407 protein-coding genes, 2 tRNA genes and 23 pseudogenes (1 of these 432 only partly in view) are annotated in these 461,373 nt (G+C 44.0%); 220 read left to right on the top strand and 212 right to left on the bottom strand.

Annotation, left to right across the window (positions count from 1 at the left end; genetic code table 11):
- Window positions 1-523: the 5' end (the start) of an MFS transporter gene (locus LEPTO7376_RS06250; RefSeq protein ID WP_015133367.1), read on the bottom strand. It extends 659 nt beyond the left edge of the window; the window shows 523 of its 1,182 coding nt (coding positions 1-523); its start codon is at window positions 521-523; its stop codon lies beyond the left edge, outside the window.
- 94 nt (window positions 524-617) lie between these two features.
- Here LEPTO7376_RS06250 and pdxH point away from each other — a divergent pair, with 94 nt between their 5' ends.
- From pdxH to LEPTO7376_RS06235, 3 genes are read left to right on the top strand one after another with little or no spacing between them, the layout of a single operon-like run.
- A complete protein-coding gene (pdxH, locus tag LEPTO7376_RS06245) occupies window positions 618-1,262 on the top strand; it encodes a pyridoxamine 5'-phosphate oxidase (protein ID WP_264309027.1) in 645 nt (214 codons plus the stop codon).
- Window positions 1,263-1,308: 46 nt separating this feature from the next.
- Entirely contained in the window at window positions 1,309-2,835 is a 1,527-nt protein-coding gene (locus LEPTO7376_RS23270; protein WP_015133365.1) for a pentapeptide repeat-containing protein, read from the top strand.
- Window positions 2,836-2,858: 23 nt separating this feature from the next.
- The gene (locus LEPTO7376_RS06235; protein ID WP_051188730.1) at window positions 2,859-3,101 is read left to right on the top strand and encodes a pyridoxine 5'-phosphate oxidase C-terminal domain-containing protein; all 243 of its coding nucleotides are present in this window, start codon (window positions 2,859-2,861) and stop codon (window positions 3,099-3,101) included.
- On the opposite strand, the gene LEPTO7376_RS06230 is transcribed toward LEPTO7376_RS06235, so the two are convergent.
- Entirely contained in the window at window positions 3,079-4,800 is a 1,722-nt protein-coding gene (locus LEPTO7376_RS06230; protein WP_015133364.1) for a sensor histidine kinase, read from the bottom strand. The genes LEPTO7376_RS06235 and LEPTO7376_RS06230 overlap by 23 nt on opposite strands.
- 146 nt (window positions 4,801-4,946) lie before the next feature.
- Between LEPTO7376_RS06230 and phnD the strand changes: the two genes are divergently transcribed.
- The 4 genes from phnD (at window position 4,947) to LEPTO7376_RS06210 (ending at window position 9,586) form a co-directional block, all read left to right on the top strand.
- Window positions 4,947-5,966, top strand: coding sequence for a phosphonate ABC transporter substrate-binding protein (gene phnD / locus LEPTO7376_RS06225; RefSeq protein WP_015133363.1), 1,020 nt, complete (start codon window positions 4,947-4,949; stop codon window positions 5,964-5,966).
- A gap of 292 nt (window positions 5,967-6,258) precedes the next feature.
- The gene (gene pyk, locus LEPTO7376_RS06220) at window positions 6,259-8,049 is read left to right on the top strand and encodes a pyruvate kinase (RefSeq protein ID WP_015133362.1); all 1,791 of its coding nucleotides are present in this window, start codon (window positions 6,259-6,261) and stop codon (window positions 8,047-8,049) included.
- A gap of 196 nt (window positions 8,050-8,245) precedes the next feature.
- Entirely contained in the window at window positions 8,246-8,695 is a 450-nt protein-coding gene (locus LEPTO7376_RS06215) for a lipopolysaccharide assembly LapA domain-containing protein (protein ID WP_015133361.1), read from the top strand.
- A 36-nt stretch (window positions 8,696-8,731) separates the two neighbouring features.
- The gene (locus tag LEPTO7376_RS06210) at window positions 8,732-9,586 is read left to right on the top strand and encodes a segregation/condensation protein A (protein WP_015133360.1); all 855 of its coding nucleotides are present in this window, start codon (window positions 8,732-8,734) and stop codon (window positions 9,584-9,586) included.
- A gap of 4 nt (window positions 9,587-9,590) precedes the next feature.
- On the opposite strand, the gene LEPTO7376_RS06205 is transcribed toward LEPTO7376_RS06210, so the two are convergent.
- Window positions 9,591-10,223 (bottom strand): class I SAM-dependent methyltransferase, encoded by a 633-nt coding sequence (locus LEPTO7376_RS06205; RefSeq protein WP_015133359.1) that lies wholly within the window; start codon window positions 10,221-10,223, stop codon window positions 9,591-9,593.
- Between the two features lie 175 nt (window positions 10,224-10,398).
- On the opposite strand from LEPTO7376_RS06205, the gene LEPTO7376_RS26245 reads away from it, so the two are divergent.
- The gene (locus LEPTO7376_RS26245; RefSeq protein WP_015133358.1) at window positions 10,399-10,548 is read left to right on the top strand and encodes a hypothetical protein; all 150 of its coding nucleotides are present in this window, start codon (window positions 10,399-10,401) and stop codon (window positions 10,546-10,548) included.
- 257 nt (window positions 10,549-10,805) lie between these two features.
- Here the strand turns inward: LEPTO7376_RS26245 and LEPTO7376_RS06200 are convergent, their stop codons facing one another.
- On the bottom strand, window positions 10,806-11,270 hold the full coding sequence (locus LEPTO7376_RS06200; protein ID WP_015133357.1) for a hypothetical protein: 465 nt from the start codon (window positions 11,268-11,270) through the stop codon (window positions 10,806-10,808).
- Window positions 11,271-11,686: 416 nt separating this feature from the next.
- Entirely contained in the window at window positions 11,687-11,989 is a 303-nt protein-coding gene (locus LEPTO7376_RS28660; protein ID WP_051188729.1) for a glutathione S-transferase N-terminal domain-containing protein, read from the bottom strand.
- A gap of 319 nt (window positions 11,990-12,308) precedes the next feature.
- Between LEPTO7376_RS28660 and LEPTO7376_RS06190 the strand changes: the two genes are divergently transcribed.
- Window positions 12,309-14,588 (top strand): tetratricopeptide repeat protein, encoded by a 2,280-nt coding sequence (locus tag LEPTO7376_RS06190; protein ID WP_015133356.1) that lies wholly within the window; start codon window positions 12,309-12,311, stop codon window positions 14,586-14,588.
- Between the two features lie 111 nt (window positions 14,589-14,699).
- Window positions 14,700-17,165: a U32 family peptidase gene (locus LEPTO7376_RS06185; RefSeq protein ID WP_160148393.1), complete on the top strand. Its 2,466-nt coding sequence runs from the start codon at window positions 14,700-14,702 to the stop codon at window positions 17,163-17,165.
- A gap of 12 nt (window positions 17,166-17,177) precedes the next feature.
- Here LEPTO7376_RS06185 and LEPTO7376_RS06180 read toward each other — a convergent pair whose 3' ends face one another.
- The 7 genes from LEPTO7376_RS06180 to LEPTO7376_RS06150 all read right to left on the bottom strand — a co-directional run bounded on the left by LEPTO7376_RS06180 (window position 17,178) and on the right by LEPTO7376_RS06150 (window position 24,915).
- A complete protein-coding gene (locus LEPTO7376_RS06180; RefSeq protein WP_015133354.1) occupies window positions 17,178-18,635 on the bottom strand; it encodes a lipopolysaccharide assembly protein LapB in 1,458 nt (485 codons plus the stop codon).
- 117 nt (window positions 18,636-18,752) lie between these two features.
- Complete coding sequence (locus LEPTO7376_RS06175; RefSeq protein ID WP_015133353.1) at window positions 18,753-19,337, bottom strand: Uma2 family endonuclease; 585 nt, start codon at window positions 19,335-19,337, stop codon at window positions 18,753-18,755.
- A 103-nt stretch (window positions 19,338-19,440) separates the two neighbouring features.
- Window positions 19,441-20,004 (bottom strand): Uma2 family endonuclease, encoded by a 564-nt coding sequence (locus tag LEPTO7376_RS06170; RefSeq protein WP_015133352.1) that lies wholly within the window; start codon window positions 20,002-20,004, stop codon window positions 19,441-19,443.
- Window positions 20,005-20,064: 60 nt separating this feature from the next.
- Window positions 20,065-20,874, bottom strand: coding sequence for a hypothetical protein (locus LEPTO7376_RS06165; RefSeq protein WP_015133351.1), 810 nt, complete (start codon window positions 20,872-20,874; stop codon window positions 20,065-20,067).
- A gap of 75 nt (window positions 20,875-20,949) precedes the next feature.
- On the bottom strand, window positions 20,950-22,641 hold the full coding sequence (ilvD, locus tag LEPTO7376_RS06160; RefSeq protein WP_015133350.1) for a dihydroxy-acid dehydratase: 1,692 nt from the start codon (window positions 22,639-22,641) through the stop codon (window positions 20,950-20,952).
- 100 nt (window positions 22,642-22,741) lie between these two features.
- Entirely contained in the window at window positions 22,742-24,094 is a 1,353-nt protein-coding gene (locus LEPTO7376_RS06155) for a hypothetical protein (protein ID WP_015133349.1), read from the bottom strand.
- Between the two features lie 320 nt (window positions 24,095-24,414).
- A complete protein-coding gene (locus tag LEPTO7376_RS06150; RefSeq protein ID WP_015133348.1) occupies window positions 24,415-24,915 on the bottom strand; it encodes an Hsp20/alpha crystallin family protein in 501 nt (166 codons plus the stop codon).
- A gap of 527 nt (window positions 24,916-25,442) precedes the next feature.
- Between LEPTO7376_RS06150 and LEPTO7376_RS06145 the strand changes: the two genes are divergently transcribed.
- The 4 genes from LEPTO7376_RS06145 to LEPTO7376_RS06130 all read left to right on the top strand — a co-directional run bounded on the left by LEPTO7376_RS06145 (window position 25,443) and on the right by LEPTO7376_RS06130 (window position 29,402).
- The gene (locus tag LEPTO7376_RS06145) at window positions 25,443-26,234 is read left to right on the top strand and encodes a VOC family protein (protein WP_015133347.1); all 792 of its coding nucleotides are present in this window, start codon (window positions 25,443-25,445) and stop codon (window positions 26,232-26,234) included.
- A gap of 75 nt (window positions 26,235-26,309) precedes the next feature.
- Window positions 26,310-27,185: a DMT family transporter gene (locus LEPTO7376_RS06140; RefSeq protein WP_015133346.1), complete on the top strand. Its 876-nt coding sequence runs from the start codon at window positions 26,310-26,312 to the stop codon at window positions 27,183-27,185.
- A gap of 113 nt (window positions 27,186-27,298) precedes the next feature.
- Window positions 27,299-28,516, top strand: a complete 1,218-nt coding sequence (locus LEPTO7376_RS06135) for a helix-turn-helix domain-containing protein (protein ID WP_015133345.1) — start codon at window positions 27,299-27,301, stop codon at window positions 28,514-28,516.
- 1 nt (window position 28,517) lies between these two features.
- Window positions 28,518-29,402 (top strand): mechanosensitive ion channel family protein, encoded by an 885-nt coding sequence (locus tag LEPTO7376_RS06130; protein ID WP_015133344.1) that lies wholly within the window; start codon window positions 28,518-28,520, stop codon window positions 29,400-29,402.
- 303 nt (window positions 29,403-29,705) lie between these two features.
- Here the strand turns inward: LEPTO7376_RS06130 and LEPTO7376_RS06125 are convergent, their stop codons facing one another.
- Window positions 29,706-30,467, bottom strand: a complete 762-nt coding sequence (locus tag LEPTO7376_RS06125; protein ID WP_015133343.1) for a hypothetical protein — start codon at window positions 30,465-30,467, stop codon at window positions 29,706-29,708.
- A gap of 310 nt (window positions 30,468-30,777) precedes the next feature.
- On the opposite strand from LEPTO7376_RS06125, the gene LEPTO7376_RS06120 reads away from it, so the two are divergent.
- The 5 genes from LEPTO7376_RS06120 to LEPTO7376_RS06100 all read left to right on the top strand — a co-directional run bounded on the left by LEPTO7376_RS06120 (window position 30,778) and on the right by LEPTO7376_RS06100 (window position 39,564).
- Window positions 30,778-31,518 carry a TspO/MBR family protein gene (locus LEPTO7376_RS06120; RefSeq protein WP_041763212.1) on the top strand — a complete coding sequence of 247 codons (741 nt, stop codon included), beginning with the start codon at window positions 30,778-30,780 and terminating at the stop codon, window positions 31,516-31,518.
- Window positions 31,519-31,601: 83 nt separating this feature from the next.
- The gene (locus LEPTO7376_RS06115; protein ID WP_015133341.1) at window positions 31,602-32,954 is read left to right on the top strand and encodes a hypothetical protein; all 1,353 of its coding nucleotides are present in this window, start codon (window positions 31,602-31,604) and stop codon (window positions 32,952-32,954) included.
- 17 nt (window positions 32,955-32,971) lie between these two features.
- Window positions 32,972-38,464, top strand: coding sequence for a WD40 repeat domain-containing protein (locus LEPTO7376_RS23265; RefSeq protein WP_015133340.1), 5,493 nt, complete (start codon window positions 32,972-32,974; stop codon window positions 38,462-38,464).
- A gap of 257 nt (window positions 38,465-38,721) precedes the next feature.
- A complete protein-coding gene (locus tag LEPTO7376_RS06105) occupies window positions 38,722-39,099 on the top strand; it encodes an endonuclease domain-containing protein (protein WP_015133339.1) in 378 nt (125 codons plus the stop codon).
- Window positions 39,100-39,183: 84 nt separating this feature from the next.
- Window positions 39,184-39,564 carry a DUF2358 domain-containing protein gene (locus LEPTO7376_RS06100; protein ID WP_015133338.1) on the top strand — a complete coding sequence of 127 codons (381 nt, stop codon included), beginning with the start codon at window positions 39,184-39,186 and terminating at the stop codon, window positions 39,562-39,564.
- Window positions 39,565-39,594: 30 nt separating this feature from the next.
- Here LEPTO7376_RS06100 and LEPTO7376_RS06095 read toward each other — a convergent pair whose 3' ends face one another.
- Together LEPTO7376_RS06095 and mutL are read right to left on the bottom strand one after the other, a co-directional pair.
- Entirely contained in the window at window positions 39,595-41,118 is a 1,524-nt protein-coding gene (locus LEPTO7376_RS06095; protein ID WP_015133337.1) for a bifunctional ADP-dependent NAD(P)H-hydrate dehydratase/NAD(P)H-hydrate epimerase, read from the bottom strand.
- A gap of 18 nt (window positions 41,119-41,136) precedes the next feature.
- The gene (gene mutL, locus LEPTO7376_RS06090; protein ID WP_015133336.1) at window positions 41,137-42,849 is read right to left on the bottom strand and encodes a DNA mismatch repair endonuclease MutL; all 1,713 of its coding nucleotides are present in this window, start codon (window positions 42,847-42,849) and stop codon (window positions 41,137-41,139) included.
- Between the two features lie 414 nt (window positions 42,850-43,263).
- Between mutL and LEPTO7376_RS06085 the strand changes: the two genes are divergently transcribed.
- The gene (locus LEPTO7376_RS06085; RefSeq protein ID WP_015133335.1) at window positions 43,264-43,908 is read left to right on the top strand and encodes a PTPA-CTERM sorting domain-containing protein; all 645 of its coding nucleotides are present in this window, start codon (window positions 43,264-43,266) and stop codon (window positions 43,906-43,908) included.
- Between the two features lie 128 nt (window positions 43,909-44,036).
- On the opposite strand, the gene LEPTO7376_RS06080 is transcribed toward LEPTO7376_RS06085, so the two are convergent.
- Window positions 44,037-45,305, bottom strand: coding sequence for a GspE/PulE family protein (locus tag LEPTO7376_RS06080; RefSeq protein ID WP_015133334.1), 1,269 nt, complete (start codon window positions 45,303-45,305; stop codon window positions 44,037-44,039).
- Here LEPTO7376_RS06080 and LEPTO7376_RS06075 point away from each other — a divergent pair.
- The gene (locus LEPTO7376_RS06075; protein WP_041763210.1) at window positions 45,286-45,486 is read left to right on the top strand and encodes a hypothetical protein; all 201 of its coding nucleotides are present in this window, start codon (window positions 45,286-45,288) and stop codon (window positions 45,484-45,486) included. The genes LEPTO7376_RS06080 and LEPTO7376_RS06075 overlap by 20 nt on opposite strands.
- On the opposite strand, the gene LEPTO7376_RS06070 is transcribed toward LEPTO7376_RS06075, so the two are convergent.
- The 3 genes from LEPTO7376_RS06070 to LEPTO7376_RS06060 all read right to left on the bottom strand — a co-directional run bounded on the left by LEPTO7376_RS06070 (window position 45,483) and on the right by LEPTO7376_RS06060 (window position 49,935).
- Window positions 45,483-47,408: a PhoX family phosphatase gene (locus LEPTO7376_RS06070; RefSeq protein WP_015133333.1), complete on the bottom strand. Its 1,926-nt coding sequence runs from the start codon at window positions 47,406-47,408 to the stop codon at window positions 45,483-45,485. The two genes, LEPTO7376_RS06075 and LEPTO7376_RS06070, sit on opposite strands and share 4 nt — an antisense overlap.
- Window positions 47,409-47,528: 120 nt before the next feature.
- The gene (locus tag LEPTO7376_RS06065; RefSeq protein WP_160148390.1) at window positions 47,529-48,047 is read right to left on the bottom strand and encodes a hypothetical protein; all 519 of its coding nucleotides are present in this window, start codon (window positions 48,045-48,047) and stop codon (window positions 47,529-47,531) included.
- Window positions 48,048-48,447: 400 nt separating this feature from the next.
- Window positions 48,448-49,935, bottom strand: a complete 1,488-nt coding sequence (locus LEPTO7376_RS06060) for a sensor histidine kinase (protein WP_015133331.1) — start codon at window positions 49,933-49,935, stop codon at window positions 48,448-48,450.
- Window positions 49,936-50,508: 573 nt separating this feature from the next.
- Here LEPTO7376_RS06060 and LEPTO7376_RS06055 point away from each other — a divergent pair.
- Window positions 50,509-52,590, top strand: coding sequence for an EAL domain-containing protein (locus tag LEPTO7376_RS06055; RefSeq protein ID WP_015133330.1), 2,082 nt, complete (start codon window positions 50,509-50,511; stop codon window positions 52,588-52,590).
- 323 nt (window positions 52,591-52,913) lie between these two features.
- On the opposite strand, the gene LEPTO7376_RS06050 is transcribed toward LEPTO7376_RS06055, so the two are convergent.
- The 4 genes from LEPTO7376_RS06050 to LEPTO7376_RS06035 all read right to left on the bottom strand — a co-directional run bounded on the left by LEPTO7376_RS06050 (window position 52,914) and on the right by LEPTO7376_RS06035 (window position 58,018).
- Window positions 52,914-55,274, bottom strand: coding sequence for an ABC transporter substrate-binding protein (locus LEPTO7376_RS06050; protein ID WP_015133329.1), 2,361 nt, complete (start codon window positions 55,272-55,274; stop codon window positions 52,914-52,916).
- A 323-nt stretch (window positions 55,275-55,597) separates the two neighbouring features.
- Window positions 55,598-56,206 (bottom strand): HEAT repeat domain-containing protein, encoded by a 609-nt coding sequence (locus LEPTO7376_RS06045; RefSeq protein WP_015133328.1) that lies wholly within the window; start codon window positions 56,204-56,206, stop codon window positions 55,598-55,600.
- A 139-nt stretch (window positions 56,207-56,345) separates the two neighbouring features.
- On the bottom strand, window positions 56,346-56,846 hold the full coding sequence (locus tag LEPTO7376_RS06040; protein WP_015133327.1) for an AAA family ATPase: 501 nt from the start codon (window positions 56,844-56,846) through the stop codon (window positions 56,346-56,348).
- Window positions 56,847-57,019: 173 nt separating this feature from the next.
- Complete coding sequence (locus LEPTO7376_RS06035; RefSeq protein ID WP_015133326.1) at window positions 57,020-58,018, bottom strand: fatty acid desaturase; 999 nt, start codon at window positions 58,016-58,018, stop codon at window positions 57,020-57,022.
- 359 nt (window positions 58,019-58,377) lie between these two features.
- Between LEPTO7376_RS06035 and LEPTO7376_RS06030 the strand changes: the two genes are divergently transcribed.
- Together LEPTO7376_RS06030 and LEPTO7376_RS26780 are read left to right on the top strand one after the other, a co-directional pair.
- The gene (locus LEPTO7376_RS06030) at window positions 58,378-59,280 is read left to right on the top strand and encodes an alpha/beta fold hydrolase (RefSeq protein ID WP_015133325.1); all 903 of its coding nucleotides are present in this window, start codon (window positions 58,378-58,380) and stop codon (window positions 59,278-59,280) included.
- 63 nt (window positions 59,281-59,343) lie between these two features.
- On the top strand, window positions 59,344-59,514 hold the full coding sequence (locus LEPTO7376_RS26780; protein WP_015133324.1) for a hypothetical protein: 171 nt from the start codon (window positions 59,344-59,346) through the stop codon (window positions 59,512-59,514).
- Window positions 59,515-59,696: 182 nt separating this feature from the next.
- On the opposite strand, the gene LEPTO7376_RS06020 is transcribed toward LEPTO7376_RS26780, so the two are convergent.
- Window positions 59,697-60,653, bottom strand: coding sequence for a PRC-barrel domain-containing protein (locus LEPTO7376_RS06020; RefSeq protein WP_015133323.1), 957 nt, complete (start codon window positions 60,651-60,653; stop codon window positions 59,697-59,699).
- Between the two features lie 363 nt (window positions 60,654-61,016).
- On the opposite strand from LEPTO7376_RS06020, the gene prfB reads away from it, so the two are divergent.
- A protein-coding gene (gene prfB, locus LEPTO7376_RS06015; protein WP_160148588.1) for a peptide chain release factor 2 occupies window positions 61,017-62,136 on the top strand; the annotation gives its coding sequence in 2 pieces (ribosomal slippage) (window positions 61,017-61,088 and window positions 61,090-62,136; 1,119 coding nt in all).
- Here the strand turns inward: prfB and LEPTO7376_RS06010 are convergent.
- The 3 genes from LEPTO7376_RS06010 to LEPTO7376_RS06000 form a co-directional block, all read right to left on the bottom strand.
- Window positions 62,131-63,330 carry an FAD-dependent monooxygenase gene (locus tag LEPTO7376_RS06010; protein WP_015133321.1) on the bottom strand — a complete coding sequence of 400 codons (1,200 nt, stop codon included), beginning with the start codon at window positions 63,328-63,330 and terminating at the stop codon, window positions 62,131-62,133. The genes prfB and LEPTO7376_RS06010 overlap by 6 nt on opposite strands.
- 133 nt (window positions 63,331-63,463) lie before the next feature.
- Complete coding sequence (locus LEPTO7376_RS06005; protein ID WP_015133320.1) at window positions 63,464-64,450, bottom strand: methyltransferase domain-containing protein; 987 nt, start codon at window positions 64,448-64,450, stop codon at window positions 63,464-63,466.
- 259 nt (window positions 64,451-64,709) lie between these two features.
- Window positions 64,710-65,753, bottom strand: coding sequence for a radical SAM protein (locus tag LEPTO7376_RS06000; RefSeq protein WP_015133319.1), 1,044 nt, complete (start codon window positions 65,751-65,753; stop codon window positions 64,710-64,712).
- A gap of 113 nt (window positions 65,754-65,866) precedes the next feature.
- Here LEPTO7376_RS06000 and tcmP point away from each other — a divergent pair, with 113 nt between their 5' ends.
- Entirely contained in the window at window positions 65,867-66,709 is an 843-nt protein-coding gene (gene tcmP / locus LEPTO7376_RS05995; protein ID WP_015133318.1) for a three-Cys-motif partner protein TcmP, read from the top strand.
- Between the two features lie 112 nt (window positions 66,710-66,821).
- Here tcmP and LEPTO7376_RS23260 read toward each other — a convergent pair whose 3' ends face one another.
- The 3 genes from LEPTO7376_RS23260 to LEPTO7376_RS05980 are packed head-to-tail and all read right to left on the bottom strand — an operon-like array spanning window position 66,822 to window position 68,827.
- Window positions 66,822-67,367, bottom strand: coding sequence for a hypothetical protein (locus LEPTO7376_RS23260; RefSeq protein WP_015133317.1), 546 nt, complete (start codon window positions 67,365-67,367; stop codon window positions 66,822-66,824).
- Window positions 67,368-67,391: 24 nt separating this feature from the next.
- Complete coding sequence (locus tag LEPTO7376_RS05985) at window positions 67,392-68,300, bottom strand: ParA family protein (RefSeq protein ID WP_015133316.1); 909 nt, start codon at window positions 68,298-68,300, stop codon at window positions 67,392-67,394.
- Window positions 68,301-68,308: 8 nt separating this feature from the next.
- Window positions 68,309-68,827, bottom strand: coding sequence for a hypothetical protein (locus LEPTO7376_RS05980; RefSeq protein WP_015133315.1), 519 nt, complete (start codon window positions 68,825-68,827; stop codon window positions 68,309-68,311).
- 397 nt (window positions 68,828-69,224) lie between these two features.
- On the opposite strand from LEPTO7376_RS05980, the gene LEPTO7376_RS05975 reads away from it, so the two are divergent.
- Entirely contained in the window at window positions 69,225-73,919 is a 4,695-nt protein-coding gene (locus tag LEPTO7376_RS05975; RefSeq protein ID WP_015133314.1) for a CHAT domain-containing protein, read from the top strand.
- 187 nt (window positions 73,920-74,106) lie between these two features.
- Window positions 74,107-74,502 (top strand): FHA domain-containing protein, encoded by a 396-nt coding sequence (locus tag LEPTO7376_RS05970; protein WP_015133313.1) that lies wholly within the window; start codon window positions 74,107-74,109, stop codon window positions 74,500-74,502.
- A gap of 80 nt (window positions 74,503-74,582) precedes the next feature.
- On the opposite strand, the gene LEPTO7376_RS05965 is transcribed toward LEPTO7376_RS05970, so the two are convergent.
- The 8 genes from LEPTO7376_RS05965 to LEPTO7376_RS23250 all read right to left on the bottom strand — a co-directional run bounded on the left by LEPTO7376_RS05965 (window position 74,583) and on the right by LEPTO7376_RS23250 (window position 84,721).
- Window positions 74,583-77,003 (bottom strand): ATP-binding protein, encoded by a 2,421-nt coding sequence (locus LEPTO7376_RS05965; protein WP_015133312.1) that lies wholly within the window; start codon window positions 77,001-77,003, stop codon window positions 74,583-74,585.
- Window positions 77,004-77,996, bottom strand: a complete 993-nt coding sequence (locus tag LEPTO7376_RS05960; protein ID WP_015133311.1) for a phosphate/phosphite/phosphonate ABC transporter substrate-binding protein — start codon at window positions 77,994-77,996, stop codon at window positions 77,004-77,006.
- A 31-nt stretch (window positions 77,997-78,027) separates the two neighbouring features.
- Window positions 78,028-79,773: an EAL domain-containing protein gene (locus LEPTO7376_RS05955; RefSeq protein ID WP_015133310.1), complete on the bottom strand. Its 1,746-nt coding sequence runs from the start codon at window positions 79,771-79,773 to the stop codon at window positions 78,028-78,030.
- A gap of 58 nt (window positions 79,774-79,831) precedes the next feature.
- Window positions 79,832-81,478 (bottom strand): ATP-binding protein, encoded by a 1,647-nt coding sequence (locus LEPTO7376_RS23255; RefSeq protein ID WP_015133309.1) that lies wholly within the window; start codon window positions 81,476-81,478, stop codon window positions 79,832-79,834.
- Between the two features lie 413 nt (window positions 81,479-81,891).
- Complete coding sequence (locus tag LEPTO7376_RS05945; protein ID WP_015133308.1) at window positions 81,892-82,695, bottom strand: MOSC domain-containing protein; 804 nt, start codon at window positions 82,693-82,695, stop codon at window positions 81,892-81,894.
- 21 nt (window positions 82,696-82,716) lie between these two features.
- Complete coding sequence (locus LEPTO7376_RS05940; RefSeq protein ID WP_015133307.1) at window positions 82,717-83,397, bottom strand: Mo-dependent nitrogenase C-terminal domain-containing protein; 681 nt, start codon at window positions 83,395-83,397, stop codon at window positions 82,717-82,719.
- A 259-nt stretch (window positions 83,398-83,656) separates the two neighbouring features.
- Entirely contained in the window at window positions 83,657-83,941 is a 285-nt protein-coding gene (locus tag LEPTO7376_RS05935; RefSeq protein WP_015133306.1) for a DUF427 domain-containing protein, read from the bottom strand.
- Between the two features lie 78 nt (window positions 83,942-84,019).
- Window positions 84,020-84,721 carry a hypothetical protein gene (locus LEPTO7376_RS23250; protein WP_015133305.1) on the bottom strand — a complete coding sequence of 234 codons (702 nt, stop codon included), beginning with the start codon at window positions 84,719-84,721 and terminating at the stop codon, window positions 84,020-84,022.
- Window positions 84,722-84,959: 238 nt separating this feature from the next.
- On the opposite strand from LEPTO7376_RS23250, the gene LEPTO7376_RS05925 reads away from it, so the two are divergent.
- The 4 genes and pseudogenes from LEPTO7376_RS05925 to LEPTO7376_RS28935 form a co-directional block, all read left to right on the top strand.
- The gene (locus tag LEPTO7376_RS05925) at window positions 84,960-87,287 is read left to right on the top strand and encodes an ATP-binding protein (protein WP_015133303.1); all 2,328 of its coding nucleotides are present in this window, start codon (window positions 84,960-84,962) and stop codon (window positions 87,285-87,287) included.
- A gap of 397 nt (window positions 87,288-87,684) precedes the next feature.
- The gene (gene pip / locus LEPTO7376_RS05915) at window positions 87,685-88,638 is read left to right on the top strand and encodes a prolyl aminopeptidase (RefSeq protein WP_015133302.1); all 954 of its coding nucleotides are present in this window, start codon (window positions 87,685-87,687) and stop codon (window positions 88,636-88,638) included.
- Window positions 88,639-88,705: 67 nt separating this feature from the next.
- On the top strand, window positions 88,706-89,296 hold the full coding sequence (gene cbiT, locus LEPTO7376_RS05910) for a precorrin-6Y C5,15-methyltransferase subunit CbiT (protein WP_015133301.1): 591 nt from the start codon (window positions 88,706-88,708) through the stop codon (window positions 89,294-89,296).
- Between the two features lie 173 nt (window positions 89,297-89,469).
- Window positions 89,470-90,088: pseudogene (locus LEPTO7376_RS28935) on the top strand (IS982 family transposase); the annotation flags it as partial.
- Window positions 90,089-90,112: 24 nt separating this feature from the next.
- Here LEPTO7376_RS28935 and LEPTO7376_RS24490 read toward each other — a convergent pair.
- A pseudogene (locus LEPTO7376_RS24490) lies at window positions 90,113-90,546 on the bottom strand (IS1 family transposase); the annotation flags it as partial.
- A 65-nt stretch (window positions 90,547-90,611) separates the two neighbouring features.
- On the opposite strand from LEPTO7376_RS24490, the pseudogene LEPTO7376_RS05895 reads away from it, so the two are divergent.
- Window positions 90,612-91,823 (top strand): annotated as a pseudogene (locus LEPTO7376_RS05895) (IS256 family transposase).
- Here the strand turns inward: LEPTO7376_RS05895 and LEPTO7376_RS28930 are convergent.
- From LEPTO7376_RS28930 to LEPTO7376_RS05855, 8 genes and pseudogenes are all read right to left on the bottom strand, one after another.
- Window positions 91,800-92,907 (bottom strand): annotated as a pseudogene (locus LEPTO7376_RS28930) (ISAs1 family transposase). The pseudogenes LEPTO7376_RS05895 and LEPTO7376_RS28930 sit on opposite strands and share 24 nt — an antisense overlap.
- Window positions 92,908-93,066: 159 nt before the next feature.
- Window positions 93,067-93,333 (bottom strand): annotated as a pseudogene (locus tag LEPTO7376_RS05885) (IS1 family transposase); the annotation flags it as partial.
- Window positions 93,334-93,462: 129 nt separating this feature from the next.
- Window positions 93,463-94,096 (bottom strand): annotated as a pseudogene (locus LEPTO7376_RS05880) (IS1 family transposase).
- A gap of 18 nt (window positions 94,097-94,114) precedes the next feature.
- Window positions 94,115-94,369 carry an IS5 family transposase gene (locus LEPTO7376_RS28925; protein WP_051188727.1) on the bottom strand — a complete coding sequence of 85 codons (255 nt, stop codon included), beginning with the start codon at window positions 94,367-94,369 and terminating at the stop codon, window positions 94,115-94,117.
- An 820-nt stretch (window positions 94,370-95,189) separates the two neighbouring features.
- On the bottom strand, window positions 95,190-96,092 hold the full coding sequence (locus LEPTO7376_RS05870; RefSeq protein ID WP_015133298.1) for a sulfotransferase domain-containing protein: 903 nt from the start codon (window positions 96,090-96,092) through the stop codon (window positions 95,190-95,192).
- Between the two features lie 382 nt (window positions 96,093-96,474).
- The gene (locus LEPTO7376_RS05865) at window positions 96,475-96,669 is read right to left on the bottom strand and encodes a hypothetical protein (RefSeq protein ID WP_041763192.1); all 195 of its coding nucleotides are present in this window, start codon (window positions 96,667-96,669) and stop codon (window positions 96,475-96,477) included.
- A gap of 179 nt (window positions 96,670-96,848) precedes the next feature.
- Window positions 96,849-97,568, bottom strand: coding sequence for a hypothetical protein (locus tag LEPTO7376_RS05860; RefSeq protein WP_015133297.1), 720 nt, complete (start codon window positions 97,566-97,568; stop codon window positions 96,849-96,851).
- Window positions 97,569-97,595: 27 nt separating this feature from the next.
- The gene (locus LEPTO7376_RS05855; protein WP_015133296.1) at window positions 97,596-98,852 is read right to left on the bottom strand and encodes an AAA family ATPase; all 1,257 of its coding nucleotides are present in this window, start codon (window positions 98,850-98,852) and stop codon (window positions 97,596-97,598) included.
- A 145-nt stretch (window positions 98,853-98,997) separates the two neighbouring features.
- Here LEPTO7376_RS05855 and aspS point away from each other — a divergent pair, with 145 nt between their 5' ends.
- Window positions 98,998-100,791 carry an aspartate--tRNA ligase gene (aspS, locus tag LEPTO7376_RS05850; protein WP_015133295.1) on the top strand — a complete coding sequence of 598 codons (1,794 nt, stop codon included), beginning with the start codon at window positions 98,998-99,000 and terminating at the stop codon, window positions 100,789-100,791.
- Between the two features lie 186 nt (window positions 100,792-100,977).
- On the opposite strand, the gene LEPTO7376_RS05845 is transcribed toward aspS, so the two are convergent.
- The 11 genes from LEPTO7376_RS05845 to speD form a co-directional block, all read right to left on the bottom strand.
- Window positions 100,978-101,925, bottom strand: coding sequence for a lipase family protein (locus LEPTO7376_RS05845; protein ID WP_015133294.1), 948 nt, complete (start codon window positions 101,923-101,925; stop codon window positions 100,978-100,980).
- A 132-nt stretch (window positions 101,926-102,057) separates the two neighbouring features.
- Window positions 102,058-102,957, bottom strand: coding sequence for a heterocyst differentiation master regulator HetR (hetR, locus tag LEPTO7376_RS05840; RefSeq protein ID WP_041763190.1), 900 nt, complete (start codon window positions 102,955-102,957; stop codon window positions 102,058-102,060).
- A gap of 871 nt (window positions 102,958-103,828) precedes the next feature.
- Window positions 103,829-105,052, bottom strand: coding sequence for an SUMF1/EgtB/PvdO family nonheme iron enzyme (locus LEPTO7376_RS05835; protein ID WP_015133291.1), 1,224 nt, complete (start codon window positions 105,050-105,052; stop codon window positions 103,829-103,831).
- Window positions 105,052-105,822, bottom strand: a complete 771-nt coding sequence (gene egtC, locus LEPTO7376_RS05830) for an ergothioneine biosynthesis protein EgtC (protein WP_015133290.1) — start codon at window positions 105,820-105,822, stop codon at window positions 105,052-105,054. Before egtC ends, LEPTO7376_RS05835 begins: the two co-directional genes overlap by 1 nt.
- A gap of 56 nt (window positions 105,823-105,878) precedes the next feature.
- Entirely contained in the window at window positions 105,879-107,000 is a 1,122-nt protein-coding gene (locus LEPTO7376_RS05825) for an aldo/keto reductase (RefSeq protein ID WP_015133289.1), read from the bottom strand.
- Window positions 107,001-107,024: 24 nt separating this feature from the next.
- Complete coding sequence (locus tag LEPTO7376_RS05820; RefSeq protein ID WP_015133288.1) at window positions 107,025-108,095, bottom strand: tetratricopeptide repeat protein; 1,071 nt, start codon at window positions 108,093-108,095, stop codon at window positions 107,025-107,027.
- A gap of 181 nt (window positions 108,096-108,276) precedes the next feature.
- Window positions 108,277-109,395 (bottom strand): recombinase RecA, encoded by a 1,119-nt coding sequence (recA, locus tag LEPTO7376_RS05815; RefSeq protein WP_015133287.1) that lies wholly within the window; start codon window positions 109,393-109,395, stop codon window positions 108,277-108,279.
- Between the two features lie 174 nt (window positions 109,396-109,569).
- Window positions 109,570-111,237, bottom strand: a complete 1,668-nt coding sequence (ribBA, locus tag LEPTO7376_RS05810) for a bifunctional 3,4-dihydroxy-2-butanone-4-phosphate synthase/GTP cyclohydrolase II (RefSeq protein ID WP_015133286.1) — start codon at window positions 111,235-111,237, stop codon at window positions 109,570-109,572.
- A gap of 78 nt (window positions 111,238-111,315) precedes the next feature.
- Window positions 111,316-113,013, bottom strand: a complete 1,698-nt coding sequence (locus LEPTO7376_RS05805; protein ID WP_015133285.1) for an ATP-binding protein — start codon at window positions 113,011-113,013, stop codon at window positions 111,316-111,318.
- A 354-nt stretch (window positions 113,014-113,367) separates the two neighbouring features.
- Window positions 113,368-113,598, bottom strand: a complete 231-nt coding sequence (locus LEPTO7376_RS05800) for a hypothetical protein (RefSeq protein ID WP_015133284.1) — start codon at window positions 113,596-113,598, stop codon at window positions 113,368-113,370.
- A gap of 120 nt (window positions 113,599-113,718) precedes the next feature.
- Window positions 113,719-114,111, bottom strand: a complete 393-nt coding sequence (speD, locus tag LEPTO7376_RS05795; RefSeq protein ID WP_015133283.1) for an adenosylmethionine decarboxylase — start codon at window positions 114,109-114,111, stop codon at window positions 113,719-113,721.
- Between the two features lie 209 nt (window positions 114,112-114,320).
- Between speD and clpB the strand changes: the two genes are divergently transcribed.
- Window positions 114,321-117,476: an ATP-dependent chaperone ClpB gene (gene clpB / locus LEPTO7376_RS05790; protein ID WP_015133282.1), complete on the top strand. Its 3,156-nt coding sequence runs from the start codon at window positions 114,321-114,323 to the stop codon at window positions 117,474-117,476.
- A gap of 135 nt (window positions 117,477-117,611) precedes the next feature.
- Here the strand turns inward: clpB and LEPTO7376_RS05785 are convergent, their stop codons facing one another.
- The gene (locus LEPTO7376_RS05785) at window positions 117,612-118,112 is read right to left on the bottom strand and encodes a hypothetical protein (protein WP_015133281.1); all 501 of its coding nucleotides are present in this window, start codon (window positions 118,110-118,112) and stop codon (window positions 117,612-117,614) included.
- Window positions 118,113-118,463: 351 nt separating this feature from the next.
- Entirely contained in the window at window positions 118,464-119,261 is a 798-nt protein-coding gene (locus LEPTO7376_RS05780) for a hypothetical protein (protein ID WP_015133280.1), read from the bottom strand.
- A 294-nt stretch (window positions 119,262-119,555) separates the two neighbouring features.
- Between LEPTO7376_RS05780 and LEPTO7376_RS05775 the strand changes: the two genes are divergently transcribed.
- The 8 genes and pseudogenes from LEPTO7376_RS05775 to LEPTO7376_RS05745 form a co-directional block, all read left to right on the top strand.
- Window positions 119,556-120,455, top strand: a complete 900-nt coding sequence (locus LEPTO7376_RS05775) for a lipopolysaccharide assembly protein LapB (protein ID WP_015133279.1) — start codon at window positions 119,556-119,558, stop codon at window positions 120,453-120,455.
- A 132-nt stretch (window positions 120,456-120,587) separates the two neighbouring features.
- Complete coding sequence (gene ligA, locus LEPTO7376_RS05770) at window positions 120,588-122,618, top strand: NAD-dependent DNA ligase LigA (protein ID WP_015133278.1); 2,031 nt, start codon at window positions 120,588-120,590, stop codon at window positions 122,616-122,618.
- 121 nt (window positions 122,619-122,739) lie between these two features.
- On the top strand, window positions 122,740-124,125 hold the full coding sequence (gene gntT, locus LEPTO7376_RS05765) for a guanitoxin biosynthesis MATE family efflux transporter GntT (protein WP_015133277.1): 1,386 nt from the start codon (window positions 122,740-122,742) through the stop codon (window positions 124,123-124,125).
- Window positions 124,097-124,498, top strand: coding sequence for a hypothetical protein (locus LEPTO7376_RS05760; RefSeq protein ID WP_041763187.1), 402 nt, complete (start codon window positions 124,097-124,099; stop codon window positions 124,496-124,498). Before gntT ends, LEPTO7376_RS05760 begins: the two co-directional genes overlap by 29 nt.
- 12 nt (window positions 124,499-124,510) lie before the next feature.
- Window positions 124,511-124,832: pseudogene (locus tag LEPTO7376_RS24485) on the top strand (IS1 family transposase); the annotation flags it as partial.
- 79 nt (window positions 124,833-124,911) lie between these two features.
- Window positions 124,912-125,760, top strand: a complete 849-nt coding sequence (locus tag LEPTO7376_RS05755; RefSeq protein ID WP_015133276.1) for an IS982 family transposase — start codon at window positions 124,912-124,914, stop codon at window positions 125,758-125,760.
- Between the two features lie 30 nt (window positions 125,761-125,790).
- A pseudogene (locus tag LEPTO7376_RS28920) lies at window positions 125,791-126,364 on the top strand (IS982 family transposase); the annotation flags it as partial.
- Between the two features lie 36 nt (window positions 126,365-126,400).
- A pseudogene (locus LEPTO7376_RS05745) lies at window positions 126,401-126,991 on the top strand (IS1 family transposase); the annotation flags it as partial.
- A gap of 113 nt (window positions 126,992-127,104) precedes the next feature.
- On the opposite strand, the gene LEPTO7376_RS05740 reads toward LEPTO7376_RS05745, so the two are convergent.
- The 3 genes from LEPTO7376_RS05740 to LEPTO7376_RS05730 all read right to left on the bottom strand — a co-directional run bounded on the left by LEPTO7376_RS05740 (window position 127,105) and on the right by LEPTO7376_RS05730 (window position 130,119).
- Window positions 127,105-128,646 (bottom strand): NAD(P)/FAD-dependent oxidoreductase, encoded by a 1,542-nt coding sequence (locus LEPTO7376_RS05740; RefSeq protein ID WP_015133275.1) that lies wholly within the window; start codon window positions 128,644-128,646, stop codon window positions 127,105-127,107.
- A 202-nt stretch (window positions 128,647-128,848) separates the two neighbouring features.
- The gene (locus tag LEPTO7376_RS05735; RefSeq protein WP_015133274.1) at window positions 128,849-129,556 is read right to left on the bottom strand and encodes a hypothetical protein; all 708 of its coding nucleotides are present in this window, start codon (window positions 129,554-129,556) and stop codon (window positions 128,849-128,851) included.
- 272 nt (window positions 129,557-129,828) lie between these two features.
- Window positions 129,829-130,119: a hypothetical protein gene (locus LEPTO7376_RS05730; protein ID WP_015133273.1), complete on the bottom strand. Its 291-nt coding sequence runs from the start codon at window positions 130,117-130,119 to the stop codon at window positions 129,829-129,831.
- 242 nt (window positions 130,120-130,361) lie between these two features.
- On the opposite strand from LEPTO7376_RS05730, the gene LEPTO7376_RS05725 reads away from it, so the two are divergent.
- The 3 genes from LEPTO7376_RS05725 (at window position 130,362) to LEPTO7376_RS05720 (ending at window position 132,345) form a co-directional block, all read left to right on the top strand.
- Complete coding sequence (locus LEPTO7376_RS05725; RefSeq protein WP_264308987.1) at window positions 130,362-130,538, top strand: chlorophyll a/b-binding protein; 177 nt, start codon at window positions 130,362-130,364, stop codon at window positions 130,536-130,538.
- 146 nt (window positions 130,539-130,684) lie between these two features.
- A complete protein-coding gene (locus tag LEPTO7376_RS24475; protein WP_015133271.1) occupies window positions 130,685-130,981 on the top strand; it encodes a hypothetical protein in 297 nt (98 codons plus the stop codon).
- A 161-nt stretch (window positions 130,982-131,142) separates the two neighbouring features.
- Window positions 131,143-132,345: a glycosyltransferase family 2 protein gene (locus LEPTO7376_RS05720; protein ID WP_015133270.1), complete on the top strand. Its 1,203-nt coding sequence runs from the start codon at window positions 131,143-131,145 to the stop codon at window positions 132,343-132,345.
- 87 nt (window positions 132,346-132,432) lie between these two features.
- Here LEPTO7376_RS05720 and LEPTO7376_RS24470 read toward each other — a convergent pair.
- The 3 genes from LEPTO7376_RS24470 to LEPTO7376_RS05705 all read right to left on the bottom strand — a co-directional run bounded on the left by LEPTO7376_RS24470 (window position 132,433) and on the right by LEPTO7376_RS05705 (window position 134,948).
- Window positions 132,433-133,127, bottom strand: a protein-coding gene (locus LEPTO7376_RS24470; protein ID WP_015133269.1) for an IS1 family transposase whose coding sequence is annotated in 2 segments (ribosomal slippage) — window positions 132,433-132,803 and window positions 132,803-133,127 — 696 coding nt in all. Because the reading frame shifts where the segments join, the coding sequence is not laid out codon by codon here.
- 26 nt (window positions 133,128-133,153) lie between these two features.
- Window positions 133,154-134,335 (bottom strand): CBS domain-containing protein, encoded by a 1,182-nt coding sequence (locus tag LEPTO7376_RS05710; protein WP_015133268.1) that lies wholly within the window; start codon window positions 134,333-134,335, stop codon window positions 133,154-133,156.
- Window positions 134,336-134,609: 274 nt separating this feature from the next.
- On the bottom strand, window positions 134,610-134,948 hold the full coding sequence (locus LEPTO7376_RS05705) for a recombinase family protein (RefSeq protein ID WP_015133266.1): 339 nt from the start codon (window positions 134,946-134,948) through the stop codon (window positions 134,610-134,612).
- 192 nt (window positions 134,949-135,140) lie between these two features.
- Between LEPTO7376_RS05705 and LEPTO7376_RS05700 the strand changes: the two genes are divergently transcribed.
- From LEPTO7376_RS05700 to LEPTO7376_RS28915, 4 genes and pseudogenes are all read left to right on the top strand, one after another.
- Window positions 135,141-135,467, top strand: a complete 327-nt coding sequence (locus tag LEPTO7376_RS05700; protein ID WP_015133265.1) for a co-chaperone YbbN — start codon at window positions 135,141-135,143, stop codon at window positions 135,465-135,467.
- Between the two features lie 62 nt (window positions 135,468-135,529).
- A complete protein-coding gene (locus LEPTO7376_RS26235) occupies window positions 135,530-135,772 on the top strand; it encodes a hypothetical protein (RefSeq protein ID WP_015133264.1) in 243 nt (80 codons plus the stop codon).
- Between the two features lie 199 nt (window positions 135,773-135,971).
- Window positions 135,972-136,044: transfer RNA gene (locus tag LEPTO7376_RS05695), tRNA-Thr, on the top strand.
- Between the two features lie 611 nt (window positions 136,045-136,655).
- A pseudogene (locus LEPTO7376_RS28915) lies at window positions 136,656-137,527 on the top strand (IS630 family transposase).
- Here the strand turns inward: LEPTO7376_RS28915 and LEPTO7376_RS26230 are convergent.
- Window positions 137,517-137,855, bottom strand: a complete 339-nt coding sequence (locus tag LEPTO7376_RS26230) for a transposase (RefSeq protein WP_051188725.1) — start codon at window positions 137,853-137,855, stop codon at window positions 137,517-137,519. The pseudogene LEPTO7376_RS28915 and the gene LEPTO7376_RS26230 sit on opposite strands and share 11 nt — an antisense overlap.
- Window positions 137,852-138,217 (bottom strand): IS630 transposase-related protein, encoded by a 366-nt coding sequence (locus LEPTO7376_RS26225; RefSeq protein ID WP_041763184.1) that lies wholly within the window; start codon window positions 138,215-138,217, stop codon window positions 137,852-137,854. The genes LEPTO7376_RS26230 and LEPTO7376_RS26225 overlap by 4 nt, the downstream gene beginning before the upstream one ends.
- 230 nt (window positions 138,218-138,447) lie before the next feature.
- Here LEPTO7376_RS26225 and LEPTO7376_RS24460 point away from each other — a divergent pair.
- The 3 genes and pseudogenes from LEPTO7376_RS24460 (at window position 138,448) to LEPTO7376_RS05655 (ending at window position 139,703) form a co-directional block, all read left to right on the top strand.
- A pseudogene (locus LEPTO7376_RS24460) lies at window positions 138,448-139,118 on the top strand (transposase).
- 71 nt (window positions 139,119-139,189) lie between these two features.
- Window positions 139,190-139,429 (top strand): hypothetical protein, encoded by a 240-nt coding sequence (locus LEPTO7376_RS05660; RefSeq protein WP_015133261.1) that lies wholly within the window; start codon window positions 139,190-139,192, stop codon window positions 139,427-139,429.
- A gap of 28 nt (window positions 139,430-139,457) precedes the next feature.
- A complete protein-coding gene (locus tag LEPTO7376_RS05655) occupies window positions 139,458-139,703 on the top strand; it encodes a hypothetical protein (protein WP_041763181.1) in 246 nt (81 codons plus the stop codon).
- A 16-nt stretch (window positions 139,704-139,719) separates the two neighbouring features.
- Here the strand turns inward: LEPTO7376_RS05655 and folK are convergent, their stop codons facing one another.
- Genes folK through LEPTO7376_RS05640 form a run of 3 tightly spaced genes read right to left on the bottom strand, consistent with a single transcriptional unit; the run spans window position 139,720 to window position 141,374 of the window.
- Window positions 139,720-140,262 carry a 2-amino-4-hydroxy-6-hydroxymethyldihydropteridine diphosphokinase gene (gene folK / locus LEPTO7376_RS05650; protein ID WP_015133260.1) on the bottom strand — a complete coding sequence of 181 codons (543 nt, stop codon included), beginning with the start codon at window positions 140,260-140,262 and terminating at the stop codon, window positions 139,720-139,722.
- A 10-nt stretch (window positions 140,263-140,272) separates the two neighbouring features.
- On the bottom strand, window positions 140,273-140,641 hold the full coding sequence (folB, locus tag LEPTO7376_RS05645) for a dihydroneopterin aldolase (RefSeq protein ID WP_015133259.1): 369 nt from the start codon (window positions 140,639-140,641) through the stop codon (window positions 140,273-140,275).
- Window positions 140,634-141,374, bottom strand: a complete 741-nt coding sequence (locus LEPTO7376_RS05640; protein ID WP_015133258.1) for an SDR family oxidoreductase — start codon at window positions 141,372-141,374, stop codon at window positions 140,634-140,636. The genes folB and LEPTO7376_RS05640 overlap by 8 nt, the downstream gene beginning before the upstream one ends.
- 188 nt (window positions 141,375-141,562) lie before the next feature.
- Between LEPTO7376_RS05640 and LEPTO7376_RS05635 the strand changes: the two genes are divergently transcribed.
- The gene (locus tag LEPTO7376_RS05635; protein WP_015133257.1) at window positions 141,563-142,750 is read left to right on the top strand and encodes a hypothetical protein; all 1,188 of its coding nucleotides are present in this window, start codon (window positions 141,563-141,565) and stop codon (window positions 142,748-142,750) included.
- Window positions 142,751-142,856: 106 nt separating this feature from the next.
- Here the strand turns inward: LEPTO7376_RS05635 and LEPTO7376_RS05630 are convergent, their stop codons facing one another.
- The 6 genes from LEPTO7376_RS05630 to LEPTO7376_RS05605 all read right to left on the bottom strand — a co-directional run bounded on the left by LEPTO7376_RS05630 (window position 142,857) and on the right by LEPTO7376_RS05605 (window position 148,178).
- Complete coding sequence (locus LEPTO7376_RS05630; protein WP_015133256.1) at window positions 142,857-144,476, bottom strand: NAD(P)H-quinone oxidoreductase subunit 4; 1,620 nt, start codon at window positions 144,474-144,476, stop codon at window positions 142,857-142,859.
- Window positions 144,477-144,775: 299 nt separating this feature from the next.
- Entirely contained in the window at window positions 144,776-145,291 is a 516-nt protein-coding gene (locus LEPTO7376_RS05625; protein WP_015133255.1) for an anti-sigma factor, read from the bottom strand.
- Between the two features lie 85 nt (window positions 145,292-145,376).
- Window positions 145,377-146,036 carry a sigma-70 family RNA polymerase sigma factor gene (locus LEPTO7376_RS05620; protein WP_015133254.1) on the bottom strand — a complete coding sequence of 220 codons (660 nt, stop codon included), beginning with the start codon at window positions 146,034-146,036 and terminating at the stop codon, window positions 145,377-145,379.
- A gap of 104 nt (window positions 146,037-146,140) precedes the next feature.
- On the bottom strand, window positions 146,141-146,698 hold the full coding sequence (locus LEPTO7376_RS05615) for a late competence development ComFB family protein (protein WP_015133253.1): 558 nt from the start codon (window positions 146,696-146,698) through the stop codon (window positions 146,141-146,143).
- A 292-nt stretch (window positions 146,699-146,990) separates the two neighbouring features.
- Window positions 146,991-147,899 (bottom strand): M23 family metallopeptidase, encoded by a 909-nt coding sequence (locus LEPTO7376_RS05610; RefSeq protein ID WP_015133252.1) that lies wholly within the window; start codon window positions 147,897-147,899, stop codon window positions 146,991-146,993.
- A gap of 66 nt (window positions 147,900-147,965) precedes the next feature.
- Entirely contained in the window at window positions 147,966-148,178 is a 213-nt protein-coding gene (locus LEPTO7376_RS05605) for an Hfq-related RNA-binding protein (protein ID WP_015133251.1), read from the bottom strand.
- A 41-nt stretch (window positions 148,179-148,219) separates the two neighbouring features.
- Between LEPTO7376_RS05605 and dapF the strand changes: the two genes are divergently transcribed.
- Entirely contained in the window at window positions 148,220-149,065 is an 846-nt protein-coding gene (gene dapF / locus LEPTO7376_RS05600; protein ID WP_015133250.1) for a diaminopimelate epimerase, read from the top strand.
- Window positions 149,066-149,112: 47 nt separating this feature from the next.
- Here the strand turns inward: dapF and LEPTO7376_RS05595 are convergent, their stop codons facing one another.
- A complete protein-coding gene (locus LEPTO7376_RS05595) occupies window positions 149,113-150,381 on the bottom strand; it encodes a GAF domain-containing sensor histidine kinase (RefSeq protein WP_015133249.1) in 1,269 nt (422 codons plus the stop codon).
- 272 nt (window positions 150,382-150,653) lie between these two features.
- Window positions 150,654-151,418, bottom strand: a complete 765-nt coding sequence (locus LEPTO7376_RS05590; RefSeq protein WP_015133248.1) for a YebC/PmpR family DNA-binding transcriptional regulator — start codon at window positions 151,416-151,418, stop codon at window positions 150,654-150,656.
- Window positions 151,419-151,668: 250 nt separating this feature from the next.
- Here LEPTO7376_RS05590 and LEPTO7376_RS05585 point away from each other — a divergent pair, with 250 nt between their 5' ends.
- The gene (locus tag LEPTO7376_RS05585) at window positions 151,669-155,235 is read left to right on the top strand and encodes a response regulator (RefSeq protein WP_015133247.1); all 3,567 of its coding nucleotides are present in this window, start codon (window positions 151,669-151,671) and stop codon (window positions 155,233-155,235) included.
- Window positions 155,236-155,300: 65 nt separating this feature from the next.
- Entirely contained in the window at window positions 155,301-156,884 is a 1,584-nt protein-coding gene (locus tag LEPTO7376_RS05580; protein ID WP_015133246.1) for a SpoIID/LytB domain-containing protein, read from the top strand.
- An 11-nt stretch (window positions 156,885-156,895) separates the two neighbouring features.
- Here the strand turns inward: LEPTO7376_RS05580 and LEPTO7376_RS05575 are convergent, their stop codons facing one another.
- Together LEPTO7376_RS05575 and eno are read right to left on the bottom strand one after the other, a co-directional pair.
- Window positions 156,896-157,189 (bottom strand): hypothetical protein, encoded by a 294-nt coding sequence (locus LEPTO7376_RS05575; RefSeq protein WP_015133245.1) that lies wholly within the window; start codon window positions 157,187-157,189, stop codon window positions 156,896-156,898.
- 144 nt (window positions 157,190-157,333) lie between these two features.
- Complete coding sequence (gene eno / locus LEPTO7376_RS05570; RefSeq protein ID WP_015133244.1) at window positions 157,334-158,626, bottom strand: phosphopyruvate hydratase; 1,293 nt, start codon at window positions 158,624-158,626, stop codon at window positions 157,334-157,336.
- A gap of 396 nt (window positions 158,627-159,022) precedes the next feature.
- Here eno and rbfA point away from each other — a divergent pair, with 396 nt between their 5' ends.
- From rbfA to LEPTO7376_RS05555, 3 genes are all read left to right on the top strand, one after another.
- Window positions 159,023-159,409: a 30S ribosome-binding factor RbfA gene (gene rbfA, locus LEPTO7376_RS05565; protein WP_015133243.1), complete on the top strand. Its 387-nt coding sequence runs from the start codon at window positions 159,023-159,025 to the stop codon at window positions 159,407-159,409.
- 6 nt (window positions 159,410-159,415) lie between these two features.
- Window positions 159,416-161,005, top strand: a complete 1,590-nt coding sequence (locus LEPTO7376_RS05560; protein ID WP_015133242.1) for a glycoside hydrolase family 3 N-terminal domain-containing protein — start codon at window positions 159,416-159,418, stop codon at window positions 161,003-161,005.
- Between the two features lie 184 nt (window positions 161,006-161,189).
- Window positions 161,190-161,438: a DUF4327 family protein gene (locus LEPTO7376_RS05555; RefSeq protein ID WP_015133241.1), complete on the top strand. Its 249-nt coding sequence runs from the start codon at window positions 161,190-161,192 to the stop codon at window positions 161,436-161,438.
- Window positions 161,439-161,589: 151 nt separating this feature from the next.
- On the opposite strand, the gene glmM is transcribed toward LEPTO7376_RS05555, so the two are convergent.
- From glmM to LEPTO7376_RS05530, 5 genes are all read right to left on the bottom strand, one after another.
- On the bottom strand, window positions 161,590-162,996 hold the full coding sequence (gene glmM / locus LEPTO7376_RS05550; RefSeq protein WP_225901252.1) for a phosphoglucosamine mutase: 1,407 nt from the start codon (window positions 162,994-162,996) through the stop codon (window positions 161,590-161,592).
- Window positions 162,997-163,191: 195 nt separating this feature from the next.
- Complete coding sequence (locus LEPTO7376_RS24455) at window positions 163,192-163,416, bottom strand: ferredoxin family protein (protein WP_015133239.1); 225 nt, start codon at window positions 163,414-163,416, stop codon at window positions 163,192-163,194.
- Between the two features lie 100 nt (window positions 163,417-163,516).
- Complete coding sequence (gene mnmH / locus LEPTO7376_RS05540) at window positions 163,517-164,584, bottom strand: tRNA 2-selenouridine(34) synthase MnmH (RefSeq protein WP_015133238.1); 1,068 nt, start codon at window positions 164,582-164,584, stop codon at window positions 163,517-163,519.
- 129 nt (window positions 164,585-164,713) lie between these two features.
- Window positions 164,714-164,965, bottom strand: a complete 252-nt coding sequence (locus tag LEPTO7376_RS05535) for a hypothetical protein (RefSeq protein ID WP_015133237.1) — start codon at window positions 164,963-164,965, stop codon at window positions 164,714-164,716.
- 93 nt (window positions 164,966-165,058) lie between these two features.
- Window positions 165,059-166,582, bottom strand: a complete 1,524-nt coding sequence (locus LEPTO7376_RS05530) for a helicase C-terminal domain-containing protein (protein ID WP_015133236.1) — start codon at window positions 166,580-166,582, stop codon at window positions 165,059-165,061.
- Window positions 166,583-166,624: 42 nt separating this feature from the next.
- Here LEPTO7376_RS05530 and LEPTO7376_RS05525 point away from each other — a divergent pair, with 42 nt between their 5' ends.
- Both LEPTO7376_RS05525 and LEPTO7376_RS05520 read left to right on the top strand, forming a co-directional pair.
- Complete coding sequence (locus tag LEPTO7376_RS05525; RefSeq protein ID WP_015133235.1) at window positions 166,625-167,179, top strand: 5-formyltetrahydrofolate cyclo-ligase; 555 nt, start codon at window positions 166,625-166,627, stop codon at window positions 167,177-167,179.
- On the top strand, window positions 167,176-167,589 hold the full coding sequence (locus LEPTO7376_RS05520; RefSeq protein WP_015133234.1) for a DUF3750 domain-containing protein: 414 nt from the start codon (window positions 167,176-167,178) through the stop codon (window positions 167,587-167,589). Before LEPTO7376_RS05525 ends, LEPTO7376_RS05520 begins: the two co-directional genes overlap by 4 nt.
- Window positions 167,590-167,641: 52 nt before the next feature.
- Here the strand turns inward: LEPTO7376_RS05520 and LEPTO7376_RS05515 are convergent, their stop codons facing one another.
- Genes LEPTO7376_RS05515 through LEPTO7376_RS05500 form a run of 4 tightly spaced genes read right to left on the bottom strand, consistent with a single transcriptional unit; the run spans window position 167,642 to window position 169,978 of the window.
- A complete protein-coding gene (locus LEPTO7376_RS05515) occupies window positions 167,642-168,424 on the bottom strand; it encodes a hypothetical protein (RefSeq protein ID WP_041763178.1) in 783 nt (260 codons plus the stop codon).
- Window positions 168,382-168,954, bottom strand: a complete 573-nt coding sequence (locus LEPTO7376_RS27350; RefSeq protein WP_041763060.1) for an IS630 family transposase — start codon at window positions 168,952-168,954, stop codon at window positions 168,382-168,384. Before LEPTO7376_RS27350 ends, LEPTO7376_RS05515 begins: the two co-directional genes overlap by 43 nt.
- Before the next feature lie 13 nt (window positions 168,955-168,967).
- Window positions 168,968-169,366, bottom strand: coding sequence for a transposase (locus LEPTO7376_RS27345; protein ID WP_225901139.1), 399 nt, complete (start codon window positions 169,364-169,366; stop codon window positions 168,968-168,970).
- 27 nt (window positions 169,367-169,393) lie between these two features.
- Window positions 169,394-169,978, bottom strand: coding sequence for a hypothetical protein (locus LEPTO7376_RS05500; protein ID WP_041763175.1), 585 nt, complete (start codon window positions 169,976-169,978; stop codon window positions 169,394-169,396).
- 33 nt (window positions 169,979-170,011) lie between these two features.
- On the opposite strand from LEPTO7376_RS05500, the gene LEPTO7376_RS28910 reads away from it, so the two are divergent.
- Together LEPTO7376_RS28910 and LEPTO7376_RS05495 are read left to right on the top strand one after the other, a co-directional pair.
- A complete protein-coding gene (locus LEPTO7376_RS28910) occupies window positions 170,012-170,203 on the top strand; it encodes a DUF3750 domain-containing protein (RefSeq protein WP_160148582.1) in 192 nt (63 codons plus the stop codon).
- 104 nt (window positions 170,204-170,307) lie between these two features.
- Window positions 170,308-171,783 carry a leucyl aminopeptidase gene (locus LEPTO7376_RS05495; protein WP_015133232.1) on the top strand — a complete coding sequence of 492 codons (1,476 nt, stop codon included), beginning with the start codon at window positions 170,308-170,310 and terminating at the stop codon, window positions 171,781-171,783.
- 87 nt (window positions 171,784-171,870) lie between these two features.
- Here the strand turns inward: LEPTO7376_RS05495 and LEPTO7376_RS05490 are convergent, their stop codons facing one another.
- From LEPTO7376_RS05490 to LEPTO7376_RS28285, 4 genes are read right to left on the bottom strand one after another with little or no spacing between them, the layout of a single operon-like run.
- Window positions 171,871-172,314: a PD-(D/E)XK nuclease superfamily protein gene (locus tag LEPTO7376_RS05490; RefSeq protein WP_015133231.1), complete on the bottom strand. Its 444-nt coding sequence runs from the start codon at window positions 172,312-172,314 to the stop codon at window positions 171,871-171,873.
- 9 nt (window positions 172,315-172,323) lie between these two features.
- Window positions 172,324-173,115, bottom strand: a complete 792-nt coding sequence (locus tag LEPTO7376_RS05485; protein WP_015133230.1) for a Dam family site-specific DNA-(adenine-N6)-methyltransferase — start codon at window positions 173,113-173,115, stop codon at window positions 172,324-172,326.
- Between the two features lie 57 nt (window positions 173,116-173,172).
- Window positions 173,173-174,213, bottom strand: coding sequence for a bifunctional heptose 7-phosphate kinase/heptose 1-phosphate adenyltransferase (locus tag LEPTO7376_RS05480; RefSeq protein WP_015133229.1), 1,041 nt, complete (start codon window positions 174,211-174,213; stop codon window positions 173,173-173,175).
- Window positions 174,210-175,673: an energy transducer TonB gene (locus tag LEPTO7376_RS28285; RefSeq protein WP_015133228.1), complete on the bottom strand. Its 1,464-nt coding sequence runs from the start codon at window positions 175,671-175,673 to the stop codon at window positions 174,210-174,212. The genes LEPTO7376_RS05480 and LEPTO7376_RS28285 overlap by 4 nt, the downstream gene beginning before the upstream one ends.
- Window positions 175,674-175,843: 170 nt before the next feature.
- Between LEPTO7376_RS28285 and LEPTO7376_RS05470 the strand changes: the two genes are divergently transcribed.
- From LEPTO7376_RS05470 to LEPTO7376_RS23230, 4 genes are all read left to right on the top strand, one after another.
- Window positions 175,844-177,889, top strand: coding sequence for a thioredoxin domain-containing protein (locus LEPTO7376_RS05470; protein ID WP_015133227.1), 2,046 nt, complete (start codon window positions 175,844-175,846; stop codon window positions 177,887-177,889).
- A 245-nt stretch (window positions 177,890-178,134) separates the two neighbouring features.
- The gene (locus LEPTO7376_RS05465) at window positions 178,135-179,709 is read left to right on the top strand and encodes an adenylate/guanylate cyclase domain-containing protein (RefSeq protein WP_015133226.1); all 1,575 of its coding nucleotides are present in this window, start codon (window positions 178,135-178,137) and stop codon (window positions 179,707-179,709) included.
- 129 nt (window positions 179,710-179,838) lie between these two features.
- On the top strand, window positions 179,839-181,044 hold the full coding sequence (locus tag LEPTO7376_RS05460; protein ID WP_015133225.1) for a DUF1176 domain-containing protein: 1,206 nt from the start codon (window positions 179,839-179,841) through the stop codon (window positions 181,042-181,044).
- A 121-nt stretch (window positions 181,045-181,165) separates the two neighbouring features.
- Complete coding sequence (locus LEPTO7376_RS23230; protein ID WP_160148388.1) at window positions 181,166-181,882, top strand: GUN4 domain-containing protein; 717 nt, start codon at window positions 181,166-181,168, stop codon at window positions 181,880-181,882.
- Between the two features lie 28 nt (window positions 181,883-181,910).
- On the opposite strand, the gene LEPTO7376_RS05450 is transcribed toward LEPTO7376_RS23230, so the two are convergent.
- Complete coding sequence (locus LEPTO7376_RS05450; RefSeq protein ID WP_015133223.1) at window positions 181,911-182,138, bottom strand: hypothetical protein; 228 nt, start codon at window positions 182,136-182,138, stop codon at window positions 181,911-181,913.
- 237 nt (window positions 182,139-182,375) lie between these two features.
- Here LEPTO7376_RS05450 and LEPTO7376_RS05445 point away from each other — a divergent pair, with 237 nt between their 5' ends.
- The gene (locus tag LEPTO7376_RS05445; RefSeq protein ID WP_015133222.1) at window positions 182,376-182,807 is read left to right on the top strand and encodes a GNAT family N-acetyltransferase; all 432 of its coding nucleotides are present in this window, start codon (window positions 182,376-182,378) and stop codon (window positions 182,805-182,807) included.
- A 123-nt stretch (window positions 182,808-182,930) separates the two neighbouring features.
- Here the strand turns inward: LEPTO7376_RS05445 and LEPTO7376_RS24440 are convergent, their stop codons facing one another.
- The 3 genes from LEPTO7376_RS24440 to LEPTO7376_RS05440 form a co-directional block, all read right to left on the bottom strand.
- The gene (locus LEPTO7376_RS24440; protein WP_015133221.1) at window positions 182,931-183,104 is read right to left on the bottom strand and encodes a DUF4278 domain-containing protein; all 174 of its coding nucleotides are present in this window, start codon (window positions 183,102-183,104) and stop codon (window positions 182,931-182,933) included.
- Window positions 183,105-183,151: 47 nt separating this feature from the next.
- Window positions 183,152-183,328: a hypothetical protein gene (locus LEPTO7376_RS26215; RefSeq protein ID WP_015133220.1), complete on the bottom strand. Its 177-nt coding sequence runs from the start codon at window positions 183,326-183,328 to the stop codon at window positions 183,152-183,154.
- A 560-nt stretch (window positions 183,329-183,888) separates the two neighbouring features.
- Window positions 183,889-184,128, bottom strand: coding sequence for a hypothetical protein (locus LEPTO7376_RS05440; RefSeq protein WP_015133219.1), 240 nt, complete (start codon window positions 184,126-184,128; stop codon window positions 183,889-183,891).
- A 518-nt stretch (window positions 184,129-184,646) separates the two neighbouring features.
- Between LEPTO7376_RS05440 and ldpA the strand changes: the two genes are divergently transcribed.
- The 11 genes from ldpA to LEPTO7376_RS05385 all read left to right on the top strand — a co-directional run bounded on the left by ldpA (window position 184,647) and on the right by LEPTO7376_RS05385 (window position 197,550).
- On the top strand, window positions 184,647-185,696 hold the full coding sequence (gene ldpA / locus LEPTO7376_RS05435) for a circadian clock protein LdpA (protein ID WP_015133218.1): 1,050 nt from the start codon (window positions 184,647-184,649) through the stop codon (window positions 185,694-185,696).
- Between the two features lie 20 nt (window positions 185,697-185,716).
- Window positions 185,717-187,501, top strand: a complete 1,785-nt coding sequence (locus LEPTO7376_RS05430) for a R3H domain-containing nucleic acid-binding protein (protein WP_015133217.1) — start codon at window positions 185,717-185,719, stop codon at window positions 187,499-187,501.
- Window positions 187,502-187,765: 264 nt separating this feature from the next.
- A complete protein-coding gene (locus tag LEPTO7376_RS05425) occupies window positions 187,766-187,945 on the top strand; it encodes a hypothetical protein (protein WP_015133216.1) in 180 nt (59 codons plus the stop codon).
- Between the two features lie 806 nt (window positions 187,946-188,751).
- On the top strand, window positions 188,752-189,150 hold the full coding sequence (locus LEPTO7376_RS27335) for a transposase (RefSeq protein WP_225901096.1): 399 nt from the start codon (window positions 188,752-188,754) through the stop codon (window positions 189,148-189,150).
- A 13-nt stretch (window positions 189,151-189,163) separates the two neighbouring features.
- Complete coding sequence (locus LEPTO7376_RS27330; protein WP_041763060.1) at window positions 189,164-189,736, top strand: IS630 family transposase; 573 nt, start codon at window positions 189,164-189,166, stop codon at window positions 189,734-189,736.
- Window positions 189,684-190,433, top strand: a complete 750-nt coding sequence (locus LEPTO7376_RS23225; RefSeq protein WP_225901250.1) for a PTPA-CTERM sorting domain-containing protein — start codon at window positions 189,684-189,686, stop codon at window positions 190,431-190,433. The genes LEPTO7376_RS27330 and LEPTO7376_RS23225 overlap by 53 nt, the downstream gene beginning before the upstream one ends.
- A 289-nt stretch (window positions 190,434-190,722) precedes the next feature.
- On the top strand, window positions 190,723-192,474 hold the full coding sequence (locus LEPTO7376_RS05400; RefSeq protein ID WP_015133213.1) for an ABC transporter ATP-binding protein: 1,752 nt from the start codon (window positions 190,723-190,725) through the stop codon (window positions 192,472-192,474).
- Between the two features lie 262 nt (window positions 192,475-192,736).
- Entirely contained in the window at window positions 192,737-195,280 is a 2,544-nt protein-coding gene (nirB, locus tag LEPTO7376_RS05395) for a nitrite reductase large subunit NirB (RefSeq protein WP_015133212.1), read from the top strand.
- Between the two features lie 53 nt (window positions 195,281-195,333).
- Complete coding sequence (gene nirD / locus LEPTO7376_RS05390) at window positions 195,334-195,702, top strand: nitrite reductase small subunit NirD (protein ID WP_015133211.1); 369 nt, start codon at window positions 195,334-195,336, stop codon at window positions 195,700-195,702.
- Window positions 195,703-195,734: 32 nt separating this feature from the next.
- On the top strand, window positions 195,735-195,863 hold the full coding sequence (locus LEPTO7376_RS28280) for a hypothetical protein (RefSeq protein WP_264308985.1): 129 nt from the start codon (window positions 195,735-195,737) through the stop codon (window positions 195,861-195,863).
- Window positions 195,856-197,550, top strand: coding sequence for a mechanosensitive ion channel family protein (locus LEPTO7376_RS05385; protein ID WP_041763172.1), 1,695 nt, complete (start codon window positions 195,856-195,858; stop codon window positions 197,548-197,550). Before LEPTO7376_RS28280 ends, LEPTO7376_RS05385 begins: the two co-directional genes overlap by 8 nt.
- A gap of 3 nt (window positions 197,551-197,553) precedes the next feature.
- On the opposite strand, the gene LEPTO7376_RS05380 is transcribed toward LEPTO7376_RS05385, so the two are convergent.
- Both LEPTO7376_RS05380 and LEPTO7376_RS05375 read right to left on the bottom strand, forming a co-directional pair.
- Window positions 197,554-198,354, bottom strand: a complete 801-nt coding sequence (locus LEPTO7376_RS05380; RefSeq protein ID WP_015133209.1) for an alpha/beta fold hydrolase — start codon at window positions 198,352-198,354, stop codon at window positions 197,554-197,556.
- 29 nt (window positions 198,355-198,383) lie between these two features.
- Complete coding sequence (locus LEPTO7376_RS05375) at window positions 198,384-198,839, bottom strand: NUDIX hydrolase (RefSeq protein WP_015133208.1); 456 nt, start codon at window positions 198,837-198,839, stop codon at window positions 198,384-198,386.
- 37 nt (window positions 198,840-198,876) lie between these two features.
- On the opposite strand from LEPTO7376_RS05375, the gene LEPTO7376_RS05370 reads away from it, so the two are divergent.
- Window positions 198,877-199,425, top strand: a complete 549-nt coding sequence (locus LEPTO7376_RS05370) for a 2'-5' RNA ligase family protein (RefSeq protein ID WP_015133207.1) — start codon at window positions 198,877-198,879, stop codon at window positions 199,423-199,425.
- 26 nt (window positions 199,426-199,451) lie between these two features.
- Here the strand turns inward: LEPTO7376_RS05370 and LEPTO7376_RS05365 are convergent, their stop codons facing one another.
- The 5 genes from LEPTO7376_RS05365 to LEPTO7376_RS05345 form a co-directional block, all read right to left on the bottom strand.
- Window positions 199,452-199,802 carry a hypothetical protein gene (locus LEPTO7376_RS05365; RefSeq protein WP_015133206.1) on the bottom strand — a complete coding sequence of 117 codons (351 nt, stop codon included), beginning with the start codon at window positions 199,800-199,802 and terminating at the stop codon, window positions 199,452-199,454.
- A gap of 54 nt (window positions 199,803-199,856) precedes the next feature.
- The gene (locus tag LEPTO7376_RS05360) at window positions 199,857-200,537 is read right to left on the bottom strand and encodes a response regulator transcription factor (RefSeq protein ID WP_015133205.1); all 681 of its coding nucleotides are present in this window, start codon (window positions 200,535-200,537) and stop codon (window positions 199,857-199,859) included.
- Window positions 200,534-201,934 (bottom strand): cell wall metabolism sensor histidine kinase WalK, encoded by a 1,401-nt coding sequence (locus LEPTO7376_RS05355; protein WP_225901179.1) that lies wholly within the window; start codon window positions 201,932-201,934, stop codon window positions 200,534-200,536. The genes LEPTO7376_RS05360 and LEPTO7376_RS05355 overlap by 4 nt, the downstream gene beginning before the upstream one ends.
- A gap of 106 nt (window positions 201,935-202,040) precedes the next feature.
- Window positions 202,041-202,358, bottom strand: a complete 318-nt coding sequence (locus LEPTO7376_RS05350) for a hypothetical protein (protein WP_015133203.1) — start codon at window positions 202,356-202,358, stop codon at window positions 202,041-202,043.
- 282 nt (window positions 202,359-202,640) lie between these two features.
- Window positions 202,641-203,009 carry a hypothetical protein gene (locus tag LEPTO7376_RS05345; RefSeq protein ID WP_015133202.1) on the bottom strand — a complete coding sequence of 123 codons (369 nt, stop codon included), beginning with the start codon at window positions 203,007-203,009 and terminating at the stop codon, window positions 202,641-202,643.
- A 212-nt stretch (window positions 203,010-203,221) separates the two neighbouring features.
- On the opposite strand from LEPTO7376_RS05345, the gene LEPTO7376_RS05340 reads away from it, so the two are divergent.
- The 3 genes from LEPTO7376_RS05340 to LEPTO7376_RS05335 all read left to right on the top strand — a co-directional run bounded on the left by LEPTO7376_RS05340 (window position 203,222) and on the right by LEPTO7376_RS05335 (window position 204,783).
- Entirely contained in the window at window positions 203,222-203,815 is a 594-nt protein-coding gene (locus tag LEPTO7376_RS05340; protein WP_015133201.1) for a cupin domain-containing protein, read from the top strand.
- A gap of 72 nt (window positions 203,816-203,887) precedes the next feature.
- Complete coding sequence (locus tag LEPTO7376_RS26210) at window positions 203,888-204,061, top strand: hypothetical protein (RefSeq protein WP_160148386.1); 174 nt, start codon at window positions 203,888-203,890, stop codon at window positions 204,059-204,061.
- Window positions 204,062-204,147: 86 nt separating this feature from the next.
- Window positions 204,148-204,783 (top strand): Crp/Fnr family transcriptional regulator, encoded by a 636-nt coding sequence (locus LEPTO7376_RS05335; RefSeq protein WP_225901178.1) that lies wholly within the window; start codon window positions 204,148-204,150, stop codon window positions 204,781-204,783.
- 40 nt (window positions 204,784-204,823) lie between these two features.
- On the opposite strand, the gene LEPTO7376_RS05330 is transcribed toward LEPTO7376_RS05335, so the two are convergent.
- Window positions 204,824-205,012 (bottom strand): CPXCG motif-containing cysteine-rich protein, encoded by a 189-nt coding sequence (locus LEPTO7376_RS05330; protein WP_015133199.1) that lies wholly within the window; start codon window positions 205,010-205,012, stop codon window positions 204,824-204,826.
- Between the two features lie 152 nt (window positions 205,013-205,164).
- Between LEPTO7376_RS05330 and LEPTO7376_RS05325 the strand changes: the two genes are divergently transcribed.
- Window positions 205,165-205,791, top strand: coding sequence for a TetR/AcrR family transcriptional regulator (locus tag LEPTO7376_RS05325; protein WP_015133198.1), 627 nt, complete (start codon window positions 205,165-205,167; stop codon window positions 205,789-205,791).
- Window positions 205,792-205,910: 119 nt separating this feature from the next.
- Here LEPTO7376_RS05325 and LEPTO7376_RS05320 read toward each other — a convergent pair whose 3' ends face one another.
- The 4 genes from LEPTO7376_RS05320 to LEPTO7376_RS05305 form a co-directional block, all read right to left on the bottom strand.
- Window positions 205,911-206,423: an inorganic diphosphatase gene (locus tag LEPTO7376_RS05320; protein ID WP_015133197.1), complete on the bottom strand. Its 513-nt coding sequence runs from the start codon at window positions 206,421-206,423 to the stop codon at window positions 205,911-205,913.
- A gap of 141 nt (window positions 206,424-206,564) precedes the next feature.
- Window positions 206,565-206,744: a hypothetical protein gene (locus tag LEPTO7376_RS05315; RefSeq protein ID WP_015133196.1), complete on the bottom strand. Its 180-nt coding sequence runs from the start codon at window positions 206,742-206,744 to the stop codon at window positions 206,565-206,567.
- A 154-nt stretch (window positions 206,745-206,898) separates the two neighbouring features.
- A complete protein-coding gene (locus tag LEPTO7376_RS05310; RefSeq protein WP_015133195.1) occupies window positions 206,899-208,098 on the bottom strand; it encodes a hypothetical protein in 1,200 nt (399 codons plus the stop codon).
- A gap of 20 nt (window positions 208,099-208,118) precedes the next feature.
- Window positions 208,119-209,441, bottom strand: a complete 1,323-nt coding sequence (locus tag LEPTO7376_RS05305; RefSeq protein WP_015133194.1) for an ATP-binding protein — start codon at window positions 209,439-209,441, stop codon at window positions 208,119-208,121.
- Window positions 209,442-209,571: 130 nt separating this feature from the next.
- Here LEPTO7376_RS05305 and LEPTO7376_RS05300 point away from each other — a divergent pair, with 130 nt between their 5' ends.
- Window positions 209,572-210,003: an EVE domain-containing protein gene (locus LEPTO7376_RS05300; RefSeq protein ID WP_015133193.1), complete on the top strand. Its 432-nt coding sequence runs from the start codon at window positions 209,572-209,574 to the stop codon at window positions 210,001-210,003.
- 126 nt (window positions 210,004-210,129) lie between these two features.
- Complete coding sequence (tatC, locus tag LEPTO7376_RS05295; RefSeq protein ID WP_015133192.1) at window positions 210,130-210,888, top strand: twin-arginine translocase subunit TatC; 759 nt, start codon at window positions 210,130-210,132, stop codon at window positions 210,886-210,888.
- On the opposite strand, the gene LEPTO7376_RS05290 is transcribed toward tatC, so the two are convergent.
- Both LEPTO7376_RS05290 and LEPTO7376_RS05285 read right to left on the bottom strand, forming a co-directional pair.
- Window positions 210,874-211,263: a response regulator gene (locus tag LEPTO7376_RS05290; protein ID WP_015133191.1), complete on the bottom strand. Its 390-nt coding sequence runs from the start codon at window positions 211,261-211,263 to the stop codon at window positions 210,874-210,876. The two genes, tatC and LEPTO7376_RS05290, sit on opposite strands and share 15 nt — an antisense overlap.
- Before the next feature lie 1,081 nt (window positions 211,264-212,344).
- A complete protein-coding gene (locus LEPTO7376_RS05285; RefSeq protein WP_015133190.1) occupies window positions 212,345-213,874 on the bottom strand; it encodes a phosphoglucomutase/phosphomannomutase alpha/beta/alpha domain I in 1,530 nt (509 codons plus the stop codon).
- 441 nt (window positions 213,875-214,315) lie between these two features.
- Between LEPTO7376_RS05285 and LEPTO7376_RS05275 the strand changes: the two genes are divergently transcribed.
- The 10 genes from LEPTO7376_RS05275 to LEPTO7376_RS05230 all read left to right on the top strand — a co-directional run bounded on the left by LEPTO7376_RS05275 (window position 214,316) and on the right by LEPTO7376_RS05230 (window position 223,187).
- The gene (locus LEPTO7376_RS05275) at window positions 214,316-216,013 is read left to right on the top strand and encodes a SulP family inorganic anion transporter (protein ID WP_015133189.1); all 1,698 of its coding nucleotides are present in this window, start codon (window positions 214,316-214,318) and stop codon (window positions 216,011-216,013) included.
- Between the two features lie 126 nt (window positions 216,014-216,139).
- On the top strand, window positions 216,140-217,594 hold the full coding sequence (locus tag LEPTO7376_RS05270; protein ID WP_015133188.1) for a cation:proton antiporter: 1,455 nt from the start codon (window positions 216,140-216,142) through the stop codon (window positions 217,592-217,594).
- Between the two features lie 159 nt (window positions 217,595-217,753).
- Window positions 217,754-218,104: a cation:proton antiporter subunit C gene (locus LEPTO7376_RS05265; protein WP_315861569.1), complete on the top strand. Its 351-nt coding sequence runs from the start codon at window positions 217,754-217,756 to the stop codon at window positions 218,102-218,104.
- Window positions 218,104-219,549, top strand: coding sequence for a cation:proton antiporter (locus LEPTO7376_RS05260; RefSeq protein ID WP_041763169.1), 1,446 nt, complete (start codon window positions 218,104-218,106; stop codon window positions 219,547-219,549). Before LEPTO7376_RS05265 ends, LEPTO7376_RS05260 begins: the two co-directional genes overlap by 1 nt.
- A 41-nt stretch (window positions 219,550-219,590) precedes the next feature.
- Window positions 219,591-221,027: a cation:proton antiporter gene (locus LEPTO7376_RS05255; protein WP_015133185.1), complete on the top strand. Its 1,437-nt coding sequence runs from the start codon at window positions 219,591-219,593 to the stop codon at window positions 221,025-221,027.
- Window positions 221,024-221,413, top strand: coding sequence for a Na+/H+ antiporter subunit E (locus LEPTO7376_RS05250; RefSeq protein ID WP_015133184.1), 390 nt, complete (start codon window positions 221,024-221,026; stop codon window positions 221,411-221,413). The genes LEPTO7376_RS05255 and LEPTO7376_RS05250 overlap by 4 nt, the downstream gene beginning before the upstream one ends.
- A complete protein-coding gene (locus LEPTO7376_RS05245) occupies window positions 221,410-221,661 on the top strand; it encodes a hypothetical protein (protein WP_015133183.1) in 252 nt (83 codons plus the stop codon). Before LEPTO7376_RS05250 ends, LEPTO7376_RS05245 begins: the two co-directional genes overlap by 4 nt.
- Entirely contained in the window at window positions 221,658-221,951 is a 294-nt protein-coding gene (locus LEPTO7376_RS05240; RefSeq protein WP_015133182.1) for a monovalent cation/H(+) antiporter subunit G, read from the top strand. Before LEPTO7376_RS05245 ends, LEPTO7376_RS05240 begins: the two co-directional genes overlap by 4 nt.
- Window positions 221,938-222,528 carry a DUF4040 domain-containing protein gene (locus tag LEPTO7376_RS05235; protein WP_015133181.1) on the top strand — a complete coding sequence of 197 codons (591 nt, stop codon included), beginning with the start codon at window positions 221,938-221,940 and terminating at the stop codon, window positions 222,526-222,528. Before LEPTO7376_RS05240 ends, LEPTO7376_RS05235 begins: the two co-directional genes overlap by 14 nt.
- Window positions 222,525-223,187 carry a Na(+)/H(+) antiporter subunit B gene (locus LEPTO7376_RS05230; RefSeq protein WP_015133180.1) on the top strand — a complete coding sequence of 221 codons (663 nt, stop codon included), beginning with the start codon at window positions 222,525-222,527 and terminating at the stop codon, window positions 223,185-223,187. Before LEPTO7376_RS05235 ends, LEPTO7376_RS05230 begins: the two co-directional genes overlap by 4 nt.
- Here the strand turns inward: LEPTO7376_RS05230 and LEPTO7376_RS05225 are convergent.
- The 3 genes from LEPTO7376_RS05225 to LEPTO7376_RS05215 form a co-directional block, all read right to left on the bottom strand.
- The gene (locus LEPTO7376_RS05225) at window positions 223,184-224,374 is read right to left on the bottom strand and encodes a glycosyltransferase (protein WP_015133179.1); all 1,191 of its coding nucleotides are present in this window, start codon (window positions 224,372-224,374) and stop codon (window positions 223,184-223,186) included. The genes LEPTO7376_RS05230 and LEPTO7376_RS05225 overlap by 4 nt on opposite strands.
- 83 nt (window positions 224,375-224,457) lie before the next feature.
- Entirely contained in the window at window positions 224,458-225,939 is a 1,482-nt protein-coding gene (locus LEPTO7376_RS05220; protein WP_015133178.1) for an oligosaccharide repeat unit polymerase, read from the bottom strand.
- A 75-nt stretch (window positions 225,940-226,014) separates the two neighbouring features.
- Window positions 226,015-227,226 (bottom strand): glycosyltransferase, encoded by a 1,212-nt coding sequence (locus tag LEPTO7376_RS05215; RefSeq protein WP_015133177.1) that lies wholly within the window; start codon window positions 227,224-227,226, stop codon window positions 226,015-226,017.
- Between the two features lie 436 nt (window positions 227,227-227,662).
- On the opposite strand from LEPTO7376_RS05215, the gene LEPTO7376_RS05210 reads away from it, so the two are divergent.
- A complete protein-coding gene (locus LEPTO7376_RS05210; protein WP_015133176.1) occupies window positions 227,663-228,799 on the top strand; it encodes a glycosyltransferase in 1,137 nt (378 codons plus the stop codon).
- A 1-nt stretch (window position 228,800) separates the two neighbouring features.
- Here LEPTO7376_RS05210 and LEPTO7376_RS05205 read toward each other — a convergent pair whose 3' ends face one another.
- Window positions 228,801-229,310: a GNAT family N-acetyltransferase gene (locus LEPTO7376_RS05205; protein ID WP_015133175.1), complete on the bottom strand. Its 510-nt coding sequence runs from the start codon at window positions 229,308-229,310 to the stop codon at window positions 228,801-228,803.
- Between the two features lie 47 nt (window positions 229,311-229,357).
- On the opposite strand from LEPTO7376_RS05205, the gene LEPTO7376_RS05200 reads away from it, so the two are divergent.
- On the top strand, window positions 229,358-230,083 hold the full coding sequence (locus LEPTO7376_RS05200) for a hypothetical protein (protein ID WP_015133174.1): 726 nt from the start codon (window positions 229,358-229,360) through the stop codon (window positions 230,081-230,083).
- 168 nt (window positions 230,084-230,251) lie between these two features.
- Entirely contained in the window at window positions 230,252-231,475 is a 1,224-nt protein-coding gene (gene chlP, locus LEPTO7376_RS05195; protein ID WP_015133173.1) for a geranylgeranyl reductase, read from the top strand.
- 129 nt (window positions 231,476-231,604) lie between these two features.
- On the opposite strand, the gene LEPTO7376_RS05190 is transcribed toward chlP, so the two are convergent.
- A complete protein-coding gene (locus LEPTO7376_RS05190; protein WP_225901177.1) occupies window positions 231,605-232,051 on the bottom strand; it encodes a DUF4399 domain-containing protein in 447 nt (148 codons plus the stop codon).
- A 135-nt stretch (window positions 232,052-232,186) separates the two neighbouring features.
- Here LEPTO7376_RS05190 and LEPTO7376_RS05185 point away from each other — a divergent pair, with 135 nt between their 5' ends.
- Complete coding sequence (locus tag LEPTO7376_RS05185) at window positions 232,187-232,948, top strand: MOSC domain-containing protein (RefSeq protein WP_015133171.1); 762 nt, start codon at window positions 232,187-232,189, stop codon at window positions 232,946-232,948.
- Between the two features lie 6 nt (window positions 232,949-232,954).
- On the opposite strand, the gene LEPTO7376_RS05180 is transcribed toward LEPTO7376_RS05185, so the two are convergent.
- Genes LEPTO7376_RS05180 through LEPTO7376_RS05170 form a run of 3 tightly spaced genes read right to left on the bottom strand, consistent with a single transcriptional unit; the run spans window position 232,955 to window position 235,981 of the window.
- Window positions 232,955-233,770: a class I SAM-dependent methyltransferase gene (locus LEPTO7376_RS05180; RefSeq protein WP_015133170.1), complete on the bottom strand. Its 816-nt coding sequence runs from the start codon at window positions 233,768-233,770 to the stop codon at window positions 232,955-232,957.
- Window positions 233,771-233,803: 33 nt separating this feature from the next.
- Window positions 233,804-235,279 carry an ATP-binding protein gene (locus LEPTO7376_RS05175; protein ID WP_015133169.1) on the bottom strand — a complete coding sequence of 492 codons (1,476 nt, stop codon included), beginning with the start codon at window positions 235,277-235,279 and terminating at the stop codon, window positions 233,804-233,806.
- 18 nt (window positions 235,280-235,297) lie between these two features.
- The gene (locus tag LEPTO7376_RS05170) at window positions 235,298-235,981 is read right to left on the bottom strand and encodes a response regulator transcription factor (RefSeq protein WP_015133168.1); all 684 of its coding nucleotides are present in this window, start codon (window positions 235,979-235,981) and stop codon (window positions 235,298-235,300) included.
- A 139-nt stretch (window positions 235,982-236,120) separates the two neighbouring features.
- On the opposite strand from LEPTO7376_RS05170, the gene LEPTO7376_RS05165 reads away from it, so the two are divergent.
- Window positions 236,121-236,687 (top strand): hypothetical protein, encoded by a 567-nt coding sequence (locus LEPTO7376_RS05165; protein WP_041765033.1) that lies wholly within the window; start codon window positions 236,121-236,123, stop codon window positions 236,685-236,687.
- 203 nt (window positions 236,688-236,890) lie between these two features.
- On the opposite strand, the gene LEPTO7376_RS05160 is transcribed toward LEPTO7376_RS05165, so the two are convergent.
- Window positions 236,891-238,009: a VWD domain-containing protein gene (locus LEPTO7376_RS05160; protein ID WP_015133166.1), complete on the bottom strand. Its 1,119-nt coding sequence runs from the start codon at window positions 238,007-238,009 to the stop codon at window positions 236,891-236,893.
- A gap of 342 nt (window positions 238,010-238,351) precedes the next feature.
- On the opposite strand from LEPTO7376_RS05160, the gene LEPTO7376_RS05155 reads away from it, so the two are divergent.
- The 5 genes from LEPTO7376_RS05155 to pstB all read left to right on the top strand — a co-directional run bounded on the left by LEPTO7376_RS05155 (window position 238,352) and on the right by pstB (window position 242,380).
- Window positions 238,352-238,735 (top strand): hypothetical protein, encoded by a 384-nt coding sequence (locus LEPTO7376_RS05155; RefSeq protein ID WP_015133165.1) that lies wholly within the window; start codon window positions 238,352-238,354, stop codon window positions 238,733-238,735.
- A 270-nt stretch (window positions 238,736-239,005) separates the two neighbouring features.
- The gene (locus LEPTO7376_RS05150) at window positions 239,006-239,869 is read left to right on the top strand and encodes a phosphate ABC transporter substrate-binding protein (protein ID WP_015133164.1); all 864 of its coding nucleotides are present in this window, start codon (window positions 239,006-239,008) and stop codon (window positions 239,867-239,869) included.
- Window positions 239,826-240,719 (top strand): phosphate ABC transporter permease subunit PstC, encoded by an 894-nt coding sequence (pstC, locus tag LEPTO7376_RS05145; protein ID WP_015133163.1) that lies wholly within the window; start codon window positions 239,826-239,828, stop codon window positions 240,717-240,719. Before LEPTO7376_RS05150 ends, pstC begins: the two co-directional genes overlap by 44 nt.
- Window positions 240,712-241,557: a phosphate ABC transporter permease PstA gene (gene pstA, locus LEPTO7376_RS05140; RefSeq protein ID WP_015133162.1), complete on the top strand. Its 846-nt coding sequence runs from the start codon at window positions 240,712-240,714 to the stop codon at window positions 241,555-241,557. The genes pstC and pstA overlap by 8 nt, the downstream gene beginning before the upstream one ends.
- A gap of 13 nt (window positions 241,558-241,570) precedes the next feature.
- Window positions 241,571-242,380 carry a phosphate ABC transporter ATP-binding protein PstB gene (gene pstB / locus LEPTO7376_RS05135; RefSeq protein WP_015133161.1) on the top strand — a complete coding sequence of 270 codons (810 nt, stop codon included), beginning with the start codon at window positions 241,571-241,573 and terminating at the stop codon, window positions 242,378-242,380.
- Between the two features lie 15 nt (window positions 242,381-242,395).
- Here the strand turns inward: pstB and accD are convergent, their stop codons facing one another.
- Together accD and LEPTO7376_RS05125 are read right to left on the bottom strand one after the other, a co-directional pair.
- Window positions 242,396-243,361 carry an acetyl-CoA carboxylase, carboxyltransferase subunit beta gene (gene accD, locus LEPTO7376_RS05130; protein ID WP_015133160.1) on the bottom strand — a complete coding sequence of 322 codons (966 nt, stop codon included), beginning with the start codon at window positions 243,359-243,361 and terminating at the stop codon, window positions 242,396-242,398.
- Between the two features lie 35 nt (window positions 243,362-243,396).
- Window positions 243,397-243,603: a hypothetical protein gene (locus tag LEPTO7376_RS05125; RefSeq protein ID WP_015133159.1), complete on the bottom strand. Its 207-nt coding sequence runs from the start codon at window positions 243,601-243,603 to the stop codon at window positions 243,397-243,399.
- A 16-nt stretch (window positions 243,604-243,619) separates the two neighbouring features.
- Here LEPTO7376_RS05125 and LEPTO7376_RS26205 point away from each other — a divergent pair, with 16 nt between their 5' ends.
- Both LEPTO7376_RS26205 and mutT read left to right on the top strand, forming a co-directional pair.
- Entirely contained in the window at window positions 243,620-243,847 is a 228-nt protein-coding gene (locus tag LEPTO7376_RS26205; RefSeq protein WP_160148385.1) for a hypothetical protein, read from the top strand.
- Window positions 243,811-244,206 carry an 8-oxo-dGTP diphosphatase MutT gene (gene mutT, locus LEPTO7376_RS05120; RefSeq protein ID WP_015133158.1) on the top strand — a complete coding sequence of 132 codons (396 nt, stop codon included), beginning with the start codon at window positions 243,811-243,813 and terminating at the stop codon, window positions 244,204-244,206. The genes LEPTO7376_RS26205 and mutT overlap by 37 nt, the downstream gene beginning before the upstream one ends.
- 107 nt (window positions 244,207-244,313) lie before the next feature.
- Here the strand turns inward: mutT and rnc are convergent, their stop codons facing one another.
- Window positions 244,314-245,039 (bottom strand): ribonuclease III, encoded by a 726-nt coding sequence (gene rnc, locus LEPTO7376_RS05115; protein WP_015133157.1) that lies wholly within the window; start codon window positions 245,037-245,039, stop codon window positions 244,314-244,316.
- A 100-nt stretch (window positions 245,040-245,139) separates the two neighbouring features.
- On the opposite strand from rnc, the gene LEPTO7376_RS05110 reads away from it, so the two are divergent.
- From LEPTO7376_RS05110 to LEPTO7376_RS05100, 3 genes are all read left to right on the top strand, one after another.
- Entirely contained in the window at window positions 245,140-245,496 is a 357-nt protein-coding gene (locus tag LEPTO7376_RS05110) for a hypothetical protein (protein ID WP_015133156.1), read from the top strand.
- 3 nt (window positions 245,497-245,499) lie between these two features.
- A complete protein-coding gene (locus LEPTO7376_RS05105) occupies window positions 245,500-247,464 on the top strand; it encodes a caspase, EACC1-associated type (RefSeq protein ID WP_015133155.1) in 1,965 nt (654 codons plus the stop codon).
- Between the two features lie 465 nt (window positions 247,465-247,929).
- On the top strand, window positions 247,930-248,910 hold the full coding sequence (locus LEPTO7376_RS05100) for an SPFH domain-containing protein (protein ID WP_015133154.1): 981 nt from the start codon (window positions 247,930-247,932) through the stop codon (window positions 248,908-248,910).
- 81 nt (window positions 248,911-248,991) lie between these two features.
- Here LEPTO7376_RS05100 and LEPTO7376_RS05095 read toward each other — a convergent pair whose 3' ends face one another.
- Window positions 248,992-250,842, bottom strand: coding sequence for a phosphodiester glycosidase family protein (locus tag LEPTO7376_RS05095; RefSeq protein WP_160148384.1), 1,851 nt, complete (start codon window positions 250,840-250,842; stop codon window positions 248,992-248,994).
- A gap of 447 nt (window positions 250,843-251,289) precedes the next feature.
- Between LEPTO7376_RS05095 and gltB the strand changes: the two genes are divergently transcribed.
- Entirely contained in the window at window positions 251,290-255,918 is a 4,629-nt protein-coding gene (gene gltB / locus LEPTO7376_RS05090; RefSeq protein WP_015133152.1) for a glutamate synthase large subunit, read from the top strand.
- Between the two features lie 80 nt (window positions 255,919-255,998).
- Here gltB and LEPTO7376_RS05085 read toward each other — a convergent pair whose 3' ends face one another.
- On the bottom strand, window positions 255,999-257,885 hold the full coding sequence (locus LEPTO7376_RS05085; RefSeq protein ID WP_264308983.1) for a lipoxygenase family protein: 1,887 nt from the start codon (window positions 257,883-257,885) through the stop codon (window positions 255,999-256,001).
- Window positions 257,886-258,139: 254 nt separating this feature from the next.
- Between LEPTO7376_RS05085 and fabD the strand changes: the two genes are divergently transcribed.
- Entirely contained in the window at window positions 258,140-259,018 is an 879-nt protein-coding gene (gene fabD / locus LEPTO7376_RS05080) for an ACP S-malonyltransferase (protein WP_015133150.1), read from the top strand.
- Window positions 259,019-259,141: 123 nt separating this feature from the next.
- On the opposite strand, the gene LEPTO7376_RS05075 is transcribed toward fabD, so the two are convergent.
- From LEPTO7376_RS05075 to nuoH, 5 genes are all read right to left on the bottom strand, one after another.
- On the bottom strand, window positions 259,142-260,602 hold the full coding sequence (locus LEPTO7376_RS05075; RefSeq protein ID WP_015133149.1) for a hypothetical protein: 1,461 nt from the start codon (window positions 260,600-260,602) through the stop codon (window positions 259,142-259,144).
- 265 nt (window positions 260,603-260,867) lie between these two features.
- On the bottom strand, window positions 260,868-261,173 hold the full coding sequence (gene nuoK / locus LEPTO7376_RS05065; RefSeq protein WP_198158715.1) for an NADH-quinone oxidoreductase subunit NuoK: 306 nt from the start codon (window positions 261,171-261,173) through the stop codon (window positions 260,868-260,870).
- A gap of 34 nt (window positions 261,174-261,207) precedes the next feature.
- Window positions 261,208-261,822, bottom strand: coding sequence for an NADH-quinone oxidoreductase subunit J (locus tag LEPTO7376_RS05060; protein WP_015133148.1), 615 nt, complete (start codon window positions 261,820-261,822; stop codon window positions 261,208-261,210).
- A gap of 61 nt (window positions 261,823-261,883) precedes the next feature.
- Window positions 261,884-262,492: an NAD(P)H-quinone oxidoreductase subunit I gene (gene ndhI / locus LEPTO7376_RS05055; protein ID WP_015133147.1), complete on the bottom strand. Its 609-nt coding sequence runs from the start codon at window positions 262,490-262,492 to the stop codon at window positions 261,884-261,886.
- A 39-nt stretch (window positions 262,493-262,531) separates the two neighbouring features.
- Window positions 262,532-263,650, bottom strand: coding sequence for an NADH-quinone oxidoreductase subunit NuoH (gene nuoH / locus LEPTO7376_RS05050; protein ID WP_015133146.1), 1,119 nt, complete (start codon window positions 263,648-263,650; stop codon window positions 262,532-262,534).
- Between the two features lie 413 nt (window positions 263,651-264,063).
- Here nuoH and LEPTO7376_RS05045 point away from each other — a divergent pair, with 413 nt between their 5' ends.
- Complete coding sequence (locus LEPTO7376_RS05045; RefSeq protein WP_160148383.1) at window positions 264,064-264,747, top strand: DUF928 domain-containing protein; 684 nt, start codon at window positions 264,064-264,066, stop codon at window positions 264,745-264,747.
- Window positions 264,748-264,781: 34 nt separating this feature from the next.
- A complete protein-coding gene (locus LEPTO7376_RS05040) occupies window positions 264,782-265,561 on the top strand; it encodes a DUF928 domain-containing protein (RefSeq protein WP_015133144.1) in 780 nt (259 codons plus the stop codon).
- 195 nt (window positions 265,562-265,756) lie between these two features.
- On the opposite strand, the gene LEPTO7376_RS05035 is transcribed toward LEPTO7376_RS05040, so the two are convergent.
- A complete protein-coding gene (locus tag LEPTO7376_RS05035) occupies window positions 265,757-266,476 on the bottom strand; it encodes an FHA domain-containing protein (RefSeq protein ID WP_015133143.1) in 720 nt (239 codons plus the stop codon).
- Window positions 266,477-266,581: 105 nt separating this feature from the next.
- Window positions 266,582-267,328, bottom strand: coding sequence for a 6-phosphogluconolactonase (gene pgl / locus LEPTO7376_RS05030; RefSeq protein ID WP_015133142.1), 747 nt, complete (start codon window positions 267,326-267,328; stop codon window positions 266,582-266,584).
- Window positions 267,329-267,421: 93 nt separating this feature from the next.
- Between pgl and LEPTO7376_RS05025 the strand changes: the two genes are divergently transcribed.
- The 3 genes from LEPTO7376_RS05025 to nusB all read left to right on the top strand — a co-directional run bounded on the left by LEPTO7376_RS05025 (window position 267,422) and on the right by nusB (window position 270,061).
- On the top strand, window positions 267,422-268,312 hold the full coding sequence (locus LEPTO7376_RS05025; protein ID WP_015133141.1) for an HpsJ family protein: 891 nt from the start codon (window positions 267,422-267,424) through the stop codon (window positions 268,310-268,312).
- Window positions 268,313-268,549: 237 nt separating this feature from the next.
- Complete coding sequence (locus LEPTO7376_RS05020; RefSeq protein ID WP_015133140.1) at window positions 268,550-269,344, top strand: DUF502 domain-containing protein; 795 nt, start codon at window positions 268,550-268,552, stop codon at window positions 269,342-269,344.
- Between the two features lie 78 nt (window positions 269,345-269,422).
- Entirely contained in the window at window positions 269,423-270,061 is a 639-nt protein-coding gene (nusB, locus tag LEPTO7376_RS05015) for a transcription antitermination factor NusB (protein ID WP_015133139.1), read from the top strand.
- Window positions 270,062-270,192: 131 nt separating this feature from the next.
- On the opposite strand, the gene LEPTO7376_RS05010 is transcribed toward nusB, so the two are convergent.
- Window positions 270,193-270,810, bottom strand: coding sequence for a CPP1-like family protein (locus tag LEPTO7376_RS05010; protein ID WP_015133138.1), 618 nt, complete (start codon window positions 270,808-270,810; stop codon window positions 270,193-270,195).
- 296 nt (window positions 270,811-271,106) lie between these two features.
- Between LEPTO7376_RS05010 and LEPTO7376_RS05005 the strand changes: the two genes are divergently transcribed.
- The 6 genes and pseudogenes from LEPTO7376_RS05005 to dusB all read left to right on the top strand — a co-directional run bounded on the left by LEPTO7376_RS05005 (window position 271,107) and on the right by dusB (window position 276,704).
- The gene (locus LEPTO7376_RS05005) at window positions 271,107-271,817 is read left to right on the top strand and encodes a response regulator transcription factor (RefSeq protein WP_015133136.1); all 711 of its coding nucleotides are present in this window, start codon (window positions 271,107-271,109) and stop codon (window positions 271,815-271,817) included.
- A 146-nt stretch (window positions 271,818-271,963) separates the two neighbouring features.
- On the top strand, window positions 271,964-272,149 hold the full coding sequence (locus LEPTO7376_RS05000) for a hypothetical protein (RefSeq protein WP_041763165.1): 186 nt from the start codon (window positions 271,964-271,966) through the stop codon (window positions 272,147-272,149).
- 47 nt (window positions 272,150-272,196) lie between these two features.
- Window positions 272,197-272,906 (top strand): IS1 family transposase gene (locus LEPTO7376_RS24435; protein WP_225901176.1). Its coding sequence is split into 2 segments (ribosomal slippage): window positions 272,197-272,476 and window positions 272,476-272,906, totalling 711 coding nucleotides; the frame shifts between segments, so codons are not numbered across the junction.
- Between the two features lie 46 nt (window positions 272,907-272,952).
- A pseudogene (locus LEPTO7376_RS04985) lies at window positions 272,953-273,762 on the top strand (PhoH family protein); the annotation flags it as partial.
- An 87-nt stretch (window positions 273,763-273,849) separates the two neighbouring features.
- Entirely contained in the window at window positions 273,850-275,619 is a 1,770-nt protein-coding gene (locus LEPTO7376_RS04980) for an EAL domain-containing protein (RefSeq protein WP_015133134.1), read from the top strand.
- 32 nt (window positions 275,620-275,651) lie between these two features.
- Entirely contained in the window at window positions 275,652-276,704 is a 1,053-nt protein-coding gene (gene dusB, locus LEPTO7376_RS04975) for a tRNA dihydrouridine synthase DusB (RefSeq protein WP_015133133.1), read from the top strand.
- Window positions 276,705-276,742: 38 nt separating this feature from the next.
- Here dusB and tuf read toward each other — a convergent pair whose 3' ends face one another.
- The gene (gene tuf / locus LEPTO7376_RS04970) at window positions 276,743-277,900 is read right to left on the bottom strand and encodes an elongation factor Tu (RefSeq protein ID WP_015133132.1); all 1,158 of its coding nucleotides are present in this window, start codon (window positions 277,898-277,900) and stop codon (window positions 276,743-276,745) included.
- 230 nt (window positions 277,901-278,130) lie between these two features.
- Window positions 278,131-279,150: a UDP-3-O-(3-hydroxymyristoyl)glucosamine N-acyltransferase gene (gene lpxD, locus LEPTO7376_RS04965; protein ID WP_015133131.1), complete on the bottom strand. Its 1,020-nt coding sequence runs from the start codon at window positions 279,148-279,150 to the stop codon at window positions 278,131-278,133.
- A 20-nt stretch (window positions 279,151-279,170) separates the two neighbouring features.
- Between lpxD and LEPTO7376_RS04960 the strand changes: the two genes are divergently transcribed.
- Both LEPTO7376_RS04960 and LEPTO7376_RS04955 read left to right on the top strand, forming a co-directional pair.
- Window positions 279,171-279,743, top strand: coding sequence for a TerD family protein (locus LEPTO7376_RS04960; RefSeq protein WP_015133130.1), 573 nt, complete (start codon window positions 279,171-279,173; stop codon window positions 279,741-279,743).
- A gap of 195 nt (window positions 279,744-279,938) precedes the next feature.
- Entirely contained in the window at window positions 279,939-280,301 is a 363-nt protein-coding gene (locus LEPTO7376_RS04955; RefSeq protein WP_015133129.1) for a putative quinol monooxygenase, read from the top strand.
- Between the two features lie 168 nt (window positions 280,302-280,469).
- Here LEPTO7376_RS04955 and LEPTO7376_RS04950 read toward each other — a convergent pair whose 3' ends face one another.
- The gene (locus tag LEPTO7376_RS04950; protein WP_015133128.1) at window positions 280,470-281,906 is read right to left on the bottom strand and encodes an NAD(P)/FAD-dependent oxidoreductase; all 1,437 of its coding nucleotides are present in this window, start codon (window positions 281,904-281,906) and stop codon (window positions 280,470-280,472) included.
- Between the two features lie 206 nt (window positions 281,907-282,112).
- On the bottom strand, window positions 282,113-282,709 hold the full coding sequence (locus LEPTO7376_RS04945) for a cytochrome b (protein ID WP_015133127.1): 597 nt from the start codon (window positions 282,707-282,709) through the stop codon (window positions 282,113-282,115).
- 230 nt (window positions 282,710-282,939) lie between these two features.
- On the opposite strand from LEPTO7376_RS04945, the gene LEPTO7376_RS04940 reads away from it, so the two are divergent.
- A complete protein-coding gene (locus tag LEPTO7376_RS04940) occupies window positions 282,940-283,713 on the top strand; it encodes a dienelactone hydrolase family protein (protein WP_015133126.1) in 774 nt (257 codons plus the stop codon).
- Window positions 283,714-283,754: 41 nt separating this feature from the next.
- Here the strand turns inward: LEPTO7376_RS04940 and LEPTO7376_RS04935 are convergent, their stop codons facing one another.
- From LEPTO7376_RS04935 to mutS, 4 genes are all read right to left on the bottom strand, one after another.
- Window positions 283,755-284,117 (bottom strand): hypothetical protein, encoded by a 363-nt coding sequence (locus tag LEPTO7376_RS04935; RefSeq protein ID WP_015133125.1) that lies wholly within the window; start codon window positions 284,115-284,117, stop codon window positions 283,755-283,757.
- 36 nt (window positions 284,118-284,153) lie between these two features.
- A protein-coding gene (locus LEPTO7376_RS24430; protein WP_015132314.1) for an IS1 family transposase occupies window positions 284,154-284,848 on the bottom strand; the annotation gives its coding sequence in 2 pieces (ribosomal slippage) (window positions 284,154-284,524 and window positions 284,524-284,848; 696 coding nt in all).
- A 26-nt stretch (window positions 284,849-284,874) separates the two neighbouring features.
- Window positions 284,875-285,534: a helix-turn-helix domain-containing protein gene (locus LEPTO7376_RS04925; RefSeq protein WP_015133124.1), complete on the bottom strand. Its 660-nt coding sequence runs from the start codon at window positions 285,532-285,534 to the stop codon at window positions 284,875-284,877.
- Between the two features lie 44 nt (window positions 285,535-285,578).
- Window positions 285,579-288,236 (bottom strand): DNA mismatch repair protein MutS, encoded by a 2,658-nt coding sequence (gene mutS / locus LEPTO7376_RS04920; protein ID WP_015133123.1) that lies wholly within the window; start codon window positions 288,234-288,236, stop codon window positions 285,579-285,581.
- Window positions 288,237-288,701: 465 nt separating this feature from the next.
- Here mutS and LEPTO7376_RS04910 point away from each other — a divergent pair, with 465 nt between their 5' ends.
- The gene (locus tag LEPTO7376_RS04910) at window positions 288,702-288,905 is read left to right on the top strand and encodes a DUF2283 domain-containing protein (RefSeq protein ID WP_264309024.1); all 204 of its coding nucleotides are present in this window, start codon (window positions 288,702-288,704) and stop codon (window positions 288,903-288,905) included.
- A 79-nt stretch (window positions 288,906-288,984) separates the two neighbouring features.
- On the top strand, window positions 288,985-290,706 hold the full coding sequence (locus LEPTO7376_RS04905) for a DUF262 domain-containing protein (RefSeq protein ID WP_015133121.1): 1,722 nt from the start codon (window positions 288,985-288,987) through the stop codon (window positions 290,704-290,706).
- A gap of 107 nt (window positions 290,707-290,813) precedes the next feature.
- On the opposite strand, the gene LEPTO7376_RS04900 is transcribed toward LEPTO7376_RS04905, so the two are convergent.
- Complete coding sequence (locus tag LEPTO7376_RS04900) at window positions 290,814-291,149, bottom strand: nucleotidyltransferase domain-containing protein (protein WP_015133120.1); 336 nt, start codon at window positions 291,147-291,149, stop codon at window positions 290,814-290,816.
- Between the two features lie 68 nt (window positions 291,150-291,217).
- Here LEPTO7376_RS04900 and sipA point away from each other — a divergent pair, with 68 nt between their 5' ends.
- Window positions 291,218-291,463: a regulatory protein SipA gene (gene sipA / locus LEPTO7376_RS04895; protein WP_015133119.1), complete on the top strand. Its 246-nt coding sequence runs from the start codon at window positions 291,218-291,220 to the stop codon at window positions 291,461-291,463.
- Window positions 291,460-292,359 carry an alpha/beta hydrolase gene (locus tag LEPTO7376_RS04890; RefSeq protein WP_015133118.1) on the top strand — a complete coding sequence of 300 codons (900 nt, stop codon included), beginning with the start codon at window positions 291,460-291,462 and terminating at the stop codon, window positions 292,357-292,359. The genes sipA and LEPTO7376_RS04890 overlap by 4 nt, the downstream gene beginning before the upstream one ends.
- 101 nt (window positions 292,360-292,460) lie before the next feature.
- Here LEPTO7376_RS04890 and LEPTO7376_RS04885 read toward each other — a convergent pair whose 3' ends face one another.
- The gene (locus LEPTO7376_RS04885) at window positions 292,461-292,793 is read right to left on the bottom strand and encodes a ribbon-helix-helix domain-containing protein (RefSeq protein ID WP_015133117.1); all 333 of its coding nucleotides are present in this window, start codon (window positions 292,791-292,793) and stop codon (window positions 292,461-292,463) included.
- Window positions 292,794-292,875: 82 nt separating this feature from the next.
- Between LEPTO7376_RS04885 and LEPTO7376_RS04880 the strand changes: the two genes are divergently transcribed.
- The 5 genes from LEPTO7376_RS04880 (at window position 292,876) to LEPTO7376_RS04860 (ending at window position 297,506) form a co-directional block, all read left to right on the top strand.
- Window positions 292,876-293,172 (top strand): hypothetical protein, encoded by a 297-nt coding sequence (locus tag LEPTO7376_RS04880; RefSeq protein ID WP_160148382.1) that lies wholly within the window; start codon window positions 292,876-292,878, stop codon window positions 293,170-293,172.
- Window positions 293,173-293,354: 182 nt separating this feature from the next.
- A complete protein-coding gene (locus LEPTO7376_RS04875; RefSeq protein ID WP_015133115.1) occupies window positions 293,355-293,741 on the top strand; it encodes an alr0857 family protein in 387 nt (128 codons plus the stop codon).
- Window positions 293,742-293,867: 126 nt separating this feature from the next.
- On the top strand, window positions 293,868-294,503 hold the full coding sequence (locus LEPTO7376_RS04870) for a phosphoribosylanthranilate isomerase (protein WP_015133114.1): 636 nt from the start codon (window positions 293,868-293,870) through the stop codon (window positions 294,501-294,503).
- 458 nt (window positions 294,504-294,961) lie between these two features.
- Window positions 294,962-295,744 carry a hypothetical protein gene (locus tag LEPTO7376_RS23220; protein ID WP_015133113.1) on the top strand — a complete coding sequence of 261 codons (783 nt, stop codon included), beginning with the start codon at window positions 294,962-294,964 and terminating at the stop codon, window positions 295,742-295,744.
- 151 nt (window positions 295,745-295,895) lie between these two features.
- Window positions 295,896-297,506 carry a radical SAM protein gene (locus LEPTO7376_RS04860; protein WP_015133112.1) on the top strand — a complete coding sequence of 537 codons (1,611 nt, stop codon included), beginning with the start codon at window positions 295,896-295,898 and terminating at the stop codon, window positions 297,504-297,506.
- A 3-nt stretch (window positions 297,507-297,509) separates the two neighbouring features.
- Here the strand turns inward: LEPTO7376_RS04860 and trpC are convergent, their stop codons facing one another.
- Window positions 297,510-298,400: an indole-3-glycerol phosphate synthase TrpC gene (gene trpC / locus LEPTO7376_RS04855; RefSeq protein WP_015133111.1), complete on the bottom strand. Its 891-nt coding sequence runs from the start codon at window positions 298,398-298,400 to the stop codon at window positions 297,510-297,512.
- Between the two features lie 124 nt (window positions 298,401-298,524).
- Window positions 298,525-298,638: a photosystem II protein Y gene (locus LEPTO7376_RS04850; RefSeq protein ID WP_015133110.1), complete on the bottom strand. Its 114-nt coding sequence runs from the start codon at window positions 298,636-298,638 to the stop codon at window positions 298,525-298,527.
- Window positions 298,639-298,853: 215 nt separating this feature from the next.
- On the opposite strand from LEPTO7376_RS04850, the gene LEPTO7376_RS04845 reads away from it, so the two are divergent.
- The gene (locus LEPTO7376_RS04845) at window positions 298,854-299,807 is read left to right on the top strand and encodes a permease (protein ID WP_015133109.1); all 954 of its coding nucleotides are present in this window, start codon (window positions 298,854-298,856) and stop codon (window positions 299,805-299,807) included.
- A gap of 545 nt (window positions 299,808-300,352) precedes the next feature.
- Here the strand turns inward: LEPTO7376_RS04845 and LEPTO7376_RS25600 are convergent.
- A protein-coding gene (locus LEPTO7376_RS25600; RefSeq protein WP_315861542.1) for an IS1 family transposase occupies window positions 300,353-301,077 on the bottom strand; the annotation gives its coding sequence in 2 pieces (ribosomal slippage) (window positions 300,353-300,753 and window positions 300,753-301,077; 726 coding nt in all).
- Window positions 301,078-301,183: 106 nt separating this feature from the next.
- On the opposite strand from LEPTO7376_RS25600, the gene LEPTO7376_RS04835 reads away from it, so the two are divergent.
- Window positions 301,184-302,263, top strand: a complete 1,080-nt coding sequence (locus tag LEPTO7376_RS04835; RefSeq protein WP_051188720.1) for a tetratricopeptide repeat protein — start codon at window positions 301,184-301,186, stop codon at window positions 302,261-302,263.
- Window positions 302,190-303,815, top strand: a pseudogene (locus tag LEPTO7376_RS28275) (CHAT domain-containing protein); the annotation flags it as partial. The gene LEPTO7376_RS04835 and the pseudogene LEPTO7376_RS28275, both read left to right, overlap by 74 nt.
- A gap of 34 nt (window positions 303,816-303,849) precedes the next feature.
- Here LEPTO7376_RS28275 and LEPTO7376_RS24415 read toward each other — a convergent pair.
- Complete coding sequence (locus tag LEPTO7376_RS24415) at window positions 303,850-304,707, bottom strand: IS982 family transposase (RefSeq protein ID WP_015132805.1); 858 nt, start codon at window positions 304,705-304,707, stop codon at window positions 303,850-303,852.
- A gap of 36 nt (window positions 304,708-304,743) precedes the next feature.
- On the opposite strand from LEPTO7376_RS24415, the gene LEPTO7376_RS04820 reads away from it, so the two are divergent.
- Window positions 304,744-305,166 (top strand): CHAT domain-containing protein, encoded by a 423-nt coding sequence (locus LEPTO7376_RS04820; RefSeq protein ID WP_041763159.1) that lies wholly within the window; start codon window positions 304,744-304,746, stop codon window positions 305,164-305,166.
- An 8-nt stretch (window positions 305,167-305,174) separates the two neighbouring features.
- Here the strand turns inward: LEPTO7376_RS04820 and LEPTO7376_RS04815 are convergent, their stop codons facing one another.
- From LEPTO7376_RS04815 to LEPTO7376_RS04800, 4 genes are all read right to left on the bottom strand, one after another.
- Window positions 305,175-309,032, bottom strand: a complete 3,858-nt coding sequence (locus LEPTO7376_RS04815; protein WP_015133108.1) for a hypothetical protein — start codon at window positions 309,030-309,032, stop codon at window positions 305,175-305,177.
- 148 nt (window positions 309,033-309,180) lie between these two features.
- Window positions 309,181-310,215 (bottom strand): polysaccharide pyruvyl transferase CsaB, encoded by a 1,035-nt coding sequence (gene csaB, locus LEPTO7376_RS04810; RefSeq protein ID WP_015133107.1) that lies wholly within the window; start codon window positions 310,213-310,215, stop codon window positions 309,181-309,183.
- 92 nt (window positions 310,216-310,307) lie between these two features.
- The gene (locus LEPTO7376_RS04805; RefSeq protein ID WP_015133106.1) at window positions 310,308-311,159 is read right to left on the bottom strand and encodes an OST-HTH/LOTUS domain-containing protein; all 852 of its coding nucleotides are present in this window, start codon (window positions 311,157-311,159) and stop codon (window positions 310,308-310,310) included.
- Window positions 311,160-311,179: 20 nt separating this feature from the next.
- A complete protein-coding gene (locus LEPTO7376_RS04800) occupies window positions 311,180-312,238 on the bottom strand; it encodes a glycerate kinase (protein WP_015133105.1) in 1,059 nt (352 codons plus the stop codon).
- A 178-nt stretch (window positions 312,239-312,416) separates the two neighbouring features.
- Here LEPTO7376_RS04800 and LEPTO7376_RS04795 point away from each other — a divergent pair, with 178 nt between their 5' ends.
- The 3 genes from LEPTO7376_RS04795 to LEPTO7376_RS04785 all read left to right on the top strand — a co-directional run bounded on the left by LEPTO7376_RS04795 (window position 312,417) and on the right by LEPTO7376_RS04785 (window position 314,356).
- The gene (locus LEPTO7376_RS04795; RefSeq protein ID WP_015133104.1) at window positions 312,417-313,451 is read left to right on the top strand and encodes a hypothetical protein; all 1,035 of its coding nucleotides are present in this window, start codon (window positions 312,417-312,419) and stop codon (window positions 313,449-313,451) included.
- Between the two features lie 103 nt (window positions 313,452-313,554).
- Window positions 313,555-313,827, top strand: coding sequence for a helix-turn-helix transcriptional regulator (locus LEPTO7376_RS04790; protein WP_015133103.1), 273 nt, complete (start codon window positions 313,555-313,557; stop codon window positions 313,825-313,827).
- Entirely contained in the window at window positions 313,805-314,356 is a 552-nt protein-coding gene (locus tag LEPTO7376_RS04785; RefSeq protein WP_015133102.1) for a PD40 domain-containing protein, read from the top strand. Before LEPTO7376_RS04790 ends, LEPTO7376_RS04785 begins: the two co-directional genes overlap by 23 nt.
- A gap of 70 nt (window positions 314,357-314,426) precedes the next feature.
- On the opposite strand, the gene LEPTO7376_RS04780 is transcribed toward LEPTO7376_RS04785, so the two are convergent.
- From LEPTO7376_RS04780 to LEPTO7376_RS04770, 3 genes are all read right to left on the bottom strand, one after another.
- On the bottom strand, window positions 314,427-315,416 hold the full coding sequence (locus LEPTO7376_RS04780) for a pentapeptide repeat-containing protein (protein ID WP_015133101.1): 990 nt from the start codon (window positions 315,414-315,416) through the stop codon (window positions 314,427-314,429).
- Window positions 315,417-315,581: 165 nt separating this feature from the next.
- Window positions 315,582-316,922 (bottom strand): TIGR03279 family radical SAM protein, encoded by a 1,341-nt coding sequence (locus LEPTO7376_RS04775; RefSeq protein WP_015133100.1) that lies wholly within the window; start codon window positions 316,920-316,922, stop codon window positions 315,582-315,584.
- 6 nt (window positions 316,923-316,928) lie between these two features.
- Window positions 316,929-317,891, bottom strand: a complete 963-nt coding sequence (locus LEPTO7376_RS04770) for an undecaprenyl-diphosphate phosphatase (protein ID WP_015133099.1) — start codon at window positions 317,889-317,891, stop codon at window positions 316,929-316,931.
- A 397-nt stretch (window positions 317,892-318,288) separates the two neighbouring features.
- Between LEPTO7376_RS04770 and LEPTO7376_RS04765 the strand changes: the two genes are divergently transcribed.
- A complete protein-coding gene (locus LEPTO7376_RS04765; protein WP_015133098.1) occupies window positions 318,289-319,032 on the top strand; it encodes a DUF3120 domain-containing protein in 744 nt (247 codons plus the stop codon).
- A gap of 145 nt (window positions 319,033-319,177) precedes the next feature.
- The gene (locus LEPTO7376_RS04760) at window positions 319,178-320,209 is read left to right on the top strand and encodes an adenylate/guanylate cyclase domain-containing protein (RefSeq protein ID WP_015133097.1); all 1,032 of its coding nucleotides are present in this window, start codon (window positions 319,178-319,180) and stop codon (window positions 320,207-320,209) included.
- Between the two features lie 48 nt (window positions 320,210-320,257).
- Here the strand turns inward: LEPTO7376_RS04760 and lipB are convergent, their stop codons facing one another.
- A complete protein-coding gene (gene lipB / locus LEPTO7376_RS04755; protein ID WP_051188858.1) occupies window positions 320,258-320,968 on the bottom strand; it encodes a lipoyl(octanoyl) transferase LipB in 711 nt (236 codons plus the stop codon).
- Between the two features lie 552 nt (window positions 320,969-321,520).
- Here lipB and hpf point away from each other — a divergent pair.
- Complete coding sequence (gene hpf, locus LEPTO7376_RS04750; protein WP_015133095.1) at window positions 321,521-322,102, top strand: ribosome hibernation-promoting factor, HPF/YfiA family; 582 nt, start codon at window positions 321,521-321,523, stop codon at window positions 322,100-322,102.
- A 105-nt stretch (window positions 322,103-322,207) separates the two neighbouring features.
- Here hpf and LEPTO7376_RS04745 read toward each other — a convergent pair whose 3' ends face one another.
- Window positions 322,208-322,990, bottom strand: a complete 783-nt coding sequence (locus LEPTO7376_RS04745) for an S-adenosyl-l-methionine hydroxide adenosyltransferase family protein (protein ID WP_015133094.1) — start codon at window positions 322,988-322,990, stop codon at window positions 322,208-322,210.
- Window positions 322,991-323,079: 89 nt separating this feature from the next.
- Between LEPTO7376_RS04745 and LEPTO7376_RS26770 the strand changes: the two genes are divergently transcribed.
- Entirely contained in the window at window positions 323,080-323,244 is a 165-nt protein-coding gene (locus LEPTO7376_RS26770) for a hypothetical protein (protein WP_015133093.1), read from the top strand.
- A gap of 180 nt (window positions 323,245-323,424) precedes the next feature.
- On the opposite strand, the gene LEPTO7376_RS04740 is transcribed toward LEPTO7376_RS26770, so the two are convergent.
- Window positions 323,425-324,588 (bottom strand): GuaB3 family IMP dehydrogenase-related protein, encoded by a 1,164-nt coding sequence (locus LEPTO7376_RS04740; protein ID WP_015133092.1) that lies wholly within the window; start codon window positions 324,586-324,588, stop codon window positions 323,425-323,427.
- 934 nt (window positions 324,589-325,522) lie between these two features.
- Here LEPTO7376_RS04740 and menB point away from each other — a divergent pair.
- The 3 genes from menB to LEPTO7376_RS04725 all read left to right on the top strand — a co-directional run bounded on the left by menB (window position 325,523) and on the right by LEPTO7376_RS04725 (window position 329,078).
- Window positions 325,523-326,359: a 1,4-dihydroxy-2-naphthoyl-CoA synthase gene (gene menB / locus LEPTO7376_RS04735; protein ID WP_015133090.1), complete on the top strand. Its 837-nt coding sequence runs from the start codon at window positions 325,523-325,525 to the stop codon at window positions 326,357-326,359.
- A 211-nt stretch (window positions 326,360-326,570) separates the two neighbouring features.
- The gene (locus tag LEPTO7376_RS04730; protein WP_015133089.1) at window positions 326,571-327,410 is read left to right on the top strand and encodes a photosystem II manganese-stabilizing polypeptide; all 840 of its coding nucleotides are present in this window, start codon (window positions 326,571-326,573) and stop codon (window positions 327,408-327,410) included.
- Window positions 327,411-327,596: 186 nt separating this feature from the next.
- Entirely contained in the window at window positions 327,597-329,078 is a 1,482-nt protein-coding gene (locus LEPTO7376_RS04725; protein WP_015133088.1) for an adenylate/guanylate cyclase domain-containing protein, read from the top strand.
- An 83-nt stretch (window positions 329,079-329,161) separates the two neighbouring features.
- Here the strand turns inward: LEPTO7376_RS04725 and sigC are convergent, their stop codons facing one another.
- Window positions 329,162-330,352: an RNA polymerase sigma factor SigC gene (sigC, locus tag LEPTO7376_RS04720; protein WP_015133087.1), complete on the bottom strand. Its 1,191-nt coding sequence runs from the start codon at window positions 330,350-330,352 to the stop codon at window positions 329,162-329,164.
- Between the two features lie 469 nt (window positions 330,353-330,821).
- Between sigC and LEPTO7376_RS04715 the strand changes: the two genes are divergently transcribed.
- The 3 genes from LEPTO7376_RS04715 to LEPTO7376_RS04705 all read left to right on the top strand — a co-directional run bounded on the left by LEPTO7376_RS04715 (window position 330,822) and on the right by LEPTO7376_RS04705 (window position 335,869).
- Window positions 330,822-332,933, top strand: a complete 2,112-nt coding sequence (locus tag LEPTO7376_RS04715) for a TIGR00300 family protein (protein ID WP_015133086.1) — start codon at window positions 330,822-330,824, stop codon at window positions 332,931-332,933.
- 107 nt (window positions 332,934-333,040) lie between these two features.
- On the top strand, window positions 333,041-334,306 hold the full coding sequence (locus LEPTO7376_RS04710) for a DNA cytosine methyltransferase (RefSeq protein ID WP_041764993.1): 1,266 nt from the start codon (window positions 333,041-333,043) through the stop codon (window positions 334,304-334,306).
- A gap of 363 nt (window positions 334,307-334,669) precedes the next feature.
- The gene (locus LEPTO7376_RS04705) at window positions 334,670-335,869 is read left to right on the top strand and encodes an NAD-dependent epimerase/dehydratase family protein (protein ID WP_015133084.1); all 1,200 of its coding nucleotides are present in this window, start codon (window positions 334,670-334,672) and stop codon (window positions 335,867-335,869) included.
- A 119-nt stretch (window positions 335,870-335,988) separates the two neighbouring features.
- Here LEPTO7376_RS04705 and LEPTO7376_RS04700 read toward each other — a convergent pair whose 3' ends face one another.
- Both LEPTO7376_RS04700 and LEPTO7376_RS04695 read right to left on the bottom strand, forming a co-directional pair.
- Entirely contained in the window at window positions 335,989-336,846 is an 858-nt protein-coding gene (locus LEPTO7376_RS04700) for an IS982 family transposase (protein ID WP_015133083.1), read from the bottom strand.
- 79 nt (window positions 336,847-336,925) lie between these two features.
- A complete protein-coding gene (locus LEPTO7376_RS04695) occupies window positions 336,926-339,529 on the bottom strand; it encodes an O-antigen ligase family protein (protein WP_015133082.1) in 2,604 nt (867 codons plus the stop codon).
- Between the two features lie 119 nt (window positions 339,530-339,648).
- Here LEPTO7376_RS04695 and LEPTO7376_RS04690 point away from each other — a divergent pair, with 119 nt between their 5' ends.
- Complete coding sequence (locus tag LEPTO7376_RS04690) at window positions 339,649-340,170, top strand: GrpB family protein (RefSeq protein ID WP_015133081.1); 522 nt, start codon at window positions 339,649-339,651, stop codon at window positions 340,168-340,170.
- On the opposite strand, the gene LEPTO7376_RS26765 is transcribed toward LEPTO7376_RS04690, so the two are convergent.
- Window positions 340,167-341,129, bottom strand: coding sequence for a pentapeptide repeat-containing protein (locus LEPTO7376_RS26765; protein ID WP_051188718.1), 963 nt, complete (start codon window positions 341,127-341,129; stop codon window positions 340,167-340,169). The two genes, LEPTO7376_RS04690 and LEPTO7376_RS26765, sit on opposite strands and share 4 nt — an antisense overlap.
- A 298-nt stretch (window positions 341,130-341,427) precedes the next feature.
- Entirely contained in the window at window positions 341,428-341,664 is a 237-nt protein-coding gene (gene rpmB, locus LEPTO7376_RS04680; protein WP_015133079.1) for a 50S ribosomal protein L28, read from the bottom strand.
- An 80-nt stretch (window positions 341,665-341,744) separates the two neighbouring features.
- On the opposite strand from rpmB, the gene LEPTO7376_RS04675 reads away from it, so the two are divergent.
- Window positions 341,745-341,921, top strand: coding sequence for a hypothetical protein (locus LEPTO7376_RS04675; RefSeq protein WP_015133078.1), 177 nt, complete (start codon window positions 341,745-341,747; stop codon window positions 341,919-341,921).
- 5 nt (window positions 341,922-341,926) lie between these two features.
- Here LEPTO7376_RS04675 and LEPTO7376_RS04670 read toward each other — a convergent pair whose 3' ends face one another.
- The 12 genes from LEPTO7376_RS04670 to LEPTO7376_RS04615 all read right to left on the bottom strand — a co-directional run bounded on the left by LEPTO7376_RS04670 (window position 341,927) and on the right by LEPTO7376_RS04615 (window position 355,663).
- Window positions 341,927-343,555, bottom strand: a complete 1,629-nt coding sequence (locus LEPTO7376_RS04670) for a DUF3685 domain-containing protein (RefSeq protein ID WP_015133077.1) — start codon at window positions 343,553-343,555, stop codon at window positions 341,927-341,929.
- Window positions 343,556-343,646: 91 nt separating this feature from the next.
- Window positions 343,647-343,967, bottom strand: coding sequence for a ribosomal protein L7/L12 (locus tag LEPTO7376_RS04665; protein ID WP_015133076.1), 321 nt, complete (start codon window positions 343,965-343,967; stop codon window positions 343,647-343,649).
- 97 nt (window positions 343,968-344,064) lie between these two features.
- A complete protein-coding gene (locus LEPTO7376_RS04660; RefSeq protein WP_041763158.1) occupies window positions 344,065-344,739 on the bottom strand; it encodes a hypothetical protein in 675 nt (224 codons plus the stop codon).
- A 68-nt stretch (window positions 344,740-344,807) separates the two neighbouring features.
- Window positions 344,808-346,358: a circadian clock protein KaiC gene (kaiC, locus tag LEPTO7376_RS04655; RefSeq protein ID WP_015133074.1), complete on the bottom strand. Its 1,551-nt coding sequence runs from the start codon at window positions 346,356-346,358 to the stop codon at window positions 344,808-344,810.
- Between the two features lie 231 nt (window positions 346,359-346,589).
- Window positions 346,590-346,904 (bottom strand): circadian clock protein KaiB, encoded by a 315-nt coding sequence (gene kaiB, locus LEPTO7376_RS04650; protein ID WP_015133073.1) that lies wholly within the window; start codon window positions 346,902-346,904, stop codon window positions 346,590-346,592.
- A gap of 64 nt (window positions 346,905-346,968) precedes the next feature.
- Window positions 346,969-347,865 (bottom strand): circadian clock protein KaiA, encoded by an 897-nt coding sequence (locus LEPTO7376_RS04645; protein WP_398338988.1) that lies wholly within the window; start codon window positions 347,863-347,865, stop codon window positions 346,969-346,971.
- Between the two features lie 155 nt (window positions 347,866-348,020).
- Complete coding sequence (locus tag LEPTO7376_RS04640; protein WP_015133071.1) at window positions 348,021-349,808, bottom strand: glycosyltransferase family 39 protein; 1,788 nt, start codon at window positions 349,806-349,808, stop codon at window positions 348,021-348,023.
- 45 nt (window positions 349,809-349,853) lie between these two features.
- Window positions 349,854-352,613: a PEP-utilizing enzyme gene (locus LEPTO7376_RS04635; RefSeq protein WP_015133070.1), complete on the bottom strand. Its 2,760-nt coding sequence runs from the start codon at window positions 352,611-352,613 to the stop codon at window positions 349,854-349,856.
- Between the two features lie 9 nt (window positions 352,614-352,622).
- Window positions 352,623-353,792, bottom strand: coding sequence for an LL-diaminopimelate aminotransferase (locus LEPTO7376_RS04630; RefSeq protein WP_015133069.1), 1,170 nt, complete (start codon window positions 353,790-353,792; stop codon window positions 352,623-352,625).
- 15 nt (window positions 353,793-353,807) lie between these two features.
- The gene (locus LEPTO7376_RS04625) at window positions 353,808-354,134 is read right to left on the bottom strand and encodes a co-chaperone YbbN (protein WP_015133068.1); all 327 of its coding nucleotides are present in this window, start codon (window positions 354,132-354,134) and stop codon (window positions 353,808-353,810) included.
- Window positions 354,135-354,383: 249 nt separating this feature from the next.
- Window positions 354,384-355,172: a PspA/IM30 family protein gene (locus LEPTO7376_RS04620; protein ID WP_015133067.1), complete on the bottom strand. Its 789-nt coding sequence runs from the start codon at window positions 355,170-355,172 to the stop codon at window positions 354,384-354,386.
- Window positions 355,173-355,423: 251 nt separating this feature from the next.
- Window positions 355,424-355,663 (bottom strand): DUF6737 family protein, encoded by a 240-nt coding sequence (locus LEPTO7376_RS04615; protein WP_015133066.1) that lies wholly within the window; start codon window positions 355,661-355,663, stop codon window positions 355,424-355,426.
- A 129-nt stretch (window positions 355,664-355,792) separates the two neighbouring features.
- Here LEPTO7376_RS04615 and LEPTO7376_RS04610 point away from each other — a divergent pair, with 129 nt between their 5' ends.
- The 5 genes from LEPTO7376_RS04610 (at window position 355,793) to LEPTO7376_RS04590 (ending at window position 363,865) form a co-directional block, all read left to right on the top strand.
- Window positions 355,793-359,089, top strand: coding sequence for a CHAT domain-containing protein (locus LEPTO7376_RS04610; RefSeq protein WP_015133065.1), 3,297 nt, complete (start codon window positions 355,793-355,795; stop codon window positions 359,087-359,089).
- A gap of 77 nt (window positions 359,090-359,166) precedes the next feature.
- Complete coding sequence (gene ispE, locus LEPTO7376_RS04605) at window positions 359,167-360,117, top strand: 4-(cytidine 5'-diphospho)-2-C-methyl-D-erythritol kinase (protein ID WP_015133064.1); 951 nt, start codon at window positions 359,167-359,169, stop codon at window positions 360,115-360,117.
- Between the two features lie 351 nt (window positions 360,118-360,468).
- Window positions 360,469-361,359 (top strand): PTPA-CTERM sorting domain-containing protein, encoded by an 891-nt coding sequence (locus LEPTO7376_RS04600; RefSeq protein ID WP_015133063.1) that lies wholly within the window; start codon window positions 360,469-360,471, stop codon window positions 361,357-361,359.
- Window positions 361,360-361,840: 481 nt separating this feature from the next.
- Complete coding sequence (locus LEPTO7376_RS04595) at window positions 361,841-362,731, top strand: PTPA-CTERM sorting domain-containing protein (RefSeq protein WP_015133062.1); 891 nt, start codon at window positions 361,841-361,843, stop codon at window positions 362,729-362,731.
- Between the two features lie 252 nt (window positions 362,732-362,983).
- Window positions 362,984-363,865 (top strand): PTPA-CTERM sorting domain-containing protein, encoded by an 882-nt coding sequence (locus tag LEPTO7376_RS04590; RefSeq protein WP_015133061.1) that lies wholly within the window; start codon window positions 362,984-362,986, stop codon window positions 363,863-363,865.
- A 115-nt stretch (window positions 363,866-363,980) separates the two neighbouring features.
- On the opposite strand, the pseudogene LEPTO7376_RS04585 reads toward LEPTO7376_RS04590, so the two are convergent.
- Window positions 363,981-364,556, bottom strand: a pseudogene (locus LEPTO7376_RS04585) (IS982 family transposase); the annotation flags it as partial.
- Window positions 364,557-364,603: 47 nt separating this feature from the next.
- Between LEPTO7376_RS04585 and LEPTO7376_RS24405 the strand changes: the two are divergent.
- Window positions 364,604-365,298 (top strand): IS1 family transposase gene (locus LEPTO7376_RS24405; protein WP_015133060.1). Its coding sequence is split into 2 segments (ribosomal slippage): window positions 364,604-364,928 and window positions 364,928-365,298, totalling 696 coding nucleotides; the frame shifts between segments, so codons are not numbered across the junction.
- A gap of 14 nt (window positions 365,299-365,312) precedes the next feature.
- Here the strand turns inward: LEPTO7376_RS24405 and LEPTO7376_RS28270 are convergent.
- From LEPTO7376_RS28270 to LEPTO7376_RS04555, 6 genes are all read right to left on the bottom strand, one after another.
- Window positions 365,313-366,446 carry a type I restriction endonuclease subunit R gene (locus LEPTO7376_RS28270; RefSeq protein WP_264308980.1) on the bottom strand — a complete coding sequence of 378 codons (1,134 nt, stop codon included), beginning with the start codon at window positions 366,444-366,446 and terminating at the stop codon, window positions 365,313-365,315.
- The gene (locus LEPTO7376_RS28265) at window positions 366,382-367,359 is read right to left on the bottom strand and encodes a DEAD/DEAH box helicase family protein (RefSeq protein WP_264308979.1); all 978 of its coding nucleotides are present in this window, start codon (window positions 367,357-367,359) and stop codon (window positions 366,382-366,384) included. The genes LEPTO7376_RS28270 and LEPTO7376_RS28265 overlap by 65 nt, the downstream gene beginning before the upstream one ends.
- Window positions 367,360-367,420: 61 nt before the next feature.
- Window positions 367,421-367,825 (bottom strand): type II toxin-antitoxin system VapC family toxin, encoded by a 405-nt coding sequence (locus LEPTO7376_RS04570; protein ID WP_015133059.1) that lies wholly within the window; start codon window positions 367,823-367,825, stop codon window positions 367,421-367,423.
- Entirely contained in the window at window positions 367,807-368,106 is a 300-nt protein-coding gene (locus LEPTO7376_RS23205; protein WP_015133058.1) for a type II toxin-antitoxin system Phd/YefM family antitoxin, read from the bottom strand. Before LEPTO7376_RS23205 ends, LEPTO7376_RS04570 begins: the two co-directional genes overlap by 19 nt.
- Window positions 368,107-368,310: 204 nt before the next feature.
- Window positions 368,311-369,168: an IS982 family transposase gene (locus LEPTO7376_RS04560; RefSeq protein WP_015133057.1), complete on the bottom strand. Its 858-nt coding sequence runs from the start codon at window positions 369,166-369,168 to the stop codon at window positions 368,311-368,313.
- 70 nt (window positions 369,169-369,238) lie between these two features.
- Entirely contained in the window at window positions 369,239-370,264 is a 1,026-nt protein-coding gene (locus tag LEPTO7376_RS04555; protein ID WP_225901248.1) for a restriction endonuclease subunit S, read from the bottom strand.
- Between the two features lie 37 nt (window positions 370,265-370,301).
- On the opposite strand from LEPTO7376_RS04555, the gene LEPTO7376_RS27315 reads away from it, so the two are divergent.
- Complete coding sequence (locus LEPTO7376_RS27315; protein ID WP_225901096.1) at window positions 370,302-370,700, top strand: transposase; 399 nt, start codon at window positions 370,302-370,304, stop codon at window positions 370,698-370,700.
- A 13-nt stretch (window positions 370,701-370,713) separates the two neighbouring features.
- Entirely contained in the window at window positions 370,714-371,286 is a 573-nt protein-coding gene (locus tag LEPTO7376_RS27310) for an IS630 family transposase (RefSeq protein ID WP_041763060.1), read from the top strand.
- A 183-nt stretch (window positions 371,287-371,469) separates the two neighbouring features.
- On the opposite strand, the gene LEPTO7376_RS28260 is transcribed toward LEPTO7376_RS27310, so the two are convergent.
- From LEPTO7376_RS28260 to LEPTO7376_RS04530, 4 genes are all read right to left on the bottom strand, one after another.
- Window positions 371,470-372,198 (bottom strand): class I SAM-dependent DNA methyltransferase, encoded by a 729-nt coding sequence (locus LEPTO7376_RS28260; RefSeq protein WP_264308978.1) that lies wholly within the window; start codon window positions 372,196-372,198, stop codon window positions 371,470-371,472.
- Window positions 372,146-372,901 (bottom strand): N-6 DNA methylase, encoded by a 756-nt coding sequence (locus LEPTO7376_RS28255; RefSeq protein WP_264308977.1) that lies wholly within the window; start codon window positions 372,899-372,901, stop codon window positions 372,146-372,148. The genes LEPTO7376_RS28260 and LEPTO7376_RS28255 overlap by 53 nt, the downstream gene beginning before the upstream one ends.
- A gap of 28 nt (window positions 372,902-372,929) precedes the next feature.
- Entirely contained in the window at window positions 372,930-373,055 is a 126-nt protein-coding gene (locus LEPTO7376_RS28250) for a hypothetical protein (RefSeq protein WP_264308976.1), read from the bottom strand.
- 89 nt (window positions 373,056-373,144) lie between these two features.
- A complete protein-coding gene (locus LEPTO7376_RS04530) occupies window positions 373,145-373,459 on the bottom strand; it encodes a hypothetical protein (RefSeq protein WP_015133056.1) in 315 nt (104 codons plus the stop codon).
- A gap of 111 nt (window positions 373,460-373,570) precedes the next feature.
- Between LEPTO7376_RS04530 and LEPTO7376_RS25585 the strand changes: the two genes are divergently transcribed.
- The 8 genes from LEPTO7376_RS25585 (at window position 373,571) to LEPTO7376_RS04495 (ending at window position 384,206) form a co-directional block, all read left to right on the top strand.
- Window positions 373,571-373,744 (top strand): recombinase family protein, encoded by a 174-nt coding sequence (locus tag LEPTO7376_RS25585; protein ID WP_083891051.1) that lies wholly within the window; start codon window positions 373,571-373,573, stop codon window positions 373,742-373,744.
- Between the two features lie 498 nt (window positions 373,745-374,242).
- Window positions 374,243-376,180 (top strand): PatA/PatG family cyanobactin maturation protease, encoded by a 1,938-nt coding sequence (locus LEPTO7376_RS04525; protein WP_015133055.1) that lies wholly within the window; start codon window positions 374,243-374,245, stop codon window positions 376,178-376,180.
- 39 nt (window positions 376,181-376,219) lie between these two features.
- Entirely contained in the window at window positions 376,220-376,432 is a 213-nt protein-coding gene (locus LEPTO7376_RS04520; RefSeq protein WP_015133054.1) for a cyanobactin biosynthesis system PatB/AcyB/McaB family protein, read from the top strand.
- A 99-nt stretch (window positions 376,433-376,531) separates the two neighbouring features.
- Entirely contained in the window at window positions 376,532-378,724 is a 2,193-nt protein-coding gene (locus LEPTO7376_RS04515) for a LamG-like jellyroll fold domain-containing protein (RefSeq protein WP_015133053.1), read from the top strand.
- 64 nt (window positions 378,725-378,788) lie between these two features.
- Entirely contained in the window at window positions 378,789-380,555 is a 1,767-nt protein-coding gene (locus LEPTO7376_RS04510) for a LynF/TruF/PatF family peptide O-prenyltransferase (protein WP_015133052.1), read from the top strand.
- A gap of 114 nt (window positions 380,556-380,669) precedes the next feature.
- Window positions 380,670-380,852 (top strand): DUF5837 family cyanobactin class RiPP, encoded by a 183-nt coding sequence (locus tag LEPTO7376_RS04505; protein ID WP_015133051.1) that lies wholly within the window; start codon window positions 380,670-380,672, stop codon window positions 380,850-380,852.
- A 144-nt stretch (window positions 380,853-380,996) separates the two neighbouring features.
- The gene (locus LEPTO7376_RS04500) at window positions 380,997-381,179 is read left to right on the top strand and encodes a DUF5837 family cyanobactin class RiPP (RefSeq protein WP_015133050.1); all 183 of its coding nucleotides are present in this window, start codon (window positions 380,997-380,999) and stop codon (window positions 381,177-381,179) included.
- A gap of 102 nt (window positions 381,180-381,281) precedes the next feature.
- Window positions 381,282-384,206 carry a PatA/PatG family cyanobactin maturation protease gene (locus tag LEPTO7376_RS04495; protein ID WP_015133049.1) on the top strand — a complete coding sequence of 975 codons (2,925 nt, stop codon included), beginning with the start codon at window positions 381,282-381,284 and terminating at the stop codon, window positions 384,204-384,206.
- Between the two features lie 270 nt (window positions 384,207-384,476).
- Here LEPTO7376_RS04495 and LEPTO7376_RS04490 read toward each other — a convergent pair whose 3' ends face one another.
- Window positions 384,477-385,334 (bottom strand): IS982 family transposase, encoded by an 858-nt coding sequence (locus LEPTO7376_RS04490; RefSeq protein WP_015133048.1) that lies wholly within the window; start codon window positions 385,332-385,334, stop codon window positions 384,477-384,479.
- Window positions 385,335-385,435: 101 nt separating this feature from the next.
- On the opposite strand from LEPTO7376_RS04490, the gene LEPTO7376_RS04485 reads away from it, so the two are divergent.
- Complete coding sequence (locus tag LEPTO7376_RS04485) at window positions 385,436-385,801, top strand: ParA family protein (RefSeq protein WP_264308975.1); 366 nt, start codon at window positions 385,436-385,438, stop codon at window positions 385,799-385,801.
- Window positions 385,802-386,028: 227 nt separating this feature from the next.
- Complete coding sequence (locus LEPTO7376_RS04480) at window positions 386,029-386,274, top strand: hypothetical protein (RefSeq protein ID WP_015133045.1); 246 nt, start codon at window positions 386,029-386,031, stop codon at window positions 386,272-386,274.
- A gap of 117 nt (window positions 386,275-386,391) precedes the next feature.
- Here LEPTO7376_RS04480 and LEPTO7376_RS04475 read toward each other — a convergent pair.
- Window positions 386,392-387,249 (bottom strand): annotated as a pseudogene (locus LEPTO7376_RS04475) (IS982 family transposase).
- A gap of 356 nt (window positions 387,250-387,605) precedes the next feature.
- Here LEPTO7376_RS04475 and LEPTO7376_RS25580 point away from each other — a divergent pair.
- Window positions 387,606-387,743, top strand: a pseudogene (locus LEPTO7376_RS25580) (transposase); the annotation flags it as partial.
- Between the two features lie 35 nt (window positions 387,744-387,778).
- On the opposite strand, the gene LEPTO7376_RS27305 reads toward LEPTO7376_RS25580, so the two are convergent.
- The 3 genes from LEPTO7376_RS27305 to LEPTO7376_RS27295 form a co-directional block, all read right to left on the bottom strand.
- Window positions 387,779-388,150: an ISAs1 family transposase gene (locus tag LEPTO7376_RS27305; protein ID WP_051188716.1), complete on the bottom strand. Its 372-nt coding sequence runs from the start codon at window positions 388,148-388,150 to the stop codon at window positions 387,779-387,781.
- Between the two features lie 11 nt (window positions 388,151-388,161).
- Window positions 388,162-388,347: a hypothetical protein gene (locus tag LEPTO7376_RS27300; protein WP_051188715.1), complete on the bottom strand. Its 186-nt coding sequence runs from the start codon at window positions 388,345-388,347 to the stop codon at window positions 388,162-388,164.
- 161 nt (window positions 388,348-388,508) lie between these two features.
- Complete coding sequence (locus LEPTO7376_RS27295; protein WP_051188713.1) at window positions 388,509-388,865, bottom strand: transposase family protein; 357 nt, start codon at window positions 388,863-388,865, stop codon at window positions 388,509-388,511.
- Between the two features lie 52 nt (window positions 388,866-388,917).
- On the opposite strand from LEPTO7376_RS27295, the gene LEPTO7376_RS24390 reads away from it, so the two are divergent.
- Complete coding sequence (locus tag LEPTO7376_RS24390; RefSeq protein WP_071880675.1) at window positions 388,918-389,145, top strand: transposase; 228 nt, start codon at window positions 388,918-388,920, stop codon at window positions 389,143-389,145.
- 104 nt (window positions 389,146-389,249) lie between these two features.
- Here the strand turns inward: LEPTO7376_RS24390 and LEPTO7376_RS28905 are convergent.
- Window positions 389,250-390,121 (bottom strand): annotated as a pseudogene (locus tag LEPTO7376_RS28905) (IS630 family transposase).
- Window positions 390,122-390,156: 35 nt separating this feature from the next.
- Complete coding sequence (locus LEPTO7376_RS28900) at window positions 390,157-390,288, bottom strand: hypothetical protein (RefSeq protein WP_015133047.1); 132 nt, start codon at window positions 390,286-390,288, stop codon at window positions 390,157-390,159.
- Between the two features lie 229 nt (window positions 390,289-390,517).
- On the opposite strand from LEPTO7376_RS28900, the pseudogene LEPTO7376_RS04450 reads away from it, so the two are divergent.
- The 4 genes and pseudogenes from LEPTO7376_RS04450 to LEPTO7376_RS04435 form a co-directional block, all read left to right on the top strand.
- Window positions 390,518-390,957, top strand: a pseudogene (locus tag LEPTO7376_RS04450) (transposase); the annotation flags it as partial.
- A gap of 66 nt (window positions 390,958-391,023) precedes the next feature.
- Window positions 391,024-391,846 (top strand): annotated as a pseudogene (locus LEPTO7376_RS23190) (IS5 family transposase).
- 4 nt (window positions 391,847-391,850) lie between these two features.
- On the top strand, window positions 391,851-391,994 hold the full coding sequence (locus LEPTO7376_RS26195) for a hypothetical protein (protein WP_160148370.1): 144 nt from the start codon (window positions 391,851-391,853) through the stop codon (window positions 391,992-391,994).
- A 25-nt stretch (window positions 391,995-392,019) separates the two neighbouring features.
- Window positions 392,020-392,889, top strand: a pseudogene (locus LEPTO7376_RS04435) (IS630 family transposase).
- Between the two features lie 104 nt (window positions 392,890-392,993).
- Here the strand turns inward: LEPTO7376_RS04435 and LEPTO7376_RS24380 are convergent.
- Window positions 392,994-393,221 (bottom strand): transposase, encoded by a 228-nt coding sequence (locus LEPTO7376_RS24380; protein WP_071880675.1) that lies wholly within the window; start codon window positions 393,219-393,221, stop codon window positions 392,994-392,996.
- Window positions 393,222-393,273: 52 nt separating this feature from the next.
- On the opposite strand from LEPTO7376_RS24380, the gene LEPTO7376_RS27275 reads away from it, so the two are divergent.
- Window positions 393,274-393,630, top strand: a complete 357-nt coding sequence (locus LEPTO7376_RS27275; RefSeq protein ID WP_051188713.1) for a transposase family protein — start codon at window positions 393,274-393,276, stop codon at window positions 393,628-393,630.
- Between the two features lie 161 nt (window positions 393,631-393,791).
- Window positions 393,792-394,361 (top strand): ISAs1 family transposase, encoded by a 570-nt coding sequence (locus LEPTO7376_RS27270; protein WP_051188712.1) that lies wholly within the window; start codon window positions 393,792-393,794, stop codon window positions 394,359-394,361.
- Between the two features lie 35 nt (window positions 394,362-394,396).
- Here LEPTO7376_RS27270 and LEPTO7376_RS25560 read toward each other — a convergent pair.
- Window positions 394,397-394,534: pseudogene (locus LEPTO7376_RS25560) on the bottom strand (transposase); the annotation flags it as partial.
- 356 nt (window positions 394,535-394,890) lie between these two features.
- On the opposite strand from LEPTO7376_RS25560, the pseudogene LEPTO7376_RS28895 reads away from it, so the two are divergent.
- Window positions 394,891-395,748 (top strand): annotated as a pseudogene (locus LEPTO7376_RS28895) (IS982 family transposase).
- Between the two features lie 117 nt (window positions 395,749-395,865).
- Here LEPTO7376_RS28895 and LEPTO7376_RS04410 read toward each other — a convergent pair.
- Together LEPTO7376_RS04410 and LEPTO7376_RS04405 are read right to left on the bottom strand one after the other, a co-directional pair.
- Window positions 395,866-396,111, bottom strand: coding sequence for a hypothetical protein (locus LEPTO7376_RS04410; RefSeq protein WP_015133045.1), 246 nt, complete (start codon window positions 396,109-396,111; stop codon window positions 395,866-395,868).
- Between the two features lie 227 nt (window positions 396,112-396,338).
- Window positions 396,339-396,704: a ParA family protein gene (locus LEPTO7376_RS04405; protein ID WP_264308974.1), complete on the bottom strand. Its 366-nt coding sequence runs from the start codon at window positions 396,702-396,704 to the stop codon at window positions 396,339-396,341.
- A gap of 101 nt (window positions 396,705-396,805) precedes the next feature.
- Between LEPTO7376_RS04405 and LEPTO7376_RS04400 the strand changes: the two genes are divergently transcribed.
- The 4 genes and pseudogenes from LEPTO7376_RS04400 (at window position 396,806) to dnaK (ending at window position 401,237) form a co-directional block, all read left to right on the top strand.
- Window positions 396,806-397,663, top strand: a complete 858-nt coding sequence (locus LEPTO7376_RS04400) for an IS982 family transposase (protein WP_015133044.1) — start codon at window positions 396,806-396,808, stop codon at window positions 397,661-397,663.
- Window positions 397,664-397,688: 25 nt separating this feature from the next.
- A pseudogene (locus LEPTO7376_RS04395) lies at window positions 397,689-398,114 on the top strand (transposase); the annotation flags it as partial.
- The gene (locus tag LEPTO7376_RS04390; RefSeq protein WP_051188711.1) at window positions 398,099-398,857 is read left to right on the top strand and encodes an IS5 family transposase; all 759 of its coding nucleotides are present in this window, start codon (window positions 398,099-398,101) and stop codon (window positions 398,855-398,857) included. The pseudogene LEPTO7376_RS04395 and the gene LEPTO7376_RS04390, both read left to right, overlap by 16 nt.
- 430 nt (window positions 398,858-399,287) lie before the next feature.
- Window positions 399,288-401,237 carry a molecular chaperone DnaK gene (dnaK, locus tag LEPTO7376_RS04385; protein WP_015133043.1) on the top strand — a complete coding sequence of 650 codons (1,950 nt, stop codon included), beginning with the start codon at window positions 399,288-399,290 and terminating at the stop codon, window positions 401,235-401,237.
- 145 nt (window positions 401,238-401,382) lie between these two features.
- Here dnaK and LEPTO7376_RS04380 read toward each other — a convergent pair whose 3' ends face one another.
- Both LEPTO7376_RS04380 and rpsD read right to left on the bottom strand, forming a co-directional pair.
- A complete protein-coding gene (locus LEPTO7376_RS04380; RefSeq protein ID WP_041764953.1) occupies window positions 401,383-402,531 on the bottom strand; it encodes a hypothetical protein in 1,149 nt (382 codons plus the stop codon).
- 168 nt (window positions 402,532-402,699) lie between these two features.
- Window positions 402,700-403,308 carry a 30S ribosomal protein S4 gene (gene rpsD, locus LEPTO7376_RS04375; RefSeq protein ID WP_015133041.1) on the bottom strand — a complete coding sequence of 203 codons (609 nt, stop codon included), beginning with the start codon at window positions 403,306-403,308 and terminating at the stop codon, window positions 402,700-402,702.
- Between the two features lie 784 nt (window positions 403,309-404,092).
- Here rpsD and LEPTO7376_RS04370 point away from each other — a divergent pair.
- The 4 genes from LEPTO7376_RS04370 (at window position 404,093) to purQ (ending at window position 407,362) form a co-directional block, all read left to right on the top strand.
- Window positions 404,093-405,244: a hybrid sensor histidine kinase/response regulator gene (locus tag LEPTO7376_RS04370; protein ID WP_015133040.1), complete on the top strand. Its 1,152-nt coding sequence runs from the start codon at window positions 404,093-404,095 to the stop codon at window positions 405,242-405,244.
- Between the two features lie 15 nt (window positions 405,245-405,259).
- The gene (locus LEPTO7376_RS04365; RefSeq protein WP_015133039.1) at window positions 405,260-406,285 is read left to right on the top strand and encodes a permease; all 1,026 of its coding nucleotides are present in this window, start codon (window positions 405,260-405,262) and stop codon (window positions 406,283-406,285) included.
- A 73-nt stretch (window positions 406,286-406,358) separates the two neighbouring features.
- A complete protein-coding gene (purS, locus tag LEPTO7376_RS04360) occupies window positions 406,359-406,613 on the top strand; it encodes a phosphoribosylformylglycinamidine synthase subunit PurS (protein WP_160148379.1) in 255 nt (84 codons plus the stop codon).
- A 59-nt stretch (window positions 406,614-406,672) separates the two neighbouring features.
- A complete protein-coding gene (gene purQ, locus LEPTO7376_RS04355) occupies window positions 406,673-407,362 on the top strand; it encodes a phosphoribosylformylglycinamidine synthase subunit PurQ (protein WP_015133037.1) in 690 nt (229 codons plus the stop codon).
- Here the strand turns inward: purQ and LEPTO7376_RS04350 are convergent.
- Together LEPTO7376_RS04350 and LEPTO7376_RS04345 are read right to left on the bottom strand one after the other, a co-directional pair.
- The gene (locus LEPTO7376_RS04350) at window positions 407,342-408,547 is read right to left on the bottom strand and encodes an MFS transporter (protein WP_015133036.1); all 1,206 of its coding nucleotides are present in this window, start codon (window positions 408,545-408,547) and stop codon (window positions 407,342-407,344) included. The two genes, purQ and LEPTO7376_RS04350, sit on opposite strands and share 21 nt — an antisense overlap.
- Window positions 408,548-408,641: 94 nt before the next feature.
- Complete coding sequence (locus LEPTO7376_RS04345) at window positions 408,642-409,271, bottom strand: hypothetical protein (protein ID WP_015133035.1); 630 nt, start codon at window positions 409,269-409,271, stop codon at window positions 408,642-408,644.
- A gap of 700 nt (window positions 409,272-409,971) precedes the next feature.
- Between LEPTO7376_RS04345 and LEPTO7376_RS04340 the strand changes: the two genes are divergently transcribed.
- Window positions 409,972-412,269 carry a ribonuclease R family protein gene (locus LEPTO7376_RS04340; protein ID WP_015133034.1) on the top strand — a complete coding sequence of 766 codons (2,298 nt, stop codon included), beginning with the start codon at window positions 409,972-409,974 and terminating at the stop codon, window positions 412,267-412,269.
- Between the two features lie 127 nt (window positions 412,270-412,396).
- Here the strand turns inward: LEPTO7376_RS04340 and LEPTO7376_RS04335 are convergent, their stop codons facing one another.
- From LEPTO7376_RS04335 to LEPTO7376_RS04315, 5 genes are all read right to left on the bottom strand, one after another.
- Window positions 412,397-413,929 (bottom strand): AAA family ATPase, encoded by a 1,533-nt coding sequence (locus tag LEPTO7376_RS04335; protein WP_015133033.1) that lies wholly within the window; start codon window positions 413,927-413,929, stop codon window positions 412,397-412,399.
- Window positions 413,930-414,027: 98 nt separating this feature from the next.
- Window positions 414,028-414,762: a hypothetical protein gene (locus tag LEPTO7376_RS04330; protein WP_015133032.1), complete on the bottom strand. Its 735-nt coding sequence runs from the start codon at window positions 414,760-414,762 to the stop codon at window positions 414,028-414,030.
- Window positions 414,763-414,926: 164 nt separating this feature from the next.
- Window positions 414,927-415,994: an amino acid ABC transporter substrate-binding protein gene (locus LEPTO7376_RS04325; RefSeq protein WP_015133031.1), complete on the bottom strand. Its 1,068-nt coding sequence runs from the start codon at window positions 415,992-415,994 to the stop codon at window positions 414,927-414,929.
- A 124-nt stretch (window positions 415,995-416,118) separates the two neighbouring features.
- A tRNA-Val gene (locus LEPTO7376_RS04320) sits at window positions 416,119-416,190 on the bottom strand.
- 80 nt (window positions 416,191-416,270) lie between these two features.
- Window positions 416,271-417,827, bottom strand: coding sequence for a DASH family cryptochrome (locus tag LEPTO7376_RS04315; RefSeq protein WP_015133030.1), 1,557 nt, complete (start codon window positions 417,825-417,827; stop codon window positions 416,271-416,273).
- A 114-nt stretch (window positions 417,828-417,941) separates the two neighbouring features.
- On the opposite strand from LEPTO7376_RS04315, the gene LEPTO7376_RS04310 reads away from it, so the two are divergent.
- From LEPTO7376_RS04310 to LEPTO7376_RS04235, 16 genes are all read left to right on the top strand, one after another.
- Window positions 417,942-418,664: an S-layer homology domain-containing protein gene (locus LEPTO7376_RS04310; protein ID WP_015133029.1), complete on the top strand. Its 723-nt coding sequence runs from the start codon at window positions 417,942-417,944 to the stop codon at window positions 418,662-418,664.
- 180 nt (window positions 418,665-418,844) lie between these two features.
- Entirely contained in the window at window positions 418,845-419,501 is a 657-nt protein-coding gene (locus tag LEPTO7376_RS04305; RefSeq protein WP_015133028.1) for an Npun_F0813 family protein, read from the top strand.
- Between the two features lie 186 nt (window positions 419,502-419,687).
- A complete protein-coding gene (locus tag LEPTO7376_RS04300; protein WP_015133027.1) occupies window positions 419,688-420,761 on the top strand; it encodes a hypothetical protein in 1,074 nt (357 codons plus the stop codon).
- Between the two features lie 109 nt (window positions 420,762-420,870).
- Window positions 420,871-422,100 (top strand): glycosyltransferase, encoded by a 1,230-nt coding sequence (locus LEPTO7376_RS04295; RefSeq protein ID WP_015133026.1) that lies wholly within the window; start codon window positions 420,871-420,873, stop codon window positions 422,098-422,100.
- A gap of 48 nt (window positions 422,101-422,148) precedes the next feature.
- On the top strand, window positions 422,149-423,081 hold the full coding sequence (locus LEPTO7376_RS04290) for a hypothetical protein (RefSeq protein WP_015133025.1): 933 nt from the start codon (window positions 422,149-422,151) through the stop codon (window positions 423,079-423,081).
- Between the two features lie 33 nt (window positions 423,082-423,114).
- A complete protein-coding gene (locus LEPTO7376_RS04285; protein ID WP_015133024.1) occupies window positions 423,115-424,101 on the top strand; it encodes a hypothetical protein in 987 nt (328 codons plus the stop codon).
- 103 nt (window positions 424,102-424,204) lie between these two features.
- On the top strand, window positions 424,205-425,119 hold the full coding sequence (locus LEPTO7376_RS04280) for a hypothetical protein (RefSeq protein ID WP_015133023.1): 915 nt from the start codon (window positions 424,205-424,207) through the stop codon (window positions 425,117-425,119).
- A 62-nt stretch (window positions 425,120-425,181) separates the two neighbouring features.
- On the top strand, window positions 425,182-426,084 hold the full coding sequence (locus LEPTO7376_RS04275; protein WP_015133022.1) for a hypothetical protein: 903 nt from the start codon (window positions 425,182-425,184) through the stop codon (window positions 426,082-426,084).
- 17 nt (window positions 426,085-426,101) lie between these two features.
- On the top strand, window positions 426,102-427,181 hold the full coding sequence (locus LEPTO7376_RS04270) for a glycosyltransferase (protein WP_015133021.1): 1,080 nt from the start codon (window positions 426,102-426,104) through the stop codon (window positions 427,179-427,181).
- A gap of 6 nt (window positions 427,182-427,187) precedes the next feature.
- A complete protein-coding gene (locus LEPTO7376_RS04265; RefSeq protein ID WP_015133020.1) occupies window positions 427,188-428,147 on the top strand; it encodes a glycosyltransferase in 960 nt (319 codons plus the stop codon).
- Between the two features lie 8 nt (window positions 428,148-428,155).
- Window positions 428,156-429,190, top strand: coding sequence for a glycosyltransferase family 4 protein (locus tag LEPTO7376_RS23180; protein WP_015133019.1), 1,035 nt, complete (start codon window positions 428,156-428,158; stop codon window positions 429,188-429,190).
- Between the two features lie 17 nt (window positions 429,191-429,207).
- Window positions 429,208-429,753 carry an acyltransferase gene (locus LEPTO7376_RS04255; RefSeq protein WP_225901172.1) on the top strand — a complete coding sequence of 182 codons (546 nt, stop codon included), beginning with the start codon at window positions 429,208-429,210 and terminating at the stop codon, window positions 429,751-429,753.
- A gap of 102 nt (window positions 429,754-429,855) precedes the next feature.
- A complete protein-coding gene (locus tag LEPTO7376_RS04250) occupies window positions 429,856-430,740 on the top strand; it encodes a glycosyltransferase family 2 protein (protein WP_015133017.1) in 885 nt (294 codons plus the stop codon).
- A gap of 54 nt (window positions 430,741-430,794) precedes the next feature.
- Entirely contained in the window at window positions 430,795-432,030 is a 1,236-nt protein-coding gene (locus LEPTO7376_RS04245; RefSeq protein WP_015133016.1) for a glycosyltransferase family 4 protein, read from the top strand.
- A gap of 89 nt (window positions 432,031-432,119) precedes the next feature.
- Window positions 432,120-433,046: a sulfotransferase family 2 domain-containing protein gene (locus LEPTO7376_RS04240; RefSeq protein WP_015133015.1), complete on the top strand. Its 927-nt coding sequence runs from the start codon at window positions 432,120-432,122 to the stop codon at window positions 433,044-433,046.
- A gap of 76 nt (window positions 433,047-433,122) precedes the next feature.
- A complete protein-coding gene (locus LEPTO7376_RS04235) occupies window positions 433,123-434,199 on the top strand; it encodes a glycosyltransferase family 4 protein (protein WP_015133014.1) in 1,077 nt (358 codons plus the stop codon).
- A gap of 22 nt (window positions 434,200-434,221) precedes the next feature.
- Here the strand turns inward: LEPTO7376_RS04235 and LEPTO7376_RS04230 are convergent, their stop codons facing one another.
- Window positions 434,222-435,718: a glycoside hydrolase family 13 protein gene (locus LEPTO7376_RS04230; protein WP_015133013.1), complete on the bottom strand. Its 1,497-nt coding sequence runs from the start codon at window positions 435,716-435,718 to the stop codon at window positions 434,222-434,224.
- Between the two features lie 200 nt (window positions 435,719-435,918).
- On the opposite strand from LEPTO7376_RS04230, the gene LEPTO7376_RS04225 reads away from it, so the two are divergent.
- Both LEPTO7376_RS04225 and LEPTO7376_RS04220 read left to right on the top strand, forming a co-directional pair.
- On the top strand, window positions 435,919-436,842 hold the full coding sequence (locus LEPTO7376_RS04225; RefSeq protein WP_015133012.1) for a class I SAM-dependent methyltransferase: 924 nt from the start codon (window positions 435,919-435,921) through the stop codon (window positions 436,840-436,842).
- 3 nt (window positions 436,843-436,845) lie between these two features.
- The gene (locus tag LEPTO7376_RS04220; protein ID WP_015133011.1) at window positions 436,846-437,943 is read left to right on the top strand and encodes an FAD-binding oxidoreductase; all 1,098 of its coding nucleotides are present in this window, start codon (window positions 436,846-436,848) and stop codon (window positions 437,941-437,943) included.
- Here LEPTO7376_RS04220 and LEPTO7376_RS04215 read toward each other — a convergent pair.
- Window positions 437,914-438,789, bottom strand: a complete 876-nt coding sequence (locus tag LEPTO7376_RS04215; RefSeq protein ID WP_015133010.1) for a PfkB family carbohydrate kinase — start codon at window positions 438,787-438,789, stop codon at window positions 437,914-437,916. The genes LEPTO7376_RS04220 and LEPTO7376_RS04215 overlap by 30 nt on opposite strands.
- A 71-nt stretch (window positions 438,790-438,860) precedes the next feature.
- Here LEPTO7376_RS04215 and LEPTO7376_RS23175 point away from each other — a divergent pair, with 71 nt between their 5' ends.
- The gene (locus LEPTO7376_RS23175; protein ID WP_216700281.1) at window positions 438,861-440,993 is read left to right on the top strand and encodes a bifunctional diguanylate cyclase/phosphodiesterase; all 2,133 of its coding nucleotides are present in this window, start codon (window positions 438,861-438,863) and stop codon (window positions 440,991-440,993) included.
- A gap of 53 nt (window positions 440,994-441,046) precedes the next feature.
- Window positions 441,047-441,895 (top strand): 16S rRNA (cytidine(1402)-2'-O)-methyltransferase, encoded by an 849-nt coding sequence (gene rsmI / locus LEPTO7376_RS04205; RefSeq protein ID WP_015133008.1) that lies wholly within the window; start codon window positions 441,047-441,049, stop codon window positions 441,893-441,895.
- A 17-nt stretch (window positions 441,896-441,912) separates the two neighbouring features.
- On the opposite strand, the gene LEPTO7376_RS04200 is transcribed toward rsmI, so the two are convergent.
- On the bottom strand, window positions 441,913-442,749 hold the full coding sequence (locus tag LEPTO7376_RS04200) for a helix-turn-helix domain-containing protein (RefSeq protein ID WP_015133007.1): 837 nt from the start codon (window positions 442,747-442,749) through the stop codon (window positions 441,913-441,915).
- Window positions 442,746-443,525, bottom strand: coding sequence for a pseudouridine synthase (locus LEPTO7376_RS04195; RefSeq protein ID WP_015133006.1), 780 nt, complete (start codon window positions 443,523-443,525; stop codon window positions 442,746-442,748). The genes LEPTO7376_RS04200 and LEPTO7376_RS04195 overlap by 4 nt, the downstream gene beginning before the upstream one ends.
- A gap of 70 nt (window positions 443,526-443,595) precedes the next feature.
- Between LEPTO7376_RS04195 and LEPTO7376_RS26190 the strand changes: the two genes are divergently transcribed.
- From LEPTO7376_RS26190 to LEPTO7376_RS04180, 3 genes are all read left to right on the top strand, one after another.
- A complete protein-coding gene (locus LEPTO7376_RS26190) occupies window positions 443,596-443,868 on the top strand; it encodes a hypothetical protein (RefSeq protein ID WP_160148378.1) in 273 nt (90 codons plus the stop codon).
- Between the two features lie 108 nt (window positions 443,869-443,976).
- Entirely contained in the window at window positions 443,977-447,672 is a 3,696-nt protein-coding gene (locus LEPTO7376_RS04185) for a hydantoinase B/oxoprolinase family protein (protein WP_015133004.1), read from the top strand.
- A 19-nt stretch (window positions 447,673-447,691) separates the two neighbouring features.
- Window positions 447,692-448,210: a GNAT family N-acetyltransferase gene (locus tag LEPTO7376_RS04180; protein ID WP_015133003.1), complete on the top strand. Its 519-nt coding sequence runs from the start codon at window positions 447,692-447,694 to the stop codon at window positions 448,208-448,210.
- Between the two features lie 53 nt (window positions 448,211-448,263).
- Here LEPTO7376_RS04180 and LEPTO7376_RS04175 read toward each other — a convergent pair whose 3' ends face one another.
- Window positions 448,264-449,790: a pentapeptide repeat-containing protein gene (locus LEPTO7376_RS04175; protein ID WP_015133002.1), complete on the bottom strand. Its 1,527-nt coding sequence runs from the start codon at window positions 449,788-449,790 to the stop codon at window positions 448,264-448,266.
- Window positions 449,787-450,584 (bottom strand): VWA domain-containing protein, encoded by a 798-nt coding sequence (locus LEPTO7376_RS04170; protein ID WP_015133001.1) that lies wholly within the window; start codon window positions 450,582-450,584, stop codon window positions 449,787-449,789. Before LEPTO7376_RS04170 ends, LEPTO7376_RS04175 begins: the two co-directional genes overlap by 4 nt.
- Window positions 450,585-451,579: 995 nt before the next feature.
- Between LEPTO7376_RS04170 and LEPTO7376_RS04165 the strand changes: the two genes are divergently transcribed.
- From LEPTO7376_RS04165 to LEPTO7376_RS04145, 5 genes are all read left to right on the top strand, one after another.
- Window positions 451,580-452,071 carry a hypothetical protein gene (locus LEPTO7376_RS04165; protein ID WP_041763150.1) on the top strand — a complete coding sequence of 164 codons (492 nt, stop codon included), beginning with the start codon at window positions 451,580-451,582 and terminating at the stop codon, window positions 452,069-452,071.
- Between the two features lie 233 nt (window positions 452,072-452,304).
- Window positions 452,305-454,380 carry a hypothetical protein gene (locus LEPTO7376_RS04160; protein ID WP_041763149.1) on the top strand — a complete coding sequence of 692 codons (2,076 nt, stop codon included), beginning with the start codon at window positions 452,305-452,307 and terminating at the stop codon, window positions 454,378-454,380.
- A 133-nt stretch (window positions 454,381-454,513) separates the two neighbouring features.
- The gene (locus LEPTO7376_RS04155; protein WP_015133000.1) at window positions 454,514-455,074 is read left to right on the top strand and encodes a DUF11 domain-containing protein; all 561 of its coding nucleotides are present in this window, start codon (window positions 454,514-454,516) and stop codon (window positions 455,072-455,074) included.
- 136 nt (window positions 455,075-455,210) lie between these two features.
- Window positions 455,211-457,763, top strand: coding sequence for a DUF11 domain-containing protein (locus LEPTO7376_RS25555; protein WP_160148377.1), 2,553 nt, complete (start codon window positions 455,211-455,213; stop codon window positions 457,761-457,763).
- Between the two features lies 1 nt (window position 457,764).
- Complete coding sequence (locus tag LEPTO7376_RS04145; RefSeq protein ID WP_015132998.1) at window positions 457,765-461,268, top strand: hypothetical protein; 3,504 nt, start codon at window positions 457,765-457,767, stop codon at window positions 461,266-461,268.
- The last annotated feature ends 105 nt before the right edge of the window (window positions 461,269-461,373 follow it).

Below are 461,373 nucleotides of genomic sequence, written 5' to 3'. Positions count from 1 at the left end.
GAAAAATACAGCCTGTCTGGAGATAAAACGGATAGACCAAATTCGTTTCCGCAATCCAAGCTCCCACCAACCCACAACAGGCTTCTGTTAACCCTGTAATGGCGCTCGCCTTCCCTTCCCAAGCGCGATATTCTCCAGCCCGGCTTAATTCGAGGAGACTGTCATAGGCGATCGCACTATCGGCCCCCGACATCAAACTACCACCCACTCCTACTAAAATTTCAGCCACGGCAAACCAACTAAAGCTTCCTTGAGTGCAATAAATCAGCCAGCCGAATAACCAAAAACAGGCGCCGCCCACAAGACTTGTCTTACGACCAAACCGATCCGCAAAATAGCCCGAGGGAATTTCCCCTAGAAAAATCGCTCCCGATAAAATCGCCTTTAGCAAAACTCCTTGCTCTAAAGATAGTCCATGGGATTCATAGAAAATCATTAAAATAGGGATAGGAAACCAAGCTGACTCCAACCCTTTTAAGAGCCAAAGTTTACGGATATTTGCTGCAACTTTATTTCGTGCCATATATATCCGTCACCCTATGGTTTGGCCGTCTGATTCAGCCAGAAAAAATACGTTAAAATACGACCCGTTTGCCCCTCGGAATTTTCCCATGATTATGCACGTCGCCCATCTCCGCCAAAATTACACTCGTGATGGTCTCCACGAAGACGACGTAAATGATAATCCGATGCAGCAATTCGCCACTTGGTTTGCCGAAGCTTCAGAGATAGAAGAGATTCCTGAGCCAAATGCCATGGTTTTGGGTAGCGTTTCAGCAGATGGCCGCCCTAGTGCAAGGGTTGTGCTGCTCAAGCATTTTGACAATCAAGGTTTCGTGTTTTTCACGAACTACACAAGCCGCAAAAGCACAGAACTAATCAACAACGGCTTTGCATGCCTTGTATTTTGGTGGGAGCCACTAGAGAGACAGGTACGTATCGAAGGGAAAGTAGAAAAAATTGCGGCCGCAGAATCAGATCAATATTTCCATAGTCGCCCTCGCGAATCTCAACTGGGTGCCTGGGCTTCTCCCCAAAGTAAGGCGATCGCCAACCGTGAAACGCTAGAGCAGAACTTTGTAGATCTAGAGAAAAAGTATCCTGAAGGAACTGAAATTCCTCGCCCAGATCATTGGGGTGGGTTCAAAGTAGTGCCAGATAAAATTGAGTTTTGGCAGGGTCGTCCCAGTCGTCTTCATGATCGTCTAGTTTTTTCCTTACAAGTAGATCAAACTTGGCAAAGAGAACGTCTTGCTCCTTAAATATAATGAAATTGATTCTGAAATTCTGCGTGACCAGTGGTGACTTATGCCAGACGAAGAGCAGCTTGCCATCTTGAGATGTGGTGCTAAAGATTGGAATCAATGGCGTGAAGACAATCCTAAACTTAAAATCGATTTGCGAAGAGCTCAATTCTCTGGTGCCCACCTCTCTGGAGTCAATCTCTCTGGAGTCAATCTCTCTGGAGCCGACCTCTCTGGAGCCGACCTCTCTGGAGCCGACCTCTCTGGAGCTAAACTCTCTAAAGTCCATCTCCGTCAGGCCTACCTCTATGGAACAAACCTTCGTAGAACCCACCTTTCTGAAGCTTTTCTCTTTAAAGCAGACCTCTCTAAAACCAACCTCTATGGAGCATACCTCTATGGAGCATACCTCTATGGAGCAAACCTCTATGGAGCAAACCTTTCTAAAGCCGACCTCTCTGAAGCTGACCTCTCTGAAGCCGACCTCTCTGAAGCTGACCTCTCTGAAGCTGACCTCTCTGGAGTCAGTCTCTCTGAAGCCGACCTCTCTGGAGTCAATCTCTCTGGAGTTAATCTTTCTGGAGTCAACCTCTCTGGAGTCAACCTCTCTGGAGTCAACCTCTCTGGAGCTAAACTCTGTCACACACTCTGCAAACTATCGACTCTAGTGGGCGCATCACTCAAATCTGCGGATTTAACGGGAGCTTGTATTCAGGATTGGAATATTAATTCTGAGACAGATTTTGAAGGAGTAATTTGTAATTATATTTTTCTCAGATGGGATGAAAACAATCAAAAAGGTATAGAACGCCGTCCCTCTACTCCAACTTGTAACTTTACTCTTGGAGACTTTGAACGATTTATTTGCCAGAGCTTAGACACCGTTGACTTGATTTTTGGTGAAGGCATTGACTGGAACGCTTTTTTAAGGTCATTTCAAGGATTACAACTCGATAGTGAAGTCGGTGAACTCGACATTGCAGGCATCAAGAAAAATCGTGATGGCTCCTTTGTTGTTCAGGTTGATGTCCCTGCCGATGCAGACAAAGCCGCCATTGAAAAAAACTTTTGGAGTCGCTATCAGCCCCTCTTAGAAGCAAAAGACCAACAGATCAAATTATTACAAGGACAACTTGAATATTCCCAAGAGCAAATTGATCGAGAAAGACAAAACGCAACCAAGCTCACCAATATCATTGAAACCCTGGCAGAAAAACAAGGCAATATCATTAACCAATATGGCAACTTTGGTATAGGTGCAAATAACGGTGAAGTCAGCAATGATGCCGTAGTCGCAGGGCAGTACAACGAAGCAGAAAAACAGACCCTCCAGCAAGCCGTCGTCGAAATCAAGGCATTACTTAAACAGCTCGAAACCGAATATGGTAGCGATACCATGAGCGAAAAGATGACTGTTGCCACAGAAGTCATCAAAGAAATCGAACAAAACCAAAACCTTGCCCAGAGAATTATTGCCGCATTAAAAGCAGGAGGAATCTCCGCCTTAGACTCATATCTCGACACCCCAGCCGCAAGCTTTGTAATTAGCGCCATCCAGAGTTGGTATGAAGCAGATCAACAATCTCAGTAATATTTTCTGAAATACCGCGAGCATTGTCGGCGATCGCCAACCGTGAAGTCCTAGAAAATAATTTTGCTGAACTTGCCGAACAATATCCCGGAGCAACAACCATTCCTCGCCCGGATCATTGGGGAGAGTTTCACGTGATTCCCGACAAAATTGAATTTTGGCAAGGTCGTCCAGGCTGTCTCCATGATCGATTGGTCTTTACCTTACAGCCGACGACAATTGGCAGCGAGAACGACTCACCCCTTAATTGTTTTCAGCGGCGTTAGTTGCAGAGATCAAAGCCTTTTGGTCATTCATTTGACAAGGAATTTCTAGAATAAAGTTTGTGCCAACACCCACTTCCGAGTTGCAATACAGCTGACCTTTATGCTGTTCCACAATAATTTTGTAACTAATCGATAACCCTAGGCCTGTGCCTTCCCCAACGGGTTTTGTCGTAAAAAATGGATCAAACAAAGTATCAATAATATCGCCCGGAATCCCACAACCATTGTCGGCGATCGTGATCCGTAGATAGCCATTATCCAAATGCTCTGTGGTGATCATAATTATTGCTGCAGCTTTTTCATTGAGTGCATCAATGGCATTGAGCAACAAATTCATTAAAACTTGGTTCAATTGGCTTGCATAGCAATTCACCAACGGCAACTCACCATAGTTTTTAACCAGCCTAATCGGTCCAAGCGAGGTCTTTTTCAAACGCTCTAAACGATTTTTGAGAATCAGTAACGTACTTTCAATCCCTTCATGGATATCAACATCTTTTTGTTCAGCTTGATCGAGACGCGAGAAATTTTTCAAGGAAACGACGAGTTCACAAATCCTGCCGGAACCATTGAGCAAAGAGCGAAATAAACTTTCTGCATCTTCTTGGATAAATTCAAAATCAATATCAGTTAATTTTGCGCGGATTTCAGGCGGGATTTCTTCATAAGTCTGCTGATATAACGTAGCCAGTTCAATCAAGTCATTGAGATATTGGTTGGCACAGACAAGATTATTGTGAATGAAGTTGACTGGATTATTAATCTCATGGGCGAGCCCTGCCACCATTTGACCAAGACTAGACATTTTTTCAGTCTGAATCAGCTGGATTTGAGTTTCTTTTAAGGTCTCAATGGCAGAGGATAGGGCTTCTGCTTTTTTGCGTTCCTCTGACTCGCTTTCACGGAGGGCAACTTCCGCCTCTTTCCGTTGCTGGACTTCCTTTTCGAGTTCTTCATAGGTGGCAAGTTGTTGGTAAACCTCATCAAAAGTCTGGGCGAGAAACGTGATTTCGTTATTTAGCTCTCCAGCATTAAAGTGAAAATCACCACTGGTTTTACTGTCATATACGGCATCGTTTAGCCTCGAAAGGGGCGACAGAATAATACGGTGAATAAGATAGCTCAACATCACCAAAACCAACAGGATACTAGCGGCGATCGCCAGACTTGATACGATTAAGGCTTTTCGGGCTTCCTTTTCGAGTGGCTCTAAGTCGAGAATGGCGATCGCCACTCCTCGCTGCATATCAGTGCCAAACATCATATTGCTGAAGGGCAACACCTCCACAAAAACAGGTTTCCCATCTAGCTTGACGCGCTGAGATTGGGTATCACCCGTTAGAGAAGCGGTTTCGACTAGCCCATTTAAAGTTGGATGGATCTCAATAAACGGTTGATTCGTATTCGTAACAAGGCTATGGCTAATAATTTTTCCATTCGGATCAACAATGGCCACTTCTTTCACTTCTGGTAGAGTGGCATGGTTAGTGACAGCTCTCTCCAACAGAGGAAAATAACCCAGTTCAATTAGCCCCTCAGTGGATAATTTGAGGGATTGGGTAATCGATGAGGCACGAATATTAATCTGCCGTGCAAAATCACGCTGGATAATACGATAGTTAATCCATGTCGCCCCAAAACCAACAATGGTCAGCGAAAAGCCAAATCCTAATAGTAGCTGGCGAAAAATCGGTTTCATGGGACGGACAAAGCAAAAAAATAATCGCTATTTTTAAAGTATAAATAGTAAGCAGAATGTCATCTTCATTGTTACGGTGATCAATACGCCTGAGCAGAAAGATATTCACAAAATCATGTCCTTCCGTGCAAGATGATCTGCAATTTATGAATAGGCAACGCTTTCTTCAGTTGCTCTTGGGGCTTACTGCCGCGACAAGTAGCCAATTCCTTAAAGGATGTAGACAAACCTTTTCACCCCAAGATAACCCAGAGCTCCAAAGAGAGTTAAAATTTGGCATTTTAACGACTAAATCAGAGGAAGAATTATTGCCGCGCTGGCAACCTTTTCTCGCCGACTTAACAGAAGCACTGGGTATACCAGTAAAGCCTTTTTTTGCGTTGCAATATTCTAGTCTCATCGAAGCGATGCGCTCAGGGGTAATCCAAATCGCCTGGTTTGGCGGCAAAACCTATATTGAAGCTGCGACAGTCGCAGATGCTCGGGCCTTTGCGCTCACGGTTTCGGATAAGGGCAGTCGGGGGTATTATGCGCATCTGATTGCTCGCGGCGATCGCCTCTGGCTACAGGCAGCACAGGGAGAATCTCCAAGTAGCTATTTATTAGAACAGGGTAAGGATTTAACCTTTGCCTTTAATGATGTGAATTCGACATCGGGCTATCTCGTACCGATGTATTATCTCTTCTCCCAAAATGGCATCGATCCCCTCACCCATTTTCAGGAAGTATCTTTTTTAGGCAATCACGAAGCAACAGCCCTGGCGATCGCCGAACAAAAAATTGATGTTGCGACAAATAATAGTGAAGCCCTACAACGCTTTGCTAACCGATATCCAGAAGAAGACAAAACCATCCGCATCATCTGGACATCTCCATTTATTCCGGCAGATCCCATCGCTTACGACGATAAATTACCCGATGACCTCAAAGAAAAAATCCGCAACTTTTTCTATGGTTACGACGATCAAGCTATTCTACAGTCCTTAAATTGGTCTGGATTTGATGCTGCCACAGACGCAGATTGGCACCCGATCCGCGAGCTAAACATCGGCAAACAAATCCTCGATATCGAGCAAAATGAGTCGATTACCCTTGAAGAAAAAGCCGGTATTGTGCGTGGTCTCCGGGAAAAATTACAGGAGCTCCAAACAACACCCAATAGTTAAGTTTTTGAAATTGGGGCGATCACCTCATCCCTCGCAAGCTCAATAATTTTATCGGCAGTAAAATCCAAGAATTAACGGCTCAAATAACTATAAAAAACAAGAATAATAACTGACTAATCTCCAGAGAAAAAAACAAGAATAAATACTTGAATGCCAGCGGAATTTAACAGGATTAGATCAAAGCTAAAATTTAATATTTTATTTAGAAATTAGATCCTGCCTTGGTAAGAAACGTCAAATTTTGGGATAATATGGGGCTTATTTTCCCAAACTGACCAGAGAAACTTACACCATGGCCTTTAGAGACATGCCCCGCCGCACAAAAATCGTTGCAACAATCGGCCCAGCAACAAGCAAGCCCGATGTTCTGCGCGAACTCATCGAAGCGGGAGCCACTACTCTACGGCTAAACTTCTCACACGGTACCCATGACGACCACCAGCGAAATATTCGCCTTATTCGTCAAACAGCCTTTGAACTCAATTGTCCGGTCGGTATTCTTCAGGATTTACAAGGCCCGAAAATTCGCCTAGGTAAATACGAAACAGGATCAATCCGTCTCAAGAAAAATGATCCTTATATCCTCACAAGTCGCCAAGTGCCCTGTACCCAAGAAGTCGGGTATATCAGTTATCAAAAACTAGCAGCAGAAGTACCGGAGGGCGCAACCATTCTGCTTGATGATGGAAAAGTTGAAATGCGCGTCGAGAAAATCGATGTGGAAGCCCAAAATCTTCATTGTCGCGTTGTCGTTGGTGGCACCCTCTCGAACAATAAAGGTGTTAATTTCCCCGGCGTTTACTTATCTGTTAAAGCCTTAACAGATAAAGACCGTGAAGACCTTATGTTTGGTCTAGATCAAGGTGTTGATTGGGTCGCTCTCAGTTTTGTACGGAACCCAGAAGACGTATTAGAAATTAAAGGCATCATTGCCGAAGCGGGGAAAAATGTCCCTGTCATCGTCAAAATCGAAAAACACGAAGCGATCGAACAGATGGATGCCATCCTCTCTCTCTCTGATGGCGTAATGGTTGCGCGGGGTGACTTAGGTGTTGAATTGCCAGCAGAAGAAGTGCCACTCCTCCAGAAAAAATTGATTGCCACAGCTAACCGTCTTGGTATTCCTGTCATCACTGCGACACAGATGCTCGATAGTATGGCAAACAACCCTCGTCCAACCCGTGCAGAAGTCTCTGACGTAGCGAACGCGATTCTTGATGGTACGGATGCCGTGATGCTCTCCAATGAAACCGCTGTCGGCGAGTATCCCGTCGAATCGGTTGCAACCATGGCAACGATCGCCCGACGGATTGAGCAAGAGCCTGATGAGATTCGTCGTCAGCCTTCCGACAAAAAATCAATCCCCAATGCCATCTCCTCTGCGGTCAGTCATATCTCTAAACAACTGGATGCTACTGCGATTATGACCCTCACAAAGTCTGGGGCAACGGCACGTAATGTTTCAAAATTCCGTCCTTTCACACCAATTTTGGCAGTTACTCCCCATGTGGATGTCGCTCGTCGTTTGCAATTAGTTTGGGGGGCACAGCCTCTCCTCGTCATGGATTCTCCCTCGACGACGCAAACCTTTAGAGCGGCGATTAATGTTGCTCAGGAAAAGGGGTTACTAAAAGAAGGTGATCTCGTAGTGATGACAGCAGGTACATTACAAGGTGTTTCTGGCTCCACTGACCTCGTAAAAGTTGAAGTCGTTCAGGCTGTTCTCGGTGCAGGGACTGGCATCGGCCAAGGTTCAGCAAATGGTCGGGCACGGGTGGTTCAAGGAAATCAGGAAATCAATGATTTTAATACAGGGGATATTCTGGTGGCGGCGGCGACAGATGCCACTCATATCGATATGATTCGCAAAGCCGGTGGGGTAGTGATTGAAGATTTAAGTCAAAATTGTCACGCCGCAACGATTGGATTACGTCTCGGTATTCCGGTGATTGTTGGTTTCGATAACGCAACAACGTTAATTCGGGATGGTGGCATTATTTCTATCGATGCCCGTCGCGGTACGGTTTGTTCTGGTCTCAATGTCTCTCTTGGTGATGCAGTAAAAAATTCGGCACTCTCCTAGGTTTAGGGACAATCCACAAACATCATCAAAATCCTCTCTGGTGGCGATCGCCTCTGGGAGGATTCTAGTTTTAGGTGGAGGAAACGACAGGATCGCTGATGTTTATCGGATTACGAAGATTAGTGGGCGATCGCGGTTTACCAGAAAAATAGTGAGCTATTCTAAGCGGAAGCGGGTCAAGGTTTGAAGCGACATTATGCGGCAGTTAAATTTTTTATTATTTTTTGCGTTGTGCCTAGGGTTGGCACTTTTTAGTATCGAAAATACGCAAACAGCTGCCATTAATCTGATTCCTGGTATGCAGATTGAAGCGCCTCTCTCTATTGAATTATTGGTGGCGGTGGGCACAGGTGCAATGATGGCCTGGATTTTTAGTTTGTGGGATCAGTTGCAGCGACAAATTGATTCTTGGAAAGCGCAGCGGGAGTTGAAGCAGCAAAGTCGCAAAATTGAAGAATTAGAACAAACATTGGCAGATCTCAAGTTAGACCCAGATCTTGAGACAGAGGAAACATCAGCAGACACAGAAGAGTCAACAGAAACGGAAGAAGTGGATGTTCAGGCTGAGGATACAACAAATGATGATGAGCCATCTGACCCAGAAGATAAGTCAGAAACTGCGGCAGATGAGCACAACGATCAGTAATATCAGCTAATATCATCAAAAGTTTCAAAGAAGTCTATGGCCAATAAAGCTCAAGAGGCGATCGCCACCCTGATTAACCTTGCCCAAGATGGAGAGATTGATCCATGGGATGTACAGGTGATTGATGTCATCGATCAGTTTTTGAGTGAATTGGGTTTAACTGGCGAGCCAAATGAACTTGTCGCCGCCGATTTGGACTTACCGCAATCAGGCCAAACCTTTCTCTGGGCTTCGAAATTAGTTTTGCTGAAGGCCGATACTTTAGAAAGTTTGACGGCTATTGAAGAAGAGCTACAAGAGGACGAATTCCTTGACGATTGGGATGATAACGATGGTCGACGTTTACCGCTCAAGTTAGAAAAACATATCCGTCGCCGTGCCTCCGCACCTCCACCAAAACGCCGCCGGGTCACGCTCCAAGAATTTATCGTTCAGATTCAGCAGATCGCTAATGAGATCGAGGATCATGTCCCCAAAAAACGGGTTAAACGTCCTCGCAAAATGTCGACAAAGGCGGCGATCAAACAGATTACCCAGCTTGCCCACGATGAGAATTTGACGGAGCTGGCAGCACAACTTGAGCAGTTTTTCCATACGAAATCACCCAATGCTCACGAAACAACAGCTGTCTTTGAGCTCAACGACGTGGTGACCCAATGGCTCGAATACAAAGAAGCAAACGAATTTTTTCCTGAAGAAATTACGCGCCAACAACACCGCCATGAAAAAGTAGGTATCTTTTGGGCCTTGCTATTGCTTTCCGCTCAATCCAAAGTGGAACTGTTGCAGGAAGATTTTTACAAACCGGTTCTGGTGCGACCGATTTATCCTGAACTGCCAGCTGCAACAGAAACAAATGGCAAGGCGATCGCCACAACTATAGCGTCCTGAAATTTCAGTTTTTAGAGCCAGAGGTACAGAAAAACTGGCCATCATAGGGGCTGTCTTCCACAACCGTTTGGATATCTTGAAATCCTGCAACCTTTAACATTACTTGCACTTCATCAGGAGCATAAGCTTGAAAGCCATAATTGGTCGCACCTGTCTTTTCAAGAAAGGTTTTGTTGTTATAGGTAATCACCAATTTTCCAGCTGGTTTCAATACTCGATAACAGGACGCTAATACCTGTTTTGGTTCTGACCAAAAATACAAAGTATTCACTGTTGCAATGCGATCAAAAAATTCATCAGAAAATGGGAGATTTTCACCAGAGGCTTGAGATATTTGCAATCGTCCAGAGTCTAATTCATTCCTAAAGCGCTTCTCTGCAAAACTAATAGCGGTGATTGCTGGATCCACGGCTGAAATTTCAGGCCAATAATCTGATATTAAACAACGTTGGATGAGCTCACCACCACCAAAACCAATCTCTAAAACATGTTGATTCTTTGCAAGAGTAAGTTGTTGAAAGGTCAATCTGTTCATCGTCTCATTACTACGATTTAGAAGACGTAAGATCATTTGACCAAACCAGCCAGAGGGATGTCCTAGTTGTTTGGCCAGATAAGCTTTCAGAATATTTCCCATCGTCTAATATATCCCCGTTGATCCGCCTTAATCATAGAGAGAAGCATTGCATTACTCACCTCAGATTTATTGAGATCTGTTGAGAAGGTAGCGGTTTAAGTTATGAAAATGCTATAAATAATGTAGCGATTGATACAGTTTTGTATTTCGAACTTACACAAGGAGCGTAATAACCATGGCAATTCGTGATAAACAACGGAACGGTACACTCAATGCGATGCAACGAGTATGGGCAAGACAAGTTCTCAAGCAACAGGCCTTAGAACAAGGGAAGGCCGATAGTATTGACTGCAAAGAGGCTAGAGAATATCTAAAGCAGTACTAAACTGCAATTTTTGGTTCTAGCCGACTTCAATCTCAATTCATTTTTCCGATCACTTCAATTTCTCTACTTGCGCCTGGGGATGCTTCTGCTAGAAGCGTCCTCTTTTTTGCATTTCTCTCTACATCAACGAAAAAAAGTAGTCTTCATTTAAGCGATCACCACTTGATTTAATTATTTAGAAATTCTCAAGTCAGCAAATAAATAACTTCAAATAAAATCTTGTATTCAGACAACAGTCAAGCCTAAATAATCAAAGATTATTCTAGGTCAAGATTATTTTCGCGATCAGTTTTGAATTTAGTACTCCATACACCTATTATCAAGGCAACACAATAGGCCAAAACAAACCCATAAAAAGAATCTTCTACGATTATCCAATGAGGTGCATTTAGTACCATGCCAGATTGAGGTACATTATCAAATAATATTTGGAAATTTGAATAACATCTTGCGCCTTGATTCGCCATATAGCAGTTTCCAGGAGAGGTGAGCAAGACAGCGATTTGTAAGACAATTACAGTGAGCCATCTACCATGACTAAACTGCGCCCTTTCATTTCGGTGTTTTAGGAGACGTAACCAGCCAAACAATAAGATGAGTCCATAAAGAGGAAGCAATACAAAAATATAGACAATCCAGCCATTAATCGTAAAAGAAGCAAGCAAAAATATTACGAAACTAAGAATCAGATATCCTGTCCAGAGCAATCCAAGTTTAATCATATTCTGTATCTCAATTCAGCTAGCATAAGAGCCTATAGAAAATAAATCTATCGCATCTTTTTCTATTGTCTGGGAAGAGATTAGTCATCATAATTTCTTTGTAAGACTAATTATTCTGGCACTACGACTTCTTCAATATTGTAAAAAAATGCTATGCAGTATTTGTAAACTTGCAAGAAAAGCTATCTTTCTCTGTGGGATATCTCTATACAGCCCAAATATCTTTTATCGATAAATACTGTGCCAAACTTTAGGTAGAAGCTAGAACTATCTAATATTCGTGAGTATTTGGCATCCAGAAAAATATCTACAGGCATGGAATTTTGCGGTGATCGCCTAGAAAAAATTTATGGGTAGCAAGGTGGCTATCCATAACTCCTAGAGCTTTATGGCCACCTTCTTGTTTCCCGTGATATTCAGCTTCCCTCTCTTTTGGTAGACCTAAATATTTTTTGATGCAGCGATCGATCTTGTGTCAGAAAAGAAGTCCCCTCAGCAAAATAATTCAGAATGGCATTAGATTCCCAGAGATATTTTTCATTGTCCAATTTCACAACTGAAATCCTTGTATTCGAATTCATTTTTTTGAAGGCTTCAGTATGAGTTTCTTGCTTGAGAATATTGATATGAATCCACTGATGTTTGATATCTAGAAATTGCAGTAGAAGTTTTATTTTGTAGCAATTGCCGGAGAGAATGTCTCCATACACTTCATACATGCTGTTACAGGATGACTATTTAGACATAGTCAAGAATAAACAACAAGAATATTTTCAGGAAACAATGTCAACTCTGAACTTCATAACAGAAGTATAAGTCATATGATGAGAATAAAACTAATCAAGAAGACTTAAGAAACAAGTCAAATCCTTATATTGAGAAAGCTTACACTCTCAAAAGAAAATTCAAAAAAAGGCAGATGAATTACCCGATCTGATATAATTCCTCATCACTTAAGTGAAATATCGTTTTCTAAATCTAATAAAGCACATCCATATGACAGGCTAGCTAGTTTTTTTAGTGTTTTCATTCAATACAATGGACAAAAATGATCTTGAGTTAACAAAACTCCTAAATGAATATAGTTATTACTTAGAGGAAAATTCACGATTAAGTACTATTTTTAAATCAAAATACAACAAGGATCATCCTCTCCAAAATTCATCATCAAAGAAAGAGTTAGAAGAACATATAGTTGAATTTTCGCATCTCATTTACCAAGTTCTGAGACATAGAGATAAAGTCGAAGACGCTCTAAGTTCTTATAGTTATCTGTCACCTCACAATATTGACTTATTAGAGAGGAATGACCAGGCCTTACAAAGGCTAATTGCAGAAGTCAAAATAGATCATAAAGCCAACAAAAAAACAATAGACAAAGTTAAATTTTATTCTAGAAGAATAAAATTTAATCCTTGTTTAGAAAAACATTGGTGGAAGTTTTTTTATGATAAACCTTGGTATATTTTCTTGAATTTACCAAGCAAAACCATAACACTAATATGTCTTTTTTTTACAGTTTTAATAATTTATAGAAACATATCTGTTATTGAAAGCTTTGGGTTCGGAATTACCGACATTCTCACACTATCTTTTTCTGGGCTTGCCACTCTTTCAATCACTGCAAGCTTTTTCAAAGTTACGAGCGACTTCCTAAAAAATATCATTCGTGAATTTCCATTTCTTAAAGCTGAATATCACGAGCAGATCATCGCTGTTTTTTCTTTTTTACTACTTTTATTTTTATTGGGATTTATCTTACTTATACCTCTCTGGGGAAGAAATGCATTAAGGGTAGGTGATAGTTTATATACTAATGGTCAATACAAAAAAGCAGAACAACAATATCAGAAAGCAGCAACCTACTTAAATAAAGATAATTTTGCAGGCCAAAATATATTTAAAACTATTCCTCAATACTTCGATTTTTCATTTGAGACAAAACAACATCCATTAATCTTATTTAAGCTTGGTAAAACTTATTACAAAATGCTGAATCTAAATAAGGCTCAAGAATATTTCCAAAAAGCAATTGCATTAGAAAGTAATAAATCTGGCTTGTTTTATACAGATTATCTAACTTCTTTGGCAAAAATTTATATCATAGATGGTTATGGAGTTCCCTCGATCTCAGCTGAAGGAAAAATTTCTTATCTCAAGCAAGAAGAAATAAATAATAATTTGACATCAGCAAAATATTTATTAGATACTGCCGCAGGAAATTATAGTAGCTTTGCAAGAATTTTTTCGCCGATGGGTAAATATAGTAGTGAGCAATCAATCTGTGTAGTTAACTACTTAGATGAAACCCAGACAAATCATTCTAATAAAACACAGCAGGCAGATAGACTGAGTAAATTAGATGATTACAGACTATATATATATGAACAGTCACTCTTGTCTAATGAAGAAGACTTCAAGGATCTTGCTAATCTACAAAGTTGTCAAGATATCAAGAACCTATCAACAATTATAGAATATTTAGATCTATTTTTAAAGTACAGAAATACATTAATAAATCAACGTTTTACTACTGGTCTCTACTCACTTCTTGGATTGCAGAAAAACACTAAAATTAAAGATATAAAATCTGAGCATAATCCTACCACAGAAAACAGAACAATCCTCAAAGAAACAGTCACTGGAGGACCATTAAACTTTTTTATTGCACTAGTTAATGAGTCTATGTTTTGGAATACTAGAGGTAACGAGATATTGCAGGAAAAGCTTCTGCACTTGAAGTTGGCAAAGTCACTAGATACAACTCAGAGTTTAAGTTTGAAACTTGATGATGATGACCCAATCAAAAGAGAAATCACTTTGTTTTTTCAAAAAGTTTCTTTACCCTTTAATGATGAAAGATGGGAACAGATATTAAAGGCTTTAAGAGACACATATAAGACAAGAGCAAGGTCTCTCCCTAAAGGTCTTGAACTTTCTGCAAATTCTTCTTCTCTTTGTTTTTATCGATTTTCCCAATTTGTTTATGAGGTTCTTGGTGAAGAAAAGACTGATAAATTTTTAATACAAAAGCCAGATATCTCATTAAATCAGGAGATATCTCAAGTTTTGGGCATAGATAAGTCTTTGCCTGAGGGAGATCAAAAAGATATTAGTATAGAGAAAGAGAAAGAAGCTTTGATAGGAAAAGTCATTGACAACTTATTTGATAAGATATACGCGAAATTAGAAGAACAACTTGTTGGTAGCGTATGTTATGGCGATGATAATCGTCCTATTTCATCCCTCGAACCTTACGAAGCTAATATTATTTATCAACTTCGAAGAGTGCCAGGTTTCCCCAAAAATCCGAGTTAGTTGATGCTTCAGTTAGGACTCTCACAATGTCTAAATAGCTGCATAGTTTAAGCCATATACATTTTCACAAAAGCATGTGACTACAATATCAGTATCTTTTTTTATTGGCCAATGATGTCTAAAAATCCTGAATTGCTGGCACCAGCGGGAACATGGGAATGTGCGAAGGCAGCAGTGGAGAATGGTGCAGATGCGATTTACTTTGGTTTAGATCGCTTTAATGCTAGGATGCGCGCCCACAATTTTACGGAAGCAGATTTGCCGGAGTTAATGGCATTTCTGCATCGGCGTGGCATAAAGGGTTATGTCACTTTAAATACGCTGGTTTTCACATCGGAATTAGCGGATGTGGAAAATTATCTGCGATCAATTATTGCGGCGGGGGTCGATGCGGCGATCGTACAGGATGTGGGATTGTGCAAACTGATTCGGCATTTGTCGCCTGATTTTCCGATTCATGGCTCTACGCAGATGACGGTCGCGAGCAGTGTTGGCGTCGAGTTTGCAAAGGATGTCGGTTGCCATCTTGTGGTGCTTGCACGGGAAACCTCCATCAAGGAAATCAATAAAATTCAGCAGCAATTGGGCGATCGCCATGTTGAAATGCCGTTAGAGGTTTTTGTCCATGGCGCATTATGTGTGGCCTATTCGGGGCAATGTCTCACGAGTGAATCGCTGGGGGGACGTTCTGCGAATCGCGGCGAATGTGCGCAGGCTTGTCGGATGCCCTATGACCTCATTGTCGATGGCAAGGAAATGGAACTAGGCGATCGCCGCTATTTACTTAGTCCGCAGGATTTAGCGGGATTGCCTATTTTACCGGAGCTGATTAAGTCGGGAGTTGTTTCTCTAAAAATTGAAGGCCGTCTCAAAACCCCAGAATATGTGGCGAGTGTGACGCAGGTTTATCGACAGGCGATTGATAATATTACGCGCGGTTTGGAGCAGGAAGTGCAGAGGGGCGATCGCTATCAATTAGAGATGGCATTTTCGCGGGGTCTGTATACCGGGTGGCTAGACGGTATCGATAATCAGGCGTTGGTGCACGCAAGATTTGGTAAGAAGCGGGGTGTCTATCTCGGCGAAGTGGCACAAATTCGGGATAAGCGCGACAAACAAGTTTTAGTGCGATTGCAAGCGCCTCTAAAAGCGGGTGATGGTGTTGTTTTCGATGCGGGCAGACCCGGTGGCAGAGAGGAAGGTGGGCGAGTTTATGCAGTGGATCGTAAGGGTCACGACACACTAATTACGTTTGGGAGACGGGATATTGAGTTGCGACGGGTGCGGGTCGGCGATCGCCTCTGGAAAACAAACGATCCAGAGCTCGACAAAAAATTGCGTCAGAGTTTTGCGGGAGAAAAGATTCAATATCATCGGCCGTTAGATTTTGAAATTCATGGGTTAGTCGGTGAAAAACTGACGGCGATCGCCTGTGATGGTCAGGGCAATGTTGTGCAAGTTGACTCTGACATCGCACTCGAAACCGCAGAGAAAAAGCCCCTCACCACGGCATTTTTACAAAAACAATTTGGGCGATTAGGCAACACACCATTTGAGTTGGGAGAGTTGCACAACCACTTGCAAGGCGAAGTGATGTTGCCTGTCAGTGAAATTAATCGGGTGCGTCGGGAATTAGTCAGTCAGCTTGATGAATTGCGTGCAAAACCAAAACGTTGGCAACTCCATGCGACTGCATCCCACCGGGAATTATTGCCAGAAGCTAAGTCTTCCCAAGCTCAAAAACCTCAGGCGATCGCCCTTGTGCGGCATATGAATCAGCTGGAAGCAGTGCTCAAAACTGACATTGCAACCATCTACTGCGAATTTGAAGATTCCAATATTTATCGCCAAGCGGTAGAAATCACCAAGCAAGCTGCCCATGCTCCGGAGATTTGGGTTGCACCGCCTCGCATTACAAAACCACTCGAAAATTATGTGCTTGAAAAAGTTCGTAAGAGCAACGCCGATGGTTATCTCGCTCGCAACTATGATCATCTGAAATTCTTTGAAGGCGATCGCCTTACCGCTGACTTTTCGTTGAATATTGCGAATCCCCTGACCGCCAACTTTTTCAAACGCAACTATCCCCTCGAAAGACTCACGGCATCCTACGATCTGAATGTGCAGCAGCTCGACGCACTCCTCAAAAATGCGCCACCAGAATGGTTTGAAATCACCATTCACCAGCACATGCCAATGTTCCACATGGAGCACTGCGTATTTTGTACATTCCTCTCTGAAGGCAAAGATTTCCGCGATTGTGGCCGCCCCTGCGAAAAACATGAGGTGAAACTCCGGGATCGCACCGGCGCAGAGCATGTCTTAGTTGCGGATGCGGAATGTCGTAATACCGTATTTAATGGCACAGCCCAAACCGGCGCTGAATATGTGCAGCATTTTATTGATTTGGGAGTGCGTCATTTCCGCCTCGAATTTGTGGATGAGTCGCCCAAACAAGTGTTGCAAACCATTGACCAATATCAAAAACTCTTGGCTGGCGAGATTTCTGGTGCAAAACTTTGGAAAGCCCTCAAACTCCAAAATCAGCTCGGTGTTACCCGTGGCACCCTCGATTAACTCAACCCAAAATTAATGGGAGCCGTGGTGGTCAGGTTTAAAACCACTCTCCAAAAGATGCTCGGTATTGAGGTGCATATTGACGCCTTTACCACCCAGGCGCATCACATCCTCATATTGCTCAATGGAGGCTGGATAGGCACTTTCCTGACAATATTGCCACGATTGTGCGCCTTCGTTAGGCCGCCCTTCCGCTACGTCTAATGCAGCTAAAAAACAAAATGCCATGCCTTGACCGGGAAAGCTTTCTGCTTGAGTTGCAATCAAGTTTTTCTCTAGATCAATGGCTTTGGTGAGATGGTGGCGGGCATCGGCAAATAGGATTTCATGGTCAGCGTCAGAGTCCAAAATTAGTTCATCCTGCGTTTTTTCTGGATCACGCTCGGCAACGGCTCGTTTTAGGAGCGTAATCCCGAGGTTGGTGTGAAGCTGGGATTCCAACTGTTTATTGTTGGGATCCACTTTATTGAGACCAATCCGAAATAAAACTTCCGCATCCAGCAGCTCACTAAATAATCCCTGTTCAGACGCTTCATCGCCCTCTGCCAATACCGCCAAAATCAATGTGCCAAGGCCATTGATGGATTCCACATCGCCTTTTAGGACGCCATCTTTATATTCTTTCTCTGCCTCTGCAAACCGTTCGAGATTTTGGTAGACCTGCGCCAGACGAGTATGCGGAGCTGTACTACCAGAATTAAAGGCGATCGCCTCTTTATAATGCTGAATCGCGACATATAGATTACCGTTCTCCTGTGCCGCTAACCCTTGCCGATAATAGTGCTGCGCGAAAATTGGCAAAGATTGATTCACCGCGAACGAGATGATGAGCATCAGAACTGCTCCACCCAAAATCACCTCCGCATGGAAATAACTCGGGATATTAAACCGCCGCAGAGTTTGTTTCACAATGCGGTGACCTTTATCGGTGAGTGTTCCGCCAGCAATCAACACCAATCCCGTTGCTTGGGACAGGGTGCTAAATAGTTGCAAAATATCAAACCCACCCACAATCGAAAATGCTTGGATGGTTGCGGTGAGAAACGACGTCGCAATAATCAAACATAGACAACTGCCAACATTCCACACCCAATCAAAGCGGTCATATTTATGAATCGTCGCTTCTGAAATATATGGCTCTAACCACCACCACCAATCCGTTTCTGAGGGTCTCCGGCTTTGGCGACATTCTTCTAATTTGCCATTCTCAGTAATGTTATCGGCCTGTTGTTTGAGACGATTATCGAGATGATTAATAAAGGCAAGACAAGTTGATTGCTCTGCTAAGGAAATTTTTGTGGTTTGATGTAAACTCCGATCCACCGCATCACGCCGCAACAATAGCTGAAAAATATTATGTATAGATGGCTCCTTCGCTAATGCACTAAATTGCTCCAGGGCCTGGGCATAACCATGGATAGTATTGCGCAAGTTAGGATCAGAAATCTCTCTAAGAGCCTGAAGGTTCATAGCTTTCAACAAACGGGAGGCATGTTTATTATGCCCAGATTGAAAAGGTTAATTTCAGAATATAGCGAGTTTTTGGGCGATCACCTTTCCCTACCCCTCAACAAACATTAGTCGTTATCAGTCTTCTGTGAAATCAACTTTTTCATAGAGATCTTCGAGCAAAATTTCACAGGGTACAGTTTTCAGCACTAGTAAATCTTCGGCTGTCTCATAAGCCGTAAACAACCATTCGTCGTTATCAGTTTTGTAATACCGCTCTACCTGCATCGAATATTGTTCAATCAAAACATACTCTTGGAAAGTAGGAATGGAGCGATAGGCTTGAAACTTAGCGCCACGATCATAAGACTCAGTTGATTTGGAAAGGACTTCTACAATCATGATCGGATTTGTGATGGTATCTTTGCGTCCCATCTGAAAAACCAAATCCCCCTTGACGACCATGATGTCGGGATAGGTATAAATATTTTTTGCTGGGATCCATAGCCTTTGATCATTCACAAACGAATCGAAAGGCTTTCGTTTTAAAGCAAAGTTCAAAGTTGCATAGAAATTTCCCACAATACGGTTGTGGTTTGGCATTGCGCCAGTCATGGGAATTATTTCTCCATCGATATATTCATGTCGCTCTTCAGAATTAAGTTCTAATTCTAAATATTCTTCGGGCGAGTAATAGGTCTGAACTGCTGTTGGCATATTCATCACAACCTTTGTTTTGTAATGGAGGCAAAGCTCTGATGATTCAATTATGCGTCAAAAGCTAATGAGGCGATCGCCACTTTTTTATCTCCATGTATCGATCCATTTATGGCATCATCTTCAGCCAGCAAAAAACTTCATTGACAGTAAGTTTCAGAGAAATATTAGGTAAAACAATGAGTTGATTATTTTCCCTCAAAAGTTGAGGTTGTTGATTGGGTTGAAAAATAAGGATTGAGCGATCACCCGGATCGATAAGCCATCCCAACTGACAGCCATGTTCTAAACAGTACAAAATATTTCCAGTGACTCGATTGGGACTTTGCTCTGGTGAGAGAATTTCGATTGTCCAGTCGGGATAAAGCAGAAAATTATCCGGCACTTCGCCATCTGCTTCAAAGGGAATACGCGACCAATCAAATACAGCAACATCCGGAACAATGGAGCGATCGCCAAAACTACAGCGCAATTCTGGAAGAGCATAGGCAATCTGACTATCTTCGGTAACAGCATTAATGCGATTACATAGCTTTAGTTGCAGACGGCTATGTTTTCCTTTGGGTATTGGCTTTTGAATAATTTTGCCATTGATATATTCACTAACAGGTTTAGTTTCAGGACATACTAGAAAGTCTTGTAGTGATATCTGCGGTGAGGTTAAAGCTGTCATAGCTCATGTCACTCTCAAAGAGAACTCTAGTTTAACATTGAATTTTTTCATTCTTGAGCACTATCTCAAATCAACTGAAGTTCCGCACTGAAAAAACTGTTTAAATTCATTTTTATCTTGATCACTAGCATCAGGAGAAATCTTTTCTAGAAAGGCATCTTCTAATCTTTTGTTCACACCATTCACTAGTGTTAGAAGATTTTTTTTAAGCTCAAACATTGTACTAGCTTTAAAAACTATATTTTTCCCAGCATAATCATTAAGTTGCTTGCATTGTTTTTTCTGAGCATCCGCTTTCGTTATTGTTGCGGCAGTATGAACAATGGAATGTCTGATTTGCCATAAATTCCTGAGAAGTTCTATCTCGTGATTTGTAAATACCTGTACTTTTAAACCAAAAGCATTAAAGTAAGAGTTAACGGATACAGGATTATGCCAGTCAGTTAAATTATCAGCTAATAAAATACCTACAGATAAACTATCGCCTCTATATGCAAGTAGATGATTACTTTTAATATTTACATCTTTCTTAAAACCAATATCCTTAAAAAAAATTGAGGCATCGAATTCTTCGAACAAGATACTCCTCTCAAAACAGCCAGCAAATAAATACTTTTGATATGTTTCAAAGTGTCCCATTAGTAATGCAATCATTGCATTTAAGAGGTTCTGTATTTTCGGCAGAGATTCTCGAGCTGGTTGATTACTATTATTCTTACTTGGAAAATACTGTTTACAAAATTCGATTGTATCTGCTGATTCACAACAAAATTTACAAAATGCATCTCCTGGAGAATTGAGATATTCTTGATGACTTAAATGTCCATCAACTTCATTCTTGAAAATATATTCTGAAATCATAAAAGTCATATTTATAGACCTAATTAAAAGCTTAGACTTCTATTATTACGACTAAAAGTCCAAGCGTTCAATTAGTAAATTCACTTAGAATAGATCGATATCTGTCACAGCACCTTTACTGCTGGAAGAAACGATCTTTGCATACTTACCGAGAACACCACGCTTGTAACGAGGAGGACGAGGAGTCCATGCTTCACGGCGTTTTGCTAACTCTTCATCGGATACGTTGATTTGTAGGAGAAGTTGGTTGGCATCGATGGTGATGCTGTCGCCTTCTTTCACGAGACCAATATTGCCGCCAACATAGGCTTCCGGTGCAACGTGTCCAACCACAAGACCATAGGTGCCGCCAGAGAAACGGCCATCAGTAATCAAACCAACGGAATCGCCGAGACCTGCACCAATAATTGCGGAGGTGGGAGCCAACATTTCACGCATTCCGGGGCCACCTTTGGGGCCTTCATAGCGAACGATAATCACATCGCCTGCACTAATTTTGCCAGCGAGGATTGCATCGAGACATTCTTCTTCAGATTCGAATACGCGGGCGGGGCCAGTGATTGCAGGCTTTTTAACGCCACTGATTTTCGCGACAGAGCCTTCTTGAGCCAGATTACCTTTGAGAATCGCCAGGTGACCAACTTTATAAAGGGGATTGTCGAACTTGCGGATGACATCTTGATCCGCAGGAGGTTCACTAGGAATGTCTGCAAGGTTTTCTGCAACAGTTTTGCCAGTGATAGTCATGCAGTCGCCATGGAGTAAGCCTTGATCCAAGAGCATCTTCATCACTTGGGGAATACCACCTGCTTTGTGGAGGTTTGTGGTGACGTATTTCCCAGAAGGCTTGAGGTCACAGAATACTGGGACACGCTGACGAATTTCTTCGAAGTCATCGAGGGTGAGTTCTACGCCGATGGTATTGGCGATCGCCAACAAATGAAGAACAGAGTTTGTGGAGCCACCAACAGCCATGATGACGGAAATCGCATTTTCAAACGCCTTGCGAGTGAGAATGTCCATCGGCAAAATTTGGTTCTTAACCGCATTCACCAAAGCTTTTGCAGACTCTTCAGTGCTGATAGCTTTCTCCTCATCTTCCGCCGCCATAGTGGAAGAGTAAGGCAAACTGATGCCCATCGCCTCAAATGCAGAGGACATCGTATTCGCCGTGAACATACCGCCACAGGAACCCGCGCCAGGACAAGCATTCTTCTCGATCGCCATTAATTTCTCTTCAGAAATCTTGCCAGCACTAAACTGACCAACAGCCTCAAAGGAACTGACAACCGTCAAATCTTCGCCGTCGAGGTGACCCGGCTTAATGGTGCCACCATAAACAAAAATTGCAGGGATATTCATCCGGGCGATCGCCAAAACCGCACCAGGCATATTCTTATCGCAACCACCGATCGCGAGGACTGCATCCATACTTTGGCCGTTACAGGCCGTCTCGATGGAATCCGCAATTACATCACGGGAGACGAGAGAATATTTCATCCCTTCAGTACCCATCGAAATCCCGTCACTAATCGTGATCGTCCCGAACATTTGGGGCATCGCGCCAGCATCACGCAGCGCAGACTCCGCCCGCAACGCCAAATCATTAATACCCATATTGCAGGGTGTAATGGTGCTATAGCCGTTAGCGAGGCCCACAATAGGCTTCTTAAAATCATCATCCCCAAAGCCCACAGCACGGAGCATTGCCCGGTTCGGACTCCGCTGATGGCCTTCGGTTACAACACGGCTACGTCGGTTTTGATTCTCACTCATAACAGGGATCGGATAAATAGATGAAATTACATCAGAATAACCTTTCCATTGTCCGCTATTTTTTGAGCTTTTGGGTAGTTGACTAAATTAAATCAACTCTCTAGGCAGCATTCGCAAAAGAATAATATTGAGCTTCATTCACACCGAGCGTCAAAATCACTTGCACCGTCTCTAAAAGACCTGTTAACCACTCACATTCATCTTGGGACTTATGGCGATAATGCTGCATCAAATCATTTAAAGACTGAATCAACTGACCATAACTACGAGGTGAAATAAGCACCAGTTTCAGCAAGATAATACTCAACGATAAAAATTCCCGTTGGATCATCATCAAAGTGAAAGGATGAGTCGGATCTACAAAGCTTTCAGGATTCAGCAGGTAACAAATAGTTTCATCGCAGGTTTTCGTGATCAAGTGATGGCCAACCGTTACAGAACTTTTCTCAGGATAAATCGTATCGAGATGCTGCTCCATTTTTTTCGGCAACCACTTCAGGCGGCGATCGCCTCCAATCGAAGTCAACAGATGCTCAACCAATGCTTTTTTGAAATCAGCATAAATACCCTGCTCATGCTGCTCCATAAACTCTTCCGCCATCTGCGGATAACCTTGACCGCGCTTCACCACAATTTTTTGAATTAGTTTCAGCGTAGAAGGATGAATCAAGGTTGGATTAGAAACCTTCGCCTTTGCTGGTGCTTCATCACAACCCTTCGTCAAGTACATCACCAGCTGGAATTTGTAGCGATTTTTCAGAAATTGGTAGAGGAATTGACAAGCCTGTCGCTGCTCAATGGGTGTCTCCACATCAAACGTTTGAGCGAGAAGCGTCAACCGAATATAACGGTCATGCCATGTTTTATTTCCGACCTTAGCCGCAGGCGAGAACAATTCCAGAATTTTGTACTGGCGACTACTCTTATAACTATCGACCCAATCCCGAAACTTGCGAGTTGCTAAAGACGCATTCGAGGGGAGAGTAGAAGGATTTTGAAATAAATCAATTAATTTTTCAATGTGCTTCGTTTTCTTTTGTTTTAGACAGCTATTAACAATCAAAAAGGAGCAACGATTGAGTAGATAAATAAAATCTGAGGTGCAGTTATAAACCAATAACTGGTAAATAGAATGATTCAGATTTTGAGGAATGCTATTGGGGTCATGGTCAATAAAGAAAAGCTCAAAATTTTCTAGCAGAGATGAAATGGAGCTAGTCTTACTCAGTTTCACGAAGAAATTCAAGATATCGCGGATTGCTTCAGCGACTTCATCTGGAAGCTCCTCTTCTTCAACAGGAACAACTCTTCCAGCAGTCTTCGGGAAGCCAATCTGCATATCGGTAAATTGCTGGGCAGATGTTTGCTCTTGACGACGACGCCAACCAAGAGAGCGCTCTGGTGAAAAAATGGACCGCTGTGTCTTGTTCTTCCGAAAAGTAGGAGCAAACATAACTGACTATTCCCTGGATGATGTAACTGAGATGCTGGCATTTCTTTTTTACAATGATCTTTGAAAGAAAAAAAGTATTTTCTGAGATGTTCATTGAAATCACTTAGAAAGCATTTTTTTATAAAGCTAAGACCAAGTAATTGATCACAGAATCTTTATAAAACAAGCCGAATAAGTGCCGTCTTTACTAATTCCTTAAAAAGAAAAGTAACAAAAAAAATCCCCCACATTAGCATGCAGGAGACCGAGATTGTCTCGAGTTTTTTCGTTTTTTTAGGCTAGGATTTGCGGCGATCGCCACCCTTCCCGATGTCAATAAATTAGCTATTGACGTCGCTCTCATTTTCGCTGTCTGCAATGGCTGGTGCTTCAGCAGACACTGTACCTTCACCAAGATTGAGCTTCACCACTTTTTTGGAAGTTGGGACAACTTTAGGCAAAGTAAGTGTCAAGATCCCATCAGCAAACGTCGCAGACGCATTTTCATGGTCGATGGCAACGGGTAGAACAATAGAGCGATCAAACTTACCGTAGCTGAACTCAGAATGGTAGACCCCTTTGTCATGGTCTTCTTTGTGATAGTTATATTCGCCGCTGATACGAACACTTTCGCGAGTCAGGCTGATGTCAATACCATCTTTTTCTAGGCCAGGCAGTGACGCCTTTAGAGTTAGCTCAGTATCGCCATCAAGTAGCTCTACCGAAGGACGCCAAGCTACTTTTCCATCACCTTGCCACCCAGCAAGTTCATCGAGGATACGGTTCATTTGAGTGTGTACAGTTTCAAGTTCAGAGAAAGGAGAAAAGCGTACTAAAGACATTGGTTGACCTCCAGAGAGAATCGTTTTTGTTCACGGTTTCATTATGGCAATTAATTATTAGTAAAAGCAGTGAAATAACCTCACATTTATTGTTGGGTTCTCCCCATCATTTTGAAATATATTTTGGATTGGTGTTGAAAACCGAATCTATTTTTTCGGCTCTCCATTTTTTACACTAAAAAGCTTCGATAAATATTTTAAACAATCTATTTTTCTGGTTTTACCTAGGTTCGATGAAATCACCTTTTCTTCTGATTTCAAAGGTGTTAGCATCAGAATCTCCAGCTCTCAAATATCTATAGAGTAAAGAATTCACAAGCTAGACACTAAAGTAGGCTATGAAAATATCGAATTTTCCGATGTAGGGCGCTTAATCTTTTTTTTAAGATTTGAGGTGTATTAACAACCTTTCTTTAACCTTGTAAATAAGGACAACATTTATCACTCAAAACAAAAATTGACTTTTAGGATTGTGAGGCAAAACTTATTGCGCTCACTCAATAAATCAAATACGACGGAGTCAGGCTATGGGGATTCGAGAAAGTTACGCTCGCGGCATTTTTAATTGGGTTGATTTGATGACGGCAGACCCAGCTGCTGCGGAAGAATTTTATGGCAAACTTTTTGGTTGGGAATTTGACCACCGACCTATGCCGAATGGTGACTACTATGCGATCGCCCAGAAAAATGGCCGGGATGTAACCGCAATCTTTGGGTTACCAGAAGATAAAAAAGAGCAGGGCATTCCTCCCCATTGGCAGAGCTATATTAATACGCCGGATTTGGATGAAACGGTAGTGACTTGGGAGGCAAAAGGTGGCAAGGTTTTGGCGCCTCCTTTTGATGTGATGTCGGCGGGACGAATGGCAGTGGTGCAAGATCCCACCGGGGCTGTGGTTAACCTATGGCAAGCAAAGGAACACATTGGTGCTGGTGTAGTCAATGAGCCGAATACTTTCTCTTGGGCCGAGCTGCAAACTTGGGATGGGCCAACAGCAACAGATTTTTATGAAGAGGTATTCGGCTGGGAAATCGAGATGGACGAGAAGCCTCCCCATTATGTGACCGCAAAAGTTGATGGCCATATGAATTGCGGCTTTTTTGATATGAGTAAGACGGAGTTGCCTCGCACAATTCCTGCTACTTGGGCGACTTATTTTAATGTCGAAAATCTCGATACGGCGATCGCCACGGTGACAGAGTTGGGTGGTGCGCCTTTGATGGAGCCGATTGTGTTGGATGTGGGTCGATTCACAACTATCCGCGATCCGCAGGGTGCAATGGTGACTCTAATCGAATTGAAAGTTGTAGATGATTAGATAACGAGCCGTCGGCGATCGCCCTGCTGTGGGAAATATGCCACAATCTAACCTTGCGATTTCGTTGGGGTCATTATGGTCGGGGAAATTTCAGCCCTTACTGCAGCATTTATCTGGTCCGTTTCGTCGATTGTTTACGACAAAATCATTGCCAAAACAAAAGCCTCTGCGACTTTGATTAGTTTCTATCGCGGCTTTTTTAGTTTGCCGTTTTTTGTGGTGAGTCTTCTAATCCTAGAGCCAACTTTGCCACAGCTCAGTTCTTTGCAATGGTGGTACCTGAGTCTGAGCGCAATCCTTGGGATTACGATAGGCGATACAGCTCTCTTTCTGTCATTCCAGGATGTCGGTGTCCGCAAAGCGTTATTACTCCAAACGCTCACGCCTCTATTTGGCGCATTTTTCGCCTGGATATTTCTCAATGAATCTCTATCTGCCTATGGCTTGATGGGCATCCCATTAACATTGCTCGGCATTGTTTGGGTCATTAGTGAGAGGGCAGCAGCAGGGCGATCGCCACATTTATGGCGAGGAATTATATGGGGTTTAATTTCCACAAGTTCTCAAGGTCTCGGGGCAATTTTTGTGCGAGAAATGCTTGATAACGGCGATATTAGTCCCCTATGGAGCAGTACTTTTCGGATGGCGCTGGGCACAATCATTCTTGGTATTTGGCTGATTTACAAAGGGTCAATGACGTTTAATTTGCTATCCGCACGGCAATGGCAAGGTATTGCTAGCGCGTCATTTGGTGGATCATTTGTAGGTCTATGGTTACATCAAACAGCCTTTCAATTTGCACCTGTCGGTATTGCCGCAACACTCTTAGGCACATCACCTCTATTTGCCGTCGGTATCAGTCTCTATCTCCGCGAAAAAGTGACTTGGCGATCGCTCGGCGGAGTAATGCTTGCGTTAATGGGCATCGGGTTATTGCTCATACGGCAATAGTTGAGTTAGTTTCAAAACCCGCTCCAAGTTGCAAATATCTATGACATAAAGCGTGAGGAGTGGGCGATCGCCGTATGGTAGACAGAGGGCACGACTATCTCTAGGCGTTTACTATGCATTCCGCAGCTCAATCCCTCAAACAATATCTCCAGTCACGCTTTCAGAAAGATACGACCGTCGCTGAAGCAAATGATGGGCTCGTGATGCTGCCGGATGTCCTCGAAAATCAAATCGCAAAAAAATTACAAGCCTTACCCAGTCCAACGCCCTACCAAGAGACTGTCAAAACTGAAATTAGCGCCGCCATCGAGGCCTGGCAACAAAATCTTGATGCGCCCAATAGCTTAGTTTTATTGGGGAATCCCGTCGAACCGATCGCCAACATTTTGAATGACAGTCTGCGGCAATGGGTTGATCCACCCGCCTCGATTATTACGCCCCTGCGTTGTGTTGAACGTCCGTTGGATCCATGGCAACTAAAACGAAAGGTCGAAGGTGCATTAATGCCCTACGCTCAGATTGAACCGCCTGAGACAAAAGACACAGATCAACAACCTGAACCAAATTCTCTTGACAATCGCAAAACGCTAATCTTAGTCCCTTGTTTAGAACAATGTTTTCTGCGCTGTATCGGTGGCTGGGAAAGCATTGAATATCTGCGGGATATCGCCATTCACCATCGCAATTGTTTTTGGGTAATGGGCTGCAACCATTGGGCTTGGAATTTTTTGGATTTTGTGTGCCAAGTGAGTGCCTATTTCAGTGAGGTGAAAGCTTTACCTGAACTGGATGGTGAGATGCTCAAAGATTGGCTAGATCCAGTTGTCAAGACAATTATTGCCACGCCGGAGAAAGAAAAAGTATCTGAAGAGGAGGAGGGCGATCGCCCTGAATATTGGGATGTTCTCGCTCGTAAATCTTTAGGGGTAAGCAGCGTTGCGAAAAGCTTATGGTTGCAAAGCTTACGGATCGAGGCAGAGATTATTGAGGAGACAGAGGATTTACGAGATTTGAAATTGCTGGGGCAAGATACCGACCAGAAAGAAGAACTGAATCTACTCGAAGTGCGTCCCACTTTACCGAATTTGCCCACACTCAGTGGCAATGATCGATATTTATTGCACTCGCTCCTGATCCACGGGCACATGACTCGTGCTCATCTGGCCTTTAGTTTGGGACAACAAGAAGGACAAATCCAATCAGCCATTCAAGCATTATTGCGAAAGGGTTTACTCGAACGGGCTAATGGAGGTTTACGGGTGGAGGCAACCCATTACGCCAAGCTCAAAATGGAATTGAGCAATAACAATTTCTTTGTGGGGGATGACTAAAATGTCGAGTTTATCCTTGCTGAATCAACTTGTGTTTTTAGCGCAAACGAGTGAAGTTGAGCAGCCTTTATCTGACAATCTCCTCACGGATATCACCTTCGGCAAAGTGGCACAAGCTGCAACTACAGTGGCGATCGCCTACGGTAGTTTCTGGATGATTCAGGTGGCGACGGAATGGTTATCAGAGCGAGTACCCCGGCGGTTTCGGCTAACCATTAAACAAGCACTGCCCTTTTGGAAAGCATCCATCCTCATTGTCACGCTATCCTATCTGCTCAATCTTTTTCTAAATTTATCCGAAGCAAATCTCCTTGCCCTCACTGGAACCATTGCCGTTGCCCTCGGTTTCGCGTTTAAGGATTATGCGAGCTCTGTGATTGCGGGTTTGCTCGCGTTATTTGAAGCCCCCTATCGGATGGGCGATCGCATCCAAATTGCCGACCATTATGGCGAAGTGGTGGGCTATGGTTTACGGGGTATCAAAATCCAAACGCCCGACGATAATGTTGTGACTATTCCCCACAACACCACTTGGACAGAGCCAATTTCTAATGCCAATACCGGACAGCTTGAAGCGCAGGTGGCGACAAGTTTTTATTTTGCGCACCATGCCGATGCCGAGAAAATTGTATCCATCCTCTACCAAGCTGCCTATAGCAGTAAATACACTCAGCTCAAACTCCCAATCGTAGTGGTGATGGAGGAGCATTATTGGGGGACACAGTTTAAGCTCCGCTGTTACCCGATGGATGCACGGGATGAATTTGTTTATAAAACCGATTTAATTCGTCGTGCTAAACAGGCTTTTCAACGGCACAAATTGCCTTATCCAGAATTTATGAGAATAGTTAATGAAGAAGGAATGGGTGGCGAGTTACTCAGGTAAGCAAAAAATCTGGCGTTGGTCAAATAGGGGAGAATACTTGCAGTAACAGATCCATAAAAAGCTGAATGCATGGATATCTATTGTTTTACAGTCTGCTTATTTATCCCTCAATTCACCAACGAAAAAAAACAATTCAGCGGATCATCTTATTCCTCAATCTCTAGGGGAAACCGACAATTGAGATAATCTAGCTCTGGCTTGCCTTTGCTCAACATGGCGATAGAGATTAGAGCCCAAACGGCTCGAAGCGCGGCGAACATAGCATCATAGGACAGCGACTTTTCTATCTTACAAACTGAGAATCTATGGACTCAGAATCGTTACGCGACAAAGTAACGTATTGTCTGTTTCAAGGTCAGGCCCCCAAATAAATTCGGCCGAATCATCCCATAAAATTTGGTCATACCCTCGTTTAGGATCAACATCGCTCGCCGAATGAACCGTGGTTGCCGTCCATTCACTGTCATCATAGCTAGCCGACATCCACCTATCAGGCTCAGGTGTTTCTACAAAATCACAGGGCGCTGTACCGGCCACAGGATTCGATTCATTTTCGCAAGATTTATCGAGGGGTGCTTCGTGAATAACCAAACAGTTCAGCGAACTATTGGTGACAGCAACAACAGCGCCTGTGCTGGTTTTTATAAGCTGCATGATGAAACCACCATCACCCATCTGCTGCTTATTTTCTCCGATATACTCTAGCCCTGTATTATTTTCCTTGAAATCTCTCAAGATAAAATTGATATTTAGTGGATAGTCGGCTTTAAAAGTCACTGATTCAGCATTAAAAGACCGCTCTGTTGTAATCGGAACGCTGTCTTCAACAATCAAAGTCTCGCCAAGATACGCTGCGAACCAGTTGTCCGCCCAGACATCCATGCGGAAGGAAACTGTTCCATTGCTCACAGTATTGGTTGTGAAATTTATTTCCTCTGTCCCTTTTTTCTTGGGTGGTGGTGGAGCATCGGCACGGAACGACTCTGAACTGTTGGACGATTCTGGAGTAGCAGTTTCATTACGTTCGAGTCCCTGCTGATCAGCCTCGCCGCAAGCTGTAAGCATCAGCAATGTGAACAATATGAACGTTAATTTTTTCATTGAGATTTCTCTAAGTTAAACAGTAGAGCTATGGCGTTGCTACAACAATATCAAAACGTCACCTCTCTTAATTTCATTCGCCTGAGGGATGAATGAGCAGACTGTAAAAAAGTAGATATCTATGCATTCAGCTTCTTGTGGATCTGTTACTGCAAGTATCCTCTCCTATGTCACCAATACCAAAAATCTAGAGCCGTCGCATGGAATCGTTTACGATCATCAATACTTTTTAAACACCACTTTTTTAATACTGCGATTAGGCAAGACCACTACGATGGACTCAAAAAATATTGTTAAATCCGGCGTCCAAACGGTCATGGGCGTCGAGGAAAAAGCCAATGACGATAAAAAAATTGCGACAGATCTAGAGAATCCACAGTTCGATGGGAAAGCGACCGTCAACTATATTCTCGGTACAGCGCTCCAAATTGGATTATTAGTGGCGCTGCTCTGGGGGATGAATTTTCTTCTGCCACAGGTGACTCAATATTTTTCGCAACCATGGATGACGGTCACAGCGGTTTGCGGATTTTTTGCGTTTTTTACGTTGCGATCGCGCCTCTTTTCGCCCCTAGACAATACTCGCTCGGGTAGACGCTATGATTCTGTCCAACGCCCTACTTGGTCACCACCACCTTTGGCATTTCCGATTGTGTGGATGAGTATCGCGGTTTTACGAGTTGTGTCTGCTTACTATATTTGGTTGGCCACTAGCGAAAATTTTCTCAGTTTGCCTTTGATTATCTACGCGATTCACCTCGCCCTCGGTGACACTTGGAACACAATTTTCACAGTCGAAGGTCGTTTAGGTGCTGCCGTTCCAGTGGTAATTATGGGGCCTCTGTTGTCTTCTTTCGCAGTGGCGATCGCCTACTGGCAGGTACTTCCTTTAGCGGCCTGGATCATTTTGCCATCTTGTCTCTGGCTAACAGTGGCAACGGTTTTGGTGATTAGTATTTGGCAACTGAATGGGCAAGAACCTCTTTATCCCCTTGTGGCTCAGAGCGCAGAGTAATGTCCTGTCACTGATTATTTTTACCGCCGGAATCTCGACCTATTATTAAGGCAACCGCCGTTATTCAGCCTAGGTCAGTCGCGATGTCATTTGATTTCAGAGGGTTTATTCGTCGTTTGAAGCCAGACGGAACCTTGAATATTGGAGACCCAGAGGATAAGCGTTTTTATGTGGATTTCTCTGAAGTGCGCGGCGATCAGGTGGTGGATGAAATTTTTGATGGCATCGATATTTTTCCAGAGGATCACACCTGCCATTTATTTACGGGGCATATTGGTTGCGGCAAATCCACGGAACTTCTTGCTCTCCGTCACAAGCTCAACCAAGAGGGCTATTTCACAGTTTATTTTGAATCGACCGATTACCTCGAAAAGGCAGATGTCAGCATCGTGGATGTCCTGTTAGCGATCGCCATTTGTATTGATCGAAGTTTTACGGAAGCAAAGCTGCCACCAGCGCGAGGCTTAAAAGGAATTTTCGAGAAGACAAAAGAGGTTTTAAATATTCCGATTGAGGTGAATGAGTTTGCAGTCGAGGCGGGTGGCATTGGCGCGTCGGTGCAGGGTGATGGCAGTTTTTCGGTGGGGACTGGATTCGCGAAAATTACGGCAAAAGCCAAAATTGATAGTGCATTGCGGGAAAAGTTAAATCGTTATTTGGGGTCGATTAAAACGGAGTTGCTGCGGGATATCAATGAGGAATTGGTTGAGCCGTTGGTGAATTTGGTGCGGGAGCAGGACAAGAAAGGATTGGTGGTGATCGTCGATAACCTCGATCGGGTAGAACGCGGCGACAATCGCAATCAGCATGAGGATTTATTTATCGGACAGGCAGAAGTGTTGCAGTCTTTTCCCTGTCACATGGTTTATACGATGCCGCTAGCCCTCCGGTTTGGCGATCGCTTCGGTTTGATTGAGACGCGCTACAACCCCCAGCCGAAAACATTACCGATGGTGCGGATTAAAACGAAGACGGGTGAGGATAATCCGGCAGGTTTAGCGAAAATGCGCGAAATGGTTTTAGTGCGGGCATTTCCTGATTTAAAGCCAGAAGAATGGGACGCTCACATTACAGAGGTTTTTGAAGATCCAGAGAGCCTAAATCATTTGTGTCGGGTTAGTGGTGGCCACGTGCGCAATTTATTGCAACTATTGTCGGACTGGGCTTTAAAGGATTGGCGTAAGGATAAACTCACCCAAGCGACCCTCGAAGAGAAAATCCGTCAGCGCTCTAACAACATGATTCTCAGCATGGATGACGGGGAATATGAGATGTTGCGGGAAGTCTATCAAACAAAAAAGATTGGGGGCGATCGCGACTACAACAAATTGATTGCGAGTCGGTTGGTGTTTGAATATCAGGAGGCACAAACCTCTTGGTTCGATTTAAACCCGATTATCATGGGAGCAGAAAAATTACAGGATCTGCAAGCCTAGATTAGGAACAGGGCACGATGGCAGAGGATATCCATTTCACGGTAGAGCAATACAATTCCCTGGAGCAGCTGCGCGATACGATCGCCATTTATCAGGGTGAGTTTGCGCTGATTTTTGCCCATTGTAATTATCGGTTTCTGCGCGATCGCCTCATCAACGCTCTCCTTGAAACACCGGATCTAAATCTCGAAGTGATTGAGCTTCAGCCCGACACAATCTCTTTGCTGGATGCTTTGGCGCAACAGGGCAATCTCTCGCATCGCAATGATATTGATGGGCTCTTAATTCGAGGGTTTGAGCGGATCGAAAAGTTACCAGAATTGTTAACTGCGATTAATCAGGTGAGGGAATCTTTAAAGCGGGATTATCCGATGCCGATGGTCTGTTGGCTCACTCAGGATGCATTCCGGGAAGTGATGAACTCTGCGCCCGATCTGGAAAGTTGGTCAGTGGGTGTAGGCTTTGTGGCTAATGCCCAAGAGTTAAATCGTTTCGTCAACTCTACCTACGAAATCTATCTCAATAATCTCGAAGGTCGTATTCCAAAAAAACAGTCATTTACGGTTGAACTCGCAACGCTCCTCAAGCCAGAATTATCGCTAATTCAAGAAAATCTTTTAGCGCAGTTTGAGCAGAAAACCATCGCTTGTTTTTATACGCTTTTCGGGATTACTTGCCAGCGCATCTATCAGCCTGAGCTAGCCATTGAACATTACCAAAAAGCAATTGAGCTGTATCAAGAGCTGGGCGATCGCTTTTCCATTGGCTGTGTTTATTATTTTCTGTCACGCATTTATTATTCACGAGCGTTTTCAGATCAAGAATATGTCTCCTATATTTCACCGGATAGACTAAAGCGCCTCATCGAAGAGCAGCAGCAACCACATTCGTTTTGGCAGCAGAGCTACGGCTATATCAATCAATCGATAGAGGCATGGCAGAGTTGCGGCAGAGACGACGCAATCACGTGGGCATTTCCGAGATGGCAGCGCATTCTGAGCTATCTAGAGAAATGGGATGAGCTAGAAACCTACGCTCGGCGATCCCTTGCGCTCCTAGAAAATCAACAATCTAAATCATCGCGCAAGCTATATCTAAAAACTCAATTTTGGTTAGGGGATGCGCTGCTCTTCCAAGGAAAAAATCAGCAAGCCAAGCAATATTTAGATCCTGTTGTCCGAGAGCTTGAGGATGAAAATTTCACCTATGCCCTAGCGCGACAGAGTTTGGCTCAGATTTATTACGAAGAGCAGAAACTAGAGGGTGCTTTAGCGTTATTAGAGGAAGCAGAGGAAAGCCTCGATAGTGAAAGTTTGTCCCGCGCCCATGTCCGTCTACTCGAACTGAAGCGACAAATATTGTTTGAGCTGGGTCGCTATCTCGAAGCTTACAGAGCAAAAGAACAGAAGCAGTTAGCGGAATACGAGTACAGTTTCAAATCGTTTATCGGGGCAACTCGGATTCAGCAGCGGCGGGATGAGGATGGCATGTCGGTGGCGATTCGGGCATCGGGTCGGGGTGAGGATGTCGAAAAGTTGGTGGGCTGGATTACAGGTATCGAACATGCGGTAACGGTGATTTATGGCTACTCGGGTGTCGGGAAAAGTTCTTTGGTGAATGCGGGTTTGATTCCTGAGTTGGCGAAGAGTCAGCGGTCAGCGCCGAATGGATATGTGCAGGTAACGTTTCGGAGTTATGGGGATTGGCAGGACAATTTACTGTCGGAATTACTTAACAAAGTCCCCCTTGATAAGGGGGATTTAGGGGGATCTAATATTTCGCAACCTATTGAGGATCCCCCCCAGCCCCCCTTGACTAAGGGGGATTTAGGGGGATCCAATCCGCAGTCGTCGCAACAAACGAACTCTGAGAATATTAGACTTTCTGAAGATCCCCCCAGCCCCCCTGCTTTGGAAAGGGGGGAAAAGGTAGAGGCCTCCCTGTCAAAGGGAGGGATTGTCCAGAGTGCTGCACAGCCTCTTAGGGATCCCCCCCAGCCCCCCTTACTAAAGGAGGGAGCAAATACAGAAGTCCCCCTTGATAAGGGGGATTTAGGGGGATCTAACCCACAAAATTCGGTACAAACGGATCGGCAAGGCTTGGGACTTAATGAGGATCCCCCCCAGTCCTCCTTTGGAAGGGGGGAGAATATAGAAGAACAAATTTTTGAGGTGCTGAAAAGCTGTGACCAAAAGTCTCAATTAGTGGTGCTGATTTTTGATCAGTTTGAGGAGTTCTTTTTTACCTATGAGCAGGAAACAGAACGCCAACAATTTTTTGAGCTACTGGGACGTCTAACCAACGAAACTACCCATGTGAATCTCGTCTTTTCGCTGCGGCGGGACTATATGCATTTCTTGTTGGGGCGCGACCAACTGAAACGAGGTAATCAAATCATTGATCTACTCAGTCGAGACAATGGCTACGAACTAAAAAATTTCTCGCGGGATGAGGCAATCCAAGTTTTCCAAAGGCTAACGGAACGAACAAGTTTTCAGCCAGATCAAGGTCTTATTGCAGTGGTGGTGGATGACCTTCTTGATCCAACGACGGAACGAGTAAGACCTATTGAGCTACAGATTATCGGACGACAACTAGAGGAAACGGCAGGCGGCATCACAACTCTCGCAGAATATCAGCAGCAAGCTTCCATCAAAGGGGTCAAGGAAAAACAGTCACCGAAGGCGGTTTTGGTGCGGAGCTATCTGGATGCGGTGGTCAGGGATTGTGGCGCAACAGACAATCAGAAGTTGGCATATCAACTCATGTTTCTGCTGACGGATAAGCAGGGTAGACGACCGATTAAAAGTTTTGATGAACTCGAAACTGGGATACAGCAACTTGGGCAAGGAACAGAGAATGTCGAGATGATATTGCAGATTTTGGTGTTGTCGGATCTGGTTTCAGAGGTGCAGGATCGCGACGGTGAAACGACAAAATATCAGCTCGTACATGATTATCTAGTGGAATATGTGCGGGCGATCGAAGAGCAAGATTTTGAGGTCTTGTTTCAGGCGGAGGTTGCTAAGCGAGAAGCAGCAGAGAAAAGCTTGGCTGATATTCAGTTAGAAGTCTCTACAGCAAAAGAACTAAAGCAGAATCTAGAACAAGAAAATCGTCGTAGTGTTCGAAACTTAAAGGTCACGAGTGTTTTGTCAGCAGTCGCTATCATTGTGGCAGGAATTGCTGGAGTAAGCGCAAAAGTTTCTCAAAATCAGCAAAAGCTCGCCAAGACTGAAACCGAATGGGAACAGCGTGAACAACAAGGTATTTTGTTGTCGAAAAAATTTGAAGTTTCACCATTTCAACGTATCGAGACAACTCTAGAATCCATTGCTCTCGCCAAAGAACTGGTCTCAAAAGCGCACGAAAAAGAGCACATTCAATATTCGGTCTATAGTCCAATCTCAACGTTACAAAAAAATTTAAATCAGCTTCGTACTAAAAATCTGCTCAAAGGACATATCGAGAGTGTCAGTGATATCAGGTTCAGTCCAGATGGTCAAACCCTCGCTTCGGCTTCTGCGGATGGAACAGTGCGACTATGGAACTTACAGGGTGAGGAATTAGCCGTCCTTGAAGGTCATACCGATGTAGTTTGGGAGGTGAGATTCAGTCCAGATGGTCAAACTTTTGCTTCGGCGTCTTCAGATAACACGTTACGACTATGGAACTTGAAGGGGGAAGAGTTGGCTGTGCTTGAAGGTCATGCCGATGTAGTTTTGGATGTGAGATTTAGCCCAGATGGTCAAACTCTCGCTTCGGTTTCTTCAGACAACATGGTAAGACTATGGAACTTAGAAGGGGAAGAATTAGCCGTTCTCCAAGGTCACACTGATGAGGTTATTGAGGTTAGATTTAGTCCTGATGGTCAAACTCTCGCTTCGGCTTCTGTCGATAACACAATACGACTATGGAACTTGCAAGGAGAAGAGTTAGTTACACTTCAAGGCCATATTTCTGAGGTTTACGGAGTAAGATTCAGCCCAGATGGTCAAACTCTTGCTTCGGCTTCTTTCGATAACACGGTACGACTATGGAACTTGAAAGGGGAAGAGCTAGTCGTTCTTCAAGGTCATACCGATCAAGTTTGGGAGGTGAGATTCAGCCCAGATGGGCAAACTCTCGCTTCGGCTTCTTTCGATAATACGGTACGACTATGGAACTTGAAGGGGGAAGAGTTAGCCGTTCTTCAAGGTCATACCGCCCGAGTTTGGGATGTGAGCTTTAGTCCAGATGGCCAAATCCTCGCTTCAGCAGCTGAAGATAAGACAGTTCGACTATGGAACTTGAAAGGGGAAGAGTTAGCCGTGCTTGAAGGTCACGCCGATGAAGTTTGGGATGTGAGATTTAGTCCTGACGGTCAAACCCTCGCTTCTGGCTCCCCGGATAACACCGTACGACTATGGAGTTTCGGAGGCGAAGCATCTGTTGTTCTCCTAGGTTATACGGGACGTGTAAGATTTAGCCCAGATGGTCAAACTCTCGCTTCGGCTTCTTTAGACAACGCGGTAAAGCTATGGGACTTTCAGAGAAAACAATCTATTACCCTTCAAGGTCACACTGACTTAGTTTGGGATATAAGATTTAGTCCAGATAGTCGAACCCTTGCTTCGGCTTCCGCTGACAACACAGTGCGACTATGGAATTTACAGAGAGAGGAGTTCGCTATCTTACAAGGCCACACTGATAGGGTTTCTGAAATTAGATTTAGTCCAGATGGTCAAACTCTCGCTTCGGCTTCTGATGACAGCACAATACGATTATGGAACTTACAAGGAGAAGAGTTAGCCATCCTTCAAAACCATACTAATGTGGTTTTTGACGTGAGATTTAGTCCTAATGGTCAAACCATTGCCTCTTCTTCCAGAGATAACACAGTGCGACTGTGGAATTTGCAAGGAGACGAGTTGGTTGTATTTCAAGGTCATACTAGCGGAATTGGGAACATACGATTTAGCCCTGATGGTCAAATCCTTGCCTCTGCTTCTGATGACAATACAGTGCGGTTGTGGAACATAAAAGGACAAAGCATTGCTGTGCTTAAAGGTCATACCAATGAGGTTATCAAGGTAAGGTTTAGTCCCGATGGTCAAATCCTCGCTTCTATTTCTAGAGACAGAACAGTGAGGTTGTGGAACTTGAAAGGAGAAGAGTTAGCTGTATTCCAAGGTCATACTGACGAAGTTTGGAATATTGCATTTAGTCCCGATGGAGAAACGATTGCTTCTGCTTCTAAGGATGGAACAGTGAGACTATGGAACTTGCAAGGAGATGAGCTGGCTGTATTCCAAGGTCATACTGACAGAGTTTTTGACGTAAGATTTAGCCCCGATGGAAAGACAATTGCCTCTGCTTCTGGAGACGATACTGTGCGCCTGTGGAAGATGGAGACCCTTGATGAGATGATTGCGCGGGGTTGCCGTTACCTTCAGGATTATTTGCTCTACAGCCGTGATGCAGAGGACAAAGAAGAATACCGTCAGATGTGCCAAGAATATTTTCTCTAACGTCCTTCCTTAGGGAAGGTGGCCGATAGGCCGGAAGGGGTTTCGATAAGTGTCGCAACTCATGACAAATCTTTAGGAATTGTGCAATGGATTAAAGTCAGAAAGTTTGCAAATGCAGGTTGACGTTTTTCTCTTCAGATGGAAAGGTTAGGAAATTCTGGTAGGTGACATAAACTACTGAAACCCCTTCCCCCCTTCGGGTACCTTCCCCAAGGAAGGACATAAATTGTTTTTAGGACTTATTTTGAAAATACCAGATGCCAAAGATCATTCCCTACAGGCCGCATCTCAAGGCGTTAGCTCGTGAACTCCGCAAGAATATGACGCGAGGAGAAGCAACTCTCTGGCAGTATCTCAAAGGAAAAAAGTTGCTGGGGTATAACTTTGATCGCCAACGACCCATTGATGACTTTATCGTTGATTTCTATTGCAAAGATCTGATGCTTGCAATCGAGGTTGATGGCGCAAGTCACAATGATGAAAATGCTCAACTCAAAGATGAAATTCGACAACGGACAATAGAATCATTCGGCGTGAAGTTTTTAAGGTTTTCTGAAGGTGATGTTTGTAATCATTCAGAGGATGTTGTTGCGGCGATCACCCATTGGATTACTCAAAATTCTCCTTTTGAATAAACATATGGGAACCCCTTCCCCCCTTCGGGGACCTTCCCCAAGGAAGGATGGGGATACTCTCTTGAAATTAATTGGTTTTACCCCATGGATATCATCGAAATTTTGCAGCGAGATTATCAGCAATTTCCAAAGGAGCAGACCTTTGAGATTTATGCAGATGATGTCTTTTTTAAAGATCCACTCAATGAATTTCGAGGGGTGACAAAGTATAAGAAAATGATTGGTTTTCTCGGTCGCTGGTTTCAGAATATTCAGCTTGAGTTGCACGAGATTCAGCGTGATAATGCAACGATTTGTACCGACTGGACACTCAATATGACCTGTCCTCTCCCTTGGCAGCCGCGTTTAAGTATTTCCGGCTATAGCCTACTGGAAGTGAACGAACAGGATTTAATTATTTCCCACATCGACTATTGGAATGATGCGCCACTAAAAGTTTTGGGGCAAGTGTTTAAGTTTGGTTAGGCGATCATGAGGACATTTCCCGAAACGCCCCTACATGCAAGTATCCATAGTTGTCAGAAATTTGGTGAGATAAGTAGCGAGGGTCACGCCATCTACTCCGGCAAGGGTTTGTTCTTTCGCGGCAAGAATCCCGGCTTGGGCATGCCACCATGCGGCTGTTGCAGTTACTTCCAGAGGCTTGGTTGGATTTTGAGATAAGAGACCTCCGGCAATTCCCAACAACACATCGCCACTACCACCACGAGCAAGAGCTGGAGTACTTGCGGTACTGCAATAGATTTGTCCGTTGGGATTGGCAACGATGGTTTTTGCGCCTTTGAGTAAGGTGATGGTGTTACTGAGTTGGGCGGCTTGTTGAGTCATGGTGAGGCGATCGCCCGTCTCTTCAATCATCGGAAAAATTCGTCTAAATTCTCCGAGGTGTGGCGTTAAAACCGTTGGAGCTTGGCGATTTTGAATTTGGCTGAGATTATTTTGGGCTAACCAGTTCAGAGCATCGGCATCGAGAATTAATGGCACTTCCTGCTTCACTAACTTCGGCATGATGTTGGTCGCTCCTTGCAGCGTTAAGCCACAACCACAGGCGATCGCCCCATACTTCACAAAGTCTAAATCAGGTAATTCGGCGATCGCACCGTCTTCTGTTTCAGGACAGCCAATCACCAGTGCTTCGGGGAGTCGCGCCACCACCAAAGGCTTGAGAGATTTTGGGACAGCGATTGTTAGCATTCCGACACCCGTTGCCCGCGCTCCCAAACCCGCCAAGATAATGCTGCCTGCATATTGGTCAGACCCGCCAATCAACAATAAATTTCCCTGTTTGTATTTATGGGTTAGAGGCGATCGCCGCAATGGTAAAAATCGTTTCGCGATGGTTACATCGATGCGTTGAATTTTTGTGTGAGGTTCGAGGAGCTGGGTTGGGATCCCAAAATCTAAGCGAGTGGGTTTACCGAGGTATGGGATGGCTTGGTCTTGCACATATAGCCGCTTCCACAAACCCAGACATAAACTCTCTGTCGCCTCAATCGCAATGCCTAGCGCTTCACCTGTATCGGTATGCAAACCAGACGGCAAATCGATACTCACAACAGTTTTATTTCTCTGATTAATTCGTTCAATTAAAATAGCTAAATGACCAGTTACTTCTCGCTCTAATCCAAACCCAAATAAACCATCGATAATTAATTTACAATCCAAGAAATTATCAATATTTTCTGCGCAATCAATCCCAAGAAATTGAGCATAGTCAAAATGTTTTTGGGTTAACGATTTAAATTTTGGCAGTGGACAATAGAGTAAAACTTGATAGCCAGCCAGATGCAATTCTCGCGCCACAACTAAAGCATCGCCCCCATTATGACCAGAACCCACCAAAACGCTGACTGACAGATATTCTGACTGTGGATAATGGATTTGAATATGCTGAAAAATTGAGAGAGCAGCCTTTTCCATTAAAGCTGGTACTGGCATTTCCTGAGCGAAAATCTCAGTTTCAATTTGCCGCATCTCCTCAGCAAAAACAACAATATTTTCAGGATTAATGGTAGACATAGATTGAATAATTGAACATTATTTTGGAGGCTTACTTTCAGTGATGCCGTGACTTTTTCCTAATACCCAATGACGACGAAAGAAACGATACAAAGAGGTTTCTTCAAGGGATAAATAAATCGGGCGACCGTGGGGGCAAGTGTGGGGATTTTTTGTCTGCTGCCACTGTTGAATAATGTCTCGCATTTTTTCTTGGGTTAGAGGTGTGCCATTTTTGACCGCAGTGCGACAGGCGATCGCCGCTTGCGCTGTGTCGATATTTCCCCCATCTGCCAATTCAAGGAGAGCCGCTTCGAGGTCGGGATAGGTTTGCAGGGCTGCTGGAATAGTGTTCACTTTCCAGAGATTTTCGCCGAAGGATTCGAGACTAAGACCAAGATTTTCGGTGAGCTGTTCAAGTTGTTTCGCAGTAAGATTCCCGAGAATAATAGGCGTAGGATTCGGGATAATTTGCCACTGTTCCTGCAATTGCTCGAAAAGGGCGCGCTCATGGGCAATATGCTGTTCGACGAGCCATATCCCAGCCTCATGCTCCACCAAAATATAAGTATTTCGGGACTGCCCAATAACTTTCAAATCGATATTTATAGTAGTCGATTGCTTCGTTTCAGGCTCTGTCTCGACGGCAGTTTTTGGCTTTGTGGCGACGGAATATTCAGCTCTAGGTTCGGCTGCAACCATCAGATTCAAAACCCGCTGATTTTCTAGCTTCGGCAAACTCGCCTCACTTAATCGCAATGCCTTGGCGATCGCCTCTTTGATGGTCTCCTGCCAACGATCTTGATGTTGCAGATAGATTTCACTTTTGGCAGGGTGACGATTCCAATCGATTTGGTGAGGTGGCAGATGCAAATGGGCAAAACAAACCGGGTGGCGATCGCGCGGTAACGTCCGGTAAAACGCTTTGATAATGGTGTTTTCGAGGACAGGGAATTTCACGATGCGACCATTCACTGCCAACTTAAGCCAATCTGGTTGATGACGATGGCAGCGATCTGGCAATCCCAATACCAATTCAATCGCGCAATCTGGTGCCAAAAGCTCTAGTTCCGCAGAGGTGAACCGCCGATAAATCAAATCATTAGGGGCGATCGCCTTGAGGAGTTGCGGCAGAATATCGAGGGCCGTTTCTCCGGCAGACACCTGAAACCATGGCTGATTGTTTTTGCCCACTTGCCACGTGATATGCGGATAGCACAGCGCCAGATGATGAATAATTTGCTGAATCGTTTTCAATTGTTGTGACAGAGATGGCAGGGCATTGCGACGTACCGGAAAATTCTCAAACAGACGATCTACAGTAACGATGCTGCCCACCGACATCGGGTGTAAACTCGCCGTCGAAATGTCCTCTTGATAAGCCTTGAGCAAATAACCTGTATCACCCGCCGTACAACTCGCAATATTGAGATTTGCCACTTGCGCAATGCTATACAGCGCCTCCCCTCGAAACCCCAAACTCGCAATGTGAGCCAAGTCATGGCGATCGCCAATCTTGCTGGTGCTATGGGGCGTCGCACAAAGTTCGAGATCATCGAGATCCATGCCGCAGCCGTTATCAATCACCCGAATTTTCCAAAGATTAGGATTAATTTCGATACCAATTCTCGTCGCGCCTGCATCAATCGCATTTTCCGCCAACTCCCGCACCACTGCCCCCAGAGAATCAATCACTTCCCCTGCGGCAATAAGTTGCACAACATCGTTTGGTAGCGGTTTAATCTTTACCATCCAACCAGTCTAACCAATCAAGAGGCTCCAAAATAGTTTCCTTGCGTCAGACCATGGTGGCGATCGCCTATCTCAGACACCAGATTTTTCCAATAGGGATGGCTATTTGTTTATTCAATCCAAGTATTTATTAAGTAAAAAATCAATAATCCAAAAATTTAACTGCCTTAAACAAGATTCTAATCACATATAAAATCCGCAAAAACATTAATACAAAAAGGACAAAAATAGTTGATCAAAAGATTAATATTTTGCATATTAAAATACAACATTAGTCTAAGATTTGGTTAAGCTTTAAACCATTTAAAAAACATCACAAAAGCCTAGTGACAACTACTTATATATTGTGTTTAATTAGGTAAGTTTAGCTCAGTAATCTTCCACAAAAATTGTGGTCACAAAATATTTAAAGTGATGTTTAAATCCAATCTTTTTACAACAGCTAGTGTGACAGCTCTTTCAACTCTGAGTGTCTGTCTAGGTTTCACACATTCTGCTCAAGCTTTAAGTTTTACAGAAGTTGATGATGCTGGCGAACTATTAGGAACAGCACAAGTCATCGGTGGTAGCGGAGCCATTACCGAGATCTCTGGCAACACTGATTTTGACGCTAATGATTTTGCAGATCTTTTTAAAATCTCCCTTGATGGCAGTTTCTTCTCTGCAACTACAGAGACTACAAGCACTGACTTTGACACAGCTCTTTTTCTATTTGACAGTACTGGTGACGTTGTCCTCAGCAATGACGATATTGACTTTGACAACTTTGTCGTCGAGTCTGAAATCTCAGGTAATTTAGCTGCTGGTATTTATTATTTAGGTATCACTGGTTCGGGCTATTTACCAGAGGATGCTTTTGGTAGTGTTATTAATGACCCCACTGATCCTCCTTTTGGGTTTGATTCAGTCGGAACTTTAGCAGGGTGGCAAGATGAACCTTTTGAAGTTGGTGCTTATAATATTTCTTTGACTGGTGTTAATGCTGTACCAACACCTGCAGCTGTCTTACCTATTTTAAGTGGTTTATTTACAGCAGCTCGCCGCAAGAAAAACAAATAAATCCTCTTGTTTTTTGAGGGAAGTTTGAATCGCCGAAAAGATAGCTCTAAGAAATTATAGTTAGAGCTATTTTATATTTTGTTTTTCCATAAAAAATATGCTTTTATCCATACAATTTCTAAACGTTTTTAGGATGCATTAATTAAAGTAGTGGGTGATCTTTTTTTCAGAAGGGGCTGTGGATTTTGCAAAACGCTGCGCGGTAAAACTCGACAAATTTCTTCCACGGTCGTAATTCCATTAATCACTTTGGCGATCGCCGCGCGCCGGAACGACTCAAACTCACTTTGCTGGAGATAGTGACGAAGCTGGGTAATTGAACCTTCATAAATAATTTGTCGCACCGCATCATCGACATGTAGTAATTCCACAATTGCTTCACGCCCTAGATAGCCAGACCCAAAACAATGCTCACAACCACGACCCTTACGCCAATTTTTTGAGGCAAATTCTTTGGGAGTCAGATCCAGCTGATGCCAATCCGCAGCTATGGGTTGATAGGGTTCGCTGCAATGGGGACAATTCACCCGAATCAATCTTTGGGCGACAACACCTAGCAAAGCATCACTAATTAATGCTGGGTCTGGGCCGAGATCCTTAAGACGAGGAATGGCACCAATTGCATCATTTGTGTGGAGCGTCGTCAAAACAAGGTGTCCTGTCAGCGCAGCACGAATAGAGGTTTCAACTGTTTCAGCGTCACGAATTTCACCGAGCATGATGATGTCTGGATCCTGACGCAAAATCGCCTTCAGACTTTTCGCGAATGTCATCCCAGCGGCTTCATTCACTTGGGTTTGGGTGATATTTGGCAACAAGTATTCCACAGGATCTTCAACCGTAATGATATTGACTTCCTCGGTCGCCACCCCAACCAAACTCGTATAGAGTGTGCTGGTTTTCCCGGATCCAGTGGGCCCCGTTAAAATCACGAGGCCTTGGGGCTGATTGAGATAGCCTTCAAATTTCGACCGCGATCGCCGCGAAAACCCCAAATCGGCAACTGTTTTAAACGAATTTTGCTGACGTAGTAGCCGCAACACTGCTTTTTCCGCTACATCCCCTTTGGTATTGCTCACACAGGGCAACGTCGAAACTCGCAAATCCAAACCCTTGATGAGTTCGCCACCAAAGTATTTTTCGCCAATTCGTCCATCCTGCGGCACACGGCTTTCAGCAATATCCATATCGCACATCACCTTAAGCGCCACGATTAATTTGCGACTAATCTCCAGCGGTAACGTCTGGATATGGCGCAACATACCATCGACTCGATAGCGAATCTTTAAGCCATCAGTCGTCGGCTCTAGATGAATATCACTCGCGCGGTTATCGAGAGCATGGCGCAAAATTTGTTTAATTTGTCCAGTCTGATCCTTGGCTTGGAAATTTACCATCAACACAGAGGCGATCGCCCACAAAAAATTAGATAAAAAAGAACTTAAAAATATCGAGCGCAGAAAAGATAACCCTGCCAAAGCACCGGGAACACATCAGGTACAAACATCTCTACATCCCCAACAGAAAAACACTCCGACAGAGCTATCTCAAACGCTAATCACAAACAAATCGACTTAGGAGCCAACAATTCCCCCATCTTTGCGCTTAATCACAATGGTTGAATCGCGGGGAATCGGGCCATTGGGATTTGCAGGATTATTCTCCACAGGAAAATTAGTCCGTGAAGGATCACCATTACCTGGATGCTGAGTGTTAATAAACATTGTCTTGCGGTCGGGTGTCACAGCGATTCCAGTAATTTCATCGCTAGTCACACCAGTAAATAGACGGCGAATTTCATGGGTTTTCGGATCAGCAACCAACATTTGATTATTGAGCGAATCCTTTTGACCGCCATCCGTTTGAATAAACAAACGACCATCAGGATCAGCCCACAAACCATCAGGGTCGCTAAAGACGGACTCTGTATTGCGAGTATCCCGTGAAAGCACAAAAATATCCCACTCAAAAGTTATGCCAGTATGTCTGTTGGAATCCACCCAGCTCATAATGTGGCCATCCGGATTACCAACGATATCTCCATCAGAATCACGCAAGGGATTACCAAACTCGTCTAGTTCAATCGGATTAGCACCAGTCGGGTCATCAGTGGTGCGGCGGCTGTTATTCGTTAATGAACAATACACTGTTCCATCTGGAGCAACCGTTGTCCACTCAGGACGATCCATCGGCGTTGCACCAAGCTCATCGGCTGCTAAGCGTGCATAAGTGAGCACTTCAGCCTGACTGCTAAACTTCGCCGCTAATTTAGGATCATTAATGGTTAGTTCCAACCAATCACCAGTGCCATCATCATTGAATCTAGCCACATACAATGTCCCTTCATCTAAAGGACTTTTACCCTGCTTGATCATCCGTTTCCAGTTGGCAGCGGACACGAATTTATAAATATAGTCAAAACGTTGGTCATCGCCCATGTAGCAAACAACTCGGCCACCTCGACCGACAGTCACACCAACACCTTCATGCTTAAAACGACCAAGGGCAGTGCGTTTCACAGGAGGCTTATCAGGGCTCATCGGGTCAATTTCAACCACCCAACCAAAGCGATTATCTTCGTTCCGATAGCGACTGTTTGAAAGATCGAAACGATCATCAAAGTTTTGCCAGCCATAGCCAAATCCAGAGGAACTAAAACCGTAACGAGTTTGTTCTGCTGTGGGTGTCCAGTTACCATTGGCACCGAAATAGCCATTAAAGTTTTCTTCGCAAGTCAGGTATGTCCTCCAGGGAGTAAAGCCATTTGCGCAATTATTTACAGTGCCCTTAGGGCTATTGCCTTGGGGGGTGTCGAGTAGCGAGTCTCCTGCCACAGGGCCGCTAAATGTGACAGGTGTATTCACATGAACACGGCGATTATAAGCACTGTTTTTCACCACTTCCCAGACACCTTGAGGGTTTGCTTTCACTTCCACGACGGATACACCATGGGCATGTTGGGAGAGGAGCACATCCTCTAATGTTTCTGGCGCACTCTTGCCGAGTACATGGGTGTTACGACCAAACTCATGATTGACAGCAATCAGACCATGGTTAGTTTGGCCTCTGAAAGGGAAAAAGGTCATGCCGTCGTGACCAATGCCAATCATTTTTGCCTGCTGAGCAGAGGTGGGACGGGTTGCCGGGTTCCCATCCCAATCGTCATATTCGTTTGTTAAAGCAGTCCCCCAAGGAATCAAAGCTTGATATTCATAATCGGCAGAAATAGTTGGGACAGAGCCATTCCCTGCGGCAACGGGGACTGCATCAAACTCAATGAGGGGGCTACTGCCTTTAGCAACTTTTTTCGCAGCAGCGGATGTTTTTGCAGTAACAGGGGTTTGGCGGAGAAGATTTTCACCGGCGATCGCCCCCACAAAGCCTGCAGCAGAAAGAATCATGCTTTTTTTCAGCATATTGCGACGGGAGATGCGCTTCTGCAGAACATCATGAAAAGGTCGATTGCCAGAAAAGTTACTAGGCTTATTGTCGTGTGGCATGAAAGATTTCCCTTGGTTGAAATTATTTTGAGATCAGATATTGATAGATGAAATAAGTACATTGGCTTGGGAAATCTAGATCTAACATCGAGATACTTTCGCCAAATCAAATATCGGTTTTCAATCCAAGTCATCAATGATCACTTGAGGATTAAAACCATCGTTGATTAGTTGGTCAATATCCACTTCATCAATGACAAAAGATTCATCGATAGCAGGAAAATTAACCAGGTTTATGGAGGTAGTCCTAGAAGAGCTAGAAACCACATCATTTTCTTCTGCACTAGCAATCAATGGTTGATCACTTTGAAGGAGTGAGAAGGAAGCTTGGTTATAAGACACCCAATCGCTAATATGGGGCGATTCTCGCCATTGAGTGCGTGTAATAAAAATCGAAAATAGAGGGACAATCTCTACAGCTTTCTCTCCAAGCACATCGAGCTGTAATGCTTCTATATCAAGATTCTGTGTAAATGCTAAGGATATATAGGCATTCGTCAGTTGCTCTGCTTGGTGCCTAATATCTTGATAGTCCATCGAGCGGTGTATTGGTACTGTAAAAGTACTTTTCTGTGTAGCTTTTGCATCAACTGGATTAATGAGAAATAGGAGACTTACAAAAGTATAAAATGCTGACAAAAATACATTACTAGCTCTCATTTAAATCCACCAAAATCTGATTCATAGTGCACTCAAGAAGATACTTAAGTACATACAAATAAGATTATGATCATTGATATTAAGAGAAGACTAAAGAAACGAGTTTTATGATTTAAGTTATGGTTGTGTGTATTGTGGAACACACGACAATTTAAGCTTGAGTTAAATGTGGTGAAGATAAGTTTATCGTTTCAAATCAAAAATCAGGTTAATTTCAATACGAAGAGATATATTAATTTTGTAATACATCAAAAATGACATAGAGGCGATCGCCAACCTCTGTTCCATTGCGCGACTTTATAATCAAGGGATAGCACCGAGAAATCAGATCGGGCGATCGCCGATGATAATCACCAGTTAAACTAGCCGATTGAATATCTTAAGTTGACACTGCCTCAGAGTGACAGAGGGGAATTTCAATCACAAACTCACAGCCTGATCCTTCCGTCGAATCAAACCAAATTGCACCATTGTGCTTCTCTGTGACAATCTGATAACTAATCGATAAACCTAAGCCAGTCCCTTTACCAATCGATTTAGTCGAGAAAAAAGGATCAAAGATTCTAGATTCGATCATTTTCGGTATACCTAAACCATTATCTGAGATCGTAATTTTGACCCGCTCTTCCGCCGTGAGATGAGTCGAAATCCGAATAGTCGGCTGTGTCACTTGTTGTTCTGGTGTGGATTTATGAGCTGTCGTCTCTAATGCATCGATTGAATTCGTCAACAAATTTAGGAACACTTGGTTCAGTTCCCTCGGACAACATTCGACTAAAGGCAAATTGCCATACTCTTTAATCACCTGAATACCCGTAAACTTTGTTGGAGTTTTCAGACGATGCTGCAAAAAGAGTAATGTGCTGTCGATGCCTTCATGAAGATCGACCCATTTGTATCCTGACTCGCCAAGACGAGAAAAATTACGCAATGACAGCACAATATTTCGAATGCGAGTAGAGCCTGTTTTCATCGACTGGAAAATTTTCGTCAAATCCTGTGTCAGAAAGCTTAGATTGGCATCCTCCAACTCTGCTTGTAGTGATTGAGGTGGTACAGGGTATTGTTGCTGATATGAATCCAGTAGTTGCAGTAGCTCCTTAGTATATTCTTCAAGATGGGTTACATTGCCATGAATAAAATTCATTGGATTGTTAATTTCATGGGCTATGCCAGCCACCATTTTTCCTAGTGCTGACATTTTTTCACTTTGCACAAGCTCCAACGCTAATTTCAAACGATTAGTTTGTCGCTCAAGTTTTTTGTTTAGGTTTTGTAGAGCAATATCTGCTTGCTTACGCTCGGTAATATCTTGATAGGTTCCGAGAATCCCGATGACTTCACCACAACTGTTATGGAGAGGTGCCTTATTTGTTTCTAACCAAGCCTGCTTACCATCACCCTGGAGCTGAGGTTCAATAATGCCCAGTTCTGCACAATTTGATGACATGACACGCTGATCGCATTCTCGAAAAAAGTCGGCTTCTTCAGTTTTCCAGGCCAAATCATAATCTGTTTTCCCCACAATATTTGGAGGAGAACCAACTCCTGCATCTTCCGCGAAATTTTGATTGCAGCCCAAGTAAACAGAATGCCGATCTTTCCAAAAAATCGCCTCAGGCAGCGTATCCATCACTAACTGTAGGAGTTGCTGCGATGCTTTGAGTTCACTGTCGATTTGTTCTCTATGATGACTTTCTTGTTGGCGCGCTTGCCGAAGTGTTTTTATTTCTGATCGAGCTTGGCTGAGTTCCTCGTCATGGGACTGCTGGAGCGCCTTTATCTCTAATCGAGCCTGATTCAGTTCTTCTTCTAAATCGGCGATCGCCTTATCTTTTTGACTCAATGGTTTATCTGACTTTGCCACTAATCACACCATTTCCAACGTAATACTTGTCTTTAACGCCTTTAGTAAGATTTTATCTCAGTTTCATTATCGATATGACAGAATAAATGCTTTCTTCTTTTCAAGAATTGAGTAAGAGTCAAAGAAAAATTCGATTGAGTGATGCCTCTTAACGACTTACGAGAGACATCCAATCTCTAAATCCTCTCATTTCTCTTTAGAGGGTGTTTGGAAAGTTCACTTTGGATATCGAGATCTCAGTAATTTCACTGTCAAAAAAGTCTAAAATCTCTCTTTTTCGTTCTATCCAATAGAATAAATATTACGCTTAGAGCCTTTTCAAACAGCCTCGTAGAAGTACAATCCAAAGTTGGTCAAACAAGCATTTTTCTTTCATATGTCTATTTTTCAAAAATTATACTATGGCAGGATTTTTCATTATACTATCACCTCAAAAATGCGAGATTTTAAGGTGAATATTTAAGGAATTCACCTTTTCATCTAACGGCCTATACTTTTCAGATATCCTCTACAGCTTAACAAGGAACAATTATCCTAAACAATAGTACTCTCTTGATCTTCTGATTCATCTCCATGCGAAATTACTTCGTTCGATTAAATCCTCTATCACTACTTAAAGAATCATTTGAGATAAAACCTTTCTTATTACTTCGAGAAGCCTTTCTCTCCTTGTTACCAATTGTTTTAGTCATGAATATATTGGTCCTCTTCTCTGGCTTGACGAGCTTATTGGAGTTTTGGGGGGTGACCGATGCATCAGCAATTAATGGAGATGACATTAGTCGACTATATTTTTTTTTAATTCCTTTATTTGTTAATTTATCGCTTAGCTCACTTCTAGCCAAAGAAAAAGGTCTCGATCAAATCGGTACAATTCTGATTGCGATGGTTTGTTTTTTTCGAGTATCTGGATTTCTGATCGTTAATGACTCAGCTCAGCTCATTTCTTACCATGGTTCAATTCTTACAAGTATCCCTAGCACTTGGATTGCAGTTAGGTTATTACATTACTTCTTGAAATTTTCAAAGATTCCACTGACTGTTTATCAAAATGATATTAATCCCCGTCTAAAACAAACACTGAATTTAATTATTCCTGGTCTATTAACTGTTGCCTATTTTGAGTTTATTGGTCAGATAATCAATATTTTTCTTTGTATAGACTTCTCTGGGGTAGTAGCATACATTGACCCACGATTTTATCAATTATCTGAAATTTTAGAGCTGATTTTATACAAAACTATTTCACTTTTCACCTGGTTTATTGGTTTACATGGAGAGCATAGTGCTGATGGTCTATTTCGGCTGATTAATGATATACCAAATGGTGAAAATTATAGTATTAGACTCAAAACCTTTCATGATGTTTTTATGAATATTGGAGGATCTGGATCAACTTTTGTCATCCCATTTTTGATTCTTTTCTCTAAGAGGATTAAACAATTCAAATCTATTGCTCGGTTAAGCCTCCCTTTTTCATTTTTTAATGTTAATGAAATTCTGCTATTTGGGCTGCCAATCCTTTTAAACCCTATTTTTTTGATTCCGTTTGTAGTCGTGCCATTTGTCAATATGGCGATCGCCCTTTCTGCTGTTCACTTTGGCTTGTTTCACCTATCTCTCACACCTGTTCACTGGATGTCACCACCGCTTTATAGCGCATATGCTGCAACTGATGGATCTGGTTTGTCTGTTTTGACTCAGTTTCTATGTTTGGTAGTAGATAGCTGTATTTATTTTCCTTTTTTGTTACTTTCTAGTCGTCAGTATCAAGCTCCAAGTTATCTATTAAATCTTTTTGGTGAAGATGCTCATGACTTCATTCAAGGAGAAGTCAATCACCAACAAGAGCGAATATTTATAGCAAAACAGCGAGCCAAGATGAAAAACATGACTTCGGCTCAACAAGTATTGAAAAAGTTAAGAGGTGGACAATTTTTACTTTATTTTCAACCTAAATTTAATGCCCAATCTCTTGAGCTTGTAGGATTAGAGGCTCTACTCCGATTTCAAAATTATAAGGGAGAAATTCTGCCGCCCACCTTTCTTCCAGTACTTTATCAACAAGGACTTTCGAAAATCATAGACAAGAAGGTTGTAGATCTCGCCTTTTTGCAGATACTACGATGGCAGTCAGAAGGATTGTTGGTGCCACCTATTGCGCTTAATTTTGATAAAGAATTTTTATTAGACCAATTGGCTGTCAAAGAGTTTATTGACAGAGCAAAATACCACAATATTTGCTTTTATATAGAGATCACTGAGCATACTTATACTGTAGAAATATCAGCATTAGCGTCAGTTGTTCAACAACTACGAACAGCAGGTCATCGTATTTCAATTGATGATTTCGGCGCAGGTTATTCTTCTTTAACTACTTTATTAGCCTTAAAGGCAGACGAAATCAAATTAGATAGAAAACTGATTTTCGCCCCGACAAAGGAAGCTCAACGAGGGCAAATACTACTTTCTTCGAGCATACAACTTTGTCATGATTTGGGGTTTTCAGTGGTGGCAGAGGGTGTAGAAACCGTTAGACAAATGAATTTGGTTCAGCGCTGTGGTGCGGATATTATTCAAGGCTATTATCTTGGTCGGCCGATGAGTTCAACCAATGTAAGTCAACTTTTTGACAGTGTTTCATTTCATGATTGAACTTCAGGCAGATTAAATTGTCTAAATTCCAATATGGCGTTTCCTGGTTAGGTCAAATATAGTAATAGAAATAGGTAAACCAATGACAAATATCTGTCAGATCAATAATTAATATTCATGCTTTATATTTGAATTTGATTTTTTATCACTTCAAATATAGTGAAGACATCTACCTATTTTTTATTATTAGAGTTCTAACAGTTGAGTTTTTGAATTTCAGTCATTAATCAGTTGTCGTCATTAGATATTTCTCACAAGATGAATCAAAATCAATTATTTTGTCGGTTGATGTGATTTTTATAATGTTTTTTTCAGACACCTTCTTAGACATAAATAATCAAGAATGTCACAAATGCAATCACAAGCGTCACAGGATAACCAATTTGCCCAGCCATAGTTAACCGTTGCAAATATTGAGGATTAGCACGTATCGGCTTGTAATAGCCAATTACAAATAGCAAAATCTGAAACCCTAACATTGCATAGATCGAATAAAAAGCGTAGTCCAAAGCAACGATATAGCCCACTCTTTCTGGTAATTTATTGAGTAAGTTTAGATGGAAGAAAACCACTGCCATCAATAGACTTGTGACTGCTGCAAATTTCGTTTGGGATAGGGGAATAAAAAAGTTGATATAGCCAACAAACAAGAAAAAAATCAACGGCAATAGATTTTTCAATAGAAAGGCTTTGCGATTTCGCTCTACTTCGATCACAGCGTTAAAGCGGGAATATTCTAGGCGATCGCCACTACGATTTTCATCAGAAAATCCAAGAGTAGATAAATTACTCAGAACGTCGGGATAAAAAGAGACCTTTTTTAGTTGCCAGTCTGTAATCGTGTCAAATACGTTATGGGTTTCCCAATTTTTTATAGTTTGACTCAAATCTGTATCCCTCATCCCCAACAAATCAACCACATATAAAATCTCACTCCGATCGAGAGATTGGTGTCTGAGGCGAATCGCTAGATTTTGGGTGTCAAAAGGATAATCATAAAATTCGAAAGGCTCTTGAAATATTTCTTTGACACGGTAAGCTTCAGTGATCAAATCGCCTTCTTCAGCCTCATAGTCTTCTGTCATGATCTCGCCATTCACTGTTACTTGAACAGGATTTTCGATAGCTAGACTACTTTCAGAGGAATTAATAAATTCAACTAATCTTGGCTCTAGATTCTCGCGTTTATGATATTTAAACCAAATGAAAAAATCGATCTTATATTTTGATTCTTTTTGATCAATTTCTAGGACTTTATTGATATCAATTCCTGTATAAATAACATTAGCTACTTTCATCGGTAAATTATTTACGAGAAGCAGTTTCTCTTTATTCAGAATCTTAGCCAACTGGGTAATATTTTTGCCCTCTTCCTTTTCTTTAATCGCTTCTTTTACGGAAGGGATAAATGCAGGGTTGATTTTTAATTGCTCATAGGCAGAAATCAAACGTCGTTTTTGGAAGATACCCACAGCAGGTGGTTTTTCGGCATCGCCATCATTGTTGAAATAAATCTGACCAGACAAACCGTCAATAGCATTTCTTGGGCGATTTAATTTGGCGATCGCCTGCTGCACTTTTTGACGTTCTTCTTTTATGGCATTGGCATGGCCAGTAACATTGCTTTTCTCAATGGCTGCAACCATCGCCTTGGTCACGTCATAGGAAATTGCAGTGACGGGACGAAATTCTTCGTTGTCATATTGGGTGGCATATTGGCGACGGAAATCCAGAGCAACTTTGCTGGCAACATCATAGATGAGGTCTGCCGTCATGTAGACGTCATGACTGAGTGCGCCGGGATTCTCTCTTTCTTCGAGTTCGTTGGCCAAGCTTTGGGCACTCCAAGAAGACACAGCAACAAACATCGGATTCTCAAACCCTTCGCGTCGTGCCGCTTTCACCACAGAGGTAATTTGATCAGACTGAAGGGCCAGAAAAGCAATGTCTGGATTTAACGCGACTAATTCTGTGGCGATCGCCTCTGGAGACTGTTCATTAATGAGCCACTCATTTGTGACAGTTCCTCCTTGCTCTTGAAAAGATGCTTTAAAATCCTGGGCGGAACCTAGACCGAATTCTATATCTTCAGGATCTAAAACAATACCCACATTTCGATGGCCTAAAACTTGGTAAATATAGCTCGCGATAAAGGAGCTCCGCCAACTGCGGTTCGGCACGACTCGAAAGAAATAATTATTATCTTTTGTCACTTCATCGGCGAGGGCAATACCTGTAATTGCAGGCATTTCAGCATCTTCATACACTTTGCCCGCCGCAATCATTAGAGAACTGTAATATCCCCCAATCATGGCGATCGCCTCACTATTTGCTGTTTTTTTCGCTTGCTCTACCGCGTATTTTTCGTGGTCTGCTCCTTGCATCACCACCTTTGTCAGCTTAAGACGATGACCATTAACGCCACCTTGACGATTCACTTCGTTAATATAAATCTGGGAGCCACGCCACATTTCCCGTGCGTTCGCCGCAATATCAGATCTCCCATTCGGATTTACGGGTAAATTAATCGCAATTTCAATCCCTTCCTCATTAAAATACCACTGCTGTAGACCAACAGCACCCAGCATAGAAATCAAAAATAAACCCAATAAAATCCATTTTTTCAGGTGCCAAATTTTTTGTCGTATTACTCTTACCGAGTCTGAGGAAAGACGTGAACGCATGGTAGGAATCTGGGTAGTGACCGAAGAAGAGTCAAGCTAATAAAAGACAATATACTCGCTTTGAAACTCATTTTTTATAGTCATACGTAGTAGATCCACTTTATTGGCATCAAATTTCATCGCATTTTGTTAAGAACCGAAGATTAATTAGTATCGAGCACTGTAAAAAACAGGCTTTCTAAGTTTTTCATAAACGACATCTAAACACTATTTCTCTTAACCCTCTTGAAAATGAAAGCAAAAAAGCGACGATCGCCACCCCAGAATTAGAGAACTAGAGAATATGGCGATCGCCCACAAGCTATTCAATTCATCAAAGAGATTTACTTAGGCTCCATCCCTTTGAGCATATCCATCCGAGAGAAAGCACTCTCCGCCATTTGCTTCATATACATATCAGAATTCTCATCTTCGGCGATTCGTTTGAGCGTTTCTATTGCTCGATCATCTTTAATCGCACTCAGGGCATTAATAATGGCTACGCCGAGAGCGACATTATCAGTAGAGTTGAGCACATCCAATAAACTATCTAGAGCAGGTACGCCAACCACACCCATTGCCATTGCTGACGCGATATTCACCACAGGATTTTCATCTTGGAGAGATTCCTTTAACCCTTCAATTCCAATTTCGGGGAATGTCTCTTCGGGGTAGTTTAGAGCAACTTGAGCAAGGGCTTTTGCGCAACTACTGCGGACTGTTCCATTGTCACTTTTTCTCAACGTTTCAACAAGAAATGGAACGGTCTCAACGCCCACTGCACCAATGGTTTTCACCGCAGCACGACGATAAGTTGTATCCGTTTCGTCGAGGACAGACATCAAACGAGGAATCGTATTGTCATCCTTAGATTCCACAATTTCCCACATTGCGCGATCGCGTAAATGGGGATTCGGGTTTTTTAGCTGCTCAAATAGAGTGTCCTGTGACATGGTTAGAGATTCGTTATAAAAAAAGTTTTAAAAGAGACCGACAAAACAAGCAGATATGCCTATTGCCAATCCATTGGCTAGTTTAGAGGAATGTCGAGTCTAGCGTCGATGGGTTGTGGTAAATCGCAATCTTTTCGATTTATAACTGCCGCACTAAGGTTGCAATTGATTCTGTAATCGTTTGTCCAGCAGTATCAATGACAAGGCGATCGCCAGACCAAAGATCATATTCTCGTGCAAGAACATCCTGCCAAGTGGGAAGTTTAAGCGTTTGAATATCCGTTTGGCGCGTTTCAATCCGACGACGATGTTCGGCTTTGTCAGAGCAAATCACTTCAATATTGAGAACATCTGCGTCATTGTCAATGGCAACCTGTTCCCATTCTCGCCGAGTGAGTTCGATCGGATTGCAGGAATCAGAGACAACAGAAAGCCCAAGTTGTAAATTATCTGCCGCAACACGATAAGCCAAACGATAGCCTTCGCCCTCAACCTGAATCTGACAGAGATCCCGCAAAGCTTGTTCGATGGTATCAATCCGTAAATGAGTTGCCCCAAGATATTTTGCTAATGCTCTGGAGAGAGTTGTTTTACCTGTCGCAGGTAATCCCGAAAAAATAAACAGTGTTGGTCGGCTCATCTCAATAAAAAATGATGTGAGTAATGGCTGGGCGATCGCCAAACTAAAGGCGGGAGATATTCATTATCATGCGGTTCTCTGCCGTTAAATATTGAACCTTATTCAAAAATAGCCATTAAAAAAGTAGGATGAGAATAAAGTTCCCCACCCTACTTACTTTTTCGAAAAATCATCTATTGAGAAGCAGATAATTTCCCGATATTATTGAGGCTGGAGAAAGTTTCAACACAAGCCCGAATAAACCCTGTTTCATGATAGGGAATATTTTTTTCTAGACAAAATTTACGAACTAATCTACGAGATGCATTGAGTTTAATGCGACACATCTGAGGAAAGAGGTGATGTTCGATTTGAGCATTTAAACCACCCATCAGAAAGTCTGTAATAGGATGTGCAGAAATATTACGAGAAGTCAGCACTTGCAAAGAAAATGGATCAATTTTTTCATCAGCACTAAAGATTGGCATCCCAGCATGATTAACAATAAAAATCAGACCCAAATACACTCCAAATAAGCTCTTAAAGATCAGCGTAAAGATAACAGCTTGCCAAAGATTCAAAGGTGACAAGACTAGACAGGTTAAGTAAATCCCAAAATGCAAGCTAAAGGCGATCGCCTCTAAACCACGATTTTTCACTTTGTTCTTCAGTAGAAACAAAGCGCTTTCGATGTGCATTGCCACTGGAATAAAGAACAGCACTACCAAGAAATAATAGGCTTGGAAGCGAATCAAGAATTTTTCAAAGCCTTTCTTGTCTTCTAATTGCTCAGCAGCGAGGGCAAGAAATGGCGCTTCAATATCTGTATCTAAGCCCAAGCGATTAGTGTGAGCATGGTGTTTTTGATTATGTTTGTTATGCCACCAGCTACAGCTAATTCCGACTAACAAATCTCCAACAATTACGTCAAAAATTTCATTTCTCCAAGCCTGACGATGCACAATGTCATGGGCAAATAATCCTACTTGCGTCGAGGTAAATGCTAGGGCGATCGCATTACAGATTTGTAGGGGGAAGTTATCAACAAAAACCAAACAAGCAATATGTGCAACGAGTAATGTAATCAGAAATAAAAATCGTGCCACATAAAAACTATTTCGAGATTCAAAATAGCCACCTTTCCGCAGGAGGCTTTGCAATTCTGTATAGGGCTGACGAACAGTTGTTTTCATTTTTTACTAGGCATATTGAAGAAGGCACCCTACGAGCAGCGAATTTTCGTTTTGATAGCTCACCATCGGTAAGCAACTCACTATTTCAATATCGAGATTCGACAACACCATGAGGATATTCCCCAAGGCAATGACAACACTGCGCTGTAAAGTGCGATAGAACAAAAGACTTAGAAAGAGTTAAGATCGAATATACTCTATGTGCTCGACGCAACAAAATATTGTTCTGATGAAGATTGGCGTTTGTAGCCTCTTTTTTAAGCCTTTTCTAGCAACCTTTTTTTGCCTTTAACGTTGTTGTCTCCTCACAAACCAGAGACAATAGAAACCATTGTCATCCTGCATTTTCCCAAGGTTCTATGTATCCGAGTTTTTTGCCGCCCCTTGTTAATCAATTAACTGAACACGCTGCCATTGATTTCGCGAAAAGTCTTCAGCAAGAGGCGATCGCCACCCCATTACGCTCGGAACCGATTTTGACTAGTTTCACTCAGGCTGGCTCAGGTGCTCTCCCAATCTTGTTGGTTCATGGCTTTGATAGCTCGGTACTAGAATACCGTTACCTGATGCCGAAGTTGGCTGAACACCACGAAGTTTGGGCAGTAGATCTTTTGAGCTTTGGGTTTACAGAGCGTCCCGCGGAACTCGCCTTTAACCCTGAAACTATTCGTACCCATCTCTACAGTTTTTGGCAGCAAAAAATTAATCGCCCAGTGTTGATTATTGGTGCATCGATGGGAGGAGCTGTCGCTCTTGATTTTGCTCTCGAATATCCTGATGCGGTTGCTCAAATTGCCTTACTGGATAGTGCGGGTCTAGCGCCAAAGCCATTTAGTCGCTTTCTGATGGTGCCGCCGATTGATCGCTGGGCAACCCAATTTCTCGGCAGCATGAATGTCCGTCGCAAAATCTGCCTAAGTGCCTATTACGACAAGTCTCGTGTCAATGAGGATGCTGTTCTCTGTGGTGCCATGCATTTGGGGTGCGATCGCTGGCAAGAGACGTTAATCGCATTTACGAAAGGCGGTGGTTATGGTTCGTTTTATCCGAGACTGCAAGGTATTACTCAACCAACATTGATTCTCTGGGGCAAACAAGATGCCATTCTCGGTACGAAAGATCCCCTCAAATTCAAACAGGGCATTGCTAATAGCATCTTAGAATGGATTCCCGATGCTGGACATTTACCTCACGTTGAGCAAACTGACCTTGTCCTTGAAAAAATTCTGGCATTCAGCACGACTCCTGTCGCAGTACGCTAAACTGAAATTAAGATTTATTACAAGTTTGTTTTCAAAGACCCATATATAGAACAGGAGTTTGTCATGGCAGCCCCCGAACCCACCGTAAAACCAAACATTCAAGATCCTAAGTTTGGTTTTAACTTCTATTCCGAGAAGCTCAACGGTCGTGCCGCAATGATCGGCATTATTTTGGCGATCATTATTGAATTGATCACTCACCAAGGCGTTGTTAGTTGGCTTGGTTTAATTTAATCAACTCACCCGAACAAAAAATTTATTCAGATAAAAATTACAGATATATGTTGAATTCCCTTTGATTGATTCCTTGGGGAATTTTTTTTACATACATTAAAAATAAAAACTGCCGGAAAGGTTTGACCTCGCAGACAGTTTCTTGAATTTATGTGGGGGTGATCGCCCGTGAAAAAGAAGCTTTAGTAATTTGTTTCTTCTTCATATTCATATTCCTTAGTTTGCTCAGGAATATTTACGACGGGAGGAGAATAAGGCTCTTCTTTGACATCATCATCCCAGACGTCACTATCGACATCTTGATCGTTGTAATTATTAGCGGGCTGCTCATAGTCATCATAACTATCGTTATCGCCACCCCAGTTATCCCCCTCATAATCATCGTCATAGCTCATAGCTTGAGCCTTCTGGCGACGTGGTGGGGGAGGAGCAATAGCTTCTTCTTGCCATTCGTCTTCATCCCAATTGTTAATAGGCTGACGCGCTTGAACAGGAGGGCGTGCAACAGGTTGCTGGAGAGGAACGCCTGTGCCTAACTGATTTTCAGGGCGAGCAGTCGGTGCATAATACATGTCCTCTTCTTCCCGTTCCCAAGGAGGACGACCAACACCTAATCTTTCGAGGAAACCAACGGTAATCTGACTGAGACGTTCTTCTGCACCTTCAAAGACAATTAAACGATTAGGGCCACTACTAATGACTTCCTCAATCGGAAGCTCATAGGTACTAATTACTTGCTCGGGAATCTGTGGCAAACCAAGAGACGCAATAATCAGGGAAGAAACGGTGCCACTCTCAAGGTCAAACTGAAAATCTCTAACTCTTCCAAGGGGTTCACCAGCCTCAGTAATCACTTCACTGTTAATGAGAGGGCTGTAGGCTTCGACATCTACATCGGCCAAAACGTCTTCATCTTCGACTAAGACCACATCACCTGTACGGATGATCGTATCGAGGTACATATACTTCGGCATACCTGATACGGAAAACATGCTATCCCGCAGTCCGAGAGCTACAACTTCGCGACGGTCAATGTCCACTAATACATCTTTAACGACCCCTAAGCGTGTGCCGTTGTTACGGGTAATGACTTGGGTGTTGATGAATTCGTTACGTAAACGGATGGAATCAATGGTCATATTGTTTTAGTGTTTTGTCGATGCGCGAGTGGGTTAATGGATAGGTAAAAATTTTTTGGCGATCGCCTCACGTTTATTTATGAGGAAAAACGACGCAAAAAATGTCTGTGAAAAACAGAATTTAAATTAGAAAGCCATTGACCTACTTTTTTATCAGACAGCGATAAGAGCAGTTATCCAGCAGACTCTATCATTTCAGGGTCGCCTTGACAACTTTTCATTTGCATGAATGTCCCTATTCTAACGGATCGATTTTGGGTTCTTCTGCAATCATCGCAAATGCCTATCAGTGGAGGAATTGAAGCTTTCTACTATAATCATTTGGGTGAATGATTTTTCCGGTTTTGATGAGGAATTTTGATGATTGAGTTAGCGGATTTAAAGCGATCGCTTGTCATGGTCAGTGAGCGCCTGGGTAAAACTCAGGAATATCTTTGACCCGAAGACTTTAAATGCCAAAATTTTCGATCTAGAGCAAGTAGCCGCCCAACCAGAATTTTGGGAGAATCAAGATACAGCCCAAACAACGATGCAGGAGCTGAATGATCTCAAGGCTAATCTCGACCAATATGAACAGTGGCATTCTCAGTTTGAAGATGCTGAGGCGATCGCCGAACTTTTAGAACTAGAGGACGATCCCGCATTACTCGACGAAGCGATCCAGAATTTAGAGACGCTCCAAAAAGAATTAGATCGCTGGGAATTGCAACAGATGCTTTCCGGTGAGTACGACAATAACGGTGCAGTGCTCACAATCAATGCAGGCGCTGGTGGCACCGATGCTCAAGATTGGGCAGAAATGTTACTGCGGATGTATACCCGTTGGAGCGAGAAGCAAGGATACAAGGTTAAATTGGCGGAAATTTCTGAGGGGGATGAGGCTGGTTTAAAATCAGCAACTCTCGAAATTGAGGGACGATACGCTTTTGGTTATCTAAAAAGTGAAAAAGGTACTCACCGTTTAGTGAGAATCTCGCCTTTTAATGCCAACGGTAAACGTCAAACCAGTTTTGCCGGGATTGAGATCATGCCTGTGCTTGGGGATGATGCTGTCAAAGTTGAGATTCCCGATAAGGATTTAGAAATTACAACATCGCGAGCTGGCGGTAAGGGTGGGCAAAACGTCAACAAAGTGGAAACAGCAGTACGGATTGTTCATCTTCCAACGGGCATAGCTGTGCGCTGTACCCAGGAGCGATCGCAGTTGCAGAATAAAGAAAAAGCGATGGCACTCTTAAAAGCAAAATTACTGGTGATTGCGCAGGAGCAACGGACTCAAGAAATTGCTGAAATTCGTGGTGATATGGTCGAGGCGGCGTGGGGCAATCAAATCCGCAATTATGTTTTTCATCCCTATCAAATGGTGAAAGATTTACGAACAAACAAAGAAACCACCGATGTCAGTGGTGTGATGGATGGTGATTTAGATAGTTTTATTGAGGCTTATCTCCGACAAGAAACGCATGTGGGTGAAGCATCATAGCCTTGTCGCGTCGTAATCATAAATCCAAGCAGATTTGAGATTCATTAAATCCGGGGCAACTAAATCAGCCACTCGAAAAACAAAATCACGGGCGATCGCCTTCAAACCGGATGCATGGAAAATATCGGCATTTTTGCGAGATGTTTTTTGCATTTGGGTTGCCCGGTGATAACGCATTTTTTCGTATTGTCTAAACGCTGTCTCGATCTCGCTATGACGCTGTAAACATTGTGCCAAAATATAAGCATCTTCAATGGACATCGCTGCACCTTGAGCCTGAAATGGCAACATCGGATGAGCCGCATCTCCCAATAATGTCACTCGACCTTGCGACCAAAAAGGAAGCGGCGATCGCTCAAATAAGCCCCACTTGTAACAGGGTTCTGGGCTATCGATCATATCCACCAAAATTTGATTAAGTAGTTTGGATTGGTTACTAAATTCAGCGGCAACCTCTTGTTTATTCGCGGCGATCGCCCAGCCTTCTTCTTGCCATTGCTTTTCTTTCACCACCAAAACCAAATTGAGCCATTGTTGTCCATGTTCACTTGTAAGATTGCCGTTGGGATAGGCAACCACATGATGATTTTTGCCAAGCCACACCGTTGCTTTACCCGCTAACTCTGCGTAGGGCGATCGCCAAGGTAAGATGGCCCGAAATGCTGCATAGCCCGCGTAGCTTGGTTTCGTATTTTGACTATCCAGCATTAACTGCTTACGAGTTTGGGAACCAACACCATCAGCCCCAACCAAAGCCGAGACATTTGCATCAGTTGCACAATCAAACTGCAAAGAAATTGAATCAGAGGCACGCGCATAGCTAGACAAGTGTGTTGAGAAATTGAGTTTACTTTTATCCTGCAAACCATCAAATAAAAGCTGGTGTAAATCTGCTCGACGACATTGATAATAAAGCTGATTTTTTGGTAGCTGCCATTGAATTAAAGTTTGATCCGAATAAAAAGATCGCAACTCAAAACCATGACAACGGTGAGCCATTTTTTCTAGCTCTTCTGCCAATCCCAAAGCTGACAAAATCCGCACCACATTCGGACTGACTTGAATGCCATAACCCAACGCTTCAAAGCTTTCTGACTGTTCATAAAGCTGAAATGGAATATTGCTTTGCTCAAGGGTACAGGCCAAAGTTAAACCGCCAATACCTGCACCGACAATACCAATGGGAGAAGCCATAAATGTTCTGAATCAAAAAATCAGTAATAAGAATACGGGGATAACAAAAAAAACTACAGATTAATGATTGCTCAAGAAACTGTAGTTTCAAATTAGATTGTTCAGATAAATATAAAAACTAAATCCGAAGAGCTTAAGCGTTAATCGCTTCACCAGTTTGGGCAGAGCCAACGGAATTAAGATTATTTGTCTTAACAGCTTGGAACATGCCAAAACGGCAGAGACCTGCACCGAAAGCTACACGCATTAGGAGCATTGTAGGCACTTCACGGAGAGACTTAAAGAAGCCAGAAACACCAAATTTGATAAGACCTTTAGGACGGACAATACCTTGCCAGATAGATTCTAACCAAGAAGGTAATGTTTCCTTCGTCCAGTCAGCAGTTGTTACTTCACCATCAACTAAACCAGTTTCAGCAATCTGCTCAGAGAAACGCTCGATACTGGAGAAAGAAGGGTGAGACCATTGGTCAAGGAGTTGACGCATAACGGGCTTTTCCCACCAATTGAGAGGAATTTGGCGATCATCGCGTTGGTTCCAGTCAGCCACCACAAGGATGCCACCGGGCTTGAGTACACGCATCATTTCTTCTGCATACTTCATTTTGTCGGGCATGTGGGGCCCTGCCTCAATTGACCAGACAACATCAAAGCTATTGTCAGGGAAGGACATATCAAGGGCATCATTCACCATGAACTTTGCACTAACGCCTTCGGGAGTGAGGTCATTTGCACGTTGGGCTTGCTTGGGACTGAGGGTAATGCCTGTTGCATCGAAGCCATAATTTTGTGCAAGGATGCGACTACTGCCACCAAAACCACAACCAACATCAAGGACAGTCGTGCCAGCGGGAAGCTGATCAAGACCACCCCAACGAACCATCTCATGAACAAAGTCTGCTTTTGCTTTTAAGAAATCTTTGCGGCGTGGGGGAGAGCCGTAGTGACCGAGGTGAATGTGCTCACCCCAGTAAAATTCGAGGATGCCGTCTTCTGTCCACTCATCATAGGAAGTGGCGACGGTATTAGAGGAGTCGTAGCTACGGGGGGTCAATAGATAAAGGACTATCCCGACAACGAGTAGCAGAACGAGAAATCCAATGGCGTAAATCCAGAACATTAAGGCTTATCCGTAATATTTATTCATATTGCTACCTTTATAATATCAAGTTGTGTGATTCGGTAGTTTTTCGAACATTTATAGGGTCTATGGATAAACGATTGATTTACTAATTAATCAGTCTGCATGGATGTGATCGCCATACCTCATTACAAGCTATAGAGAAGTCGGGGCTTTGGAATCTTAGTGTTTAACGTATGATCGGGAGGCGATCGCCTCCATAATTTTGGCATTCACCATAAGTTAAAAAATCAGCGCTCTAGCGACTTAAAGCTGTGGAAGGTTTTTGCCTGTTATTTTTATCGTTGAGCTTGTTTTTTGTCTGTTGCTTACCCTTCTTAGTCGAAAAAATAGAATTTTGTCGCCACTTCTCCACAGTTCTTCTGAAAAGCCAATAGTCCAAGGTTTGGTCTGAAATAAAGCCTCTCAAATCGGGATCCGCCCATATGTGTAAAAGCTGTTTGCAGTCCAATGAATCTGCCGCTTGCTCAATATCTCTCCACTGACGAATGAAGTTGCTTGCCCAAGAGTCTCGGTGCATGACTGAACTCACAAAATCTAGACCTGCTGCGAGCATTCGCTTACCATTAGTTCCGCGAGCATTAATTGGTTCCCAAAAAATAACTTCTGGGTTGACCACTAGTAATTTGGATAACAGATCTTGAAAATTAGTAAGTTGTGTCTGCGGAGGTGTTGGAGCGATCGCCACATATTGCCTGATTCCTTTTTCGTAACCTTTAAGCATTGCCTTGTAACGTTCAGATGGAGGTGGTGCGAATGGCTCGATTTTTCTACTCAATTCATCATCAAGCATCGGCAGACTCATGCCAACAGTCACATACGGAGAATCAAGAATATCGAGATCCTGTAGCCACAAAGGACTTCGAGTCAAAATACGAACATTCCTTTGATATTTGACTAAAACTTTCACCACTTCTCTTGTGACTTTTGCCGTTTGTTGGTTTTGGTAAGGATCAGTACCAGAACAAAGCATTACAACTCCTTGTCCTGATTCAGTCATGCTCCATGTTTTTTTACGACTTAAGGTGAGATTTAGTTGCTCTGCAATATTTTCTCGAACAAATAGATATTTTCCCCAGTCCATCTGAGGATTAGCTACACCCCGGGTTTCAAAATACTTTTGTCGTGTACGAATTACGGGAGTCGATGGTACGTAGCAAAAAGTACAACCATGTAAACAACCAGAAGCGACATTTATTACATAGTCACACAATCCTTTCTTATTCAAGCCACTCTTCTGTAGAGGACTCACTACACTCTCAGTACCTCTCACAGTGGGCATGGTTTGAACTCCCTGAAATTTAAGTTATTTATTTTAGATTAATATCTATTTAGATTAATATGTATGTTCTAATTATACTAGGGAATATGTAATTTACAAGTTGCCCATAAAGCATGCCTATTTCTTCTTCAGGTCAAGGATTCAGCGACAATACAGCCACCAAACAAGAACAATTTAAGTACTTCGCGACAGTTCATTTGAATATTTGTCAAAATGGAATATTTAAGAGACATCAAGGAAAAAGCTGGTTATCGGCAAAATATCACTTCATAGATTTGAATGCGGGGACGGGAATCAATGAAGAATATGGGAAGGGAAGTCCAATAATTTTTCTTGAAAAATCACAGGAGCTTAATGTCGATACAAGCTGCTTCTTTGTCGATATAGAACAAAATATTATTGATGAGCTTAAAGATAATGTTGCGAAGATATCTGCAAAAACATCTCATTCATATTTCTCAATAGGTAATAAAAAAGCTCTAGAACAAATATCTTCAATAATTCAATCTAATACATCGAACAAGGCTGTATACGGTTTAGTGTATTCGGATGAAAATGGAAACATACCACCTTTTGAAGAATTAAGTAAATTCTTTAGTCAACAGCACTTATCCAAAATCGATGTTCTCATTTATTTTTCCGCTACCAATATAAAGCGGGTCTTAAAATCAGCAGAACAAGAAAATTGTAAGCGTTTAGCTGAATATATTTGTGACTTGCCAAAAACACATTGGCAGGTAAGGCAATTGGAAGACCGACATCAATGGTGTTTTTTATTTGGTACCAACTGGAGTAATAAGTCAGGAAAAATGGGCTATCCAGAAATCAGAAAGCTAGGGTTTCGTGATATTCAGAGTAGAGAAGGTCAAAAAATTCTCGAACAAGCATCTTATACGAATGATGAGCTGGATCTAAAACAAAAACCTTTCTTTCCAGGTTTTGAGGATCTTTTGTAATGTTGCATTAGCACAGCATAGAAGTAGCTTGCATGCAGAATAAATAAGAAGTTCGTTAAGGCTTGGTTTTATTTTAAGTCGAAGGGAGATCTCCTCCCTATTACTCTTAATATCAATACTGTAAATCTTGTCCTTGTACTTGGAAATTTACGCTATCAATATCCCATTCAGCATTGGCGATGAGGGTTTCGCGGAGTTCACCGAGTAGGGCAAATTGTTCGCAATTAGATAAAGAATAAATTGAGCGGGCAGTATCCACAGGTAGCCGGAAATCCAAGGTTGCAGCTTTAGTAGATTCTTCAATATTGATCCGATAGCCCGCAATACGGAAGTCGCCATTACTGCGATCACCCACAATTTTACTAATCGTTTCGTCGAGGGGAGCGACGGCTGGCACATCTACATCCTCGGGGACGAGAGCATTACACTGACTATCAATTTTGTAGCGGGTGACAGTCACAGTGGGAACATCTGGCTCACTCTCCACAGGGGCGATCGCCTGAGGCTCAGGTGTTACTTGCGGTTCAATGGGTTGACTCGCAGTCGCTTCATCGATACGAGCCACTACTTGAGTTGAGGTTTCAGCAATGAGCAGTCCACAACCGGAAGAGGCGAGAGCCGTGGCACACAACAATAGAGTTAAGAACGGAGAACGCATAGTAGATGGCGAGAATGTCGATATCTAACTTTCCGCTTCGGGCTTAGGAGAATCAGGAACTTTTATGTGTTGTTGCCAGCGATATAAGAATTCATTGGCAAGGCGTTTATAGGCTTTTGCTCCTGTCGATTTCGGCTCTGTCAGCACCACAGGCTTATAAAAATCCACAGCGCGGGCGATCGCCACATTAATCGGAATTGCTGTTCTAAACAGAGATGTTTTGCCAAAATCTCGTTCGAGACGCTCTTGCACTTGCCCTGCCATTTTTGTGGTGCGACCGAGGGAAGTAAAGGTAATGCCCAACAATTCAATTGTGCTGCGTTGATTGTCTTTAAATTGTTTAATGCGTCCTTGAAGAATGCCAATGCCCACCACAGAAAGCGGTTCAGGCTTTGCGGGAATCACATAATAATCACTAGCCAAAATGCCGCTGCGGGTCATAAGATGGTCGCCCGGCGAAAAATCCAGCAGTACAAAATCATACATTGGCGCGAGGGGACGGAGGATTTGTTTGAGGAGATTGTCCTCCATCTCTTGCCAGCACTCTAAAAAGTTATCGCGTTTTCCCTGCGATCGCTCGTAGATAATATCCGCTAAAACAAAGTCTTCGTATAGCTCGATATCCCCTGGCAAAATATCGAGGCCATTAATGCCACAGAGATTGGTTTGGATAATTTCAGTGGGAGCCCAACGGGGTTTTGTCTGTTTAGAGACGGATTGTTTAACAAGGTTACGGAGGGTTTTGTGATCTTTTTTCAGCTTCGCGAACTGTACTGGTGACATCAGACTCAAGGTCGCATTAATCTGACTATCAAGATCGACGATTAGCACTCGTTTGTTGTAATCTTTCGCCAAACAAGCCGCCAAATTAATGGTGGTGGTGGTTTTACCAACCCCCCCTTTCATATTTACGAATGCAACAATAGAACCCATACAAACTGCTATAGCAAGTCGTTATCATCATCGTCGAGTTCCTGACCTTCAATAATTGCGATCAGATCCTCTGTTTCTTTTCCGAGGATACGGCATAGGGGTGGAAACAGTCTGCTTTCGATGTTCTCTCCGTTATAAATACTTTTGAGATCGTCTGGGGAAAGTTTATAGGAGTCGCAAAACCGCACAAATTCTAGCTGGGAAATATCAAGTTCTTTTTGTCTTTCTTTCAGTAATGCGGCGATCGCCGGGGTTCCAGCTTTAGGCTTACGAGTGCGGGTAATATACTCTCGCATCAAAGATTTGAGCTGATTTATATCCTTTGGATCACCCTCATATTCTGTCAATAGGTCTTCACAGGCGAGTCTTAACGCTTTTTTGATACTCTCTTCGCCATTCAGGATATTGGTAATGCCCTTCGCGTATTGGGGATCGATCAGACCGACATTTTTACCTTTATAAATCAAAGGCACATAGAAATCATGGACATTAATTTGCCAGTCTAGAGGCTTATCGCGCAGAGACATTCGCCATCTACTCCATCACATCAAAGGGGTGCACTTAATTCTACCGAAAGGCATACAACCCAAACAGATGAATTTTTCAGCCAAGTTCACACATTAGGTGCTTATTCAGGTCATTTTCATCAACAGCCCATCACAACCGGATTAAAAACAGCTGAAAATATGTTTTTATCGTAATGATTTTTGTAACGCTAAACCTTGAGATAATTGGAGTCAGTTACTTTAAAAATAGAGTTGTTAACCGCATTTCAAGGTTTAACGAGCAAGGGTATCGCTAAAATACCTACCGTAATAAACTTTACAGAAAGTGCGGATTCGGTAATTTTGCTGGTGTAGAAGAATGCGAGAATGCCTGCCATTCGATTCTTCTTTTCTAGGTTTTGTGACGAGAGGTATTTCCGTGTTTCGTCTGCGTCTGTCGGCTCTTTTAGTTTTATTTCCCGTTGCTACCCTGCATACTCTGCCAGCGATCGCCCAGATCACACCAGCAGGGGATGGTACAGGCACCCTCATTGATCAGACAGGTGATGCCTTTGCAATTACTGGAGGTAGCACTGCGGGCAATAACAGCAATTTATTTCACAACTTTAGCGACTTCAATCTTGCAACAGGCCAAAGCGCCAACTTTTTCGCGAACCCTGACATTCAAAATATTTTGTCCCGTGTGAGTGGTGGCAATCCCTCGTTTATTGATGGTCTCATCTCAGTCACAAATAGTAATGCCAATTTATTTTTGCTAAATCCTTCGGGTTTGGTGTTTGGCAGTAATGCACAACTCAATGTGGCAGGAGATTTTACAGCAAGTACAGCGTGGGGTCTGGGTTTCGATGATGAAATTTGGGTTGATGGCGCGGATTATGCTCAACTCACGGGTGCACCCACACAATTTTTCTTTGATGGTACTGGCGCGATTATCAATGCTGGTGATCTGAATGTCGTACCAGGTCAAGCGATCAATCTCTTTGCCTCTAATGTCGTTAATACCGGAAATCTCACTGCTGAGGAAGGCACAATTCAGGCGATCGCCGTACCAGGGAGCAACACTTTACGCCTGAGCCAAGCTGGTCAAATTCTCAACCTCGAAATCATCCCAACCTCCGGCAATCTCACGACCACCAATTTACCGGAACTTCTCACAGGTAGCGGCTTAGATAGTAGTGTCACTTCAGTGAATATTTCTGCCGAATCTGGTCGCACATTCATAACGGGGAATCTGGATACCTCTGGCGCAGTGGGCGGCAATATCGGTGTCTTCGGTGAAAATATTTTCCTTGAATCAGCCAATCTCAACACCTCTGGCACCAATGGCGGTGGTGAGATGTTTGTGGGTGGTGATTACCAAGGTTTAGGCACACTACCAACAGCTCTCAATACTTTTGTCGATGCCAACTCTACTTTAGATTCCAGGGCGATCACCGCAGGAGATGCTGGTCAAATTATTGTCTGGGCGGATAATGCCACAGGATTTTATGGAGAGGCGATCGCCACGGGTGGTCTATTAAGCGGCGATGGCGGATTAATTGAAACTTCTGGTAAAAACTATCTTGATGTTTTTGGCTCAAGTGTTGACGCTAGTGCCATAAATGGTTTAGCCGGACAATGGCTTCTTGACCCCACTGATATCAATATCGTGAGCACTGGTACCGGAGTACTGTCAGGTGGCGTTTTCAACCCACCCACCACAGCACCTCCAGCATCAGATATTGATCCAGCGACAATCGTAACTGCACTTGATGGTGGTACAGACGTCATCATTACAACAAGTGCAGGTACTGGCGGCAGTGGTGACATTACTCTCTCAGAATCAATCATTCAGGGTGGTGGTGGAACAGCATCACTAACCTTTATTGGTCGTCGATTTATTCTTCCAGGTGCTGCCATTATCGATATGAACAGCTCTGGCGGGCTAACCTTCAATATCAACAGCATCGGCTCAGGCACCGCAACGGCAACAGAGCTTGGTACTGCCCTCCAAGATGCCCATGATTCTATTGGTGCAGTCACCGGTACTCGCACCATTAATCTTGCCGCTGGAACATTTACCACTGCTGCTGGATTTGGAATAAATCGGGAAGTAACGATTAATGGTGCAGGCGAAAGTTTTACCTTCCTTGATGATGGTGATCCAACTCTTGCAACTGGTTCCAATCACATCATCGTAAGCGGTGGTACTGGCGATATCACCATTCAAAATCTCACTATTCGATATGGTGGCACCTTTGCAACAGCCAATGGTGGTGGTATTTACAATACCGCTGACACCCTAAATCTCAACAACGTTACCATTTCGGATAACTTCTCCCCTGGCGCTGGGGGAGGGATCTACAATGACGATGGTGACGTCACTATTACCGATAGCCTATTTTCTGGGAATAGTGCCACTGGCATATTCGCTGGAGACGGGGGCGGGGCGATCGCCAATGATGGCACGGGTAATGTCACCATCCTGCGCAGTACCATTACAGGCAACTCAGCCACAAGCACGGGTATACTTGGTGGCGTCGGAGGAGGCATACTTAACGATGGTGACACCCTAGAAATTCGAAACAGTACTCTGTCCAGCAATACGGCCACTTACGGTGGTGGTGGCATCGATAATTTGGGCACTTTCATTCTTGCCAATAGCGTAATCACAGGCAATACAGTTACTGATATCACAGGTTATGGTGGTGGCTTAAAGCTTAGTCTTGGTGGCACTGCAACTATCACAGATAGCCTCATTACTAGTAATACCAATGCGGGTTATGGTGGTGGCATTGCCAACTTTAGTGCAACAGCAGACTTAACAAGAACAACTATTTCTGGAAATACTGCTGTAGATGATGGTGGTGGTATTTTTAATAGCACCACCTTGACCTTGACTGATAGCACTGTCGCAGATAATACCTCCACTGGTGGCCGAGGAGGAGGATTATATAATGAAGATCTGGGTGGTGACTTAGCCTTAATCAATACCACTGTTTCTGGCAATACTGCTACCCTTGGTGGCGGTATCTACAACGACTACGATTTAGCTTTAACCAATAGCATTATTGCGAACAGCACCAGCGGCGATATCCGAGAAGGCGCAAATAGTACGATCAGCACATCGGGCGTCAACTTAGTTGAAGATGGCAGTATTACAGGTGCTAGCATCATTACCCTAGATCCGTCTTTAACACCTTTAGGAGATTATGGTGGTATCGATGTCGGAGATCCAAATACAGGCACAAGTAATCTCGAAACACACTTTTTCTTTTTTGATAGTCCTGCGCTTAATAGAGGTGACGATAGTTTTGTCAGCAGCACCACAGACCAAAGGGGTGGAACGCGCATTATTGATACGGCAGTTGATCTAGGGGCAGTTGAGTTCCAGGGGGTTAGTTTAGCTCTTGTTAGTGGTGATGGCCAGAGTACAGATATCAATACTGATTTTGATCCTGTAACAGTGTCCGCAACAGAGGTGACATTCGGTAACATCCTAGAAAATTTAGAGGTAGAGTTTGATGCTCCTGGTAGTGGTGCGAGTAGCGATCCAACAAATCTCTCTGGCACAACCAATGCTTCTGGTGTAGTGAGTGTCACGCCAACCGCAAATGATACGGTTGGTTCTTTTGAAATTCAGGCAACAACTCCAACATTTTCTGTTAGTAATACGGTTTTAGCAGATTTAGAAAATACAGATCCAGATGACCCAGACGATCCGGATGACCCCGATGACGGCGATTTTGATGATAGTTGTACAGGGGTCACAAACTGTGAGGATCCGGTCTCTGATCCAGAGCCAGAAGATGGATTAGCAGATGAACGTGGCAGTAATATTGCTCAGATTACGAGCAAGCTTGAAAAGGTACAAGAACAAACAGGGGTTAATCCAGCGCTAATCTACGCATTCTTTTCACCGCCAGAGCAGGATGATCTAGTTGCAACCAAGGATAATCGAGTCGCAACAAAGGTTGAAGACTCGAAGGATGGCTCAGAAAAAGATTTGACGCAATGGTCGTATCGGGGCGATCGCCTGAGTGATTTTCTAAATGCGGAGGAAAAATTCCTCAATCCTCCCGAAAAACTAGATAACGATGAAGAGTTGGAATTGGTGATGGTGACCTATTCTGGCAAAATCATTCGTAAAAAAGTTCCTGGTGTCACTCGCAGGAATGTCATGCCTGAGGTGAGAGATTTTATCCGTGGGGTCACAAATCCTCGATTTGGTAATCGCTACCTAAAGCCTGCCCAATACTTGCATAGTATTTTTCTCGATCCATTGGAAGCAGACATTGCCAAAGAACAGATTAATAACCTGACCTTCATCATGGACGAAGGCTTTCGAGCACTTCCCGTAGCAGCACTCCATGACGGCGATAAATTCTTGATCGAGAAATACAGCATCGGCCTGATGCCAAGCTTTTCCCTGACGAACACTTCAGGCTACATTCCACCTCGCCAAAATCAGCTTTTAGCTATGGGTGCAGCTGAGTTTGGTGATGGTCTCGATGATCTACCCGCCGCTCCTGTTGAAGCTCAAATTATTGCAGACCAGATTTGGCAAGGAGATGTCTTCGTCGATCAACAATTTACAGTTGAGAATTTACTCAGTGCCCGCGAACAAAATCCCTATGGCATCGTACATTTAGCTACTCACGGCGAATTTCGTGCAGGGGACAATAACAATTCGTTTATTCAATTCAAAGACCAACGGGTCACAATTGACAGGCTGTCTAGCCTTAGACTCAATGAACCCCCCATCGAATTATTAGTCTTATCTGCCTGCCGCACAGCCCTCGGCGATCGCCAAGCAGAATTAGGCTTTGCAGGACTCGCCCTCACTTCCGGTGCAAAATCCGCTATCGGTAGCATTTGGTATGTCAGCGATGAAGGAACCCTTGCCCTTATGGCCCGTTTATACGAAGAATTACAAAAATCCTCCATCAAAGCCGAAGCCCTTCGCCAAGCTCAATTATCCTTACTCAGACAGGAAGTACGTACCGAAAATAACACTTTAATTACACCAGACGGAGAGATCACCCTACCGCCAGAACTCCAACAGAGCCAAGACTTAAACCTGTCCCACCCCTATTTCTGGAGTGGCTTCACCATCGTCGGCAACCCTTGGTAATCCCCTCGAATATTCCCTAAAAAGACAATTTTAGTTTTCAGCCAAAAATCGCATTTTTATGGCAAGCAAAAAGTTTAATAGATTGTTAAATGTTAAAATCAGCTTGATTATGAAGAGTAATTTTCGCGATCATCAGTAAAATCTGATTAGTACTTAAAAAGCCAAGTATGTAGAGCCAAGGTCATTTGTGATTACCCTGACATTATTACATCCCCTACAATCCGTGCCTGTACAAAATTGGACATTTGGAACCGAGTCTGTCGTACGGGTGGGTCGCTCTACAGATAATGATGTGGTTTTGTATAGTGCTGTAGTCTCTCGTCACCACGTAGAACTGAGACAAGATGGTCAGCAGTGGAAAGTCGTCAATCTAGGTACAAATGGCACATATATCGATGGTAAACGCGTCGATGAGTGCGAAGCCCAAGACGGTTTAGTGATTCGTTTAGCGAGCTCTGGCCCAAAGATTCAAATTCGTCTCAAAAGCAATACTAGCGTCGACGATAGCGCAAAAAGCTCAAAATCGAAGCGCTCTTCTACGATGAACCCTAACGCTCGGTCAAAGGATACCCTCGTCAACTAATCTGTAAGCAACCAATCTGCGCCGCTCCCAACTTCATTACCATCTAAATCTTTATCGGCTAGGTTAAACCACCTATAGACTTATGATTTTGGCACGAGATTTTCGCGTCTCTGCTTGAGTTCTGCAATGACGGTTTCGTATTCTTTCAGGATATTCGGCCCTAATATTTCCGCTTGCGCAAAATCCTCTGCCTTGGCACATTTTTCTAAAGTAAAGCATTGATCACTCAGCGCTTGGGCTCCAAGATACCGACTAGATCCTTTGAGGGCATGGGCAGCGAAATATAATCCTTCTGCAGACTTAGATGCAATTGTCTCGCTAATCTTCTGAATATTTTGCTGGCTATCTTCAAGATAGGTCGCAACCATATCATCGATAAGGCTGTATTTTTCGATGCCAGCCATCTCCAATAAATTTTGCCAGACTTGTTCGTCTAATACACCTTTATCAGATGCACTTGTGGGAGTTGCGACTTCTGGCTCTCCTTGATGAAACTCTTGTGTTGAGTCTGTGGAAGCAGATTGAGGATCTTGCAGATATTCTGCTGTAAGGTCTGGATTTGCGGCGATCGCCATCTTAGAAACCAAAGGACATTCAAGTAGAACCTTAGCAAGATCAGCACTCTGTACAGGCTTAGCAATAAAGCTATTCATCCCAGCCATCAGACAAGTTTTACGCTGTTCTGGCATCGCATTAGCCGTCATGGCAATAATCCAAGGTTTCTTCGGCGTCTGCCACCGTTCGCGGATCAGTTTTGTCGCAGTGATGCCATCCATCTCAGGCATATGCCAATCCATAAAAACCACATCGTAGCTCTGTCTTTCTAGAGCATCGAGCGCTTCCTGACCATTACCCACCGTATCAATGCGGTAACCCAAACGCGCCAACATCAAAGCTGCAACCTGGCAATTCACCTGAATATCTTCGGCTAACAGAATCTTTAGTGGTACTTCGAGTTCTTTGATCACTTCCTCTGCATCTCGCAAGCTCGTTGAGGAAGTCGCTTCTGCTTCTGCTGTAGGGACTTCCTCAGGAGTGGGTTCTAGGAGAGGCAACAGCACCGTAAACTTACTGCCCAGACTTTCCTCACTGACAAGGGAAATTTCACCTCCCATAATTTCGCAGATACGCTTACAGATCACTAAGCCGAGGCCTGTGCCCCCATACCGACGAGTCACAGAATTATCGGCTTGGGTAAATGCCTCAAAAATTTGATCTTGTTTGTCGTGGGGAATACCGATACCTGTATCTTTTACGGAAATTTGGAAGAATGGTTCGTCTTCAACCTCGATAAAGTCACATTTGAGGGTGACACTACCCAGGTTGGTAAATTTAATCGCATTACTGAGAAGATTCAGTAGGATTTGCCGAATTCTGGTGATATCGCCTTTGATATATTTCGGCAAGCTTTGGTCGATAGAGTAATCGAGCTGCAAATGTTTCCGACTGGCCTGTACTCCCACAATACTCATGGTTTCATGGATACAACGGCGCAAATCGAAAGTTTGAATCTCAAGCTCCAAGCGATTGGCTTCGATTTTAGAGAAGTCGAGAATCTCGTTAATGATGGTGAGGAGATTTTCACCGCTATGGCGGATAGTATCTGCAAATTGATATTGGTCTTCGGTCAGCTTGGTATCCATCAGCAAACTGCTCATACCGATGATCGCATTCATCGGTGTCCGGATCTCATGGCTCATCGCAGCGAGAAATTCACTTTTTGCCCTTGTTCCGGCGACAGCTTCGTCTCGAGCATCGGTTAAACCAGCCAACGTTTCTTGGAGCTGATCCGCCATTCGGTTAAAAGCATTAACCATTTTTCCAAATTCATCGACATGTAATTCTGGAATTCTCTGGTCAAGGTTGCCTTCACTCAGCTCAACGGCAAATCGATTGAGGGATTTAATTGGCGATCGCACGAAACGACTAAACAGAAGATAAGTCAAAAATGCCAACAGAGCACTAACACTGACAGAGATTAAGATCGTCGCAATCAATGCTTGTCGGATTTCTGCATCAATCACTGCTGTGCTATAGCCAATATGTATCGTCCCTAAAGTTTGATCTGCATAGACAATAGGCTGAGCAATTTCCTTGATCTTTGGTTGCGTCTCTAAACGCTCCACCCACGACAAAACATTTTGATGATTAATCGTTTCACCTTCAGTAAGCTGCGCAATGATGGGTTCTTCTTGATTCAGGTAACGAGTTAAGGGTTTTTCATCCGGATTAAGAATGATGCTATATACAATTTCTTCATCCACACTTGCTTGCCGCATTAGCCGCTCAAGGGTTAAAAAATCTGACCCGAAAATCGCCTCAGAACTAACTCCAGCAATAAATGCGGCTTCATCTGAAATTTTTTGCTCAAGGGATTTATATTGCGATCGCCCGGATAAGTAGAGAGCTCCCAACCCAAAGAGGAGCTGTACAACAAGTACAAAGCCACTCGTTAAGGCAAGATATTTAAGCGTTAAATTTTCACGAAATTTAGTAAACATCTAAGATTCTTCTGGATTTAGCGATGCATCCCACGTTTTGAGCTGTAACGTTTCAATCAGTCGATCTAAAGCCGAATAATCTACTTCTGGGACAAAAGCAGTCAGGCCAATTGCACTCAAGGCAGGATGATCTGATGGTACTGCGAGTAAGGCCTGTTGCACCGAATTCTTTAGCTCAGGATCAACATGGGATAGCGCAGCAATCGGCCATTCTGGATAGAGAGCTGTCGTATGCTCGTAGAAAAAATCATCAGCCATTGGCTCTAAAATCTTCACCTCATCCTTGCTGGTAATTAATTCCTTCCGCACCATTTTTTCGAGCTGCCCTGTCCGAATAAAACCAAAATCAAGGCTGCCATTCAGCACACCAAGCACAATATTGTCTTGGGATGGGTTTTCGATAAATGAAGCAAAATCTTTATAGGGATCAATGCCTCGCTCTATCAAATGAAACACCTGAAATGCACAGCCCGCTGCCGCTGTTTGGAAGTTGACACAAGCGCCTTTTTTATCGCGTAAATCTTCGAGAGTTTCAATGTCACTATCTGCCCCTGTGATAATCAACCCACTAAATTGCGTTCCGGTGGCTGGACGGGAATGGGTCACCAGAAATTCAGTGTCGTAGAGGCGTCGCACTTGTACCGCAGACAGAGGATTCGTGGTGGTGAAATCCAGTTCTTTTTCAGCAACTTTTGTAAATTGTGTCGCTTGAGTGAGAGATACCAATTCAAAATCCTGTTCTAGTGTTTCTTCTAGATATTGCATCAGAGGCGCATAGCGTTCATTTACTGAAACTGCACTATCGATAGACAAAACACCAAATTTGATGGCGACGGATTCTGTTGGTGATGGTGTTTCTGATGGATTTTCAGAGACAGATGATGAAGTTGGAATCTCAGTATCGATGTTTTGTTGTGGTTGGCAAGACGCTAAAACTGGAAGGGCGATCGCCATAAGAGAAGAAATAAAAATCTGACAACCACGAAGAACCACACCAAAACACCTCAAAATATTTAATTAACAATCAAGAAATAATAAAATTGGATCTAAAGAATTGATCTGTAAATGCCTTAAAAGATATTGGCTTTGAGAACAAATAACCTTGAGCTTGATCACAATGATATTCTTTCAAGATAGCAAGTTCAGCTTCAATTTCAACCCCTTCTGCAATAATTTCAAACCCTAGATCATTAGCCGCAGAAATAACATTCTTGACAATCGTGCTATTAATTTGATTAAGATGAATGTCACTAATAAAAGATCGATCAATCTTAAGAATATCCCAAGGAATCATACGAGCATAATTTAGGGAAGAATAGCCAGTACCAAAATCATCCATCGCAATTCGGCAACCTAGTCTTTGTAATGAATTCAGTTTGGCGATCGCCTGCTTAAAGTCTTGAATCAAAACTGATTCTGTAATTTCAATATCGAGATATGATGGCGAAAAATCATTTTGCATTAATATTTTCATCACATCATGACAAATATTTGCACTATGCAGTTGATTGCCAGAAAAATTGACTGCCAATCGTAATTCTGGTTGATAATTTTGTTGCCATTGACGCACATCTTTCGCTGCTATTTCGAGTACTCGTAGACCAATCTCATTAATTAAACCAATCTGTTCAGTGAGAGGGATGAAGTCAAATGGAGAGATCATACCTAGTTCAGGATGATGCCATCGAGCCAATGCCTCAACCCCAACAATTTGACCTGTTCTTAAACGGATACTAGGTTGGTAATGAACTTTTATTTGGTTTCGCTCGACAGCATAATGTAATTCACTTTCTATAAACGCTTTTTTTTGGGCACTAAGACTAAACTCAAGGGAATAAAAATGATATTTTATATCAGAAATATCATCAATCGCATCCACTGCATTCAAACTTTTCTGAATCAAATCATTGATACTATAAGCATCTCTACAATAGAGACTGACACCAAGCTTCGGCTGTAAAAAATACTCTTGATTATCAACGGTAAATGAGCGTTCAAAGAGCTGGATAATCGAATCGGCGATCGCAATAATTGCAGCACGCTTTTCCTGAGGAGGAGATAAGATCACAAACTCAATATCATTGAGCATAATCAAACTATTTTCATCTTGCAAAAAATCACTAATTCGCTGGGCGATCGTCTTAAGTAGCTGCTGATAAGCCACTAACGTTACATTTTGCTTGATAATTTCTGTTCGCTCTACTCTAAGCACAAAAAATGGTAACAAAACAGTATTTGTACTATGCCCAAAACGTAGACTTTCATACTCACAAATTAAGAGCTTGAAATTCTCTTGTAAATACAAAATATTCGGCAAGCCCGTTACAGGATCAAATTTCTTTTTATCAAGATGTTCAACTTCTATTTTTTCTAGTTGTTCTTGATAATGCTTCTGGAAAGCATTTTGTTTTTCTAAGCGGCTACTGACTGCATCTAAAAGTTCTATACGGGTAAAGGGCTTAGTTAAATAATCATCAGCTCCTAATGTCATCCCTTGGCGAATATCTTCTTTACTTCCTTTCGCTGTCACAAAAATAAAAGGTGCGAAATAATTAGGTGCTTTTTCCTTAAGCCGCTGCAACATTTCGTGACCATCTAATTCAGGCATTAGAATATCACAAAGAATCAAATCTGGTCTTTCAGATAGTGCCTTATCTAATCCTTCTAAACCATTTTCAGCAACTAAAACGTCATGGTCCTCAAGTTTTAGGAGACGCGCCATATTTTTGCGGATTTTGGCATCATCTTCAACGACTAAAATTTTCACCATAACGATTCCTTATGGGAGATGAACAACTAAAATTAACTACCCAATATGAGTATTTTAACTAATCAGCATTGATATTTGTCGGCAGAGAAAAATAAAAACAAGTGCCAACGTGTAATTCACTCACAAAACTAATTTCACCATGATGTAAATCAACACAATGTTTTACAATATTGAGTCCTAAACCAGTTCCTGGAATATCGTGGGTGTTTTTCCCTCTACGAAAAAAATCAAACACATGAGGTTGATCTTCTAGAGGAATACCTTCACCTTGATCTTTAATTTCAAAATGAATATTATGACCTTCTTCCCAAACTTTGATTGCGATTGAAGAATTTTCCGAGGAATACTTCATTGCATTGGTCACAATATTTGTGAAAACGAGCTGTAACAATTTACTATCCAAACAATATTCTGCTTCTGGATCAATATTGTCCGCAACAAAACTAATTTGATGATTTTTGTTAATGCGTTGATTAATTTGCTCAGCTATTTTTTGTGTTGTTTTCACAACGTTCAGCATTTGCGGATTACATTCCATGCGACCAGCTTCAGCCTTACTGACAAGTAAAACATCATTCATCAGATTACGCATGAGCATCACAGAATCATAGATTTGGGCTAAATATTCTTGATGTTCTTCATGCGACAGCTTATCCCAATAAGTTTGGAGTAGTTCAGTCGAACTTAAAATCCCAGTTAAAGGTGTACGAAACTCATGGGATGCAGTTGCGACAAAACGTGATTGTAACTCGGCAACTTGTCGCTCTTTATCCAAGGCAACACGCATACGATCTTCTGCTTCTTTCCGCTTCGTAATATCTCGAAAAATGCCAATCATTGAGAGATATTTTTCACCATCAAAATTTCCATTGATATTCCCTTCTACATAAATTTTATTTCCATATTTACCAATAAATAAAAGTTCAATTTGTTCCAGAGAAAGACCTCGTCTTAAAGTAGAGGAAATCTCCTCAGAAGATTGATGATAAGACGGATGAATAATATCTAAAAAATGTAGTTTATCTAAATCTTGATGGTTATAACCTAAAGTCTCCAGCCAACATTGATTGACATAAATAAACTTTCCTTCTCGATCCACACTATGAATAAGATCATTAGCATGATCAAAAAAGTTACGGAGTTCTTTTTCTTTTTCTTCAACGACAGCTAATGTCATTTGATGCTCTTCAATTTTTTTTGAAAGAGCTAAATTACTCTCTCGCAATTTATTTGTCTGTTCTCTGATTTTCTTTGATTGCTGATGTAGTTCAACAAAAGCACTGACTTTAGAGCGTAAAACTTGAGGATGAATATTTCGATCTAAATAGTCAATTGCCCCATTTTCATAGCCTTGGAAAACAAAGTCACTTTCTGTAGCAGAGCTTGTGAGAAAGATGATGGGAATATAATCTGCTATCTGTAAGTCTTGGATTTTCTTGACCACTTCAAAGCCATCCATAATTGGCATATGAATATCTAAGATAATCAGAGCGATGTCAGCTGATTTTTGCTTGATAAATTCAAGTGCATCCTGTCCTGATGTCAAGCTAATAATATTATGGTTCAGAGTACTGAGAATAAGTTCAAGAGCTTTTAGATTCGTTCTTTCATCATCAACAACGACAATGTTAACTTTTTGTTGTTGCGGCTCACTAAATGAAGGAGATAGTGAATTGGTTGGTGATTTATTTTTGGAGACAGACATACTCAGAAGAAGTCGAAACTTCCTTCGACAAAGATTCAGAAGATTCGGAAATAGATATCAGATTTTAGTTTTTTTAAATGAGTAAAACTCATATTAATGTTTTTCGCACTCAATTATTCAAGTGATGACTATTTCATCGGTTGAAAAATAGCATATCAACATAGAAATTAAAAACTAAATTATTTTCAAACAACCTGAACTTTCAGGAAGTTTTTGCGCATCCTTAAAGGATAGACATTTTCTTTTTTATGCTAAATCATATTAACTTTTTCATTTGGAATTCGAGATCCGTGAAACATCGCAACTTATTTAAATATTGTTTTGCGAAGGTTGTCTGTGATTTGATACAGTCTCGGCAAAATGTCTTAGTTTATTTTTTCTAAGACATCATCGGACACGGTGATGTCTCCGGTTTAAGTCTCATCGTTAAGAGCTTGTCCCACCTTGATAAAACCTTCATTTTTTGGCATTAGATTAATACCAAATAGTATTCCTTTTTTGGGTTGATAGCGAAATTTGCGGAGAGTTCGTAATGGTTCTTGGGAAGGGTGGCGATCGCCTGTATTCTGGTCAGTGGTCGTCACAACACAACGCTCGCAAGGCTTAGCGACGACAAATTCTAATTCGTTGATCTTGAAATTTTGCCAATTGTCTTCTGCAAAGGGGCGATCGCCTGCGACAACAAGATTAGGGCGAAAACGATTCATTGGAATGAGTTCACCTACTTTGCCAGACAATTGCTGTAAAGAAGCAGTATTTGTCAACAGGATTGGGTAACCATCAGCAAAACTCACTGGCTGATTTTCCCAGAGTGCATACTTGGGATTAATAGGACGGATATGTTCAGGAGATTGGCGCACGAGTCGACAGGGTATCTGAAGAATTCGACTGAACCACTCGGCCGCATGCTCACCTTGATCTGTCGCTTCAGTTTGATTGCGCCACACAGTTACGGGCAATAAATCTCCCGTTTGTTGGACTGGGATTTTCAGGGTGGGCTGCCGTTCAAAATCAAGGGTTAAATCATCATCGTCTAATTGGATCCGCACCTTTGCGAGTTGGGGATGGCTGCGTTGGGTGATAAATTTCCCTGCCGCATCGACAATCATCCATTGGCGATCACCCGCAAAACCTTTGTGAGTGACCTGGGCTTCGTTGAGCGTAATTCCTCGACAGGATTTCACCGGATAAATCCACAATTCCGCAACTGTAACCATATGACACTTCCCACAATGACATTAAATAAACTCTGAAATATCCTCACCACAATCATCAGCGAGATAGGATAACGATCTAAACCGCAATCCAACCAATTGGTCATATAACGGGTTCAGCTTGCACATCGGTGGAATGTGGACAACTTTTTTACCGAAAAGCTTGATATCCCGCTCAAAAGGGCATTGAGGTGGAATCATTTTGCATAAAAAGCGAGCCACGCGAGGATCATCAACATCCATATCATCGAGCCAATGCCGCATGGGCCTGAGGGCATCAATATGCACATCTTCTTGAGGCTGCTCTTTTGTGCAGGTTGCAGGGTCATAAAGAGTCGCCTCCAAACTGTGGAGTGCACTCATATTGACGCCCAGCACTTTCCCAAATTCTTTGATTTTGTCGGCTTCCACCACCGAATACACACCATCGGCGATCGCCATCATTACAGCCGTACGCAGAAAATTTTCGCGAGTAACTTCATCTTCACCCAATGCAGCCTTTAGTTCTTCGGCGCTAATCACCGTTAGCTCACCCAATTCTTCATGAGGAACCAATTCATCCTTAGTCAATCTCGTGATGAGCTGCTGCTCCTCGGGATCAAAATCACCATCGGCCCAGGCAATGGTTAAGAGACCTCGTAACCAAGCCGTAATTTGGCCATCACTATAAGAAATTGTTGAAGAAACTGCAGGAATATCAGCCATTGTGTCAAAACCGAATCTAGCGTTTCCCTCTATTCTAAGGAATTCATCTCAGACCTCGAACTGCCACCAAAAAACTTCATGATCTAAGCAATTATCCTCAGGCTCCCAACAAAATCACCAAAGGAAAATATCTAAAGATAAACAAATGCGGTGGTTAACCATTCGATTTACCCGAATTAGCAACACCACCGCATTTAGCAGATTTATCCACTCAATCAATAGAGTTCGGGCAATATCAACGCTCTACACGACAACTCTTTTAGGATTCGACTTTAACGCCCCGCCAAAAAGCAACATAACCCTTAATATTTTGAGCTTTCTCTTTAGGCTCGGGATAATACCAAGCTGCATCTTTATTCTGCTGGCCATCCACATCAACGGTGTAGTAACTAGCCTGACCTTTCCAAAAACAACTTGTATGGGTATCGCTCGTTTTGAAATATTCGGACTTAATAGTCTCTGGCGGAAAATAATAATTTCCTTCAACGATTTCGCAGTTGTCACTTTCAGCGATTACAGTGCCGTTCCAGATTGCTTTTGCCATTGGAGATTCAGTAGAGGGCGAAAGTCGCCAACTTCAATAAAGTTAATTAGTCTAGATTTTACTGCGATTTCTGTCGGGCTACCGTACCAGAGTTGGAATAGTCCTCGACGGCAAATTACTTTCACGAGATGAGCTTTCGGTTTCTGTCTCTGTTGTTTCTTCACTAGCAGCTTCTTCCGTGGCAGTCTCTTCAGTCTCTTCGGTGACATCTTCTGTGGTATCAACATCAGATGCCTCAGTGTCCTCAGGGATTTCTTCGGTTGCTTCAGCAGGTATGTCTGCATCAGGGAAGTCCAGTGGTGGATCCTCGAATGCGCTTGGCTCTATGGGGTCTATGGTTGGAGGTTCTACATCGACATCTGCTGGTGGCTCATCTGGGGTTGCAGGCTCCATAAACAGAAAAGCTTTGCCTTCAGGATAGTAAATGCTCCAAATTTCTGGATCAGGATAAGCAGTCCATTCTTGGCGGGAGACGCGCAGTTTTAAAACTGGGGTGATCACGGCGCTACGTTGTCCTAATACCGTCATGCGGACTTCTGTGCGGAGTAGGTCTTGGTCAAAGAGAGACTGGACTTTAACAGCCGCATTGGCTTCTGCCCGAGCGATAAATACTTTGTAGGATTCTTCTTCGGAGGCTTCGAGTAAGATTTCTGAGTTAACCGTCGTCTGGGCGATCGCCGGCTGGGGTTCTACCACCATTAAGCCTGTCCACGACACTGCCGTTGCCGCCAGTAAAAGTGGGAAAAAGGAAGAAACACGATCAGTTAATTTGACAAGCATGATTCAAATCCGACAATAGACAACGATTTAAAAATGGTAGAGGCAAGGAAAGATTAGCGACATTACGAAAAGTTATGTGATATCTTGCTATCCGTATCATCAAGATTATGAATGACCCCGTTAGAACGGTTTAGTAACCCCTTCTTTTTAAGAAAAGCTTATAGTCTAAATCGAATCGCGGGAAATGCAGCCATCCTAGAAGATATCGCTGCTGAAATAATATTTACGCAACCTCTTCATGAACCTGATTGTTTTGACTCCTGATATATCTTGGATTGTTCCCCAATCTGAGATGCAATCATTTTGCCAGCTCTGGCAAGAGTTCGGGATGGCAGAAAATCGCATTTATCTTAACAGCGATCACTTTGCAGCAGCCGGAATGACGTTGCAATATGATATTTTTCAGCTCGTTGTGGACACAAGTTTCACAGCAGTACTCTGGGGTAATGCCCAAGACAATTTGCAGGACACTCCTGATGAGCAAGAGCTTTCCGACAGCTACGAACTGAGCGTTTCTTTTGAGCCACAGCTAATTTCAGACATTATTAAAAGCTTAGTTAAGCAAAAATGTAAGCTCTCGCAACTGAAACAGTTAAAGACTTTTGCCTTGCCTAAGGTTTCTCAGCTACCCAGTGAATTGACTTTAGCGCTTCTGGGTATTGGGCGATCGCCTCACCAGCTCGATGGAGAACAAGAAGACATTAATCCAGCAGCCATTCCCAACCGTCCCTTAGATCTTCTCCTCAACCACCGCCTTGAACAAGAACGTATTTTAAATAATGTCACCCACCGCATTTATCAAAATAAGGACTTGATGGTAACGGTGCGTCTTGCCCTTGAGCAGGTGCAGAAATTATTGCGGGTTGATCGGTTATTGGTCTATCAATTTGATGTAAGCACAGAAGGTTCAGTCAATACAGTAGCGGATCAAAATTCTTTGAATCGAGTGACATTTGAAGTGTTGGATGATAGCAAAATTCCTTCGCTCAGTCAGCACGAAGAATCGTTGCCACCGGAGCTACGCTCACAATTGTTTGATTATTATCAAGAGGGATTACACCTTGCCGTTAGCGAAACAAGCAATAATCCGCGTTTCGAGCTTTGCCCTCCTCAATTTGAAAGCATTGACGATATTGACGCTCCCCAATCTGTGTTGGCATTACCCCTCACTGTAGACAATCAGCTCTGGGGCTTATTGATCGCCCACCAATGCACAACCCAAAGACGTTGGCGTAAAAACGAAATTTCTTTTCTCTACCACGTGGCTGATTATTTGGCGATCGCCGTCTTGCAAGCCCGTTCCTATCAACAGCTTCAAGAGCAAAAAATCAACCTAGAAACTCTCGCCCAACAACGAGCAAAAGAACTCGAAGATGCCCTACTTTCCGCCCAGGTTGCGAGCCAGTCGAAGCGGGAATTCATCCATATCGTTAGCCATGAACTACTAACGCCACTCACGTCAATTATCGGTTTATCGAATACGTTGCGGTATTGGTCTGCCCCCGAAAATGCGAAAAAGTTCTCCATTGAAAAACAGCAAAGTTATCTCCAGAGTATCCACACCAGTGGCGTAAAATTGCGCAATCTTTTGCAAGATATTTTGGACTTTTCCCAAACGGAGGCAGCCCGTTCGGTCTTAGATCTACAGCAATTTTCCTTGAGACAACTTTGCTACACCCTGATGAATGCCTTTCAGGAAATGAGTGATCGCCAGGGATTGACTCTGAACTTCATGAATCGCATTGAACCTGAGCAAGATATATTTTGTGCGGATCTCCAGCGCGTTGAAAAAATCCTGACCCATTTACTGGCTAATGCCATCAAATTTACGTCCAACGGTGGCGAAGTAACGTTAACCATCTGGCGGGAAGGTCAGGGAGATGTACTATTCCAAGTGAAAGATACAGGCATCGGCATTACCCCTCAACAGATGCCTCTCTTGTTTGAAAAATTCCAGCAGTTAGAACCGTCCATTAGTCGCAGCCATGATGGTGCTGGTTTCGGGTTAGCTCTAGTGAAACAGCTCGTAGAAATTCATCAGGGCCAAATTCACGTCACCTCAACACCGCACCAAGGCTCAACATTTACGGTGCGCATCCCTTATCAAAATCGGCGTGCGAATCAATCTGAAGAAAAGAAGCTCAGCAGCAATCTCGGTGGTGCAATTGTGTTGGTCTCCCAAGATGAAGAAGCTGCGACCTTAATTTGCGACGTCCTCACGGCAACCGATTATCAAGTGATTTGGCTCATCGATAGTGCGATCGCCCTCGGACAGATCACAATCTTGCAACCAAGCTTAGTCTTACTGGATACACAGCAAGCTGATGAACCTGTGGAAAGAATTATCGAGAAGCTCCAAAATTCTCCCCAAACGCAACAAATTCCGGTGCTGCTAGTAGATGATTCTTTGACAAAACCACAGTGGCGACAGCTTCAAAAACGCGGTTTCCGTGACCATATTGAAAAGCCCATCGACAGCGAATCGCTAATTCATATCATCAACTATCACATCGAAAATCATTCGGTAAAATTCTCTACTTCGCCGCCAGAAGTGCCTCAAACTTAGGATTTCTCATCTACAAAAAAAACGATTGGAGGCGATCGCCATTGTTCTCAATTGGGAGAGATCACACTTTTCCTGGATCTAACGCACAATAGCACCAGCTTCGTGTCACAGTGTCACCGACATGGTTTTTCGTATGCTGAATACAGCGATGAACTTTCTCCATTCGTAGTCTAAATCACCGTTGAGTTTGCCGTGGTTCAGATTGTTGAAATGTAGGCCAAATGTTTTATCTATGCATTTTTGGTCAAAGAGACAAGGCAATAGTTTGATTTGAACTCCTCTGATTGGGGAGTTTTTTTGTGGCAATATGTTCCACTCGTGATTTATCGTTGCGATCACAAATTTTTTCAGGCAGGATAAGCGTAACAAACATTGTGGGAGCAATCCCCAAAACTTTATGCGCGACTTATATCCCCCGATCCAGCCCTACAACACTGGGATGTTAAGCGTTTCAGACATTCATGCACTCTATTACGAAGAGTCCGGTAACCCTAATGGACAGCCTGTTATTTTCATTCATGGTGGCCCTGGTGGCGGCTGTCCTCCCATTTATCGCCAACTGTTTCATCCAGCTCTGTGGCGCATTGTGTTATTTGATCAGCGGGGTGCTGGCAAAAGTATTCCGAAAGCAGAGTTACGGGAAAATACTACTTGGGATCTGGTTGCAGACATTGAGAGAATTCGTGAACATCTGGGTATCGAAAAATGGGTTGTCTTTGGGGGAAGCTGGGGTAGTACTTTATCTCTCGCCTACAGTGAAACCCATCCAGAGCGGTGTTTAGGCTTGATTTTGCGGGGGATTTTCATGCTCCGTCAGAAAGAAATTCAATGGTTTTATCAATATGGAGCCAGCGAAATTTTTCCAGAGGCGTGGGCGGATTTTCTAAAACCTATTCCGCCAGAAGAACGTCATGATCTCGTCTCGGCCTACCATAAACGTCTCACTAGTGGCGATCGCCGAATTCGTTTAGAAGCAGCAAAAGCTTGGTCTATATGGGAAGGCAGCACCAGTAAACTTGTTCCATCTCCCAGCAGTAAAACTAATTTTGCACGGCCTAGTTTTGCAGAAGCTTTTGCGCGGATCGAGTGCCATTATTTTGTGAATAAAGGATTCTTTGATCACGAAGATCAACTGCTCCGAAATATTGATCGCATTCGTCATTTACCGGGGGTCATTGTGCAGGGACGCTACGATGTGGTGTGTCCGATAACCACTGCATGGGATCTCCATAAAGCTTGGCCAGAAGCCGAATTTATTGTGCTGCCGACTGCCGGACATTCTGCTTTTGAAGACGGTATCCGCACGGAACTCCTTAATGCAACGGATCGCTTTGCCAAATTAGGGAAATAAGTGCCCAAAAATCGTTCTCGCAGCATAATGACAACAGGGTAAAACAAGCACCGTATCGACCGAATCTATGTGGCATTACCAAACACCGGGCATTCCGGATCAGTTATTTGAGCGTTTACCGGGCATTCCCATGACCAAGCGTGAAGCTCGACTGCTGATTATCTCTGCGCTCCGCATGGAACCGAAATCTGTGCTCTGGGATATTGGGGCAGGGACAGGGACGATTTCGATTGAGATTGCGCTGCTTTGTCCTGGGGCAAAGGTGATCGCCGTTGAGCGGGACGAGGATGTGGCAGAGCTGGTGCGTGCGAATAGTAAGCGGTTCAAGCGAAAAAATATTTCTGTTTTTGAGGGGAATGCACCGGAATGTTTTGCGGATATTTCAGCTAAACCAGATCGCATTTGTTTGGGAGGTGGCAATCCAATTAAAGATCTGTTGCATAAGGCTTGGTCATTTTTGCCAGCGGGTGGTCGCGCAGTGGCTATGGCAACAAATCTGGAGCAGCTTTATCAGTTATCGGAAGGATTCGCGGAGTTGCAGGCGCGGAATGTAGAAGTCGTTCAGGCTGCTATTAATCGTTTAGAAACTCAGGGGATGCGGCAGGTATTCGCAGCAGTGGATCCGATGTTTATTCTCAGTGGCGAAAAGATTGATTGATTTGGAAGGGGAAGAGAAGGGCGATCGCCCTTTAGTTTATTGATGGATACCCCTGATGTTTATTTACAGAGAGACCCGTAGTTGAAGGTTAAAATAACGTGAGTTCGGGATAAGAGAAGAAAAGGAGAAAGTGCATATTGTGGGAGTTGATAAGCAATCCACCACTTTCTCCCATGACCAGTCTAGAGCCTTTGTTTTGTGCTGTTGATGATGTTTGCCAAGTCTTCGAACCTCAATGGCAACAACAGCTGCTGGCCTCGAAACAACGGCGGCGACGTCGCTCAAGAAGCTTGAGTTTAAGCGAGATAATGACGATACTGATTGCTTTTGATCAATCTCATTATCGTAATTTCAAATATTTCTACCTCATCAATGTGCGTCATCTATTGGCGAGGAGCTTTTCCACGAGCAGTGAGTGACCAACGTTTTGTGGAGTGGATGCCTTCGACGTTAGTACCTCTATGTGTCTACCTACAGCACTGTTATGGTCAATGCACAGGAATCAGCTTTATTGATGCCACTAGTATCAAGGTTTGTCACAATCGCCGTATCTCTCAACATCACGTTTTTGATGGCCATGCTGCTCGAGGAAAAACATCTGTGGGTTGGTTCTTTGGTTTCAAACTACATCTGGTTATCAATGACCATGGCGAATTACTCAATGTAAAAATCACCCCTGGCAACATTGATGACAAAAAACCGGCTGTGGAGCTTTTGAAAGAGTTATCGGGAAAAGTCTTTGCTGATAAAGGTTACGTCTCTCAACCTCTGGCACAGTATTTACAAAAAGAGGCGTTGGTGAATTGAGGTATGAATCTATGAGGGTCGAGGGATAGGAACATCCCAGAACTTGAGATAGTGAATCAGCAATCGAATCGAATGCTCTAACATTTCCACAGACTTTGAATAACACAAGGTCTTTCGATGGAGTCGAGCGAGATAATGCCGCAATCGAGTGTTCTCGCCTTCGATACGAGTCATGTAGGTCTTACTGATAATCTGGTCACCATCGGGTACAAACATGGGATAAACATGCCAGCCATCTGTGATGTAGAAGAAGCATCTCCAGAGACTAACGATTGCCCATAATGGTTTGAATGTCTCTGCACTTCTGTCACCAACAGTCCAAGCGAGAATACCTCGTTGAAAGTGGTCTACTGCTGTCCAGAGCCAGACCTTGTTTTTTTAGCACCGACGAATGTTTGAAGTTCATCGAATTCCCCGACCTGAGGCATCTCTTCCGGTTCATAAAGGGTATGTAAATTAATTTGTGTAAGCGGTCAAAATCCAGAAAAAAGCAAGGAGACCATGACCCATGAAAAAACAGAATCAAACCAGTAGAGCCGATGAACTGATTGATGAATTACTGCAAGATTGTCCAGACTCGGAATCAATTCTGGGAGAATCAGGCTTGCTACAGCAGTTGAGTAAGAGATTAATTGAAAGAGCCTTGCAAGGGGAATTGAGTCATCATCTGAATCAAGCCAAAGAAGCAGGTAAGCAGAATAGTCGAAACGGCTATTCCAAGAAAACAATCAAATCAACCCAAGGGGAAATGGATATCAGCATCCCAAGGGATAGGAAAAGTGAATTTGAGCCGCTGTTAGTACCCAAAGGTCAAAGGCGTATTCAAGGGCTAGAAGAGAAGATACTGGCTTTGTACAGTCGAGGTATGAGTACCAGAGATATTCAGGCACAAATGCAAGAACTGTATGGGGTGGAGATTTCAGCTGGGCTAGTGAGTGAAGTGACCTCGGCAGTGATGGAGGAAATCAAAGCATGGCAGCATCGCCCTCTGGAGGAGATATATCCAATCCTGTGGCTGGATGGCATGAGAATAAAAATCAGAGAGGAAGGACGGGATACGAATCAGACTCTCTATCTAGCACTGGGAGTGAAGCAGTCCGGTCACAAGGAGGTCTTAGGAATGTGGCTATCCTCGGGAGGAGAGGGGGCAAAATTTTGGTTGTCAGTGCTGAATGAAATCCACCATCGGGGAGTCGAACATATCTGCATAGCTTGTGTGGATGGGTTGAAGGGATTTCCCGCTGCCATTGAAGCGGTGTTCCCAAAAACGAGAGTGCAATTATGTATCGTTCATCTGATACGAAATAGCCTGAAATTCGTTTCTTGGAAAGACCGTAAGTCCGTGGTGTCAGACCTCAAGCCTATTTACCAGGCCGCCACAGTTTCCGAGGCAGAATCCGCCTTAACTGCTTTTGCGGAGCGTTGGGACGGTATCTACCCCACTATTTCCCAAATATGGCTGAATCATTGGGAAAACATCATTCCATTATTTGATTATCCAGCTCCCATCCGCCGCATCATTTACACCACCAATGCCATTGAGGCGGTCAATCGCTCTTTGGGCAAGGTGTGAAAAACCAAGGGCATGTTCCCCCATGCAGATGCTGCCCTGAAATTGCTGTATTTAGCCCTGAAGCATTTGATGAAGAGATGGACGATACCAATACAATACCCCATTGGAAAAGGCAGGGCTGTTTCATTCTTGAGAGAAAGAAGCTAAGCAGTACACAACGATAGTAAAAAACGGTAATCGGTGAGAAATCAGAGCTATGGCTTCCGTTATGGATGAATAGCCGTTCAATCTCAATAGCGAGATTACCCAACTACGGAAGATGGCAAAGTTCTCTGGAGCATGGCCATCTTTTTGTTGTGCTTTGTCTTCCCCAAGAAGTGCATCCTTTACCCAATGTAGGTTGTTCTCGATTTGCCAATGCTGTCGAATTACTCGACTCAGCTTTAGTCCTTGTGGTGGTAATGAAGTGATGTAGAACATCTGATTTTCATAGTCTTGGCTCTGCCTCTGTCCCCACCGAGTCATGCGGACAACGGATTGTATATCTTTCCATTCTGGCGTTAGTGAAGTCGGCACAGACCAGACTTCTACTCGTCTTTTTTCAGAACGACCATGACCAACATTTTGGGATTCATGTTGAGCGATTGGCTTTTGTTCCTGACAGTAGTTTGTTAAAGCTTGATACAGCTTTTTCTGGTTGCCTTTGACTGTCACTAGGTAGTCATGTCCGCGTTGTCTGAGTAACTGGATTGTTTTTTTGAGTGTGTAAGGCATCTAAAGTCACAGTGACTGATGGTAAATCTAACTCTGTCAGTAATTGCCGGATTACTGAGATTTCACTCTCTTTCTTATTCCGACTCATTTTCATGCCCAAAACAACTTGTCGCTGCTGACAGAATAAAGACACTGCTGTGACAAAATCTTGACTCTTGTTGTCATAGTTTTGCACGGTGTTTTTGAGGGATTTACCGTCCCCAGCCACAATGTCTCCCTTTCTCACATATTGTCTTGCCCATTGGTTAAAGACTTGTGTCACTTGCTGGAAATCTAATTCCATCATCACTCGCCGTACCGTTGAGTAGGAGGGGACACGAGCTTCAGGAATCTGTAAGGTGCTAATCAGCTCCCGGCGATGTCGCTCAATAAATCGCCCAATACCTCGATATCCCCATTCACCACTCATACCTGCCATGATGATTATCAGTAATATCAAAGATAATGAGTGTCTTCGTCCGGAAGCCTGTCTCGGGTCTTCAATACGACTCAGTGTATCGAGTAAGCTTTCGCTCATTTTTCATCGTTGAACGCCTATCTCCTCTTATTCTCTCTATTTTTTCTAAGAATGAAACAACCCTGCATTGGAAAAGGGGCTTAAGCTATTTTGCCATTGATAATCCAGAGTATTTTCTTCACTAATTTTCTTTGCTTACACAAAATTCTTGACACTCCCTTCATAAGCATTAGGCAGCAATGCACCGACTTCTTTGACCCAAGTGATTACGGTAGTGTGGTGCACTCCTTTCACCCGTTCAATTGCTCGAAAGCCCATGCCGTTGACATACATTTTGAGGCATTCACGTTTGAAGGCATTTGAGTAGCCGAGCCGACTATAGTGGTCGATAAACTGACGACCGCAATCTACACAGATGTGATTCTGTTTGCCTTTTTTCTTTCCGTTCTTACGGATATGAGCAGATTGGCATTCTGGACATTCCATTGGGTCTGCATCCTCAAATTCATACTCCTATTCTGCAACGCCATAGTCTTGGCATTGCAGAATAGAGGAATGAATCTATGAGCATTGGGAGACAGGAACATCCTCGAATTTGAGGTCATGAATCAGCAATCAAATCGAATGCTCTAACATTTCCAGAGACTTTGAATAACATCAAGTCTTTCGATAAAGTCGAGCGAGATAGTACCGCAATCGAATATTCTCCCCTTCAACATGAGTCATGTAGGTCTTACTGACAACCTAGTCACTATCCGGTATAAACATGGGATACACTTTCCAGCCATCTGTGATGTAGAAGAAACATTTCCAGAGACTAACGATGCCCCATAGTAGCTGGAATGCCTCTGCACATCTATCACCAACAGTCCAGGCGAGAATACCCGGTTGAAAATGCTCTACTGCTGTCCAGAGCCAGACCTTGTTTTTTTGCACCGACAAAGGTTTGAAGTTCATCGAGTTCACCAACCTGAGAAACTTGCTCAGGTTCATAAGCATCCGATAGTAACTCACTGACTTGTTTGACCCAAGTGATGACGAGTGTGATGTACTCCTTTCACCCGTTCAATGGCCCGAAAGCCCATGCTATTGATATACATTGAGGCATTCACGTTTGAAGGCATTGGAGTAGCCGAGCTTACTGTAGTGGTCGATAAACTGACGGCCACAATCTACACAGATGTGATTGTGTTTGCCTCTTTTTTTCGTTCTTACGGATATGAGTAGATTGACATTCCGGACATTGCATTGGGTCAGCATCATCCATTCATACCTCTATTCTGCAATGCCATTTTTTCATTCCGGGTAGATGAAATTCTTCCCTTTGGCTCAGAATCTTCTCTGTCTTCTGTACTGTGCGACACACTGTTGATTCATGGAGTCCCCAAGACTGAGCGATGTAAAAGTATGTGCGATACTCTCGTAAATATTCCAGTGTCAGCAGTAACTGATTTTCAAAGGATAGCTGCCTCGGACGACCGGGCTTTTGTTTTGCTTTGGCTTTTGCCAGTATGTCTACCATGAGACGGAATGTTTTGTGTTTTACTCCACAAGCCCATCTAAAATGCTCTGGTGTAAGGTCTTGCAATTGTTCATAAACTTGGCATTTGTCATGCTTGTTTGTCTACTTTCTTCTTTTTAACTTCTCTTACACCTTTAGGACTACCATATCCTCTATCTAAAAACTAGAAAAATTGCACTATTTTTGCTCATCCATTGCACTATTTTTGCTCATCCCAATAAAAACGATAGAACAAATAATCATCTTCAAATAAATATTCATCTGCCACGCGATAATAAGATTTTCTTCGACCAAACGTTGACCTCAATCAATAGTATCTGCATGTCCTAAATCCAGATTTTCAATAAGAGGATGTCTGAAAAGAGAATGACCGTAACTTTTGTCGAAATGAGTTGCACGTAAAAATAAGCACTTCAGGCGATCAACCTGGCGGAATTTACGCAGCATTTATCGAACATAAAGACTTTTCAGACATCCTCTAAGCCAACCCATAGCTTCCTAGCCAATAAAACAGCGTGGATAAACCTTTAGCTTATGACGATGATCTGCAATTTTAATATTGCCAATGTCATGCATCTTGGCGACTAATTGCTTTAAATTAACTTTTTCAACAATTGAAACTTGGGCTTCATCAAGTATACGAACTAAGAGGTTATCTGAAAAGTTTTTATATACACCAAATACTGTGTGATTTTCACCAGGGTAATTGCCAGAAAGGTTTATTCTTTCGTTCAGCTCATCTCAACAAAAGTTACGAATAGACCTTTTTTAGACATCCCCTTCGTACTTCTAGATTTGCTTCTGCATAAAATACTATCGACTATGAATAGCCAAATAATTCAATCAAAGATGCAAAATTCCGAGAAAATATATTTTCAAAATTCTCCCCAAATTCTTCTAGTGATTGATTGCTTTTTCCCGAACCAACAAAAGGTTTGGAATTAGAATAAGTTCGAAAAATGCCTTGTTCTTTAGACCCAATTTCTTTCTCTTTCTTCTCGATTTTTCGCATTGAATCCAAAGAACTCTGTTGAATTGCATATTCTAGTTTTTCTGCATCAATTTCGATGTCCAAAAAATTCAGAATTCGTTCCATTTCCTGTTGTGTATCGTGCTTTAAAGATTCATATTTCACAAAAATTCCTGGCATGTGTGCTGACGCATTTAGCCAACTCGAAATGTGCTCAATCCAAGTTCCAAAACCACCTTTCTTGAATACAGAAAAACCATAATCAAAAATAAATTCTTCCACAAGCTTCTGCTTTTGTTCATCACTCGCATTATCTTGGAGAAGATATCTCAATCCACTTTTGAGAACATCACGAGGATTACGAATAATGCAAATAAATTTGGAGGATTTATTTGACAAAGGGTGATTTTCCGAAAAGGCTAAGTGAGTTTTCATAAACATCAATTCATCAGGAGCATAGGCTTTTTGCAAAAGCTCCTGCATGATAATTTCGCGATTCCTCTGCAATCTTTTATTCTTTATTGTTTCTGACTCGAAAAAGCGGCGATATATCCGAGTTGTTATAGCTCTATTGCTGAACTCTTTTTCGAGGAGCTTAGGTTCGACCTGAGTACTCATGAAAAAGTGTAAATCTTTCACTTTTTCTTCGACATCACTACTTGTTTTAAACGAGCCATATATATATGAAAATAGTAAAAATCTCAGATACGTATTGCCTGATTTTGGATAAGAACTTAGCCAGACGATACTCATTGGCATACCTCGTTTATCTGAAACATTATCTTAATGAGACTATTCAATAACAATATTATCTCGCTAACAGTCTATAGAAAAAAATGATTTTCACAGCAAAACCACATAGTATAACCAAACACTTAATCTCCCAAATCCTTGATAAAAAAATACATTTAAATGATCTGTCTGGGAACAGCTGGAGTTATGTGCAATCATTTTAGCCTTGGGTAGACTTGGAGTCGCTTTCACATTCTACGCAAATAACATATCTATTGAATTTTATACATAATCATCGGAAACTGTATTTTGAAAATATTGACTAGATGGTAATCTTTTACAGTCAAGTTAGCCGCTACCGTGATCAGGTTAGCGTAATTTTCATCGATTTGCGAGATCGCCTCTATGGTTGCATTCTTTCTTGGTCTTCCCATTCTACCAATTGCATAATACCTTCTAGTGCCCCATAAACTCGCTCAATCCGGTCTATCGTAAAGTTTTCAGGATGCTGAGTAAAAACATCATCATAGAGTTTCCCGAATTGCCATAGGTTGCCATCCGTCAAAATGCCATAAATCGTGCGGTGGCGATCGCCCATCTAAACTCTTCTATTTTGCTGTGAGTGACCAAATAGCGACAACCAATTTACCCCATAAATCCAGTAGCGCCGACAAGAATCAAATCAAAAGGTTAGGACATGGTAAATACAGGCTCACTACTCTAAACATAAAATCTAAAAAACAAGATATGACGACCGTAATATGAAATTATTTGGGTCTATTCCATATCTTCAATATCAAGCTTAGCTAGCGAATCTAGAAAAATCTTTAAGCTTCGATTTTTAACACCTTTTTGCAAAAGTACTTTCTTCTTGGAATAAGGCTGTGATATGTCAGCATATCTACGCACAGGCTTAGATATCGGAATTCTTTTATTATTTGTCTTTTCTAATTGACGATTCAGAGCTTTAAAACAACCTTGAGTTTTTGTCGCTTTTTTGTCACCATCAGAGCAAAATATCGGTAAGAGCCAACACTCGATTGAATCTACACAGATAGCAAAGAAGATTCTGTCTTTAAACCTTTCATGGACAGTCTTGTCAATTTCATAAATAATTCTTTCTTGAACTTTCTGAATCAGTTCTTCCACTGTAAGATTTTCACGCTCACCATCTGAGTTTATAAACGTTTGCATCACCTTAAATCCATCTTGTTCAGAAACATCTGTATCAAGTTGAATGATCACGAAGTCGTTATTTTGAAATATGCTTCTAAATAATTCTGAGCGACAGTACCAGAAAACATTTCCCCAAGTTCCATACTCATTACGTTTTGCGTCTTGATCACTTTGATTTTCTAAATAAAAGCTACCTGTCTTGTCTGTTCTAGGCTGAAGGGGATTAACATCTATATCATCTTCTCCAAAATAACCATACAGTATATTTTCTAAAACAGCTTGATCAGTCTGTCCTTCTGTAATTAATGCAAAATCAACCATTTAACCTTCCCGACCCTCAAACCTTGACTAGAATGTCTTGGGCAAGCCACCAATCATTCCGTTCAAAAATGCTTCAGATAGTTTGATTGGAATTTCTCCTTCTTCAACTCTCGGTGGCTTTAACTTCTTAACTTTTGTATGACCAGAAGTTTTACGTGATACGACCAATATTTTTTGTTCATCATCGTATAAATTCAAGCCATCTAAGATAGCGGGATTATGGGTTGTTAAAATTACTTGCTTGTCATATTTTTTTGCTAGCTCAACTATTGACTCAGTGAGCTTAGTACATAGCTTGGGGTTCAGAGATGCGTCAATATTATCAATCGCGAAGAATTTCGGTGTTTTATCACTCACAAACAACAGTAAATAAAAGAGGAGAAAAAGAAAACCCTCATTTGTATTTTTATGATTATATAATTTGAAATTTACATCTTTAATATATTTGTCTTTAATTATAATTTCTGAACTTCCAAATTGATTTTCTGGCAAATCAAAATCCTTAAACCATCCAATTAAACCCATATTTTTTTTGATGATTTCAATTTTTTTCGGTTCTGTTTCAGCAGTAACTTTCAGTAATTTATATAACCCTTCCCCATTAATTCCTAATGGTTCTATCTGAGTTTCTTGCTCAAATTTTCTTAGTGCTGAATTTTCTGGAGAGAAAATCACGTAATCAAATGTTTTATGTAGGGCAGGTGTTTCAAGTAGTTGCTTCAAAGTGTCTGTTCGGCTTTCAATATCAGCTCTTTTTTCTTTATAGCTCAAGAATTTTTTTGTGAAATCATCTAAGTCTTTTTTTGCTGTACTAGATGAAAATTCTTTTGTTGATTTATTAGCTATCTCATCAAGCTCTTTCTCTAAATCTATAAGTTCATTGCCTAGCTCTATTATTTCTTTTTCCAACTTGAGATGTTTCTTTTTGAAATGCTGGAATCCCTCATGATCAAGCTGCCATTGATCATAAATACCACCATTATTACTCAAGTTATAAATTCTTTCGTATTGATTTTTATCACTAATTCTTATTTTGATCCTTAAAGGATATTGTTGCTCTGAAAATGCTGATTTCATAAACTGAGGATCGTTAGTCCGAATTCCCCGCGATGCAAGAAACTCATTGTCTAGTTTGTTTTGTGATGCAGCAGAAGCAAGAGTGATCGCCTCAAGAATATTACTTTTACCAGAGCCATTTTCGCCGATTAAAACTGTCACCCGACCTAACTCTAAATCGAGAGAAGAAATAGATTTATAGTTCTCGATATGAATTTTTTCGATCATGGGTATTTGCAGTTAGCTCACGACTAAATCAGAAAAGACCCATAAAATACCGCTGTAATACAGACCATATGGGCAAGACTCTTGATCTTTGGTAGGCTTAGAGTCGCTTTAAAGTTCTATGCCTTAACTATATATATTTAAACCTATGCGTACTCATTATTGTGGGGAACTGCGTTCCGAGCATATTGACCAGACCGTAACCCTTTGTGGTTGGGTCGATCGCCGCCGTGATCATGGTGGTGTGATTTTTATTGATTTGCGCGATCGCAATGGAATTGTGCAAATTGTGAGCGACCCGGAGCGCACTCCTGATTCCTACAATAATGCTGATGCGAGCCGTAGTGAGTACGTCGTCAAGATTGTTGGTAAAGTTAGCCCTCGGAAAGATGGCGCGATCAACCCCAAGCTCCCCACAGGTGAAGTCGAGATTTATGCAGACTCCATTGAGATTCTAAATAGCGTTAATAAGCAGTTACCCATTTTGGTTTCTGCAAGCGCTGACGGCGACCAAGTAAAAGAAGATTTGCGATTGAAGTACCGTTATCTCGATTTACGTCGGGAAGCGATGGCGAAAAATTTGCAACTCCGCCACACAGTAACCAAAGCAATGCGTCGCTTCCTCGAAGACGCAGAGAACTTCATGGAAGTAGAAACCCCCATTCTGACTCGTTCTACTCCCGAGGGTGCGCGTGATTATCTCGTGCCTTCTCGCGTGAATGCTGGTGATTGGTACGCTCTCCCCCAATCTCCTCAACTCTTTAAGCAGTTACTCATGGTCTCTGGGTGCGATCGCTACTACCAGATTGCTCGTTGTTTCCGTGATGAGGACTTACGAGCAGATCGCCAACCGGAATTTACGCAGTTGGATATGGAGATGAGCTTCATGTCCCTCGACGAAATTCTCGATCTCAATGAGCGTCTCATCTGTGCCATTTTTAAAGCCGCAAAAGGCATCGATCTTCCTCGTCCCTTCCCTCAGATTACTTACGCTGAGTCGATGGAAAAATATGGCTGTGATCGCCCCGATACCCGTTTTGGATTAGAACTTGTAAACGTATCCGACATCGTCAAGGATATGGGTTTTAAAGTATTTTCCGGCGCAGTGAAAAATGGTGGCCAAGTAAAAGTTCTCCCAATTCCCGGTGGTAACGATGCAATTTCCAATGTGCGCATTAAACCCAAAGGTGACCTCTTCAATGCAGCTTGCGAAATGGGTGCAAAGGGTCTTGCATTTATCCGGGTTCGTGAAGATGGCGAGATTGATACCATCGGCGCAATCAAAGACAACCTCAGCGATGAACAGAAAACAGAACTGCTCAAACGCACAGGTGCAGAACCCGGCACATTATTACTCTTTGGTGCAGGTGACACCGATACCGTAAACAAATCTCTGGATCGTGTTCGTCAACTTGTAGGTGCAGAAATGGGATTGATTGATCAAGATCAGCTCAATTTTGTTTGGGTAACCGAATTCCCAATGTTTGAATACAATGCTGACGAGAAACGCCTCGAAGCATTGCACCACCCGTTCACTGCACCCAATCCTGAAGATCTAGACGACTTGTCCACTGCCCGCGCCTTAGCTTATGACATTGTGCTCAATGGCATTGAAGTAGGTGGCGGTAGTCTCCGGATTTATCAGAGAGATGTCCAAGAAAAAGTCTTTGCAACCATCGGTCTTTCGGATGAAGAAGCAAAGGAAAAATTTGGCTTCTTGCTTGAAGCATTTGAATATGGCACTCCACCTCATGGTGGTATCGCTTACGGTTTAGATCGCCTTGTGATGTTGATGGCTCAGGAAGAGTCAATCCGAGATGTAATTGCCTTCCCCAAAACCCAGCAAGCTAGTTGTCTACTGACTGAAGCACCTGCCAGCGTCGACGACAAACAGCTCAAAGAACTTTATGTCGCTTCAACCGTTCCTGACGATGAAGACTAATAAGCTCTAGGAACAAAATGAGTGGCGATCGCCTCAATAAACATAATTGGGGATCATCCAATCACTCAAATGATGAATTGGTGATACGAAAAGACCCTCCATATATGAAGGGTCTTTTTTATTTCTCAACTTAAATTTTGAGGTGTGGCGATCGCCTCAAACATTTTCCATTTACTAAACCAATAACTAAACAATATTTTGTGGATTATCAAACGCACCTTTCAGAATAGAAATATAATCCCCAAGATTATGATCTTTGATACCATCAGTACCCAAATTACCGAGATCTTCTAATCTACCTTTGAGCATATCCTTCTTCTGTTGCCACCAACCCAGATCTTCAAGATGGACTTTTTGATCAGTGTCCAAATAAATTAATTTGCCAGTGTGCTTATAATCAATCACCGACGAATTTTGACTGATATCAACGGGAATTCTGGCCACGATATCGTTATTGTTCACCACACGGAATATTAATTTGACGTACTTATGCAAGGTTTCATTAAATGATTCATCTCCGACTCGAGGTTGACCATAATCATAAAGACTAATCATCGGTTGGAATACCTGTAAATCTTCCCCGCAAGCCACAGAACAAAGCACCGCCATGGCAGCCCCAAGACTATGACCAGTCACAAATAACGGACGTTTCTTGAGGTTGAGCAACTTCTCTAGGGTTCCTTTCATGCCAGGCTTATGAACTAGTTCTTCAGCTCCTTCCCAGATCCGCAACTCAGAACTCCACAATGAGCGAAAAGTTGTACAGAAACCACGATGAACCCGACCACCAAATTGACGCACCTGCTTTAAATCTAAATCAGTGAGGACATCCTGCATTGCCGAGACCTCAGTACCACGAAATGCAATGATAATCTTCTCGTCATCAGCCAAAATTAGACCTTGGGCATCATCATCAATATTGTGACAATCATAAAAATAATATTCTGAAAAGCCCCAAGCTTTTACTTGTTCAATAAAAAAAGTTCTATCTTTGTTGCCTTGATCATTATCTTCAAAATGTTTGTATGCAAGACTCGAAACTTGGGCTAGAGAATAAGCGTTTGCAATACTAAATGTATTAGCATCTGCCTGAAAGGGAAACTCTTTTGAGACAGCTTGAGAGTTCTGAGACATAGCGATTTCTTCCAAAAATTCAATGCATCCTCAATGTATTTTAGGTGAGGAAAATTCAAACCATGAAAAACACTAACAAATCGAGATGATTCGCGGAGACTCAACAATCTCAATTAAACTGACGAAATTTCGCTAACCATCCTTTTGACCGAATACCATCTGTACGGCCATCGTTTGTTCACCGCGCTTATGATATTTATCCGCCCAAGCTCGCATCATCTCATCCAGTTCTGCTTGCGCAGCTGGGAGATCTTCGTCAGGAATATCCAACGACTCGAAAATACGCATCACGTTCGGTTTCTTTTCCGACCACTCCCGCATCAATCGGAAATACCGCGCCGTATCTTCCACCATTGTATATAGACGCTCCGCTTCACCCTCTGGCTCATAGGTCGTACGCAGCAGAACGTAATAGGGCATGCCCCAAGGATTATCGAGACGCATTACCGTCTCAGCATGGAGTAGGCGGCGTTTAATATGTTCAGCCAAAGCCTCACTCAAAGGCATCCGGCGATCGCTAGGAAATTTCTCTTGAGACCGTTGGTGCAAAAACTCGATCAAATCCGAAAATTGCAACGAACTAATAACCTGAGCTTGAGGCAAATCCTGAGGGAGGCGCTGCTCAAAATAGTCACGATGTTCAGGAGACAGCTGATTACCAGACATGGGGGATTTCCCAGCCTTCAATGGATAATGCTCCAACCAAACATAAGGTAACTCAATTAAATATGACGGTTCCTGTGACCCCAACATTTTGAGTAGCTGACCTTCTCGCAGGGCAGACTCAATTTCTCGAACGATAACCTTGACTCGCTTTGGCTCAATATGGTGCAGATGGCCTGTCATCCGAAGATTGCCATCTTGCTCCTGATAAGTCGTATAGACAGCACATTTTGCCGCTGTCGCTGCTGCATCGAGGAAGGCTCCGTGGCGATATCCTGTCCCTCGCAACACACAAAACGCTAAATACAACAAAATTTCATCGAGGGCACTCGGATTTAAATCTTTAAGTAAATCCAATTCAGTCTTCATCACCATGTCGATAGATCAACAGTTAAAAAATAAATGTGGCTGAGCAGGAAAGAAAAGTAATGCAAGCTATTGCATCATACCGGAGTCTCTTGTGTACAAGGTGTGCGACAACCTTGTCACTGCATGAATGATACAGCTTTAGAAGCAACGAACCCTAACTAAATTGCAAATTATCTCAGGTCTCTCCCTCTATTGTAGGCAACTTTTCAGGGAGTCGTCGAGATTTGGCGATCACAAAATTCCTTCAAGAAAAAGATTCTAGAAATTCCGGAGATACACCCTCCTTTCAGTAAAAAGAACTGTACCGTTTAAAGTCCATTAGGGCAATCTGCTATGACTACGAAAAATACAATGGTAATGCTCTTTTCAATCAGTCTTTTTTCTACCCTAAGTTTATTCGGAGAATCAGCACAAGTTTCTGACTCTAAATCTATCGAGAGCAATCTTTTTCTAAGCGACTCAAACTCAGTAGAAATTGCAGAAAGAGGTAGCGGCAGAATTGAACCTAGTGCAACTTCTAGTGTTTTAGAACGTCATTCCTTTAGCTAGAGCTTTATGGCATGTAGAACAATGTCAATACCTAGCATCAGTCAAAAAAGTATCAACTTAACCAGGGTCAATTTATCGCCATATTTAGTCACTCTTGAGAGGTTACGGTGAAATATTTTCTTCTTATTAGCAGTTTGTTATTCGGTTTATGTGTTGCGCCCGGAATTGCGAGGGCGAATAGCATGGGCATAGGAGAACAAATAGAAGCAAGCCTATCGACCAAAGAGGGTGATACTTGCATCAATATTCGTGGCTGTGGCCGTCGGGATAAGATTTAAAGCCGACTATCACTGATATAGAGTTGCAACCTTACTCAACTCAGTTAGCACACACAACGGAAACCAGCAAAGATTTCTCTCGTCCAAGGGTGATACCAATTGCGAAAGGTATTGCGGATTCCCCATCGTCGGGTTACCCAGCTGCCACCTCGCAGCACAAAGTGTTCATTATCAAAATAGTTGGCGGAATACCCTTTATAGGGATAAACCACAAATTCAGGATAGGGTTGAAAAACTGAGGCTGTCCATTCCCACACGTTTCCAATGCAGTCATCACACCCATAAAAGCTTTGATTTTTTGAATAGTAATTTACAGAGACAATACCCCGTTGCTTGAGGCTATGGTTGCAACAGTCAGCTTGCCAATCATTGCCCCATGGATAGAGTTGAGTCTGTTGGGTGTGAGGTTGCCACGCGGCAGCTTTTTCCCATTCATATTCGGTAGGTAAACGTTTACCAACAAAGTTGGCATAGGCTTGAGCTTCGTAATAGTTCACGCCACAAACAGGATAGTCTCGATATTTTTCAGCATTCAACCAGTAGAGTGGCTTGGTCACTTGGGCTTGGGTTTGCCATTGCCAGCCTTCTGCCGTCCAATATTTTTTTGTTTGGTAGCCACCAGAATTAATAAAGGTTTGAAATTCACCGCAAGTCACAGGATAGCGATCAATTTGATAGGTTTCGAGATCTATCCAATGGGGCGATCGCTCATTATCCTGCGCCACAATATCATCTGATCCGCATCGAAATTTGCCGGCTGGAATTTCCACCATACTGGGTTGAAAACTCTGTGGTGTATCAGCTTGAATTGCAGCAAACACTGGTTGAGCAGCATTAAGCTTATGAAGAGCCAGCACAAAGGCGATAGTTTCATTATGTTGGGTTTCATGTTGCAGTAGCCATCGCCACAGTCTCTCTTGTTTCTCTAGAGGGGCGATCGCCAAATACTCAAAAACTTTTTCTCGAATAACAACTAGGTAGTCCTGAATAACCTTGAAATCTGGCAATTCTTGGCGTTTTTCCTTTGGTAAGCCATCAGCAGCAAAGAGTTGACGATATTCTGTAAAAATTGGTGATTGTCCAGCAAGATGCTCCAAAATCCAAAGGGCTTCGGTAAAGGCGATATGTCCCAGGTGCCAGCCAATAGGGCTAAAAGTGGGATGAGCTTGCTGACAAAAAGTTTGGGGATCGATGTCTTGGAATAACTCTAGGGTAAGTTGGCGAGATTGCTCAAAGGCTTGTTTTAGCTCGGTTCTCAGGTCGGACATTAGTGGGTGATCGCCTCAATATATCGGTCACGGTTTTCATTGATGATAATTAAACTTTGTTCGGGAAAAGACTGCCAAGCTTTATCGTTTAGCGGCTCTGAGGCAAGGATTATGCCTTCTGGTTCTTCGCAGAAATATAGTGTCGGGACAGCGGCATTATGAGAATATCGGGTTGCAAAAAGCTGTTTGCCATCGCTTAAAACAATGTTGGCAGAGAAGTGAGTTTGATAGGTATTTGCCCAGTTTGTGAGTTCTTCTAGAGCCTTAAGAATTGCTATCTTGAGACAATCTTTATAGTGATTTAAAATCAACGCAAAGAGATGTTCAGAATCAGTTGTTCCTTGAATATTTTGATATAAATCATCGTTTAATTGTGAACGAATTGGACGATAAAGTGTTTTGCGGAAATTATTAATATAGCCGTTATGAATAAACATCAAATTATCGGCAACAAACGGCTGGCAATTACTTAAATCAACGGGCAAACCGGGAGTCGCACTACGAACATAAGCCAGGACACAATTCGACTCTAAATAGCGACTGATTTGAGGCAGATTAATATCACTCCAAATCGGTAATAAGCTTTTGTAAGTGTAGGGTAAATCATCTTTTGTGGGATGGTACCAGCCGAGGCCAAAACCATCTGCATTCAGTAAACCAGCGGTCATTTCTTTAGGCTGATAACTCTGCACTTCTAGGGAATGAACAGGCTCCAATAATAGGCGATCGCCCTGGGTTGGTTCACCGAGATAAGCAAGTAAGCGACACATAAATCAGCAAAGATAACCCATTAAAAACTGTTGACTATCCTATATCCTAAAGACCTTTATTCCCAGAGACGGCGGCGGGGTTTGCCATTCAGTCGTTGGTGGGCATCTTTGAGTAGGGTGGGGATCGCCAAATTTTCAGGGCAACGAGGCAAACAATCGCCACATTCAGTACAAGCATTGCCTTTTTTACCGGGAAACCAATGCCCCGCATTTTCGAGCATTTGATAACGATATTCGCCATAATCTTTCATGTCATAGGCGATCACCACATTTCTCAGCCGCAAAATTTCAGGGATATTAATCGCTTCAGGACAAGGCAAACATTTATAGCACTGAGCACAATAGTCAGCTTGGAGGGTCTGTTTTTTGTGCTGTTCTAATCGTGCAAAACTCGCTTTTTCTTCGTTCGTTAAAGGATAAGTCTGATCGGCGATCCCCCCTAAACTATTCAACTCTTCTGGTTGTGTAGCCCCAAAACTGAGAGTCGTAATGCGGGGATCTGCCAGCAAAAAACGATAGCCCAGCTTTAAAGGGTCAAATGGTTCGCACAAATTTTTCAGGGTTTCAGGTGGTCGATATAGTTGTCCGCCTTTATCCGCTGGCGAAATAATAAAAATTCCCATATCCTGCTCCGCAGCTGCGGCGATCGCCTCTGCATTTCGCTGAAAAAAATAGTAGTAATGAAGATTGATAAACTCGAACAGCTCAGTCTTAATCGCTTGCAAAATTAGTTCTAAACGGCCATGGGTTGAGAAACCGAGATGACGAATTTTTCCTGCTGTCTGCAACGCCTTTAAAGCATCGAAACCATCCCCTAACACCCATTGCAAATGTTGTTCAAGATTAATCCCATGCACCGCCACGGCATCCAAATAATCGGTCTGGAGCAATTGCAATGACTGATTAATCTGCGTGGCTACATCAGCAACATCTCCCTTTGGTAACACCTTGGTTGTGAGATAAATCTCCTCGCGCAACACACCCAATTCAGAGAGCGATCGCCCCAGAAATTTTTCACTATTACCGTAGCTGGGTGCCGTTTCAAAATGATTAATGCCAACTTCAAGGGCACGTTGCACCGTTGCAGACATCGTTGCCTGATCTGCTAACGCCCGCATTGTTCCGAGGGAAAACACAGATAAGTCTAAATTCGTTTTCCCAAACCGTCGATATTGCATTTTGTCGAGTGAGATGAAAGTTGTTTAGCTATCGGTGATCGCCGCGATCAGAGCATCAATTTTGCGTTCACCCTGCTTATTATTTTGCAGACGATAGAGATTTTTCGCTGTTTCTAGCGCCTCAATCGCTTCCGCAGAACGGTTACGACCTTGGAAGGATAAGCCAAGTTTTTCATAAGCATTCGGGTCATTCGGCGTCAGTTCACTTAATTGTCGATAGGCAATAATCGCAATCAAATAATCGTTATCTTTAAACGCAGCAGAACCAAGTCCTTCTAAAGCTTCTGTCGATTGTGGATTCAGCTCCGTTGCACGCTGAAAAGCATGGATCGCCTCGACATAAATTTGCTGATTTTCATAAATTCTGGCGACTTTCAGCTGTACTTTAAAGTCTCTCGGGGACAAACGGCGCGCTTCATCGAGAAAGGCGATCGCCTTATCTTTATCACCAAGACCAAACCAAGTTACCGCAGCTTGTACCCGTAAATCACCATCAGTTGGAAGCTTGCGGAACGCATTATCAAGGAGAGCTACTGCGTCTTGATTGCGACGTAACTGCAGTAAACTGGCAATGCTATTGCGAGTTGCATCGGTGTTATTAGGGTTAAGCTGTAAAACTCTTTGGTAAGCACTCAACGCTTGTTCGTAACGGCCACTCCGGAAGAAGACAGTCGCTAAACCAAGATTGAAATCAACATTATCTGGCTTCAGCTCAACGGCACGGCTATAGGCATTAATCGCATTGGTGTAGTCGCCGCTATTGCCCAAACTAAATCCCAGAGCTTGATAGAACTGAGGGTTATCATTTTCTAATTGCACTGCCCGCTGGTAGGCGATCGCCGCCTCTTGAAAATTCCCCAGCTGGGCATGAGCATAACCTAAGCCTGAATAGATGCGGGCATTATCAGTCTCTAACTGCGCCGCATCTGCATACCGTTCGATCGCCATCGCAAAATTTTGATTTTGAACAGCTTCATTTCCCTGCTGTAACAAAGCGTCTAATTCTGGATTTGCCCGCAATGCCGTCGGTATAACCAACTGAGCGGCGATCGCCAAACCGAAACCAAATATCCAACGGGAGAAACGACGACTCATAAGATAGTAACGTTACGTTTTTTTACAGTAATTGTGCGTCCGATTCTAACATGCAGCTTTCAAGACCTGTTTTCCGTACAAAAAAGGAAGCTGATAATTAAATCAACTTCCCTTTTTTCTGATGTTTGATTGTGCTTTCGATGAATCCCGGTAGAGGTTGACCAGGGTCAACCCCTACTGATTATTTTTTCTTTTTAGAATCTTTACCAAAGCCAGATGCCTTGACATTATTATCATTTGCCTCAGCTTTAGTTGCATCAACGTCTTTCTCGCCAGTATCTTCAGCAAAACCCATCGCACTCAAATCCAGATTTTCTCGGACTTTCTTATGAACGACGTTGGCAATTTCAGGATTTTCCTCAAAATATTTCACCGCATTGTCGCGACCTTGGGCAATATTTTCGCCTTCGTAGCTATACCATGCTCCCTTGCGATTGACGATACCAGTCTGTTCAGCGAGGTCAAGCATACAACCCACACCTGAAATTCCCTTACCGAAGATAATGTCAAATTCGGCGATCCGAAATGGGGGGGCGACCTTATTCTTTGCAACTTTTACTTTTGCTCGAATTCCAAATTCTCCCTGAGCACCTTTTTTGAGGGTTTGAATACGGCGAATATCAAGACGTACCGACGCATAAAACTTCAAGGCAGTACCACCAGTTGTGACCTCTGGGCTACCATAGCTAATGCCAATTTTCTGACGGAGCTGGTTCAGGAAAATCACAGTACAGCCGGAGCGACCCATATTACCAGCGATTTTCCGGAGAGCTTTACTCATCAAACGAGCTTGTAAACCAACCTGAATATCCCCCATTTCCCCTTCAATTTCAGCGCGAGGAACGAGAGCGGCAACAGAGTCAATCACAATCAAATCAACGGCGGCAGAGCGTACCAACTGATCCGTGATTTCTAGCGCAGATTCACCATTATCGGGCTGTGCCACCAATAAATTCCCGATATCAACGCCAAGAGCCGCAGAATAGGTTGGGTCAAGGGCATGCTCTGCATCGACAAAGGCTGCCACGCCGCCTGCTTTCTGCACTTCGGCGATCGCATGGAGCGCAACCGTAGTTTTACCAGAACTTTCAGGGCCATAAATTTCAACAATTCTGCCTTTTGGAAAGCCACCGCCCATCGCCAGGTCAAGGGTCAGAGCGCCACTGGGAATGGTTTCCACGCGCATCCGCGCTGCATCACCGAGACGCATAATCGCCCCTTTACCAAAATTGCGCTCAATTTGATTTAGGACAAGGTTTAAGGCTTTTTCCTTATCAGGATTTGTGGAAATGGCTGACATTCGCTACCTCGGTTAATGTCGATTCGTGAATAGAGTAGAGTATTGATTTTAGATCAACAGTACTTATTTTATTGTAGCCGCTGCAAAAAAGAGTATTAAGTTATTCGCTCACTAATGAGCCTCTATCTTAAACGGAAATTTTTTGGCGACAAGCCCAACATTGATGTAATAGGCTTACATATCCCGTTGGAAATGGTAGATGGCCTGAGGGTTTAAGGTCTTACTCCCAATGAATTGCGGCAGTTTCTCCCAAGCTAAAAATTCACGATCCAATTTAATTTGTAATCCGGCCATTGGATCTTCGCCACCGGTTGCCATCATCAGCTCCAATTGGGTGAGATCTGACCATTCAGTTAGGTTTTCGAGAATATTGGCGATCGCCTGCAAATAAGGATGATTTGTCTCGGTATACCAATCAGCAGCAGCGAGTTTAGGCTGATCAAAACCAAAGTGAACAATTAAGGGCGACCCAGAAAATACAGCATTGGCCACTGGACGTGCTTCTTCGCGCACCAGCAAATGTTCCGTTTGGGCCATTACTCGCAATTTTTCAAGGTAATCATACCGCTGCTCAATATCTTCCTGTCCTTGCCAACGGAGGGCGATCGTCGCGAGGTGCGTTTGCAGGAGCATATGTCCCAACTTTTGTGCTTTCGTGGTGAGATAACGATTATTGAAATCATTACTCTCGATTAACAGAGGAACACGGTCAACAACTTCTAAGCCATAGCCTTTCAGACCAGCAATTTTACGAGGATTGTTGGTGATTAAACGAATCGCATGGACACCGAGGTCATTGAGCATCTGTGCACCCATACCGTAGTCCCGCAAATCTGCCGGGAACCCGAGACGTTCGTTTGCTTCGACAGTATCCAATCCTAAATCTTGCAATGAATAGGCTTTAAGCTTATTTACCAAACCAATTCCACGACCTTCTTGACGGAGATAAACAACAATTCCCTGACCTGCATTTTCAATCATTTTGAGAGCAGCAATCAGTTGCATCCGACAGTCGCAGCGCAAGGAACCAAGGGCATCCCCTGTTAAACATTCTGAATGCACTCGTACCATCACAGGCTTATCTGCGAAATCCTTGGGGTCGCCTTTTACGATCGCAACATGTTCAGTTTCATCTAGGGCGTTGCGATAAGCGTAAATATTAAATTGACCAAATTCTGTTGGCAACTTTGTAATGGTTTCGCGCTGTACAAAACGATCATTTTTCAGACGATAGGAAATTAGATCAGCAATGCTAATAATTTTCAGCTCAAACTTTTGAGCATAGGAAATCAGCTCTGGCAAACGTGCCATCGAGCCATCATCATTTTGGATTTCGCAGATGACGCCAGAGGGATATAACCCAGACAAACGTGACAAATCTACGGCAGCTTCTGTATGACCAGCACGCTTAAGAACTCCGCCTTTTCTTGCCCGGAGCGGAAAAATATGACCAGGACGGTTGAGATCTTCGGGATGGGAATCTGGATTAATGGCGACTTGGATCGTGCGGGCGCGATCATCGGCGGAAATACCTGTCGTTACGCCGAGACGTGGATGGGCATCAACACTGACTGTAAATGCAGTTTGGTTACTATCTGTGTTCTTGCTAACCATTAGCGGTAAATCTAGGGCATCGAGGCGATCGCCTGTCATCGCTAAACAGATCAAACCCCTTGCTTCCACCGCCATAAAATTAATCATGTCAGGGGTCGCAAACTGAGCTGCACAGATCAAATCCCCCTCATTTTCACGGTTTTCATCATCTACAACGACGACTGCGCGACCCGCTTTAATATCATCTAGCGCCGCTTCAATCGAATCAAATTGCCAAGCTATATCCACTAATCTTCAGATCTACCAAATGTAATGTTTCTTTCATAATCTGCCTTTATTGTAACGGTTTGGCGGATCTGATGTGGCCTAGGAAATCACCTGGGGATCGTCGGTTGGGTCATGTTTTAGCAAGGGTTTTTGATTAAGAGGCATAGAGAATGTCACAGTGGAACCGAGGTTTTCACCCATGCTGTAGAACGAAATTTTGCCGCCAATTGCCTCCACAAGTTTTTTGGAAATTGCAAGTCCTAAACCTGTACCACCATATTTTCGGGTGTGTCCTCCAGTGACCTGCGAAAAACTTTTAAATAGTTTTTCTTGCATATCTAGTGCAACACCAATCCCCGTATCTTCCACTTTGATTTTGACCATGCCAGGGAAGGTTTGGCCATGTTGTGACACATCTTTAAAGACCAGTTCCACACTCACAGTAATGCCACCTTCATGGGTGAATTTGAGGGCATTACTGACAAGATTGAGCAAAATCTGGAAGGTCCGCTGGTAGTTGGAATAGAGAAGAATATCGTCGTAGGTATCCGGCACAATAATTTCCCAGTCCAGACCTTTGGTTTGGGTTTGGGGGCGGGCAAAATTATCAATATTTTCAAGCAGTTCAGAAAGACTAATGGCATCTAAATCAACATCAATTTTGCCGGATTCAATTTTGGCGATATCGAGAATGTCATTGATCAGATTGAGGAGGTGAATGGCACTCTTATGGGCTTCATCAACAAATTCTAATTCCTCTTCTCGGTCATCAGCCATATCGTCCAAAATCAGTTTTAGGAAGCCGATAATACCATTCAGAGGCGTACGCAGTTCATGGGTTGTACTAGCCAGGAAATCACTTTTCAGGCGGGATGCTTCAGTGGCGGCCTGGTTAGCCTGTTCGAGTTCATGGTAGAGAGTCGCATGGGCGATCGCCGTACCGAGTTGTTCTGCCAATTCTTGGGTCAGTTCTTTTTCCCCCTCACTCCAGAGTCGGGGATTATCACATTGCTGGAGACAGATAAAACCGTTAACTTTATTCTGATAAAGGGTCGGCACCACAAATGCAGATTGGCTGTCGTTCAGAGCAGCTGTCAGATAATCCACTTCAATCACGTCACGAGTCTGCACTGCATTTTCTAGGAGAGGGCTTTCCGGCGATCGCCACTGCACGCCAAGTACGGAAGGCGCATTCGTATTGCGATATTCAGCCATGACTTGAAACGCATGGAGACTCTCGTCATAGGACAACAAGAGACAACGGCTCACTTCCAATGCTTCGCCCAACCCCATCACCGCTTCTTGGCGAATGGCAACCAAATCGAGGGTACTGCGAATTTTACGGGCAACTTTCGTTAATACCTTTTGGTAAGGGTCAGGCTGTCGGGGCAGACTCGGCTGTTGAGTGAGAGCACTGTCGCTGCCAGTTAGCTGATGGGCGATCGCAATAATCTGCTGGACGGCACCATCGGATTGCAAAATTGGGGTGAGATTAATTTCTAAAGGTAATGGGCGATCACCCACCTCAAATAAACAGGTCACCTGCTCTGGTAAATGCCTTTCAAACACTCGAACCACGACCTGCTGTAGCTTTTCCGGTTGAGTTGTCTGCAACCAATCCACCATAGGGGAACCAATCAAACTCTGTGGCTCTAACCCAAACTCACCAGCATCTCGCCAATAAAACCCCGTACAAAGACCATCAATATCCTGCAACCAAATCAGCTCCGCACCTAAAGCTTGCCAATATTGCAAATGCAGTTCATTGCGAGAAATCAGGGTCGGGGTAACCTTCATAATTTCTTGTACCTAAAGGAGCGACAGGGAGATTACGGAGTCTGAGACTGAAGTTATATGCACTAAATTGCGGGTTAGTTTCAGGCAGTTGACAGGCGATAAAAATCGAGAATGTCAATATACCTAAAATGGCTCTAATGTTTCAGCCATTACTATAAGCCTGGATTTAGTAGACAACTACAGTCCGTTAACAATTAGTAGAGACTACTGAAATAAAAGGATGTAGTCCGTAGATGTGAATAAAGACGCTTGAAATTTTCCCTGAAGCTTCAGTTGCAGTATTCTCTGCTTGAAAAGTTTTAGAGAATACACAACTCGAATTTGATGTAGTCAGATTATATTTATCAACTGAGCCTAGTCATTCCATTCACCTTTTGGCGGAACGGGAGGATTGCGGCGTAAACGACGGGTTAATTCATCATCACGAGTCCGCTCACCCCGTAACCACTGTTTCACAGCGGTTTCAATCACTTTGCTGGGATCGTTTGTTAAATGCTTGATTTGTTCTAAAACAGCAGGGTCAAGTTGAATCGACACTTCTGTCTTCTCGGTTTGTGATTGTGTGTCGATGGAGTTATTTTCCATTAGGTGCAGGGGAACGTATTAATACGATTTTAACAAACTACGCACCCATAATCTTTAGGCCAAATCATGGGTGAGCAGTTGCTTCTATCAGAGTTTATTGATGTTTCAGATGAGCCATCTCTAGCACGCTTTGGCGATGATTGCTGGCGTCGGATTCGCGAGATGAGCTGTGGGAAAACCACGCTCTAATTCTGTCATTTTATAATCTGTTGCTTGCAGAGCTGTACGGAGAAAATCCATGGCCTCAAGGGGTTTCCCGCTACCGCAGAAAAATAAGTCAGCAGCAAAATAACCGTATTCTGGCCAAGTGTGAATGGCAATATGAGATTCAGCTAACGTTGCAGTAGCCGTCACACCATGGGGACTAAACTGATGCACACACAGGTCAATAAGGGTCGCTTCTCCCGCGGCGATCGCCGCAATCATTGCTTGACGGATACCTTCAGGATCATTTAATAGATCAGCAGGAGAGCCCCAACAGTCCACCACAAGGTGAGTTCCCAATTTTTTCATTCTCTTTATCCTTACACTCCAAAACAGGTGAATAAACAATATGTGGATGGCATAGGCACTTCAAGATAAGCGAAATTACTCAGCTATCTGCTCCTAGTTTAGCGACAATATTTTCGGATGGGGCGGCGATCGCCCTCCTGATGAGCACCAAGGACTTGTTATACTGTGCTGATAAAAAATATGTATCCACTTTAAAGTCTTAGCACCTGATGCAGCCCACTGACCCCAGTAAATTTACCGAACAAGCTTGGGATGCGATCGTCAAGTCACAAGAGGTCGCCCGACGCTACAGAAATCAAAATCTAGAAGTGGAACATTTACTGAATTCACTCCTAGAACAGGAAGATGGGTCAGCAGCAGGTTTACTGCAAAAAGCAACAATTGATCCTGCACGTCTACAGCAGCAAGTAGAGCGTTTTACAAAACAACAGCCCAAACTCCTCCGGGGTGATCAGCTTTATTTGGGTCAACAGCTCGATACATTACTCGATCGTGCTGAAGCTTGCCGTAATAGCTGGCAGGATACGCTCATCGGCATTGAACATTTACTGGTGGGTTTTGCGGAAGATGATCGCTTTGGGCGGCGCTTTCTACGAAGCTTCAACCTCGACCCTCAGGATGTTGAAGTCAAATTAAAAGAAGCACGCACTCCCCAAGAAACACCCGAAGAAGAGGGGGAAGAGGCAACGGCAGAAGGCGGCAATCAAGCAGAAGGACGACGAGGTGCCCTCAATAAGTACGGCAGAGATCTCACTGAACAAGCAAAGGATGGCAAGCTCGATCCGGTAATTGGGCGAGATGATGAAATCCGCCGAGTTATCCAAGTTCTCTCCCGTCGCTCCAAAAATAATCCAGTTTTAATTGGTGAACCGGGTGTCGGTAAGACGGCGATCGCCGAAGGCTTAGCTCAGCGGATCGTAAATGGTGATGTCCCAGAGTCTCTGAAAGACCGTCAGCTGATGTCCCTTGATATGGGGTCGTTAATAGCAGGCGCAAAATATCGCGGCGAATTTGAAGCTCGTTTACGTTCTGTTCTTAAGGAAGTCACCCATTCCGACGGCCAAATTATTCTCTTTATTGACGAAGTTCATACTGTTGTCGGTGCAGGCGGTGGCAACGGCACAATGGATGCGGGAAACCTACTCAAGCCCATGTTAGCGCGGGGCGAGTTGCGGTGTATCGGTGCAACAACCCTAGACGAATTTCGTAAAAATATCGAAAAAGACCCTGCCCTAGAACGACGATTCCAACAAGTCCTCGTTAAACAACCCACCGCCGAAGATACGATTTCGATTTTGCGGGGTTTAAAAGAGCGTTACGAGCGCCACCATGGCGTTAATATTACAGATTCTGCCCTCGTTGCGGCAGCAACTCTATCCAATCGTTACATCACCGACCGTTTTTTACCCGATAAGGCTATCGATTTGGTCGATGAAGCTGCCGCCAAACTAAAAATGGAGATTACCTCCAAGCCCGTTGAGCTGGAAATTATTGATCGTCGCCTAATGCAATTGCAGATGGAGCAACTATCTCTTAAAGGCGAAGAGCAGTTAGGGGCAAATTCACCCGCATATTTAGCTTCCAAAGAACGACTGGAACGTATTGACGAAGAAATTCAAGGGCTTGAAGTCCAACAAAAAGACTTATCTTCCCAGTGGCTTGCGGAGAAAAATCTGATTGACGAAATTAACGAACTGAAGGAAGAAGAGGAACAACTCCGCCTCCAAATCGAACAGGCAGAGCGAGCCTACGATCTCAATAAGGCGGCTCAGCTCAAATATGGTCGTCTTGAGGGTCTACAGGAGGAGATGACCGCCAAAGAGGAAAAGTTACTAGAGATTCAGGCTGCAGGCGATGCAATGTTGCGAGAGCAAGTGACAGAATCCGATATCGCAGAGATCGTAGCGCGGTGGACAGGCATTCCAGTCAATCGATTGATGGAGTCTGAACGCCAAAAATTACTTCAACTAGAAGGTCATCTCCACAAGCGTGTTATCGGTCAACAGGAAGCAGTTGAAGCTGTAGCTGCAGCAATTCGTCGGGCACGGGCGGGGATGAAAGATCCCAGTCGTCCGATTGGTTCTTTTATGTTTATGGGCCCCACTGGTGTCGGTAAAACAGAGCTTGCGCGGGCGTTGGCAGCATTTCTCTTTGACAGCGAAGAGGCAATGGTGCGCATCGATATGTCGGAGTATATGGAGAAGCATGCCGTTTCTCGTTTAATCGGTGCGCCTCCGGGATATGTGGGTTATGAGGAAGGGGGACAATTATCGGAAGCGGTGCGCCGTCGTCCCTACTCCGTTGTGTTGCTGGATGAGGTAGAGAAAGCACATAAGGATGTTTTCAATATTTTGTTGCAGGTACTCGATGATGGCCGGATTACGGATTCGCAGGGTCGTACGGTAGATTTCCGTAACACAATTATTGTGATGACCAGTAATGTCGGCAGTGAGTTTATCCTGAATCTTTCGGGAGATGACACGAAATACGACCAGATGCAGCAGAAGGTTACAGGTTCATTACGTAAGCGATTCCGACCTGAGTTTTTAAATCGGATTGATGAGCTGATTATTTTCCACACGCTTATGCGGGATGAGCTGAAAGAGATTGTAAAGCTGCAAATTAAGCGGATCGAAAAGTTGTTGGCTGATCAAAAGATTGCTCTCACGTTAACGGATGCAGCTCTCGATCATGTGGTTGAAGCGGGTTATGAGCCAACGTTTGGGGCAAGACCACTTAAGCGTGCTATTCAGCGGGAACTAGAAAACCCGATTTCTACAAAAATTTTGGAAGCTGATTTTACGGATGGCGATCGCATCATTGCCGACTGTGTTGATGAGGTACTGGTGTTCACGAAGGAAGCAAAGCCTGTTGAAGAACCTCCTGTTATTGAGGAAATTTTGCCAGAGGAAACCCCGCAGGTGGAAGCAACTCCAGAGGTCGAAGAAACTCCAGCAGAAGTGGCAATCATTGCAGAGGTGGTAGCAGAGGAGCCTCCAACAGTAGAAATTGTTGAAGCAGCAGTACCAGAAGTAGAAGTGCCGACAACCGATCCAGAAGCTGAGATTGAACCAGAAACTGATGTCGATGATGTTGCGCCAGCGATTGAAGTTGAGTCTGAAGTGACAGATGAGGCGATCGCCCCAGTAGACCAAACACCAGAGATTGACGATACAACAGAAGATACCAATTGGCTAGATGAAGAGCCTGTTGGAACTGAGATTACACTTCCTGTCATCTCAACCGAAACAACCGAGGAAGAGACTGACAACCCAGAGCCAGACTCAGATACTGATGATGCACTTACCGAAGAAATATCTGAACCAGCCCTAGCAGGCGTTGATCCTGAGGAAGAGTGGATTTAAAGCGCGAGGGGAGAGCGCCTCTCCGCTACAAAATAAAATTGCTTTTCTATCTAGTAGAAAAGCAATTTTGGTCAACCCATTAGCCTAGTTTTATTGGTTTATCTCACTAAAACTAAGCAGTTAAAAAGTTATGGCTTAGTTTTCATAATTCCAGATATACCAATCGGGATAGACATAAACCCAGTATCCTTCTGAACCATATTCACCACACCAACTGCCTCCTTGCCAATAGCCATAATCATAGTAATCACCGTAGGCATCAACATCTTCATAACATGTTAGGACTTGGGCAAGATCGGAGTAAGAACCATAAGCAGTCGTTGCGTCATCAAAGGCTGCATCATCTAAATAGTTGTCATAGTTCCAGATATACCAGTTGGGAGAGTCATAAACCCAATAGCCAGCCTCGGCATACTGGTCATTACAAATATACTCGCCGCCTTCCCAATAGCCATATTCATTAAAGCTGCCATATTCAGGCTCTGCCTGGGGGCAATAAATCGTCTGCACCAAGTCTTCATAGCGGCCATCAACCGAAGGGTTCATCGGTTGAGCAATAACCGAAGCTGTCGAAATTAATGCTGTAGTCGCGGCGATCGCCACAGCAGAAACTCTAGTCGAAAGTGTTTTAAGCATGAGAAATAGTCCTGCAAAGATTAGGCAAAAGAAAAAGAGATGATTCCACGACTCCCAATTCAATTATGACTAAAGTAGTAGTAGAAACTGTCAGTCTTAAAGTTATGTGTAACTGTACTTGCAAACCGTAAAGTTTAGGTGCTCACCCTGTCATACAAGCAGCAAAAAAAAATATTGCTCACTTACTCAGTTGACACAACTTCATATCAGTTAAGTAACCATCTAAAGAATGCTCCAAGGAGCTTACAGAGCAATCCTGAAAAAGCCACAAAATAAAAATCTCCCAACGACGAATAGTTGCTGGGAGGTATTGAGTTGTTAGCAAGTGCTGAGGAATATAGATTTTAAAATCTAGCTCTCAGTTTTTGGCTTAGGACGGGGCACTGGGCGATCACGCGCCGGAGAGCCTTTTTTCTCGCCAGAGAGCTGAGGCTTGCCTTTAAATTTACTGTTGCTATTGGAACGTCGGCCACCACCACCGAATTTCTTACGGCGGGGACTAATCAAACCGATATCTTCACAGGTTTGGATATTAAGGACATTGTCAATGAGCTTTGCGGTGAGATCATAGAAATGATTCACTGGACGCTCTGGCAATGCACCATAGAGTTGTACTTTAAAGAACTTGGGTCGCTCACCATCTTTTTTCGGAGCTTGGCGAATTTTGACAATCACTTTCTTTGATTCGGCATCATAGAAAATTACCTGACCACGAATGGAGAAATAACCATCTTCCACTTCTTCGCTACTGGGAACATTCTCGTCAGTAGCAGGGTCGACTTCTTCATCAAGATTTTCTGGCTCCCATACTCCAAGGATTTGGAGGTGGAGATGATTATCATCTTGGCGAGTGCGGGGATAAACCACCCAAACATGCTCTTGTTCAAGGTCGATGTGGTTTTTGACAAGGCTAATGACTCGACCAAGCAGTACGGCTTCGATATCGCCATCGGTGGTTGTGATATTGCCTTTGCTTAGCTGATCGGCTTCATCGGGAGTATATTTGCCGCGCACAATACCGATCGCCCGATATTGACGAGGATGGCTGGCGGGAGGAATCGGATGATTACGCTGTTTCGGCTCATCTGAAGCGAGTACGGGTTTCGAGGATGAACTACTCGATGTGGGTAGATGGGTGGGTTCAGACACGGGCTTATCCAAAAGTTTCTCAACAAGTAGGGGCTAACAACAAAAACGGCTGCCTAATTTTTGGCTATAGACAGCGGTGGGAGCGATCGCCTAACAAGCGATAGGATAGGAGACAAACCTTTGAAACTCAGTGAATTCCGGGGTTCGCACCTTCCAGCGCTTGCCTATTGTACTCAATGCAGCGACAGAGATGATAAATCAGCAAAATTTAGATAGAATTTTTCCAAGTTATCCGATTTTCTGCTAAGTTTTCGCTATCAACGCCCCTTTTGTTCTTTATATTATTGCCAAGCTATGACAAGCAAAGTCGTCGAGAAGTATTACCGTCCTCATCCTTGGGTCTACGGCGTTTCAGGTCTATTTTTCCTGATGGCAGGGATCTTGCTCTTCCTCCCGAAGTTTGATCAATGGGTGATGGAAAAGCGAATTGCGGCGGCGACTGAGGCTCAGCTAAATGAAACGGTAGAAGATCCGGCGATCGCCACTTTAGAGAAAGAGGCTCAGAGCTATGAAGTGTGGCTCCAGAAAGAACCCAAGAATGAGAGGGCTTTGCGGGGTCTAATTGATGCTCAGCTACAGTTAGGCAATATCAGTGGTGCAGTGGCCCCCCTCGATACATTGGCGCAGCTCAACCAAAATAACGACGATTATGCGATTTTACTCGGTCAAGTAAAGCAAAAAGCAAAGGATTACGAAGGGGCAGCGGCAGAGTTTAAAAAGATTTTATTTGTTGATGCAACCCACACCAAAGCGCTACAGGGCATGGTGGATTTGATGCTGGAGCAAAACCGCCCAGAAGGCGCAATTGGTCTCCTCCAACAAACTCTTAAGGACATGGGTAAGCCCAAGGCTGATCAGACCATTGAAATTGATCCCGAAAAGGTGACGTCGATTCAGTTGATGCTCGGTCAGGTTTATGTGGATCAAGAGCGCAACACTGAGGCGATCGCCATTTATGACCAAGCGGCATCGATTAATAAAACTGATTTTCGTCCTGTCCTAGCAAAGGCAATGGTGCTCAAAAATCAGGGGAAAGATACCCAAGCGAAACCTCTCTTCACGACTGCAGTGACCCTTGCTCCCGCGAAATATCGTGATCAGATTAAGGAAATGGCAGTGTTTGACCAAACTGAGTTGGAAGTGATTGAAGCAGCAGAAGAGACATTAGTTGCACCTTCTACTGACGCTGAATAAATTTCCTCGCTAGTTTATTTCATCCCCGAATATCTAATACATGATGATTCCTCCTGCATCACTGCCTTGAAGCTGTTATGACAGGGGGAATTGTTTTGCTTATCTGCCACTGACCATCACTTATCAAAACCGATGAACGACGATATCCAAAGCCGCCTATTACAACTGCGCTCTCAACTCCAAAAGGCAGCCTATGCTTACTACGTCATGGACAATCCGATTATGGAAGACTCAGTCTATGACAAGCTTTATCGGGAGTTGGAGGGTCTAGAAAAGGAATACCCCTTACTCATTACGTCGGATAGTCCCACACAACGGGTTGGCGATCGCCCAGCATCTCAATTTGTGAGTGTTAAGCATAATATTCCGCTCTACAGTCTTGCCAATGCCTTTGATTTTGAGGAATTGCAGCAGTGGGAGCAGAAATGGCAACGGGTACTTGAGGGTGAGATTCCAACACATTCAGGTTATGTTTGTGAGCTAAAAATCGATGGTTCGGCGATCGCCTTAACTTATGAAAATGGTCTTTTGGTGCGTGGGACAACCCGTGGTGATGGGGTGACGGGCGAAGAGATCACGCAAAATATTCGGACGATTCGTACTATTCCATTGCGTCTAAATCTCGATAATCCACCACCGATTGTGGAAGTGCGTGGGGAGTCATTTTTACCACTGGATACCTTCGATCAGATTAATCTTGAGCGGGAAAAAGCAGGCGAAAATCTCTTTGCTAATCCGCGAAATGCTGCCGCTGGAACGTTACGTCAGTTAGACTCCCGCATTGTGGCTGAGCGAAAATTAGACTTTTTTGCTTACACATTGCACATTCCCAATGCCGATAATTTTGAGTTACCCACAACCCAATGGGAAGCCTTAGAGCTATTGCAAAAAATGGGTTTCCGAGTGAATCCAAATCGTGACCTTTGTGCCGATTTACAGGCTGTTCAGAATTATTTCGAAACTTGGGATGAGAAACGAAAAAAGCTGCCCTATCTAACTGATGGTGCAGTGGTGAAACTCAATGATTTTCCCTTGCAAAGGGAGTTGGGTTTCACGCAGAAATTCCCACGTTGGGCGATCGCCCTCAAATATGCGGCAGAGGAAGCGCCAACAGTGGTGAAAGACATTATCGTCAATGTGGGTCGGACTGGCGCGGTGACACCGATGGCAGTGATGGAACCTGTACAACTCGCTGGAACGACTGTGCAACGAGCAACTTTGCACAATGAAGATCGCGTCAAAGAGCTGGATATTCGGGTGGGCGATACGGTGGTAATTCGAAAGGCAGGGGAGATTATCCCGGAGGTATTACGGGTGTTGCCGGAGTTACGTCCGACGAAAACTATTGCCTACAAGATGCCAGAAACTTGCCCGGAATGTGGCTCTACCTTAATTCGTCCGCAGGATGAGGCAGTGTTGCGTTGCGTCAATAGTTCTTGTCCAGCGATTTTGCGCGGCTCTCTAGTTCACTGGGCATCTCGCAATGCTCTCGATATTCAGGGTTTGGGCGAAAAAAATGTCATTCTTTTGCTGGAGCATGGCCTCATAAAATCGATCGCCGATATCTATAGCCTCACCATCAAGCAAATTATGGAATTGCCGCGTATGGGTCAACGGTCTGCTGAAAAACTAGTGGGGGCGATCGCCGAATCGAAATCCCAAGATTATGCACGGGTGATTTATGGGTTGGGGATTCGATTTGTGGGGAAAGTGAATGCTGAGATTTTGACGCAGAATTTTCCGACTTTAGAACAACTCCAAACGGCTAATTTTGCAAAATTGCAGGGCGTTTATGGCATTGGCGAAGAGATTGCGCAGTCTGTGGTGGATTGGTTCCGAGTTGAAGCCAATCAACAACTTATCGAAACGCTCAAAAATGCAGGCTTAACTTTCGAGCAAAATCAAGCTGCTCCCACTCAAACCAATAGCAATATTACGGGTAAAACCTTTGTGATTACCGGGACATTGCCAACCCTAAAACGGTCGGAAGCGGCAGAGAAAATCAAAGCGGCTGGCGGGAAAGTAACAAATTCTGTGAGCAAAAAAACAGATTATCTTCTCGCTGGCGAAAATGCGGGTTCCAAACTAGAAAAAGCGAAAAAATTAAGCATACAAGAACTCAGCGAAGCGCAACTACTTGAGCTTTTAGACAAGACAACTTGATGAACTCATAATGACTCTAATCTGCGCAATAAGAACATTACTAGTACAGGACAAATGATAATTTAGAATTGTTAAGCTATCCTTAACGTTTTCCTCACCTAGGTTTTTCTTCAAACCATTTATGGCGTTTTTGATCCCAGCCCCAGACCGTAGTTTTCTACCGCGCTTCTACCGATTGGCCTTTGTCGGCATCCTCTCGAACATGATGATTCCCCTAGCGAGTCTGGTGGATTCGGCATTTCTAGGGCACCTCGAAAATATTAATTACCTGGCTGGGGTGATTCTGGGTGGCATTTTATTTGACTATCTCTACCGTATTCTCAAATTTCTGCGAAACAGCACCAATAGTTTGACGGCCAATGCGGTCGGCAAAAATGACCAGACAGACATCTTAGTAGTCGTGTTGCGATGTAGTCTACTGGCGTTGGCGATCGCCGCCGTGATGTTGCTGTTTCAATATCCGATCCATAAATTTGGATTTACGTTGTTGTCTGGCTCCTCGGAGATGGAGATGGCGGGACTCGATTACTTTAATGCCCGCATTTGGGGCGCGCCTGCTGTCCTCCTCAATTTTGTGGTGATTGGCTGGTTCCTCGGCCGCGAGATGAATTGGATTGTGTTGCTCATTTCTTTTATTGGCAATGGCAGCAATATTTTGTTCGATTACCTGATGATTTTGCAATGGGGTTGGGAAAGTACCGGAGCAGGTCTAGCCACAGCCATCAGTCAATATTTAGCGTTGTTTATCGGTTTGGTGGCGATCGCCTTCACAGCGAAATGGCAATTTCTCCGAGACGCTTGGTCGCGAATGTTGAAGGGAACAGATTTATCCCAAACTCTCTCGCTGAAGGGCAATATGCTTGTGCGGTATTTCAGTTGGATTTCTGCCTATTCGATTTTCACTAATCTCAGCGCCACCTTCGGTACAGAGCTATTGGCAGAGAATGGTTTGCTATTGCAGATTGCCCTCCTCAGCCAATTTACGGTACAAGGGGTCGGCATGACTTCCCAGACGCTCATCGGTAATTTTAAAGGGCAAAAACAAACCCAGAAAATTCTCTCAGTCCTAAAAGTTGCACTCTTTACTGGCTTGGCGATCGCCCTCAGTTTTGCACTAGTGACCGTCTTTTTCCCACAAACCATTTTCAAGATTTTGACCAACCATGCCGATGTCACCGAAATGATGCAACGCTCGGCGATGTGGCTTATCCCTTTACTTGGCTTGAATGCGATCGCCTTTATGTTGGAGAGCTACTTTAGCGGCATTAAAGACGGTGTCACTCTCCGCAATAGTGCCTTGTTCGGGTTTGTGTTTGGCTTTAGTCCATTCGTGTTGCTCGCCACCCATTTCCAGAGCGAAAACTTATTATGGGCAGCCTTAACGAGCTACATGGGAACGGTTTGTCTATACCTCGCCTATCGTCTCCTACGCGTCTATAAATTCCCGATTTTGATGGTGGGTCAAGGGGAAACCGAGGTTGTCAAAAAAGTCCAAATCTCAGCATAATATTGGGGCTGTGATCGCCCCCAGCCTGCTCGAAAAAATTATTCCAGCTCCCGGCGAAGGCACCAGCGAAGAAGTCCAAGAAAATGGATGTTATGATTTACGCTTTTGGGGAGAAACTGCATCTGGCAAAACACTCACCATAAAAGTGACAGGCGATCGCGGTCCTGGGTATGGCTCCACCGCACAAATCCTGGCGCAAGCTGGACTATGCCTCGCCAATCAAACTGAGAAATTAGGCGGATTTCGGACTCCTTCTAGCATCTTTGGAGACAGATTAATTAACCGCTTGACTCAATTTTCTGGATTAACCTTTGACATAATTCAAGTTAACGATGGCAGTGAAATGAAGTTATTGAGAGTTTCAAGTAGGTAATACTGTAGCAAAGTATCAGCTCAATCAGTACTCAATTGAGTGAGAGATTTCGGTGAGGCTAATTATGACAAGCCAACTCCTGATGCTGCCGTCGTGGTAGAGCTAGATGAGTGATGGTATTTTATCCAAAAGAAAAAAACTTTGGATCTGGAAAGCATATGACTGTGAGACTGGGCGACTCATTGATTAGGAATTGGGAAATCGTGATAGTCAAACTTTAGGTCGTTTGTTAGATAGATTATCGCAGTGGCAGGTCACTGTATATTGCACCGATGATTGGAAACCCTATCAACAGCTATTAGAGAATCACCCAGATGCTTTTCATGTCATAAGTTAACGTGAGTTCGGGATAAGAGAAGAAAAGGAGAAAGTGCATATTGTGGAAGTTGATAAGCAATCCACCACTTTCTCCCATGACCAGTCTAGAGCCTTTGTTTTGTGCTGTTGATGATGTTTGCCAAGTCTTCGAACCTCAATGGCAACAACAGCTGCTGGCCTCGAAACAACGGCGGCGACGTCGCTCAAGAAGCTTGAGTTTAAGCGAGATAATGACGATATTGATTGCATTTGATCAATCTCACTATCGTAATTTCAAATATTTCTATCTCATCAATGTGCGTCATCACTGGCGAGGAGCTTTTCCCAGAGCCGTGAGTGACCAACGTTTTGTGGAGTGGATGCCTTCGACGTTAGTACCTTCTATGTGTCTACCTACAGCACAATGCACAGGTATCAGCTTCATTGATGCCACCAGTATCAAAGTTTGTCAAAATCGCCGCATCTCTCAACATCGCGTTTTTGATGGTCATGCCGCTCGAGGTAAAACATCTGTGGGTTGGTTCTTTGGTTTCAAACTACATCTGGTTATCAATGACCATGGCGAATTACTCAATGTAAAAATCACGTCTGGCAACACCAATGATAGAAAGCCGGTAGTGGAGCTTTTGAAAGAGTTATCGGGAAAAGTCTTTGCTGATAAAGGTTACGTCTCTCAACCTCTGGCACAGTATTTACAAGAAGAATATGATGAGAGGCTTCTAGCTAAGCCTCGTCGCAATATGAAGAATCACCTGATGCTTTGGCGTGACAAAGTGCTGGCTCGTAAGCGAGCTTTAATTGAGACAGTCATTGACCAACTGAAGAATATTTCTCAGATTGAGCATTCCCGCCACCGCAGTCCTGCCAACTTTTGTGTCAATCTACTTTACGGTCTCATTGCCTATTGTCATCAGCCCAAGAAACCTTCTCTAAAACTTGATTAGAACCTTTATTCCTTATCCCGAACTCACGTTCTCTGTACATATCTGCGACGATGCTTCGGACAATGCACTGGTATTAGCTTCATTGATGCCACCAGCATCAAGGTTTGCCATAATCGCCGTATCTCTCAACACCGTGTTTTTGAAGGTTGCGCGGCAAGAGGCAAGACTTCGGTGGGATGGTTCTTCGGCTTCAAACTACACCTGGTCATCAATGAGCGAGGAGAATTACTCAACGTCCAAGTGACGCCCGGAAATACCGATGACCGCCAACCTGTAGTGAAGTTATGGCAAGACTTATGGGGTAAAGTCTTTGCCGATAAAGGCTATGTCTCACAATCTTTAAGCCCAGCATCTTCAAGAGGAACATGAGGTGACCCTAATGGCTAAACCTCGTCGAAATATGAAGCATCATTTGATGGTTTATCAAAATAAACTTTTTGCTCGTAAGCGGGCTTTGATTGAGACAGTTATTGACCAACTGAAGAACATCTCACAGATTGAACATTCCCGACATCGCAGTCCCACAAACTTTTGTGTGAACTTGCTGTGTGGGCTGATTGCTTACTGCCATCAACCCAAAAAACCTTCTTTACAGCTTGATTAGACCTATCATTCCTTATCCAGAACTCACGTTAAGAACGAAAAAAAAGGCAAACACAATCACATCTGTGTAGATTGTGGCCGTCAGTTTATCGACCACTACAGTAAGCTCGGCTACTCCAATGCCTTCAAACGTGAATGCCTCAATGTATATCAATAGCATGGGCTTTCGGGCCATTGAACGGGTGAAAGGAGTACATCACACTCGTCATCACTTGGGTCAAACAAGTCAGTGAGTTACTATCGGATGCTTATGAACCTGAGCAAGTTTCTCAGGTTGGTGAACTCGATGAACTTCAAACCTTTGTCGGTGCAAAAAAACAAGGTCTGGCTCTGGACAGCAGTAGAGCATTTTCAACCGGGTATTCTCGCCTGGACTGTTGGTGATAGATGTGCAGAGGCATTCCAGCTACTATGGGGCATCGTTAGTCTCTGGAAATGTTTCTTCTACATCACAGATGGCTGGAAAGTGTATCCCATGTTTATACCGGATAGTGACTAGGTTGTCAGTAAGACCTACATGACTCATGTTGAAGGGGAGAATATTCGATTGCGGTACTATCTCGCTCGACTTTATCGAAAGACTTGATGTTATTCAAAGTCTCTGGAAATGTTAGAGCATTCGATTTGATTGCTGATTCATGACCTCAAATTCGAGGATGTTCCTGTCTCCCAATGCTCATAGATTCATTCCTCTATTCTGCAACGCCAGAAAATCTTATATTGAATCCGAACAAGTACAGATTAAACTTTGATCGCCTGCAATATCTGAAGATGATTTCCGAGGGGCGCAATAGTATTCGCGGCAATAATTCCGGAACCCGCCACTGCCGGAACGCCAATCCCCGGAAATGTCGAGCCACCACAGCAAAATAACTGCGGAATCGGTGTTTTACAACCCGGAAATCTTTCTTTGCCAGCAATTAATTCGGGGCCATAGGTACCACGGTGAGTTCGCAAAAATCGTTCATGGGTTAGCGGTGTGCCGATTAATTCTAGTTCTGTCCGCTGTCGAATATCTGGAATCACTCGTTCGAGAGCATCCCACATCACCTTGGCGCGAGTCTCTTTAAACTCAGCATATTCATCAGTATTTCGCTTCATATCTTCCCAACGGTCATAGGGTTCCGTCGCAGGCAGATAAACATGGACGCCATGTTTGCCATCCGGCGCCAAACTCGAATCGAGCAAAGAGGGAATCGATACCGCCACAACATTTTGCTCCGCCGCAACACCTCGTTCCCAATCGTTAACGATGAGGTAATGACATTCCGTTTCTGCGGGTAAATCTTTGCCATCAACCCCCAAATGCAGATGCATAAAGCTCCGACAGGGTTTCATGCCTTGGCGCTTTTTAACGAAACTGCTGGGCAACTTTTTCTGGTCGAGTAAACCCAAGGTATTCCAAATCGAAGCATTAGAAACGACTGCTGTTTTCGTGTGGATTTCTTCACCATTGCGGAGGCGAACACCACTTGCTTTGCCATTCTCCATCAGAATTTCGCTCACGTGACTATTGAGCTTAATGCTGCCACCAAACTTTTTTAGGCCACGAATTAGCGCATCAATAATCGCACCACTGCCGCCCTTCGGATAATCCAACAGCACTTCAGGGCGATACCACTCTGCAAACATGAAAGCCATTTCCGCGCAGATTGTCCCCGAGGCAGGCAGACCCGACAACATAAAGCACAACAAATCCAGCCAATTTTTGACGAATGGATCCTGCACCGCCTTATTCATCACATTGCCGAAAGGGGCATTCAGTTGAGGGGCATAGGGCAAATAGGGCAATAGCTCTCCTGCAAATTTTCCGACAGTGAAGAGCGCACCTAAATCTTCTCGGAAGGCAGCGAGGGGAAGTTTGACGGAAGCTTCTCCGAGGGGTCGCATTTTTTCCTGGAGGTTTCGCCACTGGGAAATGACATCGCTTTTGCCCATCTGAGTCAGCATTTCGCAAAAACCATCAGACCCGACATCAGCGCGAAAATAACCTTCCGGCAGATCCACTCCCCAGGCATCATATTGCAACCATTCGCAATCGACATCGAGCAAATCCATCACTTGTCGCAGAGGATTTGAAGACGGACTGTAGGACAAACCGGAATATAAAGATGGGCCAGAATCAAAGTGGTAGCCATCGCGAACAAAACTATGGGCAGCTCCCCCGGCGATCGCATGACTTTCCAGCACCAGCACATCAAATCCGTATCGCGCCAATAAACCCGCGCAACATAGACCACCAATACCACTGCCAATCACAATAATCTCTGTATCTGGGGTCATCGCTTCCGCCTAATGTTCACAATCCAAATTTGTCCTTGGATATCCTAACGCTCCTGAACACGGGAAGGGCGATCGCCTTCTAAATTCATCTCCAAACAAAAAATGATCGCCTTTCAATTCAGTCTAGAAAAGAAAGAGGCGATCAACCCAGAAGACCAATAAACGAAAACTCTATATAAAGTCTTTTTCAGTTGGAAAATTTTTACTGAGACCAACCATTCGCAGAGCAGACGACTGGTAACCCAACATTTTGAATCTCCACCTTGTCCTGGTCGTCAGACAAGCACCAATACTGTCGTCCATCAAACAAAACGCCATTCTTCACAGATGTCAACTCGGAAACTGGACTCCATGAGCTTGTCCACCCTGGCTCTGTGTATCTAAACTGTTGACTTTGAACAGTGAGAGCCTGAGATGTTGGGCCGACCCAATATACACCTTCCGCAATTACGGAAGAAGATGAAGTCGATATACCGAAAAGTGATTGCATCGCTTTCGATGAGACTTGAGCCACACCACTTAAGATACAAACACTTGAACTTCCTGGGATTTTAATTGAAAACTGACCATCAGATGATATTTGTAAGGGACCAGCCCAATCACTTTGTCTATATAGTTCAGAGTTAAGGGGAATTTCAAATAGACCTCGCTGATCATTTATTTCCACTGTTAGAAGATAGCCAGAACCCCGTGTCTCGAGAGCTGCGGTATTTAAACTTACTGCAGGTGCTTGAGAACGAGGATCACCCATTGAATAAGGTCGACATTCGTAAGTCCCAACAGGAGTACTACTTTGAGCTAAGCCCAAAGATGGAAATGAAAACACGCCCAAACAACTTACTATAGCGGAGATTACAGCTCGATGAAAAATCTGTTTAGTCATTGCATTTTTTGCGGAAATATCAAACATTTATCAAAAACCTTAGTGAGTCAACTTCACTGACAAAGATTCAAAATAAAATTTTCTAACCATCAAACAATGGCCAAAAAATCCTTAATCTTGGCAATATTGACATAAGCACTCAGTTCAAATTTGATCTTACCTAAGATGGATTATTAGAAATATTATTGATGACGAAGAAACTTACAACCAAACATAACACTTAGTTATTAGATTGGCTGTATGAGGGCCGACACACAAATTAGCCAAAGTCGCGGTGTCTTTGGAAATTCAGGCGTTGGTTAGGGCGACACTTCGGGAGACTCTGGTGTTTGCCACCATTCATAAAGTTGGTCGTAGATATAGCGATCGCCCCTCGAATCACATGCTGGATGACCCGTTTCAAACATATGGCCCTTAAAAGTGATCCAATATTTATGCTGTTTCCCTTGATGTTCTGCGACATAACACAACTGAGTCCGGTCAACCCAGCGTGAATGCTTCGCTCCTTCTTCACGGATACGCTGCCAAATAATGTTGGCGATCGCTGACGATGCAGATGTCACTCTACCGAAATAGCCAGCAAAACTCATAGGTGTGGTGATTGAAAAGTTGATTCCAAAGACTGAGGCTTTCAATACAGCCTAGGCAAACCATCATCTGCTTCTAGATACTGAATTTTGACGTTAACGACTCAATATCGCGAGATTGCTATGGGCAAAAAATCGAATATCAGACAATAGATAATGTCAACTTATCAAAAAGAGTAGGAACACTGACTTAAAACTAAGTCTTTAGTCGTAGCCACAGAGTGTAACAGTTTGTTAAGCTAAGGATGTCAAGCACTTATCTCCTCTTTACAAAAGGTCACATCATGGAAGACAAGAAATTTGGTTTCACAATCTCCGCAGAAAGTCTAAATGGCCGCATGGCTATGATTGGTTTCGTTGCAGCTCTTGCTCTTGAACTCACTACTGGTCAAGGCGTTCTTCACTTCTTCGGTCTCCTCTAAATCTTACGATTTTCATTGTCAATCTCTACTATCTTTTAGATTTAGCTAAGCGTCGATACAGCGTTTAGCTTTTTTTTGTCTACACATCAGCAAAGTGACTATTAGTATTGACTTATGAGTTAGTTGATCTTTGGTAGGTCATTGCTATGGGTTTCAAGTTTGTTTGGGGAATCGTTATCGCTTTTGGGTTGATGTTTTGTTCCGCTGCTCCAGCGATCGCCGTCCAATGCCAGACGATAGGAGACCAAGAAATTTGTTTAGTCTCGGTGAAAAGGAGCGCCAAATATTATTGGCAGTACCGAGCTGTCCTGAAAATCAACGGTAAGCAACACCCTTCCGAAAGGTTTGATTGCCATCCCCGAAATACAAAAACTCAAGGCGATCGCCAGTCTTTAAAAGATCAAAAACACGCGTTTGTTTGCAATATAATCCCAAAACGGTAACAGATTCTATTTCAAATAAATCCAGAGGTTCCCTAAATAAACTCACCTAAAAAAAGATATTTCTCTCATTTTAGACATCCCTTTAGAAGGGGGCTAGAGTTAACACCTTTCGGGTACAATTCCTCCTGACAGATTAATGTGAATTGATAAATACAAAGCCCATGAATGATCGCCTGAGTCTCTGCATGATTGTGAAAAATGAGGCGGATATCCTCGCAGAATGTCTCAGAAGTGTGCAGGATGTGGTGAGCGAGATCGTGATCCTCGATACGGGGTCAACGGATGATACGGTGGCGATCGCCGAAAGTTTTGGGGCGGTGATTGGTCATTATGAATGGTCAAATGATTTTGCGGCAGCACGGAATGAAGCTCTGAAGTTGGTGACAAAAGAATGGGTTTTAGTTCTAGACGCGGATGAAAAATTAAACGAAAAAGCAATTGAAGATATCGAAAAGGCGATCACCGAGCCAGATACCCTTGCAGTGAATTTGGTACGTTATGAAATTGGCGCAGCTCAATCTCCCTATTCGTTGGTATCGCGATTATTTCGAATGCACCCAGCCATTAAATTTGAGCGCCCTTATCACGCGATGATTGACGATAGCGTGGCAGAACTGCTGACAGTAGAACCTCAGTGGCAGATTAAGGATTTGTCGACTATCGCCATTTTTCATACGGGATATCAGCGGGAGGCGATCGCCAAACTAGAGAAAAGTACTCGCGCCAAACAAGCGATGGAAGCCTACTTCAAAGCTCATAAAAATGATCCCTATGTTTGCAGTAAATTAGGGGCAATTTATATTTATGAAGGGCTAGCCAAACAGGGTTTAAAAACGCTTAAGCAAGGGCTGAAATGTAGTGCGAATGCGAGCCCCAATCTTCTCTATGAATTGCACTATCATCTTGGTAATGCGTTTCGGAAACAGGGTGAAACAGACAAAGCGATCAAGCATTACAACCAAGCGATTGAGCAACCCATTATCAACAAACTCAAAATTGGGGCACACCATAATCTCGGCGCACTCCTTCAAACTCTCGGTAAAGCGGAAGAGGCGATCGCCCAACATCAAACCACTGTGGTTATTGACCCCACGTTTGCAGCAGGACATTACCACATGGGTATGGCATACAAAGCAGTAGGGAAAGTCGGTGAGGCGATCACTGCCTATGAGCAATGTTTAAAATACGACCCCTATAATCCTTGGGTTCACCAAAATCTAGCGGCAATTCTCTACCGCATCGGTCAAATCGAAGAAAGCACTAAATTCTTTAAACAGGCGATCGCCCTCCACGATGAGCAAAATCCTCAGGAAGCTGCGAAGCTCCGCGCCAAACTGAAAGACTTAATTAGTGCACCTCTTTAAAAACGCAATCCAATCAGCATACGAAAAATTTCTCTGTCACTGCATTGAGGACTTGAAATCTCGGCGTTGGTGAATTGAGGTATGAATCTATGAGGGTCGAGGGATAGGAACATCCCAGAACTTGAGATAGTGAATCAGCAATCGAATCGAATGCTCTAACATTTCCACAGACTTTGAATAACATAAGGTCTTTCGATGGAGTCGAGCGAGATAATGCCGCAATCGAGTGTTCTCTCCTTCGACTCGAGTCATATAGGTCTTACTGACAATCTGGTCCCCATCGGGTACAAAGATGGGATAAACTTTCCAGCCATCTGTGACGTAAAAGAAGCATCTCCAGAGACTAACGATTGCCCATAGTGGCTTGAATGTCTCTGCACTTCTGTCACCAATAGTCCAAGCAAGAATACCTGGTTGAAAGTGGTCTACTGCTGTCCAGAGCCAGACCTTGTTTTTTTAGCACCGACGAATGTTTGAAGTTCATCGAGTTCCCCGACCTGAGGCATCTCTTCCGGTTCATAAGCATCAGGCAGCAATGCACCGACTTGTTTGACCCAAGTGATGACGGTAGTGTGGTGCACTCCTTTCACCCGTTCAATGGCTCGAAAGCCCATACCGTTGACATACATTTTGAGGCATTCACGTTTGAAGGCATTTGAGTAGCCGAGCTGGCTGTAGCGGTCGATAAACTGACGACCGCAATCTACACAGATGTGATTCTGTTTGCCTTTTTTCTTTCCATTCTTACGGATATGAGTAGATTGGCATTCTGGACATTCCATTGAGTCAACAACCTCCATTCATACCTCTATTCTGCAACGCCGAAATCTCTAATAGCCTCTAAAATGCCCTCAAGTTTCGATCGCTGATCATCCGTAAATAAATCGGGATTATGATCCATCGATTCAAGATGTTTGTAGATCGCATCGAGAGACGCCGTAATTGATGATGGATCATGTTGATTCGCTGTAAGTTCAGGAATCTTTGTTTCTGATTCCACTATTGGAGGCAATTGCAATTCCGCTGTCTCACTATCAGTAGGCAGTGAAGCAAACTGAGTTTGCATTTTTAGTTGGTGAATTGTTTGCTGGAGATTTTCGATCACACCATACATTTCGATTGGATCAAAAATTTTGAGTAGGTTAGTCTGGGTGACAATGCCTAAATTTTGCCCCCAATTCCAAGACACCACTAAACGACCCACTCGCCTTTTTTGCATCTCTTGATGGGCTGTCCACAACGAATCTTCTGGTTTCAGCAAAAATATCGGTGTACTCATAATAGTTTCCACCAAAGTCTTTGATAGATCAATTTGAAACGCTTGAAATTGCAAAATATCGCTTTCTGTCACAATGCCAACAGGCCTTTGATTCCCCTCTGCATCTTTTTGGGTAATTACAATACAGCTGACACGATATTTCGCCATTAACTGCCCAATCGTAAGCACTGTTGCATTTAGAGGGGCATGGATAATCGGTGTGGTCATCACATCCGAGACAAGGCGAAATCGTAGAAGGTTGGCTGGGCGTAAGACTTGGCGAATGCTTTCGTGAGAAATGACACCGATCAATTCTTCTTGTTGGTTAACGATCGGTAGATGTCGAATGCGATAGCGACGAAATAAAAAAAGTACCGCAAAAATATCTCGCAAAGAGTCATAGGGTAGTGTGATCACCGGCTGTATCATCACATCACTCACGGTTACCGTTGTGAAATCAACTTCTTCTGCTGTGAGACGCACAACATCGCGTTCTGTCAAAATGCCAATAATGCGATGATTTTGACAAACTAAGATGCAACTTGCAGAAACTTTTGCTGCTGAAGCACTTAAAGACAAAACATCATCATCCAGAGAACAGAGCTGACTATGAGCTCGACTAATTAAATCGATGACATCCACTAAAGATGTTTCGGGTGAAACAATGAGTGGTTCTCGATTGATTGATCCATCTAAATCAGGGATCCAAGAGAGAGCAGCGGGCGTTGGCATAATGGCAGTTCCCAAAAATAGATTGAATCACTGTTCAAGAATATTGATCTGGTACGACTTAAGAGCGCTCCAGGCGATCGCCCAAAGAGGGATGTAACGATTTTATGTAGGAAATATTTGACTAGAAAGAGTTTTGGGTACTTTAGGTGTACTATAGAGAGATGTTACGCACATAATCCTCTTTCGACTGCCTTGCAAAGAGAATAGACCCAAAAGGTTTTTAGTGGTGCGTAACATTTTTTCATTGGGGGGATAAAGCGCCTTTGTGCTCCACTCAAATGATTTTGCCAGAGGTTCTAGGCGTTTTTCCATAAAGACGATCAAGGATCCGTTTTACTGAAATTCGCCGCCAAGGTTTACCTCTTTTAGTTGTATAACCTTGAGCATTCAGCCAATCAGCGATTTTCTGCAAAGATTTCCCTGATTTGTGATGCCGACGAACCAATTCAATAATCTGGCATTCTGCGGGATCATCGACCAATTCACCGTTGATGGAACGTTGTCCAAATGCTGGTGAACCAAAGCCAGCATAGCCTCCGCTCTCTGCTTTTGCTTGACGTCCTCGCTCTAGGCGTTCCCAAGCGGATAAATCTTTTGGAGAGTTGGCGGCCATAATTTTGTCAGCTTAATAACTGATGAACTCATCTATAGCAACTTAGATGTGTATATCGACCTGTGTCGAAATAGCAAATTACTAACTATTTTCTCAATATTAGTTGCGGAGCTCAAGTATACCAAAGTAGTTTGTCTAACCCTTCAATTCACATTAAAAAAATATCAAAATCAACTATCTGGAGATATGAGAATGACAAAGGCTGAATATGTAAAAAATGAAGCGGAATTAGATGCTCTCCTGAGTAGCGAAGCTGTATTAGTGCTTGATTGTACGGCAACTTGGTGCGGTCCCTGTAAATTAGTGGCCCCTTTGATGGATCAACTAGCTGATGAGTTTCAAGATCGCGCTACAGTCATGAAAATAGATGTTGATAGCAACAAGTTTGTAGGCACACGATATGGGCTCAGCAGTATTCCAGCTGTAATCTTTTTTCAGAATGGAGAGTTCAGAGAAACATTGGTTGGTGTCAAAGCTTATGAAGAGTTTAGTCACACAGTAAAAAGATATTTACTCTAATTTTCTAGGAGTATTTTCTATATTTTTTCTATATAAATTCTGTTTTCTTTAAAGATATTCTGATGTACCCAAAAACGATTATTCGATGTCCGAATTGTGGTGGCTATGCTCAGCGATTTTTGAGTGATCGTCTTCCTCTAGGTGTCATAAGCCAAGGCACACAAGTACTGCAAACGGAATGCTCTCATTGTGATTATTTGATGGTGATGTGTTCCAGTAGTGGTCGTGTATATCTACCTTCCTCGGTGGTCACAACGTCTTCACCTAGTAAGAAGTATTTAGGTCAAGATTTACTGGCTTCATAGCCCATGTATCTGTGCACTCTCAGAGCAGCGATTTCCAAGCATCATATATAAAAACTTGGTACAGGATAAAAAGAACAGTAGTAATAATTATGGGAGGGCGATCGCCATTATCTCGGTGCGGAACTGATGGTCTTCAGAGAGTATTGATGGGGCGATCGCCTTCTTTAAAAAATGTAGTAAAATCAAAATCCTAAAAATTGCTAACGTAGCTCAGCTGGTAGAGCAACGCATTCGTAATGCGTAGGTCGTGGGTTCAAGTCCCATCGTTAGCTTGACTTTCACGCCACGACTGCTCTACAAAAGTTGTTTTGGGCTTATTGATGACTCTAGGGTAACTGGTTGAGAAGGGTTGTGACTAGTTCTTTTTTCGTTTCCCCCAATAAAACCAGATAGAAACTTTGAACGCTTTTTTCTGATTCGAGACTTCATAGTCTATTGAGGTGAAAGGAGAGAACCCTAGGCGTATCCTCATATTGCCAATGCAGTCACTAACGATGACAGCAGCTTTTTCGCAATCAATGTGATTTTTCATGATGCTACCGCCAAATAATTCTTACACCGACTCATCCCCACATACCAAAGTCTTGGCTGTACAAATGAATCCTTGAATCGACTGAAGTCATTACGGATAATTCCCCGTTCATAGGTGCTTCCTTGGAGGCTGTTGTAGGTGGATACCCCATTAATTCAAAGAGATCATCGGCTGAGATATTAAGAAAACTGGCAAGCTTAAATAACGTGAGTTCGGGTTAAGGAATTAGGATGAAATTCCGACAAGTTAGCCTGAAACTCCTATAAATCAAGAGTTTGTTTGGAATTTTATCTATAGCAGGCAAGGAGTGGGTTAAGACAGAATAGGATAGAAGCAATAAACATAGATGCCATGCCTGCTCCCCATAGTCTTGATTTACGCCTAAAAGCTGTTGCCGCCTTCGATAAAGGTGAACGAAAAAGTGATATCTGTCGCTTCTTTGGTATTAGCCGAAATACGCTAGACCTGTGGCTGAAACGACGAGAGAAAATCGGTTCAGTCGCTCCGAAGACAGATTACCGTCGAGGCCCTCAACCGAAGATTAATGATCTAGATGCTTTTCGTGCTTTTGCAGAGAAATATGGGCATCTAACCCAGAAGGAAATGGCGGAGAAATGGCCAGAGTCTATTAGTGATGCATCCAGACGTGAAGCTCTACGGAAAATTGAATTTACTCGAAAAAAAAGACCTATCGATATCAAGAGAGAGATAAAGAATTAGAAAAAGCATTTGTGGCACAACTGAAGCAGTATGTCCAAGAACGACTCGTATATATCGATGAAAGTGGATTTGATAATACCTTAGATTATGGGTATGGCTACTGCCATAAGTCAGAGAGGTTTATCGCAGAGAAGTTAGGTCATCGTATAGAACGAGTTAGCGTGATTGGAGGATGGCGAGAGGGAGAGCAGATAGCACCGATGGTATTTGAGGGCTATGCCAACAGCGCCTTAGTTTGCCAATGGGTAGAGGATTGCTTAGTGCCAGAGTTGATTCCGGGTCAAATTATTATTCTGGATAATGCCAGTGTTCATCCAAAGGAAAGAATACAAACATTGGTGGCGAAGGCAGGATGTGAAGTGATATTTTTGCCACCCTACTCACCACACCTGAACAAGATAGAGAAGTTTTGGGGGAGGTTAAAGAAGGAGATAAGTAAGCTCATCAAGAAGACTGAGGATTTGTTCGATGCCATCAGAATAGCCTTCTGTTCTATGTCCTAACCTTCTCCTTCGCTGCTATAGCATTGTCCAGAATGACCATTTGACCCGGCAATAACTCTGGCACTAGGTAAGTTTCAAACCACTGACAAAACACTGCACTATTGATGTAGCCTTTAGTCACCATCGGAGCAATAACCTCCCTTTGGCGCCATGCTCCTATCACACTCAATCGTTCCGTACGATGAGCCGGTTTGTCAGCATAAAAATATTCTGAGCGATGGCAGTAACCATAGTGATACTCGAGGGTATATTGAAATACACTGTCATCCACATACACCAAACGTTCTGGTGCCAAACCATGAAGCTGTTGTCGAAAGGCTTGCCTCAATGATTCATCTCGCTCTTGGTATCGATAGTTTTTTTGCGGGTAACATTTTGACTCCGCAGAGCGATACCAATGGTCGTAGTGCTTACTGACGTAGGCCATAGTTGAGCCATTTCCTTTCGGGTGAGATGACTATATTTCTGAGCAAAGATGCAGAAAGCCTTTAAGTCATCAATTTTCAGCCGAGGCCCATGGTGATATTCCATCTTCGGTGTGAGGGAACCGGTTGTTGCCCGTCGTTTTAGCCATAAATCGAGGGTGTTACGAGTAATGTTAAAGGTGCGGCAAATATGACTTTTACGCTGACCTTGGTCAACGGCTGCGACGGCCTTAGTGCGTAGGTCAAGACTATATGCTGCTGGCATCGTTAAGAAAGAGAAACGTCATCTACTATTCTGTCCTCATTATCCCCTTCGCTGCTATAGCAGTAGGAGATTAATGGCAAAAGTATGAAGCTTGTTAAAAAAATCATCTCAGCTCTTATTTCATTGACTTCAATTTCTGGCATTATCTATTTAACGTGAGTTTGGGATAAGAGAAGAAAAGGAGAAAGTGCATATTGTGGAAGTTGATAAGCAATCCACCACTTTTTCCCATGACCAGTCTAGAGCCTTTGTTTTGTGCTGTTGATGATGTTTGCCAAGTCTTCGAACCTCAATGGCAACAACAGCTGCTGGCCTCGAAACAACGGCGGCGACGTCGCTCAAGAAGCTTGAGTTTAAGCGAGATAATGACGATACTGATTGCTTTTGATCAATCTCATTATCGTAATTTCAAATATTTCTACCTCATCAATGTGCGTCATCTATTGGCGAGGAGCTTTTCCACGAGCAGTGAGTGACCAACGTTTTGTGGAGTGGATGCCTTCGACGTTAGTACCTCTATGTGTCTACCTACAGCACTGTTATGGTCAATGCACAGGAATCAGCTTTATTGATGCCACCAGTATCAAGGTTTGTCACAATAAAAGTCTTTGCAGATAAAGGTTACGTCTCTCAAGCTCTGGCACAGTATTTGCAAGAAGAATATGATGTGACATTATTAGCTAAGCCTCGTCACAATATGAAGAATCACCTAATGCTTTGGCGAGACAAAGTGCTGGCTCGTAAGCGAGCTTTGATTGAAACAGTCATTGACCAACTGAAAAATATTTCTCAGATTGAACATTCTCGCCACCGCAGTCCTGCCAACTTTTAGGTCAACTTGCTTTGTGGTCTCATTGCCTACTGTCATCAGCCTAAGAAACCCTCTCTTCAGCTTGATTAGAAGCTTCTTTTCCTATCCCGAACTCACGTTATTTAGGTATCCAATCAGGGAAAGATAACCGCTTTGTTCCATTGTTTGGTATTAGTGCTGCGATTGTTGCTCCTATCGGTTTGACTTTGCTCGGATATACAATCAGTCGAGATGATAGTGAAATGATAAATAACTTATCTAAAGTCCCAGAAATAGAGAAACTAATTAATCAAGCGAAAACTGAAGAGGAGAAAATACAAGTACTCGAAGAAGAGCGCGCCAAACTCACTGAAATTATTAGGATTGAAGCACGCAGGCAAGCTACTCTAGACCGAAATTAATAGTCTTGAAATAGATACTGTCAGAATTTTGGATGAACTTAATCATTTAGATGCTGAATTAGTCTTGATAGAAGAACAGGTTGGAGAAAGTCATGTGAGTGAAGAGAGCCGGAGTTTAAGGCAAAGAGTAAAAGCACGAGAGAATGGAGATATTCTTTTCCGTTTCGGGTCTAAAACTTACAGAATTGATTGCGGTATATTAAAAGCTTTACCTTTGAATTTGGGAAATCCAGTTGTTGCCTACTTTCGCATTATCGAGAGATTAGATAAATAGTAGTTTTGATTGAAAATTAGAGTGCCAAAATCTTTTCTCGGAGCTGCTCATCTTCACGAAAAGACTGATTTGTGGCGTAGAACGTTTCGAGGAGCGGTTCTAAATAAAATTGGAGAGGCTGGTCTGTGTTAGGCAATTGGAGATCTGGAGTGGTATCCAAAATTCCCTGCGCCAAAAACCAACGTTTAATAATGTCCGAGTCAGGAATTTGAAGGTTCTCCTGCTGAATAACATCGTCATTAAACAGCAAAATATCGAGGTCAATCGGACGAGGTGCATATTTATCGGCGGTGCGAACACGACCCAACGTTTCCTCTAGTTGACGCAAAACCTCAAACTTAAATGCTTCTGCCTCATAATTTGTTTCTATCAAAGCCACACAGTTGATGTAGTAGGGCAAATCCTTGGTGGGAGGCTGATCAGGCGCTGGAATCGCATCTGTTACAAAACAGCGAGATAACGCTAATAACTTGCATGTTGGTATTAACGCCTCCATTGCTGCGAAAATATTGGCTTCCGGTTGGATATTGGAGGCGACACTCAGGTAGATGCGATTCATTGATTTTTCTTTAGCGTTCTCGGTAAATGCTAACAGCGGGAGCTTTCGCAAATCTGAGAGCACCGGGCTTATCGATGATAACTTCAGCCGTTTGCACTAACTCATCGGTAAAGCAGATATCTGCAATAACCTGAGCAATTTTCTCGATGAGGTTATAGCTGGAAGGTTCGATCGCCGCCAAAATCGCTTTGGTGATGCGCTTGTAATCAACGGTATCTTCGATGCTATCGGTTTTGCCAGCGTTACGTAGATCCGCTTCCATCGTCACATTGATCACAATGTCCTGCTTTTTCGTACGTTCTTCGGGGAAGATGCCGATAATGCAGCGGAGGCTGAGATCGCGAATATAGACTTTATCGAGTTTCTTGGGGTTAGACATAAAAATTTTCTCCTAGGTGGAAGCCACCATCTACACAAATTACTTGACCGGTAATAAAGTCATTTTTTAGATAAAACAGCACGGTTTGGGTGATATTCTCTGGGCCACCGAACCGCGCAAGGGGAGTTTGGGCAATCACAGCATTGACGCGCTCATCTCCTTCCGCATTTACTGGCGGCAAAATGGGGCCGGGGGCGATCGCATTGACGCGGACATTTGGGGAGAGCTCCCATGCCAACATCTTCGTGAGGCTATGAAGCATTTTCTTGCTCAGGTGGTAGGGCACATGCTCGTAGTCATAGCCGTAAATCCGGGTGTCCAGAAAGTTGATGACGTTGCCGCTGGTGGAGTCTTTGTCAAAAAAAGCTTTGGTCAGCTCAAAGGGCTGCATCGCATGGACTTGGATATTGTTCCAGAGGTTTTGAGCATCAAGAGTAGACAAGCTTTCTTTGTTGAACATCGACGCATTGTTGATCAGAATATCGATCTTGGGCGTCTTTTGTTTAATGGTCTGAATCATTGCCTGCACACTCTCCGGGTCAAGGAGATCGGCGGATACGAGGTCGATAGAAACGTTAAATTCGGCTAGCTCTGCGGCTAATTTTTCTGCTTCGGCTTGAGAGGAGCGGTAATGGAGAACTAGGTTAATGCCTTCTGCAGCTAATGTGTGGGCGATCGCCGCGCCAATGCGTTTCGCTGCGCCTGTGATCAGGGCTGTTTGTTGACGAGTCATGCCTTCTCAAACTTAGAACTCATAGAATCTAACTTATTCCTTAAGAAAAGGCAAAGATTGTGGGCTGGTATAAACGGTAACTGTATTGGGTTGATGGGATCATAAATTTGGGTGAACTGTTGGGTGGCGATCGCCGAGGGGCTGAGGTCGGTTTATACTGGCACAGATATTTTGATGGCTAATGATCCATGGGACAGACAAGGCGATCACCCCTACATCGCAAAACACCGAGTGGCGGTACAAATCTTTGGTATATCCACTATTCCCGCAGCCATACCGACGGTCAGCCTGTCGAAACAGAATTAGCTTATCTTCGGTTTTTCGCGAGCCAAGCCCAAAAATTAGGTCTCAAGCTCGAAATTTTGACCCATGGTGAAGGTGAAGTCGATATCGAATCAGAGTTGTCTCAGTCTCAATTTTCGCAACTAGATTACCGAGTGATAGTGAGTGAAACACCAGTGCTGAAGTGGGCTGAGGACAGTCTCGAAGTGTTTGATGACGGAACAGTTGCAGTGCCTTTGGATTGTAAGCTTGATCTTTTAGTTGAGGCGATGACAGAAGGGCGGCGATCGCGCTGGCAAAGAAAAATTGAATCCGAGATTCTCGAACAAATTTTAGAGGAAGATCATCTGTGGATTCCCCTTGGAGTCAATGTGAAGAGGGCAGAAATGATTCCGCAACAGCTCGCCGCAGCTGAAGTTCGAGGCCAGTCGGTGCAACCCTTACCCGCATACATCGAGGGGGGCAACATGCTTGTCGGAGAAGATGCTAAAGGTCAAACCCTGGTTCTGATTGGTAAAGACGCGATTGATGCCACGGCGCATCTGAAAGGGATAACAGGCGATCGCCTCCGGGAGTTACTGGCAGAAGAATTCAAATTAGAGAGTGCGGCGCAAATTATTCCTGTGGAGCAGCCTGGCCAATTTCATATTGACATGGGGATTTTATTTTTAGGTCAAGGAATTGTTGTGGTGAATGATAGCGAAGAAGCCCTGAAAAATGCTTTGGAAATGGTGGAGCTGGCTCCTTGCACCACCACTGAAACGATGGCCACTTTAACTCAATTGCAGCACACCCTCGAAAATAGTGCGGTAGAAGATTTGCGACGAGCAGGGCTGGAAGTGAAACGAGAAAACCTTGCCAATGGCGTGTTTTATAACTTCTGCAATGGTGAATTTGTTGAGGCCAAAGATGGAAAAAACTATTACGTCACGAATGGAGCAGCTCCAGAACAAGAAGAACGCTTCCGGGAGCTAATGATACAAGAATGGCAAGTGGTTAGCGATGTGATTTTTTCGCCACGAGAACTCACTCACAAAAGTCTGCAAGAGCGAGGTGGCGTTGGATGTCGTGTGAAAGGGGCCTGCGCCGTTTAAAGATTGCGGCGATCGCCTCACCATTAAAAAATTCCCAACAAAAAAGAGCCCCGTAGGACTCTCGATTTAGCTTACTTAATTGTAAAAGAAATGGATAGCTTGAACCCTAGGAGTTCGGCAAACTCGGCGCAATCATTGCGGGAGTGTGCATTGCCTCAAGTACTTGATTGGCTTGTAATCCTTGATTCTCAGAGGCTTTTTGAGCGTAAACAGGTAAAGAAGAACGAACCTTACTCGCCACTTCTACCGTTTTCACATCGTAGGTACGCATTGCCAACTTAGGATATAGACCAATCGCAATAATTGGCGCAATTAAACAGGCTGCAATAAAGATTTCGCGAGGCTTTGCATCAGAACCATTAGGCATTGATTTTTCTAACTTCGCAGGGCGATCGCCGTAGAAAATTTCGCGCAACATTGAGAGCAAATAAATTGGCGTTAAAATTACGCCCACAGCTGTCAAGAAGACCGCAATCACCTTAAAACTAGAGCTGTAAACATCACTTTCGCTGAGGCCGAGGAAAATTGTTAGCTCACTCACAAAGCCACTCATACCGGGTAATGCGAGGGATGCCATAGCTGCTGCCGTGAACATCGCAAAAGTCTTGGGCATTAATTTTCCAATACCACTCATCTCATCCATCATCAGAGTATGAGTGCGGTCATAGGTTACACCCGAGAGGTAAAACAGTGCCGCTGCGATAAAACCGTGGGACAGCATTTGAAGGACTGCACCGTTCATACCGACATCAGTAAAGGATGCAATACCGATTAAGACAAAACCCATGTGGGAAATCGAAGAGGAAGCAAGACGACGCTTGAGATTTGTTTGACCGAAAGCAGTCAGCGCACCGTAAACGATATTGACGATACCGAGAATAATCAGCAGAGGTGCAAACTTGATGTGAGCATCAGGGAGAAGCTCCATATTGAAACGGATGAGACCATAGCCACCCATCTTCAATAACACACCTGCCAAAATCATCGACACAGGTGCAGACGCTTCACTGTGAGCATCAGGTAACCAAGTGTGGAGAGGGAAAATTGGCAACTTCATTCCGAAACCAATCAAGAAACCAACATAAGCGAGGGTTTCAAGCATAATGGGGTAATCTTTCATCCCAAGCTCTTGCATATCAAAGGTCAGATTATCGCCATAAAATGCGAGAGCCAATGCTGATGCGAGGATAAAAACAGAACCCAATGCTGTGTAGAGAATGAATTTGGTTGCTGCGTAGAGGCGTTTTTTACCACCCCAGATGGATATGAGTAGATAAACCGGTACAAGCTCCAATTCCCACATGATGAAGAATAGGAGAACATCCTGTACAGCAAATACACCAATCTGTGCACTCAGAAGGACGAGCATCAAAAAAGCGAATAGCTTTGGTTTCTTTGTGACATTCCATGATGCCAAGATTGCCAACGTCGTGATCAACGTTGCCAAAACAATTAAGGGCATCGACAAACCGTCAACACCCAAAGACCAATTCAACCCAAGTTGGGGAATCCACGCAAATTTTTCTGTTAGCTGAAATTCTGTGCTGCCAAGGCTGTAGTTATTCCAGAAGGCAGTGATGAGGAGACAAAAGTCTGCGAGGGCAACGCTGAGGGTATACCAACGAACTGTTTTGCCGTCTTTGTCGGGGATGAAGGGAATCGCGAATGCCGCCATCAGAGGCAGGGCGATCGCCGAAGTAAGCCAAGGAATTTGTAAGCTATCCATGAGAGGTAGTAATAAATGCTTATTATTGCGATTACTCCGATTATATTAACGAATGTTACAAAATGCCAAGCTTTTTTTATGAAAAAATCTTTAATAATCTCCCAAAGATAGATCTATAGCTATCTGTCTAAAGAAGGAATTGTCTTAAGTCGATGCATTGGCCTTAAGGTGCAGATGAGATTCTTGAATCTCGACGAAGACGAGCAACTATCACGCAAATAAAAAAGGAGGCGATCGCCTCCCTGAAAGATATTGGTATTTTGTTGTCGATTAGTCTGTCGATCCAAAGATGTCAGCAACTATGGTGTGTCGCTCGCTGTCGCCAATTTAGGAATTTGTAAGACTGGACGATTGAGCGCTACGACGAGTGCTTCCTCTTGATTAAACTCATTTGGCTCTAAGAGCGTTGGTGTCGAGGGTTGAGAATTCCTGGCAAATTGCTCTGTTGGGTTAGAGCGAGGAATATTACTGACCACTCCTGCAATAAATAACGCGGCGATCGCTCCACTACCCCATATGGAGAGAACTTTGCCTTTTCGCCATCGGAGCCTAGTAAAGACTTGATTCGAGAGTTTGCGGTGGGATTGACTTGCTGGCGTTGGCATCGCCTGTAGTCCTTGCCGAATTTGATGCAAGTGAAGATATTGCCGTTTAAACTCAGGATCATGGTCAAGTAGAGCCTGAACTTGGCGTGATTCCTCAGGAGTTGCTTCCCCGTCAATATAGGCACTGAGGAGTTCGATGTGTGCCAATTTCTCGTCTGTCATGGCGCTGATATCTAAGTTGGGGTCAGTATTCACACGTTTGTTTTTCATCTCTACGTCACCACCCTGTTCTATATACAGGATTATATAAAATTTGTTGGGCTTTTAACTGGCTTTTAACCCATAATTTGTCAGCCTACGTATCGTTAAGATATGGCTTTAGCATTTCCTGTAATTTTGCCCTAGCCCTAGCAATGCGAGATTTCACTGTGCCTAGGGAAACACCAGTCATCTCAGCAATTTCTTCGTAAGGTAAACCTTCAATTTCCCTTAAGACAATCGTTGTCCTGAAAGCTTCAGGGAGTTGGGCGATCGCCCCCTTAAGGTGCTCGTAAAACTCCTGCGTTGCCAAATCATCATTAGGACTTGGGTCATCAGAAGGTACATCCCAACTAATTTCGCCATCCTGAGTCCGGAACTTATTATCCAGAGATAAGGGACGACGAACCCGCTTCCGCTTCCGCAACTCGTCATAAAACAGATTTGTTGTGATGCGGCTGAGCCAACCCTTAAATTTCTTCGGGTCATTCAGGCGACTAATATTGCGATAGACGCGGATCCAGACTTCCTGGGATAAATCAGCTCGATCCTGCCAATCGGGAGCAAGATGATAGAGCAAGCGATCCACGTGGGACTGGTAGCGCCGTAGTAACTCCACAAACGCAGCTTTTTCCGGCTGACTTTCCGCTTGGCAGCGGAGAATCAAATCATAATTAGAGAGCTTTTCCGGTGACACACATTCGTGGGAGGCGACTCCCTCATAGGAAGAAACAGAAAGCTGGAGAGATTGACTCATGGCTTCGCTCAAGAACTTATCTCGCTAAACAATGTCCCTTTATTTGACATCAAGGCGATTGTAAAAGTTCCATTGAGGTGGACAGAAATAAAACTGTTTACGTTTTATTCCTCAGAAACCGGAGCTTTTCCCTCAAAGCTAGGCGCGTAGTCTCCGAGGAGCTTACTCACCTGTGACAACACCATACCATCCTGTTTCGTCGAGCTAATGGCTTGTCTCTCTGGATAGAATTCAGGACGATCTAGGTAACGGGCTAGAGCTTCATCGACTTGCTGATTAATTAAATCTTGTAATTCCTCTTGGGCTTTTTGGCGCTGATAGGCCGCACCCTCTTCTGTGGTGGCATAGAGAGGCGGTAGACGGTTGAGGGCATAAGCTGCGATATCACCAACATCTAGAGATGCTTCGCTAGTGGCTTCGATTTCTGCGACCCGCGCAATGGAGCGACTGATAACCAGTTCTTCCATCACATTAATGAATTGTTTACGAGGAACAGCGACGACTTCACCGGTAAGGAGTGCACCCATGAGCCGGTCGAGAGCCATATATTCTTCAATAGAAAGCTCCGATGCCATATCGCATATACGACCCACTTCCGCTTCCATGCTGGGGGTCAGATACCCATCCTTTAGGGCTTGTTCAACAATTTGATCGATACTCATAGGTTTGCTAGTGAATCTCTGATAAAAATACCAATTTCTGATTTATGTTTGCGTAAAAAAATGACAAACAGGCATCGGCAGGCAAAAACTTCATCAAACTTCTGATGTGTCCTAGCCTACAGAAATAATAGTTCCCCTGCCCGGAATTTCCCATACATCTTCGTGTGTAAATGCTAGAACGCTCATATTCTTAATTATCTACAAAATTTCAAGACTGGAATGGAATTTTAAATAGTTAACAGGAATGCAAGCTAATTCTAGAGCTGAAGGTGTTCAATCTAGGGGGACTATTTTAATCCATTCCCTGCGATCGCCACGGCACAGGATCAACTGCGACACCATTTACATAAAACCCCCAGTGGAGATGAGGACCGGTGGAAGCGCCTGTAGAACCTACTGTCCCAACCTGTTGTCCTGCCTGGACGAGATCGCCCTCCTTGAGGGTACTTGGAATGCTATTGAGGTGCAGCATGATACTGATGACACCTTGGCCATGGTCAATTCCGACTGTATTGCCGTGGACGCGAAAACCATTTTTTTCATAGTCAATCAAAGCAATTTTTCCAGCAGCAGGGGAAACCACTGGGGAACCGTAGCCTGCTGCATAGTCAATGCCACGGTGGTAGTAGTCCTTTGCGAATACGCCATTGTAGTAACGTCGTACGCCAAAAATTGTCGAAATGCGTCCATTGTTAGGACGGACAAGTTTGCCGCTCCAATACTTGGTTGGGGAAACGATGGCTTTAAATGCAGCGACACGATCGAGTTCATATTGGGTAGCGCCACCAGATGCCGCACCCGTAATCGTGATTCGTTGGGTCGGAAAAGAGCGATTTTGAACCCATACGGCAATGTTGCGAGTTTCGTTGCCATCACTCACTCTGAGGACAGTACGACCATGGTTATCGAGGGGAGAAGTTGGAATAAGAGCTCGGTAGCGATCGCCAGCCGCATCAATAGGGAAAGCAGGATAGCTGTCAGCTTGGGTCGCGCCACTTTTCGTAAAACTAACGGTTAGCTGTCCAGCATTTTCTGGTGGCAGGTTGCCAGGTGGATCGATTTCAACCACCATACTTTCCCCTAACTTCGGACTGCTCGGAGATAGCTCTACCTGAAGTTGGGGTTCGGTTTGGGCCAAACTTCCCGTCGACATTGTGAGGGCAGTAACCGTACTTAAAAATATCGTGCGGAGCATCGTCATTATAGAAAAAGGAGTAGGGTTAAAAATCAAGAATATATGCAGCGTCAATCCCACGATTACCGGACGTTAGGTCTGGGCTTTGAGATAGGCGATCGCCTGCCGAGAAACAATCACTTGCTTATCCTCAGCATCAACTAAACAGACACAGTAGGGATCTTGCCATAATAATTTGCCAACCAAAACATCATTCGTCAGGAGTTTAATTTCTGTTTGTGTCGAGTCTTTGATGCAGGTTTGGATTTTGCGGACACTGGGATAGCCTGTATTAAAGTCTGTCATAATGGCATTCTAGTTTTACTGATTTAGCTTAACCGACAAGTATGGCGCTGGAATTTACAAAATATCAAGGTCTTGGTAACGATTTTATTTTGCTCGATAATCGCCAGCAAACCGAGCCTCTCGTCACACCAGAACAAGCCGCTAAACTCTGCGATCGCCACTTTGGGATTGGAGCTGATGGCGTGATTTTTGCATTGCCAGGAACCGATGGCTCCGATTACACCATGCGTATCTACAATTCCGACGGTTCAGAACCGGAAATGTGTGGCAACGGCATTCGGTGTATGGCGAGATTTATCGATCAGCTTGAGGGTGGTAATCCCGTCGGTAAAACCTATGATATTCATACCCTCGCAGGTATGATTCGTCCCCAGCTCGAAGCGGAAGAGCAAGTGCGTGTAGATATGGGTGAGCCAATTTTAACGCCTGCCGAGATTCCGACTTCCCTTGCCGATGATGCGGGTAAATCCGTTAATCAACCTCTCGATGTCGTCGGTAAAACTTGGACAGTAACCTGTGTCAGCATGGGCAACCCTCACTGCATTACCTTTGTGGACGATGTAGCAGCGATTCCTCTAGAAGAGATTGGCGCTGACTTTGAAACTCACTCGGCATTTCCCCAAAAAATTAATACTGAGTTTATTGAAGTGGTGCGCCCAGACTATATCAAAATGAGGGTTTGGGAGCGCGGTGCTGGGATTACGCTAGCTTGTGGCACGGGTGCTTGTGCATCGGTGGTGGCAGGGGTGCTCACTGGTAATTGCGATCGCCTTTGTACTGTTGAGTTACCTGGCGGTTGTCTACAGATTGAATGGTCTAAAGCTGACAATCATGTTTATATGACTGGCCCTGCGGAAATTTCTTTTCAGGGTTCCACTGCTCTTTAAAACTGGAAAGGAAAAGGCGATCACCTCTTCTTCTTTTGAACTCAGTTTTAATCTGATGCTTTGGGACGATTAGATTGACCTTTATTGTGATCAATGGGGAGACGAAAAGAAAATGTCGATCCCTTTGACAATTCACTGTCAATCTTGAGTGTGCTGCCCATTTTCTGGAGATAAGTGCGACACAGCATTAAGCCAATGCCTGTGCCAATTTCGTTCGCCGTACCTTTTGTTGATGCTTGTCGTTGGTGATTGCGAAGAGCCTGTAGAGTCTCTGGATTGATGCCTAAACCTGTATCTTTTACGCCAAGGACGATTTCATTTTCGTCATGGGAGGCAAATAAAGTCACTTTGTCTTGGCGATTGGAATATTTGATTGCGTTACAGAGCAGATTACGCCAGACGATATTTACGAGTTCCGGTTGGCCAATGCCCCATAAATCTGGTTCTAAGTCTGCGGAGAGAATAACTTGTTTGTCGAAGGCTCTCTGTTTGACCCAATCGAGAGTTTGGGTGGCGATCGCCTCAATCGAGAATGGAATAAATGGAGCTTTTTCTGCATCCATTTGTTGCTGTATCCATTGCAATACATGGGTGAGCTGGTTCGATGTGCGTGCCAAATCTGGCCGTAGCGTTTGCATGAGTGCCTTAAGCTGATCTTCATCTAGAAGATCTTGATCAAAAGCTTCCACAATACCCTCGATGGATGAAAGGGGACTCCGCAAATCATGGGCAAGGACGGAAATAAGTTCCGTGCGAATTTTATTGCCAGCTTCCAGTTGTTTGGCTTGGGACTGAATGAGTTTCAGACTTTGGGTCGATTGTTGTAAGGCAAGCCTTAACGCTAATTGTCTTTCGACTTGCGTACCTAGAAACACGAGAATTTTGCGTTCTTGTTTAGTGAGGGTACGAGGCTCAGGAGCAATGATACAGAGTGTCCCTAATTTATTGCCATCAAAGCCTCGGAGGGGTTTACCCGCATATAAACGGATATAAGGTGCGCCAGTGACTAAAGGATTATCTGCAAAACGTGGATCTTTGCTGGCATCTGGGACTTCGAGAATGTCGTCTTGATGAATGGCATGGCCACAAAAGGAAATTTCCCGTGGTGTTTCTTTGGCATCTAAACCAATACAGGCCTTAAACCATTGCCGTTTTTGATCGACCAAGGAGACTAGTGCAATGGGTGTGTTGCATAATTCTGCTGCCATGGCAGCAATCTCATCAAAGGCAGCTTCTGCGGGGGTATCTAAGATGTCGTATCGATGGAGGGTTGCTAATCTCTCTGATTCATTGGGCAACGGTGCGGGGACAAGCATGAAAGTTCGGTTGATAAGTAGTGAATCAATCGGTAGTGCTCGGCAGATAGCTCTCCATGATGTGGTGAGCGGGTCTCCGTCAAAAAATCTCAATCAGTCTCAGTATTCAGAAATAGTCTATGCGGTATCTTGCCTAAACAAAAGCTAAGGACTGTGTGAACAATGTTCTGAGTTGACAAATAACCTGTAGGTTAGCTGATGATGACAACTCCACCAATCTAAGTCATTTTTTTTAGCGATAGTTCTATTCGAGTTGACGATCCGTTATATCTTTACAATTTCGCTATATCAACATCCGCAGCGATCGCCAGATTTGCGGTGACATTTTGTACATCATCCAGTGCTTCCAATGCGTCAATCATTTTCAGTACTGACTGAATGTTGGAAACATCATCCAATTCCATTTCTGTTCCTGGTATCCAGCGTAATTCAGACTCTTTCACCGTAAACTGAGCTTCCTGGAGCGTTTTGCCAAGATATTCGAGATTATCGACCGTCGTTAAAACTTCAACCTCTCTATTTTCTTCGATAAAATCGTAGCTTTCTGCTTCTCCGGCCATGGAGGCTTCGAGCAATGCTTCTTCGTCAATCTCCTCCCGTTCCTCTAAAATTACGACCCCTTTGTGAGTAAACATCCAACTCACACAGCCCGTTTCACCAAGATTGCCACCATTTTTGCTAAAGGCTTCTCTGAGATCTGCTGCGGTACGGTTGCGATTATCTGTTAGGGCTTCGATGAGAATAGCGACGCCTCCTGCCCCATAACCTTCATAGCGAATTTCTTCGTAGACCGTGTCTCCACTATTGAACGTACCTGCCCCTTTGGCGATCGCCCGATCAATGTTGTCATTGGGAATCCCCGCAGCTTTCGCCTTTTCAATCGCTGTACGGAGCTGGAAATTCCCCGTCGGATCAGGAATCCCTTGCCGCGCTGCCACAATAATCGCCCGTGAAAGCTGCGTAAAAGTTTTTCCCTTTTTCGCATCGACCCGCGCCTTTTGGCGTTTAATATTTGCCCACTTACTATGTCCAGCCATTATGAATTTTGACAACAAAAATAGAGTTTTTCCTCTAGTCAATATTGGGGATTAAAGCGGGTGAAATCAAGGACTTAAGAGAAAATTCCGGTTTTCCCCCCAGACCAACGCACAGAATAAACAAACATCACACAATTGATTTTTTTGACAAAGCAAAGATTTCTCGCAGAGGCTCAAAAAGATTGAGCTATGCTGGTTGTAATTTTAAAACTATGTCAATTCTTCGATCTTCGTTTGGCGAGAGGCAGCAGTGAGTAGTAACGGCAATTCTTCAAAACAAAATTTAGGGTCTAATTTCGACGACGAATTGTCGGATCTGTTTGGGGAATTAGGCGGCGATACTGACCCCGACTCTACTGGCGAGCCTAGTGAATCGCTTGCGGACGAATTAAGCGATTTATTTGGTGCAGATATCAATCCCCAGGCGACTGTACCGTCGATTGACAATAATTTAGAGCAACTTTTAGAGACACAGAAAGAAGAAGAAGAAGATCCCACACCTGCTTTGCCCGATATCGCTGCCGCAGAACTGACCCCAGAAAGTTTTGATGCGCTTTTTGGTGATGAAGGAAATAGTGAGCCAGAAGGGATTGACCTCGACTTTGCCCGCATGACCCTCACGCCAGAAATGGAACCTCCAGCGAGTGAGGCTGAGATTGAATCTGAGCTGGATACGCTCTTCGGAGAAAATAATGCCGCTGATGAAGAGGCTGACGAGAATTTGGACATCTTTGCAGAAACTAGCGAGCCAGAGACAGCAGAGGTTGTATCGGGCCTAGAAAGCCTATTTGCCAATAGTCCAAGTGTTGAAGTTGAGCAGGAATTAGAAGCGGATTTAGATCAATATTTTTCTAGCCGCAGTACCTTCCCTGGAGAACCATCTAGCTCTCCAGCGGAACCTGTTGCACCAGAGGAACCAACACCGACTCCTGAGCCGATATCCGTTGCGCCCACCACTACTTATAAACCGGCGATCGCCACATATCCTGATTTAGATTCTCTCGCAGCTTTTATCGATCAACCAGCAACGAATCCCGCTGCAAACTGGCAAGATCTCACCATGCTTGTGGAAGGAAGTCAGAAGACCATTTCCCCACCAGAATCTGCTGTCGCTGCGGCGATCGCCGCGGTACCTAAGAAGCTCTCAAAAGAAGACATCGCTAGTGCCAGAGATACCAACTTCGATGACCTGGTCGAGCTTCTCGAAAAAGCCGATATCGAAATGGGTGGTCCCCCAACAGTTAGCACAGCTCCTACAGCAGGACGTGCCCGTCAGCCCAAACCCAAAGCATTTGAGCAGACCATGCGGATTCCCGTTAAGCAGCTGGATAACCTCAGCAACCTGATGGGAGAGCTGGTTGTTAACCGGAATAGCCTTGAAGAGAGTCAGGAAAAACTCAGACAATTCCTCGATAGTCTTGTGGGTCAAGTGCAGCGCCTGAGTGATATTGGTGGGCGAATGCAAGATCTCTATGAACGTTCTCTCTTAGAGCGTTCCCTACTGGCCAGCCGCAACCAAAACGACCATCGTAGCAACCATAGACCGAATAATAGTATTGACGCGAAAAGTACCTTTAGTGGCAGTAATGGGCAGGATTATGATCCGCTAGAAATGGATCAATTCACTGGCTTTCACCTCCTCTCCCAGGAAATGATTGAGTTGATCGTGCGTGTTCGCGAGTCTTCCTCTGATATCGAATTCCTAGTGGATGACACTGAACAAGTTGCTCGTAATCTCCGACAAGTCAGTACCCAGCTCCAAGAAGGTTTAACCAAGTCACGGATGATTCCGTTCTCCCAGGCGGCCGATCGCCTAATGCGACCTGTGCGAGATATTTCGAATAAGCTCCATAAAAAAGCAGTTCTTGATGTCGAAGGACGGGATGCTCTGATCGACAAAATGATTCTAGAGCAACTCTATGATCCGCTTACCCATCTGATTAATAACGCCATTACCCACGGTATTGAGCGGCCTGATGTTCGTACTCGTCTCGGCAAGTCTCCCACCGGTAAAATTTCTCTGAAAGCCTTTGTGCAGGGTAACCAAATCGTAATTGCGATTAGTGATGATGGTGCTGGCATTGATCCTGAGGTGATTGTCCGTAAAGCGCTAGAGAAACGTCTCACGACACCGGATCAAGTCCGGAATATGCCTCAGCAAAAAATCTATGACTTTATTTTCCATCCAGGTTTTACGACGAAAGATAAAGCCGATGACTTTGCGGGGCGGGGCGTTGGGATGGACGTGGTACGCACCGCTCTTGGTGCGATTCGCGGCACCATCACGATTGATTCTGTGATGGGACGAGGTACAAACTTCACGATTCGTCTACCCCTCACGCTCAATATTTGTAAGGCGCTCTGCTGTCTTAACCGCCATGCTCGTATTGCTCTGCCAATGGATGGTGTAGAAGATATGCAGGACTTTACGCCTGATCGAATCGAAGTGCAGGAAGAGCGGAAATACATTACATGGCGCAACTCACGGTTACGTCTACATCCATTAAATAATCTGTTAACTCACCAGCGGCGACTCACTCGTGGATCTATTTATGGTGGGGCAGCAGATCCTGATCAAATCCCAGTTGTTATTTTGCGCAGTGCCGGTAATTTACTTGCGTTACAAGTGGATCAGGTGATCGGTGAGCAAGAAATTGTAATTAAACAAATTGAAGGACCAATTCCAAAACCTGCAGGTATTTCTGGGGCAACGGTTTTGGGTGATGGCACGATTATGCCTGTAGCAGATGTCCTCGAATTGTTGGAACTTGCGGCGCAAGGTCGTGTTCGTAAGTCTTCATCTTGGCAGCAGGAGGCGCAACCTTTCCATGAAGAAGCTCAAGGTTTTGCAACTGAGCCGATGGTACTGATTGTGGATGATTCGATTACTGTACGGGAATTGTTATCGATCAGTTTCACGAAGGCTGGTTATCGTGTGGAACAGGCACGGGATGGTCAGGAAGCCTGGGAGAAATTACGAGGTGGTTTGCCTTGTGATTTGGTGTTCTGTGATATTGAGATGCCACGTATTGATGGTTTAGAGCTGTTATCTCGCATCCAAAAGGACGAGAATTTAGCGAAAATCCCGGTGGCAATGTTGACCTCCCGTGGTGCCGATCGCCACCGTCAAATGGCCGCTCAGTTAGGAGCGAGTGCTTACTTCACGAAACCATATCTGGAGGAGGCATTGCTGGATGCAGCCTTAAAGATGCGGGAAGGAGAAGTGCTACTGCCAGGTAGTACTCGTCCAGCGAATGTGATGGTGCAAGAACCTGAGCTTGAGTTATCTGAGTTGATGAGCCAAAGTTCGTTGCCTGGTCTGCCTGTTGAGGAGCCGATGCCGAATGTCGAAGAAAGCTATTACACTGCGCCTCCATCCCAGGCTGTGTATAACGATTTTGGGACACAGGCAACGTTTAAGGTTTTAATTATTGATGACTCGGTGACGGTGCGGGAACTTCTTGCTATTACCTTCCAAAATGCGGGCTATATGGTGGAAAAGGCGCGGGATGGTCAGGATGCGTTAGATAAACTTTTGGCGAATCCTGATTTTAATGTGGCATTCTGTGACATTGAGATGCCACGTATTGATGGTTTAGAGCTGCTAAATCGTGTGCAGGAACATGAGGGTTTACAACATATTCCGATTGCGATGTTGACCTCCCGTGGTGCTGAACGTCATCGTAAGATTGCGGCTGATCGTGGTGCAAAAGCCTATTTCACAAAGCCTTATGTGGAAGATAATCTGCTGAAAGCGGCGGAGCGACTGATTCGCGGCGAAGTACTACTGGATGAAAATGGTAAAGTAGTGGGATAGTTTTGATAATTTTGTCGTCTTGTTTTTTAGGTTTATAAAAGGCGATCGCCGTAGGAGTTGACCCAATGCTTCAGTCGAAGGCTGTACTATTTGGTGCGGGTTGTTTACTGGGTTTTTCTGTGTTATCTTCCCAGCCCACTGCCGCGAAGGATGTCGAGATCAAAGTTGGTATTGTGCAACGCTTTGGTGAGGAAGAGTCTGATACTTTGACCATCGGTAGCCTGCAGGGCGATCGTCTCAGGATTGAAATTGAGACGGGTGGCAAACCCCAAATTTTAGAGGCGAATGAGATCACTTTTACCCTCGGTGCTCGCGATCTCAAGCAACCAGAACTGTCTGAACATATTGTCCTCAGTGACCAAGGTACCTTTGAAACGGCGGAAGATAGCGCCAAAGAGTGGCGATCGCGCGGGATCGAAGTGGAAGTTACGCAGCCGGGACGATGGCAGGTTTGGGCCCACCGGGATGTATACAATACGCCACTGCTTAGACGGTTGCTATTAGAGAATTTGAAAGCTGCAGGATTTAATAATCCTTATCTCAGTTCTGAGGTGTTAAAGGAGCGGGCGATCGCCTCTTTTGTAGTGGGCGGATACCGTTATAACCGTTCCAATGTATCCATATACTCCGCCAATAACTTATTTGAGATCCAAGAGGACGGCGGTAAGAAAAGTCGGTTTGCAGGTCGCCTGAGACTCCAGCCCAATGCCTATGGTACTTATTCGTTAGTGAATGAGGTCAATATTGAGACCTATTTGCGGGGTGTGGTTCCTTACGAAATTGGTAAAAGTGCTCCCAATAATGCGGTGGAAGCCCAAACGATTATTGCACGTACCTATGCCCTCCGAAATTTGCGGCGGTTTGAAGCTGATAACTACGAAATGTGTGCCACTGTCCATTGCCAAGTTTATAAAGGTCTCGAAGGCAGTACCAGTCGCATCGATCAGGCGATCGCCCGCACCAAAGGTTTAGTTCTCACCTACGACAATGAACTGGTGGATGCCCTATATTCTTCCACGACGGGCGGTGTAACGGCTTCCTTTAGCGATGTGTGGAATGGTGCCGAACGCCCCTATCTCAAAGCGGTGATCGATTCTCCCAATCAAGTATGGGATCTCGGTTCCGCATCCCTTGCTGATGAGCAAACCTTCCGTAAATTTATCGCCCTCGACGAAGGGTTTAATGAGACTGGCCGTAATGTATTCCGTTGGGAACGTTCCGCCACCTTAGCTGAACTCGCTACTACTCTCCAAAAATATCTCGAAAAAACCCAGCATCCGCTCGAAGGCATTAAGTCAGTTCAGAAGCTTGAAATTATTCGGCGATCGCCCTCCGGTCGAGTTTTAGAGTTGGATGTCACAACCGATAAAGGTATTGTTAAACTGCTAAAAAATGAAATCCGAAGTGCATTAGGGCCACCACGGAGCACATTATTTTATTTGCAACCTACCAAAAATGCCCAGCAACAAATCACGGGGTATACATTTATCGGTGGTGGTTTTGGCCATGGCGTTGGCATGAGTCAATATGGCTCTTATAACCTTGCAAACTTAGGTTGGTCAGCCGCAAAAATTCTAGATTTCTATTATCCTGGCACCACCCTACAACCCTTAAATGATTCAATTGTTTTTTGGGAAGCGAGTGACTAATATTTACAACGTTATAAATAGCTAGAAACAGAACGCAAAACATCTGGAATTGGTGTGTCTTCTGGGAATTTTAGGCAGGTTTCAGAGTAGCCAAGATAACCTGATTCCGTAAAGGCCATAAGCATTCTGGCAAGGGCAATCCACACCTCTTGATCAAATTCCCAATTGTCTTCTCGTGGGGCATAACAAGAGATTGACTTTAATGCCCAAAAATAACTATTTCTCACAACAGATCCGCCTTTTTTGAAAGGTGGCACATCATCTTTTTCAATACATAAAATATCGTCTTGAATAAATACGCGCATGGGCAGAAAAATTAATTGAAGGCGACAGATATCTAAAAGTCTATAACACCACAAAATTGAGAGGTTGTAGGCGATCGCCCATAAATAAAAAAGACCCCAGCCGAAACTGAGACCTTTTTTGATTAATTCTTCAAACAGCAGAAATTAAAATTGGGGGCCGAGACCAACTTTCGGTGCATAAACCGCGCGATCGCCGAGTTCATCTTCGATGCGGAGAAGACGATTGTATTTTGCAACCCGCTCACTACGACAGAGAGAACCTGTCTTAATCTGGCCAGCACGAGTCGCAACAGCGAGATCTGCAATCGTTGTGTCTTCAGTTTCACCAGAACGGTGGCTGATTACAGATTGATATTGATTGCGAGTTGCAAGATCGATAGTCTCAAGGGTTTCAGTGAGCGTACCAATTTGGTTGAGCTTAATCAGAACCGCGTTACCAGCCTTCTGCTCAATACCTTTCTGTAGACGAACCTTATTCGTTACGAACAAATCATCACCAACAAGTTGAACGCGATCGCCAATCTTTGCAGTCAGGGCCGCCCAACCTTCCCAGTCGTCCTCATCAAGACCATCTTCAATGGAAACAATGGGGTATTTCTCCACCATCTCAGCGAGGTAATCGACAAACTCTTCACGGCTATGTGCTGCACCATCATAGGTGTACTTGCCGTCAGTATAAAATTCACTAGCTGCAATATCGAGGGCAAGCGCAACCTGTTTACCAGGCTCATAGCCAGCTGCTTTGATCGCATCCACAAGGATTTCTAGCGCTTCCTCGTTGGAACCAAGGTTAGGTGCGAAACCACCCTCATCACCCACACCCGTTAAAAGACCTTTCTTATCGAGTACCTTGCTGAGGGTTGCGAAAACCTCTGCCCCCCAACGCAATGCTTCTTTGAAAGAATCTGCACCCACAGGCACAATCATAAATTCTTGAAAATCAACATTATTTGCTGCGTGCTCACCGCCGTTAATCACGTTCATCAAAGGCACAGGCAAAACATTTGCCAAAGGGCCACCAAGGTAACGATATAAAGGTAGGGCAAGCTCTTGTGCTGCGGCCTTTGCTGTTGCGAGGGAAACCGCGAGAATTGCATTTGCACCGAGATTTTTTTTGTTGTCGGAGCCATCACGGGCAATCATCGCGTAGTCGAGTGTGCTTTGGTCGAGGGCATCTTTCCCAACCAGTTCAGGTCCAATTTTTTCTTTGGCATTGCGGACGGCTTTGAGTACTCCTTTGCCGCCGTAACGAGACCCATCTTCATCCCTAAGCTCACAGGCTTCAAAACTACCAGTCGATGCACCACTCGGAACCTGCGCTAATCCGAATGCGCCACTGACTAAGCGGACTTCTGCTTCTACGGTGGGGCGACCTCTAGAGTCTAAAATTTCTCTTGCGTCAATTGCTTCGATGATTGCTTCGGATTTATCCAGCATTATTAGGCTTACTCACTGACCATTTGTAACAGCATTAAAGATACCCTGTTCCGGAAGCTTTGTTGCATTTTTTACAGTATTCCTTCACTAAATAGGTGCGTTGTCAAGAATTAACGATATATCTTGAGGTTTGCTTAATGTTTGCCGGGATAGGCTTTGAGCGTGGGAGATGGTGTGCTGGTGATAGGGATTGTTGAATGGGTTGGTTTTTTCAAGATAGACTAGGGGCGTTGTAATCCCTCTCTGTCGGGAACCGCAACTCGAACGATGTGCTGGGTTTCGTAATCCGTTATTCGTTGTAGGACGTTTCTACAATTATTTCGTCACTGGCAGTCGGGTTACGAAGATAATTCGGGTTGGTTTGGTTTTGAGACAAGGTAGCAGGAGGTAAAAGTCATGGCTAATAATCGACGGGTATCTAAGGTTTCTTCGCTCATTAAGCGGGAAATTAGCATGATGCTGATGCAGGATATTAAGGACGACCGTGTTGGTGCTGGCATGGTCAGTATTACGGATGTGGAAGTGTCTGGTGATCTCCAGCATGCCAAGGTGTTTGTGAGTATTTATGGTTCGGAAGAAGCTCGCACGGAAACGATGGAAGGTTTACGAGCCAGTCAGGGTTTTGTGCGCCGGACTTTAGGGAAACGGGTGCGTTTACGTCGTTCGCCGGACATTCACTTTATTGAAGATCGTTCGCTTGAGGAAGGCGATCGCATGATCCATTTAATTAATAAGTTGGAGATTAAGGAACCAGAAGAGCTTGAGTCTGAGGAAGTGGTTTAACGGTTGATGGGTGCGCTACCAAGTATTGATTCGCTTTCGTTACGGCAACTGATTGGACAACTAATTGTGGTGCGGTCGTCTGGTTTTTTATTTGATGGCGATCGCCTCTACCCTCAGTGGGAAGAAGACAACGAAACACTCCAAACATGGATCAAAGATTGGTCTGTGGGTGGGGTGATTTTATTGGGTGGTAGTGCGGCTGAGGTTTCTTTCAAAACAAAGCAGTTGCAAAGTTGGGCGGATATTCCGCTGTTGATTGCAGCAGATATTGAAGAAGGGGTGGGGCAACGGTTTTCTGGGGCAACTTGGTTTCCACCACCGATGGCTTTGGCTGAAATTTATCGCAAGGATAAGAATAAGGCGATCGCCCTTGCTGAGCAGATGGGGGAGAGTACGGCCAGAGAAGCGTTAAGCATTGGCATTAATTGGATTCTTGCACCAGTGATGGATGTGAACAATAATCCTGCCAATCCGGTGATTAATGTCCGTGCCTTTGGGGAAACGCCTGAAGAGGTTTCTACTTTGGGTGCTGCGTTTATTCGTGGCGTACATCGGTTCCCTGCGCTCACTTCTGCCAAACATTTTCCTGGTCACGGTGATACGGCAATAGATTCCCATGTATCGCTACCAACCATTCCCCATGATGTAGAGCGCCTAAAAACGATTGAGTTACCGCCGTTTCAAGAGGCGATCGCTACCGGTGTGGATACAGTGATGACGGCTCACCTGATGATTTCTGCGCTAGACCCTGAACGCCCCGCAACCTTATCGCCCCAAATTTTGACCGATTTATTACGACAACGATTGGCTTTTGATGGCCTGATTGTGACCGATGCCTTGATGATGGGTGGAGTTACTAATTTTGCTAAATCTACAGAAGTTGCGGTTATGGCCTTGGAAGCTGGGGCCGATATTTTATTGATGCCACCAGATGTTGGAGTGGCCATTGATGCCGTCGAAGCTGCGGTGCAATCCGGCCGCTTAAGCGTTGAGCGTCTTAAAGAATCCGTCACCCGCATCTGGCAAGCTAAACAAAAACTCGTTTCCGAGAAAACATTGATCTTCCCCGAGGCGATCGCTGAGAAGCAGACGAAAGAGATTGTCTTAGAGATTTTTTCCCGTTCCAGCAAACAAAACGGCTGTCAGAAATTCGTGACAATCGATCAAGATTCTCCAGCCCAAAACTTAATCCTTGTTGACTCAATCTTAAAAAGCGACTTTCTGAAGCCTAATTGTCCGGCGATCGCCATGCCCCAAGCCCATGGTTTTACGCCGCAAATCATTGAATTAAGTCAATTCCAGAATTACGACGTCACAGCTATTCCCACTATCATCCAAATTTTCACGCGAGGGAACCCTTTTACAGGAACTTTGATAGACCCTTTAACTCTGTTGAGAAAAGTCTCTCTAAAGGTAGAACTTTTAGCAATTGTTAATTATGGAACGCCCTATTTTGTCGCTGAAATTTTTCAAGCTTTCCCAAATATCCCTAGTATTTTCACTTACGGACAAATGTCGCTTTCTCAGATCGATGCTTGCTCAAAACTCTTTGACAACAAAGCTTCCAGGGATTTGTCTCAACGCGAGTTCACCTAAAAACGAAACGTGAAAACCACTCAAAGATTAATAGAAAGTTAAAAAAAAGAGAGTGATAGACTTTAGTTATTTTAAGAAAAAAATCACTTAAGTATTCAAATATACAGCGCTTTTTCTGTAGCGATGCTGTGCATTTTCTATTAAGATGTGCCTATAGTTCTTCATCTGCTAAGAGGTAACAAACATGAGTATCAAAACGATGCCTCAGACAATCGATCAAAGTAAACATTTCTCGATTGAAATGCTAAAGGATGAAGTTCAGCAGCTATTGGAGATGGGCAAAGTTGACTGCAGTCAACCAATCTATGTGCTCTGCCAATTTATCCCCGCGCGCGAGTGGGTCGGTGTAGAGCGTGAACTCGAACGCCATGGTTTTCTCCTAAGAGATCATATTGCAGACTTGAACCCTGCACAATGCTGGGGTGACGACTAAAGTTGTAAACACGAATTGCAAAATTGAATCTAACGCTTATGGGTCATGGTTTAGGGCGACTCAAACCTAACATCTCATAAAGCATAAAAAAGAGGACAGAACGTCCTCTTTTTTGCTAGGGCATGAATAGGGAATTAAATTGATTAATGTTTTAGGAAAAATTCTCTTGCACAATATTGACGAGGTGCTGTGTCCAATGGTCAACGAGGGACTGCTCTTCTGCTTCAACCATCACACGAATAACAGGCTCTGTACCAGATGGACGCACTAAGACGCGGCCTTTGTCTCCCATCGCTGCTTCAGCTTTGGCAATTTCTGTTTGTAAAACATCACAGTCTTGCCAATTTAAACGGCGATCGCGATCTTCGACACGCACATTCTTAAGGAGTTGTGGGTACGTTTGGAAGCTCTGATCGATGAGTTCACTCAAGGAAGTATTTGCTTCTTTTACAAGCTGGGCAAGGTGAAGAGCCGTTTGAATACCATCGCCAGAAACACTGTGGTGGTGACAAAGAACATGACCTGATTGTTCGCCACCAAGCATTGCCCCTGTTTCCCACATGGCTGCTTGGACATTTTGGTCACCAACATTAGTGCGCATTAGTGTGCCACCTAATTTTTCCCAAGCTCGCTCGAAACCTAGGTTTGCCATGACTGTACCGATGAGGAGATCTTGCGGTAATTGCCCTGCTTCTTTGAGTTGTTTACCCCAGAGGTAAAGAATGTAATCGCCATCGACAATACGGCCTTGATTATCTACTGCGATAACGCGGTCTGCGTCGCCATCAAAAGCAAAACCGAGATCTGCGTTATTCGCAACAACGGCTGCTTGCAACTGAGCCATATGTGTGGAGCCACAGTTCACATTGATTTTGTCACCATCTGGTTGGTGGTGGAGGGCAATCACTTCTGCACCGCTGGCTGTGAAAAGTTCTGGTGCGAGGTGAACGGAAGCTCCCCAAGCAAGGTCAAGGACTACTTTTGTTCCTTCGAGGGAAAATTGTTCGGGTAATGTTGCGAATACTGCGTCACGATATTGCTGAGTTAGGATGGTTTGATTTTGATATTGACCATGGTCGGGATTGTCTAACCTAAATTCTTCTGTCCGTTGTCCCCGAAGACCTTCTTCGATTTTGGCGCTGAGGTTTTTGAGGAGTTTTGTGCCTTGGTCACCAAAGAATTTAATCCCGTTATCTTCGGGAGGATTGTGGCTGGCGGAAATCATGATACCGCCGATCGCCTCTGTGGTGCGGGCAAGGTACGACACGCAAGGGGTAGGACATAGGCCAACATGCCAAACTTCGAGTCCTGATGCTGTTAATCCTGCGGCGATCGCCGTGGCGAGCATATCGCTAGAATTTCTGGAGTCCTGACCAATAATGACGGGCGCTTGGCGGTCAGCAAGCTCTTGCAAAATTTGACCCGTCCAAAAGCCCACCTGCATTGCGAAGGGAGCAGTTAATAAATCACCTGCTTTACCTCGAATTCCATCTGTACCGAATAACGTACCGTCAGGCAGATCACAACGGAGAGCTGCTGGTGGATAGTCCGCAAGCATACGGCTTAGGGGATGTCCTGCCTCGGGCATAGTCGTCATCATGGATAAGGGTTCCTCGCAAGATATAGACACAAAGATAGCATCTCTATCCGAAGGTTTTGGGGTGGAATTCAGGAAAAAGCAGGTTGTTTGACTATATTTTGTAATCTTTTGGTAATGGTTTGATAAGGAGCAAGAATTATCTCGAATAAGCTCTTAAGGAGTGCGCTGTTTTTCGCTGTTTTCTTCGGGAATAATTGCGCCTTTAACTGGGCAAACTTGCAGACAAATGCCGCAGTCAATGCAAACATCAAAGTCAATCCAGTACCAATCTGTCCCTTTTGCATTTTTGCCGGGGCCATCGTGAATGCAGGCGACGGGGCAAGCTTCTACGCAATCTGATACGCCTTCACAGACATCGGTAACAATAGAGTGGGGCAACGGTTTTTCCTCAAAATTTAGTGCGTCACGTTACTGGTTGTAACTGATTACTTTCCTAAAAAGCAATTTCTCACTGGCGATCGCCCTCTAAATCTCAAGGTTAAATGGCAATGTTGCTGAGTTGCTCGATGAAGGAATTGATATTGTCAGGCTGAAGATTAGGCAGCGAAAAGGTTTGCTGAGGCTCGGAATAGTGGGAGGGGAGCGATCGCCGGTAGGCTGGGTCGTAATGTTCAGTGAGAATAGCGGCGACAAATTCTGGCCACTGTTCTGCGTCGATTAGCTCAAACCAACTATGGACTTTCTGTTTGCCGAGATTTGGAATGAGATAGTTTAGCAGTCGTTTTAATTCGTCTGGATGTTTGATCAGATGAGGATATTCTGCCATTAGCCATTGCACTCGTTCTGCGGTCGGCAACTCAACTTCATAGCAGGGCGATCGCCGCATTGCTTGCCAAAACATTGCCGGAATATGAACATTGCCGATAGCGTTACTTTCCGATTCGAGCCAGATGGGTTTTGCTGGGTCAAATTCTTGGAGCGCTTGTAATAATTTTGATTCAAATCCTTTTTGAGAAGGCTGAGGAGTGGGTTGATCTTGCCAAACTTGACCAAGCAAAGAACCACGATGGTTGGCGATCGCCTCCAAATCTAAAACCTGTAACCCTGCTTCTCTCATATGTTGCAAGAGATAGGTTTTAGCGCTGCCGGTGTAGCCGCACAGAATTTTAAACTGATATTTTTCTGGTAATTCTTCCAGCGATCGCCGCACATGAGCACGGTAGGTTTTGTAACCGCCGACGATTAAGGTTGTTTGCCAGCCGATTTGGTTAAGGATATGGGCAAAACTATTGGAACGTTGTCCGCCTCGCCAACAGTAGATCAGAGGATGATAAGCCTTCGGTTTTTGGAGAAAATATTGCTCTAGATGATTGGCAATATTGCGAGAAACTAACGCCGCTCCAATTTTTCGCGCTTCAAACGGAGACACCTGTTTATAAATTGTGCCAACCTTTGCTCGCTCCTCGTTATCTAAAACCGGAAAATTGATCGCCCCTGGAATATGATCCTCTGCAAACTCCCCCGGCGATCGCACATCGATGATTTCATCGTATTCCCGAAAGCCATTCTCCCAAGGAGTTTCAGATTTATAGATTGGGGGAGCCATGAAAATTCCTTACCGTTAGCTTTGCCACCATAACAAAAAGACAGCTCGTCAGCTGTCTTCTTGCATCGCGCGATTAAGGGGTGATCGCGTTTGATTATCTTAGGGATATTGAGTTTTTGAGATTCTTGCTTAGAACAAAGGAGAAAGAGGTGCGCTAAATAGAATTGCCGTTAAACCGAAGATGACGACGCTGGCGACAATTACATTGTTGTAAAACCAGCCGATTTCGCGATTTTTACCAAAGAGGTTTTCTTCTTGGCCCGCAGAGAAAAACAAAGACCATGCTTGAGTTGCACTGATGGTTGCATCCTTAAAGTCTTCGCGGAAAACAATAGGAGTGAATAGATTTGCTTGAGATGTGTAGTCAAATTGGCGACTCATAAAACTAGCTCCGTTACTTGTCTATGTGACTAAATATAACAAAATATTACAAATTATTGCGGTGACTTGACATCGAATTTATTGTGATCGTTGTCACCAGCATCCAAACCAACTTGGATCGAGGTAATTGCAATAGGAACAAGGCTGGAGAGCATCGAGGATTTGTTGGCCGTAGGCACGATGGTTGATGCGATTGTCGAGGATGGCGATGAGACTCTGGTCTTGGTGGAGGGGATAAATGGCGCGTTGGAGTTCTCTAAGGGCGGTGGGCAATAGATAGAGCCGAAACCAATCTTGGCGTTGGGCTTTGTAATGGGCAACGCGTCCAGCAACCAGAGGATTTTCGAGGGATGGGAGGGGTAATGTGGCGATCGCCATTAATTGTGGCAATGGAAAATTAAGAGTTTGACCATAGAAGAGGGGATTGGTTAGCGATTGCCAAAACTCCCAGCCACAAATCAAAATGCTGTCAGCTTCGAGGTTTGTTTGTTCTACTTTGACGATACTGCCAAATTCAGCGGCGAGGGCGGCTCCCATTTGTGCTTGGAGAGGAACGTCATTGATTAGAAGTACCACTGGGCGCTTAACATTGCGGCTTAGGCGTGCCAATCGTTGCAGTTGCGCTAAAAGTCTTCCTTGAAATTCCGGTGTATTGGGCAGTGGGAGACGTTTTTCAGGTAGATAAACTTGAGTTTGGTGTTGCTGGCGGGGTGGCGTAAATTTCACGCAAGTTAAATCTTCGTCTAAACCGATTTGGTCACGGAAAGTTGGCGCAATTTTTTCGGTGTCGAGAAACCCACCAATAAATAATGTGGCTTGCTTTTCCCAGAGGGGCTTGAGTAGAGTCGATACTTTTTGAGGCGCAACGTTAATAGAAAATGATCCATCTTGACGATTGAGCATTGCCCAACATAGGGGTTTGGCCTCTGAGTTGGCGAGGGTTTGTCGTAGGGTTTGCCAAGGTGTCGGTAGGGTTGGCAGTTGTAGGCATTCGCTAAATTGTTCAAGTTCTGTGTCTAGGAGCAAATGACAATGGTATGGGTTCGGCGATCGCCGCAGAAGGTGGGTTTTGAGGTGGTTATATTGTGTCTGAATGAGATCTTGTTGGGCTGGGTTTTGTTGTTGGAGCGTTTCCCAGTCCGCAAGGGTGACATTGAACCGCACATGGTTTTGCACCCATTGCCAGAGATCATCGACGGGATTGAGGATTGTTGTGACGGAAACAACTGAGCGATCGCCAAGCATCGAGTCGAGCCAATCATCCGGCGTAATTAAGGCAATACCAGCAGGCTTTTTTTCGAGATGGGTGACGATATTAACTGGTTTGTCGGTGAATAGTTGAGTCTGTAGTCGAGGAATTTCTGTTGTGAAGAGCCATTGTTGGAGTTTTGGAGGCGTGACCAATACCACCGGTTCGGCGCTCATGAGTAGGGGAGTCAGATAACTCGCTGCATAATCTCCTACCCCTGTTCGAGTTTGAATCAGTGCAGAGCGCCCAAGTCGTAAACCTCTTGCCACCAAACGCGCTAAGGTTAAATGGTGTTGCCAATTATCCCCCTCAGTTTGACGGGAAAGCTGCAATAATTTTTGGTGAACCTGAGCCTCGATAATGGACAAAATCTCCTCACAAATATAGGGCGAACCGTAATAGCCTAGGGTATGAACGCTTCAAAATCTGACCTCCGCAAATATTTTCTTTCGGAACGGCGATCGCTCTCCGAAACTGATTGGCGTAACTTGAGTGAGCAACTGTGCCAGAATCTTGCGCAACGGCTACCTTTTCAAGATGCCCAATCAATACTGAGTTATTGTACCTATCGTAATGAACCAGATTTAAACTCGCTATTGTCTCTCCCAAAACATTGGGGATTGCCTCGCTGTGTTGGTAAAGATTTAGCTTGGCATCAATATCAACCGGGCGATCGCCTCATTTCCGGTAAATATGGCATCACCGAACCCCATCCTGATTTACCATTAATCAATTTATCAACCATAGATTTAATTTTGGTTCCCGCTGTGGCTTGCACTAAAAGTGGCGATCGCCTCGGTTATGGTGGGGGATTTTATGACCGATTTTTTGCGACCCTCACCCGAAAAATCACGACCATTGGCATTGTATTTAATTGCTGTCTAGCCGAAACTTTGCCTACAGACTCTTGGGATAAAACATTGGATTATGTTTGTACCGAAACTGATTTTTACGATTGCCAATGACCACCGTTGAACTCCGCGCTGCAAAAATTCCAATGATTGGCTGGATTGCTGTGCATTGTTGGTTTGTTGTGCAAGAAGGCAAAACTGAAACCCGTTGGGAAATTTGGCAAAATCGATCGGTTCGAGAGCCAAGTTGGGGACATCTCCACAAAAATCTCATGGCTCCAAATCGTGGTGTTGGTAATGGGGAAAGTTGGGCGATCGCCACCTGGACAGACGAAACCGCTTTAACCCTTGCAACCATTCTCAAATCCAGTCCAGAACAATATCCCCACAATTATCTTTATCGTTATGTGCCGGGGCCAAACAGCAACACCTATGTGAAATGGATTTTGGATCAAGCTGATGTCACATTCCCGACAATTCCGAAGGCGATCGGGCAATATTATTGCAACTGTATTTCCGTTTAAGAGTCTTTGAAAATTATGAGACTGACATAACTAATGGATATGATTCAAGCAATTATCGTTTGAATGAAGCCTTTTCTTCAATCGTAATCATTTTTTCTAAATCATTTACCTTTATATCCATAAAGTATTTTTCTAATTGATCAAATTCAGAAGAACCACTGAGAATAAAGTCACCACAAAAGATAGGAGGTCTTTTGAAACTCGATATACAATGAGGTGAGGCATCGCAAATATTATTTAGGAGTAGCAAATTATTAGATATCAAAGCACTAGAACACTTCTGAAAATGTTTGATTTTATATTTGCTGATTTTTTGGATGATGAGCTTAAACTCTTTATGACTATCTTCAATAAATTTTTCTTTTGTCCAGAATGGCATTAGTGTCCATATCAAGTCTTCTGTAAGGGAAACGGTGCTATTTTTTGACTTGATGCGAATTTTTTCAAGCAAAAACAATAGTATTGTTTCACGAGGAAATCCTTGAGATACTTCTTTGATATATGATTTCGGGGCATTTAGTTCTTTGCATAGAAAAGCCACTGCTTTTTTACAACTTTTGTTCAATAAAGATGACGATAGATGAAATAAAATTTGACAAATGTGAGAAGCGAATCTATAAACTTCTAAGACATCTGAGTTCTGGGATGCGATAGATACTGCATGAGCAATTGCATGATATTCAACTAATTCAGCATCGTTTATAAGTCTAGATAAATTTTCTTTGAATACATTTTGCTCAATGCACCAAAGACTGTGATCTTTTAAGCTATATAAGCCGGATATAGCAATTTCTAGTCGAGTGAGGTGCAATAGCAGCAATGTGTAAACCAGCATCGAATATCATCAAGGGTAATCTTGGAAAAAGCTACCTCAATTGCCTTGTCTAGAGCTAGATAAGTTCTTGCCCCGATACTTTTCAAGGTACTTTTCAACTTTGACCAGCAATTTTCAATGGGTGAAAAATCTGGAGAATAGGGAGGAAGGTAAATCAACTTAGCTCCCACGGCCTCAATCATTGTGCGTACTGACTCTCCTAAATGAATCGAACAGTTATCCATCACCACACATGCTCCCGCCCATAAGTTTGGTATTAACTTCTGGCTGATGAATGCTTCAAAGGTTAATCCATCCGTACTCCCCAGCAGATGATAATTAGCGACCATTCCCTTGAAGCCTAATGCTCCAATCAAAGAAACATTCTTGCCTCGTTTACTGGATTTCGGACTATAAGCTCGTTTCCCTTTCTCAGAACGTGCCCTCAGTCTTGTCATGGCTAAGTTCACGCCCGATTCATCGATAAAAATCAAGTTTTTCGCTAGAGTCGCTTGCATTTTCTGCCAAAAATCATATCTGGCTTGTTGCACTCGTTTTGTCGCCCTAAGGTCTGGATAGAATGTTTTTTTTGAGGCTATATCCCATTCTTCTTAAGGTGCGATGCATGGTGCTATTGGCCACACGGAGACCAGTGCGTTTCTCCATCTCATCACATAGTTCCGCTAGCGTCGTATCGTTTTTCTTGGTGAGCAACTGGCGCAATATTGTTTGATGCTCTTCGTTTAATTTGGGAGGTGTTTGTTGGCTTCGTTTTTTCGGAGCAATCGACCCTGTCAGTCGTTTTTGGTCGAGGAGCTTTTGTACAAAACTTTTCGCCACTCCAAATTGTCGGGCAAGACTACTTTGACTCACACCACCCCTTTCGTAGGCATCCACTATTTTCTGTCTTAAGTCTAATGAGTAGGCTTTCGGCAAGATGCTACTTTCTTCCTCACCAGTCAACTCACCTATACTACTTCATACACTTTGCTAGGCTGAAATTTGCTGTATTGTTTCTTGAAACACTGCATTACACTCCAGCATGCTTCCTAAAAATATCGGAGATTTAAATAGAATTGTATCGCTATTCTTTTCTGAGAAGCAGTAAGACCAGTGCTTTATATCTTCATGGCGCTCAGGAATACTCAAGCTGGGAACACATTGTATACGATTATTAATTCCTTGATAATTTATTGTTTGAGTAAATAATCTCAAACCAAGTCTTTGCTTAAGGTATAGTATTGGATCTTTGATGTTTTTCTCATACTGTAAGGCCAAGATATTTTGTACAGTGTAGAGACCATAAATAGAGCAGTTTATATCCATCCAATGTTGTAACTCATGAACGATAGTTTGTAATACATTTTTTGTGAAAAATATTGTCTCCTCAGACTCTCTTGGAGAATTATTTTTGAGGCTATCTTTAAATCTTGAAAAATTATCATTTGTGATATTTTTTGCAGATATTGTTTGCGTGAAGTGATCATATTTTGCGACTTCACTTTCAACTAAATATATTGATTTTTTCATTTTTTGAACTCTTTTGTCTTTATCTATTTTATGTAGTGTAAGCAAATACTTTAATTGTTTGTCTTTTGACTTAAGAAAATAATATTTAATTTAAATAAATCCAACCCAAAACAATTCCCCAACAATGATCTGTATCGATATGTGTCGAGGCCAAACAGCAACACCTATGCGAAATGGATTTTGAATCGAGCTGATGTCACATTTCCGACAATTCCGAAGGCGATCGGGCAATATTATCGATATGTTTTTGGTGACTGGCACAAATCTTAATTTGCCATGCCTTGCAAGCTTCCTGCTGGCGGGTTGCCGATCTTGGAAAGTTTTTTAGGAAGTGTCACACTAAAATCTAGTTGTATTAAGACGTAAGAAATATTATGCAAATCAAAGGAATTACCCAAGCTGCTGCGGATTGGTCGGGGGATGCGATCGCCCTGGGCTTTTTCAGTAGTGAAGAAGTGATTAGTCTTCCCGAATCCTTGGGAGCACTGGATAGTAAACTATCTGGTGCGATCGCCGAAATTTTGGCGGAGACTGAGTTTAAGGGTAAATCCGGCAGCACTTCTCTTAATCGCGTTGGGGGTGGTGCCGAAATTAAGAAGGTATTACTCGTTGGTCTCGGCGATGAGGACAAGTGGGATGGCAAAGCCGTTCGCTCTACAGGGGCGGCGATCGCCCGAGCGGTGAAAGGCGACCAGAATATCAAAACTTTGGCGATTAGCGTTCCTCCGTTAGATGATGCGGCGGCAACCGCACAGATGATCACAGAGGGGATTACCCTTGGTCTCTACGCTGACAATCGTTATAAGTCTGGCGATGATATCAAAGAGCCTGCCCTCGAAACAGTTGATATTCTCGGAATTGGTGACCAGAGTGAGGCGATCGCCACAGGTTCTATTCTGTGCGAAGGCACTATCTATGCCCGTGAGTTGGTGAACTCCCCCGCCAATGTGATTAATCCCGTCACCCTTGCGGCATCAGTCAAAGAACTTGCTGATGAATATGGTCTTGAGTTGACAGTACTTGGGCAGGACGAATGCGAAGCGCAGAATATGGGGTCTTACCTCGGTGTCGCGGAAGCAACGGATCTTCCTCCACAATTTATTCACCTCATCTATAAGCCCGAAGGTACGCCCCGCAAAAAATTGGCGATCATTGGTAAGGGTTTAACCTTCGATTCTGGTGGTTATAACATCAAGCCTTCTGGCCCCAGCATTGCCATGATGAAAATGGATATGGGTGGTGCGGCCGCCACTTTTGGAGCTGCCAAGGCGATCGCCCAACTGAAGCCGGACGTTGAAGTTCACTTTATTAGTGCCGCCACCGAAAACATGATTAGCGGTAGTGGTTTGCGTCCCGGCGATATTCTCACTGCCTCTAACGGCAAAACCATTGAGGTGAATAATACCGATGCTGAAGGTCGCTTAACATTGGCCGATGCATTGGTTTATGCCGAAAAGCTCGAAGTTGATGCGATCGTTGATATTGCCACTTTGACTGGCGCTTGTGTAATTGCCCTCGGTGAAGAGATTTGTGGTCTTTGGGGTGATGATGAATTGGCTGATGCTATCAGCTCTGCGTCTGAGAAAGCAGGCGAAGAATTCTGGAAAATGCCAATGCCTCCCAAGTATTTCGAAGGCATGAAATCTCCCATCGCCGATATGAAAAATACTGGCCCTCGTTATGGTGGCTCGATTACGGCGGCGCTTTTCCTAAAGGAATTTGTTGAAGATACGCCTTGGGTTCACCTCGATATTGCAGGCCCGGCATGGTCTGATAAAGAGTCTGATATCTACAGCAAAGGTGGTACTGGCTTCCCTGTGCGTACCCTTGTTCACTGGGTCTTGAGCTAATTCTCAGGAATATTTAAAAGCCAAATAGTCCAAGGGCAAATGTAATTTTACAAAAGATTATATTTGCCCTTTTTAATTGATTTAATCTCAAATCTCATGACGATTAATCGATGCGATAAAATCTTCAAAGCCAATTATTTTGACAAGATTGTTATCTGTAATCCATTGTGATAGCTCACCAGACAAATACCATTGTCTTAATGTCCAACCCGTTGTGCCTAAGCGATGATTATCCTCTGTGCCACCCAAAACTAAGTAGGCAGATTTGTAACCATATTGTTTGCAGGCACGAGCAAGCATAATCACTTCAAAGGGGATCTTTTCTTCTGCTGTACCATTTGCTTGTTGCCACTTTTTTGATACCAAAATTTTAGAGCGATCATCCTTATAAATAATCAAGTCAACAATATGTTTTCTGCCGTTAGGCTTTAGACCAATATAGACTTGCTTTCGGTAGCGATAATTAGCATGTTCCAGCGCCGGTAAAACGGTCTGCTCAAAAACTTTTCCAGTGCTGGTGTCGCGAGTCATAAACTGTTCCTAAAAATTTTTCAATGCCAACATTTCCATTGCTGGAGTGCGATCGCCATTACAGGAGATACGTCTGGGAGCATTGAGCTGTTGAGTCTCAAATCCTAAACTCTTATATAAGTCCAAAATTCTTTCTGTCGCTTGATTCGACGCGATTACTGGTTGGTCTTGTGTTGCTAGCCATTTTGCGAGACGTTCCTGATCTTCCCAACTAAAACCACCAGAAGAATATTGCCGGAACTCCACATCATAGGGTGGATCTGCATAAATAAAACTCTTATTGCTTATTTTGATTTTCTCGAAATCACCTAATGTAAACTGCCAATTTTTTAGAGTAGATTTATAGCTAGTGAAATCTTTTCGGTAGTTGATTTTTTTATAGCTACCAAAAGGGACATTAAACCCTCCCTTTTGATTAAATCGGCAAAGCCCATTAAAGCCAGTTCGATTGAGATAATAGAAAAGTTCAGCTGCTTCTTTATTAGTCCATTTTTTTGCGCAGATTAGCTCATTAAAACGATCTCGATTTTGGTAATAATGATCTTCCTCATTTTTCATTTCAATTCTGCATGTCATCCCTTTCTTGAGCCAACGATAGAAATTAATGAGGTGGGGATTCACATCATTGAGAATGGCTTTTTGAGGAGCTAATCCAAGGGCGATCGCCAACCCACCACAAAATGGTTCAATGAGCTGATAATCATCTTGATAGTCGTGCCAAATTTCTGTGAGGATCGGCACAAGCCAACGCTTTCCGCCAGCCCACTTGAGAGGAGGTTTTAAGTTTTCTGGATTGACCATTGCTCAGACAACGAAAGGCTCTTTATTATGACTCATTAAGTACAACAGAACCAATCTTTATGGGTCGGCATTGTCTTCTAAAAGTAACTCTAAGGTTTCCTGCATTTCTGGAACTGAGGTCGTTGCTGTACCAAACGTTCTGACGACAATACTTGCGCCAAGATTACCGAGAACTGTGCATTCCCAAGGCTCTGCACCGACGCAATATCCTAATGTCCATCCCGCAACAACGGTATCCCCCGCGCCTGTTACGTCAAAAACATCAGTGCGATTAAAGGCTGGCACATGTTCTTCTTTTAATAGGCCATCCTGATCAGAAAAAAGACTCATCCCATCTTCTCCACGGGTGATCAGCATAAAATCTGCGTTGGTTTTATTGAGAAGAGTTTTGCTGGCTTGTTCTAGGTCAGCTTGGGATTCAATGGGGTGTCGAACGGCTTTTTCTGCTTCGGGGAGATTCGGCGTAAAAATAGTGGCACCAGCGAATCGGTCTAAATCTTTCTGTGTGTCAACGATTACTGTGTCATGTTCCAAAATCGTTTTGATGACTGCTTCAGAAAAAACGCCATCACCATAATCTGAGCAAACGACGGCATCAACATTGGGTAATTGGCTTTTGATGTAAGCAACGAGTTGGGATTGAATTTCGCGGCTAGGCATCTCATCGGATTTTCTGTCAACTCGCACAATTTGCTGGGTGACAGACTGGCGGGCATGGCCGGTAATACGGCTTTTGGTGACGGTGGGTCGTTGGGCATCTCGCACAATGCCACTGGTATCGATACCGGCTTCGGCAAAAATACGACAAATTGCTTCCCCTTGGGAATCTTGCCCGATAATGCCTGCAACTTTAATCTGAGCGCCGAGTTTGGCGAGATTATAAACTGCGTTTGCGCCGCCACCGGGAATTTGTCGGGTGTGTTTGTGTCTGAGGATCAGTACTGGCGCTTCCCGTGAGAGTCTTTCAACTTCACCAACGAGAAATTCATCAAGGGTGAGATCTCCAACGACAAGGATTTTGGCTTCGCGAAAGCGATTCATGTGGCTATTGAGGCGATCGCAATGCTGATGGAGTTTTTGAAAGAAAGTGGTATTCATTCTGTGGAATCAGTAGGCGTATTGTCTGGTGGTTGCTCGGAGTTTACTCGGAGAGGCTCGGCCGGAATATTGATCGTTGGCGCAGGAGCTGGAGCCGGGGCTGGCGCAGGAACCGGAGTTGGCGCTGGTGTTGGCGTAGGGGCGGGAACGGGAGTTGGGGTAGGAGCTGGAGTGGGTGCTGGTGTCGGCTGAGGAGCTGAGACCGGAATTTCTATAGTTTGGCGATCGCCGTCAGGATTATTGTCGGTAGGTGTATTTTGAGGTGGTGTGCTTTCTGGAGGAGTGGCAGGTTGAGGACTTGATGTTTCTGGCTGTGATGGTGCAGGGGATGCAGGCGTATTGTTGCTGGGAGCAGGTTGTTGGAACGCGGCACAAAAAGAGGATTGATAGGAATAACTAACATTCACAAGATAGTTCCGATTGCCGCCATCGAAACGCGCATTACGAATATCTTTACTTGCCTGATTATCGAGAGCATTTGACCCAGAGCTGCGGCTGAGACTCCACTGGCTGGGGACACCACTAGGCGTAACGACGACGTTATAGCTAGAGGAGCCACTAGCCCGCGATGAGCAAGCACTTTTGGGATAATTACCGGAGATTGATTGGTTAACAGGAGCGGTATTAACGGCGACTTGGTTATTGTTTTGGGAAGCAGAACGGGGTAATAATGCGGCTGGATTACTAGGGCTATTGAGATCGTTTGACTGGAGCAACTCCGCACTAAACCGAATATCTGAATCCACCGGTGCAAATACCTGGGGAGATAGGGAAATCGCTGCCTCTTCTTCTAGTTGCCGTTGACGCTTTAAAAGAGAAGGCTGAGGTTGTCCTGGTGAAATGGCAAAGACTTGCTGCCCACCATCACCCGAAACGAAATTTGGTGTTGTGAGAGTTTCTTCACCGAATACTGTCGAATTGGTTTGAGTGCCTGGATTGGGCACATTGGGCGGCGGCGGCAAAAAACTATTGATGACAGACGGTGGTGGCGGTGCAAAGCCAGTAAAGTTGCTGTTAATGGGTGGTGGACTATTGGGTACGAAGGAAAAATTTGTTTGCCCAAAAGTTGGTGCGCCCGGTACTGGTAGATTGTTTGTGCCCTGCACAATGCCGAACTCACCATTAACGCCCGCTCCAGTACCGCCAAATTGATTTATCGCCGACATATCGATATTAAAGTCTGGATTACTTTGAAAGACCGACAGATCAATTTGAGGGGAGCTAGAAGGCAAACGATTTTGGATATCCGCTGGCAACTCCACCATTTGCAAGATTTCTGGGCGAGTATTGGTGCTGGTATTGTCCGCCTCTGACCAGCTAGGCAAGGCGATCGCCGCGACGAGATGAAATGCAATGGAACCAATGATTGCAATGCCATAGGGATGACGCGCATAATTGCCCATCAACCGGAGACTGGCGGCCGCTTTTTTGGTGGGATTGGCGAGAGAAAGTTTCTTCATCGTGGCAACAATTACAGGGAGGTAAACCGGCTACGTATTTAGACCGAAGACCCTAGGCACTTGTTCGATTTTAGCGGATTGATTTTTAAACTTTGCGAGAAATTCGATTCGTTACAATCAGGTCAGCCTCCGCACTCGCCTATTCTCTCTCTTTACCCAAAGTTCTTTCCATGACCAATCGCCTAGCTGACACCAAAAGTCTCTACCTCCGTAAACACGCCGAAAACCCTATTGATTGGTGGTATTGGTGCGATGAGGCCCTTGAGAAAGCGAAGGCTGAAAATAAACCCATTTTTCTCTCCATTGGGTATTCGTCCTGTCATTGGTGCACGGTGATGGAAGGGGAAGCGTTTTCAGATCAGGCGATCGCCGATTATCTCAACGCAAATTTTTTGCCCATTAAGGTTGACCGCGAAGAACGACCGGACATTGACAGCATTTATATGCAAGCGTTGCAGTTGATGACGGGACAGGGGGGCTGGCCTTTAAATATTTTTCTGACACCTGACGATTTGATTCCGTTTTATGGTGGCACATATTTTCCGGTGTCTCCTCGTTATAATCGCCCTGGTTTTCTGGATGTACTCAGTTCGATTCGCCATTTTTATGATGATGAGCCAGAACGCCTTAAGGAGATTAAAGAAGAGATTTTTACCATTCTCGATCGCTCCGTAACGCTCCCCACTACTGAGCTTTCTCTCGATCAAACACTCCTTGAAAAAAGTATTGAGGCTTGTACTGGAGTGGTCGGACGTGTTTCCCATGGCCCCAGTTTTCCGATGATTCCCTACGCGGCGATCGCCCTTCAAGGGAGTCGTTTTACCGAAAATACAAAACATGATGGGTCTGCCATTACGAAAAAGCGTGGGTTAGATTTAGCGTTGGGTGGTATCTATGACCATGTGGGCGGCGGCTTTCATCGCTATACCGTTGACCCAAATTGGACAGTACCTCACTTCGAAAAAATGCTCTATGACAATGGGCAAATCACCGAATTTCTTGCGAATCTCTGGGCCAATGGCACAACCGAACCCTCTTTTAAAACGGCTCTCGAAGGTACTGTCGAATGGCTTAGTCGCGAAATGACTGCGCCCCAAGGATATTTTTATGCAGCGCAGGATGCGGATAGTTTTCTCGATGCGGGACATGTGGAGCCGGAGGAAGGAACCTTTTACGTTTGGGATTTTGATGAGCTGCAAACGCAATTTTCTGATACTGCTTTTCAGGAATTGCAAGAGAATTTTTTCATTGAGCCAGACGGAAATTTTGAAGGAAAAATTGTCCTAAAACGTCGGGCTTCTACAGAAATTCCTGAGAGTTTACAGGCTACTCTCAATCAACTTTTCGCTGAGCGATATGGTGGCGATCGCCAATCCCTCGAAACCTTTCCACCAGCGCGCGATAATGCCGAAGCAAAAAATACAGATTGGGCGGGACGAATCCCGGCGGTTACCGATACGAAATTAATTGTGGCCTGGAATGCCTTAATGATTTCCGGTTTAGCACGAATTTATGGTGTTCTCAGTCTGGAAAAAGCTTGGGATTTGGCAGTGAATTGCGTCAATTTCATTCTCGAAACCCAATGGCAAGAGGGACATCTTTATCGCCTGAATTTTGGTGAGGAACCCGATGGTGTCGCGCAATCGGAAGATTATGCGTTTTTGATTAAAGCGCTGCTTGATTTGCAGGCGAATAACCCCACCGAAACCCACTGGCTTGATAAGGCGATCACCCTCCAATCCGAATTTGACGCGAAATTTTGGTCGGCGGAAACTAAAGGCTATTTCAACAACACCGAGGCAAAAGAACTTCTGATCAAAGAACGTAGTTATCAGGACAATGCCACTCCCTCCGCCAATGGCATTGCTGTCACGAATTTAATCCGATTATTTTTGCTCACAGAAGATCTTGCGTATCTCGACAAAGCAGAGCAAGCCCTACAAACTTTTGCTGTCGTCCTCGACAAATCATCTCAACAGGCTCCCTCATTGATTGCCGCCCTCGATTGGTATCTCCATTGCACTGTGGTGAAAAGTGATGGCGATCGCCTAAATTCTTTTACTGGCAAATATCTCCAAACCACAGCTCTGAAGACTTTTACAGAGTTACCCGATGACAGTGCTGGTCTCGTTTGCCAAGGTTTAAACTGTCTTATTCCTAGCCAAACTGAAGCAGAACTTTTCAGCGCAATTCAAGAAAGTATGATGCGGGCTTAGATTTAGAAAGAGATGTCAGGCGATCGCCAAAAACAGCGTGAATTTTGGGTGAAAATTAAAAGTACGATAGGTCATTTCAGATCCTGATTCGCTGCGATTCTCAATGTATCTATGCGAATGAAACGGACGATAATTCCCCATCATTTGAGTGAATGCTAAAAGATGACTGGGCAGACTAATACTGGACAGATATTTTGGGTGGATCCGCACTTTTTAAATGCCTTTACTGATGGAGGGTAATGGCTATGGATGAAAAACTTAGCCTCGCTGAAATTTCAGAAAATCTGCGACTTATTGAACAAACAGAAGCGCGAATCTTAGCGGAAAAAATTTTGAGTGGAGAACCTGGTTTGGTCGCCGTGACAGGTCAATTCGGCTCTGGAAAAACAACCACAACTCTGATGATTGCCCATCAAGTATGGCGACAAGGATTTCCCGTTACTCTGCTGACTCAAGATCGTAATTTTCTCAACTATCTCCATTTATCTTTGCCTCAAGACTGGGAGATTCAATATGTAGATTCCTCTGAACAGGCTTGGTTAGAGGCTATTGAAGTAGTAACTACTGATTCTTCTAGGGCGATCGCCATTGATCAGCTCACCTATGACAACCGCAAAGCAATTCTCAAAGCAATGCAGACCGGGCATTGGGTTTTTGCGCCGATTGATACTCCTTTTGTGGGCATCGATGTGTTGTCTCATCTCAAAGTTTGGCAGTATTCGAGTGAAGAAATTTTGGCGAATGTTTCAGGGATTGTCTCCCAAATGTTGCTCCCAAAACTCTGTGAAAACTGTGCCCAATTACGTCCCGCAAGCTTAGAAGAAACAAGACTGATTTATCCCGATAGTTATGAAATCAAAGAGCTTTGGTATGAGCAAGGCTGTCCCGTTTGCGAAAATCGTGTCGGTGGTGAGTATCGTTATGGACGTTGCGCATCCTATGAAGTGTTGCAAATTGATGCTGAAACCAAGCCTTTATTGTCCGATTATTTAGAACATAATTCATTACGAGCTTTGTCTGTCCATAAGCATTTTACGATGCAACAAAGTTCAAGGGGTTTAGTCAAAAAGGGACAAGTCGGGATTCAAACCTATCGCAATGAAGTCTTACAAAATCCTCTATTTCGAATTCAGCATTTGTGGGAGCAAGAACAGTTGCGTGCCTCACGAATTCAACAAATGTTTGGTCGTTTTGTGACCCAACATCTTGCTGAAGAGCTAATGTCCCATCAAGGTTTTGAACGCATTATTGAAGGTGAAAAACGCGATGTCACTTGTTTTTTCTGTGATATTCGTGGCTTTACAACTTGGTCTGAGCAAACTGCCCCAACAGATATTTTCACAACGTTAAACCAATATTTTCGAGAGATGATCGATATTGTGTTTCAGTACGAAGGTACCATCGATAAATTTATTGGGGATTCGGTGATGGTGATTTTTGGTGCGCCAGTGGAACAGATTGACCACCATCTCAAAGCTGTTAATTGTGCGATCACCATCCAGAAAAAAGTGATTGAAATGAACCGATTGTCTGAAAATGAACCAATAAAAATTGGGATTGGCATCAACTCCGGTGAAGTGGTAGCAGGCTGTTTGGGGAGCGATCGCCGGATGGATTACACAATCTTGGGTGATGTGGTGAATACAGCGGCTCGGTTAGAAAGTAAGGCGCAACCCAACCAAATTTTGTTAGGCGAAACAACCTACGATGCTGTGAAATCAGAAGTTAGTTGTCGAAGTATGGGTAACCTAAATTTGAAAGGAAAAGCCAAAGCTGCGGCTGTATTTGAGGTGATTTATTCACTCACTGAAGAGGATTAGGCGATCGCCGATTCGACTGTTGCAAATCCAGAAACATCCTTATTCCTCGCCATAAACTGAGTAATCATAAATATTGAGACTGCATCTCTACCGAAATATCTGAGCTAAAAATTCAATAAGGTTTGTACAGTGAATAATCAATTTCTTTTCTCCGTTGCGGCTCTGATTTGCGGCAGTCTTCTTTCCTGCTCTTCTGCTATACCCGAAGACGCAGATATTTCTTCAGCTCCCACCTCGAACTCAGTCACCTCTACTCCAGAACCAACTCCGGAAGCTGTCTCCCCTAATTTAGCTGTATCTCCAACAGAGGGAGCAGAACCTCTCGCCCGGATTACGGAAGGTGAGGAAAAGGCGAGGATTTTTAATGAAGTGATGAACGTACAAACAGACATCGGTCTCTGTGAAGGCATCGAAAATTTGAGTGACAATTTCGAATATTCAGAGGTTTATGCCAGTAAAATTTATGTTAATGAAACACAATATTTAGTCAAAATTCTCTGTTTCAATGCAGCCTATCAAGGTAGTTATGAGTTGGTTCATGCCAACACAGAAGAAGTGGCCTTTTACACCATCGAAGAAGAGACATTGGGTTTCAGTAGGGACAGTACTTCTTTTGCGGGATATCCAACTTTTGATCCAGTCACTAGCATTCTCTCCAATAGTTACAAATTTAATGGTGCAGGAAGTTGCGTTGAATCGACTCAACATTATTGGGATGGGCGATCGCTAAAACTGATTTCTTCTACTTTGGAGGATGGCATTGAGAATGGGTGCGAAGATCTTGGGGTGCGATCGCCTGCTGCGGATCAGTTAATTACGGCGACGGGTGTGGGCATGGCAAAACTCGGCATGACCCTCGGTGAACTGCGGCAAATGTTGCCAGAGGATGCCAAAATTTACGCAACTGAATTAGGAGTGGATCTGCCATCGGGAATGGAGGTAAATTTCTATGGTGAACTACAGTTTGAGCTTGGTTTTGATAATGGGGACAAGCAGATCACGGATCAGTCGAAAATTGAGATGATTGTAGTACGTAATCCGAGCTATCGAACGGCTGAGGGGGTTGGTGCTGGAACGTGGGTAAAAGAGGCGATCGCCTATTATGGTGCAGCGACTTTAAGTTATAACAATGACTATGAAAGTCGGGAATCGATTGAATTTGAAAAGGGGCTATTTCCTGAAACACCAGACGCGAATGTTTGGTTACGCTCAAATCAATGGACGGTGACTGATTTTGCGGGGATTTACCCGAACAGCATCGACCAATTCCAGCAAACTCAGGAATACCATGACCACGCGGCGATCGCCTCGATTTGGATTATGGGCAATCCCTAGGATTCCAACCAGATAATGTGTTGCTTGATAATGGGGCTATAGGGTAATCAAAAATTTTCGTAATGGAGTTAGGCATCGCTCATCAGTTTCGAGAGTCTTTGTTGAGGTGATCGCCTCAACTTTGTCTGAATTTTATGGAGTACAAATTATGGAGCCAGATCAGCAGAACATTAAACCTGAACTTGATAGAGAAGCGATTATCCTCCTCGAAAATCTACCTCAATCTTCTGCGGACATAGACTATCAACCTCTCGAAACTTTGCTCGCAGCAGGAGATTGGCACAACGCTAATGTTCTGACCCGCGAACTTATTTTAGGCATCGTTAATCGCCAGAAATTTTGGTTGCGAGATAAAGATATTCAAAGGCTTCCCAGCGCTGATCTTGAAATTGTGGATCGATTATGGCAGGCCTACAGTAACGGTCAATTTGGGTTCACGATCCAGAGCCAAATCCTGCAAGAGTGCTATGAGAAAAATAGAAGTCCAAGATATAGTCTTAATTTTGAGGGAGCTGTAGAAGATTTTGGTACTCATGTTGGGTGGTCGGTAGATAGTGAACGTCGTCGTCCAGGATTCTCGAACTATAAATGGTTTTTTGATGGGATTACGATTGATGAATCTTCTCCGCCACCACGAGGACATTTTCCTCGGACTTATGAGTTTGGCGGGGGAAAAATCATTGCTAGAAAATATTATGAAGCCGATTATGATGATGCCGTACAAGGCATCTTGATGAGCAGTGGTCATTTCTATAACGAGAGAGAAAATGACTACTTTCTGGGCATGGATTTTTTGAGTGCGTTTTTTAAAAAATTTCAGGATGTTGAGTCAAGCTAGATAGTGGCGATCGCCACAACTTTTTGAACTAATCAACAAACGGCAAAACACCGAGATAGTCTCCATAATCACAGATAACTTTCACCGCAGTATCCGGATGTAATGTAATGGGGAGCTGGCAAACTGCCGCAATCCAACGACCACGGTAATGAACCACTCCCATCTGGTGGGGTTTTAAAACTTCGGATACGATCGCACTCTGAAAAAAACACGGACAGGGTTCTGGCTTATTCGGGAAAGAAAAACGATTGGCCATGGTAGATGATCCTCGATGCCTTCACTGATCTTGTCGTTACCCAGACGAACAAGTTATGCAAAATCACAAAATACGTACGTATTCGTTGTGCACTTTAATAGCTTGCCCAAAACAATTACGTAATCGATCATTTGGTGGCGATCGCCTTAATTTCCCCAAACAAAGTGGTGAGTATTAATGAATGGCTCAGAAAAATCACTATGATGCAGATAGTATTCCCAACCAACACCCATTTTTATGCTTAGAAAATATGCTGATGCTGACTTAGAAGGAGTGCTGTCATCTTGGGAAAATGCCTCAAAAATTGCCCATCCTTTCTTGCCAGCAGAGTTTTTAGCGCAAGAAAGAAAAAATATTCCCACTCTCTATTTGCCCAATGCAGATACTTGGGTTGCAGAGATTGATGGTCAAGTGGTCGGATTTATTGCACTAATTGGCAATGAGATCGGCGGGTTATTTCTTCAGCCAGAATATCACGGCAAAAAAATTGGAAAATTAATGGTGGATAAAGCTCAGGAACTTCATGGTGACCTAGAGGTAGAAGTCTTCGAAAAAAATTCAGTTGGTCGTAAGTTCTACGATAAATATGGCTTTAAATTGACTAGAGCAAAGATTCATGAGCAAACGAGAGAGCTTTTATTGCACTTGAAATTTACGGCAAACAAATAACGCTAGGTTTTGAATGATTGGGAAGGGTGGCGATCGCCCTATCCCCAAAATAAAAAAGACTTCCCATGCCTGAGAAGCCTTGAAATGCCTATGAATTTCACCTAAGTCAAAAGTTTTGTGAGTTTAGTAAGTAACCCCGCGATAAGTTAAACCTTTTTTGCTAGATGTGTTGGCGATCGCCTGATGATGTTCATAAGTTTGGCCACGATATTTAGTAGTGTTACCGTGGTCTACTTTAGTTGCTATACGAGTAGGTTCGTAGGAAACATTCGAACCGAGAAAAGTGAAAGTCGTCATTTTTTGACTCCGAAAGAAGAAATTGTTGCCCAAGTGAGAAAGTAGATTTAAGCCGATAGCACTGTTATTTCGCCAGACTCTAGCATTTCAGTCAGGATTGCCAAAGACTTCATCTCATAAGCATCAAATTGGTGAGACCAAAGAATTTTATTGAGAGAGTATTCCATTTCTGGAGTGACAATCTTTTCTGTAAATGCAGTGTCGAAAATGGCTTGGAGTGACATGGCTTACACCTCGTGAGAAAGAAGAAATTGTTGTTTGTCTCTATGCCTTTAGTATCTCGCCTGCCCAAGGAAAACTCTGTGACCCTACGTCAATTTGCTGATGTACTTCGTCAATGATTTGTATGATGGATATTTTGCTGGAGAGCGCTAGAGATCTCAGCGGTCTGGTGACAGTAATCACTCATCTGTCCGCAACCCTTGCAAACTCAAATGGCTATGTATCAGAAAAAATTGATACATAGCCATTGCACTAGTAATAGAGCCAGATCATCGGTTGGGCAGAATAACCTATAAAGCCTCAAACAATCTTCCTCAAGTTGTTTAGGCTCAGCCTATTGGCTTACGAGATATCATTTGTTGTTTTCAGGGACTTCATTGGAGGGCGATCGCCTTGTTATTCAGTGGTGGGCAAGACAACCAAGTATCTCTTGTGCTCATCGAGTACTTGAACTAGAGTCTCTGAGCCCACAGTTTGGCAAAATCCTCAGCAATCGCCATAGAAAAAAAGCTAGAGCACGATCGATTGCTCTAGCTTAAAAAGGAAAATATTTGGTTGGAATTTAAGCGTTGAGTTGAACAATCTCGCCAGATTCAAGCATATTGGTCATGAGCGCGAGAGATTCCATCTCTTTCTTACTGAATTGTCGAGACCACAAAATTGAGCGAAGCGCTTCTTCCATTTCTGGAGTAATAACTCGTTGTGAAAATGCCATATGAAAAATCGCCTGGAGAGACATCGCTCTTTCTGAAGTGGTAGCACGCGGTGCAAACACTTTCGCAAACATTGGATGGAGAGACATATTGTTGACCTCGAAAGAAAGAAAAAATTGAACTAAGAAAAAAGAAGTGATTTAGAAGAAAAGAAAAGGAAAGAAATCGTCATATGTGTTTCTCTAATGCATTCACTATCACCCGAAATTTGGGCAGAAAAAATACCGAAAAAGTCACTTTTAGTCATGTCTTTCTAAAAATTCAGTCATGCCTCTCTAAAAATAGGGAGTTTCAAGAGTGCAATAACGCTTCTCCTTGAACTCTGAAGATTCCCGCAGAAGCAATAAAACGATTCTTTTTAGACTTGCCTCCTCCCCTTGGGGAACAAAAACACCCATTCTTTGCTCTCTATCTAGCTTCAAGGCGATCGCTCCACTGATGACAGAGGACAAACATAGATCTGATCTACTACTTATTTTCTAATTTCATTGCTGCAAATAGTTTTTATGTACTAGTATTGGTGTGCGTTAACGAAAAAGTCTTTTTCGTAAGGCTCAGTTAATGCTCATTATTCACAGCCTGAAAATTTAGGCGTTAAAATACGGAGGTGAAAGTACTTGATTCTCCATTGCAATCTTTGGCGGATGGAACTTGGTTTAAGCTCATTTGTGGCGCAAGTTTCCAGCATCTTCCCGCAATCCGTGATCTGGTTTTGGCTTACAGTTTGGCGGGGGCTGATTGCATCGATGTGGCAGCGGATCCCGCCGTAATCACCATGGCAAAAGAGGCTCTGGCGATCGCCTCGGACATTTCCCAAGCCCCAAACGGCTCGTCTTATCAAAAGTTACGACCTTTGCTAATGATGAGTGTCAATGATGCAGAGGATCCACACTTTCGGAAAGCTCTATTTGATCCAGACCAATGTCCTAGCGATTGCCCCCGTCCCTGCGAAAAAGTTTGTCCCGCTATTGCCATTGATCACACAGGCGTCATCAGTGATCGCTGCTATGGTTGTGGCCGTTGTATTCCGATTTGTCCCTTAGGTCTGATAGACACCCAAAACTATGTTTCAGCTCCTCGCGCTACAGCCGAATTAATTGTCAGCACTGGCATCGATGCCCTTGAAATCCATACCCAAGTCGGACATTTCGACGATTTCAAGCGACTTTGGCAGGCGATCGCCCCAGTACACCACCATCTCAAGCTCTTAGCAATAAGCTGCCAAAACCATCCCGCGGTTTTGCCATACCTTAATCAAATCTTTCAGGAAATTCAGCCCTTGGACTGTACCCTCCTGTGGCAAACCGATGGTAGACCTATGAGTGGTGATATCGGCAAAGGAACAATCCATGCAAGTATTCAGTTCGCCCAGAAGCTTCTCCAATCGCAGATCTCAGGATATGTGCAACTCGCTGGCGGAACGAATGATCACACCATTACTAAACTTAAGCAACTCAACCTCTTTAAAGGCGATCGCCCCAGTGCCACAGACCCCTTTGTTTCCGGCATTGCATTTGGGAGTTACGCCCGCAAAAAACTGCAACCTATCTTGGAACCGCCTGACTGTGAGCGACCATACCGGTTAGAACATGACTCAAAACGACTTTGGCAGGCAGTCTCCGATGCCAGAGACCTCGTAAATCCGTTAAAATCCTAAGCAAATTTCATTGCCATCCTATGACCGTAACTCAGCAGTCCGCCGTTATCCCTGCTCACCGCCGCCTAGTCACGGATGACCTCGAAAAACTTTTAACAATTCTGCCCGAACCCCTCCACAAACAGCTGGCCACTCATCCCCGCAGAGACGAACTTATTGAAGTGGTTATGGATTTAGGGCGTATTCCCGAAGCCCGCTTTGTCGAAGGCACAGAAGACCTCGGTGAAGTCGTTATTACCAGCGAAGACCTAGCCTATTCCGTGAATCGTGTCGGTATGTTTAGTGGCGATAACCGCGCAGGCATTGAACGCACTCTGCACCGAATTAGTGCAATGCGAAACCGTCAGGGCGATATTGTCGGTTTAACTTGCCGCATTGGCCGGGCAGTTTTTGGCACTATTTTAATGATTCAGGAGTTGGTTGAAAGCGGTAAATCAATTCTGTTATTGGGTCGTCCCGGTGTCGGTAAAACCACAGCATTGCGTGAAATTGCCCGTGTCCTTGCCGATGATGTCGGTAAGCGTGTCGTCATTATTGATACCTCTAATGAAATTGCCGGTGATGGTGATGTGCCTCACTCGGCGATTGGCCGTGCCCGTCGGATGCAAGTGGCTAGCCCAGAACAACAACATAGAGTGATGATTGAGGCAGTGGAAAACCATATGCCAGAGGTGATTATCATTGATGAAATCGGTACGGAGTTGGAAGCTCAGGCTGCCCGAACTATTGCAGAACGCGGTGTGCAATTGGTTGGTACTGCCCATGGTAATCGCATCGAAAACCTGATTAAAAACCCCACCCTTTCAGATCTTGTTGGTGGGATTCAAGCAGTAACCCTAGGAGATGAAGAAGCGCGTAAACGGCGATCGCAGAAAACGGTTTTAGAGCGGAAAGCGCCCCCAACTTTTGATGTGGCAGTGGAAATGCTTGAGCGTCAAAAATGGGTTGTCCATGAAGATGTATCGATTACCATTGATACTTTGCTGCGTGGTCATCAACCTTTGCTCGAAATTCGGACGGTGGATGATGAGGGTAATGTCAAAGTCTCTGAGGAGATGGAGCATCCCATCGAAATTCCTGAATGGAATCCCCAAACTCCTCTGAAATCAGAGCCTCAGCCTAGTCGTCCCCGTGGTCTGAGAGCCTCAGGAAAGATGACACCTTTGCCCTTTGGGAGTAAGAAAAAAAAATTCCAAAAGCGAAGTAGTGCATCCCTCGATCAAATGATCGACCAATCTTGGACGGCACGTGACCCCCACCAAGCGGAAAAAGTTCGGACTCCAGGCCCCAATGGAGAGGATTATCCCGTCTATGTCTATCCTTATGGTGTCGGGCGATCACAGTTAGAGCAAGTTATCGAGATTCTACGATTGCCGATTGTTCTGACCAAAGATTTGCCAAGTGCTGATGCGGTATTGGCGTTACGATCACAATTGAAAAATCACTCGAAATTGCGAGATATTGCCCAAGATCAACAAGTGCCAATCCATGCTGTGAAGTCGAACACCATTCCGCAAATTACGCGAGGATTGCGACGCTTATTGAACATGGATGATCCGAATGTCAAAGAACCAACTGATATTCGTCTCTTTTCCCAAAGCAATAGTGATGATGAAATCGATGCTTTAGAGGAAGCTCGCCTTGCCGTTGAGCAAATTGTGATTCCTCAGGGTCAACCAGTGGAATTATTACCTCGTTCTGCCAAAATTCGAAAAATGCAACATGAACTGATCGAACATTATCGTTTGCAATCATCAAGCTTTGGTGAAGAGCCAAACCGTCGTTTACGGATTTTTCCAGCCTAATTTCAGGCGAGATGATTATCTCAAAAATGCTTGAAACCCCTATATTTAATGAATAAGAATGCTGCTGATGCGTCGGCGGCATTTTTATTTTGAGAGATATTAGAGAAAGTGTCTTTCTGAATATTTGTGATGGCGATCGGAAGATCCATTGATGAACTACGCCATTTTACGTAGCGGACTGTCACAGAATTTTTCTTGAGGGGCGAGCATACTTAAGACATACGAAACAGCAACAATATTTTTTCGAGTTTAGGAGTAACGTTCATGTCTTTATCAACTGTACTAGAAGCGGCACTAAGCAAAGACATTTCAACTTCAGTGACAGACCAGTCCGCGAGTCAGGAGCTTTGGTCTAATGGTTTTAGTGAGATTGATATGGAGCGTCTCTACGACCTCTGCCGTCAACTGAATGCTGGTGCGACTCTCATCACTACTGAAATCTAAATAGCCTTTCTCGTCTTCTCCATTCAACAATTTCTTTTTCTACAGGGTTTTAAATCATGGCAAGTCTAGGTCTTTTCGTTTCAATTATTTCCCTCTCCGCCGCCTGTATCGCCCAAGAATTGCGCGCCTCACACAAAGCCAATAAGTCTTAAATTTCAAAGTTTTGTTATCCAAGCTACGTAATCAAAAAGGGAAGCAAGGCGATCGCTTGTTTCTTTTTTTGTTTTTCAAGATCTGTTCCAGATAGAGAAGAGTCTTTGTCGCCTCATGGGATGGATTCTGATGGGAGGTACTGTTGGAGTCAGAGAATCGTAGAAGGCGATCGCCTCTAAACCTATTGGAAAGAAAGGCAGAAATAGCAAATATATCACTATATTTCACTTAGGTGATGAGTAAGAAATACATTTATTTGTATTTGTTATTCAGTGAAAATAATGGGCTTCTCAGTGAAAATACGAGCTTTGTAATTGAGCTTTATATAGTTGTATTTTGTCTTTATCAATACTTCGTTGTAAACCACCTATATCTCCGTGTGATCGCTGATTTCCATTTCTTTGCAAATGAATATATTAGATACAGAAAGAAAACGAATGAATTGATTTTTTAAATCTTTTTGTGATTTTGAAAGTTAATTAGCTATGAAGCAATAGTCATTTAGGTCGTCATTCTTTTTTATCTTTAATTTCTTACTCAAGGACTCCGATTTATGTTTAGTTCAATGGTTAAAAAAACTGCATGTGGCGCTAGTTTGATTGCAGGTACAGCAAATTTCAGCCTAGCAAGGTGTATGAAGTAGTATAGGTGAGTTGACTGGTGAGGAAGAAAGTAGCATCTTGCCGAAAGCCTACTCATTAGACTTAAGACAGAAAATAGTGGATGCCTACGAAAGGGGTGGTGTGAGTCAAAGTAGTCTTGCCCGACAATTTGGAGTGGCGAAAAGTTTTGTACAAAAGCTCCTCGACCAAAAACGACTGACAGGGTCGATTGCTCCGAAAAAACGAAGCCAACAAACACCTCCCAAATTAAACGAAGAGCATCAAACAATATTGCGCCAGTTGCTCACCAAGAAAAACGATGCGACGCTAGCGGAACTATGTGATGAGATGGAGAAACGCACTGGTCTCCGTGTGGCCAATAGCACCATGCATCGCACCTTAAGAAGAATGGGATATAGCCTCAAAAAAAACATTCTATCCAGACCTTAAGGCGACAAAACGAGTGCAACAAGCCAGATATGATTTTTGGCAGAAAATGCAAGCGACTCTAGCGAAAAACTTGATTTTTATCGATGAATCGGGCGTGAACTTAGCCATGACAAGACTGAGGGCACGTTCTGAGAAAGGGAAACGAGCTTATAGTCCGAAATCCAGTAAACGAGGCAAGAATGTTTCTTTGATTGGAGCATTAGGCTTCAAGGGAATGGTCGCTAATTATCATCTGCTGGGGAGTACGGATGGATTAACCTTTGAAGCATTCATCAGCCAGAAGTTAATACCAAACTTATGGGCGGGAGCATGTGTGGTGATGGATAACTGTTCGATTCATTTAGGAGAGTCAGTACGCACAATGATTGAGGCCGTGGGAGCTAAGTTGATTTACCTTCCTCCCTATTCTCCAGATTTTTCACCCATTGAAAATTGCTGGTCAAAGTTGAAAAGTACCTTGAAAAGTATCGGGGCAAGAACTTATCTAGCTCTAGACAAGGCAATTGAGGTAGCTTTTTCCAAGATTACCCTTGATGATATTCGATGCTGGTTTACACATTGCTGCTATTGCACCTCACTCGACTAGAAATTGCTATACCGTCGCTGTAATAGCAGCAAGCCCAGCACAAGCATTAGTGATTACAACCCAAGCCAACACTCCCTTTTCAACTGTTGAAGGTGCACAAACAATTACCTTTGATGATGCGACATTACGCGCTTCCGGTCTTGGGAATCAACGCGGTGGAGTAGATTACACTCATGAGAGCGGCGTTTCTTATACAGGAATCGGTGGTGATATCGTGCAAGGTAATAAAGGTGGTCGCTATGCTGCTCCTCCTAGCCAAGGCGATTATGATAATACAAATAATCCTTATTTGACTGTTGGTAGTTTTGGAAACACTGCATCAGATATTGTTTCCATTGACCTTGATGTTGAATCAGATTATTTCGGCTTCTACTTCGGTTCCATTGATACTCATAACAATATTAGTTTCTTTGATGGTGATCAGTTAATTAAATCTATTTCAGGTAAGGCTATTCGTGATGCTGCGAATGGTGACCAAGGTGTTACAGGTGCTCGTTTTGTGAATATCTTTGCGGAAGAAGGTGAGAACTTTAATCGCATTGAATTTCAATCTGATGGCATTGCGTTTGAAACTGATAACCATGCTTACCGTGTTGCTAATCCAGAGGCTGTTCCTACACCTGCTGCTGTCCTTCCAATTCTTAGTGGTTTATTTGCCGCAGCAAAGCGTCGTAAGCAGGATGATGCTGCTGAATAAATTAGTACAGAGTAATTCGTGACTACTTTTTGAACAGTTTAGTGTCACTTAATTTTTGATTGTCATATCTTCCCCCTAATTTTCTGTGGCTTTAGGGGGATTTTTTTATGTGAAAATTTTTGATGAACTCCTCAAAAAAATTCTCGTTGCGTTGTACCTATTTTTTCCGATTGATTCTTCCTCTATGAGATGATGGCGATCGCCCTCCCTGTAGAAATGAACATTGGTGGCGTTAACGCCGCTACAATCAAAGGACTATTTAGCAATGCCCTCAACCTGAAGCTAACTCATGAGTGATTTGGTTCTCGATGTCCGCCAACTGCAAGTGCAATTCCAAACGGAAGCGCAAGTCAATATCGCAGTAAATCAAATTGATTTTCAGTTGGAACGTGGCAAAACGCTCGGCATCGTTGGGGAATCTGGCTCAGGGAAATCGGTTACATCGTTGGCCTTGATGGGTTTGGTGCCGAAGCCAGGTCGGGTTGCGGCGGGCGAAATATTGTTTAAATCTGAGCCTGATGGTGAAGCTCTAGATCTTGAAAGTTTACCGGAATGGGAACGGCGTACCTATCGCGGTGGCAAGATTGCGATGATTTTTCAGGAGCCGATGAGTTCGCTAAATCCGGTTTATAACGTGGATTTTCAGCTGACGGAAGCGATTTTACTACATCAAAATATTTCGAAGGCTGAGGCTAGAAAACAGGCGATCGCCCGACTAGAGGAAGTACAACTTTTCCCGGAGGTGATGGAGCGATATCCCCATGAGCTATCGGGTGGGCAACTTCAGCGGGTAATGATTGCGATGGCGATCGCCTCGAATCCAACCTTATTAATTGCGGATGAACCGACGACCGCATTAGATGTGACGGTGCAGGCAAAAATTTTGCAACTGTTGCGGGATTTAAGTCAGGCGCGGCAAATGTCCTTGATTTTTATTACCCATGACCTTGGCGTGATTGCAGAACTCGTTGATGATGTGGCAGTGATGTATCGCGGCAAAATTGTTGAGCAGGGCGATATTAAGGATATTTTCAAAAATCCTCAACATCCTTATACAAAAGGACTTTTGGCTTGTCGTCCCCGGTTAGATCAAAAGCTTGTGCTTCTTCCAACAGTGGCCGATTTTATGACCGTTGAGGAAATTCCCGAAACTCAAGAGATTTCAATTCAAGAGCGATCGCCTGATGAGAATTTACAGGCGCAAGTTTCCTTAGAAGAAGACAAAGCTCGCCTCGAATCTCTCGTGGCACAACAGCCCTTACTTTCAATTCAGCATCTCCAGGTTGGCTACCGTAAACGTGGTGTTTTGGGGATGGGCAGCTACAACATGGCAGTTAATGATGTGACTTTTGACCTTTATCCTGGCGAAACGCTGGGTTTGGTTGGCGAGTCCGGCTGTGGAAAATCGACCCTTGCCCGTGCAATTTTGCGATTGATGCAGCCTCTCGGTGGCGATATTTTATTTCGTGGCGAAAATATTGCGAAGTTGCCTGCCCGTAGTAAGCGCCTTCGCCAACTACGTCGGGAAATGCAAATTGTTTTCCAAAATCCCTACAATTCCCTCAATCCCCGAATGGCTATTGGTCGGGCGATCGCCGAACCGATGGTTATCCACAACATCAAACGCGACAAGAAAAAACGATTAGAGCGGGTGCAATATTTGTTAGAACGAGTTGGCTTAAATCCCGACTGGGTAAATCGCTATCCCCATGAATTGTCGGGTGGACAGCGGCAGCGGGTCTGCATCGCGCGAGCATTGGCGATCGAGCCACAGTTTATTATCTGCGACGAATCCGTCTCAGCATTAGATGTTTCAGTACAGGCACAAGTCTTGAATTTGCTGAAGGAATTACAATCTGAATTCCAGCTCACCTATATCTTTATTTCCCATGATCTCAGCGTCGTTAAATTTATGAGCGATCGCATCATCGTGATGAACAAAGGCAAAATTGAGGAAATGGGAGCCGCTGAACAAATTTATCGAGATCCTCAACAGGACTATACGCGCCAACTAATTTCTGCCATTCCGAAAGGATTTTAAAGTAACAATATTAGATTTTATCTAAGACAAAAAAATGAGTATTTCTTACTAAGAGAGATGCTCTTACTTGGAGTGATCAAAAATCATGACTTCAAGACAAATAATCATGATTTTGGCTCGTTATCCACAAATGATTGGGGATCGATGCCATTCCTGCATTATCCATGGAAACTCTGTAACTAACCCTTTACAGAGCTCTTGAAGATTCAAATCGAAGTACCTAGGATGACGGAATTCTTATAGACATCAAATCTTACGTCCTATGTCCAACAAACAGAATCTAATTGTCATTGGGAATGGCATGGTCGGCCATAAATTTTTGGAAGTTATGGCAGGCAAAAATGCCACCGAAAAATACAATTTGATTACTTTTTGTGAGGAATCTCGCGTTGCTTATGACCGGGTAAATCTCAGTGGTTATTTTTCCGGTAAAAGTGCCGAAGATCTATCTCTAGTTGAACCCAATTTTTACGAAGAAAATAATATTCAGATTCATATCGGTGATAAAGCCGTTTCCATTGATCGCGAGAAGAAAACAGTTACTTCTGCTAAAGGTAAAGAGCTTGCTTACGACAAATTAGTGCTTGCCACTGGCTCTTATCCTTTTGTGCCACCAATTAAAGGCAAAGATGTCCCTGGTACATTTGTGTATCGCACCATCGATGATTTAGAGGCGATGGAAGCCTATGCGAAAACCAGCAAAGTTGGGGTTGTCGTTGGTGGTGGTTTGCTCGGTTTGGAATGTGCAAATGCGCTGCAAAATATGGGATTAGAAACCCATGTTGTAGAGTTTGCGCCTCGCTTAATGCCGGTGCAGATCGATGATGCTGGCGGTACAGTTCTCAAAAACAAAATTCAAGAGTTGGGCGTTACGGTTCACACCGACAAAAATACGACAGAGATTGTCAGCGAGAATGGCAAAATCGTAAAAATGACGTTTGCAGATGGCACTGAGCTGGCCACCGACATGATTGTCTTCTCCGCAGGTATTCGTCCCCGTGATGAACTCGCCAGAGCTCATGATCTAGAGATCGGCGATCGCGGCGGTATTGTGATTAATGATTACTGCCAAACGTCTGACCCAGATATCTATGCCATCGGTGAATGCGCACTCTATAACAAGCGTATTTATGGCCTAGTCGCTCCCGGTTATCAAATGGCGACGGTGGCAGCAGATGCCCTTACTGAAACAGCGGAAGCGACTACTTTTACTGGCGCAGATATGTCCACCAAGCTCAAACTATTGGGTGTGGATGTGGCAAGCTTCGGGGACAATTGTGGTCAGACACCGGACTCCCGAGAAATTGCTGTAAATGACTCCGTTAAAGGCATCTACAAAAAATTAGTGCTCAATGCCGATGGCTCACGTTTGTTGGGCGGCATTTTGGTTGGTGATGCGTCTGAGTACGGCACATTGTTGCAATTCACCCAAAATGATATCGCGCTACCTCCCCACCCAGAAGACTTATTGATGCCGCCTCGGGAAGGTCAAGCAGCAACTGGTTTAGGTGTTGATAGTTTCCCAGATACAGCGCAAATTTGCTCCTGTAATAACGTCAGCAAAGGCGACCTGATTTCTGCCATTCACGACCAAGAGTTAACCGATATTGGCAGCGTCAAAAAATGCACCAGTGCAGGAACTGGTTGTGGCGGTTGTGTTCCTCTCGTGACGACAATTATGAAGTCCGAGATGAAGAAAATGGGCCTCACCGTGAAGAATGATCTTTGCGAGCACTTCGCCTATTCTCGCCAAGAACTTTATTCCCTCGTGCGCTTCCATAAAATTAAAACCTTCGCTGATTTGATTAGTCAGTTTGGCAAAGGGTTGGGTTGTGAAGTTTGTAAGCCTGCTGTTACCTCGATGCTTGCGGCAACCTGGAATGAACACATTTTGGAACAACCCCATGCTGGCTTGCAAGACACAAATGACCGTTTCCTTGCGAATACTCAAAAGGACGGCACTTACTCTGTTATCCCTCGTATTCCGGGCGGTGAAATCACCCCTGAAAAGTTGATTGTGCTCGGTGAAGTTGCAAAAGAATTTGAGCTTTATACGAAAATTACAGGTGCTCAACGGGTTGATTTATTCGGTGCTCGTTTAGATCAATTACCTGAAATTTGGCGACGCTTGATTGATGCTGGTTTTGAATCTGGACACGCTTACGGTAAGGCTTTACGGACAGTAAAATCCTGCGTCGGCAGTACTTGGTGCCGCTACGGTGTGCAGGATTCTGTCAGTTTCGCTATTGAAGTTGAGCAACGTTATCGTGGTCTTCGCGCCCCCCATAAACTTAAGTCCGCAGTTTCTGGCTGTACTCGTGAATGTGCTGAAGCCCAGAGCAAAGATTTTGGAATTATTGCAACTGAAAATGGCTGGAATGTGTATCTGTGTGGCAATGGCGGCATGAAGCCTCAACATGCGGAATTATTTGCCTCTGATCTTGATAAAGAGACGGTGATTAAATACTTGGATCGTTTCCTCATTTTCTATATTCGCACGGCCGATAAATTGGAAAGAACGGCTACTTGGTTTAGCAAGCTGGAGGGTGGCATGGATTATTTGCGGGAAGTAATTATTGAGGATTCCCTCGGTATCTGTGATGAACTAGAAGCACAAATGCAAACGCTTGTTGATACCTATGAATGCGAGTGGAAAGCGGCTATCGAAAATCCCGATAAGCTCAAACTCTTCCGTAGCTTCGTGAATACTGATGCTGTTGATCCGAATCTTGTTTATGTGGAAGAGCGCCATCAGAAGCGTCCTGCAACAGAGGAAGAGCGCAAGGTATTGAGTTCGATTTCCTAAATACTTTCTGACCCAACTTTAAATCTAAATCAACCATCATTACCGGAACTAAAATGACTCAAGCTTTAAAGACTCGCGAAAATACTGATATTCAGCAGTGGATGACGGTTTGTACTGTAACTGATATTTTCCCCAATACAGGTGTTTGTGCTTTGGTAGAAGGCCAACAAGTCGCAATCTTTCGAGTTCAAACCAATGGAGAAGACAAGGTTTTTGCGCTCAGTAATTATGATCCTTTTAGTAAGGCGAATGTGCTCTCCCGAGGAATTTTAGGCGATCGCCAAGGTGTAATTAAAGTGGCTTCTCCAATCTACAAACAAAACTTCAACCTTGCGACGGGTGAATGTTTAGATGATGAGTCTGTGAGTGTGCCAAGCTATCCTGTGCAAATCGTTGATGGCAACGTACAAATTGGTGTTTAAGCTGCGCTAATTTTCTCTAAATATTGATGTATATGGATCTGCCAAAACCTTTGGTGGATCTATATTTTTATTGCCTCAACTTCAGCTATGGCGAAAATTCGAGGCGATCGCCCTATCGTGAGAATGACGGCTCCATCGAAGCAATCAAGATCTATGGCTAAGTTTTGGCGGCGATTTTTTCTAGCACTCTGCACTTGTCTACTCTGCTGGCAAATGGGGACGGCGATCGCCCAGCCAAAAGTTGAGCCATTAATTACTCCAGAAGTGTCTGAACCAGAGACTTTGCGAGGTGCACCTGTTGTCCTGGGCGATGATGAATTGTTTCGCATTGAGGCACGTATTGCGTCATTCGACCAAGAATTTCGAGCAAAGGTTATTTCGGAGCGGTTATTGGAGTTTGCTAAAAATGAAGAGCTAGATGTTGATTATTTACAAGTAATCGATAACGAAGAAACTCAAACATCTGATGTGCTGGTCGGCACAACATTGCTAGCAACTTTTGCCGATGTTGATGCTGTTGCTGCGGGCAAAGATCGTTATGATTTAGCAAAAGAATATCAAAATATTATTCGCGATAAAATTTTAGAATATCGAGCCGCCTTTAGCTTACGCAATATTCTTTTAGGTGTAGCTTATACGATCATTGCAACGATTATTTTACTGCTGAGCTTTCTTGCTATTAATTTATCTTTGCCGCGAGTCCATCGTTACCTCCGGAGCTGCCAAAGCACTTGGATTCCTGCATTAAAAGTTTTTGGAATTGAGCTTTTATCTTCAAAGCAAGTTGTTGATTTAACCCTTGAAGTCTTTAAAATTATAAGACTAACGACTTGGCTGACACTAATCTATATTTATGGCAATTTAGTCCTCAGCTTTTTCCCATGGACACAAGGCTTTGCAAGACAGCTATTTGGATATGCGAGAAGTGCTATTTTTACTGTTGTGAAAGGCAGTATTAATTATTTGCCAAATCTCTTTTTTATCGCTGTCATTATTTTCGTTACGTCATATACTCTGAAAATCTTTCGCTTCTTTTTTCAGGAAATTGAAAAAGAAAAAATCACGATTCAAGGATTTTATGCAGAATGGGCAATTCCGACCTATAAACTTGTGCAAGTTTTGGTGCTCGTTTTTGCGGCGATTGTTGCATTCCCTTATTTGCCAGGAGCAGAGACCCCTGCCTTTCAAGGGGTTTCGATATTTGTCGGTTTATTGTTATCACTCGGTTCGAGTGCAGCTGTGGCGAATGTCGTGGCAGGAACAATTATGACCTATACCCGTGCTTTTCGGATTGGCGATCGCATCCAAATTGGTGAGACAAAAGGTGATGTCCTCGCAAAAACATTATTGGTAACCAGGATTCAAACCTTAAAGAATGAGATGATTACTATTCCGAATTCAGCGGTTTTAAGTAGTCATATTGTGAACTATAGCGAAGCTAATAATGATCCTGAAACACCACCTTTGATTCTCTATACAACAATTACCCTTGGGTATGATGTGCCATGGCGAAAAGTTCATAAAGTGCTCTTGGATGCCGTTGCCGTCACGCCGAATACATTGCTCACACCAAGACCTTTTATTCTGCAAACAAGCTTGGATGATTTTTATGTGAGTTATGAGATTAATGCCTATACAGATAAACCGAAATTAATGCCCGATACATATTCACATTTGCATCGAAATATTCAAGATAAATGCAATGAAGCGGATATCGAAATTTTATCTCCCCATTATCGTGCAGCACGGGATGGCAATCAAATTACAATTCCTGCAGATTATTTGCCCGAAGACTATGAACCACCGAGCTTTCGTATCAATAATTTTCCTCCACAAAAAAATAGCTAAATTCTAGTTATTTTTAGTTGATGAATGTTGAGTTTGGAGCCAAGTTTGAATAGTGTCGATTGCCTCGGACTCATTTTTTAAACCTTTGTATTCTGAGTGTTTGATCAGTTGGTTATAGGTTTGGGATTGGGCAATTTGTACGGAAGAGTCGTCTTGGGTCGAGAGAATCAGAGTCGGTGTTGTGAGTTGAGCTAACTGGAAGTTGAGAAATTCAGATTTTAGTCTTGCACTACCACGGAATAAAAGTTTGCAAGTACCCGGCGATCGGCGCAATGTTTTGCGATGCTCAAAGGCATTTTGAATCTTTTTTCTTAAACCTAAGATCGGTGCGATGGGTGAAATGAGTTTGAGCAACCAGGGCACAATCGGCAATGGCGAAACCAAACATTTTTCCCAGAAATAACTTGGATTTTGATCTGTTTCCACACCGAGAGGCGATCGCAAAACTAATCCTTTAATTTGCTCTGGATGATTCACTGCATAACGTGTTGCAACCCATGCGCCCAGACCATCTCCAACAAGATAAAACTGTTTGAGACGAAGATTGTCGAATAATTCTTCGAGAACCTCGCTTTCCCACTGGATCGAATAGGGGACTTTGGATCGTTCCGAATCGCCAAATCCCAATAAATCTGGCGCAAAACAATGATATTTCTTGCTTATTTCTTCGAAATAGTTTGACCATTGGGAACTATCGCGACATTCCCCATGAATAAATACAATTGCGTTTCCCTGCCCTGTTTCCCGCCAAAAAATTTGTCCTTGGCTTAGTTTTAAGCGAGAATTGCGAACGACACAGACCATAGGGGTTTCAGAAAAAACAAACGAGGAAATTAGGCGACAACGGTTTTACCGTCAAAATAATCGCACAAAAGCTGGGCGTGATCGTGGCTGAGATTGTCCAAGGGCATGGCTGACGCTTCAAAGGGCTTAACTTCGAGGATTTCGTCGGCATCCTGAATTGTTGTGCTGCTGGGATTCACCTCGACGGCGATCGCCACAGTGACAGCATGGAAGCGGGGATCACGTCCCAAACTAGAATACACCCCCACGAGACGAGAAATTTTTATGAGTTCAAATCCAGTTTCTTCCAGTAGCTCACGACGGGAACAACTGGTTAGATCTTCTCCCCAATCGAGGATGCCACCGGGTAAACTCCATGTGCCAGTATCACGGCGACGCGCAAGGACTATTTTTCCGTCTGGCAAAATGGGAATTAGGGTTGTGCCGACAATGGGGTGACGCACGAGGAGCTTGAGTCCTGCTGCAATAAAACGCCAAATATTCATTTCGCTTCCCCGTCAATTTGTCTTGATTTCAAGTCCTATGAGTAAAAGTCTATACTTCGTTGCACTGCTTCTCCCGCCCGATATCGAGGCGATCGCCAACCAGTGGAAAGAATATTGCAAGCAGTTTGAGGCCAAAAAAAGCTCAAATGCACCACCCCACATTACGCTCCAACCTCCCTTTCAACTGGATGATTGCGATCGAGAAAAAATGTTCTCTTTTCTCAAAGGCATGGTGGCGAATACTCAAAAAATCCCGATTATCCTCGATGGTTTTGGTCATTTTGAGACGCGAATTATTTATATGGATGTTCGGCAGACCTCTGAACTTTTGGCCGTGCAAAACCATATGAAAGTTGAAATTGCTGAACGATTTGGGGTTAAAGATGAGCAATATGGCGATCATCCTTTTCAGCCCCATGTAACCATTGCCTATAACTGCTTAAATGAAGCCAGCTTTTATCGCGCTTGGGCGGAGTTTAAAGAGAAACCCCTACATTTTGAATTTGCTGTACCTGCCCTGACACTCCTGAAACATAATGGTCGAGTTTGGGATGTGGACACGAATTTTTTATTTAAAAATAACTGACTAATCGGGGTTAAATCCTCGTATTTTCAGGATTCCCAATCGGTAATGACTTGGTAGTTGGCTAAATCATTCGCACCGAGAAGCGTCATATTTCTCAGCTTGAATTTTACAAATCCTTCGAGAATCTGCCCATCAGCTCGACGTGCAGTGATCCAGTAAGTTGGTGCATATCGACTCTGTACTGACCAACGATTGCGCTTATTTTTATAGATAACTTTGTATTTGGCACTAATGAGTTTGAGGGATGCTCGTTTTGTCCAAGCTTTTACCAAAGGCATATAGAACGCTCGATTAATGATGCCCGTAAGGTAGATACAAAACACCACCATCACAATAGTTGAAATAATAATAAAGACAGCCTTTAAAAAAACTAGCATTGGTCTTATTGATGATGGATTTGTTGGTGAATGAGAGTGGCGATCGCCTTTTTCTTAGTCTTTTAAAACGTAGCCAACGCCTCGCACAGTATGAATCAGACGAGATTCGCCTTCCGCTTCAAGTTTCAACCGTAAATAACGCACATATACTTCAATCACATTGGAATCACCCATTGTTTCGTCGTAGCCCCAAACCCGTTCCAAAATTTGGTTACGAGTTAAAACTTGCTTCGCATGGGACAGCAAATATTCCAGCAAATCGTATTCTTTAACGGTTAACTCAATCAGGCGATCGCCCCGATAGATTTCACGAGTAGTGCGATTGAGTCTGAGATCCTCAAACCGTAAAACCTCTTTTTCATCTGATTGATTCCGACGGAGATGGGCACGAATTCGCGCCAAAAGCTCCTCGATACTAAAGGGCTTCACCACATAATCATCTGCCCCAGCATCGAGGCCCTGCACCCGATCCTGAATTTCATCCTTGGCTGTCAGCATAATCACAGGCAATTCTGCCCCAGTTGCCCGCAAGCGACGACAAACCTCTACTCCTGTCATGCCCGGTAACATCCAGTCCAACAAAATTAAATCCGGCGTATTTTCCCGTGCTGCCATCAAACCACTGAGACCATCTTTTGCGACGGTGATACCATAGCCTTCGCTACTAAGTTCGAGTTCCAGAAAACGCGCTAAATTATCGTCGTCTTCGATGAGGAGAAGTTTGTGATCCGTCATAGTTTCTTTGTCTTGAGGGGAAGCATCACCGTAAAGGTGCTGCCTTTTTGTGGCTGGGAACGTACCGTAATGTTACCGCCCATTTGGGTGATGAGAGTTTTAACAATTGCTAACCCCAGACCTGATCCCCCCGAACGAGTACGGGCTTCGTCAGCACGATAGAAACGATCAAAAATTCTGGCTTGATCCATAAGTGGAATGCCATCTCCCTGATCACTAATATCAACCTCAACATGCTTAGATAGTTGGCGCAGTTCAACGGTTACGGTTGTGTGCTCTGGAGAATATTTAAGAGCATTGTCGATGAGATTAATAAAGACTTGTTTGAGACGGTTGCGATCGCCACAGATTTCCACCAGCTTTTGCATGCCGACGAGTTCAATGTTGCGCTTCGAAATTTTTGTGGACATGGACACAATTTCTTCGATTAGATCATTGAGAATAAACTCACCAATATTGAGATGCAAAAAACCGCTCTCTGCCCGCGCTAAGTCCAACAAGTCTTGCAGTAATTGTGTTGTTCTCTCTGCCTCAGATGCCGCTACTGTGAGTGCTTCCCGCTGCGCTTCTGTGAGATTATCACCTCGACGCAACAAACTTTGGATATAGCCCTGCACAATTGTGAGAGGAGTCCGTAATTCATGGGAGACATTACCCACTAACTGTCGTTGTTGTTCCCAGGTCTCTGAAAGACGCGACAACATTAAGTTGCAGGCTTGGGCGAGTTCTTCGACTTCTTGTGGCGCTGTCTGGAGAGTCAGTTGTGCTTGATCGAGGTTTGCGGGCGAAATTTCTCCAGCCATTTTGCTCATCTCTCGTAACGGCTGTAGCGATCGCCGAATGTAGAGACTAATGCCAACGATGGCCACCATCAGCACGACAAAGCTAATCATCACAAGATTACGGACGAGCATTAATAACATCGTCTGATCTTCTGTAATATCTTGGGCGATCGCCACCATGCCGAGATTTTCGCCCTGAACGATTAGCGGTGTACTGCAAAAGACAAAATAACGACCTTGAATTAACTGAACCTTTGGAAATAAAACATATTTGGGAATTTCTGCCAAAATCTGATCAACATCAAGATCAGGATAATTTTCTGGAGAAACACTAGCCACGAGTTTGTTATCGTGATCTTTTACCCAGAGCAAAACATTGCCCATCGATAAAAAATCTGTAGCTGGCTGTAGACCACTGCGGAGATCTTCCGACTCCCGAAACCGCGCAATATCTTCTGGAAAACGACCCGCTATGTACTGAATATTTTGCTTGTGGGTCATGATCAGAATCTGTTCCATGCGCCAACTGAGCCAAAATACAGAACCCCCCAAACCCAGCGCCGTAAAGCCGATGATACCAGCGGTTAATCTGCCACGAAGAGAGCGTAACTGCACTTTTTCTATCAGCGGCGTGAATGATTTAAACCAACGTCGGTACATGACGAATACGGGGGGTGAGGGGGGACTAAGCTGAGTTATTTTTGCTTAGACTGACGAAGGCTTATTCTGCCGCTTCTTCCTCAGTTTCTGCTTCAGCGTCGTCACCTTCAGCAGGTGCTTCTTCTTCAGCGTCTTCTTCAGTAGCTTCTTCAGTCTCTTCACCTTCAGCAGGTGCTTCTTCAGTAGCTTCTTCGCCTTCAGCAGGTGCTTCTTCAGTAGTTTCCTCTTCACCTTCAGTAGCTTCCTCTTCGGTTGCCTCAGGTGCAGTTTCCTCTACAGGAGTCTCCTCTACAGGAGCATCAGCACCACCACAAGCGCCTAGAAAACCAAGGCTCATTACGGAAGCGATCGCCAAAAGAACAAAACGTTTCATACTCATAATCTTTTTTCCTCAAGGTGTTTAATAGTGTGTCAAAACAGCTTGATTATAGAGATTTAGACAGTACGATTTGTCCTTCTGAGACCTTGAGTACAGAAGGTTTGAACGATGACAGAGCTGCTCATTAACATTGTTAATCTATTCTTTACCTTCTTACATAAGTCGGTAATGGTTTCAGAATTGATTAGTTTGTCAGGGTTAAGAGCAGCGATGAACTACTTTTGAACGAAATTAGTTATGCAACGATAATTTCCCAAACGGGAGGATTACCTAAGTTCTGGATTATTGACCAGCACAAGGATCCTCCTTCGCAGCACAAGGATTCTCTTTAGCGGCACAAGGATCAGAACCAGCGCAAGGGTTTTCTTTAGCTGCACAAGGATCCTCCTTCGCAGCACAAGGATTCTCTTTAGCGGCACAAGGGTTTTCTTTAGCTGCACAAGGATCCTCCTTCGCAGCACAAGGATTCTCTTTAGCGGCACAAGGGTCAGAACCAGCGCAAGGATTAGCTCCAGCGCAAGGATCTACAGTTTCAGTCTTGCCCGCACAGGGATTCGCTTCGTTCGCCGCGCAAGGGTTTGCGCAGGCACCAATGAGGCCTAAACCCATTACAGAGGCGATCGCCATCATCGATAGATACTTAACTTTCATCCGTTCAAACTCCAAACATAAATAACGGAAACACTTATTATTAAAAAGGCTAGATTTGGGGATTCAGTGAAAGCTCTCTGAGAAAACCCTGAGAGTTCCAGCATTTTCGCTTCAGATACCGAAATTCCCAGACTCTAAGCCGATTTTCAGGCAGTGTTAACCCCTAAAAAGTAACATAGAAAAAATTACACAACACAAGACAAAAATAGACGATGCGAGATTGGCATATTGACGCTTTTGGTCAAATCGAAGCAGGAGCAGATTCAGATGATTTTGAACTTCCCCCTGAAGATTATCGACTCTATCGGTTTCTCACAGAGCTAGAGGATCTTCTACGAGAGAATCCCGATGATGCCAGTCTGGTTCGACAGATTGCGCCGATGGTGCGCCGCTTATTAACCAGTTCCTATTGGTTACAGGGTTCTTATAGCGAACCAGATCCGAAAAAAGGTTGGTCTGTGGATATGCTTTATGATGAGCCAGAGTTCCCACTGACTGTACAGATGGTGGCTTGGCAACCTGGTACTGTTTCACCGATTCATAACCATGCCGCTTGGGGGATTGTTGCGTTTGTTAATGGCTCAGAGAAAAATATTTTATGGCGTGAAAGTGAGTCTGGTGACATTGAATCCGTGGGTGAGCAAACATTTGAAGCGGGAGATATTGTGACCTTTGTGCCTGAAACAATTCATCACATTGAAGCAATTGGTGATGACACGGTTGTTAGTTTTAATGTTTACGGCAAAACTGATTATCAAAATCGCTATCAGTTTGACCAAAAAACGGGGAGTAAAAAATTATTTTAATGTTGTTTAAATCTATTTGTTCGGCTGAAGGAAATATGGCGATTTGCTCCTTTCAATGAAGATAAATAAAAAATGTTTGCAACGATAATCTGGCTGTTGATTTTTGCTCTGGGGGCAAATTTGATTTTTGCGGAAGGTTTGGCATTGTGGCCGGATTTTTTGATCGTTAAATCAAGTCATATCTTGGGGTGGCTCTGTCTCTGGGCGATCGCCGGATTTTTAATGTGGTGCTTTGCAGAAGAGTGATCTTAAACTTTTGATTACGCCATATTTAACTAAAGTCTTTAAGTTTGTATGGACTGATATCGCATAGCAGAGTTGGGTTACTTTCTGTGTCAAATTCCCTATCAATCCCGAATCGTTATGGCTATACATCCCTAGCAATGGATGCACAGGAAACGTCTCTATATTCGTTTCGGCGAGGACAAAAAATCCCGAAAATCCAGAGTCAGATCTGGCAGATAGAGCGTGGCATTGTGCAATTACAGACGAATAGTCCCCAAGGTGATGTGACGGTACTAGGTTGGTTGCAAGATGGTGATTTCTGGGGAGGGTCTTTAACTCGTCTAGAGACGATTGAGGCGATCGCCCTGAAAGACTGCCTCTTGAAACGCTTTACTAGTGAAGAACTTCAGGCTTCATCTCGTCTCCAGCAAAACTTGCTCGCCCAAACAGTTCATCGTCTCCAGCAGTCTGAATATTTATTGGCGATCGCCGGTCTGAAACGTATTGAAGATCGATTGATTTCACTACTTCTATTTCTCAAGCAAGAACTTGGTCAGACTCAAGATGAAACTATTCGTTTACGTTGTCGTTTCACTCACCAAAATCTTGCCGATGTTATTGGCACAACTCGCGTTACCGTCACCCGTTTATTTAAAAACTTCCAAAACCAAGGTTGGCTGACCTTTGATGACAATCGACACCTTATTATTACTAAGAATTACCAACCTGAAAAAATTCTATAGCTCAGCTCAATAAAGATGAATTACCAAGAAAAACAAAGCTCTAATAAGTCGTATCTGTATTAATCGTAATATCGAGAGTCTCTTCGTTAATCTCAATGTAAAGTCGATTCGGGCGACAACAAACCTGACAATCCTCAATATAATTTTGCAAGAAGCCTTCACTTAAATCGATAAAAGTTATACTTCCTTCACCACAATAAGCACAAAAATATTCTGCTGTATTTTCCATCTCGTCACCCTATATTTTTGATTCAATCTATTGCAATGCTAATGGGTTGGTTACCTCAAGTTTTATGAAGGCTTCTCAATGATGCCTCGTATTCTAAGACACAATTAAATGAGTATCGCATCATTGTTAGTGTGGGGATGAGAAGGATGGTCATGTTTATCGATCGATCACCAAAAACAGGATTGGCGGAGCATTGCGCCGAAGATCAACCCCGCGACCGTATTCTTCGGGCAGCTTTAAAATTATTTGCCCAAAAAGGTTACGAAAAGACTACCACCAAAGAATTAGCGGCTAAAGCTAATGTGGCAGAGGGAACACTCTTCCGTCATTTTACGAATAAAAAAACCATCCTTGTAGAGGTTGCGACCTTGGGATGGATGGATTTGTTGACTGATTTTTTAACTGAGCTAAGTGAAATGGGTAGCTATAAAGCGATCGCCCAAGTGATGCGGCGGCGAATGCTTAATATGCACAAAAACAAAGACCTATTAAAAGTTTGTTTTATTGAAGCCCAATCCCATCCCGAATTACGAGAACGCATTCAAGCGGAAGTAATTGATAAAATGACTGATATTGCTGAGGCATTTTTTGAGTCAGCAATGGATAAAGGTATTTATCGTAAGATGAATCCCCAAATTGTCGCTCAGGTCTTTTTAGGAATGTTTGCGATCGCCGGATTTTCTGATGCAACGATTGCTGACCCGAATGCGTCTCCGGAAGCTTTGCGGGAAATGGCTGAAGGCATTGCCGATATCTTTCTCCATGGTGTTTTAGCCTAGAATTTCAGACAAAAAATAAGCATATCTCCGAAGACATATGCTTAGATTATTTTCTTGATCTGCTAATACTTACTAGAGTCAGAGATTGAAATAACTCTAGATATTGGCTAGAAAAATGTTTAGCCTTCGTAAGCTTTGATGCACTCATCAACGAGAGGTGCAACCGCGTCGATATCCTTCCAACCAAGGATTTCAACTTCTTTCTTTTCAAGATTTTTGTATGATGCGAAGAACTCAGCAATCTCATCTAGACGATGCTGGGAAATTTGCTTAATGGATTTGATGTCGTTGTAGCGAGGATCTTCTGCGGGTACACAAAGAATCTTTTCGTCGCGATCGCCACCGTCAATCATTTCCATCATGCCAATAGGGCGAGCTGCAATCACACAACCTGGGAAAGTAGGCTCATCCATGATCACCATGCCATCGAGAGGGTCGCCATCATCAGCGAGGGTGTTGGGGATGAAACCGTAGTCATAGGGATACTTTACAGAGGAAAACAGTACCCGATCCAAGATAAAGGCATTCATGTCTTTATCAAATTCATACTTGTTTTTGCTGCCGCCAGTGATCTCAACTAAAACATTAACTAAACCGGGTTCGGGTTGAGCAGGAATGCGGGATAAGTCCACGGGTAATTTCTCCTAATGAATCCATATAAAATCTTTTGAGGACTCGGCTGAACTAAAACATCGCGGGAAAACCCCAATGCTGAAAATTCAGGCGATCGCCCTCAAGCATTCTACACAGAAGCGGTATATTTACCAGAAAAATTACTCAATCAGTCGTGAACTCAGCTCCGGCACCATATCAGGCGCAGCGGGACGATAGGAGTAGTAGCCGATGATCAACAAGGGAGTGGTCAGGGTGAGGAGGGCGATCACTGTACCAAGCAGATCAGACCATCTAGGAGGGAGATCGGCAGGTTTGCCGGGAGAGCCACTGGATTCCATAATTTATGAAGTTTTCTACCCTTAGGGATAGAGAACTAAAATGTGATAACTAAAAATTTGGTTTTATATCGTTATTCTACCCATGAAACGTAGCAGAACTGTGTAGCCTGCAACGATTTTTTGATTAAAAAAACCTAAACAATATCATCAATGACTAACTTTTTGTCTCAAATGTGTCTTCCGTAATAGGAACAAGTACAGATTGGGAGAGAAGCGAATGATATTCTGCTTTGAGTTGTAAGAGAGGACGATCCGCGACTCGTTCAAAAGGCGACTCCCCAAGGAAACTTTCTGCACGCTCCTGGAGTACTGTTGCCAATGTTTCAATTGGTGCATGGGACATACTCGGAAATTCTGTGGGGACAGCCACTAGATTTTGGCGATAAAGAATGATTTTTAAAAAGGCTTGTTCTTCTGGGGCAAGATTTTGAACAAAGCGGAACCATGCTTGCCAAGCCGTGGGTAGTAGGTCTAGGGTCTGCTCCTCAATCGGTGAAGGAGGTATTGCTTGCAGACTTTTTAGCTCTGTTAAAAGAACGGCTTTTTCTTGACGCTTATGCAAAATGTCGCGAGTTAAACGTTTAATTGCGGCTTGGCTGCCGAGTAGGTTAAAGGACATCTCACGGTACTTGGCCGTTGTGAAGTCAAGATTATCTTGCATCTCTGTATAGCGTTGCTCAAGGACATTAAATTCGGCCTTGAGATCGTAGAGTGCGCCTTCTAAATCAATTTTTTGTTCTTGGGCGATCGCACATTCCGTTTGCAGGAGTTTTTGTTGATGTTGATGTTCTGCAAGTTTTCGGCGCACATGGGCAAGGCGTTGTTGGACTCGGGTTAGACGGATTTCGGGGGCGAGAGCATCAAGGGCAGCATGGGAATCAAGCTTGTCTTGTAGCTGTTGGTATTGAATTTGTAGCTCAGAGAGACTGGCTTGAGTTGTCTCCTGCAATTGGGTTTGGGCGAGATTTTCTTCCTGTAACTGTTTAACCTCAGCGGTTATTTCGTTGCGTTGATCATTGAGGGTATTAATGCGGTTCAAGAGCCGTAATCGTTCTGATTTGAGCGATCGCACACTTGCAGAGAGTTCTTGTTCGAGCTCGAAAGCTTCATTGACATAAAGATCGAGATGAGTCTGCTCTTGCCGCAGTACTTTCAAAGAGTCTTGGATCTCGTCTTTTTCCCGTTGCTCAGCTTGTTTGCGCTCTCTCTCGACAAGAATTGAACCACCTGCCATGCCACAACCTGTCAGGAGGGCAGCGATCGCCCCATTTCTCACATCACGTTGCCAGACTGCCGTCGCGCTAAACACAAATAGACTTGCGAATAGAATTGTACGAGGAAATTTACCGAGCATGGCCATATTCTCTGAACGATTTAAGAAAGATTAAGGGCTTGTTCACCGACTAAAAAATCGACAAATTGTCGAGCAGTGCGTCCAGAACGTCCGTTATGGCGAGTAGCCCATTGCTTTGCCCGAAACTCTAAAGTATCAGAGTCGAGCTGAAGACTGGCACGTTTGGCAAGGTGATGCACAATATCGAGATAGGTATCTTGGTTCGCAGGTTTAAAGGTTAAAGTCAGGCCGAAGCGATCGCTAAAGGATAATTTTTCCTGCACCGTATCCCAATTATGGATCTCATGGGCATCACTCGGTCGAGGACGCTCATCAAAAAATTCTCGCACCAAGTGACGGCGATTCGAAGTTGCATACACAACAACATTATTAGCTTTGGCTCGAATACTCCCTTCTAAAACTACTTTTAGGGCTTTAAACACATCATCATCCTCTTCAAAGGAGAGGTCATCGGCAAAAATAATGAACTTCTGGGGTTGTTGCCGGAGGACTTCAACAATAGCGGGTAAATGGTGAAAGCTTTGTTTATTGACTTCGACTAACCGTAGACCACGGGTATGGTATTCCCCCAATAAAGATTTAATTAGGGATGATTTGCCGGAACCACGACTGCCATAGAGCAAGACATTGAGGGAAGGTAAGCCTGTCAGAAGACATTCCGTATTCTGGATCAACGCTGCTTTTTCATGGTCATAACCGACGAGGTCATCGAGAGGTAACCAATCTGGATCGGCAATATTTTGTAATTTGTTCTCTTGCCAGCGGAAAGCATTGTACTGGGCAAATTGACCAACACCATGCCCATGGTAGTAGCTAGCTAAGGGGTCAACAGCGGTCGACCAAAGATTCTGGTGGTGAAGAAATTCATCGGAAAGGCGATCGCCATCCCAAGGAATCACCGGCGCGGTAACTTGTGTTGCGACCTGTACCCAATGGCTAAAAGTATTTGGCTGGCACTGATAGATCTGTTGCAGGATTTTGAGATCATGGCGAACAGCGTGCTGGAGTGGTGTCGTAATTTCTTGTAGCGGTTTACGTTGAGCTTGCTGACTAAAGGGATTATCGTCTTGCAAAATACGTTGCACGAGCCAATCCTGCCAACTCAGATCGGCGATCGCCAGTTCCCGAAAAAACTGACCATAGCACTTAAGACATTCCGTTGTTGCCGTCGTATCACTGTTTTGTACAGACTGATCCGTGTAGAGTCGCTGCAAGAGCTCTAAAAATGCCTGACCAATTGGGCAATCAAATACACCCTGATAAATCAGTAGCGATGCAAGCTGTGGATAGAGTGTACGACTCGACACCATTGGCATGTCAGAAGGGACTTTCATATCCGCCATTGTAGAGGACAGCCCCTCGAACGATATAGCCTAATAGGGAATTATTCACGCGAACCAAAGCATCCTTAACATTGACAGCAGGGTATCACCAACATTTATGCTGAGACAATCTACCTGAATGCCCCGAATTATGGCGTACTGGCTGTTCCAAGCAAACCCTAAATACCACCGGATTTTTGACGCGATCCGTGAACTGGATGAAATGCCTTGGCTGGTCACCCGTTATCGTGACAAAGTTCAGCCTGGTGATGGGGTCTTGATTTGGGTTGCAGGCCCTAATGCTGGGATTTATGCGATCGCCACCGTGATGACAACCCCAGAAATTTTGCGTCCTGACGACATTGCTGATCTTGATTATTGGACAGAACCAATCCGCATTCGCACAACCAAAGCCCGCACTACTATACGTTTTTTTCGCAAGCTTTTGGGTCAACCCCTCCGCAAACATGAATTACGCTTTGATCGCACCCTCCGCGACCTCGACGTTATCCATACACCTGGCAGTACAAACTTTAAAGTCACAGCCGAACAATGGCAGCGCGTCTACCAACTGAAAGGCTAAAACAAGAGGCCTAGACTTAGAAATCCAAAATAGATGGCTCTTTTTGTACACAATTCCTTGCCATCACTTCGTTAAAATAAGCACACAGTATCTGGTTTCTAAAACCCCCCTAAACCTAAGCAACCCATGACCAGCCTTCAATCCAAGCCCCCTGCTGATAATCCTGATCCGATGGACGAATTGCCCGATGAGGTCGAAATGTCCTTTTTCGATCACCTTGAAGAGCTGCGTCTACGGATTTTTTATGCCTTAATCTCCGTTGTAGTTGGATGGATTGCTTGCTTTTTCTTTGTTAAACCGATTGTACAAATCTTGGAAGCACCTGCTGCTGGCGTCAAATTTATTCAGGTTGCCCCCGGAGAATTTTTCTTTCTCTCCTTTAAAGTTGCAGGCTATACAGGTGCGCTCCTCGCAAGCCCATTTATTCTGTTCCAGATCATTCTGTTTGTATTACCCGGGTTGACCCGTGGCGAACGACGACTATTAGCTCCAGTTGTTTTGGGGTCTGGCGTTCTCTTTTTTGCAGGATTGGCATTTTCCTATGTTGCTCTTATTCCCGCAGCCCTAAACTTTTTTATTGCCTATGGTGCTGATGTGGTTGAGGCCGCATGGTCAATCGAACGGTATTTCGAGCTGATTTTAGGCTTAATGTTTTTTACTGGACTCGCCTTCCAAGTTCCCGTCGTCCAAATGATTTTGGCATGGTTAGGGATTGTCTCCTCCGAAATGATGCTCAAGGGCTGGCGCGTGGTGGTTCTAAGTTCTGTAATCCTTGGCGCGGTTATTACGCCCTCTACAGACCCTCTGACCCAATCATTGTTAGCCGGAGCTGTACTCGGCCTATATTTCGGCGGCATTGGTGTGGTCAAGTTATCCGGTCGCTAACGCTGTCATAGGCAACAGATGCCGATGAATTGCACCGAGTAGATCTGTGCGGCTAAAGGGTTTCTGAAGATAGTTTTGCTGATGTAAATCTTTAACTGGACTAGGGGTGGTTTGTTGATTCTCGGAACTAATACAGATAAATGGGGTTTGCTCTGTAACAGGTTCGTTGCGAAGGATATCTAGGACGCGATCGCCACATAAGCGAGGCATGATGAGGTCGCAGATAATGACATCTGGCAATTCCGTTATCGCTAAATCAACACCGATGCTACCGTCTTCGGCACTGACGACTTCATAGCCTTCGGCCATCAACATCATTAATAGGCTTTGCCGTAGGCCGTCTTCGTCTTCGATGAGCAAAATTTTTGAATTCATGATTGGTAACTCCAAGAAATTCCTAATGGTTATGGGGGGTGAGATACAAGGGTGATAGTTGTGTTGTATTCCGAGGGATGAATCTTCGTGGTGATGGTAATAATCAAAACGATGATATTGAGCTGTCCTTAACTTATGGTTTTCTCTTTATTAACAAGTAGATGCTAATCTCGAAGAATTAGCGATTTTTTGAAAAATATGAGCACTTCAACAAGTAGTTTGAATTGAAGTTATAAGCTGTTAATACAGATTGTTTTTAGAATTGATATAGTTTTAAAAATAAAAACTTGTTCATCATTACGTTCATCCTAGATGTGTTTTTCTGATGTCAAATCCAGGCTAATGAACTCTTAATGTTTGAGATCAGAAAGTATATGTTGGAAGGTTTTTGAATGTTGACTTTATCAAGTTGATGATTACATCTGTACAGGCTTCTTAATATTTTGCCAACAGTTTTTTTGAGTATTAAAGCTTAGTTGACTTAATGTATTTATTTGGTTTTTGACCCCAATCTTGTCTGACTTATTGTATTTTTCTGCATTCAGGTGAACACAATGGCAAGTACTGTGAAATATACTCTAGCCCTTGTCTGAACTAGAGATGAGTAGAATTGTTTTTGGTGATATCGCTAAAAAATATTTGGTGCTTATCACGTTTATATCCATGAGTCCGACTGCTTTAGCTGTGGGACTAATTTAAAAGCTGTCAGAGCTAGTGACAATATCTTCAGTAAGCTTAAGACTAATAGTTATTGATCGAATGTATCGGTGGCGATCGCCGTCTGCTGAGAGCTAGTGAATAGAGACAAGCTTTAGAGGCTATATTTTTTTCTACTGATTTGGAATGCGAGCATTATGATGATTGAGCTTAATACTTTATTCAGTTTTGGACTAATTGATATTTGAATTTAAGCATTTACTTTAAATGAGAGTGAATGCTCGACTAACGTGATTTTAAGTTGCAGAAGATCGTGTGATTTCGCAACTAAATTACTCTTGTATAAAGTTTTTCTCAAGCTAGTAACAAAACATGCTTGATATGACCTGAATGTTGACAGAAAGAAAAGTTGCGTAAGGTATGGTTACACTTTGCCAAATTCTCCTATCGTTAAATCTTCGTATTTCTGTAGAAACTCTAAAAGTTGACTGTTGATTTTCTCAACGCCGCCTTTTACATTAGATTCGACGTTTAATGGCATCACTGGATCATGCAGTGAGAGACGTAATAAAAACCAACCATCTTGGCCTGAGGATTTGCAAGAAACACGGATACCTTCGCGGTTTTTGGGGACAATTTGCCAGTTTTCTTGTTGAGCTGCGAAGTCTTTTAATTTCTCAATGACTCCCAATCCATAGGTTTTAAAGTCAGATTCAGTGATTTTAAAGCGGAATTCTTCGCTCTCCACTGGTTCTTGGAGAGTCGCAATTAAATCAGTGATAGTTTTGCCTTGTTCATGGAGCTTGGCGACTTCGACTAAAAGTTTGGTGATGAGATATGCACCGTCGTCGAGGAAATGGTTTTCTTTCATCGCGCCATGTCCTGAGGTTTCAATGGCTAACCATGATTCTTCTCCTGATTCATTAAGGGCGATCGCCTGATTGATCACATTTTTATAGCCGCGTCGATATCGGAAATGTACGCCCCCTAAATCTTGCTCAATAAAAGTTGCGAGTCCATCGGATGTGATCGAGTCCGTCACAATGGTTGAGCCGGGATGCTCCCGCAGTACAACGACGGACATTAGGGCAATTAAGCGATTGCGGTTGAGCTCTTTTCCTGATGGATCTACTGCTGCTCCTCGATCTACATCAGTGTCGAAAATAATGCCAAAATCAGCTTTGTTCGCCGTTACTGCTGCTGAAATTGCAGCCATTGCCGTCTCGTTTTCTGGGTTGGGGATGTGGTTGGGGAACATCCCGTCAGGCTCTAAAAATTGGCTACCTGTTGTATCTGCACCGAGTGGTTGTAATACGCGATCTACATAGAAGCCACCGGAACCATTACCCGCATCGACTACAATTTTCAGTCCTTTGAGAGGCTGCTCAAAATTTGTTTTTGCATTCACACCTTCACGGATCGTCTTCACCAATTGTTCTGCATAGACTGCCATTAAATCTCGCTCGGTGACGTTGCCCGGTGTGGCGATCGCCTCAAACTCATTTGCTGCGGCTAAGGCCAAGATTGCTTTGATGTCAGGTTTATCGAGGCCACCTTTTTTTGTGAAAAACTTGAGACCGTTGCGATTGAAAGGGAGATGGCTTGCTGTCAACATAATTGCGCCATCACAATCAAAGCCCTCTGTAATCGTGCTCATAAACATTGCAGGCGTTGAGGCGATCGCCACATCGTAGACCTGAATCCCCAATGACGTTAGCCCTGTAGTTACTGCTGCACTGAGTGCTTCTCCAGATAAACGACTATCTCGACCCACTGCAACTATCAGTCTGTCCGTTGGCTGATCCAACTGCTGAGATAACCAAGTGCCAAATGCTTTACCTAATAGAGTGACCCTTTCCGCAGTGAGATTGACCGGTTCGTTGACAATGCCTTTTAGTGCGACCCCACGAATATCTGAGCCATTTTGTAATTGTGTCCAGTTGAAATCAGTCATTGGCGAATGGGGTGCAGAATATCTTCCATGGTAGAGACGGATAATTTTGCTCTGCCACCTTCGTTGCTAAATCGTTTCAATGGGGCGATCGCCTCACCCGAAAGGCTGAAAAACAGATCAACAGAACAAACTTCTACGACTTTCTTTCTACTTCTTCAGTACGGCAAAACCCTTGTTAAACAGACTTTTTCAGGACATGAGCCTACAAATAATAAGTTTTACTTTTTAGATGTATCAAAAATAATCAGTCTTGGTATAGAGACAACACGTAGGGGAGTATGGTTAGATGTATACCAATAGATAAACAATATTCCATAGACTCAAGACTATAAGAAAGGTGAAACGGCGATCGCCCCCAATCAAAAACGTTCGGGTCGATTACGAAAACCAACAGTTTTGCAGCCTTCCAATTTCGTCAACGTCCTTCAATGTGCCTGTCCTATGCAGATAACCAATAAGATACATTTTCGAAATATCAAGGGCGACCTCTTCGGCGGCGTTACTGCTGCCGTGATCGCCCTACCCATGGCTTTAGCCTTCGGAGTTGCTTCTGGAGCTGGTCCCACTGCAGGTTTATGGGGAGCCGTTCTTGTCGGTTTCTTTGCTGCTTTGTTTGGCGGAACCCCCACCCTGATTTCTGAGCCCACAGGTCCGATGACCGTTGTTCTTACTGGGATTATCGCGAACTTCATTGCTCAAGAAGGTACAGAACAAGGTCTAGCAATGGCATTTACCGTTGTCATGATGGCGGGTGTCTTCCAAATTATTTTTGGTCTGCTGAAGCTTGGGCGTTATGTCACGATGATGCCTTACACCGTAATTTCTGGCTTTATGTCAGGTATCGGTATCATCCTGGTGATTTTGCAGATTGCACCATTCTTAGGACAAGGCAGTCCAGGAGGGGGCGTTGTTGGAACCCTTAGGGCAATTCCTGAATTGTTGTCTGGTATCCAACCTGCCGAAACCCTTTTGGCTGCTGGTACCGTTGCAATCATTTGGTTTATGCCAGAAAACATTAAGAAACTTGTTCCTCCTCAGCTTGTCGCTTTAGTTGCTGGAACTGTGGTTTCTTTGTTGGTTTTCCCCGGCGCTGATCAGATCCGTCGTATTGGTGAGATTCCTGGTGGCTTCCCTAGCCTCATTATGCCAACCTTCTCTGCTGAGCATCTCCAAATTATGGTGATTGACGCAGCAGTACTGGGCATGTTGGGCTGTATCGATGCTCTACTGACTTCGATGGTGGCTGATAGTTTGACTCGTACTGAGCACAACTCCAATAAAGAGTTACTTGGTCAGGGTCTCGGTAATATCGTTTCTGGCTTGTTTGGTGGCCTTGCTGGTGCGGGTGCAACCATGGGTACGGTGGTGAATATTCAGAGTGGTGGTCGTTCTGCCCTCTCCGGTTTAAGCCGTGCATTCATCCTTCTTGTGGTGATTCTTGGTGCTTCTGGTCTCGCTGCTAATATTCCCCTTGCGGTTCTTGCAGGTATTGCCCTCAAGGTTGGTATCGACATCATCGACTGGGATTTCTTGAAGCGTGCCCATCAGATTTCTTGGAAAGGTGCGCTCATTATGTATGGTGTTATCCTCCTCACTGTTCTCGTTGACTTGATTGTGGCAGTTGGTATTGGTCTATTCATTGCGAATGTTCTCACCATCGACAAGATGAGTCGCCTGCAGTCTGATAGTGTGCGTTCTATCTCTGATGCGGATGATCAAATGCATCTCAATCCGGATGAGCAACGCTGGCTCGATGAAGCAAATGGTCGCGTACTTCTCTTCCAACTCAGTGGCCCCATGATCTTTGGTGTTGCAAAGGCGATCGCCCGTGAACACAACGCGATTAAAGACTGTAGTGCAATTGTTTTCGATATCTCTGATGTCCCTCATATGGGGGTTACAGCTTCTCTCGCACTCGAAAATGCGATTGAAGAAGCAGTGGACAAAGATCGCGATGTCTTTATCGTCGGTGCTGCGGGTCAAACTCGCCGCCGTCTCGAAAAGCTCAAGCTTTTCAGTAAGGTTTCCCCTGATCGTTGTCTCATGTCCCTTGAGGAAGCCCTTAAACAGGCCACTCTCACTGTGACTGGTAGCGCCTCCGATGATGATTTTGTTGGCACCACTGCTCCCGCGGTCTAAAGACTAACGATTCTCGTAAAGCAGCGATCGCCTAATACATAAAAAAGATGTACAAGGCGATCGCCCCAAACTTTTCTCGTCGTCTGACTCGCTCAATCTAATAAGACAAACTATTTTTTAAAATAAATGGCTTTTCCGACTTTACAATTTGATTTTGGGCAAAACTTGCTCCAACTCATAAGCCTGAATTTTGATGGCTTCCATGGGTTAAGCAATTTAACCCTCGCGACAACTCCAGAATCTGAATACGGTTCCTTCGTACTCACCGGCGTATTGATGACCATTGTGGTGATCTATGCCATGAGTAAAATCGGTGGCGAATTATCAAAGCGCGTCGGTTTGCCTCCGGTACTCGGTGAATTGCTCGGTGGTGTTTTGGTTGGTGTATCTGCCTTCCATCTCATCGTCTTCCCAGAAACAGGGGCTGTGGCCGCCGACTCCCTCATGATGTCGATTCTCCAGAAGCTGGGTGACCTTGATCCTACAGCCATGAATCACATCTTCGAGAGCCAGAGTGAGGTCATTTCTGTCTTGGCGGAACTGGGCGTTATCGTCTTGCTCTTTGAAATTGGTTTAGAGTCAGACCTACGAGAATTAACGAAAGTTGGCTCCCAAGCCGCAGTGGTTGCAGTGGTTGGTGTGGTTGCACCTTTCCTCCTCGGTACTGTCGGTCTCGTGGCACTTTTTCATGCTCCCGTCATTCCCGCAATTTTTGCCGGAGCAGCATTAACCGCAACCAGTATTGGTATCACCTCAAAAGTACTTTCAGACCTCGGTCAACTTAAATCTACAGAAGGCACAATTATTGTTGGTGCAGCTGTCATTGATGATGTCCTCGGCATTATCGTTCTCGCGGTTGTTGCAAGTCTCGCAAAGACTGGTGAAGTTGATTTACTAAACGTTGTTTATCTTGTTATTGGTGCTTCGGCATTCCTACTCGGTTCGATTCTCCTCGGTAAGTTTTTCAATAAAAGTTTTGAGGCGATCGCCGGAAAATTACAAACTCGTGGTGCGCTTCTGATTCCTGCCTGTGCCTTTGCACTCGTGATGGCAATCATCGCCAACTCCATTCACCTTGAAGCAATCCTTGGTGCATTTGCAGCTGGCCTTGTCCTTGACGAAACTGATTTGCGGAAAGAGCTCGACCGTTTGGTCATGCCCGTCGCAGATTTACTTGTCCCCATCTTTTTTGTCACCGTTGGTGCAAAAGCAGATCTCGGTGTTCTCAATCCCTTCATCGAAGAAAACCGTGCAGGTCTGATCATTGCAACATTCCTTGTTGTTGTTGCAATTGTCGGTAAGGTCATCACTGGTTGGGCAGTCTTCGGTAAGCCTGGGATTAACCGTCTAGCAGTGGGTTTCGGTATGATTCCCCGTGGTGAAGTCGGTCTTGTTTTTGCCGGTATCGGTTCTGCAAGTGGTGTACTCGATAAGCCCCTCGAAGCTGCAATTATCGTGATGGTAATTGTGACCACATTCATCGCGCCTCCTTTACTTCAGTTGGTTTTGGATAACCCAGATGATGGTGATCTAGATGGTACAAAAGCAGATCTAGAAAAGCCTTTGGCTTTAGTTGAATAGTCTGCGGAGTCTCTCTCCTAGTCCTTCTGAATGATTTGGCTAGGAAAATCCACTCCTCTCAGAAAAGTTTTACCTTCCTCGTTTTGTACTCTCCTCAGACTTTTGTCTTTAAATAGACTGACTTGAGGGGAGTCTTCTTCCTAAGTTCCTTAGCTGTTTGTGTCTATGCCATTCCTTGAAACCTGCGTATTTGGTGTCATTTTTATTGGCTTTTTTGGCATCATTTTCAAAAAAAATCTGATCATGAAAATCCTGGCGATGGATGTCATGAGTACTGGTGTGATTGCCTATTACATTCTCGTTGCGGCACGAGGTGGTGTTTTTGCTCCCATTGTTGATGTCGAGAAAGAGTCAGTCGCCTATGCAGATCCGGTGCCCCAGGCGGTAATTTTGACAGCGATTGTGATCGGGTTCTCGATTCAGGCGTTGATGCTGGTTGGCGTGATGAAGCTATCGCGGGATAACCCAACTTTAGAAACAAGCGAGATTGAGAAGAGCCATACGCCATGATGAACAACGTTACGATTATTTGGGTTTTACTGCCGTTCGTTATCGGCTTTAGCATTTATTTATTGCCGAAGATTGATCGTTATTTGGCAATGTTGGTGGTGAGCGCCTCATTGTGTTTCGGCACGATGCAGATTTTTCAGCCGGAGCCCTACACGCTGCAATTGCTGGATAGCTTTGGGGTGACGCTACAGGTTAGTGATCAAAGTGGCTATTTTATTTTGACGAATGCAGTGGTGGCGATCGCCGTCATTTTGTATTGCTTTAATAGTTCAAAAAGTGCTTTTTTCTTTACGCAACTGACCATTATTCACGGTGCAGTAAATGCCGTCTTCATCTGTGCAGATCTGATTAGTCTATATGTTGCCCTTGAAGCGATTGGTGTTTCCGCGTTTCTGTTGATGACCTACCAACGCACTGACCGCTCAATTTGGGTGGGGCTTAGGTATCTGTTCATCAGTAATACGGCAATGCTGTTTTATCTTATCGGTGCAATTCAGGTCTATCAAGCGAATCATTCTTTTGCTTACGCCGGTTTGGAGAATGCATCGAATGAGGCGATCGCCTTATTGTTTGTCGGATTGCTGACCAAAGGTGGCATTTTTGTCTCAGGCTTGTGGTTGCCATTGACCCACTCTGAATCAGAAACGCCCGTTTCGGCAATGTTGTCCGGTGTGGTAGTGAAAGCTGGCATTTTCCCGTTAATGCAATTTGCCTTACTTGTCGATAGCATCAATCCTATCGTGAGGCTATTTGGTATGGGAACAGCATTACTCGGTGTGAGTTATGCCGTGTTTGAAAAAGATTCAAAACGGATGCTGGCGTTTCATACGGTGTCCCAATTAGGTTTTGTACTTGCAGCGCCTGCGGTTGGAGGTTTTTATGCCCTCAGTCACGGTTTAGTGAAATCAGTCTTGTTTTTACTCGCTGGAAATTTACCTACCCGTAATTTTAAAGAGCTTAAGAAAACAGGCATTGCCACCAACCTTTGGATTCCGTTGGCGATCGCCAGTCTCTCAATCTCCGGATTGCCCTTGCTCGCAGGTTATAGCGCTAAAGTTTTAACCCTTAAAAATATTGAATCCTGGCAAGTGATTGGGATGAATATTGCGGCGGTAGGAACAGCAATTTCCTTTGCAAAATTTCTCTTTCTACCCCATTCTCCAGAACTTAAAGGGAAAGCATTTTCTACTAATAATTGGGGTTTTTGGGCGGCTATTTCCATTTTGCTCGGTGGTTTAGTCGTTACTAATGTTTTTTACCTTGATGCCTATAAACTCGCTAATTTTCCGAAGGCACTAATTACTATTGCTTTGGGTTGGGGGGCATATTGGCTGATTTTCCAGCGACTCTCTATCAAGCTGCCGCGCGTTGTGGAGCAATTTGAGCACCTCGTCGGCGTTATGAGTCTTGTTTTAACTGGTTTGTTTTGGATGGTGTTGGCATAAACAGATTTTCGTAGTCGCTAATTTTAGGGAGGACAACAACCATGAATGAATTGACTATTGGCTGGGTGATTTTCCCCTTTGTTGTGGGATTCAGCATTTATTTGCTGCCAAAAATTGATCGTTACCTGGCGATATTGGTCGCTATTTCTTCGCTGATCTTTGGTCTAGTACAAATTTTTCAGCCGGAACCCTACAGTCTCAAACTCCTCGGGAGCTACGGCGTGGATTTACTGGTTGATGACCAGAGTGGCTATTTTATTTTGACTAACGCTGCAGTGGCGATCGCCGTGACAGTATATTGCTGGAAAAGTACAAAGAGTGCCTTTTTCTTTACCCAGTTGGTCATTTTGCAGGGAGCACTTAATGCGGTCTTTATCTGCGCAGATCTGATCAGTTTATACGTTGCCCTCGAAGCTATTAGTATTGCGGCATTTCTGCTGATGACCTACCAGCGGACAGATCGTTCGATTTGGATTGGGCTGCGATATCTCTTCCTGAGTAATACCGCCATGCTGTTCTATCTCATCGGGGCAGTGCTGGTTTATCAGGCGACAAAATCCTTTGACTATTCTGGTTTAGCCGAAGCTCCTAGTGAGGCGATCGCCCTGATTTTTCTGGGCTTGTTAACGAAAGGCGGTGTCTTTATATCGGGACTATGGTTGCCCCTGACCCACTCCGAATCTGAAACACCAGTGTCAGCGATGTTGTCTGGTGTTGTGGTTAAAGCTGGGATTTTTCCCCTGTTGCGCTGCGGCATTGTAGTGCCAGACCTTGACCCCTGGCTCCGATTTTTTGGGATGGCAACAGTCCTACTCGGTATTGCCTTTGCCATCCTCGAAACAGATGCGAAACGCTTACTGGCGTTTAGTACCATCTCGAAATTAGGATTGCTGCTCTCGGCTCCTGCCGTTGCTGGTTTAGCAGCCCTATCCCATGGTTTAGTGAAATCCTCTTTATTTTTGATGGCTGGCCAATTGCCGACTCGCAAATTTAAGGAGCTCCGCGAAACCACAATTTCCACAACCCTTTGGATTCCTTTGGCGATCGCCTGTCTCTCGATGGTGGGGATGCCTTTGCTCGTTGGGTTTAGCTCGAAAGTATTGCTCCTGAAAAATATTGAGCCATGGCAGGAAATGGGTTTAAATATCGCCGCCGTCGGTACAGCCATCGCCTTCGCGAAATTCTTATTTATTCCCCATGATGCCGCTACAAAATTCAAAGTGAAAAGTTCCACCTTTGGATGGTCAATCCTCTGGCTATTAAGCGGCGTTGTTTTAGCGAATGGCTTTTACCTTGATGCATATCAAGTCTCTAATATCCCCAAAGCACTGATCAAAATTGCTATTGGCTGGGCACTATATTGGCTGATTATGAAGCGCGTCGAATTCAAATTGCCCCGCATATTTGAGGAATTTGAACAGCTCATCGGTGGCATGAGTATTGTCTTAACCGGATTGTTTTGGATGGTGACCCTATGATCGGCATTCTCGATATTTTTCTGATTTTAATGATCTGGTTTCTGCTCACCGCAGACCTAAGTGCCGCCAATATTCTTATCGGCGTAATCATTGCGATTTTGATGCCTGGTAAACGGTTTGATGCGGCTCAAATTAAAGATTGGCTCCATGTGCTGTGGGAAATTGCCATTGCGATTCCCCAAGCTTATATCGAAGCCATCGAAATGATTTTTCGTCCCCATCTCTATGAAACAGTGGCGATGGAGCGCGTGAAACCAAATCGTACACCTGGCTTGATTTTTCTCGATATTTTTCTGATTACCTTCACCCCGAAAACTATCGTATTGCACTACCACGAAGACGGTTGGTATGAAGTACACCGCGTTCAACGGAGGAAGCCCGAATGAATTTGATTTTTGGTGCCATGATCGGGGCCTTATTACTGCCGATTTATGAAGCAATACAAGACCAAGATATTTGGCAAAAACTACTTGCTTTTGCCAGTATTTCTAGTAAAACCTCAGTCATGATTTTGGTTATTTCAGTGCTTAGAGATGACTGGACTATTGGTGTTGTGGGTGTCCTGATTTTATGTGTGGGTAATGCGGCATTAATGTTGTTGGCTCATATTTTGAGGCGGGTGAATTTATCATGAGTGATTTTATTAATATCCTCAGTTACGGCTGCATTATTTTGGGTGTGATTTTTTGGTTTTGGGGCACCATTCCTTTGCTGGGTGATCGTTCTGTTCTGTTTAAGTTACATACCCTTTCGGTCTCTGACACCCTTGGCTCCATGGCAATTATGGCGGGATTACTGCTAAAAATCCCAAGAGAATGGCCTCTGCTAGTTTTAGCAATTATTGCTCTATCTATTTGGAATACGGTATTGGGATATGTTTTGGCCTATTGTTCGAGTCGCGGAGGCGGTAATGAGCGAATCTAATTTTGACTGGTTTATTTTGGCGATCGCCCTGTTATTACCTCTAACATCTGGGTTATTGGTCTTCCAAAAAAATCCTTATTATGGGTTAGTTATTCGAGGTATTTTAGGGGCGATCGCTGCCTTGCTCTATGCCATATTTGGGGCGGCTGATGTTGCTTTAACGGAGGCACTTGTGGGTACGATGTTGTCCATTACGCTTTATGCTGTGGCTGTGCGGTCGTCAATGAGTTTACGTTTTGGAATTCTGTCTATTGGTACAGAAACGGTGAATCTCACCACAAAATTAAACCCTATTTTGAAACAAGTCCTAAGCAAATATCATCTTCGTCTTGAACCTGTGGTTTTTGAAGATCAAAAAGCGCTTCAACATGCCCTTGAATTGAAGGATGTGCATTGTATTTTGCAACTCGATGACACTGAACAAATACATATTTTTAAAACACGTATTCCTCGCCTATACGAAATATTTAAGACTTCAGCATTAACGGAACTCGTGGAATTACAATTGCAAGACATTACACCTTCTACTGCTGTCGTGGTACCAGCCTCGCAAACGTTTATGGAGAATCAGTCATGAAGTGGGTCTACCTTGCTTTCGGCATTGCGCTATTCATCAAAATGTTGGTTTTTCCCAACTTTGCCATGGAAGCTGCTGATTTGGCGATCGCCGAGACTGTTGCAACGGAAAGTGGTATTCCCAATGCCGTATCGGGGATCATTCTCCGGAACCGTCTTTATGACACAGGGTTTGAGGTGATGGTGTTTACCCTCGCGATTATGGGGGTGCGCTTCTTACTATCGGATGAACATCCATCGAAGGAGGTGAAGCAGTTTACCGACTCTCCCTCTATCGTTTTGGCACGCTTAGGGGCAACGATTGCGGCGCTGATTAGTATTGAGCTGGCAATTCGTGGGCATCTGAGTCCTGGTGGCGGTTTTGCTGCGGGTGTTGCTGGTGGTACAGCGATTGGTCTAGTGGCGATTGTGTCTTCCCCAGAATGGATGGACAACATTTATAAAAAGTGGAATGCTGCCATCCTCGAAAAAATATCTGTACTCATTTTCTTCTTGCTAGCGGGCTTATCGCTTATCGGTTTGCAGTTGCCCTATGGTGAATTTGGCACTTTATTTAGTGGTGGCTGGATTACGATTCTAAATATTTTGGTAGCCATCAAGGTTGCCCTTGGTTCCTGGGCCGCAATCTTGATCTTTATTCGTCATCGCGGTTTACTTTAAGGCTTATTTGCATAGCAAATTTTTTTGTACTCTGTCGCAAGTTGTTGGGCGATCGCCGACCAAGAATAAGTCTCCCGGGCGAAAGCTTTACCTTTTCGACCAATCTCTAAACGCTTTTCTGGTTCTCGTAACAAAGTCAAAAGAGCTTCGGTGAGAGATTCTTGAGTATCCTCAATAATCTTGCCTCCCCCTGCTGCCTCAATATCTGGTGAAATCTGAATCCCTCGGGTAATCACCACGGGTAAACCAACTACTAGGGCTTCTGCCACTGCAATCCCAAAATTTTCTGAGTAGGATGGCAATGCAAAAATATCAGCCCCTTGCAATAAACATTCTTTGTCATCTCCTGTAATTAGGCCAGGAAAAATCACATCGTTTGTCAACTCTAAATCTGTAGTGAGTTGCACTAATTCTTCTCTGTATTCCGGTTCACCAGTACCTGCAAAAATAGCGTAAAAAGGTTGATTTGATTGTTTTAAATCGGCGAGTGATCTTAACAATAAATCTGGTCGTTTTTTATAATGTAATCTCGATAAAAATAAAATAATTGGCGTATCAGTACCAATATTATATTCTTGTCGTAACCGCTGTTTGGCATTGGGAATTTCATCTGGAATGTTTACCCCTAATGGCAAAGTAATGGTCGGTGTTGTAATGCCAAAGCCTTGCACATCAGCAGCTTCACCATTTGCTGTGCAGTGAACGGCTGCTGCGTTCTGAAGATTCCGTCGTTCAAATAAAGTTGTATAGAGTTGCTTCTTCGTTTTTCCTTGCGCCAATGCCCAAGAGGTGAGCTGACCCATTGTTCTGACGGTATAGGGGATTTTCTTAAACTGGGCGATCGCTGCTGCACAAGTCGGCAAATAGGAAAAAAGATAATGGTGATCAAGAATGTCGTAATTAGCGAGATTTTGCCACATCCAACCTGTTGCTGCCCGCGAAAAAATAAACTCTTTTAAATTTGGTGGATCGTAGGGCAAAAACCACACAGGTACTGATAAACCCAAGGTCTCATCGAAAATATACTCTTGGCGATCGCCTGTTTTAACCTCTCCCATCCCGTAATTTGTGGTGAGAATTTCTGCATCTTCCCCGATATCTCGTAAGGCTTTAACGAGATTAAGCGCGACCTGTGATGGTCCTCCCATATCAGCACTAATAGATGGAATAATATGCAGAATTTTCATGAATGGCGCAGCGCGATGATCTCAACTAACGGTAATACTAGAACAACTCTTTTGATGTGGCGATCGCTAGCTTAAAGAGATCACTATTTAAAAGGACCAAACTTCCTAAAGACAACTAGGGCAATTACAGGCAGAATAGCCGTTGTTGTCCAGAAAAAGCTTCTGGTTGTAAGACCGGCAGCAAAAAATCCCAATGCATAAACAACCAAGCCATAATCAGACTGAGTCAAAATAGCCATACGATTCCACCAGGCTGTTAAGACCCCAAAAAATGCAGAAACAATCACAATACCTGGCCAGCCGGCAAACATATAAGCTTCTCCAATGTAAGTGATAGCAATGGTAAAACCGCCATCAGTCCCTGCGATTTCCTCCATCGAAACGCTTAAACCCGCGGGCTTCCCCTTCCAGACTGCTCGTGGAACTGGCTTACTGATTGCCCACACAATAATCTCTGAGCCTAGATATGGATGTCTTGCTGGCATTCCCTCACCAATTAAAGCCATTGATGCAAGATTATAGTCCACTGCAAGTGTCTCTCTGACAGCTTCTGTTTTGTAGACCTCATATTCCAAATAACGTCTGAGACCAATCGTCCGAAATTCCAGCATATGATAGGCTGCCCAGCCTGTAAGCCAGAAAATTAGCACTGTTGGTAAGACCATCCGAATGAGATTGTGTGTGAAGTCTTTTTTTTGAGGGACAGTCACTAAATAGCTCATCGCAAATGTAGAAACATGAGCGATAAAAACATTTCTTGTCCCCCCAGCGAAGGCTCCGAACATTACCAGATAAAAAATGGATCCTAGAATCGCCAATCGCAAAATACCAAACTGCTTTAGGCGATTGAGACTAACCCCAAACAGAGGGGGGATAACATACTGTAGTAGGGCGAGTTCTCCAAGTAGTGTATTCCATCCTCCTAGCTGGCCAGCACGTGCCCAGGGTTGAGAGAAGCGTGCTCCCATCATATGGAATATCATTCCTTTATTCCCAGGAACGCCAACCTCACCACCAAAAATTTGGAAGTCTACAGATATTAGCCTAGTCAAAAAACCCAAGAAGCCACATACTAACGCGGTAATTACAATTGCATTGGGTGACAAACTATCCAGCGTCAATAGTTTTGCTTTAATACTGATGGGTTTCACAAGGTGACGGCTTATTGCAAATACCCCAATCCCTAGTAAGGACATGTTGATAGAAACAGAGAGCATCTCTGGAGAGAGAGGCCAACTATTAAACTCTTCTTGGGGAAATAAAAATTCAGCAAGGGTTAGTGCATAAGTTCCAAGAATAAAAAGAACATCAGTTCTCAAAAGATTACGTAAGCCTTTGGTGACATCAAATAATAGGCTGCCTAAAAATCCCATCCCCACATATCTTGCAGCGATCGCTGCCATCTCAGAAATACCTTGATCTGCACCTTGGGGATACATTACGAATGCGGCAGCACACCCAATCACAAGACAGGCTGTTCCCGCTGGATTGGGGTGGGGAATCAGTTTAGCTTCCTGTTTCCTTGTAAGAACGGGGTGGGCTTGCGCTGTTTTTGTAGCACTCATAGCATGATAGAAAACTGATGGGCAATGATGAATAAGATTGAATTTATATTGAGTTTGGAAAGTGTGTGTTTAGGGTTATTGAGAGGTAGGCACTGTCTCAAAATGATTGAGTAATTCTTTTGTTTTCACGTCCCAAGTGAGGCTTGATTCAATGAGATGTTTAGCGTTGTGACCCATCGTTGTAACTTTATCTGGGTTATCGAGCATCAATTTGAGGGCTTGGATTGTGGCTGATTCGTCTTTCGGTGGAATAATCAGTGCTTCTTGTTCATGTTCGATGACATCGGTGATACCACCATCGCTACAGCAAATAATAGGTTTACCAGCCGCCATTGCTTCTAAGTAAACTGTGGCAAAGGGTTCATTCCAGCCGACAAGGGCAAAGCAATCGGCTAGGTGCATTTCCTGGAGGACGACATTATGGGGTTGTTTCCCAATGAGTTGAACTCGATTTTCAAGCTTTAATAATTGGACTGTTTCTTTAATCAGTTCTTCTTCTGGACCGCCACCAATGATACGTAGGATGGAATCGGGATATTGGTCAGCGATCGCCCCAAACGCTCTGACGAGAAGAGGAACACCTTTCCGTTCAGCGAAGAGTGCACAAGCTAAAAATACGAATTTGTCTTGGAGTTCTGGAGAGCGCTCTAAATTCTCGGGGACAGGTTCAATATTGATGCCATTGTGGTGGGTAAAAATGTGTTGCTCAGGGAAAAGACGACGCATATCTTTTTCCATCGGTTTTGAAACGGCCAGTAAAGCAGTGGTAGCAGAAAGAGCTGTTTTGTAAGCGGTATGGCGTTTGGGGAGGTGATTACAGTCAGCAATTTCCTCGAAATCATGTTCCAGCACAAACATTGGTCGACGATATTTTTCGGGGAGCTGGGCAACCATCCAGGCATTGGGAACGCTATGGTGGCAAAAAATTACATCGGGGTTAAAAGATTCAATTTCAGCGATCAGTCTTTTTTTCGCCGTCTGAAAGGCAAAGTGGAGGTAAGGTTCTGGGTTGCTGTAGCTCCAGCTTTTGATCGGATTAATGGGGTAGTAACCCCAGCGAGGATATTCCACATGGACATCGCCTTCCCATGTGTGGGCAGTGGGACAGTTGGCATATGCTCTAGCGCCAGAACTGCGGGCGAGGGCTTTCGGAACCCATGATGTGAAAGATAGAACTTTTAAATCAACGCCCTGTCTAACAAAAGCTTGAGCTTGGCAGAGGGCCCATGTTCCCATGAGTGGATTGTCTGGTTTTGGGAAATAGGAGGCGAGAAATAATACTTTCATTAAATTTGTCGGGGCGATCGCCAAACTCCAGAGGTCGAAAAAAATTTATTAGCGAGGATGGTTTAGATAGATGCGATGAGTGGCTCTGAAATCATGCTGCATTCGATCTACAGTCTAGATTAAATATATTTTGCCTGATGTGATTTCGTTTGGCTGTGATGATCGCTGAAATTATCACTAGAAAGCTCTGAGAAAAACCTTCTTTACCATCTCTAAATCTTTACTGAGTCCCTTCGCATTGGCAGGAAAATTTAGTTGCAGCCATAGATTTTCTATGCCTAACAGTGGGCTGTCATTCTGATGGATGTGAGGTGATCGCCCTTGAGTTTACCCACATATTTATATATCTGGCAGACCATGATTAAGAATTGATTATGTGAGGAAACGCCCCTTGTCTGATACCCTACAATCACACTTTTCTCTGTAAAGTTCTGTTATGCGTATCGCCCTTTTTACTGAAACCTTTTTACCGAAAGTAGATGGCATCGTGACTCGACTCCGCCACACAGTCGATCATTTGCAACGCAGTGGTGATCAAGTGATGGTGTTTTGCCCCGATGGTGGATTGCGGGAGCATAAAGGTGCACAAGTCTATGGTGTCAAAGGTAATCCGCTGCCTTGGTATCCCGAACTAAAAATGGCATTTCCCGGCCCTTCAGTTGGTAAAGCCCTTGAAGAATTTAATCCCGATTTAATTCACGTTGTTAACCCTGCAATTTTGGGTTTAGGTGGAATTTTCTTCGCGAAGAAAATGAATATCCCCCTGATGGCGTCCTACCACACTCACTTACCTCAATATCTCAAGCATTATGGACTGGGTGCCTTAGAAGGTTTTTTATGGGAGCTTCTCAAGGCCGCCCACAACCAAGCTGCTTTAAATCTTTGTACTTCGACGGCCATGGTGGAGGAACTCCGTATTCATGGCATTAAGCATCTTGATCTATGGCAACGAGGTGTTGATACTGAAATGTTTCAGCCAAGTCTGAAGTCTGAAAAGATGCGCGATCGCCTATCGCAAGGACATCCAGAAGCTCCGCTACTCTTATATGTTGGGCGCGTTTCTGCCGAAAAACAAATTGATCAAATTAAACCTGTTCTCGAATCGATTCCTGGTTCTCGGTTGGCGATTGTTGGTGACGGCCCCTACCGCAGTGAATTAGAAGAACATTTTGCTGAGACAAATACTCATTTTGTCGGATATCTCCAAGGTTTAGAACTTGCTTCTGCCTTTGCCTCCTCAGATGCTTTTGTATTCCCCTCTCGTACTGAAACTCTTGGATTAGTTCTCCTCGAAGCGATGGCTGCCGGGTGTCCAGTGGTTGCCGCGAATTCTGGTGGCATTCCTGATATCGTGACCGATGGCGAAAATGGATTTATGTTTGACCCTGCTGATCCTGATGGGGCAGTGAAGGCAACTCAACGTTTACTTGCTGCAACGGAAGAGCGCGAAGCTATGCGGGTGAATGCTCGACTTGAAGCAGAAAAATGGGGCTGGGCTGCGGCAACACAACAATTACGTGGCTATTACCAACAAGTTATTGGCGAGACCGCTGAATTTGAAGCCGCAGCATAAATTACTCTGACTTTGGTTTCAGTTCATATTGCATTGGGATGAAGCGGATGCCATTTTTGACCTGCTCTTCTCCAATAATTTGAAAGTGCATGGCTTGGTATGCTGGCACGGCCCCAGGAGCGGAGTTGACTGTAATGGCTGCCAGATCTTGGTCATGTTGTTGACAAATGGCGATCGCTTGGCTGAATAATTTTTTTGCAATACCCTGTCGTTGGTGAGAACGTGCGACGAAAAGTAATGAGAGATGGTGATAATCTCGCATTTCTAAAACACCAACAATCTGTTGATTGACCTCTGCTACTCGCAAAAAATGATTGTGCTTAAGGCGATCGCCAATAGCTGTGGGATGGATATATTTCAAAAACTCATGTGTGCCTTGAGGGTCATAGTCCGGCGCGACAAAGTGATTAAAAACAGAGGCGATAAAAGCAGAGACGATTAGCAATTCACCATAGACGCCGCTACGGTAAATAACCTTTTCCCTCAGTCGTTTGCGCGGCATACTATCCATAAGTTCTGTTGCCGTTACCCTAAAACGGTTCTCCTCGGTGTGAGTCGATGTTTATTAATATTGTCATTTTGCTTTTTTCTGTGGCGATCGCCGCCCTTGTTTTTCGCTTCGTTGTTCCGAAAATCACAACCCTAAAAATCTTTACCCAGCGCATTTTAATGATCGTTGGCGTTTTGACTTTATTTTTGGGCGTCAACCTTGGTATGGCGGTTTATGCTAAAAGCGTGTTGCAGTTGACCATCGATTTGCCTGTAGTCACTACTCTCGCCGAAATCGAAACCCTTGACCCTGGAGCATCCGTCGTTTTGGAGGCGATCGCCAGCCCCGACAATCCTATTCGAGGCAGAAACAACGAGTACCTTGCCTATGTCGATGGCAATGGTCTCTGGACTCCTCGCGAAATATTATTTGACCTCGACGATGCCCAGATCGCGATGGACAACGATACCTACAAAGTGCGCAACTGGAAGCGTGACAATAAACTCCGCTATATCAATCCCGGCCATGATGTCGTCATCCTCGGCGAAAACATCAAGAGCGTTCGAATTACCGGCTCGCAAAAAGGCAAGATCACCCACACTATTAAAGGCATTCTCATTTTTAGCGGTAGCCATCAAGAATTTCTCAATGACCTCCACCGTCGCTTGTGGGGACCCCGCATTATGGCTGGACTGAATGCTTTTGCTATCGGTGCAATTTTACTCACAACCCTCATCACTGCGATCAAAACCGCCCGTCGTAAACCCGCAGTCGCTGAGACACCCGAACCATAGGCGATCGCCTAGCTAGACAATAGCTTTGACCTCAAAAAACATGAACTTTCGTTAAGGAGTTGTTACGGTCTATTGCAAGATTCTCTTAATCTTTCGATCCAGCCCGCATCCGACTAGAGGGGCGTGATACCATGCGCATCGTATAGTTCTTGAGACGAGGAAAATACCTTGGTACTACGGGTTGCTGTCGTCGGAGGAGGCCCTGCTGGTTCTTCCGCCGCTGAAATTTTAGCTAAAGCGGGAATCGAAACTTATATTTTCGAGCGCAAATTGGACAACGCAAAGCCCTGTGGTGGCGCAATCCCTTTATGCATGGTGGACGAATTCGATTTGCCTCCCGAAATCATCGATCGTCGTGTCCGCAAAATGAAACTGATCTCCCCCTCTAATATTGAGGTCAGCATCGGCCAAACTCTCAAGGATGACGAGTACATCGGTATGTGTCGCCGTGAGGTAATGGATAGCTTCATGCGTAACCGTGCAGCTGAGTTGGGCGCAAACCTGATTAACGGTACCGTTTCTAAGCTCGAAATTCCGAGTAACGACAAGGATCCTTATACTCTTCACTATTCTGATCATTCCCAAGGTCAAATCAAGGGTGAAATGAAGACCCTCAAGGTTGACCTCGTGATCGGTGCAGATGGTGCAAACTCCCGTATTGCTAAGGCTATCGACGCTGGTGACTATAACTATGCGATCGCCTTCCAAGAACGTATCCGTCTTCCCCAAGACAAGATGGAGTACTACGAAGAGCTAGCAGAAATGTATGTTGGTGATGACGTCTCCCCCGATTTCTATGCATGGGTATTCCCCAAGTACGACCACGTGGCAGTTGGTACTGGCACAATGAAGGTCAACCAAGCCAAAATTAAGCAACTTCAAGCAGGTATTCGTCAGCGCGCAGCAAAGCGCCTTGAAGGTGGTGAAATTATTCGCGTAGAAGCTCACCCCATTCCTGAGCATCCCAGACCTCGTCGTGTTGTCGGTCGTGTTGCCCTCGTTGGTGATGCTGCTGGTACGGTCACAAAATCTTCTGGTGAAGGTATTTACTTCGCAGCCAAGTCTGCTCGCATGTGTGCAGAAGTGATTGTTGAAGCGTCTAATAACGGCCAAACTGTTCCTACTGAGAAAGACCTCAAGCGTTACCTCAAGATTTGGGATAAGACATATGGTGCGACTTACCTCGTTCTCGATATTCTCCAACGCGTGTTCTATCGTTCCGATGCAACCCGTGAAGCGTTTGTCGAAATGTGTGCAGATATCGATGTTCAAGAGATGACTTTCGATAGCTACCTCTACAAGACTGTTGTCCCTGCAAATCCTCTCAAGCAAATGAAGATTACAGCGAAGACAATCGGTAGTCTTCTCCGTGGTAATGCCCTTGCACCCTAGGTTTTACGTTTGAGTAAGTCCTAATCCAAAACTAAAAAATATTCACTACTTTAGGGATCACTACTACAGTGATCCTTTTTTATTGTTTAGCTCAATTTTTTCAAGCGATGCATCAGTGCAGAATGGAATTTATTTCACGGTGATGGTAATTGGCTCAGACATTACAGGAGGATTATGGGGAATATGAGCATAGTTGCCGAGAACTAGTTGGAGGGTATGCTCTCCAGGTGATAGTTCTAGCGTTGCTTCAGTCTGACCGCCACCAAAATGCTTGATATTCTCTGTTGCAGACAACGCCTGATCAAATTCAGGAAGAGTTTCTAAATCCACCAACAAATGGTGATGTCCGGTTTCAGAACGGTCGACGCCAGCAGGCGCAATCCCCATGCCCGACAAACCAAATTGAACGGTGAAAGGACTGGACACTGTGGTTCCATCTTGAGGAGAAATGATATAGGCTTGAGCGTTGTCAGGTGCTTGTGAAGCAAGAGCATCAGCTATTGCAGGCGCTCCATCTGATACAAAAGTAACGACAGTCAGAAGCATTGAGCACAGCAGCGCAAAAAAGTAATTCATAGAATCAACATGAAAGGAGAACAACTGTGTTCTAAGATATCGAGTCTTGGTCACTTGTTGAAATAGCTCTTTTGCCAAAAAAAACTTCTAGATTGGCAAAAACGGTAATTTATGAGTTTATCCAGCTAATTATTTATGTCAGAGCATTTGGGAAGCATTGTCGGATTATTTCGCAAATGTAAGCATGGTGAGTCATTGCGAACAGAACAGTCAGTCTTTCTAGAAAAAGGTTTTGGCATTCAAGGAGATGTAAATGGTCATCTCATCAGCCCGAGACAAGTGCTGATGGTTCGGCATGAGGATTTAGAGGAAGAAGCGATCGCCCCCGGTTCCTTAAGAGAAAATCTTGTTGTTCAAAATATTGATGCTGACAATCTCAAGCCCGGTTCATTGCTGGAATTTGAAAGTGGTGCAAAAGTTCGTTTGACCTTTTACTGTGAGCCTTGCAAGAAAATTGAGTCTTTTGTCGAGGATTGGAAAGGCTTTAAAGGGAAACGTGGGGTATTGGGAGTTGTTGTCGAGTCAGGGAAGGTGGCGATCGCCGATTCTATCCAAGTAAAACTAAACGCATTTCCGGCATTATCAGAAATTCCCTATGAGCGGTTTTTGGGATTTATCGCGCACATTCCAGAAGGGAAAGTTGTGACCTACCGCGAAGTGATTTTAGGGATGGGTGTAGACCGCAGTTATTATCGAGCGTTGCCGCAATATTTCCGCAAGACTTCACCCGCTGAATATCCTCTCCATCGCATCCTTAATTCCAAAGGCGAACTGATTAGCCATGTGCCAGATCAATTGACGAAGTTGCGAACGGAAAAGGTTGATGTAGCTCAGATTAAAGCCTCTCAGAAAGTCAATCTCAAGCAATATTTATGGCAAGGGACAGGACTTTTTTGAATGGGCCTATTTTCTGGCGATCGCATACATAACATCGATATCGAGAGCGGTAACGTTGTGGTCCCGCAGATAGTCGATATTTTGCCGATAGATTGTTTGTCTGATTTCGGGGTCTAATTTTTCAATCACACCACGAAAGCCACCCCCTAACATCATTGTCCACCAGTCTTCTGGTTTGTTTAAAGGATGAGCTATTGATTCACTAATGATTTCAATCTGTGTGGCATCTGCCGATAAAAGTAGCTTTTCAAGAGATTGAGGGGTTTTAATCGATTCCCAAGGCAGAGGTTTCGCGAAGAAATTCTGGTTAACGGCTCGTACGGTCTGTTTAAAAAGCGAGTTGCCCGGCTCAAAGACATTGTTACCCCAAGAGGTGATAACCAGTTTTCCACCGGGACGCAGCATTCGCAGCAATTCTCTCAATGCGGCTTGCATATCATCCACAAAAAATATGCCGAAGACACAGATGATCGCATCAAAATGATTATCGGGATAGCCTAACTCAGTGAAATCGCCGCAACGAAATTCGATATTATCTAATCCTTGTTGAGTGGCTTTTTGGCGTGCTAAATCCAGTAAAGAATTTGCTAAATCAACGCTAATCACTTTCCCTGTCGAACCGACTTTTTCTGCCGCTGGCATGGCCGACGCACCACTACCACTGCAAACATCTAAAACGCGATCGCCCTCTTTGAGAGCAAGGTTGTCTACTGTGTTTTGTCCGAAGCGATTCCAGAAGGATAGGGTTGGATGATCGAAAGTATCTGCCGCAGTATTAAAAATGCTTTGAATTTCTTCAGTGAGTTCTTTTTTACTCGGCATGATTTGGTCATCCGCTGTGAAATTTATCCCATTCTAGCGAGCCATCGAGATCGGTAGTGAGAGCGTAAATGTGACTAATTTTGAGGCGGGCTCTAGTGTTAATTCACCGCCGTGGGCACGGACAATTTCCCTCGACAAACTTAAGCCCAAGCCAAAGCCTTCTACTTTACGGTTATGAGATGAATCTTCTCGCTTAAATCTCTCAAATATTTTCTGGCGATCGCCCCCCTTTAATCCCTTGGAAGGATTGCTGATTTTGAGGATGATATTTTGCTTTGCTTGAAATGTTTCGATGGCGATTAAACCTTGGGGCACATTGTATTTAATGGCATTCGTGACGAGATTTTGAAGTACCTGAGTCAAGAGTTGGCGATCACCTTTAAGCTTTAAATTTGGGGCGAGTTGCAATTGTAATTGTAGCTCAGGTGCCATCAACTCGATATCTTCTGCGAGTTCTGAAACCAGTTCCGAAAAATCAATTGTTTGGGATTGCAGCTTCATTTGACCCGCATCAGCCAAGGATAAAAGCAATAGTTTTCGAGTGATAGAATTCAGCCGCCGGATTTCATCGAGTAATCGCCCAAAGGTTTGTTGTTGTGACGAACCAGCAGGAGCGGTTTGCATTGCTTGTTCCAATTCTCCCTGCAAAATCGCGAGAGGCGTTTTTAGTTCATGCGCTGCGTCTCCACTAAAACGAGAAGCTTGTTGAAAGCTCCGTTCGAGCCTCTCCATCATTTGATTGAAGACATTGACCAACTCTAAAAATTCTGTATCCAGTCCATTGGAAGATGCTCGCTGATCCAACCCTTTTGCCGTAATTTTTTTGAGAACACTTGTAATATTTTGCACAGAGCTTAAAGCATTACTTGATAACCACCATGCCCCTGCCATCACAATCACCAACGTGGCAGGAATGAGCAGCACAAAGATATTGCGAATTAACGCCATCTCCTGATCAATCACGTCTAAATTAATGGCGATCGCCATCTGAACAAATGGTGAGGAAACGGTTCCTAAACGCCATGAGCCAGTCGAAGTGTGTTGGGTGGTTAAGGATGATAATTTGATTAGCTCTTGAATGATTTCAGGATTGGGGGGGCGACGCGGTGTGTCTCGATTCCCAGGGAGATTGGGTCGACGTGGATTTATTGGAAAATTATTGGGGAGATCCGGCTGAGGGGGAAAAGTGAGATAGCTATTTAAATCGTTGTCCCAATTGGCAGATTGGTAAATCAGGGTTTGCTCTGTGCCATAAACCAAAACCAAACTATTCGCCGTCAAATCATCCGAAAAAAACAACTCACGGGATTCTTCTAAAGTTTGCCAAGCTTGATCCGATCTTGGCCTAGAGGCATCTCTGATTAATCTGGCTTGGAGATCTTGGTCAAGATTTTGGGTTTTAGACTGGTAGAGCAAAATGTAGGAAATGCCACCAAAACCAGACACTGCAACACTTGCTAAAAGGGCAGCAAACAGGGCAATGCGGAGACGAAAAGAAGAGAGTTTCAATGGCTTTTATCCCTGAAATTAAGCGGCAGTCTCAGGCTTACGGAAGCGATATCCGACGCCCCGCACACTTTCAATGCAACCTTTGCCATTAACTTTGTCGAGTTTTTTTCTGATGCGTTGGACGCAGACATCCACAATATTGGTGTTGGGATTAAAGTCATACCCCCAAACATGTTCCAAAATTTGTGTTCTGGTAAATACTCGCCCCGGCGATCGCATTAAATACTCTAAAAAATTAAATTCCCGCGAGGTGAGCTCCACCGCTTTGTCATTGCACATTACTTCCCGTGCCAAGCGGTCTAATTTCAACGGCTCGACAATCAATATATTTTGGCGATCGCCCGACACCCGCCGAATGACTGCATGGATACGGGCAACCAACTCTTCCACAAAAAATGGTTTTGCAATATAGTCGTCCGCCCCGAGATTTAAACCACTCAGGCGATCGTCTAGTTCATTCCGCGCTGTGAGCAAAATAACAGGCGTTTGATTTCCCGCATTCCGAATCCCTTTGAGAATCGCCAGCCCATCCTTTCCCGGCACCATAATATCTAAAACGATTACGTCATATTTTTGGTGGAGCGCCCGATCATATCCATCATTGCCATCATCGCAATAGTCCACCATGAAACCTTGTTCTTTTAGACCTGCCTGAACAAATTCCGCAATTTTTATTTCATCTTCGACATAAAGAATATGCATCAAAACCCTTGGAATCTCACGCTTTCATCTTAGATTTTTTTGTTCCAAATCAAGATTACAAATCTGTAATTGAAAGAGACATTAATCTGTAATTTTTATGGTGCTCAATAGGGATTGTAGACATCAAGGTTCTTTAAACATGATTAATTTCCGTCGTACATTACTCCTCATTGCAACTCCTCTCGTAATCGGTTCTGTCGGATTGGTGAGCGTCAATCGCGCTACTGCCCAAGCCGATATCAACGTTAAACAAGAACAAACAGAAAAAATGGGTGGCAGAAAACATAAGCGTCCTGATTTTGCGGCAGCAGCCAGCGAACTTGGCGTTACCGAAGATGCATTAAAAACTGCACTCGGTGTACCTGAGACTCGCCCCGAAAATGGTGAGCGTCCTCCCCGCCCTGATTTTGAAGCAGCGGCTAATGAACTGGGTGTAACAGAAGAAGCTCTGAAGCAAGCTCTCGGTGTTCCTCGTCGTCAACGTCCTGATTTTGAAGCGGCAGCAACGCAGCTCGGTATTACTGAAGCAACTCTCAAAACCGCGCTTGGTTTGCCTGAGACTCGCCCCGAAAATGGTGAGCGTCCTCCCCGTCCTGATTTTGAAGCGGCAGCAAATCAGCTCAGCATTACTGAAGCAGAACTTAAGGCAGCTCTTGGGATTCCCGAAGGAGGCTTTCAGCGCGGTCAGCAACAATCAAATCAATAGTCCAAATGAGTTGACTGAGTGCGTGGCAGTATTCAGTTGCTCAATCTCTACACACCATAGGTGAATATGAGGCGGTCAACGGCGATCGCCTTATTTTTTTATTAGAAAAAATATCTGATTTGTTTGGATTTGGTTTGATGTCAATGTTGGCGATCGCCGCCCCTTAAAAAGTAAAAACGGCGATCGCCACAAAGAGAAAAAATCTAGAAGAAAGGAAAGCTTGGAATTACTTTCTGAACTTCATCTACCAAACGGTTTTGTAGTTCTCGTGCGAGAGTATCAGTTACCGCATTGAGAGCTGCTTGGGCAAAGCTAGTTTGTCCAGTTGCTGCCACATCAAATACACAACCATCCAGCAATTCATCTTCCACACCTGCTGCCTGACAAGTATCGAGAGCATCACGCACTTGCACTGGAGAAGCTTGATTGAGCGTGAAAAATGACGATGGGAAATCGAAATTCGTAAATGTGGCCATCGACTGACCCGGCAAGTAATCGAATAGGGATTCACCTTGGCGGACACGCCAGCTATCACCAAATTGACGGTAGAGATTTTCGAAATAAGCGCTCTCTAACTGACGCACAGGAATGACTGACGGTAGCGCTCGATCCAACATATTGGTTGCCACGCTGTAAGTAGATTTTGCTGGAATAACAGTGCCATCGCGACTCATCAAATCGTCGTCAGGATCTCGATTGAAATTACCGAGTAAACCAATCACATCACGGCGATGCTCTGTGCGAATGAGGGGCATAATGTTGAGAAAACGACTGCCCGCTACCGTGATACTTTTAACGCGTACTTGGTCGCCACTAGGCCAAATAATGCCGTAGTCACCACTGCCCTGTCGTTGTACTTCGCCGTTGTTGTCGAGGGCAACTGCCGAGCCGTTCATTGCTAGTGGGGAACCATTCAGCCAAACCTTTGCATCGTCACCATCGACGTAAATCGCGAGGCGATCGCCGCAGACATTCATAGCCACAGCCGTATTCAGAGAAAGATTATCGCGCTCAGGAACCCGCTCTTGGCGAGTTTGCACCTCGAAGCTGCCGTCATCAGATTTAGTGAGAATATATTCTCCTAGAGTTTGAAAGCTGTAATGGAAGCCGTCAAAGGTGTTGATGTGGGGGTCACCGTAGCTACGACCTTGCTGAACATCATCCATCGAGTCGGTATTGATTTCGCAAAAGTCGCCTTCATTTACCAAGGTTTGGCCAGGACTCGGCGCAGCGGAAAAGAGGATAAGACAAGCACTAAGAAAGAAAAGTAACGCCCAGCGAAGGAAACGCCAGCGCTGTTGCAAGTAGGAAAGTAAAGACATACAAAATTGGAAAAGTTACAGGAAATGTTGAGCAGATTTTTGGGTGTAATCAACAACTCCGCCCATGACACAAAAGAGTAGGGATTTTGCTCGAAACCTAAACCTGTGATTTTTTATGGGCGGTGTATCTATCCCTTTAGCTTCGGAGCCAAAGAGGCAGAGTCAGTATAAGAATGCCCTTTTGTTTCGAGGTCGGTAACGGAAATCTTGGCGAGTCGTTCTTGTTCAAACCTTTTAACGCTGAATTACAGCGGCGATCGCCTTATTTCTTTATTGGCTATTTCTCAAACATTTTTAGAATGGAAACAAGCATGATTGTCGTCCATTCATTAAGGGCATCTGATGAATCAAACAGCCCGAAGACTTCTAATTGTTTCATTATTGGCACTGTCGCTGTTGCCTGTCTTTTTATTCATCCCGCATTATCGAAATATTTATTTAGCGCTTGAGCCGTACCACGTAGAAGGGATTGGGGTTTGTTGGCTGGGTTCTTATGTGATTGCGAATCTCTGCGCACCCACATTTATGCAGGGGCCAGCCAGCAAAATTGAATATGAAAAGAGTGGCCCTCGAACAATTATCGAGCTTTATTTCAGTGTGATGATGATTACTTTTGTTGCTCTTGCGGTGGTAACGGTTGTCCTTTGGTGTATTGGCTGGCTATTGTTTTTTGTGGAATGGATACTCTACTTGTTCAAGGAATTTATAAAAAGTTTGATACTTTGATGATTGGTTTTCCTGCTTTAAAAAGAGGAGTGTTTATAACTGCGTCCAGTATTTTAAGTTGATTGATCAACACAATAGTTTGGTGGTGGGCGATCGCCCTGTTTTTGACCAAAAACATCTAATTTTTTTGATAAGACCTAATTTTCTTGATGTAATGCTGGATTATTATGTCTAAACTGCGAATTTTAAGTTTTTAGGTTAGTCTCATCGAGTTTTCAGGATTTGTTGCAATGATGAAGAGTGAGTTAAAGCAAATCTGGAAAGGTCAATATGAGCTGGTTTGGCAAAGCTTTTTTAATGGCAGGTTTAGGCTTGACCCTTGTTGCCTGCGGTCAGTCGGATAATGCGCAGCAAGAAAAATTAGTGCTCACAGGTTCGAGTACGGTTGCTCCCCTTGCCAATGAATTGGGCAAAAAGTTTGAAGCGGCAAATCCCGGCATTCGCGTCGATGTACAAACCGGTGGATCTTCCCGAGGATTTTCTGATGCTGCCGAAGGATTAAATGATTTGGGGATGGTTTCCCGCGATCTCAAACCAGAGGAAAAAACAGCGTTTCAGGATTGGGCGATCGCCAAAGACGGTTTAGCGATGATCGTCCATGCCGACAATCCTCTTGATGCTTTAGAAGATGACGAAGTGGCGGCGATTTTCCTTGATGCAGAAAATAACTGGCAAAATTTGGGTGGTAACGACGGTCAAATTACCGTGGTCAATAAAGCTGAAGGACGTTCGACACTCGAATTATTTTTAAAGCATTTTGAGCTGGATAATGCAGAGATTCAGTCAGACGTGGTGATTGGTGATAATCAACAGGGCATTAAAACGGTTGCCGGAAATCCTAATGCTATTGGCTATGTCTCTATCGGTGCGGCGGAACAGGAAATTGCAGCGGGTACACCGATTAAACTTCTCGCGATGAATGGCATTACAGCCTCTACCGAGAATATTCAGAATGGCACTTTCCCCCTTGCCCGCACCCTCAATTTGGTGAGCAAAGATGTACCTGTTTCCCTAGCCCAAGACTTTATCGAATTTGCGCGATCGCCCGAAGCCTATGACGTGGTTAAAGCCCAAAGCCTTGTCCCGTTGGATGTCCAAACTGCCCAGAGCGATCAAGCAAAACCGCCATCCTAGTTTGAATGCCGACAAAATTTTGTTGTGGGTGTTGCAGGGGACTGGTCTTGTTTCAGGGATTTTGGTGCTCTTAATTCTTCTTTTTTTGCTGCGAGAATCATTTCCCATTTTCCAAAAATATGGGCTCACAGTTTTGTTCAGTGATGAGCGTTGGCAACCCACAGCCGGACAATTTAATATTTTGCCGATGATTCTTGGGACGCTCTGGACAACTGTTGGGGCGATCGCTGTTGCTTTGCCATTGGGGATTTTGTCCGCAATTTTTTGCCAATTCTATGCACCGAAATGTTTAGCGAATTGGTACCGTCGTCTATTGGAATTACTGGCTGGGATTCCGTCAGTGGTATACGGCTTTTGGGGATTGGTTGTGCTCGTGCCGCTCATCACAAAACTGCAACCACCGGGTACGAGTTTACTCGCTGGCATTGTGATTTTGGCGTTAATGATTTTGCCGACGGTGGCGCTAATTGCTGATGCAAGTTTAGGGAAAGTGCCGACCAGTTATCTGCGCGGTGCAAAAGCTTTGGGTATTTCACGATGGGGCATGGTCTGGGGCGTTGCTGTTCCTGCGGCAAAATCAGGTTTAGTGACAGCGGGAATTTTGGCGGCGGGTCGCGCTTTGGGAGAAACAATGGCAGTGCTCATGGTGTGCGGAAATGTGGTAAAAGTGCCCATCAGCATTTTCGATCCAGTGCGTACCCTCACCGCAAATATTGCCCTCGAAATGGCCTATGCTCTGGGTGATCATCGCGCGGCTTTATTTGTTAGTGGACTTTGTTTGATGGTGGTCGTGATGCTATTAATTCTGGCGGCTGATTGGGTTGTGTCGGAGGAGGGAGTCAATGGTTAGTCAGCGATTGGGCGATCGCCTATTTTCTTTTCTTATTTGGTTAATCCCTCTAGGCATTACAAGTCTTTTCTTGTGGATTATTGGCGATATCTTTTGGCATGGTTTAGGACAAATTAACTGGCAATTTTTGACTGCTGCACCCATTGATTCCGGCCGTGATGGCGGGATTGCACCGATTATTCTTTCTACTGCCTACATCCTCATAATTTGTATGGGTGTGTCGTTACCGTTGGGAGTGGGTACAGCTTTGTTGTTGGCCGAATTTTGTGATGCTTCCTCTCGTTTTGGACGGCTAGTTCGCCGGAGTTTGGATATTTTGGCAGGAGTTCCTTCGATTGTGTTTGGGCTATTTGGAAATGCACTTTTCGTCAAAGTTTTTGGGTTTGGCTTTTCGATTTTAGCGGGAGGATTAACCCTCGCTTGTATGGTTTTACCTCTACTCATCCGCTCGACAGAAGAAGGGTTACGCGCTGTACCGCGCACCTACCGTCTCAGCTCTGCTTCTCTCGGCATTTCCCACACGAAAACTCTTTGGCATTTAGTTTTACCCGCTGCAATTCCCGGTTTAGTTGTTGGTTTTACCCTCGGGCTCGGACGGGTGATCGCCGAAACAGCTGCCTTGATTTTCACCAGTGGCTATGTGGATCGAATGCCGACATCTTTGCTAGATTCGGGTCGAAGTCTGTCAATTCATATTTATGATTTGGCGATGAATATTTCCAATGGCAACGCCAATGCCTACGGCACTGCGAGTATTCTGATTTTGCTACTTTTACTGATTAATGGCAGCACAAGTTTGCTGGGAAATTACTGGATGCGCCGCCACCTCAAATTTTGAAATTGCGCTAATTATGCCGATGACCACTCTACAGCCCTCTTCCAAACTTTCTCGCCGTCCTGTGTCCATGCGCACGGAGCGACTCAGTTTACGGTATGGCGAAAAAATGGCGTTCCAAGATATTTCTCTCGAAATTCCTGCCCAACAAATTACGGCGATCGTCGGGCCATCGGGATCGGGGAAAAGTAGTTTTCTAAATTGTCTAAATCGATTAAGTGATTTAACTGCTGGCTGTCAGGTGACGGGCAAAGCTTATCTCGCAGGTCAAAATATTTTTGATCCGAAACTCGATGTCATTGCGCTGCGCCGTCGAGTGGGAATGCTGTTTCAACAACCGAATCCTTTTCCTTTTTCTATCTATAAAAATCTTGCATTTCCCCTGCGAGAACATGGGTGCAAAGATCGTACCGAAATTGACCATCGAATCGAATCTAGTCTAAAAGCTGTGGGACTTTGGGATGAAGTAAAAGATTGTCTCAAACGTAGTGCGTTGAGATTATCCGGCGGGCAGCAACAGCGACTTTGTTTAGCGCGTACCCTTGCCCTTAAACCCGAAGTGATTTTAATGGATGAGCCTTGCAGCGCCCTCGATCCAATATCTACTCAAGTGATTGAGGATTTGATTCGAGAGTTGGGCGATCGCCACACCATTGTTATCGTTACCCACAACCTCGCCCAAGCAAGACGTATTGCCCACCAAACAGCGCTTTTTTGGACACAAGAAAATTGTGGCAAGCTGATCGAAGTTGCTCCAACAGCACAATTTTTTGAGCAACCCAAAAACCCACTAACTCAGGCTTATGTCAGTGGGTTACAAGGCTAAATATTGAGCGGTTATTTACTTGTAAAAATCGCTGTGGGAAGGTACTGTCTCGTAAACCTTTTCTTTCTCTTGCTGTTGCTCTACGTGCTGCTTGAGTTGTAGTTCAGGCAGGATGGGAGAGAACGGCTGATGCAAACTAATCATTTGCGCCAAGGTTTTTTTCAGCTCTGTGCGGGACACAATCGCATCAACAAAACCATGTTGCAACAAATATTCGGAAGTTTGGAAATCGTCGGGGAGCTTTTCGCGGAGGGTCTGCTCAATAACTCGTCGTCCCGCAAAACCAATGGCTGCCTGGGGTTCCGCCAAAATAAGATCGCCTAACATCGCGAAACTTGCAGTGACACCGCCCATCGTTGGGTGAGTGAGGACGGGAATATAAAGTAGTTTCTTTGCTCGGTGACGTTCTAAAGCACCAGAGATTTTCGCCATTTGCATGAGGCTGAGCATCCCTTCCTGCATCCTCGCCCCCCCGGAAGCGCAGAGAATCACAACGGGTAAGCCTTCGGCTGTGCCGTGCTCTACGAGACGACAAATTTTCTCCCCAACGACAGATCCCATACTGCCGCCCATAAAGCCGAAGTCCATGATGGAGAGGGCAATGGGTAAACCATCGATTAGGCCTGTACCAGTAACAACAGCATCGTTGAGGCCAGTTCTTTCTTGGTAATCTTTGAGGCGATCGCTATAAGCTTTTTTATCGCGGAATTTAAGGGGGTCGGTTGGTGCAATATCTTTGCTCAGTTCTTGCCATGTGCCGTCGTCGATCAGTTGACGAACTCGGTCACGACTGCCGACGCGGTTATGAAAGCCGCATTCTTTACACACCATCTGATTGTTGATCAAATCTTTGGTGTAGGTCAGGACATCGCAGGATTTACATTTCGTCCATAACCCATCCGCAATTTCGCGCTCTTGCTGGGGGTTGAGGGCTGTTTCATTGTTCTGGCGATTTGCCGCAAACCAATCAAAAAGAGACATAAGCGATAGTGACGGGACATCAAATAATACCCTGATTAGTCGTCTTCTTGGGGACTGAGGAGCAAACGAGCCGTCCATTGATCTTGTGATCGCACCTGGAGTGCAGCTTGACTTCCTTGTCCGCAGTAGATCCCTAATCCAATGCTGAGGACACGATTTGGGATGCTATGGGACTCTAGCAGTTGACCCATGAATTCGGCTTCCCAGCGGGCTTTTGTGGTTCTAATTGTAGTCCAAGTCACAGTTTAGAAAAAGTCAATGGTGATGGTAAATGGTCATGGCGATCGCCTAATTGCTGATATGGTGCGGCGATCACCTCGGTTTGAACGCGGTCATTTGGCGATAAAGTTCTTCGACGATAGCACCGAAAAATCGGGGATTACCAATCCGTTTATGGCTTGTAACATCTTCTATAATGGGCGGGTTTATTCAGGTTGGAGAGAAGTGAAATGTCCTTGCCCCACAAGCAGATCGGCGTTGCGGTGATTCGGAATGACGCAGGTGAAATTTTAATTGATCGTCGTCTAGATAAAGGGGATATGGCCGGTCTCTGGGAATTTCCCGGCGGCAAGATTGAGGCTGGTGAAACGGTAGAGGCTTGTGTTGCACGCGAAATAAAGGAAGAAATTGCGCTGGATATCAAAGTGGGCGATCGCCTAATTCTGATTGAGCATGACTATCCTAAATTTAAAGTGTCGCTCCATGTGCATTGGTGTGACTATTTGGGTGGAGAACCAAAGGCAATCGAGTGCCAAGAAATTGTATGGGTGAAACCAGCCGACTTGGGCCAATACGAATTCCCTGAAGCGAATCAAGCCATTATCAATGCAATTCAGAAGGCATAGATATCTTCCATAACAATCGGGAACCTCAACCAGATACCCTCGTCAAAACTCATATCTGGTGTGAGGAATCACCGGAAAGCGCTTAGGGTCGAAACAAGGACAGACACCTAGGCGTTTTTCTTTGGCGACTCTGTTTGGACTGCTTTTTCATAGGCTTGGCGTGCTGCTGCTTGTTGAGCCGCTTTTTTTGACCGTCCAAATCCAGAACCCAGCAATATATCCCGCAGCCAAACCTCCGAACAGAAGAAATCTTCTTCGCTCTTCGACTTGGGATTTTTTTCTACTTTATAAGTCGGCAAAACATGGTGTTCGCTCTGAGTCCACACCTGCAACGCATCCTTATAATTTTGGCGGGCTGGATCTCGTTTAATTTCTTCGGCTTTAATTTTTAGCGGTGCATCGAGCCACGGATGCACTAGCGATAAATCATTCGTTGAGAGAAATAACGCCCCAAGATTTGCTTCAAATGCATCCGCGAGTAGTGAGACTAAACCTGCTCCTTCGTAATGACCGTGGTACAGCAAATATTTCTGAAAGTTGTAGCTCTCGGCAAACTCGGCTAGGGTGCGATCGCTGACCAGAATAGATCGAATTGCCGCAAATTCTCCCACTGGTTCGTCGGGATATAGCTCGTAAAGCACTTCTGAAGCTGCTAGACGAACAACGGCATCGCCAATAAATTCGAGTTGTTCATAGTTTTGGTCGGGCGAAATGCTCGGGTGAGTCAATGCCAAATCCATCAAATCCCAGCGAATCCGAGAGTGATCCGACAACCCTAATCGCTCCATTAGCCGCACTAAACTTTTTTGTCGTTGGGGAGGGAGCTGTGCCATTGCAAATCGGGAGTTTGAACTTTTACACGATAGCAATATTCTTCTGGTTTAGAACGTCGCTACAATGACGAAAATGAGTTCGTGTTTCTGAGCGGTATTAATGGCTGATTTCTATTTAGTGATTACAAATCCAGATGTTGATGAAGAGGATTTAGAAGCGGATATTTTGAATTTTGCGGAAGAGCTTCAGCAACAACCCGGAGTGAATGCAGTTGAGATGGTGACGGAAACTGCGGCTCCTGATGGTGCAAAGGGAATAGGGAAAGCTGTTGCCGGATTCTTAGAACTTGATATTGCGGCAGAAATGGCGGGTGAAGTTATTTCTGCTGTGAAGGAGATGGCGCAAGGGCGAGACGTTGAGATTATGAAAAAAGAGGCTGATGGTAGCGGCATCAAAGTGAAAGCAAATGTAAATGATTTGCCTGCGGTAAAAGATTTTTTGAATAGCTTGGATTAGGGAATGGGAAAGTTTGCACTCTTAGTTGGGGTCAGTGAATATAAGCATTTAGAGGAGAAACAGCAGCTTCCAAATGCGGCGCGGGATTTGGAGGCGATGCGGAATGTGTTGGAGCCTGCGGAGCTTGGTGGCTTTGAGGTGGCATGTCTGAATAATCCGGATAAATCCACGCTGGAAATCGCTATCTATAATCTCTTTACGAATCGCCAAAAAGAAGATGTCGTGCTCTTTTATTTTTCTGGGCATGGAATGCGAGACAAGCAATTCAATTTGTATTTTGGGTTGTCGGCGACGCAGCAAGACCAAAAAGCCGTAGTTATTCCGCCGACAGCAACGGACGCGCGGTATCTCCATCAGCAAATAGGAAATAGTCGCTCAGAACGACAGGTGATTATTCTGGACTGTTGTTTTAGTGGGGCGTTTGCGAAGGGATTAATCGCAAAGGGTGAGCAGGCAAAGCTCGATATTAAACCAGATGAGCTAGGCGGTAAGGGTCGAGCAATTCTGACATCCTCGACTTCAACACAATATTCTTTTGCCCATGAGGACTCGGAACTCTCAATCTACACGCATTATTTAGTGGAAGGGATTCGGACTGGGGCAGCAGATCTGGATAGTGATGGGATGATCTCGGCGGATGAGCTATATCGCTATACGGAGGAAAAGATTCATCAGGAGTCTCCGGCAATGAGTCCGAAGTTTTATCCGGTGCAAGGAGGCTATCGAATTACGGTTTCGAATGCGCCCCAGGGGAATGCGTTGGTGCAATATCGCAAAGCGGTGCTGGAAATGGTGCGGGAAGACCATGAGGATATTGATTTTATTGCAGGGGAGTTTGATGTGATTAATCGGGCGACTCTGGATGAATATCAACTGAGCTGGGGTGTGGAGGAAACGGAAGCAGCAGCGATCGAAACTGAGGTGATGAAACCCTATCGGTTGCGGCAGGAAAAGCTGAAAAAGTTTGAGGTGATAGTTACCAAGGCGACTCAGAAAAAAGCGGACTTACGGGAACGGGATGTTAAAAAGTTGCGGCGGTTTCAGGAGTCGTTGGGACTACGAGATGAGGATGTGGCGCAATGGATTCCTGCTGAGATAAAGCAGGTGACTCAAGCGGCGACGTCTAAAGCACCAAAGCGAGAAACAGAAGAACGACCGAAATCATTTACCGAGGAGCTGGGGAATGGGGTGAAGCTGGATATGGTTCTCATTCCGAAAGGCCGCTTCATGATGGGAATGTCAGATGATGAGATCGAAAAGTTAGTCAAAAAATATAAGTGGGATGGTTTTAGGCGAGAAGCGCCCCAGCATCGAGTTGATATTACCCAGGCATTTTATATGGGGAAATATCAAGTAACTCAGGGGCAGTGGCAAGCTGTAATGGGGGATAATCCGTCAGAGTTTCAGAATGGGGATGATTATCCTGTTGAGCAGGTTTCTTGGGATGACTGCCACGAGTTTTTAGAGAAGCTGAATCCACAAACTGGCAAAAGTTTTCGGCTACCGAGTGAGGCTGAGTGGGAATACGCTTGTCGGGCGGGAACAACGACTCAATATTATTTTGGGGATGATGCAGAGCAGTTAGGAAAATATGCTTGGTTTGCTGATAATAGTGGCGATAAAAATATTGATAGTTCAGAAATTTGGCGAACAGATTCAGGTAACTATGGAAAACGAATTCTTGGAAATAATTGCAGAACGCATCCTGTCGGTCAAAAAAAGCCAAATCAATTTGAACTTTTTGATATGCATGGCAATGTGTGGGAGTGGTGTGAGGATGATTTTGAGGATAATTACAAGACTCCGAGAACTCAGAAATCTTTTGTCGGTTCTGGTGATCAAAAAGTTCTTCGCGGCGGCGCTTGGGCCTTCGATCCAGAGCGTTGTCGTTCGGCCATTCGTGACTTCAATTCCCGCGGCGTTCGCCCCGACGTTATCGGTTTCCGTGTTGTTGTCACCCCCCAGTGATTCTGCCCTTTGCACTCTTGCCCTCTGCCCTCGCGCGATTTTTGTAGTGTGCATGTAATTTTAAGTTGGATCAGAGAGGTATTTGTGAGATGAGTAGCCTGATCGTTTTCGCCTTACGGCGATCAAATTTGTAGGATGGGTGGCGCGAGGAAAAAGCTTAATTTTGGTGATCAATTCTCATCGAGCAAAACCCATCAATTTTGAATGGTCGATTGCGCCCAAATTTTCAAAAAGATGCGTTACGGCAGATAGGAGCATATTGGCAATGATCCAAAATTTATTGCTGCCTCCACGCATCCTACGCTTTCGGGGATAAATTCTTTTGATTTTAGGAATGGTGCATTGGCTTGTTGAAGTAAAAAATAACGATTCAACAACAGAATCATTACAGCCAGAAAAACCTAGGTTAGGCTGAAAACAAAACTCAACTGCTCATCATTTCCAGAAAAATAGAGGCAGATAATCATGAACCCTTTAATCTTTGTCCTGCTCGCATTTGGTGGCGCGGGCGTCTTTGGTTCCGTCAAAATTGTTAATGAGAAAAACCAATATTTAATCGAAAGCCTCGGCAGTTATAAAAAAACCCTTGGCCCCGGCCTAAACTTCGTTACACCATTTATCGATAAAGTCGTTTACCACGAGACAACCCGCGAAAAAGTCCTCGATGTCCCCGCGCAATCCTGTATTACCCGCGATAACGTTTCTATCAGTGTGGATGCGGTCGTGTACTGGCGCATCGTTGACATGTACAAGGCATACTACAAAGTCGAAAGTCTCCAGTCGGCGATGGTTAACCTCGTTTTGACCCAAATCCGTTCTGAGATGGGTAAACTCGAACTCGACGAAACCTTTACTGCTCGCACAGAGATTAACGAACTCCTTCTCCGCGAACTCGATATTTCCACTGACCCTTGGGGCGTAAAAGTAACCCGTGTGGAACTCCGCGACATTATGCCCTCGAAAGCTGTACAGGATTCGATGGAACTCCAAATGGCAGCGGAACGGCAAAAACGTGCTTCTATTTTGACTTCTGAGGGTGAACGGCAATCGGCGATTAACTCTGCCCAAGGTCGCGCCGAATCCCAAGTCCTCGAAGCAAAAGCGCAGAAACAAGCCGCTATTCTTCGGGCTGAAGCAGAAAAAGAGGCGATCGTGATGCGAGCAGAAGCGGAACGCCAAGAAGCAATTCTTCGTGCCCAAGCATCCGCCCAAGCGACTCAAATCGTTGCCCAGCAGCTACAAACTAGCCCAAATGCTCCAGAAGCGTTGCAATTTATTTTGGCTCAGGAGTATCTTGAGATGGGTCAAACCATTGGCAAGAGCGGTAGCAGCAAGGTGATGTTCCTCGACCCGAATAGCATGATGTCTACCCTTGAGGGTATGAAATCTGTGATTGGTAACGGCGATATGGCTTCGCTAAAGTCGAGCCTCAATAAACTCAGCTAGATATTTAGTTAGAGCATTTCAGTGGGATGTCTAACGCAGGATCCCCCTAAATCCCCCTTATCAAGGGGGACTTTTTATTGGTTATTTGTTGTCCAAAAATAAGCCAATACCGTTGTTGACGCGCCCCACAGTGGATGAGTGGCGATCGCCTAGATCTCCTCCCAGCACCAATGCCGAAGAACCGCCGCCATCAAGGTTTAAGGCATCTACCGCGCCCAAATGCAGAAGGACTTCAGACCATTCTCTGAGGGTTGCGCCAGAGGTTTCTGCTGCTGTGCCATGTACTGTCGCTAAGAGAATTTTGCCGTCTCGGGTACGGGCGATCGCACTGCGGGATGCGGACTGAGAATTAAATGCCTTACTAAATTGTTCGCCTTCTCCATTCAGTACAACTTGACCTTTTTGGAGGAGGAGAGGCCCTGCCCCCATAATGTTTGGGAAGTTTTCGAAGCTAGAAGGATTTAGAGTTGAATATCGCTGAAATGCTGTACCCACAGGTAATTTATCCGCGCCACTCCGAAATGATCGAAACGCCAACAAGTAGCCATTTTCTGGAATGACATAGCGATCACCCCCAGCTTGGCCACCCTGTTTACGGTCAAGCACGATTTCCGAAGTGCCACGAGAATCAATCACCAAAATGACTTCGTTATCCACTGTTGTTTGGTAGCGATCGCCCCAAGCCTTTGTATAGCGAGAAACCCCTGCTTTCACGTAGCCACTGTTGAGAAAATCGATGGTTAGTTGTTCGCCATTATCCGCGACGATATCTTCCCGTAAGCTCAATCGATCAAAGACCCAATTGCCATCGTTGTCCCAAGCCACAGCGCCGCGATTCAAAATCGGACTAGAGCGCCATTCACCATTCGTTTGCACTGCTCCCAGCGGATACTGATTATTTCGATTGAAAAATCCCGCATTAATTCCGGCGATCGCCCCACTGGTCTGCACCTGAGTCAACATCGGCGCTAAACCCACAATCGTTTGCTCAGACGGCGAAATAGGCTTTAAGATAAACGAATTTTTTTTAGGGTTGATTTCGAGCCATGTGACCGCAAACCCACCATTATTTTTACCCGGCAACACCACATTATTTTGTCGCCAAGTCATACCCTTTAACCACGCAATATTACGGCTGGGGCGATTATCTCGACTGAGATCAATCACTAAACGTGGTGGATTTGCCAAACTCAATACCCGCATCTGTGGAGCCCAGTTTTCCGGCACACTGAGGATTGTCTTATTTCCAGATTGAGTCAGATCGAAAATTTGTTGAGGTTTTGGCTTGGGGATTGCTGGTGCATTCTGTGAGTCAAAGGGTTCAAACGGCGGAATTTTAAAATCGTTTTGTTTGAGAAAGGAGTCGAGCTGAGCCCCAGAATTTGCTTGGATTTCAATTTTATTTGAAGCTGATTGTCGCCACGCCACTGGCCGATCCAAATCGACAACAATGCGCTTTCCCCAATCTTGATTTCCAACTCGAATGTTTGAAATTTTTGCTTGAGGTGTTGTCAGTTCCAGCTCATTGCCCCGCTGTTGCCATTGCCAACCAGCAGTCTTCGCAAAGTCTGTAATGTCAAGATATCTATATGGATTTGAAAAATTAATCGAGAGGCGATCACCCACCCCAAACCATTCAATCGGTTGCTCATCCGTTCGGTTCGTATCTAGTAGTTTGACACCAAGGCTTTTCTCTAAACCCAGCGACTCGATTCCGATTTTTGTTTCGCCGGCCTCTGTCCACACAGCCCAGTGGCCGCGGAGATTCTGGCCATTAACCCGAAGGCGATCACCCTCAAACTCGATCACCTGAGGATTCGCGGCGATCGCTGACCGTTCCTGAAACTGCACCCCAGCTATTTCCACCACAATACTAGGGTCACTCAACAGTACTAGACCCCCTGTCATTAGCCCTAGCCACCCCTTACTCATTTCCATACCAACTCCATCAATTACCTATGACCCTATACCTAGAGAAGGGTTCCATTCACTATATTGTTCTACCCTGATATACTTGATTCCTCCGAGTTTACCCACTAAACAAACAATTTTTTTCCTATAATGTGCCTACACTATTTTTGTTAGCGGTTTTGTCAAGTCCCTGCTCAAAGAAAATTTACCCAGAACAGCAGTGAACTAGCAAATAAAGTGTTCACCAAGGTCAGCCTCATGACTTGAACCATGGCAAAATATGGTTCGCTTATGCTTGACTATCTCAAAAATACAAGTATCTTAGATGAGGCTTCAGTGTGGTATACCTCGATTTCCAGTATCCACAGAAGTGTCGTTATCTATAAAGAATAACCATTCACTAAACCCAATCTTGCGCCTATTGTCAAAGGGCTTTTTTACCAACTCCTACCTATGGATCGAGACATAATGAATCAGCACCCCAATTCCTCAACGCAAAATACTTCGACAGAAGCAAAGTACTACACCGGTCCCCGTTGGCTTGTGGAAGAGCGGGATGCCTGTGGTGTCGGTTTTTTAGCCTATAAAGATGGTCGTAAAACCCATAAATTAGTAGAGCAAACCCTGACAGCGCTGGGCTGTATGGAGCACCGGGGTGGCTGTACTGCTGACCGTGAATCCGGTGATGGTGCTGGCGTGATGACAGCATTGCCTCACGAACTCTTCGCGACATGGTTCCAAGAGCAAGGTATTGAACAACCTGCGCCGGAGTCCTATGGTGTCGGGATGATCTTTTTGCCCCCCGATGAGGCAGAGCGACAGACGGCTAAGGGCATTGTAGAAAAAAATCTTGGCGATCGCTCCTTTAAGATCCTTGGTTGGCGGGAAGTCCCGGTAAATCCCAACACGTTAGGTATTCAAGCCCGCGAAAACCAGCCCTATATGGCGCAAGTTTTTGTAACCTCAGAGAAAGGCTTAACTGGCGATGCACTAGACAAAGCACTCTACGTTGTTCGCTCTGCAATTGGTAAGCATCTTAGTGATGTCTTTTATGTCTGCACTCTCTCATGCCGCACGATTGTCTATAAGGGCATGGTTCAATCCGAAGTGCTTGGCAAGTTCTACAAGGATTTAAAGAACCCTCTATTCAAGAGTGAGTTTGCGGTTTATCACCGTCGCTTTAGTACCAATACAATGCCGAAATGGCCTTTGGCACACCCGATGCGTCTGCTCGGCCATAACGGTGAAATTAATACCCTCATCGGTAATATCAATTGGATGAAGGCACGGGAAAATATCCTGGAGATCCCCGGTTGGGAAAAAGATGATATTGAAGCGCTCCATCCCATTGTCAATGTCGAGAATAGTGATTCCTTTAACCTCGATAGTGCTTTAGAAATGCTTGTCCGGGCTGGGCGATCGCCGATGGAAGCGGCAATGATCCTCGTGCCAGAAGCCTATCAAAACCAGCCTAGTCTTGTTGACCACCCCGAAATCACTGATTTCTATGATTATTACGCAGGTATGCAAGAGCCTTGGGATGGCCCTGCTCTGCTCGTATTCAGTGATGGAAAAACCGTTGGTGCAACCCTCGACCGTAATGGTTTACGTCCCGCTCGTTATTGTGTGACCAAAGATGGCTACATTCTTGTTTCCTCTGAAGCCGGTGTTGTGGATGTGCTCGATGAAGAGATTGTCGAGAAAGGTCGCCTTGGCCCCGGCCAAATGGTTGCGGTTGATTTTAAGACCCAGGAAGTACTCAAGAATTGGGATATTAAACAGCGTGTGGCAAAGGCACAGCCCTATGGTCAGTGGCTCAGTGAAAATCGTCAGGTTCTCGAAACCCAGTCATTTCTAACTGAACCCACAACTGTAAAAGAAGACTTACTCCGTCTCCAAACAGCATTTGGCTACACCGCAGAAGACGTAGATATGATCATCAACGCCATGGCAGAGATGGCAAAAGAGCCTACCTTCTGTATGGGTGATGACATTCCGTTAGCGGTATTGTCTGAAAAACCTCGTTTACTGTTCGATTACTTTAAGCAGCGGTTTGCGCAGGTCACAAACCCCCCCATTGACCCCCTTCGCGAAAAACTCGTGATGTCCCTCAATATGTATTTGGGTGAGCGAGGTAGTCTTGTTGATTGCGATGCAAAAGATGCAAAGGTTCTCAAAATTGATAGCCCAGTACTGAATAATGCCGAACTAGAAAAAGTTAAAGCTGGTGCGATTCAATCCACGACCTTGAGCACAAACTATGCGATCGCCACAGGCCCTAGTGGTTTAGAAGCAGCTCTGAAAGCACTCTGTACAGCAGCGGAAGATGCGGTGAAATCTGGTGCGAAAATTATCATTCTTAGTGATCGCTTCAATGGCACAGTAAGTGAAGAACAGAGTTTTATTCCGCCTTTGTTGGCAACCGGTGCAGTTCACCATCATCTAATTAGTGCGGGTTTACGTCTAAGCGCATCCATTGTTGTGGATACAGCCCAATGTTGGAGTACTCACCATTTTGCTTGCTTAGTAGGTTACGGTGCATCGGCAGTTTGCCCTTACCTTGCTCTCGAAGCAGTACGTCATTGGTGGCATAATCCCCGTACTCAGAAGCAAATGGAAAAGGATCAAATTCCTACAATTTCCATCGAAAAAGCACAAGAAAATTACCGTTATGCGATTGAAGCTGGCCTCCTGAAAATCCTCTCGAAGATGGGGATTTCTTTGCTGCCGTCTTATCATGGTGCGCAAATTTTTGAAGCCCTTGGTCTTGCAATGGATGTGATTAATACTGCATTCAAAGGCACAACTTCTCGCGTTGGTGGTATGACCCTCACAGATTTGGCGCAAGAGGGGATTGCATTCCATGGCCGCGCATTCCCTGAGTTGTCGATTAAGAAGCTCGCGAATTATGGCTTTGTGAACTACCGCAAGGGTGGTGAATATCACATGAATTCACCGGAGATGACTAAGGCACTCCATAAAGCAGTTGCTGCTTATAACAGCGACGATAAGACAGATGCTTATGATCATTACGATGTTTATCAGAAATATCAGAGTGATCGCCCCGCAACAGCTCTCCGTGACTTACTTGATTTCGAAAGTGACAGACAATCCATCGATATCAGCGAAGTAGAGTCCATCGAGGCGATCGTTAAGCGCTTTTGCACTGGCGGTATGTCCCTCGGTTCTCTTTCCCGGGAAGCGCACGAAACTTTGGCGATCGCCATGAACCGTTTAGGTGCAAAATCCAATTCTGGTGAAGGTGGTGAAGATCCTGTCCGTTTTAAAGTCCTCAATGATGTAGATGGTGCGGGTGATTCTCAGACCTTGCCTCACCTCCACGGCCTCCGCAACGGTGATACCGCAAGCTCTGCGATTAAGCAGGTTGCCTCTGGTCGCTTTGGTGTCACTCCTGAATACCTTATGAGTGGTCGCCAAATCGAAATTAAGATGGCTCAGGGTGCAAAACCTGGTGAAGGTGGTCAACTCCCCGGTCGTAAAGTCAGTGAATATATCGCGATGCTCCGGAATTCTAAGCCCGGTGTTACGCTTATTTCACCTCCTCCCCACCACGATATTTACTCTATTGAGGACTTGGCGCAGCTCATCTATGACTTGCACCAAATCAACCCCAATGCTGGTGTTTCTGTGAAACTGGTAGCTGAAATTGGTATCGGTACCATCGCCGCTGGTGTCGCGAAAGCGAATGCAGATGTGATTATGATTTCTGGTCATGATGGTGGTACCGGCGCATCACCTCTGAGTTCTATCAAACATGCGGGTTGTCCTTGGGAACTCGGTGTGACAGAAGTCCACAAGACGCTCATGGATAATCAGTTGCGCGATCGCGTTACTCTTCGGGCAGACGGTGGTCTCAAAACTGGTTGGGATGTCGTCATGGCGGCTGTAATGGGTGCAGAAGAATATGGCTTCGGTTCTATCGCAATGATTGCCGAAGGTTGCATCATGGCCCGTGTTTGTCACACAAACCAATGCCCTGTAGGTGTTGCGACCCAACAAGAACGTCTCCGGAAGCGCTTTAAGGGTGTACCCGCTGATGTGGTGAACTTCTTCTACTTTGTCGCTGAAGAAATCCGTTCTATCCTTGCAAAACTCGGTTATAAGAGCCTCAACGAAATTATTGGTCGTGCCGATCTGTTGAAGCCCCGCGCTGAAGCAAAATTGACCAAGACTTCTGGTTTAATTCTTGAGTGCCTCACTAATCTTCCTGATGTGCGCACTAATCGCGATTGGCTAAACCATGGTGACCTCCATAACAATGGCCATGTTCTCGATGACGATATTTTGGCTGATGCAGCAGTTCAGAAAGCGATTCGTGAGCAGGGTGCCTTAACCAAGGAAATGAAAATTATCAACACCGACCGTACTGTCGGCGCAAGAGTCTCTGGCTTTATCGCGAAGCAGTATGGTAATGAAGGCTTTGAGGGTGAGTTGAACTTTAACTTCAAAGGCTCCGCAGGTCAGAGTTTTGGCGCGTTCAATCTCCTCGGCATGACGATGCACCTTGAAGGTGAATCCAATGATTATGTTGGTAAGGGCATGAATGGCGGTGAAATTATCGTGATTCCTAGCGCTAAGTCAGAATTTGCTGCAGCGGATAACGTGATTATCGGTAATACCTGTTTATATGGTGCGACTGGCGGCACACTCTATGCGAATGGCCGTGCTGGTGAGCGTTTTGCTGTACGGAACTCCAAAGGTAAGGCTGTTGTTGAGGGCACTGGCGATCACTGTTGCGAATACATGACTGGTGGTGTGATTGTTGTGCTCGGTGATGTTGGTCGTAATGTTGGCGCAGGTATGACGGGTGGTTTGACTTACATCCTTGATCCTGAAAATACGCTGCCCGCCAAGATGAACACTGAAATCGTCAAGATTCAGCGGATTTCCACTGGTGCTGGTGAAGCGCAACTAAAGGATATGATTACAGCCCATGCTGAGAAGACAGGTAGTCCAAAAGCTAAGGCAATTCTCGCGGATTGGGCGACTTATCTATCGCAGTTCTGGCAAGTTGTTCCGCCTTCTGAGGAAGGACGCTCCGAGGTTGCAGAGCAAAAAGAACTGGCTTCTGTCTAATACCACCTTGAATCTGTAATTTAAAAAATCCCACTGAGCACAAAACTCAGTGGGATTTTTATTGGGTGGTAGGCGATCGCCTAGATATTGATACTTTGGGGAATTAGCGATGGTAAAAGGTATTCGTATTCAGGGCGATCACGATTGCGTTTGTGAATAATACCTTCAATCTCTTTTAGGCGTGCTTGGAATTGTTTGAGTGCCCCTTGAATCTTGAAGTCGGTGAAATGCTTGGCATCATATTGACCAAGCTCAGTAAAATGTGCAGAACCTAATAAGTGACAGAGTTTGAGCTGTTCCTGAGCTTGGGACATCGGTGGTAATAAATCGAGATAGTCTTGCTCTGTGGTGTGTTCCCCGAGATTATCAAGGGGTGAGTAACCTGCTGTGGGCATACCAGGGGCGAAGCTCATAAGATTTTTTTGAGGGAAATTTACTGCTGCATGTTGCGCGCTCACCGTAAAAATGATGAGTGTCACTGCTTCGATAAGATACTCAAGAGTTTGGATGCCACCATCTTCCCCAAATTCCACCACACGACCGCCATCTTCGGAGATTAATTCTTTTACCCAAGCTTGGATCGCCTGATCTCTCCGCACTGCTGCATCATTCGCATAGTAGGTTTTGAGATAACTTTGCACCCAATTATTAATGGCATCCCAAATTAATAGAGCATCGTCACGATACGGATAAATAGGTAATCCCTCAGTATCATCAACGCCTCTGGCTGCCAATTGTTTGCGTAGCATGGCACTGTTAAAGCCATAGGTTTGTACGCCCAAGATGGCGAATAAACGGGCGTTATCGATAGTGGCAGAGAGGATTTTATTGACGCCACCGCCTTTCGCAATGAGTTTAGCTTGGGCTGAGTCGTTAATGGCCAGCATCCCAAAAAAATGAGGTTTAAGTAGTTTAAAGAGGGGATGGCTCTCTGGTAGTTGTCGATGGGTGGCGATCGCAAAGGGCCCCATAAACAAGTGGGTGCGAGCTAGATGGGTGACCGCTTCATGGAAATTGGCATCAGCAATCTGCACTGCCGTTTTCGCACAGAGCCATGCATATTTATTAGATTTGGGAGTCAGAATAGGGTTTTGTTTAGGGACTTGACCTAACTGAATGGCTACAGGCATTAAATTTCGTTTGACTGCATCAGCTTTGGGCACAGCGAAGAGTGCTAATGGTGCATAGAGATATTTCTGAGCCACAGGAAAATCTCCCTCTATTGCCCCATCGAGGATGGCATAGTCGCACAAATATAAACGACCTTCTGAGCGTGCTGCGGCTAAAGAATCTTCTTCTCCCATAACCGCTTGGTAATGGGCTTCTGTGACTGGGAAACGGGGATCTGGCTCGGTGATTTTCTGGAGCATTACAGCATTCGGTCCAGCAACGCGCATATAGGCGAAGGTTTCGTCTTCCTGATAGGTGTAGGCAATATCGGGCAGATCGATTTCTGTGAATAGCGTTTCAAATTCTTTGATTGATGAAAAGCGACCTTTGGGGGCATCTTCGGTCAACTTTTGCATAACATTGGCCGCAAAGTCCTCTAAAAATTTGCGACTCATGCTTTCGATCATCTCTTTCATCAAATCTTCGACATCGACGATTTGTGTGGTGATCTTGCCCCAAATTAATCTGGGTAAAAATTTGGCGCCTTGCAGGAGAATCCCCACTTTTGAAAAGCCTTTTTGTTCGGCGAGGGTTTGTTTAAAGGTACTAATCAAAAAAGCGCGAACGTCGTCTGCTGCCCCTGCTTCTCCTTGATCGCCATAATTCAAAATGATTTTGTTGACAAGGAGCTGGAAGCCAACTTTACCCACCGTCATTTTCCAAGAGGTAGACCATTGCTCTTCTTCAGGCAGGCTGTCGACCATCGCCAATGGGGGCATATACCGATAGTTGTATTGGTATTTTTCCTGTTTGTCGCTGAGGTTTTGGCTACTAGATGGGGAGGTCGCGGTCATCATTTTACCCAATGGAATACAGCTTTTTAGCCAAAGTATAGTGAGGGGATTTTTGCGCAAGTCTAAGTTTTACAAGACTGCAACAATGTTTGTTTTTCCTACACATTGATTTTGATTTATTGGTTTGAACAGACTCATTTCTGGGCGATCGCCGATTCATCTTCTCTTTGTTTAAAACTGGCATCGTTGCCCCTGTCCCGTATAATCAAACCTTGGAAAAATATTTAACAACAGAAGTAATACTGAAGGGGTTGGTAATGGGTAAAACTGCGTGGGTCTTTCCGGGTCAAGGTTCTCAGGCTGTAGGCATGGGCGCTGATTTAGCTGAGCATCCGATTGCGCAGGCGAAGTTTGCTGAGGCAGAGGAAATTTTAGGTTGGTCTGTTTTGGAGAAATGCCAAGGTGATAAGACGGAGCTCTCTCGCACACTCTATACGCAACCTTGTTTGTATGTTGTTGAAGCAATTTTGTGTGACCTTTACCGTGAGAAAGCCAGTGATGTTGCTTTTGTTGCGGGCCATAGCCTTGGTGAATATGTGGCGCTCTATGCAGCAGGTGTTTATGATTTTGCAGCAGGTTTAAAGCTGGTTCAAAAGCGGGCACAACTGATGGATCAGGCTTCTGGTGGCAAGATGGCAGCGATGATGAGATTTAATCGTGAAGAACTAACCGCCAAAATCGAAGCGACAGAGGGTGTAACTCTCGCGAACGATAATAGTGAACAACAGATTGTTATTTCTGGTACACCTGAAGCTGTAGATGAGGTGATGAATAACGTCAAAGCTAAGCGGGCGATCGCCTTAAATGTTTCTGGCGCGTTCCACTCTCCATTTATGGCTGAGGCTTCCAAGCAATTTGATGAAGTGCTCGATACCGTTGAATTTAGTGATGCTCAGATTCCGGTATTGTCTAACGTTGATCCAAATCCTGAAACCGAAGCAGATGCATTAAAATCTCGTCTCGAAAAGCAAATGACAGGGTCTGTCCGTTGGCTTGAAATTATGAATACACTCAATAATCAAGAGGTTTCTGATGCGATTGAAATTGGCCCTGGCAAAGTACTCACAGGTTTGATGAAGCGTACTTGTAAGGGCATGGCACTCCAAAATATCGATACGCTCGAAAAGATTGCTTAGGGTTTAGCGGCGATCGCCCACTCAATTTTTTCCAACAAAAACTCCCTTAAATTGACCCAGTTTGGGTGTCTAAGGGAGTTTTTGATTGATTTTGTCTGACTTGTTAGACCTTAAGAGCTGACCTTAGCCCAAACTTGCGATGCCATCCGCATACAGTTTACGAGCATAGTCTGTCCATGTGCCCTGACCCCAATAGCGGAAACAGCTAGTTTCTACGAGCATCAAGTACAACAAAGAACGCTGATAAGCTTCTGTTTTCGTGATGCTAGGATCTTCCGCAACGAGACGATCATACTTTTCGTGGAATTTCGCACTGAGTTCGTTCATTGGCTCAAGGACATTTTCGTAACCCTTAACCCAGCTCAAATCATTGGTCCAAGACGCACCATCCATGTGGAACTGATGATCATTGGCGTTTAGATCGGCGATCGCCGCTTCAACTTTTTCAGTAGTCGTGGAAGCTGGATCAACAACATTCCAAATTTTCACTTGACCTACCGCCTGACAAACCGGATAATCCGCTTCCGTAATTCCCTTCGCATCAAGGAGCTCTAGGTATTCTGTGCCATTGAAACCAACAACATTGCCTTCGTTTTTGATTTCATGCCAAGCAGGGTTGTAGCCACCAGGAAATTCATTCATCATCACGCCACCATTTTCACCATCGGCGATTTGGCTCACGAGACAAGGTACTTCTTGACCACCCAATTGCTGACGACCACGGCTCTTGGCTTCGTAGTAAGGCTGCATCTGAGCAACAAGCTTTGTATCAGAACCTTGGGTTTTAATCAAAGCTGTAATACTAATTTCTTCACCACGGGAATTCCGCGCGACCAAACGATTCGGCAGATACTTTTCATCCTGAGTCAACTCAGAACCATCAAGATGTTCTACCGAAGCTTCTTGCACTAAAAGCCAACGATAACCACACTCTTTGAGTGCTTTAACGTATTCATAGAGAGCATCGGGGTGGTTGGGGAGGTGCATTTCTGGAGGAGAAAAACCCTTCACACGCTTCAGTGCTTCTACACCGAAAATCTCAGCAAAATAATGTTGCCAAGCTTGGATTTGTAGCTTGAGGTCAGGAATCGGTGTTGAAGTTGCTACAGCGTGGCTCCACATTGTGCCGAGCCATTCGACATAAGGTTGATAAGTCGTGTCAGTAGTCAGTTTTTTGAGATTATTGAGAACATCATCTCGGCCCATTTGCTTCAGACCCCACAGCAAATTGCCGGAATAGTCGAGCATAATTCGAGGGCTACAACCTGCTGCTACAAGCTCGGGAATAAATTCACCCATGCGGCTGTAACACCAAGCAAAGACAGTGGCATTGTGGTTATCACCATCGTGGGGATTTTCCATCATGTGCTGGAGATTGCAAATGAGGGAGCCATTTTCTCCTGCGGGAATGGTGGGCTGGTGCATATGGAGTGCACAGGCAAAACCCGCTTGCAGTTGATCCAAATTTAGATCGCTGCGGTCTGCAAAAATCTTTTCATCGTGGTTTACGATGTCAGCAATTTCTTGCTCTTGCCCGCAAATGTGGGGCAGGGTTGTAGATGTGGAGGAGATTGTCGCAACCATGTTTAAGTTCCTTCGTTTTTCTATGGTTCTACGATTTTCGAGGATAGATAAACTAAGCCAAAAATGTCGTGTATTTTACATCGACTTAATGTTATCTCAAGAATTCGATTGATTGGTTTAAGTTTTGGTACGCTCTGTTACCATTTGCTCATCTTATTAATACTCGATCTTTGCTATGAAAAAAGAGCCCCATTCAGAGGCTCCCAAATTAATATTTATTTTTTCGATATTGGTGGCGATCGCCTTCTAATTTCTCTGTTAGAAATTACCATTTGAGGAGATTAAACTGCTCCATGTCGATGGTGTTGCGGTTTCGGTAGATGGCGAGGATAATCGCAAGACCGACAGCAGCTTCAGCGGCGGCGACGGTTAGGACAAAAACTGTAAAGACTTGACCTTTAATTTCGCCAGGATCGAGGAAATTGGAGAAGCCCATAAAGTTCAGGTTTACAGAGTTCAGCAACAATTCGATCGACATCAACACCCGTACCGCGTTTCGACTAGTCACCAAGCCATAGATACCGATACAAAACAGGGCTGCTGCGAGAACAAGAATATATTCGAGTTGAATTTGCATGGAAATTTACGTTTTTATGCTTGAATGTCTAGTTTTGTTCAGGGTTATTTGCCGAAGCGAGTTCACGGGGACGCTCAGGGAGGGTTAAGCCAGTGCTACCACCGTCATCTGTCTCAGAGATTTCGGGGATGATGTCACGGCGGGCAAGGATAATGGCACCCACCATCGCGATAAGAAGCAACACAGAGGCTAACTCAAAGGGCAGCAAGAAATCACTAAAGAAATGTTTGGCGATCGCTACAACCGAGTTGCCGATTTCAGCTGGGGAAATGGTCGATAGCTTCCACGGTGTAATCAAAACCATGGTGCCGAGTAGGGCAAAAAGGCCAAAACAAACTAGAGCTGTTGCACCTTGGCGTAACCAACGACGAGGTACTTGGCTAAAGTCTTCTTGCTTATTCACCAGCATGATGGCAAACAAAATCAGTACGTTAATCGCACCAACATAGATAAGGATTTGCGCTGCTGCCACAAAATCAGCATTGAGTAGGATATAAAATCCCGAAATGCTCATGAATACGCCACCTAATAAAAAGGCAGAGTAAACAATATTGTTCAAGAGGACGACCCCAAGAGCAGATGCCACCATCATGACCGCGAGGATGATGAAGGATACGATTTGAACGCCTTCTGCTAAATTCACTTTTTGCTTAAACTCCTAACCAATAAAAATAAATTCTTATAAAAAAGTACAGGGCGATCGCCTAGTTATCTTTCTCTTTCGGCTGCTTAGCCTTGAGCCGTTCCACAATATCTTCAGGATGTTCTCCTGCCCGTTGAGCACCTTTCGGTAAATCATGGGGATCCATCACACCCTTAGGCAAATAAGCAAGTTCGCGCATCGGTGTGACCATCGGATCTTGAGTGACTTTGTAAGGTAAACGTCCTAACGCCACACTGTCATAATTTAATTCGTGACGATCATAAGTTGCCAACTCGTACTCTTCCGTCATCGAGAGACAGTTAGTTGGGCAATATTCAACACAATTACCGCAGAAAATACAAACGCCAAAGTCGATACTGTAGTGTTTAAGGACTTTTTTCTTCGCTGCCTTATTAAATTCCCAATCTACGATAGGAAGATTAATCGGACAAACCCGTACACAGACTTCACAGGCGATACACTTATCGAATTCGTAATGGATTCTGCCGCGAAAACGTTCTGACGGAATCAATTTTTCGTAAGGATACTGAACTGTGATCGGACGGCGACGCATGTGATCAAACGTTACCGAAAGACCTTGACCGATATACTTTGCAGCTTGGGCCGCTTCTTTGGCGTAGTCACCAACTTGTTTGAGGATTTTAAACATGGGTTCTAAAGGCTCAAGTTAAAAAGTTAACAGGATAAATTAGCCACCGAAGGCAACGGGAAAAGCGAGTTTGAGAGCCGCAGTAAGCAGCAGATTCACAAGAGCGACAGGAAGTAAAAATTTCCAGCCAAAGTTGAGAAGTTGGTCAATTCGTACACGAGGCAATGTCCAACGCAATAAGAGTGCGATAAAAACTAGTGCATAGGCTTTAACCAAAGTCATGATGATGCCGAGAGATGCAGTGATCACCTGTAACCAACCTGTTTCAGGGGAAACACCCAACCAACCAGCAAGACGATCAAGGGGAATGGGGAACTCCCAACCACCAAGATAAAGGATAGAAACAATGAGCGCGGAAAGGACAAGGTTTACATAGGAGCCAACGTAGAATAGGCCAAATTTCATGCCAGCATATTCTGTTTGATAACCTGCAACCAATTCTTCCTCTGCTTCAGGAAGGTCAAATGGAAGACGCTCACATTCCGCAAGAGCTGCAATCCAGAAAATTAGGAAGCCAATGGGTTGCCGCCAAATATTCCAGCCGAGAATACCGTAACCAGATTGTTGTTCGACAATATCGATAGTGCTTAGACTGTTCGACATCATGACGACTGCCAATACAGCTAATGCTAAGGGGATTTCATAACTAATCGATTGTGCTGCTGCTCGCAGACCACCAAGGAGAGAATATTTATTGTTCGAAGAATAGCCCGACATTAAAAGACCAATCGGAGCAATACTCGACAGAGAAATCCAAAGGAAAATCCCGACATTTAAGTCCGTAATGACAAGATTTTGTCCGAAGGGAACGATGAGATAGGACAAAAAGACTGGAACAACCACCAAAGCAGGCCCCAGTGTAAACAGCCATGGATCTGTTTTGGCAGGAATAATATCCTCTTTAAATACCAATTTGAGACCGTCGGCGACGGGCTGAAGCACACCCAAAGGCCCTGCATATTCTGGCCCAATACGTTGCTGCGCTGCTGCGGAGACTTTTCTTTCTAGCCAAACAACGACCAGTACACCGACAGTCGCGCCAATAATCATCAGCAACAACGGCAATGGCAACCAAATCGTTTTGGCGATTTCGTGGGGTAATCCCAAAGATTGCAGCGTTTCAATAAAGCTACCTTGGAGGTCGATTCCTGAATTCATGTCGGTTTATCTATCCTGCACAACTATTTTCGACGATAGGCATCGAAAATAAGCGTTTTAGAAAATTTACGTTATCGAATTAGTATATCGTTGTTCCGCTCGGTACATCCCCTTCTGTAGAACAGTCCTAGGATTTGATTGGGTATTCTAATAAATAGGTGATGATCTCAGGGTTTGATCAAAAAGCTCCAAACTTATCAGGATTCACTGCATCTTATGTCGGAAATATTAGAGACGTGGGGCGATCGCCAATCTATAAAAGACAGATATGTATCACTGGACTATCACGGTATGCATCACTGAATAATCCCAGCGATTAGAAAAAAATAAAGGTATTCCTCGTCTACCGGAAACTTTTTCTTCTCATTTGTCATCTTGAAATGTACTGCCACTGGCACATGAAATTTCGTAGCATGAATACTTTTTTGCGCAACAATTATCTCGTGAGCTTAATGAAGCCCCTTTCTCCCTTAAACTTCTCCGTTGGTCTAACAGCTTTATTTGTGGCCTTGGCGGCTCCAGTGCAAGCTGCTTGTCTGCCCAACACCAATGATTTCGAATTTGTGCCCAGCGGTACCACTCAACAAGTTTCCGACGAGTATCCGCGTATATTTTGGCGGTTACAAAATCATCAAGCTGAAAATTTGCAAATTAGCGTGACAGATGAAACAGATCGCGAACTGTACTTTTGGGATTACAAGCTGAGCCAAAGTGCTAGTGAAAGTGACAATCAAGATATTGATCTGATGTCTGTTCAGCCTTCCCCTAAAGTTGCTGCGTTTCCAATGAATGTTGGTTCAATTCAGAATTGGCAACTCACTCTGATCTGTGATTATGGCGATCGCTCTCAAGATATTGTGATCCGCCAACAAATTGAGCGCGTTGCTACTAATGAGCTATTGGAAAACTCGATTAAATCATTGAGCGCTCCAGAGAAAATCGAAGTCTATCTTGTTCAGGGTTTGATTAATCAAGCATTAACCGAGTTTATGAACTTAAGACATAGTCAACCCTCAGAATTGGTCGAATCTACATCAACTGTTAACAATAGCTGGCTGGATTTCCAGAGGAAAGCGGGCATAATAGAATCACAATGATCAGGCCCGATGCACTACTTACACAGACGCAACTATGAGTAACAAATATTCTCCATTATCCAGTGCAATGCATACTTTCCTAAAGGCTTCAGCTCTAGCCTCTATCGCTTTTTGCACAACTATCGCGAATGTTTCGGCGCAAAGTATTCCAAAGGTTTGGGAAAGCGAAAAATACCAACCTCCTTTTGGTTTACAGTCTCCCGGCAACTTGTCCCAAGGTGGTACTCGTTCTGGTTCAGACGCGATTGCAACTCAGAGGTTTATTCCTCTAGTACCGCAAAATAATAACTTTGGTGTGACCACGGAAGCATACCCTAGCATTCTCGTTTATGTGTCTAACTACGTTGAAGAAGCGAATGTAGACACATTAGAATTTTTGCTCTTGGATGATGAAGGGAATGAAGTTTATCGGGCAAGATTTGCTGTTGAGCTAACCGATCAGCTCTTACGTATTGAATTACCGAAGTATGCGGGTTTAGCGCCTCTAGAGGAAGGTCAAGATTACCTCTGGTTATTGGAAGGCTTTACTCAGGACTTTACGTTATCTGAAACTTTATTTACACATGGCTGGATTCGTCGGGTACCCCAGACTGACACTCTCGCCCAAAGTCTAGAAGCAAGTTCTTCTGCCGAAGATGTCGCTAATGCTTATATTAATGAGCAGATTTGGTACGATGCGATCGCCAAATTGGAAGAAGGTTTTGATGGCAACAGTGCATCTGGCCAGAACATCACAGCACAGTGGGATGCTCTACTCAACGCTGCTGGTGTCAGTGAGATTGCTCTAGAAACAGAAGCTGTCGTTACAAAATAGTTGGCTCTCAAATTGCAATTAAGCTGGCTAAATTAAATAAATTAGTGCACTAATGACAACTGACAGCAAATTGCTGCTTTCTATGGCTAAATGCCCAATCATGATTGGGCATTTTTTTAGGGACAAGTTTTCTCGCAAACCTACAGAAATGATCCGCAAGATTTATCGCAGAAAATTCTCTAAGGCTGTGTTTTATTAGTCGTTAATTTGAAATAAGAATGTGACTTTATCTCCTTTCCCAAGGGCAATGCGATCGCCGGACCGGAGTCGGTGACGGTTGCCAGCTGGTAGAGGAGCATGGTTGACATAAGTGCCATTAGAGCTACCTGTATCTTCGATGTAATAGAGTCCATTCTCGATGCGGAGATCCGCATGAACCCGTGAGACAACTTCAGAATGGGGAAAGCCGGAAACATCGATATCTGGCGGTACCACTTCGTTCGGTTTTCCAATATGGACCACGGTTCGGCCATTGGGAATATCGATAGGGATATTGGTTTGGACATGCATCAGGACAATAGCTGGTGCGGCTTGAATTTCGGTTGCCATACCTGCCGATTGTGGCGAGCTTGCCGCTTCTTTTGTTGCTGCAACTGTTGGCTGAAGCTGGAGGGTTACCTCCGTTTCTTCGTCCTCACCTTCGATCTCGAACTCTTGGGCGATTGCCGGAGGTGCCGGAACCTGTGTTGCAGGAACCGCTGGAGGAGTCGGTAAAGGTGCTGAGGGATTGTTGGCTTTTAAATTAAAACCACACTGACCACAAAACGTCGCGTCGCCTTGAACCGAAGCATTACATTGCGGGCAAGTTCTTGCGGCTGTTGAGATTGGTTGCTCTGCTTCAAGGGGGGTATAGCAAGCTTCACACTGGACTGCGCCATCAGGGTTTTGGTGATTACAGTTGGGACAAGTGGCCATAACAACGGTTTCAACGGGTAAATGTATCGACAGCACCTTAATGCTCTATAGATTTTAGAGTGAAGACTCTGAATCTTGAGCTTATCGCTTTTTATTGTAGAACTATTATCTGGATTTCATGGCGTAGATTGCGCCATCCGGGGATAATTTCTCGCCAGCTGCGGCATCCAGCAGCCACCAGAGGCGGCCTTCCTTGGGTTGAATAAATTTGCTGGGATAATCTTTCGGGTCACAATCTTCGTGAAAGACTTGCTGGAGAGCATCTTGTTTATTCGCGCCAGCCACCAGAAAAATGATGTTGTGAGAGGCGTTAATAGTCGGCAGAGTCAAGGTAATGCGGGAATCTTCTTGTTTCTGCCCAACCGCTACAAGGCGATCGCCGACATCAAGAGCCGCCGTTTGGGGAAATAGAGAAGCCGTATGGCCGTCATCGCCCATGCCAAGAAACATCAAATCAAACCCTACGTTGTCTTGGCTACCGAAAAAATCTTGTAGAGTCTGCTCATAGGTCGCCGCATCTGTGGCGGGATCGGCACCTGTCGGCATCGGAAAAATATTTTGAGCGGGAATTGGACATTGATTTAACCAGGCTTCCCGTGCCATTTTTTCATTGCTATCGGGATGGTCAGCGGGGACATATCGTTCGTCTCCCCAGAAAATATAAATGTTGTTCCAATCTAAATTTTGAGCAGCAAGCTTTTCATATAAGGGTTTGGGAGTACTGCCACCAGCCAAAGCGATACTACATTTACCGCGTTTGGCGATCGCCTCTTGAATGCAATTGACCGAAATTTTTAGCGCTCGCTTAACTAATTCAGACTTATCATCCAAGATTTCTAGGAATTTTGTCATAAACTTTACAGAAGGCGAATTATGCCACCTAAAATAGCTTTACTACATTTTAGTGACGCCTCTCTTAAACCCACATCCACTGATACATAAAGTATGAATAGTGCTCGTCTTGCTCGGTTTACTGCCCTCAGCCTGAAAATCCTTGGGGGTGTCCTCATTCTTTCCGCGCTTGTGGACTATATTCTGGCCGCTTTCCCGCTAATGCCGTTGGAGGATGCGTGGCAGATTGGGTTTACAACTCAATTAGTCGATCGTGGTTTAACGCCAATGATCGGTATTGTGGCCTTACTGCTCAGTATTTGGGTTGAAGTAAGCGCAGGTAAAGCGAAAAAGATTAAGCCAGCTGTTACTGATGTGCGGTTTTTGAGCTTGATTTTGTCGTTGGTATTGGGAGTGATTTTCTTTTTACTCGTGCCTTTGCATCTCGATAATCTCCAAGAAATTCGTGACCAAGCGATTTCCCAAATTGAACAGCAAACGCAACAGCAAGAGCAACAGGTTCAAACGCAGTTTAATCAGCTCCAAGCTTTAGCTCAGAGCCCTGAAGCGAAACAACAGCTTGATGAGCAAATTCGGGCTATTGATGAGGCGATCGCCAGTGGACAGGTTCCTGCTGAACAGCTCGGCGTGATTGAGGCACAAAAACAAGAACTGCTTAATTACCAACGCTTTGCCAACGATCCAGAATCTTTGAACGCGAGATTAGAAGAATTACGCAGTGAAGTTGAACAACGCCGTGATGAACAGCAAAAACAGGCAGAAAACCGTGTTTTAAAAGAAGCTTTTCAAATCGGTATACGCAGTCTTCTACTCGGCATTGGCTATGTGTTACTCGGTTGGGTCGGTGTACAACATACGTTGGGCGATCGCCCTCGAGAAGATGACGCACCAGCACCTGACTATGCAATTCCTACAGAATCATCTTCAGAAGCCGTTCCTCCCGCTGAATCAGAGACGTCTATTTCTCCTGAAGAAGACGAATAATTAGTTTGATTGAAGATCGAGCTGTGGTTGCAAACAATGGATGTCTTCCTCAAAAATTTACGCAATTGATCCCCAAAAGTTGTCAGGGAGCCTAAAAAATCCAGTAAAATAGAATACGTCAATTACTGCTTAATATTTTGTTACTATCTGCTCGCTGTCTCTAGTGAAACTGTGTAATTCGCAACTTCCAATCTTCAATCATTCCGTCTCTATTCCTCTCACACTGACCTACCCACCGTGCTAGAACGTCTAAAGCAAGACCTAAAAAACGACTTGATTGCCGGGCTTTTAGTGGTGATTCCCCTTGCCACAACGATTTGGCTCACGATTACTATCGCAGCTTGGGTGATCAATTTTCTGACACAGATCCCCAAGCAAATTAATCCCTTTGATGGTCTGGAGCCCATTCTCACCAATGTGCTCAATATTTCTGTGGGTATTACAGTGCCGTTGACCTTTATTTTGGTCACTGGTTTGATGGCGCGTAATATTGCGGGTCGTTGGTTGCTAGATCTGGGGGAGCAAATCCTACAAGGTATTCCCCTTGCGGGCGCAATTTATAAAACCCTTAAACAAATCCTAGAAACACTCCTTCAGGATTCGAAAAGTCGATTTCGCCGGGTCGTAATGGTGGAATATCCACGCCAAGGGGTTTGGACCTTAGGATTTGTGACAGGAGCCGTAACGCCACAAATGCAGACCCATGTGAGTGAGTCTCTATTAAGCGTTTTTATTCCGACAACACCAAATCCGACTTCTGGTTGGTATGCAATGGTGCCAGAGGATGATGTGATTAATGTTTCAATGTCGATTGAGGATGCGTTTAAGGTTTTAATTTCTGGTGGTATCGTAAGTCCAGAAGATAAAGAGAAGGAAGAAGATAAGCCGAAAGAACGACGGGCACTTCGTGGAGGGATTCCGATTAATATTCCCCGCCGTAACAAAAACACAGACGTCGTCGAAGACACTGACGACATGCCCTTAAATAGTGACATGCCTTTAAACATGGTTCCTGTTGAAGAAGAGTTGTAGGATTTTCTAAATCGCCTGATTCTAAGCTTTGCTTTGAGCATTCACGAAAATATCGTAGTATTTAGGTTTTGACCATTTATGCCTGCTAGAAAACAACCCCGAAGTGTTGCCCGCGAAATCGCTCTACTCAGCCTTAGTCAGGTTAAAGGGAAGGCAGAGAAACTTGAACAGCTGGAATTAGATCAATTGATGCTGGCGGCGGTTCGTACTCTGGGTAGTGAAATTCACGATATTTTAGAAACTGCTGCAGGCGAAGTGACTCGTGCTGAGGATCAGCTACTCAAAAGTGAAACTCAAGCGATTAGTCTCCAAAGTGCTCGCACAATGACTCAAGAATCTCTTGAGCTAGCGCGTAAAGCAATTAATCGTCTGGGTCATGTGGTGGAATTGCCAGAGTTTTTACAATTGACTAGGCAAAGCGAAGTTCGTACTTATGCCTTGGATTTGATTGGGACAGTCCGTCGTCGCCATGAGGATATCCAAAAGATTGTGTCGGAATCCCTTGTCGATTGGCAATATCATCGGTTACCGCGTATTGATCGCGATATCTTACGCATTGCAGTTGCAGAAATTATGTTCCTCGACATTCCTTATAAGGTTGCAATTAATGAGGCTGTCGAGTTAGCAAAACGATATTCGGATGAAGATGGTCATCGGTTTATTAATGGTGTATTACGACGCATCACAGATAAGTTGAGAGCACAAGAACAGGTTTAGCTTTAGCCTGAAATATCGCAAGTTAAAGTCTCAATAAACAGAACAACAGAAAAGGCGATCGCCTCTGACTTACTTTTCAAGTAGATGATGATCGCCTTTGTGTTATTAACTTGTACTTGTAAAAGCTTCCTCTACCTTAAGAAGCTGGTGCTAAGGCCATTTGTTAGACAGCAACTAAATAGAACAATCTGTTCAGGAGTGATTGATGCGTTAACGCCTTGTGACCCGATTATTGCGTTGACACCGCTGCCAATCGCGACACCCGCAACCAAGCTCACAATACCGATTAAGAGAGAGCGACCAAAACGATTTTCCTTGCGATAGAGCAAGTAAACATTGACGACTAGGAGCACTGTCAAGATAGTGGACGCTAAACTGGCATCTAGCAATAAACTACCGATGGCGATCGCCGCATTGATGCCGAGAGCAAGATTTAGCTCCTGAGGTTCCGGTGTATCCCGGAGATCGCTCACCCAACTCGGTAAAGAAGAAGTATCAATACCTTTTGGACGCTCCAAAACCTTTTTTTGGGACTCAGCAAAGCGAATCTGCTCTGGCACCTCCAGCTTACCTTCCTGTCGCTGACGGAGCCTGTCCATAATAATTGCGTCATAGGCGGCCTCCAACTGTTCTACAACAATTGTGTCTTCCTGATGCTGTTTACTGAGTTTCTGCTTGGCAGCTTGAATTTCTTCAAACGAAGCAGACTCTGCAAGCCCAAGGGTTTTATAGGGGTTTTGTTCGCTCATTCTCCTCCTCCTGTGAGCATGCGAAAGATGTTTTAGCCAGCTTCTCGCAGCTTTAACAAATGATGATTAAATTCAATCGATTACCTATTATGTCCATTTTTTGAACCGCTTTGTATCGATCCACAGCAGGAAATTTAAGATCTTCTCCAAGAAGACCATAAACTTCCACTATGTCGATAGTGTGCGACCGAAATTTCTTGAGGACTTTAAACAAAATGTTACCCATTGAGAATCTCGTCGTACACTAGAATTATCCAAACTTTCACATTTATTTTTCAGAAACCTGATAAGAGCCTATGGCCGCTGCCAGAATCCTAGTTGTCGACGATGATCCTGCAATCTTGAACTTGATTGTACGTTTTCTCAGTCAAAAAAATTATGAAATGGAGTCAGCGGCGGATGGAAAGTCAGCTTGGGCAACGTTTCAATCTTTTAAGCCTGACCTTGTAATTCTCGACGTGAACTTACCTGATATTTTGGGCTACGCTCTCTGTGCCCAAATGCAAGAACATCAGGATGTTTATATCTTGATGCTCACAAGTCGAACGGACGCCTCTGATAAAATCCGTGGCTTTTCCCAAGGGGCGGATGACTACCTTACAAAGCCTTTTGACATTTTGGAATTAGAGTACCGAGTTGGGGCGATCTTACGTCGCCAACGGATTGCACCTGCGGCACAAAATAATTCTGATAGCTTAGATTTCGCGAACTTGGTTATTGATCCAGTACGCCGTCAGGTGAAGGTGAGCAGTGAAGAGGTTCATCTAACTGCTTTAGAATTTGATCTGCTTTATTTTCTCGCGAAAAATGCGAATAAGGTTTGGCGCCGTTCTGAATTGATTCAGGAAGTGTGGGGCTACGATTATGTTGGTGATCAGCGGGTTGTGGACGTACACATTGGCCAAATTCGCCGCAAGCTAGAAAGTACCCCTCACAAACAGGCCACCATTAAAACGGTGCGGGGTGTGGGCTATGTATTTGATGTGCAGGCTGATGATGAGGTTTAAGGTCTAGATCTGGGCGATCGCCTACAGGTTAAAGACAATATCACCCTATGGGGAAGACCCTTGCTAGTAGAAATAATGTGCCAAAATAAAGAACTCTGGCCTTTGGTATGGGTTCATCCAAATATCCGTTTATTTGTTGATTCTCTATGAGCGACGTCTCGCAAACCCTTCAATTACCGAGTCTCGAAAGTGCGATCGCCCTGTCCGGCAGTAAGGAAGTAAACCTTGCCTTTTTCTCACGCCACACCGGCACACAAGTTGTCTTGAGAGGTCAATCCCTTGATATTCGCGGACAAGAAAAAGCAGTTAAGCGTTGGGTAGTGGTGCACTAGTAATGGTTGTGGAAGAATAGGGGCAAGATTAAACGTCAAGTCTCACCGTGCTCACTTGCCCTCAATGTCAGTCTCCCAGCACCATTAAATATGGTCACACCCATTCGGGAAAGCAGCGCTATCGTTGCCATGAATGTGGTCGCCAGTTTGTGGAACATCCTGCCCACCCTCCCATTGCAACTGACACTCGTCAATTGATTGACCGTCTCCTATTAGAACGTCTCTCTCTCGCTGGTATCACTCGTGCCACAGGGGTCTCTCTGCGCTGGCTACAGTACTATGTCAATGCCAAATTAGAGACTGTGCCTCACGAGTTACCTGTGACTCAAAAAAAAGAGGGCAACTGACCATCGAAATGGATGAATTGTGGTCTTTTGTCGGTAGTAAAGGTGAGAAAGCATGGATTTGGCTGGCTCTTGACCGAGACACCCGAGAGGTGGTGGGATATGCCATCGGAGACCGTAGTCAAAAGACTGCGAAACAATTATGGGATTCTCTGCCTCCTGTGTATCGTCAGCGTGCGCTGGTCTACACCGATTATTGGGATGCCTATGGCTGTGTCTTACCGAGTAAACGTCATCGAGTTGTGGGCAAGGAGACTGGACAAACAAATCATATTGAGAGATTCAACAACACTCTACGTCAGAGAACGTCCCGCTTAGTCCGTCAGGCACTTTCCTTCTCGAAGAAGTGGGAAAACCACATTGGAGCAGTGGTCTATTTTCTCAGACACTATAATCTCTCTCTTCAGTTATGACCATTACTTGTGCATCACTACCAAGCGTTGTCTACGAGCTATTTCTTTTTTGCAACCCTATTGGGAAGTTGGCCAAGCTATTTCTCAGCCCGATATTTTGACAGCTTTTCAGGCGATCGATACCAATAAACAAGACGAGTATCGCGATCTCCAGCAACATACCCTCGCAAAAACCCGCCGTGGCGAATTTATTCGAGCCAAAACATTTCGTCAACGACAGTATGTTAAGGCGATCCAGAAATACGACATTACCTTCGGCATCGGCCCGGCTGGGACTGGAAAAACATTTTTGGCTGCTGTTTTGGCCGTCCAAGCCTTGCTTAACGATGATGTTGAGCGACTGATTTTAACCCGACCTGCCGTTGAAGCTGGGGAAAAATTAGGATTTTTACCCGGAGATCTCCAGCAAAAAGTGAATCCTTTTTTACGGCCACTGTATGATGCGCTCTACCAATTCATTGACCCACTCAGACTGCCCGAGTTGATGGAAAAAGGTCGAATTGAGATTGCTCCCCTTGCCTATATGCGTGGACGCACCCTGAGCAATTCTTTCGTAATTGTTGATGAAGCACAGAATACAACCCCAGCTCAGTTGAAGATGGTACTGACGCGTCTAGGGTTCGGCTCTAAAATGGTGGTGACAGGAGACATTACACAAACAGATCTCCCCACACACCAATCATCCGGTCTTGTTGTGAGTAGTAAGATCCTCAAATCTGTAGAAGGGATTGGCTTTTGCTATCTAACGGAAGCGGATGTCGTTCGCCATCCCTTGGTACAAAAAATTGTTGGTGCTTATGAGTCCTTTGAAAATCGTTCTTCATCGAAGCCTGTTCCCTCATCTCGCCGCTCGTAGGTTGTATTTATGATTCGTTTTCTTTTTCTCTGTAATTTTTAACCCAAGACGTTTCTACTCGTAAGTAACCACTAACTCACTGTTCCCATGACCACGATTCTCATTATTGAAGACGACGATATTGTCCGCAAGCTCGTTCGAAAAATTCTGACTCAGGAAGGCTATAAAGTCATGGAGGCTAGCGATGGTAATAGTGGCACAAAGTTAGCGCAAGAAAATCAACCAGATTTGATTGTTTGTGACATTATGATGCCTCAGCTGAATGGCTATCAGGTGTTAGAGCTATTGCAGTGTAATCAAGAGACAGAAGCGATTCCGTTTATTTTCTTGACGGCAAAGGCAGAAAAGCAATATATGCGTCAGGGGATGCAGTTGGGGGCTGATGATTATTTAACGAAACCTTTTACCAAGAATGAATTACTAGGGGCGGTATCGGCTCGACTCACAAAATATTCATCTCTTAAACAGCGTTATGCCGGTAGTCCGGGAAAGGATGTTGACGCGCAGTTGAGCCAAAGGACTAATCGTGATGCGTTAACAAATTTACCGACGCAGTTGGCGCTGAGGGATTTATTTAATCAAATTGTTCAAGCTAGTGCGAAGTCGTCGAAAAACAAGTCTGGAGATGGCCCAAAGACTCCGAGTGTCTTACCTGTTTTTTGTATCAGTTTGGATCGGTTTCAGCGGGTAATTGCAACGCTTGGTTATGAGTCTGCAACGGCACTTTTTCAGGCGATCGCCCAACGAATCAAAGATATCGTCAGTACCCAGGGCGTTGTGGTTCGATTAAGCGGGGATGATTTTTGCGCCATTCTCAAGGCTGTTGATAATAAACAGTCAATCCTGAATTTTGCGCAGGAATTAATTGATTCGTTTAAAGAGCCATTTACCCTAGAAGACCAAAAGATTTTTGTGGGTATTAGCGTTGGTATTGCGATTTATCCCAGGGATAATTTAGATATTCGTGACTTGCTCCAAAATGCGAACAAAGCAATGCTCAAGTCTCGTCAAAAAGGTGGTAACCAATATCAGCTCTTTACTGCGGCTTTTAATGTTGGTAAATCAAATTTAATTACTCTCGAAACGGATTTACGGTATGCGATCCAACGAGAAGAAATCGAAGTGCATTACCAGCCGAAAATGGATTTGCAAACAGGTAAGATTAAAGGCTCGGAAGCTCTCCTGCGTTGGTATCATCCAGAGCGAGGAGCTGTTCCTCCTAATCAATTTCTTCCCCTTGCGGAAGAAATTGGCTTAATTGAAGAAATTGGTGAGTTTGTTTTAAATCAGTCTTGTCGTCAGTTGAAAATTTGGCAAAATACAGGTCTTAATACCTTTCAGATGTCAGTGAATCTATCTGCACGTCAGTTTAATCAGCTCAACCTACACCAGCGTTTAAGCCGTATTTTGATTGATAATAGTATTGAGCCTGAACATTTAGAATTGGAGCTCACTGAGAGTACGTTAGTGCAGAATGCTGAGGTGGCAGTGCGTCGCCTCAAAGCTTTGAAAACATTGGGTGTGGCGATCGCGATCGATGATTTTGGGACAGGGTATTCTTCATTGAGTTATCTACAGCAGTTTCCGTTTGATGTTTTAAAAATTGATCGCTCTTTTGTGAAAAATATCCATCTGAATAAGGCGAATTCCGCGATTATTACTGCGATTATTACGATGGCTCATCAGTTGGGCTTGAAAGTGATTGCGGAAGGTGTGGAAAGCCAAGAAGAGCTAGATTTCTTGAAAAAGCATGATTGTGACGCGATTCAAGGATTTTTGTTTAGTTATGCGGTGAGTGCAAAAGAGTTTTCGAGTTCGCCTTTTATGAGTAATGATTTCCAGAGTGATTTGATTTAATAGATTAGGTCTAAAGATTTCTTGGAAAGGCGATGCAAGTAACTCAAGCGGAACTCGATTTTTGGCGATCGCCGCTACAGATTGGTGATGTTACTTTTCGGAGTCGGGTCTTGCAAGCGCCTTTGTCGGGAGTGACGGATTTGGTGTTTCGGCGATTGGTTCGTCGGTATGCACCGCAGTCGATGATGTATACGGAAATGGTGAATGCGAAGGAAATTCATCATTTGGCGGAGTTGCCACGCCTGATGGAACTGGATGCTAATGAACATCCGGTGAGTATCCAGTTATTCGATTGTCGTCCGGATTTTATGGGGGAAGCAGCTCAAAAAGCGGTGGCGGAAGGGGCGCAAACTATTGACATCAATATGGGCTGTCCAGTCAATAAGATTACGAAAAAAGGGGGAGGTAGTTCTCTATTACGGCAACCTGAAGTGGCAGTGGAGATTGTCAAAGCTGTTGTCGAAGCAGTGGATATTCCGGTGACAGTGAAAACACGCATCGGTTGGAAAGATGATGAGATTACAATTCTCGATTTTGCGCGACGGTTAGAGGATGCGGGCGCAATGATGTTGACAGTTCACGGTCGCACGCGAGAACAAGGTTACAAAGGCATAGCTAAATGGGAATGGATTCGCAAGGTGAAGGAGGCTTTATCGATTCCAGTGATTGCGAATGGGGATATTTTTTCGGTGGATGCGGCGATCGCCTGTTTACGAGAAACAAAAGCTGATGGGGTGATGTGTTCGCGGGGGACGTTGGGTTATCCGTTTTTGGTGGGAGAAATTGAGCACTTTTTGCGGACAGGAGAAAAGTTGCCGCAACCGACGGCCATTGAAATGATGCAATGCGCGAAAGAGCACTTGGATGGTCTCTGGGAATACAAAGGTCAAAAGGGCATTTTTCAGTCGCGGAAACATCTCACTTGGTATTGCAAAGGCTTTCCTGGGGCAGCGGAATTGCGGGATAAACTCACCAAAATTAATAGCACCACCGAAGGTCATGCCTTGCTCGATGGTGCCATTGAAAAGTTATTGGCAAAGGACGAAGAATTGCGTGTGGCCGCCCCAACAAATTCCGTTATTTAAGATTTGATTTTTTTAACTTTACTGTGATGATTAGCTTTTCAATCAAAAATTTTAGCAACTACACCGACCCCCACTGTTCGACTACCTTCATGGATAGCAAAGTGTAGACCTTCATCCATAGCAATCGGAGCGATCAGCTCTACAATCATTTTGATATTGTCACCCGGTAATACCATCTCTACCCCTTCTGGTAATTCAATATTTCCAGTAACATCCACGGTTCGGAAGTAGAACTGAGGACGATATCCCTTAAAAAACGGAGTATGACGACCACCTTCGTCTTTACTTAGCATGTATACTTCTGCTTCAAACTTAGTATGAGGTGTAATCGATCCCGGTGCAGCCAGGACTTGCCCCCGTTCTACTTCGTCTCTTTTTGTTCCACGAAGCAAAGCCCCAATATTTTCTCCTGCTTGACCTTCATGAAGAAGCCTACGGAATCTCTCAATCTCAGTACATGTGGTACTCACCGTTTCTTTTATGCCAACAATTGCGACTTCATCTCCTACAGTGAGAATACCTTGCTCAATACAACCTGTTACAAAAGTCCCTCGGCCTTGAACAGAAAATACGTTTTCAATAGGCATTAAGAAGGGTTGATCAATAGCTTGTACTGCTTCAGAAATGTAAGTATCTAGAACTTCAGCAAGCTCAACAATTTTCGCTTCCCATTGTTCTTCACCGTGGAGAGCACCTAATGCCGAACCTCGGATAACTGGTAAATCATCACCAGGGAAACCATACTCAGTTAGTAATTTCCTAACTTCCATTTCCACTAATTCTAAAAGCTCTTCCTCTTCTACCATGTCACATTTATTTATGAAAACGATGATAGATGGGACACTCGCTTGGCGACATAGCCGAATTTGCTCACGGGTCTCGGGCATTAGGTCTTCTGCGGCAGAAACTACTAAAATACGAGCATCTGGGACTGCGCCGACAATTATGCTTTGGACGTAGTCAGTATGTGTTGGGTGATCTGTCTGACTATAGCGGCGAGTTGAGGTTTCATATTCCACATGGGAAGTCGCGATTTTGAGACCCATTACCTCTTCTGTTTGTGCATTATTGATAGAACGAAATTCATAAGGTTTTCCACCATGTAATTTAGCCAATACAGTTGTAAGGGCCGCTGTTAGTGTCGTTTTCCCGTGGTTAACATGGCCAATTGTTCCTACATTGATGTAAGGTTTCATTATTTACAATCCTCTTTCATAAACAAAACATAGTGATTGTTGCCTTTCGCAAGAATGAGCAATAATCATTTCTTTGGGGATTCTATTTGATAATTTGGACTTTGTAAGTTTAAAAAAAATCAAGATAAATATTTTGGAATGTATTACTTAAAAAAATAAGCTGACGAATTTTTATTTTTATTAGCAATATTTTCTAAAAATAGAGGTGAATTCTACTATTTCATAAAGTTCTATTTAAGCTTGCGGAAGGCTTTGTACATTTCTGGCAAACGCTTGTAAATCGCCGAAGCTTTGAGGTAAATGGCGTTGGGAACTGCTGGGCTGCCCGAGACAATTTCTCCCGCAGCGACTTTGTTGTTAATACCTGTCTGAGCCGTGGCGATCGCCCCATCACCGATGACTGCCTGATTCGCGACACCGACTTGACCACCAAGCAATACTTGATTCCCAACCGTTACCCCGCCAGCCAAACCAACTTGCGCTGCCAACGCACAATTTGAACCCACCACAGAACCGTGGGCAACATGCACCAAATTATCCAGTTTGGTATCTGCTTTAATGCGGGTTTCACCGACTGCGGGACGATCAACAGCGGAATTACAGCCAATTTCCACGCCATCTTCGAGCACCACAATGCCCGATTGTTCCATCTTGAACCAGCCCGTCGGACTTGGCACAAACCCAAACCCTTCTGCTCCAATCACTGCGCCACTATGGATCACGCAATTATTACCAATCTTTGCTCGCTCATGAATCGTACAGTTGGCATGGAGTAAACAGTTGTCGCCAATTTCAACATCGGGATAAACTACCGCATTAGGCATGATGGCCGTGCGATCGCCGATCTTCGCATTGGCATAAATCACCACATGAGCACCGATGGCAACCTCTTCTCCCAAAATTGCTGATGGATCGATAATTGCTGTCGGATGAATGCCAGCCATCGGACGGAATGGCTGATAGAAAATTTTAATGACTGCCGCAAATAATAACCGTGGCGCTTTCGTGCTGACCCAAGCAATACCCCGTTCCGTTGCCTGTTGTTGTAAATCTTTATCGTTTGGTAGTACTAAAGCCTTAGCCTCAGTCTTGCCCACCATTGCCGCGAATTTGCCCCCTTCCACATAACTAATCTGGGTGGCGATCGCCTCATCAACCGCAGCAACTCCCGTAATATCGGGATCATCCGCCAAAGAATGATCGATAATGAGATCAGGCGGTAGAGCCTGCAAAATTTCAGAAACGTTCATCGAATTTTTATCCACAGAAAATGAGCATTAGTCTAAAAAAAGGACAAGGAATCTCCCTTAAAAAAGCTGCCCCCAGTCTCAATGCCGGTTTTATCGGTCTCGGCTGGGATGTCAAACAACAGGGCGGGATGGACTTTGACCTCGACGCGTCGATTTTTATGCTGGGAACGAACGGTAAGCTCATATCCGATCAGCACTTTATTTTTTACAATAACTTGACCAGTCCCGATCCCGACAAATCTGTAAAACTAATGGGCGACAATCGTACTGGTGCAGGGGAAGGTGATGACGAAGTTTTAATCGTTGATTTCCGCAAAGTTCCTGCCGATGTGGAATCCATCGTGATTGCAGTATCTATTTATGAAGGTGAAGAACGTAAACAAACCTTTGGCTCAGTCCAAAATGCTTTTGTCCGACTCGTTGATGTCGAAACAAAAAAAGAAGTTTTACGCTATTCCCTAGAACAGCAATTCTCTAATGAAACCGCGCTAATTATGGCGAGTGTGGCCAAGGTTAATGGCGAATGGCAACTCAATGCGATAGGCGATGCTTATCAAGGTGGACTTCAAACCCTCGTTGATCGTTACCAATAAACTGCCATAGCGTCAGACCTTGAAGGCTGATAGTCAAACTACCAATTCCCCAGAAAAACTCGTTGATTTGGCTGAACTCTTCAGTGAAATGACAATGATATAATCTGGGGCCAAAGGTGCTATTTACATTGAAAAACTCTGCGTTTAAAAAATCTAAGAGTTAAACGTAAATATCTATCAGGAGACATTATTTAAATGGCAAAGTCAGATACATCTTGTTCTGTCTATCCCCACTTCAAGGTTCCCGAAGAAAATATAGAAGACTTTTTACAGCTGTGCGAATGCTTCGTTGAGAAGACAAAAAAAGAGAAAAAATGTTTGCACTACAGTTTTAGTATAAATGGCTCGGAAGTCCGATGTCGTGAGTCTTACAGCGATGCAGATGGTGTACTCTTTCACCTCGCTAATGTTGGAGGAATTCTAAACCAAGCTTTGCAAATCTCTGAGTTAGTGCGTGTCGAAGTGCATGGCTCTGAGAGTGAACTAGAAAAGTTAAAAGCACCGCTACAAAATTTTAATGTTCAGTATTTTTCCTTGAAATACGGGTTCCGACATTAAGGTCTAAATCTGCTCAACATATAGTTATTTTGTCTTCTTTTTGTATGAAGATTCTGTGAATAGAACTTCTGATTATGAAAAACTATTCCGGCAGATGAAAGTGATTTTTTCATAAAAAAGGCTCAGGTTAAAAGAATGACCTGAACCTTATACGACAAGAATTTTGATCTAGAGCGATCGCAGGAAGTTAAAGAACTTTGTGAGGAAGCCTTGGAGGTTTTCATTCTCTGCATATTTTTTCTTCGAGAGCAATAAGCCCGTTTTGCTGTTCACTTCCGAGAGCGTGGGGTAAATGTGAATTCCGGTTAGAGCAGACACGGGTAACCTATTTGCCATCGCTAAAACGATTTCTTGAATCAGTTCACCTGCCATCTTTCCCACCATATGTGCTCCAAGGATTTCGCCATTTTTACGGGTGATGATTTTGTTGAAACCAACAGTGGCATCTTCCGCTTGAGCACGATCCACTTCAGCGAAGGGCAGTTTGAGCACAATCACATCGGCATAACGTTTACGAGCTTGTTCCTCAGTCATACCCACTCGCGCTACCTCAGGATCGGTAAAGGTTGCCCAAGGAATCACACGATAATCAATACTTTTCAGGAAAATCGGCAGCGGGTTGAGGGCATTTTGTAGTACTGTAACCGCCTCATAGCCTGCCACATGGGTAAATTGATAGCCGCCGATCACATCGCCACAAGCAAAAATATTGCTATTTGTGGTTTGGAGTTTTTCATTGACATGAATCCCTTTTTTGTCGAAATCAACGCCCGCAGCCTCCAGGTTTAGGGAGTTAACGTTGGGAGTTCGACCTGTGGCAATCAGAATTTCATCAACGATCGCCGCCGCTTGGGAATCATCTTCAGTGAATAAGTGCTTTTTGCCTTTTATCACTTCGACTCGCTTTAGACGTGCTTTTTTGAGAACCTTAAGGTTTTCCCTCGCGAATTGCTGTTCGATCACTTCTGCGGCATCTGGATCTTCTTTTGGCATCAGGCGATCGCGACTGGAGAAGAGAGTTACTTCTGTTCCGAGGCGATGGAACGATTGACCCAATTCACAACCAATTGGCCCTGAACCGATGACGGCGAGAGATTCGGGCTGCTCAGTTAAAGAGAAAACTTGTTCGTTGGTGAGAAAACCTGCTTCTTTGAGACCCTCTACAGGGGGAATCGCTGGACTAGAGCCTGTAGACACCACAAATGCCCGTGCAGTCAGTTTCCTGCCATTAACCTCAAAGGTTTTCGGATCTGTAAATTGTCCGCTACCAAAAATAACTTCTACGCCCAAGCCTTCAAATCTCTCAGGGGAATCGTTAGGCTCAATCGCGGCGATCGCCTTTTTGACATGACCCATCGCTTCTGCAAATTTTATTTCGGGGGGTTGAGTATAAACGCCAACGCGACCACCCTCTTTAACCTCATAGGCAACCCGTGCTGCGTGGATGAGTGATTTACTCGGAACACAGCCATACCAGAGACAATCACCACCAAGCTTATTTTTCTCGACAAGGGCAACTTTCGCCTTGAGCTGAGCTGCGGCACTTGCCACAACCAAACCACCTGAACCGCCGCCAATAATGACGATATCGTAATCTACAGCCACAATGCTTAGCCCCCTCGGACATCTCTACTGATTTCATTGTGCTTAAAAATCATCAGAAGAAAACCCCTAAACGGAGATTCTAAGGAAACTTTCAACTCTTACCTAGCGATCGCTTACATTTTTGCTCATTTGGTTTAGATTTCTCTCAGGTAGCTAGCTTTCCCGACGAATTCATGCGTGTGCTGCTGGAAGACAAACTATCGTCGCTAACTTAAAACTTTCTTGCGAAACCACTTATTTGTCCGTCGCCACCATGAACGTAGGACTTTCCATTGGTCGATGCTATGCAAAATTGTGAATGCAAGGAATATGTAAGCGAACCAAAAATGAAAGCTCCTAGCTAATTCGATTGCGGCATCATTCTGGGGAAATAAGTCGGGTAATACGATGCCAAACAGTTTGACGTTATTGGCTTTAAAGGAGTTGGAAAGGAAAATCCCCGTTACAGGAACTGCCCACATAAAAATGTAGAGGGAAGTGTGTAGGGCGACTTTCTTAAACCATTGACGGGATAACTTGGGGCGATGTTTTGTATACTTGCGCCACCAAACTCGCAGCAGTACTAAAATGCGCCAACTTAGCAGCATTACTGTGACGATACCGATGGATTTGTGGAAATTGTAGAGGGAGCCACGGAAAGAAAGACCTTCGCCAAACTGCACCATAAACCACCCGCCGATAAACAAAATTCCGTAGAGATTCGCCATCCACCAGTGCACAGACATCAAATGCTGAAATGCTGAATTTCGTCGGGGTTTAGAAACTTTAGTCTGAGATTTTGGGGGAGCGGAAGGGGTCGTCATGGCGATTGCTTAAAGGTCTTTTGCTCATCGATTCTCACGCTAACTAATTCACTGGGGCGATCGCCGTCCACCTATAGGAATAGTTTTATCTAAAAATCAACAATCATTGATAAAAGACTATGGGTGAATCTCGCCTGATCAACTTGATTTTTCTATGCCATCGGGGCAAGGTAAAACATTTCCAGAATCCGTACAATGTCGCTAACATCAGTTTCTGAACCTTTTTTTCTATGAGTTTGCGACGTTTTTTCTATGGTTTTCTCGTGGCGGCGATCGCCATTCTCTGTTGGACATTTAACGCTAATGCTCAAATCACAACTAAAGTTTTGGACTACGAAATCGCCGGAGAACCATTTGAAGGCTATGTCGCGCGGAATGAAGGATTTGGTGATGAACAACCAATTGTGATGCTCATTCATGATTGGAATGGTCTAGGTACCTACGAACAAAAACGTGCTGAGATGTTGGCAACTCAAGGCTATACAGTTTTCGCTGCTGATCTCTACGGCAAAGAACTGCGGCCCACTAACGTTGAAGAATCCCGCGCAGCTAGTGGCAAGTTGTACGGCGATCGCCCTCTGATGCAAGAAAGATTATTCGCAGGTTTAGAAGTTGCGAAAGAACTTGAGGGCGTTGACCCAGAGAAAGTTGCAGTAATGGGTTATTGCTTTGGTGGTTCAGCAATATTGGAACTCGCACGCACTGGTGCAGACTTAGATGGATTTATCTCTTTCCATGGTGGACTCGTTTTACCCGAAGGCCAGGATTACAGCAAAACAACTGGCGAAGTCTTAGTGCTCCATGGCACTGCTGATCCAGTTTCTGGAATGGATGAAGTAACAGCCTTGGCAAAAGATTTAACTGAAGCGAATGTCTCTTACAGCATGGAGCTTTATGGGAATGTTCTCCACTCTTTTACACCTTGGGGTTCCAAAGATTACAACGCAAAAGCTGATACTCAATCTTGGGATGAACTACTTACATTCCTAGATCGTATCTTCTAATAACGGAGTATTTTAAAGGTCATATACTTAGGAAATTTTTTTCAATGAGATATTGATTGAGTTCGTCTAAAATTTTCTTCGTCCTCCTCTCCTTGAGGCCATTCATGAGAAGAGACTGAAAAATAATATTGCTCTTTTTCCTGAAAGCACTCAATAAGATAAACTCCACGTTGATTCGGCATTCTAGGAGAGGAAACCTCCCATCCAATAGAGTAACTTTCTTTGGTTGGAGGGTAAGGTAGCGCAATCTGATAAGACTTTAGTTCAATTCCTATTGATGGAATGATTGGGGGTTGACCTTGAAAACTTCCATAGGTGAAAAGATGTTTGACAAAACCATTTTTAGTAATCGTACTTTCACTATCAATATTAGGGTCTGAAAATCGCAATCCTTCAGCTTGCACTAAAAAAATTTGGCGTTGGTGAATTGAGGTATGAATCTATGAGGGTCGAGGGATAGGAACATCCCAGAACTTGAGATAGTGAATCAGCAATCGAATCGAATGCTCTAACATTTCCACAGACTTTGAATAACATAAGGTCTTTCGATGGAGTCGAGCGAGATAATGCCGCAATCGAGTGTTCTCTCCTTCGACTCGAGTCATATAGGTCTTACTGACAATCTGGTCCCCATCGGGTACAAAGATGGGATAAACTTTCCAGCCATCTGTGACGTAAAAGAAGCATCTCCAGAGACTAACGATTGCCCATAGTGGCTTGAATGTCTCTGCACTTCTGTCACCAATAGTCCAAGCAAGAATACCTGGTTGAAAGTGGTCTACTGCTGTCCAGAGCCAGACCTTGTTTTTTTAGCACCGACGAATGTTTGAAGTTCATCGAGTTCCCCGACCTGAGGCATCTCTTCCGGTTCATAAGCATCAGGCAGCAATGCACCGACTTGTTTGACCCAAGTGATGACGGTAGTGTGGTGCACTCCTTTCACCCGTTCAATGGCTCGAAAGCCCATACCGTTGACATACATTTTGAGGCATTCACGTTTGAAGGCATTTGAGTAGCCGAGCTGACTATAGTGGTCGATAAACTGACGACCGCAATCTACACAGATGTGATTCTGTTTGCCTTTTTTCTTTCCGTTCTTACGGATATGAGTAGATTGGCATTCTGGACATTCCATTGAGTCAACAACCTCCATTCATACCTCTATTCTGCAATGCCAAAAATTTGAACGTAAGCATATGATGCTGGCTCAAATGATTTATTAATCACATTCAATCTCAAGTCAACAATAGCAATCGATTTCTGGTGGCTTATTATTCTATGAGGTTGTAACAAATGCTTCGTATTTTCCACGTGAGAGGAAAGAACTAGTCTTGGAGTTTTTTCTCTACTACTAACATCACGGATCTCATACTCTTCCATTGGTAGGGACTGGAAATTATATCTTTTATAAAATCTCTTATCATTAGCTTGATGAGGAGCGCGTGAACTTTGCGGAATATCTACAACATAAATAACTCTATCTGGATTAGATGAAATAATGATTGGATAAATATGAATATTATCGATTTTCCTTTGGATTCTTGAATTAATTACTTGTTCTAGCCACTCCTTTGATATTTCATCAGGATCAACACCTTCATCAATACATTTGGGTAAATGATTTTCTTCTTGGATTCCATAGATGATAGTTCCACCAGCAGAGTTGGCGAAGGCTGAAACATCTTTGCTGATCTCATTCTTCTTCCCATTACTGCTTCCAAGAGATCTAGAATCTTTATAGTCTAAAGTTAGTGATTCTTGGACTTGGTTTTTGATTAACTCTTCTAGTTTTTCTAGTGTCCATTCAGAGTTTGATGACATAGCTCTCCACGATAATTTATGTTCGCACTAGTATTCTTTGCTCTTTAAAAGTTGAAAATATCTAGTTGTTCTGACGCTTTATTGACATCGTATTTTCCATTACTTGCCATCTTTTCTTTGGTGCGAACGCCTTTGCGTAATCCGACTGCGATTTTACTGTGCTTTTCGATTTGAGTCATGACTTGTTTGGCACGGGTGATTACGCTCGTTGGTAGGCCAGCTAAACGTCCTGCTTCAATGCCATAGGATTTGTCTGCGCCACCGGGTTGCACTTTATGTAAAAAGATAATTTCTTCGGGGAGTTCTTTTACTGTTACTTGGAAATTGGAGACGTTTAAAAGGATAGAAGAAAGTTCATTTAGTTCGTGGTAGTGGGTTGCAAATATTGTTTTTGCTTTTACTTCAGTGGCAATATGTTCTGCGACAGCCCAAGCAATAGACAGTCCATCGAAAGTTGCCGTTCCTCGGCCAATTTCATCGAGCAGAATTAGGGATTTTTCGGTGGCGTGATTAAGGATATTCGCGGTTTCATTCATCTCCACCATAAATGTGGATTGACCCGTTGCTAGATCATCCACTGCACCCACCCGCGTAAAGATGCGATCGCAGATCGGAATAGTTGCAGATTTAGCGGGAATAAAACTCCCCACCTGTGCCATGAGCTGAATTAATCCGGTTTGGCGCAGATAACAACTTTTACCGCTGGCATTGGGGCCTGTGAGGATAATTAAATCGGGATTTTTGATATTTTTTGCTTTACCGAGATTCGTGGAATTGGAGACAAATAAGCCCATGCCTAAGGATTTTTCGACGACGGGATGACGGCCTTGTTCAATCTCTAGGTTTTTCGTGGAGCCAATGACTGGACGGCAATAATCTTGGTATACAGCAGTTTCGACAAAGGCAGCCAATACATCAATCGCGGCGATCGCCCCCGCAGCGGCTCGGATAGTATCGGTATGTTCGGCGACTGTGCCCCGCAACTCTGTAAAAATCTCGTATTCCAGCTTGCAGATATCATCCTTTGCCGTGAGAATCCGGCTTTCCCGCTCCTTCAATTCTGGGGTGATATAGCGTTCTTCATTGCTGAGGGTTTGTTTACGCAGATATTCCTCGGGAGCCTGTGCCGACTGCGATCGCGGCATACTAATGTAATAGCCAAAGGTCTTGTTATAACCGACTTTCAGCTTCGAGACTCCTGTCCGTTCTCGCTCCGTAATTTCCAGATTTGCCAGCCATTCCCGGTCTTCCACTTGGCTACGACGCAAATGATCTAGCTCCTCATCTACTCCATCGCGAATGATGCCTCCATCTTTAATATGGATCGGCGGTGAATCGACTAAATAAGTCAGAACATGTTTGCCCAATTTATCGAGGTCGGGCGGGAAATTCTGAACGGCTTGCAAATAGGGAGACTTGGCATCCTCCACAATCTCGGCAAGGTAAGATAATTTTGTGAGGGATTCGGCTAAAGCGTATAAGTCACGGGCATTGGCGCTACCAGACCCAATCCGCCCCGCAATGCGCTCAAGGTCATAAATTTGCTTTAAAACATGGCGCACATCTTGCCGTAAATTAGTGTTTTCGACCAGCTCCTCGATGGTGTCAAAACGCTCGGCGATTGCTTCTGGATCGAGCAATGGTTGCAATAGCCAACGCCGCAAAGCCCGGCCACCCATATTGGTATTAGTGACATCCAACGCCCACAGCAAAGAGCCATAAAGACTGCCGTCGCGGATGGTTTGAGTGATTTCGAGATTACGGCGGGTCTGATGATCTAACTGCAAAAATTCGTTAATGCTATAGGTTTTCAGCGTTTCAAAGGGAACCTTATAAGCTTGCTGCGTTTCCTCCACATAGGACAAAAGTCCCCCCGCAGCCCGCACCGCCAACGGCAATTTTTCGCAGCCCATCCCCTCCAACGAAGATCGCTGGAAGGTCATCAATAATTTCGGTTTCGCTTCATTAATATCGAATTCCCTGGGCGATCGCAGGGCATAACAAAAATCCGATGGCAGGCATTCCGGCAGATGTTGTTTTAAAAGTTTTTGGCGATCGCCGGGACGCATTAAAGTTTGCAGGTCGGGCGCATCAGTGGGATACAAAATCTCTGAAGGTTGCAGACGCAAAAGCTCAATGGTTAACGCTTCGAGATCACTGGCTTGGGTGGTACAAAATTCCCCGGTCGAAATATCCGCATAGGCTAAACCCCAATGCTTTCCTGCCATTACCACCGCCGCCAGATAATTATTTTGCCGTGCCCGCAGCATCCCATCGTCGGTTAGAGTCCCCGGCGTTAAAACCTTTTGAACTTCCCGGCGCACCATCCGTTTTTCCGCGTGGGCCGTGGCTGCATCCTCTACCTGATCACAAATGACAACACCATAACCCTTTTCCACCAGCTGGGTACTGTAACGCTCCAATGCATGATGAGGCACACCTGTCATTGGTACCCGACCAATCCCTTTCCCCGATTCCTTACTCGTGCAAACCAGCTCTAATTCCCGCGACACCGTGATGGCATCAAGGAAAAAGCACTCAAAAAAGTCCCCTACCCGATACAACAAAATCGCATTAGGGTACTTATCCTTCACCTGCGTGTAATGCTGCATCATCGGGGTCAGAAGATTCCGGTCTGGGAGCTTGCGATAATCAGCGTTAGGAATCTCGTCTGCGATGGGTTTGCGGTTGGATGCAGGCATGAAAAAATTCGTCAGGATTCAGCTTAAACAGATATCTATAGTAGCGGCGATCGCCAGTGTTACGATTGCGGAATGATGAATCTTGTAAAGCTCATTCATATCTATTTTTGATTCGAATAGAGATATGCTCGCACCATATAATTTTATTTCCATGTTCCTACCTTGATCGACCTGTTGAGCTAACAGATGAGAGACGCGAACATATTGCAGAGCGGCACCTAGGGACTTTGCCGGAATGTGAAACGCAGCTAAAAGAGGTGATTTCAACTCCAGATTCAATTCATCGTAGTAAATATGATGAGCAGGCTCTGATTTTCTCAAAGTGGTTTGATCGCATGAGTCAGGACGATATTTACTGGCAGTTGTTGTATCGTCTGAACAAGAGCCTCAAAGAAGTTGGATTATTACGGTTTATACTTCGCGCAACATTTGTAAGGGGGAAATGGTGTGGATAAAAGACTGAAGATGAGATATGACAAGATGGGAGATATTTTATATTTTGATACTTGTGCTCCCTATCTAGAGCAAGAAACTGAAGAATTAGAAAATGAGATTATTGCTCGGATGAATCCAGCTTCTGGAGAAATTGAGAATCTCGAAATTTTATTTTTTTCTCGCCGTTCTGAGCAAATGAATCTCCGGGAATTACTAATTCAAGCTGATTTTTAATTGGTTTACTAAGAAAAAATGTAACTAGCTTGGGATTGGCTTATCAACTCTTTTACTTGAATATTTCGAACAATCAAATATGAAAATTGAAGCAAATGATAAAGAAATAAGAGATATCTTTTCATTAGGATATTTTAAAATACCAAGATTTCAAAGGCCTTATTCTTGGGAAGAAGATCAGGTAAGAAGCTTCTGGAATGACATAATACAGGAAGATAACGATCAATATTTTATTGGCTCAATGGTTGTCTATCAAGATAAGAAACCCTATTTTGGTATTGTTGATGGACAGCAAAGATTAACAACTATTACTCTAATATTTTCGGCAATAAGAAACTTGTTCCTTGTGTTAGAAGAAGAGAATTTAGCAAAAGGAATTCATCTTTTTATTGAAAAACCCAATATTGATAATGAAGAAGAGTTTATTCTGAATTCAGAAACATCATTCCCATATCTTCATGACTATATACAAAGCTATAAAGGGTCAAATATTGAATGTAATGTTGGGGCTGAAGAGAAGAATTTAAAGGAAGCATTTGAGTTTATTACTGAGAAATTAAAGGAATTGCTGCCACAATCCATTAAAGAGTCAGTAGTAAGTAATTCAATTCTCTTTGATATAGATAAAAATAGCGCGGTTGAAAAGCTTAAAGATCTTAGAAATAGAATTCTTTCGTTGAAATTAGTGTTTATTCAGCTAGATAATGAAGATGACGCTTACTTGATCTTCGAAACTTTAAATGCCCGTGGAAGAGATCTGACAACTGCTGATTTGGTTAAAAATCATTTACTTAAAAAACTCAAATCAAATAGTGCTTCTTTAGATTCAGCGAAACAAATATGGAACGAAGTAATACTCAGAAAGTTTGATGATGCCGACAAACGTGATTCGTTAAATCCATTTTTATATCATTTTTGGCTATCTAGTAAATCATATACAACTGAAAAGAAGTTGTTTCCTGCTCTTAAAGAAGTTACACGGACAAAAGAAGATGCTCAAACTATTCTTTATGAATTACAGGCAGCTACAGATTTATATTTAAGCATAATCTCTCCTAGTAATCACTTATGGCGTCCAGAAGAAGCCCAGGTGCGGAAGTCTTTAGAAGCATTGAAATTGTTTAATGTCAAACAGCAGCTTCCAATGATTTTATCTTTGATCAAATCTCATAAAGAGGGGAGGATGAGGCTTAAAAGACTCTCTAAGCTTTTATCAAAAATAGAGTTTTTTCACTTTGTTTTTAATGCTGTAACATCTCAACGGTCTTCTGGTGCAATTTCAACACACTACTCAAAGCATGCCATATTACTCAATAATGCTCAAGATAATACTGAAGTTCAGACTACAATCGATAGTCTGTTATCTGGTTTGGAAAGAAAATTACCAAGCTATAGTGAGTTTGAGTCTAGTTTTATAGAACTTAACTACACTTCTAGAAAATCGAAGAGTAAGTCTGTAATTCAATATTCACTACAAAAGTTGCTAGGAGATTATTCCAATGGCTTAGCTGTAGATTACGGCGGTATGAGTATTGAACATCTAGTACCAGAAGTACAAATCAATGAAAATATAGATGAAGAATATATAGGCAATATTGGCAATCTAATCCTCATTGATAAAAAAACAAATAATGAAGAGCTTTCTGATAATTACTTTGAAGTCAAAAAGAAAATTTTGATAGAGAAAAGATATCCATTAGACTCAATTCTAATTGAAAGCAAAGTTTGGAATTCAGAAACAATTAATAAGAGAGCTAAGCTGTTGGCAAAAAAACTTTTTGAAAACAACAAGTTTAAATAGTGAGTCAATGTATACAATTATGTGATGTATTAGTCTGGATTCTTTTTTGAAACTTGTTTTGTTTTGAGTTTATTGAATTCATGTGAGTGCTCACTTGTGTTTAGTCTTCACAATAAAATACCTTCTTGTTGAAGATTACGAGTTAGCGCACTTTGATGGGTGTGATAGTAACCAGTACTCATGAAAAGACGATTGATCAAAACATCATAATCAAGGCATAAATCCGCTACAAATTGACTAGTTTTCTCAATTTCAGCATCAAAGTCAAAGTCATTTTTTAAAACAATGGCCACGTCAATATCTGAATAAAACTTAGCGTCGCCCCTCGCTTGAGAGCCGAACAAAATCACCCTATCGAGGTTGTCTTGATAAAGATCTTGCAGATATTCTTTTAGCTTCTGGGTAGTGATCTTAACGATCGCCCGCTTTTCTTCTAGATTCATGATCTGATCCAAGCTGTTGAGCTAACTCGATACAATATTAAACGCTGATTTAGATTGCCGAGTTTACGATGAGTGATTTTCCTGCTGGCTCAAAAGTGAAAGTGACCCAGATGCCGCCCTATCTGAAAACAGCCGACCCAATGCCGATGTTGCGGCCTGCGGATTTAATTGCGTTGGGAGATGAAGGGGTTGTGTGCGATCGCCGACCGGGAGATTACTGGGCGATTAAATTTGAGCGAGGTTCATTTTTGCTCGAAGAAAAGTATTTTGCCCTAATCGAAGATGATGCAACCGAAACAATGAAACACACATGAACAGCACGACAGTCCAACGTCCTTTCAAACAAGTTCTTCTGAAATGGCTGCTAGTGGGATTGAGCGGCATTTCCGGCATTTATTTTGCCCTCTGTATTTTTTTACTAGTGTGGCAAAATCGCATTATTTTCAAACCAACGAAAACCCTCGAAAATTTTCCGCAAACCTACGAACTCGACCATCATGAATTATGGCTACCCGTAAAAAATGGTGTCGAAATTCATGGTTGGTGGCTACCATCACAGGCAAATGATAACGGCAAAGCACTGCTGTTTTTGCATGGCAATAGTTATAACGTTGGGGAAAATCTGTTCCATGCAAAACGCTTCGTGGACATGGGATTTTCAGTATTATTGATGGACTATCGAGGCTATGGTCTCAGCGGTGGCAGATTTCCACGCGAAAGTAATGTCTACGAAGATGCCCAAGTCATGTACGACTATTTGGTGAAAGAACAGCAGTTTACTGCTGACCAAATTTTTGTCTATGGTCATTCCCTCGGTGGGGCGATCGCCATCGAACTTGTGAGAAATAATCCGGCGGCTGGCTTGATTGCAGAGGGAACCTTTACCTCAATGTCAGACATGGCCACCTATTCCGGTCAGTATTCATTTATGCCTGTGGATTTTTTGCTGCACCAACGTTTTGAATCTCTGAGCAAAATTCCAGAGGTCACCATTCCCACGCTATTCATTCATGGCCTTGAAGATGATGTGATTCCAGCTGAAATGGGTGAAACACTCTATGAATCGGCGATCGCCCCGAAGCAGTTATATCTTGTGCCGGATGCTGGCCATAATGATTTGGCGGAAACTGCTGGTCAATCCTATGACGATGCCATTCTCACCTTTAAACAATTTGCTCTTTCCCAAACATCCACTGCTTTAACACCATAATTCCATGCTCAAAAGCGAAACAGACAAAGATTATACGTAAGACCTGAAAATTTGCTTCTCTTTGCCTGCTCACATTGAAGATTGAATTTTTCTGTCTGTTGTTAAGGAAGTTGACTGAGGGGCACTAAATCACCATGGATTGTAAAACCGAGATGCATCTCGTCGCCTGCTTGGATGAGTTTGCCTGTTAAAACACAGCTTTCATCCTTCTGGGCGATCGCCGGAAACGTCGCGCGAATGTCAGTGGGCGCAAATTTAGGGCGATAATCTCCAGACTTTTGGTTAACATAGTTCCAGAGGATGTCACGAATGAGGGACTGATAACCTTGGCTACCTGATAGCTCCTTGAGTTTTTCCTTCAGGGTGCGCTCCAGACGAATACTCGTCACTTCCATATCCGTGGTTGAAGTTCTGACCTGTGTTGCAGTTCTCATTGAAATTCTCCTCAAAACTAGACTTTTTTGTAGTGCAAGTGTAGTATAACAAATGTAAGGCATTTTCAAGGAGGTAAGACCCTTGTTGTTTCCATCCACCCAACAACCTTCCAAGCAGCCCATGCCGCAGATCGGCGATCGCATGGTGGTGGAGAACGATATGAGTCTCATCCTCGGTCATGAATCGATGACAGCCTTTACGGAAAAGTTTTTTCGAGGTTGGAGATTACCAGAGGGAAACCTGAATCTCGACCAGCGACAGCCGCATTTTAATGAATTTTATGAAATTCAGCCATGTAAATCTTGGATTGCCAGAATTAACCATTCTCTAGACTTTTACCTCAATCTAATCGGCGGAAGGCTCCGACTTATTTTCTGAGCCACTGACCATCACCATTTATTTGGTTTTGATGATTCTTCCGCTTCTTGAATTGAGAGGCGGTTTTTTTATGGCGATCGCCTGACTGAGCTTAGGCGCTGTGGCGAAGAGTGTACCAACCCCGTGGTTGTGCTGTTTATTTGAAATTTTTTGTTTTTATTACATCACCGGAGAGCGTGATCATGTTGAAGTTGATCTACACCGATGAAAGCTTTCGTTTAGAGCGGTTAACCCAGTCCGTAGAAACTTGGATGAAAGACCGTGCTGTTTTTGCATTGCGCACCACCCAAAATTTCTACATGGAACCCAGTAGTGCCTCTTTTCTCGTGTTGAGAGATTTGCCCTTATTGGTGGAATTAGTTCAACTCAAGCAGGACTGTGACGATATTCTCGACATTGCCATCTGCGATGCTGAATATTCTGAGGTCAGTCTCAAAGGACATTGGGTCACTAATGATGAAGGCGATTGCAGCGGTACATTCATTTGTATGCTCGGCGATCGCGCGGAATTGTTACTCGAAACCGTTTGGCAAGTGAGTCAGGATTCTACCCCTGTCCGAGAAGAATGATTGTGTTTAGGGAATTTAAATAATCCTGTTGCACATAAACCTATTCCTACAGGGATAGGTTTTTTCTTTGGGGAAATGACGGTTATGCTGAGTGCTGGCAATGGTTCAACAACAGGAGAAGATCTAATGCGCTTAAAAATTTGTGGTTTAACGCGAGTGGATCAAGCGGTGGCGATCGCCGAAATGGGTGCAACTGATATCGGTTTTATCTGCGTTAAAAAATCTCCTCGATATATCACCCCTGAAAACATCAAACCCATTGCTCAAACCCTCCCCGAAAACGTTGGGAAAGTTGGAGTCTTTGCGAATCAAAGTCCTGAGGAAATTGCAGACATTGCCAAAGCGTCTCACCTGAGCACTGTCCAGCTCCATAGTGATGAATCTCCTGAATTTTGTCAGCAAGTTCGAAAACTCCTGCCCAATCTCGAAATCATTAAGGCTCTAAGGGTGCGCGATCGCCAAACCCTCATTGCAGCTAAAGATTATGAAACCGTTGTTGATGCGCTATTACTTGATGCCTATCATCCAGAACAGTTAGGCGGAACTGGACACACCATTAACTGGGAAGATTTGCAGACATTCCGACCCAGTATTCCTTGGCTCTTGGCTGGGGGTCTAAAACCCGACAATATCCAGCAAGCCCTAACGCAGTTACAACCCGATGGCATTGATTTATCTAGCGGTGTAGAGGACTCACCTGGTCAAAAAAATCTTCAGAAAGTCGCGATGCTGATCGAACAACTCGCAGCCTTACAAGCTTGAAGTTTGTCATCTAAAAATCTTGAAAATCTGGAATCGTCTCTTAAGTATTGTTATTTGAAAAATTGATTTCTAAATAACGATACTTAAGTAAAAGAACTGCATAAATATCTAATGAAATGAGAGTGTATTTTTCAATAAAAAATTGAAGAAATATATTTCAGGAATAAATAAACAATTCTTTACTCAGTATCCTGTTCTAAGTCTAAATTTAGTTCAAAACACTTACAGATATTGAGATGTAGACCCGGAAGAAATTAAATCCTTTGTCAAAGCTTTATCTAAAAAATACTGCTTTAAAGATTGAGTGAAGTTCGCTCTAAACGTGCCTAAAAATACGGTGAATAGAGATATGCTTACAAATAAGGAACGCAAGTTTACGTAGATATTTTTGTCTGTCTTTGATATCTTTTTGTGCTTTTCTCAGGTGTGCATAGGTAGTCTTTATTCGGGTCTAAGAAATGTCATTATCAGTAGTGCCAGCGCAACCGCAACAGTTTCAGCAGAGCATTAAGCTACATGCAGCTCTTCCCCTTGGTCAACTACTCGTCCAAGCGGGTCTAGTATCAGAAGATCAGGTCCAATTAGCATTGCAGAACCAGTCAATTCCGGGATATGAAGATTTTCGGATTGGGGAGATTTTGGCATTGCGAGGCTGGATTAAGCAAGAAACCTGTGACTTTTTTGCCATTCGCTGGAATAACATTCTTCAAAGTCTAAAGATTAAAAATAAGCAGAAAAAGATTGGTTATTATTTGCTCGAAGCTGGTCTCTTAACCGAAGAGCAGGTGACTAGCATTTTGAGAATTCAGCAGAAAAATAAAAAGCTTTTTGGGCAAATTGCCGTCACCCAAGGTTATTTAAAGCAGCAAACGGTTGACTTTTTCGTGAAATATTTATCGTCCGCAAAGCGGAATGAGATTGTGAGAGATGATTCACTTGAACGGGCAGAACGTTATTTCAAATTGAGAGATTTACAAGGGGCGATGCTGGAGTTGCGGGAAGTGCTCCGCCGTGATGGCAATAATGGCATGGCTCATGCTTGGTTAACGCGTATTTATTTGGAGCAGGGTCAAGAAAGTTTGGCAAAGGTTCATCTAAAACAGGCGATCGCCCTATCTCCAAACCAGAAGTTTGTGAAAGACACAAAGAAACAGTTTTTTGCTGCGGCACTTCCTTCAACCTCAAAATTGCGGACTGAGGCGAAATCTGCCCAAAGAGGGTCTTGGCTCCGCTTTGGCTAAGGAGTAGTTTGCGTCGAGAAAGGTAATGGGGCGATCGCCAACTGAAAGGGTTTTGCAGAGGCTTGGTGTTGGTGCCGCGTGAAAAGCATTCATTTGAAATAGCAACCGGATACAATAGCAACCAGATCAATTGCGCCCCTGCCGAAAAACTTTGTTTGAACAAGAACGTCTTCTTTTTGACCCTGTTACCCCCCAGCAAAATGCGATTCCTTTAGTCTTTGCGTTTCCCAATACCTACACTGTTGGGATTACAAGCTTGGGCTATCAATTGGTGTGGGCGAAGTTTAGTCAGCGGTCTGATGTGGATGTACGGCGCTTATTTACGGATTTCAATGAGAAATTGCCGTCATCGCCCGAAATTGTCGGGTTTTCATTTTCATGGGAACTAGACTACACAAATTTATTTGACCTTCTCGAAAAGCTAAATATTCCACTGCGAGCATCGGCTCGAAAAGATCATCACCCAATTATTTTTGGGGGCGGTTCGGTACTCAGTGCGAATCCTGAACCCTATGCCGATTTTTTTGATGTGATTCTCCTCGGGGATGGCGAAAATCTTTTAGATGAGTTTATCGATGCTTATCAAGATATTCGTGGTGGCGATCGCCTTGCGAAGTTAAAACGTCTGGCGCAGGTAGAGGGAATTTATGTGCCCAGCCTGTATGACGTGACCTATCGATCACCCACAGCAGAAATTGAAAGTATCGAACCAAAACTCACTGATGTACCCGCTGCCGTTTATAAGCAAACCTATCGCGGCAATGTGCTGTCGACTTCGACCGTTGTTACCGAAAAAGCAGCCTGGGAAAATATTTATATGGTGGAGGTTGTACGGAGCTGCCCGGAAATGTGTCGCTTTTGCCTTGCTAGTTATGTCACCTTGCCGTTTCGGGTGGCAAATCTCGAAAAATCTTTAATACCAGCGATTGAACGAGGTCTGAAAGTAACGGATCGCCTTGGACTTTTAGGAGCTTCAGTTACCCAGCACCCCGAGTTTGAAAGTTTATTAGATTACTTATCGCAGCCGCAATATTCAGATGTTCGCCTCAGCATTGCGTCGGTGCGGACAAATACGGTGACGGAAAAATTAGCGAAAACTCTGGCAGCACGAGATACTCGCTCGATTACGATCGCCGTGGAAAGTGGCTCAGAGCGCTTACGGGAAATCGTAAATAAAAAACTCACGGATGACGAAATTACAACAGCAGCAGTCAATGCGAAGGCGGGTGGCCTAAAAGCGATTAAATTTTATGGGATGGCCGGAATTCCGGGTGAGGAACAGACAGATATTGATGCAACTATCGACATGATGTTGACCGCGAAAAAGGCTGCTCCTGGCCTGAGATTGACCCTTGGATGCAGCACTTTTGTGCCGAAAGCCCATACGCCTTTTCAATGGTTTGGAGTGAATAAAGCGGCAAAAAAACGTCTGCAATTGCTCCAGAAAAAGTTACGATCGCAGGGCATTGAGTTTCGTCCAGAAAGTTATAATTGGTCGGTCATTCAGGCTTTGTTATCGCGAGGCGATCGCCGCCTCTCTAGACTCCTCGAACTAACCCGAGAATATGGCGATACCTTGGGGAGTTATAAACGCGCTTTTAAAGATCTCAAAGGCCAAATTCCACCGCTAGATTTTTATGTTCATCAGCAATGGGAAACCGACCAAGTTTTACCTTGGCAACATCTCCACACAGCGATTCCAAAAGCGACGATTCTCAAACATCTGGAAGAATCTGGCGCTTTACCCGAAAAAATTTCCTAAAGCTTAAAGCTCGAATAGATCGGTGATCGCCTGTTTCGGATCAGGTTGCTTGACGAGAGATTCACCGACTAGTACTGCTTTTGCACCAGCTTCCCGCACCATCATGAGGTCAATGGGACTGTGAATACCAGATTCACTAACGACCCGCGCCCCTTTCGCCTTCAGCTCAGCACTCCGGGTTTCCATCAACATCGTTGTGGTTTCGATATTGACGGAAAAATCTTCGAGGTTACGGTTATTAATGCCAATCAGATTCACACCATCAACTGCCAAAACTCGGTCTAATTCTTCCGCTGTATGCACTTCAACGAGGGCTGTCATCCCTAGACTGCGGGTGATTTTGACGTAGTATTCGAGGTCTTGGTCAGACAAGATCGCAGCAATTAGGAGCACTGCGTCAGCACCAAAGCTACGGGCTTTAAAAATTTGGTAGGGATAGATGATGAATTCTTTGCAGAGAAGCGGTAGATCAACGGCTTCTCGGACTAGTTTGAGATTGTCAAAGCTGCCTTGAAAGAATTTCTGATCGGTTAAAACAGACAAACAGCTTGCACCACCTGCTTCGTAGGCTTTGGCGATCGCTACTGGGTCGAAATCTTCGCGAATCACTCCTTTACTGGGAGAGGCTTTTTTGACCTCGGCGATAAGGGCTGGATTGTTTTTACCGTTTACGAGAGCAGATAAAAAATCCTTTGCAGGTGGCAGAGTGTTTACTAGTTTACGGAGTTGCAGTAGAGGCATCTTGTCGCGCATCTGCTCAACTTCAAGCTCTTTGTGCCAAACGATTTCTTCGAGAATATGCTGGGGTTTCGCATCCGGCAGAGCCACTTGGTATTGCAAAATACTGACATTGATGGGGCGACTGGGGTGTTGACGGCGGATTTGGACAGACATAATTTCTCTAATGATTAAAAAGCAACCCGATGAGGGCTGCTAAAGTCGATAAAAATTTGTTTGCTAATTTTTTGATGTAAGTGGCTCTGATCAAACAACAGACAAAATCAGGTGGAGCGGTTTACTATTCGCCACGCATGTTACTGAGTTGGTTGAGTGCAGCAGCACCAATGTTGAAGATTGCCCAAGATGCAGCGATCGCTAAAGGAGCCAATACAATAACAATACGAAAGTCCATGATCTTTCCCTCTTAATCTTAAAAAGTAATAGTTGTAAAAAGTCATTTAATTTTACATTAATAAGCGATTCCGTCATCTTTTCTAAGGATGAGAACGGTGCAGAACCTGGATTGGGGCGGCGATCGCCAAATTTTCGGGTCTAGACGCCCCAAGTCTGGGGGAATCATGTAGGGTAGATGGGAAGAATTTCGGTACTTTCGAGATAAACGACGGCATGGTGGCACTACAGCATTGGTTTACGCTTCTGATCGCGCAGTGGCTTGTTTCTTTGCCGTGGCTCATGGTTGGGGTGGCTGTTTCGAGCGGATTATTTTTATTTGCGCCGCGTCGTCGTTGGGAAAAGTTTCTTCCCCAAAATCCTTGGTGGCAACTGCTCTACGGCTGTGGACTGGGGTTTTTACTACCGATTGGTCAATGTGGTTTATGGCCCGTGGTGCGGCGCTTGCTCTGGCAATCTGGGTCATCGAGTTTGGCGATCGCCTTCTGGCTGACATCTGTCTCACTAAATCCCATATTGATGTTCATGTTGTGGCGGGCATTCCCTGAGAATGGCGAGGTTTTTCTTTTTGATCTTGGGATTAGCTTTGGGATTGTCGTGATTATCAGTTGTATTTTTGCGACCCAAAAGCAAATGATTTCGCGGGAACAGACTGAATCTTCCGTCTCTTTATTTAGGTATCCAGCGATCGCCCGCCCTAGTCTTTACCCTGTGGCGATCGCCCCTATCCAGACAGACAGCTTAACCACGTCGAAATTAACAATCCTGCCTGTGAGTCGTAAATCTCGGATATCGATGGGATTTTATGTTTATATGCGTGAGCTCTTGGAATGGTCAGTGTGGCTACTACTCGGTTGTGCGATCGCCGCAGGATTCCAACTTTGGATATTGCCGCAGGTGACATCAAATGTGAATCCTTGGTCTGTGCTGCTGGCGGGTTTTGCGAGTCCTCAAGGTTTCGGACAACATTTTCAATTGGCGAGTCAATGGCTTTTGCGGGGTAATGCAGGCCATAGTTTAGGCTTTCTGCTGGGTAGTACTTTTGTGAGCTGTACAAGCCTTTGCCTCATGATTAATACTTTTCGTCCTAAGGCATTGATGTATCTCGTACTGTTGCTCTCTCTCTTGGCGATCACCCTAGACCTCTGGCTAAATTTCTACGTTTTTTAAAAGTTGAAACCTGTCGAGTTGACGAGAGTGATTGCTCCCTAAGCCCAAAGAAAAATCACTAAACTAAAAAAACAAAAAATCCAGTGATACTCTAGGATGCAGAGGCTAAACATTCGTTTTGACAGACTTGAAACAGCTAAAAAGTCATACATATAAAAAGGTGAAAATGCTGTTTGAAAACATATCTGTCAGCCAAAATCAAAATTCCGAATAGAAATTCGCGGTTTTCCAGATTGTCTGAGGGAGTACTTGCTAAATTGGCGTTTTTTGCGCCGCTTGTCTCCGATTAATTTTGAAACTAAGAGAGAGAATCGCCAGAGTTTCAAGCATGGGTTGATTTTGTCAGCAACTCTCTAACATACATTCGTTTATCAACTGCACATTTTTAAGCCCACTGACTGTGGGCTTTTTTTGTTGTTTTTTGATTATGGCGATCGCCACTGAATACTAAGCATTCTCTAAAAACTAATTGATATCAATCTTGGATTTTCTCAATAAGCTTTGGAGTTCTTTCGTTTAAAAATGTTCTTTAAAATATGAGAGTTTTAAGAGAGTAATGTTAAACGCCAATTGCGCAGTAGCTCAATACTTCCATTCACTCTAAATTTCGCAAACAGTGCCATGCTCAAGTCCACCATGTGTTTTGATTTAGAGACGACCTTCGTCCTGCGATGAAACCGAGCAAACCAATGGCGATTGTCTGAGTTGTTTCTCTCAATTGCTATTGTCTCTTTCTTGCTAATGACATGAAAAGCATCTGGGTGATTCTCTAATAGCTGTTGATAGGGTTTCCAATTATCGGTGCAATAGACAGTGATTTGCCATTGCGAGAACCGCTCTAGTAAATGACCTAAAGTTCGACTATCACGACTTCCCAATTCCCAGTCAATGAGTCGCCCAGTATTACGGTCATATGCTTTCCAGACCCAAAGTTTGTTTTTTTCTCTTGGATAAAATGCCATAGCTCATCTAGCTCCACCACGACAGCAGACTCAGGAGTGGGCTTTTCATAATTGGCTTCACCGAAATCTCTTACCCAATTGAGCACTGATTGAGCTGATACACCGAGAATCTTGGCTGTCGCATTCATGGACATACCACTCATATACATCAATACAGCTTCTAATTTCATCCAGAGAGGCTTGCCCCGCTCTTTAGAAAAGCTTGTAAATTGATAATTGCACTGCTTACACTTAAATCGTTGACGATTTTTAGCGAATCCACTTTTGATGATGTCTTGAGCATTACATTGGGGACAGTGAATTGTCATAGCGAGACTTCCAAGGAAACGACTCACTCCATTTTGCTATAGCATTACTTACTTGAAAATCTCAGAAAATATAAGTATTCGTGATCTCATAAGCTAGGAAAAAGTTATGGTTGCAATCCGTTGGGTTTGGGGTCTGCTGGGGAGTGCCATGCTCTTTGCTGGAACAGAGATGGCAACTGCCCAAGAACTCCGAGAAATACCAATTTTCTTTGCTCAAACAACTCCACAAACTGAAGCTGATCGTCTTTACGATGAAGGCATGTCATTTTTTGAGCAGGGCATTACAAATTATCAAGCGGCTCTCGAAAAATGGGAAGTAGCTCTAGATATTTATCAACAGCAACAAAACCATGAAAAAATAGCTTTGACAAATCTTGCCTTGGGTTTTGTTCATAACAGTCTGGGAAAGAAACAAGAGTCTCTTGATTACTACGAATTTGCTCTCATGGCTTATCGAAAAATAAAAGATATCGATGAGGAAGCAAAAACTCTCGATAATATCGGTTGGTCTTACAACGACCTAGGGGAAAAACAATTAGCTTTAACTTATCACCAACAAGCTTTAGCTTTACGAGAGTCTTTGGAAGATTTATCTGGTGAAGCATTAACTCTAAATAGAATTGGATTGATCTATAGTGATTTAGGAGAAAAACAGCAAGCCCTCGATTATTACCAACAAGCTTTACCTTTATCGCAGGCAGTGGGCGATCGCAGCGGAGAAGCCACTACCCTCAATAATATTGGCGCAGTCTACGATGATTTAGGGGAAAAACAGCAAGCCCTCGATTTCTATCAGCAAGCACTACCCTTGTCACGGGCGGTGGGCGATCGCACTGGGGAAGCAACGGCTCTCAATAATATTGGTCTGGTTTATGATGCTTTGGGAGAAAAACAACAAGCTCTCGACTATTACCAACAAGCTTTACCCTTAAGACGAGTGGTTGGTGATCGTACGGGAGAAGCAATTACCCTCAGTAATATTGGTTTGGTTTACGATGCTTTAGGAGAAAAACAGCAAGCTCTCGACTATTATCAACAAGTTTTACCTTTATTCCGAGCGGTGGGTGATAGTGCGGGAGAAGCAACAAGCCTCAATAACATCGGAGTGATTTATTCTGAATCTTGGGAAAAAACAGCTTGCTCTCGATTACTATCAACAGGCACTCAACCTCGCACAAAAAGTTAAGGATCAGACTACTGAAGCACGTCTTCTCAATAATATTGGTCACGTGTATAGCGATTTAGAAGACCAATCGATTGCTCTCAACTATTTCCAAAAAGCTTTACCTCTCTGGCGAGCAGTAGGTAATCGAAATGGAGAAGCATTTACTCTCAATAATCTTGGTAGAGTTCATAGTTTCTTAAATAAACAAGATCAGGTACTTGACTACTATCAGCAATCTCTAGCTCTCAGAAGAGAAGTTGATGACAGGAATGGCGAGGCAATCACTCTAAAAAATATTGGGTTCTTGTTTGAGGATTTGAATGAATCAGAACTGGCTATCATTTTTTATAAACAGTCTGTCAATGTCTATGAAACCCTCCGTGATGATATCAAAGGACTAGACCGAGGAATTCAAGAAACCTATCTCAGCAAAATCCAAGATACTTACCGAAGCCTTGCGAATGTACTGCTTGAACAAGACCGCATCCTTGAAGCCCAGCGCGTCCTCGATTTACTGAAAGTCCAAGAGCTTGATGACTACTTAAACAATGTGCGCGGCAATGATGATACGGAAACAGAGATTGCCAACCGCACCGCCGAAAGCGTCATTATCGATGGCTACAATGTCTTGCTAGATGATGCGATTCAAGTTGGTCAAACCTTGGCAGAACTCAGTCAAATTGCACCAGGCAATCGCACCACAGAACAACGCGAGCAAATCAAAACCCTACGCCAAGCCAGAGAGCAGATTGTTCTCGAAATCTCTGAATTTTTTGAGAGCGAACCCGTCCAAGCCGAACTTGCCAAACTCCAACGCAACACCGATGGCGAAAGCATTGACCTCGATCTCTATGCCAAAAACCTACGGGATGACCTCGCACAACTCGATAATGCCGTTATTCTTTATCCCCTTGTCTTGGACGATCGCCTCGAACTAATTGTTATCTCTGCCACTGCGCCACCATTTCGTCGCACTGTTCCCCTAAGTCGCATCGAGCTAAACCAAGCTATTCTCAACTATTGTAACGCCCTGACTGTCCCCCAACTCCGCCAAAATCTTGGTGCTGTCCAAACTGCTTCAAAAACACTCTATGACGCATTAATCGCACCCATCGCTACCGATTTAGAAAACTTAGGCACAAAAAATATTATTTACGCGCCTGATGGACAATTGCGATATGTTCCCTTGTCCGCGCTTTACGACGGCAAACAATGGCTCATCGAGAACTACAACATCAATAACATCACTGCCGTTAGCCTCACCAACTTTACCGACAAACCCCGTGGCGAACTCGCTGTTCTCGCCGGAGCTTTTACCGATACGGAAAGTACCGTTACCGTCGGCAAGCGAAATTTCCCCTTTGACTCTCTTCCCCATGCCCAACCAGAAGTGGAAAGCATCGCCAAAACTATATCCGCCACGACAACCCGCCTTGGCAAAGATTTTAATGCAGACATCCGTTTTGAGGTGGAAGATTACAATGTCGTTCACCTTGCGACCCACGCCAAATTTGTTAGCGGCACACCCGAAGAATCCTTCATTCTCTTCAATAACCAAGAAAAACAAACCCTAAAAGAACGTGAGTTCTGGATAAGGAATGATAGGTCTAATCAAGCTGTAAAGAAGGTTTTTTGGGTTGATGGCAGTAAGCAATCAGCCCACACAGCAAGTTCACACAAAAGTTTGTGGGACTGCGATGTCGGGAATGTTCAATCTGTGAGATGTTCTTCAGTTGGTCAATAACTGTCTCAATCAAAGCCCGCTTACGAGCAAAAAGTTTATTTTGATAAACCATCAAATGATGCTTCATATTTCGACGAGGTTTAGCCATTAGGGTCACCTCATGTTCCTCTTGAAGATGCTGGGCTAAAGATTGTGAGACATAGCCTTTATCGGCAAAGACTTTACCCCATAAGTCTTGCCATAACTCCACTATAGGTTGGCGGTCATCGGTATTTCCGGGCGTCACTTGGACGTTGAGTAATTCTCCTCGCTCATTGATGACCAGGTGTAGTTTGAAGCCGAAGAACCATCCCACCGAAGTCTTGCCCCTTGCCGCGCAACCTTCAAAAACACGGTGTTGAGAGATACGGCGATTATGGCAAACCTTGATGCTGGTGGCATCAATGAAGCTAATACCAGTGTATTGTCCGAAGCATCGTCGCAGATATGTACAGAGAGGAATCAAGCTCGAAAGTATCCATGTCACAAAGCGTTGATAGCTCACAGCTAGAGGAAACTCTTGTTGCCAATCGCATTTCACCTTGATGAGATAGAAATGCTTGAAATTTCGATAGTGAGATTGATGGAAAGCAATGAGAATAGTCATCACCTCACTCAGACTGAGGCTTCTCTGACGGCGACGGTATTTTTTGCCAGAGCTGAGTAACGCTTGATGCCATAAGGGTTCAAAGACTTGGCAGAAATCATCAACATGGCAAAACAGAGCCTCTAGACTGGACATGGGAGAAAGCCGTGGATTCGTTACAACTTCCACGATATGGGCTTTCTCCTTTTCTTTCCTTATCCAGAACTCACGTTAAAAGACGTTGAAAAATGGGATTTAACTAATGTCGATTTACTAGTGCTCAGTGCCTGTCAAACCGCATTGGGAGATGAGTTAGGTGATGGCAAAGAGATTCTAGGATTAGGGTTCCAAATGCAGCGAGCGGGCGCAAAATCAGCGATCGCCTCTCTGTGGTCAGTGGATGATGGTGGGACACAGGTACTGATGAATAATTTCTATGCAGTGCTGGCAAATGAACCCAAAATCACTAAGGCAGAAGCCCTACGAAAAGCACAGGTAGCTCTCGTGCAAAATGCTGATCCGATTACGGGTGCAACAGTAGAAAACTCCCTCGGCAAAAATTTGAGCTATCCCTATTACTGGTCGCCGTTTATTCTCATTGGCAATGGACTGTAGGTAATGAGTTATTGCCAATGTTCTAATTCTTCGACCCAATTTTGTAAGACCTTGAGGATTTGGAGACGACGTTTCTCAAAGTTGGCTGCAACGCTAATAAGGAAAATTCCTGCGACGAGGCCAACCACCCATTTTGCAAAAGAGTAGCTATCAATAAGGATTACGAGTTGATAAATGCCAGTCACAATCAGGGTGATAGTGCCGTTATAGAGGAAAGCGCGCACTTGGGTGCCAATGCCGAGAAAGACAAAGGCCAAGCTGATAATGGCTGGGGTAATGCCGAATTCTTGGTAATAAATGAGGGCGATGACGCAGATTAAAGCACTGCCACACATCCTGAGGAGATGTCGGGTGGATCGTTTTTTTCGATCTTGGAAATCAGGATCTATTTGGGCAATGAGCAAAATACTTAAACCAATTTGAAGGGCGTAGCTGAGAGGTTGTAAGAGATCGAAGGCAAAGAGAATTTTGCCGATTAGCCAATTGCCAAAAATTAAACTCAAGTAGCCCCAACGCACATTTTTCTGGATTTGGGCGATGCGGAGATAAACCAAAGTAATACTACCCAAACTGAGATAGGACACGTCTGACGAAGCCGTCATTACGAGACAAAGCGCGGGCATCGCAATACCGACTCGATGCCAAGGAGCTTGTTGCCATCCCATATTTTTCCAGGGCAATTGAAAAATCATTAAGGCCAACAGCGAAACTAACAACACCCGAAATGGATCGACAGTCTCTAATTGTGTCCACATCCAACGGGCTTGGATGCTGGTGGTGATCAGCTCAATGGCACCGACATAAATCCACCATTCTGCCCATTTGCTCTCTTCGGCATCGGGATTTTGGGAAGTGTTCGCTTGGATGATGGCGTAGAGTGCTAGGCCAATATTCGTGGCGATCGCCAAGATCCGAAATGTTGGTGGTGTCGGCAGAATATAGGGCAGGGTAAAGAGTTTAAATGCAGCAGCGATCGCCCAGTGGAGATGGGCAATGATGAGAAATTCCTTGAGGGGAATAGAGGCTAAAACAGTTCGCTCACCACGATTGGCGATCGCATGGGTGACCCGATAGATGAGCGCCAATAGAATACCGACCAAGGCCAAGACGGTTAAACCATCGCCGATATTGTCGCCGGGAGATTGGCGCATCTGATAAATGACCGTTTCATAAATGCCCCAGGTAATGCAACCAAAGCCCAGAAAGCGCAAAGGCCGAATGTGATAAGTCTGTGCGGCGATCGCCAAAAATAAGAGGCCAGCCACAGCGGTTATTAATCCAGTAATGCTATTGAACGCTTCCATGCGCCAGCCCAAACCCATTAGGGTAAAAAGCAGCGGATAAGCTTGCCAAACTGCAAGTTTTTTTGAACGTAAAATTCGTTGTTGTAAGAGCCAAAAGAGAGCTGCGAAGATGAGATTTCCAGCGGCGATCGCCAGACGGACATCCCCTTGCAGTAAAACGCCTTCTGTTAACCCAGTTTCTATCGCAATCCCAGCCATCACAAAGGCTTCATTTTTCGGATTTTGCCAATAGCGCAACAGCAGCACAATCAGCAGTAACCCACTCCCCAAAAAGATTTCTGGGTGAACATCCGCAGGAAGCCAATACTGTTCCCACTGTGCAAGACTATTTTCGACAAAAAGGAGGCTGGCTAAACCCGCAAAAACGAAACCCCATTGATGACAAACTTTGGTATAAAGTCTGCCCAGATAGCGACGGTGGCGTTGTAAGAGCGTTGTGAATCCCCAGAAAATACCGCTACTGATTACACAGAACAACGGCCATTGAGGTTCTCTGAGATCTCCCAAAATAAAGCTCCACGCCAACGCTGTTCCAAATAGCAAATGGAGATGAGCCCACAGTTTGAGCGGCATTAAACGGACATTGATAAGCATCAAGCCTAGGGCGATCGCCAAACCCAGACGCAGAAAATAAGCGACATTCCCTTCGTAACTTCCCAGCCCCAGCATGAAGCCACTTTCATTGACGATTGTGCTAAAGCCACCAAAGGTCAACAACATTAAAGTGCCATGACTGAGGGTCACAGCTTGTCGCCGCAATTGTCCTTTCTTGTTGAGGGCGATCGCCGTTAAAAAACAAGGCACAATGGCCCAACCTAATCGATAAAGAGGTTCATTGCCGAGCGGCGCAAGGGCTAGCAAAATCCAGCTCCCTAATGCCAGGCCAATACCGAATTGCCAACTGCTCCATTGCCATTTTTTCTGGCTGGGCGCTTTTAGTGGCAGTAAATAAAATGTCCATTCCGTGATGACTAAGAACAAACAAAAATAGCCCCATACCAAAAAGCTCGTTTGAGGAAATATTCGTTCAAAAATTCCGGCGATCGCCAGCAGTCCCATACCGTGGCTGAGATAAAGATATTTTTGTCGGAGATAGGGGCGACTGTATTGGGCAAAATAAAACCAAACCCCTGCGGAAATCGAGAAATTTAGGGCGCGCCATGTGGGATTCGGAAGGCTCAAAACAGCCAAAATTGCCCCTAAACCTAACAGCAAATATTCTGATGTCCGCGCTAATCGTTTTTTGTCTGTTCGATAAAACCAAATTGCGGCTACTGCCCAGATGAGGAGGTAGGGCAAGAGCGTGACGCTATAGACAGAATAGGGAAAATCTTGGGCTTGGGAAAATTCCACTGCCGCTGTTGTGACGGATGACCGAAAGCTTGTGGGGATCACATCACGGCATAAAATTCCCCCTTGTAAACCCACGACAAACAGAGCAATTAAATCTTCAACACGCCAATCCCGCCGGAGTTTTTGGATCAACCAGACAACGGCTAAAGCTGATACTCCTAAAACTTGCCAAGGATAACTGCCCACCGTTGCCAGCCAACCCAAAACCAGTAACAGTGCACCGCCAGTTTCCCAGGGATGGGCGATCGCCTCGGCTGTTGTTTGAGTGTCAGAACGCTCGATTTTATTGGCTTCTAGCTCCGTGAGGAGCCACCCCAACATTCCCACGCCTAGACCCAGCTCTCCGATTGGAATAGAGACAATGGCGATCGCCCGAAAGAGCAATAATCCCAACCCAAATAGCAAAAATTCTAAGCCAATATTTTCTGGGATTTTCTGGGGATGCGAGCGTTTGGCGAAGAGCGGAATCCCCCACAAAATAACGATGATGACGCTGATGCCCAGATAAACGCCAACGATGGGATTCAAAAATGTTTCCCAACCCCACTGGAATAAACCCAGCGCAAAGAAGCCCGTAAATATTGGTTTTGACCAATTGTTCTTTTTCGCGAAAGTGCCAATGCTCAAGAACAAGCCGAAAATTGCGGCGATCGCCACCACACTCTGCCACGGCGATCGCCATACCCCAAACTGATCGACAGCCCAGAAATTTAGGGGAACCAGTAAAATTGCGACGGTCTGTAATGTCTGCGAAGTAAGCGTTAACTCTTTTTGTTTGCTCGCCCAGAACCCCACCCAGCCAAAGGCTGCGGTATAGCTCCACAGCACGAGATACTGTCCCACTGCTGGGAAGTTTGCCCATTGACTGGCCACTAAAACGCCAGAGGAAAGCACCACCAAAAATACACCGAGGAAAAGCAGCCAGCGTACCGACAATTCCTCAAAGAATCTCGACAGCACAGGGGGCATTGTCGGAATTTTCGGGGTGAGAACAGACGGAATCGGAACCGTGATTTCTTCCCAATCCTGTGGGATGTCAGATTCAGAAATAATCTGTGGATCGGGCAGCGAACAAGAGAGATGCGATCGCCCGATATTTCGAACGACTTTATCGCTGATTAGGCCGAGTTTGCGTAGAGATTCCAGACCCTGCAATAATTCCGGATGCTCCGTAGAGAGAGCTAACCTAATCCACTTATTTTCTGGCATTGAGACATCCCCATCAGGGCTATACCTTCATGGTAAACATGGGCTTTGCTGCCGAGAAAAAGATGTAGCGTAAAGTTAGAAATCTAATGAGGGAGCTAATAACAGGCGATCGCCCTATAGCAGAATTCCCTAAATTTTTGATTAGGTTTTAGGACAGCAGTGAAAGCAATTCAATGTGTTGCTGTACATCTTGTTTAATGGCGTTAATGTCGGACGAATTTTGATGTTGACTCGCTTCGTAATGTTGTAGCCATGTCTGGGCGATCGCCGCCGAATCTCGCGGTAGTGTGTCTAATTCAAAACCGGGTATCGAACATTGGTTTTGGAGTTGGGTCACTTTTGGGTCATAGCTAAGGGCAGAGCAAGCACATCCCGCCGAACTCGCAATAATGAGACTGTGCAACCGCATCCCAATTAAAAAATCTACCTGCTCAAAGAGACTCTTAAATTTTTGTGGCTTATCAATGCGAATAATGGCTCTAGAAGCATCAAGCTCCTGATAGATTTGTTCGGCGATCGCCCCATCCTGACTGTCTTGAAACGGAACAAGGATAATACTTGCACCCAATTTTTTTTGAAAAATTTTTAAAGCTTCGATGATGACATCTAATTTCTCAGGTGTGAGAGTCTGGTGTGAGCGCAGATTTACAGCAATACGCGGATGTGGAAAATCTAGATCTTGATCGAGAGGGATACCTGCCAATGCCCACACTGGATCGGGCGCGAGAAAATGTTGGATGCGCCAAGATCTGAGGAGAGTCGCAGAACCCAAATCGCGCACACTCACCGCTTTACAAGATTTGAGGCACAACCGAGTAATCCACTGGGCGATCGCCGAATTAAGAGGCCCAATCCCCTGTCCCCAAGCAATTGTTTTTTTGCCAAGGAGCTGAGCGAATTTCATCAATGCGCCATAGTAAATCGGGCTGGCCAAGCTACTGACATCCTGCATCAAACTGCCGCCACCCCACACAAAACCATTCGCCGTGGCGATCGCCTTTAGAGCGTCTAGAGATTTATGTTTGACTGCCTGAACCCCATAGGCTGCTGTTGTGGTTTGGGGATTGTGAGATAAAACAATGGGCGTCACATCACTCGGCAACATCTGTAAAAGCGTTACCAACAGAGCCTCATCCCCCGCATTCCCCTGACCGTAATAGCCACACAACACAACCTTTCTCATCGTTTTCCCCACAAACTGACCGTATTATGCCGGATCGCTAGGACGATATTTTTTTTGAACAGTAGTTTGCATCAATTGGATATCACATTTTGCTACTTTATGTGAATAGTGCATTGTTCAAGCTTTCTCTCAGATTTCCAAGTTATACAACAATATTTACTCTTATAAAAAAGTTGATTATTCACTGAATAAAAATTAAATAATCCCGATATGATCAGAACATCTTTTAATTTTGATAAACCGTATCTTCGCGGTGTAATATTTTTATCAGACTGCCGAATAAAGTTTCCCGCATGGGATAAACTTGTCCAACCATATGGGTTTCTGAATTTCTTTTCTGCCATCAGGACATACTCGATAATCTGAGTTTTAAACCATGTTGTTTCCCAAGGATTAACAAAGTCAATAAAAACCGTGTCTCCAGGCAAGTTTTCTTTGAGTATTAAATATGTTGTGTAGATCTTCGAGTCTTTATATTCACACAGGCTATTTACGATAGCACTGATTACAAGCATATAATTAATAAGACTGGTGCTGAAAGTAGATGCTTTGTCATAGTAGTAATCTAACTCTTTTATTTGTATTTGATATTCTTCTTCAGTATTTGGGAGCGAGTCTGAACAATGAATTAGCTGATTGCGGGCTTGAACTAGTTCTCTAAAGTCATCATAAACAGATTTTTCAAGAGATGAAAGAGTATTGATATTATCTTGTTCTTCACATTCTAATAATTCAACCTTTACTTCTATCTTTTCAATGAATTGATTGATTAAATGTCCAAGGGTTGCCAGCTTGAATTTTGATGAATTAAGATTTTCATGATTTGCGAAGATTTCTAAAATAGGAAGTATGATCTTCAGCAGTTTTTCTATACGTTTATATTCCACTACATTGCGACCAACTCTTTTGAAATAATCGTCCTGTAGCTTTTTTGAGGTGACCATAAAGTTTTGCTTGAATTATTTTATTTATCAGTTGTCGGACGATAAATGGCACAAGGGCGGTGTTCTGCATCGATCTCGATTACCAAATCTGTCCAAGCCGAATTTTTTGTTAGGGGAGTGATAAATAGTTCTGGATGGAGCGATCGCCAGAAATAATCGACGAAATCATCAATTTCCGCGTCATCCATGCCTGATTTCCCTTGAGCCATCATGTTATGTTCTGCATCCTTGCGCCATTGTTTGCTCAGCCGATAATCCTCCGGATATAGCACCATCAATCTATCCAGCTTTTCCCATAGAGGTAAATAAGCCTGTAACGCTTCGTTCATCTCCCGCGCGAACTGTTTGTCCTCAGACGTATCAATGGGCGTTGGTGGCTGCTCAAAAACCTGTGGATCGGCTGGCCGACATCCCACAAACCAACCCTCAAATAAAATAATTTCTGCTGGCTCCACATTTTCTGGGTCAACGCGATCGCCCTGCCCTTGATGCAAAGACTTATCGAATCTCGGAATCGCAATTTTATCGTCAATATTTGCCCGCTGAAGCTGCATTAAAACCTCTAAACCCGTATCAATATCGTGGGTTCCAGGAGGGCCCCGCCAAATTAAGCGTGGTTGAGTTTCTAAGAGTTTTTGGCGTTCAGCGTAGGTTTTGTAGAGGTCATCGATGGAAATGGAGATACAAGGATAATTCCAATGATGCAAAATTCCTTGTAGCATCCGACTAATGGTGGTTTTACCTGTGCCCTGCCCACCGAGGATGCCTTGGATAAGCGGTTGATCTTGCTGCTGTCTTGCAGCTCTTAACTGTGCGGCTAACGGTAACCATAGCTCCCAAAGCGTTCTTAAAATGGCTGGCTCGTTAGTATATTGCATCGATTTGCTGAGCTGGATAATTTTGGGGGCGATCGCCACAAACTCCTTTGCCCTCGCTGCAATACCCGCCACACTCAGTTCACAATCCAGACCTGCTGCCTGCTCTGGATGCTGTTGTGCTGCAGCCAAGAGCTTTTCGTAATCAGTCATCTGAGGCGTTTGTCCCGCTAACCATCCCGCCAAAATTTCGGCAATATCCATCCCTGCTGCTCCTCACCCAATTTTTTGTTAATTCTTTCTAAATTAGATCCGTTCTTCGAATTCAGACAACTGGGCGATCGCCATAATAAAAAACAACTCAACTTAAATAAATTGACATTGTGTATTTTGAACACTACAATAGTGGTGTAGATTAAACACGCTAAGCCGAGGTCTTTCGATGTCTACTCCTTTACCCATTCCCAGCTTTTTTAATCCCAAAACCGTTGGCGAAGTCTGGCGCGTCCCTTATCTCGAACGGGCGAAAGATGCAGAAGACTGGATTAAAACCCATCAGATAAAGCCCGCTGCCACAGACAGAAAACGCATTTGTCTGATGGCGATCGATGTCCAAAATACATTCTGTATCCCCGACTTTGAGTTGTTTGTCGGTGGTCAGTCTGGAATGGGTGCGGTGGAAGATAATGACCGTCTTTGCCAATTTATCTATCGCAACCTAAATACCCTGACTGAGATTGCGCCCACGATGGATACTCACACGGCGATGCAAATTTTTCACCCAATTTTTTGGGTCAATGATGCAGGTGAACATCCCCAACCCGCCAGCACAATTAGCCATGACGATGTCCAGCAAGGCGTTTGGAAAGTGAATCCGGCGATCGCCTACAGCATCAGCAAAGGCAATTATGTTGGCCTCCAGCAATTTGCCCTGCACTACACCAAACAACTCAGTGATGACAGTAAATACCCCCTTACTATTTGGCCCTACCACTCCATGGTGGGCGGCATTGGCCATGCTCTTGTCTCTGCCGTGGAAGAAGCAATGTTTTTCCATAATTTGACGCGCCATAGCCAAACCAATTTCGAAATCAAAGGCGGCAATCCCCTGACAGAAAACTATTCTGTGCTTCGTCCAGAAGTGCTCAAAGATGCCAAGGATCGACCCATTGCCCAGAAAAATACCCGTTTTCTCCAGAAATTGCTGAATTTTGATGCGGTAATTATTGCGGGTCAGGCAAAGAGTCACTGCGTTGCTTGGACCATAGATGATTTACTATCCGAAATTTTGACCCAAGATCCCAATCTCGCGAAGAAAGTTTACCTCTTAGAAGATTGCACTTCTCCGGTGGTTATTCCCGGTGTGGTGGACTTTACTCCTCAAGCCGATGAAGCCTTTGAACGCTTTGTCAAAGCTGGGATGCACATTGTTACATCCGATATGGCGATCGCAGACTTCCCCGGGATCGAATTGTAAAGAATCCGTGAGTAAAGCCCCGAAAAACAGGGAAGAGCTAGCGAAAAAAAAATCCTTCCGTACAATAGGGATAAGTAAATGTACACAGGCGAGATAAAGGGCTATGGCAATGGAGAAAACGGCGACTCAAGCAGCTTTATCAGAAAGAGAAATTCAGATCGTTGATCTTGTAGCAGTCGGTTTAACCAACCATGAGATCGCCAAGCAATTGGAGATCAGTAAACGCACTGTTGACAATCACATCAGTAATATTTTGACTAAAACAGCGACAGAAAATCGTGTATCCCTTGTGCGTTGGGCATTGCAGTGGGGTAAGGTTTGTCTCGATAAGGTCAACTGCTGTACTCTGCCAAATGGTTCGGCGATCGCTGAGTAACGTCTTAGTTTTTGTGATTAGAAGGTTCAGTTGGATTGGTGTTGTTGTGTTGCTGGCTAGCTGCCAAAACCAAAATTATGTGACCCCAGCAGCTGATCCTCTTGGTAACAATCTCAACAGCATTCACAGCGAAAAAAATCCCCGTTTGTCTGATGATGGTCGATTTCTCGTTTTTGCGAGCGATCGCCGTCAGCAGCGGCGGATTTTTTTATATGATTTATCCCAGCGGAAATTATTGCCTTTACCGGGTTTACACCAACCGAACGTGTTTTATGATCAGCCGGATATTAGCCGTAATGGTCGCTATCTCGTGTATACCTCAGAACAAGAAGGCAAGACGAATGTTTATCTATATGACCGCACTTCTTTCCAGAGCCAAAATTTAACGCGTACCTATGTTGGACAAGTGAGAAATCCAACGGTTAGTGGTGATGGTCGTTGGATCGCGTTTGAGGGCGATCGCACTGGACAGTGGGACATTGAAGTAATTGATCGTGGTGTACAAGCCGATATTCTCGAAGGGGAATAAGAAGTCGAGATTGCTATTAGAGAATACATTCTGTTGAGACAACTGCATCATTGTTGTCTGAGTATATGCTTTAGGCTGCTGCTGAATCTTCTGAGGGAATTGTTTGTGCTAAGGTGCAGTCTCGTAATTGCATGGGATCGAACTGGGCATTGCTTAAATTCGCATCAGTGAAATTTGCGCCTCGCAGATCTGCATTACGGAAATTGGCATCGCGGAGATTGGCGCCAGAGAAATTTGCGTTTTGTAGATTTGCTCCCTCAAAATTGGCTTCGATAAGGATGCTTTTCGTAAAGTTTGTGGCGATCGCCTCTACCCGTTTCAAACTGGCACGTTGAAGATTTCCTTCCCTGAAATCTGCCTGACAGAGAGTCGCTTGGTCAAACACTGTCTCGATAAATTGCGTGAGCCGGAGTTGAGCATTCGTTAGATTCGCTCCGGCTAAATAAGTGTGATGACATTGACCACCATTAAAGATAATGTTCTGTAAATCGAGGCCATCAAGGTTGCGATGACTGAGATCCAGCGCATTGAGATAAGCCCCTCGTAACCGAACACCATCTAAATTTGTATCATCTAAAATTGCGCCGCTTAGTTTTGCTTGACTGAGATTTGCCCAACTGAGATTGGCGCCAGTGAGATCCGCGCCACGGAAATTAATGCCACGGAGATTGGCACCACAAAGATTAACTTTTTGTAATTGTGCTCGGTAGAATGATGCCCAATACAAAATAGCACCGCTGAGTTGAGCATAATTGAGATTGCTGTGATTAATGCGCGCGCCTTGTAAATTGGCTTTGGTTAGGTTGGTATGACTGAGATTGCACCGATCTAGCTTGGCATAACTGAGATTGCTGCCAAATAACGAGGCTCGCTCGAAAGTGCTGTCGTGGAACTGGCAATAGGAAAAATCGGCGCGATCGAAAACGCCTGTGGAAAAGTTACTTTGACTGAAATTTACTTCTTTGAGGAGTTCACCACTTAAATTAAGACCTGACAAATTGCTTTCATTCATCAGGCGATCGCCCTGTTTATAAGCGATTAAAAGATCTTGTTTATCCATTCCGTCTCTAGCCTAGATCCTTTCTTTGTAGGTGTGAGGCCATCCTTAGCTGTTACCTGTTCTCATCCTCAGATATCAATCTTTCTATCAGATGGTTGCTTAATGTCGTTTCAATGATATTTGGGGTGATTCTTGCTTTCAGTGATTTCACCCCAATACTTCAAATCAGTGAGTGAGATCGAGACAGTTGTTCAATAAATCTTCGATATCTTTGACGGGATAGATAACGCTCTCTAGGGCGATCGCCACTTCTGTAACCATCATGTCATCGAGGAATTTTGCCTCATCATGTTTGAGCATCACTGTCGGTAGCAAAATGCCATCTGCAAATGTTTGACCCTGTAGCTTTTTTACTAAATCTTGGCCTGTGAGCAAGCCTGTCACAGTGATCGCTTGTCCCCAATAATCACTATTCAAAGCAGCTAAATTAACAGTGAGATTTTTGACTTGATTGAGTCGTTCCACCAGAGGCTTAAACGCTTTTTCGACAGCATTTCCCACCACCCAAGTGTAGGTTTTGGGTTCTGCGAGAGTCTCTGGTAATTTCTGATCGGCGATCGCCAAAAAATCTCGAATAAATTGTCGAATCGAACCCACACCATTACCAATTTGTGGATAGTCTTCATAATGAGATTCCGGTGGTAAATCTTCCCGCCCAATCAGGAACCATTCATCCGCTAACCATGCAAAATTGGTGCCAAACTTCTCCCGAAATTCTGTCTGTAATGCCGTCACCTGAACAATCACTTCCCGCGCTTTATCTTGGCTGACTGGGTCGAGTTCATCTTCTTGGGGGCGAAAACGCGTTAATCCCACTGGTACTACTGCTGCGGAAGCCACAGCCGGAAGCTCCCCTTGATGAAATTTCGCGAGGTCACGCAATGTTTGTTCTAGGTGCTTGCCATCATTAATACCCGGACAAACGACCACTTGCGCGTGAATTTGGAGGCGATTATCCGCAAACCATTGCAGTTGATTGAGGATTTCGCCTGCCCGCTCATTTTTGAGGAGGCGACGGCGGATGGGCGCTTCGGTGGCATGGACAGAAACATAGAGAGGAGATAAACGCATTTGACTAATGCGTTGCCATTCTCGTTCTGGCAAATTGGTGAGGGTGAGATAGCTGCCGTATAGAAAGCTTAGGCGGTAATCATCATCTTTGAGATAAAGGGTTTTGCGCTTACCCGGCGGCTGTTGATCGATAAAGCAAAAGGGGCAGGCATTATTGCACTGAATTAAGCCGTCAAAGAGAGCATTTTCAAATTCTAGGCCAAGGTCGTCGTCGTAATCTTTTTCGATTTCGACGTGGTGTTGCTTGCCACGCTTATCCAGCACTTCTAATTCTAAATATTCGTCAGCACAGAGAAACTGATAGTCAATCAGATCTCGGGGTTGCATGCCATTAATGGAGACAATTGAGTCGCCTTTCTCAAATCCAATCTCTTCGGCAATGGACTCTGAAACGACACTCAAAATTTTTGCAGGCTTAGCTGTGGAGGCACTCATAGGGTCTTAGCGCAGCAGGGTAAATGCCAAAATGATCATACCAAATGCCAATCTATACCAGACGAAAACCCATGTTTTATGGTTCTGCAAAAATTTGATCAGCCAGGCGATCGCCAAATAAGAAAAAACGACAGATGAGGCTAAACTTGCGGCGAGGGTAACAAGGGAAATTGAGCCTAGATCGTTAGTCAAAATATCTTTTAGCTCAACGAGTCCAGCAATGGTGATTGCGGGGATTCCGAGAAGAAACGAAAATCGCGCTGCTGTAGCTCGGTCAAGGTTCATAAATAAACCTGTTGTCATTGTTGAGCCAGAACGGGAAACCCCCGGAATGATTGCTAGGGCTTGGGCTGCTCCCATTAATAACCCATCCTTGAGCGTTAACTGGTCAAATTGACGATCATGGTTTTGAGACTTTTCGGCGATCGCCAGCAAAATCGACATGACAATAGAGGCAATGGCGATCGCTGTCAGACTCCGTAACGGCGACTCATCATAATTGGGTACCAAAGTTTTAATGGCGATCCCTGCGATCAAAATTGGCACAGTTCCCCAGCAAATACCCCAAAACAGCCGCCATTCTTGTTTTTCATAGTCTTTGGTTTGCCATGCTTGCCATGCGCCACCAAACACCTGCTGTAAATCTTTCCAGAAATAACCCAGCACTGCCACAATGCTTCCAAGCTGAATCGTCGCAGCGATCGCTACACCTGGATCACCCCAGCCCAGCATCACTGGAACCACTTTCATATGTGCGGTACTACTGATCGGAATAAATTCTGTCAAGCCTTGGACGAATCCTAAAACAACCCCTTGAAACCAAGTGAGCTGAACACCTTTGATGGGGATGATCGCCGGAGCTGCATTGAGATGATGTTGCCAACAGCTCAGGATGATAAAGGTGACAAAGCCCAGTAACGCTGCACTACTGAAGTCAAACCATCGACGAGATTGTTGTTTTCTGAGCATAAAAAAAGGATTGTGTGTTCTCAAAGTGGCGATCGCCCAATTACGAAATTTGCTTGACCTATTTGGTATACAGGCAGAGTCTTAACGCAATATTAAAAGCCGTTTTAGTCCGATTTAAGTCATCGTGCTACAGCGGCCTAATTTTAAGCGACTGTGGCAGTGTTTACATTAAAGACTTCGCTGTGAAGTGCTCACTTCTGGGAAATTGTCCAATATTTCAGATGCTTTGAGCTTGCCTAATCCGACAGGCGATCACCAAATTTCGCCATAATAATTTGATCCCGTGACTACTTCACTTGCGCCATTTGGAGATGGATTTGACAGATTTCAGGTTAACTTTATGAGAAAAACTCGAATCATAAGTTAAAATCCATTCATAAATATTTACAACTAATATTTGCGGTTCCCGTCCCGCCGTCAAACCTATAGCTGTGCCATTTTGCTAAACCATCCCCTATTTTCTATTGGAGCGATCTATGTCCTGAAGCGACAACAGGATCTCCTCCGCAATACCCCACTTCTGGTTTGTCTTGCGGCTGGATTTTTGGTTTCTGTGCCTGTCTTCTTTCAGGCACCATTGGTTCGCTCCTTGCCTTGGTTGAGCTTGGCATTAACTGGCGTTTGGGTGGCGATCGCCCATTACCTTAAGCAGCGACCAAATACCGAAATTTGGGGTGACCTCCTCTGGGGATTTGCTTGGACATGGCTTGCTGGATCCGTTTATTGGGGTTGGCTGCGTTATGAACCCTATCTCCACTTACCGATCGAATCCATCGGATTACCCTTTGCCGTCTGGGGACTCTGGAAAGGCCGTGGCTTAGTTGGACATTTGTTTTATCTTGGCTCTTTACTTGGTACAGCCATCACAGATATTTATTTCTACGTTGCTGATCTCATTCCGTACTGGCGTAGTTTGATGTACGCAGAGCCGGATTTCGTGATGCCAATCTTTCAGGATGCCTTAGCCCAAATGCAAACCCCTTGGGGTGTGAGCTGGGCTGTAGTACTTGTTAATTTATTGATTGGGATTAGCTGGTGGGCCTTTAAACAGCCGCAAATTCCTTACTGGGGTTTTGCTGGAGCTGTGGTCAGTACCCTATTAGTTGATGGCTTATTCTGGGTTGCTGCTTGCTTTGCCTAGGGCAAACTCATACATATTCTCAATGTGTTGAGTTTAGTAAATGCCTTATCTGTAATCTGGCAGAAACTGTACATTAAATTCAAGTAACATAGACATCAGCTAAATTTTGTCTGGCGTTCAAACTGTCATCGCCCATTCAAAAGTGATGACCTCACTACTTTCCCCTCACCTAATCATTAAATCTGCCAATGGTTCTCGTAACTATCCATTGGTAGGTGATGTGTATTGGACGGTCGGTCGCAGTAAAGGCAATAGCATCATCATCACTGATCCATGGATGTCCCGGAACCATGCGATTATCCAGCGTCTCGATAACGGCGAATTTTATTTGATTGACCTCGGCAGCCGTAATGGCAGCTTTGTGAATGGCCGTCGCGTTAATATCCCTACGACATTGAAACATCGTGATCGAGTAATGTTTGGGCAGTCGGAGATGATTTTCAAAAATCCGTCTGACGAAAAGAAAACATTGCCACAACACAGTACGGAGGAAAAGCTTTCTCGTTTTGAAAGTGACCCCATTACAGATACGCTCCACGAACGACGCTTAATTTCAGTCATGGTCGTTGATATTCGCAACTTTACGATCTTTAGTCGCCAAGTTGATAATCATACGCTTTCGTTGACTGTAGGTACTTGGTTCCGTCAAGCTGGCGAAATTATTAGAAATTCTGGGAGCTGGGTTGATAAATACATCGGAGATGCGGTGATGTCGATCTGGTTCCACGGTGAGGAAACAGTCGATCCTGAACAACTGATAAATGTTTTTCAGGCTGTGAGCGATCTGAACCAAATGACAACTGATTTGCAGCGCCAGCTTTCGTTGCCGTTTGATTTGCGGATCGGCGCAGGCATTAATACTGGCTATGCGATGGTTGGGAATACTGGGACAGGCGATCGCCCGGATTATACAGCGATTGGCGATACGGTAAATGCGGCATTCCGGTTAGAATCGGCTACCAAACAGCTTACTGAAGATCTGGCAGTGGGCCGAGAAACCTTTCAGCAGCTGAGTAAAGGCATCAACATGAAGGGTCACTTTGTTGAGCACCAGCTTTCTCTGAAAGGATATGACCAACTGTTTACTGCATTTTGTGCGAGTTACGAAAACTTAGATTATTTGCTTCTCGATCACCTTGTGCAAGCGTCACAGCGTAATTTTCCGAATTTGCACTAATAACTGAAATCCTGGCTCCAGCGATCGCCTCTCATGATGTCTCGATATTTAAAGAGCCAAACTTTCGTTTGATTTTGTATCCATGTGATTTGAGTGAGGTAGTTCAATCATTTCCAACTGAAAAACCTCTGCAAATATAGCAGGTAGATCTTGCCGTACTTGAGCTGTTGTAATTCCCGGCAGGAATTGCTCTAGGCTGCCAACAGGGCGATCGCCAATACCACAGGGCACAATCTTCTGAAACCCCGACAAATCTGGACAAATATTAAGCGCAAACCCATGCATTGTGATCCAGCGTTTTACCTTGATCCCGATTGCGGCAATTTTATGACCATCGAGCCATACACCAGTTAAGCCTGTTATCCTTTCCCCATGCAGCCCATAACTTGCTAATAGCTGAATAATTACTTCTTCCAACTGCCGTAAGTACCAATGTAGATCCCGTTGATGGCGATGCAAATTTAAAATCGGATAACCGACCAGTTGATCTGGGCAATGGTATGTAACTTCTCCCCCGCGCTCCGTACGATATAGCAACTCTTGCCGTTGATCGGGATCGAACCTCAAAAAAGCTGTGTCTGAACCTGTCCCCAGCGTGTAAACAGGCGGATGTTCTAGCAAAAGCAATGTATCCGGATATTGTGTATGAGCTAAATGATGAGCCACCAAAGTTTTTTGGAGCTCCCATGCAACTTCATAGGAAACTTGCGACCATTGCTGAACCAAACAAGGATTTAAAAGCTGCGATTGACTACCCAAAACTGTCAAGGGATCCTACAGATAATTACAAAACATCAAAAGAATTCAAATCCTTTTGTCAGGAATGTTAGCGTTTTGAATGCCTCATCCGCAAAGAATTAAGAACTGTAAAAGAGAAGTAGGTTTCTTGAAGTTTCAGACCTGATAAATTGACAAGCTTCGATTATAAAAAATATAATTGAACCTGTAGAGATCAAAGAAAAACAACATTAAGTTATCGATTAACAACATCATATTCGGTTGTTTTTATCCCCTAGAGAATACTATCTGTAAATATTTACTGTTATAACGCTATAGATAGCGTTCTTTCGAACAAAAATAGCACTTTAAGCTGTATTTTCGTCCCAAGATGTTATTACTGAACTAAAGTTATTTTTGGAATTGCTACAGTGATTTTACTAACAAAGAAATCTTAGTAATTATACTAAGAGAACACTCTGCAAGAGCATTTTGAACTATTAATAATTTTGGTTCTTAGTTCACTATCAATATTCTCTAAGATCTCTCCAAAATGCCCTTGTGACAACTATTAGGATGGAGTAACCTGATATTATGAAGCTATTGATCCAAGGCAACAACATTGCAGTTACAGAGTCAATCCATGACTATGTCGAAAGCAAGTTGGAAAAGGCGACAAAGCATTTTCAAACCCTTGCAACTAAGGTTGATGTGCATTTGTCTGTTGCTAATAATGCCCGTGTGAATTCGACTCATAAAGCTGAGGTGACAGTCTATGCGAATGGTACTGTTATTCGGGCACAGGAAGGTAGCGAAAATCTTTATGCCAGTATTGATTTGGTGTCGGATAAGATCGCGCGTCAGCTCCGTAAATATAAGGAGAAGAAGTTCGGCAAAAAGACTCATATTCAGGACAAGACAGCAGAGCTTTTACCACCGGAGCCGATTCCAGAAAATTTAATTGGTGATCGTGCACCTGAGTTGCCAGCAGAAGTTGTTCGAATGAAGTATTTTGCGATGCCGCCGATGGCAATTGATGAAGCTTTGGAGCAGTTGCAATTAGTGGATCATGATTTCTATATGTTCTTAAATAAAGAATCTAATGAAATCAATGTGATTTATACTCGCAACCATGGTGGTTTTGGTGTTATTCAGCCTCGTGAAGCCAAGGAATAATATTTGTTTGGTTGATTGCTCAGAATATTGCTGTTGTTTTAATGGCAGCTGTATTTGGTAAGTGATGAGAAACTGCCCGATGTGGGTGGTTTCTCTTTTTTCTTGTTATTGAGAGATTAACGTCAGAGTTGTGCCAACGGTTAAGGATAGCTGCTGCTGAGCATTGTTTTGATTGGCGCTAATTTCTAGCCAACCATGGCTTCCTTGTAGGAGGCAAATATGATTAGGGAGCACATTGCTGTAGGTTGTGACTTTAGGAATGAGGCGATCGCCTAATCTGACAACCTCGCTTAGATCATTGGCGCAGTGGTTGGGAATATTTGTGATCAAATTGCCAAAGTGGTCAACATACTGGATGGTTCCAGTTATTTGATTGTGATTGCGGGTGTAGGGTTCCAGTTTGAGCTTGGTGAGCGCGTCGATCGCCACATTTGTACCCATGTTATTGAGGGAAACACCGGTCGCGAGATGGGCAGCAACAGGTGCAAAAATATCTCGACCATGGAAAGTCTGGCTAACGTTTTGCTCAGTGCGCCAATATTTTGAATTATTTAACTCAACAGCGGCGATCGCCTGAAATATATCCAATAAGCCACTTGCCAAACCGTTATCCGGTCCCACAAAAAAACCTTCTGCAAATTGGATCGCAATACTTCGACGATTGCTGCCAACCCCTGGATCGACGACACCGAGAAAAATTGTTCTCTTAGGAAAATATGGCGCGCTATTCATCAAGCAAAATCGCCCAGCCCACAGATCCTGTGGTGGAATGTCATGGGTAATATCAATGCAAGGTATCGTTGCTGAAATTGTGGCGATCGCCCCTTTCATGATGCCCACATATCCATCTTGCAACCCAAAATCAGTCAGCAGAGCAATTGATCTCATTTTTTGGTATTCTGTAACATTTGCTACAAAATGATGCTTCTTTTGTTATGGTAAAGGAAGGTTAGCGCCCGAAAGAGAGGTTTAAAGAAATGCTTAATATCAGACATAATCGTACCAAGCAGGCTAAAGCTGCTCACCGTAGTTCCTTGCAACGTCGTCTAGCACAACGCCTTGAATCTGCTCGCAGCCAAGGTGATGAGTCTTTGATTCGTCAACTTCAAGAAGAAGCTCGCTATCTCAATATTGATATCTAGCTTGTCGTTATAATTCTGATTTTTCGCCGTCATTGGTAATAATCCTCGCAATCCGTATGGATCACTCATAGATGGATTGCACTGAATATGCATAAAAAAGAGCATCAATAAGATGATGCTTTTTTTTGTATCGTTTAGATATAAATTGTTGAACGCAGACTAATGGGTGATATAGAAAAGTTATTTACCCATACCAAGCTTTTGCGCTTTTTGGTAAACCTTGCCTTCAGTTAGGAGAGAAGGTGCAACAACAATTTCCACCTCTTGCATCTCTTTCAGATTCTTTGCGCCAAGCGTTCCCATACTGGTTTTAAGAGCACCTAAGAGATTATGGGTTCCATCATCGAGAGTTGCTGGGCCAGTCAAGATTTGCTTAATACTGCCAGTGGTACCGACATTAATACGAGTACCACGAGGTAAAACAGGACTAGGCGTGGCCATGCCCCAGTGGAAACCGCGGCCAGGAGCTTCTGCAGAACGTGCAATTGGAGAGCCAATCATCACAGCGTCAGCACCAGACGCAATACATTTACAAATATCTCCACCAGTTACGATGCCACCATCCGCGATTATCGGCACATATTTACCAGACTCTTTCTGATAGTCATCCCGCGCACCTGCACAATCTGCAACAGCAGTCGCCTGAGGGACACCGACTCCAAGCACACCCCTAGAAGTACAAGCTGCACCAGGACCAATACCAACCAAAACTGCCGCTGCACCTGCACGCATTAACTCAAGGGCAACATCATAAGTGACGCAGTTACCCAAAACTACGGGCATCGGCATCTCTTCACAGAGTTGCTTGAGGTTAAGAGGGGTAATTCCTTCTGGGGAAAGATGGGATGTTGATACAACTGTCGCCTGGATAAAGAGAATATCTGCCCCTGCATCAGCGACAACCTTGCCGTATTTAGTCGCGCCAACAGGGGTAAGACTTACTGCGGCTAAACCGTTTTGAGATTTAATTTCTTTAATACGATCAGTGATTAATTCTGGCTTAACGGGTTCAGAATATAGCTCTTGCATGAGCTCCACAAATCCTGATTTATCGACTGCTGCGATGCGATCAAGGATTGGATTGGGATCACTATAGCGGGTCTGAATACCTTCTAGGTTGACGACACCCAAGGCTCCTAACTCTGAGAGAAGGACCGCCATTTTAACATCTACGACACCATCCATTGCACTCGCCAGAATTGGAATGCTCAGCTCGATATCACCAATCTTGATGCTAGTATCAGCTAATTCTGGATCTAAGGTGCGACCACCCGGTACCAGGGCAATCTCATCAAATCCGTAAGCTCGACGAGCTGTTTTGCCACGACCAATCTGAATATCCACTCTGACTCCTTAAATGATTGCCAAAACTAAAATGTGTCAATCTAGGATAACTGATTGTTCGCGTTTTCCTGAAAAAAAACATTCGGGATCAGTCAATCTCCCTAAAGACTGAATTCATTAGGCGATCGCCATCAAAGCAGAAAATTTAAGCTTTTATTTATTTTGATAAGTTAGACTATTTTTCAATTGCGAAATACTCAAGATATTTGTGAAAACAACCTAAAAATAATGATGTATATAGAAAAAATCTGAAATTGTTTACCATAGTGTTAACAAACTGACATATATTTAAGTCTATCCTTAGCGGAAGAACTTGATTTAAGACTTTGAATCAAGCTAAATATAGAAGCCATTAACAAAAAACAGTTATGGTATCAAACACTGTGATTTTTCTTAATGGCTAAGGTTTATTTTTTAATTGAAAGGAATTCCTGGTGCATAAGCTTCAACTACATTGCCCGTTTCAGAGCAAAGCACGAGAAAATAATCACAGTTTTGGCAGGCAGTTTCAATGAGATTGGAGTGGATTGCATGTCTGCGAGTTGCATCTGAACCACAGTTGGGGCAAAGGATCTTGAGGCAACGACCTGTCCCTACACCTCTTATTACATCTGTAAGAGATTGTTGATTTAATGTTTTATGGATGGTCTTCATAGTAAAGCTCTTAAAATAGAAAAATATTGATCCCCTCTATATATTGGTCCACTTTTCATCGATCCATAGCAGGACTTAATGTAGATTTAATTTTCGGATTGATCAAGTATTAATTATTTTTTGTGCTTTTAAATAATTTCAAGTGATGATTTTCTGCATATTTTCAAAGTCATCTTATCCTCATTTCTTTGTGTTGATTTTGAACTTATCTATCCCTGGGAAATGAATAAGAATAAGATAAGATGACTGGCATTGAATGTTGAAAAAAAATTAAGTTTGTATGGCTTCTGTTGTTTGGCAAATAGCTAAAAGCTACGAGGATATCCTTTATCACAAGGCTCCGGGGATTGCCAAGATTACGATCAATCGTCCCCATAAACGCAATGCATTTCGACCACAAACAGTGTTTGAGATGTACGATGCCTTCTGCGATGCGAGGGAAGATCAGAGGATAGGAGTGATTTTGTTGACTGGTGCTGGTCCTCATACGGATGGGAAATATGCGTTTTGTGCTGGAGGAGATCAGTCAGTTCGTGGTGAAGGTGGTTATGTAGATGCTGGTGGTGTTCCCCGGCTGAATGTGTTGGATTTGCAGAAGTTGATTCGGTCGATGCCTAAGGCTGTGATTGCTTTGGTTTCTGGCTACGCTATTGGTGGAGGTCATGTACTGCATTTGCTCTGTGATCTGACGATTGCTGCTGATAACGCCATTTTTGGTCAGACAGGTCCAAAGGTCGGAAGTTTCGATGGTGGGTTTGGTGCGAGCTACATGGCAAGGATTGTGGGCCAAAAAAAGGCGCGGGAAATTTGGTTCTTATGTCGTCAGTATGATGCTCAACAGGCATTAGAGATGGGCTTAGTAAATACTGTGGTGCCTGTAGAGCAACTCGAAGAAGAAGGTATTCAGTGGGCGCAGGAGATTTTATCGAAAAGTCCGATTGCTATTCGTTGTTTAAAAGCTGCTTTAAATGCGGATTGTGATGGCCAAGCTGGTCTGCAAGAGTTGGCAGGTAATGCGACGATGCTTTATTACATGACGGAAGAGGGTCGTGAAGGTAAACAGGCATTTTTAGAGAAGCGATCGCCAGATTTCCAGCAATATCCTTGGCTGCCCTAATTCCAGAGAAATGTGATCCCCGATCCTTGGCAAATGCAGTGGCGATCGCCTTGACCGTAAAGAATCGTTACCTATAAACGATGCCAATTTGGTAAAGTAGGTTCTGATATAAAACTGGATAGCTTGTCCTTATTAGATCCCAGACTTTTTAAAATACCAGTGGACCGGACAAGAGGTCCCGCCCTGAGATTGACAAAAAACGAGGTTAGTCATGAAGTTCCGTTCGTTATTAGCAGCCTTCTTGGCTCTATGTATCGGCGTTCTGACAGCAGCATGTAGCGAAGCCCCTGATGCTGCGTCCGTAGACGTCCAAAAATTAACATACGACCAAATTTTAAATACAGGTTTAGCCAATTCCTGTCCCCAAATTGCTGAGTTTACCCGTGGCTCTATCCCTGTTGAAGCTGGGCAAACTATTGAATTTTCTGACCTCTGCCTAGAGCCTCAGACCTATTTCGTAAAGGAAGAACCTCTCAATAAGCGTCGTGAAGCAGAATTTGTCGAAGGCAAAATGCTGACTCGTTACACGTCTTCCCTTGAGCAGATGACTGGTGAAATTACTGTCGGTAACGATGGCATCCTAACCTTTAAGGAATTGGATGGTATCGACTTCCAGCCTGTAACTGTTCAACTCCCAGGTGGTGAGCAGACTCCTTTCCTTTTCACAATCAAGAACCTTGTGGCTAAGACCCAAACAGCTTCTGACTCGATCAATACTTCTACTGATTTTGTCGGTGATTTTCGCGTTCCTTCCTATCGTGGTGCAGTATTCCTCGATCCTAAGGCTCGTGGTGTTGCTAGTGGTTATGACAATGCTGTGGCATTGCCTTCCCAAGCGGATGAAGATGAACTTGTTCGTGCAAACATCAAGCAACTTGATGCTCGTAAAGGCGAAATTTCTTTACAGGTAGCGAAGATTGATATCGAAACTGGCGAGATTGCTGGAACTTTTGAAAGTGAGCAAACCTCTGCTACTGACCTTGGTGCTGAAGAGCCTGAAGAGGTTCGTGTACGGGGTATTTTCTACGCACGTTTACAGCTGCCTTCTTAATTAATCTTTTAAAAAATAGTTCAATCGAGGGGCGATCGCCCCTTTTTTTATGCTAATTTGCAGGGAAATCTCAGATAAAATTCGCAATTTTTATACGGCTGCTCGCTAGGATGAGCGAAGAAAGATCAAAGAAGGGTTGCATCATTACCATTAGCCACTCTGTGATACCTGGGCTTGGCAGAATTTATGGGATCGAAACTACATTTTTTGGCACAGTTGTTTAGTCGACGTATTTCGCGGCGAGTAGCATTTTGGATTTTTGCCAGTATTGTTGCTATTGAAGCGATTATTCTTGTCCCCTCCGCAAGACGACAAGAACGCGAGTTCATCCGGCAGCTTGAAGATCACACTTCCATTAAAATCACGTGGCTAGTCGCTAATTTACCCAAGACACAACAGGGTGCAACATCTCTAACCTCAACACAAGCTGATACGCTCCTCCAAGAACTACAGGCTGCTGTGATGCAAGATAAGAGTCCAATGCTGGCATTGCAAGGGGCTGTGGTCTATGACAATGTAGGTCAAATCATTGCGAGTTTTGGTGATCGCCCGACCTTAGATTGGCAGGCTATAGAAGGTGGACAGACCTATTACAAAAATTGGACAGAAGATGTTTACGACAGCAGCTGGTCTGCCTTAGGACAACATAACTGTACTCTCGTTATCCGCCACAATATCGCTGGGATCAAAACCGAACTCATCCAGTACAAACTGCGGATTGGGTTGCTCGTGATTATTATTTCTCTGTTTGTAACAGCTTCGACCTTGATCGTGATGCAAATTCTAGTAATTGCACCAATTCTCAAGCTACGGGAAGACCTGCAAACTGCTGGTGAACTAGTCATTTCTAACCCAGAACAAATTCATACTGCTGAGCTCCATTCCCTAAACCATCAACGAAAAGATGAACTAGGCGATGTGATGGATGAATTCCGTGCGATGTTAACGCGTATTACCACTGAGATTCAACAGCGCATTGAAGCAGAGCAAAACGTCCGCCGTGAGCAAGAAAAATCAGAAGAACTACTCCTAAATATTTTGCCTGCTGCCGTTGCTGAGGAATTGAAAGAAAATCGGCATTATGTTGCCGAAGGTTTTTCAAATGTCTCTGTTCTATTTGCTGACATTGTCGGTTTTACTGCTCTTTCGGCGAATAAAAAGCCAGCCGAAATTGTGACGCTCCTGAACGATATTTTTTCGTCATTTGATCGTTTGTCAGAAATTTATGGTCTAGAAAAAATCAAAACGATTGGTGATGCCTATATGGTTGCGGGTGGTTTACCTATGCCACAACCAGGCCATGCAATGTGTATGGCGGATATGGCGCTAGAAATGCTCAGCGAGATGGAACGCCTCAATCAAGTCAGTGGATACAATTTGCAGCTGCGTATTGGCATTCACTGTGGCTCTGTTGTTGCAGGGGTGATTGGTACTAGAAAGTTTATCTATGATCTCTGGGGTGATTCAGTTAATGTGGCGAGTCGCATGGAGTCGTTGGGGTTGCCGAATAGTATTCAGGTGACGGAAGCTTTTCACAAAAAGCTGGGCGATCAATATTGTTTCCAACAACGGGAAGCAATTGATGTAAAGGGAAAAGGTTTAATGCAAACCTATTTTCTCCTCGGTAAAAAGGTTTCTTTGGCAAGAACCTGCCAGCATCAGCTGTAGAGATTTTTGCCTTGGATTGACATCGAATAAAAAAGACACTCCATAAGAGTGTCTGAGTGGGATTGTTGATTAAACTAAAAAACTTAGGAAAGCGTATCCAAATAGTCACGCATCAAATTGCGACGCTTGGGTTGACGTAGTTTCTGTAATGCCTTCGCTTCAATCTGACGCACACGTTCCCGTGATAGCTCTAGAACCCGTCCAATTTCTGCTAGAGAGTGGGTTTTGCCATCATCAAGGCCGTAACGGAGTTGAATGACTTCTTGCTCGCGGTCAGTGAGTTCTGCGAGGAGATTGCGAAGATCCCGCTGGAGAGACTCTCTGACGAGATTTTCCTCTGGTGAAGCATCTTTTGTTTCGAGTAAATCGCCTAATTCTGTGTCACGGTCTTGACCAACACGAATCTCCAGGGAAACGGAGCGAGGCACTTTCTGCAATACTTCTCGAACCTGGGCTGCAGTCATGTTTAAAACCTTGGCGACATCTTCGAGACTAGGCGTACAACCTTGGGTTTGGGAAATCTGTCGTTGGGCTTTTTTGATTTTGTTGAGCTTCTCCGTGACATGGACTGGCAGACGAATCGTACGGCTCTGGGTGGCGATCGCCCGTGTGATACCTTGGCGAATCCACCAATAAGCATAAGTGGAGAAACGATAGCCTTTTGTCGGGTCGAACTTGTCTACTGCTCGCTCAAGACCTAAAGTGCCTTCCTGAATGAGATCTAGAAGTTCTAAACCACGATTTTGGTATTTCTTAGCGACGGAGACCACCAAACGCAAATTGGCTTGGATCATGTGTTCCTTTGCCTTAGCACCTGCTTTGAGTACTGCCTCGATCTCTTTGATGTCTAGATCGACACATGCTGCCCAGTGCTGTTTGCCTTCACGAATTTTCTGACGGAGAACTTCCCGATCTAAGTCAACTTCAGCAGCCCAACGACCCATTGTTGGACGACAGCCCAGTTCAATGGCTAGTCTGTCATGGACTTCAATTAATTTTAAGAATGTAGCGAGAATTTCGTCGCCCTGCTCTGCCAGCTCTTGCCGTTTGTCTAAAAGCTGTATATAATTTTGAACCTTGCGAGATTCAGTTAATTCCTCATCTCTTTCCAAGAGGGGAACACGGCCAATGTCCTGCAGGTAAAGACGAACCAAGTCAGTCGTATGACCATTACGATTACTGGTAGCAGTCTGATCGAAAAATGCAAATTCATCTGTCGATGCAGTAGCCGTCCCAGTGGTAGACGATTTGTCGGACTGGTTCATAGCGGTCATTGCACTGATTCTCCTTAGAGTTACTTGGAATCCGTTAACCTTAAAATTCCCTGTTCGGAACCCCTTGACAATATTTCGTTACAAAACGTTGCGTATTTAGGGGCAGTTGGAGCTGGGATATATACGTATTACTACTAGAATAGCGCTTGCGATCCCTATATTTTGTTCAGGGGATCACATTATTGCGCAAAATTATTATGGAGTGATGTCTTTACTTAGACGTTGCAAGGTTATTTTTGTTCTGCAATATTGTTAGGGTTTGGCAACGGAAAACGCCTATATCGCTGGGAATACGCGAAAATAATAACGAAAAAGATTTTACTCAAAGGGACATCCCGTTAGAATGTTCAATTGGCTTGTTCGGTAACTGAACTGTCGCACTCGGATTCACGGAGGGGCGATCGCCGCAAAGAAGCTAGTTCAACTTTTATAGAAAACGACCAATATTATTGCGTCACAATTATTTATCATGACCGACCAGACTCGTATTTTGATGTGTTCTCCGGATCACTATGATGTGGATTATGTGATTAATCCATGGATGGAAGGCAATGTACATAAGTCTTCCCAGGCAAAAGCTGTTGAGCAGTGGCAAGCACTACACGCCATTATCAAAGAACACGCCATTGTTGAGTCGGTGCCCCCGGCAAAAGGCTGGCCAGATATGGTATTTACTGCAAATGCTGGCTTGGTTTTAGGCAAAAAAGCAATCCTCAGCCGTTTCTATCATCCCGAACGTCAAGGTGAAGAACCTTATTTCAAAGCATGGTTTGCTGAGAATGGTTTTCAAGTTTATGAGCTCCCTCAGGATTTGCCTTTCGAAGGTGCGGGTGATGCGTTGTTTGATCGTGGCACTGGTGCCTTGTGGGCTGGCTATGGGTTCCGTTCTGAGTTGGATTCCCATGCTTATATTGCTCAATGGCTCGATGTGGAAGTTTTGTCGTTGCGCCTCATTGATCCCCGCTTCTATCATCTCGATACTTGTTTCTGCCCTCTCGATGATGGCTATGTTCTCTACTATCCACCTGCATTTGATACCTATTCCAATGCTCTGATCGAAAAGCGGATTCCTGAAGAAAAACGTATCGTTGTACCGGAGCCAGATGCGGTGAACTTTGCCTGTAACGCGGTTAATGTCGGCGACGTGATCATTATGAATAAGATCAGTACCGAGCTAGAAAACGCAATTCATGCCAAAGGCTTTAAGACTCGCCAAACCTCCCTCACTGAGTTTTTGAAAGCAGGTGGTGCAGCAAAATGTTTAACGCTCAAAACCACTGAGCCTGTGCAAGGTGAACCTCAGGCTAATCATCCTGTGGATAGCCGCATTATCCATTTAGAAGGTCATTTGTTGGATGCTGGCATTCTGAATACTGCTCTGGATTTAATTAATGAGCAGGGTGGTAGTGCCAAGGTTTTGAATTTTAATCTTGGGCTCGAGCGTAAAAATACCTCTTCTGCGAATGTTCGAGTATCTGCGCCTTCTTCGACAGTGATGGAAGACATGATGTTGGCACTCATTGAAATGGGGGCGATTAATGCATCTGATGAGGATGTGAAAGATGCAGATCTGGAAACCATCAGTCAGATGGGGGTTGCGCCAGATGATTTCTACGTGACAAATATTTATCCGACAGAAGTGCGGGTACGAGGTCAATGGATTTCTGTTTCTCATCAACGCATGGATGGGGCGATCGCCATCACTGAAAATAACGGTCAAATTCAAGCACGTTGTCGATTGCTGCGAGATTTACAGGTGGGTGAAAAAGTTGTGGTAGGTGTCGATGGGATTCGCACAAATCACAAAACAACGAAACATGCCTCTCAAGATAAGCAAGAATTTAGCTTTATGGGCGCTGGGGTGTCCAGTGAGCGGCGCGTTGAACTTGTCGTTGAAAATATTGCTTGGGAACTCCAAAAAATCCGCTCGCAAGGCGGCAAAGTTGCGGTGACTGCTGGCCCGGTTGTTATTCATACTGGTGGTGCTCAGCATCTCTCTAGTCTGATTCGTCAGGGTTATGTCCAAACGCTGCTCGGTGGTAATGCGATCGCCGTCCATGATATTGAGCAGTCGATGATGGGCACATCCCTCGGCGTCGATATGAATAAAGGTGTGCCAGTGCGGGGCGGCCATCGCCATCACCTCAAAGTGATTAATACCGTGCGTCGCTGCGGCAGTATCGCCAATGCGGTCGAGAAGGGTTTGATCACGAAGGGTGTCATGTATGAATGCGTCAAGAAAAATGTGCCCTTCTGTTTGGCGGGTTCTATCCGTGATGACGGGCCTTTACCTGATACCGAAATGGATTTAATTCGTGCGCAGACTGAGTATTCGCGTCTCCTCGAAGGCACAAATATGGTCTTGATGCTTTCTACGATGCTCCATTCCATCGGTGTGGGGAATATGACCCCTGCTGGCGTGAAGATGGTTTGTGTGGATATTAATCCTGCTGTGGTTACAAAATTGAGTGATCGTGGTTCTGTGGAGTCTGTGGGCGTTGTGACTGATGTTGGTTTGTTCCTTAGTTTGCTCACCCGTCAGCTTGATCGTTTAAATGATGAAGTAGGTGTGACTGTCTAGGCTCATCAATTTCTGAAGCATTAATACATTTTCAGAAAGGGGTGGCGATCGCGCTGCCTCTTTTTCTCTTGGGATATATAATACAAAAGAACTAGTTGGTGTGGGTGTTGGGACAACGACCTTTGGTGGTGGATTTGTTTGCGGGCTGTGGCGGAATGTCCTTGGGATTGGAAGCCGCAGGATTTGATATTGCTGCCGCAGTGGAAATTGATCCGGTTCACGCGCTGGTTCATGAGTTTAATTTTCCCTATGGCAAAACATTTTGCCGGGATGTATCGACGATCCATAAAAACGATATTTTTGAGGCGATCGCCGCCCAGGGTTATCCGCAAAAAGAAATTGATGTGATGGTGGGCGGGCCACCCTGTCAGGGTTTCTCCATGATGGGGAAACGAAACCTCAATGATCCCCGAAATCGCCTGATTTTTGAATATGTCCGGCTACTGGATGAGCTACAGCCAAAATATTTTGTCTTTGAAAATGTGCAAGGGATGGCTTCAGGTAAACATCGTGATTTTTTGCAGCGATTGCTCTCTAAGTTAGCGGCAGTAGGCTATCAGGTTCTTGAACCCAGAGTGATAAATTCGGCGGATTATGGTGCGCCCCAAAATCGTAATCGGTTAATTCTGTTGGGTTATCGGCAGAATGTTAAGCCTCTTGAGTACCCAGAACCAACCCATGGTGAATTTCTAACTGACCTAAAAAATTTTGTGAACGTGCAACAGGCGATCGCCGATCTAGAAGACATTCCTGTATTTACCGAGATTGATTATGGTCTTCCCCCCACATCTAATATTTCTCCCTATAGTGCAACCTTGCGAGATCAGTTTCAGCTTTGCCACCATCGCCAATCCCAAACGCTTCAACTTTGGGGACATCTAGGCTCGAACCATCGCGAAGATATTAAACAACGTTTTAGGGATGCATCAGCGGGACAAAAGGAAAAAATTAGTCGTCTATTTAAGCTCGAAGCCCAAGGCTTAGCCAATACCCTCCGTGCCGGAACGCCCAGCGATAAAGGCTCTTTTACTGCGCCGCGCCCGATTCATTACAGTCAGCCTCGATGTATTTCAATCCGTGAAGCTGCCCGCTTGCATACCTTTCCCGATTGGTTTCAGTTGCATCGCAAAGTTTGGCATGGGTTCCGCGAAATTGGCAATGCCGTCGTCCCTCTTCTCGCAAAAGCAATTGGCGATCGCCTCATCTCCGCTCTCGATATTGACTCAAGTATCCTTGAAACCAAATATCTTACTCCCCAAAACGAAGCCTTTTTGAAATTAACTGTGACTCAAGCAGCAGATTATTGGGGACTGCCACCCGAGGCGATCGCCAAACGACGGCGCATCAAACCAAAGACATTAACACCCCATTAACAAAAAATTATGAGCAAATATCCTGTCTCATTTTTGTGAGCTATCTTGCCTTATTCTGTAGTGAGCTTGTGCTGAAAAATTTCTCAAACCCAGATATACCGAGCTTTATGGCAAACTCGGGAGAGAAACAACTGAGACGATCTCTACCGTTCATAATGTGGGATAATCTCAGCAGTTTAATGGGTGTGACATATTATTTGAACACCATTAAATCGCGGAAATCCCTTGTGACATAAAGCTTTCGGCGTACTCACCAAAGAGTCTATTGCCTGCATAATGATCACAACGGTGTATTTCATCAAAGCGCATATGCCATGCACGCGATTTTGAAAGTATTCACAAGAAACCGAAGGAGTGAAATCAATGAAAATCATTGTTCTGGGTGGAGACGGGTTTTGCGGCTGGCCCACATCGCTACATTTATCCCAAGCAGGTCACGATGTTGTTATTGTCGATAACCTTTCCAGAAGAAATATTGACAACGAGCTAGAAGTTGATTCCCTAACTCCTATCCGTCCAATGTCTGTGCGCCTTGATGCATGGAAGGAATTAACCGGCAAAACCATCAAGTTTTTAAACTTTGACATAGCTAAAGAATACGATCGCTTGCTGAATTTGCTCCTCGAATATGAACCCGATGCAATTGTGCATTTCGCAGAGCAACGAGCTGCGCCCTATTCGATGAAATCCGCTAAACATAAACGTTATACCGTCGACAATAATCTCAACGGTACAAATAATGTTCTCTGTGCTGTCGTTGAATCTGGCCTCGATATCCATATTGTTCACCTCGGTACTATGGGTGTTTATGGTTACGGTACTGCTGGCATGAAGATTCCTGAAGGCTACCTCGATATTCAGGTGGTCACAGAGGAAGGTAAGGTGATCGAAAAGCAGATTCTTCACCCTGCAAACCCCGGTAGCATTTATCACATGACCAAAACGCAGGATCAATTATTCTTCGCGTATTACAACAAAAATGATAAGGTCCGCGTGACTGATCTTCACCAAGGAATTGTTTGGGGAACGAACACTCCTGAGACCGGTATGGATGAACGTTTAACTAATCGTTTTGATTATGACGGTGACTACGGTACCGTGCTCAATCGTTTCTTAATGCAAGCTGCGGTGGGCTATCCCCTAACAGTGCATGGTACTGGTGGTCAAACTCGTGCCTTTATTCACATCAAGGATACGGTTAAGTGTGTGGAACTTGCCATTACAAATCCCCCAGCGAAGGGCGAGCGCGTAAAAATCCTCAACCAAATGACGGAAACCCACCGCGTTAAAGAATTGGCGGAAATTATTAACGGGATCACTGGTGCAGAAATTCAGTATCTAGAGAACCCTCGTAATGAAGATGCAGAAAATGATCTCTACGTTGAAAACCAATGTTTTCTCGATATGGGTCTAGAACCAACTAAACTTGATAAAGGTTTGATGCTCGAAGTGACTGATATTGCGAGTAAGTATGTAGATCGTTGTGATCGTGGTCGTATTCTCTGTACGTCTAAGTGGACACAAACTTCCGAGCGTGCTGCTGCCCATGCCGCAAAGTCTTAAATAAAAAAATCAAAAGTTTCGATAGGGCAATTTAGCCCTTTTCTATCTGTATATTTCCTTCTTGTTCGCAAGGGGGAATTTTTGTTTTTAACGTGAGTTCTGGATAAGGAATGATAGCTCTAATCAAGCTGTAAAGAAGGTTTTTTGGGTTGATGGCAGTAAGCAATCAGCCCACACAGCAAGTTCACACAAAAGTTTGTGGGACTGCGATGTCGGGAATGTTCAATCTGTGAGATGTTCTTCAGTTGGTCAATAACTGTCTCAATCAAAGCCCGCTTACGAGCAAAAAGTTTATCTTGATAAACCATCAAATGATGCTTCATATTTCGACGAGGTTTAGCCATTAGGGTCACCTCATGTTCCTCTTGAAGATGCTGGGCTAAAGATTGTGAGACATAGCCTTTATCGGCAAAGACTTTACCCCATAAGTCTTGCAATAACTCCACTACAGGTTGGCGGTCATCGGTATTTCCGGGCGTCACTTGGACGTTGAGTAATTCTCCTCGCTCATTGATGACCAGGTGTAGTTTGAAGCCGAAGAACCATCCCACCGAAGTCTTGCCCCTTGCCGCGCAACCTTCAAAAACACGGTGTTGAGAGATACGGCGATTATGGCAAACCTTGATGCTGGTGGCATCAATGAAGCTAATACCAGTGCATTGTCCGAAGCATCGTCGCAGATATGTACAGAGAGGAATCAAGCTCGAAGGTATCCATGTCACAAAGCGTTGATAGCTCACAGCTAGAGGAAACTCTTGTTGCCAATCGCATTTCACCTTGATGAGATAGAAATGCTTGAAATTTCGATAGTGAGATTGATGGAAAGCAATGAGAATAGTCATCACCTCACTCAGACTGAGGCTTCTCTGACGGCGACGGTATTTTTTGCCAGAGCCGAGTAACGCTTGATGCCATAAGGGTTCAAAGACTTGGCAGAAATCATCAACATGGCAAAACAGAGCCTCTAGACTGGACATGGGAGAAAGCCGTGGATTCGTTACAACTTCCACGATATGGGCTTTCTCCTTTTCTTTCCTTATCCAGAACTCACGTTTTTTAGTCAAGTTCTGGTGCGGGAGATGATTCGAGTAGAGGTTGCCAATATTCGGATAAGGCAAGGTCTAATTCGGGAGCATAACGAAGGCTTGTAAACAGATTGCCAAAAAAGTTGGTGACGGGAATATTGTCATAAAATGCCCCAAAATCACTGGGTTGGTTGCCGCCAAGATGTCGAGAAATCACGTTGAATCCTAATCGTCGAATACGGTTTGGTCGGAGGGGCTCTTTGTTTCTGACCCAATCCCGCAGGGTGTTTTTGTCCTTGAGGCTGCTTTGGAGATAATTCAATATTTCTGTTTGATTGTTAGAATGCAAAGCTTTTTTGAGATAAAATTCGGCTTCGTCTGGAGATAACCACGCGGCGATCGCCAAGGCCCATTTTTCGTTATTATTAATGGCCGATTCGAAGGCTTGAATCTGTGCAGAAGTTAAATCCTGCTGCCAAGTTTCAGGGTCGATATTATCGAGATCGAGCAACAGTTGGCCGAGGGAAAAGTTACTAGCCTGAAAATCCTCTGCTGCTCCTAAGTCATTGCCGTAATACCAGCGTATTGCACCTCGATTTTGGTGGAGCCAAGTTTGTAAGGCTTGATTTTTGTTATCTGTCTGGTCGAGTAATGCGGTGAAAATTTCATCAGTGCGTCGCAACATTGCTGGATAGTATTCTTGCCACTTGGGATCGAGCCATAGTGGACTAGTTGCAAATGCTGGGAAACGAACAAACTCAATAGCGATCGCCTCAATTGCTTTTTCTGGTTCACCGCGTTTTAGCCAGCTCTCTCCCAGACCGACAAGCGTTAAGCGGTGGTAGGGCATTAGCTCCAGCGCTCGACTAAAATAACCCGTCGCCACAGTGGGTGTATCGACTAGAGTGAGCCAGCCTAAACTGCTTTGCCCAAATTCGTAGTTTGGTGATGTGGCGATCGCCCGTTGGAACCAGAGAATGGCTTCTTCGCGGAGAGTTTGACTAATGTCCGATGGATTATTACCCCAGAGTGCAACTTCCCCCAGTGACCACCCCAATTGATAGGCATAGTATGGTTGCCAAGGTGCGAGTGAATAAGCTGTGGTTAATTGATCGACAAAATTTTCTAGCTTTTCCTGTCGCAACGATTGAAAGGCCTGATGGGAATAGGCAAAGGCTGTATTCATCGGAATTGACCAACTCAGGATTCCTACGAGTGTGAGACCAATTAGGCTGAGGGCTAGCGGTTGGAAAATGGGTTTCAGCGATAGTACTGGCGTGACATAGCGATGGTACAGATTGGTCAGTAGAGAGATATAGAGCAACAAAAATCCGGTAATTGCAATGACATCCAATTGATAATCTGTCAGAGCCATTACGCTATAGCCTGCTCCCGCTGCTCCGATGGCGTAGAGCAAGAGTTTGTCTTCCGAGGCGATCGCCTCCCAAATGTTAGGTTGCAATAATTTCCACCACATTTTGGTGAGTAAAAACAAACCGAGAACTATTGTCAAAATGCCGGTGAATCCCAGCTCTGCCCAAATTTGTACGGGAGTACTGTGGAGTTGAAATAAGATCTCTGCTTCTAGCCCAGCCCAAACTGGACGAAATTCTTGGTATAGCAAAGCTGTGGAACCTAAACCTTGTCCTGCGAGCGGTTGATCCCAACCCATTTGCCAGCCTGTATAGGCCGTAATCCAACGGTATGCAAATTCACCACCCTGTTGTCCGAGGGTGAAAAGTCCTGTGAAAGTGCCCCGTAGTCGATCGTTTTGGGTTGCCCATATGACCAGCAGAGTAAATCCTGCTACACTGCTGAAACTTAACCAGCGACGTGGTAATGAGCTTTTTCGGAGGAGTAAAATGACGATCACGCCAAAAGCAACGAATAATCCGAGCCAACCTCCCCGCGAATTGGTGGAATAAAACGCGACTACACTCATACCGCAGCCCACGATCCAAAGCCATCGTTGCCAAGATTTTGCGGCGATCGCCAAACTGATTAACAGCGGTAGAGCAAGTAATAAAAATCCTGCTACGTAATTCGGATGTCCAAAAGTTGCCCAATTTCGTAAGGTGACACTAGAAAATCGATAGCTTGCCTCAATACCTAACGCTCTTAAATCAGCAAGGCGTGATAGCTCTGGTGAGACGGTATCTTTGAGCCACAGCGTTAAGCTCCAGACACTAAACCCAATGCATAGTAATCCCTGTGCCAACAACAGTGGATGAGTGAGTAATGATTGTGGTTCGTCATTCTTCGGTTGTCTCAACCAAAAGTGATGTAGCCCATACAAAATACCGACATAGGCAATATCTACGGCGCTATACAACACTGCTATTTCAGTAAATTGGGCAGTCAACAGCGACAAACTCAGCGTGGCAATGAGGCAAAAAATGATCCAGTCTAAGCCACCACCTAACCACACCAAACCTTTTGATTCGTCGTCTTGTTTGCCCCAAATATTGGCGATCGCCCAGATGCCGCCGCAGAGAAATCCTCCTTGCACAAGATAAAACCATGGGAAGCCAACTATCAGACTATGGTTATCGGGCATTAGTACCGCCCAACCATAAACCCCAAATGTAATGAGTCCGAGGCTGAGACTAAAAACTCGTAACAGGCGATCGCGCATAAGATTTCACGCATTCAATAACTCTCCCAATCTTAAGAGAACTGGCATTCTTCTTTTCAGACACTCTTTAGAATTGAAATAGAGTCGGTTAAACCTGAAGAAGCTATCTGTGGTGTGTGATGAGAAAGGTCGAAGTTGTTGCTCATAACCTCAGTTGGAAGAAGGAATTTGAGCAAGAGTCGCGATATTTAGTCAAGGCTTTAGGCGAAAATCTCAAGGCTCTCCATCACATTGGCAGTACTGCAATTCCCGGTATTTACGCCAAGCCGATTATTGATTTTCTAGGGGAAGTGGAGACGATCGCCGCAGTTGATTTCTGTAATTCGACAATGGAAAATCTCGGTTATGAAGCGATGGGAGAGTTCGGTATTGCGGGGCGACGGTACTTTCGGAAAGATAATGCTGCGGAAATTCGCACCCATCATATCCATATTTTTGAAATGGGGTCAGCGGAAATTGGACGACATTTAGCATTCCGAGACTACATGAGAACTCATCCTGAAGAAGCCCAAGCCTACAGCAATCTCAAACGAAAACTTGCCAAAATCCATCCCACTGATATCGAAGCCTGTATGGATGGCAAACACGATTTTATTCAAGCGATGGATAGAAAAGCGGCTTTGTGGCGAATCAAAATTTAGTTATTTTGAATAATGATTGGGTCATAAACTGCGCATTGCTTCTGCTGCTTTTCTGAAAGGTGAACTGAAAGTTTTGTTTTGTTGAGGTTGGCTTCAGTGAGATTGGCTCCTTCGAAGCTTGCTCCCTTCAAGTTGGTTTCTGTGAGATTAGCCCTTTCGAGATTAGCTCCAATGAGAATAGCTCTTTCTAAGTTGCTGTTTGTGAGGTTTGCTCCCGTGAGGTTTGCTTGTCCCAGTCTGGCTCTATTGAGGTTGGTTTTCCAGAACGTTACTCCTATAAGATTCGCTTCCCGGAGGTAGCTATCACATAGTTTGGTGTACCAGAGGTTGGCTCTTTCGAGATTGGCTTTATCAAGTTTGGCTCTTGTGAGATTTGCTCTTGTGAGATTTGCTCCCTGAAGATTTGCTCCCTGAAGATTTGCTCCCTCAAAATTACCTCTTGCTGCATTCAAATTTTCTAATTCTGCATCATTTAGCTCGATACCTTTAAGAACAGATAAAGTGGTTGCTTCGAGTTGTATATCTTCTTCAGAATCAGTGTGTTCCACATAACCTGTCAATTTAAGAGAGCGTAGAAAAAACATTACTTGATTCATACGCTCTGTACTCAGTTCTCTGAGGATATTTGCTGTTAAGGCTCGGGCTATGTGATATGTCTCGCTTTCTTGTTCCGTCTGAGCCAATTTGTTTTCCACAACAAGCGTAGAAATTCTATCAAAGTAATATTTGAGATCTGCTTGTTCTCTTTGTTCCTCTCTCTCCTGCTTTGCTAATTTTTCTCTAGATTCTCTTTCTTTTTTAGCTTCTCTTTGTGCTTGCTCTTGCTCTGCATTAGCCCGTTCTTCTGACTGCTGATTTAGCCAATAGCCACCAACACCAACAACAATAGGGAAAAGTAAACCTATAGTCCATTCTCTTATCTCTTCACGCTGTTCTCTATCGTCTAACTGGTATATCATTCGTCCCCCGCAGACACAAAGAAGACCGATTAGTCCCCATAGCCAAGGAGATTTGAAGAATTTGAATTGCGACATAGAAACGAAAACGAAGAAAGATCATTTGGCCTATATCCTCAGTATAAAGATTCAGACATCTTCGCTCAATTTCGTTTTTTAGATAGAAGCTTAACAATCGCCTCCTAAATCTATGCAAAAAAAAGAAGACCCCTACGGCAAAATGCAGGAGTCAGGGTTGAACAAAATAGTTCTGTATCGTGTTTCGTCTAAATTTTTCAACTTAGTCGCAAAGCAAACAAATCTAAATTTTGTTGAGGTTGATGCCAGCTTCTTTAGCCATTGCATCGATACCTTTCTTCTCAAGGGTCTTAATCGCCTTAGTGGAGAGACGAAGGCGCACAAAGCGGTTCCCTTCAGGCCACCAAACACGTTTCCACTGGAGATTAACTTGTTGTAATTTTTTAGTACGGCGGTGGGAGTGAGACACGGCCATAGCGTTATTGGCTTTCTTGCCGGTAAGCTGGCATCTACGGGACATAACGGAATAACTCCTAACAATTTCTATAATAAGCAATCCAATCTACAATCATAGGGCATTATCGAAGAGAGTTAAAGTCTATGCAACGCGGAAAATTGACAGCGATTATTACTGGTGCTATATCCTTGCTCGTGGCGATCGCCTATTTACTGCTTGTGCAGATTATGGATTTTCGCGGTGAAATGAAGCCTGCACCCATGATGCAGTTGCCCACTGTTCAAGTTGAATTGGTTGCAGCTCCATATTTTCTGAAGTGATGTTTCTAGCGGGTGAGCGATCGCCGTTTTGATTTCTGCCAACTGCTGCCTACCCCATCAGAAATGCCGCGAGCAATTAAACCCAATGCTCTGCCAATGACGTTTGTGAGTACATAAACGACGATTTCTCCCAGCCAAGCAACAATGGCACGGAGTCGCGGGGCAAGGGCATCGCGTAATTCTAAAATCATGGTTACTGCCCATGCCAATCCTTCTAGATTGGCTAAATCTTCATGGCGCGGTGCGTAAATCTTCTCTCGGTCAATACCAGCTGTCGAAAAATGCAGTAGAGAATAGCGGCTTTCAAAGATATCCTTCGGTTCAAACCAGTATTGTTCGCGGCGATACTGCCACGATAGATCATTACGGAAACGGGCGATTTCCCGAGAAGAACGAATTTTGCGATTGTACAAATTGTGTTTGAAAATTTCCGACTCGCTAAAGCTATTCAACACAAATTGCATCACACCATTACCGATTTGAATCACTAAATTCTCTAGAATTAACTGCGATCGCCCAATTGCTTCTTGTGCCTCTAATCGATATTCAACATTATCGATGGTGAGGGGTTTACCGAGTAGTAAATATTGGAAGAGTTCGAAGCTATAGGGTACAGCGCGTAATGTGGTCTCTTGGATGGCGATCGCCCCACGATTTAGCAGTTCGATAAATTCATCAGACTGGCTATCTTCTTCGGGAGCATAACGACTAATAAATTCTTGGGTACTAAAACGCCAAATATTACGGAGACTTCGTTTTTGCCGTTTCTCGAAAGCCTCTTTATCTAGCTTGTTCCATTGAGGGTCATTGAGGATTTGGGTCAGTTGTTGCAGGATAATGTAGTACAGTTCCCGCTGTTTATCGACGGACAAAATATCCGTTTCGAGAGTACTTTTTGTCGCGTTAAATAAACTGAGATTTAGCTTTAGATTTGTTTTTTCGAGCAGCATTTGCCACTGGGTATTCGTCGTCGCTAATCCCAGTTTTTCGAGAGAAACAATCTGTGTCGAAGTGGGTGCTTCCGGTTGTGGCTCTGGCGGATTAATCGGTTGGATACTAAGCGTTGTTTGCGGTAACAATTGTCGCACCACCCAAGCCGCGGCTTTGAGTTCTCGGCGGCGACCTTCCCCCACCATACGATTGAGGGCGGCAATATCTTCTCTATTTAAATACGTTTCAACATGATCAAGAGTACGATAAATATCGCTCAGTCCTCGCCGCCGCATATTCGCTAAAATATTTTGATTTTTGATGCGAGGTCGTTGTGACCAAATAATTTCTCCGGCAACCACTTGCTCCAGCGTCGTAATAATTATGGCGATCGCCGTGCCTTTAGGGAAATAACCCTGAATGCCTTCTTGTTTCGCTTGGATTAACCGTTCTGTGTCGAGCTGGCTGGTAAATAAAACAATCGGAGTCTCGTCATAAAGCCGTTGCAATTCCCGATATCTGAGCCAATTTTCGTCACTTTGCCAACTGGGTTCACAGAGGACAATATCAGCGGCAGGTGTTTGGATTTGACCGAGTACGTTGTCAAACGGTTCTGCGGCGATCGCCCAATCCGTTTCCTGCGCTAATGCTGTGCAAAACCCAACGCGAAAAATGGGATCATCATCAACGAGTAACAGTTTCATAGCGAGCTAGAACGACAGTAATTGATCTAGTTTAATCCCAGACTATCGCTGATACAGAGCAATTCACAATAAAATCGAGATTTCCCCGCGTTTACCGCATTAAAAAACTGCTTTCTTCTGGGTCGGGCGATCGCGGCGAGTCTCCTAGTCTTAGGTTGATGAGGATATAACAGGTGACCACCGTCAGCACACCTACCACCAAAATCACTGCGAGTAGAGGAGTCGGTTTAGGAGGATTTTGATAATGAGGATTTGTGGCGTGATTTAAGGCGATTTCTTGATCAACCAGCATTTTTGCATCCCTTAAACCCAAGCCTGTTTCCGCGCGGACGCGTTTTAATGCTTCAATTCTTTGCCCTGCGCGAATAGCTTCTAGTACATATTCCGAGAGTGGTTGGTTATCCTCAAGCATCGCAATTTAATGAACTCTTACTCTTCAATATTGCGCCAACATTCTTCCCAAATTTCCCTTAGTTTAAAAAGTGCAACGGGTGGCTACTTCTCCAAACCTATCGTCCAAACCGTTTAGCCTTGCGTGGTATAGGGGTGAACGGAAGCTTTGCCCAGTCTGCAATCATTTGCCCTAACCACTCGCTTTTTTCATAAGGTTGCCGAAAGATAAGCGTTATAGAAGACTTCCCCTTTAATTGCAGACCCCAACTCGGAAAACTGTCTTTACCTCTGTCACCATCTTTTATCTGTACTACGCTCTGGATATTACTTTTGGGGATTTTTCTTGTCCGGTGCCAACGCCATAATTTCGTATGAATGGTGAGATCGGCATAATCCAGATGGAAAGACTGTTTGCTGAATAAGGCATTGATCAGCACAATTGCAGCGACAAGATCTGCTGCCCAAAAAAAGATCACCATCACCAGCGGAATCGGTTCACTCGTGTTTACTGATGTGCCTTGTAATCCTTCGATATAGGCAACTAGCAATCCGAGGCAGCCGACAGTCCAGAGAGAGAGCCACACCATTAGAAAGATATTCATCTCGTCCATGCCCGTCCGCTCATAGTCAATCACCATGCGATATTGACCGAGAGGTTTAACACTCAAGCCTTTGGGGACAGGTTCTGGATAATGCATTAGGTTTAACCTGATGGGAATAGGATAAAAAATCCCTCTTTCCCTATCAAAACACAGCTCTCTAAAAGGGCGATCGCCATGTAAATAATTCATTCCTTTCAACAAAAAAGAGAAGACTAAAGCACCTTCTCTTTCTTCATATTTTAAAAATTGTGCGTTCCTTAATCATCCATTGTCTTATCTTGGACACCACGCATAATCCGAGTTAGCTCACTCTTTTCATCCACAGCAATCCTAGTGGGAGAACCACTGATAATCCGCTCATAATTCCGGAACGAATCCTTAATCTGAGCACCACCCTCACTAATCGAGTACTCACGAATACCCTTGTCATGCCATGATCCCCGCATCTTAAAGACATTGAGCGCACGGGACATTTCGCCGCGAATCTCCACATATTGCAGCATTAAAATCGTGTCGGTAATTGTCGAGATATGGGATTCAGTAATCGAGTGCGCTCCCATAAACTGATCAGTTGTATTCGTGAAGAAACCAGTGATTTCCTCTTGTTTTGCGTAGCCTGTTACGCCGATCACAAACTGACGGAAAGCATTATTCGTCACACCTCTAGCTAAAGCTGAGAGAGAATCAATCGCAATTCGAGAAGGCTTAAATTCAGAAATCTCCGACTTAATCATCTGTAGATGATCTTCTAAACCAGCCGACTCTGGGTAAGAACAGAGCAACTTCAATAGACCTTTCTGTTCCATCTCTTCAAAGTCAATTCCCCAAGATGATGCATTTCGAGAGAGCTGTGCGCGGGATTCTTCATAAGCAAACAAAATTGCTCGTTCTCCTTTCCGACAACCCTCCTCAAGGAATTTACTAACGAGGAGTGTTTTTCCAGTACCCGTTGCACCCGTTGCAAGAATAATTGAATCCTTGAAGAAACCACCGCCGCACATGCCATCCAATGTTTCCACACCGGAAGAAATTCGTGCATTGGAAGACCGTTGAGTGAGGCGCATTGCACCAAGCGGAAAGATATTAATGCCGTCGTTGGTGATTGTGAACGGATACTCTCCTTTCATGTGGGTAGTACCGCGTAGCTTGAGAATTTCGATTGTGCGTCGCCGTCGCTCGCCTTCGAGAACATTTCGCAAAATGACGACATTATCAGACACAAATTCCTCAACGCCAAAACGTGCAACAGGGCCATATTCATCAAGACGTTCTGTGGTCATGATGGACGTTACTGCCAAATATTTGAGGCGAGCTACTAATCGGAAAATTTCACGACGTACGACTGGCGCTGCGTCATACTGCTGAAAAACGGCTGTTACCGAGTCAATAGAAACTAGCTTGGCATCATATTTACGAATGGCATATTGAATCCGTTCGATCAATGCTGACAGGTCAAAGTTACCGACTACCTCTTGACCATCGGGGTCAGGGGAAGCATCAAGGATAAAGAGTTTGCCCTCATCTACTAAACTCTGGAGATCCCAACCGAAACTGTGCGCATTTTGAATAATGTCGCGGGGTGATTCCTCGAAGGTAACAAAGAGTCCGGGGTAGTCGAAGTGTTTAATGCCGTGGTAGAGAAACTGAATGGCAAGGAGAGTCTTTCCTGTACCGGAAGTACCACTGACAAGGGTTGTTCTCCCAGAAGGTAAACCACCGTGACTGATTTCGTCGAGGCCTTCAATGAGGGTACGAATTTTCTGTACGCCTTTGATGGCTCCATTATTAGCAGAGGTAGGCTGATTCATGGCTTAACGTCTGGGGTATAAAAAAAGAGATTAAAAGGAAATAAAAAAGGGTGAAAAGGGATTTAAAAAAATTCGATACTCTGGCAAGGGTGAGCATCGGTATAAAACTCAGTGCTCAAGCCATGATAGTCGAGGGTTTGTGCTGTTCGACTATGTGATAGGAGACGTCAATATCTTGGGGTTGGTACCAAGCAAAAATCTGATGATGGGCGATCGCCACGATTGTGTGAATTACAAATCATTTTCACGTTCTAAGAACTCCTCATATAACAAATCCAAGCCGATTAGGACTTTCTCTCGGTCTGAGAGATCACCAATAATTTTCCGGACAGGGGGCGGCAAAACTTTTGAGAGGGTCGGTGTTGCCAATATTTTGTCTTCTTCTGCAAGCTGAGGATTTTGCAAAACATCAATCACTTTGAGCGCATACACGCCTTTGAAATCAATTTCTAAAATATTTTTGAGCGTTTTTAAAGCACGGACTGAATTCGGAGTGTTACCAGCCACGTAAAGCTTCAAAACATAAGTTTTTTTTAGGGGATTCATAAGAAGTCATGTGGGGTAGAAAAAGTGAGAAATGAAGTGCATTTAGAAGATCATACAAACCATCCTAATCCATCCGCATTAGGAGTTCAAAAGGTAGGTCTTCCCTTGGGATTGAGCGGCGATACATTTCACAGAGGTGCGCCACAATATCAATTAAGGTGAGGCGATAATCTAAAAGTATTTCTTCACTACGTCCTTCAAGCTTCAGTTGTTGGGCAAAATCATCCATTAATGCCATGTGTGTTTCAAGGATATAGGAGACAGAAACATCAGCAAAAAAAGCCTGGTTGACAAACTGATCAATCGCCTGATTAGTAGGAGGAGCACCATTGAAATAATCGAGGACAATTTCACGGTAATCTGCGATGAAATCCTGCTTGAATTTACGCTGTTCTTCCTCAGATAAATTACGGTAAAAATACTGTGGATTTCGTTTGTAATAAACGCCGAGATAGCCTAATCGTTCGCGTAATTTCTCAGCCAGGCGGCGCTGTTGTAGGAGGAGAAAATTTTGCTGTTGGTTGTTACTGTCGATCTCCTCTGGTGTGGTGGGATTATCGGACAGAGCGCAGCTTGGGGCTAAGTTCAGGAATTGGGCGATCGCCTGATCGATAGACGATGTCAATGACCGAAGATTCTCAAACGAGATATATTGTTCTGCACTGTGATAGAGAAATTTGCCCTTTTCTTTCTGTTCTATCGCTTGGTGTGATTGCGTAAAAAATATTAGGCTTGGCAGCAAAATTCTCAACTCTGAAAGTTGATTTGGGGTGTGATCTAGCTCAGAGTCATACTGGATAATGAGGCAATCAATATTCTCTTTCTTTTCAACGATAATGTCGTAAGCTTCTCGACTATTCTCATGGTGATCCACCATGTACCGATCATCAATCAGCGATGAAGAAAATTGTTCCTTCAAAGTTTCACTTAAACCAATTGTATGGATAACAAGTTTAGACAAAGGATTATACAGAGGATGATTGACGATTAGGTAGAGAACAGTACTTTGTAAGAGCTTAGTTTTCGGATGATTATAAAGAAAATCTTGAGTTTCTTGTTTTGATTATGATTAGTCTAGTGTTTGGAACAACAATTAATCAGCAAAGAAACCATATATTAAAAGATTTTCTGAGGGATACGCATCAGCTTATAAGGGGATTTTTCCTGAATTATCTCAGAATTTAGAATGGTGAATGGTAAGTTTGTTAGATATTTATTTCGGCTAATGATTAAAATAGTCTCTTCTTGATCTGATGCTCCACTCTGTTGGATGAACCGAATTGCTTCTGATGGTTTATCAAAAAAATCGATGTGCTGCCCTGTATAAAAGACTAGGCTTGGCTTTTCAAACCCAATCATAACCACTTTCTCCTCCGGCTGCCTGACTTCAGTGATTGTTTTGGCGATTTCCCGGAGTCCGGCTTGGCGAGCTTGATCGAGCAGTGTCCCCATGGGTAGTAAAACACAGGTGATGAATAAAACCATGGCGCAAATATTGCTGACTAGAAGACCAAGACGAGAACGGTAGAGACTTACCCCTGCTGTAATTGTGGCGATCGCCCAGATGAGAGCGCCTGCAATCGGTAAGATCGATTCCCGAAAACTGCTGTCTAGATTGGGAGCTGCTGGATCGAAGCCAATAACTTGAGGGCTATAAATCATAAAGCCTGCTAAGAAGCCTAAAAACAAGACGTTAACCGCGCCACTCCACCAGAACCATTGACTTTTTTGTTCCGGTTCTAGGAGCATCTGGCTCCAAAGTAGGGCGACTAAAATTGCTCCTGCTGGCAATAGAGGGATTGTATAGCTGGGGAGTTTGGTGACGGCAATGGTGAAGAAGATGAAGATGGTGCTAAACCACGCCATCGCGAAAAGGCCGAGATGAGCATGGCGGGGTTGCTGTCGCCAATCACCGATTTTGTGGAGTTTGAGACGGGCGATCGCCGCAGGTAGATAAAGCGACCAAGGGATAAACCCAATTAAAACCACAGGGATGTAGAAATATAGTGGCGCTGCATGGCCATTTACCACACCCGTAAACCGATCGTAATTGTGGTAGCCAAAAAATGTATCGAGGTAGGTTTGACCATTGCGGAGAATGACCAACACATACCAAGGCACTGTGATTACAGAAAAAATGATGGCTCCAATCCAAGGCTTTGCTTCAAGAAAAACTGACCAAAAGCGACCGAGATACAGCAAAAAAAATATGATGGTTAGTCCCGGTAGAGCCAAACCTACAGGCCCTTTGGTGAGGACAGCTAACCCTAAACATGCATAAGCCGCAATGTACCAAATATTGGGAAGCCACCGATTCAGGGGACGACCGCCACTGCCATAGCCACAAAAAAAACAGACTAAGCCGCTACCCATACAGCCGTTGAGGAGCATATCAGAAACCCCAGTTCTTGCCCAGACAATAGTTTGGAGATTTAGGGCGATTAGGCTACTTCCCAGTAATGCTCCTAACCAGAGTTTTTGTTTGGTCTTCGATTCGTCGGGTTGTGCGGCCGTTGCTGCCGTCGGAAAACCATATTTATACAGCACCAAAAATATCATCGCCATTAGAGCGATCGCCGCGAGAGCAGAAGGTAATCTCGCCCCCCAAGCATTCACTCCCACAATTTTGTAGGCGATCGCCATTAGCCAGTAGACCAAAGGTGGTTTGTCAAAGCGAGTGACGTCGTTGTAATAGGGCGTAATCCAGTCCCCTGTGACCAGCATTTGACGAGCTGCCTCCGCAAACATCGGCTCCGTTTCGTCCACCAAACCCACACTGCCCAATCGCCATAGAAATGCTAATCCCCCCACAAAACAGAGGGTGATCGCGGTCAAAACATGAAGGAGACGAGGAGATTTTTCAGTGGTGCGAAACCAACGCTGAAGGATAGGGGATTGCTGCATGAAAAGAAAAACAAAGATTGATGAGATTGTACCCGCTAGCGAAACCTAGCCGTTATTGATAAAGAGACAATCACTCGGTAAAAGTTCCACCTGACCAGAATGGCCGTCTAGTCGTAGCCATTGACCTGTTTGGATCACCTCTAGGGCATTGGGCACATTTACGATCATGGGTAAGTTTTGCTCGCGGGCTAACCTTGCCCCTTGGGAAAATAAGCTACCTTGAGTCGTAATAACGCCTTTAAGTTCAGGGAGATAAGGGAAAAGCCTTTCGTGGAGATAAGGGACAATTAAAATATCATTGTTGCTGATTCTGGGAGGCTGTTGCCAACGAGAGCAGCGTTTTGCTTTAGCAATGATTGAGCCTGTACCAACGCTTTGTCCCTTTAATATTCCCGACATCTTTAAACATCGATCGGCGATCGCCTCTGGTCTTTTAGGTTGCCCATAAACAAGAATTGGTGGCGGTGGTGACTGTTCTTCTTTATCCTTTGTTTTTGCCTGTAGCATCCGACGGTATTGAATTTGTAGCCTTAATGTTGCGCTGTCTGTGGAGGTGCTGAGCTGATTGATTTCTGCTAAACGGAGCCAGAAAATATCGGCAGCACAGTCTAGTTTCTCCGCTGCTACCCAATGATCGGCGATCGCCAACAGTGACCATCGGAGTTGCGCAAGGCAATGGTAAATAAAGTCTTCAATGGTCTTTAATCGTTTTTCTGTACGGCTGAGGGACTCTTGTCGCCAAGATTGTTTGCCAAAAGATGGCGATGGTGATGCAGACGATGTTTGATTATTGAGTAGCTTTGTAATCCGCTTACGAATCCCTCCAGCGTCTTCCTGCCAACGTTTCTGGGCAAGTTCCCAAGGATAATCTCCTCGATGCCCATATTCTGTCAGCCACTGCTCGATTTGCTGAAAAATATTTTTGCCATCTGGTTGATCGGCGAGTTGGGCAAATAATTCTGCTCGACTGGCGGTTTGGGTTTCTCCTTGGGGCAATAAATTTTGAATATCCCTCGCAATGCGCAAGAGTGCCTGTTGAGCTTCTGGAGGCTCAGCGGATGGTTGCTTCACTTTGAGGAGCGATCGCCGGGTACGCAGAATAATATGGCCTCGAACATAATGGGCAAGCAAGCAACCAGTTAACGCTTGTAATTGCTCTATATGTTGATTAAGTTCTGTGAGACTGAGGTTCTCTGTCGCATTACGGGAAAAGCGAATCGTTTTTAAAGTTGGGGCAACCTGCCGTTGGATATCTTGTGCTACAGTTTTTGCCCAATCTTGATCCCAGCGGAGATATCGATAAAACAAGCGTGGGTGCGTTAAAACTGTGCGGAAGCGTGCGTTGGTGATCTTGGGAAATGTCTCCCAATCTAAATCCAGCTCTTGGAGCAAGCGATCGCCCACAGTTCGGTTGTAATAGCTATAGCCCCGGTAATGAGTGACGAAATCTGGTGGTGCTGCGGGAAGACTTCTTTGAGAAATGCTTGGTTTGGGTTGAGGCGTAACAGTAAACGTTTGGAAAATCTCGGCGATCGCCTGTTCTGCTGTGTGTTTAAACAGAGATGCGCTTAAAGGCTGGAGTGGATGCGGCACAACGGTTTGTAGATAGTCCCTCGTCCAATGCTGTTTGAGACTCTGGATTGGACGTACCCCTAAAATCCAGATTTGTTTGCCATCGAAGCACCATTCCATCGACAGCGGTGCGATAAATTCTTCCTCAAGGCAGCGACTTAATTTTGCCGCCTCCTGCATTAAAGTTAGTGGCGGCAAGCGGGCAGGTGAAATCTTTTCCTGTAAGGTTGGTTCCTCTAAACCGTAATACTGCAAGGGTGTGCGATCGCCGACGATGAGTGGCGTAATCATATCTGCCAATACTTCCGTTAATGGTTCTTGGCTGTGGCGATAACCGAGAGGAGCACGGCTGTAGGTAATTCCCGACCAAATGACTTGGGGTTGCACTTGAATTAAAATGCTTTGCTGGCCGAGTTCTTCACGGGAAAAAGTACTTAAAATAGCTGACTCTAAGGCTTTGGCGCTGGCAAGTTGCTCGATGGGAATTTGAAACCGTTGGCTCGGTTTTTCGCTAGATAATCGCACCATGAACGGGCGATCTTCATCGGGCTTGAGAAATTGCAGTAAAACAAATAAATCATCCCCTGCCCCTAAGAGCCAACCGGGAAGTACCGAATAACCCCGCTGTTTCAGTTGGCTGAGAGTTGCCGCCGTTTCTCCGACCTGACTGCGATTGAGGGGTTGATCTAATGTGGCAAATTTTGCCTCTGGTTTAAAAAAGCTCCAAACTTCACGATTATTCGGTGCAACGCTACTAATCCAAGCCAAAGTGCCACTCAGGGCGATCGCCGCCACAATATACCCAGACTGATCACCGTGGCGAATCACCAGAGCCAAACTAATGAGAGTGATCATTTCCCAAATACCTCGGCGGATTTGTCGGAAGAACGTCAATCCCACCAATCCAATAAATCCCACCAGCAAAGTGATTTGGTAATCATGGAGCAATAATCCGCCGAGCACCGCTACCATTGCTGTTTCCTGCCACCGCCAGTAACGACCCATCACCAATGCCAATAATCCTAAAAGCTCCCAAGCCGAGGTCATCGCGAAAAATTGCCGTGTCAGAATGATAATTCCCATTCCAAGGGCTAATTCAGTGATAAATTGCGCACGCTCGTTAAATCGAGTCGGACGGCGATCGCCCCCTTGCGGAAAAACGACAAATGCCCCTAAGCATGGCGCTGCGATTAGAAGAATCAGACAACCCCAAACCTGTGTCATTGTCATCATGATGTTTGGTTAAACCGTTAAAAAGGTATCGATTTTTTGCACCACATTTCGCAGGATTTCTGGCTCCTGCACCAAGGCAAACCGCACATAACCTTCGCCCATCTTGCCAAACCCAGAACCAGGGGAGAGGGCCACTCCTGTTTTAGCGACTAACTCGGTACAAAATTCGATGCTGGTTCCTTCCCAACTCTCAGGTAGCTTTGCCCAAACATATAATGTTGCGTCTGGTTTTGGGACATCCCAACCCACTTTATTTAGAGCATCTACCAAGGCATCTCGGCGGGCTTTGTAGACGGTGACATTTTTGGTGATTGTGTCTTTGTCTTGTTGTAACGCGGCGATCGCCCCAGAGAGAGTGCCTGCATATTGATTAAAATCAACCACCGCTTTTAATCGACGTAAACCCTGAATAATCTCGGCATTTCCAACAGCGAAAGCAATGCGAAAACCGCCCATATTAAAGGATTTCGAGAAAGTGAAAAATTCAATTGAGCAGGATTTTTGTGGGTCAGCCTGGAGCGCGGAAGGGGGTTCTACCTCCCCAAAATACATATCGTTGTAAGGGAAATCATGTACTAGGACAATATCGTTCTCTTGGCAAAAGGCAACGGCTTTTGTGAAAAAATCTAAGGTTGCAATTCCAGTGGTTGGGTTGTGGGGATAACTGAGGATCATTAAGCGTGTGCGGGGCAAAATGTCCGAAGGAATCGCATCAAAATTGGGTAAAAACTGGTTTTCTGCTGTTAATGGTAAATAGTGGATTTTTCCATTTGCTAAGGCCACACCACCTGTATAGGACGGATAACCAGGATCGGGTAGCAGTGCCACATCATCTTCATCCATTAGCACTAATGGCAAATGGGCCGTGCCTTCTTGGGAGCCAATCAATGGTAAAACTTCTGTTGCTGCATCAACTACAATGCCATAACGCTCGGTATACCAGGTGGCGATCGCCTCGCGAAAGGCTTGGGTATTACGGTGGAGGACATAGCCATGGGTACTCGGATCATCGAGTGCTTTGTGGATTGCGTCGATGGCAATTGGAGAAGCCGGTAAATCCGAGGAACCAAGGGATAGATCAATTAAAGATTGACCAGTAGCGACTGCAGCAGCCTTTGCCTTGTCCATATCTGCAAAGACATTGGCTGAGAGCTGCTCTAATCGCCGAGAAAAGTACATAAAATCAATAAGAAATTAAAGTTGTGCTTCGACAAATGTCTGTAACCCTTGTTTCGTAATCGCGCCTTCGTGGCTCGCGACGATTTCTTTTGCCTTAAAAAAACGTAGTGCTGGGACACCTTCTACTTGGCATTTCGCAACAGCATCAGGATTCGGGTCGATCTCTAGCTTCACAACCTTGAGGCGATCGCCATATTCTTGAGCCGCCCAGCTGACAGAAGGGGACACCAGACGACAGGGACCACACCAGTTTGCCCAAAAATAGACCAAAATATCTTGATCACTAGCAAGGACTTCCTGATCAAACTGAGAATCGGTGATTTCTAAAACGCTGCCACTCACGAGCGGTGAACTCCTTTGCTTAGTACGATAAAAACGAACGATTTTCTACGTTAACAGTTTTCGGTGATCGCTGACACAGGGGCTTTATGAAGAGCAATACAGTGGCGCATCCAAGATATAAAAAAGTGAGGTAAGGCACTAAATGATGACCTCCACCCCACATGATTTTGACAAAATCTAATAGGCATTAAACCTAAACGCTTAAAGCCAAAGTTTGTTTGATTCGTCTTCTGTTTTACGGTGATATTTTTAAATATTTTTCATCTGAGCTCTGAGTGCTTCTAGCTCCGCATCAACCTCAGAAAAGTCTGCTTCAGCAGCAGTAGAATCCTGTGGTTCACTGGGCGTATCGGCTGTTTCTGTGCCAGTAAGGGCAGGGGTTGGATTCTGAGCTGCTTTTAGCATTGCCAGTTCATCATCCACAGAACTTGATGCTTCTAAGGCTGCAAACTGTTGCTCTAGGTTGGAACTCCCAAGAACATTAATAGATTCGGACTGGGCTTCTAGCTCCATAATCTTGTCTTCCATTCGCTCGAAAGCACCCATCGCACTGCTGGTGTCGATGTTGTTCATGGTGTTTTGGAGTTGGGCATTGGCCTTAGCTGCATTGGCCCGAGCCTTAAGCATATCTTTCTTTGTTTTTGCCTCTTGGATTTTGCTTTCGAGGGCAATAAGGTTTTCCTTAAGGGTGTCAACCTGCTGAGTCTGCTGAGCTAATTGCTGTTGGAGGGTTGCGGCAGTGTCGGCAAAGGTCTTTTTACGAACTAGGGCTTCACGGGCAAGGGCTTCATCACCTTTTCCGATTGCCAGTTCAGCACGCTTTTGCCAATTGGTCGCTTCAATTTGATTTTTGTTGTATTGCTGTTCTGTCTTTTTCTGTGCGGCGATCGCCCGGGCAACGGACTGGCGCAATTGCACCAAATTTTCGCCCATGTCTTGCACGGCTTGCTCGAGAACCTTCTCAGGGTCTTCAGCCTTGCTGACCATATCATTGAGGTTCGCTTTAACAACACGACCAAGACGATCTAAAAATCCCATGATGCTTTATCTCTAAACTGAATTTAGTGCAACGTTTTTAATATCTACTGAGTCACAAAGGTGATTCAGCTTACTCATATCATTTTAATCATTGGATTTACATTTCCACTGTTTATTGCGGTAAATCCTTGACTTTTTAAAACTTCAAGAGTGTTTGGGAGCGTATCCCCTTCAATATAGCAATTTGTGATTTCGGGTCATATGAAATCTTGATATTGATATTGCGCGATCTGCATTAATGGTGAACCTCCCTAGTGTGAAGTGGGCTCATTAATGCTCATCTCCGCCATCATTTTGGGATAAACCAGAATGAAAAATATCATCCATGCCCCCAATGGAATGGCAACAATGCTTGTTAGCCAATAGCGATGGAAGAGTAACCAACTTCCGGCGATCGCCCCATTACCCGTGAGCAAAATTGACCAAGGCTGGCACCACCATGGTTTGTATTCCCACACATCAAACTTTTCAGTCTCTGGTTGTTGCTGCATCAATATCACTGATTCCTAGCGTTATCCTTAGAACAACGATAAAGGATAGACATAAATTTTCGTACAGAGTTAATCGCTGCTCTCCCAAACGTTTTTAGGATCGGAGATAGTCCGAGTTTTACGCTAGCTATGTTGATGCGCCCTTCAGTTTTCGCTGCCGTCTTAAAATCCTGTGCCATCCTAAGTTTTGCTGGTGGATTATGGATTGCTGCTCCAAGCCTTGCAGAAACAGAACGTGATTATCTTCTTAATGAGCAGGGTGAACTCACGGCCGATGATGAACAGTTAGATAGTGGTCATTATCTTGATGCGTATGCAGTGGATACTGTCCCAGATCAAAATTTAGTCATTCTTTTGGGAAGTGATGATTTTGATAGCTATCTCTATGTGTTTGATGAGGAGTGGAATAAGCTTGCTGAAAATGACAACTATCAAGACACTCACTCTGGTTTGATCCTGGACAATCCAAATGGCGGCAAGATTAACATCGTTCCCTCTAGCCATGACCCAAATCAGTTGGGTGTTTACTATTTAACTGTTCGAGATGCGTCTGATGTTGAAACTGCCTATTTAGACGCAGAAAAGTTGTCTACAGAGGCGCTTGCTTTATATGAGGAAGGATCGGAAAGTTCCTTACGGCAGGCTGAGGAGAAATGGCTGACGGCCTTAGAACTCTTCCAGCAGGTGAAAAATGTGGCGTGGCAAGCCAGTACGCTTAATAAACTGGGTCTCGTCTCAGATTTACTCGGCGAAAAGGATGTTGCATTGGAGCGATACGAAGCATCTCTGGCTTTGCATCAGGAAGCAGAAAATCCGCCTGGTGAGGCCGCAGCTTTAAATAATATTGGTCATTTATATTCCAGTACTGGCGACAAGCAAAAAGCATTGGAGTTTTATACGACAGCCTTAACGTTGATGCGAGAAATCGGCGATCGCCAATGGGAGGGGACAGCCTTAAATAATATTGGTGCTGTGCACCATGCTTTGGGAGAACTAGAAATTGCCCTCGAATATTACGAAGAATCGCTGCCTATTCTGCGGGAAGTGGGTAATCGTAGCGGCGAAGCACGTACCCTTAGCAGCGTTGGGGCAATTTATGACGTGTTGGGAGATCGCCAAAAAGCTCTAGATCATCATGCTCTAGCATTAGCGATTTATAGCGAAATTAATGACCGTAACGGAGAAGCGACTGCGCTTAATAATCTCGGTACTGTCTACGATGATCTGGGTGAGGAAGACCTTGCCCTGGAATACTATGAGGCTTCTGTTGTCTTATCTCGTGAAGCTGGTGAGCGTTTAGGGGAAGCGCGTACCCTCGGTAATATTGGTGGCATTTATCGTAATCGTGGTGAATACGAAAAAGCTGTGGAGTATCTCCTCGAAGCGCTACCGCTCTTGCAAGCAATTGGCGATCGCTTTGGAGAGGCCACGACGCTGAGTGATATCGGACTGATTTTTCTTGACGTTGGTCGGCCAGAGCGGGCGCTGGAATATTACGAGCAGGCGCTTCCCATTACGCAGGACACAGGTAACCGTCCCGGAGAAGCCAGTGTTTTAAATCGTCTCGGTCGTCTCTATGCAGAACAGGATGAGTTGGCTAAGGCAATTGATTATTTTCAAGAATCTTTAACTCTGTCCCAAGCGATGGGCGATCGCCCTGGGCAAGCGTTGCAGTTTTACAATATTGCCTATTTTGAACGACAGCAGAACAACACGGAAATAGCTGTCACCGCCATTGAATCGGCCATTGAAATCGTCGAAGATTTAAGGGTGAAAGTGGCTAGTCCCGAGCTGCGGCAGTCATACTTTGCAACGGTTCAATTTTATTACGAGCTGTATATTGAGCTGCTGATGGAGCAGGAAGCCAAAAATCCGAACCAAGGCTATGCGCAGAAAGCGTTTTTGGCGAGTGAACAATCCCGTGCCCGTACCCTCCTCGATCTGCTGACCGAAGCGAATGCTGATATTCGGGAGGGGGTAGACCCAGATTTGCTGGCACAAGAGAAAGAGTTATTGGCGACGCTAGATTTGGTGGAGAAAGCGCGAGTCTCCATCTTGAATGATCCGAAGAGCACATCCACAGAGAAAAAAGAAGCAGATGAGAATTTGGCGATCACCACGAGTATTTATAAAGACCTCCAGACTGAGATTCGACTTGCTAGTCCGAAATATGCCAATCTCAAATACCCGGAACCTCTTTCAGTAGAAGAGTTACAGCAAAATATTCTGGATGATGATACGGTGCTGTTTCAATATTCGCTCCACCGTAACAAGAGTTACCTGTGGGCGATTAGTAAAGATGATTTTGTCAGCTATGAGCTTGCTAATCTCGGTACCTTGCAAACTGCGATTGAGCAGGTGCGCCAAAATATTACGAGCATTCGCCTCAATCTCCCGCCCCACCTAGAACGTGTTCGTACGCAACAACGCCTGAATGCGATCCAAACCCTCAGTGAATTGGTGCTTGCTCCTGCCCTTGATGAGCTGGATAAAAAACGATTGGTAATTGTCGCGGACGAAGATTTGCACTTTATTCCCTTCAGTGTGCTCAGTCTCAGTGGTCAGGAATATAATCCCCTTGGCGATCGCCACGAAATCGTCAATGTACCTTCCGTGTCTGCGCTGGAAAGTTTGCGGGTGAATGAAAATACACCGATTCAATCAGATGCTTCCCTCGCGATGATTGCGGATCCGGTATTTAATAACCAAGATTGTCGCCTGGATGGTGGAGCACCAATTTGTGACAATCCAACTTCTGATCCAGATCCAACATTTGCCTCTGGTCAGACCCTCGATTCCCTTGCCCTAAAACGGTCTGCAAAGGGCTTTGATGATGTGAATTGGGATCGATTGCTCGGTACACGCACCGAAGCCCAAAGTATTTTAAATTTGCTCGCCCAACAGTCTGGAGATACCTTACAAGCCTTTGATTTTGATGCGAATCGAGATCTGATGACAGGCGATCGTCTGGAGGATTATGACTTAATTCACATTGCGACCCACGGCTTTTTGAATACTGTGGAGCCCGAATTATCCGGTATTGTCTTTTCGCTAGTTGACCAAAATGAAAATCCCCAAAATGGTTTTTTGCGGCTGAATGATGTCTTTAATCTCAAACTGAATGCCAGCTTAGTGGTACTGAGTGCTTGCCAAACGGGATTAGGCGATCAAGTCAAAGGAGAAGGTTTGGTCGGCCTGAGTCGTGGCTTTATGTATGCGGGTGTACCTCGTTTGATTGTGAGTTTGTGGCAGGTGGATGATGCTGCTACTGCCGAATTTATGACGCGTTTTTATCGTCTATTACTCAAAGAAAATCTTGCCCCGGCGGCGGCTCTCCAACAAACCCAACGGGAGATGCGCACCGAAACGGAATGGCAACATCCGTTTTATTGGGCAGCGTTTATTTTCCAAGGGGATTGGCAGTAACTACCGAATAATTGTGATTTCCCAAAAGAGGGACGAAAACGGATAATGGTGGGCGGTTTACTGCTTGGTGATGTGCGATGTCCGGTTACATTTTGACTGCCCCCGCGAAAATTAATCTCTATCTCGAAATCTTGGGCGATCGCCCGGACGGCTTCCATGAGCTCGTGATGGTAATGCAGACAATTGGTCTCCGTGATCGCATTGAAGTCAAATCCCAGCGTGGTAGCGGCATCAATTTATATTGCCAACATCCCCAAGTGCCCCTCAATGAAAGTAATATCGCCTATCGTGCTGCTCAACTGATGATGAGTCGTTTTCCGAAGGCCTATGACAAGTTTGGTGGCGTCGATATCACTATCGAAAAAAATATTCCAGTAGCGGCAGGTTTAGCCGGAGGATCGGGGAACGGTGCAGCGGTATTGGTCGGATTGAATTTGCTCTGGCAATTGGGATTGACCCAGCCTGATTTACAAGAATTGGCTGCTGAACTGGGATCTGATGTGCCGTTTTGTATTGGTGGAGGCACGGCGATCGCCACGGGGCGTGGTGAAATTCTCGACCCGTTGCCTGATTTAGACGGCATTCCAGTTGTGCTCGCGAAATATAGCAATATTGCCGTTTCAACTCCATGGGCTTACCAAACCTACCGCAAGCAATTTGAAGAAGGCTATCTACCCGACGACGACAGTTGGCAGGCACGCATGAAGCAAATCCATTCCGGCGGACTAATTCAGGCGATTCAACAGAAAAATATCGAGGCGATCGCCGCTGAACTCTACAATGACCTCGAAAAAGTTGTCTTGCCCGAATTTCCCCAGGTCAAAAAATTACGCGATTGTTTCGCAAAACATGGAGCGATCGGCACAATGATGTCTGGCTCTGGCCCTAGTGTGTTTGCTCTCTGTAATTCCGTCACAGAAGCCAATAATCTCAAAACAGCAGTCGCCGCAGAACTTAATGATGCCGATTTAGATCTCTGGGTGACTCACATCTCTTGTCATGGCATTAATGCAACACTCATCGAATAATCTTTCTATATATGTGAATCCTAAGAGAAAGAGATTGCTTTATTTCAATGTTTTACTAATTTGTTTTTCATTGAACTCAAAGATTACTGTGATCACTTAAGTGGCAAAAAGAGATTGAGTACAAAAAATAGACTTCTCTCCGTATTTAAACGAATAGTTTGTTAAGTCTAGAACGACAAAAGAATGTCTGTATTTTATCTATTTAAAGCTTTAGTAAACCTTCGAAAATATCAGTTTAATTACGGATGTGAGTATCCTGAGAACTTCCTTATAGTGTTGTTGTCTTCGAGATTTTCAGGCTGTATCGACCTCAAAGAATGAACTGAATTTGGTCTTAGGATTAGGTAAAAAATGAGTATCAAAAAATTATTAGGTTTAGGTTTAGTTGCCACAGGGGCGATCGCCAGTAGTTTAATCGTAGTGAAACCAGCAGAAGCATTTGTAATCAAAGATGGCTGGAATTATGAAATCGATGTTTACAATGATGCGACTCCAGTAAGAACTGATGGTAGTAGTGCTTATGAACTTTATGGTATGGCTTACAAAGTCTCCAATGGTATTGCCACAATTGCCATAAACTCCAATATGGTTCTAGAAGATGGATACGCATCAAGCGGCTCAGAAGATGGCAGACTTGATTTTGGTGATCTGCTGATCAATTTCAGTGGAGATGATCTACAGACAGCAAGTGCAAATGCTGACTTGTTCGGTATTCGATTTGCTCCCAACAGTGATTCTGGTGTTGCGGAGATTGGTGTCTATGAGGATGTTACGGCTCAGTTAGCACCGGGAAATTTTCAGTGGGATAGCCTACAAGCATATAACGATGTTTTAGCACCGTACGACATTAACCCCAGTATTGGTGATGGCAGTGTCTTTAACAACATCGATGATTACTTTGGTGGGGCATCTGGTCAGCCATTAAACTCTATTGCTTCTGGCAATAAAATTGGTGATATTGAGATGCTCTCCCCCGAAGAGATTGCCAGTTTGGGTCTGGATTTCGGCTATTTCCATGGCGCTAAGCAAGGGAATCAAACAATTGCCTTTAGCTTTGACTATGGTTTGCTACCTGCAGGATCCGCTCTTTACCATCTAGGGTTTGAGTGCAATAACGATGTGATTGGAGGAGAGTTTGAAGGAGAAGCTGTTCCAACACCTGCTGCTATTCTCCCCGCCATTCTTGGTATGTTTGGCGCTGCATCCCGCAAGAAAAACTCTGACGATGAGCAACTCGCTTAACTTTGAGTCTTCTTTATCAATTGACTTTTATATAAGAGAGTTTTGATGGCGTTGGGCGATCGCCAATGAACTCTCTAACGACCCCAAAAGTTATTTTCCTCGTATTGCATCGAGTGAAAAACTTCTGGGGTCGCTTTTTCTTTATTTATCTATGTGGCGATCGCCATTTTGCTCGATCTGCTTTGTTGACCATTTGATTCTTACAGAGAAATGCAAAAGGAAACACTTATGTGGATATAGAAAATAAGGATAAGAAAAAGAATTTATCACCGTATTAAAACGGATATTTTATAAAGTCTGATCTGAAAAAAGAGAGGTCTTATTTTTGTCCTTTAAAGCTTCCATGAATCTCTGAAAACCTCCGTTTAAATACGGATGTGAGTATCCTTAGGGTTTCCTTATAGTGTTCTCATCTGGGAAAGATTTAGGCTGTATCGACTTCAGAGAAAACATAGATAAATTCTTGAGATTGGGTAAAAAGATGAACGTCAAAAAAGTATTGGGTTTGGGTTTAGTTGTTACTGGGGCGATCGCCGGTAGTTTTCTTGCTGATGTGAAACCAGCGGATGCCTTCGTTGTTAAAGATGGCTGGAATTATGAAATAGATACTTTCAATGATGGCTTAGGCTTTAATCGCCATGGTAATAGTGGCTATGAAATCTATGGCATGGCCTATAAAGTTGCTAATGGCATTACAACAATCGCTATTAACTCCAATATGGATCTAGAAGATGGGCGCTCAAACGGTGCTTCAGATGATGGAAGATTAGATTTTGGTGATCTCATTTTTAATTTCTCTGGTGATGACCTACAAACAGCCAGTGAAAATGCAGATCTCTTCGGTATTCGTTTTGCACCAAATAGTGACTCTCTCGTTCCTGTTGGCGTGTATAGCGACGTAACGGCTCAAATGGCAGCTGGCAATTATCATCAGAAGAATCTCAAAAAATATAATAAAAAACTAAGTAATAAAGGTGTTACCGCTAGCATTGGCGATGGCTCGATCTTCAAGAATGACGATGCATATTTTGGTGGCGAATTGGCTCAGCCTCTAAACTCTATTGCTTCTGGTACAAAAGTGGGCGATATTGACATGCTCGATGTTGAAGAAGTCGCAAGTTTAGGTTTAGATTTCGGTTATTTCCATCCATCAAGAAAAGAAGGTGTTCATACGATCGCCTTTACGTTTGAGTCAGGCTTCTTCCCCAGAGGCAAAGGTCTATATCACCTTGGATTTGAGTGTAATAACGATGTGATTGGTGGTGCTTTTGAAGGAGAAGCTGTTCCGACTCCTGCTGTAATTCTGCCGACGATTCTTGGTATGTTTGGCGCTGCATCCCGCAAGAAAGATGCGGAAGATGAACTCGCATAGCATTGCATTCTCCTCATAATCTGTCTTTTCTTAAAATATCCTTGATTGCGTTAGGCGATCGCCTCATAGATACTTTGTTGTCTTGACCGGCGATCGCCTATTTTCTTGTCTCTTAATAATCCAGCACAATCTCAAAAAACTGATGTTAAGGTGTTGACGAATCGAGTGTCGCTTTGGATAAAGTGTCGCTTTGGATAACTCGACTGCATCTACTACAGAAACATGTAGTTAGAGCTTAAGGATTGGGTAGATATGAAACTCCGAAAAGGATTGGGATTGGGCTTGATGACCGTTGGGGCGATCACTGGAGGCTTTGCCGTGGAAAGACCAGCCGATGCATTTGTTGTGCATAATGGCTGGAATTATTCGATTGATACCTATAACGACTCCACACCATTCGACGCCAATGGAAATGGACTCTATGAAATTTTTGGCACCGCCTATAGAGTGGTTGATGACACCGTTACCGTGGCCATTAGCTCCAATGTCAATTTAGAAAATGGTGTTGATTCCCTTTCGGCAGAAGATGGCAAAGTTCATTTTGCTGACATTCTGTTGAATTTCACTGGCAAAAGTTTAGATGAAACGAACGGCGAATTATTTGGCATTCATTTTGCTGCGAATAATGATTCCGGTGTTTCTGAGCTCGGTATTTATAGCAACGTGACAGCAACATCCGTGTCAGACATTAATTCTGGTTGGAATTCTTTGCAGGAATATAACGACAGTGTCTTAGGGAATGGAGTTACACCGAAAATTGGGGATCTGGTCTATGACGATTCCTATTTCGATTTAGATCAAGCTACACCTACATCAATTAGTTTAGGGACGAAAATTGGCGATATCGAATTTATCTCCAATGTGAATAGCTTGGGACTAGATTTTGACTTTTTTGGGAATGCTGGCTCAGAGCTGATCGCATTTACCTTTGATAAAGGATTACTCCCAACAGGGAAAGCCCTGTATCATCTCGCGATGGAATGTAATAACGATATGCTTGCTGGCCATTACGAATCTTTTTCAGATCATCCGAATGAGGTGCCGACTCCTGCCATGATTCTCCCTGCCATTCTCGGCATGTTTGGCGCTGCATCTCGTAAAAAGAATGACTCAGCAGAGTGTTCTGGATTCTGATTTCGCTGCATAACCTCACAAAAGTTTGAGTCGATTGAGATATTCAAGGGGCGATCGCCTAGCAATAGATTTAATTATCTAACCTGACGTGAGTTCTGGATAAGGAAAAGAGACTCTAATTGAGTTGGAGAGAAGGTATCTTAGGCTGATGACAAGAGGCAATCAAGCCACAGAGCAAATTGACGCAGAAGTTCGCTGGACTACGATGGCGAGAATGCTCAATCTGAGAAATGTTCTTCAGTTGGTCAATCACTGTTTCAATCAAAGCTCGTTTATGAGCGATGAATGTATCTTGCCAGAGCATCAAGCGATTCTTCATATTGCGGCGAGGCTTAGCAATTAACATCACATCATGTTCTTCTTTGAGATGTTGTGCCAGAGCTTGGGACACATAGCCCTTATCTCCAAAGACTTTGCTGAATAAATTCCGTAACAGTTCGACGACAGGCTTTCTGTCATCAATATTGCCAGGAGTGATTTGTACATGAAGTAATTCTCCCCGATCATTAATGACCAGATGGAGTTTGAAGCCAAAGAACCACCCAATAGAGGTTTTCCCTCTAGCGGCATGACCGTTAAAGACTCGATGTCGGACAATACGGCGATTGTGACAAACTTTGATACTGGTGGCATCAATGAAACTAATGCCTGTGCAATCTCCATAACAGTCACATAAATAACGTGAGTTCGGATAAGGGCGTTGCAGAATAGGAGTATGAATTTGAGGATGCAGACCCAATGGAATGTCCAGAATGCCAATCTGCTCATATCCGTAAGAACGGAAAGAAAAAAGGCAAACAGAATCACATCTGTGTAGATTGCGGTCGTCAGTTTATCGACCGCTACAGCCAGCTCGGCTACTCAAAGTCCTTCAAACGTGAAGGCCTCAAAATGTATGCCAACGGTATGGGCTTTCGAGCCATTGAACGGGTGAAAGGAGTGCACCACACTACCGTAATCACTTGGGTCAAAGAAGTCGCTGAATTGCTACCTGATGCTTATGCACCTGAGCAGGTGCCTCAGGTTGGCGAACTCGATGAACTTCAAACATTCGTCGGTGCTAAAAAAATAAGGTCTGGCTCTGGACTGCCGTAGACCACTTTCAACCAGGTATTCTTGCTTGGACTATTGGTGACAGAAGTGCAGAGACATTCAAGCCACTATGGGCAATCGTTAGTCTCTGGAGATGCTTCTTTTACGTCACAGATGGCTGGAAAGTTTATCCCATCTTTGTACCCGATGGGGACCAGATTGTCAGTAAGACCTATATGACTCGCGTCGAAGGAGAGAACACTCGATTGCGGCATTATCTCGCTCGACTCCATCGAAAGACCTTATGTTATTCAAAGTCTGTGGAAATGTTAGAGCATTCGATTCGATTGCTGATTCACTATCTCAAGTTCTGGGATGTTCCTATCCCTCGACCCTCATAGATTCATACCTCAATTCACCAACGCCAAAAAATCAAATCCTTATGCTTGATAACCCGATCTTCTCTGGTGATCGGTTTGGCTGCATAGGCAATGTAGGTGAGCACGTCATAGATATCGCTTTTTTCGGCATTGATAATCCGGGCGATCACCTTCAGTTCTGCATCGCCATAGCCTTTTTCTGTGAGTCCGGTGAGTAACGATTTACGGGTATCAGGACGGCTCCAAAGGGTGCGTAATTCGGTTTCATCTTGGAATAGGTCGGGAATATCACCAAACAGTTTTTTGATAAATTCTTCAGCAGAAATGGGTTTACCGTCTGCACTCCAAAAAGTGGTGGTTTGGGTCTGTTCGAGTTCTCGTTCTTTCCCGTCAGCTAATTTGATTTTGACTTTACGGTTTGTTCCTTTGGGTTCAACTGTATAAGGATTATCAGGCCTGTCTTTTGCTCGATCTGATCCATTGCCAGATTTTGGGTCAACAACTACGGGTTCTTGGGGTTCGCCGTCCCATTCCTCATCTTGAAAATGTTCGTAGGCTTTCACGAAATCGTAAATGGTGAAATAGTCTTTGTTATCGAAAAGTCTTGTACCGCGACCGATGATTTGTTTAAATTCGATCATCGATTTAATGGGACGCATCAGCACAATATTTCGGACGTTGCGAGCATCTACCCCGGTAGAGAGTTTTCTGGAGGTGGTGAGGATGGTGGGAATCGTTTTTTCGTTGTCCTGAAAGGTTTTAAGGTTTGTTTCGCCAATGCTGCCATCGTTTGCAGTGACTCTCACACAGTAGTTTGGGTCGGTGCTGATTTTCATCTGGTTAATCAGATCCCGTACCACTAGGGCATGGTCTTGGGTGGCGCAGAAAACTAAGGTTTTTTCATTCTGGTTAATGGCTTCCATGAAAAGCTGTACTCGTTGTTTTTCCCGCTCTTCCATCTCGATGATGCGGTTAAAGTCTTTTTCTTCATAAACTTTGTCTGTATCGATCTCGCCTTCGAGCAAATCATCATCAGGGTCGTATTGGTATTCGTCGAGGGTTGTGGTGAACTGCACGACTTTGAAGGGAGTCAGGTAGCCATCGTTAATGCCTTCTTTGAGGGAATAGGTAGTAGAGGGGTTCGCCAAAGTATTTGTAGGTGTCGCCATTGAGATCTCGTTTGGGAGTGGCGGTTAAGCCTAGTTGAACGGCCGAAGAAAAGTATTCGAGGATTTTACGCCATGTGCTTTCGTCGTTAGCGCCGCCTCGGTGACATTCATCGATGATCACAAAGTCAAAGAAGTCGGGAGCATAGTCATAAAAGTGGGCTGTTTCTGCTTCACTTTTCTCGCTCATAAAGGTTTGGAAGATGGTGAAAAATAGACTGCCATTTTTTGGGACTTTGCCTTTTTTCTTGATTTCTTTGGGTTCGATGCGAACGAGGGCATCTTCTGGGAAGGCTCCGAAAGAGTTAAAGGCTTGGTTGGCGAGGATATTTCGGTCAGCGAGAAATAATATTCGGGGTCGGTGGGTCGGTTCACCGCTGATGTTCCATTTGCTCTGGAATAGTTTCCATGCGAGTTGAAAGGCAATAAAGGTTTTGCCAGTGCCAGTGGCAAGGGTCAGCAACATCCGGTTTTCGCCATGGCTAATGGCTGCTAGGACGGCTTCGATGGCATTGTGTTGGTAGTAGCGGGCTTCCCATGTGCCGCCTTTGTCTTCAAAGGGAATCTCTGAAAATCGGTTTCGCCAATGGTTTTCGGTGGGGTAGGTCAGTCCCCAGAGTTCGGCTGGGCTGGGGTATTGGTCTATATATTTTTCTTCCCCTGTTCGCATATCGACTTGATAGATTTTTTCGCCGTTGGTGCAGAGGGCAAAGGGGGTTTTTAATCGTTCTGCGTAATCTTTTGCTTGTCCGAGTTCTTCGGTGGGGTGTAAATCTCGTTTTTTTGCTTCGAGGGCAGCTAATTTTTGATTTTTATAGACCAGTACATAGTCACAATATTTAGAACGGCTGCGCTTGCCAGAACCGACTAACCGACCGGGGGCGATAACTTCTCTCTTGATACGACTGTCTTTCATCTCTCCCCAGCCTGCTGCTTTAAGGGCAGGGCAATCAGTTCGGCTCTGGTTTCTGATTCATTCATTGTCTGGAGGCGGGGATGATGGTGATGAATTCTGTTTGGAAGGCAGGGTCATGGGTGATGACTGGGATTTGTTCGAGTTCACTCTGTGCCATGATCATCCGGTCGAAGGGGTCTCGATGCTCAATGGGTAATAATCCAGCTCTCAGGGCGTGGGCTGTCGTAATACTCAGTTCGAGAAACTGGGCTTGCATCAGAATTTGTTGGTAGTTTTCCAGCAATTCTTTTGCTTCTGGGAGTTTGCTGATGCGGTACTTTGTGGCGATTTCCCATGCGGATGCACTGCTAACTAATATTTGGTTTTGCGGATCTTTGATGGTGGTTTGGCTGGTTTGATCTAGTTTTGGGTCGTTGAAAATCCACCACAACAGGATATGGGTGTCGATTAGATAGCGATTTCCCATTGTTGTAGTTCTGATTCGGGTAGGGGTTCAAAAAATGTGTCGCTTAGCTTGCCCTGAAGAAGTCCGGGGATACGGGGTTTGTTGTCTGCTGACACTGGATTGGGGGGTTGATCTTCTCCGGTGAGGGTTTGGATGTGTTCGATTAGTTTTTGGTAGGCTTCGGCGGACAGGATGACGTGGCTGGGGCGTTTCTGTTTGGTGATTAGGACGGGTTCAAGTTTGGCGCGGTCAAAGATTTTGCCGTGCTGGTTGCGGACTTCGGTGAGGGTGTAGGTCTGCATGACAATTTACGTTTTGTCTATTTTGTACATTTTAGCTTGATCTACTGGGTGAATTGTCCGGTGAAGGATTTTTGTAGGATAACGTGAGTTCGGGTTAAGGAATTAGGATGAAATTCCGACAAGTTAGACTGAAACTCCTATAAATCAAGAGTTTGTTTGGAATTTTATCTATGTAACGTGAGTTCTGGATAAGGAATGATAGGTCTAATCAAGCTGTAAAGAAGGTTTTTTGGGTTGATGGCAGTAAGCAATCAGCCCACACAGCAAGTTCACACAAAAGTTTGTGGGACTGCGATGTCGGGAATGTTCAATCTGTGAGATGTTCTTCAGTTGGTCAATAACTGTCTCAATCAAAGCCCGCTTACGAGCAAAAAGTTTATCTTGATAAACCATCAAATGATGCTTCATATTTCGACGAGGTTCAGCCATTAGGGTCACCTCATGTTCCTCTTGAAGATGCTGGGCTAAAGATTGTGAGACATAGCCTTTATCGGCAAAGACTTTACCCCATAAGTCTTGCCATAACTCCACTATAGGTTGGCGGTCATCGGTATTTCCGGGCGTCACTTGGACGTTGAGTAATTCTCCTCGCTCATTGATGACCAGGTGTAGTTTGAAGCCGAAGAACCATCCCACCGAAGTCTTGCCCCTTGCCGCGCAACCTTCAAAAACACGGTGTTGAGAGATACGGCGATTATGGCAAACCTTGATGCTGGTGGCATCAATGAAGCTAATACCAGTGTATTGTCCGAAGCATCGTCGCAGATATGTACAGAGAGGAATCAAGCTCGAAAGTATCCATGTCACAAAGCGTTGATAGCTCACAGCTAGAGGAAACTCTTGTTGCCAATCGCATTTCACCTTGATGAGATAGAAATGCTTGAAATTTCGATAGTGAGATTGATGGAAAGCAATGAGAATAGTCATCACCTCACTCAGACTGAGGCTTCTCTGACGGCGACGGTATTTTTTGCCAGAGCTGAGTAACGCTTGATGCCATAAGGGTTCAAAGACTTGGCAGAAATCATTAACATGGCAAAACAGAGCCTCTAGACTGGACATGGGAGAAAGCCGTGGATTCGTTACAACTTCCACGATATGGACTTTCTCCTTTTCTTTCCTTATCCAGAACTCACGTTAGGATAGATTGTTTTAACTCGGCAAGGACTTCTAATTTGCGCTGATAGATACTTTCGAGCTTTTGCGTCTCAATCGATAACTGCTTTATTTGTTCGACAATTACTTTTTGTTTTTCTAAAGAAGGAAAAGTTAATTCCAGCAATGATAAGCTTTTTTGATTTAGGCTACTAATGTTAATTCCACCACCACTTTCAGTCAATTTTTTTCGCAACTTACTGGATTTCAAAAAATAGACTGAAAATTGTGGGAAAACATTATCTTTCGTGATTTTAATTCTAATTGTAAACCAAGAATGAGATGTTTTCTCTGTGAGCTTATTTGCAAGTATACAACGTCCAATTAGCTCTTTATTTCCATTAGAACGAACAGTCAAAATATCTCCTTCCTTAAGAATATCTATTTCTTTAATAGTAGAATCTATTGTCACCGATTCCAATTGATTATCCTGAATAAAAAAGTGATTTTGAAAATCTTTTACCCCAACAATTTTAATGACTTCACCTCTGCTGCTTTTTGTGAAGTTAAGACCATTTCTAAAATCAGCGATTGTGCCTAATTTTTCTTCAATCCATTCATCCTCTTTCTCTGTGAAAATTTTGTTTAGATAGCTCTCGAAGAGTTCATCGGCATTAGCTAGATTTCTTTTGGTGTTGTCTTCTACAAGGGCGATCACCTCAAAAACCTCATCTAAAATATTGACAATCTGCTTCTGCTCTTCAAGTGGTGGAACAGGAATTAAATAGTTTTCGATAAATTCTTTTGGAACTCGCTTATGTCCTACAGCTCCAGACATTACGCGTGCGCCTTCAATACGAAAACAATCCTGTGAGAGAAAATAAAATAGATATTCTGGATCTATCTCACCCTTTGAACGAAAAACGACATATTCACTAGACCCAAACCCAACGCCATTTTTTAGATTTCTCGCAATACCTAGTTTACCGTTTTCAAAGCATGGAGTTATTTTTGCAAGTAAAACATCATTGTCAGCAAAATAAACATAGCCTTTACAGCAAATTTCAGCCTAGCAAGGTGTATGAAGTAGTATAGGTGAGTTGACTGGTGAGGAAGAAAGTAGCATCTTGCCGAAAGCCTACTCATTAGACTTAAGACAGAAAATAGTGGATGCCTACGAAAGGGGTGGTGTGAGTCAAAGTAGTCTTGCCCGACAATTTGGAGTGGCGAAAAGTTTTGTACAAAAGCTCCTCGACCAAAAACGACTGACAGGGTCGATTGCTCCGAAAAAACGAAGCCAACAAACACCTCCCAAATTAAACGAAGAGCATCAAACAATATTGCGCCAGTTGCTCACCAAGAAAAACGATGCGACGCTAGCGGAACTATGTGATGAGATGGAGAAACGCACTGGTCTCCGTGTGGCCAATAGCACCATGCATCGCACCTTAAGAAGAATGGGATATAGCCTCAAAAAAAACATTCTATCCAGACCTTAAGGCGACAAAACGAGTGCAACAAGCCAGATATGATTTTTGGCAGAAAATGCAAGCGACTCTAGCGAAAAACTTGATTTTTATCGATGAATCGGGCGTGAACTTAGCCATGACAAGACTGAGGGCACGTTCTGAGAAAGGGAAACGAGCTTATAGTCCGAAATCCAGTAAACGAGGCAAGAATGTTTCTTTGATTGGAGCATTAGGCTTCAAGGGAATGGTCGCTAATTATCATCTGCTGGGGAGTACGGATGGATTAACCTTTGAAGCATTCATCAGCCAGAAGTTAATACCAAACTTATGGGCGGGAGCATGTGTGGTGATGGATAACTGTTCGATTCATTTAGGAGAGTCAGTACGCACAATGATTGAGGCCGTGGGAGCTAAGTTGATTTACCTTCCTCCCTATTCTCCAGATTTTTCACCCATTGAAAATTGCTGGTCAAAGTTGAAAAGTACCTTGAAAAGTATCGGGGCAAGAACTTATCTAGCTCTAGACAAGGCAATTGAGGTAGCTTTTTCCAAGATTACCCTTGATGATATTCGATGCTGGTTTACACATTGCTGCTATTGCACCTCACTCGACTAGAAATTGCTATATAAACATCTTCTAACCTTTTTTCTTCCTCTAGAATCAGATCTTTTGAAAGAATGCCAAGTTTATTCATTGGAACAAATGAGACTAGAGATGCATCAGAAAGATTTTGTTTCGATTCTTTCTTTTGAGGCTTTATTTTACAAACTTCGCTAATTTTTTTGACTTCCCAATTCATCACAACATTTCCCCAATAACCGCTAAAATCTTTGCACTTTCCCGATCCAGATCAGCAATCTCTTTTAAGATCACATCCGGTTCCCGTAACGGTTCCTCTTCCGGCGCATTCGGATTCTTTACCGACAGATCAAACGAGTCCTGATCCACATCCTTCATCTCCACAAACCAAGACCGTTCCGACTCCTTGAAAGACGATTGAAACGCCACAAACTCCTTTAGATCATCATCATTCAGCGGATTCGTTTTCCCCATATTCCGTCCCGGATCAAGCTGATAAAACCAAACCCTTTCCGTCGGTTTCCCCTTCTCAAAAAACAGCACCACCGTTTTTACCTCAGCCCCAAGGAACGTTCCCCCCGGACAATCCAACACCGTATGGAGATTACAAGACGACGTAAGTTCCTGCCGCAACGCCCGCGACGCATTATCCGCATTCGACAAAAACGTGTTTTTGATGACGATCACCCCCCGACCCCCAGCCCTGAGACTCTTAATAAAATGCTGAAGAAAAAGAAACGCCGTTTCCCCCGTCTGAATCGTGAAATTTTGCTTAATCTCCTTTCGTTCCTTGCCCCCAAAAGGTGGATTAGCCAAAATCACATCATGGCGATCCTTCTCCTGAATCCCCTGAATATCCTCCGTCAGCGTATTCGTCTGGATAATATTCGGCGCTTCAATCCCATGCAAAATCATATTCATGATGCCGATGATGTAAGCCAGACTCATAAAGCGTCTGAGTTTGTAGCCTCTCCAAATTCGTCGCACTCTTCACCAACGGACGCAGATATTCATAAGCCTCACAGAGGAACCTCGCCGAACCGCACGCTCCATCATAAATCGTCTCCCCAAGCTGCGGTTTTATCACCTGAATCATTGCCCGAATCAACGGACGCGGCGTGTAATATTCCCCACCATTGCGCCCCGCATTACCCATATTTTTGATGCGAGTCTCATATAAATCCGAAAGCTCATGCTTTTGCTGCTGCGTCTGAAACTGAAGTCCATCAATACTTTCCAGAACTTCCCGCAGATTGTAACCACTCTGAAACTTGTTCGTTAACCCCGAAAAAATCTCCCCAATCTTCGCCCCAAACGTTCCCTTTTCCGCATAGCCTTTAAAACTCGCCAAATAGGGAAAAAGCTCCCCGCTCACAAACGCGATCAGATCATCTCCTACTGCCGCCGTTTTAATCAGTTCACCCTTTTCATCCTTTGGATAAGCCCAACTTTTCCAGCGATAAGCCTCATCCAATAACGGCTCGTATTTTCCCCCTGTTAAAAGCGCTTTATTCTGGCGATCGCCTTCAAGATCATCCAGATATTTCAGAAAGAGAATCCACGAAATCTGTTCCGCATAATCCAACTCCGTTGCACAGCCCGCCTCTTTGCGAAGCACATCATCAATATTTTTAAACGTCTGCTCAAACATAGCCGGGGGAATAGGGAACCTAAGAATCTTACTGGATTGATTCAGACACCACCAATACAGAGAAATAGGAAGGCGATCGCCCTTCTTTCTGCCATGCTACCTTTGCCCAAAGCCTTAAGGGTTGTGGCAGTTTATCAAGACCATCCAGAAACATGGATGTCTTAGATTCGACTTAAGCCTATTTGAAAGACAGGTTCATAGTAGAAACCTCTTGACAGATACTCCGCACTATCAAAAAACTTCTTACTTGGTAGCCTCACTCAAATGATTAGCACCTTTATCTCGCAACTGTGGCGATGGAGCTGTCTCAGCCTCTAGACCTTTGCCAAGGTACTTAGACTTAAGCTTTCCGTTCTGCCGATAACGCAGATACCAATAATAGTGAATCTTCTTACCCGACTTAATGCCCTTCAGTTCATAGCAACCATTCACACTGGCTAACTTCTGATCATCACGACGGCGGCTTAATTCTTTCTCAACGGTGATCGCCAATGCCTCAAGCTTGGTATCGCCCAACTCTGCAACCTGTAACCGCAAGTTTTCAAAACTCGTACTCATGCGTTAGGGCACAGTTCTTGTGGCTTTGTTCCCTAACAGTATAGCAACACTAATGTTACAAAACAAGCATCCTTAAATTCATGAGTCTCTTTACTAGCAAGTAGTTACAATTTGTATTATGTAACATCTATTGAGATTATTCGCAGACATCGTAAATCTGGGAAGTCATATCAAAAGGTTGCAGACTATTTAAACCAGCAGAATATTCCCACAAAACGGGGAAAGCAATGGTCAGCGATGCAGGTCATGAGAATCTGTAAACGCCTTAAAAAATCAGCTGCATAATCGTCTTTTTTTGATTTGGAAAATGAGATCAATCAGCTACCTGTCTTAGAATCGAGTTAAGCCTATTTATTAAGACAAGTATTATAGATGAATAGGGGCGATCGCCTTCTATTTCTTTTTAAAATATTGATCAAGCTTATCGAGTACAGCTAGCCTCTCTTGAGGCTTTCCAATCGCCGCCAAGACTGGCAATCAAGTGAGAACATCTAATTCTGCAAGGATAATATTAAAAAACTCTGCCATAAGCTTATTTAGACTAATACCCTTGGGACATATATATAGTCGTTAAACCAAGAACATAAAGTATTTTCTGGCATTCAGTGAGTTCCTGACAAAAGTACGACACATTGAATCCTGTAAAGCTCAAATCTTGATTGATTTTCTGGACATTCAGTCAAATACCTAGATCATAGAGTTTCATAAACTTCATGAATTAACTAGTCATAGCAACACTATAGTTAGCCTTAATAGAAGCATTTACTTCACGTTGGCGAAACAATGGCTCAAAGTGATAACCGTATCTGTATTGCTGTTCTTGATGGCCCTGTAGATCTAAAACACCCTTGTTTCAAAGGGGCAAATCTCACTGCACTGCCAAGTCTAGTTTCTGGTAAGACACGTAGTGATGGCGACATGTCTAAGCATGGAACTCACGTTGCTAGTGTTATTTTTGGTCAGCCAAATACCAGTGTCAAAGGAATTGCACCTTATTGTCATGGACTAATTGTGCCCGTATTTGCTGATGATCGCTGTAGTGTCAGCCAACTTGATCTGGCTAGGGGCATTGAGACAGCTGTAAATGCAGGGGCTAACATCATTAACTTTAGTGGTGGACAGCTAACAGATATGGGTGAGGCGGAAGGCTGGCTAGAAAATGCCGTACGTCTCTGCGAAGAAAAGAATGTTTTGCTTGTTGCCGCAGCTGGTAATGATGGTTGTGACTGTCTCCATGTACCTGCAGCTTTGTCGAATGTCTTAGCCGTAGGGGCAATGGATGCCAATGGAACACCTCTAGATTTCAGTAACTGGGGTGATATTTATCAGAATCAAGGTATTCTCGCACCTGGCCTAGATGTTCTAGGAGCAAGTCCAGGAGGCAGCACAGACAAACTCAATGGTACGAGTTTTGCCACCCCTATTGTGTCTGGTACAGCTGCTTTATTACTCAGCGAGCAAGTGCGGAATGGAGAAGAGCCAAACCCTCAACGGATACGCCAGATTCTTCTGCAAAGCGTGTTGCCTTGTGGTGATGATATCCCGGAAGGCGATCGCCGTTGCCTTGCCGGAAGGCTCAATCTTTCTGGCGCTTTTACTTTATTAACAGGAGCAAAGATGTCTCAAGAATTGGAAACTATCACAGCCTCTAGTGTGGAAGCATCCTGCGGTTGTGATGGCGGTTTGACCTCTCATCCACCGGATGCCACAACCACAGTCGAAAGTGAACCTGAGGCGATCACCACACCACAGCAAGAAATCCTTGCCCCAAATGAGGCGATACCAGCTTCTTTTGCCTCTCCACCACCTATAAACACATCAACACCCAATAATATGACCAACCAAGTAACCCCCAGTCAGGCACCTAGTGATCTCGATCAAAAACAACTTGCCTACGCCCTAGGAACCCTCGGTTATGACTTTGGTTCTGAAGCCCGTCGAGATACCTTCAAGCAGCTCATGCCTGCCTACGACATTGGAGGCACAATGGTTCCGGCAAATCCCTATGATGCCCGCCAGATGGTGGATTATTTAGCCAATGATATTTCGGAAGCTAGGTCGTTAATCTGGACACTAAATATCGAACTGACCCCTGTCTACGCCATCGAACCCAAAGGCCCTTTTGCCCGTGAAGCCTACATTGCTCTACAAGAGTTGCTTGCTGGTCAAATTCAGGCAGAAGATGATGAAAATTATATTGAGCGTGTCAGCATTCCCGGTGTGTTAACTGGGCGCACAGTTAAGCTTTTTTCTGGCCAGGTTGTGCCGATTATTGAACCCCAAAGTACACGAGGGCTTTATGGCTGGAAAGTTAATACTTTAGTCAATGCAGCCCTAGAAACCGTTACAGCCAGTGAAGGTGAGGCCGATGAAGAAGTTATGCGTCGTACCCTCGGCAGCTTCTTGAATCGTGTTTATTATGATCTCCGTAATCTCGGCACCACTTCTCAAGATCGCGCCTTAAATTTTGCCGTGACCAATGCTTTCCAAGCTGCCTCAACCTTTAGCCAAGCAGTAGCTCAGGGTATGGAACTCGATAGCATTTCTGTGGAGAAAAGTCCTTTTTGTCGGATGGATAGCGATTGTTGGGATGTGAAACTCAAATTTTTTGACCCTGAAAATAGCCGCCGTGCCAAGAAAATTTTCCGGTTCACTATTGATGTAAGCGATATGATTCCGGTCACTCTAGGTGAAGTAAAGTCCTGGTCATCTCCCTACTAAGACGATAAACAACGAGTCGTGCAATCCTCAGTAACTATCATGAAACTTCCTAAACTCTCTCCTCCTGTCAAAAGACCCCATTTCATTGAGCCTGCTTTGGCAGTAGATGTAGAACATGGTCGTACTGAGGATTTGGTGAATATTCGGATGGATTTGCTCCATGGCGCAAATTACAACGATCCTGCGGCATTTTCACCTGGTCATCAACATGCGATGTATTTTCCTTACAATGCCTCCAGATATAGCCGTTAATTTGTGATGTGTCACCTTTTCTTGTCTTCGTGCTGGGATGACGATCGCCTAATTAATTTTTAACGCGACTCATACCTTATTTTCTTCGGAGTTTGCTTTATGGCCACAGCGTCTTCCAAATTAAGTCTATTAAAGTTTAATGGTCAAAATTTGTTTATTGATTGTGGTCATCACATTGATCTCAATAGTACAAGTTTCACCATCGAATTTTGGGCCAAACGCATCGGCAAACAAAAATTTCATGTCGCTCTCCAACAAGGAAATACTGGGCATCATCAGTGTCTACATATTGGATTTAGACAAAACAATGTGTTTACCTTAGGCTTTTATTTCGATGATTTGGACACAAGTCAGACCTATACAGATAGCGTTTGGCACCATTGGAGCTGTGTTTATGATCGCGATCGCCAACATCAAGAGATCTTTTGTGATGGAAAATCTGTTGCATCTCGTACCTGCAAAAATCTTCAGACTAATGCCAATTTTTATATCGGTTGCCACTTAGGAAATCAATTATTTTTCAATGGTTTTCTTGCTGAGATACGTATTTGGAATCGTATTCGCACAGCAAGTGAAATCAAACAAAATATGAATACCCAGTTGAGTGGGCAAGAGACAAATTTAGTCAGCTATTGGCCATTAGATGAAGGAAGTGGAAAAACTGCTCACGATAAAACTGGTAACGGCAATAAAGGCACTATTCATAACGCAAATTGGCAACAAGTTAATGTCCCCTTTAAACCATATATTCCATCAGTAAAACAAGAGGATTCTTCTATGGCTAAAATTAGTTCACTGATGTTCAATGGCATAAATGATTATGTTTCCATACCCGACAATGCCAGTTTGCAGGTCTCAACATACACTACAGAAGCTTGGTTCAAGACTGCTGGAGCAGTAAAAGGTTGGTTTGGTGTAGCAGGAAAACCAGGACGAAGCCACAATATTTGGTTAACTGATAAACGGGTTTTTCATATTTTTCACACCACGAAAGATACAAACCGCCATGTAGATCCTCCCCACAATCTTTTTCAGTATGGACAATGGACTCATGTTGCAATAACTAACGATGGGAAAACAGCTAAAACCTATATCAATGGTCAACTAAAAGTCGAATGTCCAACTGGTGCTGCATTAGTCGTTGATAAAACGCCACTCTATATTGGCGGCGACTTGGATGGAGAAGACAGCAAAAACTTTTTTGCAGGTCAAATAGCAGAAGTACGGCTTTGGAATTACGCGCGATCGCCCCAAGAAATCACCCAAAATATGACCAAATGCCTTGCAGGTAATGAAACGGGTCTAGTGGGTTACTGGCCATTAGAAGAAGGTGGTGGCAGCATTGCCTATGACAAAACTGGGAACGGTAATAACGGCACAATTCATAGCGGCAGTTGGAAAACAGTCGAAGCTCCCTTTCAAAAATATATTTCACCAGCAAAACAAGAGGATTCTTCCATGGCTCAAACTCGTTCTGCCTTGAAATTTGTCAATGCAAAAAGCCCTTCAGATTACTTTCTTGTTAAACCTTTTTCACCAAGTCCCACTCATGCTTTAACTGTAGAATTTTGGCTCAAAGTTGCTTCAAATGGCCGGAATGCAGGTGTTCCTTTTGCTTTATCTTCTCCTAGTCGTGCCAATGAATTAGTTGTTTTTAATTGCAAAAATATAGAACTTTATATCCATGATTCCCAACACCAAGCAGGATCAGCAAGCTTTACAAAGGGTCAGTGGCAACATTGCGCTGTGACTTGGGAGAGTGCCACAGGTCAGATGCATTTGTATATCGATGGACAATCAGTATTCGACCCTGTTCTTGCGAAGGGTTTAGTCCTCGACCAAACAAGTGCTGTTATTCTCGGCCAAGACCCCGATAGTTATGGTGGCAGTTTTGATGTAAATCAAGCCTTTCAAGGAGAAATGACGGAACTGCGTATTTGGGATCATGTGCGCACCCCAGAAGAAATCCAAGCTCGAATGAATAAGTGTTGTACTGGCAAAGAAGCAGGTTTAGCGGGATATTGGCCTTTAGATGAAGGGGAAGGGGCGATCGCCAAAGATAAAACCAGTAACGGCAATAATGCTGAACTACATGGCGTTACATGGGTCACGACAGATGAATTAAAACTCACAAAGAGTCGCCTGAATTCTAAACATATACCAGTGGCTCAACCTCGGACTAATTCTGTCGGTTTAGAAGATTACGCCTATTGGTGGAAAGAAGTTGCCAAAGAACAGGCAGGAAAAAAAGAACAGCCAAAGAAATTCCGGCGCGGCCGAATCTGGTCTTAATCAGCCATTTTTCTCTCTATGACTCGAGATTATTTTTATTAACTAGTTATTGTTGCTAGAAAATATGCGCAATCATTTGACCAATTCGGTACAACCACTCCAAACTCAGGCAACTCAAACATCTGGGGTAGAAGATGTTCGCAGTTTGTACAACAGTAATGATCTTAATTTCAGTCGGCTAGTACCTGAACCTATCGCGAGGGAGCACAATCTTGCCCTTGCCCGTCGCATTGGGATACAACCTGGTCACTATATTTTGGATGCGGGATGTGGGGCTGGTGTTCCTGCCATTCATATTGCTCAAGCTTATCCGGGCACAAAAATTGAAGGGATGACTGTTTCTGATGTGGAAGCGACAGAAGCCCAAAGTCGAATTCAACTAGCCAATCTTGGCGATCGCCTCACAATACAACCAGGGGATTTTCACCATCTGCCATTCCCGGATGGGGTTTTTAATGTGGTGTTTTTTAACGACAGCATTAAATACAGCAATCAGATTCCTCAAGTGCTGGCAGAAGTTAAACGTGTACTGCGTCCTAACGGAATCTTATACATCACGGATCTGTTTTTAAAAGAGCCTCCTTTATCTCCTACCGAAAAAAGTGGCCTTTATAAAGCTCAGCAAGCTACACCACATCTTAGTCATGCTACAACGCTTAAGATGATGGTTGACTATATCGCCCAAGCAGGATTTCAAAGTATTCAATCTAATGGCAATATGGCTAATGAAATGCCTGCTCAAAGATTTCGTCTAGATAGTACAAAGTTGACATTCCCTGATGCTCCTCTGATCTATGGTGAAGTAAAAGCAATCAAGGCACAACAGCATCAAATCCAACACTTTCACTTAAGTAGTAGCTTTTCTAATAACTCCGCTTTAAACCATGGTCAAAATCCGAATGTACAGAAAATAAAGAAAGATATTGCTTACAACATAATTCAGAATATTGATGGGAGTAAAGAGAATAATATCAAGAAAAATCTCCGGTGTTTTCATGAACATAAAGCTGCTTTCAATGTAGAGAATTTTTACCCTCTTAATGAGTTTGAGACATTCCTGAAATCTCAAGAGAAATGCAATATGGATTGCTCTTGTAAAATTGATAGTGATAAGCTCCATGCAGGTCGTTTTAACCTGGTCTATCACAATCACTTAAATGATACAAAGAATTTTTATATAGCTCTTACAGACATTCTGAATTTCTTTGGGAAGGTAGAAAGCCGAGCAGGAATCAAACTAGACTACCAGCCATTACAGCAGTTTCTTGGACAAGATTTCAACTTCAAGCGACTATTTAGAGTTCTAGTAGGAGTTGATGCAAAGCCTGAAGTTTCAGAGTCTCGTTTAAAGTTATTTGTTTGGTTGAGAGATTATCCAGAAAAAGTCAAGGCTGCTTTAGATTTATATGGTGATTTTTCTAGTAAAGATGAAATTCGTTCGCTAATTCTTAATGACAATCTCCTTCTGGAATTTGACTTTCACTTCAATAACAGAACTGAAGTAAAACTTTATCCAACGTTGCATCGCGAAAATTTTCTGGGTTCACATCGAGAAATTTTAGGGAATATGCTACCAGCTAAAGCTTTATCTCTGTTGGAGATGTGTATGCAATTTCAGATTGGTTTTAGTCCATCAAACAAAAGCAATATTCTATATTTTTATCCCTTTAATTCAAAACATTTTCTACATTTCATTGGCAATGAGATGGTAGAGAAGGTTCAATCTTACTATCGGCATCAACCTTTAAAAAAAGTAGCTGTCTGTATACCTATAGCGGAGTTCGAGAATTATTCTATTAACAAAATAAATCTCTATTATTCTCTATCCTAAATCACTATTTTTGTGTTTTTTATATATTTTTTGCTAGTTTACTGGGGTCTATGGCAGTCGCCCCCAACCCAAAGCGACCGCCATCAAAGAACTATAAATAAAAGGAGAAATCCAATGAAAAAGAGAAATCTACACCCCCATGCTGCCAAGCCCGTTACTCGTATTACTACCGGACTCAAAGATGATTTGCTTAATGAGTATCCTGAAAGTGCTATCGATGTAAATGGAGAGGTCGCTCCTTCTAATGTATGGAGCTGGCTTAAGGACCATGCTTTGAAAGGCGATTTTATGTGGTAAGTATGGTCTATCTTAAAACACTCTAAAAATGAGTGAAAAAGCGACTTTCGTGAGTACTAGAGAGCTTCTTAACTCTTTAGTACTTGATTTCAATATTGAGTGGCGATCACTATTAACGAGTTAAACAATTACGGGAGAAATCCAATGAAAAGGAAAAATCTGCAACCTCAAACGACAAAGCCTGTTGTTCGTATTACCAGTGGTATCAAGGATGATCTACTGAATGACTTTCCTGAAGGTGCTGTTGATGTAAATGGAGCAATGATAACCTCTTCTAATTACTTGAGAACATTGCTCGGATTCACAAATGGTTATCCGATGTTTTAACCAAAAGAACTGAATCATAGCCTCTTGTTCGTGATCAAACTTAACTGTTGATAGTAATTGCCGTTGTTGTCATTTATTTAATTTTATTTTGTGCAAACTTTCATGACCAACTATCCTTTTACTCTTTCTCTCAACCCAAAAGTTCAGGTTGATACCACTGATGATAGTTATGTTTTGGGGGTTTCTCCGTCAACGGCTCCAGACTTTGCTTTACCAATTATTAATGGTATTGGAGAGGCGATCGCCCAACTCCAAGCAGGGCATTTCACTCACGATAAACTATTGCAATCCCTAGAAAATAGTGAAGAAGAGAACGTTAGAGAACAGTTTGACGCCACACTACAACAATTAGATGAGCAAGGATATCTAAATTACGCTGTATTACCTTTGGCGATCGCCATCCCGACAGAAAAAGATGCAGCCCTTGACCTAAACTCTCCTAATTGGGGTCAGGCCAAAGTGAGTCTATTGCCATCTGTCTCCCAGTCTCCCTATTCTGGGAAAATGGTATTGGAATCCCCTCACTCGAAATATCGAGTTGAACTTCAGGATTGGCGAGCCAGTGCTCTTGTGGCTCAACTAGCTCAACCCCAATCTTTACAACAGCTCACGCCACCACCTCAGCTTGGCCCTGAAACGGCTTACCAATTTCTCAATTTACTCTGGGCGACAGGTTTTCTCTCTACGGAGGGCGATGACAGCGAAGAAGTTACAGCAGAGAGACCGGAACTGTCTTTACCTGAAACGCTTGAAGTGAATGAGAGTATCTCAGAGGTTCTAGCAGAAAACTCAGCAGTGGATGGGGCGATCGCCTCCCATGAAGATGAAACAGAAGAAGAAGTAGAGACAACCCCAGTAGAAGAAGCCATAGAACAATCTGAAAAAGAAGACAATACGCCAATATCTGAAATTACAATTTCTGAACAGACTGATAGAGAGACTGTCCCAGAGCAAACGACTGCACTATATCCCCATGATCTTGATGATCGAATTTCGGGTCTTGCGGAGCTACGGAACCAAACCCTTGGCGATCCTCGGATAACCATTGCAATTCTGGGTGGAGATCCAGATCATTCTCTATCTTGTTTTGAAGGGGCAGACATCTCAAAAGTTTTTCCTAATGGAGAAGAATCCACAGCACCCATTGCAATGGAGGATTATCAAAAATTTCAGGCGATTAGTAGTGATGAAAGCCTTGATCAAGAAGCTAAAGCCGAGGCGATCACCAGCACATTTTCAGAGCAAACTCTGAGCCGTATTTATCGCGATAACGATGCTTGCCACGCCACCAGTACTATCGTGGGTCAACCCAATACCTCTGCTCCGGGTTTAGCACCGAACTGCCGTGTGATTAATGTGCCTCTGACTGTTGCTGGTGATGAAGAATTTATTACTCCAGCCAACTTAGCCCATGCTCTAGAACAGGCTCTAGATTTAGACGCAAATATTGTCCACTGCTCTGCCTATAATCCCACCTCTAGCGAAGAAGGAAAAGACTTATTACTCAACGCCCTAGAGAAATGTCAGCAAAAAAATGTTCTTGTGATTAGTCCCACAGGTAACAACCAAGATGAATCGGTCAGTATGGCTGCATTTTTACCGGGAGTTCTATCAGTGGGTGCTCTAACATCTGATGGTCTTCCCTATAAATATAGTCATGGGACAAGTGATGGGAATAGTGCTCTAGAAGGAATTATGGTTCCGGGTAGCGACATCCTAGGGGCACAACCCGCCAATGAAGCACCGATTCGCCTCCAGGGAGCTAGTGTGGCGGCTCCAGTGATGACAGGGTTAAGTGGTTTATTAATGAGTTTGCAATTGCAGCGGGATAAACCGATTGATGCAGAGGCAGTGCGAGCAGCATTACTCAATACAGCTATTCCTTGTAATCCTGAAACAGTTGAAGAGCCAGACCTCTATCTACAAGGCACTGTGAATTTACCGAGTGCAATGAAGTTACTGTTTGATTCTGGAGTCACTATTTCTTTTGCAGGCGATCGCGTTACTCGCACAGAGCACCAAGATGGGGCGATCGCCTCGGCCATTCCCTCACTGCATCAACCCACTGAAATAGCTCCTCTCACTACATCCCCTGATATCAACTCAACACCAGCAGCACCCAACCATCTGCAACCCACCAACGTAAAACCAAGCACAGCATTCTCTGGTCATGTTTATGCTCTGGGCACTCTAGGGTATGACTTTGGTGACGAAGCCCGCCGAGATACATTCAAACAAACGATGGCACCCACCGAAGTGAATGGAGTAATGGTTCCGGGCAACCCCTATGACATACAACAGATGATCGAACATCTCGATCAGAATCCCGATGCAGCCCACTCACTAATTTGGACGCTGAGTTTAGACCAAAATACGATTTATGTGCTTGAACCTAAGGGCCCCTTTGCCGACGACACCTATGAAATGTTCTTATTGATGTTGGCTGGCCAAAATGAACCCATTGATAGCCCAGAATTTATTGAGCGTATTAGTATTCCTGCAAGACGAACCCATCGCACCGCAGAACTTTTTTCTGGAGAAATGATACCTGTCGTTAATGTCCTCAATCCACGGGGAATGTATGGCTGGACAATACCGAGCTTAGTAGACAATGCGATCGCTACAGTTCTTGATGAAACGGCAGATACTGGGGAAGCGACAGTTAACCCAGAAACTCTACGGGAAGGACTCACCGCATTCTTAAATCGGGTTTACTACGATCTACATAACGTTGGGCAAACCTCCCGCGATCGCGCCTTAAATTTTGCGGTGACTAATACTTTCCAAGCTACTAGTGCTTTTACAGAGGCGATCGCCTCTGGCCGCAAACTCGACACCATTGATGTAGAAAAAAGTCCTTACTGTCGTCTCAATAGTGATTGTTGGGATGTACTACTCACCTTCTTTGACCCAGAACACGGGCGGCGATCACGGCAAGTTTTCCGCTTCACTTTAGACGTATCCGACAACATTCCTGTAACAGTTGGCAAACTAAAACGTTGGTCAATCCCCGGCAAACAAGCCTAAACTTGATTTTCTTCATTTCCAAAAACTTAGTGACTCACCAATACATTGATGAAAGCAAATGTCGCAAGAATCAAAGCGTTAATCATTGGGCACAATCCTTTATCTGTCTTTTCTATAACGTTCAGGGTGTTATAGCGTTTTGCCCTCGTTGCGTACAGAATACCATAAAACCAGATTTACAGAAAACCAGATAGTTGATATTGTTCTTTTTGCTCTCACAGATATAGAATCAAGCTATCTAACGTGAGTTCGGGATAAGGAAATGAGGTTCTAATCAAGCTGAAGAGAGGGTTTCTTAGGCTGATGACAATAGGCAATCAAGCCACACAGCAAATTGACACAGAAGTTCGCTGGACTACGATGTCTAGAGTGCTCAATCTGAGAAATGTTCTTCAGTTGGTCAATCACGGTTTCAATCAAAGCTCGTTTACGAGCGATGAATGTATCTTGCCAGAGCATCAAGTGATTCTCCATATTGCGGCGAGGCTTAGCAATTAACATCACATCATGTTCTTCTTTGAGATGTTGTGCCAGAGCTTGGGACACATAGCCCTTATCTCCAAAAACTTTGCCGAATAAATTCCGTAACAGTTCAACGACAGGCTTTCTGTCATCAATATTGCCAGGAGTGATTTGTACATGAAGTAATTCTCCTCGGTCATTAATGACCAGATGGAGTTTGAAGCCAAAGAACCACCCAACAGAGGTTTTACCTCTAGCGGCATGACCGTTAAAGACTCGATGTTGGGCAATACGGCGATTGTGACAAACTTTGATACTGGTGGCATCAATGAAACTAATGCCTGTGCAATCTCCATAACAGTCACATAAATAGGCACATAGAGGCACTAAGCTGGAGGGCATCCATGCCACAAAGCGTTGATAACTCACTGCTTTGGGAAAGGCTTTTTGCCAATAGTGTCGCACCATCAGGAGATAGAAATGCTTGAAATTACGATAGTGAGATTGATGAAATGCAATCAGTATCGTCATCACCTCACTCAAGCTTAGGCTTCTAGAACGGTGACGATACCTTTTGCAAGAGCTAAGTAATTCTTGATGCCACTGAGGTTCAAAGACCTGGCAGAAATCGTCAACGTCACAAAATAAAGCGTCTAAACTAAGCATAGGAGAAAGCTGTGGATTGGTTTCAACTGCCACGATATGAGCTTTCTTCTTTTCTTTCCTTATCCAGAACTCACTTTATCTTGAAAACCAGATAACCAGAAATGCAGATTATTGCTGTCACTGGATACAAAGGCGGTGTAGGAAAATCAACTTCCGCTATTCACATAGCCGCATACCTTGCCCGAAATCATAAAACCATACTCATAGATGGTGACCTAAATCGGACTGCTGTTAATTGGAGTCAGAGAGGCGAGATGCCTTTTACTGTTGCAGATGAGCGTCAAGCTATGCGCGTCATGTCCTGTCATGATTATGCAGTGATTGATACCCCAGCTCGACCCAACAGCGATGACTTACAGGAACTAGCGAAGGGTTGTGACTTGCTCATCCTGCCAACAACTCCAGACGTTGTGAGCCTAGAGCCAATGCTAGCGATCGCCAATGATATCGGAGACGCAAAGTATTGAGCATTGTTAACTATCGTGCTGCCTTATCCGAGCAAAGAAGGTGAAACCATGCGCAATGAATTGACTAGCAATGGCGTACCCACATTCCAAAGCATGATTAGGCGCAGCTCTACATTTCAGAAAGCAGCTCTAGTTGGTAAACCAGTAAACCAGATGTCTGGTAGAGATAAAGTCCCTTAGAATGATTTTGAGGCACTAGGTAAGGAAATTTTTGAGGTACTAAAAAAATGAGCGGCAAATTTGGAGACATCATCGGTAAGGCAAAGCAAACCAGTAAACCAGTAAACCAGACAACTGGTAAGCCAGAAAAACAGATTTCGACAAAATCTACTGAAGCAGAAAAAATGGTCAATCTTTGTGTGAAAGTTCCTAAGTCACTGCGCCAGCATTGGGCGGCTGAGGCGAAACGTCAAGGCATCACAATGACTGAAGTGATCACAGAAGCTCTTAACCAGAAATTTGGTAAACCATAAAACCAGAAAACAGTAACTGGAACATAATAAAAATCTACGTAACGTGAGTTCGGGATAAGGGCAACAGGAAAAAAGTCATTCCTAATCTACGTGAGTTCTGGATAAGGAATGATAGGTCTAATCAAGCTGTAAAGAAGGTTTTTTGGGTTGATGGCAGTAAGCAATCAGCCCACACAGCAAGTTCACACAAAAGTTTGTGGGACTGCGATGTCGGGAATGTTCAATCTGTGAGATGTTCTTCAGTTGGTCAATAACTGTCTCAATCAAAGCCCGCTTACGAGCAAAAAGTTTATCTTGATAAACCATCAAATGATGCTTCATATTTCGACGAGGTTTAGCCATTAGGGTCACCTCATGTTCCTCTTGAAGATGCTGGGCTAAAGATTGTGAGACATAGCCTTTATCGGCAAAGACTTTACCCCATAAGTCTTGCCATAACTCCACTATAGGTTGGCGGTCATCGGTATTTCCAGGCGTCACTTAGACGTTGAGTAATTCTCCTCGCTCATTGATGACCAGGTGTAGTTTGAAGCCGAAGAACCATCCCACCGAAGTCTTGCCCCTTGCCGCGCAACCTTCAAAAACACGGTGTTGAGAGATACGGCGATTATGGCAAACCTTGATGCTGGTGGCATCAATGAAGCTAATACCAGTGTATTGTCCGAAGCATCGTCGCAGATATGTACAGAGAGGAATCAAGCTCGAAAGTATCCATGTCACAAAGCGTTGATAGCTCACAGCTAGAGGAAACTCTTGTTGCCAATCGCATTTCACCTTGATGAGATAGAAATGCTTGAAATTTCGATAGTGAGATTGATGGAAAGCAATGAGAATAGTCATCACCTCACTCAGACTGAGGCTTCTCTGACGGCGACGGTATTTTTTGCCAGAGCTGAGTAACGCTTGATGCCATAAGGGTTCAAAGATTCGACAGAAATCATCAACATGGCAAAACAGAGCCTCTAGACTGGACATGGGAGAAAGCCGTGGATTCGTTACAACTTCCACGATATGGGCTTTCTCCTTTTCTTTCCTTATCCAGAACTCACGTTAATCTGGGTTTGAGGCTTCTTTATTCTTTATTGAGCAGCGATTATTTTATGCAATATTCTACTGATTGAGCTCGATCAATACGATATTTTCAATTAGAATGCTTTGTTGCGAATCAGTGCATAGATAAAATTCCAAACAAACTCTTGATTTATAGGAGTTTCAGGCTAACTCGTCGGAATTTCATCCTAATTCCTTAGAGGATGTCTGAAAAGATTAGTGGGGAGAGAAAAAGTTAGAGATTTAGTCTGAAAGAGTACTCAAATCCCTAACCGAAAAAGATGCCTCTATCCTATCCAACAGACCTTACCGATGAACAATGGTCTCTTATCGAAACCTTATTACCTCCAGCGAAATCCGGCGGTCGTCCTCGTTCTATTAATCTACGCTGTGTTCTCAATGCCATACTCTACGTTTTGAGGGGCAGGGCTGTTTCATTCTTGAGAGAAAGAAGCTAAGCAGTACACAACGATAGTAAAAACGGTAATCGGTGAGAAATCAGAGCTATGGCTTCCGTTATGGATGAATAGCCGTTCAATCTCAATAGCGAGATTACCCAACTACGGAAGATGGCAAAGTTCTCTGGAGCATGGCCATCTTTTTGTTGTGCTTTGTCTTCCCCAAGAAGTGCATCCTTTACCCAATGTAGGTTGTTCTCGATTTGCCAATGCTGTCGAATTACTCGACTCAGCTTTAGTCCTTGTGGTGGTAATGAAGTGATGTAGAACATCTGATTTTCATAGTCTTGGCTCTGCCTCTGTCCCCACCGAGTCATGCGGACAACGGATTGTATATCCTTCCATTCTGGCGTTAGTGAAGTCGGCACAGACCAGACTTCTACTCGCTTTTTTCAGAACGACCATGACCAACATTTTGGGATTCATGTTGAGCGATTGGCTTTTGTTCCTGACAGTAGTTTGTTAAAGCTTGATACAGCTTTTTCTGGTTGCCTTTGACTGTCACTAGGTAGTCATGTCCGCGTTGTCTGAGTAACTGGATTGTTTTTTTGAGTGTGTAAGGCATCTAAAGTCACAGTGACTGATGGTAAATCTAACTCTGTCAGTAATTGCCGGATTACTGAGATCTCACTCTCTTTCTTATTCCGACTCATTTTCATGCCCAAAACAACTTGTCGCTGCTGACAGAATAAAGACACTGCTGTGACAAAATCTTGACTCTTGTTGTCATAGTTTTTGCACGGTGTTTTTGAGGGATTTACCGTCCCCAGCCACAATGTCTCCCTTTCTCACATATTGTCTTGCCCATTGGTTAAAGACTTGTGTCACTTGCTGGAAATCTAATTCCATCATCACTCGCCGTACCGTTGAGTAGGAGGGGACACGAGCTTCAGGAATCTGTAAGGTGCTAATCAGCTCCCGGCGATGTCGCTCAATAAATCGCCCAATACCTCGATATCCCCATTCACCACTCATACCTGCCATGATGATTATCAGTAATATCAAAGATAATGAGTGTCTTCGTCCGGAAGCCTGTCTCGGGTCTTCAATACGACTCAGTGCATCGAGTAAGCTTTCGCTCATTTTTCATCGTTGAACGCCTATCTCCTCTTATTCTCTCTATTTTCTCGACAGAATGAAACAACCCTGCGTTTTGAGGGGTGGTATCGCATGGCGGTTGTTGCCTCATGATTTTCCTAAGTGGCAAACGGTTTACCACTACTTTCGCCAATGGCGTAACGACGGCACTTGGCAAAGGATTAACCCTCAGCTTCATCAGTGGGAGAGAACGATGAGTCATGACCTCCCTCTTCTCCAAGCTATGGGGTGGTGGATTCTCAATCGGTGGATACCGCAACAATGATTCACCAAGATGTCGGTGTGGATGGCAACAAACGCATCAAAGGTCGTAAACGCCATGTGATGGTTGATAGCTTGGGCATCCCTCTATAGCAGCGAAGGAGAAGGTTAGGACATAGAACAGAAGGCTATTCTGATGGCATCGAACAAATCCTCAGTCTTCTTGATGAGCTTACTTACCTCCTTCTTTAACCTCCCCCAAAACTTCTCTATCTTGTTCAGGTGTGGTGAGTAGGGTGGCAAAATATCACTTCACATCCTGCCTTCGCCACCAATGTTTGTATTCTTTCCTCTGGATGAACACTGGCATTATCCAGAATAATAATTTGACCCGGAATCAACTCTGGCACTAAGCAATCCTCTACCCATTGGCAAACTAAGGCGCTGTTGGCATAGCCCTCAAATACCATCGGTGCTATCTGCTCTCCCTCTCGCCATCCTCCAATCACGCTAACTCGTTCTGTACGATGACCTAACTTCTCTGCGATAAACCTCTCTGACTTATGGCAGTAGCCATACCCATAATCTAAGGTATTATCAAATCCACTTTCATCGATATATACGAGTCGTTCTTGGCCATACTGCTTCAGTTGTGCCACAAATGCTTTTTCTAATTCTTTATCTCTCTCTCTTGATATCGATAGGTCTTTTCGAGTAAATTCAATTTCCGTAGAGCTTCACGTCTGGATGCATCACTAATAGACTCTGGCCATTTCTCCGCCATTTCCTTCTGGGTTAGATGCCCATATTCCTCTGCAAAAGCACGAAAAGCATCTAGATCATTAATCTTCGGTTGAGGGCCTCGACGGTAATCTGTCTTCGGTAGCGACTGAACCGATTTTCTCTCGTTGTTTCAGCCACAGGTCTAGCGTATTTTCGGCTAATACCAAAGAAGCGACAGATATCACTTTTTTCGTTCACCTTTATCGAAGGCGGCAACAGCTTTTTAGGCGTAAATCAAGACTATGGGGAGCAGGCATGGCATCTATGTTTATTGCTTCTATCCTATTCTGTCTTAACCCACTCCTTGCCTGCTATATTTGATTATCCAGCTCCCATCCGCCGCATCATTTACACCACCAATGCCATTGAGGCGGTCAATCGCTCTTTGGGCAAGGTGTGAAAAACCAAGGGCATGTTCCCCCATGCAGATGCTGCCCTGAAATTGCTGTATTTAGCCCTGAAGCATTTGATGAAGAGATGGACGATACCAATACAATACCCCATTGGAAAAGGGGCTTAAGCTATTTTGCCATTGATAATCCAGAGTATTTTCTTCACTAATTTTCTTTGCTTACACAAAATTCTTGACACTCCCAAGAAAAAGGAGAAAGTGCATATTGTGGAAGTCGATAAGCAGTTCACTACCTTCTCCCATGACCAGTCTAGAACCTTTGTTTTGTGCTGTTGATGATGTCTGCCAAGTCTTCGAACCTCAATGGCAACAACAGCTGCTGGCCTCGAAACAACGGCGGCGACGTCGCTCAAGAAGCTTGAGTTTAAGCGAGATAATGACGATATTGATTGCATTTCATCAATCTCACTATCGTAATTTCAAGTATTTCTATCTCATCAATGTGCGTCATCACTGGCGAGGAGCCTTTCCCAGAGCCGTGAGTGACCAACGTTTTGTGGAGTGGATGCCTTCGACGTTAGTACCTCTATGTGTCTACCTACAGCACTGTTATGGTCAATGCACAGGTATTAGTTTCATTGATGCCACCAGTATCAAGGTTTGTCACAATCGCCGCATCTCTCAACATCGCGTTTTGATGGCCATGCCGCTCGAGGTGAAACCTCTGTGGGTTGGTTCTTTTGACCTCTTGCAAAAGGGGTGAGAGTAGGTAAAAAAGAGGAAAGTATCAGAGTCATAGCGATAAAAATGCCAACTTACGAACAGCTCCAACATTTATCTCCAGAACAATTCAGGAGAGCCTGTGGAGTTAAACTTCAGACCTTCAATCGTCTGGTAGAGGTCCTAGCAGAAGCTAAAGCAAAGCAAAAACCTGGTCGTCCCAGTATTTTATCCCTGGAAAATCAGTTACTCCTCACCTTGGAATATCTGAGGGAATATCGCACTTATTTTCCTATCGCTCAATCATGGGGCATTCATGAATCAACAGTTTGTCGCATGGTGCAAAAAACAGAGAATACACTCATCAAAGAAACCGATTGCCACTGACCCGGCATGAAACAGCTCCATGGTTCAGAAGAGTTATCTCTAACAGTAGTGGCGATGGATGCCACAGAACAGGCGATTGAAAAGCCTAAAAAAACAACGTCTTTACTACTCAGGGAGAAAGAAGCATCATTCCCTTAAAGCTCAAATAGTTATTGCTTGGCAGTGGGCACAGATTATCTGTTGTGACTGTGAGAAAGGTAGCACCCATGACTTCAAACTACTCAAAAAGAGTAGAGTGCATTTTCAGCAGGGACAACTCTGCCTTGCCGACGCCGGATATCAAGGTCTACACAAGCGGCATCAGCGGAGTCACACTCCTCACAAGAAGCCTAAAGGAGGAGAGTTGACTGCGGAACAGAAACAGGAGAATCAGCTCTTAGCAGCTCAAAGAATCATCATTGAGATGGTATTCAGAATGCTCAAAAGATTTCGTATATTATCCAGTCGATATCGTAACCGCCGTCGGAGATGGGGATTAAGACTCAATCTCATCGCTGGTCTCTACAATTTTGAATTGCCATAACCTTTTGCACGAGGTCAAACCTACAAACCATTTACGAAATAGTGAACAACGCTATGCGACCCTTGCGACTGCTGCTCCGGTTGGGATTTTTCGTACCAATGCTGCGGGACATTGTATAGCAGGCAAGGAGTGGGTTAAGACAGAATAGGATAGAAGCAATAAACATAGATGCCATGCCTGCTCCCCATAGTCTTGATTTACGCCTAAAAGCTGTTGCCGCCTTCGATAAAGGTGAACGAAAAAGTGATATCTGTCGCTTCTTTGGTATTAGCCGAAATACGCTAGACCTGTGGCTGAAACAACGAGAGAAAATCGGTTCAGTCGCTCCGAAGACAGATTACCGTCGAGGCCCTCAACCGAAGATTAATGATCTAGATGCTTTTCGTGCTTTTGCAGAGGAATATGGGCATCTAACCCAGAAGGAAATGGCGGAGAAATGGCCAGAGTCTATTAGTGATGCATCCAGACGTGAAGCTCTACGGAAATTGAATTTACTCGAAAAAAAGACCTATCGATATCAAGAGAGAGATAAAGAATTAGAAAAAGCATTTGTGGCACAACTGAAGCAGTATGTCCAAGAACGACTCGTATATATCGATGAAAGTGGATTTGATAATACCTTAGATTATGGGTATGGCTACTGCCATAAGTCAGAGAGGTTTATCGCAGAGAAGTTAGGTCATCGTATAGAACGAGTTAGCGTGATTGGAGGATGGCGAGAGGGAGAGCAGATAGCACCGATGGTATTTGAGGGCTATGCCAACAGCGCCTTAGTTTGCCAATGGGTAGAGGATTGCTTAGTGCCAGAGTTGATTCCGGGTCAAATTATTATTCTGGATAATGCCAGTGTTCAATCCAAAGGAAAGAATACAAACATTGGTGGCGAAGGCAGGATGTGAAGTGATATTTTGCCACCCTACTCACCACACCTGAACAAGATAGAGAAGTTTTGGGGGAGGTTAAAGAAGGAGGTAAGTAAGCTCATCAAGAAGACTGAGGATTTGTTCGATGCCATCAGAATAGCCTTCTGTTCTATGTCCTAACCTTCTCCTTCGCTGCTATAGAGGGATGCCCAAGCTATCAACCATCACATGGCGTTTACGACCTTTGATGCGTTTGTTGCCATCCACACCGACATCTTGGTGAATCATTGTTGCGGTATCCACCGATTGAGAATCCACCACCCCATAGCTTGGAGAAGAGGGAGGTCATGACTCATCGTTCTCTCCCACTGATGAAGCTGAGGGTTAATCCTTTGCCAAGTGCCGTCGTTACGCCATTGGCGAAAGTAGTGGTAAACCGTTTGCCACTTAGGAAAATCATGAGGCAACAACCGCCATGCGATACCACCCCTCAAAACGCAGGGTTGTTTCATTCTGTCGAGAAAATAGAGAGAATAAGAGGAGATAGGCGTTCAACGATGAAAAATGAGCGAAAGCTTACTCGATGCACTGAGTCGTATTGAAGACCCGAGACAGGCTTCCGGACGAAGACACTCATTATCTTTGATATTACTGATAATCATCATGGCAGGTATGAGTGGTGAATGGGGATATCGAGGTATTGGGCGATTTATTGAGCGACATCGCCGGGAGCTGATTAGCACCTTACAGATTCCTGAAGCTCGTGTCCCCTCCTACTCAACGGTACGGCGAGTGATGATGGAATTAGATTTCCAGCAAGTGACACAAGTCTTTAACCAATGGGCAAGACAATATGTGAGAAAGGGAGACATTGTGGCTGGGGACGGTAAATCCCTCAAAAACACCGTGCAAAAACTATGACAACAAGAGTCAAGATTTTGTCACAGCAGTGTCTTTATTCTGTCAGCAGCGACAAGTTGTTTTGGGCATGAAAATGAGTCGGAATAAGAAAGAGAGTGAGATCTCAGTAATCCGGCAATTACTGACAGAGTTAGATTTACCATCAGTCACTGTGACTTTAGATGCCTTACACACTCAAAAAAACAATCCAGTTACTCAGACAACGCGGACATGACTACCTAGTGACAGTCAAAGGCAACCAGAAAAAGCTGTATCAAGCTTTAACAAACTACTGTCAGGAACAAAAGCCAATCGCTCAACATGAATCCCAAAATGTTGGTCATGGTCGTTCTGAAAGAAGACGAGTAGAAGTCTGGTCTGTGCCGACTTCACTAACGCCAGAATGGAAGGATATACAATCCGTTGTCCGCATGACTCGGTGGGGACAGAGGCAGAGCCAAGACTATGAAAATCAGATGTTCTACATCACTTCATTACCACCACAAGGACTAAAGCTGAGTCGAGTAATTCGACAGCATTGGCAAATCGAGAACAACCTACATTGGGTAAAGGATGCACTTCTTGGGGAAGACAAAGCACAACAAAAAGATGGCCATGCTCCAGAGAACTTTGCCATCTTCCGTAGTTGGGTAATCTCGCTATTGAGATTGAACGGCTATTCATCCATAACGGAAGCCATAGCTCTGATTTCTCACCGATTACCGTTTTTACTATCGTTGTGTACTGCTTAGCTTCTTTCTCTCAAGAATGAAACAGCCCTGCCCCTCAAAACGTAGAGTATGGCATTGAGAACACAGCGTAGATTAATAGAACGAGGACGACCGCCGGATTTCGCTGGAGGTAATAAGGTTTCGATAAGAGACCATTGTTCATCGGTAAGGTCTGTTGGATAGGATAGAGGCATCTTTTTCGGTTAGGGATTTGAGTACTCTTTCAGACTAAATCTCTAACTTTTTCTCTCCCCACTAATCTTTTCAGACATCCTCTAAGGAATTAGGATGAAATTCCGACGAGTTAGCCTGAAACTCCTATAAATCAAGAGTTTGTTTGGAATTTTATCTATGCACTGATTCGCAACAAAGCATTCTAATTGAAAATATCGTATTGATCGAGCTCAATCAGTAGAATATTGCATAAAATAATCGCTGCTCAATAAAGAATAAAGAAGCCTCAAACCCAGATTAACGTGAGTTCTGGATAAGGAAAGAAAAGGAGAAAGCCCATATCGTGGAAGTTGTAACGAATCCACGGCTTTCTCCCATGTCCAGTCTAGAGGCTCTGTTTTGCCATGTTGATGATTTCTGTCAAATCTTTGAACCCTTATGGCATGAAGCGTTACTCAGCTCTGGCAAAAAGTACCGTCACCGTCAGAGAAGCCTCAGTCTGAGTGAGGTGATGACTATTCTCATTGCTTTCCATCAATCTCACTATCGAAATTTCAAGCATTTCTATCTCATCAAGGTGAAATGCGATTGGCAACAAGAGTTTCCTCTAGCTGTGAGCTATCAACGCTTTGTGACATGGATACCTTCGAGCTTGATTCCTCTCTGTACATATCTGCGACGATGCTTCGGACAATGCACTGGTATTAGCTTCATTGATGCCACCAGCATCAAGGTTTGCCATAATCGCCGTATCTCTCAACACCGTGTTTTGAAGGTTGCGCGGCAAGGGGCAAGACTTCGGTGGGATGGTTCTTCGGCTTCAAACTACACCTGGTCATCAATGAGCGAGGAGAATTACTCAACGTCCAAGTGACGCCTGGAAATACCGATGACCGCCAACCTGTAGTGGAGTTATGGCAAGACTTATGGGGTAAAGTCTTTGCCGATAAAGGCTATGTCTCACAATCTTTAGCCCAGCATCTTCAAGAGGAACATGAGGTGACCCTAATGGCTAAACCTCGTCGAAATATGAAGCATCATTTGATGGTTTATCAAGATAAACTTTTTGCTCGTAAGCGGGCTTTGATTGAGACAGTTATTGACCAACTGAAGAACATCTCACAGATTGAACATTCCCGACATCGCAGTCCCACAAACTTTTTGTGTGAACTTGCTGTGTGGGCTGATTGCTTACTGCCATCAACCCAAAAAACCTTCTTTACAGCTTGATTAGACCTATCATTCCTTATCCAGAACTCACGTAGATTAGGAATGACTTTTTTCCTGTTGCCCTTATCCCGAACTCACGTTACGTAGATTTTTATTATGTTCCAGTTACTGTTTTCTGGTTTTATGGTTTACCAAATTTCTGGTTAAGAGCTTCTGTGATCACTTCAGTCATTGTGATGCCTTGACGTTTCGCCTCAGCCGCCCAATGCTGGCGCAGTGACTTAGGAACTTTCACACAAAGATTGACCATTTTTTCTGCTTCAGTAGATTTTGTCGAAATCTGTTTTTCTGGCTTACCAGTTGTCTGGTTTACTGGTTTACTGGTTTGCTTTGCCTTACCGATGATGTCTCCAAATTTGCCGCTCATTTTTTTAGTACCTCAAAAATTTCCTTACCTAGTGCCTCAAAATCATTCTAAGGGACTTTATCTCTACCAGACATCTGGTTTACTGGTTTACCAACTAGAGCTGCTTTCTGAAATGTAGAGCTGCGCCTAATCATGCTTTGGAATGTGGGTACGCCATTGCTAGTCAATTCATTGCGCATGGTTTCACCTTCTTTGCTCGGATAAGGCAGCACGATAGTTAACAATGCTCAATACTTTGCGTCTCCGATATCATTGGCGATCGCTAGCATTGGCTCTAGGCTCACAACGTCTGGAGTTGTTGGCAGGATGAGCAAGTCACAACCCTTCGCTAGTTCCTGTAAGTCATCGCTGTTGGGTCGAGCTGGGGTATCAATCACTGCATAATCATGACAGGACATGACGCGCATAGCTTGACGCTCATCTGCAACAGTAAAAGGCATCTCGCCTCTCTGACTCCAATTAACATCAGTCCGATTTAGGTCACCATCTATGAGTATGGTTTTATGATTTCGGGCAAGGTATGCGGCTATGTGAATAGCGGAAGTTGATTTTCCTACACCGCCTTTGTATCCAGTGACAGCAATAATCTGCATTTCTGGTTATCTGGTTTTCAAGATAAAGTGAGTTCTGGATAAGGAAAGAAAAGAAGAAAGCTCATATCGTGGCAGTTGAAACCAATCCACAGCTTTCTCCTATGCTTAGTTTAGACGCTTTATTTTGTGACGTTGACGATTTCTGCCAGGTCTTTGAACCTCAGTGGCATCAAGAATTACTTAGCTCTTGCAAAAGGTATCGTCACCGTTCTAGAAGCCTAAGCTTGAGTGAGGTGATGACGATACTGATTGCATTTCATCAATCTCACTATCGTAATTTCAAGCATTTCTATCTCCTGATGGTGCGACACTATTGGCAAAAAGCCTTTCCCAAAGCAGTGAGTTATCAACGCTTTGTGGCATGGATGCCCTCCAGCTTAGTGCCTCTATGTGCCTATTTATGTGACTGTTATGGAGATTGCACAGGCATTAGTTTCATTGATGCCACCAGTATCAAAGTTTGTCACAATCGCCGTATTGCCCAACATCGAGTCTTTAACGGTCATGCCGCTAGAGGCAAAACCTCTGTTGGGTGGTTCTTTGGCTTCAAACTCCATCTGGTCATTAATGACCGAGGAGAATTACTTCATGTACAAATCACTCCTGGCAATATTGATGACAGAAAGCCTGTCGTTGAACTGTTACGGAATTTATTCGGCAAAGTTTTTGGAGATAAGGGCTATGTGTCCCAAGCTCTGGCACAACATCTCAAAGAAGAACATGATGTGATGTTAATTGCTAAACCTCGCCGCAATATGGAGAATCGCTTGATGCTCTGGCAAGATACATTCATCGCTCGTAAGCGAGCTTTAATTGAGACCGTCATTGACCAACTGAAGAATATTTCTCAGATTGAACACTCTCGCCATCGCAGTCCAGCGAACTTTTGTGTCAACTTGCTTTGCGGTCTCATTGCCTACTGTCATCAGCCTAAGAAACCCTCTCTTCAGCTTGATTAGAACCTCATTTCCTTATCCCGAACTCACGTTAGATTATGGGTATGGCTACTGCCATAAGTCAGAGAGGTTTATCGCAGAGAAGTTAGGTCATCGTACAGAACGAGTTAGCGTGATTGGAGGATGGCGAGAGGGAGAGCAGATAGCACCGATGGTATTTGAGGGCTATGCCAACAGCGCCTTAGTTTGCCAATGGGTAGAGGATTGCTTAGTGCCAGAGTTGATTCCGGGTCAAATTATTATTCTGGATAATGCCAGTGTTCATCCAAAGGAAAGAATACAAACATTGGTGGCGAAGGCAGGATGTGAAGTGATATTTTTGCCACCCTACTCACCACACCTGAACAAGATAGAGAAGTTTTGGGGGAGGTTAAAGAAGGAGGTAAGTAAGCTCATCAAGAAGACTGAGGATTTGTTCGATGCCATCAGAATAGCCTTCTGTTCTATGTCCTAACCTTCTCCTTCGCTGCTATAGCAGAAGCTAAAGCAAAGCAAAAACCCGGTCGTCCCAGTGTTTTATCCCTGGAAAATCAGTTACTCCTCACCTTGGAATATCTGAGGGAATATCGCACTTATTTTCCTATCGCTCAATCATGGGGCATTCATAAATCAACAGTTTGTCGCATGGTGCAAAAAACAGAGAATACACTCATCAAAGAAACCGATTGCCACTTACCCGGCATAAAACAGCTCCATGGTTCAGAAGAGTTATCTCTAACAGTAGTGGTGATGGATGCCACAGAACAGGCGATTGAAAAGCCTAAAAAACAACGTCTTTACTACTCAGGGAAAAAGAAGCATCATTCCCTTAAAGCTCAAATAGTTATTGCTTGGCAGTGGGCACAGATTATCTGTTGTGACTGTGAGAAAGGTAGCACCCATGACTTCAAACTATTCAAAAAGAGTGGAGTCCATTTTCAGCAGGGACAACTCTGCCTTGCCGACGCCGGATATCAAGGTCTACACAAGCGACATCAGCGGAGTCACACTTCTCACAAGAAGCCTAGAGGAGGAGAGTTGACTGCGGAACAGAAACAGGAGAATCAGCTCTTAGCAGCTCAAAGAATCATCATTGAGATGGTATTCAGAATGCTCAAAAGATTCCGCCTCTTATCCAGTCGATATCGTAACCGCCGTCGGAGATGGAGATTAAGACTCAATCTCATTGCGGGTCTTTACAACTTTGAACTGCCATAACCTTTTGCAAGAGGTCAACTCTCTAGTGGACTGGTTATCAACTTCCACAATATGCACTTTCTCCTTTTCTTTCTTAGAGGATGTCTGAAAAGTCTTTATATTCGATAAATACTGCGTAAATTCCGCCAGGTTGATCGCCTGAAGTACTTATTTTTACGTGCAACTCATTTCGACAAAAGTTACGGTCAGACCCTTTTCAGACATCCTCTTATCTCGAACTCACGTTATCTAGATAGGGCGATCGCCTCTTGTCCGATAAGCTTTCCTGCTGAAACCGCCCCCCAAGGTTCGGGAACCTACACTACTAAAACAAGTAGTCCAAAGCGCAATATAGATGTAACTCAAAGAACAGGTTCACCCCACGTGAACTTTAGTTCAAACTTCCAACAAACATTTTTATTAAACTGCTCATCTTTGGAGTCACACTGCCATGGGAAAAGTCGTCGGTATTGACCTAGGAACTACAAACTCCTGCGTTTCTGTAATGGAAGGTGGAAAGCCCACCGTAATTGCCAATGCAGAAGGTTTCAGAACAACTCCTTCTGTCGTTGCCTACGCGAAAAACGGCGACTTACTCGTCGGGCAAATTGCCAAGCGTCAAGCCGTAATGAACCCTGGCAACACCTTCTACTCTGTGAAGCGCTTTATTGGACGTAAGTACAGCGAAGTCAGCAACGAATCCACTGAAGTTGCTTACACCGTAGAAAAAGATAGCAACAGCAACGTAAAAATTGACTGTAATGCTAAAGACAAGAAATTTGCTCCAGAAGAAATTGCTGCCCAAGTACTCCGCAAGCTTATTGATGATGCAAGTACTTACCTTGGTGAAACCGTAACCCAAGCCGTTATTACCGTTCCTGCATACTTCAATGACTCCCAACGTCAAGCAACCAAAGACGCAGGCAAAATTGCTGGTGTAGAAGTTCTCCGGATTATTAACGAGCCTACCGCAGCATCCCTCGCCTACGGACTTGATAAAAAGAGTAACGAAACAATCCTCGTATTTGACCTTGGTGGTGGTACTTTCGACGTCTCCATCCTTGAAGTCGGCGACGGCGTATTTGAAGTACTCTCTACCTCTGGTGATACTCACCTTGGTGGTGATGACTTCGATAAGAAGATCGTTGACTTCCTCGCAGAAGGTTTCGAGAAAACTGAAGGCATTGATCTTCGCAAAGATAAGCAAGCTCTCCAACGTCTTACGGAAGCTGCTGAGAAAGCAAAGATTGAATTGTCTAACGTTACTCAGGCAGACATCAACTTGCCTTTCATCACTGCAACTCAAGATGGCCCTAAGCATCTCGATACAAGCTTGACTCGTGCAAAGTTTGAAGAGATTTGTGCTGACCTAATTGATCGTTGCCGCATCCCTGTTGAGAATGCGATTCGTGACGCCAAGATCGATAAGTCTGCTATTGACGAAGTTGTACTTGTTGGTGGTTCTACTCGTATTCCTTCCGTTCAAGATGTTGTTGAGCGCGTTCTCGGCAAGAAGCCTAACCAAACCGTAAACCCTGACGAAGTTGTAGCGATTGGTGCTGCAATTCAAGGTGGTGTACTTGCTGGTGAAGTTAAGGACATTCTTCTCCTTGACGTCACGCCTCTCTCCCTCGGTGTGGAAACCCTTGGTGGTGTAATGACCAAGATTATCCCCAGAAACACTACAATTCCTACGAAGAAATCTGAAGTGTTCTCGACCGCGGTTGATGGTCAGACCAATGTAGAAATCCATGTTCTACAGGGTGAGCGCGAAATGTCTAAGGACAATAAGAGTCTTGGAACCTTCCGTCTCGATGGTATTCCCGCGGCTCCTCGTGGCGTACCTCAAATTGAAGTAACCTTTGATATCGACGCTAACGGTATTTTGAACGTTACAGCGAAAGATAAGGGTACTGGTAAGGAACAGTCTATTAGTATCACTGGTGCTTCGACTCTGCCTGATGATGAGGTAGATCGTATGGTTCAGGAAGCTGAGGCGAATGCTTCTGCTGATAAGGAACGTCGTGAAAAGATTGACCGTAAGAACCAGGCTGATTCTTTGGTTTACCAAGCTGAAAAGCAACTTGAAGAGCTAGGCGATAAGGTTCCTACTGATGACAAGAGTAAGGCTGATCAGATGATTAAGGATCTGAAAGAAGCTGTGGCTCAGGAAGATGACGAGAAGATTTCTACGGTCATGCCTGAACTACAACAGTTGCTTTACACCATTAGTACCAACATCTATCAAGAGGCTGGTGGCGATCCTTCTGCTGCTGGTTTTGACCCCAATGCTGCGGCTGGTGCTGGTGCACCTCCTAGTGATGGTGGTGGCAGTGATAATAATAATAATGATGATGGTGGCGACGATGTGATCGATGCTGAGTTCTCTGAGACTAAGTAGTCGGAACTTCTCTAAGGCTGTTTAAGTCTCTGATGTAAATAAATAGTTCGTGATTATAGGAGGTGTAATGCCTCCTTTTTTTGTGAAAAAATATAGGGGTGGCGATCGCCTCATTAATTCGCTGTTATTGGGTGAAAATAGAGTTTTAATTTGTCTCTGAGACGATCGCTGTTTCTTCTTGAACGGTCTTCGCAAAGGCGATCGCACTGTAGAGCTGCCAAGCTGGATCCCAGTGAGTGTCTTTGTGCTCCTCTTGGCGGAAGAGGTAAGTTTGAGGATTAATTTTACGGATTAGCTCAGGGAAGTCAGCGGCATGGGTCGCAAAACTTTTGAAGTCGTCACATTGAGTTGCATGACCAAGGTGTTCGATGAGTTGTGTGCTGAGATTATTCCAACTTTGTCGGACGCTCTGTTGCTCAATTTGCTGGTGAATTTGAGTCTCTGAAAAGAAAGAAATCCCTTCCCTGAATTGGTAATGTTGATCGCTTAATCGCAAAATTGTTTGGCGATCGCCCACATGGAGATCGAGGAAGTAAGCATAATCCATCACTTTGGTTTTGTAATAGGTTTTGCCGCGAGCATTTTTTTCAAGGGACTCCTCAAATAATGGCAATCTTCCTTCGACATACTGATGGATCTCAGACCACTCAAACGTAATCATGACAAGCTGTTGAGCTGTATCTAGACATTCAATCACTAAGTCTGGCTCTAGCTGTTGGATGGATTGAACTTGCAAAACTTGAATCTCTTTAAGTTGTTCCATCGACAGACAAAAACCGGGAATATTCCCCTGCTGGAGTGCGTTCGCATAAAAGCGCAAATCTCCTAACTGACCCGTGCGGAATAAACGCCAAGATTTTAATGGGATTTGCATTTGTGCTGAATAAGGATCTGTCTCCATCACTTTCGCAAAATGCTGTGCTGCTGCTTTTTTTTCTGACTTTTGAACAGGCTCCAATACAAATAGGCCATACTCATCCCCGCCTAAAGCTTCCTTCTCTGCGGCGATCGCTTCTTGTCGCTGTTGGTATTCTTGTTCCTCTATCTGTAGAAGAGCCTGTCGGGCAGCAAGCATAATCTTCGGACTATGATTAATGCGTAGTATTTTCCGATAACGCTTTTCCGCATCCTTAATCTTGTCAGTAAGCTCATACCAGCGAGCAATATAGAACTGCAACCAAGGATCCTCAGGTTCCGACTCTTGCCATTTTTTGAGTAGGGATTTCACGCAAGGAAGATTATCATCCTCTAGAGCTGCTTGAATCTCCTTAACGAAATCTCGTGACCTACTCATTTCTGTGCCAATACGTTGCAATATCCTTAGACCCTTATTTTACCCAGTCATTTTTCAAAATAGATCGACGCAATTCCGTAACAAAAAAGAGGAACAACATAAATTGTTCCCCTAATGATCAAAATTGTATCTATTGTCGTAATCTTTTTCCCTTTCGAGAATAGAGATTTACGCCATACGGGAGTAATACTCAACCACGAGTAGTTCGTTGACTTGTAGCGCAACCCATTCCCGCTCAATAATGCCATTGACTTTACCAGTCAAATTAGCCTTATCAAACTCAAGGTGGCTAGGAACGTTCGCTAAACCAGGGAACTCCATGTTTGCTTCAACGAGCTTACGGGAGCGATCACGATCGCGAACAGTAATCAAGTCACCAGGACGACACTGGTAACTCGGAATGTCAACACGACGACCATTGACCATGATGTGACCATGGTTAACAAGTTGGCGGGCCGCTGGAATCGTACCAGCCATACCTAAACGGAAGATTGTATTGTCGAGACGCATTTCTAGCTGTTGCAAAATCGCCTGACCGGTAGAACCCGTTGCACGACGAGCTTTACGGACATAACGAATGAGCTGCTTCTCAGAAACACCATAGTTGAAACGCAATTTCTGCTTTTCTTCTAGACGAATCGCATATTCAGAACGCTTGCGGCGACCTTGGCCATGCTGTCCGGGTGGATATTCCCGACGTGCGCTCTTACGGGTTAAACCCGGTAATTCTCCTAATCTACGTGTAATGCGTAGACGTGCTCCACGATAACGAGCCATAAGGTTTTCTTCTCCTTAATGTTTACTTGATGTCAAAAAAGACCTCAAACCGCTTACTACGGCTCTTTTTGAGATTGTTGCCTACAAGAGGGAGGTCAAAGTTTGGACGTCCTGTAGGCTGAAAATCTGTTTGAAACGACGATTGGCTGTATGAGAGCTATCTTGTGGTTTCTAGCAAAAAATTCACAACCTTTCTAAAATACCATGACCAATCAAGATTTCAAAGAATAGTTAGTTTATCGTGAATAAATAAGACTGGCGATCGCCTTAACAGAAGATATATCGCCTTAACAGAAGATATTAGGAGAAGAACTCATAAAATTCATAAAATTGATGGTGATATATTGCCACAAATTCTTTTCCAAGCATTAAATTATTTCTCTATCTCTGCTTGCTTATATAAAGTCGCTATTGGAATTAATCTTGCTGTTCTGGATGGGATCACAGCATTATGTTTTGTGCGCTGCGATAATGCTGGCTAGCTAGCGTTATCGCAAAAAAATGCTCTGAAAAATCAAACTCTTGTGTTAAGTTCTTGGCTGTTTGATAAGCATTTGTACTACGATGAATTTTTGTTTTTTTGTATTACTACTCTTTGAGATTTTTCGCTACGTTAAAATTTTTCTTGGCATACTATTTTGATGTGATGTATTGAGTTTTATTGGATTAATATCTTGGTTGATTCCCGCAATATCAACTTTACGAGTATGAAATCATTCGTTGTTTAGCCTGATTTCCCTGTGCTGCCTACTTACGGTCAATGGGTTAGTGGAGAAAGCACTCTGTGACAAAGATTTTGGTTGTTGATAATCATCTCAAAAATTTAGAGCGGCTTGAAAGACTTCTGACAGTGGAAGATTTTCAAGTCTTAACAGCCGACAGTGCCAGCATTGCCTTGATGCGAATTCAGCAAGAATTACCCAGTTTGGTTATTTGTAATGCTGAAGCTTTAGAGGGAGGTGGTTTGAGTTTTTTGCGTACATTGCGCACTCAAATATCGACAGCGACAATTCCTTTCATTTTCCTGTCTTCAGCAATGACAGAATCCGCACGACGATTCGCTATGAATTTGGGGGCGGATGATTATATTTCAATGCCTTGTGATGATCATGAATTGGTCGAAACGATCCTCTGTCGTCTGAAGCGACACCAAACTCTTGAAGAGCATAGTTCTCGGCGTTTAGATGAATTGCGTCGAAATTTAACAGTAGCTCTACCCCATGAGCTGAGAACGCCATTGCAAGGCATGATTACATCAGCGGAATTGTTGAGTGAATATTGGCAGACTTTAGAGCAAGATGAAATCGTTGAAATCACCCACAATATCCGACTGTCTGCGGATCGACTCCATCGGTTGATCCAGAAATTTCTAATGTATTTTCGGCTTGATTTGGTTGCTGATGAGCCTAGGGAGCGAGAAAAATGGCCTCGTGGTGCGATGGGGACTAGCCAAGTTTTGATCCATTTTTTAGGGAAAAAATGTGCGCTTCGCTATCAAAGGGGTGAGGATTTGCGGTGTGAGCTGTGTGATGCAGTGATTGCAATTTCTGAAAAATGGTTATCTGTTTTATTAGAGGAGCTACTCGATAATGCATTCAAGTTTTCGCAGCCAGAGATGCTGGATGGAGAAACAGGAAAGCTGGTAAAGGTGCGTACACAAGTGGATGGCGATCGCTGGGTGCTAGAGATTCGTGATTGGGGTCGTGGGATGACAGAGGAAGAGATTGCGCATGTGGGAGCTTATATGCAATTTAACCGTCTGCAATATGAGCAGCAAGGCACTGGTCTCGGTCTGGCGATCGCCGAACGTATTGTAAAAATTTATAATGGGACGATGACGATTGATAGTACCGTTAACGAGGGTACGCTGCTCACGATTTCTTTACCTTTGCAAGGCGACACCGATGAGACAGATTCTTCTGCTGTCATTGGCTAGTCCTAACGTTTCTCCATGACCCAATTTCACAATGCCTTTACGTTATTTGTCAGCCTGTTGGTGGAGGCAATGCCTTTTCTGCTATTAGGAGTTGTTCTATCGAGTGTGCTGTTGGTCTGGGTCGATGAGCGCAAATTAATTAAAGTCCTCCCCAAAAATCCACTGTTGGGCGCTTTCATGGGGAGTTGCATCGGCTTTTTCTTCCCCGTCTGTGAATGTGGAAATGTCCCTGTAGCAAGGCGTTTTCTCATGCAGGGGATTCCGACTTCTGTTGCTGTTGGTTTTTTACTCGCTGCGCCAACCCTGAATCCTGTGGTGATTTGGTCTACTTGGATTGCTTTTCGAGGACAACCAGAGATTGTGTTATTCCGTATTCTTGGCTCGTTGGCGATCGCCACCATTGTGGGCACAGTTTTTAGCGTGCAATCTGACCCAAAAGTTTTATTGCATCCCCGCCTCGCCAAGCGCTTAAAGTATCTCCAACAAACAGCTCAACCCCAAGAGCAGTCCGCCGCTAGTCCATTGTTGCAATCGGGTACATTCTTTCTTGGAGGAAATCAAGGGAGCAACGTTCCTTTGGAGACTGTGGCAACCCAGATGCCTGAGGCACTCGACCTGGCACAACCCAAAGGTTTTAAGCAAAAATTTCGGGCTTTGATCACAAATATTTCCCAAGAATTGCGGGAATTGGGCGCTGTCTTGATTTTTGGGAGTGCGATCGCCGCTCTGATTCAAGTATTTGTCCCACGGGAAGTTGTCTTAAGCCTTGGGCAAGGTACCATCACGTCGATTATTGCCATGATGCTGTTGGCAGCCATTGTTTCTATTTGTTCAACAGTAGACTCGTTTTTTGCACTGTCATTTGCCTCAACTTTTACAACCGGATCATTGCTGGCCTTTTTGATTTTTGGGCCGATGATCGACATCAAAGCCGTGGGTTTAATGCTCTCAATTTTTAAACCCCGCTTCATTTTGTATTTCTTCATGTTGGCAGGGCAACTCACTTTCATTCTGGCGTTGGGTTATAGCTATTTTGCTTAATGTCTCGGAATTGATTTTTTTATCAATGCCCCCGCGACGTACAATAAATACCGTTTTCAACAGTCAAATTGCTATGCAGTACCACGCTCAAATCTACGTTACGCTTCGTCCTTCTGTTCTCGATCCGGCAGGCACAGCTGTGGAATCTGGTTTAGGTCAATTGGGCTATGAAGGGGTTTCTGAGGTACGGATTGGTAAATATATTGAACTAAATTTAGAGGCGGCTGATGAGGCTGACGCAAAGCAAAAAGTTGATCAAATGTGTGATCAGCTCCTTACAAATCCTGTTATTGAAAATTATCGTTTCGATCTAACATCTGTAAGTTAATAGGCGATCGCCTACCAAAGAGAGAGTGTCGAACCTATTGCTATTTAGATAACTGAACTATGAAATTTGGTGTAATTGTTTTCCCCGGCTCAAACTGCGATCGCGATATGGCGATGGTCACAGACGGTGTGTTTGGGCAACCGACCCGCATGGTTTGGCATCAGGAAACGGATATTTCAGACTTAGATGTGATCGCGATCCCCGGTGGGTTTAGTTATGGGGATTATCTCCGATGTGGGGCGATCGCCCGGTTTTCACCTGTGATTAAAAGCGTGATTGAGCACGCCAACCAAGGAAAATATGTGTTGGGTGTTTGTAACGGTTTTCAGGTGTTAACGGAAGTAGGGTTATTACCTGGTGCTCTCGTCCGAAATCGTGACCTTCATTTCATCTGCGATCGCGTTCCCCTTAAAGTGGGGCGCAGTGATCTGTCTTGGACGCGAGGTTATCAGCAAGAGCAAGTCATTACCATTCCCATTGCCCATGGTGAAGGCCGTTACCATGCTGACGCAGAAACCTTGCAAAGTATTGAAGACAATGGACAGGTGATTTTCCGGTATTGCAACACCCAAGGGAATGTCAATGAAGCGGCAAATCCGAATGGCTCCCTCAATAACATTGCAGGCATCGTTAACGCGAAAGGGAATGTGCTCGGCATGATGCCCCACCCTGAACGCGCAGCTGATACCAATTTGGGTAATGCGGACGGCAAAGGTTTATTTGAAGGTCTACTTGATCTCGTTGCCTAGATCTTCAGATTGTTTCGGTAAAAATGGCAGTAGTGCGAGTCCTGCGGCGATCGCCAAGGCACAGACCCCAGCAATGCCCTGAAAGGCTTGGTTTTCTGGTGAAAAAATACTAGGGAATAATCGATTAGCGATGCCCGAGACTCCAAAATAAATTCCGATCCCGAAGCCTGCCCAGCGACCTGGCACTGTCGCGAAAATGTATGGCAATGTACCATTGCGTACTGTCGCAAAGGCGCAAATCCATAAGCCCGCCACAAAGATATAGAGCCATGCCAACCCCGGTGAGGCTAGCAGGATGATGAGCATTAAACTCAAACTACTTAAGGCGATCGCCAATAACGGATAATCTCGCCACCGTCTCCATAGCATGGCGATAGGAATAGCTGCTAAAGCGAGGAGTAGGTTTAAAAGTGGCATCCAATTGGCGTCTGAACCGAAGGCCCCTGCTCCAAAGACACCACTTAAATTACCCATGAAAATTTTTGTACCCCATGCCAAAACAAGGGAAATGAGAGCGGTGCGGACAATACCATCCCAAGGTATCGGCGGTGTCGAGTGCTCTTGATCCTCCGCTGGTGGTTGTAACGGTGGCATAAAAAACTTCAAAAAAGTTGAGGCGGCAAGTAAGGTAATTGACCCCACCAAAAATGCTGGCAGTGGCCCCCATCCCAAAATAATTTCTTTGATATTGCCCTTAATCAAGCCCATTAAGCCGCCTGCCATCATCAATACCGAAACGGCTAAAGGTAATTCTGATTTCGGAGCACTTTTTAGCAACAACACATAGATAGGTGTCCGGAAGATTGTCATGGCTAAAGCCCAGGCGATCGCCACACCAGGGAGTACCCAAGTGAACGGTAATTGCAACAGGGCGACGATGGGAAATAGCACAAAAGTAGCAGCGGAGAGAATGACGCCTAGGGTAATTAAAGGGCCACGGCTACCCAAAGCTTGTTGCTGCTTATCGCTGAGAATCCCAAAAATCGGTTCCATTAATAGCGCCAGAACCACCTCAAAGGTGACGAGTTTAGCTGTGAAGGCTTCCGAAAAACCCCATCCTCCTAACAGATCACCGAGGTAGGCGTTGTAGGTTACCCACATCACCGTGAGCGCACTCTGCACTGCGGCGATCGCCAATACCCGTCCCCAAACAACGCCCATTGATTTTGTCGAAGTTGTCGCCATAATTCCACTCAGCTATTAAGCAAAACGAATCCTGTCTCAACAATAGCGAAGAATAATTTGATGATTCAGCTTAGTAAAAATACGCTAAGAAAAATTAGGGGGATGGCTGACCTTCAAGGAACCGTAAAAACTCTAATAATTCTGCGTCCGATAATAATTGACGCGATCGCTTCCCATAAGTTTCGAGTAAATAATTCCGACCCTGCTCACTCGTCCAACCCAGACGTTTTAGCTCGACATCACTGCGGGCAATAATATCTGAAAAATCGAGAGGCTCTTCTACGGCAGGGGCCGCACTTGTCGTTGTCGCAGGCGCAGAAGGCTCAATAATTGGTTCTGGCTCTAGTTCTGGCGGGGCAGACAGCGGCAAGTCATAGGTGAATTCTGCCTTGGGAGCCGCTACCGGAACAGGCTTTGTTACAGTGGGTTGCTTGATTGGTACTGCTGTGGGCGAAGGTACGGGAATGGTCGGTGGGGCGATCGCTGGTTGTACTGAAGCCGGTTTGGATGCGGCTCTACTACCCGACACCAATAACCCTAAAGCCCGAGCCCGAGCCTGATCTTCTGCATGCTCTACCGAAGCTGCTGCCGCCAAGCCACTCGTAAGCGTCACACCATCATTCTGCACTAAAACCCGCACTACATATTGACCATGCTCAATGGCAGCTAACTCGCTCACCAAACCGCCTTGGGGATATTGCTGTCGAAAAATCTCTGGTGTCATGGAACCTGACGCGTCTTATTTCGCTAACTTCTAGTTCAATAGTACTTTATCTTGCCCCTCGCGGTTGCCTGAAACTGAGGTAAACAAATGGGTACATGTAGAGTCGCCCAATTACGAGGTACAATATTCTCCGAGGCGCTATAACAAGCATTGTCTGACGACTTGATGTGCATTCAAAAGCAACATTGTACTGCCGTCGCTTTAGTATCGCTCATCGGTCATCGCAAACAAGACCTTGTCTGCCTTAATCTACCTAGAATCTCGAAAGTTTTGCTGAGCCACAGGCACTACCTTTCTGTCTTTCGCTGAAATGTTACTCCGGTCGGTTTCAGACTATTTCTGCCTTAGACACTCCCTTGGTGTTATGACCCAGATCCTTATGGGTCGGTTGAAGTAGAAGACTTGATTTTTAAGCATTGAGTTTTTGTCGACTTTGTCTCTGCACAAACGAGGTCTAGATAGCTCCCTGGCCCCACCTCGCTCACCCTGAATTTTTCTAGCTGGTAATGAGTTTGATCTTTACTGATAGGAAATACTCAGATGTTGACCCTGATCAATTGCTTCTTGTGGCACTTCCCCTGGCAAAATGGTTGATTTTCCCGACATCCTTTCGGGACTGATCACGGAAAATTAATGGTTAATTTTGTTTTGGCAGGTTTTGTTGTTTCACTTTACTTTCTAACGAAAAGGATCGTTTTGCATGGATTTCTCAGTCGCTACACTGCTGTCGTACTTTACGGATGACAAATTAGTTGCAGGTAAATTCCTCGAGAAAAAGTTAGAGTGTAATTCTGATGAGGATAGTACCAATCTCCAAATTGTTTTGGATGCTTTAGAGCGCGCCAAGTTGTTGGTGAAGGAGCGAGGCAAGTATCGACGTGTGACTGATGAAGGCATCTTTGAGGCTAAGTTGCGATGTTCGAGTAAAGGATTTTGTTTTGCGATCCAGGATTCTGAGGATGCGGAAGATATTTATATTCGCGAAACCTATCTGAGTAATGCTTGGAATGGTGACCGGGTACTGGTCAAAATTATTAAGGAAGGCACGAGGCGGCGATCGCCTGAGGGAGCGGTTAAGCTGATTTTAGAGCGAGCCAATCCTTCTCTCTTGGCGAAAGTGGTCAAAAAAGAGGAAGGCTTCCGGGCGGTTCCCCTCGATGATCGTTTGTTATTTGAGTTAGAGCTACAGGATCAAAATGAGTTGCTCCAGGAGGCGATTGATCATTTGGTGCATGTGTCGGTGCTGCGCTATCCAATTGCTCAACATTTACCTTTGGGTGCTGTCACGAAGGTGCTCGGTAGTGATGCAGAAGAGGCGGCAGACACAGATATTGTCTGCTGTAAGCATGATCTCTTACGGGATTTTCCTGGGGATATTGTGGCGGCGATCGCCGAGATTGCTGAAGATTTAGATGAGGCGGTGATTGCCCAACGCCGGGACTTTCGGGATCAATTGACGATCACGATTGAGGAAGAGCAACATTTAGCTCCTGGTAATGAAGCCTTTGTCGAAAATGCCTTTACTCTCTCGAAAACAGAGACTGGCCAGTGGCAGCTGGGTATTCATATTGCAGATATTGCGGAGTATGTGTCTGAAGGTAGTGCTTTAGATCGTTGGGCGAAAAAGCATGGTACCGCAGTATTTTTGGGAGAGACGACCATTCCAGTTTTTCCTGCAGCGTTTAAAGAAAAAATTAGTTTGTTGCCGGGTGGCGATCGCCTCACTCTGTCGATTCTGTTGACCTTGGATGAACAGGGAATCGTGAATGAATTTGAGATTGTCCCCAGCGTGATTCGCGTTGACCAAAGTCTCAGTTACCAAAAAGTTCAGCATGTGCTCAGCAGTGGTGAGGAAGTTGAAGGTGAGCTAAAAGACGTTTCTGATCTTTTAAATAACCTGATTTTTAATCTCAGTCCATTGGTTAAAGCGCAGCGATTACAACGAGGTGGCTTCCAAATTTCCCTGCCTGAAGTCGTGTCTGCCTTTAAGGATGAAGGGCGTTTTGGCACGATGATTGTGTCGCCGAGTCTTCCCGTGCGATCGCTGCTCTCCGAAGTCACTATTTTGGCTGGACGCGCTGTCGCAGAACATATGACTGCGTTGGAATTACCCGCGATTTACTGTTACCAAGCCCAACCCGATTTTGAAAGCCTTGAAAATCTGATTAAACTCGGTGGCAATTTAGAGCTTGACCTGAAGCTCGAATCCGAAGAAGAATTACTGCCCCATGATTATCAGCATTTCATTCAGGAATTTAGTAAGGTTGACTCCGCCAAGATTCTGAACTATTTACTCCAATCAACCCTCGATTCACCACGCTACGGTAAACACCCCCATCCTCACTTTGGCTTAGCTTATCGTGATGGCTATACTCGTATCTGTTCACCTGCCCAGCGTTATGGCGACTTGGTGATGCAGCGAATTCTCAAATTAGTTTTGAGTGAAGGACGCGATCGCCGTTCTAGTCGTGTTAAAAATGGCGTCAATCTTGGCAGTAACTCCTGTCATGAAAAAGTAAATTGGAAGGTACTGACAGCCACTAAACAAGGCGAAATCGAAGAGACGATTGCCGGACTGATTTTGCAACTGAATGACCAAGAAAAGATCGCTGATGATGCTGAAAAAGATCTCCAAGGTCTCAAGAAAGCTGAACAGATGAAAGCTCATACTGGAGATACCTTTAAGGGGCTGATTACGGGCGTGCAATCCTATGGCTTTTTTGTGGAAATCGAAGACCTTCTCGTCGAAGGTTTAGTGCATGTCAGCTCATTGAAGGATGACTGGTATGAATATCGCGCTCGCCATAGCTGTTTAGTCGGCCGGAAAAATCGAGTTTCCTACCGCCTCGGTAATACCGTTGAAGTGGAAGTTAAAAGCGTTGACTATTATCGTCAGCAAATTGATCTGGCGATCGCCAAAGATTCTGGAGACACTAACGCTGCTGACCAAACGGATGAGCAGGCTGATGTAGAAGAAGAAGCTTGGGAAGAAGAGTAAATTCAAATCGTCTGTTGAAGTCAAAGTCCGATGTCTGCATTAACTGTTTGAGTGAACTAACGAAAGAAGCCTCCTAATCTCATGAGATTAGGAGGCTTTTAACTTTATTTAGATCAAAGGCAAAGACTTATAAATAGCTAATAATGGCATCAATATTTTGAGTGGTATCAATGCTACGTACCCAGAGAGATTCATCGTCCGTAAAACCCTCAGCATTGTCGATCTGAGTCTGTAACAAGTCTGCTGTTGCGTCAGAGATATCATCGTTACGGTCTTGCAGACGCTGTTCGAGAGTGGAAGTCGGCGCTTGGCAATACAAAATTTGATAGGGCAACCCTTCTGCTTCACAGGCTGCCATCACATCTTTACGTTGGGAGATGCGATCAAATTTTGCATCCAGAATGACAGTAAAGCCTTGTTTTGCTAACAACACCCCAAGCTCTGTGAGACGAGCATAGGTTTTCTCTGTCATCTCTGCACTGTAGAGACTGTCTGGTGCTTTTGCATCAAGGGACACACCACCAAGGTGTTTACGAGCTGCATCAGAACGAATGTGAATAGCATTCCACAATCTTGCACAGCGTCGTGCCACTGTTGATTTTCCGGAGCCAGATAGACCAGACATCATGACCACTTTTCCTTTGGGGAGCTGGGTATATTGCCAAGCGAGTTCGTAGTATTCGGAGGCGGTTTTGGCGGCTTCCTGTTTTGCCTCTTCGGCGATCGCCGGATCATCTAGAAGGAAAGATGTTACTTTTGCGCGGACATAGGCTTGGCGACTGAGATAAAGCGGCAGCACTTGTAATCCTTCCCAATCTCCTGTTTGTTCAAGGTACGTATTGAGGAAAGCATTGCCCAGCTCTTTTGCGCCACGGGCATCGAGATCCATTACCGCAAAGGCAACGTCATACATCGTATCGACGAAGCGGAAAGGCTCATTAAATTCGATACGGTCAAAGAGTTGAATGTCGTCTTGCCATAGGCAAATATTGCGGAGATGTAGATCACCATGGCATTCACAGATTTTGTTTTGATCGCGACGGCTCGCAAAAATATCTTCGCGGCTCGCAAAAAAATTATCAGTAAAGTCCTTTGTTTGTTCGAAGCGTTTTTGAGTTTGAACACGACCAATATATCCAGCGGTTTGATCGTAGTTTTCATCGATCGCCTGACGAATTTTTGCGATTTCACCAAAGCTGCGGATGTAGTCATTCGTTTCAGCTGTTGCATGGAATGCTGCCACAACTTTACCCAATTGCACCATCTGCTCTTCAGTCAGGGTTCCCGCTTGGAACATACCGCTGAGGAGATTTTCCTGAGGGAATTGGCGCATCTTTACTGCGTATTCAACAATGTCTCCTTGCCCGTCAATAGCATATGTCTCGCCGTCATAGGTAATGGAGACAACTTCAAGGTAGAGATCTTTTGTGAGGGAACTATTTAGGGCGAGTTCTGCTTCGCAAAAATGCTTCCGCTTTTCTAATGTTGAAAAATCGAGAAACCCAAAATTCACGGATTTTTTGAGTTTGTAAGCGTAGTCCCCTGTCAGAAAGACATATGAAACGTGGGTCTGCACCAGGTCAATCTCATTATTTGCGTTGTGGGGATAGATATCGGGGGTTTGTAGGGTTCTGATGAGTGTTTCGATGGTGTGGGACATTAACCTGATCTACCTTGAAAAGGGGATGTTTGCTAAGCTTTCGCATTCAACGATAGCATCATTCTCCGGTCATGCTACGTGGGGCGATCGCCCAGAGGTTAGGCAAAGATCGGGTCGTGAGCCGGCGCAAAAATATAATCGAAATCAAAAATCAAATATTGACTATTGCGAGAAATCGAGAAGCCAAAATCAATCACAGCATCCGTAGAAAAGGTCGCCATAATTAGGGTCACTAATTTTTTCGTGGGAATCTGCGGAATCTGGATGTAGTAATCGCGCTTCGCAAAGAAAACTTTTTCATCTTTGGGAACCACAATGCTGTTAATGCGATGGGTGTATTGGATAGGTTTAATGTAGCGGTTATAAAAATAGTCTTGGTTAATTTGAAGTTGGTAGAGTTTTTCCTGTTGTTCCCAGCTCATCTGAAAAAACATTTTTAAAACTTCGAAACCGAGGATATAGTTCAATACTTTGTTTTGTTCTTGTTTTTTGATTACAAGTTGCAGTGCAGATTGTAGATATTGTTGTGGCCGTCGGTGCATATCCTGGGCTGAGTGGACGTAAAACTGTCGGATATAGGTGCGTAATAATTTTTCGTTGAGAATGCTACCAATACGGAACCGTTCTAAATGGCCGCGCATTTGTTGTTGGGTGTCTTGGTCAACTAAGATTTTTGCGATGATCCCTTCTGCGGTAAAGTCGTCGAGGAATTGTGCTTGGTCTTGGGGAGTCGCAGCACAGAGCAAATGGCATAGGGAGAGCATGTAGCGGCGTTGTTGCCATGATAGACCTTCGACCCAGTGACGAACTTCCGACGGTAATTTGTCTAACATAGGTTTCGGGTAGAGACAGCTGATAAGGAAAGTTTATGCTTCCATTGTTTATTATAGATACTTGACTTTTCTGGATTGCGGCGATCGCTACTTTTTTCTTGCAAGTGTCCTTAATGTTTACGGAGAGTGATTTGTTTTGAATTGTCGCAAGTTAGGCGATCGCCCTAGCGGAAGGGTGGTGAATAGATAAGTCCATCGTCAGTCCAGAGTGAATTCATGCCACGTTCTAACCCGAAAGGCTCCCCGAGATTACGCTCATAAATTTCGCCATAATTGCCAACATGCTTGATGATCCGCAGTGCAAAATCATTGCTTAAGCCCATATCCTCTCCGAGTCGACCTTCGAGACCGAGAAAGCGTCGTACTAATGGATCTTTAGAATCTAAAAAATCTGAAACATTGTCTGAATTGATCCCAAATTCTTCTGCCTGAATCAGAGCATAAGCTACCCATTTAACAGTGTCGAACCAGGGTGAATCATCATTTTTGACAACTGGGGCAAGGGGTTCTTTTGATAGAACATCGGAAAGTAATTTGTGGGCCTCTGGATCTGCCATTGTGGCGCGACGAATTACGAGTTGGGAGCGATCAGATGTTGCTCCCTCACACCGACCATCGGCATAGGCTTGGTACATATCTTCCGCATCATCAAAAACAACGGGCTTATATGTGATATTTTTCTGGCGCATCCGGTCAGCGAGGTTTAATTCGGTAGTGGTGCCGGATTGTACACAGATAGATTTGCCTTCGAGATCGGCGATCGCCTGAACACCACTGGCTTGGGATACGAGGATACCTTGCCCGTCATAAAACAAAATTGGCCCAAACTCTAGGCCCACAACCGTATCGCGGCTAATGGTCCAGGTTGTGTTGCGACTGAGCAGATCCACTCCTTCATTTTGGACAACCTCTAAACGCTCTTGAGCACTAAGTTCTTTAAACTGGACAGCCTTGGGATCATCGAAGAGAGCTGCTGCCACTGCCCGACAAAAATCGACATCTATGCCGGCATAATTTCCTGTTTCATCAATAAAACTAAAGCCAGGCAGTTGACCATTAACGCCACAAATAATTTCTTTTCTATCTAAAACCTCTTCCAGTTTGCTTGAATTGCCTATCGGTAGCCCTTCAACAGGTTCGTCCGGCATCGACTCACGATTACAACCACCAATGACAGTGAGACAGGCGATCGCCAAGCCAATTGAATAGGATTTCAGAAATGCATTGATCATTAGCCCAAGCCGAACTAGAAATACTCACAATTATATTGGAGACGCATCTCCTCAGCGGTGAAAGGAGAACTGTCCCAAACCATAATGGTGGGTAAGCATGGGATGATTGAACTTAGGGAAAATATGGGCGTTACTGGATTTGAACCAGTGGCATCCTGCTTGTAAGGCAGGCGCTCTACCACTGAGCTAAACGCCCTTAAGCCTTAACAATAATAACAAGGGTTTTTCGAAAGTGCAAGACTTCTCCGGGATTTCTTTGGGTTGAGAGACTGGATACTAACGGCGGTGGGGTTTTTGAGGGCGTGAAGACCGTTTGGTTTTGCTGTTTTTACCTTTGGATTGACGTGATGAGTTGGGTTGAATGCCGAGGGCCTTTTGATAAATGCGCTCATTTTCTTGAACGGATTGCTGTAGATCGACCATTGGCTTTGGATATGTCTCTCCCAAAGTAATGTCATGGCGATCGCCCAGTTCTCTTACAGAGATGCGCCAAGGTTGGTGGATTTGCTCTCCGGGAATAGATTTCAACTCTGGGAGCCAGTGGCGGACATACTCTCCTTGTGGATCATAATCTTTGGCTTGTTTGGGGATATTAAAGTAACGAAATCCACGTGCATCGTTACCTACACCTGCTGTGTAATTCCAGTTACCCCAATTGCTACAGACATCGTAATCAATGAGTTGTGATTCAAACCATTCTGCTCCCATTCGCCAATCGAGTCCCAGATTTTTTGTTAGGAAACTGCCGACATTTTGCCGTCCCCGATTTGACATAAAACCTGTTTGGAGGAGTTCTCGCATATTTGCATCAACAAAGGGAATTCCTGTTTGACCAGTGCGCCATAATTCAAAGGCTTCCCTGTCTTGTTTCCACGGAATTTTGACACCCTGTAATCCCTTAGGTTGGAAAATTTTAATGCCATGTTTTGCACTAATCCATCGAAAATAATCTCGCCATAACAATTCAAAAATGAGCCAGTAAGTTGAATCATTAGCCACGCGCTCTGTTTCATATCGGCTGACTTGGGCGGCAATCTGTCTGGCAGAGAGACAACCTAGGGCTAACCAAGGTGAAAATTTAGAGGAATAGTCTCCCCCTAAAAGGCCATTGCGGGTTTGTTTATAGCTTTTTAAGTGGTTGCCGCGCCAAAAATAATCTTGTAATCGTTCTAAGGCAGCCGTTTCGCCGCCTTGAAAGGCTAAAACACCACGGCGATCGCTCTCTGGTGTGCTTAACCCCAATTGTTTTAAAGTCGGTAGCTCACCCAATGCCATTGCCAATTCTGAGGGGAGAGGCGGTAATTCTTGGGGCGTTGGTAAGGCTTGGACAATATTCGCATATTTTTCGACTGTTTTACGAAATTGCGTAAAAACCTCTGGTACTTGCGGAATCCCAAAAGGCATCTCTTCTGGTTCATGGAGTGTTGTACCCCAAAAGGTTCCGACAGAAACATTCTGCTGACTGAGGTTTTTTTGAAGACGTTTTTCGATGTGAGTTTCTTCCGCTGTGACTTCCCGATGCCAATACACTGTGTCAATTTGAAACTGTCTACAGAGTTGAGAGATAATCACCTCTGGTTTGCCGGAATAGATCAGGAGATTGCTGCCTTTTTGTTGGAGTGATCGCCTTAGGTTTGCCACACTTTCCAATAAAAATTGACCCCGAAAATTACCCGTTTTAGGAAAACCAAAAGCAGTTTGTGTAAATTCCCGGGAGTCAAAACAGTAGAGGGGGATAATCTCGGCCTGCTGCTGGAGCGCTGTAATGAGAGGTTTATGGTCATGGAGGCGTAGGTCACGACGGTACCACAACAAAATTCTTGTCAAAGGCATGGCAATACAATCAGAAGAAGCAGGGAATTTTAGAGTTAGACTCTGGAAAATTTTCTGGGGTAAAGTTACTTAGTATAACGAGCTGCTTTTGTGGTGTCGTGGAGGTTGTGGATTATGACAAATTCGACTGATGTTCAACGGTTAATGGCGGGCTGTCTCGGTGGGGCGATCGCCTTTATTCCCCATGCAGTTAAGGCTCAAACCTTGACCGATATTAACGACCATTGGGCGGAGCGCTGTATTCAACATCTTGAGCAGCGGGATATTGTCCAGGGTTATCCAGATCAAACCTTTCGCCCTAACGAACCTGTTACCCGCACCGAATTCGCCGCTTTTCTGAACCGTGCTTTTCCCGATTCAATCGATCAAACTTTTGCTCAAGAATACCGTGATCTTGACGAAACCTATTGGGGACTAATTCCCATTGATCGTGCTACTCGCTCTGGCTTTATGACTGGTTATCCTGATGGCACATTCAAACCAACCCGTAATATTCCCCGATACGAAACCTTGCTTGCTCTGGTGGCTGGCCTAAACTACGTTCCCCAAGGCAATCCCCAGACAATCATTTCTAAGTATTATGAAGATGCTGCTGACTTGCCCGCCTTTGCTTATCCGGCGATCGCCGCGGCTACAGAACAGCAATTGATCGTAAATTATCCTAATCTCACTCGCCTGAACCCTCAACAATGGGCTAGCCGCGCCGAAGTTGCCAGTTTTTTGTGCCGTGCCCTTGATACCACTGGCACTATTTCCGAAGAATATATCGTTGGTGGCCAAAGCTCTCGCCCATCCTTTGGTCGGCAACCCAGCACAATCCCTACCCTTTCACCCTAATTTCATTCAGATCCGTAACATTGACGTGAAACTTCATGTGTAAACTATTCGCTTTGGTCAACCCTGTGCCAAGATAAACATGCAAAAGCTGCCTTAAAACAGGACAAGCATCTACCTCATAAATTTCACATTCCGTCCCAATCTTTGCTTAGCAATCGAGAGGGAGCACAACAATAGCCCATGCTCATTCTGAAACGGAAAGATGTAGACATTGCCAATGTCCAACATCCCAAGCGGGAACAAACCGTTCCTATCCTCAACTACCAAGGACAAACCTTCCGCCTGATTAGTGTTTTTAGTGCTAATCAGGAAACTGAAGCACGGGGATTTTGGCGTGATCTAACAGATAACCAAGGTAAATTTTGTATTCTTCTTGAAGAGACTGAACGTTTTAGTGTTTGGGGAAAAATTCGAGTTGAGCAATTGGGTAGTGATGATGATGCTTCCAGCCAAATTGTGCCCTTGACCCAAGCCTGCATTATTTTGCTGCAAACAGTTTATTTCGACCTTGAAGACCTCTTTGGAGCAAGACAAGCTGAACGTTTCAATACCGAGCTAATGAAGGTTTTGCAGCCATGGAACTTCCCACAATTAAAGACGGCTCAGGATTTGGGGACGATCATCGACGTTGATCCTCTTGAAGGTAATGTGCCGCCTTGGGAAGAACATCATCTCATTACGCTTTTACAGGAGATGTATCGGATTGGTAAAGCGTATTTTGGAAATAGTTCTTTTGCTGAAGGGATTGATGAATTGCTAGTAGATATGCCATCAGAAGAGCAACAGTATTTTATTAAGTGGCTTGGACAATCTCCGTTAGGACAAATGTGGCATTGATCCTCAGATTTTATGAAGCAACTTTCTTTGGGTAACGTAGGTTGTATTAATCAATTATGGAATAACTGAGAAAAACAAGCCTGCTCGTTCCTAGAGGCGATACACTAGTAGGACTTATCTTGGCTAAGGCTTTGGTAAGGAATTTTTGTTGTTTCGTTGTTGCTAGCGCATTGCCCGGAAGACCATATGAGCCCCCGCAAACTCACTAATGCAGATAAAGAAGAGTTATTGGTTGCCTACCGCGACACTGCGGCGACGACATCGACTCTGGCGGAACAGTATGGGGTGAGTAGCTCGACTATTAGCCGTTTCCTGAAGAGCCGCCTCAGCACTGAGGAATACGAAGATCTAATTCAGAAGAAACGTCTTGGTCGGAGCAATAGCCTTAAAAAGGCGAAAGCCAAGAAATCCGATAGTAAGTCGAAGTCTAAATCCGCTTCCAAAGATAAAGCACCTAAGCTGAAGCCGAAACAAGATAAGGCTAAACCAGAGATAGAGATTACTGAAATTGTAGAGAGTGTAAAAGAAGCTTCGGATTCTGCGTCATCTGATGAGCAGCAGGAAAAGCCAAAGAAGCGTCGGACTCGCTCGCGGCGCTCGCGGTCTAAGACAGAAGAAAAACCATTACCGTTATTGCAGGAGTTGGATAGTAAGGCTCAGCAAGATGATTCTCCTGACGTTAAACAATCAGAAGAGGTCGTAGTTCAGGATGAGCAACCACAGGATATGGATGAGTCTGATGTAAATCAAGATCTGTTGGCTTTGGCTCAGGAAATTCGGTTAGGCGATCGCCAGCAGGCTTTAAAAGAACTATTAGGCGATGACATCGATGATTTAGAGGAAGAAGACGACGATGACGAATACGATGATGATGAGCAGGATGATACTGATATTGGCTCTTCACAGCGTATTCTTCCAGATCAGGTGCAAATTTTACCGCTGAATCAGGCTTCTTTCCCTCGTACTTGTTACGTTGTGACAGACCGGATGTCCGAGCTGATTGCCCGTCCTCTCAAAGAATTCCGTGAATTAGGCCAGATTCCTGACGAAGAAACTAGTCAGAAAACGCTGCCGATTTTTGATAATCACCGGGTTGCCAAGCGTTTTACTCACGGGCGATCACAGAAAGTTATTAAAGTACCCGATAGTCGTCTCTTCCTGAAAACAAGTGCTTGTCTAACAGCAAAAGGCATTACCCGTGTGCTGCTGGATGGCCAAGTTTATGCGCTATCGCTCGAAACCATAGATAGCAAAAATTAGCTTGAATTCTTCCGAATTTTAGCAGCTAAATCCTGTATCTAACATAGGATAGGAAAAGACCTTATCCAGGTTTCCTTATGTCTATTACTGCTGCTCGACTTGTATTGAGATGAAAATATTGATTCTGAATGCCTCTGATGTGAAAGGAGGAGCAGCAAAAGTTGGCTATCTGCTTGCTAAAGGTCTGGTAGAGCGCCACCATGAAGTTTGTTATCTTGTCCAACATCAATCGGCAACGGATACTTTTATTCAGGAAATTCCTAGACCGATAGTTAAGCATGAGTCCCGCACCATTCCCCAAAGAATTATTCATCGTTTAGGCATTAATCAATTGGGGTTGACGGAGACTTTGCCATTTCGATTAGAAGCTGATTTTGTTCGGCAGTTTGATCTCGTTCATCTCCATGATCTGCCCACCTTTAATTTAGCCGGTTTACCTTGGTTAAGTCGTTTGATACCGACAGTCTGGACAATGCATACGATGGCTGCTTTTACTGGAAATTGTCTTTATTCATATGACTGTGATCGCTGGCAAAGCAGTTGTGGTAATTGCCCGCAGTTTGGCAAGTTTCCCGTACTCTGGTTACATCGTGATGGATCTGGGTTAAACATCAACCTCAAGCGCTTGATTTATCAACTGAGCCAACTACACATTATTGGGGTGTCTAACTGGATTAGTGATCAAGCTAAAAAAGGTATTTTGGGACGTTTTCCAGTGCAAACAATTCTCAATCCAGTTGATACCAAGGATTTTTATCCAATTGTTGATCGGACTGCCTTGCGGCAAAGTTTAAATATTCCGATTGATGCAGAAGTAATTTTATTTTCGGTGTCTGGGAAAGTTGAAGATCAGCGAAAAGGTTTAGATATTATCCTCAAAGCTTTACCCCAACTCACTCTTAATAACCTTTATCTGATTCCCCTTGGAATTGCTGGGGCCGGAACACAGATTGCAGAGGCGTTGGCTGGATTTGCTCACCGTGAGTTTGCCCATGTGAGTGATGTCGCGTTGCTTAATAAATTGCTGAGTGCGGCGGATTTGGTTTGGCATCCTAGTCGTGCAGATACGTCTTCACTAATGAGTTTGGAAGCATTCGCCGCAGGTACTCCTGTGATTGCGGCATCTGTTGGTGGTGTGCCAGAAGTGATTGGCGATGCGGGTATTTTAATGCCACCGGATGATCCCTCTGCTTTGGTGGAGGCTACCCATGAGTTCTTGGGGCGATCGCTTCAAGAACGTCAAGCAACGGAGGAATATGCTGTTGACTATGTAAAAGAAAAATTCAATCTCAATAAATTTATTACTGCCCATGAACATCTCTATAAATCTTTGATTTAACTTTTTATGTGTTCTCCTTTAAATAGTGATTTTCCTTTATTTTGTTAAATGAACCTTTCTAAACTCTCTGACCCTGTCAAAAAGATTATTCATCTTGTTAATATCGTTGACTTTAAAGCGGGTAGTGAACATGCGATCGCCCAAAATATTACCTTAGAATCTCTGAAGAGAGCAAAAATATATGCTGAAAATCAAGGCTTAGAAATCAAATTACTTTCTGCACAGTATCCAGAAGACCACACTCGTATTCCAGAGTGGATTGAAGCAACAGAAGATCTCGAATTTTCTTGCTTGGAATATCCGGAACTATTAGATAATCGTAAGCTACCATCTTTAGCTGATATTATTCAGCGAGGTTTAGATGCTGCTGTCGATGCTGATGCCTTGATTTATTCAAATATTGATATTGCCGTGCAGAAAGAAATTTATGTCAATGTCAAAAATGAACTAGATCAAGGAGCTGAGTCCCTATCCATTACGAGACGGACAATTCCACAAGAATTTGATTCCCCTGAACAGCTCGACGCAATGTATCAAAGCAAGGGAGAAGCACATCCTGGGGATGATTTTTTTGTATTTTCTAAAGCTTGCTTCCCTAAAATGAGCCTTAGACCTGTCTTTGTTGGAGTATGCTGGTTTGACAAAATTTTACTTCTAAATGCGGCGGCCTATGGTCGACCGTTCAAGAAAATTCGTGACCAATGTTGGACGTTTCACTTGGGTGATGACCGTACTTGGAGTACTGATCGGTTGCATCTGATTTCAGAATATAACCGAAAATACCTTGTGGAATTAGTAGAAGAAATTGAAGCTAAACAGGGCTATGCTCCACGAAATAAATTATTTTGGCCCCATGTTCGCTCAGTTTATGAACTGATTGGCTTTGAAGTGAAAAAAAATATTGGCGATCATATCCAGGAATTTGTTGATTCCATCATCAAAAAATTTAAAAGTAAGGTGAAAAACCTATTAGTAAAATAACCATTTCGTCTCAGAAAATCGCTTTGGTTTCTTATGAACTTCGCACTCGATCCTCACCTTGATATCCTTGCTGAACAGTCCCTTGCTCGCTTGAGGCGACCGACAGATTTACCGCTTCCCGATGAGAACTTTATTGATACGACCCCTGTTCATTTAGAGGGTGATCTCGAAAATTGGAAGAACTTTTTTGAATCCAGTGCTTTTCCTCTCCCCCAGACAATTCCAGAGTTGCAAAACAAAACTGTCGTCTTCGATCTTGACGAAACCCTACTAATGAATAGCTATATTTCCCCAGAAATATGGAATTTAGGAGGAGGCTATCAAGATCGAAATATCTATCCTGCCTTTCGATATGATCGCCTCCAACCGACCCTCAAAGGACGTTTGCAAAAGCTTTTGGGGAGAACAGACTACGACACCCGTGATCGAGTGAAATATTCTTTTCTTCAGCAACCGCGCCATATTGTTTGCTTTCGGCCCGGTATCCTGTATGGATTATGCTGGCTTAAAAAGCAAGGGGTTACCTTAATCCTTGCTACAGCTAGTGCCCGTAAACGAGTGCAATATCTTACCCAAAAATTTCCGATTTTGACAGAACTCTTTGAAGAACGGATTATTACCGCAAACGAGATTGCATATTACTATCATACAAACTCGGAACCGTCCGAGTCTGAGCAAAGAATTTTTAGCAAACGTCCCTATTCTTTGGCTGCAAAAGTTCCTGCAATCTTTAATTTCTTTTTAAAGAGAAACGATTATGATTTGCTCATTGATGACTCTAAAACAACAAAGCAGCTTTTTTCTGACTCTGTCTTATCTCCAAAATTACTTGCTATTGACTCTGATCAGGCCCTTAGCAGCTATGGCTTAAACATTATTTTGATGACTGCCTATGATCTATTAAAAAAGCAGCAACCTGTCTTAGATGATGTATCAATTGACCCTCAGAAAATTGACCGAGCCGAAGATCCATACTATTGGTCTCTATGCCATACTAAGGATCAAATTCTTTTAAAGTAATTGATTCGCAAAATTATCAGCAACAGCCGAGTTTTATCCCATAATCTGAGTCCCTAAAGACTATGATTTTTGACCTTTTAAACATTTCTTTCGAGATAAATTAATGGAAACTAAGCAGCAAAAAAGAGAAACTGTTGCCATTATCATCATGAACCGTGATCGCCCCAAGATCACAAATAATGTGGTAGAACAGGTTCAGCAAATGGGCGGGAACTTCGACGTTTCTCTGATCGTGGTTGAAGCCGGTAGCCATCCCAATAAACGCTCGAAATATATGACCCACTACTTTGGTGATCGCAACTATAAAGGGCGTTACTATGCGTTTAACCAGGGTATCAAATTTGCCCACCAAATCAAGCTCGAGTACGATTACTATTGGTTTGTTGTGAACGACATTATTTTTCCCGAAGGTGAAGACACTCTTCAATTACTCTGGGAAGCTCTTCAAGAGAATCCCCGCATGGCTGCTATTGGGCCGGGAGAACCAGAAGCCGATGACTATAAAGGATGTCACCCTAAACCAGAATTACGTAAATGGCATAAAGCCTCCACTATCCACGGACTGGCAATGTTAATGCGAGGCACAGCTTACCGAGAAGTTGGTTACTGTAACCCCCAGTTTCACTATTCTCAAGGTGCTAGTTCTGAACTAGCCTACAAGGTATACAAAAATAATTGGTTTCTCGCATACTCAGATATTGCCAATATCTATCATGATCAAAGCGGTAGTACCTATGGTGTCGTGACCAAAATCTCTCGCCATGAATACCATCTGCGTGCCAGAAAATTTGCTGCACAATACCTCCGCAACAATTATGGAGAAAATTGGGATGAAATCTTTACTAGTGTCCTGCCGCCAGACGTTGAAGAAAACACATTCCCATGGCAAAAGAAAGTTTGGGAAACACCTCTCAGACGTAACTGGAAGGAATTTTATCCTTGGTTTTGGCAATTCGGTAGTGACGTTAAAAATATCCTGAGAAAATATGGCGTTCTGAAAAGTCCATCAGCAAACTAAAGTCTCAATGTATTGCTGCACGATTATTTATTCCGTTCCTTACGAAAAATCCTCCTAAGATCATGTCACTAGGTTCACTCCGTTTAAAATTCCAAGAAAAATTTGGCCATGGTTTATCGGTAGCCTATTATCGTGATATTGTCCGCCCTAAAATTTTAGGTACGCGTCCAATTACAGAAACGACAGATACGAGCTGTGAATTGCATGTGATGACATCGCAACGGGATTGGCTGAACCTAATGTGGTCGATCAAATCCTTTTACGTGTATTCGGGTCGCCAATATGGACTTTGTATCCATGATGATGGATCTTTAACGTCTGAGATGTTGGCTGCTTTTTGCTACCATTTTCCTAATGCCCGTGTGATTGAGCGCCATGAAGCTGATGCATTTGTTTTGCCACAATTGAAGGATTATCCAAATTGTCTCAAGTTTCGCGAAACTAACCATTTATCACCCAAAGTGTTCGATTTTCGGGCATATTTAAATGCAGATCGGATGTTGTTATTTGATAGCGACTTGATTTTCTTTGCGGAGCCTAAAGAGCTATTAGAACGCATTGAAAACCCAGAATATAAGCTCAACAGCGTTAATGGTGATGTAAGTAATGCCTATACGATTGACCCCGCTGTGGTCAAGGAAAAGGCCGGTTTCGAGGTAATTAATCGATTTAATTCTGGCTTGGGATTAATCCATAAGGAGTCACTGAATTTGGATTGGCTCGAGGAGTTTTTACAGTTGCCAGATGCAATCGGCCATTTTTGGCGTATTGAGCAAACAATGTATGCGCTCTGCAGCTCAAAGTTTGGTACTGAGTTGTTACCCAAGACTTATGATGTTCATCTCGAGGGTGATCGCGGTCAGGATGCGAGTCGTCATTATGTTGGAGCGATTCGTCATTTAATGTATAGCGAAGGGATAAAGCAATTAGCGAAGCAGGGATTTTTACAGCAGTTGGTAGCCTAGTAAAGGATAATTAATAGATGTCAGAGAATGCTTTATTAAATGTACTGATGATGCCTGATTATCGTCAAGACAATCCTTATCAAGGCCTGCTTGCTAATGCACTCAATGAATGTAAAACATCAGTTTTCTTTTGCAAGGGATACCGTCGTGTTTTTCCGTTATTTCGTCAACTACAAATGCAGGAGAACTCAATTGATGTTTTGCATATTCACTGGCTTAATCCTTACTTGAAAGGTTCCAATTTTCTGATTAAGTTTTTTTATTGCTTGAAGTTTTTGCTGGATATTATTTTAGTGAAAAGTCGAAGGGTAAGAATTGTGTGGACAATTCACAATTTGATTGCTCATAATACGACATTTCCTCTTTTAGAAAAATGGCTCAAGCAAATCTTTTTATCCTATGTTGATCAGGCGATTGTTCATAGTAAAGTTGCGAAGACACAGGTTTTAGATACTTATCGGGTTGATGCTCAGAAAATCGCAGTTATCCCCCATGGCCATTATCGCCAAGTATATATGACAGCTATTTCAAAAGAAGATGCACGCCGCAAGCTGAGCTTGCCTGTAGAAAAAACAATATTTCTCAATTTTGGCATGATTAAACCTTATAAAGGTTTGGAGTCATTGTTGAATATTTGGCAAGTAGACCATTCCCTTGCTGATACTGCTTTTTTGGTGATTGCAGGCAGAGCTTTGGAGGAAGAGTATGGAGAGGCTATTTCGACTCAAGTATCGCAGTTGGCGCATGCTAGATTCGTGAATGAATTTATTCCCAATGACGAAGTACACCTCTATTTCAGTGCAGCAGATGTTGTTGTATTGCCTTTCACGCGTATTTTGACGTCTGGTAGTCTTATTCTGGCGATGTCCTATGGTAAACCTGTGATTGCACCGAGGCTAGAGAATTTGCTGGAAACTTTGGGTGAAGGTACTTATTTGCTCTATGACGATGGTGATAAAAAGGGCTTAGCTCAGAAAATTCACGCTAGTATCGGTAGTAATCTTGGTGATGTAGCAAAAAAAACGCTAGAAGCCGGTGATCACCTTGATTGGCAAATGATTGCAGAGAAAACAAATGATGTTTATCACGCACCCTAAACTGCCATGAAAGAAGATATCAAAGTCAGTATTTTGATTCCTTGTTATAACGCTGAGCAGTGGGTAGGGCAGGCGATTGAGAGTGCTCTTGAACAGACATATTCGAATAAAGAAGTAATCGTCATTGATGACGGTTCTACGGATCAAAGTCTCAATGTTATTAAACAGTTTGGCAAACATATCCGATGGCAGACTCAGACTAATCAAGGAGGGAATATTACCAGAAATAAATTGTTAGATAAAAGTACTGGTGAATGGCTACAATATCTTGATTCAGATGACTATTTAAAACAAAAAAAAATAGAAGAGCAAATTATATATTTACAGCAAAACCCAGACACTGACATTGTGTATTCTCCAAGTATTTACGAATATATTCAATCAGATGGCAGCGCGATCCAAGAGATTTTGCCTATACCTCAACCCCATGATCCTTGGATATTGTTAGCACGGTGGTTTCTTCCTCAGACAGGTAGCCCTCTCTGGCGTAAACAGGCAATTATTGATGCTGGGAAATGGAAAATCAATCAGCCTTGTTGTCAAGAACATGAGTTATACCTAAGACTACTAAAAACAAAACAAAAATTTGTTTATTTCAATCAAGCCGGCTCCGTTTATCGACAATGGAGTGAAAACACAGTTTGCAAGAAAGATAAACCAGAAGTTTTTCGTCGTCGATTAGCAATTGAAACTGATTTAGAGTCCTATCTAAATAAGAATAACCAACTTACTCTAGAAAGGCAGACGGCAATTAATCAAGCTCGGTTTGAATGTGCACGTCAAATTTGGTTATTTGATCCAGTATGGGCTCAGACCATTGCTCAACAGATTAAAGCAACACAAAAAAACTTTATTCCATCAGGATCTGCTGCTCCACAAATATATCGTTTAATTTATCAAGCATTTGGTTTTACTGCAGCAGAATCTATTGGAGAATTTAACCGGAAATTCTTAAAAGTAAAGTAAATTAATTTATGGATAAAATTATTGCCTTTTCTGATGACGCTAACTTTAGTCGACATTCTGGATATTCTATTCTTTCAAAGTATATTCAAGATAGTACTTGCATTCATGTAGAGCGCCTTGGAGTGGGTCTTACGAACCGACTAGCAAATAGATTGTTTCGCACAAAGTCTGTTTCTAGTTGGTATCAAGTAAGTTCGGCTAATTTGGAGTGGCAAGTTCTTCAAGCAAGCAAAAAAAAATCAAATATCTTAATTCATTTATTATGGGGTGAGCGGGATTTTGGATATCTAGATCAGTTGTTAAATTTAGATCAACATCGACTCTGCGTCACATTTCATGCTTGCTCCGATGAACTTAATAAAATCATCACTCAAAAAGATCGCCTTAGGAAACTACATGGCATTATTTTAATGAGCGAGAGCCAGCGCCATTTTTTTGAAGAACAAGGAGTTGAACCGCAAAATATTTCGGTCATTTATCATGGTATCGATACAGAATATTTCACGCCTTTACAACAGCGAAATAAACAGTCATCTACATTTAATGTCTTATCAGTAGGGAATTATCGACGTAAGTTTCCATTGTTACGTACAATTTGTCTGAGCTTACAAGAGCATTCGCACATTCACTTTCAGATTCTTTGTTCTTCTCAGCATCACCATTTATTTGGCGACTTAAATAATGTAACTTTGCTACAGCGTTTATCCAGTGAAGAATTGCGGAAAACTTATCAAAATGCCTCTTGCCAGCTGCTTTGTATGGAAGATGCGACGGCTAATAATGCACTTTTAGAAGGACTATCTTGCGGTGTTCCATTAGTAGCTGAAGATGTAGGAGGGATTTTTGAATATACAGGAGATGATTGTGCTTATCTAGCAACAGAAAATAATGCTCAAGAATTAATAGAGATGTTGTTAGTACTCTCTAAATCTATGGACAGACAAATTAGAATGTCTAATGCAGCAAGACAAAAAGCGTTGACTTTATCTTGGGATAAAGTCGCACAAAACACCAAGAATTTTTATCATAAGATCGCTATATAAAAGAGATGCTAAACAAGGTGATTAGAGCACTAAAAAGTAGGTGGCGAAATTTTTTTTTCAAAACGAAAGGAGCTACCATTGATGGGTATTGTTGGATACAGGATATTGAAATCCCTCATGATTTTGATTCGATTCAACTAGGTCAAGGCTGTGCTTTAGATCGCGGTATTGTATTGCTGTGTAGTGGTGATAATACTGGGGAGAAAAAACTAATGATTGGTGCGAGAACCTATATTAATCGCAATACTTTTCTGGATGCAGCTAAGCTATTAAAGATTGGACAAGATTGTGGCGTGGGTCCCGGCTGCTACATTACCGATCATGATCATGGTCTCAACCCTAATTTGACACCTTTAGAGCAAGAGCTTATCTGTAAACCGACGGTGATTGGCGATCGTGTTTGGATTGGAGCTAATGTCACAATTCTGAAAGGGATTACGATTGGGGATGGTGCTGTAATTGGTGCAGGGAGCGTAGTGACAAAAGATATCCCCGCTCAGGCGATCGCCGTGGGGAATCCAGCGAAAGTCATTCGGATGAAAGGTGAAGCTGAAGTATCTTAATAGTATGATTCTTAATATATAAGCAAAAGTATGATTTTTAGGGTGTTATTGCTAGCGGAAAAAGGATTTATTGTGTTTATCAAAAATTGGTCTAAATAAGTTATGACTACCTGTGATATTAGTGTTGTCATTCCCACCTATCAGCGCCCTGACGACTTAATTGTTGCCATTGAAAAAATCGTAGCTTGTGAACCACATCCTGCTGAAATCGTTGTTCATATTGATTGTGGTGATGAGATTACAAAGCCACAGCTAGAGTCTCTATCAATAGGGAAGATTGATATTGTGATTATTCAGGGTGATCGTCGTGTGGGACCAGGTGGTGGTAGAAACAAAGCAATTAAGCAGGCAAAATATGATATCGTTGCGAGCTTTGATGATGATTCTTATCCGCTAGATTCTGATTATTTCGCAAGGCTTTTAGCACTATTTCAGAAGTATCCTAAGGCCGCTGTAATTGGTGCAGCAATTTACCATCGTAATGAAACTATTTTGCCAGAAAAAGACGAAGTAAATTGGGCACATTCTTTTGTCGGTTGTGGGTGTGCCTATCGTAGAAATCTCTTTTTAAATACTGGTGGTTATGTTGAACTACCTATTGCCTATGGCATGGAAGAGGTGGATTTGTCATTACGATTGTTTGATCAAGATTGGCGAGTTTTAGTTAGTTCATGGTTGCGGGTTTTTCATGATACTGATCTGACACGTCATGGTAGTCCAAAAATCACAGCAGCTAGTATTAGTAATCAAATTTTATTGACCTATTTGCGCTATCCAGTACTGCTATGGTGGATTGGACTAGGACAAACAGCCAATCGGATTTTATGGTTGATTCGTAATCAACGTTTGGCTGGAATTGGAAAAGGATTGATAAATATTCCACGTTTGTTGGTTGAGAATCATCAGCATCGATCTGTCGTGAAAGCCGAAAAATTAAAGTCTTTTTTACGATTGAAACGGCAACCGATATCTGAGCTTTCAGCATAATATTAAGAGTCTAGTCGTGATTTTTTGATTGAGTGATGAGCTGTGATACAACGAATGAAATCAGAAATTCAGTGGTTTTGTTGTCAACTTGGGGCAAGGGAACATTATTCGATTCCTAGGTCTTTAGAGCAGGCAGGCCAGCTTGGAGCATTATTCACGGATGCTTGGGTTAAACCTGATTCTCTATTGAACAAGTTACCAATTAATAGCTTGAAAAGTTTAGGCGATCGCCACCATTCTGCATTAAGTCAGTCCTCTATTTATAGTGCGACAAACCAACTAATTTTGTTTGAAGCACAACAGCGATTACTAAAGACTTCCGCTTGGCCTAGGATGATTGCCCGTAATGATTGGTATCAAAGGCAGATTATACGAAAGCTAAAGCAAATTTCCTCACAATATTCTACTTCTAAAATAGTTGTGTTTTCCTATAGTTATGCAGCATTAGAGATTTTTAAATATGCAAAATCCCAGGGATGGATGACGGTTTTAGGACAAATTGATCCTGGAATTGAGGAAGAAAAAATTGTGATAGCAGAAGCTCAAAAATATACTGATCTAGCTCCAGATTGGCAACCTGTATCATCGGAATATTGGGACAATTGGCGGCAGGAATGTGAGTTGAGCGATTATATTTTGGTGAATTCTGAATGGTCTAGGCAGCTACTGGTGCAAGGTGATGTAATGCCTGCCAAGATTAAGACGGTACCTTTGGTGTATAAAATGCCTTCTAATGCGCAGAATTTTCAGCGACAATATCCTGATACATTTACTGGCGATCACCCCATGCGCGTGTTGTTTTTAGGATTAGTGACTTTGCGAAAAGGGATTCGGGCTTGTTTGGAGGCGATCACTTCATTAATAGAGGACGACACAATCGAATTTTGGTTTGTCGGAAATCAGCAAATTGAGATTCCGGAGGCGTTACGAGATTGCCGAAATATTCATTGGGTGGGAGCGGTTCCTCGCAGCGAAACCGCAAACTATTATCAGCAGGCAGATGTTTTTTTGTTCCCTACTTTGTCCGATGGCTTTGGGTTGACGCAGCTTGAGGCGCAAGCTTGGCGACTCCCAATTATTGCTTCAAAGCATTGTGGTGAAGTGGTTACAGATAATATTGATGGTATCGTCTTAAATGATGTTACTGGAGAAGATATTCAGCAGGCATTGATACAGTTGAAAAATAGCCCAGAACAATTGCGAACAATGTCACAGATGATCCAGCCAAAACCTCAATTTTCAATAGACTCTTTAAGTCAATCCTTACAAACTTTGATAGGGGCAGATTAAAGATTGTTTTCCGAAGTTTATTGTGAAAACTTCTGGTGATTTATCATGAAAGCTTTTTGTTTGCTAATATATCGTCTTTCCTTTTCTTAATGTATAACGATAAATTTAATTTAAGTAACCATATCAAAATGTATTCGACTCCCTCTGGTTTAGACACGAAAAAGAAATTTATAGTATTCTTGCATATTCAAAAGACGGGAGGAATAAGTCTTCAAAGAATTTTTAGGAGAAAACTAGGGAGATCAATACTTGGTAGAGTCATGGGACTCTTGAATCGCCAGACTCCTCCTTCAGAAGTTCGGGAGATTATGCGACAGAAATCAATGAAGGACCGATATTTTATTGGTCATTTCTGTTATGGCATTGATCGAGATCTCCCAAAACCATTGGTATATATGACCTTTCTTCGAGAGCCTGTTTCAAGGATTATTTCTTTATATGAATATTCAGTAAATAATCCAACTGCTTACTATCATGAACATGCTGTTGGAAAAACCCTAGAAGAATTTGCTTTGCACACACCTTTGTTTGAACTCGATAATGGTCAGGTTAGATTTATTGCTGGTGATAGCAATAGCTATTTTATCAATCAAACTCCTGCAGGAGAGTGTGATGAATCGCTACTTGACCTAGCGATAAAACATATCGAGGAAGATTTTGCTCTAGTTGGTTTAACAGAATACTTTGATCATTCAGTTTTATTATTGAAAGAAATTATGGACTGGAATTTCTCTCTTTATCTCAGACGAAATACAAGTAAAAGCAAAGAGAAGTTAAATGTTTCTCCTGAATTAAGAGAGAAAATCAGAGAAAAAAATAATCTTGATGTTGCATTATATGAGTATGCAGAAAAACGTCTCAAACAACAGTTAGCTGAATATCAGTTAGATAATGAGAAAATCATTGCTGATTTTCGTGAGAGAAACGTTATTTTTAATCGCTTGTTTGGGACAGTTTACGGATATTATGATTTCATGAAAGCGTTTGCCAGAGGTCAGATAGGTCGTCCATCCTAATTAGTTTGGTATTACTTTTGGGGTTTGAAACGTAAAGCTTTTATTGTTTTTATTTGATGATTGACATGGAGACTGAATGTCTAATCTAAAGGTTACTTTTTATTCGATCTTACCTTCGCCCTATCAACGGGATTTGTTCGCGGCGATCGCCGCCCGCCCTGATATTTCTCTGCAAGTCAAATATCTTGAAATGACAGTGGATGATTCTCCGTGGCCTCAGAAACCGCTTAATGATTATGAATCTGTGTTGCCAGGAACTGATTTGCGTTGGGGGTCATCACGATTCCATGTGAATTGGCATCTCCCGAATTTTGAGGATACAGATGTTGTCGTGCTCAATGGCTATCAAAGCTTTGTGTCCCAATGGATTCTCCGGACGCAATCAAGCAAAATCCCTTGTATTTTTTGGGGGGAAAAAATGGTTGGTGCTGCCACTGGGGTTAAAGGCGATATTCAGAAAGCGTTTGCTGCCAGTTTGAATAATTGTCGGGCGATCGCCGCGATTGGTGCAGCAGCAGTGGAAGATTATCAAACTCGTTATCCTGATAAACTTGTTGCTCCAATTCCTTATTATTGTGATCTGAAAAATTTCCAAAAAGACATTCCACAACGCCCAAGAGATCCGATTAATATTTTCTTCTGTGGACAAATCATTGCGCGTAAAGGTGTTGATACTCTGCTGCAAGCCTTTTCGCAAATTATTGAGCAGGGATTAAATGCAACGCTTACAATGGTTGGCCGAGAAGCTGAGTTTGCAGATTTTATGGCTGATATCCCTGAATCAGTCAAAGATAAAGTAATTTATGCTGGCTTCCAAGCGCCCGATTTATTACCTGAATTTTTTAATCAAGCCGATATTTTTGTTTTACCCAGTCGTTATGACGGTTGGGGAGTGGTCGTCAACCAAGCAGTGGGAGCCGGTTTACCAATTATTTGTTCCGATGCAGTCGGGTCTGCCGCTGATCTTGTAAAAGATAACGGCATTATTTTTAGCGCAGGTGATCAACAGGAACTTTACCAAGCTCTTTTAACCTATATTAGTAATCCCGAAAAATTAACTGCTGCGAGCCAAGCATCCTACAAAAATTCTTCCCAATGGCATCCAGAAGCTGGCGCAGAACGCTGGGTAAAATTATTTTCTGAAGTGCTCTAGATCTCTACATCTGTTGAATTTCTCAGGGTAAACATTCAAGAATTACGCTACTGCGAGACGGTAAATAAATGTTTAATTGATTGTTAGACAATTGACTCTTTCCGTCGCCATATTTCTGGGCGATCGCCCCATAATTTCCTATGGCATCCAGAGAAATAGTGGTCTGAAGATTGTCAGTGTCAGCATTAATGAAAATGATGATGGTCTGAGAGGATTTGTCATTTTTTAGCTGTCGACTGAAACCGTAAATCTTACCTTCCGCAAAAAGCGTTTGATAATGGCCTTTTTGGAGGGCTGGGTATTGGTGACGTAACTGAATTAGCTCGCGATAGCATTTGTGAATTTCTGATTGCCATGCTGCTTCCTCTGGAAAAACGCGCCGACAGTCTGGATCTATACCGCCGCCTAAACCCACTTCATCGCCGTAATAAATCGAAGGTGCACCAGGAAAGGTCATTAATAGCACTGTACAAAGTTTGACACTCTTAATGGCGGCGGCGATCGCCCCTGATTTTTCCGTTTCTCCGCCTGCGACCGTAAACAATCGCGCGGCATCATGGCTAGAAAGCAGATTCAGTTGAGTGAGCTGAATTTCCCAGTCGTATAGACCTAAAAGATGTTGCATTCTGCGATCATATTCCGCGGCATCAATGGGTTCATATTTTCGATGGAAAGGCCATTCCATCAGCTCTGGCACCACATTGTCCGCTGCAAAGGCGATCGCCTCCTTCGTAAACAGATAATTCATTACCCCATCAAACTGAGTGCCATCCAGCCATTGCCGCGCATCGATCCAGATTTCGCCGACGATGTAGAGGTCAGGATTGATTCTTTTTAGGCGATCTCGGAATTCTTGCCAAAAACCTTCCGCTTCAATTTGTTCCGGCACATCCAATCGCCAGCCATCTATGCCAAATTCAGCCCAATATTCACCCACTCGCATAATATATTCGCGCACTTGTGGATTGTCGTGATTGAACTGAGGCAACGAACGATTATCTATCCAACTGGCGTAATTTGCAGGCAAGCTACCGTCATAAGCTGACACTGGCCACTTGGTCACTTTGAACCAATCTAGCCAAGGAGAATGGGGGCCATTTTCGAGGATGTCATTGAAAAAGAAAAAGCCGCGACTCGCATGGTTAAACACCCCATCCAACACAATTTTCATCCCTCGCTGGTGAGCCGCATCAAGTAAAACTTTTAGAGCACGATTACCGCCCAATAATGGATCAACTTGGTAATAATCGTGGGTGTGATAACGGTGATTACAAGCTGACTGAAAAATTGGCGTGAGGTAAATTGCCGTAATGCCCAGGTCTTGGAGATAATCCAGCTTTTCGATCACACCCCATAAATTACCGCCTTTGTAGCCCTGTAGAGTTGGGGGACTGTGCCATGATTCGAGGGGGACTTGCATGGCTGGTGAAGAAGTCGGTGGTTCAGCTTTGGCAAAACGGTCTGGGAAAATTTGATAGAAAACTGCTGATTTTACCCAATCTGGTGTTTGCACTGGCATCTGTTGTCTTGTCTCTCGTTCATGTCTGCCCTCAGGGTAATGGAGACTATCGCGACTTGAATCAATCCCTTAACAGGCGATCGCCACACTTTGGATCACGCAACATTCTGTGTCAGGGGATTAATACTCGCGGCTGAAACTTTTAAAATTAGATTTATTAAAAACTTGTTTGCCAAGCTGCATAAACCCCAAAATTATTTATGACTGCCAGCACTCCCACCAAGGAAACAGATCTGCGTTCGAAACTCGTGAACGGTATTTTATCTGTCCGTCCGATCGCCGACTTCGCAAAAAATCGCGCTCGACACATGATGATTACCCGTGCCGAAAAATTGGGTGTGCCTTGGCGAAAAAATGTGGAAGAGCTCCAACAGCGTAATTGGCAACCAGAATTGGAGGCGATCGCCGATCCCGCTTTAAAATATCCCGACTATTACACCACTTCTTTCCACGCTTACGAAGAAGGGAACCTCGGTTGGGAACCTGCTCTAGAGGTGGAATCTGCATCGAAAGCAGTTCATTCGACGCTATTTGGTGAACCCACTGTTGAGGGTGATCGTCTGTTACGGGAGAGCTACCAAAATATTCTCAAAGCGCAATTGCCCCAAGCTCCCAAAAAAATTGTTGATATTGGCTGTGGTGTGGGGTTGAGCACCGAAGCCCTACAAGACTTATTTTTTGCAGCACAGGTGACTGGCATTGATCTGTCTCCCTATTTTCTTGCGGTGGCAAATTATCGTTCCGCATCAACCTACCCTCAACTGTCTTGGCTCCATGCAGCGGGCGAGGCGACAACGTTGCCGGATCAGTCAGTGGATTTGGTGTCTTGTTCTTTGGTGTTCCATGAGTTGCCCCAAAGTGCGGCGATCGCCATTTTCCAAGAAGCGAGACGAATCCTAAAGTCTGGCGGTCATTTCGCGATGATGGACATGAATCCGCAGGCTGAAGTGTACCGAACCATGAAGCCCTATATTTTGGCCTTGCTCAAGAGCACTGAGCCCTATCTCGACCAATATTTTTCGTTGGATGTAGGTACTGAACTGGTTCAGTGTGGCTTTGAAACACCATTTTCAAAAGAAAATACGGCGCGTCATCGCACTGTAATTGCCCAAGTAAAAGGCTAAATAATGACCCAAAAAGTGGTAATTCTCGGCGCTGGTATCGTGGGGGCGGCGATCGCCTATGAGTTGAGTTTACGTCCCGAATTTAAAGTCGCGATTCTAGATACCCAGCAGCCCACCCAAGGCTCAACAGGGGCAGCCCTTGGGGTTTTGATGGGGATTATTAGCCGAAAAACAAAAGGTCGAGCATGGCAGCTACGGCGGCGGAGTATGGAGCGCTTTCCTGTCCTATTGGATGAGTTGGCAGTAGCTGGCGCACCAGTGCCCCATAATTCCCATGGCATTCTTAAACTCTTTGATGAAACGACTGACCTTACCAAACTGGAACGACTTCAGCAAAAACGCCATGATGCAGGCTGGCAATTAGAACTCTGGGATCAAGCAAAAACCGAGACCCAATGCCCACAAATTTCATCGAATATCTGTGCTGGTGCAGTGTATTCTCCTCAAGATTTTCAAGTACAACCCATCCCATTGGCGCGATCGCTGCTGGAAGTTGCCACAAAAAACGGTTTATACTCCCACTTTGATATTGCTCCCCCAACTTTAGAATTCGCTCAACAAAAATGTGTTGCGGTTAACTCTGGCGATCGCCGCTGGACTTGTGACTGGTTAATTATCGCGGCAGGGTTAGGTTCCCTTGAAATCACCAAACCCTTACTCGATGATTTTCAGATGAAATCGGTATTGGGTCAGGCCTTTCACGTGAAATTGCCGGATGGAAAACAACCTGATTTTGCACCCGTTGTGAGCTACAACGATATCCATGTAGTGCCTTTGGGAAACAACGAATTTTGGGTAGGGGCAACGGTCGAGTTTCCAGATGAAAAAGGACATCTTGAGGCTGATAAAGCTTTGATGGAAAAAGTCTGGCAAGGGGCGATCGCCTTTTACCCTGCCCTCAAACACGCGGAAATTTTACGCCATTGGTCTGGCAAACGACCTCGACCTGAAGGTCAAGGCGCACCAGTACTCCAACCCCTTAAAAACTATCAAAATATTTTGCTGGCGACAGGCCACTACCGAAATGGCGTACTCCTTGCCCCAGCGACCGCTTTAAAAATTAGAGACTGGCTATTGGCTCCGGAAACGATCCCCTTCTAACCATTTACGAGTGCCAAAAAACTGACAAGCATAACTTGCTACTTCTGCTGCTGATGCTAACGCTGCCACAAAATCCTGTTCAAGAATGTAATGACAAAAAGCACCATGGAAAATATCACCAGCGCCGAGGGTATCCACCACCTTGACCTGAGGCACCGGAATCTCACCGTGGCGATCGCCTTGCCACCATCGAATTGGTCTTTGACCTTGGGTGATTGCGATAGCGCTTACCCCTAGGTTTTGTAAATAAACCACAACATCTGTTTGATGTTTGCAGTTTGGCGGCAAAAAATTCTCTGAACAAATTGCAAAATCGGTGTACTTAAGTACAACATGAAAATTTGGCTTCCAACTACCTGCATCTACCACCACTGGAATACTGAGTTCATTGCTTTTGCGGGCGATCACCGCTCCAGTATCCATCAAATGACCATCTACTAAAATGACATCATATGTATGTAGATTTTGCATCACTGAGGTGTGATCCCCACCAGAAAGACTCTTGGCATTGAGGGAGATCACAGACCTATCCCCTGTTGATTCGGTAACAATAACGGAGGAGATTGGCGGTTCGAGGCTCTTCTCGATATTCATATTTATCATATTTATGCCATGCTGTCTCAGCTCATCCCCAAGCAGTAAACTTAGTTTCTCTGTACCAAGAAAACTGGCTAAATCAGCTTGGGAGCCATGATGACTAAATGTGATTGCTGCATTAGCTGCGGGTCCTCCCACCGTAAAGCAATAATCCATCGCTTCAACTTTTTCGTTCGGTAGCGGTGGACGTGTCGCTAAATAAATTAGATCTCCTGTAATTAAGCCAACAAACAATCCTCGGTTTTTCATTTTTACCTATTGAAAATTTTGTCCTTGAAGCTCTGATGAATTGGCCTTTTATATTGTCCTGTTTTGAAGCAATGAGTCATTCTCTATTGTTTATGACCTATGTTGCTGTCATATTTTTGTTTGTCTATAGTTGGCTACGGGGCAATGCTCAAGGTGAGTTGAGCACGTTGTATTGGTTGAGTCTAGGCATTATTGTCAGCTCGGTGGCAGTGCATGTAGGCGGTCATTTTTTTCATTTTATGCCGGCTAGTGATGGTTACATTGTCCTGGCGATCGCCGTCCATTCTCTGTTGATTGCGGCAATGTTGTTGCTGATGTACCGTTTGCTACCGATTATTTCCTTCATTTTGGATTTAAGACGGTGGCAAACAGTAGAACAAGTTAAGGCTAAATTACGACGCAAGGAAAAAGAACAAGAAGAAACTCAGTTTGCCCTCCGTAATAGCGAAGATCGATTCCGCTCAATTTTTGATCAAGCGGCCATGGGCATTGCCATTGTGAATGTAGATGGTCTGATTCTTGACGCGAACCAAGCTTACTATGACAGTTTTGTTGATAGTGTTTCAGGCTTGCCGCAACGCTATTTCTTTGATGGTGTGGATTTAGAAGGTAGCGCTAAGGATAAAGTGATTCTCTCCGAATTATTTCGCCATAAAAATTCTCCTTACGGCTATACCAAAAGATATTTGCGAAAGAATCAATCGGCTCTGTGGTTTAACGTGCAACTTTCCCTTGTTGAGCCAAAAGCCTCTGATCAAACGCCCTATGCGATCGCCATGCTGGAAAATATCACCCAGCAAAAACAGACAGAACAAGTTTTAATCAAGACCCAAGAACGGTTACAACATCTATTGCAAGTGCGAGCGGACCAGATTTCGCAGATGAATGAAGAGCTCTCGTGGCAATCTAGCCATGACCATCTGACTGGATTGCTCAACCGAGTAGCGTTTGAGCGACATCTGACATCAACCCTAAAATCTTTAGAGCATAACCCTCAAATTACAAAGCACACCCTCTGCTATCTCAACTTAGATCGGTTTAAAGCAATAAATGAGTTGGGTGGCACTTTGGCTGGCGATGAAGTCCTCCGGCAGGTCAGTAAGCTGATCGAAAGTCGTTGTCGTCAAACAGACCAGCTGGCTCGACTCGGTTCTGATGAGTTTGCCTTGCTTCTCCATCAATGTCCCATTGAACAGGCGCAGAAGGTTGCTGAATCCATTGTGGAGCTAATCCAGGATGCTTCTTTTCACTGGGAGGGGCACGAGTATACCTTGAGTGTTTCTCTGGGTTTGGTGCCGATTAATAATGGTTTTGGTGGGGATGCGACTGAGATGATTATGGTGGCAGATGCTGCCTGTACTGTGGCAAAAAAACGCGGGCGATCGCGGATCCATGTGTATGAATCAAATGATCAAGAGTTTGCGAAATATCGCAGTGAAGCTCAGTGGATTCAAAAAATTAAGACTGCTCTTGAGCGAGATGGATTTAGTCTTTATGTCCAATCAATATTGCCGTTGTGTGAAGAGGCGTCTGGGTATCGGCGCTGCGAAATTTTGATACGGATGTTGGGTGATGATGGCGAAGTAATTAGCCCAGGTCTATTTCTACCAGCGGCAGAACGCTACCACTTAATGACGCAAATTGATTATTGGGTGATCGAAAATACGTTGAAGTATTTGGCTGAACATGAGTCCCCAGAGATGAAAAAAGGCGATTGTTACAGCATTAATTTATCGGGGATGAGCATTAATGATGATTCGCTGGTTGATTTTCTACAGACTCAGTTTGAGCGTTATCCGGTGCCAACGGAGCATATTTGTTTTGAGGTGACTGAAACGGTGGCGATCTCTAATTTAAGCCGTGCCAATGAAGTGATTCAATCGATTCGGGCGATGGGTTGCCAGATTGCCCTCGATGATTTTGGAGCGGGGATGTCATCGTTCAATTATTTGAAATATTTACCTGTGGACTACCTCAAAATTGATGGCAGTTTTATTAAAGATATTGTTGATGATCCGATTGACCATGCGATGGTGGAAACGATTAACCGCATTGGTCATGTGATGGGGATCAAAACCGTTGCGGAATACGTGTCGAATGAGGCCATCTTGCAAAAAATCAAGCACATTGGCATTGACTATGCCCAAGGTTACTGTATTTCGCGGCCTATACCTTTATCCCGAGAACAGGCTCAATTAACGTAAAATTTGAGCTTATCCTCTATTTTCACTGACTTTTATCATTTGGTCTTGATGTTATGACTGATGGCACGCTGTATCTCGTTGGGACTCCTATTGGTAATTTGGATGATATGACCTATCGGGCGATCGCCACGTTAAAAGCTGCGGATCTGATAGCAGCGGAAGACACACGACATACAGGCAAATTACTCAAGCATTTTCAGATTACAACGCCTCAAATTAGTTACCACGACCATAATCGCCAACAGCGTGCTGGACAGCTTATCGACAAAATGAAAGCTGGAGAGGCGATCGCCTTAGTGAGTGATGCAGGTATGCCTGGTATTAGTGACCCTGGGTTTGAGTTGGTAGTGGCGGCCATTGCTGAAGAGATCCAAGTGGTGCCAATCCCTGGTGTCAGTGCTGTAATTACGGGTTTAGTTGCTTCTGGTTTGTCGCCAGAGCAATTTGTTTTTGCTGGATTTTTACCGACCAAAAAGAAACTGCGTCTACAGCAGCTAGAACAACTCAAAAGAGAACTAAAAACGCTCGTTTTTTATGAAGCGCCCCACCGTCTCCTAAAAACATTGCAGGAATTTCAACTCTGTTTCGGTGGCGATCGCCGAATTGTATGTGCTAGAGAATTAACGAAATTACACGAAGAATTTTGGCGGGGATCAATTCAAGAGGCGATTATCCACTATCAAACTCAATCACCAAAAGGAGAATTCACTCTTATCGTTGCAGGACAAACCGTTACTGCACCTACCGAAATTTCAGATGCGGAAATCCTTGCCCAACTTCAACAGCGGATTGCTGAAGGAGTAAGTCCTTCCCAAGCTAGCCGGGTACTTGCGCAAGAATTAAAGATTTCTAAACGCCGAATTTATCAGCTGAGCCATACATTGGAACAGCCAGAATTCTAATTATTTTTTACCGTTAATTACGAATTTGCCCGCTCAATGCGTTCTGCATCATCAGCAAGAGCTTGGTATGTAAACTCTTCAACAGCACCTGGCTCGCCAAGAGGATGGGGGGTTTCGTCATTAATCGTGATCATCACAGCACCCGCATTACCCGTGCGAATCTTGATACTCTCGTCGACTACCCACTGCTTTTGAGTGCCTTTCGGTAATGTCCCTTCAAATTCTGTTTTGCCGTCTACCTCAACGCGCATCCAAGCATTCTCTTGGGCTTCGATATCAATCACAATTTCACTAGCATCAGCGATTGTAGACTCTGGCAAACTGTCCACCAAGGCTGTCATCGGATCAATTGATTCAGATGCTTGAGGCTTTGGAGCTGCCTGTGGTTGTTTTATTTCACTAACTTCTGTTGCTGTTTCGAGCTGTGGGTCGAGACTCAGTCGAGGGGTTTTTAGATTATTGGCTAGGGATTGTACTGTCGTCACAATGACAACGAGGTACACAACATAGAGATGAACTGGGCGTAAATGAAACTGCAGAGTAAGCCTTTTCCAGAATGGGAGTTGCCAGCCATGGGGTTTTTCGTCCACTGGAAATTGCGCGGCGATCGCCCGAGAATCGAGACCTAAACATTCCGCGTAGCGCTGGATTAGACTACGCACATAGATCGGTTCGGGTAGTCTTTGGAGTTCTGCAGCTTCTAGATGTCGGAGGAGAGTGGCACGAATTTTAGTTTGGCGCGCGACAAAATTAAGCGTCCGTTTTTGTTCAAGGCGGGCGGCTTGGAGCTGGCTGCCAATCTCAATAAGACGTTCTTGTTGCTGAGTCAAAATATCCGAAGTGATCTCCTTCATACTGAATGCTCCCGATGCGAGACGGGCAATTTTGGTGAGGCTTGAGTGGGTGTGGGTGTTTGCAGTTGACGAAGTTCAGAATCAGTTAGGGGACGAGCGTGACCTCGTTGGAGATTTCCTAATTTGATGGAGCCGATAGCAGAACGATGGAGGCTAATCACGGGATAACCTAATTGTTCGGCGACACGGCGGATCTGACGATTCCTTCCTTCGGTAAGCATAATATCAACACAAGTTTTACCTTGGTTAATCTTTTTTAGCGTAATTTTTGCTGGAAGGGTTTTTCGCCCATCTAAAATTACGCCATTTCGCCATGTTGTCAGGGTGCTATCGGGGACGATGCCTTTGAGCCAAACGCGGTAACGTTTGCTGACATGATAGCGGGGATGGGTCAGAGCGAGGGTCAAGTCACCATCATTAGTCAGGAGTAATGCGCCGGTTGACTGGGCATCAAGTCTACCAATGGGATGCATTCCTTGTCCCTGTTGTAAGTCTTCTGGCAACAATGTCAACACTGTTGGGCGATCGCGAGGATCGTAACAGGTAGAGACGACGCCTTTGGGTTTGTGAATCAGATAGTAATGACTGCTAGGGCGTTGGGTCGGACTAATCTTTTTGCCATCAACATATAGATCGTCTATGGCGGGATCAGCGCGATCACCCAGTTGAACTACTTCACCGTTTAGGGTGACACGTCCAGCGACAATCATTTTTTCTGCACTTCTTCGGGAAGCGATACCCCAATGTGCCAGAATTTTTTGGACTCTTTCAGTCATTTGGGCGTTGACAAAACGAACTTGTCAAGTTTTTTGTCGATTAACCTTCACAAATCTTAGCAGGTGTTGGTTGCGATGTCGGTGTGTTTTTGGTAAAGGTCACTGTGCTCAAAATTTAGTAGATGCGATGACGGGAGACAGTGGGTGTCGGGCTAAGTCCGAAGGGGTTGAGAAAGAAAGAATAAAAATAAATCGCTTATTCTGGTTTGCCTGTGCCGCCACAGAGTTGACAGGTGGTTTCGTATTGAACTTTGCCAACGCAGTCGCGAATCGATACGTAACCTTTACCCTCACAGTGGTTGCAGATTGGTTGGAGGTTTGTCGTCATAGTTTTGGGTCGTGAGGTTCTACAAGGATAATTTAGTCGGCATCCGTAACAATCGCACAATAAATTAGGCTTTAATAAAAAATTCCGAACTAAAGCGATAAAAACATAATGAGCGCACAGGTAATGTCTTCTATGTGGCAATTTTGGATTGATCGAGGTGGCACATTCACAGATATTGTCGCGAAATGCCCTGATGGCAAGCTTATTACCCACAAATTGTTGTCAGAAAATCCTGAGCTCTATCCTGATGCTCCTGTGCAAGGTATACGGGATATTTTGGGGTTAGCGTCCTATGACACAATTCCCATAGATCAAATCGATGTGATCAAAATGGGCACAACGGTGGCAACCAATGCTCTCCTCGAGCGGAAAGGCGATCGCCTTGCTTTAGTGATTACGAAGGGATTACGTGATGCATTACGGATCGGCTATCAGCATCGTCCTGATATTTTTGCACTGGATATTCAGTTACCGGAAATGCTTTATGAGCAAGTAATTGAAGCAGAGGAGCGGTTGGATGCGACGGGAAATGTTTTAACGCCTTTGGATGTGGATCGAGTGCGGCAAGATCTCCAACGGGTATTCGATACAGGGATTCGGAGTTGTGGTGTGGTGTTGATGCACAGTTATCGCTATTCCGACCATGAAAAACAAATTGGGGCGATCGCCTGTGAGATTGGGTTTACGCAAGTGTCCCTATCTCATGAAGTTAGCCCGCTAATGAAGCTCGTTAGCCGTGGCGATACGACGATGGTAGATGCTTATCTGTCGCCAATTTTGCGCCGCTACGTCGATCAAGTGAGTCACTGTCTAACAGGCAAAGTCCCCCTTTCAAAGAGAGGAGAAAGAGCAATAAATCTCATGTTTATGCAATCTAATGGTGGTTTAGCGGAGGCGACTCAGTTTCAAGGGAAAGATAGTATTTTGTCGGGGCCTGCGGGCGGGATTGTCGGAGCAGTAAAAACGGCGGCGATCGCCGGATTTGAGAAAATCATCACCTTTGATATGGGCGGCACTTCGACGGATGTGGCTCATTATGACGGCGAATATGAACGGAGTTTAGAAACCGAAATTGCGGGTGTGCGGATGCGGACGCCGATGATGGCGATTCATACTGTGGCGGCGGGAGGTGGTTCCCTCGTGCAATTTGATGGGGGACGCTTTCGGGTGGGACCTGAGTCAGCTGGTGCTAATCCAGGGCCTGCTTGCTATGGCAAAGGTGGTGAACTGACGGTCACAGATTGCAATGTGATGCTCGGTAAAATTCAGCCAGCATTTTTCCCGAAAGTGTTTGGACACGATGGCCATCAACCTCTCGACAAAGAGATTGTTCACCAAAAATTTGAGCAGCTAGCGACAGAGTTAAGACAAAATACTGCGGAAATTGCGGCTGGGTTTCTGGCGATCGCCGTGGACAACATGAGCAATGCCATCAAACAGATTTCTCTGCAACGGGGCTATGACGTGAGTGATTATACGTTGTGCTGTTTCGGTGGGGCTGGTGGGCAACATGCTTGTGCGATCGCCGCGACTTTGGGCATGAAACGCATTTTGATTCACCCATTTGCAGGGGTGTTGTCGGCCTATGGAATCGGCTTAGCTGAGATTCGCATTCTTAAAGAGAAATCTATTGAAACATTATTAGATGAAGACATTTTTGAGACCCTTCAGCAAGGATTTGGGCAGCTCGAAATATTTGCGAGACAAGAGTTAGAGCAACAAAAAATTAGCACTGCTACAACCCAGCTTCTGCGACAAGTGCATCTGAAATATCAAGGGACGGATTCGAGTCTCAGCGTTAACTTTGATGCTTGTGCTCAGATGCGAGCAGAATTTGAGGCATCCCATCAAAAACGCTATGGTTTCTCGATTTCAGATAAGTCTTTAATCGTGGAGCTGATTACGCTGGAGCTGGTTTGTGAAACCCAAGCGGCCACTGAAGCAAGAATTTCGCGGCGATCGCCCCAGCAGGCTCAACCCGTTACCACCGTCCAAATGTATAGTGCCGGTCAATGGCGAGAGACACCCATTTATCAACGCGAAGATTTACAGCCCGGTGATGTGATTACGAGTCCGGCTTTAGTGATTGAAAAGACGGGCACAAATGTGATCGAATCCGGCTGGCAGGGCAAAATTACTGACCATAACCATTTGATTTTGGAACTAGTTGAAGAAATCAAAGAGACGAATGTAAATTCCGAAAGCCTTGACCTCAAACCTGATCCAGTACGCCTCGAAATTTTCAATAATCTCTTTCGGGCGATCGCCGAGCAGATGGGAGTGACATTACAAAACACCAGTTATTCGGTGAATATCAAAGAGCGACTAGATTTTTCCTGTGCAATTTTTGACCAATCTGGCCATTTAGTCGCCAATGCCCCCCACATTCCAGTGCATCTCGGATCGATGAGTGAAAGCATTTATAGCCTGATCCAAGCGAAGGGCGATCGCCTCAAACCGGGTGATGTATATATGCTCAATAACCCCTATAACGGTGGTACACATTTGCCTGATGTCACTGTAATTACTCCAGTTTTCACTATGGCGGAACCCATTGCCTCCCTTTCAAAGGGAGGTGGCGAAGCCGGAGGGATTAAAGATTTAGAGCAAACTAGACCTCTTTTCTACGTTGCTTCACGAGGGCACCATGCGGATTTAGGCGGTATTACGCCAGGATCAATGCCACCCCAAAGTCGCCATATCGACGAAGAAGGCATCTTAATCGACAATTTCCAACTTGTTAAAAATAATGTTTTCCAAGAAGTTGCCGTCACTAAACTACTAACCGAATCCCCATATCCTGTCCGCAACCTCACCCAAAACCTCGCCGATCTCCAAGCCCAAATTGCTGCAAATGAAAAAGGCGTTCAGGAAATTCACTGCATTGTTCAATCCTATGGCTTAGGGACAGTGCAGACCTATATGCAGCATGTTCAGGATAATGCTGAAGCTGCTGTAAAAAAGGTGATTCACACTCTCAATGATGGCAAATTTAGCTTAGCTCTCGATAGTGGCGATCGCCTTATGGTCGCAATTAGCGTGAATCATCAAGCCGAAACAATAACTGTTGATTTTACTGGGACATCCCCCCAATCAAAAACGAATTTTAATGCACCAAAAGCAGTTACCCAAGCGGCTGTTTTATATGTTTTTCGGACGCTAGTTCAAGATGATATCCCACTGAATTATGGCTGCCTCAAACCGATTAATATAATTGTTCCAGAAGGCTGTTTGCTAAATCCTAAATACCCTGCTGCAGTCGTTGCTGGGAATGTCGAAATTTCCCAAAATATTACCGATTGTTTGTATGGGGCTCTCGGTGTTTTAGCTGCATCCCAAGGCACGATGAATAATTTCACATTTGGGAATGAAAAATACCAGTATTACGAAACAATTTGTGGTGGGTCAGGTGCAGGCAAAAACTTCCATGGAACTGATGCTGTTCAAACCCATATGACCAATTCCCGATTAACCGATCCAGAAGTTTTAGAATGGCGTTTTCCCGTATTACTCGAAGAATTTTCAATCCGAAAAAATAGTGGTGGTCTTGGTGAATTTAAAGGTGGGAATGGCGTGATTCGTCGTGTTCAATTTCTAGAACCAATGACCGCTGCAATTTTATCTAGTCGCCGCCAAGTGGAGCCTTTTGGTTTAGATGGTGGTCACGCTGGAAAAATAGGTGAAAATAAATTGATTAGAGCTGATGAGGAGACTGAAAATCTTACTCCCACTGTAGAAAGACAAATGGAGATAGGCGATCGCCTCGAAATCAAAACACCGGGCGGCGGCGGATATGGCACAAATATATTGAAAGAGTAATAGTTGATTTTGAAGAGTGATGAACTTGATTAAAACTTCTCGTTTGATTTTACGTCACGCTAAACAAGATGATTTTGATGTGCTATACAACACTATTTTTTCTGATGTAGAAGTTCTAAGATATGTCTTTGTTGGCGGTGTTTTAAACTATGAGAAAGCACACGATTTTTTTGAGAGTAGATTTACTTTTGATTGCTCCAACCCTTATGGATTAGCTGTTTTAGTAGAACAATCAACAGATATGATCATCGGTTTTGCTGGGTTGATTCCTACTCGTTCTGTCGAATTAAAGGGCTATGAGTTCGGATATGTCTTATCAAAACAGCATTGGGGAAAAGGCTATGCGACAGAAATTGCTCAAGGCCAAATTTCCTGGGCCTTATACAATCTTGACTTACAAAAAATTTATGCTTTGATTCATCCGCAAAATAAAGCATCTATTCATGTTGTAGAAAAGTTGAATTTAACGCGATTGCCCTCTATTTTGATAGAAGGCCAAGGTACTCGCATCGTTTATTCTGCTAATAAATATGAATGAGGTCCTTTGATTGCTCAAAAAGTACTTTATTCAGGCAATAATTTCATTGAAAATTAGATTCCTTTAGCACCAGCAATATTGGTTTCAATATCGACATAGGCGAAATAAAATCTTGTGCCTGTGAGATCTGCATCGCGTAAATTCGTGCCGAGTAAACTAGTGTTGTTAATAGATGCATTTGCTAAGCTACACCCGCCTAAATCTGCATGGTCAAATTTGGTGTTTTGCAACTTTGCATCACTAAAATCAGATTTGCAAAGATTGACTCCAATTAAGGTGGCGCAAGACAAATCCGAACCTGAAAAGTCAATCCCTACATGGTGATAAGAATAGCTTTTGCTAGTTGAAATATTACTGCCATTAAAGTTTGTGCCAACGAGCTTTGCTTGGGTAAAAGTTGTGCCTTGTAAATTGGCATTGATAATTTCCGCGCGGCCAAGGTCTGCTCCCGAAAAATCAGTGTCCATTAAATTGGCATTTTCCCAATGGGAGTTTGCTAGAATCACTTCTGTGAAAATACTTTTTTTCGCTTTTGTATTGGTGAGAATTGCGCCGGAAAAATTAGCTTTATGACAATGGGTTTCGTCAAGATTCCCGTCGATCCATTGCACCTGCTGGAGACTCGCATTACAAAAGATGGCTTGCTGTCCGTTGGCGTGATTGAGGGTTGCTTTATCGAATTTTGCGTCTGAAAAATTACTGCCTGTAAAGCTGCCTTCTATCCATTGGGTTGCGGTCAGATTTGCACCGATAAAACTCCCTTGGTCGGCGATCGCCCCTGAGAGATCAGCTTCTGAGAGATCAGCTCCGTCGAGATTGGAGCCTGTGAGCTGAGTGCCAACCAGCTTTGCTTTATTGAGCCTAACCCCTTGTAAATTCGTTTCGCTTAAATCTGCTCCACTGAGATCGATGCCGCTTAAATCTGGGATATAGGTTTCACATTGCCGAAATAAATTCCACGCCCGAATACCTGCTTCGCCTGCCTGCAATAATCTGACAGCTCTTGTTGTCGTGATCTCATCATCGGAGGCTGTTGAGCTTGCTTGATAAGTTTCTGCCTTGTGAGCATGGTGCTGCAATAACGCTAAATCTGCTTCGACTTGTGCCCTAAGCTCTGCCGAATAGACAACCGCTAAAGCTTCTTTTAAATACGCTTCGACTTTATGTAGCTCATCCACCGTAATCGTTTCTGACACAGCGACAGCCAAAGCATACAAAACCTCCGCTAAGATATCGCCGCACTCATTATCTGTTGGAAATAAACCGTACAAATTTTTGGCGATCGCCACCGCCTGTTCCAGTTCCCCTAGCTCACAGAAATAATCAATCTCCTTCACCAACTCTTGTTTGCGATCGCCATGAAGAGATTGATCATACTCGGACCGTTGCTGCGGCTCCGACAACACCTCATAAATAAGATTTAGCTCTTTCAGCCGTTCCTCCGCTAATTGACGTAGAGAATCCATCGCCTCTCCACCCAAAGTATCAGGATGTATCTCAATGGCTTTTTTTCGATATGCCCGCTTAATTTCCTTTGGCGACGCACAAACTGGCACACCCAATATTTCGTAATAATTCATGGCAGTAACCGCCCCCCTGAGCCATGGCCCAGACAATTCAATAAACTTTTCTTTGATGTCGTTAATCGCTGTGTCTGCCTTAATTGCTCCTGAAATGTCATCAAAAGACCAACTTCTTGCATGCAAACACCGATCAATAAATCCACCAAATCACTAATATTGCTTAAATTCAGATAGACACCACCCGTCTCTCGCGCCATCTCGCGAAAAACTCTTTCTGTATCTCGCTGTCTACCACACTGGATCGCGTAGAGTTTAATGCCTTTACGTTTGAGCGTTTTAATCTCTTGCTGCCAAAAATGTCCATACTTACAATTGCGAGTGGAGTCAATTACACCGTGGGGAGGTGCATCCCCAATCAAGGCGATCGCTCGTCTACTTCCAAGCCTCCAATTCACTTGGTTTGCTGCAAACAAGGCTTCCTCCACTGCTTCCGGAAAATCCCCACCATCTGTTTTTTGAACCCGCCACAGAAATTGAGAAATAGTATCAATATCTGTCGTAAGACCTAAACTTCTTGTCACATAAGCTGTTTTTGCATCACAATAGTCCCCGTAGGCTATGACCCCTACCCTCGATTTAGGGATGTTGTCTTGAATCACTCTTGACAGACGCCCTAGATCACTGCGTACCTGCTCTAAAAAACGATACATACTAATAGTAGTGTCGAAACAAAACAACATGTCTAGAGCCGCAATGCTAGGAGTCAGGTGAGATTTGGGAACAATGTAATTATGTTGCTCGTCTTGAGAGTGACGACGTAGTTGACGCTGTTGCTGACGTAAATGTGACATGACTTACTCCAAACTTACGCTGTGCAAAGCTTGCAACCTTGCTTATGACTGGAAATGATGTTGTGAATTTATGCCTTAACCATATCTCAAGAGAAAGATCTCCAGAAGTTAAGTTACAGTTCATAACTCGTCTTTAAGCGGCTACTCTAAGCACTTTGTTTGGTACGCATAAAAATTGCTCAAAGAAAATCAGTTTTCAAAATGAAAAGGGAGATTGTTAGAACTTTAAAGCGAGCTTGAAATCATCAAATATAGATATTTGATTCAGTTGAATTGTGAGTGGATTATTGGTTTGTTTGATCCACCGTTTTTGCTGTGAATTTGAAGTGACTGGTTCTTGATTTTGGTGAGAATCTTGTTTGAAAGCATAGATAATTTTGGACAACAAACTATTCTCTTATAAAGAAATTAATACTCGTTTGGCCTCATGGTGGATTTGTCAATTGCACTCATGATAAATCGTTTATTTACGGAAAAGACAACAGGGCTTTTTTGTCCAAAATTAATTTGACGAGAAGTGCTGCTTCGGGCTGAAAAGCGCTTTAGAATAAGCATTCTGGTAAGTGAACTAAGAAAAAAAAGAAATGCTCTAATGGTTAGAGTTACAAAAGCTTCTCTTAATAAGAAGCTTTTATGAAGATGTTTGCCTATACATAAGAATGGTTAAGTCAAATGCCTGATTGCATTGACTTTTAAGATTGGTAGGCTTTTAATATGTCAAGACAATAAAAATATGTGGGTTTTCATGGAAAAATATTCTCCTTAAAAGAAAATTTTCCTTTTGACGAAAAACCATTTCACAAGAAAGTTGTACAAATACTTTTTGAATATTTGTTCATGGCTGCTTTCTTGTTATAAATTTATGTGAGTTCTAGGGTTGCGATCGCCACCCGAAAAACAACATCCCGACGCTCTCCACCTTGGTCAAAATGCTATGACAAACTGGCCGAGTCGACCAAGTAGACGTCTTGCTCCTGAGCAACTCATACATGTGAATGTATGACCGCCAGGAATTAGTCCAATCAACTTCTCTAAGCACTATGGTTAAACATAAGCATAAACGTCAACGAATAGTCCGCTTGTCGGCAGGGATTACGCTCGCAAGCCTAGGACTATTCAATCTTGCTATTCCCGTCCTATCACTTGGGACAGCGGCTGGAACTAATATTAGTAACACTGCTACAGCAACTTTCGATGATAACGGTACTCCCAAGACAACTGAGTCTAATACCGTTAACGTAACCATCGCAGAAGTTGCCGGTATCACTAACGTTGCACAAACACCAATCGACTCAAATGGTGGTTCCGTTATTCCGGGTGATACTGTTCAGTTTCCTTTCTTAGTTACCAACGTTGGTAACGATCAAACTGATATTTTCGTGCCGCTTCCAGCCAACACGACGACTTCAAACTTAGACAACCCAAGACTTCTCATTGATGTTAATAACGATGGCACGCCCGATGTCACGATTAACAAGGAACGTTAACTGGTACACCACCTGCTGGCTTTACCGTTACTGCTGATGGAGCTAATGGATATCTTGTTTCCAGTATCCTCCCTGATACTTCGATTGTCGTAACGATTGAAGGTGAAGTTGCTGGTGGTCTAGTATCTGGTGCGACGATCACAGCACAGCTTGGTGACACGAATTCTAATGATTCCAGCAACCCAGATAGTCAAAACCAAGCTGACTTACCAGATACCCCTCTTAATACAGAGGTGAGAACGGTTGATAATGCGGTTGATGGAAATGCGACTACTCCGGTCAATGGTGAGCGTGAAGCAGCAGATACTGCTGCTCCATTAGTTGTTGGTACGGCCGCCCCAGATCCTCTAGCGGTTACGACGGTTTTGAAAACGGCAATTAGCGTTAACAACAACAGCACTACGACCGTTTTCACTGATGACATCATTACCTATGGCTTGAGTTTGTCTGTCGCTGGCGATGTGCCGACTAATTTGACTGGTTTTGAAGCGGCAAATTTGGTAGGTACTCCACTTGCTAGCCTTGATGGTACTGCTCAAACTCGTATTTTGGTCTCTGATGCGATCCCAGCCGGAACTGTATATAGTACAACGGCTGTACCTCCAATTCCTGCGCCAGTCGCACCTGCTGGCTGGACGATAGTTTACACAAATACACCTTTGACCACTGCGCCGACGGCGGCAACATGGACAACTGCTGTTCCTGCTGGTGTGATAACGAGAATTGGTTTTGTACTCGATGGTACGGTTAATTCCAATACCAGCGTTACTGGCTTTGAAGTGTCAGTGTTAGCTAGTGGTGCTACTACTGATGCAGGTGATCTTGATGCTGATGGCAATACTGCAGAAGTTCGTCCGATTTACAATAAAGCGCAAGTTTTGGGTCAAACGGACGGCGATCCTGGCAATAACGTAGTCTTTGATGAATCTGGTGACCAGAGTCCAAACAACTTTGACGATAGCGACAATGATGGTGACCTAGATCCACCAGTAGATGATGATGGTACAGATAGCCCCTATGGTGACTATGATCCTACTCGTGATCCAGAAGATCTCGGTGATCCATTAGTTGACCCGAATGGAAACCCAATTACATCATTGTCTGATCCTGACTCGACTGTACCCGGTACTGATGCTGATTCGGATAATAACAACACCGGAGAAGGACAGGATGGTGAACCAAACAAGGTAGAACTTGAGAACCCACCGGAGCCACCTGTTGCTGGAAACCTCTTGACAGGTCCATTAGATCAATCTACTGCGGTAGGACCAAATAATGTTAATGACGACTTTACTAATGCAGCGGTCGCTGAAGGTGTTGTTACAGGTGGAACAGTCGATCCGGCTGTAGTGCCTATTCGAAACAGTGTTCGAAACACATCTGGTGTCGAATTAGAAAATGTTGTACTACGCCCAATTTCACCCGCTAATGCAAATGCCGTCTGTGCTTCTTGTGATTATGTAATCAACACACTTTTGCCTGGCACCACTGTGACGATCTTCGTGGATCAAGACAATGATGGTGTCCCTGATGATGCGAATGGCGACGGTAACCTCACGAATGATACTGCGACTTACAACTGGAATGGTACTGATTTTGTCCTAGCTAGTGGTAATACAGTCGAAATCGAAGATCTCGCTATTGGAGAAGAGCTTGACTACCGAGTTGACGTTGATCTGCCTAATGGTAATGCCTTTAATGGCTACTCGATTCCTCTTGTGGCTTATGTCAACAACGATGGTAACGATGCTTTCAACCCAACCACGGAGCTTATTAATAACGTCACTATTGACAACGTTTATACCGGTTTCCTCCGTTTGACTAAGCAGGCAGAAATTCTGTTTGCCAACGGAACATCGAGTGGTCTTTTTGATGACAGCACGACTCCGAAGCCACAAGCAAGCCCGGGTGATCAGATTCGTTATGTAATTACCTACGAAAACATCTCTGCAGCATCCAGTGGTAGTGGTAACACGGTATTGACAGCACAAAACCTTGTGGTGACTGAGAACGGCTTCGGCGCAGTGGCGGGCGATGGTTCACCCGCAAATCCGGGTACAGACAATAACTGGGCAGAAGATAACGACGGAAACGGTGAAATTGACACCAGTAATAACCCAGGTGGGGCCGTTGCTACTCGAGGCACGATTCAGTACTTCAATGGTGGTGCTGTTGGTACACCTCCCACGTCTGGTACAGACATTGGCGGTCTAACCGCTGCCGGTGATGTGACTGAGTATCGCAATACAGTCGGAAATGTGTCTTCTGGTGAATCTGGAACCTTCTCCTTTATTCGGAATGTGAACTAAAAACTCGTTGCCGATGATTTAGGGATTAGCTGAGCTGAAAAATAACTATGCAAAGGCTTTTCCCTAAGGATGGCAGCGACATGCGATTCCGTTATTGATATAAAACGAACAACTTTTTAAGGAAATAATGAAGATGAAACGTTGGCCTTTGGCTGTAGGTGCAGCCCTCGCTTTACTCGGAGCTCCTCTTTTGGTGGGTTCCCCTGTTTTGGCAAATCTCCAGCAAGCAGGTAGCTCTTTGCTCGCAGCCCTTGAGGGAGCAGATGTTCAGCTCAACCTCGTTGCCGAAAAGCAAATCATTACCCTCAATGCAGAAGGGGAAGAGGTTATTACTTGGGAAGATCTTGGTGCAAATGCAGAGGTTTTGCCCGGTGAGACTCTTCGCTATACCGTCTCTGGTGACAATCTCGGTAATCAGGATGCAGATAATCTCGTGATTAGTCAGGATATTCCAGAGCAAATGGTTTATGTCTTGGCGTCTGCTCAGACTGTTAACAGTGCAACGATCACCTACAGTATTGATGATGGTCAGACTTTTGTGGCTAATCCCACCATTAAAGTTCAGCAGCCTGATGGCTCTTTGCTAGAGCAGCCCGCTCCTGCGGATATGTATACCGATGTGAAATGGGAATTTGACAATACTTTGACTCCTCAGCTTGGTGTTGAAGCGAGTTACGAAGTCCAGATTCCTTAGTTTCTCTGAGTTTGAATGAAACCTTGTAAGGGAGAGTTGGGTGATGTAACTCCTCTCCCTCTCCCTCGGCTGTACGAATAACTATGCGTGTTAGACCCACAGCAGTTAAAGATCTCCACGAACGGGTAAATTTTCGGTGAACAATCTTCCTTTCTCAAAACAATTCACCCAAGCTTGTAAGGCCGCGACTCTTTCTAGCCTAATGTGGAGTAGTGTTGTGCCAATGCCAAGTTCTGTTGCTCAAACGAGTGGCACTTCAGTTGGTAGTACCAGAATTTGTCAGGGTTTATTTTTTAACAATACGAGAGAAGCGAATATCGCGAACAACGCGTTTGTGACGTTTAACCGTGTATTTGGGCAGGTAACGCCGGATATCGTTGTTTCTGGTGGTGCTAGTACTCCTATTATCCAAGTTTTCCAAGAAGGACAGGAAATAGACCTGAACTCCGACGACAATATCCTGAATCAAGTTCAAACTTTAGGGATTCGTGATGAGAATGGCAATATTGTTCCTAATTTAGGTTATGCCATTGATGCTTTAGAAACTGAGCTACTGGCAATTGGTCTTGATGCAGCGGCAGCTGAGAGTCAAAGTTTGATCGGGATTCAGGCTTTTTTAAATACTCCAGAGCAAATTTCTTTTGAAAATACTGTCCTCAATGTGATTCAACGCATTCAACAAAATCTGACAGCGGCACAACAGACTTTAATTGCTGATAATCTTGCTGATGAAGTAGTGGGTCAGATTTTAACTTTTACCCATCCTGATATTTTGATTCGGTTTGGCGTCCCAGATGGTGAAGTAGTGGCGATCGCCACTACAGTTAAGAATCGCATTCAAAGTATTCTTTTCAATATTGAAGGTTCTGAAGACTTTGACATTATCAATGCTGAGATCCAAAGTTTTCTTCTTGATAATCAATTAGTAGGCAAGCCATATCAAGATACTGTCCGTACTAGCCTTGAAAATTTCAACCAAGAGATTGATCGCATCCAAGACCAGCAGGGTACAAGCTTGCTGTCTGGCAGCGAAGTCTTTTTTGAGTATTCTTTACCCAATGAGACTGATGAAAGCTATGAGTTGAGACTGCCTACCCTCGCCGAATTACAAGCCTCAGGTTTGACTGGCCCTGGGACAATTGAAGAACTCGCTTACAGAGTTGTTCGTGACGATGATTCCGTTGCAGCGGAAGGCACAATTACTTCAGATACTGCTGATGCAACAACTTTCTTTTTGCCAGAGGATGCCGAGGCCTTCTTCTCCGTTAAAGTTCAGGTTGGTAGTTTGAACAATGTTGATGATTTAAATATTTCTTTGAATCTTGGTGGTAATTGTGGTGGTGCACAACAGGAGCAATCTTTAACGATTGTTGTATCTGAATTAGGTTTAGTGGATCCATTTGGTGAAATTCGGAGTTGTGATGGGGGGCTATTAGAGGATTACACCGGTTTCCAAGTTGCGCTATACAATACCAGCTCTAATGATCCCACCTTCCCCTTACAAGGTTTAACCGATTTAACCCTTACAGAAATCCCTGATATTGGTGGTAATAATATTCCGTTGGGTCTTGCACCTAATGACGAAAATGCAAATCCATTTTTCTTAACTAACGCGGATCAGGGTCGTTACACGTTCCTGTTAGATAATGCTCGTGGTCAGTTAGATGTGGGTCGCAATTATGTTTTGGTCGTGTCACCACCACCAGGTTCGAATTTTCTCCAACGACGGATCCATATTGAGATTATTCAACGGCAAGGCAGTATCGTCACGTATCAAGCTACTGCTATTGATGGCAGTCCCCTTGGTGCTTTGACCAATGCGATACAAATTGACCAATTTACAGCGCAGGGTACTCTCACAGTTACCGATGCAGAAAGTGTTGGTTTACGGATTTTTGCGTTTACTTTGTCGAGTATCGAGATTTGTCAGGCTGAAGAAATCTCTATTACTAAGGTTGGTGATCGCATTGCAGCAGAGCCAGGCGATACCGTTTTATATCGCTTAAATGTACGTAGTTTATCGAGTTCTCCGGTGAATACCCTTGTGATCGATGATGTCTTGCCCACTGGTTTGGTGCTAGTCGAAGATGTGGTGAAAGCTCAGTTTGAAGATCAGCCTTTAGAGGTAACGGTTAGCCGGAATGGACGTAATGTTGAATTCCAATTGCCACCAGACTTTACGCTCGAAACGGGTGAAAGCTTTGATTTGGTCTATGCGGCTCAAGTAACACCAGATGGTTTCCGGGGTGATGGTGAAAATCTTGCCTTTGTGGAAGGTCTTAAGACTCGAACTAATACTTCAGTTGGTGATGGCCCAGCGATTCACCGTTTGCGCATCGAGCCGGGTATTGTTGCAGATTGCGGCACGTTGATTGGTCGGGTATTTGTCGACAAAAACTTTGATGGTCATCAACAACCCGGAGAGCCAGGAATACCTAATGCTGTTATCTTTCTGGAAGATGGCAATCGCATTATGACTGATGCTGATGGCTTGTACTCGGTTGCCAATGTTTTACCTGGCTATCACACTGGAATCCTCGATCTCGAGAGTGTTCCGGGGTATGACTTAGCGCCAAATCGTTACTTTATTGCAGAGAATGGTCAGTCAAGGGTCGCGCGTTTAGAACCTGGAGGTCTGGCACGTATGAACTTTGCCGTGACACCAGCTATTGATGGGGAGGTGCAGTAAGATGCGACAGTCATCAAACCAACAAGGTCTACATTTCTCCGCACGTTTATTATTGTGTGCTCTCAGCGGTGGTGTTTTATGGGGAAGCTACCAACCTGTGATTTTTGCAGCGATCGCCAACCAGTCTGACTCTAGAGAAACAGAATTAGATACAATGATTGCTCAAGTGCCCACCGTCACAGTCGCTGAGTCTTCTGATAATGATGCCAGCGAGACTGCCGATGTTACTAGTAATACAGAGGCGATCGCCGAGGAACAGATCAAAATCCTCACGCCGACTAGCGATAAGCCCCTAGAGAGTATTTCCAGTAGTGTCATTGTTGAGCATCGCGGTAGTGGTGTTGTCACTCTGACAGTAAATGATATTCCTGTCGACAATGAGTTAATTGGTCGGACAAATGTAGACAATGGTGCAGGTCTGACAAATACCACTTGGTATGGTGTCATTTTCCCTCCCGGAGAAAATACCCTCACCGCAACCGTTGAAATCGATGGGGTTATTCACTCGACTGCGGCGAAGGTAATTGCTCCCGGTTTGCCAACGGAAATGCGCCTGCGTACCAAGGAAAATAGCATCATTGCTGATGGACGCTCCACTGCAACCATTGTTGGTTCTTTCTACGATGAACAAGGGACTGCTTCAACTTGGAATACCACTGTTTCTCTATTTAGCAGTGATGGTGAATTTGTTGGTGTCGACTTAGACGCAGACCAACCAGGCTTTCAAGTAAAGTCAACAGATGGAAAATTTACTGCCCAACTGCAATCGACAACAGAGCCAGAAACGCTCATTTTAAACGCGTCAGCTGGGGAACTTACAGCCTATACTCAACTCCTACAAAAACCTCAATTACGAGAAGTTCCACTCATCTCTGGCTACTTTGATTTGCGTTATGGCGCAAGAGGAACAGATTTCTTTGACCGCTTTAAGTATTTTCTCCCGATTGATGGTGATAATGATCACGAATTTGATGTAGATTCGGCTGTCTTTGCGACGGGCAGTATCGGTGAATGGAAATTTACTGGTGCCTATAACAGCGATCGCCCGATTAATGAAGATTGTGATTGTAGTAACCGCTTATTTGGAGATTACCAATCATCAGAATATACATATCCAGTCTATGGTACGAGTTCTAGCCGCGAGGCAACCACTCCATCCATTGACCAAGTTTACTTGCGATTTGAGCGCGCCTCCTCTGTCGAAAATGCCAACCCCGACTTCATTATGTGGGGGGACTACAACGTCCGTGAATTTTCCACAGAATCTCAAGAATTTAGTGCTACAAATCGTGATCTCCACGGCCTAAAAGCCCATTATAATCTCGGTGATTTAGAATTGACTGCTTTTCATAGCAATTCTGTTGAGGGCTTTCAACGAGATGTGATTGTTCCTGATGGTACTAGCGGTTACTACTTTGTCTCACGACGGTTACTTGTGGCTGGTTCAGAAGATATTTACCTCGAATCAGAAGAATTCAATCGTCCTGGAATTGTCACACGGCGAGAAAAATTACAACGTGGTCGGGATTATGAGATTGACTATGATCGTGGTTCTATCCTTTTCAGTGACCCTATTTACACTACTGATGCCAATGAATTTGGTGAAGTCTTAGTTAATCGCATTGTGGCAACTTATCAGTATGAAGATGCCAGTAGCAGCGATACCAGTGTCTATGGTGGACGGGTTCGTTATCATTTCGACCGTGATTTCCAGTCTGAGAGTTGGTTAGGAGCCTCTTACGTTAAGGAAGACCGTGACCTCTATGACTTTGAGTTATTTGGTGTTGACAGTAAGTTGAGTTTTGGTGACCATACCACTGTGCTCGCTGAATTTGCTCACTCGAAAAATTTCTCAGCTTTCCAAGGTGATGTTGAAGGGTCAGCCTATCGCATTGAAGTCGATACAAAAATCGGTGATTGGCTCACTGCAAATGCCTACTATCGAAACGTTGACCCAGGATTTGCCAATAATGCGACGCTCAGTTTTGTCCCTGGCCAAACTCGTTATGGTCTCAAGACAACCGCACGATTAAGTCCAACGACCAACTTTAACTTTAAGTATGATCATGAGGACAATTTTGGCACTCCTCCTCGTCCCCTAGATGATTTTGAAGAACTAATCAATCCTGGTTTTGAGCCAGTACCTGGTTTTACCGTTGATAATAGCTTAACAACGATTACTGCAGGTATCGAACAGAGAATCGGGAAGGCACAAGTTGCTCTTGATTGGGTATCCCGCGACCGTAGTGATCGCCGTGCCCCGAATGTCCTTGAATCCAATTCTCAGGTATTGCGTTCTCGCTTAACGTTACCTTTGACGGATCGGATTACTGTTCGGGCACAAAACGAGTTAGGCTTATCTAGTTCTGCGGATAGTGTGACTGGCGATCGCACATTATTGGGTATTGAGTATCGCCTTACTGATTGGCTCAACCTAAATTACAGTACATCCTGGTTTACGCGAGGCCCTCAATCTGGAAAAAGTATTACGTCAGTTGGCTTAAACGCAGATTATGCCTTGGGTACGGACACAACCATCAATGCAAAATACAACATCAACGGTGGTGTAGATGGCATGACAGGCATCGGTACTCTTGGCTTGCAGCAAAAATGGCATGTCTTATCAGGCTTAAGACTTGATTTTGGCTATCAATACACGTTCCAAAACTTCGGTCGTACTGGGAATGATCTTCAATTCCGTCAACCTTTTGCAGTAGGTCAAGGAGCTTCTAGTTTGGGTCTTGATGGCCAAACGTCTTTTAATGTCGGCTTTGAATATACCGATGATGCAAACTTTAAGGTTTCTGGGCGATGGGAGCGACGCAACTCTACCCAAGGCGGCAACACAGTTATTAATCTTGATGCAGCAGGCAAAGTTACACCTTCATTAACTGCTTTGTTTAGTTATAACTACGCGCAAACAGCGAACCAAACCTTTGATGAAGAGCTGGGCGGCACATCAAATTTACGATTAGGTCTTGCTTATCGCGATCCAGAAAGTGATAATTTCAATGCTCTATTCCGATTTGAGCACCGTCAAAACCCTTCGGTCATTCCTGACACCATTTTGTTTGGTAGTGGTACAGGCTCCGAGGAAACCGTGTTTGCTCTCGAAGCAATCTATGCGCCTAATTGGCAGTGGGAATTTTATGGGAAGTATGCTTTCCGCAACAGCACCACATTCTTGGCGGATGATTTCGTCGCTGATAGCTCCGTACATTTGGGTCAACTCCGTGCTAGATATCGCTTGGGTTACCAATGGGATGTCGCTGTAGAGGGACGCTGGATTGGTCAGGCTTCCGCCAACTTTAGTGAAATGGGCTTCATGCTTGAGACAGGCTATTATTTCACACCTGATCTACGAGTTTACACTGGCTATTCTTTCGGCCGCGTCGATGACTATGACTTCAATGGTGCGAGAGAAGCCGGAGGGGTTTATGCAGGGGTCAACGTTAAATTAGACGGTTTATTTAGGGGGTGGCTCTTACCTGATGACCGTGAATAAATCCCTTGTCGTGACATGAAATCTCTCTATTGCTCGGACCATTAATTGGAATTTTAGAATCGTGATTGGCTCTACTTCATACCGCAACTTATTTCTTCTCAGCTC

Source organism: [Leptolyngbya] sp. PCC 7376, assembly GCF_000316605.1.
Taxonomy (GTDB): Bacteria; Cyanobacteriota; Cyanobacteriia; order Cyanobacteriales; family MRBY01; genus MRBY01.
Note: the sequence above shows the minus strand (reverse complement) of the source record. Positions and strands in the feature narration are given on the sequence as shown.

Bases quoted from the DNA above. Each gene is read 5' to 3' on its own strand.
- LEPTO7376_RS04925 (WP_015133124.1), bottom strand. From the start codon at position 285,534: ATGTCATCAAACTCTGAATGGACACTAGAAAAACTAGAAGAGTTAATC.
- LEPTO7376_RS04560 (WP_015133057.1), bottom strand. From the start codon at position 369,168: ATGTCCAGTCTAGAGGCTCTGTTTTGCCATGTTAATGATTTCTGCCAA.
- LEPTO7376_RS04305 (WP_015133028.1), top strand. From the start codon at position 418,845: ATGCTCATTCTGAAACGGAAAGATGTAGACATTGCCAATGTCCAACAT.
- trpC (WP_015133111.1), bottom strand. From the start codon at position 298,400: ATGTCTGTCCAAATCCGCCGTCAACACCCCAGTCGCCCCATCAATGTC.
- LEPTO7376_RS05740 (WP_015133275.1), bottom strand. From the start codon at position 128,646: ATGACCCCAGATACAGAGATTATTGTGATTGGCAGTGGTATTGGTGGT.
- nirB (WP_015133212.1), top strand. From the start codon at position 192,737: ATGTCCAACAAACAGAATCTAATTGTCATTGGGAATGGCATGGTCGGC.
- LEPTO7376_RS06210 (WP_015133360.1), top strand. From the start codon at position 8,732: ATGGCCAATAAAGCTCAAGAGGCGATCGCCACCCTGATTAACCTTGCC.
- LEPTO7376_RS06165 (WP_015133351.1), bottom strand. From the start codon at position 20,874: ATGACTTTTATGATTTCAGAATATATTTTCAAGAATGAAGTTGATGGA.
- LEPTO7376_RS05625 (WP_015133255.1), bottom strand. From the start codon at position 145,291: ATGAAAAACAAACGTGTGAATACTGACCCCAACTTAGATATCAGCGCC.
- LEPTO7376_RS04670 (WP_015133077.1), bottom strand. From the start codon at position 343,555: ATGAAACTGTTACTCGTTGATGATGATCCCATTTTTCGCGTTGGGTTT.
- LEPTO7376_RS04805 (WP_015133106.1), bottom strand. From the start codon at position 311,159: ATGGTCACCTCAAAAAAGCTACAGGACGATTATTTCAAAAGAGTTGGT.
- LEPTO7376_RS05635 (WP_015133257.1), top strand. From the start codon at position 141,563: ATGGGACAGACAAGGCGATCACCCCTACATCGCAAAACACCGAGTGGC.
- pstA (WP_015133162.1), top strand. From the start codon at position 240,712: ATGGTTAGTCAGCGATTGGGCGATCGCCTATTTTCTTTTCTTATTTGG.
- LEPTO7376_RS04165 (WP_041763150.1), top strand. From the start codon at position 451,580: ATGTATGACCGCCAGGAATTAGTCCAATCAACTTCTCTAAGCACTATG.
- LEPTO7376_RS04250 (WP_015133017.1), top strand. From the start codon at position 429,856: ATGACTACCTGTGATATTAGTGTTGTCATTCCCACCTATCAGCGCCCT.
- LEPTO7376_RS06180 (WP_015133354.1), bottom strand. From the start codon at position 18,635: ATGAACCTTCAGGCTCTTAGAGAGATTTCTGATCCTAACTTGCGCAAT.
- LEPTO7376_RS05495 (WP_015133232.1), top strand. From the start codon at position 170,308: ATGCAAATCAAAGGAATTACCCAAGCTGCTGCGGATTGGTCGGGGGAT.
- LEPTO7376_RS05980 (WP_015133315.1), bottom strand. From the start codon at position 68,827: ATGTCTCTGCGCGATAAGCCTCTAGACTGGCAAATTAATGTCCATGAT.
- LEPTO7376_RS06215 (WP_015133361.1), top strand. From the start codon at position 8,246: ATGCGGCAGTTAAATTTTTTATTATTTTTTGCGTTGTGCCTAGGGTTG.
- LEPTO7376_RS04760 (WP_015133097.1), top strand. From the start codon at position 319,178: ATGACCTCACTACTTTCCCCTCACCTAATCATTAAATCTGCCAATGGT.
- LEPTO7376_RS04290 (WP_015133025.1), top strand. From the start codon at position 422,149: ATGAACCTTTCTAAACTCTCTGACCCTGTCAAAAAGATTATTCATCTT.
- LEPTO7376_RS05255 (WP_015133185.1), top strand. From the start codon at position 219,591: ATGAATGAATTGACTATTGGCTGGGTGATTTTCCCCTTTGTTGTGGGA.
- LEPTO7376_RS26235 (WP_015133264.1), top strand. From the start codon at position 135,530: ATGTACCCAAAAACGATTATTCGATGTCCGAATTGTGGTGGCTATGCT.
- LEPTO7376_RS05555 (WP_015133241.1), top strand. From the start codon at position 161,190: ATGAGTATCAAAACGATGCCTCAGACAATCGATCAAAGTAAACATTTC.
- LEPTO7376_RS04610 (WP_015133065.1), top strand. From the start codon at position 355,793: ATGTTGATGCGCCCTTCAGTTTTCGCTGCCGTCTTAAAATCCTGTGCC.
- hetR (WP_041763190.1), bottom strand. From the start codon at position 102,957: ATGAAGACTGAATTGGATTTACTTAAAGATTTAAATCCGAGTGCCCTC.
- LEPTO7376_RS05845 (WP_015133294.1), bottom strand. From the start codon at position 101,925: ATGTCTCAGAACTCTCAAGCTGTCTCAAAAGAGTTTCCCTTTCAGGCA.
- LEPTO7376_RS05590 (WP_015133248.1), bottom strand. From the start codon at position 151,418: ATGGCTGGACATAGTAAGTGGGCAAATATTAAACGCCAAAAGGCGCGG.
- LEPTO7376_RS04665 (WP_015133076.1), bottom strand. From the start codon at position 343,967: ATGCTTGAGGATAACCAACCACTCTCGGAATATGTACTAGAAGCTATT.
- mutL (WP_015133336.1), bottom strand. From the start codon at position 42,849: ATGGTAAAGATTAAACCGCTACCAAACGATGTTGTGCAACTTATTGCC.
- LEPTO7376_RS06030 (WP_015133325.1), top strand. From the start codon at position 58,378: ATGTATCCGAGTTTTTTGCCGCCCCTTGTTAATCAATTAACTGAACAC.
- LEPTO7376_RS04690 (WP_015133081.1), top strand. From the start codon at position 339,649: ATGAGAAAGGTCGAAGTTGTTGCTCATAACCTCAGTTGGAAGAAGGAA.
- LEPTO7376_RS28265 (WP_264308979.1), bottom strand. From the start codon at position 367,359: ATGAAAGACAGTCGTATCAAGAGAGAAGTTATCGCCCCCGGTCGGTTA.
- LEPTO7376_RS04815 (WP_015133108.1), bottom strand. From the start codon at position 309,032: ATGCCAGAAAATAAGTGGATTAGGTTAGCTCTCTCTACGGAGCATCCG.
- dusB (WP_015133133.1), top strand. From the start codon at position 275,652: ATGCAAGTAACTCAAGCGGAACTCGATTTTTGGCGATCGCCGCTACAG.
- phnD (WP_015133363.1), top strand. From the start codon at position 4,947: ATGAATAGGCAACGCTTTCTTCAGTTGCTCTTGGGGCTTACTGCCGCG.
- rbfA (WP_015133243.1), top strand. From the start codon at position 159,023: ATGGCTAATAATCGACGGGTATCTAAGGTTTCTTCGCTCATTAAGCGG.
- LEPTO7376_RS05580 (WP_015133246.1), top strand. From the start codon at position 155,301: ATGCTTCAGTCGAAGGCTGTACTATTTGGTGCGGGTTGTTTACTGGGT.
- LEPTO7376_RS06005 (WP_015133320.1), bottom strand. From the start codon at position 64,450: ATGTTCTGGATTTACGCCATTGGATTTCTCGTTCTGCTACTCGTTGTC.
- LEPTO7376_RS06010 (WP_015133321.1), bottom strand. From the start codon at position 63,330: ATGGCTTCTCCCATTGGTATTGTCGGTGCAGGTATTGGCGGTTTAACT.
- LEPTO7376_RS04745 (WP_015133094.1), bottom strand. From the start codon at position 322,990: ATGAGATCAATTGCTCTGCTGACTGATTTTGGGTTGCAAGATGGATAT.
- LEPTO7376_RS05425 (WP_015133216.1), top strand. From the start codon at position 187,766: ATGTCTTTATCAACTGTACTAGAAGCGGCACTAAGCAAAGACATTTCA.
- LEPTO7376_RS05260 (WP_041763169.1), top strand. From the start codon at position 218,104: ATGAACAACGTTACGATTATTTGGGTTTTACTGCCGTTCGTTATCGGC.
- pdxH (WP_264309027.1), top strand. From the start codon at position 618: ATGCACGTCGCCCATCTCCGCCAAAATTACACTCGTGATGGTCTCCAC.
- LEPTO7376_RS23205 (WP_015133058.1), bottom strand. From the start codon at position 368,106: ATGCAGACCTACACCCTCACCGAAGTCCGCAACCAGCACGGCAAAATC.
- LEPTO7376_RS04345 (WP_015133035.1), bottom strand. From the start codon at position 409,271: ATGACACCAGAGATTTTTCGACAGCAATATCCCCAAGGCGGTTTGGTG.
- LEPTO7376_RS05045 (WP_160148383.1), top strand. From the start codon at position 264,064: ATGAATACTTTTTTGCGCAACAATTATCTCGTGAGCTTAATGAAGCCC.
- LEPTO7376_RS23225 (WP_225901250.1), top strand. From the start codon at position 189,684: ATGATATTCGATGCTGGTTTACACATTGCTGCTATTGCACCTCACTCG.
- LEPTO7376_RS05730 (WP_015133273.1), bottom strand. From the start codon at position 130,119: ATGAGTTTTGCTGGCTATTTCGGTAGAGTGACATCTGCATCGTCAGCG.
- LEPTO7376_RS28285 (WP_015133228.1), bottom strand. From the start codon at position 175,673: ATGAAGAAACTTTCTCTCGCCAATCCCACCAAAAAAGCGGCCGCCAGT.
- LEPTO7376_RS04500 (WP_015133050.1), top strand. From the start codon at position 380,997: ATGAAAAGGAAAAATCTGCAACCTCAAACGACAAAGCCTGTTGTTCGT.
- kaiC (WP_015133074.1), bottom strand. From the start codon at position 346,358: ATGAATCAGCCTACCTCTGCTAATAATGGAGCCATCAAAGGCGTACAG.
- LEPTO7376_RS04155 (WP_015133000.1), top strand. From the start codon at position 454,514: ATGAAACGTTGGCCTTTGGCTGTAGGTGCAGCCCTCGCTTTACTCGGA.
- LEPTO7376_RS05775 (WP_015133279.1), top strand. From the start codon at position 119,556: ATGACAAGCAAAGTCGTCGAGAAGTATTACCGTCCTCATCCTTGGGTC.
- LEPTO7376_RS04170 (WP_015133001.1), bottom strand. From the start codon at position 450,584: ATGTCACATTTACGTCAGCAACAGCGTCAACTACGTCGTCACTCTCAA.
- dapF (WP_015133250.1), top strand. From the start codon at position 148,220: ATGGCGCTGGAATTTACAAAATATCAAGGTCTTGGTAACGATTTTATT.
- fabD (WP_015133150.1), top strand. From the start codon at position 258,140: ATGGGTAAAACTGCGTGGGTCTTTCCGGGTCAAGGTTCTCAGGCTGTA.
- LEPTO7376_RS04910 (WP_264309024.1), top strand. From the start codon at position 288,702: ATGAGATATGACAAGATGGGAGATATTTTATATTTTGATACTTGTGCT.
- pip (WP_015133302.1), top strand. From the start codon at position 87,685: ATGCGCGACTTATATCCCCCGATCCAGCCCTACAACACTGGGATGTTA.
- LEPTO7376_RS05210 (WP_015133176.1), top strand. From the start codon at position 227,663: ATGCGTATCGCCCTTTTTACTGAAACCTTTTTACCGAAAGTAGATGGC.
- LEPTO7376_RS05220 (WP_015133178.1), bottom strand. From the start codon at position 225,939: ATGAGTGCTACAAAAACAGCGCAAGCCCACCCCGTTCTTACAAGGAAA.
- dnaK (WP_015133043.1), top strand. From the start codon at position 399,288: ATGGGAAAAGTCGTCGGTATTGACCTAGGAACTACAAACTCCTGCGTT.
- LEPTO7376_RS06170 (WP_015133352.1), bottom strand. From the start codon at position 20,004: ATGACAGCTTTAACCTCACCGCAGATATCACTACAAGACTTTCTAGTA.
- glmM (WP_225901252.1), bottom strand. From the start codon at position 162,996: ATGCTTGCGGACTATCCACCAGCAGCTCTCCGTTGTGATCTGCCTGAC.
- LEPTO7376_RS06120 (WP_041763212.1), top strand. From the start codon at position 30,778: ATGGACTCAAAAAATATTGTTAAATCCGGCGTCCAAACGGTCATGGGC.
- LEPTO7376_RS04350 (WP_015133036.1), bottom strand. From the start codon at position 408,547: ATGGCGACAACTTCGACAAAATCAATGGGCGTTGTTTGGGGACGGGTA.
- LEPTO7376_RS05165 (WP_041765033.1), top strand. From the start codon at position 236,121: ATGATTAATTTCCGTCGTACATTACTCCTCATTGCAACTCCTCTCGTA.
- LEPTO7376_RS27275 (WP_051188713.1), top strand. From the start codon at position 393,274: ATGAGCGAAAGCTTACTCGATGCACTGAGTCGTATTGAAGACCCGAGA.
- LEPTO7376_RS04510 (WP_015133052.1), top strand. From the start codon at position 378,789: ATGCGCAATCATTTGACCAATTCGGTACAACCACTCCAAACTCAGGCA.
- accD (WP_015133160.1), bottom strand. From the start codon at position 243,361: ATGTCTCTTTTTGATTGGTTTGCGGCAAATCGCCAGAACAATGAAACA.
- LEPTO7376_RS05800 (WP_015133284.1), bottom strand. From the start codon at position 113,598: ATGGAAAATAACTCCATCGACACACAATCACAAACCGAGAAGACAGAA.
- tatC (WP_015133192.1), top strand. From the start codon at position 210,130: ATGACCAGCCTTCAATCCAAGCCCCCTGCTGATAATCCTGATCCGATG.
- LEPTO7376_RS26225 (WP_041763184.1), bottom strand. From the start codon at position 138,217: ATGCCAGCAGCATATAGTCTTGACCTACGCACTAAGGCCGTCGCAGCC.
- LEPTO7376_RS04490 (WP_015133048.1), bottom strand. From the start codon at position 385,334: ATGCTTAGTTTAGACGCTTTATTTTGTGACGTTGACGATTTCTGCCAG.
- LEPTO7376_RS05700 (WP_015133265.1), top strand. From the start codon at position 135,141: ATGACAAAGGCTGAATATGTAAAAAATGAAGCGGAATTAGATGCTCTC.
- LEPTO7376_RS05150 (WP_015133164.1), top strand. From the start codon at position 239,006: ATGAGCTGGTTTGGCAAAGCTTTTTTAATGGCAGGTTTAGGCTTGACC.
- LEPTO7376_RS04175 (WP_015133002.1), bottom strand. From the start codon at position 449,790: ATGAATTATTACGAAATATTGGGTGTGCCAGTTTGTGCGTCGCCAAAG.
- LEPTO7376_RS05370 (WP_015133207.1), top strand. From the start codon at position 198,877: ATGAGTAAAAGTCTATACTTCGTTGCACTGCTTCTCCCGCCCGATATC.
- LEPTO7376_RS05860 (WP_015133297.1), bottom strand. From the start codon at position 97,568: ATGGTTGATTTTGCATTAATTACAGAAGGACAGACTGATCAAGCTGTT.
- LEPTO7376_RS05085 (WP_264308983.1), bottom strand. From the start codon at position 257,885: ATGATGACCGCGACCTCCCCATCTAGTAGCCAAAACCTCAGCGACAAA.
- LEPTO7376_RS04485 (WP_264308975.1), top strand. From the start codon at position 385,436: ATGCAGATTATTGCTGTCACTGGATACAAAGGCGGTGTAGGAAAATCA.
- LEPTO7376_RS05940 (WP_015133307.1), bottom strand. From the start codon at position 83,397: ATGGCTGATATTCCTGCAGTTTCTTCAACAATTTCTTATAGTGATGGC.
- LEPTO7376_RS05870 (WP_015133298.1), bottom strand. From the start codon at position 96,092: ATGAGTATCGTCTGGCTAAGTTCTTATCCAAAATCAGGCAATACGTAT.
- LEPTO7376_RS05525 (WP_015133235.1), top strand. From the start codon at position 166,625: ATGAACGCTTCAAAATCTGACCTCCGCAAATATTTTCTTTCGGAACGG.
- LEPTO7376_RS05445 (WP_015133222.1), top strand. From the start codon at position 182,376: ATGCTTAGAAAATATGCTGATGCTGACTTAGAAGGAGTGCTGTCATCT.
- LEPTO7376_RS24380 (WP_071880675.1), bottom strand. From the start codon at position 393,221: ATGAAACAACCCTGCGTTTTGAGGGGTGGTATCGCATGGCGGTTGTTG.
- LEPTO7376_RS05725 (WP_264308987.1), top strand. From the start codon at position 130,362: ATGTCAAGCACTTATCTCCTCTTTACAAAAGGTCACATCATGGAAGAC.
- LEPTO7376_RS04325 (WP_015133031.1), bottom strand. From the start codon at position 415,994: ATGATCAATGCATTTCTGAAATCCTATTCAATTGGCTTGGCGATCGCC.
- LEPTO7376_RS06145 (WP_015133347.1), top strand. From the start codon at position 25,443: ATGGGGATTCGAGAAAGTTACGCTCGCGGCATTTTTAATTGGGTTGAT.
- LEPTO7376_RS28660 (WP_051188729.1), bottom strand. From the start codon at position 11,989: ATGTATGAAGTGTATGGAGACATTCTCTCCGGCAATTGCTACAAAATA.
- LEPTO7376_RS05200 (WP_015133174.1), top strand. From the start codon at position 229,358: ATGTTTATTAATATTGTCATTTTGCTTTTTTCTGTGGCGATCGCCGCC.
- LEPTO7376_RS27295 (WP_051188713.1), bottom strand. From the start codon at position 388,865: ATGAGCGAAAGCTTACTCGATGCACTGAGTCGTATTGAAGACCCGAGA.
- LEPTO7376_RS27300 (WP_051188715.1), bottom strand. From the start codon at position 388,347: ATGCCTTACACACTCAAAAAAACAATCCAGTTACTCAGACAACGCGGA.
- menB (WP_015133090.1), top strand. From the start codon at position 325,523: ATGGCTTCTGTTGTTTGGCAAATAGCTAAAAGCTACGAGGATATCCTT.
- LEPTO7376_RS06185 (WP_160148393.1), top strand. From the start codon at position 14,700: ATGATGTCTAAAAATCCTGAATTGCTGGCACCAGCGGGAACATGGGAA.
- LEPTO7376_RS28250 (WP_264308976.1), bottom strand. From the start codon at position 373,055: ATGTTTCTGGATGGTCTTGATAAACTGCCACAACCCTTAAGGCTTTGG.
- LEPTO7376_RS04660 (WP_041763158.1), bottom strand. From the start codon at position 344,739: ATGAATTATTTACATGGCGATCGCCCTTTTAGAGAGCTGTGTTTTGAT.
- LEPTO7376_RS04700 (WP_015133083.1), bottom strand. From the start codon at position 336,846: ATGTCCAGTCTAGAGGCTCTGTTTTGCCATGTTGATGATTTCTGCCAA.
- LEPTO7376_RS04850 (WP_015133110.1), bottom strand. From the start codon at position 298,638: ATGGACTTTCGTATTGTTATTGTATTGGCTCCTTTAGCGATCGCTGCA.
- LEPTO7376_RS04800 (WP_015133105.1), bottom strand. From the start codon at position 312,238: ATGGATATTGCCGAAATTTTGGCGGGATGGTTAGCGGGACAAACGCCT.
- tcmP (WP_015133318.1), top strand. From the start codon at position 65,867: ATGCCTATTTCTTCTTCAGGTCAAGGATTCAGCGACAATACAGCCACC.
- LEPTO7376_RS05520 (WP_015133234.1), top strand. From the start codon at position 167,176: ATGACCACCGTTGAACTCCGCGCTGCAAAAATTCCAATGATTGGCTGG.
- LEPTO7376_RS04960 (WP_015133130.1), top strand. From the start codon at position 279,171: ATGAGCATTAGTCTAAAAAAAGGACAAGGAATCTCCCTTAAAAAAGCT.
- LEPTO7376_RS04410 (WP_015133045.1), bottom strand. From the start codon at position 396,111: ATGAGCGGCAAATTTGGAGACATCATCGGTAAGGCAAAGCAAACCAGT.
- LEPTO7376_RS05925 (WP_015133303.1), top strand. From the start codon at position 84,960: ATGAACCTGATTGTTTTGACTCCTGATATATCTTGGATTGTTCCCCAA.
- LEPTO7376_RS05735 (WP_015133274.1), bottom strand. From the start codon at position 129,556: ATGTTTGATATTTCCGCAAAAAATGCAATGACTAAACAGATTTTTCAT.
- LEPTO7376_RS05945 (WP_015133308.1), bottom strand. From the start codon at position 82,695: ATGGTTACAGTTGCGGAATTGTGGATTTATCCGGTGAAATCCTGTCGA.
- LEPTO7376_RS05305 (WP_015133194.1), bottom strand. From the start codon at position 209,441: ATGGCGGATATGAAAGTCCCTTCTGACATGCCAATGGTGTCGAGTCGT.
- LEPTO7376_RS26770 (WP_015133093.1), top strand. From the start codon at position 323,080: ATGCTTAATATCAGACATAATCGTACCAAGCAGGCTAAAGCTGCTCAC.
- LEPTO7376_RS05535 (WP_015133237.1), bottom strand. From the start codon at position 164,965: ATGAGTCGCCAATTTGACTACACATCTCAAGCAAATCTATTCACTCCT.
- LEPTO7376_RS23265 (WP_015133340.1), top strand. From the start codon at position 32,972: ATGGCAGAGGATATCCATTTCACGGTAGAGCAATACAATTCCCTGGAG.
- LEPTO7376_RS04195 (WP_015133006.1), bottom strand. From the start codon at position 443,525: ATGACTGAAAGAGTCCAAAAAATTCTGGCACATTGGGGTATCGCTTCC.
- LEPTO7376_RS04945 (WP_015133127.1), bottom strand. From the start codon at position 282,709: ATGACGACCCCTTCCGCTCCCCCAAAATCTCAGACTAAAGTTTCTAAA.
- LEPTO7376_RS05375 (WP_015133208.1), bottom strand. From the start codon at position 198,839: ATGAATATTTGGCGTTTTATTGCAGCAGGACTCAAGCTCCTCGTGCGT.
- LEPTO7376_RS04795 (WP_015133104.1), top strand. From the start codon at position 312,417: ATGTCTACTCCTTTACCCATTCCCAGCTTTTTTAATCCCAAAACCGTT.
- LEPTO7376_RS05430 (WP_015133217.1), top strand. From the start codon at position 185,717: ATGACCGTAACTCAGCAGTCCGCCGTTATCCCTGCTCACCGCCGCCTA.
- LEPTO7376_RS05245 (WP_015133183.1), top strand. From the start codon at position 221,410: ATGAATTTGATTTTTGGTGCCATGATCGGGGCCTTATTACTGCCGATT.
- LEPTO7376_RS28270 (WP_264308980.1), bottom strand. From the start codon at position 366,446: ATGGCGACACCTACAAATACTTTGGCGAACCCCTCTACTACCTATTCC.
- LEPTO7376_RS05300 (WP_015133193.1), top strand. From the start codon at position 209,572: ATGGCGTACTGGCTGTTCCAAGCAAACCCTAAATACCACCGGATTTTT.
- LEPTO7376_RS05250 (WP_015133184.1), top strand. From the start codon at position 221,024: ATGATCGGCATTCTCGATATTTTTCTGATTTTAATGATCTGGTTTCTG.
- LEPTO7376_RS05230 (WP_015133180.1), top strand. From the start codon at position 222,525: ATGAAGTGGGTCTACCTTGCTTTCGGCATTGCGCTATTCATCAAAATG.
- LEPTO7376_RS04770 (WP_015133099.1), bottom strand. From the start codon at position 317,891: ATGCTCAGAAAACAACAATCTCGTCGATGGTTTGACTTCAGTAGTGCA.
- LEPTO7376_RS05465 (WP_015133226.1), top strand. From the start codon at position 178,135: ATGGATGAAAAACTTAGCCTCGCTGAAATTTCAGAAAATCTGCGACTT.
- LEPTO7376_RS04505 (WP_015133051.1), top strand. From the start codon at position 380,670: ATGAAAAAGAGAAATCTACACCCCCATGCTGCCAAGCCCGTTACTCGT.
- LEPTO7376_RS06130 (WP_015133344.1), top strand. From the start codon at position 28,518: ATGTCGAGTTTATCCTTGCTGAATCAACTTGTGTTTTTAGCGCAAACG.
- LEPTO7376_RS06135 (WP_015133345.1), top strand. From the start codon at position 27,299: ATGCATTCCGCAGCTCAATCCCTCAAACAATATCTCCAGTCACGCTTT.
- mutT (WP_015133158.1), top strand. From the start codon at position 243,811: ATGTCCTTGCCCCACAAGCAGATCGGCGTTGCGGTGATTCGGAATGAC.
- csaB (WP_015133107.1), bottom strand. From the start codon at position 310,215: ATGAGAAAGGTTGTGTTGTGTGGCTATTACGGTCAGGGGAATGCGGGG.
- LEPTO7376_RS05190 (WP_225901177.1), bottom strand. From the start codon at position 232,051: ATGAATTACTTTTTTGCGCTGCTGTGCTCAATGCTTCTGACTGTCGTT.
- LEPTO7376_RS04780 (WP_015133101.1), bottom strand. From the start codon at position 315,416: ATGGATAAACAAGATCTTTTAATCGCTTATAAACAGGGCGATCGCCTG.
- LEPTO7376_RS06080 (WP_015133334.1), bottom strand. From the start codon at position 45,305: ATGGTAAATTTCCAAGCCAAGGATCAGACTGGACAAATTAAACAAATT.
- LEPTO7376_RS04185 (WP_015133004.1), top strand. From the start codon at position 443,977: ATGTCTTCTATGTGGCAATTTTGGATTGATCGAGGTGGCACATTCACA.
- LEPTO7376_RS05000 (WP_041763165.1), top strand. From the start codon at position 271,964: ATGAGCGACGTCTCGCAAACCCTTCAATTACCGAGTCTCGAAAGTGCG.
- mnmH (WP_015133238.1), bottom strand. From the start codon at position 164,584: ATGGCTCCCCCAATCTATAAATCTGAAACTCCTTGGGAGAATGGCTTT.
- LEPTO7376_RS04310 (WP_015133029.1), top strand. From the start codon at position 417,942: ATGACAAATTCGACTGATGTTCAACGGTTAATGGCGGGCTGTCTCGGT.
- LEPTO7376_RS05490 (WP_015133231.1), bottom strand. From the start codon at position 172,314: ATGACTCGCGACACCAGCACTGGAAAAGTTTTTGAGCAGACCGTTTTA.
- LEPTO7376_RS04330 (WP_015133032.1), bottom strand. From the start codon at position 414,762: ATGTTAGACAAATTACCGTCGGAAGTTCGTCACTGGGTCGAAGGTCTA.
- folB (WP_015133259.1), bottom strand. From the start codon at position 140,641: ATGTCTAACCCCAAGAAACTCGATAAAGTCTATATTCGCGATCTCAGC.
- LEPTO7376_RS05155 (WP_015133165.1), top strand. From the start codon at position 238,352: ATGAATCAAACAGCCCGAAGACTTCTAATTGTTTCATTATTGGCACTG.
- pstC (WP_015133163.1), top strand. From the start codon at position 239,826: ATGTCCAAACTGCCCAGAGCGATCAAGCAAAACCGCCATCCTAGTTTG.
- LEPTO7376_RS05205 (WP_015133175.1), bottom strand. From the start codon at position 229,310: ATGGATAGTATGCCGCGCAAACGACTGAGGGAAAAGGTTATTTACCGT.
- LEPTO7376_RS04675 (WP_015133078.1), top strand. From the start codon at position 341,745: ATGCAACGCGGAAAATTGACAGCGATTATTACTGGTGCTATATCCTTG.
- LEPTO7376_RS05785 (WP_015133281.1), bottom strand. From the start codon at position 118,112: ATGCTTAAAACACTTTCGACTAGAGTTTCTGCTGTGGCGATCGCCGCG.
- LEPTO7376_RS06050 (WP_015133329.1), bottom strand. From the start codon at position 55,274: ATGCGTTCACGTCTTTCCTCAGACTCGGTAAGAGTAATACGACAAAAA.
- LEPTO7376_RS05485 (WP_015133230.1), bottom strand. From the start codon at position 173,115: ATGGTCAATCCAGAAAACTTAAAACCTCCTCTCAAGTGGGCTGGCGGA.
- LEPTO7376_RS04520 (WP_015133054.1), top strand. From the start codon at position 376,220: ATGAAACTTCCTAAACTCTCTCCTCCTGTCAAAAGACCCCATTTCATT.
- LEPTO7376_RS05185 (WP_015133171.1), top strand. From the start codon at position 232,187: ATGTCAGAGCATTTGGGAAGCATTGTCGGATTATTTCGCAAATGTAAG.
- LEPTO7376_RS04245 (WP_015133016.1), top strand. From the start codon at position 430,795: ATGAAATCAGAAATTCAGTGGTTTTGTTGTCAACTTGGGGCAAGGGAA.
- LEPTO7376_RS04875 (WP_015133115.1), top strand. From the start codon at position 293,355: ATGTTGAAGTTGATCTACACCGATGAAAGCTTTCGTTTAGAGCGGTTA.
- ispE (WP_015133064.1), top strand. From the start codon at position 359,167: ATGTCCGGTTACATTTTGACTGCCCCCGCGAAAATTAATCTCTATCTC.
- LEPTO7376_RS04515 (WP_015133053.1), top strand. From the start codon at position 376,532: ATGGCCACAGCGTCTTCCAAATTAAGTCTATTAAAGTTTAATGGTCAA.
- purQ (WP_015133037.1), top strand. From the start codon at position 406,673: ATGAAATTTGGTGTAATTGTTTTCCCCGGCTCAAACTGCGATCGCGAT.
- LEPTO7376_RS05360 (WP_015133205.1), bottom strand. From the start codon at position 200,537: ATGACGGATCACAAACTTCTCCTCATCGAAGACGACGATAATTTAGCG.
- LEPTO7376_RS04890 (WP_015133118.1), top strand. From the start codon at position 291,460: ATGAACAGCACGACAGTCCAACGTCCTTTCAAACAAGTTCTTCTGAAA.
- LEPTO7376_RS05825 (WP_015133289.1), bottom strand. From the start codon at position 107,000: ATGCAATATCGACGGTTTGGGAAAACGAATTTAGACTTATCTGTGTTT.
- pyk (WP_015133362.1), top strand. From the start codon at position 6,259: ATGGCCTTTAGAGACATGCCCCGCCGCACAAAAATCGTTGCAACAATC.
- LEPTO7376_RS23175 (WP_216700281.1), top strand. From the start codon at position 438,861: ATGAGTCATTCTCTATTGTTTATGACCTATGTTGCTGTCATATTTTTG.
- LEPTO7376_RS04495 (WP_015133049.1), top strand. From the start codon at position 381,282: ATGACCAACTATCCTTTTACTCTTTCTCTCAACCCAAAAGTTCAGGTT.
- LEPTO7376_RS05755 (WP_015133276.1), top strand. From the start codon at position 124,912: ATGACCAGTCTAGAGCCTTTGTTTTGTGCTGTTGATGATGTTTGCCAA.
- LEPTO7376_RS26765 (WP_051188718.1), bottom strand. From the start codon at position 341,129: ATGATATACCAGTTAGACGATAGAGAACAGCGTGAAGAGATAAGAGAA.
- clpB (WP_015133282.1), top strand. From the start codon at position 114,321: ATGCAGCCCACTGACCCCAGTAAATTTACCGAACAAGCTTGGGATGCG.
- LEPTO7376_RS05615 (WP_015133253.1), bottom strand. From the start codon at position 146,698: ATGAGTATCGATCAAATTGTTGAACAAGCCCTAAAGGATGGGTATCTG.
- LEPTO7376_RS23260 (WP_015133317.1), bottom strand. From the start codon at position 67,367: ATGCGTTCTCCGTTCTTAACTCTATTGTTGTGTGCCACGGCTCTCGCC.
- LEPTO7376_RS05560 (WP_015133242.1), top strand. From the start codon at position 159,416: ATGGGTGCGCTACCAAGTATTGATTCGCTTTCGTTACGGCAACTGATT.
- pgl (WP_015133142.1), bottom strand. From the start codon at position 267,328: ATGACAAAATTCCTAGAAATCTTGGATGATAAGTCTGAATTAGTTAAG.
- nirD (WP_015133211.1), top strand. From the start codon at position 195,334: ATGACTCAAGCTTTAAAGACTCGCGAAAATACTGATATTCAGCAGTGG.
- LEPTO7376_RS04715 (WP_015133086.1), top strand. From the start codon at position 330,822: ATGACCGACCAGACTCGTATTTTGATGTGTTCTCCGGATCACTATGAT.
- LEPTO7376_RS05595 (WP_015133249.1), bottom strand. From the start codon at position 150,381: ATGCTTGTCCCCGCACCGTTGCCCAATGAATCAGAGAGATTAGCAACC.
- LEPTO7376_RS05965 (WP_015133312.1), bottom strand. From the start codon at position 77,003: ATGTTTACTAAATTTCGTGAAAATTTAACGCTTAAATATCTTGCCTTA.
- LEPTO7376_RS04340 (WP_015133034.1), top strand. From the start codon at position 409,972: ATGGATTTCTCAGTCGCTACACTGCTGTCGTACTTTACGGATGACAAA.
- rsmI (WP_015133008.1), top strand. From the start codon at position 441,047: ATGACTGATGGCACGCTGTATCTCGTTGGGACTCCTATTGGTAATTTG.
- LEPTO7376_RS23220 (WP_015133113.1), top strand. From the start codon at position 294,962: ATGTCATTATCAGTAGTGCCAGCGCAACCGCAACAGTTTCAGCAGAGC.
- LEPTO7376_RS04705 (WP_015133084.1), top strand. From the start codon at position 334,670: ATGAAAATCATTGTTCTGGGTGGAGACGGGTTTTGCGGCTGGCCCACA.
- LEPTO7376_RS05180 (WP_015133170.1), bottom strand. From the start codon at position 233,770: ATGCCGAGTAAAAAAGAACTCACTGAAGAAATTCAAAGCATTTTTAAT.
- folK (WP_015133260.1), bottom strand. From the start codon at position 140,262: ATGAATCGCATCTACCTGAGTGTCGCCTCCAATATCCAACCGGAAGCC.
- LEPTO7376_RS23180 (WP_015133019.1), top strand. From the start codon at position 428,156: ATGGATAAAATTATTGCCTTTTCTGATGACGCTAACTTTAGTCGACAT.
- ligA (WP_015133278.1), top strand. From the start codon at position 120,588: ATGAACGACGATATCCAAAGCCGCCTATTACAACTGCGCTCTCAACTC.
- LEPTO7376_RS05005 (WP_015133136.1), top strand. From the start codon at position 271,107: ATGGCCGCTGCCAGAATCCTAGTTGTCGACGATGATCCTGCAATCTTG.
- gntT (WP_015133277.1), top strand. From the start codon at position 122,740: ATGGCGTTTTTGATCCCAGCCCCAGACCGTAGTTTTCTACCGCGCTTC.
- ilvD (WP_015133350.1), bottom strand. From the start codon at position 22,641: ATGAGTGAGAATCAAAACCGACGTAGCCGTGTTGTAACCGAAGGCCAT.
- LEPTO7376_RS04790 (WP_015133103.1), top strand. From the start codon at position 313,555: ATGGCAATGGAGAAAACGGCGACTCAAGCAGCTTTATCAGAAAGAGAA.
- speD (WP_015133283.1), bottom strand. From the start codon at position 114,111: ATGAAAAAATTGGGAACTCACCTTGTGGTGGACTGTTGGGGCTCTCCT.
- eno (WP_015133244.1), bottom strand. From the start codon at position 158,626: ATGCTGGATAAATCCGAAGCAATCATCGAAGCAATTGACGCAAGAGAA.
- LEPTO7376_RS04905 (WP_015133121.1), top strand. From the start codon at position 288,985: ATGAAAATTGAAGCAAATGATAAAGAAATAAGAGATATCTTTTCATTA.
- LEPTO7376_RS28280 (WP_264308985.1), top strand. From the start codon at position 195,735: ATGGATCTGCCAAAACCTTTGGTGGATCTATATTTTTATTGCCTCAAC.
- egtC (WP_015133290.1), bottom strand. From the start codon at position 105,822: ATGTGTCGCTTACTTGCTTATCTCGGTGAACCAACCCAGGGCGATCGC.
- LEPTO7376_RS28925 (WP_051188727.1), bottom strand. From the start codon at position 94,369: ATGGTAGACATACTGGCAAAAGCCAAAGCAAAACAAAAGCCCGGTCGT.
- LEPTO7376_RS26215 (WP_015133220.1), bottom strand. From the start codon at position 183,328: ATGTCACTCCAAGCCATTTTCGACACTGCATTTACAGAAAAGATTGTC.
- LEPTO7376_RS05365 (WP_015133206.1), bottom strand. From the start codon at position 199,802: ATGCTAGTTTTTTTAAAGGCTGTCTTTATTATTATTTCAACTATTGTG.
- LEPTO7376_RS26780 (WP_015133324.1), top strand. From the start codon at position 59,344: ATGGCAGCCCCCGAACCCACCGTAAAACCAAACATTCAAGATCCTAAG.
- LEPTO7376_RS04225 (WP_015133012.1), top strand. From the start codon at position 435,919: ATGACTGCCAGCACTCCCACCAAGGAAACAGATCTGCGTTCGAAACTC.
- LEPTO7376_RS04275 (WP_015133022.1), top strand. From the start codon at position 425,182: ATGTCACTAGGTTCACTCCGTTTAAAATTCCAAGAAAAATTTGGCCAT.
- LEPTO7376_RS06100 (WP_015133338.1), top strand. From the start codon at position 39,184: ATGGATATCATCGAAATTTTGCAGCGAGATTATCAGCAATTTCCAAAG.
- LEPTO7376_RS04230 (WP_015133013.1), bottom strand. From the start codon at position 435,718: ATGCCAGTGCAAACACCAGATTGGGTAAAATCAGCAGTTTTCTATCAA.
- LEPTO7376_RS04270 (WP_015133021.1), top strand. From the start codon at position 426,102: ATGTCAGAGAATGCTTTATTAAATGTACTGATGATGCCTGATTATCGT.
- LEPTO7376_RS28900 (WP_015133047.1), bottom strand. From the start codon at position 390,288: ATGGGGGAACATGCCCTTGGTTTTTCACACCTTGCCCAAAGAGCGATT.
- LEPTO7376_RS04980 (WP_015133134.1), top strand. From the start codon at position 273,850: ATGACCACGATTCTCATTATTGAAGACGACGATATTGTCCGCAAGCTC.
- rnc (WP_015133157.1), bottom strand. From the start codon at position 245,039: ATGGCACAGCTCCCTCCCCAACGACAAAAAAGTTTAGTGCGGCTAATG.
- LEPTO7376_RS05805 (WP_015133285.1), bottom strand. From the start codon at position 113,013: ATGAAGGTTACCCCGACCCTGATTTCTCGCAATGAACTGCATTTGCAA.
- LEPTO7376_RS06070 (WP_015133333.1), bottom strand. From the start codon at position 47,408: ATGCCACACGACAATAAGCCTAGTAACTTTTCTGGCAATCGACCTTTT.
- hpf (WP_015133095.1), top strand. From the start codon at position 321,521: ATGAAGCTATTGATCCAAGGCAACAACATTGCAGTTACAGAGTCAATC.
- LEPTO7376_RS05380 (WP_015133209.1), bottom strand. From the start codon at position 198,354: ATGGTCTGTGTCGTTCGCAATTCTCGCTTAAAACTAAGCCAAGGACAA.
- LEPTO7376_RS04200 (WP_015133007.1), bottom strand. From the start codon at position 442,749: ATGAAGGAGATCACTTCGGATATTTTGACTCAGCAACAAGAACGTCTT.
- LEPTO7376_RS05035 (WP_015133143.1), bottom strand. From the start codon at position 266,476: ATGGCCACTTGTCCCAACTGTAATCACCAAAACCCTGATGGCGCAGTC.
- LEPTO7376_RS05110 (WP_015133156.1), top strand. From the start codon at position 245,140: ATGGCTGATTTCTATTTAGTGATTACAAATCCAGATGTTGATGAAGAG.
- LEPTO7376_RS04695 (WP_015133082.1), bottom strand. From the start codon at position 339,529: ATGCGCGATCGCCTGTTACGAGTTTTTAGTCTCAGCCTCGGACTCATT.
- LEPTO7376_RS06175 (WP_015133353.1), bottom strand. From the start codon at position 19,337: ATGAATATGCCAACAGCAGTTCAGACCTATTACTCGCCCGAAGAATAT.
- LEPTO7376_RS06105 (WP_015133339.1), top strand. From the start codon at position 38,722: ATGCCAAAGATCATTCCCTACAGGCCGCATCTCAAGGCGTTAGCTCGT.
- LEPTO7376_RS06040 (WP_015133327.1), bottom strand. From the start codon at position 56,846: ATGAGCCGACCAACACTGTTTATTTTTTCGGGATTACCTGCGACAGGT.
- LEPTO7376_RS05620 (WP_015133254.1), bottom strand. From the start codon at position 146,036: ATGAGTCAATCTCTCCAGCTTTCTGTTTCTTCCTATGAGGGAGTCGCC.
- LEPTO7376_RS05010 (WP_015133138.1), bottom strand. From the start codon at position 270,810: ATGAGCGAACAAAACCCCTATAAAACCCTTGGGCTTGCAGAGTCTGCT.
- LEPTO7376_RS05935 (WP_015133306.1), bottom strand. From the start codon at position 83,941: ATGGCAAAAGCAATCTGGAACGGCACTGTAATCGCTGAAAGTGACAAC.
- ndhI (WP_015133147.1), bottom strand. From the start codon at position 262,492: ATGTTTAAAATCCTCAAACAAGTTGGTGACTACGCCAAAGAAGCGGCC.
- LEPTO7376_RS06000 (WP_015133319.1), bottom strand. From the start codon at position 65,753: ATGCCCACTGTGAGAGGTACTGAGAGTGTAGTGAGTCCTCTACAGAAG.
- tuf (WP_015133132.1), bottom strand. From the start codon at position 277,900: ATGAAACCTTACATCAATGTAGGAACAATTGGCCATGTTAACCACGGG.
- LEPTO7376_RS26210 (WP_160148386.1), top strand. From the start codon at position 203,888: ATGTTTGCAACGATAATCTGGCTGTTGATTTTTGCTCTGGGGGCAAAT.
- LEPTO7376_RS05640 (WP_015133258.1), bottom strand. From the start codon at position 141,374: ATGACTCGTCAACAAACAGCCCTGATCACAGGCGCAGCGAAACGCATT.
- LEPTO7376_RS04940 (WP_015133126.1), top strand. From the start codon at position 282,940: ATGAGTTTGCGACGTTTTTTCTATGGTTTTCTCGTGGCGGCGATCGCC.
- LEPTO7376_RS04145 (WP_015132998.1), top strand. From the start codon at position 457,765: ATGCGACAGTCATCAAACCAACAAGGTCTACATTTCTCCGCACGTTTA.
- LEPTO7376_RS04300 (WP_015133027.1), top strand. From the start codon at position 419,688: ATGAGCCCCCGCAAACTCACTAATGCAGATAAAGAAGAGTTATTGGTT.
- gltB (WP_015133152.1), top strand. From the start codon at position 251,290: ATGAATCAGCACCCCAATTCCTCAACGCAAAATACTTCGACAGAAGCA.
- LEPTO7376_RS05160 (WP_015133166.1), bottom strand. From the start codon at position 238,009: ATGTCTTTACTTTCCTACTTGCAACAGCGCTGGCGTTTCCTTCGCTGG.
- LEPTO7376_RS05235 (WP_015133181.1), top strand. From the start codon at position 221,938: ATGAGCGAATCTAATTTTGACTGGTTTATTTTGGCGATCGCCCTGTTA.
- purS (WP_160148379.1), top strand. From the start codon at position 406,359: ATGCAGTACCACGCTCAAATCTACGTTACGCTTCGTCCTTCTGTTCTC.
- LEPTO7376_RS05720 (WP_015133270.1), top strand. From the start codon at position 131,143: ATGAATGATCGCCTGAGTCTCTGCATGATTGTGAAAAATGAGGCGGAT.
- LEPTO7376_RS24475 (WP_015133271.1), top strand. From the start codon at position 130,685: ATGGGTTTCAAGTTTGTTTGGGGAATCGTTATCGCTTTTGGGTTGATG.
- LEPTO7376_RS06085 (WP_015133335.1), top strand. From the start codon at position 43,264: ATGTTTAAATCCAATCTTTTTACAACAGCTAGTGTGACAGCTCTTTCA.
- LEPTO7376_RS04265 (WP_015133020.1), top strand. From the start codon at position 427,188: ATGAAAGAAGATATCAAAGTCAGTATTTTGATTCCTTGTTATAACGCT.
- LEPTO7376_RS05480 (WP_015133229.1), bottom strand. From the start codon at position 174,213: ATGAATACCACTTTCTTTCAAAAACTCCATCAGCATTGCGATCGCCTC.
- mutS (WP_015133123.1), bottom strand. From the start codon at position 288,236: ATGCCTGCATCCAACCGCAAACCCATCGCAGACGAGATTCCTAACGCT.
- LEPTO7376_RS05865 (WP_041763192.1), bottom strand. From the start codon at position 96,669: ATGGGCGATCGCCACCGCACGATTTATGGCATTTTGACGGATGGCAAC.
- LEPTO7376_RS04525 (WP_015133055.1), top strand. From the start codon at position 374,243: ATGGCTCAAAGTGATAACCGTATCTGTATTGCTGTTCTTGATGGCCCT.
- nuoH (WP_015133146.1), bottom strand. From the start codon at position 263,650: ATGAATTCAGGAATCGACCTCCAAGGTAGCTTTATTGAAACGCTGCAA.
- LEPTO7376_RS06045 (WP_015133328.1), bottom strand. From the start codon at position 56,206: ATGTCACAGGACACTCTATTTGAGCAGCTAAAAAACCCGAATCCCCAT.
- kaiB (WP_015133073.1), bottom strand. From the start codon at position 346,904: ATGAATCCCCTAAAAAAAACTTATGTTTTGAAGCTTTACGTGGCTGGT.
- LEPTO7376_RS04640 (WP_015133071.1), bottom strand. From the start codon at position 349,808: ATGCAGCAATCCCCTATCCTTCAGCGTTGGTTTCGCACCACTGAAAAA.
- LEPTO7376_RS23250 (WP_015133305.1), bottom strand. From the start codon at position 84,721: ATGCTTGTCAAATTAACTGATCGTGTTTCTTCCTTTTTCCCACTTTTA.
- pstB (WP_015133161.1), top strand. From the start codon at position 241,571: ATGCCGATGACCACTCTACAGCCCTCTTCCAAACTTTCTCGCCGTCCT.
- sigC (WP_015133087.1), bottom strand. From the start codon at position 330,352: ATGACCGCTATGAACCAGTCCGACAAATCGTCTACCACTGGGACGGCT.
- LEPTO7376_RS05215 (WP_015133177.1), bottom strand. From the start codon at position 227,226: ATGAAAGTATTATTTCTCGCCTCCTATTTCCCAAAACCAGACAATCCA.
- LEPTO7376_RS04635 (WP_015133070.1), bottom strand. From the start codon at position 352,613: ATGATGACAATGACACAGGTTTGGGGTTGTCTGATTCTTCTAATCGCA.
- LEPTO7376_RS26205 (WP_160148385.1), top strand. From the start codon at position 243,620: ATGGTGATGGTAAATGGTCATGGCGATCGCCTAATTGCTGATATGGTG.
- LEPTO7376_RS05310 (WP_015133195.1), bottom strand. From the start codon at position 208,098: ATGCTCGGTAAATTTCCTCGTACAATTCTATTCGCAAGTCTATTTGTG.
- LEPTO7376_RS05450 (WP_015133223.1), bottom strand. From the start codon at position 182,138: ATGGCCAATCGTTTTTCTTTCCCGAATAAGCCAGAACCCTGTCCGTGT.
- LEPTO7376_RS05470 (WP_015133227.1), top strand. From the start codon at position 175,844: ATGACCAATCGCCTAGCTGACACCAAAAGTCTCTACCTCCGTAAACAC.
- LEPTO7376_RS05315 (WP_015133196.1), bottom strand. From the start codon at position 206,744: ATGGAATCCAGTGGCTCTCCCGGCAAACCTGCCGATCTCCCTCCTAGA.
- LEPTO7376_RS04955 (WP_015133129.1), top strand. From the start codon at position 279,939: ATGGCAAAGTCAGATACATCTTGTTCTGTCTATCCCCACTTCAAGGTT.
- LEPTO7376_RS04240 (WP_015133015.1), top strand. From the start codon at position 432,120: ATGTATAACGATAAATTTAATTTAAGTAACCATATCAAAATGTATTCG.
- LEPTO7376_RS05330 (WP_015133199.1), bottom strand. From the start codon at position 205,012: ATGGAAAATACAGCAGAATATTTTTGTGCTTATTGTGGTGAAGGAAGT.
- LEPTO7376_RS05985 (WP_015133316.1), bottom strand. From the start codon at position 68,300: ATGGGTTCTATTGTTGCATTCGTAAATATGAAAGGGGGGGTTGGTAAA.
- LEPTO7376_RS05400 (WP_015133213.1), top strand. From the start codon at position 190,723: ATGAGTGATTTGGTTCTCGATGTCCGCCAACTGCAAGTGCAATTCCAA.
- LEPTO7376_RS05385 (WP_041763172.1), top strand. From the start codon at position 195,856: ATGGCTAAGTTTTGGCGGCGATTTTTTCTAGCACTCTGCACTTGTCTA.
- LEPTO7376_RS06055 (WP_015133330.1), top strand. From the start codon at position 50,509: ATGCGAAATTACTTCGTTCGATTAAATCCTCTATCACTACTTAAAGAA.
- LEPTO7376_RS06035 (WP_015133326.1), bottom strand. From the start codon at position 58,018: ATGAAAACAACTGTTCGTCAGCCCTATACAGAATTGCAAAGCCTCCTG.
- LEPTO7376_RS28255 (WP_264308977.1), bottom strand. From the start codon at position 372,901: ATGTTTGAGCAGACGTTTAAAAATATTGATGATGTGCTTCGCAAAGAG.
- LEPTO7376_RS06190 (WP_015133356.1), top strand. From the start codon at position 12,309: ATGGACAAAAATGATCTTGAGTTAACAAAACTCCTAAATGAATATAGT.
- LEPTO7376_RS04365 (WP_015133039.1), top strand. From the start codon at position 405,260: ATGACCCAATTTCACAATGCCTTTACGTTATTTGTCAGCCTGTTGGTG.
- LEPTO7376_RS04725 (WP_015133088.1), top strand. From the start codon at position 327,597: ATGGGATCGAAACTACATTTTTTGGCACAGTTGTTTAGTCGACGTATT.
- LEPTO7376_RS05440 (WP_015133219.1), bottom strand. From the start codon at position 184,128: ATGTCTCTCCATCCAATGTTTGCGAAAGTGTTTGCACCGCGTGCTACC.
- LEPTO7376_RS04900 (WP_015133120.1), bottom strand. From the start codon at position 291,149: ATGAATCTAGAAGAAAAGCGGGCGATCGTTAAGATCACTACCCAGAAG.
- LEPTO7376_RS04775 (WP_015133100.1), bottom strand. From the start codon at position 316,922: ATGAGTGCCTCCACAGCTAAGCCTGCAAAAATTTTGAGTGTCGTTTCA.
- LEPTO7376_RS04885 (WP_015133117.1), bottom strand. From the start codon at position 292,793: ATGAGAACTGCAACACAGGTCAGAACTTCAACCACGGATATGGAAGTG.
- LEPTO7376_RS05515 (WP_041763178.1), bottom strand. From the start codon at position 168,424: ATGCTGGTTTACACATTGCTGCTATTGCACCTCACTCGACTAGAAATT.
- LEPTO7376_RS05345 (WP_015133202.1), bottom strand. From the start codon at position 203,009: ATGAAAGTTAAGTATCTATCGATGATGGCGATCGCCTCTGTAATGGGT.
- LEPTO7376_RS04285 (WP_015133024.1), top strand. From the start codon at position 423,115: ATGAACTTCGCACTCGATCCTCACCTTGATATCCTTGCTGAACAGTCC.
- LEPTO7376_RS04480 (WP_015133045.1), top strand. From the start codon at position 386,029: ATGAGCGGCAAATTTGGAGACATCATCGGTAAGGCAAAGCAAACCAGT.
- LEPTO7376_RS24440 (WP_015133221.1), bottom strand. From the start codon at position 183,104: ATGACGACTTTCACTTTTCTCGGTTCGAATGTTTCCTACGAACCTACT.
- LEPTO7376_RS04295 (WP_015133026.1), top strand. From the start codon at position 420,871: ATGAAAATATTGATTCTGAATGCCTCTGATGTGAAAGGAGGAGCAGCA.
- LEPTO7376_RS05040 (WP_015133144.1), top strand. From the start codon at position 264,782: ATGAGTAACAAATATTCTCCATTATCCAGTGCAATGCATACTTTCCTA.
- LEPTO7376_RS04315 (WP_015133030.1), bottom strand. From the start codon at position 417,827: ATGCCTTTGACAAGAATTTTGTTGTGGTACCGTCGTGACCTACGCCTC.
- LEPTO7376_RS05285 (WP_015133190.1), bottom strand. From the start codon at position 213,874: ATGACTGATTTCAACTGGACACAATTACAAAATGGCTCAGATATTCGT.
- LEPTO7376_RS05605 (WP_015133251.1), bottom strand. From the start codon at position 148,178: ATGACAGACTTTAATACAGGCTATCCCAGTGTCCGCAAAATCCAAACC.
- LEPTO7376_RS06200 (WP_015133357.1), bottom strand. From the start codon at position 11,270: ATGATTAAACTTGGATTGCTCTGGACAGGATATCTGATTCTTAGTTTC.
- LEPTO7376_RS05290 (WP_015133191.1), bottom strand. From the start codon at position 211,263: ATGAATTCAAAAATTTTGCTCATCGAAGACGAAGACGGCCTACGGCAA.
- LEPTO7376_RS04630 (WP_015133069.1), bottom strand. From the start codon at position 353,792: ATGTACTTTTCTCGGCGATTAGAGCAGCTCTCAGCCAATGTCTTTGCA.
- LEPTO7376_RS04845 (WP_015133109.1), top strand. From the start codon at position 298,854: ATGGTGGCACTACAGCATTGGTTTACGCTTCTGATCGCGCAGTGGCTT.
- sipA (WP_015133119.1), top strand. From the start codon at position 291,218: ATGAGTGATTTTCCTGCTGGCTCAAAAGTGAAAGTGACCCAGATGCCG.
- LEPTO7376_RS04215 (WP_015133010.1), bottom strand. From the start codon at position 438,789: ATGAAAAACCGAGGATTGTTTGTTGGCTTAATTACAGGAGATCTAATT.
- recA (WP_015133287.1), bottom strand. From the start codon at position 109,395: ATGTCAGCCATTTCCACAAATCCTGATAAGGAAAAAGCCTTAAACCTT.
- LEPTO7376_RS05955 (WP_015133310.1), bottom strand. From the start codon at position 79,773: ATGGTGAAAATTTTAGTCGTTGAAGATGATGCCAAAATCCGCAAAAAT.
- LEPTO7376_RS05855 (WP_015133296.1), bottom strand. From the start codon at position 98,852: ATGATCGAAAAAATTCATATCGAGAACTATAAATCTATTTCTTCTCTC.
- LEPTO7376_RS05710 (WP_015133268.1), bottom strand. From the start codon at position 134,335: ATGCCAACGCCCGCTGCTCTCTCTTGGATCCCTGATTTAGATGGATCA.
- LEPTO7376_RS05610 (WP_015133252.1), bottom strand. From the start codon at position 147,899: ATGACGATGCTCCGCACGATATTTTTAAGTACGGTTACTGCCCTCACA.
- LEPTO7376_RS05105 (WP_015133155.1), top strand. From the start codon at position 245,500: ATGGGAAAGTTTGCACTCTTAGTTGGGGTCAGTGAATATAAGCATTTA.
- LEPTO7376_RS05325 (WP_015133198.1), top strand. From the start codon at position 205,165: ATGTTTATCGATCGATCACCAAAAACAGGATTGGCGGAGCATTGCGCC.
- LEPTO7376_RS06095 (WP_015133337.1), bottom strand. From the start codon at position 41,118: ATGTCTACCATTAATCCTGAAAATATTGTTGTTTTTGCTGAGGAGATG.
- LEPTO7376_RS05340 (WP_015133201.1), top strand. From the start codon at position 203,222: ATGCGAGATTGGCATATTGACGCTTTTGGTCAAATCGAAGCAGGAGCA.
- rpsD (WP_015133041.1), bottom strand. From the start codon at position 403,308: ATGGCTCGTTATCGTGGAGCACGTCTACGCATTACACGTAGATTAGGA.
- LEPTO7376_RS06230 (WP_015133364.1), bottom strand. From the start codon at position 4,800: ATGAAACCGATTTTTCGCCAGCTACTATTAGGATTTGGCTTTTCGCTG.
- LEPTO7376_RS04820 (WP_041763159.1), top strand. From the start codon at position 304,744: ATGGGCTTTCTCCTTTTCTTTCCTTATCCAGAACTCACGTTAAAAGAC.
- LEPTO7376_RS04600 (WP_015133063.1), top strand. From the start codon at position 360,469: ATGAGTATCAAAAAATTATTAGGTTTAGGTTTAGTTGCCACAGGGGCG.
- LEPTO7376_RS24415 (WP_015132805.1), bottom strand. From the start codon at position 304,707: ATGTCCAGTCTAGAGGCTCTGTTTTGCCATGTTGATGATTTCTGCCAA.
- LEPTO7376_RS05820 (WP_015133288.1), bottom strand. From the start codon at position 108,095: ATGAGTCGTCGTTTCTCCCGTTGGATATTTGGTTTCGGTTTGGCGATC.
- LEPTO7376_RS06150 (WP_015133348.1), bottom strand. From the start codon at position 24,915: ATGTCTTTAGTACGCTTTTCTCCTTTCTCTGAACTTGAAACTGTACAC.
- LEPTO7376_RS04615 (WP_015133066.1), bottom strand. From the start codon at position 355,663: ATGCAGCAACAACCAGAGACTGAAAAGTTTGATGTGTGGGAATACAAA.
- LEPTO7376_RS27270 (WP_051188712.1), top strand. From the start codon at position 393,792: ATGCCTTACACACTCAAAAAAACAATCCAGTTACTCAGACAACGCGGA.
- LEPTO7376_RS04530 (WP_015133056.1), bottom strand. From the start codon at position 373,459: ATGAGTACGAGTTTTGAAAACTTGCGGTTACAGGTTGCAGAGTTGGGC.
- LEPTO7376_RS05100 (WP_015133154.1), top strand. From the start codon at position 247,930: ATGAACCCTTTAATCTTTGTCCTGCTCGCATTTGGTGGCGCGGGCGTC.
- LEPTO7376_RS04570 (WP_015133059.1), bottom strand. From the start codon at position 367,825: ATGGGAAATCGCTATCTAATCGACACCCATATCCTGTTGTGGTGGATT.
- LEPTO7376_RS04380 (WP_041764953.1), bottom strand. From the start codon at position 402,531: ATGAGTAGGTCACGAGATTTCGTTAAGGAGATTCAAGCAGCTCTAGAG.
- LEPTO7376_RS04180 (WP_015133003.1), top strand. From the start codon at position 447,692: ATGAACTTGATTAAAACTTCTCGTTTGATTTTACGTCACGCTAAACAA.
- LEPTO7376_RS04730 (WP_015133089.1), top strand. From the start codon at position 326,571: ATGAAGTTCCGTTCGTTATTAGCAGCCTTCTTGGCTCTATGTATCGGC.
- LEPTO7376_RS04620 (WP_015133067.1), bottom strand. From the start codon at position 355,172: ATGGGATTTTTAGATCGTCTTGGTCGTGTTGTTAAAGCGAACCTCAAT.
- LEPTO7376_RS04400 (WP_015133044.1), top strand. From the start codon at position 396,806: ATGCTTAGTTTAGACGCTTTATTTTGTGACGTTGACGATTTCTGCCAG.
- LEPTO7376_RS04220 (WP_015133011.1), top strand. From the start codon at position 436,846: ATGACCCAAAAAGTGGTAATTCTCGGCGCTGGTATCGTGGGGGCGGCG.
- LEPTO7376_RS05705 (WP_015133266.1), bottom strand. From the start codon at position 134,948: ATGGCCGCCAACTCTCCAAAAGATTTATCCGCTTGGGAACGCCTAGAG.
- LEPTO7376_RS06205 (WP_015133359.1), bottom strand. From the start codon at position 10,223: ATGGGAAATATTCTGAAAGCTTATCTGGCCAAACAACTAGGACATCCC.
- LEPTO7376_RS05225 (WP_015133179.1), bottom strand. From the start codon at position 224,374: ATGAAAATTCTGCATATTATTCCATCTATTAGTGCTGATATGGGAGGA.
- LEPTO7376_RS06020 (WP_015133323.1), bottom strand. From the start codon at position 60,653: ATGACCATTGATTCCATCCGTTTACGTAACGAATTCATCAACACCCAA.
- LEPTO7376_RS23255 (WP_015133309.1), bottom strand. From the start codon at position 81,478: ATGTCTGTCTCCAAAAATAAATCACCAACCAATTCACTATCTCCTTCA.
- LEPTO7376_RS04835 (WP_051188720.1), top strand. From the start codon at position 301,184: ATGGTTGCAATCCGTTGGGTTTGGGGTCTGCTGGGGAGTGCCATGCTC.
- LEPTO7376_RS05170 (WP_015133168.1), bottom strand. From the start codon at position 235,981: ATGCATATTCTTTATGTCGAAGATGAAATAAAAATTGCGGAATTTGTT.
- LEPTO7376_RS04870 (WP_015133114.1), top strand. From the start codon at position 293,868: ATGCGCTTAAAAATTTGTGGTTTAACGCGAGTGGATCAAGCGGTGGCG.
- LEPTO7376_RS05240 (WP_015133182.1), top strand. From the start codon at position 221,658: ATGAGTGATTTTATTAATATCCTCAGTTACGGCTGCATTATTTTGGGT.
- LEPTO7376_RS05075 (WP_015133149.1), bottom strand. From the start codon at position 260,602: ATGGTTGCGACAATCTCCTCCACATCTACAACCCTGCCCCACATTTGC.
- LEPTO7376_RS05630 (WP_015133256.1), bottom strand. From the start codon at position 144,476: ATGGATAGCTTACAAATTCCTTGGCTTACTTCGGCGATCGCCCTGCCT.
- lpxD (WP_015133131.1), bottom strand. From the start codon at position 279,150: ATGAACGTTTCTGAAATTTTGCAGGCTCTACCGCCTGATCTCATTATC.
- LEPTO7376_RS06125 (WP_015133343.1), bottom strand. From the start codon at position 30,467: ATGCTTACAGCTTGCGGCGAGGCTGATCAGCAGGGACTCGAACGTAAT.
- cbiT (WP_015133301.1), top strand. From the start codon at position 88,706: ATGTGGCATTACCAAACACCGGGCATTCCGGATCAGTTATTTGAGCGT.
- LEPTO7376_RS26245 (WP_015133358.1), top strand. From the start codon at position 10,399: ATGGCAATTCGTGATAAACAACGGAACGGTACACTCAATGCGATGCAA.
- LEPTO7376_RS04590 (WP_015133061.1), top strand. From the start codon at position 362,984: ATGAAACTCCGAAAAGGATTGGGATTGGGCTTGATGACCGTTGGGGCG.
- LEPTO7376_RS04280 (WP_015133023.1), top strand. From the start codon at position 424,205: ATGGAAACTAAGCAGCAAAAAAGAGAAACTGTTGCCATTATCATCATG.
- LEPTO7376_RS24390 (WP_071880675.1), top strand. From the start codon at position 388,918: ATGAAACAACCCTGCGTTTTGAGGGGTGGTATCGCATGGCGGTTGTTG.
- LEPTO7376_RS04235 (WP_015133014.1), top strand. From the start codon at position 433,123: ATGTCTAATCTAAAGGTTACTTTTTATTCGATCTTACCTTCGCCCTAT.
- LEPTO7376_RS05575 (WP_015133245.1), bottom strand. From the start codon at position 157,189: ATGCGCGTATTTATTCAAGACGATATTTTATGTATTGAAAAAGATGAT.
- LEPTO7376_RS04595 (WP_015133062.1), top strand. From the start codon at position 361,841: ATGAACGTCAAAAAAGTATTGGGTTTGGGTTTAGTTGTTACTGGGGCG.
- LEPTO7376_RS04335 (WP_015133033.1), bottom strand. From the start codon at position 413,929: ATGTCCCACACCATCGAAACACTCATCAGAACCCTACAAACCCCCGAT.
- LEPTO7376_RS05835 (WP_015133291.1), bottom strand. From the start codon at position 105,052: ATGTCCGACCTGAGAACCGAGCTAAAACAAGCCTTTGAGCAATCTCGC.
- LEPTO7376_RS06140 (WP_015133346.1), top strand. From the start codon at position 26,310: ATGGTCGGGGAAATTTCAGCCCTTACTGCAGCATTTATCTGGTCCGTT.
- LEPTO7376_RS06115 (WP_015133341.1), top strand. From the start codon at position 31,602: ATGTCATTTGATTTCAGAGGGTTTATTCGTCGTTTGAAGCCAGACGGA.
- LEPTO7376_RS06155 (WP_015133349.1), bottom strand. From the start codon at position 24,094: ATGTTTGCTCCTACTTTTCGGAAGAACAAGACACAGCGGTCCATTTTT.
- LEPTO7376_RS28260 (WP_264308978.1), bottom strand. From the start codon at position 372,198: ATGAGTCTGGCTTACATCATCGGCATCATGAATATGATTTTGCATGGG.
- LEPTO7376_RS05350 (WP_015133203.1), bottom strand. From the start codon at position 202,358: ATGAGTATGAAACGTTTTGTTCTTTTGGCGATCGCTTCCGTAATGAGC.
- nusB (WP_015133139.1), top strand. From the start codon at position 269,423: ATGCCTGCTAGAAAACAACCCCGAAGTGTTGCCCGCGAAATCGCTCTA.
- rpmB (WP_015133079.1), bottom strand. From the start codon at position 341,664: ATGTCCCGTAGATGCCAGCTTACCGGCAAGAAAGCCAATAACGCTATG.
- LEPTO7376_RS04785 (WP_015133102.1), top strand. From the start codon at position 313,805: ATGGTTCGGCGATCGCTGAGTAACGTCTTAGTTTTTGTGATTAGAAGG.
- LEPTO7376_RS05275 (WP_015133189.1), top strand. From the start codon at position 214,316: ATGCAGATAACCAATAAGATACATTTTCGAAATATCAAGGGCGACCTC.
- LEPTO7376_RS04405 (WP_264308974.1), bottom strand. From the start codon at position 396,704: ATGCAGATTATTGCTGTCACTGGATACAAAGGCGGTGTAGGAAAATCA.
- LEPTO7376_RS05025 (WP_015133141.1), top strand. From the start codon at position 267,422: ATGAATAGTGCTCGTCTTGCTCGGTTTACTGCCCTCAGCCTGAAAATC.
- LEPTO7376_RS23270 (WP_015133365.1), top strand. From the start codon at position 1,309: ATGCCAGACGAAGAGCAGCTTGCCATCTTGAGATGTGGTGCTAAAGAT.
- aspS (WP_015133295.1), top strand. From the start codon at position 98,998: ATGCGTACTCATTATTGTGGGGAACTGCGTTCCGAGCATATTGACCAG.
- LEPTO7376_RS05270 (WP_015133188.1), top strand. From the start codon at position 216,140: ATGGCTTTTCCGACTTTACAATTTGATTTTGGGCAAAACTTGCTCCAA.
- LEPTO7376_RS05095 (WP_160148384.1), bottom strand. From the start codon at position 250,842: ATGAGTAAGGGGTGGCTAGGGCTAATGACAGGGGGTCTAGTACTGTTG.